Genomic DNA, 455,166 nt, shown 5'->3' on the forward strand with positions numbered 1-455,166 from the left:
GCGCGCCAGCAACGGCCAGTTTACCGCTACACGCTTCTGCGAGAACAGCGGCGTCAGCTATCCTCGCGATCTGGCCCGGGTAGAAGCCGCCAGCCTCAGCGAAGTCGCCGAGCGCTGGAGTAGCATCAAGGAATGCCATTACGCGCCAGTCAAAGTCGCCCGTACCCGTGCCGATCTTGGTGAAAGCCCGGTCTGGGATGCGCACAGCGGCGTCCTCTATTTCGTCGATATTTCCGGCGGACGCATCAACCGCCTGACGCCGCAGGGCGATGTCGAACGGGTTTACGAATCCGCTGCGAAAATTGGCGCTCTGGCCCTGACCGACCAAGGCAATCTGATCTTCACCGAGGATGCCAGTGCTGCGCTGCTGGATCTTGGCGAAGGCAAGGTGCGTCAGTATTCGGCGCCCGTGCATCACCGCTCCAGTTACCGCTTCAACGACGGCGCCTGTGATCCGCAGGGCCACTTTGTCACCGGCCTGATGGATGAAGGCCCCAGCGGCAAGACCGGCGCACTGTACCGCTTCGATCACGAAATGCATGCCGAAGTGATCCATCGCGAGATGTCCTTGCCCAACGGTTTGGCGTGGTCGCAAGACGGCCAGACGCTATTCTTCGTCGATTCGGTGGCGCGCTCGATCTACCGTGCTGATTATCTCGCCGGTGGCGTGTTGGGCGAGATCAGCCTGTTTGCCGAAACCCCGGCCGAGCTGGGTCGTCCGGATGGCATTGCGCTAGATAAGGAAGGCGGCATCTGGGTGTGCCAGTTCAACGGCAGTTGCCTGCTGCGCTACGACCGCCACGGTCACCTCAGCGACCAGGTGGTAATGCCGGTGCCGCGGCCGACCAGTTGCTGCTTTGGCGGCCCGGAGCTGGACACGCTGTACATCACCACCGCCCGCTTTGGCATGACCCCGGCGCAGCTGCTCGACTATCCGGATGCAGGTGACCTGTACATGATCCGCCCGGAAGTGGCGGGGATTGCCCGCCACCCGTTCAAGGAATGAGCAAGCGCTCCTGCGCCGCGGGCAACACCGCCAGATCGCCAAAGCGCTGCGCTGCATCGATGTAGCGCAGCGCGGATTTGGCGTCCTTCCAGCCGATATAGCTCATCAACGACTTCAACTCCCAGCCATTGGCTGTGGCCCAGGTGGCGAAACCGCGTCGCAGTGAGTGGCCGCTATACAGTGAGGCGGGCACCCCGGCGCGTTCGAGCATGCCACGCAGCACGGCAATCAGGCTGTTGCTGTTGAGTGGCGCCTGGCCCAGGTTGCCCCAGCGATCGAGCTTGCGAAACACCGGGCCATGGGCAATGCCCGCCACTTCCAGCCATTGCAGGTAAGCCGTCACCGGGCACAACGCTTTCAGCGCCGGGGTGCGGTGCTGTACGCCAAGTGCCTCGCGGTCGCCTTTGCTGCGCGGCAGGTACAGGGTAAGGCCGACACCGGCCTGGGCCTGAATATGCTCGACGCGCAGGCGTGCCAGCTCATCGCCGCGCAAGCCACGCCAAAAACCGAGCAGTAGCAAGGCCGCATCCCGGCGCGCACGTAACAAGCCGGGCATGTCGTTTCGTTCACGCGCCAGCTGCGCTTCTTGTTCAAAGCGTGCGACGGCGGTCTGCAGATGTTGCAGCAACAGCGGCGCGGCCTGTTTGGCCGGCGCCGGGTGCAAGGTGCGTATGCCGCGCAGGACCTGCCGCACCAAGGGTGCCTTGGTCGGATCGGGAAAGCCCTGGCTGATATGCCATTGGCTCAGGGCCGCCAGGCGTTGGCGCAGCGTACTGACCGCGTGCTGTTCAGCGTGCTCGACCAGGTAGCGGGCGATACTGTCGGCGGTGGCCGGCAGAAAACCGCCCCAGCGCACCTCGAAATGCTCGACGGCGGCCTGGTAACTGCGCCGGGTATTGTCACGCGTGGCGGCGCGGACGTAGCGCTCGATGTCGGTCATGGGGGCAGGATTGTGGTGAACTGAAGCCCACACAATAAACCAGCCGCAGGCTGCTGACCAACGTGGGGGCTGGCCAAGCGGCAGTACAGCCTCAGTGCTCCAGGCAGAGCTGCTCTTCGATGGCCTTGAAGGGCGCATACTCGTGAAGTTGCGTAGGCGATAACGGCCGACTGAAGTGGTAGCCCTGGGCGATGTCGCAGCCGGCGATCTTCAGGCAGACCACCTGTTCGCGGGTTTCGACGCCCTCGGCAACCACCTCCAGGCCCAGGCGTTTGGCCAGGATGATGGTCGAGGATACGATCGGACTGTCATCGTAGCTGTTGCACAGCGGCGCGATCAGTGCCCGGTCAATCTTCAACTTGCTCAGGGGCAGCGCGTGCAGATGGGCGAAGCCGGCGTAACCACTGCCAAAGTCGTCCAGGCTGATGCCGATACCCGCAGCGCGCAGGCGCTGCAAGTGATCGACCGCAGTGCCTTCCGGATCGAGCACGGTGGTCTCGGTAATCTCCAGTTCCAGGCGCTGCGCAGCGATGCCGAGCTGGTCCAGTTCATTCAGCAATCGTTCGCTGAAATCGGCCTGGCGCAGCTGCAGCGCCGAGACGTTGACGGCGATCCGTGTGTGCGGATCGCGTGCGGTCCAGCTGGCCAGTTCCTCACAGGCCATGCGCAGCACCTCCCAACCCAGCGCGACGATGAAGCCGCTGCGCTCGGCGAGGCCAATGAAGCGGTCAGGGTAGAGCAGGCCGAATTCTGGGTGATCCCAGCGCACCAGCGCCTCGTAACCCACCACCTGCAGGTTGTCGAGCCGGATCTGCGGCTGGAAATGCAAAACGAACTGACGCTCGGCCAGGGCACTGCCAAACGCCTGCTCAAGGTTGAACGCATGAAGGTCGCTGACATTCAGCGACGGGTCGAAAAAGCGATATTGCGCCCGCCCGGCCTGCTTGGCCGAGTACATGGCGGCGTCGGCGTTGCGGATCAGCGCGTCGATGTCCTGGCCGTCGCGCGGGCAGATGCTGACGCCGACGCTGGGGCTGGTATTGACCTCCTGGCCATCCAGCGCGTAGGTGGCCGAGAGCTTTTCGACCAGAGCGCGCACCCAGTTGTCGAGCTGGTCTTCACTGCGCTCGCCAGCGAGCAGCACAACGAACTCGTCACCGCCGAAGCGCGAAGCCTCATCGCCGTCTTCCAGCATGCGCTGAATGCGCCCGGCGACGGCCTGCAACAGCAGGTCGCCGATGCGGTGGCCAAGCGAGTCGTTGATCGACTTGAAGCGGTCCATGTCAATGAACAGGATCGCCATCAAGCGGCGCTTGCCGCGCTGGCGGGTCAGCGTCTTGCTGGCGACTTCGACGAACTGGCGACGGTTATGCAGGCCGCTGAGGTGATCGGTTGCTGCTGCGTGGCTGCTGCGCCGATGGGCCTCTTCGAGGCGCTCGATCAGTTCCTGGTTGACCTGCTGCGCCTGCTCCAGGGCGCTGAACGCCTCCTGGCGCTTGCTCAGTAAACGCAGGCTCCAGGCCAGGCTGGCGAGGATCATGATGGTCATGCACAGGTTCAGCCAGAACTGGCGGGTGAAGTTGGCTGTGCTCGGTTTGAGGATTTCTTCGTGGCGTTGACTGACGAGAACGCTGAAACCACGATCTGCGGCTCGCCGATACAAGCTCTGATAGGTGCCATCCGTAGCGAATTGACTGAGGCTGCCGGCGTCTGCGCCACTGGCTGGCGGCACCGGTAGCAGCGCCTCACTGGTCACCACCACGCCGCTGCCATCGATACGCAGGCGCTCCTGGCCGTCATCCTGAAGCAAGCGCATGAAGCCACTGGCGCCAAGATCGATGTGCTGGAACAGCAGGGCGAGGTAGCCGATGTCCAGTTGCACCAACAGTACGCTGTCGATCTGGCGGCCAGGCAGGTTGGACAGGGGCACTAGAAACGGCACGCGTCGCTCCGACGTGTCGCTGGCATTGGGCAGCGCATGCGCCAGAAAGGGTTTGAAGCCGTAGCGCGCCACATGGGTTTTCAGTTGGTCCAGCCACTCACTGGGCAGGCGTTGCGGTTCGTCAGCATCACTGGAAAAGACCCGTGCGCCGTTGCTGTCGTAAAGGCTCATGCGTTTGAGCAGCGGGTCTGCGGCCAGGATCCTCACCAGGCTGAGGCGATCCTGAGCCGGCTTCGTCACGTCTTGCAGCGTGCTGCGACCCACCGCCTGGGCACGATCAACCAACTGGCGCAGGCTCTGTGCTACGACGCTGGCCAGGTTCAGATGTTCGGCGGCCTTGGCCGCAAGCGCCTGTTGGCGCGCAGCATTCTTCTGGGTTGCATGCAGCCCCCAGAGAAAGGCGAGAGTGACTGCGCACAGCATCAGTAGAAGCAGCGGCAGGAGCTTTGCGGAGGAGGGGGTTAGGCGGATCACTGCTGTTCGTTTCCCGGCCTTGAGTAGTCCCCTGAAAATACGACAGTTGAATGACAGCCTTATGACTAGTGGCGATTTGCTATTCACGGCTGTACGCCCTGCAAAACTGCGATTTCGACTATTTGTACAGCTCGGCTGCGTCCACTCACGGAGCAGCGCAGGTTAAAGGTCATCACGTGCGATAAGCCGTGATTATTGACTGTTAGCAACGGCTTGTTAAAGCCCGTCGCTAGGCAGATAATCGGTACGTAATTACATAGTACGTACCACATTACGAAATCGTAGGAGCAGACATGGCCCGGGGCGGAATAAACAAGGCGGTAGTGCAGCAGGCGCGGCAGGCCTTGATTGCCCGAGGCGAGCGCCCGAGCATTGATGCGGTACGTATCGAAATGGGTAATACCGGCTCCAAGACCACCATTCACCGTTATTTGAAGGAACTTGAGCGCCAGCATCCTGCGGCGACCCAATTGGCGGCCGGTAACCTGAGTGAGCCTTTGGCGCGGCTGGTCGAACAACTGGCGGATCAGTTGCGAGAGGAGGGCGATGCGCGCATCGAAGCAGCTGAAAGCGAGTTCACCGAGCAGCGTGATCAGCTCCAGGCTCAGCTGAGCATCGCCCAGCAGGCACTCGCTGCGGCGCAGCAGCAAATCCAGATTCAGGCCAATGCCCTGCAGGCCGAGTCGGAAAAGCTCGCGTCCACCCAGAGCACGTTGCAAACCGAACAGTTGCGCAGCGCCAGCCTCAATCAGGCGCTCGGCGAGCAGCAGTTACGCCTGGCCGACAAGGATGAACAGATCACTTCGCTCGAGGACAAGCATCGTCACGCCCGCGACGCACTTGAGCACTACCGCACCGCCAGCCGCGAGCAGCGTGAGCAGGAGCAGCGCCGGCACGAGGGGCAGGTACAGCAGTTGCAGGTAGAGCTGCGCCAGTTGCAGCAGAGCTTGATCGTCAGGCAGGAAGAGGCCACTCGCCTGCATCGCGACAACGAGCGGCTGCAGGCCGAGGCTCGCCAGGCCGCCGCTGAACTCAAGGTCATCAATGATCAGTTGGAGCAGCGCGACGCCCAGGTGCAGGGTTTGCGCACGATTCTGGCACAGGCGCAGGGGGCCAGTGACGAAGTGCGTCGCCAGCTGGAAGGGCAGACGCAGCAACTGGAGCAGAAGCGCGAACTTTGCGCCGAGCAGGCCCGCCAGCTCGATTTCCTAAAGGCAGAGCTGGTCAGCCGCAGCGATGCTCTGGCCAGTTTGCAGCGCGGTGATGTGGGCGCGGATTAAAGTAATAAATCAAACTTTACCGCTGTGCAGGGTTCTTCCATAGACATTCATGGGAGATCTGCGCATGTCCAACGAGAAAAGCCACGAGCACGAGCAACCGAATAAGGGCCCGCACTCTTCAGATGAGGCCACTGAAAATAACGACCTGGGTTTTGATCCGGACTCGCCAGACCTGGACGATCCGCAGGTAGACCCACAGGGCCCAGCAGTTCCGCCGCGCGATATCGAGAAAAAGCACTAAGGCAGGAATTCGAGAAGGGAAGCTCGCGCCTTGGCGGCGCGAGCTGCTCCTGCACCAAGTGCAGGAGCAGACGAGTCGATTAGGCTTCGACCCGTTTGGCGGCTTCGACGCCGGCGCTGGACAGTTTGATCGGATACTGCACGCTGATCTGATGCTCGGCATCAACCTCAACGCTACCATCATGGATCAAGCCGTCGTCCTGCAGCGTCTTGAGCATGCCGGCCACGACTTTTTCGCCGCGATAGTTATCCAGCACTTCCTTGCCCAGGCCTTGCGGGTGCGCGTGCAAAAGACGGGTCAGAACTTCGTCACGAAGTGGGTCGTTACTCATAAATACTTAGCCTCGCCAATTCGGGTTACTTGTCGTATTTAGCCTGCAGCTGCTTGGCATGCTCCAGGTGCTTCTCCAGTGCCGGCAGGGTCTCGCCAGCGAAGGCTTTCAGGTCTGGCTTGTCGCCTGAAGCAGCCTCTTTCTTGAACAGCTCGACGGCTTTTTCGTGCGCAGCGACCTGGTTGTTCACATACGACTTGTCGAACGACTCGTCACGCCATTCAAGGATGACTTTCTTGACCTTGTCGGTCATCGCGGCCTCGTCAGGCACGCTGATGTCATGCTTTTTGGCGATGTCGCCGAGCTTCTGATTAGCCTTGGTATGGTCTGCGACCATCTGCTGGGCAAAGGTCTTGATGTCGGCGCTCTGGGTTTTTTCCAAGGCCAGATTGCTGGTCACGACTTCAGCGATGCCAGACTCGGCAGCTGCGTCAACGAAGTCGTCGGAGCTTGCCGCCATTGCATGCAAAGAGGCCATGCCCAGGGCGACGGACAGTCCGATTCGTTTCAGGAACAGATTGTTCATTTCTCACACCTTTGCGTTGGCGCGACGTCAATGTCGCCTAAGATTGAGCATTGGCATGCAGCAAAGGTTTAATTTTTTTGTTGTCGTTGTGCCGCTGGCTCACTAACGGGAACGATGCGCGGCGAGCAGGGTTCAGACATTCAAAGGTTCAGGCAGGAGTAAACGCATGAGCATTGAACGCAGCATTCCCGAACTGGCGGCCTGGTACGCGCAATATGATGACGTCAGCTACCGGCGCGAGTCGCCCGACGCCTATCACCACGAGTTGATCCGCACGGCTGAAGCCTTGCGCGATGACGGCGGGCTGGACTGGGACGACTGGTTGGCGCTGAAACAACTGGCCGACGAAGCCCATGTCAACGCCCTGCAGGAAGCTGTGCAGGCCCACGTCAACGACCCTGACACATGAAAGCGCTGAAGATCGCCACCTTCAATATCAACGGCATCCGCAGCCGTTTGCCGGCATTGCTCGCCTGGCTTGAGCGGGAGCAGCCGGACATTGCCTGCTTGCAAGAGCTGAAGGCGCCAGATCAGACGTTTCCGTTGCAGGCCATTGAAGCTGCAGGTTACAGCTGCCTGTTTCAGGGCCAGCCGTCGTGGAACGGCGTGGCGATTCTGGCCCGCGGCGCCGAGCCGCTGGAGGTGCGCCGCGGCTTGCCAGGCATGGAGCATGATCCGCAGAGCCGATACCTCGAGGCCGCTGTTCACGGCGTGCTGGTGGCGTGCCTGTATCTGCCCAATGGCAATCCGCAGCCGGGGCCGAAGTTCGATTACAAACTGGAGTGGTTCGAGCGTCTGATCGAACATGCCCAGGGGCTGTTCGACAGCGGCCACCCGACTGTGCTCGCCGGCGACTTCAACGTGGCGCCCACCGACCAGGACATTTACGACCCGCGCTCATGGCGCAAGGATGCCTTGCTCCAGCCCGAATCGCGGGCCTGCTACCAACGCCTGCTGAACCAAGGCTGGACAGATGCGCTGCGGCATCTATACCCCGATGAGCAGGTGTTTACCTTCTGGGATTACTTTCGCAAGCATTGGGAACGCAATGCCGGGCTGCGCATCGACCACCTGTTGCTCAATGGCGAGCTGGCGCCGTACCTGAAAAACGCGGGCGTCGATGCCTGGGTCCGTAATGAGCCCAAGGCCAGTGACCATGCGCCGACCTGGATCGAACTGAGTACGCGCAAACATCGCTGATCTATAGTCAAAGGCCAAGCGAGCGTAAGGGATTTGCATGCCTTTTACCCATAAGCCTGATGAGCACGGCCTTTTCGCGGCCAACGGTGAAGGCCGCGCCGCGGCGATGTTTCGCCTGGTGCTGGCGTTCATGGCCGTGGTCATGCTGGTATTCGTCGCGACCGAGGCCTGGCGGTTCTGGCGTGACTATCGCGCAGCCTTTACCGTTGCTGAAAACTCGGTGGTCAACCTCGCCAGAGCCAGTGCCCAGCACGCCGAGGACTCGATCCGGCAGGTCGATGCGATTACCGCGGCATTGGCTGAACGCCTCGAGGGCGATGGCTTCGCCAACCTCGATCGGCCGCGGCTGCACGCGCTCTTGCGCCAACAAGTACAGATAATGCCGCAGTTGCATGGCCTGTTCGTGTACGGCGCGGATGGCACCTGGCTGGCAACCGATCACACCGTCACAGCGCCGAAGGCCAACAATGCCGACCGCGACTACTTCATCTATCATCGTGAGCATACGGGCCGGCAGATCAGGATCGGCTCGGTGGTCAAGAGCCGCTCTACCGAAGAGTTGATCATCCCCATTTCGCGCCGACTGAATTTTCCCGATGGCAGCTTTGCCGGCGTGCTGTTGGGCACGATCAGGGTCGACTGGTTCGTACGTTACTACGGCGACTTCCAAATCGACCAGAGCGGCGCGCTGGTGCTGGCCAAGCGCGACGGTACGATCCTGGTGCGCAGGCCGTTTGTCGAGCAGGTGCTGGGCAGCAGCCTGGCGGACAGCGAAGTGTTTCGCGACTACCTGCCGTATGCCAACGAGGGCGTGGTCGAGACTGTAGCGGTGGTTGACGGCACACCTAGGCTATATGCCTACCGTGCGCTGACCAGTTACCCGTTGGTGGTGCAGGCCGGCCTGTCGCGCGATGCGATCCTGGCGGCATGGCGCCAGGATGTGATCAAGTCGATCGGCGTCTTGTTGGTGTTGCTGCTCGGGCTTTCGCTGTTCGGTTGGGTGGTGCTGCGTCAGCTACGTGAGCGTATTGTCATCGAGCGCGCCTTGCACCAGGCGCACCAGACGCTCAAGGACCTGGCGCTGACCGACAGTCTGACCGGGCTGGGCAACCGGCGCCGGCTCGATGCCGTATTGGATGTCGAGATCGCCAGGGCGCGGCGGCAAGGCTATCCGGTGGCGCTGGTGATGATGGATCTGGACTTCTTCAAGGCTTATAACGACCGATATGGCCACCTGGCAGGTGACCAATGTTTGCGGCGGGTCGCGGAGGTACTGGGGCAGGCGTTGAAGCGTCCGGCTGATCTCGCTGTGCGTTATGGCGGTGAAGAGTTCACCCTGCTGCTGCCTGACACCGATGGCCACGGGGCCGGCCTGATCGTACAGGAGACGTTGCAGCAGTTGCGCCGGTTGGCTATCGAGCACGCCGGCAGCCCGTTTGGCGTAGTGTCGGCCAGCGCCGGTATCGCGGTGGCTCATCCGGCGCAGCAATCGATCAGTTCACAAGCGCTTGTAGCTGAAGCCGATGCCGCGCTTTACGAAGCCAAGCGCCAGGGCCGGGACCGCTATTGCATGGCCCAGGCGCAGGGCTGATCAGCGTTCAGTCAGCTGCCGACTCGCGAACTTGCCAGCGCACCGCGCTCACGCCTTTTTCCAGACTCACCCGGCTGACCAGACGCTCCAGCTGGGCAGCGGCCTGAGCGTTGCCCAGTAACTGCGCGCGTACTTCCAGGCGTACCGAGTCGGGCAGGTCTTCACTGTGCAGCGACTGCAGGCGCAGCCCTGGGTCGCTCAGGCTGTGCAGCATCAGGCTGCGCACCTGTATCTCATCTTCTCCGCGGCAGACGATGCGCACCTCGAAGCGTTGCTCTACCTCACTGGCCGGCAGTACTTCCTGATGGTCCAGGCGCTGGGCGATATCGCGCAGAAGGATGTTGGCGCACAGCACCACCAGGCTGCCCAGCGTCGCCTCGAGCAACAGACCAACGCTGCACAGCACGCCGATTGCTGCCGTGCACCATAGCGTTGCTGCGGTATTGAGCCCGCGCACGTTGAAGCCGTCGCGCATGATCACACCGCCGCCGAGAAAGCCGATCCCGGACACCACATAGGCCGCAATCCGCGAGGCATCGGTGGCGGCCATACCGGGTACTGCCTGGGTCATAAGGACAAACAGACAGGCGCCAGTACTGACCAGCGCGTTGGTGCGCAGGCCGGTTAGACGTTGGCGCAGTTGGCGTTCTGCACCGATCAGTGCACCGAGTACCAGTGCCACGCTGACGCGCAGCAAGAATATTTTCCAATCCATAGCAAACCTCTTTCTACGGGCAGCATGCCCGTATCAGCGTCGTACCTTGACGACGCGAACGAAAAACAGAATGCGCAGGGCCACCGGACCCTCGCCGTGGGCGAGGGCGGAAAAAGCAAAAGGGAGAACATCGTCCCGAGCGGGACCGATGAACCACCGTCTGGCGTTAACGGCGAGACAGTGGCAAAAGCACTGCCGGACTAGCTCGCCGTGTGGACCTGTCGCAATCGACTGGGGCTACTGTCCAATGCAGGACTCCTGTAAGGGTGCGAAATTGCGCTGCGGACCTTACGCCACACCTCGGCGAGGGTCAATGGCAGAAACATGACAATGGCTTCATAACGACGTTTCTCTGCGTCTGGCGGGCTGAAGCCTACAGCGGGCAATGGTAACCTTGCTGCTTTGCCCACTCACTGCGGATTCTCCCATGCTGTTCAATCTGGCCGTCCTGCTCGGCACCCTGGTGACCATGGAGGGCGTCGGCACGCTCGCGCATAAATACATCATGCATGGCTGGGGCTGGTGGTTGCACCGCTCGCACCATCAGCCGCAGTTGGGCGTGCTGGAAACCAATGATGTCTACCTTGCGGCCCTTGCGTTGATTGCCGCAGCACTGGTAGCGCTGGGCAAGGCCGGGCATGCGCCGCTGCAGTGGGTTGGCGCGGGTGTGGCAGGTTACGGCCTGCTGTATGTAGTGGCCCATGACGGGCTGTTTCACCGGCACTGGCCGCGCCGGCTGCGGCCGGTCAATCGCTACCTGAAACGGCTGCACCGCGCGCATCGGTTGCATCACGCAGTCAAGGGGCGCGAGGGCTGCGTATCGTTTGGCTTCTTTTATGCGCCGCCCCTGCGCGTGCTCAGGCGTCAATTGCGTGAGCGCAGCAAAACTGCGCTCAAATAACCGTTTCAATCACCGACCGTTTCGCGCCGTCCTTCGCTAATCCCTTCAGCCTGGTGACCACGGCTGACCCACCAGCCAAAGCCCGCGGCGGTAAAGAACATGATCAGGCTGTAGATTGCCGCCGGCACCGCCATGGTGGGGTTGTTCAGCAGTGACGGGCTCAGCGCCAAGGCAATCGCCAGTGTGCCGTTGTGGATGCCGATTTCCATGCCGATCGCTATCGCCTGGCGCTTGGGGATGTTCAGCAAGCGCGGCAGGTAGTAGCCGACACCCAGGCTCAGCAGGTTGAACAGCAACGCCGCCGCACCCACTACCGGCGCGTACTCGAGCACCGTCTGCCAGTCCTTGGTCAGCGCGAGAACGATGGTGAAGGCCAGGAACAACGCCGCCACCAATTTCATCGGCTTCTCCATGCGCCCGGCAAAGGTTGGCGCCCAGCGCCGGATCATCATCCCCAGCGCTACCGGCAGCAGGACGATGGCAAACACCTGCATGACCTTGGCAAATTGCAGCGGAATGACCTGATCGGAGGCCATGAACCAGCTCAGCGACAAGTTGACCAGCAGCGGCATGGTCAGGATTGCGATGAGTGAGTTGACCGCGGTGAGGGTGATATTCAGCGCGACATCACCGTGTGCCAGGTGGCTGAACAGGTTGGCGGTAGTACCGCCCGGCGAGGCTGCCAGCAGCATCAAGCCCACCGCCAGTGCCGACTCCAGGCCAAAGCCATTGGCAATCATGAAGCACACTAAAGGCAGCAGCAGGATCTGGCACGCCAGGCCGATGACCACCGGTTTGGGGTACTTGGCTACCCGAGCAAAGTCAGCGAGGGTCAGCGACAGGCCAAGGCCGAGCATGATGATCCCCAAGGCGATCGGCAGCATGGCGGTGAGCAAGGGTGAGGCGGTCATGGCGGCAGTCTCGAACAATGGATTGCGAGCAGTGTAGGTGGGCTTTTGATGAGAGGTAATCGCAATACGCCATGCCTTGGTAAAGTTTTGTTAACGGATCCATGGCAATCAGCCTGCGCTGTGCGATCTGGCCGCGTTGCGGTCGAGCCATCAGCGCAGTAGGATTCGCGCTTTTGCCGAGGATTCGCCCGTCATGCCGTTCCAGCAAGGTCTGCTTGCCACCCCGGTGCCGGTTCATGCCCGTCACCTGTTTTTTACCCTGCACAGCGCACAAGCCCTGCCTGGCGTACTGGATGCGCTGCTCGCCGAAATCGACGGGCGCAGCCTGATTGCTGGCGTCGGGCTGCCAATGGCGACTGCGCTGGGCCGGGCAATTCCGGGTTTGCAGGCGTTCCCTGAGCTCGATGCAGTGGTACACAACCCAAGCACCCAGCACGCGCTGTGGCTGTGGCTGCGTGGCGAAGAACGTGGTGACCTGTATCTGCGCAGCCAGGCACTGATCGCGCAGCTGGCGCCGGCGCTGCAACTGGTCGACAGCATCGACGGCTTCCTGCACCAGGGCGGTCGAGACCTTACCGGTTACGAAGACGGCACTGAAAATCCAAGTGACGACGCTGCGGTCGAAGCTGCCATCGTCGCCGACGCTGAGCCCGGCCTGGCGGGTTCGAGCTACGCAGCGTTCCAGTTGTGGAAGCATGACCTGAGCTACTTCAAGTCGCTGCCTCAGACCGAACAGGACGACATAATTGGCCGCCGTCTAGAAGACAACGAAGAGCTCGACGATGCGCCGGAATCGGCTCACGTCAAACGTACCGCCCAGGAAAGCTACGCGCCGGAAGCGTTCATGGTGCGTCGTTCGGTGTCGTGGGCTGACGACCGCGGCGCAGGCCTGGCGTTTGTAGCGCTTGGCCGTTCGTTCGACGCTTTCGATGTCCAGCTGCGGCGCATGAGCGGCCTGGAAGACGGCGTGGTGGATGCCCTCTATCGCTTCAGCCGGCCGTTGACTGGTGGTTATTACTGGTGCCCGCCGATGACTGAACAGGGGCTGGACCTGCGTCTGCTGCTCGGCTGATCCTGGCCAAGCGGCCAAACATCCAGATACAGAATGCACCGACAGCTCGCGCCATCACGGCTAGCCTTGAAAGTTTCCGGCTTATGACAGGGGCTTTTCCATGTATGCGCGTCGTGATGTCCTACGCACTGGTGCAGCATTGGGCTTGCTGGCCAGCAGCCCCTGGTTGCTGGCAGCTCCCGCCGACAGCTTGCTGACCCGCAAGGTGCCCGGCACTGGCGAGGCGCTGCCGGTGATTGGCGCCGGCACCTCTGGCAGCTTCGAAGTGGAAACAGGGAGTGCCGAGTATCAGCGGCTCCAGCAGGTTCTGCAGGCGTTCTTTGCTGGCGGCGGGCGCATCATCGATACCTCGCCTAATTACGGCGGTGCCGATGCCATTCTTGGCCAGTTACTGGAGGAGGGCGGCTGGCATCGCCAGTGCTTCCTTGCCACCAAAATTGCCGCTGACAGCAAGGCCGCTGCCGAGGCGCAGTGGGCGGGCACCTTGCGCAGCCTGCGCACCGATCGGGTCGACCTGCTGCAGATCCACAACCTGCGCGACTGGCAGCGGCAGCTGCCTTATGCCCGTGAACTGAAGGCGCAGGGCAAGACCCGCTATGTCGGCATCACCCATTACCTGTCCAGCAGCCATGAGCAGGTCGCGCAGATCGTGCGCAAGGAGCCGCTGGATTTTGTCCAGATCAATTACTCGGTAAATGCGCCCGAGGCCGCTCGCGCATTGTTGCCGTTGTGCCAGGACAAGGGCGTTGCGGTGCTGATCAATCGTGCCTTTGACGATGGCCGCCTGTTTGCCCGGGTCAAGGACATGGCCTTGCCAGACTGGGCGGCACAGGTAGGCGCAAGCAGTTGGGCGCAGCTGTTTCTGAAGTTCGCCATCAGCCACCCGGCCGTGACGGCGGTGATCCCCGCCACCGGCCGCCCCGATCGCCAGATCGACCAGCTCAAAGCCGGCCATGGTCAGTTGCTGAGCGAGGCGCAACAGCGCGCGCTGATAGAACTGTTTGGCTAGGCTCATGAGCCGTTGGCGTGAGCGGCTGGGCAACAGCCTGAACCTGCAACCTGGCGAAGGGCCGGCAGTGGCCGCCGGCCTGGTGATGTTCTTTCTGCTGTTTACCGGCTATTTCATGCTGCGCCCGGTGCGCGAAACCATGGGCATCGCCGGCGGCATCGACAATCTGCAGTGGCTGTTCACCGGCACCTTCATCGCCACGCTGGTCTGCCTGCCGCTGTTCGGCTGGCTGGCATCGCGAGTCAAACGCAAGCGCATTCTGCCGTGGACCTACGGCTTCTTTGTCAGCAATCTGGTGTTGTTTGCGGGGCTGTTTGCCGTTGACCAACAGGCGCTGTGGACGGCCCGTGCGTTCTACATCTGGTTGTCTGTGTTCAATCTGCTGGCGATTTCCCTGGCCTGGAGCGTGCTGGCGGACCTGTTTTCCACAGAGCAGGGCAAGCGCCTGTTCGGTTTGCTTGCTGCCGGAGCCAGCGCTGGGGGTTTGGCTGGGCCAGTGCTGGGAACCTTGCTGGTCGCACCCTTGGGCCACAGCGGATTGCTGTTATTGGCCAGCCTGCTGCTGCTTGGCAGCATTGCCGCGAGCGCTTACCTGCAGCACTGGCGTTCGCAGCATCCTCTGGAGCTGACTGCTGAACTGCCGCCGAACAAGCCGCTGGGTGGCAATCCGTTTGCCGGGGCGACGGCAGTCTTGCGTTCGCCTTATCTACTGGGCATTGCCCTGTTCGTGGTGCTGCTTGCCAGTGTCAGCACCTTTTTGTACTTCGAACAGGCCCGCATTGTTAGTGAAACCTTCACTGATCGGACTCAGCAGACGCAGGTGTTCGGTCTGATCGACAGCGTGGTGCAGGCGCTGGCGATTCTCACCCAGCTGTTTATCACTGGCAGGCTCGCCCGGCGGTTGGGTGTCGGCGTGCTGCTGGTTGGCGTACCGCTGCTGATGGCCCTGGGCTTTGTCTGGCTGGCCCTGGCGCCGACCTTTGCCGTGTTTGTAGGGGTGATGGTGGTACGCCGTGCTGGCGAGTACGCACTGGTGCGGCCCGGTCGCGAGATGCTTTTTACGGTGCTACCGGCCGAAGCCAAGTACAAGGCCAAGAGCTTTATCGACACGGTGGTCTATCGCGGTGGCGACGCCTTAAGTGGTTGGCTCAAGCGCGGCCTGGACCTCCTCGGCGAGCATCCGCAGCTGGCGATGCTGATCGGCGCAGCTCTTGCCTTGAGCTGGGCCGGGGTCGGCGGCTGGCTGGGGCGTCGGCAACGCCAGCTCGAGCAACCTGCTCAAGCGTTGCGCGCTAAATAACGCCTCATCGGGCTTTTAATGCCATTGGTCCGAACCTTTCGGAAATAAAGCGAATCCGCTGTTATCGCGGCACTCCCAGCTATGTGCGGCTCATCACCGTGCATCCTAGTAGCTACGAGAGGTTACGCACCATGGACAAGAAAGACACCAACAAGACCGGCAGCCAGGGTGGAACGAAAAACCCGGGCAACTTCGCTAATGATCGCGAAAAGGCTTCTGAAGCCGGCCGTAAGGGCGGACAGAAGTCAGGTGGTGGTGAGTCCAGTGATTCCGGCCGCAAGGGCGGACGTTCGTAAGTGAAATGACGCAGCGCCGGTCCCGCCGGCGCTGCGTTGCTGAAGGAGACAGATCATGCGCCCACGGTCTATAGCACCTACCGTTTGCCTGCTCGGCAGCCTGGCGGTACTGACCGGCTGTTTCGACCGCGACGACAGCCACCCAGCCAAAGATGCCGATGAAAGCAAGCCCTCACTGCAGATGCAGCAGCACCAGACACCCGCTCCACAACCCGCGCCTGGGCCAGAGCCCATGCCGCAGGACAACAAAAACCAATAAGTGCACGAGGAATGAGTCATGACGGTGATGACCCGCAAGGCCGCCCCCATGGTTCCGGCCTTGACCACGGAAGACAGCTTCGAACAGCGCTACCGGGCACTCCTGCACGGCCACAGCGTCGACAGTGCGCAATGGCTTGCCCGACAGCTCAAGCGCGCCGAGCAACTGGCGGATGATCTCCCAGCTTCGCCTGCTCAGCTCAGCGACTGGGCGGTGCGCCACAGTGCTCAGGTGGCTGCGGAGTTCGCGACTTACCTGACCCAGCGCCGCGAAGGCGGGCCACGCCGTTATTTTGCCAACCGCGCCCAGGCACTGTGGTACATCCAGCAAGTGGCTCCGACCAAAGCGGTCGATGGTGCCTGGCTGCATGGCTTTTTGCAGCACTGGCAGGACCCACGCTATCACGGCCTTATCCGTACCTTTTTAGAAGAGTTGGGTGATGGTGATCCGCGTTGCAACCACGTCCTGATCTATCAGCGCCTGCTCAGCCGCCTTGGCTGCCTGGAGCTGCTGCCACTTGTCGATGAGCGTTATCTGCAGGGTACCGTTCAACTGGCCCTGGGCGCGCACGGCGATGCCTTCGAGGCGGAGGCTATTGGCTACAACCTGGGCTATGAGCAACCACCGCTGCACCTGTTGATCACCACCTATGAACTGGCAGAACTGGGCATCGACGGCCACTACTTCCAGCTGCACGTCACCATCGACAATGCTGCAACCGGCCACGCGCACAAATCGATTCAGGCACTGCTGCAGTTGTTGCCGGAAAGCGACGCCGGGGCCTACTACCAACGGGTTCGTCAGGGTTATCGGCTGAACGAGCTCGGTGAATCTGCCACCGCGCTTATCGCCAGTTTCGATCTTGAACAGGAACTGATCAGCTCGCTGGAACGCAAGCGCCTGTTCGGCCAGTTCATGCATTCCGACCATTGCCGCCTGCAGGGCCGCACCATCAATCAATGGCTGGCTGAACCAGACGGCATGGCCGGCTTCCTCGATGCGCTGCAAGCGCAAAAATGGGTTGTACGCGGACAGGACCCGGCCGAGAGCCGCTTCTGGCGCGTCATGGACGGCCCCACTGCACCTATGTTTGGCGTGTTCAGTGCCTATGAAAAGCAGCTGTGGTACGACTGGATCAGCGCTGATTGGCAAGGCCCGAGAATCCGCCGCGTTGCCCCCGGAAGCTGGGAGACTGGGCTGCAGCTCGACGCGCCAAGCAGTATGCAGAAGCCTTCGACCGCACCGTTGGAAACGCTCATCGCCCGTATGGCAGGTAACCGGCATGCCTTGCCGGCGGGGTTGGAAGCTACCCGCGCGTACATTCGCGCTACAGGTCTTACCCAGGAGAACGCTCATTGATTGCAGCCAGCGAAGAACAGACTCAGGCTGACGAGGCCTTGTTGCAATTAGGCAAGCACCTGCGTGCTGACGGCTATCGGTTTACCTGCGTAAGCCCAGCGACTCATGCGCGTAACAATGTGCGACCTGAGGCCCAGCGCGCTTGCACACTGCGCGACATTTTTGGCTGGAGCAGGCCATTTGCTGCGGGGCTTTTGTCGGCGGACCAACTGCAGCAGCTGGCTGAGGCTCAGGTATTGGACGAGCACGGCGAGTCGCTGCGCAGCAAGGTGCGCTGGTCGACTCTGGAAGATCTGCTCCTGGTGCATTCTGCCTATCCGACCGAGGCCAGCGATGCAGTATTCTTTGGCCCGGACAGTTACCGATTTGCCCAGGTCATCCACGAGCATCTGCAGCGCTGCACAACGCCCGTGCAGCATGCAGTAGATATTGGCTGCGGCAGCGGAATTGGCGCGCTGTTGATCGCCAGGGCTGCCCAGCACGCTCAGGTCAGTGCGGTGGACATCAACCCGCTGGCGCTGCGTTACACCACGGTTAATGCCGCCCTGGCAGGGTTAACCAATGTTTCAGTGCAGCGCAGCAATATTCTCGACGGTGTCACTGGCACGTTCGACCTGATCGTCGCCAATCCCCCTTACATGCTCGACACCCAGCAGCGCCAGTATCGCCACGGCGGCGGCTCACTCGGCGCGCAGTTGTCGTTACAGATCATCGAACAAGGCTGTGAGCGCCTCAGCCCCGGGGGCACGCTGCTGCTGTATACCGGAGTTGCCATGATCGGGGGCCGTGACCCATTGCTTGAAGCGGCACGCGCACTTTTGGCCGGGCCACGCTGGAGTTGGGTCTATCGCGAGCTTGATCCGGATGTGTTCGGCGAACAGTTGAGTGAGCCAGGTTATGAGCAGGTCGAGCGGATTGCAGCAGTTGCGTTAAGCGTTACCCGAATCGGATGAGCGTATGTTCAAGCCTTGTACCTTCGGCATCGAAGAAGAGTACCTGTTGGTAGAAACAGCCACCGGCAAGGTGCTGGCTACACCTTCCCCAGTGGTGGGTAATCTCTGCCGCGAAGTCATGGGGCAGTATTTCGCCGAAGAAATGTTCCGCTGCCAGATCGAAGTCGCCTCGCCGGTATTCGATCACGTGCGCCAGGCCCAGCAGTTTTTCGGTGATAGCCGCCAGCGCCTGAACGAGGCGTTGGCCGAGGAGGGCGCTGCCCTCTATTGTGCCGGCAGTCACCCCAGCGCGCAGTGGCAACGCCAGCGTCCGAGCACCACCCCGCGATACTGGCAACTATTCGAAGATTACCAGCACGTGGCGCGGCGTAGTGTGCTCTCGGGACTGCATGTGCATGTCGGGGTGGCACCTGGCTGCGATCGCATTCAGCTGATCAACCAAGTGGTGTACTGGTTGCCGCTGTTCCTGCTGCTGAGCAGTTCTTCACCGCTATGGAGCGGGGAGAACACCGGCTACATGAGCTACCGCAGGGCGATTTGCGGCGAGTGGCCACATATGGGCCTGCCAGAGCCGCTGGCAGACTGGACTGCGTATCAACGCTATCGCGGCTTGCTGCAGCGCACCGGCTCGCTGGCTATCGATGGCGCATTCTGGTGGGCGCTGCGGCCATCCCAGCGCTTTGCCACCGTGGAACTGCGTATCAGTGATGGTTGCCCGCGGCTGGAAGATGCGCTGTGCATTGCGGGTTTGTTTCGCCATCTGGTGGAGTGTTGCGTCATGCCTCATTACGCCCCGGCGCCGGCCAGTCGCGAAACTCACTGGATTGCCCAAGAGAACTACTGGCGGGCCATGCGTTATGGTCGCCATGGGCAGTTCATCGGGCTTGAACAGCAACAGGCGGTATCCGCCTTGGTTTGGCTGGCGCAGCTACGCGGGCAGCACCCGCCTGACTCGGTCGATGCCGAACGGGCATTCATGCAGGCGCAGCGCATTTTGACTGAAGGCACCAGTGCTGATCGGCAGCTGGAATGCCTCGAACATGCGAGATTGGCCGGGCGAGATAAACGCCAGGGGCTGCGCGAGGTGGTTGAAATGGTCGTTGCAGAAGGTCAAGGCGCCTGGCCGGTCAGCAACCTCAACCGTACTCAGCCCTGAGCCGATCTGGATCAAGCCCGTTCGCCGCGCAACCAGCGTTGGTGGTAATGGCTCAAGCGTGTCAATCCATACAGCGCACCCTGTTGCAGTACCTCGGTGCGAATTCCGAAAAAGCGCTGGGTTCGGGTGAAAACCGCCAGCGGCTCGCCGGCGAAGGCCCAGGCAAAACACAATGTTCCCGGCGCTATACCGTCGGCACTCTCTGGCCCGGCAACTCCGGTGGTGGCGATTGCAACGGTAGCGGTGCTGTCGCGCAGGGCGCCCATCGCCATTTCCCAAGCTACCGCCTCACTGGTCAATCCATAGCGCTCGATGGTGATATCGCTCACCCCCAGCAGGCGTTTTTTCGCTTCAGGCGAATACACCACATAGCCGCTCTCGAGCACCTCGCCGGTGCCTGGGCTTTCGGCCAGTAGTGCAACCATGCGCCCTGCGGTGCACGACTCGGCAGTGGTCAGCAGCAGGTGTTGCTGCTTCAGATAATCGAGTACAGCCTGGACTTGAGCTTGCGGCATGACGGGGCACCTTGAGTGTCTTTTGCGATTGACGCTTGGTCCTGATGATTGGTTCAGAGCGCTCGGGCCAGGCCGTGCGGCATCTCGATCAAACCTTCATCTCGCCATGCAGTCATTCATATTAAGGGCCTGAAGTGGTTCAGGCCGTGGAGGTGGCTGATGAAGTTTTACTGCCTGCTGCGGGGCTGCCAATGGCGGACCCTGATCAATCACCGACAAGCCGGGCTGGAGTGTCAATGTTGCGAGCGCTGCGGTGCGCTGCGCTCATTCCAGCCTGGGCAACCCTAGCAATTTCAGGAGCTGACCATGGCCCGGGCAATCTGGAAAGGCGCGATCAGTTTTGGCCTCGTGCACATCCCCGTTTCACTCAATACCGCCGTGCGTACCGAGCGGGTCGATTTTGACTGGCTCGACAAACGCAGCATGGAGCCGGTGGGCTACAAGCGCATCAACAAGGTCACCGGCAAGGAAATCGACAAGGACAACATCGTCAAAGGCGTGGAGTACCAGAAAGGCCAATATGTAGTGATCAGTGAAGACGAGATCCGCAAGGCGCGCCCTGAGGCCACCCAAACGATCGATATCTTCTCGTTTGTCGAGGCCGGCGATATTCCCCTGCAGCACTTTGATACGCCGTACTACCTGAGCCCGGACAAGCGCGGTGGCAAGGTTTATGCGCTGCTGCGCGAAACCCTGGAAAGCACCGGCAAGGTGGCGTTGGCCACGGTGGTCTTGCATACCCGCCAGCACCTGGCGCTGTTGCGCCCGCTGGATGATGCACTGGTGATGATTACCCTGCGCTGGCCAGAGGAAGTGCGAGGCCTCGATACGCTGGAGCTGGACAAGAGCGTAACCGATATCAAGGTCGACAAGCGTGAACTGGACATGGCCAAGCGCCTGGTCGAAGACATGAGCGGGCCGTGGACGCCGGACCAATATCATGATGCGTTCCGGCAGACGATCATGGACCTGGTCGAAGAGAAGGCCAGCAAGGGCAAGATCGCCGTGGTGGAGAAGGCCGAGGGCGGCAAGGGCGAGAAAAGCGCAGATATCATCGACCTTACCGAATTGCTCAAACGCAGCCTCGGAGGCAAGCCCGGTGCAGCCAAGAAGAAAGCGCCCGAGCCTGCCAAAACTACGGAAAAGAAACCCGCCAAGCGCACACGCAAAGCCTCCTGAGGGGCATGGGCGAGGGGTACGGTCAGTGACTCATTTCGGCCTGCAGGTTTTTCTTCCAGCCGCGCAGGTTCATCGCGCCCAGGCAGAACTGCAGTGCAATCAACGCCCAGGCCTCGATCGACCAGCCCCAGATCACCCACAACATATTACTGCTGATAAAGCAGCAGAAACCCATCCGCCGCCGGTGGGGTCGGCGTGAACCGATGCACCAGGCGGCAATTACGGTAAGCAGCATGGCCGGCCACTGCAGAAGGTCGATCCAGTCCACCATCACTTGAGCCCCATCTTTTTGCGCATGCCAGCGGTAATTGACTGGCGCGTCTTGGCCATATCGGCCCATGGATCTTCAACCTCAGCCAAACGCTCGTGCAGGTTATTGATCGTCCATTGGTTGGCACCTTTGAGCTCGGTCAGCTCCTCACGCCAGATCGGTACCGACACCGGCAGGCCTTCGCGTGCGCGCAGGCTGTAGGCGCAGGCAGTGGTGGCGCCTTTGCCATTGCGCAGGTAGTCGATAAAGATCCGCCCGACGCGGTTCTTTGGCCCGGACACGGCGCTCAGGCGCTCGGGGAACAGCTTGGCCAGGTAGTTGACCAGGGCATGGCTGAAGTCTTTGACCTCGTCCCATCCGGCGCGGCGGGTCAGCGGCACCACCACGTGGATGCCCTTGCCGCCGCTGGTCTTGAGAAATACTTTGAGACCCAGCTCATCAAGCAGGGTCAAGGTCAGCTGGGTGGCTTCCAACATGGCTTTCCAAGGCAGCGCAGGATCAGGATCGAGGTCGAGCACGAAGCGGTCTGGCTTGTCGAAATCCTTGTCGGTGGCGTTCCAGGTGTGCAGCTCGAGCGTGTTCATCTGTACCGCGCCAAGCAAGGTCTCAGGCCTGTTGATGACCATGGCCGCCTGGCCAGCCTCGGCCTTGTCGTAGCCGAGCACGCCGGGTAGGTGCAGCTGGCCGGCGTTTTTCTGGAAGAACAGTTCGCCTTCCAGCCCATCCGGTGCGCGTACCAGTGCCACTGGGCGGTCCTTGAGTTGCGGCATGAGCCAGTCGGCGACGGCGGCGTAGTACTCGGCGACTTGCCGCTTGGTGGCGCCGCTGCCGGCGTCGATCACCCGGTCGGGGTGAGTCAGGCGCAGTTCACCGAGGTTTTCTTCATCGCTGGATTTGTTAGGGGATTTCTTAGCAACGGCGGCTTTTGGCATTGCATGCTCCAGGTCGATGGCCTTGGCCGGTTTGTCGTCACGCAGACCGTGGAAAACCGCATGGCGCACACTGCCGTCGCGGGTGATCTGTGCGTAGGCGATTTCGGCCAGCAGTTTCGGTTTGAGCCAATGCACGCCACGCGCATCTGCGCCCGTTGGAGGTTTGGCGAGCGCCGGCTTGGCGACTTCGAGAGGTTTCAGGCGTGCATGGATGCTGGCCAACGTCGTTGCAGTAAAGCCGGTGCCCACCTTGCCGGCATAGCGCAGCTCACCGCTGGGCTTGTCGTGGAGGGCCAGCAGCAAGGCGCCAAACCCGCTGCGGCTGCCTTTGGGATCGGTATAGCCGACGATCACGAACTCCTGGCGCAGCTGGCACTTGAGCTTGATCCAGTCATTGCTGCGTCGGCCTGAGTAGACGCTGTCGGCTCGCTTGCCGATCAGCCCTTCAAGTTCCAGCTTGCAGGCACTCTGCAGCAGCGATTCGACCGGCTCGTCGAAGTCGGCTGAGTACTTGAGACAGTCCCGCTCATTGTGCTCAAGCAGCTGGCGCAACGCCTCACGGCGATCTTGCAGCGGCACCTGATGCAGGTCTTCGCCACCCAGGAACAGCAGGTCGAACAGGTAATAGGTAATCTGCTCGTCGTTCTGCGTATCGAAGGCATTCTGCAATGCCTGAAAGTCTGCAGCGCCCTGTTCGTTGGCCACCACCATTTCACCATCGAGCCAGGCTTGCTTCAGCTTGAGCGTGCGCAGCGCCTCGACCTGGTGGGGCATCTTCGCGCTCCAGTCGTGGCCATTGCGAGTAAACAGGCGAACATCATCGCCGTCGATCCGGGCGAGGATGCGGTAGCCGTCGAACTTGACCTCATAGCGCCAATCGCCGGCAGGCGCGGCATCGACAAGAGTGGCCAGCTGAGGCTGCAGTTTTTCAGGTAGCTCGGCTTTGGTTTTGCTGGCGCTGCGCTTGGCAGCAGGCGGTGCTTTCCTGGCCGTTTTGGCGGGAGACTTTGCTGCTTTGCGCGGCACCAGTGTGCGGTCACTGATCACGCTGTCAGGCAGAGCCTCGACGATGCTGTATTCGTCTTCACTACGGGCATCGCCGTCATGCGATTTGACCAGCATCCATTGTTCTTTCTTGCCTACCAGACGAGTACGAAACAGATTCCACACGCCTGAGAGTTTTTCGCCCTGCAGGCGGAAGCGCAGCTTGCCCTTGGCGTAGGCAGCGTGTGCGTCACCTTCGGGCTCCCACACACCACGGTCCCAGACAATCACGTCGCCGGCGCCATAGTGGCCGTCGGGGATATTGCCTTCGAACTCGGCGTAATCCAGCGGATGGTCTTCGACATGCACAGCGAGCCGGCGCACTTTTGGGTCCAGTGAAGGGCCTTTGGGAATTGCCCAGCTCTTCAGGGTGCCGTCCAGTTCCAGGCGGAAATCGTAGTGCAGGTGGCTGGCATCGTGTTTCTGGATGCAGTACTGCAATGCCTGTGGCTTTTTGCTGCGGCGTGACTTTCCGGCGGGTTCGGGGGTGGCGTTGAAATCACGTTTGCGTTGATATTCCTGCAGGGGTTCGCTCATCTCGGGCTCCTGTTCAAATCCCAGGCTCTCTGAAGTTGGGAGGCGAGGGCGGCGCAGGGAGTTCCATCTGTGACGGGCGGGGGGATATCAACGGCTGCGAGGATTTGGTCTGCACCTGATAAACAAATTTGAGTCATCTGCGAACCGGGATGGTCGACTTTATGAACCCACCTGATGGAGAGCGCACATGGCTCAGCCTAACGACCCGAAAACCCGCACGCCTGCCGAGATCGACGATATTCAGGATCGGATGGGCAGTGTGCACGAGCTGGACTTCAGCGACCGCGACGATGAGCGCCAGGGCAGGGCCGGCGACGAGCGCTCACTGGCTGAAGTCGAACATGACTTCCCGCCAGAGCGTGTGGCCGAAAGCGGCATGACCGGTGGCGAGGCTCTGACCGAGAGCCTGCACGAAGACAACGTGACCTTGGACGACCTGAGCCCAGACACCTTGTTCGATCAGACCGGCGCTCGCGACCCGCACGAGCCAGGTGATGGTGGAGACCCGGCCGACCAAGTCTTGCGTGAAGTAGACGCCGAGGAAATCGGCGGCGGCTTTGGCCTCGACGAAGCAGAGCTGGCGCGCTCAGCGCCGCTGGATGGCGAGCCATGGACCGATGAGGTCTCACCTGTAGACGATGAAGCATCCAACCGGAGCCGCGAATCATGACCGAACTACGCTGTGCATGCCTTGACTGCGCTTGCACGATCAACGCCAATACCCTCCTGCAAGACGGCAAGGGCTACTGCTGCGAAGCCTGCGCCAGCGGTCACCGCAATGGCGAGCCTTGTCGCATGGGCGACTGCAAATGCGGCGAGACTGCGCAACCGAATGAGAGCAATGTCGACAACGCCCTTGATGAGACTTTCCCGGCCAGCGATCCCATCTCGCCCTGAGCCGTCCTGAAATCGGCCCCGGTGTGGCTCGAGGCTGCTGCAGGTTGAGCAGCTTCGAGCCAGGCCGGGGCCGACCTGTGTCCGGCAGCCTCTAGTGGGTCTGCCAGATGCCGTTGCTGCGTTCGCAATCCGTGCGCGCCTGGCCCAGGCTTGGCGTGTCGTAGTAGTAAGTGATCACCCGGGCCTCCTTGCCGATCGCTGGCCGCGTGGCGGGTTCATCGCGGCCCATCGACTTGGGATTGGCCAGGGTTTCCTGGGTCAACTGGGCAATACAGCTACCGACACTGCCTTCGGCGCATTTGGCGACTTTGCGCTTGTCGGTGCTGAGCATCTCCTTGCTCTCGTTGCTGCACGACCAGTCGATGGCCTCGGCGGGCATGTTGCTGTAGCTGTAGCAGGTGTGGCCTTCGACAGGCTTGACTGCCTCGCTGGAAGAGCGGGTCACGACGTCGCAGGCCTCAGCCAGCACGTGACTGCTGGCCAGGCATGCACCGAGTAAAAGCAAGGCACGGATACACATGGTTTGTCTCCCGGGCCTTGGCCTTTACGGTCGGCCGCTTTTGTTGACGCTCAGGTTTTGTGCAATTGCGCTTTGTCCTGCTGGCGCAGGGCCTTGGCGCGTTTCTCCAGAATCAGATAAGCGATCACCGCCAGCACCAGCGGTATCAGGTAGTACAGGGTGCGATAGCCGAGTAGTCCGGCGACCAGGCTGCCCTGGCTGAGCTGGCCTTGCAGCAGGGCCAGGAACACCGTTTCCAGCACTCCGAGCCCGGCCGGGATGTGCGCCACCACGCCCGCCACACAGCTGATCAGCAATACACCGAGAATGGACGGGTAGAACAGATCACCCGGCAGCAGCCAGTAGATCAGCACCGCCATCAGCGCCCAGTTGCTGGCGCCCAAGGCAACCTGACACAGCGCCAGGCGCAGCGAGGGCAGGGTGATCTCGTGCTTGCGGATATGCCAGGTGCGGCGTTTGGCGTAACCGCAGGCCAGCACGTAGCCGACCGATACGGCGATCATCAGCACACCGATGAGCTGCAGCCCGGTGGCACCCACCGACCAGCTCTCAGGCAGCTTGACCAGGCGCATGGCAAACACGCTGCCGGCCAGCAGCATGTAGCCCATCCAGTTGGTCAGCAAACCCAAGGTGAGGATGCGCGTGATGGTGGCGTTATCCAGGCCCAGACGCCCGTACAGGCGATAGCGCAGGGCGACGCCGCCGACCCAGGTGGTGAAGTTGAGGTTGAACGCATAGCAGACGAAGGCCACCGGCAGCACCTGCCGAGCAGGCAGCTTGTGGCCGGTGTAGGCGCGCCCGAGCAGATCGTAGCTGGCGAACACCAGATAACTGCACAGGGCCAGGCCCAAACCGACGATCAACGTGCCAGGCTTGTAGGCCAGCAGCGACTGACGGACTTCATTCCAGTCGAGGTTGCGCGCCAGGTAGTACAGCAATACCGGGATCATCAGCATGAACAGCAGGGTGAACAGGCGCTTGCCCCAAGTGAGCCAGGTTTTCCGTTCCATCAGGTATTGCCCTCACGCAGTTCACCTTGGGTACTGACTTCAGGTTGCAGCGATTTCAGGCGTTGCCGATGGGCTGGCAGCACCCCGGCAATCCGCGGAAAGTATCGGGTCAGGTGGAAGCCGGCAAAAATCAATGGCGCTCGCCACCAGTAGCCACGAATCATCCGCTCAAGGGTGACGGCCTTGCAGTGATTGCCGGCCAGTTGGCTGAGGTGCTCGTACAGTTGCTGGTTAAACGCACGATCCTTGATCAGCAGGTTGGCTTCCAGATTGAACGCAAGGCTCAGCGGGTCGAGGTTGCTCGAGCCGACTGTCGACCATTCGTCATCGACCAGGGCAACCTTGCCGTGCAATGGGCGCTGGCAGTATTCGTGAATCCGCACGTTGTCGCGCAGCAGGTAGTTGTAGAGCAACCGCGACAGCGCGCGCACCCAACGCATGTCTGGTTGCCCTTGCAGAATGAGCGTTACCTCGATGCCACGGCGAGACGCATTGCGTAGCTCGCGCAACAGCCTGTAGCCGGGGAAGAAATACGCATTGGCGATGAGGATGCGCTTGCGCGCACCGCGTATGGCCTGCAGATACTGCTCTTCGATATCGTTGCGGTGCTTGCGGTTGTCACGCTCGACCAGCACCGCGCGCACCGACCCCGCCGGCTCGGTCACCGGCTTGACCCGCTTGGGTTCGGCCAGCACCGGCTTCATCAGCCTGATACTCGAGGCGTGCACCTGGGCGACCACGGGACCGGTGACTTCCACCGCGTAATCCTGCTTGGCCATCGGCCCGAAGTCGCCCAGGTGATCGGCGCTGTAATTTATCCCGCCAATGAACGCCCGCTCAGCGTCGATCACCACGATCTTGCGGTGTAGGCGATGGAACAGGTTGGTGCGCATGCCAGCCACTTTCGGCTGCGGATCGAAGGCGTGGAAGCGCACACCCGCTTCGGTCATCGCTGCGATGAACGCATCAGGCAGCTCGCCGGTGCCGTAGCCGTCAGCCACCAGCTCGACACGCACGCCGCGCTGGGCAGCTTCGATCAGCACCCGCTGCAGCTGCTGGCCAACCTTGTCATCGAAGATGATGAACGTCTCGAGCAGGATCTCCTCCTGCGCTTGGCCCATTGCCTCGAAGACACGGGGGTAAAACTCCTCGCCATTGATCAGCAACTGCACAGTGTTGCCTTCAGTCCAGGATAACGTCATAGGCTGATCTCCGCGGCCAGGGGGGCATGGTCGGACAGATGCGACCATGGGTATTTGGATAGCACCTGCGCCGAGCGCGGCAGGGCATTGCGTAGGTAGATGCGGTCCAGCCGCAGCAGCGGCAGGCGTGCCGGGAAGCTGCGCGCAGGCATGCCGAAGCGGTCGCCAAAGGCCTCGACCAGGTGCTCGCTGAGCACGCTGTCGGCCTTGAGGCGCCAGTCGTTGAAGTCGCCGGCGACGATCACCGGCGCTTTGGCCGGCAAGCTGTCGAGCAATTCCAGCAACAGCTGCACCTGGCGTTGGCGGTGAGCCTCACGCAGGCCCAGATGAACACACACCGCATGCACCTGATCATGGCCAGGCACCTGCAGGCGGCAGTGGAGCAGGCCGCGCTCTTCATTACCGTCAATCGAGACGTCCAGATTTCGGTGCTCGACGATGGGGAATTTGGACAGCAACGCGTTGCCGTGGTCGCCATGGGGATACACCGCATTGCGCCCGTAGGCGAACTGCGACCACATGCTGTCGGCAAGAAACTCGTATTGTGGCGTGGTTGGCCAGGTCGGATGGCGCTCGGCATGTTGCAGATGAGTACCATGTACTTCTTGCAGAAACACCAGATCGGCGCCGGTACTGCGTACCGCTTCGCGCAGCTCGGGCAAGATGAAGCGCCGATTGAAGAAGGTAAAACCTTTGTGCACGTTGATCGTCAGCACGTTAAGGCCATGCACGGCAGTAACGCTGCCGACGCTGCAGCGCGCTTCGTGTAGCGGTTGGTTCATAGATCCACCTGCGGTTCGACGCCCGGCTCGGTGACCAGTTCGCCATCGAGCTTGAGCTTGGATAACAGACGCCGTGCGTCATAAGGGGCATGGACTTTCTGGTCGTTGTCGAAGTAGCAGTAGACGTCGCGCTGGGCGCGCTTGCGCGGTGCGCCGGGCACCACCAGACGAGCGTCTTGCGCCTGGCCACCTTGGCTCCAGGCTTCGATGCGCTGGCGCCAACGGCGCAGGGCGCTTGCGGTATAGCCGCTGCTGTACAGCTCGACATCGCCATGCAGGCGCATATAGACAAAATCTGCGGTCACGTCTTCGACATAGGGCCATTTGCCGGCGCTGTCGGCGACAACCAAGGCAATGTTGTGTTTGCGCAGCAGTTTGATGAAGGCGGCGCAGAGGAAACTCTCGTGACGGATCTCGATGGCGTAACGCAAAGGGACATTACCGCTGATGGCGGTCGCGCCATTGCCGCGCAGGCGTTCGGCGCACTGCTCGGCACAGCGGCAGGCGGCCCGGCGATCGCGCGGGAGCTGCTCGAAGAAAGCTTTGAAGCGTTCTTCATCGAACTTCATCGTGGCCGGGAACTGCCACAGCATCGGACCAAGCTTGGCACCCAGCATCAGTGGACCGGAGGCGAAGAAATTCGCCAGCGGCTCTTCGATATCCTTGAGCCGGCGGGTATGGGTGATATAGCGCGGGGCCTTGACCGAGAAGATGAAGTCGTCTGGTGTTTCATCGCGCCATTGTGCATATCGTGCTGGGGTTTGCAGCGCGTAGAAAGAGCCGTTGATTTCAATGCTGTTGACTGCTCGTGACGCAAACGCGAGTTCATCCTTCTGGCGCAGGCCTTCCGGGTAGAAGTCCTTGCGCCAGGGGCTATAACGCCATCCGGATATGCCGATGCGAATGTCGCTCACGGTGGAGTCCTTGTGCAGAATCGGTCTTTTACTGCGACCTCTGCGTGAGCGTCAGGGTTCAGCGTGGGTTGACCAGTGGGCGCCTTGGTACGCAGCGCCACCAGCAATTTTGAACTTTGCCGCGCTTGACGATTCCACCTTGATATATGCACCGGCATCCAATGCCCGCCACCTCCGGAGGCACGCATGGCCCGTCACATCATTCACTTCACCGGCCCGATCACATCTTCGACCTGCGGTAACCTGATCAATACCTGTTCGCGAGCCCTCAACCAAGGCGCGCAAACCCTTCAGTTGAACATCGCCACCATGGGCGGTGACTGCAGTTACGGTTTCACGCTGTACAACTTTCTGCGCTCGTTGCCGGTACTGGTGCATACGCACAACCTCGGCACGGTCGAATCGATGGGCAATATTCTGTTTCTGGCGGGTGAACAGCGCACGGCCTGCCGCATGAGCAAGTTTCTGTTTCACCCATTCCACTGGACGCTGCACGGCTCAGTCGACCACGCACGTATGTCCGAGTACGCCATGAGCCTCGATTACGACTTGCAGTTCTACGCGCAAATAGTTGCGGAGCGCACGGCTGGCGCTGAGCAACCCTTGGATATAGAGCACTATTTGCTGGCCAAACCACGCATCTTGAGTGCTGAGGAGGCAATAGCGGGCGGCCTGATCCACACTATCGATGAGCTGCCGATCAGTATCGACTCGGTTCAATGGAGCGTTCACGCCTGAAATCTTGCAGGGCGGTATTTGGCGCCGCTGGTCAGTCGCAGCGAATGTTGATGGAGCCGATCCCATTTGGGCCGGCTCGTAACTACTAAGCAGCTGCACTTGGAGGCGACAAATATGCGCGCATTGACCTTTCACGGCGCTGGAGATGTCCGGGTTGATACTGTTGCTGACCCTGGCATTCAAGAGAAGGACGACATTCTGCTGCGAGTAACCGCCACTGCCATCTGTGGCTCCGATCTGCACCTGTATCACGGCAGGATACCTGCGCTCGAAGAGGGCGATATTCTCGGCCATGAGTTCATGGGGATTGTTGAAGACGTTGGCAGCGAAGTCACCGCGGTTCAGCGTGGAGATCGTGTTGTCATCCCGTTCGTGATTGCCTGCGGCAGCTGCTTCTTTTGCCAAAATGACCTGTTTGCCGCTTGTGAGACGACCAATACCGGACGCGGGGCGATCCTCAACAAGAAGTTGATCCCCTCCGGTGCAGCCTTGTTTGGCTATAGCCACCTGTATGGCGGCATTCCCGGCGGCCAGGCCGAGTATGTACGGGTGCCGAAAGCCAATGTCGGCCCCTTCAAGGTCCCAGGCACGCTGAGCGATGACAAAGTTCTGTTCCTGTCAGACATTCTGCCCACCGCCTGGCAGGCAGTGACCAATGCGGGAGTTGGCCAGGGTTCTTCCCTGGCTATTTATGGGGCAGGTCCGGTAGGACTGCTGAGTGCTGCGTGCGCACGCATGCTTGGGGTCGAGCAGATTTTCATGGTCGACAAACATGCCTATCGACTTGACTACGCCAAGCGCGCCTACGGCGTGATTCCGATCGATTTTGATCATGACGACGATCCTGCTGACACCATTATTCGCCAGACCGCAGGCATGCGCGGCGTTGACGCGGCCATTGATGCAGTGGGTTTTGAGGCCAAGGGCAGTACTGCTGAATCGGTACTGACTGCGCTGAAGCTTGAAGGCAGCAACGGCAAGGCGCTGCGCCAGTGCATGGCAGCAGTGCGCCGTGGTGGCGTAGTCAGTGTGCCCGGCGTATATGCCGGCTTCATCCATGGCTTCTTGTTCGGTGATGCATTCGACAAAGGCCTGACCTTCAAGATGGGCCAAACCCACGTACAACGTTTCCTGCCTGAACTGCTCGAACATATCGAAGCAGGACGGCTCAATCCCGAAGCAATCATCACCCATCGCCTCAGCCTGGAAGATGCAGTGCGCGGCTATGAGATGTTCGACGAACAGCAAGAACGCTGCCGCAAGGTCGTATTGACCCCAGGTGTTGCCACAGACCCGGTAACCAATGGGCGGCTTGGACCCGCTGCGAGCAGCTGAGAGGAGTAGTAATGACGGAACGCATCATCACATCGGTCACCAGCGAGGATCTTGTTCCGCCGCCGCAGGGGGTAACATTCGAAACCCCCCGCGAGCGGTTGGAGTTCTACCGCCGAGAAATCCAGTTCGAGACCACGATTCTTGCCAACCGCACAGATGCTTATCTGACGGCACAGTCTTTTCTGGTAATTGCCTATGCGTCCTGTATGGCCAACGGCAATCCCAGCTGGGGCAGGCTTTTTACTCTGGTTGTGCCTGCGTTTTTGGCATTGCTGGGCATCATCAGCTCACTCAACGCCTGGCCTGGAATTCGCGCCTCGTACAGCATCATCGACCACTGGCATTTCAAGCAAAGTCACCTGTTGCACAACGAGCCAAGCATGGGCTTTGCATACGATGATTGGCCGTTGTTCAGCGAGTCTGAGTCAACCCATCGTGGTTACCGCAAATCGCTGATGTTTTCGATCCGGACGCCGTGGTTGTTCCTGATTTTCTGGGTCTTGCTGGGTGGATTCGGCCTGCTGCTGCAGCTCGACCCTGCCGGTGCCTGAACGCATGCGGGGTCGCCGCAAACCGTTTATGTGCTTTGTTCGACAAAATTTTGAATCTTCGTGATCCCACCGGTTCCACTAGTTGTCATCCATGGAGAAGAGGAGGCCCCCTGCGATGCCTACCCCAGAGCTTTATATCGTCGATTACAAGCTGCACGGTAAAACGCGCAGCTTCATCATCCGGCTGGATCGGATGGATAACGCCGAGGCTTGGCACTGGGCTAGTTGTGACGCCGGTATTGGCATTATTCCCAAGTTTGGTCGTGAAAAGATTCGCAAGGTCAGCAGGCCCATGGCCGAACGATACGGGATCAGTGAAGTGAGCTGGAGGCCATCGGGTGGCAAACCTGCCTCCAGTGCCGGTGCCAACCAGTCGATGCTGCCTACTGCCTGAACAAGCGGTAGCCAGTAGTTACTGTCGGGCTGTCTGAGCAAAGCCGCTCCTGATTGGGAGCGGCTTTGTTTTGTCTGCTGGAAGTCTACGGCCAGGTCACGCGCCTGATTCAGGATCACTGGCGGGGACGCCAGGGCGCTCGTCCGGGTCGGTCAGGTTAGGGTCAGCATCCGGGTCGTCTGCCTGCCCATCGGGGCGGTCCGGGACCAATTCTGGCCAATCGTCTTCAACACTGCCGCCACCCATTATCAGTTGCTCGCGCATGATCATTCCCTCGGCTGAATAAAAAAGGCCTGCCAGCAGGCAGGCCAAGCACAGGAGTGAGGGGTGACGCCGTTGCACCACCCTCAGTAGTTATGAGCGCTGTGGGCGGGTAGCAGTCGTTTGCAAAGGGCGGTTCCCCGACCAATGGCGGTTACTGCTCCTGACCCTGGCGCAGGCGCATGCTGAGCAGCGCAGCCAGAACCAGCATCGAAGCAATGATCCACAAGCCATTGCGGGTGCTGCCGGTTGCTTGCTCGATCAAGCCCATTACCGATGGGCCGACAAAGCCCCCGAGCAAACCGCAGGTCGTGACAAATGCCAGCCCGGCAGCCAGCGCATTGCCGCTCAAGCGACTGGAGGGGAAGACGAAGATGACCGACTGCACCACGAACAGCATCAATGCCGTCAGCGAGAACCCGATCAGGCCAATGAACGAGTTGGCTACCGAAGCCAGCAGCAGCCCGGCGGCCATGGTCAGCAGGCCGAAGAACAGCAGCGTGCGGCAACGGTTTGGTGAAGTGGCCAGGCGTGGCAGGGTTGCCGCGCCAATTGCAGCAGCGATCCACGGCACTGACGTGAGCAGGCCAATCTGCAAGGGCGATAGTGCGCCGTAAGTGCCGATGATCCCAGGCAGGAAGAAGATCACGGTGTAGATAGTGATCTGATGCACAAAGTACACGGCGATCGCCAGCCAGATCTGCTTGTCGCGAAACATCTGCGACAGCTTGCTCTGCTGCGGTGCAGCGGCACGTTCAGCCGTCAGCCGGCGCTCGATGTCCTGCGCATCAGCGGCCGATAACCACGGCGCCGAACTCGGCCCATCGGGCAGCTTTTTCCAGACGACATACGCCAGCGCTACGGCGGGCAAGCCTTCTAGCACGAACAACCACTGCCAACCATGCCAGCCGAGCACGCCGTCCATTTCCAGCAAGGCACCGCCCAGCGGCCCGCTGAGGATGTTGGCCAGGCACACGCCGAGCAGGAAATAGCCCGTGGCGCGGGCGCGTTGCTCACGGTCGAACCAGTAGGTCAGGTAGAGCATGACGCCGGGGAACAGTCCCGCCTCGGCGACGCCCAGCAGCAGGCGCATGACGTAGAACGAAGTCTCACCCTCGACGAAAGCCATGCCGGCAGACAGCAGGCCCCAGGTGATCATGATGCGTGTAATCCAGAAGCGCGCGCCGACCCGTTGCATGATCAGGTTGCTCGGCACCTCGGCCAAGGCGTAGGTCAGGAAGAACAGACCCGCGCCCAGCCCATACGCAGCAGCCGACAAGCCGAGGTCAACGCCCATGCTGGCCTTGGCCAAGGCGATGTTGGTACGGTCGAGAAAACTCATTACATAGACGATGACCAGCAGTGGCATCAGTTTGCGCAAAAGCAGGCTGTTCAGGCGCTGATCAGCCGCAACAGCAGGCGCGGCAGCCGCTGTCGGTTGTGTGAGGATTGTCATTGTTTTTTCCCCGAAAGCTATAAGTAACAGCGCGCCGCGGTGGTGCGTCGCGCTGCAGTAGGTCAATCAACCACGCTGGATGTCCAGCCAGACTGCGCCGTCGGGATACTGGTAACGCTCCAGGGTCTCGGCGTGCATTTCAATGCTGTAGCCCGGGCGCTGCGGCGGCATGTAGCGGCCGCGGCGGATCACCACGGGGTCGATGAAGTGTTCATGCAGATGGTCGACGTACTCCAGCACCCGGTTGTGCAGCGAGGCGGAAACGGCGATGTAGTCGAACAGCGCGATGTTCTGCACATACTCGCACAGGCCAACACCGCCGCCGTGCGGGCACACCGGCACGTCGTACTTGGCAGCCATCAGCAGCACGATCAGCACCTCGTTGAGGCCGCCCAGGCGTGCTGCATCGAGCTGACAGAAGTCCAGCGCGCCGGCCTGGAACATCTGCTTGAACATCACCCGGTTGTGGCAATGCTCGCCGGTGGCGACACCAATCGGCGCGATGCGCTGGCGGATCGTGGCATGGCCAAGAATGTCATCGGGGCTGGTTGGTTCTTCGATCCACAGCGGGGCAAAGGCTGCCAGCCGGCGCATGTTGCTGACAGACTCCTCGACGCCCCAGACCTGGTTGGCGTCCATCATCAAGGTCCGCTCCCAGCCGATCTCGTCACGCAGGATGCTGGCGCGGCGAATGTCTTCTTCCAGGTCGGCGCCGATCTTCTGCTTGATATGGGTCCAGCCGTCCTCGACCGCTTCACGTGCCAGGCGGCGCATCTTCTCTTCGCTGTAGCCGAGCCAGCCGGGCGCGGTGGTGTAGCCGGGGTAACCTTCGCGGAGCATCTGCGCCTCGCGTTGGGCCTTGCCCGGCACCTGGCGGCGGAGCAGGGCGATGGCTTCTTCCGGGGTGAGCACGTCGGTGACGTAGCTGAAGTCCAGGCACGCGACCAGTTGCTCGGGGCTCATGTCGGCCAGCAGCTTCCACACTGGCTTGCCTTCATGTTTGGCCCACAAGTCCCACACGGCGTTGACGATGGCGGCAGTGGCCAGGTGGATGACGCCTTTTTCCGGCCCCAGCCAGCGCAGTTGGCTGTCACCCACGGTGAAGCGGTGCCAGAAACCACCCATGTCTGCGGTGATCTCTTCCAGGGTCTGGCCGACGATCAGCGGCGCCAACGACTGCACGGCAGCGGCGCAGATCTCGTTGCCGCGGCCAATGGTGAAGGTCAAGCCGTGGCCTTCGAGCTCGCCGGCATCGGTGTGCAGCACGACGTAGGCGGCCGAGTAGTCAGGCGCGCTATTCATGGCATCGGAGCCGTCCAGTGACAGCGAAGTCGGGAAGCGAATGTCGCGAACGCTCAGGTGGGTAATGCGTATGCTCATGGCGGTCTCTTGTTCTGGGTTACCTCTGGAGACCTGACTGTAGGTTGCCGAGCGATACAGGCATAATCGCCAATTCCTAACTATGGATATCAGAATTGATATGCCTCAGACCCCAGCAGACACCTCGCAGGCGCCGCGCAGTCTTGGCCCGCTGAAGATCTCCAGCCGTCAGATAACCCTGCTCAACGCTTTGGGCGAGTTCGGTAACCTGCGCCGCGCTGCTGCGGCCATGCACACCACCCAGCCTGCTGCGAGCCTGCTGCTGCAACAGCTCGAGGAGCGCCTTGAAGTGCGCCTGTTCGAGCGCCTGCCGCGTGGCATGCAGCCAACCCTGTACGGCGAGGTGATGATTCGCTACGCGCAAAGTGCGCTGCACGAGTTCGAGCACGCCCAGGCGCAGATCGCCGAGCTTGCGCGTGGCGCCGCCGGGCTGGTGCGGGTCGGCAGCGTAATGGGGCCGGTGCCGGGCTTGCTGACCAAGGCCGTGCTGGCCTACAAGCGCGACCACCCCAAGGTGCGCATCTCGCTTGAAGTGGGTACCAGCGATACCTTGCTGCCGGCGTTGCTGCGTGGTGACTTCGACCTGGTGGTGGGGCGCTTGCCGGATCAGAGCGACAGCCAGGACCTCAATATCGAGTTGTTCGAGGGCGGTGAGCAGATGCGCGTGATCGCCCGCGCTGGCCACCCGATGGCGGCAGCGAGCACATTGCAGCTGGCTGATCTGGTCGCGTTGACGTGGATCCTGCACCCGATCGGCAGCCCGATGCGGCGGCGGGTCGAAAGTGCGCTGCAGGCCGGGGGGATGGTGCAATCGCTGGACATCGTCGAGACTGCGTCGATTCTGGCGACCACCGCCATGCTGGAGGCGTCCGACATGATCGCCGTGGTGCCCAACGATGTCGCCGCGCATTACGCCCAGTACGGGATGGTCGCGATCCTGCCGGTGGAGCTGCCGATCAGCCTGGCCAACCTGGGCCTGCTGACGCTGCGTTCACGGCCGCGCTCGGTGGCACTGGAAACGTTGCTGCAGTACCTGCGAGCCCCACAATAGCCATGTTTGTCTACCTGCCTGAGGCCGTTTTCTGATGCCGTCCGACATCATCCACTCCAGCTTTTGCAACTGGCTGCGCTTCAAACACCTGGTGCTGATCGACAGCCTGGCCCGTACCCGCAACATGCACGCCACCGCCAACCTGATGAACCTGAGCCAGCCGGCGTTGAGCAAGATGCTGCGCGATCTCGAGGAGCAGTTTGGCTTTGCTCTGTTCGAGCGCCTGCCGCGCAGCATGCCGCCGACCGAGCTTGGCGAATACGTGGTCAAGTACGCCCAAGGCGCATTGGCCGAGTCGCAGCAGTTTGTCGACCAGCTCAACCGCCTGCGCAAGGGCGGCCACGGGTTTATCCGGGTGGGCGGGATTTTTGCCTCGACGCCGCGGGTGCTGCCGCAGGCCATTGCTGCGATCAAAGCACGTAGCCCGTTGCTGTCGATCGAGGTGGTGGAGCATTCCAGTGACCACCTGCTGACGATGCTCGAGCAGAACAAGCTCGACATCATGATCGGCCGTTTCACCGAGGAGCGCTTCAGCCAGGTGTTCGACTTTCAGCCGCTGGAACCTGAACCGTTTGCCTTGGTGGTCAACAGCAGTCACCCGCTCAACCAGCTGGCCAGCACGCCGCTCGAGGCGCTCGCGGACTGGCCGTGGGTACTGTACCCGCTGGGTACGCCGCTGCGCGGGCGGCTGGAGCAGGCCTTCAAGGTGGCCGGCATTGCCACACCCGCCGATAGCGTTGAGACCATTTCAATGCCGATGTTCCTGCAACTGCTGCAGTCGGCACCGATGATCGCCATGCTGCCGCGCTCGATGGTTGCCGCGCAGCTGAGCAGCGGCCTGTTCAAGGAGCTGCAGAGCCCGCTGCATCTATCGCCGCTGGAGTACGGCGTGATCACCCGTAAGGATCAGCCGCCAACCGGCTCTGCGCGAGAATTCATCGATATCCTGCTGGAGTTTGCCCAGCAGCGGCGCATGGAGGAGGGCAGCGGTAGCGATTTCTAAACGATGGGCGATTTGACGTATTGATAACCCCAGGTTATCGGCTGATCGGTTCATCTCATTGGGAATTATCGGTAAGGCTTCATACAGTGGTGGCAGATTCGCCCGGCAGCAAACGGGCGACGCCATAACAAGAAGTCAGCCGTACCCTGAGAGGTCCCATGGAACTGATTGCCCGCTGCGCCGACCCTGCGGTCATCCGCCTCAACCCGCTGGACAACGTCCTGATTGCACGCCAGGCGCTGCCTGAAGGCCTTGAGCTGGATGGCGAAGCGATCACCGTGCGCCAACCCATCCCGTCGGGGCACAAAGTCGCTACCGAGCGTTTGGAGCAGGGCCAGCCACTGCGCCGTTACGGCCAGATCATCGGTTTCGCCTCGCAAACCATCGAACCTGGCGATCACGTCCATGTGCACAACGTGCAGATGGGCGACTTCTCCCGCGACTATGCCTTTGGCGTCGATGCACGCAGCCTGGCTGCTACTGAAGCAGTGTTTCAGGGGATTGTGCGCGGCGACGGCCGCGTCGCCACACGCAACTACATTGGCATCCTTACCTCGGTGAATTGCTCGGCAACCGTCGCCCGGGCAGTGGCTGATCATTTCCGCCGCGATATCCACCCCGAGGCGCTGGCCGACTACCCGAATATCGACGGTGTGGTCGCCCTGACCCACGGTGCCGGTTGCGCAGTGGACCCCAGTGGCGAAGCGCTGGGTCTGTTGCGCCGTACCTTGGCAGGCTATGCGATACACCCCAATTTCGCCGCTGTGCTGATCATTGGTCTGGGCTGTGAAACCAACCAGATCGAGAGTCTGCTGGAAACCCAGGGCCTGAAAGCCAGCGAGCAACTGCGCACCTTCACTATCCAGGGCATCGGCGGCACCTCAAAGACCATCGCCGCCGGCATCGAGCAGGTCAAGACGCTGCTGGCCGACGCCAATCGGGTCAAACGTGAGCCAGTCAGTGCGCGGCACTTGGTCGTTGGCCTGCAATGCGGCGGTTCCGATGGTTACTCCGGGATCACCGCCAACCCGGCACTGGGTAATGCCGTTGACCGCCTGGTCGCGGCCGGCGGCACCGCGATCCTGTCGGAAACACCGGAGATCTATGGCGCCGAGCACCTGCTGACGCGCCGGGCGGTGAGCCGTGAGGTCGGCGAGAAGCTGATCGCACGCATTCATTGGTGGGAAGACTACTGCCAGCGCATGAACGCCGAGCTCAACAACAACCCTTCGGCGGGTAACAAAGCAGGAGGGCTGACCACCATTCTGGAGAAATCCCTCGGCGCGGTGGCCAAGGCCGGCTCGAGCAATCTGGTCGACGTCTATCAATACGCCGAGCCGGTGCGCGCTCAAGGCCTGGTGTTCATGGACACCCCAGGTTATGACCCGGTCTCCGCCACCGGCCAGGTCGCCGGCGGCGCCAACCTGATTGCCTTCACCACCGGCCGGGGCTCGGCCTACGGCTGCGCGCCTGCGCCGTCGATCAAGCTGGCCACCAACAACCGGGTGTTCGAGCACCAGGAAGAGGACATGGACGTCAACTGCGGCGGCATCGCCGACGGCTCCACCAGCATCGAAGAACGCGGTGCCTACATCTTTCAACAGATGCTGCGCATCGCCTCGGGTGAGCGCAGCAAGAGCGAACAGCACGGCTACGGGCAGAACGAGTTCGTGCCCTGGCAGATCGGTGCCGTGACCTGACTGCCAGCCCCCTTCATCTTTCGAGGCGACTTTTTATGCACGTTAACGGATTCAACTTCATCGGCGGCCAGCGCAGCGCACTTGGCGACACCCTGGTCTACAGCATCGACGCCCATACCGGCGAGCAGCTAGCGGGCGGCTTTCATCAAGCGACCTTGACCGAGGTCGACAACGCCGTGGCAGCGGCCAGTGCCGCGTTCCCACCGTTTCGCAATTTGCCGGCAGTACGCCGCGCAGAGTTTCTTGAGGCGATCGCCGACGAGCTCGATGCCCTCGGTGAAGACTTCGTCAACCTGACCTGCCAGGAAACCGCACTGCCCAGCGCGCGAATCCAAGGCGAACGGGGTCGCACCAGCGGCCAGATGCGTCTGTTTGCCAAGGTCCTGCGCCGTGGCGATTTCTATGGCGCTCGTATTGATCAAGCGCTGCCAGCGCGCACGCCGTTGCCACGCCCCGACCTGCGTCAATACCGCATCGGCGTTGGCCCGGTGGCGGTGTTCGGTGCCAGCAACTTCCCGCTGGCGTTCTCCACCGCGGGAGGCGATACCGCTGCGGCATTGGCCGCCGGCTGCCCGGTCGTGTTCAAAGCCCACAGCGGCCATATGGCAACCGCCGAGCGCGTTGCCGAAGCGTTGATCCGCGCTGCCGAGCGCACTGGCATGCCGGCGGGCGTGTTCAACATGATCTTCGGCAGCGGCGTGGGTGAGGCACTGGTCAAACACCCGGGTATCCAGGCGGTGGGCTTTACCGGTTCGCTCAAAGGCGGCCGGGCGTTGTGCGATATGGCGGCAGCGCGACCGCAGCCGATCCCGGTATTTGCCGAGATGTCGAGCATAAACCCGGTGCTGGCACTGCCGAAGGCACTGGCAAATCGCGGTGCCCAGCTAGCCAAGGACCTGACCGCATCGGTGGTACAGGGCTGTGGGCAATTCTGCACCAATCCGGGCTTGGTACTAGGCATTCGCTCGCCGGCCTTCACCGCTTTTATCGAGCAGTTGCGCGGGCACATGGCTGATCAGCCGGCGCAGACCATGCTCAACCCCGGCACCCTGCGCAGCTACGACAAAGGCCTGCAGAGGTTGCTCGCGCACCCTGGTATCGAGCACCTGAGCGGTGCCCGGCAACAGGGCAATCAGGCCCAGCCGCAGCTGTTCGAGGCAGATGTCAGCCTGCTGCTGGAGCAGGACGAGCTGCTGCAGGAAGAGGTGTTTGGTCCGTGCACTGTGGTGGTTCGGGTCGATGATGCCGAGCAACTGCTGCAAGCCGTGAACGCTCTGCGCGGTCAGCTGACAGCAACCTTGCTGGCGGATGAGCAAGACCTGGCTGACCACGGCTCGCTGCTTGGCGCACTGGAAGTGAAAGTGGGCCGAGTGTTGCTCAACGGCTACCCGACCGGCGTCGAAGTCTGCGATGCGATGGTGCATGGCGGCCCGTATCCGGCGACCTCCGATGCCCGTGGCACCTCGGTTGGCACCCTGGCCATCGACCGCTTCCTGCGCCCGGTGTGCTACCAGAACATCCCTGACGCCATGCTGCCGCCGGCCTTGCAGAACGCCAACCCGCTGGGCATTCAGCGCCTTGTGGATGGTCAGCCGAGCACGGCAGCGCTCAACCAAACCGGGAACTGAGCGTATGAGCGAAGCCATCCGCTATGAAGTGAACGCGCTCAGCACCTTTGTCGAGCGCCTGTTTGAAAACGCCGGCGCCGACGCGGAGGTCGCCCAAGTGGTAACCCGAGTGCTGCTCGAAGGCGAGTTGCTCGGCCATCGCACCCATGGCCTGAATCTGGTCAGTCGCTACATTGGCGGCATGTTGAGTGGCCAGGTCAAGGCTCAGGCGGCAGCGCTGGAGCAGATCTCCGACAGCGGTGTTGCCAGCCTGTTCGACGGCAACTATGTACTCGGCCCGTACTGCGTCAGCCGTGCGTTGGACTGTGCGGCCAGCGGGGCCAGCGCGCAGGGCATCGGCATCGCCGTGGTCCGCCGCGCTGCGCATATTGGCTGCCTGGCGGCCTACTTGAAGCCATACACCGACCGTGGCTTGGTCGCGATGGTGTATTCCTCCGATCCGTCGGTAGGGTTGGTCTGTGCCCATGGCGGAGTTGACCCGATCTACACACCGAACCCAATTGCGGCCGGTATCCCCGCCGGCGGCGAACCGATCCTGCTGGATGTGAGCATGTCCACCGTGACCATGGCCATGGTCAGCCAATGCCGGGATAACGGCAGCAAACTGGCGCACCCGGTGCTGATGAGCAACGAAGGCAAGGCGAGTGATGACCCTGCGGACTTCTTCACCCGCCCGCAGGGCAGCATCTTGCCGCTGGGTGGCCAGGCCTTCGGCCACAAGGGCTTCGCTCTGGCGATTCTGGTCGAAGCACTGACCTCGGGCCTGGCCGGCCATGGCCGCAAGGACTGCCCTGATCAATGGGGCGCGTCGGCCACTGCGGTAGTTATTGATCCGCGCTTCTTTGGCGGCCTACAGGCGTTTACTGACGAAACCAGCTTCCTCGGCCAACTGATCCTCGCCAGCCGCCCAGTAGATCCGGAGCGCCCGGTGCGCCTGCCTGGGCAAGCCGGCCTGGCCCTGCGCAGCAAGGCTCTGGCCCAGGGCGTAAGCCTGGCGCCGACTCTGGTCGCAGACCTCAACCAGCTCGCCGCCCAATTGCAAGTGGCCGCGCTTGGTCACTAATAGACAACTACAAAAAAGGTAGAGACATGACAGATCAATCGAACAGCAAGCCTTCGTTGCCGTTGAGCCACAATGCCGCCGTCTGTAACAGTGGCAGCTGGATAGGGCGGGTATGGCTGCCCGAGCAAGGCCCGGCAGTAGTATTGGTGAAGGAGGGCGCAGTGCATGACATCAGCGCCCACGTCGCCACGGTTTCGGCGCTGCTCGAAGTGGCTGACCCGGTGGCTTACCTGCGTTCGCTGCCGTTGGCCGATGCGCTGACCGAGCTGCCGGCGCTGCTTGCCAACAGCGATCCACGCCAACGTGACATCAGCAAACCCTGGCTGCTGGCACCGATCGATCTGCAGGCCGTCAAGGCTGCCGGCGTGACCTTTGCCGCCAGCCTGCTGGAACGCGTGGTCGAGGAGCAAGCCAAGGGCGACCCGGCCAAGGCTGATGCGATCCGCGACACGCTGGCCAGCCGGATCGGTGCCGACCTGTCACAGATCGTCCCAGGTTCAGCCCAGGCCGAGGCGTTGCGCGCCGTGCTGGTGGAGCAGGGCTTGTGGTCGCAGTATCTGGAGGTCGGCATCGGCCCGGATGCCGAAGTCTTCACCAAGGCCCAGCCGCTGTCGGCAGTGGGCCACGGCGCCGACATCGGCATCCATCCCAAATCAAGCTGGAACAACCCGGAACCGGAAGTGGTACTGGCGGTGTCCAGCGACGGCAGCATCAAGGGCGCCATGCTTGGTAACGACGTCAACCTGCGTGACTTCGAAGGGCGCAGTGCCTTGCTGCTGTCCAAAGCCAAGGACAACAACGCTTCGACCTCGCTGGGCCCGCTGCTGCGTCTGTTCGACGAAGGTTTCAGCCTCGATGACGTGCGTAACGCCGAAGTCGACCTGCGGGTTGAAGGGGAGGAGGGCTTCATCCTCTCGGGCCGCAGCTCGATGCAGCAGATCAGCCGCGACCCGCTCGACCTGGTGCAGCAGACCCTCAACGAAAATCACCAGTACCCGGACGGCCTGGTGCTGTTTCTCGGTACCCTGTTCGCCCCCAAGCAAGACCGCGACCAACCGGGCAATGGCTTCACTCACAAGCCTGGCGACGTAGTCACCATCAGCAGCGCGCAGCTGGGCGCCTTGAGCAACCGGGTGACCACCAGCGACCAGGCGCCGCAGTGGAACTTCGGCCTGCGCTCGCTGATTGACAGCCTCAGCCGCCGCGGCCTGCTCGACGCGGCAGTGACCGCGCGGCAACCCTGATCCAACCGTAACCGACCATGGATGAACGCGACAGCAATGACGGATCGCCTAGGCGCTGAACGCGCTGCAACAATAATAATAAAGGCCACGCAATGAACAAACTGAAGAAGTACCAGAGCATCACGGTGGTGTTCCTGCTGTTGATCGGTATCGTCAACTACCTGGACCGCAGTGCGCTGTCGATCGCCAACACCTCGATCCAGAAAGACATGATGATCAGCCCCTCGCAGATGGGCATCCTGCTGTCGGCGTTCTCCATTGCCTATGCCTTCGCCCAGTTACCGATGGGCATGATCATCGACCGCCTGGGCAGCAAGATCGCCCTCGGCGCATCGTTGCTGGCCTGGTCGGTCGCCCAGACCACCTTCGGCCTGGTCAACAGCTTCGCCGGCTTCATGGGCCTGCGCGTGCTGCTGGGGATCGGCGAGGCGCCGATGTTCCCGTCTGCAGCCAAGGCGCTGTCGGAATGGTTCGATGCCAACGAACGCGGCACACCTACCGGCATCGTCTGGTCGTCGACCTGCCTCGGGCCTTGCCTGGCACCTCCACTGTTGACGCTGTTGATGGTCAACTACGGCTGGCGCGGCATGTTCATCATCACTGGGTTGCTGGGCGTAGTGCTGGCGGTGTGCTGGCTGACCTTCTACAAAAGCAAGGCGCAGTACCTGGCCGAGCTGGCGGCCGAAGGCAAACCGCTGCCCACCGAGCACGTGGCACCTGCCGCCGCCCCGCAAGCACCCAAGGTGTCGTACTTTGCCGGCTGGCTCGACCTGTTCAAGCATCGCAGCACCTGGGGCGCAGTGCTGGGTTTCATGGGCGTGATCTACATGCTCTGGCTGCACCTGACCTGGCTACCCGGTTACTTTGAGCGCGAGCATGGCCTGGACTTGTACAAGACTGCCTGGGTGGTGTCGTTGGCCTATGGCTTTGGTGCGGTAGGGACCATCGTCGCCGGCCGCTTCTGTGATCGGCTGGTGAAGCGGGGCATGAGCATTCTCGGCAGCCGCAAGTTCAGCGTGATCACCGGCCTGGTGCTGGCAGCGCTGTTTACCTTGCCGCTGTCGTACGTCACCGGGCTTACCGGGTGTGTGATTCTACTGTGCCTGGCGTTGTTCAGCATCAACATGGCCAGTGCCACGGCGTGGATGATCGTCAACACCATCGTCGACAGCCCGCGGGTGGCCTCGTTTGGTTCGATCCAGAACTTTGGTGGGTATATTGCCGGGTCGGTCGCGCCGATCGTTACGGGCTTTAGCATTCAGTACTCGGGGTCGTTCAATACGGCGTTCATGATCAGCGCGGTGGTGGCGTTGTGTTCGGCGGTGGCGTACTTCCTGCTGCTGAAGGCGCCGATTGGTGGGGCGGTGGTCAAGGACGAGGTGTTGCGGGAGGTGACGCAGTGAAAGGCGTGCAGGCCTGGTGAAAGCAACGGACTATTTGGCGCTCATCTGCGAAGGACTTGCCGACAAGGAGTTAGCAGTTACCTTGGTGTCAGAGGTTGAAAACTGTACCTCGAATGCTGAGCGCCTAATGGCGGGATGTGCCGGCCATGGCTGTGTCAAATCGTTCGGAGCGTTCCGACTGATGTATCAGATCAAAAATGCAAGCCATACCGTGCCAAGAATGATGAACTGAGCCGGAATGAGGTGGCGAGCGAACAAAGAACCGCCGCTGCTCCAAGCCAGTACGCATTTGGTTATGGTATTCCCTGTGAGCGCCATCATTGCCGGTAGCGTCAGGTCGGCACTGTTCAGCTGGCCTGCAGCAACGAGCGAAGCGATCGAAGCAGTTGCGGCATGCGCATCGCCCAAGCCACTGATAAAGGCAGCAATGCTGAGCCCCTTGTGACCAAGGTGCTCGAGCAGAAACGCCGAGAACAATGCAATGCAGGTAATCGCTAGCGTGATGAGCAGTGCTGTGAGCAGGCTGAAAGCACCGCTGCCGGGCTTGGTCGTGGGGCAGACTGGCACAGGGCGCCAAGGCGCCAGCAACAGCACGCCGTAAATGAGCGTGACCAGCATACCGAGACCTATAGATGGCCAGAAAGGGCGCAGCAAGCGCACGTCGACAACGCCAATCACCAAACCAAACTGGACAAGAGTGGCGAGGTTGGACAGCACCGCTGCAGCGGCGAACGCGCGCATGAACGTGTCCTGCCTTCGTGCTTGATGGCCAAGCACGGCAATGGTCGCTGAGCCAGAGGCAAACCCGGATGCGATCGCACTCAGGGCCAGGCCATAGCGTGGCCCCAGCAGGCGCATGCCGATATGCCCTAGCGCACCGACGGCCATCAGTAACACGACCAGCGTGCAGATCACCCGCGGGTTCAGTACCCCGTAGGGGCCAATGAAGCGGTCCGGCGTCAACGGCAGCACAACCAGCGCTACTGTAAGGAGCAACAAGCCATCGCGCAGTTCGCCCTCGCTTAGTTGCTGCAGCACGAAACGATGAAGCTCACGCCTCAGGGCCAGCAGTATGGTGAGTACGATACCGATGGCGGTTGCCAGCTCGGGGTGTTCGACTGTCAGGCCTCCCAACACCAACACCAGCAGCAAGGCGATTGCGCTGGTAATGTCCGAATCTTCGTCGGGTTTTGTGCGGTGGTAAATGGCCAACAGCAGCGCTATGCCCACCAATGCAACGCCGACCAGAACCGGGCCAGCCAATACATGGCAGACATACCCCATCAGGGCGGTGATTGCGAAGGTTCTCAAACCCGCTGCGGCGGGGGCCTCACTGTTGACCTTCTTGCGCTCCCGTTCAAGGCCAACCAGCATGCCGATGCCCAATGCCACGGCCCCGTGAGCCAAGTTCACCAGGTCGAGCATCAGGCCTTTACCGGGGCGATGGCAAAGCTGGCCGGGGAGCCCAGTTCGAGCGCGATCAGCGCTGGCATGTCGAGGATCTCCACCTGCCGGCCGTGCAGGTTAACGATACCCAGACCGCGTAAGTGAGCGACTGAGCGGCATATGGTTTCCAGGCGCAGCCCGAGGTAGGAGCCGATGTCTTCGCGAGACATGCGCAACATGAAACCGTGGGGTGAATAGCCGCGGCTGACGAAGCGGCGGGAAAGGCTCAGCAGGAAACTGGCAAGCCGCTGCTCGGCAGAGAGGTTGCAGAGCATCAGCACGCGCTCATGCTCGCGGATAATCTCCCTGCTCATCAGGCGGTTCAAGCTCTGTTGCAGCATGGGGAAATTACGCGCCAGGGCTTGCAGGCGATGATAGGGCAACGGGCACACTTCGCTGTCTTCCAGGGCGATGGCATCACAGACATGAAGCTCGGTCGCTACGGCATCGAGCCCCAGTACGTCCCCTGTCATCCAGAAGTTGATGATCACACCCTGGCCTTCGGCGTTGTTCAGGTTCGTCTTGAAGCTGCCTGAGTGCACCGCATACAGGCTACTCAAGGGCACATTTGCGCTGAACAGCGCAGCCCCCTTGCTGACCCGGATACGAGGGCCGATCAGTGTGCCGAAATAACTGTTGCAGTGCATGGGCAAACCCGCGGGCAAACACAAGCCGTTGACCCGGCACTCACTGCACCGGCATGTCAGTGGTTTGAAATGAATGGGCGGTGGTTTGCACTTTGGCGCAGGCTGCCCGAGCAGCTGAAAGTCGGTCAGGCCCGACATTTCATGCCTCCTTCGCAGGTCTGAGAGCGACGGTGGCGATCTTGTTCAGTGAATGAGGCGCGTTGAGGCGGGCGGTCAGCACGCCTACGAACTGCTCGGCTTCTATGGATGTGCTGAAACTCACCCGCCACTCGTCCATGTGTACCCAACAGCGATTGCCGTTGGCGCTTTTCTCGACGTAGACGTTCATTGGAACCTCCAGTGCATGCATGAGCAAGGGACTGCCTATCGATAGGGGGCAATGGCGTCCTTTCCGACGGCGTGGCGAGGTTCAGGGCGTGATCGCCACCTTCATTACGCCGTCGCGCTGGTTGGCGAACAATTCGTAGGCGGCTTCGATATCATCGAGCCGGAAACGGTGGGTGACCAAGGGGGAAACGTCTACGCGGCCACTGGCAACCACCGCCATCAACCGGCGCATCCGCTCTTTGCCGCCGGGACACAGTGTGGTCACGATGCGGTAATCGCCAAGGCCGGCAGCGTATGCATCCAAAGGGATGCGCAGGTCGGCGCTGTACACGCCCAGGCTGGACAGTGTGCCGCCGGGGCGCAGCACCCGCAGTGCCCATTCGAAGGTGGCCTGGGTGCCCAGCGCTTCGATGGCTACATCTACGCCACGGCCATCGGTCAGCGCCATGATCTGCGCCACCACGTTGCCTTGCTTGAAGTCGACCACGTGTGAAGCACCCATTTCGCGTGCCACGCTGATGCGCGCCGCCACGGTATCCACGCCGATGATGGTGGTGGCGCCCAGCATTTTGGCGCCGGCGACGGCGCACAGGCCGATCGGGCCCAGGGCGAACACGGCGACGGTATCGCCGATTGTCACGCCCCCGCGTTCTGCACCAGAAAAACCGGTGGACATGATATCGGGGCACATCAGCACGTGTTCGTCGCAGAGACTGTCGGGAATGGGCGAAAGGTTGGCCATTGCGTCCGGCACTCGAACGTATTCAGCCTGGCAACCGTCGATGACATTGCCGAACTTCCAGCCACCCATGGCCTTGAAACCATGCGCCGTACCGGCGCCGTCTTGGGCGCCACAACCACACAGACAGGCATTGCTGTGGCCGCTTGGGGTGATGGCGCCAGCGATGACGCGTTGCCCTTCGTAGAAGCCGCGAACCTCTGAGCCCAGTTTTTCGATGACACCCACTGGCTCGTGGCCGACGGTCAGCCCTTTGGCCACTGGATACTCGCCACGCAGGATATGCACATCGGTGCCACAGATCGTCGTTGTGCTGATGCGCATCAGCGCATCTAGCGGGCCGATCTCAGGGATGGGCTTGTCTTCCAGCACGATGCGGTTCTTTTCGACATAAATGGCCGCTTTCATGAGTGCCATGGCATGCCTCCGGGGCATCGCTGATTTTTGTTGGCAACTACAGCGTGCGCTAAAAAAGCCGGTAAGTCTTGATCCGAGTCAATTTTGCGTCGAGCGGTGGCAGGGGTTGGTGAGTGGCGCCTGACTTTTGATAAACATCAAACCGCACAGGTGCTGCTGGCAGATCATCGAGGTACTTATCGAGCCCGTAGAGGTGTGCCATGACCAATCCGCAAAGACTTCTTCTGATCGCATCGCCCTTGATGCGCCGCACGCCGGTCTATGACCGTGCTGCGGCGCTGGCCAAAGCCAAGGGCATGCCATTGCACATCGTCGCCTTTGACTACCTTGAGGGCCTGGTCACTGCCGGCCTGGTCAACGACCAGGCGTTGGCGGTCATGCGGGAGGGCTATGTGCAGCAACACCGTGAATGGCTGGAAACCCAGGCATTGTCGATGCGCCGCAGCGGCGTGACGGTGACCACCGAGGTGGTGTGGGTGCAGCATCCGCTGGACGAGATCCAGGCGCATCTGCGTGAGCAGCCGTTCGCCATGCTGATCAAGGGGCTCGAGCATGAACCGTGGTGGATGCGCGCCATGTTCACCTCGCTCGACGTCCAGTTGTTACGCGACACTCGTATCCCGTTGCACCTGGTTCACAACGCCAGCAATGCCTTGCCGCGCCGGATACTTGCAGCAGTTGATCTGTCGCGCCCAGAGGATCAATTCGAAGGGTTCAACGACCAGATCATCAGCGAAGCGCTCAAGCTGGCCTTGCAATGCAACGCCCAGATCGAACTGCTGTACGCCTACGATATGGGTTCCATGTACCTGGACGCCGACGACGCCCGGGCACATTCGTTCCTGTTCGATTCGAACCTGTCACGAACACTTCACGAGGCCCAGGCCGATGCCTTCCAGGCATTGGCCGAACGCAACGGGATCCCCGCCGAGCACCGCCACCTGCGGGTGGGGGACCCGACCAAGGTGCTGACGCTGTTCATGGACAACAATGACATCGATGTGCTGGTGATGGGGAGCTACCACCATCATGGAATCGGCTGGTTTATCGGCAGTACGGCCGAGCGGATTCTGCATCGGCTCAGCTGCAGTGTTCTGGTGATCTCGCCCGAGCATTCGCAAGGTTGAAGTGCAAGGCCCGCAAGGGCCTTTTTTTTCAGGCGTGGAGGTCAAGCTCATGGAGAATTTCGCTGACATCCCCGCCCAGGTAGCGTACCGAGAGGCGTCGGTACGGTTCTGACATTGATCAAGTTGGTGCGCAGGTGATGACTTTCTGATCCGCATCAAGCGCTGATGGGTAGGGCGCTCGAAGATCGATGCTACTTGCCATCGCCGCGTGCGGCCGGAGGTTTCCCATGGGTCGGTATCGACAACTGCTGGTGCTGCTCACAGACATGGACCCGCACTCGGCAGTGCACGTGATCCGGGAGCAGGTGGCGGCCCTAGATATCGACGTGGTGGTCCTGGGGGTAGCGCAGCCCAAGGGTTTGAGCAAGCTTCTGGGCGACACCACAGAACGTATGCTGAGCGATCCACCGTGCAGCGTACTGTCCGTTCATCCCTGCATGATCGACACCTGGGAGCCAACGCCATGCAACTGACCTTTTTCGGCGGTACGGGCACGGTGACGGGCAGCAAGTTCCTGCTGACGCGTGATTCGACACGGGTGCTGATCGACTGCGGGCTTTTCCAGGGCTACAAGCAACTGCGCTTGCGTAACTGGGAGCCACTGCCGGCAGTACTGCGGGCGGTGGATGCGGTGGTGCTCACGCATGCGCACCTGGACCACAGCGGGTACCTGCCGGTGCTGGCGCGCGAGGGCTTCAGCGGCCCCGTATATGCCACCCCGGCGACCTGTGCCTTGGCTGAAATTCTGTTGCTCGACAGCGCCCGATTGCAGGAGGAACAAGCCGAGCATGCGAACCGTCATGGCTATTCCAGGCATTCGCCGGCTCGCCCTTTGTACACCGAACTGGATGCCAAACGGGCACTGCGCCTGTTCAGGCCTGTCGCGCTGCACCACCGCACCCAGGTCGCGCCCGGTATCGAACTGTTGCTGCGCAGTGCCGGGCACATTCTCGGCGCGGCGACCGTACAACTGACGGTGGATGGCCAGACGCTGGTGTCATCAGGCGATCTGGGGCGGCCGCACGACCCCGTGATGCGTGCGCCCGAGCTGATCGGTGCGGCCGATGCGCTGCTGGTGGAATCGACCTATGGTGACCGATCGCACCCTGCTCAGGCTCCGGAGCGTTACCTCGCGGATGTGATCAACCAGACCCTGCTGCGCCATGGCATCACGCTGGTACCGTCATTTGCCATTGGCCGTGCGCAACTGTTGATGTACTACCTGTACACGCTCAAGCGCGACGGACTGATACCCGACATACCTGTGTATCTCAACAGCCCGATGGCGATGGATGCCACGGCCCTGTACCAGCAGTTCAAAGGTGAGCACCGCTTGACGGCGCTTGAATGTGCGCAGATGTGCAAAGGCACGCACATCATCCGCACGGTCGATGAATCCAGGCGCCTGGATCAGTTGCACGAACCTGCAGTCATCATCGCCGCCAGCGGTATGGCGACGGGGGGGCGGGTGTTGCACCACCTCAAGGCGCTGGCGCCCAATCCGCACAACAGCATCCTGTTCTCTGGCTTTCAGGCGGGCGGTACCCGGGGTGCCGATATTGTGGCCGGGGCGCGCAGCGTGCGCCTGCATGGCGAAGACGTGCCGATTCGGGCGCAGGTGTTTGCCATGGACAACCTCTCGGCGCATGCGGATGCGGACGAAATCATGGAGTGGTTACGCGGTTTCACCCGGCCACCGCGGCAAACCTACGTCATTCATGGCGAACCGCATGCTGCGGACACCTTGCGCCGACGGATAAGCCTTGAGCTCGGCTGGCCGGTGTGCGTGCCCGATTACCTGGAAACGGTTGCCATAGGCCCTGTGCGCTAGCACGGCACTGGAGGTTTTCATGAACATGCAAGCGAGGGCAAGGCTCAGGGGCTGGGCAAAAAGGCCCGGGGGAGGGGTGACCGCAGCCGATCGGCGGCAGTGCCAGAGGCACCTCGACCTGGTGCCGGAGGCCACCGCCGCGGTATTGCCTCAGGCCAGCGAAAGCCGGTGAATCAGCTGGCTTGGGTCATCCGGGTCTCTGACGCTGGTAAACCCTGCTGCCTGAGCCAGGTCGCGCATCGCTGCATTGGCCGCAGCGTCCATGGAATACATGTGCCGCAGGCCCTGGGCACGTGCGTGGTCGATCAGGTGCTGGAGCAGCAATGTGCCTAAACCGTGACGCTGCCAGCTATCGAGGACGGTGACGGCGCACTCGCATTCTTCACTACCCGATTGGGTCGCGTAACGGGAAATACCGACCTCCTGCAGTTCACCGTCGACATGGGCGAGGGCCAAATAGGCCATGTGCTGGTCGTGGTCAATGACCATCAGTTGATCCAGCATGGCTTCACCAGGCTCCTTGAGCTGGCACAGGAAGCGGAAGTGGCGCGACTGTGGCGACAGGCGTTCGATAAAGCTCTTCTCGCGCTGGCGGTCTTTGGGCTGCAAAGGCCTGATCAGCACATGGGTGCCGTTGTCGAGCGCTTCGATCCAGTGTTCGCCGGCGGTGGCAGGAAATGACGCTGCGGCGTGAGTGCGGGGTGTTTCGGCGGATTCCATGGCAAGCCTCCTTACTTTATGGGGTGTACAAAGGAGGTTTAGTTTCAACGCGTCATCTTGTGCGCGCTTGACAGTTGTCAATTACCGGGCTGGTAGGGTCACGCTTCGCTACTTGGTCTTCCAGTACTTCTGCATTTCCAGAAACAGAAAGGAGGCCGTCCAGGTGATCATCACCAGACCCGTCAGCGCCTGCAGGCCTGTCAGGTATTTGAGGTCGCCACTTGGCACGATATCGCCAAAGCCGATGGTGGTGTAAGTGGTGAATGAGAAGTACACGCAGTCCATGAACGTGCCGTCGAAGTTGCCGCTCAGCGTGCCCCAGCCTTTGGCATTGGCCATCAGGTAATAGGCCAGGGCAAAGCACCAGACTTCCAGTGCGTGGGCCGCCAACGCGCCGAACACCCCGATGACGATGCGAAACCGGCTCCAGAGCTTGAGCCGCGGTAGCCAGTCGTTCAGGCGTAGCAGGCATTCGTAATGAATCACCACCACCAACATCACGACCAGCGCGTTGATCAGCGTGACAGTAAACATTGACGGTTCCCCTGTGGCCCTGGCATCAGTCTGGCCGGTAATGGCCATCGTGTCGGTTCTACGCTTGAACAGCACTGGGTGATTGATAAAGGTCAGTCAGCGGCCGCCGTTATCGCGTTGGCTTCGGCCTCCACCGGTCAGTACCCGGACTGCGACCAAGGTCGAATCCGTGACTTCAGATTCCCTTCAGATTGAGCACTGATACTCACCCCATCAAGCCCAAACCGGGGGAGTTTCATGACTCAGTCTCAGTGGAGCAGCCTGCTCCCATTGCCTATCGGCAGCCACGTCGATCATCACGCCCACTTGTCGCTTCATTTGCACAAGGACCCTGGCCGCGATGAGCTTGAGCACTTCATTCATCAGTGTTTTGCCAACGTGCATCATGCTGATGTGCACCATTACCTGCCAGAACTCCTGGCGCTGCACGACAGCCATGGCCGGCTGATTGCTGCCGCAGGCTTGCGCCTTGCCGACAGCGGGCCTCTGTTTCTCGAACACTATCTGGATGAGCCGCTGGAAGCTGCAGTTTCACGCGTGGCGGGCTCCCCCCTTGGCCGTGAGTGCATGGTCGAAGTGGGCAACCTGGCCTCGCTCAGTGCCGGTAGCGCGCGAATCATGATCATAGCGGTGACCTGGTTTCTGGCCACACGCGGCCTGAAGTGGGTGGCGTTCACCGGCGCGACGACACTGATCAACAGTTTCCAGCGCCTGGGGTTGGTACCGTCGGTACTGGCGTCGGCTGACCCGGCTCGGCTGAATGGGCAGTTGGACCAATGGGGTACCTACTACGCTCAGCATCCGCAAGTCTTTGCCGGCAGCATCGGTCATGGCTTCGATGCCTTGAGCAAGGCCGGGGTGTTCCAGCGCCTGGGGTTGCCTACGGCCTTTCGGGAGACTGGCCATGCCGCATGAACTGGAGCGTTTGCATCAACTGCTGGTGACGTTTGCGCGCGATCACGCTGACGCAATTGCCGTGCAAGGGGCGACCGAGTGCTTCACCTTCAGGCAATTGCTGGCCGAAGTGGGGTTGCGCACCCATAGCTTGCGCGGGCGCTCGCCCGGCCCGCTGGTACTGGCCCTGGATAATGGCCCGCAGCTGCTGTTCTGGGACCTGGCGGCGCTGTTTGCCGAGCGTCCTTGTGTAATCGTGCCGTCGTTCTTCAGTGTTGCTCAATTCAGCCATTGCATCGAGCAGAGTGGTGCCTGCCATGTGCTGTGCGACCCGCAATGGCACGGTACGCTCGCCGAGCTGGGGTTCGCTCAGCAGGACGTGTTCTGGGTTCGCGAGGCACAGCCCGCTGCCGCGCTGCCTGCCGGTACCGCCAAGATCACCTACACCTCCGGCAGCACGGGCAAGCCCAAAGGCGTGTGCCTGTCTGTAGAGGCTCTGTTGCGAGTCGCCCGGGAGTTGGAGGTGGCCAGCCGACCCAGTGAACCTCAGCGTTACCTGGCGGTGCTGCCGCTGGGTGTGCTGCTGGAAAACCTGGGTGTCTACGCCGCCTTGATGGCCGGAGCGAGTGTGCTGCTATACCCCCAGGCGCAACTGGGCATGGGCGGTGCCAGCCAGGTCGATTTCAAGCGTTTGCTGGGGGCCATCGCCCTGAGCGGCGCGCAGAGCCTGATTCTGGTGCCGCAGCTGTTGATGGGGCTGATCACCGCCATCGAGCGCGGGCTGATGCGGGTGGGGGCGCTACGATTCGTTGCGGTCGGCGGTGCCCGGGTGGCGCCCAGCTTGCTGGCCCGCGCCGAAGTGATTGGTCTACCGGTGTTCGAGGGCTATGGCTTGTCCGAGTGCGCTTCGGTGGTGGCGTTGAACCGCCCGGGCGCAACCCGCCGAGGCAGTGTCGGCAAACCGCTGCCCCATGTGCAGGTGCGTATCGCCGAGGACGGGGAGGTACTGGTGGCGGGCTCGGTGCTGCTCGGCTATCTGGAGGAACCACCCGTCTGCGATAGCTGGTGGGCCACCGGCGACCTTGGCCATTTCGACGAGGAGGGCTACCTGTACCTCGATGGCCGCAAGAAACACCAGTTCATCACTAGCTTCGGGCGCAACGTCAACCCGGAGTGGGTGGAGGCCGAACTGACCCAGAGCGGCGTGATTGCCCAGGCGTTCGTGCATGGCGAGGCCCTGCCAAAGAACCTGGCATTGCTCTGGCCGCTGGACCCCGCTACCCCTGACACACTCATCGACCAGGCCGTGCAGCAGTGCAATGCCTTGCTGCCGGACTACGCCAGGGTCCATGCCTGGCGTCGCCTGCCGTGCCCCTTGTCCAGTACCGACGACACACTGACCGCCAATGGCCGCCCGCGCCGCGAGGCCATCCTGCGGCGTTACCACTCCCTGTTATCCGACATCCCGTTGTGAGGTCTGCCATGTCCTTTTTCGATACCCTGCAAATGCAAACCACCCAGGAACGTCAGGCCCTGTTTGCCGTACCGGTCATACGCGACGCGCTGGCAGGGCACGTCAGCCTCGACAGCTACGTGGCCTTCCTGACCCAGGCATATCACCATGTACGCCACACCGTGCCACTGATGATGGCGTGCGGGGCGCGGCTGCCTTCACGTTTGGAATGGCTGCGCGGCGCCGTGTGCGAATACATCGACGAGGAGTATGGCCACGAGCAGTGGGTCCTCAATGACATCAATGCCTGCGGTGGCGACTGGGAGGCGGTGCGTGACGGTCGCCCGGCACTGCCGATCGAGCTGATGGTCGCCTACCTTTACGACTTGATTGCCCGTGGCAACCCGGTCGGGCTGTTTGGCATGGTCAATGTGCTCGAAGGCACCAGCATTGCCCTGGCCACCCAGGCGGCCGGCACGATCCAGAGCACGCTGGCGTTGCCTGACAGGGCCTTCAGCTACCTCAGCTCCCATGGTGCGCTGGACCAGGACCACATGGTCACCTACCGGCAGTTGATGGACCGCCTTGATGATGCTGACGACCAGCGTGCTGTAGTTCATGCGGCCAAAGTGGTTTACCGCCTGTACACCGACATGTTCCACGCGCTGCCGCGTGCGGGCCTGCAAGAGGTGCGTCATGCGCTTGCCTGAGTGTGTAGTGATACTCACCGGCGCCAGCGGAGGCATCGGCCTGGAGCTGGCCGAGCAGCTGTGTGCAGCCGGTGCCCGGGTACTGGCGGTGAGCCGGCAGATGGGCAAGCTCGCCAGTTTGATGAACCGTTATCACGACAGGCTGCTCTGGCAGTCAGCCGACCTGCGCAGCCATGGCGGGCGTGAGCAGGTGCTCGCCCGTGCCCGGGAGATGGGCGGGGTCAATGTCCTGATCAATGCCGCAGGCGTGAACCGTTTCGCCCTGTTCGACCAGATCGACGAACAGGCGCTGGACGAGTTGCTGGACATCAACCTCAAAGCCGCCTTGCAACTGACGCGTGTGTGCCTGCCGCTGCTGCGCGCACAACCCAGGGCACTAGTGGTCAACGTCGGATCCACCTACGGCTCGATCGGCTACCCCGGTTATGCCACCTACTGCGCCAGCAAGTTTGCCCTGCGCGGCTTCTCAGAGGCGCTGCGCCGCGAGCTGGCGGATACCCAGGTGAATGTCATGTACGCCGCCCCCCGGGCAACCCGTACTGCGATGAACAGCACCGCCGCCACGGCGCTCAACCAGGCGCTGAAGGTCGGCATGGACGACCCGGCAGATGTGGCCCGTGCTGTGCTCAAGGCCGTGCAGTCAGAACGCAGCGAGCTTTACCTGGGTTGGCCAGAAAAGCTCTTTGTACGCATCAACGGTATGTTACCCGGGGTGGTCGACCGCGCACTGCGTAAGCAATTGCCGGTGATCCGCCGCTACCTTGCTAGCCATTCCAAGGAGTCGATCAAATGAAACGTCTGTTCATCGCCGGCCTGCTGGCGTTTGCACCGTTCACCTGGGCGCTGGACCAGGCCGGCAGCCAACAATTGGCTAACTTGCAGCAGCGCTGGGCGCAGATCCAGTACCAGACGCCTAAAGACAAACGCGCCGAGGCATTCGAGAAACTGGCAGCCGATGCTTCTACGCTGGTCCACCAGCACCAGGGCTCGGCCGAACCCTTGATCTGGGAGGGCATCATCAACAGCAGTTGGGCGGGTGCCACCGGCGGCCTGGGGGCGCTGGGCAAGGTCAAGTCGGCCAAGGCCAGCCTCGAAGAGGCGATGAAACTCGACCCCAATGCCCTACAGGGCTCGGCGTATACCAGCCTGGGCACCTTGTACGACCAGGTGCCGGGCTGGCCCATCGGGTTCGGTGACAGCGACAAGGCAGATACCTTGTTGCGCAAGGCGCTGCAAGTAAACCCCAACGGTATCGACAGCAATTACTTCTGGGCCGATCATCTGTTCCGGCAAAAACGCTACGCTGAAGCCACCGCTGCCCTGGAAAAAGCACGCCAGGCGCCGCCACGGCCAGGCCGCGAACTGGCCGATCAGGGCCGGCGTGGCGATATCGATGCTTTACTCAAGGCCATCAAGGACAAACAGGACTGAACATGCGGCTGCTGCTGGTTGAGGATGATACCGCCCTGGGCGAGGGGATCTGCGACGGGTTACGCCAAGAGGGCTACACCCTCGACTGGCTGCGCGATGGCCTGAGCGGGCTGCATGCCCTGCAACATGAAGTGTTCGACCTGGTGATCCTCGACCTCGGGCTGCCGCGGTTGGGAGGCATCGAGCTGCTGCGACGGGTGAGGGCAGGGGGCAACAGCTTGCCGGTACTGATTCTCACCGCGCGCGATGCGACCGAGGACCGTATCTCTGGCCTGGATGCCGGTGCCGACGACTACCTGGTCAAACCTTTCGACCTCAATGAGCTCAAGGCCCGCCTGCGCGCCTTGCTCAGGCGCAGCGCCGGGCGGGCAAAGGTGCTGATCGAGCACGCTGGTGTAAGCCTGGACCCTGCCACCCAGCAGGTGCACTACAACGGCGTGCCTGTGATACTGACGCCCAAGGAGTATCGCCTGCTGCACGAGTTGCTGGCACAACCGGGCAAGGTGTTCACCCGTGAGCGGTTGACCCAGCTGCTGTATGGCTGGGACGAGGAGCCTGAGAGCAACACGCTGGAGGTGAACATCTATCAGCTGCGCAAGAAACTGTTCAACGGCCTGATCCGCACGGTGCGCGGTATCGGTTATCTGGTCGAGGCCAAGCTGTGAGCTCGTTGCGCCAGCGCACATTGTGGCGGGTGATGGCGCTGATGCTGCTCGGCACCAGCTTGTTGGCGTTGTACAACTATCACGACAGTCGACGCGAGATCAATGAAGTCTACGATGCTCACATGGCTCAGAATGCCCGGCTGTTGCAGGGGGTAATGAACCTGCCGGTGCAGGATGGCAACCGCGAAAAACTGTATCAGGCATTTAACGAGGCGCTGGGCAAGGCCGGGCGCCACCGTGTGGGCCACCCCTATGAGAGCAAGCTGGCGTTTCAGGTGTGGGGGGAGGGAGCACGGTTGCTGGTGCACACCCCCAGTGCGCCGACGCTCGATGCACCGCCTGCGGCGGCGGGCTTCTACGACTTTGCCAGTGGGGGCGAACAGTGGCGCGGCTTTGTATTACCGGTGCCCGAAAAACAGTGGGTAATCTGGGTGGGCGAGCGCGACGATGTGCGTTACGACCTGATCGACCGCATCGTACGCCATACCCTGTTCCCGTTCCTGCTTGGCAGCCTGGGCCTGGCACTGTTGGTCTGGGCGGCCATCGGCTGGGGCTTGCGCCCTTTGCAGAACATGGCCGATGTGATTCGTGGGCGCCATGCCGACTCCCTCGAACCCCTGCAACTGGTGCCGTTGCCGACCGAGCTTGAGCCTATGCAAGCCGCCATCAACCGCCTGCTGGCGCAGATCGATGACCTGCTGCGGCGTGAGCATCGCTTCATTGCCGACGCCGCCCATGAGATGCGCACGCCGCTGGCGATCCTGCGCCTGCATGCGCAGAACGCACAGGCCGCCAGTACCAATGCCGAGCGCCAGAAAGCCCTGGGCTTTCTGATTGGCGGCGTGGACCGGCTGACCCGGGTGGTCAACCAGTTGCTGACCCTCGCCCGGGTCGAGCCGCGCCTTGGTCGGCGCGCCACCACCCGTGTCGACCTGGGCGACGTGGTCACCGATGTGCTGGCGGATCTCACCCCCTGGATACTGGATCGCGGCCTGGAGCCCTCGCTGGATCTCAGCGAAGGTGACCATGGCCTGATGATCGATGCCGGAGCGTTGGGCATCGCCTTGCAGAACCTGGTTTCCAATGCGGTGGAGCATTCACCGCCTGGCGGGCGTATCACGGTATCACTGAAGCGCCTGGCCAATTGCATCGAACTGGTTGTCGAAGATGAAGGCCCAGGTATAGACGAGGCGAATCTTGTGCGGGTATTCGAGCGCTTCTATAGCCGCAATAGCCCCAATGGGGCAGGGCTGGGGTTATCCATCGTGGCCACTATTGTCGAGCGGCTGGGTGGGGAGGTGCGCCTGGAGAACAGGGCCACTGGTGGGCTGGCTGCCATCGTGTCGCTTCCCTTGCAGTGAGCTGGCCGATACTGTCTCAAGGGTCTCTAGAAGGTGCTGCTCAGCAGCCAACCGAACACGCCGCAGCCCAAGACAACCAACCATGCAGGCCACTTCCAGAACATCAGGGCCATCAAGGCGATCAGCGCCCACGCCAAGTCTGCTGGCTTGGCTATGGCGCTCGTCCACACCGGTTGGTACAAGGCAGCCAGCAGAAGCCCGACCACGCCGGCGTTTACCCCGGCAAGCGCTGACTGGCTGCGGGCGCTGCGCCGCAGTGCTTCCCAGAAGGGAACTACCCCGATCACCAATAGGAAGGAGGGGGTAAAAATGGCGAGAATGCCAACGGTCGCGCCCACCCAGCCGGACGGCTGCACGCTCATGGATGCACCCAGGAAGGCTGCAAACGTGAAGAGTGGGCCCGGTATGGCCTGCGCCAGGCCATAACCTGCGAGAAAAGTGTCATTTGCGACCCAGCCATTGGCCACTGTGGCCGACTCAAGCAACGGTAGAACCACATGCCCGCCGCCGAATACCAGCGAGCCTGCGCTATAAAAGGCGTTGACCATTGCCAATGCTTGCGAGGGCCAGATGCGGGTCAGTAGCGGCAAGCCCACCAACAAGGCAAAGAACAGTGCCAGCGCAGCCAGCCCGGCCTTTCGGCTGACTGAAAACGGCAGCTCTTCCCCTGCCGGGGAGCCCGGAGGCTTGAGCAGGATCAAGCCTGTGATGGCCGAGCCTGTGATCACGGATATCTGCCCGATCGCGTTGGGCCACAGTAGCGCGGTACAGGCAGCGAACAGGGCGATGGTTACCCGCGCAACATCGGTGCAAAGGCTACGTGCCATGCCCCACACCGCTTGGGCCACCACGGCGACTGCGACGATTTTCAGGCCGTGCAACAGGCCACTTGGGGCGCCACCTCCCCATGCCCCCAGGCCCTGAGCACACAGCGTCAGCAGGAGGGCCGATGGCAATGTGAACCCTGCCCACGCGGCGACAGCGCCCGTGAACCCCGCTCGTGACAAGCCCAGAGCGATGCCGACCTGGCTGCTGGCGGGGCCGGGAAGCAGTTGGCACACGGCGACCAGCTCGGCATAACTGCGTTCACTAAGCCATTGGCGGCGCGCTACAAATGCTTCACGAAAGTAACCCAGGTGCGCAATGGGGCCACCGAAAGACGTCAGCCCCAGGCGCAAGAACACCAGAAACACCGACCAGGCAGAGTCGCTGGGCTTCACGCCGCAGTGAGTGCGTTCTGACAAGGCAGGCTCCTTGGGTGAGTGATGCTGCAGTTTTTGGCGGGGAACAGCTAGCCTCGAGGATTGTTGAGGCGAGTAGACCCAGGGCCGCCCGGTTTCACAGGCACTGAAAATCCTCCGAAAAGCCCTCAGAACCCATACTCATCGTGCAAAGTTTGCTGTTCACCGCCTACGCTGTCCAGAGTCTTGGTTAGCAGGAGGCACCATGAGCAATTTCCCTATCGTTGCTACCGTCCTATCCATGGTTTTGGGCCTTTCTGTCACACGCCTGCTTCTAGGGGCGCTAACCGTCTTCCGAATCCGTCGCAACGCTGCTCCAGACTGGGTGGCTCTGGTCTGGGCGGTCATGCTCTTCACCACCCAGATGGATTTCTGGTGGGCGGTCAATTCGCTGCCGCAAGTCAGGGCGACCTTCTCGTTCCAGGAGTTTTTGCTGTTGGTGCTGCTGGCACTTGCGCTGTTCGTTTCCTCGGCGCTGATCTTGCCCAGCCGCAGCGAGGACGAGCGCGAAGGGCTTCGCGTGTACTTCGAGCAGGATGGCCGCTACGCGCTGTTATTCTTGTCGGGCTATTACCTGCTTGGGTTCATCGTCAACATTCTGTTGTTCGGCGTTTCGCCCATGGCGCTTTGGGGCGCCTTTGACGTGGTCATGATCATGTTTCCGCTGTGTGTGTTTGCCGCCAGATCGCGCAAGGCCTATGCGCTGCTGACCGTGGCATTCGCGCCTCTCAATATTGCAGACCTGGTGATATCGCTAGTGACGTGACCGAGGTCTTGCGCTGCGCGGGATTGAAGAGGCATTCGTGGATGTGCGCCTCGGCATGCGCATTACCGGCTTGTACCTGCCGGGGCAGGGCTGCCGCTTTTACGTCGACGGTTAATTCAGTCGCGAAATCGCCGACCTGGTCTTTGCCAGGATGATGGATGGGCCGGTACTGGAGGGGATCCGTCAGTTGCTCACACTCTGCGGCACTGGTGATAAAAGATCGCGTGCCCGCTGGCCTTGGTAGGCGAGGGGAAGGCCAACGGGATCAGTTGGGCGCTTTGAACGTGGGGTTCATGGAGCGCTTACGGTCGTTCAATTTGGATGCAGAGCTGAACGCCATGGAGCAGGCGGGTAGGGGATGTGTAATCTCCAAGCCGCACGTGTTCACGACTGACCGGCATCAGGCGAAGATTATCAAAGGCTTCCAGGTTTAGTATCAGCAATATTATTCGAAGGCAATGAACGGAGTGCCGCCGATCAATACCACGTCGCTTACGTCTCGCGCGCTTTCGGGGTTCGGCAGGAATGTTGCTTTGGGAGGTGTAAATTCGGACACCGATAGCAGTGTGGTTCGCAACGTGCCGTTTTTGGAAAGATTCCGGGCTGAAATGGTTGGTCAACAGCACGTCGACTGTGAAGTCTGAAACCGAGCTAGTTTTGTTGCTTACGCCGCGATTGGTAGATACCCCAATATAACTACACTAAATGACTATTTAGCATAGTTATATAATTTAGCTATTAGAGTGGAGTAGGGCAGACCTAACCTTAAGAGGATTTTCCGGCCTTTAAGAGAGCCTGGAAAGCTTCTGCAGTGGCTTGTTCCGCCTCTTTGATTTGGTTGAGAACCGCCATAAGGTGCTGGGAAATTTCTTCTTCTAACGCCGAGCCTGGTAGATCAGCTAGCAGGCTCGACATCTTTTTTAGACGGTTCACTTGTGAGAATGCATTCGCAAGCCTGTTGTTGACTGTCTCGCTGAAGATGTCAGCTTTATCTAAGAATTGAGATGGTAGATCGATGGTGATTTTCGACGCTTGAGCAGCCAAATCTTTTCGGGCGCTTTCATCATTTAGCACGTCCAGTAAGTATGTTTGGTCGCTATCAGAAGGCACTACATAGCATCTGAATTTTGCGATTTCTATCTGGGTAGCTCCAACCGGTGTTGTCATGATCTGAGCTAGCAGCTTCGCGCTTGCGGCCCGTTCACGTTTTCTTTGAGCCTTGTCAAAGCTCCAGATAATAAGTGCGATGATTGCAGCAGCAGCCGTTGCGACAGCAGCCACAGCGTCCCAGTCGATTTTCCATTCTGTGCAAAGCCACATGCAATTTCTCCGTCAATTGGTGAGGCAACGTTTGTCGGGCGGCATTCAAGCACGCAGTGATCAGCATCGCCAAGCTGAAAGCAGGAGGCGCCGTCAGGCTACAAATCTGACCACCAGAGCCCCCCAACTCCGCATAGGAATGTTCGCATAATGTATATTATGTTAAATATGGTTCTACGTCAGATATGTTCATAAGTGTTGTCTGTCTCCACTAACCTACACAGCCGATTCCACAAACTCCCGTACTCGTTGCAAATCAGCATCCAGGGCACCCAAAGCTCAAGCATTTTGTCATCTCCCGTTTCTCAAACCTGCGAAGCCCTATCAGATTCACCGCCGCCCAATTCATTCCTATACCGCTTTTCCATCACGACGCTGGTGAACTCAACGACCTAAACATCTTCACCAAAACAGTGACCATCACTAACTTAGCTATCACTACACGTCACTGATCAGGTCACGCACTGCTGAACTAAATTCACGCTATAAATACAGCATCAATTTCCCTTTCATTTTTCTTTGCTAACCTGAAGCCAACTTCAAACCGACCCCGAATACCTCAACGAGATTGTAGCTCGTGGGAGCGCTTATGGCGGTACCGTTCACTCCATTCCCTATTTTCGCGCCGTATGAACATTGGAAGCCCGTCGGCGCAACCGATGTTCCGGAAAACCTAGCCGTCCGACGTAGACTCGACGACGTCGATCCAGCCTGCCAAGCGTATCTGAGCATCCTGTACTGCTCGCATTTCCTGGAATATTCATCACACCGGTGGGCCCCAGCTCGGGCCAAGTCTCTCTATACCCAGACCTGCCGATTCCTCGAGCAGATGCTGAATTGGAGCTTTAATGCTGGCATTTCACTCTTAGCCTGGGAGACGCCGCATTTCCTGCAGTTTCTCGAACTCCTATGCCATCCCCCGATTTCATGGTGTTCAACATCGTCACACACCAAATACGGAGGAACTGCAGGACAGGCCTTCAAAACCCGGCCCATCAATGAGCGATGGAAGCTCTTTTACCGACATATTGACAGTGCGGGCGCTGCCAAGCCTACCCGCAGAGACATGCAGCGCTGCGCTAAGATCGTGAGGGATTTCTTCGATTTCTACATCTCGGATGCCACCGCCGACACTATCACCGACAATCGTTCGGCAAATTTTTCGGACAGCGGCTCATCAGCCGGTTCTGTAGGAAAAGCTCAAACGACAGCCAGAAATACCGCCAAAAACGACGTTAAAAATAGCCACTCAGGCAATGCTTCAACTTCCCAGCTCAGAGTGAACTGCGCCCAAGCCGCCCCGACTGGTCTCTTCAAGACCTTGGCTCAAAGCCGGCCATTAGTGAGCCACGAGCCTCACGAGCTGGATTGGGCGTTCCAGCAACTGGTGGACGGTGCCGTTCCGATATTACGGTCAGAGCAGATACTCTTCTACATGGCAATTGCCCGATTTTCCCGTATAAAAATTTCGCATGTACATTCCTTGAGCCAGTTTCAAAGGAACTCAGACAGTGGCTGGACTTTCGAGAACGGTCTGCCATCTGGCGCTGTAATGGAACTTACCTCCGAATTTTCGGCTCATCTGGAGCGTTACCTCAGATGGTACTCAATTGATCTTTGTGAACCAGTGCCAGTACTGCCGGCTTTCCCTTCGAATGACGGCAGCATCAGTTATGCGACTGATACGCTCAAGTCGCACCTCAAACAATTTCGCAAACGGCTGGCAAGTGCGGCTAGCGTTTGTGCCGACTCGGCGATCGCGAGAGCCGAAACTAATTTCGCAGGCATGACATTCACCACGATTCGAAGATCTACGATATTCACTTGGAAGACCTATGGGGCCGAGTTCGTTAATCAGCGTCGACGCGAATGGGTCAAACGTTCCAAGTAGTCACTGGTTGAATCTCCGTAAGAGATCGCCCTATTCGCCCGCGCTGACTTCAATTGGCGTGGCTCTACGAGCACGGCTGTAGTGAATCAAGCCGCCCGCTGGGCGCGCGTCTTGACCCTGGCGGGCTTACATCCTCACGCCTGCGCGCTCCGCTTGCGATCGCCATCAAGGGAAATCTTTGCCTGGGACAGATGTGCTACAACCAACCGGCGACTTGGCTGCCTCGGCAGATTGCAGATTGCTGCCGAGGCTGAAGGCACGGTGGATTGGGTAGTAGTGTTCCCGAGCCCACAGCACCCTATGCACCAGGAGTTGTGGATCAACGCCGGTCTGTCTGATCTTTTCGGTTCACAGGGCGTTCCTCAGAGCGTCGGTGATACTCAGTGGTTGGCGGCGGCGGTGTCTTGTTTTCTTGATTCTTGGGTTTCTGATCGTTGCTCATGCAAATAGCTCCTTGCCGATGTTGATTACTGCCAACAGTGACAACGCCCAGGCGGCGTAGACAATCTCGTTGTAGGCAAAATCTAGAGGTATGGATTTCTCGTCGATGGCTGACTTCAATTTTTCCAACGTATCTATATAGCAGTTGTATACATGCTGCTGGTGATCTGATGCCTCAGCCGCTTTAAGCCATTCTACAGTCGTACGACTGAAAGGTAGCGTTGGGCAGTCTCGAATCCTCAAGGCGCTCAGAGCATGGCCCCACGAGCACACCACACAGAAAGCTGCAGCGAAAAAGCACCCAAGCGCAATGAAGTCCCACGGGCCGTTGAGAGTGAAGAGCACCCTCCCCTTGGCGCTGACGAGTGCCGTCAATGCGGCGATTACTACCGAAACAGCGGTCAGGAACTTAGCACATTTGTTTTCGAAGTGATCGAACCGGGCGTGCTCGTCCTTGTAACGATCTTTCAGGTAAGCCAGGGTGTCGTCCATGAATGTGTCCGTCTGGCCGTCTTCAATTTGGAGGCGGCGAGTCTCAAAAATACTGGTCAAGCGAAGCGCGGATAAGCCAAGCTGCCACTACAACCCCATGGGGTTGGGGGAAGTCATGAGCTCAAATCACTATCGCAGTGTAGTGCGTGGCCACCAGCAGCGAATCGCTCGCCTAAGAGAGTCACACTCGCGAAAAATGCATGAAGCGGCGAAGCATGGTGAATCCGCACGAAAGGCCGCGGTGGAGGCAACCCGGGCTCAGTCTGCTTCGACCGCCAAAACAAAGCAACAGCAGGCTCAAAGGTACGACGGTCAAAGAACCAAGGCCGAGACAGATGCTGCAAAAATCATTGCAGAGATTAAACGCGAGATGGTTCGCCTTACTGCTGATCAGCAGCGACTAGACAAGGCCCTGGAACGTGAGCAGATCAACGAAGCTCGTAAGCTCAAGGCTGAGCAGGCACGTCTTCAACGGAAAACTCTCCAGGGAGCCCAAGCGCAGAGTCGCCAGCTCGGTTCTCTTCAAATTGGTCTCGCCCATCAGGTGGCTCGTGCAGAAGAGCTCGAACGGGAGTTGGCAAAGCTTCAGGAACTACCTGAGGAAATCCAGATTCTATTCTTCGGTGCTGATCCCGGCCGCAAATCTCAGAAAGCGTTGGATCTGCAAAACGAGATTCGTCAGATGAACGCCCATATTCGCGCCTCGAAACACCGCGACGCCTTAAAAGTAGATTCGCACTGGGCAGTGCAAGCTGAAGACATACTCCAAGCTCTGGATGAACGCGAGCCTGCAGTCATCCACTTTAGTGGGCATGGCACCCCTGGTGGACACCTAGTGGTGGAGACACCTACTGGTGAGCCTCACGTGGTTCCCTTACAAGGGATGCTGCGCGCGGTGGTCGGAAGCAAGAAGTACCTAAAAGTCGCTGTATTCAACTGCTGCCACTCCCATGAATTGGAGGAACAATGTTCCAAGCACATTCTCGCCGCTATTGGCATGGATGGCGCTATCGCCTACGCAGCAGCAAAAGACTTCGCGGCGCGATTCTACGCGTCGATAGGCTTCGGACAGGACGTTCCCCAGGCATTTGATAGGGCCGTCACGCAGCTAGAGATGAAGTACCCTGGTGAGGCTCATATCCCTCAACTCTATGTGAATCCGCTGGCGGGTGAAGGCGATCTGACGCTGGTCAAACCCTAAAGCGGGCAGATTCTGATAATCACAAGGGGCCAGCACCATAAAAGGAGTGCTTCGGCTGCTGTAAAGACGGTGACCGATACAGCAAGGGATTTTCGAGCAATGCCTGACCAGACATGTGCCCCAAGCATTACAAGCCAAGATCTCGTGCGAATAGCTTGCAACGAAGGGTATCTGGTACCAAGCCATCTTTAACGAGTTTCTCCAATAGTGCGTAAGTAAAGTCCACCCATGAAGCGCCTGGGTGATTCCAACTCGCGTCAGGCGTCCAGATGAACGCCTGTCGATCACGTTGTCCTTTCAGATGTGCCAGCGTTCTTATTGCTACAGCGCCCTTCCCTCCAAGGATCTCCGCTGGCTGATTAAATGCTGGTGAGGGAGACCTGAAGGCCCTTCGTAGATGATCGTGATAGGTTATCGTGGAGGTGGATTTCTCCAGAATAAATTCGAACATCGAAGATATTTCTTTTACAGAGTACGCTAAGCTCGCCGCCCGCCAGATCAAATTCACCTGTTCAATGTAAAAGCCGTACTCTAGCGAGGACTGCTGCACACTGGAATAGAGACTACGAACCTCAAGAGGGATGCCTGTGCCAGCCGGCTTGAAGGCGTTTTTTGCTTGAGTGATATCCGTTCTGTTCCATTTTTGCTGGTTATATACAGCTGCTGAGATTGATACGATTTGTTGTATTTCAGCGACTGTTACTTTGCTGTTTTTATTTTTCCTCAACCCTGACTTCATCTCACAACCTCGCGTTAAGTTAGCGACAGCACGCTCTACAGTGCCGGCATAAAGGCCATTACAATGCTGGATCTGATAGCCTGCGCTTCTAGCGGCATTCGTAACAGCGGTGGAACATAAGGCACTTCCAAAGCGCAACACTACCTCTGATTTACCGCCGGTTAATTTTGACGCCTGCCAGGAAGAAAAAGCTTCTATCAAAACATCCTCCGGCTTAGAGGATGTACTCACTGCCTCGCGAATAACACAACCACAAATTGGATCAATAAGGAGCGTCAATTTTGGGCGACCAATTTCTGTGATGCGATCATTTTCATACACCATAACATTAAGTGTAGTGAATTCGATGACTGGTGCCGCCAAGTGAGATTTCATTGACTGGCCTCTTGAGTTTAATATTTACGGGCATCTAGGTGTTGTAATTTGCTCAGGGCGACGTTTCCGCTCTGCGCACTTGCCCGCGCAGTTGAGCGAGATCATTCGCTGTCGTCGGTGTAATATCGTTAAGAACCAGTTACTGTGCATCATCCAAATCAAAATGTGGATCTGAATTGCGCTGCTCTTTTTCAAGCAAATGAGAGGACTCATAGCCAAGATAGCTGCGACTATCTCCCGAATCGCGAAATAAGAAGTCTCTACCTTGGTCGATGCCAAAACAGCGGCAGAGCGCTGGACGGCATTTTCAAATAACCTTGTCATAAAGAAAATTCCGTGCAGAACCTGATGAGCAAAGTGAGCAGATGCTTGTGCTGACAGGATTAGTTCTTGATCATTCGAGTTTGAGGTTAGAACGTAAATTCGGGCTGTCAAGAGGACATTCGTGTGCGCACCATGTTGCAATCAGGAGTTGTACGATACGAAAGAAGCATTTAATTAATTATTGAGGATTCTGTTGCTCGCCGCCAGAGGTTAGATGAAAAAAAGCCCACTAAGTAGGCTATTCAAGGCCTGCATAGAAAACGTAATAAAACCAATTGGTTGCGATCAAATGGATGCAGGCGGTTTAATCTACTAAGTGTACTTTTTGAGCGAAATTTTCAGCCCCCCTGCCCCCTCGTCAATGGTGATTTTTTCAGTTGGCTTCAGACCAGCGGCACAAATAGCCAAGGCCATCCTTGTCACGGCAACAGTTAATTTCCATTTCCGAGGCCGTCTTTGGAAATCACACTGCTCAACTTTCTCTAGCGGGTACCGTATTTGATTGCGTGCCAGCTGGCTCCAAAGGCATTCTGAAGAGAGTATGCAGCTCCCGCCGATGTTTTACGTGCATACATTCTAATTACAATAGCCACGAGATTGAAAATGTCCGTCAGCAATATACATGCTCCATCCACCAAGACAAGAACAAGCACGAAGTGGTTTAGCAGGAATCGTCTTCCCCCCCGCCCTTAAACGACTCATAAGTCTGAGCCAATTTCAGGCGATAGGTTGGTTTTTCACGTTGGTAGACACTATGTCCAAAGGTTCCTATCTAGACCAGTTAAACGCGATGTACGCGTTTGACAGAGAAGTCGAGCAATTTTATTTAGGAGATTTTGCTGCGCTACACCTACTGACCTCCGCAACTTGGAACGACAGAGTGACTGCAGCTTGGTGTTTGGTTAGTGCGGAACAGCGAGCGATTGCCAGGCAATTTGTGGCAGCCGAGGCACACAACTTTTGGCCTGACACGCAATTCTGTAATCCTGGCTGGGACGAGTATGTTCAAGCAAGGATCACCGCTATCAACGCAGGCGAGACGGAGCGCACTGAGTTTGAGATCGTCAGTTTTGTTGGTCAGCCTGCGCGTGCCCGCCTTGATTTTACGCAGTAGTAAATAATGACAGTGATGTTGCTGTCATCTAACCCACTTGGCAATGACTAGTCGTTCTGACCGCCCTCGCGGGCGTCATTAAGGTCGGTGAGAGAGCGGACACTGCGGCGATCAAGCAACTGGTCGATGGCGCTGTTTCATGGCTTAAGCGATGCAATGTCCAGCGCGCAGTAGCGTGCGGTTAGCTAGTAAGTCTGGCAGTGCACTGCCCCCGCCGAGTTATTGAGCACTTGGGAGCATGCGCAGCTTGAAAAGCTGCTGGGGGCTGCGTAGTCCGCCATCGAAGATCAACAGAGGTTGGCTAAGTGGACATTCGGCTTTCGCTGGGGTTCGAAGGTCGCCCTTTCTGGCTGCCGCCCTGCCCCAATGGCCAGCTACAGAGCTATCGTCTAGTCAGGCAACGACCCCATGATCCAAGCGCCTGATGTACTCAATGGCCGTATCCGTCTCCAGCCTGGTCGTGACCATAGCGACAGGAGCTTTGCCGCCAAATGCTTTTAACGGACGCGACATCCAGTGCATCGCTGCGTCGATATCACCGCCATACAAGCGCTTCGCGGCGTCGAGCACCTCCAAATAACGGGCCTGTTGATCGGGGGGCAAAGTGCTCATGAGTACGCTCCGTCTGCGGTCTGATCCTAGACTACACCATCGCCATCCGTTCACTGCCTCCCCCCTTATAGGCGAGCGTGGTGCCAGTTTCAGGCGTGCCTATTACTACGATCCCGGCAGGTGGTTATGTTGGCCTGAGGCTGGCGTCTCAGGAAAATGTGTAAACCAGTTTTTTGACGTGTAAAGCTGGGTGGTTTACACATCAAAAAATTGGTTTACACACCGGGTCGAGGGCGGTTTCAAGCGAGATCTCACTTCTCTCCCGGATTCCCTTCCCGTATCCCACCGCGTATCAGAGTGAGCGTGTTTTTGTGCATTATTAATATTCCTGTGCCAAGTAAACTTGGAGCATTTAGATACGGGTAACGTCCATATATTGGACGTCAGGCGACGTAATGCTCACACCATCGCGCTTTGCACAATGGCACTGTCGACGAACTGCTCCATGCTGACAATCTTGCCGCCCTTGAGCAGATAAAGATGGGCGAATGTTGCGCTCATTGCCTTTCCGGTCTTCAAGTAAATTCCAGAGTAAACTCCGAATGCAGCAACCCTCTCACCGTCTTCCATATACGTGTGGACTGTGGCCTTATAGTCTTTCCACTCCGTCGCCAAACGCTGAAAAACCCCCTCAAGAATTTCCGTCGGCCCCGTGTAGGTACCTGCATAAGGGAAGCCAGCGGCTTCAGTCCATTTAGCGTTCGGAGCAAGAGCGGCGAGCAGATGTTTGCCGTTTTCCTCAGACGCGCCTTCATAGGTTTCGCGGATAATATCCAGATTGGTAGTCATGTGGCTTATCCCCACTTCATTTCATTTTTAGCGACTTTAGCGCCGATTTGCAGTGCGATCCCCATTCCAGCATCAGGGTATCGTTTGGTCATTGCTGTGATCAGCGCAGCGCTGTCAGTTGCTTTGCCAAGCTCTTGCTCAAATGCAATCAGGTAGTCGCGAGTGTATTTAACAGCCGATATATCTCTAGCCGCTGTCGATGCCATATGACCAGGAACTACTATTGAGGGCTTTAACGCAATCATCGCTTCAAGATTGCGGACCCACGCAGCACGACCTTCGGCGCCGGAAGTGTCGGCAGTCCACACGTGAACGCCAGCAAACACCAATACCCCGCCAACAATGGCATTCAGAGACGGCACCCTAAGGTAGCGACGATTAGCCAAGCCGGTTGCGTCGATGATCTCGATATCTTGCCCTTCAACCGATATAGTCCGACTTTCGAATGCTTTAGGCATCACGATGTCCGCCAGGGTTTGGGGGCCGTTGTCTTTCAGTTGTGGGCTCCAAGTAGCCAGCTTTTTTTCTACATTGGCTTTGATCGCCGCCACCGTGGCAGAAGCAGCTATTACCTCAGCACTCGGAAACGCTGCTTTGATGGGGGCGAGCCCAAAGTAATAGTCAGGATCGCTCTGGCTAATGTAAATATGGGTCAGTTGCTTGCCACTGCGCTTAATGGCTTCGGCGACGGATCTACCATCAGACAGAGTAAAACCGCCATCGATTAAAACGGCTTCACGCCCTCCTGATATCAAGACCGGCGCGCGGAAAAAACCGTGCTCACCAGCAGGAAAAGGCTGGAAGGTCAGTTTGGCCGGTGCCGCCCAAGCTCTGTGGCCTAGAATGGTCGTTGCAGCGCCCGCTGCGGCGACCGCTTTGATAAATGTACGTCGTGTTGCCATGAAATTTCCCCAGTTAGACGCTTGTACTGCCAGGTCACTACCAGCAATGTCTTATTTCGCTACTCAAGCCGCTTCGATCTGACGACAAAGATCATCAGGATCGGAAAACAGCGTATGGGTGACCAGAAGCGAACTCGATCCGCCGGACTCCAAAATCAGAGTCGGCACGCCACCCGCGCCAAAATTGCGCATCAACTCCTGCGCATGGGTGATGCGCTTAGCGTTAGTGCTGACGATGTCGCTATCGGAACGTGCAACCAAATTCGCAGCCTCATCAAGGCCAAGCGCTTTCAGCACGCCAACCAATACCGGCTCCGAGGTGACATCACTACCGTCCACATAGCGAGCATGCTGGATCGCCTTGAGCGCTGCGTATTCTTTGCCCGGGACAGTATTCGCCACTGCTGTTAAAGCCAAGGTGGCGGGCCCGCTATCAAAAATTTGTTTACGGTCAGCGAGCACGCCGTAGCGATAAGCTGCTGTGAACTGCTGACCGGTCACTCTTGCGATGCGTTCATCATTCATCCATGCGTACGAAGCAAAGTCGTCGTCCATCTGCCTGGCACCAGCACCAGAAAACAAACCTGTAGGCATAAGCTCAAGCCTTGCGCTACCAACGCCAATAAGTGCCGACAGTGCTGGTATCGAGCCATAACACCAACCGCATAGTGGGTCATAGAGGTAGTAAAGGGTCTTATTCACGATGACTCTCTAGTAAAGTTTTCACTAGGCTAAGCCTTCTTGATTGACTATTAAATGCGTACATGATATATGCAGTGTATGGAAAAAACATACAATCAACGCGAGTCAGGGCTGGGTAGTTTTGGAAATCTCAGGCGTCTGACCTATTTTGTTTCCGTCGTAGAGACAGGCTCATTCACAGCGGCTGCCGAGCGCCTAGGCATCACTAAAGCGGTTGTCAGTCAGCAAGTCTCGCGGTTGGAGCAAGAGTTCAAGACGTCGCTACTGGTTCGTACGACTCGCAGCGTTAGAACTACAGAGACGGGTCAGGCTTTCTACTTACGCTGTGCGTTGATCCTGGCTGACGCAGAAGACGCCTTCGACCAACTGGCGGAAGCCGCCACGACCCCTTCCGGCACCCTACGCCTTACCGCGCCCTTCGACTATGGCGTTGGTGTTGTCGTACCAGCCATTGCTGAGTTCACGCAGCGTTACCCTCTCTGCAAGGTTGATGCGAGGCTGAGCGACCAGACGTTGGACTTAATGTCGAGCAATATCGAACTCGCTATCCGAGTAGGCTGGTTGGCCGAGACAGGTCTGCAAGCTAGGCAAATTGGTACCTTCAAGCAATTACTTGTCGCCCCTCCTAGCTTGGCAGACCAGGTAGCAGTGCTAACTTGTCCTGAAGAGGTCAGCAGGTTCCCTTTCGTGGCAAATACTGCTTTGCGGGAGCATCTTCGCTGGACTTTCACTTTAAACAAGAATGAACACCAAACCGTGAACATGCAGGCGTCCATATTTCTTGATGCAACACTCGCTGTGCGAGAAGCGGTACGCCAAGGGGCAGGTCTTTCAGTGATGCCAGACTACACAGTAGCCGACGACCTTGCTAAGGGGCGTCTTGTCCAGGTATTACCGCAATGGCAATTACCCGTCGGTGGCATTCACGCGGTATTTCCTGCTGCACGCTTTCGCCCTGAAAAGGTACGCGCGTTTGTCGAGCTTTTGGAGCGCAGAGAACGGCAACGACGGCGTACCGATAAATAATGCACTGATGTGATGCTCAGCAGATTTTATCATTATCGGAGCCCCCTAGTATTATCAAGCAAAGCTGCCTGACACTGACGGTATTTGTTCTGGAAAACACCCGGATACGTGGACGAAGGGTTTTCTGTCGCAATACATAAATAAACCAGCTCAATAACTCCGGTGGTTAACTCCTCCGGCAGTAACATAAAAACCGCCTCTCATCTCCGACAAAGAGATGCCTTCAAATATTGGATTTAGTCGCGTGTAATTAAGTATTCCAAGGGAAAGCTGCCAAAACTAATATTGAGAACGGCCATAGATACGCTTTTCACTGCCTTTTCTTCCTTTCGAGCCCAATCACTTGGTCGATACTACGACACCGCATTGATCAGGAACTAGCCGTTGCAGGGAATTCTTTACCCTCCAGCTTCTCCATAACTAACCCAATGAATGCAGACACTGCAAGCGGCAAATGTTGCCGACTGGGGTAAAGCACATGTAGGCCGTATCCGGCTCTATGGTACTGCGGAAGCACAGACACAAGCCGCCCTGTCTGAAGATCAGACTTAGTCATGGCGGGCGGCAGTAAAGCAATTCCTAGCCCAGCCAACGTCGCCTTGCGCAAAGCTTGGGCGGTGTTCCCATTGAACCGGCTAGTGACCCGCACCTCTTCTGCTCCACCGTTTGGCCCGCAGAGAACCCAGGTGGTGACGCCGCTGGGATGGCCAAAACTCACACAGTCATGATTGACCAGATCTTCAAGCGAGTTAGGCACACCTCTTTTTGTAAGGTAATTCGGGCTGGCCACCAGACCTTCGTTACCAGCGCCAAGAAGCTGGCGACCGACATATCCCGAGTCCTGCAGCGCTCCACCTCGAAACGCTATGTCGATACGATCAGCGATCAAATCGGCGCGTGCATCACTCAGGACAAAGTCGACGTGTACCCGCGGATGCGCGTCAAGAAAATCGGCCACCCACTCCATAGGAAAAAAGTCGAAGAAATCAGCCATTGCCGCAATGCGCACAGTGCCACTTGCCTCGTGGTTTCCTGTCATCAGCTGCTCACCAGCGTCAATCAGACCTTCCACCGCTCCATAGCATCGCTCGTGAAAAGCCTCGCCAGACTGGGTGAGTGTGAGCTTGCGCGTAGAGCGCTGCAGCAGCCTCGTACCGAGTTGAGCCTCAAGCTGTTGAACCCGCCGGCTTAAGGTGTTTGAGGGCATTCCTAACTGCCGTGCTGCCTCAGCGAAACTGCCGCTGTGCACGACTTTTACAAACAATGCGACGTCATTCAGATCGATCATCTCGTTGCCACTCACTCCAATAATGGATCAGTTCAATCCAATTATGCCATCTAATAAAGCAATCAACAGACGCATATCCTTCAGTCATCGCTGCAGCTGACCTTCAGTTGCCGGAATCTCCTAAGGACTCACCGTCCCGGCTTTTCTGCATCACTGAGTTCACACGCACCTAGTCCTGGCAGCCGGCACTCCGCTCGACGACCTCATCTATCGGCAAGGGAGCGCCAAATTCTGGAGAAAACATATGACCGCCACCGTAGTAGTTCGACAACGCGCCATTGTCCATCGTACTGAAGGAACCACACATGGCCCCATAACGAGGCTTATGAGTCCAGGTGATCTAGGAGAGCTGTTGAAACCGTTTATTTTCCTGGACATTTTCAGCCTGAACGCCAGTGGTAGTAAGTCGAGTTTCGGCATGCATCCGCACTCAGGAATCGCAACGGTTACCTTCATGACAAAAGGGGATGTCTCTTATGAGGACACCACTGGGGCGACCGGTTTACTGCTCGCGGGTGGTGTTGAGTGGATGCAGGCCGGCAATGGGGTGTGGCACGACGCTACGCTAGCAAGTGAGTCCGCAATACAGGGATTCCAGCTCTGGGTGGCATTGCCGCCGCCGCTTGAAAACGCTCCCGCGATGAGTACCTATCTTGATCCGTCGCAAGTTCCACAAGTGGGCCCAGCACGGGTACTACTGGGACGTTATGGGGCAGCCCAAAGCCTGATCGAAGTACCGAGTGAAATGAACTATCTCGCCGTGAGTTTAAAAGACGGTGAGCACTGGCGTTACACCCCACCGTCCGGTCACAACATTGCCTGGCTCGCGGTTAGTTCAGGGAGTCTGGATGCAGGAGGGTTGGTCAATGTCGGCGAATTAGCTGTGTTCGAAGAGTCAGAGCACCACATCAACTTCATCGCGAAAGGCGATTGCTCTTTCGTGATGGGCTCGGCGGTAAAGCATCCGTACGACCTGGTAACAGGTAACTACTCGGTTCACACGAGCAAGGCGGCTCTGGCGCTGGGCGAAACGGAAATACAGCGGATTGGCACACGGCTGCGGCAGCAAGGACGGCTCAACTAGCGCCGCTCAACCCGGCGTGAAAATCATCTCGACGATAACTTTCCAACACCCCAAATCATACTGAGGCACGTCATGACAGCGAGCAATCTCAACCTTCTTTTGTCCCCCACCCGAATCGCCAACCTCCCCCTGAAAAATCACATGGTGATGGCGCCGCTGACGCGAAGCCGGGCGGGCCAAGGCGATGTTCCAACTTCCACAGTGGTCGAGTATTACCGTCAACGTGCAAGCGCCGGCCTCATCATTACTGAGGGTTCTCAGGTCTCGGCTCAAGGCAAAGGCTATATGAGAACACCGGGCATTTTCACCAACGAGCAAATCGCCGGCTGGAAACACGTGACCGACGCCGTGCATGCAGAAGGCGGACGGATATTTCTCCAGCTCTGGCACGTTGGGCGCCTGTCACACTCTCTAGTACAGATCGATAATCAGCTGCCGGTAGCCCCCTCAGCGATCAAGGCTGATGGCGAGATCTACACGCCTGAAGGATTGAAGCCTTACGAATCACCACGGGCTCTGAGTCTGCATGAAATTCCTGGCGTGATCGCGGATTTTCGCCAAGGTGCTGAAAACGCGAAGCGTGCAGGTTTTGACGGTGTGGAAATACATGGTGCGAACGGTTACTTGATCGATCAGTTCCTGCGCGATGGCACCAACACCCGAACCGATTCATACGGCGGCTCTGCAGAAAATCGCGCTCGGTTTCTTAAGGAGGTTGTGGAGTCGGTCATCGAAGTATTCGGTGCTAGCCGCGTGGGCGTTCGCCTGTCGCCGATTTTTAATTACTTCTCCATGAGCGACTGCGATCCCCAAGCGACATTCAACTATGCAGCAAAAATGCTCAGTCGCTACGGGCTAGCCTACATTCACGTAGTAGAAGTCGGTGCGGGTTCATTCGACTTCAGAGAACTAAAGCGTCGTTTCGCAGGCACCTACATCGCCAATGGCGGCTATGACGCGGAACGCGCAGAAACGTCGCTCAGAGAAGGAAATGCTGATCTGGTGTCCTTTGGCACTGCGTTCCTAGCCAACCCGGATCTGGTAGAGCGATTCGAACAGGGTGTCGCATTGAATGACGCAGACCCGACCACCTTCTATCAGGGTGAGGAGCGAGGTTATACGGATTACCCGACCATGGCCCAGATTCGATAACGATGAAGTGCTGCGGGAAGCGCAGTCGCTGCCAGCTGCCTCTCGCAGATCAATCGGGCCGGCAGGTAGCAATGCTGAGCCGGAGTAGGAGTCTGCGCCCTCTCCGGTAATCACCTGCAAATCTGCGGCAAGCCTGTCTTGACAAACAAACTGTGATCACATATCACTTAATGAGGTTTTCTTGTCTACGCACTCCGTAGCCACGAAAGAACTCATGAACAAAAATAAGACAGGACGCATTAGCTATGAACGTGATGAAGCGGCTGACACCCTATACCGGATTGAGAGTTTTGATTCCCGGTGGGGCAGCAGGCATTGGCGAATCGATCGCGGCTGCATATCTCGAAATTGGGGCAAGAGTCCATGTATGCGATGTAAGTGAGCAGGCGATCGCAAAATTTCGTGAGCGCTATCCAGAGGCTTTGGCCACATTAGCTGACGTCTCCGACTCTGCTCAAATTAAGCGAGTCTTCGAGATACAACAGGATTGGGTGGATGGGCTGGATGTACTTATCAACAATGCAGGCATAGCAGGGCCGACCGGCGGAATCGACAAAATTAGCGATGCAGAATGGGAACAGACAATAGACATCAATCTCAATGCGCAGTATCGCTTCGCTCATCATGCTGTCCCCCTCCTAACGAAGTCAGAACACGCACACATCATTCATATTTCATCGGTCGCGGGGCGCTTAGGCTACGCTTGGCGGACTCCATACGCCGCGACCAAGTGGGCCATCGTTGGTCTTATGAAGTCATTGGCAGCCGAGTTGGGCGAAAAAGACATTCGAGTCAACGCACTGCTGCCAGGCATCGTCGAGGGCCCGCGCCAGGATCGCGTCATCAGTGATCGCGCCAAACAATTAGGCATTTCAGAACCGGAGATGCGCCGACAAACATTGAAGAAAATCTCATTGCGCCGGATGACTCCACCCGAAGACGTGGCAGCAATGGCTTTATTTCTATGCTCTCCTGCCGCTAACAATGTGACAGGACAAGCGATCAGCATCGACGGTAATGTCGAGTATCTTTGATTAGAGAGACCTACACGTCTCGCCACCGACCTTGGTAGCGAGACGCTAATTGTGCGTGTGCTAGAGAGCTCGTTTCTCCCGAATCTCGTCACTTTCTATACCGGCACATCCGTGATCACAGTTGTCTGATTTTCCTATGCTGGCTGATCGAACCTGCCTATAATTCTCGCCATGAACCTATCCACACTCGTAACGCCCATGATCCGCCAGACCCTCAGTGCGGACGTTTATGCCCAGCTGCGTGATCTGCTGATAAGCGGACGCGTTATGCCTGGGGAAAAGCTCTCGCTCAGATCTATAGCGGACGCCCTTGGTGTTAGCGTCATGCCAGTGCGAGAGGCTGTTCACAGGTTGGTCGCTGAGCAAGCGCTTGAAATGGCGGCTAATCGATATATTCGCGTTCCGGTACTGACAGTCAGTCAATTCCGGGAAATCACCAGTATCCGGTTGAATCTGGAGGGGCAAGCTGCGGCTCGAGCTGCGAAGCTTGTAGATTCGCAGGCGCTGGATGAGATAGAAAAGATCCATGAGGCATTTTGCGCAGAGTTTGCAAAAGGTGTTCCCGATGAGTCACGGCTGATTACGCTGAACAAAGAACTGCATTTCGCAATTTACAATCAGGCGGACATGCCCATTCTGCTTCAGATAGTTGAGTCCCTGTGGCTGAGAATAGGGCCTATCATCAACTATGACCTGCGATCAGGCACGGAGCGTGTGGTTCAGCGAGTTCAAGCCAGTCATCACGCAGCTATGGTTGATGCGTTAAAGAAGGGTGATCCCGTTGCCGCCTGTGAGTCGCTGCAAGATGACATCAAAAGTGCTGCCGAGTTTATCCTGAATACAGGGGCGCTGATCGTTGCCGATGCGCACAAGCCTGTCGAAGCTGATTAACTTCAACGACATGTTTTAAAAAGAGGCGCCCTGGTATCAAGGCGCCTCTTTTTTGCTCGCTGATTACATTTGAGCGCCGATCATCCAAGGTACTGTTTCTTCGTTGCCGACGCCCAGCGCCTCGCTTCTAGATTTTTCCCCAGAAGCCACGCGTATGAGCATGTCGAAAATCTCTTTACCCTTCGACTCAAGGGTGGCATCGCCATCCATGACATCCCCGCAGTTGATGTCCATATCATCCTTCATGCGAGTGTACATTTTGGTATTTGTCGCAAGCTTGATCGAAGGAGCAGGTTTGGCGCCGAAGCACGAGCCGCGTCCGGTGGTGAACGCAACGAGGTTTGCGCCGCTGGCGATTTGGCCAGTGGCTCCCATCGGGTCGTAGCCAGGTGCATCCATAAACACCAAGCCTCGGGCCGTGATTGGCTCGGCGTAACGGTACACTCCCATGAGTGCGGAGGAGCCGCTTTTGGCAACTGCACCTAAAGACTTTTCAAGAATGGTCGTCAGGCCGCCAGCCTTGTTGCCAGGTGTGGGGTTGTTATCGATGCTGCCTTTTTCGCGGTCTGCGTAGCTTTCCCACCATTTGATAAGGTCGACAATACCCTGGCCGACCTCACGCGTTGCAGCGCGACGAGTCAGCAGGTGTTCAGCGCCGTAGATCTCCGGCGTTTCGCTAAGGATGGCCGTTCCACCTTGCGCTACGAGCATATCGACAGCCACGCCGAGGGCGGGGTTGGCCGTGATGCCTGAGTATCCGTCTGAACCGCCGCACTGGAGCGCCACGGTCAGGTGCCGCGCCGAGACCGGCTCGCGTCGGCACTCGTTGGCAACCGGCAGCATCGATTCCACGGCGGCAATGGCGGCATCCGCTGCGTTGCGGGTTCCGCCAACGTCTTGGATGACCACGGGAGCGATAAGCTTGCCGGTCTCGATGCCCTGGGCCATGAACAGCGCGCCCATCTGATTGGCTTCACAGCCAAGGCCGATCACAACCACGCCAGCGAAGTTGGCGTGCTTGATGAACCCGCCTAGCGTGCGCCGCAGTTGGTTCACTCCCTCGCCATTGTGCTCTATGCAGCAACCGAAGCTGTGGGTGATCGGCACCACACCGTCCACGTTTGGGTAAGCATCCAGCACACCGTTTCGCGAGAAGTGTTCAACCACCATTTTGGTAACAGTGGAGGAGCAGTTCACAGTGCTCACTACACCAATGTAGTTTCGAGTCGCTACTCGCCCGTCAGCGCGGACGAAACCTTGGAATATCACAGGAGAGGCTGCAGGCGACGCGACTTTGGCATCCTCGCCGAACGCGTAGTCTCGCTCGAACGTCGCCATCTCCAGATTGTGCGTATGCACGTAATCGCCTGGCTCAATGGGTTTAGTAGCAAAGCCAATGATCTGGCCATAACGCAGAACAGGATCACCTGGATTTACGTGTGCAAGGGCGATTTTGTGCGCTGCGGGCACATCGGCGAGCACCACGATATTACCGAACTCCGCAACCACGGTTCCTTGAGGTATCGAAGCCCGTGCGATTGCAACATTATCGTCGGAATGTAGTTTAAGTGCCAAGGATGTACTCTTCATTTTGTCCTCGCATTATCAGTAATACACGGCGCAGCCTGGGGCAATACAATGTTGTCCCGCGTTTTTCTAGTAATCGTTTCTTGTGCCTGACGTAGTTTCAGACTCAGGAATGCCGCGAGCGTTAAAAGAGCCGCTACAATAATGAGCCCATTCTTCGTGCTTCCAGTAGTTTGTTCAACGAAGCCCAGAAGTGAGGGGCCGAAGAAACCACCAGTAATACCAAAGGTATTCACTAACGCCAGACCCGCCGCCATACCTGCTCCCGCTAGCCTTGAACTGGCAAAGAGGAATATCACAGGCTGAACAACGAAAAACATCGATGCCGTAAGAGTGAATCCTATTAGTGCTATCAGTGGAGTGGTAAAGGCCGCGAGGGTCAATCCGGCCGACATCAGGAGCAGCCCACCGAACATTATTTTGCGTGAAATTTTCGGAGTAGTTGCATACTTTGGAAGAAACGCTGCCCCGAGTGCTGCTGCTATCCATGGGATTGAGTTTAACAACCCTATTTGTAACGATGACAAACCTCCATACGTGCCAATGATGCCCGGCAAGAAGAAAATCACCGAATACACACTAACTTGGTGGAGGAAGTACACCGCGATAGCAAGCCAGATCTGAGGGATTTTAAGAACGCCCTTAAAAGAATGACCAACATTGCCGGAGGCGATTTCTTCATCATGCTCTTTCTTCAGAACTTGCTCTACTTCAGTGACTTGTTCCTTTGATAACCAACTTGCCGTAGATGGGCCGTCCGGAAGCTTTCGCCAAATCACGACGGAGAATAGAACAGCTGGAATTCCCTCCAAGAAGAACAGCCACTGCCAGCCGTGCCAACCCCAGATTCCATCCATCTCTAACAGCAGCCCGCCAACCGGCCCGCTGATGATGTTCGCGAGACAGACCCCGATTAGAAAATAGCCACTGGCTCGTGCCCTTTGCTCACGACCAAACCAATAAGTTAAATAGAGCATTACACCTGGGAATAATCCGGCTTCAGCTGCGCCCAGTAGCGCGCGGGCAATGTAAAACGTAGTCTCATCGGTGATGAAGGCCATACCGGCAGACAACAACCCCCAGGTGATCATGATCCTGGTGATCCAGAGTCGGGCACCTACCCGGTGCATGATCAGGTTACTGGGTACCTCCATGAGTGCATAGGTAAGGAAGAAGAGCCCTGCACCAAAACCGTAGGCGGCAGCGGAAATACCCAAGTCTACTGCCATGTGTGTTTTGGCAAGTGAAATGTTAGTTCTGTCTAGAAAGCTTATAACGTAAGCAAAGATTAACATCGGCATTAGTTTGCGAAACATTAAAGCGTTCAGCGACTGTCCCTTTTGTATTTTTGTATGGGTCGTAGCTAACATGGTTCATTTCTCCTCATGAGGATAAGTTGCAAAGGCGCGAGTGTTGTGCTGCGGCCTTTAGTTATCAAAATATCCTCTAGATAGGCTTTACGGGGATGAATACCCGCGTTTAGAAATTGACGTTATCGCCACCTTTGAGCTTCAGGATTTCCCTCGCGTCAGCAGGTGTCGCCACTTCAAGTGAAAGCCCTTCGAGAATTTTGCGCATACGCGAGACTTGATCCGCGTTGCTTTTTGCCAATTGGCCCGGCCCGTCCCAAAGCGAGTCTTCAAGACCTACACGCACATGTCCTCCAAGCGTGGCTGATTGAGCACCAATGCTCATCTGCTGCTTTCCTGCAGGAAGCACCGACCACTGATAGTCATCTCCGAAGAGACGATCAGCTGTGCGCCGCATATGCAGGACGTCCTCGGGGTGCCCGCCGATACCGCCCAAAATGCCGAAAACCGATTGGATCAAAAACGGGGGTTTGATGAGGCCACGATCAATGAAATGTGCTGCGGTGTAGAGATGCCCAATGTCGTAGCATTCGATTTCAAAACGGGTACCGTTCTCACTGCATGACTCGAGGATGTGGGCTATGTCGGTAAATGTGTTTTTGAAAATGCGGTCATGGCTGCCGGCGAGATATGGTTCCTCCCAAGCGTGTTTGAACTCCTTAAACCGATTGAGCATTGGGTAAAGACCCATGTTCATCGTGCCCATGTTCAGTGAGGCCACTTCCGGTTTGAACTGATGTGCTGGACGAAGTCGATCTTCAAGCGACATTGTCGGTGCGCCACCTGTAGTCAGGTTGATCACCACATCGCTAGCCTCTTTGATAGCGGGCAGAAACTGCTTAAACAGTTCCGGATCCTGAGAGGGGCTGCCATCTATTGGATTACGGGCATGTAGGTGAACAATCGAGGCGCCAGCCTCAGCAGCACCAATCGCCGCTTCCGCAATTTGACCTGGTGTTACCGGCAGGTAACGGGACATGGAAGGTGTATGAATTGCGCCGGTGACCGCGCAAGTGATGATGACTTTACGAGCCATGGTGATCTCCTGGTTACTTTTATTTAGGTGTTCAGGATGAAGTGATGCCGTCAGGAATTTGGTGCTTGACGCTTGTGCGCAGCTAGCGCCATCAGGCGTCTGTCACGCCATGCGGATCGCAATGCAATGCCTTCGAGTTCAAGCTTTTGGCGACGCTCGTCGTGTACTCGGACAACCGCTGATTCCGACCAGTCAAAAGCATTTTCGGAGTTGATCGTCTCGCGATTTTGCTGACCGTAGCGTTTGGCATAGTCAGATACGCCGGCAGGGGCATTGAGATCGATAGTTTCGAAGGGGCCCATAAATGACCAGCGAAGGGCGAGCCCATCTTTAAGCACCCGATCAATGTCTTCTGAGCTAGCAAAGCCTTCCTCATGCAATTTGAAGCATTCATTGAGGACTGCGGCTTGAACTCGGTTCAACAAGAAGCCGTGGATCTCTCGGGATAGAACGACAGGGCTCTGCCCAGCTGCGGTGTAGATCTCATGCGCTCGAACCATCACTTCAGATTCTGTCCACGGCGCAGGGCATAGCTCTACAAGAGGAACTAAGTAAGGCGGGTTGGTAGGGTGTGCAACTACGCAGCGCCCCCGACCTGGTAGATCTTTAGTGAACTCGGAGGCCGGTAACCATGAAGTTGAACTGGCAAGAATCGCGTCCTTGGGCGCCAACGCATCCATTCGACTGAAGATGTCGATTTTCGCCTCTACCGTTTCCCGAACATTTTCCTGTACGAGCACCACGTCACGTAGCGCATCAGCCAAGTCGGGAACGCAAGCAATGCGTGCCATTACGGTGAGGGGGGCGTCATTAAGAAGATCGAACTCTGCGAGCTCATTAAGTCTCGCTTCGATGTAGGCATGGCTGTTCTGCATTGTCTGCAGATCCATGTCGTGCAAACGCACCGGATGTCCTGCCCGAGCAAAAACAATCGCCCAAGCTCTCCCAATCAAGCCCGCGCCAACGATTGCAATGGGGCCACGCTCGGTCGCAGATGAAGCTGTAGTTCGCATGATGTTCTCCAAATTTTGTATTTATGTTTAGGAGTAATCGTTTGAGCGGCTGGAGATCAAAGCTGACGCACAGATGCTCGCTCTGAGACAGATGCTATCCACTGTGATCACAGATCACAAGAAAATATTTCCGATTGTCAGACGATCGGCTATGCAGGCAATTTGAAGGTCGATATAGCACCTTCAGACGGCATGAGCCCCAGTGGCTCGACGCGCTTCAGGTTTGTTGTGGGGGAATTGAATAGGCTTTTCGGGATCGAATCTTCGCGTTAAATAAATGCAGAAAAGCCCGCTTGCCGAGCGGGCTCCTCAATCACATCGTTCAGTCGGCGTGGGCGTGACCCGCTTCACGAAGGAACGCGCGTACCGTGTCACAGAACTCCAGTGGGTTTTCAGTCATTGGATAGTGGCCAGTACCTGCAAGCACGGCGATCTTACTGCCGGGAATGCGAGATGCTGTTTCCTCAACCTTCTCTTGGTACACCAACCAATCCGCGTCACCGCGCAGAAGTAAAACAGGCGCTTTGATCTTTCCAACCTGTTGCCGTTGATCAAAGTTCGCATAACCTGTCAGGTCACCTTTCATCACCTGCGGCGTGGTGCGCGAGATCTGCCACACCACCTCCCTCGCACGATCTGGTGGAGTGCGATTGCCCGTCATCGAACGAGACCAGGCACCAATGATCTCTGGCCCATTCATGAGCAACATATCGAGGAAGAACTCGGAAACCGTCGGGGTAAAATCTGCCCCTTCAGCTGAAATGATCGCGCTGTATGCATCGGGTCGCCGTGCCCCCAACTCCAGCACCAGATTGCCACCCATCGAGCATCCCATGATGGCGGGCCTCTCAAGTCCCAAGGCCTCCATAAGGTGCTCATTGAACTCCGCATGGCGAGTGAGACTGTGGAATGGGCCTGACTCGGGTAGCTCTGATTTGCTGTGCCCAGGGGCGTCAATTGCAATGACGCGGAACTCATCTGAGAGACCGTCCAGTACGTGCCTGTACATCAGAGAATCTTGTGATGCTGCGTGGAAGCAAACGAGTGGACGCCCCTCCCCTGATTCTTCGTAGTAAACGCGAATCCCATCAACAGTAATGTACCGTCCTACCGTCTCTTTCCCCGACGGCTTAGGCCCGGGAGAGTACGAGACTGGTGGGTTATTATTGGCTTTCCCTACACGCTTCATTGCGTCGAACGCGCGGGCCATCACGTCTACGTACTGCCATGCAGCGACCACGTTGCCCTCAAGCTCAAGCTTTCCCAATCCAGGGGACAACGCTTCAAACCAGTCGATCTTTCCGTCAAGAACGCGCTGCCACTCATCATCAGCACCAGACACGATGATGTCAGCGCCCAACGGGCTTCCTTCCGGGTAAACCGCAACGACTTTACCGGCGAGAACCGCAAGCGTTGAGAAACCTGTGCTGTGCTTGAATTGAATGCGCCCATCAAAATAGCGAGCAGCGGCAGTCCAATCAGCATCACCATTTAACTCGTCAGCGAACTGGCTCAACCATTTGGCATCATTAATAAGGGTCATGACTTTCTCCTAGCTTTAGCTATCCCCAAGGGGATTTTCTTGTAAGTGCAGGTACGATCGGTTCGTTACAAACCCATGTTGCAAGAGGACTTCGATACCAGCGCCTTGTCGTACTTAAGGAACCAGCCGGTAGTTTCACGGGTGAAGAAAATGGTGATGATGCCCGCCAGTACCATTAGGCCGGAGATAAAGTAGAGCGCGTAGTTGTAGCCCGCAGCCTGCTCAAAGCCACCACCTGCGCCGATGAACATCCCGATCACGAATGGCCCGAAGCCACCGGCGTAAATACCGACGTTGACTATTGAGCCCGCCAAGCCAGTCGTGCCTTGCTTCGCAGAGTCAAACGCAATGGCATACAGCAACGTGTAGGGCGCGTTCATCGCGAATCCAGCAAACAACTGAATCGCGATAAGCCAAGTCAGGCTGACGGATGAGTATTTGAAGAGGTACATGCCCACCGCAAGCCACGCGAAAACAAGCACTAGGCAAAGTTTTCGGCCTGCACGGTCTGAAATCCATCCCCAAACGATCTGGCCGATACCACCCGTGATCGTGAAGAGCACCGAGTAAGCAGCTGCCTCTGCGAAGTTGTAATGGGCAACAAAAGCCAAGTACTGAGGTAGCCAGAAGCTGATGCCGAAGTAGCCTACGATTGCGAACATCGAGATAAGAGCGATAGCGGAGATGTTCGGATTTTTCATTGCCGACTTGAACGCGCCTTTGGGCACCTCAACCACACCCTGTACCGCGTCCATAGATGGAGGGGTCTCACCCACGGCTCGAGCGTGTTCAACAAAGGACTCGTAACGTTTCTTCGTACTGAACCACCAGTAGACCGAAAAGATGATGATCATCGGAACAGGGAACAGCAGGAATGCCAAGCGCCAATTTTCCGGGCCGTAAGCGTGGAGTAGAGCACTGATCGCCAAGCCACCGATCAATGTGCCCCAAGGGTATCCGGTGTGATGAAGTCCTAGAGCGAAACCACGGCGCTCCTTCGACCACCACTCAGACAAGGAGGTGACTTCGATGGCTTCGCCAGCACCGCCAAATGCGTGAGACATCACTTGCAGCGCGACAAGCACTCCAAGCGAGCCAGTCAAGAAATTGAGGCCGGTCAGAAAGGTGAATAGCGTGTAAGCGATCACGATTGGCAGGTGCCGGTATTTTCGCATCCATCCCTGACCGCCTTTATCAGCCCAAATCATGCAAGGCACGGCTATCAAAGATGTTGCGATCGTGATGAACGCGGCAAGCAGTCCAGTCAGCTCAGCGCTTGTCTTGAACTCGCTGGTGATGGAGGGCAATACCATAAAGAACATCTGGCGGGAGTTGGCATCCATGGCATACACGAGCCACAAAAGAGCCATCGCGCCCCACGAGGCTGCACCTGCTCCTTTGGGCACACGATTGACCGCAGGTATTGCTTCGATTTTGTCTTGAGCAAATCCCATGGGGATATCTCCGGGTATTTATTTTTATTCTCCGGCTGAGGATCGGTGTTTTGCACACATAAGCCTCAACATCCGAGATGATCCAGCACTTGTCGTACTGCTCACCGTGGACAGAGGTTATGGCTCAATTTCAGGGCTGAATATAGCTGGCAAAGCACACCTGCTGTGACCGCCAGGAACAGGTCAGTGGCACAGAACCAAGGGACTACCAGTTGCAGCACCATCGCCCTTGAGCGTGTAGGTGACGAAGTAAATGCTTTAGGGAAAAGGCACCTACGTCCGACATAGCTTCGTTTGACGGCACAACCAAAACCAACCATACTCATGCTCGGTTTAGCTCGATCATGATCGATTTAGAAGGATTTCAAGCATGACCTCGACACTTGAAACGTTTCCTGGAGAACGCCAGCAACTTATTCAAGACCGACTGGGAAGGTATGGACGTGTGATTGCAACCGATCTGGCGAGTGAGTTTGGTGTATCCGAACACTCTATTCGACGCGACCTAAGTGTCTTAGCGGCTGCCGGTCTTTGTAAGCGCGTCTACGGCGGGGCAATCCTGATGCGTGAATCGAAGGATCCAATGGACATCAGGGTACTTCAGGACTCATCTCGCAAGGATAGACTGGGTAAGACCGCCGCCTCATTTTTGACCTCAGGACAACATGTGTTCATTGATGCGGGCTCAACAAATATGGCGATCGCCAGTGCGATTGATCCACAGTTGCAACTGACCATTACCACCAACTCGCCATTAATTGCAGTGCAATTGATGAGACTGCCACGCGCCGAAGTCATTCTGTTGGGGGGGCTCCTAGATCCGATGACAGGGGGTGTAACCGGATTAAGATCTGTCCAGCAATTACAGCAATTTAACTTTGACTGCTGCTTTATCGGAGCCTGCGCCATCGACCCTTATAATGGCGTGACAGCATTCGAATTAGAGGACGCAGATTTCAAACGCGCGGTCATCGCGGCAAGCGGCCAGCTTATTGTCGCGGCGACCAATGAGAAGCTTTCTAGCGTCGCGCATTATCAAGTGGCGGAGTGTACTGAGGTCGCAGCCCTGGTGGTTGAACATGATGCTCCACGAGAAAGACTGGAGCCTTTCCTTACGCAGATTTCCAATGTCGTCATGGCGCGCTGAAATTGCCAGCTACCAGCACAATAAGCGTCGGTGCCGACCGACTGTAAAAAGCCCAAAGGCTCAAGGTCTTACTACCTTCCATGGATGCTTAATCCATTTTTCCTGAAAGAACTCGATGAACACTCGGATTCGAGGACTCAGATGCTTACGGTCTGAATAGAGGAGGTAAATAGGCTCCAAGATCTCTGCTTTATACTCGTCAAGCAGAAGCACCAGCGAGCCATCTTGAATGTCTTTTCCGATGTGGAAATCTGCGAGGCGGACTATACCCGCGCCTGATTTGGCCATGTCCCTCAACAGTTCGCCTTGGGTAAACGATCCTCGGGGCTTTACAGGGGTCGTCACACCCAGACCGTCCTGGATAAAGGCCCATTTGTTCCAAGGGCTGGCAAAACTGAAGTTAAAGCATCGATGATTCATCAGATCTTGTGGCTGCTGCGGTTTTCCATACTTTTCCAGGTAGTCAGGTGAAGCACACAGCAACCATTCACATTCGCCTATCTTCTTTGCGATTCTGGAAGAGCTCGGAAGAATCCCGCTGTGGATGGCTATGTCCAATCCCTGCTCGAACTGGTCAACGAACTGAGCGCCTAACTGAATCTCGACATCAAGACCGGGATAGGTGTCGAGGAATTCCGGCAACCAAGGCACGATCTGCTGCTTCGCAAAAGAGGTCATCGTGTGGATGCGAAGCGTGCCACTGACCCTTGAAGGAAGCCCTTCTGCCAGAGAGTCAGCTTCACTCATCGCCTCAACCACAGCTTTCGCACTGCGCAGATAAGCAGCCCCCTCCTCCGTCAGAGTGAGGACTCGGGAACCCCTCTGGAACAGTCGAACCCGAAGCCGATCCTCTAGCCGCGCTATCAATTTACTGATGGCCGACGGAGTCATCTCATGCGCCCTGGCAGCAGCAGAAAAACTTCCGCATTCTGTTGACCAGATGAAGGCTAGCATTTGGGAGTATTGATCCATTTCGGTACGCTCCTTACGCGACTGAATCTACCTGTTTATCTACACAAAAAACGCGCCGTAGCGCGTTCTTTTTTGTACCAAAATCAGCGAATGAACTGCTCGATATAATCGTCCGGCAAGCCCAAATTTTTGTAATGGCTGCGGGCAGCTTCCAGCTTGGTGAAAACGTCTTCATAGCCGACCGCGACACCCTGTGGGTCGACGTAAGTGTAGCCACCCTGAACGTGGAACCAAGTAATCATTTCTTCGACATCTTCAGGGACGAACAGAGTGTGAGTCTCCCCTGGCGGCTCGAATGCAAAGGAGCCTTCATCAGCAACCCAATCGTGTTCGAGGTAGTACCAACGCCCCTTCAACACGATCGCATGCACTGCACCTGAGTGACGGTGACGTGACAAAACCCCGCTCTGCCGCACTCGGAGCAAGTTGATGTAGTACCCACCGCTAACGCTCAGCAGCAGTGGTTTGAAAGATACTGACTTGGTGACAGGCACCCAGAGATTATCGTCTTCGAGCCAAGTGGTCATAACGCCTGGATGCACCATGTCTGGAGACATGAAAGGCACCTGCGGCAAAGCATAAGGAATGGCAAGTTCATCAGGTTTAACGGGCGTATTCATTATAATTTCTCTCAACGTGTGACTGGCGAGCGAGCCAGGTTTTCAATCGCTGAGTGAGAGTAGGTGATGCTCTCGCACAGGAGAATACTCAGAAATTCACACCATCTGTGACCACTCGTCACAGCGCGTAAGGCTCATCCCGTTGAAGGCCGCGACCCATCTAAGACGCCTACAGCGCCCGAGTTCAAGCGATTGACCCAGCAGATTTTTCATTGAGTGGATAGCGGCTAGCAATGGACGCGCCCCATTAGAGGGGACACATTTTCCCCAATACCTTCACTACCATGCAGACCTGTTCATCTGAAAGCCGCTTACACAGTAGTAATCGGCTTGAAATAATGAGGTTTAGCAATGACTTCTCTCAGCCCTTCCCTTGAACTCAGTCCCGAGCTTGCAGCTCACCCGGCCTATTCGCGAGTGTTCCAGCCCGAAGGCCTCACCTTCGGATACATCATGCCTCTGGAAGGCTACCCAAATTCGCCGTTCCCTACTTTGCAGGATCATCAGCGCCTTGCTCGAATCGCGGATGAGGCTGGTTTTGCAAGTTTATGGATGAGGGACGTGCCCTTCTACGATCCAAGCTTTGGTGACACCGGGCAGATGATCGACCCCTTCGTCTACCTTGGATATTTGGCAGCCGTAACTAAAAAAATTGCTTTGGGAACGACAGGAATCGTTCTTCCACTGCGCGAGCCGTTGATCGTTGCTAAACAATCTGTGTCGGTTGACCAACTCACCGGTGGACGATTCTTGTTAGGGCTCTCCAGCGGAGATCGCCCGATTGAATATCCCGCATTCGGGATTGATTTCGAAGCGAGAGAAGAACGATACCGGGAAGGCTTCGAGCTGATTAAGACAGTCACTGAAAACAGCTTCCCAAGCGTCTCAACCAAACTTTTCGGCCAGCTGGAAGGCTTGCTAGACATGGTACCCAAGCCAGTTGGCCCTCGACTCCCAATGATTGTCGTGGGCCGGGCCCGTCAGACCCTTGAGTGGATAGCCAATAATGCCGATGCCTGGATTTGGCATCTGAGCGACTTCAATCGTTTGCCCGGCCTCATCCGTGAGTTCCGTTCTGCCAGTCAGACCGGCAATGCAAAACCATACGGCTACGCGACGTTTTTCGATCTGGCGAAGGATCCGAGCACACCGCTGGAACGCGGCTACAACGGAATAAGGATCGGGCGTAATGCTCTCGTGGATCTCTGGAAACGGCAACAGGATGAAGGCGTTTCACACGTCGCACTGAATATCAAACCTCTGCAGCGACCAGCCGCTGATGTCCTGGAGGAGATGGCTGAGTATGTCCTGCCACACTTTCCCATAGGCCAACCTGTCTCGCAGGTGACCCAGTGACCGGCTCAAGTGATCGCACCGACATTAAGGGCGTTATAGCCACCTTTCTGGAAGCCTGGGAGAGCGGTTATTGGGAATCTGCTGGAGATATGTTCACTGACAATTGCCAGCTGGTAACAAGCCACATGTCCGCTCATGAGGGTGGAGGTAAGATTGTTAGAGCCTTCCAGCAAGACCGTGCCAAGGCTGATGGCTTTTCAGTGAAGGCAACCAATCACTATGTGGGTGGTGGAGAAACCGACGCGACTTTCAGTTTCTACGTCTATGGCCATATCAGCAAAGCCACAAAGTCGGCCAAGCTCGGCTTTGGAATGACTGTCACGGGCTCCCTGAAAAAGACAGCAGGCACCTGGCACCTCGACAGCGTGCTGATTGCCTTGAATTGGGTAACCGGGGACTACTCGCTTGCAACTCACTGGCAGCTTCCACCAGGTGACGACGGATGGAGGATTGGGGATCCCGCTCCGACCATCGTGAGCGAACTGAACGCGCCATGGCTTGCTTTCCCAAGCTCAACGCCTTCGGTACCCAGCGAGGAGTGTATTGCTGAAACCTACGCTCGTTACTCATGGGCGCTGGATCAAGCTGACATGCAGCTGCTTGCTCATTGCTTTACCAACGACGCCGCTGGCGATTTCCAACCGATGGGCCTTATTGAAGGGCGCCACGCGATCATCGGCTCATTCAAAGAATTTCGCAGGCCCTGGCCGTGGATGCAGCATTTCGCGGACGTGCTGGAGATCAAGTCCGACGAGGAAAAGGGTGTAGCGGAAATGATTGTCGGCAGAGTCATTCCTGGAAACTCACACACGCAAGATGGCACGCCGCTCTATGGCGCGCATTACCGGATGCGACTTCGTCGCAAGCATGAGGGATTCTGGCAACTGACCTGGAGCGAGTACCGCCCAGGCTGGTTCAATGCCAATGAAGCACCGAGAGCTTAGTCCCTTCCTGGAACCGCTCTAGGGCCGTGGCGCCGTACTATCTCGGACGACGAGTTCGATTTGTATGCGCTCGCGGCGTGCAAGTGGACGCCCCTCGATCAACGCAACGATGTTGTTGGCGCTGCTGATACCAATTTTCGAAGTCGGCACCCTGACGGTCGTTAGGGCTGGCACGTAGGCAGCCGCGAACTCGATATCATCGAACCCGCTGACTGATAGTTCTGTGGGGACGTCGATCCCATTGGAGCGCGCTTCCGCCAACGCTCCGATACAGGTGAGGTCAGTGCTGCAGACAATGGCTGTAGGCTTGGGGTTAAGCTCCATAGCAATCCGCAGCCCGGCGCGCCCTCCCTCAATCGTGAATGGCTGCTCAATAATCCGTTCACTTGAAAGCTCTATCCCTGACTCGAGTAGCTGAGCGGTGATTCCTTTCAGACGGTATTTTGCTCGTTCGTTGTTAGAAACAACTCCACTGATCATGGCGATACTTTGGTGACCAAGGCTAAGCAAGTGCTTGGCTATCAATCGACCACCCTCCTCATTGCTGAACCCCACGCAGTGATGGTCGTGAGCACCATCTAGCGACCACATCAGAATGAATGGGCATTGGGCGGCAGTTAGTGCTTCATAAATTTCAGGACTATGTTCAGTACCCACCAACAGTAGGCCTTCGACGCCCCGCTCAATCATGTTCCTTACGTTTATCAGTTCTTGCGCCTGGTCGTATTCATGGGAAGAAATGATCAGGTGATACCCAAGCTCCGTTAGCCTTAACTGGAGGGCCTGGACAGCTTCAGCGAACGCAGGGTTGTTAAACGTAGGAAAAACGGCTCCGATGCTGTGCGTGCGCCTGGATGCCAAAGCACGCGCGGCCCCGTCTCGCACGTACCCGAGCTCTTGAACGGCTGCTTGTACTTTGGCCAGCGTTGCAGGTTTCACTAAGTGCGGGACAGCCAATGCTCTTGAAGCACTCCCCATCGAGACGCCCGCCAATTCAGCCACATCCTTGAGCTTCGGTTTCTCGATTTTTTTCATTGGAGATTCAGCATCCTTGATCGTAGCGCGGAGACAGGACGATCAGAAGAACGCCCTCGATTTGCGCAGAGGATGATAAGCCAACAGCCTGCCGTTCGGGAGCCGTTAATTGGAGGGAAAAACCTGAGAACAGCGTTTCTGCTGCCCCCAGGCAAAGACACTTATTTAATGACGATCGGATTCACAGGAGCTCCGGTTCCGCCAACGACCTTTAGAGGGGCTGCGGTGTAGAGGAACGTCCACTGACCGTCCTCAGCGCAGTCCTCAGCGAGAGGATCAAGCTGAGCGATCTCAGTGAGAGTGATGCCCAAGTTCCTCATGAGTGCGTTGTGCAACGGCAACGCAACCCCTGACACGGGATCGACGGTAACTTCGTTAGCAATGGTGTCAGTGACAATGTTCGGAATTTCCATCTCCTGAAACCACTTCACCAGCTCAGGGCTGTAGGTCAGGCCTGGCTCGATAAAGTCTTTGTAGAACTCTTCCGGGGCGCGTTTATAAAACGAGCCAATCCATCCAGTGCGGATGATGAGAATGTCGCGCTTGTTGATAGAGACGCCTTGAGCCCGGGCCGCACCCATTAAATCCTCATGATTGAACGTTTCACCTGCATCCAGCACGTCTTTACCACGATGGCGCGCTATGTCGATCAGAATGCCTCGGCCAACAATGCCTTTTTCACCCAATGGAGCAACGCTCGCCTTGGCCAGGGAACCGATAGTGGTATCAGCGCTGTAGCCATTCCAAATCTGATCGTCGTACCAGACATGCCCAAGTGCGTCGTACTGAGTTGACCCTTGAAGATGAAAAAACATCACGTCGTCGGCGAACTCGTAAGAGCCCGGAAAATGCGGGCCTTTGCCACAGTTGTAGTGACCACGATCCATGATATTCATGCGTTTTGACTGGGAGCGGCCAGGCCAGACCGGGTCACCAGCAGGATCTGCCATCCGCACCTGCAAAGTAAATGTCTTGCCTTGTTTGACCTCTTTGACCCCTTGGAGCACTTCGATACCTGTAAGGTAGTTGAGTGAGCCTACCTCATCATCCGGGCCCCACTTACCCCAGTTTTTAGGGGAGTCTTTGAGCAAGTCATGAATGTGCGGAACGATCTTGTCTGTCATTTTCTGAGCCTCTTTTATTCTTGGATTAGCTGTGCTGCATTTAGCGGTTAGTTGAAACGTTCAAATCGTTGTCCCAGCTCGTCGGCACGAGCTAGTCCTCGGATGAGTCGTTCAGCTGTAAGGGCTGGCGCCATATTTTTAGCGTACACCGCACCCAGTGTTGCCTGGACGACAATGTCCAATTCCTCAGACGTAAACGCAGAGGTCTGGCCAAGGCCGTCGAGGGTGACGGGAAGATTCACATCATTCAGAAGCTGAGCGACCTCTAGGATCTCTGAGTCTGGGCGCTCTTCGACGGACATCTGCACCAGCGTCCCGAATGCGACAAGCTCACCATGCAGCATGGAAGTAATCGCAGGAATTGCCGTAAGACCTCGCACAAGCGCATGAGCTAGCGACAAGCCGCCACTCTCGAACCCAACGCCACTGATAAGCACGGTTCCTTCAACAACCCGCTCGACATCATCATTAACCTCGTGCCGGCCTACTGCTTGGTAAGCGCTATACCCGTAGGTCATAAGCGTCTTAAACACTGCCTCTGTTAGCAGCAATGCAGTGTTCAACGCTGGAGTACCAAATGAGTTATTGCCTCCGGCAGACTGACATTGTTGCGCCTCAAACTTTTTACTGATGGCGTCGCCGATGCCTGCGGCGAAAAACCTTGCAGGCGCACGGACAATCACTTCGGTGTCCACGACGACTGCGGAGGGGTTCATGTTCAGGTACTCGACGCCAACGACCTTGTGCGCCTCGTCGTAAAGGACAATCAAACGGCTGGTTGGGGCGTCGCTGGAAGCAATGGTCGGGCATACGACAATGGGGACGTTAAGCTGAGCAGCCATCCCTTTAGCCGTGTCAATTGTCTTACCGCCGCCCAAAGCGATGATGGTGTCTGGCCTGTAATCTGCTGATCGCTCACAGAGAGACGCAATTGCAGCTTTAGTGCATTCACCAGGAAAAACGATACTGTTCGCCTCGAAGCCATGCTCTGACAATGCGTTCCCTACCTCAGGCCACAGATGCTTCGAGACGAACTCGTCGCACAAAACCAAAGGGCGCGTTTGCCCCATATCGGAAAGAATTCTGCCAAGCTGCTTTAGTGCGCCTGGCCCTTGCTCGTATCGGCCAGGAAAACCCATTGTTCGAACCATGCCATCACCCGCTGCTGAAAAACTGTGAGATAAATCGTTACGCTGAATACGAGCCGGATGGATCAGCGCATCAACCAGCCACCCGCCACATCCAAAACTTGGCCCGTGATGAAGTCGCTGTCGTTTGAAGTCAAAAAGCATGCTGCTTTAGCTACCTCAAGTGGCGTTCCAAGACGGCCCAACGGAGTCTCATCAACGACTGCCTGGTTCGCCTGCGCAGAAACGGTTTTAAGAAGCGGCGTTTCGATGCGTCCCGGAGCCAGTGCGTTTGCAGTAATGCCATAGGGCCCGAGCTCGCCTGCCAGATGACGGGTAAAACCGATAATCGCGGCTTTAGTAGCGCTGTAATGCGCCGCGACAATAGGCAAATAGGCGCTGCCGGCGACGGAAGACATGTTGACGATTCTTCCAAAGCCGCGCTCAACCATTCCCGGCGCGGTTGCCCTAACCAGGTTGAACGAGCCCGTGAGGTTGATGCCGACGACCCTTTCCCATTCCAGAGGATCCATTTCCCAAATCGGTGCGGGTGCGCCCTGATGTTTGGGTGACACGCCTGCATTGTTGATCAAGGTGTCGATCGGGCCGAGCTGCTCACTAAGCTCAAGACAGGCTCGACTGCATTGAGCGAAATCTGATACGTCAGCTTTAGCCCAAGCCACCAAATGTCCGGCAGCACTGAGTTGCCGGGAAAGCTCGGCAACTGACTGCTCGTCGAAATCTACCAAGGCAACCCGCGCGCCCTCCTCGCAGTACAGCCGGGCAATTGAGGCACCGATGCCCCCTCCTGCCCCGGTAATGAGAACTGTGCGTCCTGAATGTCGAAAATTCGTCATGCCAAATTCCCCGCGCTGAAAAAACAGAAACAAGAGGCGGTGATGCTCAAACGCGTCCGATGCCGCGCTGGCTGACTGAAAATTTCGGACTCATGTAGGCGGGTGGTTTTAGGAGATTTACGTGGCGAAGCCAGTGCCCCCGTGCCGGAGCGGTCTGTGACTTTAGGTAAGAGAGTGGCGAGGGCAGCCTGCGTCGTTGACCGAGCGAAGGCTAATGATGCAGTGACCATTATGATCTCCAGACTTGCCTAGGAAAACGGCAAATATGAATCGATTCATTCTCATAGCCTGCGGCCCTAAGCCAACAAAACAAATGATCTTTTCACGACTCTATTTTTTGTATTTATTCTCTAAAGAGATATTTATGAAGCGCTTCATTTTTATTCGGATATTTGACCGCTGTCAAGCTGTCTGCACGGTCACTTCCCCGCAAGGAGCGCCAGTAGCTCCTACGAAACGCAGTCATGTGCATCTGCGCCAATCATATTGAGGATGTGAAAAACACCGGCGCACTAAGCCTCTGAGGCACTGGCTCCTTCGGCAGATGCACGGAACACGGGCGCAGTGCCCACGCCTGGGAGTCGATGCTCAAGTGAGATGAATACGCGATGCATATGCTAGGTATCGACTAGACGAGCGCGCCTCGCTCACGGGTCAGGCAGAGTGAATGCCTTCCGCAGAATGCTGCTCCCATGGTGGGCATGGTGACCAAGCCTCCACGAGCTTATCGATGAAGAGTCGAATTTTTGGAGATAGGTGCCGCTTGCTAGGGTAGATCACCCGAATAGGCTCTGCGGCCTCTGCATAGCCAGCGAGCAATTGAACAAGTTTGCCGCTCCTCAAATCGTCGTTCACCACGTAGGAAGGAAGAGTCGCGATACCCAAGCCAGCTACTGCTGACTGGTGTAATGACTCAGCACTGTCCATCTGTAGCCTTCCACCATGAGTAACGGACACAGAGCTACCATTCACGCGAAAATTCCAAGGAAGCAATCTCCCACCACTCACGAAATGCAGGCACTGGTGCTCGGATAAGTCCTCCGGCGTTTTAGGCTCGGCATGCTGATCCAAATATTTGGGGGAAGCGCAGGTAATCATTTGTTGGTAGGCCACAGTGCGCGTTAACAACCGAGAATCTTCCTTCGGTGGCCCGATGCGCATGGCCAAATCAAATCCCTCATCGATCAGATCGACCAGCCTGTCAGAAAAGGTGATATCCACGCTCAGCGAGGGCCAATCCTTAAGGCAGCACTCAATGTGCTGAAGGACATGAAGTCTGCCCAGCGCAACCGGCAGACTCATCCGCAGTCGCCCACTGGGTGTCGAACGACGAAACGCAAGGGCATCCTCCACGTCGTCCAGATCCTGAAGAACGCCCACGCAGCGCTCATACAGAACCTGGCCGTCATCCGTCATGCTTAAACTGCGCGTAGTGCGATTCAGTAAACGCACCTGTAAACGAGCCTCGAGCCTGACTATCGACTTCCCTACTGCAGAGCGCGTAAGGCCAAGCTGTTTTGCCGCCGCAGTGAAGCTTCCAGCGTTTACCGAGCTCACAAACGCGGCAATATCATTCAGGTTATGGAGTTCCATACGGCCTCGGAGGTCTCAACGTTCGGGCGGCTTAGCACCTGTTATGGGGAACCCTATTCCCCAATACTAAGCATAGTATCTCAATTAGCCAATCCACTCCCAGCGATCAATTGAGGTCATTATGAACACTAAAGTCCAAGCAGCCGTCCAAACCTGGGCCAATAGCCTTAGCGATCTGGTACCCGTTCTTAAGGGAATCGATACCACCACAAAAATGAGCGACATCCGCGACTCTTACGCAAAAATGCTCGCGCAAAATCCAGCGCCAGCTGGCGTTAAATTCGAAGCAGTCGACATGGGTGGCGTACCCGGCACACTGGTTACTCCGGACGAGATCAAAACCGACGCGGTCGTGATGTATATCCACGGCGGCGCCTACATTGTAGGACGTCCAGACGGCTACCATGGTATCGGCGGCAACTACGCAAAAATGCTCGGTGCTCGTGTGTACATGCCGGACTACCGCCTCGCTCCTGAGCACAAGTTCCCAGCCTCTATTGACGACACATTGCGCGCCTACGAGTGGCTGCTTGAGCAGAAAATCCCGGCTAACAAAATTGCGTTCTCTGGCGAGTCGGCTGGCGGCGCGATGGTTGTCAGCGTTATGGTGGCTGCGAAATCCAAAGGGCTTCCACTGCCTGCAGTTGGTTCGTCCATCTCGCCATGGGCGAACCTTGAACACACCGGTGCTTCCATGAGCAACCGTGAAGGTCTGGATCCTCTGAACTCCAAGCCTGTCTTGGATATCCTCGCCAGAGCATTCCTAGGCGACACATTGGCCAATCATCCTCTGGCCTCACCTGTGTTCGCGGACGTCACCGGTCTTCCACCAATCTTGGTGCAGATCGGCGAGAACGAGCTGATGTTGAGTGATGCAATGCGCCTTGCAACTCACCTGGCTGATAACCGAGTTCGCGTGAACCTGGAAGTATGGCCTGCGATGTTCCACGCCTGGCACTTCTACGCCACCATGCTGCCAGAAGGTCAGCAGGCTATGGAGAGTTCCGTTCGGTTCATCGAGGCTGGCTTGGCCGACGCTAACCGCTAAAACGCAGGACAACCGCGATAGCTTTGTGGCTGTCGCGGTTTTACTCATTCCTGTTGCTGTAAAAGCTTCATCAGGCTATTCAGAGAGCCTGAGCAAGCGCCCTGCCCAACCCCATAAATTTCACCAAACGCCCCTTCTTGGCAGGCCGTGTCCACTGAACTCAGAAGATGGTTTTTCCGATGACACCAGACCGCAGCACGATCAACCCAAGGGTCTATGCGCTGACCTTCACTGCATTTGTAATGCTCTCTTCTGAATTTATCGTCGCAGGTTTACTACCTGAAATTGCAACATCGCTGGCCATCACTATTGGGGCGGCGAGTGGGCTGGTGACAGCTTTTGCTTTAGGCATGGGCATCAGCGCGCCAATCATTGGTGTTCTAGCACACCGGGCCTCGAAACGATCCCTTCTCATCGCCGCGTGCGTGGCACTTGTTCTCGGGAATGGGATTTCCGCAGTCTTTAGCGACTACTACATCATCCTCATTGGTCGCGTACTAGGAGGAATCGGTGTTGCTGTTTTCTGGACAAACGCCGCTTTGGCCGCGAAGTCACTGTCGCAAGGCCGCAATGAAAGCATGGCGATTGGTAGAGTCTTGGTAGGAATCTCGATCGCATCGGTCGTAGGCGTCCCGGTCGGCAAGCTCATCGCAGACGCTACCAATTGGCGGATGGCGATGTGGATGATGACGGCGCTGAGCTGTGTGGCTTTGCTAACCGTGTGGATTTGGGTGAGACCTACTGAAGAATCGCGGCAGAAAGAAAACCTGCGCGACACCCTACGTGTAGTCTTCAAGACAGACGTTTCAATGACCTTGGTCAGTTCATGCTTAATGTTTGCTGGCGTTGCTTCGGTATTCAACTTCTTGGCTACCTTCCTGGAAAAGGAGGCCGGCTTCGGTGAGATGAACGTCACACTGATCCTATGTCTCTACGGAGTCGCAGACATTGCGAGCAATTTGATCCTATCCAAACGCGTGAAAGATGATCTTGAGCCACTGTTCAGACGGGTCTTGGTGACCATGGCCGTGGGCATGTGCGCCCTGTCAGTGTTTGGCAATCTCACATGGGCTGTCCCACTCGCCGTCATCATCGTTGCCAGCAGCCACGCCGGTGTCAGCCTGCTTATCGGAATAGACGTGCTAAAAAGGGCTGGGAACGCTGGTCAGTTGATCAACGCCATAAACGTATCAATGATAAATCTAGGCATCGGCATTGGTGCAGTCATCACTGGGTTGCTGGTAGATCGCGTGGGCGTTAGCAGCATAGGCTGGGCTGGCGCATGCTTCATTGCTCTGGCGCTGTGTACCCGATGGAAAATCGAACGCAGCCACCAACAGCATAGTGGCTGAGCCATAAACGGATGCTTGAAAGTGCCTGAGCTTTAAGGAAGCGCCGGCCAATGCGGGACATGGCGCGTCGATACACAAGCTTCACGGGTTCAGCGGGCTGACTGCTGGAACTAACGCTCTGGTAACGCACAAATAAAAAGGGCCCCAGGGGCCCTTTTGCACTCAAACTAAAGTCACTTGGTCAGCCAAGACTCAACTGTCGCGGCGCCGTGCTTCGCTTTCCAATCTTTCAACGTCTTATGGTTGCCGCCTTTAGTTTCGACGACTTCGCCTGTGTGAGGGTTTTTATAAACCTTCAACTGGCGAGGCTTGCGACTGCCCACTTTGGACTCGACGGCTGGAGCGCGACGACCTGCTTGTGGATCAAGCAGATTGATCACGTCTTTCAGGCTGTAGCCGTATTTTGCGAGCAAATCGCGCAGCTTCGTTTCGAATTCAATTTCTTTCTTAAGACCAGCGTCGCCCTTCAGGGCCTCAAGCGCTTGAAGCTGTTCGGCGAGATGTTTTTCAAGCTGGCGAAATTCTGCGAGTTTGGACATGGGAGTTTCCTGAGCAATTAGTATTGTCACGTTACAACAGAACAGACACTTGAATGAATGAGAAGACTCAAGTATTCGATTCAGTAAAATGCTTGGGTTTTCTTCGTTTTTAAATGGATCAACGCGCTATCGGTAAGCGCGTAAGCAAAGACTGGGGAGCTCTATAAATAGGATTCCCCCCCTTTAACTGTGCCGGCTATAGCTTGAAACGAGTAACGACAGTACGCAACTCCCGTGCCAGCAGCGTGAGCTCCTCCGCAGTCACAGCGTTGTCCTCTATGCCTTCCATCAGCGCAACGCTACCGTTACGAATCTCGGTCACATTGCGATTGATATCCTCCGAGACGGCGTGCTGCTGAACCGCCGCGCTGGCTATCTGGGTGTTCATTCCTACGATTTGCTCGACGCCTTCATTGATTGCATCCAGGCTAGTCGACGCCTGATCAGCGGATTCGATGCATTCCTGCGCGCGCAGTTTGCCCGCTTTCATTTGCTCGACGGCGTCGCCTGTAGATGCGAGTCAAACTGTCCAGGCCCGGTTTACGGCGGTAGCTGGCGACTGCATCACCCACTATCGCCATGACAGAATCACGATAGTGCTCAGCGGCGCACAACCACACCTGCGCTTCCTGCTCAACCTTCAATGCCCTGTCCTCCTCGCTTCCAATCGGCGCGCAATATTCGACCAAAGCGTGCTCGAGCGCCAGGGGGCGGGTTGCAGTTCAACCATCTAGGGATTTTCAAACATGCACATTCAGCTTGATCTGAACCGTAACGACCGCGACGCTCTGTTACGACACTGCCAAGAGTTTGTTCCTGACAGCGGAGATGCCCGTGAAGACGCCCGCCTGGCTGAGGCTTTGGAGGCGCTAATCGCTGCATTGGAAGACGCTATTTGAAGTGCAGAAGAGACGTCGTCGAAAGCCGCCTCAATCGACCAGTTGAGGCGCCTGAGGTGCGAAGGAGTACATATGTGCTCTTGGTTTTGATCACCCATCGCGAGACGCTACCAAGATTATGGTCTCACTGAGAATTAGGCGTATGGAGAGCAGCGCCACGATCCCTTCACCTCCCGCAACACAGCCCTGACAGAGCCTTGTAAGCAGATGGCTCTGTTGGGGATCCGTTTAAGTAATTTTGCTCCCAGCGCTCCCTTCGTCTATTCCTCTTGGCCCGCCTCGTGAAATCCGTAAGAATGTCATCTGGCCATTACCAACTGTACGGAATACTCATATGCCACGGAAGCGCAAAGGGAGCGGCGGCGGGCCGATCGCTCTGTACGCCTTGTTATTCGTTGTTGCCCTTTTGGCGCAAGTTCCAAAGCAAGCGTGGATCGCCCTTGGAGTTATCTTGGGCGTAAGTGCGTTGGGATGGGCCGTCAGACGCGCCACCCAGGCAAAACCTTACGCGCCTGAAGATGACATTGTTGCGGAGATCGCCGCTGAATCTCGACAGGCAACCTCCCCCAGTCTCACCGTCCAGTTCGGCACCAGTACCCGCGAGCGAGACTTCCATACTGTCCAAGTCGGTTCGTACAGCGATAGTCAGAGCTACGCCATTCCAAAGCCTAGTGCAAAGCCCATGGCGGTTCGCTGGCTTGCAGAAGGTGAGTCCATCACCGTGGCCGGATTGGCTATACCGGGTGGAATGCTCTACATCACCGAGCGGGCAACCCAGTTCGGTCAGACTGAACCGTCCCTGATTGATGCAACGCTTCGAGTCGCACGCTCACCCATGAGCCTTACCGAGCGCCAGATGCCCTATTGGCCAAGTTACCGAAGCATCACGCCTGAGGCGCGGCGAGCGTATCTGCAATGGTTGGCGGGAGGTCGCCGCCAGCCTGCGGATGCGGGATACGTGTTCCTGTTTTTTTACGGGCTTGAACGCCGCGCGCTGATCGATGCACCGAGCGATCCTCAGGCTAAGGCAGAGATCCCTGCCATCAAGGCCGAGGTCGAACGCTTGCTTGGTCTCTACGGGGACAACCATTCTTTCCGCGGCTACGCTACCCGCTTTCTCGCCCATATCGACGCGGGTTCTGTTCAACCTCAAAGCTATATGAGTGAACCCACCGCCAGTGCCGCAGATGGGTACGAGCTGCCCATGTCGCTGCGCGTCGCGCTGGGCCAGATGGCCGTGGACAAGTATCCACTCCCCCCGCACTGGGCATTAGCCTGGGCGCTCGCTGAGCCAAACATTTCCAGGCGCACACCTGTGACCCGTTGCCCTGAGCAATTCGCAGCACTCTTCAAAAACGAATTCGCAAAACGGTATCCCAATGGCCTTGTGCTGCCTCAGAACAAGACCAAGCTGAAGATTGCCTATCGCCCTGCTTCTTCCGGATTGAACATCCCGGCAGCAGCCGTGGGCGACCTCCCCGATGTCGCGGCAACCTCAGGAACGCGTAACAAGCTGCAGGTTATAGTGGAAGAGTGCACCACCGTTCTAGACGCTTACAGTCGATATCTGGGGCGCAACCCAGACGCTGGAGATAGTCTGGAAGCCATCCTGCAGTTGCCAACAGAACTCTGGCCTGCTGAAGCAAAAGCCGAACTCGAACAGTTGGAACAACGCGTCGGCGGCGAAACTATCTGCATGAGTTTCGCTGAGCTGGCAGGCCGTTTCAAATCCGCCGGCGCGCTTTCCCGCGACAAGGTCGTGGCACTCGCCCGGGCCTTGGAAAGCAAGCGGATCGGATTAGAGCCCGATGTGCTTTCTGGCAGCCGTACGCCCAAGGCAGAAGACACCATTGCACTGTTCGCAGCGGACTCTGATGAAGGCACTCTTCGGTCGACCGATGCTTACAGCGCTGCAGCAGTGACTTTAGACCTGGCCAGTGCAGTGGCTGCGGTAGACGGTGACACCTCGCTAGAAGAGGTGGGTCTGCTGTCCGGCCACATTGACTCATGGGATCACCTCTGCGTCGCGCATCGAAAACGCTTGAAGGCGCACCTCCAGATTCAACTGAAGCAACCGCCGACACTGGCAAGCCTCAAGAAGAAGCTTGAGCCACTGACGATCGAGGCCAAGCGGAAAATTGCCAGCTTCCTGGCCCACCTGGCACAAGCGGATGGCGAGGTGACGCCACAGGAAGTTAAGCTCCTTGAGCGCGTATACAAGTCGCTCGCCCTCGATCCGCAGTTCGTCTACAGCGACCTCCACAGTGCAGCTGTTCGTCCCTCCCATGGAGTGGAGGCACTGACTGCGAATGCCGCGCTGGCCACTGCGACACAGACATCAGAAAGCACTGGCTCTGGCTTTGCACTGGACATGGACAAGGTCGCTCGCTTGCAACAAGAAACGGCAGAAGTGTCGGCGCTCCTGGCCAGCGTCTTCAATGAAGAATCGCTGACTGAGACGCCTAGCGCCTTGGAGCCCGAGGCGCCCCAACGGCAGGAAGAAAGTACCGCCGAACAGCTTGCTACCGTACATGGCCTGGACGTCGAGCATTCAGCGTTCCTTCGGTTTCTGGTGTCACGGGCTGAGTGGAGTCGTGCCGAGCTGGAAGACGCAGCCAGTGATATGGAACTGATGCTGGATGGCGCCTTGGAGTGGATCAACGAGACAGCGTTCGAGCTGTTCGACATGCCCGTGACCGAAGGTGATGATCCCATCGAAATCAACCCCGACATTCTGGATGAGCTAGCCCTATGAGTAAGATACGAGCCAAGGATCGCGACGCGGTCATTCAATCGCTGCGTGCGGGCGTAGTGCCCTGTGTTGGGCAGCATCTCATCCAGGTAGGTCGAGCGGGTGAACTCGATTCGCTGCTCAAAGATGTGGATCGTCTCGCGGATGGCGGCTCGGCTTTTCGCGTCGTCGTTGGCGAGTACGGCGCGGGCAAAACCTTCTTCCTGAACCTAGTACGCGGCATCGCCATGGAGCGCAAGCTTGTCACCATGCACGCCGATTTGAATCCAGACCGCCGGCTTCACGCTTCAGGTGGCCAAGCGCGCTCACTTTACTCGGAGCTGGCCAAAAACATGGCCACCCGCACCAAGCCAGAAGGCGGCGCTCTGCAGGGTATCGTTGAGAAGTTCATCTCCCAAGCTAAAACGGAAGCCAAGACCAAAGGTGTCGAGAGTGAGGCGGTCATTCGTGAGTACCTGGCAGAGCTCACCGAGATGGTCAATGGGTATGATTTTGCCGACGTCATTGCCGCCTACTGCCGCGGCTTCGAGGAAGGTAACGAGCAGCTCAAGGCTGACGCCATTCGTTGGCTACGCGGGGAATTCTCCACCAAGACTGACGCCCGCGCTGCGCTGGGCGTGCGGACGATCGTCGATGATGCTTCTGTCTACGACCAGCTGAAATTGCTGTCACGATTCGTACGCCTAGCTGGATTCGGCGGCTTGATGGTCTGCCTGGATGAACTGGTCAACCTGTACAAACTGGCAAACACCCAGGCCCGTAACGCCAATTACGAACAGATTCTGCGCATCCTCAACGATTCGTTGCAGGGTTCCGCTGAAGGCCTGGGTTTTGTATTGGGCGGCACACCAGAGTTTCTGATGGACACTCGTCGGGGGCTCTACAGCTACCCTGCCCTGCAATCGCGCCTCGCTGAAAACAGCTTTGCTAAGTCTGGCCTAGTCGACCTTTCTGGGCCTGTCATTCGACTCAGCAGCCTGACACCTGAAGACTTCTACGTGCTTCTGCAGAAGCTGCGCAATGTCTACGCCTACGGTGAGCCTGAGAAGTTTTTGCTGCCAGATGAAGCCGTCCCCGCTTTCATGGCGCACTGCAATCAGCGCTTGGGCGAGGCATATTTCCGGACGCCGCGCACGACCATTACGGCTTTCATCAACTTGCTCGCGGTGATCGAGCAAAACCCTACCGCGGATTGGCGAACTTTGCTGGGCGCCGTGGAGCTGACCAAGGATGAGGCCGGGCAGCAAGATCTTGAAGTTGAGGCCGACGATGAGCTCGCCAGCTTCAAGCTCTGACTCTTCTTCGTTCGAGCGTTTACACCCGGAGGTTCAGCAATGGATCTGGTCACAGGGGTGGACGTCTCTGCGTGATGCGCAGGAGTGGGCGGTACCGGCATTGGTGGGCGCCGATCGCGATGTGATCATTGCAGCGTCCACCGCCGCAGGTAAAACAGAGGCCGCATTCCTGCCGATCCTGACCAACCTGCTGAACAACAGTGAGCCAGCCGGCGCGGTGCTGTATGTCAGCCCGCTCAAGGCGCTGATCAACGACCAGTGGGACAGGCTTAGCCGGTTATGTGAGAGGCTCGAACTGCCCGTCGTTGCTTGGCATGGCGATGTGGCAGCAAGCAAGAAACAACGGTTTTTGAAATCGCCTGAGGGCATCTTGCTGATCACTCCGGAGTCCCTAGAAGCCCTGTTCGTAAACAGAGGCTCAGGCTTACCAGGGGCTTTTCAGAACCTTCGCTACATCGTCGTCGATGAGCTTCATGCCTTCATCGGAAGTGAGCGTGGAAAGCAGCTGCAATCACTAATGCAACGGGTTGAAATCGTCGTGGGTAGAACGCTGCCCCGAGTAGGGCTTTCGGCGACGCTTGGGGAGATGTCGCTGGCCCGCAAGTTCCTGAGGCCAGCGTGCCCGGATGGCATCACGGTTATTGAGTCAAAGTCCTCTGGCCAAGAGCTCCAGGTACAGGTGCGTGGCTACATTGAGCAGCCCATGCAGCAGCTGATGGTGGAACACCCGGGGAATGCGTCAACAGATGAAGGCGCAGAGAAGGAAGACACCTCAGGTACCAAAGTGGCTATCGCAGGTCACCTGTACAAGGTGCTGAGGGGGCATAACAACCTGATCTTCCCCAACAGGCGCCAAGAGGTTGAATGGTTTGCCGACCGTCTGCGCTCACTGTGCGAGAACGATGGTGTTCCGAACGAGTTCTGGCCGCATCACGGTAGCTTGTCCAAGGAGCTACGCCAGGATGCCGAGCGGGCGTTGAAAGCGGGAGATCCTCCAGCTTCTGCCGTATGCACTACCACCCTGGAACTGGGTATAGACATCGGTAGCATTAGGACGGTCGCACAGATCGGCTGTCCACCCTCTGTGGCAAGTCTAAGGCAAAGGCTTGGCCGCTCGGGTCGCCGCGCCGGTGAGCCTGCGATGCTCAGGACGTACTGCCGGGAGCGCCCTATAACAGATAAGTCGGATCTCTCCGATCAGTTACGTGAAGGCCTTGTCCAAACGGTCGCCATGATCAGATTGCTGATCAGTGGATGGTTTGAGCCGCCTCGATCGGGAGGCCTACACGCCTCGACGCTGGTGCAACAGTGCCTATCCTCAATTGCTCAGCTCGGCGGTGCTTCTGCGGCGCAATTATGGGGAAATCTCATCGCAAGCGGCAGTTTTGCGAGCGTCACCCAGCCTGATTTCCTGGCTTTGCTCAAGGGTATGGGTGAGAAGGAATTGATCGTCCAGGACAGCTCAGGACTTCTGCTACCAGGCGAACTCGGGGAGCGGTTGATCAACCACTATGAGTTCTACACCGCCTTCACAAGCGATGAAGAGTTTCGTTTGCTCCGGGATGGGAAGCCACTTGGCTCGCTGCCCGTCAGCAAACCCCTGACCAAGGGACAGCGCATCATCTTCGGCGGAAGGCGTTGGCAGGTTCAGGATGTCGACCTCGAAGCAAAGGTGATCGTGGTCACACCGGCGCGGGGCGGCGAGCCCCCTCAGTTTGATGGGCTTGGTGCCCAGGTGGATGATCGTGTCAGGCTTGAAATGCGAAACGTGTTGATGGAAACCACATCCTGCCCCTTCCTGGACAAACACGCTCAAGCGCTCCTAGACGAGGCTCGGAGTAACTTCCGCGCTCTCGGGTTGGGTGGCGCGGCGATTATTGGCTCTGCCAGCGTAAGCCATGTGGCAACCTGGCGAGGGGATTACACCAACGATGCGCTGGCCTTGTTGCTCAGGCATGTGGGCATTCAGTGTGAAAACACCGGGCTTTTCCTGGAAGTTGCATTCGGCGCGGAGGACACATTGCGAGCGTTGCGCGTGGTCGCTCAAATGGACATCTCGAACGTAGAGCCGATCTTGGAAAATGTCGAAAACATGATCCGAGAGAAATGGGATTGGGCCCTTCCCCGCCCGCTCCTCATGAAGTCGTTCGCCTCAAGCCATCTTGATCTCCAAGCCGCGGTCACCACAGCTCGACTCCTTACACTGGAGTCGCAGGTTGGCAACGAATAGGAGTTCGCTCTTCTCCACGCCCATGATTTCGGCCGCTTATGTGTAGGTGGCTGCATGGGCTTTGAGCGAGCTGGCTTCGGCTCTGATACTGGTAGGCCTGAAGTTAGAGGGTATGGCAGGCGCTGGTTCGCATGGGGACTACCTGGCTCGAATCGCGAGCTGAGAATTCTGGCAGGAGTACAAATGTACTCCGCGATGTGCTAATGGGTTCAAGGCTCTCTGGATTACGCTTGCGAGCCATCCGCCTCACTCGATACGCGCAAAGCCATGAGCTCAGCCTCTGCGGTGGTTAGTTTGTGCGCCAGATCCACCTCCCTTAGCTTCGCGGCTGCGAATTGCGACTGAAACTCACCAGCCTCTTCAGCCTTGGCTACCAACTGTTGAGCGAGCAGTTCCTTGGCTCCTTCCGCACGTGCAGTAGTAGCATTGGCAATGCTCAGCTCACCCCGCAGGATTTCGACAGCCTCACGATGTTGCGAGGCTTCCCTGGCATGCTGGCGATTTTCGGCAATGAAGCGCTCGTTATCCCGGATTAATCGGGAGATATCCTCCTGCTTGACCATGAGCGTCTGCTGAAGGACGGTCAGCTCCTGCTGCAATTGATAGACTTGGGACTCGTGGCGGTTCAGATCTTGGTCTCGCTGTTCCTTGATCGAAGCCCGGTAGTGTTCGAGCGCTTCCCGGGCATGCATATGCTTTTGCTCCAGGGACTGGATCTGCCCATCCTTCTCTTGAATCCGGACTTCGAGATCACTGTTGCTCTGGCTGAGCCTGGCGTTGCGCGTGATCTCAGTCTGCAGTGTGGACTGAGTGGTTTTGAGTTCTTCAGTTTGAGCCGCCAAGACATCTCCTTGCGCTCTGAAACGGAGCTTGAGTTTATCGAGTTCGCTCTCAAGTGCCTCGGCCCGTGAGACCAATAGCTTACGCTCGTGCTCGAACTCTGCTCGTACCTCAAGAAAAGCTTGGCTACCCTCCTCCTGGACTTGATCCAACAAGCTTTCGACGACCCCGCGCAACGCGCCGCTCATGCGTTCACGAGTGTTCGCTTCTGATCCTGGTGATTCGAGTTGTTTTAGATACCGAGCGATCGTGGTCTTTGAGCCCGTATTTCCAATCTCCACCCGGACTGCATCAATGCTGGGATACACACCACGCATCAGCAGGCTGTTCCGCGCCTTTTGCACTACCGCTAGGTTAACGCCGCCTCGCGCCATACACCCTCCAGACGATTTCGTGTCATGCTACATGTCATGCTATTACATGATACGAAAATGCAAAAGCTTGGTGTAAATTTGCCGACAACTGGCAAGATATAATCGAGGTTTATGGCTTGTCAGTCGTCCGGTCAGGGGTAAAATGCCCAAGAAACCGGTACAAATGGCGAAGAGCAGCCACCGGAGGCTCAAAACGGGGGAATCGCATGGTTGAGGGCGCCGGCAAGGCAGATAGGTACCTAGAGGCGAGCGTTCGAGAGAGCACTTCGAAGAGCTATACGGCTGCCCTATCCCACTTTGAGGTGACCTGGGGCGGCTATCTGCCTACTACCACTGAGTCAGTGGTGCGGTACATCGCTGAGTACGCTGACCAGCTGGCGCTCAGCACCCTAAAGCAGCGCCTAGCTGCGCTCGCAAACTGGCATCAGAGCAACGGCTTCCCAGATCCCACCAAGGCACCGAAGGTGCGGCAGCTGCTGAAAGGCATTAGGGCGCTTCACCCCGCCCAGCAAAAGCAAGCCGCCCCGCTAGCGTTGTTGCACCTTGAGAAGGCAGTCGCCCACCTGGAGGATGAGGCTGCTCAGGCAAGAACCGCCGGCAACATGGCCGCCCTCCTGAAGGCGAGTCGCGACATCGCCCTCCTCACAATCGGGTTCTGGAGGGGCTTCCGCGGGGACGAACTTGCCAGGCTCACGATCGAGAACACCCATGCCGAGCGCTACGTTGGGATCAAGTTTTACCTGGGGTCTAGCAAAGGAGATAGACAGAACATCGGGCGAGAATACAAGACGCCTTCGTTGAGCAAGCTTTGCCCAGTTGAGGCGTACTTGAATTGGATAGAAGCTGCCGGTCTAACCCGCGGCGGTGTATTCAGAGGCATTGACCGGTGGGGTAATATCAGTGAGAGACCACTTGCAGCCCACAGTCTGATCCCTCTCCTTCGTGACATACTTGAACGCTGTGGCCTGCCCTCCCAGATCTACAGTACTCACTCGATTCGCCGCGGATTTGCTACATGGGCCGCAAGTTCGGGCTGGGATATCAAAACCCTCATGGAGTATGTGGGCTGGAGCGACATGAAATCAGCCCTCCGCTATGTGGAGCCGGCTCAGCAGTTTGGTGGGCTCATCAGGAAGCCCGAGGGTTGAGCCAGTTCAGCTCTCGATTAGGCTAGATCAGGTTTGCCCATCGCCCCGCGCAACCTAGATTCCACCAGTCTCCTCGATCTGAAGAAAAATGAGAGCTGGAGCCCCAGCGGGAAACACGACAACCCTCAGTTTCATTTGCACGTGTGGCCCCAGCGCCGACATCAATCCTCAGCTGATTACCGATCCATCAACGCCCATGATGGATCTGAACGCCACGCCGTAAGCCTTGCATTCCAGCCTGGGCCAATCTGACCTGTAATCTAGGCAGTCATGATGGTGTCCATGATCGACCATTTTTGCGCCTGTTGCCTGGGCGAGCTCATCGAGCTCTGAGTAACCGCAGGGATGACAGCTAGGGGCCTCATGACAGACCAGGATGTCAGTCTTCTCCATTGCGAGCGCGAAGTAGTCATCCGGGTAAATCGCTGACAGTGCATGCTGCCTTTCCGTCGCGAGCATTGCTGCGTGCTGTGGCCGAAGCAAACGCCATATTCAACATGGGCGGATACGTACCTGCAGGCGCGATTCCAGTGTTAACCGGCATTTGATTGACTTTTACGGGCTGGAGATAGGAATTATCACCCTGGCGACACTTATCGCTGCGCTTGCCACTGGCACAATGCTCGCGTTGTATGTCTCATCCAGAAAGAGGGTGCCTGCGGTGCCCGTCCAGAGGGCAAGTGGCGCATCTTGAAACGACAGCCCTTGCCTCAAACCTCCTCAGGGAAGCTTGTGCAGAAGCATCTGATCGAAATTGCAGGTTTTTACTGCCAGCTTTGAAACCTCCACGGTTAGCCCCAACACCCGGTCAGCCCGATGCACGGCGGAGTATCTAACCAGCGGTAAAGCTGTCTTTGTGTTGATAACAGACAGCTGCCCCTGATCGATCAGGAATGACATGCATCGTTTGGGCAGGTAGCTGATCCCAAGACCAGACAGCGTCAGGCCAACCTGGGCTACCAGGTAGTTACTGATAATCGTTCGATTGAATCTGACATCATGTTGCGTAAACCACCTATCGTAGATCAGACCAGTTCCCGAACTACCGCCCTGAGTCAGAACAGTGAATTGCTCAAGATCCTGGAGTTCCATAGGCTCTGTGCTGGAATACAAAATCGGGGAACACATCCAAGCGTTTTCGACAGCTTTCAATGGCGTGGACAGGAACCTGGCATCATCGAATATATCCGGCACGATGATGAGATCGAGCTGATCTGCCTCCAGTTTTTTGAACAGTTCCGTACTCAGTTCCACCGAGGGTTCAATGGTAACTAACGGGTAAGCATCGCGAATACTTTCAATCAAGCTAGGTAACCAGGTCAACGCAGTGAGTTCTGTAACGCCAATGCGAAATCGTCGAACTAGAACGTGCTTGGAACTCACCCGTTCAAGCATCAAATCGCGTTGACTGAGCATGTCGGCAGCATACTGGTAAAGCTCAGCGCCCTTTTCGGTAAGGCGCGCATTTCGTTTCACCCTGTCAAAGATCTCAATATCAAGCGCGACTTCAAGTTCTTGTACCCGTTTGGATATTGCTGACTGGGTCATGTTCAACTTGGAGGCAGCGGGTTCGAACCCCCGCATCTCTACAATCCAATAGAGAGCTTCCAACTGCTTGAAGGTAATCATTGGCTTATTCCACCAGTATCCAAGTGAGAGTGTTGATCCGAACGCCACCTCGCCCATGTGAGAAATCATCTCTCAAGCCGAGCTGCTACACGATACATCACGCACAATACATTCCAAAAGGAGATGTTAGAGCATAGAAAAATATCGCTAAAAATTGGTGGCGAGGCGACCTAAGATCAAGCTCCGAACAAAAAATGAGCTTTACGGAGACCCCATGTCTTTTCCCGGCACTCGAATCAATCCATCTCCTGCCCCTGCGGCTACCCATCTGATCGACGCGTTTCGCACGGTCGTCACACCTCACATCAGCGACAACATGGGTCGGCATATCGGCGCGCGGGGACTGACTCGTTACAACCAGACCGGAAAGATGGTCGGCACCGCTCTGACTGTAAAAACCCGCCCTGGCGACAACCTTTACATCTACAAGGCACTGACCATGTTGCGTCCAGGCGATGTCCTAGTCGTTGATGCGCAGGGTGACACCACGAATGCTGTCATCGGCGAACTGATCAAGCTCTATGCCCTGCAGCACGGTTGCGCCGGATTCGTGGTGGATGGTGCCATTCGTGATGTCGCGAGCTTCAGTGCCACCCCCTGTTACGCCCGCGCCGTAGTCCATTGCGGCCCGTATAAGACGGGGCCTGGCGAAATCAATGTTCCCGTGAGCATCGGCGGTATGGTCATCAACCCCGGCGATATCGTGGTGGGGGATGAGGATGGACTCGTGGCCTTCCCTCAGGCCATCGCTAAAGACTTGCTGGTCATGGCGCGCAATCACGAGACCTTGGAAGAACGTGTCAAAGCCGAGATTGCAAACGGGTCAACCGATCAATCCTGGATTAACAACGCCCTGTCCAAAGCCGGCCTCCTTTGAAATGACGATCATGACTACCACTTACCTGTCCAAGCGCGTCCTCAGCATCGCCCCTTCCCCTAGTATTGCTGCGAATGCTTTGGTAGCAAAGCTGCGGGCTGAAGGCCGAGACATCGTGAATTTCACTGTGGGTGAACCTGATCTGGACACCCCCGCGCATATCCTGGACGCTGCCTCGAAGGCGATGACCGGTGGCGATACCCATTACACCAGTACTCTGGGCACTCCCGCTCTTCGCGAAGCCATCGTGACCAAGCTGTCGCGGGACAACGGCCTGGATTACTCCGTCGATGAAGTCGTCGCCGGCACAGGTGGTAAGCAGATCATCTTTGAAGCCTTGGCGGCCACCTTGAATCCAGGTGACGAGGTCATCGTCCATACCCCGTACTGGGTGTCCTATCCGGACATCACCAAACTCAGCGGTGGTACTCCGGTGGTGATCGAGGGTCATGAGGAAAACGGCTTCAAGCTGACCGCAGCGGAGCTCGCTCAGGCGATTACACCGAAAACGAAATGGCTCATTCTCAACAGCCCGAACAATCCCAGCGGTGCGGTCTACACCCTGGATGAGCTCAAAGCCATCGCTCAAGTACTCCGCGATCACCCGCACGTCCTGATGATGTCGGACGAGATCTACGAGCACTTTGTCTACGGCGGCAAAAGCCACATTTCGTTCGTCACTGCAGCCCCTGATCTCAAAGATCGTATTCTGATCATCAATGGTGCGTCGAAAGGTTATGCCATGACCGGATGGCGGCTGGGCTTTGGCGCCGGCCCGAAGTGGTTGATCGCTGCCATTGGCAAATTGCTTTCGCAAAGCACGACCTGCCCGAGCTCGATCAGCCAAGCTGCAGCAGTTGCCGCCTTTGCAGGTAATCAGACCCCGGTCAAAGCAATGGCCAGCCTCTATGAAGCACGGCGCGACTTGATGACCGGACTGCTCGGTGAAGTGCCAGGCCTTTCGCATACCTCTCCCGACGGTGCCTTTTACGTCTTTGTGAACGTTGAGGGACTGATTGGCAAGAAGACTCCAAATGGATCGCTGCTCTCGACCGACGCGGACGTGGTGCACTTCTGGCTCGAAGAGGCCGGCGTTGCCACTGTTCTCGGTGAGGCCTACGGCATCAGTCCTTATGTCCGTTTGTCCTTTGCCAGCGGAGACCAGGTTATACGGGAAGGCTGCGCACGCCTGCGCAAAGCCTGCGAGTCCCTGTCCTAAGCGTTACCCATAACTACAATTACGAGTGCAGGGAGGCGCTCGGGTCACCAACAAAAAGATCCTGCCGCTTAATCTGTGAGACGGACATGCATAAGCCAAGAATTCCACTCGTCGCTCAAATTCTCATCGGTCTCATCGCTGGTATCATCGTAGGTGCCATCCTGAACCATTATCCGGACGCCCGGCCATGGTTGGTCGATAACATCCTACAACCCGCTGGTGATCTCTTCATCAAGCTGATGAAGATGATCGTCGTTCCAATAGTCTTCTGCTGCATGGTGGTCGGTGTCGCTGGCCACGGCGATAGTAAGGCCCTAGGAAGAATGGGCGCCAAGACACTGCTCTATTTTTTCTGCGTGACCACGACTGCGATCATTTTCGGACTGGTTATCGGTAATGTCTTGCAACCGGGGGCGGGCACAGACCTTCATAGCCTGAAGGCAGTGAGCGTCAACCTTCCGAACTCTGGTTCCAGCAGCCATGGCGTAGCTGGCCTGCTTCTCGGGATCGTGCCGGACAATATTGTGAATGCGATGGCGACCGGAAACCTCCTTCCTATCTTGTTCTTTGCTGTGATGTTTGGTTTGGGCTTGTCGAGCCTGCCGCAGGAGCGCAAGAAACCGGTGCTGGATGTCTTCCGGGGTGTCAGTGACGCCATGTTCCGGGTGACCTCGATGGTCATGGCCTATTCGCCTATCGGCGTCTTCGGGATGATTGCCGTGACAGTCGCCAACTTCGGCTTCTCTTCACTGCTTCCTCTGGCGAAGCTGATCGTCGTGACCTATCTCGCCTACGTTCTCTTCGCAGTGTTCGTGCTGGGGACGATTGCAAAGCTCGCAGGCATCAACCTGATCGCTCTGATCAAACACATCAAGGACGAGCTAGTACTCGCCTTCTCTACTGCCAGTTCTGCTGCGGTGATGCCGCAGCTGATGGACAAGCTTGAGAAGTTCGGTGCGCCTCGGCAGCTGATCAGCTTTGTCGTCCCTGTCGGTTATTCCTTCAACTTGGATGGCGCCTCCCTCTTCCTGGGCATCGGTACGCTCTTCGTAGCCCAGTTGTACGGCATTGAGCTGGATCTGACTCAGCAAGCACTTCTGGTTGTGACCATGGTGCTTACCTCCAAGGGGGCTGCCGGCGTTCCTGGTTTCATGTTTGTCATCCTGTCAGCCACCTTGGCGAGTGCGGGCCTGCCACTTGAAGGGATCGCATTCATCGCGGGCATCTATCGCATTATGGACATGGGTACCACAACACTGAACGTACTTGGCAACGCGCTCGCCCCTTTGGTTATTGCCAAATGGGAAAGCCAGCGCGGGGGTTCCGAGGAAAATTTTAGCGCTCAGGAAATCGCCATTGGCCATCAGGCAGAGGCCTTACCGAATAAGTAAAACTTAGACCGAGTCCTGCGGAATCACACCACGCTGTGGTTTCGAACTGATCAGAGTGTTTGATCCATTGAACCACTGACAGGGACGGCACTGTTCTGACGGAGCTCAGTGTCGAGGGCCGCTACAGAGATGTAGCGGCCCTTTTTATTGTGAGCGTTGTCATGGGGCAGGCCCATACAAACCCTTTCTGGCGGAATCAGTTCCGGCGTGCGTGTACCTGGTGAAAAAGGTGCGAAAGGGATAGCGCTGTGACCTCAGTCACTCCAAGCAAACCCATGTCACGTTTCAGTTCGTCAGAGATAAGCTTGATTGCATGAGCAACTCCGTCTTCACCCGCGACAGTCGCCGCGTAGTTGAATGGACGGCCAATGAATACAGCTTTGGCTCCTAACGCCATTGCCTTCATGACATCGGTGCCGCGTCTGATTCCACTATCGAGCATGACTAAGCTATCGGGGATCGCGTCGATGATATGCGGCAAGATCCTGAGGGGAGCGACGCTGCCATCCAGCTGTCTTCCGCCATGGTTGGAAACGATGATCCCTTCAGCACCGACCGCGATGGCTTTGACAGCATCGGCTGGATTCAGAATGCCTTTGATGATCAGGCGCCCTTTCCACCGGTTTCGAACCGCTCGCACATGATCCCAGCTCAGATGCCCCCTATCAGAGAAATCCCGCAAAACGTTTTTCGCAACGATGGGAGCGCCACGGGTCGCATAGTTATTCTCGAAGTGCGGCATCCCGTGTTTCATTAGCGTCTTCAGGAAGGTACGGCATAACCATTCGGGATGAGTGACCCCCTCTAACGCGAGCCTTACGCTCGGCTTCAATGGTGTGGAGAAGCCGGCCCGGACGTTGTTTTCACGATTGGCGGCGACCGGGGTATCGACCGTCAATACCAGCGTTTCGACCTGAGCAGCAGCCACTCTATCGATCAGCGCATTGATCTGTAATTCGTCACCTGGCAGATACGCCTGGAACCATGTCCCAGGGGCAGCCTCCATGACTTCCTCAAGGCGAATCAGCGACGAGCCGCTCATGATGCAGGGTACATTCGCTGCCGCAGCGGCGCGGGCCATCGTCACATCACCCCTGTAGCTCGTGATCGCAGCGATCCCCATCGGTGCAATGCCAACAGGCGCCGCGAACGATAGGCCATCCAGATTTACGCCAGTGTTTACCTTCGAAACATTGACCAAAGCGCTGGGCAAAAAACTGTAATCTTGGAAACAAGCGCGGTTATCGGTGACTGACGCCTCGTCCTCTACCGCACCGGACACGTAGGCATATAACGGTCTTGGGAGCTTTCGGCGGGCGATCCTCTCGAAGTCGTGCAGTGAAAGGCAGTGGCGCAATACGCGATGCATGGTTCGGTCTCTTCTTGTGTGGGACGTAGTCTCAACACGATAAGGAAGTGGATAAACATCCTAAAGCGAATAAAATAAGAACCCAAAATTCGCTTTTTTCGAAGAGACATTTCATGACGCTCAAGCAACTGGAAGCGTTTTACTGGGCAGCGACCTGTGCAAGCTTCGCCGTTGCGGCCAGCAGACTGAACATCTCCGTATCCTCCTTATCGAAGCGAATTTCCGAGCTTGAGGTCTCTCTCGGTGCCGAGCTGTTCAATCGAACCGGACGAGCCGCATCGCTCACCGCAGCTGGCCAACAGCTGGTACCCCATGCACGGGATCTGACATCTCACGCGGGGCGTTTCCTAGCCTTAGCCAAAAGCAACTCCGCCCTTGAGGGGCGCTGCCGATTTGGTGCGGGAGAACTCACAGGACTTACATGGCTGCCGCGCATGGTGGATAAACTTCAGCAGGCACACCCCCTGTTGCTGGTCGAGCCAAGCGTAGGGGTTGGGCAGGCAATTGAAGAGCGTTTGGCCGATGGCGATTTGGATTTCGCGCTTATCGCTGGCCCCTCTACGAGAACAAGTATCTCGTCCCAGATTATCGGGCAGGCGGAGTTTGTCTGGGTAAGTCGTCCCGATCTGCCAGCCTCAGCCGACCTCAGCAAACTGCAACCTGAAAACCTGGTCGAAACCGTACTCATCAGTTTGCCTGCTACGGCAGGTACAGTCCGGATTCTTGACGACTGGCTAGCCGATCAAAACGTCAGCCCAGGACGTTTGCTTCCTTGTGAAAATTGGGGCGCGATTGCCGGACTGATCGTTCAGGGCCTCGGTGTAGGTTTCCTTCCGAAAGCTTGGGCACAGTCGCTGGTCTTACGTGGTCTGCTAGTTGAACTGCCCAGATTCCCAGCACTCCGCCCCCTGCAATACACCTTCCAGTGGAGGCGAGACGACAACCGAGCGCTGATCGAGCAGTGCCGACTCATTGCCAGCGAATGCATCGACTTCCACGCTCCAGTCACGCTTCTCTGAGATCACTCCCGTCTAAACCACGTAGTGATAGTTTCCTTTTTTTGAACAAATCACATTCAAAAAAATCGCTTTTTCCCACGCAGCCGTAGCAACCAGAATCCAGTTAACAAAAACAATCACTGGTGTGACCGCTATGCCCCACTCCCCTCTTGCCTCGCCAAAAGCCGAAAAGCCTAGCGGATTCCGTTGGGTGGTCGTCGGTATGATTTTCCTTGTTTACACTATTGCCGCCGCCGATCGCGCGAACATAGGCGTAGCGCTGCCCTTCATTCGCAAAGAATTTGAGATGAGTAATACTGAGGCCGGCGCTTTGATCAGTCTGTTCCTTCTCGCCTACGCGCTTGCGCAACTACCCTCCGGGTTCGCTTCTAGTCGTTTCGGGGTACGGAAAATCCTTCCAGCCGCGATGATTGCCACCTCGGTGTTCACTGGCCTGATTGGCACCATCCACAGCATTATCACTTTGAAGCTCTACCGAGTCGGCCTCGGTATTGCGGAGGGCCCCCTTCCGATCGGCATGACCACCACGATCAATAACTGGTTTCCAGCCAAAGAAAAAGGTACCGCAACAGGTATATTTCTCTCAGCCGTAAAATTCGGCCCGGTCATCGTCCCGCCCATTTGCGCCGTGATCATCGCAGTCTGGGGATGGCGTGAGATTTTCTACTTCTTCGCGATTCCCGGCATCATTCTGGGTCTGGCTTGGTACTGGCTGGTCACAGATCATCCAAGTCAAAGCCGCTTCGTCAACAAAGCCGAACTTGACTACATCACCGCAGATCCCTCGCAGCCTAAATCGGATGCACAGACAGCCACGCGTCCTGCACGTAACTTCAAGACTCTTGATCGTTTCATCCGTGCCCGCCGCGTCCAAGAATTGGATACCAACCGCAAGATCTTTACCTCCTGGAATATCTGGGGCTGCGCGCTTGGCTACTGCTTCCAACTGGGTATTTCCAGCGTGCTTCTGGCCTGGATCCCTACTTATTTGGTGACGGTGAAAAACTACTCCCTGGTGAACATGGGTTTGGTTTCCGCTGCACCATGGGTAGGCGCCGTGATTGGTAACGTACTCGGTGGATTCCTGTCCGACCGTGTTCTCGGGAAGCGCCGCAAACCGGGGATGATGCTTTCGGCTCTCGCCACCGCTGGGATGATGTATCTGTTGATCAACTCACCAGCTGACCCTCTCCAGTACGGTTTGCTTCTGCTCCTCACCGGCGTCTTACTCTCCGTCGGCTACTCCTCCTACATGGTCTACCCGATGGCCCTGGCTTCGAAGAGTAAGTTCCCCATTTCCAGCGCGGTAGTGAACATGGGTGGACAGCTGGGCGGAGCAGCTACGCCGTTCATCACCGGGGTGCTACTCGATAGCTTGGGCTGGAATTACGTCTTCATGTTCATGGCTATCAGCTCGCTTATCAGCTTCCTCGTTTTGCTCACCATTGCTGAGCCCATGGGGCTTGAAGAACCTCAGCCCACTACGCCTGCTAGCTGAATATTTCCTCGCCCTGGCCAGGCGTACACAGCGCCTGGCCCCCTTACGCTAAGTAAGGAAAAATCGCCCATGTCCCCGCCACGTTTAAGAATTAACCCTGCGAAAGGGTTGGCCCAGAGGTACATTTAAAAGGTTGAGCTCCAGAAACGGGGCTCTTTTGGTTCTACTGAAATGCGACCTCGAAACCCCAGACACATGGAGCCCTAAGTGCCGGCACACGTCTCTTCAGTAAAATCGTAAAGCCGACACGCATTGTCACGCAGAATTTGGTTACGCACTGCTTCGGATGGTGCCCATGCCAGTAGCAGGTCTGCCAGTTGCGCATCGTCCGGTTTCGTACCGCTCTCAGTGACATGCGGCCAGTCAGATCCCCACACCAATCGATCAGGCCGTTGAGCGACCAGTGCCATAGCTATCTTACCGACGTCTGCGAAACCAGGAGCCCTCACTGCAGAACTGATGTAGGCGCCAGACAACTTCACCCAGACATGATCAGTATCCAACAGCCGCTCTAAGACTTTGAACGGCTCCGATGTGATACCGCCCGGCTGAGAGATTTCGCCCATGTGATCGATCACCAAGGGACTTGGCAATCGCCGAAAGCGGGCTTCCAGCTCTGGTAGAAAACTCCCCGGAGACACAAATTGTACGTGCCAGCCTAATTCATTCACACGGGCGGACATGCGCTCCATGTCTTCGATACGAGCACCACCAAAACTCAAATTGACGCGGATACCACGTACACCAGCGGTATGCATTGCCTGCAGTTCCGCGTCGCTTACCGTAGGCTGGATCACCGAGACGCCACGTGCCGCCCCCTCACTGCTAATCAAACCATCCATCATCACCTGGTTGTCGAAGCCATAAGTCGATGGCTGAACGATGACCATGCGAGTCAGCCCCATACGCCGCTGTAATTGGCGATAATCCTCCAGCGAAGCATTTGCAGGTCGCAGCTTTGCTCCAGGAACAGCCGGGATACGATCGTCGAAGAGGTGCATGTGGCAGTCAACGCTGCCAACGGGAAACTCAAGGTTCGGCCTCTGCTCGCCTGATGACCAAGGTACAGCAGCCCACGCGGGCATTGTGGCGGCTACACCTGTCACAGCAGCGGTAGCGGCAACGAATTGACGACGGGTCAGGTTCATTTTCGATCCCTTTATTGTTATGGGGGCAATGGCTGGGCGCCCCACCAAGAGGCTCTCTACATGCGTGCCGGCGCCCTAACCTAGATCAAACTGGCTCAAATTTAGTCGCAAGGCCGAGGATCTGTTCACGTCGTTTCAAGAAACGCTCCCAAACCTGAGGGTTGAGAAGGTGCGGGGGGCGCGCGCCATCCACCATCATCAGAATTTGCTCGGCGGAGGATCGTGCTACATTTCGACGACCGCCGTGGCTGACTCCGGCTGTGTGGAAAGTAGCTACGACGTTCGACAGACTCAGCAGCGGCGCCTCGTGGGGTGGTGGTTCAACTTCCCAGACATCCAGCCCTGCGCCTCGCAGGCGTCCGGAGCTCAATGCCTTGTATAGGGCCACTTCATCGTGGATACCGCCACGCGCAGTCGAGATGAATACTGATCCAGGCTTCATCGCTTCGAACTGTTCGGCACCAATCATGTGCCGCGTCTGTGCGTTCAGAGGGCAATGCAACGAAACAAAATCACTCTTGTTCAACAGTGTGTCGAGACTCACCGGCTCAGCACCGCGAGCTCGAATTTCCTCAGCTGAAACATTGGGATCATAGGCAAGAACCTTGAGACCAAAGCCTGCAGCAATCTTGGCGGTGCGGGTGCCGATTTCCCCGATACCCACAAGTCCGATCGTGCAGCCATGGATTTCGTCGCCCATCAGATCTTCGCGCTTGAAGCTCGACTCCGTCCGTAGCTTCCTGTCAGATTCCACTACCCGCTTGATGACAGCCAGTAGCAGCGCAAAAGTGTGCTCCGCGACAGAGTGAGCGTTAGCGCCTGCCTGGTTAACGACCGGGATACCCGCTTTGGTACAGGCATCGACATCTACCGTGTCATACCCGGCGCCGCCGGCTGACACGCACAGCAGGTTGGGACTCTCGTTGATCAGATCAGCGTTTACCCACCACCGCTTTGGCAGATCATCCTTGGCCGCACAGACATGGTAAGCATGTGCGCTCGCAAGAGCCTCCCGGGTGGCAGTGCAAGAAGGATCACTGGATGCCACATCGAGATGTACTTCTGGATTGCGCGCCAAAGTTTCGTCAAAGATGGGGTTGATCCAAAGATCCAGGCGACACACTCGTACCTTGAATGATTCAGTCATTTCAAGTTCCCTTTGCAAAACAACAAGCTTTAGTTTTAGGTAAATTCGTACTGGCTATTAGCCATTGGACGGTTTCATCGCAGCCTGCTGAACTGGAATATCAGTCGGCTCATCTACTGGAGATGTTGGGGGGACGGGTTCCTTAATTGTCAGCAAAATAAGGAAGCTTACGAACGAAGCGATTGCCATGCCCAAGAAGACCTGCGACCAACCGTAGCTATCCAGGAGCAGCCCCACTAGGAACGGCGCCGCTGCCCCCCCGAGCTGCCCCCCTGTGTTTACGATCGAGCTCGCAACTGGGAAGACTTTCTTGGAAGCCAGGCCCATCGGGTAGACCATATAGGAGGAGTAACCAATGCTGATCAGTGTACCGGTGAGGAACATCAGGCACGCATAAAGCAGCGGATCGTTAGGCGAGTTGATCAGCGCGTACATCATGCCGGCGGTCGCCAATGCAGAGAGCATCATGCCTGGTTTACGACGCTTGCCCAGCACCCGGTCTGAGAGGAGTCCACCTAGCAGGTTCCCGAAAATGGCACCAACCCACGGTGCTGCAGCTACGAAGCCCATGTTCATAATCGAGAAGTTTTTGACGCTGACGAGGTAGGTTGGAATCCAGGAGAGGAGAATCATGGAGATTCCGACTTGGAAGCTGTACCCCAACGAGCAGCCAATCAAGTTCCAGGAACGGAACAACTCTTTGCTGGTGGTAATTGGGGTTGCCGGCGAGACGCGGATAAATTTGTCCAGCTTTTTGAAATCTCGCGCAACAGCTGCTTTCTGCTGCGTAATGGTGTTATTAGCCTCGTCAGTGATGTACTCCAGCTCCTTCTGATTTACAAACTTGCTTTCTGCCGGCTGATTCGCAACCAAGAAGTACCACATGATCGCCAGTACAATGCCTGGGATCGCGAAGAGGTAGAAAATTTCGCGCCATCCCCACATTGCAACGATTGCCACACACAGTGGAGGTACCAGGACTGGGCCGAACTTTACAGCCGCGAGAAAAATCCCGGTCGCGGTGCCTTTTTCTTTAGCAGGGAACCAGTTGTTGATGGTCGAAGCGATCCCGATCGGCAGAGGGCCTTCCGCGATCCCGAGTAAGAAGCGGCAGATTTTCAATCCAATGACCGAACTGACTGTGCCCATTAGACCGGTAAGAACCGAAGTAGCAATCATCGAGAACGAAAATATCTTCCTCACACCCCACTTACTAGATGCAAAACCTGATGGGATCTGTGCAAGCGCGTAGGCCAGCAGGAACACACTGAGCAATGCTCCGGCTTCTGCGTTGGTCATTGGATATTCTTCACGAATGAACGGCAGCGCTACGCCTAAGTTCGCACGATCCGCCGACGCCACGGTATACACAAGGAAGAATAAGCCTGCGACAACCCAGCGGAACCGAGACGGTTTTTCAGATGCATCAATAGCGTTTTTCATACCAACACCTGCTTTTATTATTAAAGGTTGCGGGTTCAAAACTTAACTTTCGGTTTAGTGCAGCAACACTCCGCCCCCGGATTTGCACCCGCGCGCCAAGTGGTTCTGTGCCGTTCAATCAGACGCGGTTCAGGCGCCGCGCTGTTCGAGGTCAGATAGGGGGAAGGGGCGGCGCCAGAACAAGCTGGCTCAGATGCTGCCGCTGGCGAAACCCTTGAGGCTGGTTACCGCTTCGCTGCTCAATGAGCGAAAGCGACAAGCGCGGGAGAGAGACGCTGCTCAGATCGAGACTCGACGAGACTGGCAGATCCAAGGCTTTGCTGAGAAAGAAAGGGCTCATGGCTCCTCCGAAACTTGTTGTTATGGAGCCACTATAACCCAGATTGTTCTGTAATTGTATTTTTTCTAGCCGGCCACTGGATTCTACGATCGATGAGCCATGAACCGGCGATACGCCATGCGGATATGGGTGGTCATGGCTTGCCGCGCGAGTTCCCCATCGGCGATCTCAACGGCATAGGTGATGTCCTGGTGCTGCTGCAGACTGCGGTTGAAATCAGCAGTGCCGTATAGAAAGAACGAGCGGGTGATCACAGGCATATCGATCAACGTGTAGAGCATGGTCTTCAACCGCTGCGATCGAGCCGTCTCCAGTAACTGGTGGTGAAACGCCTTGTTTGCAGCCTGCACCCCAAGCTGCACCCCCCCCCCTCCCAGACTGATTGCCTGGGCCATATCGTTATTGATGCGGTGAAGCGCCTCCACATCGCCTGGCGTTGCGCGTTGAGCCGCAAGCATGGCCGCGTGAGGCTCCAGCAGCTCCCGCAAACTGAACATCTCCTCCACATCCCACCGCGTCCAGCCTGCGATAAACACACCTCGGTTAGCCTCCACTACAGCTAACCCGTCATCAACCAGACGCTTCAATGAAGCCCTGACAGGGGTACGGCTGAGTCCGAATTCACGGCTCAGCGGCTCTTCCTTTAACTGAGTGCCTGGTTCGTACTGCCCAGCGATGATGCGGTTTCGCAGAGTTTCGTAGATATGCTCTGTAGCCATGTAACCCCCATCAGCTTTTCCGACTCATTTCTCCAGGGCTTGTACCTGCAACAGGCCCTATTCCATGTGCGCATTATCGCGAGGCAAATGATCGTTTGTACGAAAATTGTTTACAAAGGGCTTATTGTACTTTTATTGTATTTACGAACGCAGCTAGCGGATACACCCACCCATCACGAACGCAGGAGTGGGCTAGTCGCCCGAGCTAGTAATGACTGCGCCGTGAGATTGATCAGCCAGACGGAAAACGCCATGCCCATTCAACAAGAACAAATCAATGCACTGAAAAAACTCGGCTCGGCCACCATTCACGAAGCACAGGGCCAAACGGGCGCTATCGAGAGCTGTATTCGCCCTGTCGACCCTTCTCAACGGCTTTGCGGCCCTGCCCTCACTGTCGACTGTCGTCCCGACGACAACTTGGCCATCCACTACGCACTGACCAAAGCCAAGCCTGGGGACGTTTTGGTTGTGGACGCTAAAGGTTTCACTGAAGCTGGCCCATGGGGCGATCTCTTGACCCTCGCGGCTCAGCGTCTGGGCATTGTGGGCTTAGTTATTAACGGTGCCGTGCGCGATGCTGACTCGATTATCGTAATGGGCTTCCCTACGTTCTCGCGCGGGCTGAGCATCAAGGGTACCAACAAGTGCCAGCCGGGCAAGGTTAACGTACCCGTCATGATCGGCAATGTCCTGATCAATCCAGGTGACATCATCGTCGGGGATCGAGATGGCTTGGTAGTTGTAGAGCAGCATCGGATTGAGGAAGTGATTCAGCTCAGCCACGCGCGAGAAGATAAGGAAGAAGGCATTCGTCGTGGGATCGAATCCGGCGTGAGCACTGTTGAGCTACTCGGACTGGCTCCAACTCTCGAAAGACTGGGTATGAAATAAAGCGTTGGACGCTAAGGCTGGCCTTAAGAGCAGCGCCATTGCTGCAGCCTTGAGGGTATGGTCGGGCCGACAACCCCGAAAGATAAGTGGTATCGGCCCATAGTTCTGAGAGCATCCCAAGAGAGTCAAGGAAGCGGCAAGCACTGAGATCTCGCCGTCGCCCAATTAATTGTAGCTGTGGATTACAGCGTTGAGATGGTGCCGCCGTCGATACGGTGCTCGGATGCTGAGATCGAGGCGGCACGGGGGACGCGAGGAAGACGACCAAGTCGGCAACCTCTTGAGGTTCGGCCGGCCTGCCCAGTGGAATTCCGCCAATCGACTCCATGACAATTCGTTTGCCTCCTTCGTAGTCCGTTCCTGCCTGGCCAGCCAACTGCTCTGCCAGTCTTATGGACGCCGCGGCCTCAATCCACCCGGGCGCGACGCTCAGCACACGCCCCCCCTTTGGCGTCACTTCCCTTGCAAGGCATTTGCTGTAGGTGGCCAGCGCTGCCTTGTCGGCGCCGTAGGCGGTGGTGGACTCAGGCAGAGCCATCATGCGCTGAATCGAGCTAACATGGATGATAACGCCTGAGCCCTGAGCAAGCATGGACGGCAATAGCGCACGATCCAGACGTACGGCAGGCATCAAATTAAAGTGTTGGAGTTGGGGCACACGCCACGTGATAGAACTGAACGATGTTGTTGCCCAGCGGTGCCTGAACAGATTTGAAAATGAGGCCGTCTATGCGCATACCAGCACTCTCATGGAAGCGCTGATTAGCTCGGTGGTGCGCAAGCCTGTCGTTAGCGACGAAAACCTGCTGAGGTCGCTTGCTGCAGGCTTATAAAAAGGTGAACGTTGTCTCCGTAACTCTGAAGGAAATGGCTGGAAAGTCGAAGGTGGTGGAAAACATCGTGCTCAAAATCTTGGCCGATCAGACCTTCCACAACGTCGCCAATATCAAGGAGGTCTTGAGCGCGACGTTGATGTTTGGCGAGCACATGAAAGACCCAAACCTGGCGGGAGCTGGCCGCATTTGCAGCAAGCGACATGACATCGTCCATCGCAATGGCAAGACCGTCGATGACAAGCCTATAGAGCTGTCACCAACAGAGGTGGATCAGGCCATCAGCAGCGTAAGTGAGTTTGCTTTGGATGTCAGGCGCAGAGTTGATACGTGAGAGACGGTAGTGCGTGACCATCTCTGGCCAACCGACTTCAACAACGCGCTGAATCGCCCTCGAAAGTAACGTACAACCACCGCCCAAGAACGAAAGATAGACGCAACCCACTTTTTCATTGCGTCGACGCTATTTTGATCAAGGCCACCCTTGCCACCTACGACTCGAAGGCCGAAGCCCTCAATCAACGTTGGCATATAGGGGTTGAATCTTGTACAGGTAGTAGGGTTGATGTAGAGCATCTCGAAAGCATCCCCTCACCTTGGCTGCAGCCGCCAAGATGAAAGAGAGCTTGGCCGCGTAATTCGACTGGCGGTGCTTCACCGCTTTCCAGACATCTCATCATCCTCTGGTGAGTAGGGAAGCCTGCGGTGATCACCACATCGCCATCAACCACCACCAAGTCGCCAGCACGTAGGGAGCGGATAGCTTGCTCCTCAAATGGCGCTTGGATACGTTTCATAGCCTGTCAGCGTGCTGATCATCACCCTGCTGCCGTTCTTCTTGAGGTTTGCTGTAGCGCTTTATCCAGGCATAGAGGCTATGCGTCGACACGCCGAGACGGGCCGCCACCTCAGCGACAGGCAGCTTCCTTTCGGTCACTTGATTGACTGCTTGGATTTTGAATTCTTCGGGATAACGCGGGTTGCTCATGGCACCTCCTGATTGGCCTCATTTTAAGGCATGGAGGTGTCTACGAAACCCGGGGCGATTCAGGCTGTGGGCATCAACCACTGCCGATGTTAATTCCTGCAACAAACTCAAGCAGGTCACAAAAGCGACCAGCCCCACTACGATCCAGATGGTAGCCTTGGATGCCGACTACTCGGGGGCCATCAGCATCACATCGCCGGGAGTCTCCGATCATCAAAACGTTAGGCGCGTTCGATCCTGAGAGCTGGTTGGGTGCAACATCGAGCTGGGTGCAGATGTGTTGGTACATGGCCCTATCAGGCTTCATCAGCCCAACCTCGGCACTGAGCGCATAGCCATCAAGCCCCGGCAGCAGATTCCGGGCTACCGAGCAATACGGGCCACCCAGGTTTGAGCACACGCCAATTTTTATTTGGCGGTCTCGCAGCAGATCGAGCGCCGGCAGCGCCTCCTCGAAGAGTGTGATCGATCCAAGTTCGAGCTCTAGGCAGCTCTGGAGCTCAGTGAGTTGAATGGAAGACAGCTTGATTCCAAAAAAATCAGCAGCCTCCTGCAACCCGCATGCGTTGGTCATGATCCAGCGCAGGTCACCAGGGTACGCGGCGCGCCCCTGCTGTGAGCCCAGGCGGAGGAGTCGTCGATAGGGGTTCTGCCGGTTTCGAATTTCCAAAAGCGTACCGAAGAGGTCAAAAATTACCGCGACTGTCATTCGTTGCTCCTCGTCGGTACGCAGCCTAGCAGCTGTTCGGACTAGCCGCTACTGCACAATCACTCCATGCGCGGCGAGCTCGTTTACCAGCGTGTCCCGGCGCAGCATCCGTGGGATTTTAAAGAGACTTCTATATGCATAGAAGAGGCACAAAGGCGTAAACAGTAGTCCGATGCCAAATGTCGCTGTTGCGATGATCAAGCCCGCAGGAATTGCCGCCACCGCCAAAACGATCCCTTTGAGAATGCTGGATTTAGCAACCTCCCGCAGGTGATCAAGGTCATATTCAACCTTTCCATCTGCTTTTTGGAACGCCACCAGAACGATGGTTTTCTTGTTCAAATGCTTGTAGTACCACGTACGAGGCTTGTCAGTAACAATTGCCCCATGCCTTTTCAAGTAGTCCAGCATGCAAACCTCCTTGAAATAGAAGGTTTCCCCTTCACCGTCTTCACACCGAACTTGGCTGTAGAGCGTATCAATGTCAGCAGAGTTTTTAATGTTGTAGTTCTTGACGGTAAGCTCAATTTTTTTCAGATCCGACATGCATTTTCCTTAGTGCATTAAAAAGGCCACGTGAATACGAGCGCACACGAAGCCGTCCAGCGAGCTGGTCAGCGGGATACATAAAAATTTAAATCTAAGGTGGTCACCGCGGCTTGCCAAGCACTACAACGTGAAAGCGGCCTTCATGCTGGGTGAGCCAACCCAACTGGATGCTCACCGCGGCTCGCTGAACTCGCTGGCGATAACGTAATAGTCTCTGCCACTGAGGCTGCGCATTAGCTTGAACCCCGCCCTTGTCTCAACCATCTGAAGTGGAGGGGTAGCAACCGTCATTCCATTCGAGCTTACGTTTGACTGATCGTTGTAAACGAGCGCCGCATAGCTCTGCCCTACCCTTGCTGCGTTGACAAGGTAAGCGTCGACCACCACACCCCAGGAAATGCCCTGTGCCTGGATGACCTCCGAGGGAAGATCCTGATCGAGCTCTATCGGCTCGACGGCGTGGTAAAAAAAGTGCTTCATCGCCGAAGTGGCCATTAGATTTGGATCTCGAAGTAAGGGTCAAAACCGGTGTTCTCTCCGGGGTAGCCACGGGGGTTTGAGATCACCCGGCAGCCGGCCAGCTCAACATCTATAGCCTCATGCGTATGACCGAACACCCACACATTGGCCTGCTCGGTTAGGTGCTGCCAGTCGTTGGTGTACGCTGCAGTAAGGTGCCCTTCATGCTGCTCACCAATCACCACGGGAGATGGTGAGTGATGTGTCACCACTACCGTTTTGCCGCCAAACGGTCGAGCAAGCTCTTGGGTGAGCCAGTCCTTGGCGATGTGATTCCGGGTAACTAGGTCATCCGGTCTCAATCGTCTGTAGTTCGAGTCTGCCCTGATGTACTTGAAGTCGTTCATGCCTTGCCTGGCAGCGTTGGTGGCCGCGACCTGGTTCCCTGTTGACGTGAAGTCAGTCCATGATGTGCTGCCGAGGATTCTGACATCCCCCAGAATCAGCGATTCGTTGTCCAGAACATGCACGTGGCCGGCCGCGGCGTCCTTCATCTTCTGCAAGGTGCGATCAAGGTGCCCGTCGTAATACTCGTGGTTCCCTGTGACGTATACGACTTGGCAGACGAACGTATCGTTGGCCCATTGGACGCCCCTGGCCTTTTTGTTGATGTCGCCGGCGAGGATTACCAGGTCAACTCCAGCATCAAGGGACGGCGGGTCGAAACGGTGGAGCTCGGCGTGTAGGTCTGAGTAAATTCTGATTCGCAAACGCTGGCTCTTGAGGATTTAGCAGTAAATTGACGCACACCGGATCTGTCAGTGCGGCGAGCGCATGGGTTTGCCGATGCGATGGATTGAAGGCTTCCTAGCGCTCCCATCAAAATTCGGACACAGTGCCTTTTTATTCGCTCGGAGCACTATATTGCATGGAGTGGAGACGTGCAATATGGCTTTATCCTCAGCTTTGGATGCTCCCAATGTCGCTGAGAGAACCATTCGCCGCCGTCCTGAGGCTGTCGCGCGCAGCCCAGAATCTCTCCCAGGAAGACTTCCATGGTCGGGTCGAGGCTCGTCAGCTGAGCAACATCGAACACGGCAAAAGCAGTCCTACCCTCTCCACCCTCGAGGACATTTCAACTGTCCTCGACATCAATCTAGTCGCCCTCCTCGCCGCGGCCTCCTCCCATGCCCGCCGTCAAACACCCAAGGAGTTTTTGAAAGACTTGGCCGGCGAGCTTGCCAAGCTGGAAAAGCTAGGTGTCCTGGACAACCTCGACGGCGAGTTCAGGGACGGGAAACTTCACTCGGTGCATCCCCGTATTCGATCAAAAGAGATCAACCGGGCGGCAGTACTCAAGTGCAGGGCTGAGGGCAAGACCCAGGTTGAGACTGCGGGGCTGCTGGGGCTTGGGCAGTCGACGGTTAGCCGGCTTTGGAAGGACGAAGGTTGAAAACATCACCCCGTGTCACCGCGAGCTGGATTTGATGAAGGTGAGCTGCGGAGTCGATCGACAGGCCGCTTCATGGATCAAGTTTTTAAGAAGTCGATCTAGGTATTCAAGGTTCAGGGCCTAGCGCAGGCACAGACGTCCCAAATCTTGCGGTGTACAGATGGCTGCCACCCGACAGTGGCGCGGGATTCCACGGCGACGGTCATTGGTGACCCTGCGCCTGGTTCAGTCCTCCGTATAGTGCGGACTGGCCCCCCCTACGGTATGAACGCTTACTATCACGGCGCCTTAGGTCAGGCTTGCAGTGCCCGATTAGTGGCTCTAGCGCGTCCATTTCTCGACAGTTGCGGCGCCGTGTAAAGCTTTCCACTGCTTCAATAATTTATGGTTAGCCCCGCGAGTCTCTATCACTTCGCCCGTGTGAGGGTTGAGGTAGCTCTTCAGCGGACGGGGCTTTCTTTTTTTAGCAGGTGAATTCAGTTGTCCTGCAGGCACCTTAGAAAATTCTTCGGAGCCAAGACTGGGATCAAGAAGCAGTATTATATCCTTCGAAGCAAACTGATACTTATCAGCAAGTGAGTCCAGGCGAGTCAGGAAGTTAAAAGCCTTGACTACTTCAAGATCATTAATGAGCGGCATTGCAGTAGAGCACTCATTGGCAAGCCGATCATTTACTTCAAGCAGCTTAATCAACTTTTCCATAGCGCTCTCACCTTATGCAATAAAGGCTATCAGGCATAAGAGCTTTCCCGAGCTCGGGATCGCTCATTTTTTGCGGGCTCTGCACAATCGACGAAATTGTTCTCAGTACTTCCATTTGGAATAAGATCTAGCAATGGATTCACACCCTGCTGGGTGAATTTTTCGCGAGCGCGGAGCAATTTGACAACTTGAGGCGTGGTATAACCAAACTCGATCATCAGTGCCTTGAGCTGGGTCTGAAACTCGATGTCCAGCAGATAGTCAGGCTGACCTTTCTTCTTCGACAGAGCGATCAGCATCGTGGCCAATTGATGCTCAGCCAGCCGTAACTCGACAAGGGTATGCGACCTGCTCATATCATCCACCAATCTGCGCTGAGTGAGCCATGTGCGTTGAGTGTAGCCGATGCATTCTCTTGAAGAAACCCAGTCTGACGGTTACCCTCCCGCTGGTTAAGGGCCTTTTCTAAACACCTTTAGCGTCAGTATTTTGGCTGCTTGTAGGCGTGCGAGAACCATCGTGAGCAGGTTGCCTTAAGGAACCAGAACGACTGACGAGATCGAGACGGGATCGATAATTCGTAAAAACCGAACATTCCCGCCAGGTATGATGGCCACCCTTTTAGGGCATGCGCTGTACACCCAGATCAATATAGGCCGAAACCGTTTCAGTGATCAATTTTGGTAGAATCCGTCGATGCGGGTTGCAAAGGCTCTATCACAGGGCTTTGCGCCTGGAAAACCTTCTCACCTGCCTTCGAAGTGAAGGAGAATCTGCTATCTGAGCCTCGGTGGCTTGATATCCCAAAAGGTGCCCAAGCGATGTGACTACCCATGATGTACTGGCCGATACTTATCTGGAAATCGGCGTGCAACTGGCTTGGGCGCCGAAAGTAAATCTTATCCAGCCATATGGCATTTCGGCATTTGCAAATTTGGACGTGATGGTCTACTCGAGCTTGAGCTTGAGCGTGAGCGTGAGCGTGAGCAACATATCTGCGGAGATGGCGATAGTTACTAGAAGTAGGGAGCTTCGTGGCATATTTACTACTTGGGATTTAGTCAGTAGTCTTGGATATACCGTGACGCGCTTTTCAACATAAATATTGGGTCACTTTTCATACTGCGCTTAGTTAGCTGACGGTCATGGCGCGCATGCAAGCAAATAAATAGCGGCGCGAGCTTTTTGACAACAGCAGGAGAAATATCACCCCCTACTTCTATGTTCCTAGCCTAACAATGACCATTTCGACTAGCACTGCCTGATAGCGTCAATAGCAACTACACGGTTTAGGAAACTCTGGATACCGGCAAAATTTTTTCTAACGGGCCTTTCTGCCACCCAAGCTGGCGCAGTATTCTTCACCGCAGCGCGCAACACACGGACAGGGACAAAGCGAGCCGTTGCTAGTAACTCCTGCGCGTTTTCGGATAGACAGCTTGTCAGATAAGGAAAACGAGCAATGAAGCTGTGCAGCCTGCGGATATCCAATTTTCAGTCGTTTGGCCCTGTACCGACCCCGATCACGTTCGAAGACATAACGTACCTCCTGGGCCCGAACGGCGCAGGCAAAACCGCAGTCCTCCAGGCTCTTTGCAGGCTATTCGCATTTGAGCCAGGGTTGCGTCGCGTCCGGCCTTCTGACTTTCACGTCCCAATTGGCTAGAGCAATGCTGAGGGCGGCAGCACGCTGTGGTTGGAGGCAGAGTTTAACTTCCCGGAGACAGCTGACGATGAGGACAACGATACAGTTGCTCCGCACTTCGATCACATGCGCCTCCAGGCTGCGGGCGATGTGCCGCGAGTTCGTTACCGCCTTACTGCCATGGTCGACGACGAAGGTGATGTCGAAGAATCGCTCGTCTACGTCACGCAGGCCGATGCCGATGGAAACCCCACCGTCAGCTCCATAGTTCCCAAGCACCAACGCAACCAGATCCACCTTCACTACATCCCGGCCCGGCGTGATCCATCCGACCACATCGCGTACGGAGCGACGGCTTTACTCGGACGGCTATTGCGTGCAACTCAATGGGGCGGCGATCGCAATACGGTCAAGGAGTTGACCGACCAGATTACCAACTGCCTTGCAGGTAATGCTTCTGTCAAAGCGCTCGGGCAAAGCCTGAATGCGTCATGGAAAGGCCTACACAAAGGAGCTTTCTTCGCCGAGCCCAAGCTCACCTTCGTGAATTCGGACATCGAGATGCTGCTACGCCACATGTCGGTTTCATTCACACCGGGGCATGGAGTGAGTGAGGTAGATTTTTCAAGGCTGAGTGACGGGCAAAAATCGATGCTCTATCTCTCTCTGGTACTCGCTGCCCATTCGATCAACCGTGACGTGAAGTCAGGTAAGAATACGGCTATTGATCCAGCCAAGTTGAAACCACCCGCGTTCACCATCTTGGCTATGGAGGAGCCCGAGAACAGCCTGTCACCTCAGTACTTGGGCAGGATTGTTAATGCTCTGAAAGGTTCCATAGGTGTTGATGCTCAGGCACTGATCGCAACACACGCGCCCTCGATGCTGCGCCGGGTTGATCCTGAAAACATCCGCTACTTGCGGCTCGGCTCGAATCGGTGCTCTATAGTCAATGGCATCACGCTTCCCGCCAAGGAGGATGTAGCCCATAAATTCGTCCGAGAAGCCGTCCAGGCCTTTCCCGAGATCTATTTCTCCCGGCTTGTAGTCTTGGGTGAAGGTGACAGCGAGGAGATCGTCCTTCCGAGGATTCTTCAAGCCAAAGGGGCGCCGGTCGACGAATCGGCGGTGACCATCGCGCCCCTGGGTGGCCGCCACGTGAATCACTTCTGGCGCTTGCTTTCCCAGCTCGGCACGCCGTACATCACCTTGCTTGACCTAGATCTTGCACGGTACCAGGGCGGCTGGGGGAGACTGAAATACGTCAACGACCAACTAGCGCTTTTCCAACCTTTCAAGGTTTTGCCCTATACGATCCCGGCCTGGGACAGCCATGAATTTAAAGTCAGAATCCACAACGGGGTCTCGCCTACATCACCAGAGACCCTATTCGACCTACTTGAACAGCGCGGCGTGTTTTTCTCGGCACCACTTGATCTAGACTTTGCCATGCTGACCGCCTTCCCTCTAGCATTCAATGCACTACCTGCTGTTTCAACTCCAGAAAGCCAGAAGGCGGTTCTCGGAAAAAGCCATCAAGGCGCTGATCAATACAGCCCGCAAGAGCAGGCTTGGTTCGATGCCTACCACCATCTTTTCAAACTCGGCAGTAAACCCGCAGCTCATCTCACCGCGCTCTCCAGCCTCTCTGACGCTGATCTCCTCGCCGGCCTCCCACCTGCACTGGATCGACTCGCTAACGCGGTGATTGCAGCGCTAGAGGAGTCACCGGAGTGATTCACCCTGACCGTTGGACGCCTTCACCTGGCCTGACTCTGGAAACGAACGCTTGGCACGCTATCAAGGACACCCAGCATTCGCTTGTCCTTTTGGCGGGGCCAGGCGCAGGCAAGACGGAGATACTGGCCCAGCGTGCGGATTTTCTCCTGCGCACTGGTAGTTGCCGGTATCCCAAGCGAATTCTTGCGATTTCCTTCAAGTCCGACTCAAGTCGCAATCTTAAGGAACGTGTGAGCCTGCGATGCGGATGGGAGCAAGCAACACGCTTCGACAGCTTCACGTTTCACTCATTTGCCAACCGAATTGTCAGTCGCTTTCGGGTGTTATTGACCGGCCCAGAGGCTCTGAACCCTGATTACTCAATAGGCAAAGAGGCCATTCCTGGCGAGCAGATTACCTTCATGCAGCTGCTTCCCATGGCGCTCAAGATTCTGCGTACAAGCAAGATCGCCCGAAACACTATCCGTCAGACCTATGCGCACGTATTTCTCGACGAATTCCAGGATTGCACCTCAGATCAGTACCAACTGATCAAGCTCCTGTTTGAAGGAACGCCGGCGCTCCTGACCGCTGTAGGCGACACCAAGCAAACCATCATGGGTTGGGCCGGCGCGTTAGACGGCATCTTCAAGCTTTACGCTAATGACTTCGCCGCCCGACCACTACGGCTCTACCGAAACTTCCGATCCAAGCCGCGCCTGCTGCGCATGCAGAACAGCGTCATTCGGGATATCGACCCTTCGGCCCTTATGCCCGACGAATTAATCGACGGAGACAACGGTGTAATCCGCGCAGGAAATTTTTCCTCGAGCACCGCTGAGGCCGTTTCTCTGGCAAACCTGATCCAGAAATGGATTGAGGTCGAAGAGTTAAGACCAGCCGAGATCGCCGTTCTTTTCCGCGGTGAAATCGATCTGTACGCGGAAGAACTCATGGAGCAGCTGACGCTTCGTAACATACCTTTCCGCAATGAGAACACCCTTCAGGACTTACTCAAGGAGCCTGCAGCCAGGCTGATGATCGACTACCTGACCTGCCTCTATACGCGAGGCTCCAATAAGGCTTGGTCGCGGCTGATGGATCTCTTCGCGCCGTTTGATGATGAGGGCACCAGCGACAGAACTCACAAATCGTTCGAGCTTTGCTACAAGCAGCATCAGCAGCAGGTAAAGGCGGCAGCAAAGACAACGACCCCTTACGCCGATTGGTGGAAGCTCGCCAAAGAGTTCTTCGACACCTTGGGGCATCCCGTGATGACGGCTCTTTCTTCAGACTACGAAACCAAGCGACGCCTGAAGGAGATCATTCGCGATACTCGTAATCACATCACCACCCTCCTGCAGACAGAACCCGACTTGCCAAGGGCGCTTGCCCGGTTCTCCGACGACAACGCAGTGAGATTCTTATCCATGCACAAAAGCAAAGGATTGGAGTTTCATTCAGTGATCATCTCCGGAGTCGAGCAGCAAACCTTCCGCGGTAAAATCGAGGACGAGCGACAGGTCTTCTTCGTCGCAGTCTCTCGAGCAAAGGATCGCCTGATCATCACCACGGCGAATCAGAGGCAACGTCCAGCGGGAATATCGGCGGGCAAAAGATGGGATGTCGCGAGACAGCCGCACGTGACCTTCGTCACCTACGTCACCGAGCATCTGTCGCCCAAACAGCCGCAATGAGGTCGGTTAGTGGGGATGACACAGGTGCCAGAGGCCTAAATGTGGTATCCGCGGTCAAGGCTGATTTACTTGAATGCGCATGGCATAAAGATGCACGAGTTAGCTACGGTGCGCCCTTTGACCTGAGCAGCCGAACAAACACCCATGAGATCGCCTGAAATTGTTTGGGGGTCAGCGATTTGATCGCTTCCTCCAGTATCCTGGCCAACCCTTCCTCTAGATAGTTTCGGGTGGTAGCCGCCGCCACCTGCAGCTTGGTAGTAGGGAACTCGGCACTTTCAGATCGGGTGATCTGGTTTATAAGCTTGCCTTCTTCCGGCGTGATCAGCCCGTACGCGATTCCCAGCAACCAATACGCTACCGCAATTTCCCGCGGGCTCGCGGTGTCAATCGATGCCTGAGGCGATGTGATCTTTTCAGTTATGCCGATACTGGGGGATTTGAAAGGAACGTGAAAATAGGTTCGCGCAATGCCTGGGCTCAACCGATAATGGGTTGATGAGTGAAGCCATAATCCCATCAAGAACTGTAAGCCGCTGCCCACTTGTCCATCCCCGGCTTTATCGCCAGCTTCATCGCAGAGGACACGTTGGTACCAGTGCTGAACCCGCTGAGTCAGCAGCAACAGCTTCCGGTTATTCGCGACTACTGCATTAGGCGCTGCCCTTCGCAGGGCAAAATCAACGTCCAGTCGAGACAATGGGCTATCTAGATACTCCTGGTAGCCCTGCCATCCCCGATCCCGTAGATCCTTTGGCCGCTCGATTAGCCGGGAAAGGAGGACAGGACGATCATGAAGTACGCACACAGATGCGCCGCGCATTTTCCATGACTTTCGCCAGATTGGTGTCTGGCAGGCGCTGATGTCGTTCTGAAAACACAACCGGCAATATTTATCGTCTACTTCGGACGGGACTGTGTGGGATTCAACCATCTCAAACTGAGCAAGGATTTGGGGCCTATGAGTGCACTTGAACAGATCTAGAAATGCAGAAGATTTGTAAATCAGGTCTAAATCACCCTTCACTCCGGGGTCTCGGGCCGCCAGGCGTAGGATTTCAGTCTCGAAAGTCGAATCGACGTAATGTAGATGGAACATCCGGGTCAGCCACGACGACAGTGATTCGTCGTGCAGTGGCTTCAAGAGCCCGTAAAACGCACGCACCGTCGAGCCCCTACTCATTGCTTACGGGTGGGCCGTTGCCAGCCCCGTCTTCGAAATCTTCGTCGCGCTCGTTCTCGACGAGCAACTGCTGATAGACCTTGCTCCGTGAGGCTCGAGCGATGGCGCCACGCTGCAGATACAACCACTGAATAATCCTGACTGTGAGGCCTATCAGTCCATGTGATTCGCGATACAACTGGCAGATATTAAGCGACATGAGGAATTCTGAGCCCAACGAATATTCCTGACAGACACTTTCCACGAAAGCTTGGTAGTCCTGATCAAGCTTCATCGGTTGCAGCACCTTGATCTCGCTAGGAATGCCAGCATCCACGAGTCTTGCATGGTGGAGCTCTACTGCGTCAGTAAGCCCACTCAGTATGAGCAAGGGCGGACGTCGCAGGCGGGGAATGCTCAAAAGTGTCTCCATGTTAGGACGGACTCCCCGATGTTCAACGTCTTTGTATTTCTGCGCATCCTCCATGACTAATACATCGTACTGCCGCAAGTCTAAAATTCCGGCGCACATGTTCGATAGGCCATGGAAGCAGGGTATGGAACTTACCGTACCCACCCCCAGGCAATGGAGCAATTTAGCGTGCAAGTATTTGTTCCCAGGAAAGGGGGTGTCATCCAGCATCAGCACTCGCTTTCCATCCTTACGCGCTCGAGCGGATACTCTTTCCATCAGCATGGACGCCCCAGCCCCCGATAGTCCGGTGATGCAGATGGCCCGGGGCATCGTTCCTTGATGCTCGGCAATCGCAGCCAGACAGTCCCGTAAGACCGAGTCATTGCTAGTATTCGCAATCCACGGGGACAAGTCCCCAACAGGTCTGATGGCTCGCATTCATCACTCACTCGTTGCCATGGTGATCCGCGCATTCTGGATCAAGAGGGCCTGAGCATCGGCTTTCCCGTGAAGCCTATCTGCTGCAGTTTGGAGGCTCACGACATCGATGTACTCCTCACCCGAAATAACGGCGTAGCGACATGCCTCCTTCAAAATGTCGATCATGGTTCTCAGTGAGCTGCACTTGCTACGAACCTTGTATTTTTTACCCTTCTGCGTCTTGGCTCCAACACGCGCAGGCGACGCCAATTCGTACAGTTTGTCGCGGAAAATGGTTGATGACACTTCGGATGGAAGTCGCAGGGGCATGTAGCACATGAAGGACGCAATGAAGGATGCAAGCAGATTGTCATTTTTCCATTCAGGCAGCTCAGTCGTGCGATGCCCGTAACGCGACTGAATCTGATCGTCGAGCTCCAGCATATCCTGGAGCTCGTTGGTACCGCACAGGATCACATTCAAGCCCCAGTCCTGATTAGAGAAGCCCTTCAACGCCTCGAACATATTGTGGAGCCGCTGACTCGTCACGCGCCGGTCAAGACCATGGGCTTCGTCGAAAATGACTGCGCGGATGTTGAGCCGTCGGACAGCCTGCTGTGCTTCTGCGTAGTCTCTGGGACTGAAGGTGTAAGCCTTACCACGGACAATCATCCCCAGTTCTTGCAGGAACCTTTTCTCCAGATCGACGCCCTTCTTGCGATTGGACAGATCGATGTACATGACCTTTCCTGCCCAACCTCCCTTGTCCGAAAAGCTCTCCTCGCTCCACCGCTGAGCGAGCCTGCTTTTACCGACGCCAGGAGCCCCGATAACGGCCATCCCGGGATTCGCCTTTACCCTAGGCAACGACACCAGAAGCTTGGCGCATTCAGTCAGCGCGGTGCCGTATGGATGGGGCACCCACACATCTCGGTAGCACATGAGCGCGCGCTCTTCGGGTGGCAGGAGTAAATACTCGCGGGTCTTCCTGGTGAGGTGCTCGTTCATATGTCCTCATCCAACTCGGCGATGATGATGGGCATGGGCGTAGTTGGCTCCGCATCATCGGGTTCACTGGGCTCTTGGGTAGGCCCGAAATGCCCCATACGCTCGAGCTGGGCGACATCCTCCTGAGCCCTCTGGATGGCTTTAGCCTCCTTCTTGCCCTTCGCCTTGATGCTGTTGAGTTGCTCCTGAGCATCCAGGCGCTTGTCATCAGCGTCGGGGTCTTCACGTCTTGCCTTCAGGATCATCTTTTGCTCAGCTAAAGTGAGTGGCTCAGTGTGTGAATTGACCAACCAGAGCGGATGCCAGTGATCTTTATAAAGCCCCCATATCCTGTGAAGATTATTTGGATCAATCTTGATATAAATCTTCTCGCCGACCATCTTGGAGAAAGGGCCGAACTTATAAACCAATTCGCGCGTAACAACGCCATTACGCGCTACGGTTACCTCACGCCCTTCTAGAATATCAATAACAAATCGGCCTGGGTCGGAGACTGTCGGCGGTGGAATTATTAAGCCGTCGTGCAGACCATATTTTCGCTCAAAGCGCTGATTGGGCGACAACTGATCTTTGCGACTTTTCTTGTTATTAAATTTACATATCCAGACGATTATGAGCTCGGTCAGCCTCTCTAATGTGTAAATTGCTTTTTTATGAGGTTTATAACCAGGCCCCTTCTTAGTGGCGGAGGCTGTGGCACCATCCAAGGTTTGGACGAAGCTCCGGTTTAGTATTCCTAATCCCCGCTCTATCCCGCCTCCCGATGCAGGGCGCAGTCGTGGGATGTGCTTGATATCTTCGTGGTCGCAGGCAACCCTGAAACTTTCGGCCATTAAATCAGATCCATGATCTACGACATATTGCACCGGCTTTCCATAAAGTGGCCAATGGAGATGAGAAAGTCCGAACTTAGCCAAAAGCGCCGTCTTGGGGCATAAGGCCATATGTACGGCTGCAGATATGCTAGCGCGTTTTGGAGCGCCGAATAATAGTGCAAACCCCATGATGCCCTTTGTGTCTCGATCACGTACGAGCGTAAGAAAGGCCCTGCCCAAAGGCGCACCCGTGGAAGACATCGCATGACAGTCTAATGGTGTGTGGTCAATTTCATGAATTCTCCCGGGATAAAACTCTTCCACAGTGGGTGTGGGATAATTACCGAACTTTGCTTGCGCTGCTTCGGGCCCATCACTTGCCTCAAGCCGGTCTCTCTCCGAAAGTGCATGCCAACGTCTCCACACAGTGGTACGACTGGGAGGACGCTTGTTGATATTTTTGCACTGCAGCTGGATCTCATCCAGCGCCTCAGCGTCATTGGCACCATAGTTAATACGATGACTACCAAACACTACAGTGATTATCGCATCCACATCGGGATCGATGCGTTTTTCCCCTGGGCGTCTGCCATCTTTACCCGCCATCTGCGCTCGCCAATCAGGGTTGAGGAGATGGATGCGTTTTATTTTGTGGAAGATAGTCGGGCCGACCTTCAATTCCGCCATAGCCTGGCGCTTGGAAATCGGATCGACCTTCGCGCAGTGCTGACGCATTATATCCGTTCGCCGTTGGGCCTCCGTTTCGGCCTCGCTCTGAGCTTCAGTAACCGGAACTGGCTCATGGTCACCCAGACTTGCTCGAAAGTGCTCGTGGTGCTCAGCCAATGCTGCGATGGCTGCTTTGTCAAAATGGCCGTCCATTTTGACGACGTTCTTCTGAGAGACAGTACGGAAGGTCTCCACGCCAATTATCGTTTTGAGCCTGTAGGTGTTAGATGTGAGGTCGTAGGTGACCACTTCGTAAACCGAGAACGCCGGACTAGGGTTTGATACTTCTTCAGCGGCCATTGGATCGTCGATGACCGGATTGCCCTCAACAGGCGTGGAATCCTGCCCTTCGCTGAGTACGAATTCCCCTGGCGCTCTCGCGACTTTAGCGTCGATGGCTTCACTGACTTCATCAACCGTAACTAGCTCACCGATACGCACCTGGGCGGTCATGGCTCCATCCCCTTGATGTCAAAGATCAGTCCACGCGGAGTGGCGATCATTGTAGGGTCAGGGTCGCCCTGTGAGAGGTATGTCGTGATGTCACGGATTCGACGGAGCATGAGGGATTTCGTGGGTGCGCTCACCCCTGCTGTTGCGCAATAGATTTGGATCAGCCGGCACAGATCGACTTTGGTGCCCAAGACTTCGATTTGACCTGCGTCTGTGAGAACCAAGTTTGATGCCACCATTTCGGTGATGACACCTTCCCTGATGAAGTCCTCCTCATAAGGAAGGATCTTGGATGACGGTTCTGACTGTACTGGAGGTTTTGGGTGTTTGGGGTGCTGAGCTGGCTGGGGCTTGTGGGACTTCTTCGCTACGACGCTTGTGTCTACCCAGCCAGCGCTCAAGCTCGTACGCCTAGCCATCCGCGCAGTGTGAAATGCTGACTCGTGGCTGGAAATGTAGGCGTACGCGGCTGCCACCAAATCCTCTTTCCCATCTAGGACATCGTGATTTCCTTTCGGGGTCTGTGCCACGATCAAGATGCGCAGGCGCTCGACCGCAACCAGCGCCGGGATCATCAAAACATCCTTTTGCCTAGCAGTCCTGACTAGACCTTTACCCCACTTGAGGATGCGGACGCGAGCACCCGCTGAGACCTTGCCGGTGACGATGTAAAGCTCGGGGTCATCTCCGTGCGTGACAAATGCGCCGACATAGGTCATTACAACCTACCTCAAGTGAGTAATATTCCTTAAGGTTTAGCAGCAATTAAGGCTGGTGCAACTGGAAATTTCGCAAGTTTGTAAGCTCTTGTTTTAGCTTAAAATATTGAATTTCGTGTTTCGCAAACTTGTGAAATTTGCGTTTTGAAAAATCGGTGGTTTGTGAAATTTTTGCCCGCAGTTGTAATGGCGACAAGGGGTTAGAGGGAATGCGGAGGTTATTGGATACAGACAAGTGTCGTTTCCTCTACTATTTGGACACTCGTGCGTTTTCCAATGCTGATCGCTGCATCACTGCAGCTCAAGAAACTCGGGGCCCCTCAGCCGTATTTGCACGTTATTACGCGTGGCGTCGTCTCATTGGCTTCGCCATACTTCTGCCACGTTCGATGCGCCCTTCAGAAACGCAATCGCTGTGCTTCCATCAGATCTTGCACTAATTGATCATTTTGCTGATGTCTTCCACATGTACCCACTCCGATCTGAATTCAACGGTGAGCATCCTGCCAACCAACCCGGCATACGTCCGCCTGAGTGGACACCGTCCTCGCTAGTTACTTCAGTAAGACCGGGCCTATCCGATAAAAGGCGGCTGAGGGAGCACGCGTCCATGCTGAAGAAATTAGCTTTTCTGCTACGTCGTCGAGATCACTCCAGCCAAGCTAAGGCAAAAATACCCGATCAGCAGGCAAGCAGCAGCAATGCCGGAAACTACGGTGGGTACGAGAAACACCAGCCAAACCCTCTGGGTTCGAGAACTGAAGTCTTGGAAAGCTTTCTCGAACTCCAATAGAACGTTGGGATGCGCCCGCTTACCAAGAATGGCCTGGGTCTTTCGCATATGCTTGGCGCCCCAAAACATTTTGACGATCTCCCAGCTGATGAACAGAGTCAGAGAGACTGTGATCGCGAGGCCACAGGCGTTGAACAGCCAGGTTGGGATTTTCCCGGCCAAAGTTGACCAGAATGCAAAATAACCAGCGTATCCAGCCACCATGATCAGATTCGTGTAGGAAGTGGCGTTGCTCATAAGCTTTTCGTTCAGCTGTATGAAAGCGCTGATCTGCTTCTCGACTGCCTGCTCTTGCCTCATCTGCTCCACCTCTTCGACCAAGCCTTCAACCACACGGTGTATATCACGGCACCATCCATCCAAGTCGCTATTCATCCTCACCTCTCGCTTTCTCCAAAGCTGGAAGGCTAGACCTTCTCTGTACATAGGCGTGCTGCAGTCGATCAACACGGTATATCGCCCCTGTGCTTCTAGACTTCACAGCCTTTGGTCACGAATTAGCTTTGCGCAGCCATGCGCTCTAATTGCTGGATCTCAGGCTTGGGCAAAGCCATGCGAAGGCTTTCACGATACTGCTCTGCCGACGCCTCATGAGTGACCTCGACAACAGCATCATAGTTTTCTCGAATGACCTTCTCGATCTCAGCAATCTCGGCTCTGAAGAACTCTTTTCGCCCGTTGACCTTGTTGAGCCGACCAGGTGCAAAATGCTCGTGGAGTTTCGCTTCTAGTGCAGGAGCGTTGTTCGAGAAAACCATCGCATGCACGTCAAACCAGAACGGTACCGAGGCGTCGCCGAGCTCATCAACTCGATCCATAGGTTCAAGGCGGCGAGTCATGCCGATCTTGTAAATGCCTTCTCCGAACGCGCCCAGGTTAGAGATCACATACACATACCCTGCCTTAGCATTCTGCTCGCGATAATCGATGAGCTTTTCTTCGCTATCGAGCTCGGCTCGACCTGCCTCAACCTCTGCCAGCTTCACCAGCAGCGCTGAACGCTCCTCATCAGATTGCACTTGTTCCAGGCGAGCCTGGAGATCACGCATAGCGGTCGTGAAGTGTTTCCGCTCCTTGGCGATTTTCTCACGCGCAGCGCGAATTTCTTGCTCAAGCTTCTGCTGCTCTCGAAGCTCTTCTCGGGTGCGTTTGGCCTCCTCCTTTTCCTCTTGCTTCTTGATCTGGAATTCATGAGCAAGGTGCAGCTCATCGAGCTTAAGGTCGAGGTAGATACCAGATATCCCGACACTCATTATTTTGCCTAGTCGATTGCATGCCTCATACGATTTGAGGATTCGCTTCTCACCGAGCTCAACGTTGTCGAATTTCACGTTGGCAACGCAGGCATCTGCTTCGTTGTTGAACGACCGGATCACCAGCTTGATCATGTCGTTCACAAGCTTGCGACCTTGGGCCTGGCTGTTGTTCACCGTCCAGTTCGAATTGCTGGTGGCTGCCTGGCGATTCTTGATCAGGACTTTCTGACGATCGCGAACGTGATCCAGCCGAGACTTGTACTCCTGGCTGGTCGTCAGCTTGAACTTAGGCTCATAGAGGGCGAAGCTTTCCAGGAGCACCGTCTCTTCCCAGACGAGTATCTGCCCCTGCAGGTCAGTGGAGCGCTGTGCGAGTGCATCCAACTCTCTCTCTGAGCGTTGGGTTTGCTCGCGTACATCGGCTAGCCTTGCTTGCTCTTTCTCAATCAGCTTCTGAATATTCACTACATCCATGGCGCCGATTGTCGTGACGAGCTCTTGCAGCTGAGAATGCTGCACCTGAAGTTCCGCAAGCTGGGCCTCAAGAGCTTCTGCACGCTGCCGGTGAGCCGGCCCTTTCAGATAGTCACTAAACGACATGGGTTCCTTCCTCGATTTGAGTCGAATGCATAGACCGGAGAAGCACGAGGTAGGTATTTGAACGCTCTACAACGTTTAGCCGCGCAAAGCCCAAATTGCATTAGGTCAATGCGCCCCTTCCCTGCTGAGAATGAGCGTAACCGGAGTGAAGTCATAAAGCCATCACGAGGACAGCTAGGTTTTAGAGGTTTACAGGCGCGCTATGCTGCTCATTCCAACCTGCTACTCTCTGGGCGCACGACCCACGTGGGAAGACTCCACGTACACCGAGTTTGCTCACACCGCGTGCTGTGAGCCCTTCCCTACCGCCAATTCCCGCGTCAGCCACTCAAGATACCCGGCAATCATCACCTCATCACGCTTGCAGTAAGACCACTTGTGCCTCTTCGCCACCGTTACAAACCCGGCCTGCACAAGAATCTCCAAATGCCGGCTTGCAGTCGGCTGAGCGACACCCAGCGCCTTGGCAATAAGCGTCATGCAAACGCCGAGTTCAGCAGGATCTGCCGACCACTGATCTGCAAAGTGTTCATGAGGCTTCGCAAGCAATCGAAGTATCGTTACCCGAACCTCGCTGCTCATCGCTTTCATCTGTATTGATCTGTCCATGCCGGCATCATATAGTCATTTAGCTAAATGACAATATGAGGTGAGCCATGCTGGATCTACCCTACACGTCAATCATCGAAGGCAACGCTGTCAGATGGGGAAAGATGGGATCAGGCGCCCCCTTGGTAGCCATCCACGGAACGCCTTTTTCCTCCCAGGTCTGGAGGCGCATCGTTCCCCTGCTAGCTGACCATCGCACCCTGTACTACTTCGACCTGGTCGGGTACGGCCAGTCTGAGATGAGGGCGGGTCAGGACGTTTCGCTGGCCGTCCAGAACAATGTGCTCACTGCCCTCTTTAAAGAATGGGGCTTGAACCGGCCAGACGTGCTCGCACATGACTTCGGCGGTGCTACTGCGCTGCGAGCGTACTACCTGAACGGCCTGCGTTACGCGTCTCTTACCCTGTTCGACGCAGTCGCTTTGACTCCGTGGGGCTCGCCGTTCGTCCAGCATGTCCGCCAACACGAGGCAGCATTTGCTGGAATGCCCGATTACATGCACCGCGCGCTGCTGGCTGCTTACCTGCAAACCTCAGCAGCGACCCCGTTGAGTGAAGAAGCCCTGCGCATCTACAGTGCCCCTTGGGTGGGTGAAGTTGGTCAGCCAGCGTTCTATCGGCAGATCGCGCAGATGGATCAAGCGTTCACTGACGAGATCCAGCCGCTGTACACAAAACTTGATTGCCCGGTGTCGGTTTTGTGGGGCGCTGAAGACGCCTGGATTCCGTATGCGCAGGGCGAGCGTCTTGCCGAGCTGATTGCCCAGCAGCCCTGTATTCGAGTCGAGAATTGCGGTCATCTCATGCAAGAAGACCGGCCCGAGGCCATTGTGGCGGCGCTGTTGAAACTAATCGGCGCAGGCTGAATAGTCGTTCCCACTGGATGCCGGCATGCCTGGAAGACCGCTGAACACGATAAGCATTAATAGTCCTTTACAGCGAGTCACTGCGACACTGAGCATGGTCAGTCATGTGGCAGTAGCTGCCACTGCTCACCCGGTGCGCTTCCTAAAGCGGCATGACACGGCTATCCCGGCGATGCTGAGTACGGTGACAATTAAGGCACCAGACAACACCTGTAACCAGCAGCGCAATTGCTGCAATTTCGTATGGATCAGGAAGCCGATGCGCCCATAGAAAGCCAATAAGCAGCGCCGCCAATGTCTCTATCACGAGCACTTGCCCACTCAGTGCCAAGGGCAGGAGCCGGCTCGCCTGGTTCCAGCACGCGCCGCCCACCACGGAAGACAGAAAAGCTACCCCGCCAGCTACCAGAAGAAAATCAAGCCATTCAGTGTTGCCGTACGTTCCGGCCTGCCACCCCAGCACAGGTAGCGCCAAGAGCAATGATTGAGCGCCCGTCATGACTCCTGTCAGCAGTGCCCAGTCATTGGAGGAAACGCTGGCGACCTGAACCAGACGCCGAGCGTTACTCACCGCGAACCAGCTCCAGGTCACTAACGCGCCCGCCGCGCACAGAATCCCTGCGATGTTGGTGAGGATATCGGTCCGGTCGCCGTTGGTAATTGCATGCCAACTGATGAGCGTTACCCCGCCCACTGCACAGCACAGCGAAGGAACGAGCTTGCGCAGCGGAACGGCATTTTCGTCATGCCGACCTGCCAGTGTGATGAGCACCGGAATCAGCCCGACAATCAGCGATGTTGTAGCTATGCCAACCAACTGCACGCCGGTGCCCACCAGCGTGTAGTAGATGAGATTTCCTATCAGGCTGAGCCAGAACAGCGACTTCCAGTCGGCCTTGCTGAGCTTGGCGCACACGCGCTTCCAGCGAGGTGCGAGCAGCGCCCCGGAAATCACGCCATAGCAAAGAAACCTCAGCACGGCGAATTGCAGGCCGCTCAGTTCGGGGGTCAGTTGCGGGCCGAGGAAGATCACCCCCCAGCACACACCCGCACACACCCCGTAGAAGATACCTTTCAGCAATAATCGATCTGCACCCATTTCACCCGCGCTCCAAAACCTGATGAGCGAAGTCTGGAGCAGCTGTTTCGGTGCGTATTGTCGGTAACTACGGAATGCTTTACCCAGGCTGTTGCTGCGCACGACGGTAGGCCGCCGGGGTCGTGGCTTTCAGGCGCTGCATGGTGCGTGTCAGCGATGCCTGGTCGCTGAAGCCCGCACGCAAGGCTATGTCAGCAATGGGCAAGGCAGTTCCACGTAACCATCGCTGCGCTTCCTGCACACGCAACTCGGTCAGCCAGGCCTGCGGACTCATGTCGAACACTTGCCGGAATCGCTGATGCAGCTGGCTCACGCTCATGTTGGCAAACCGAGCCATGGCTTCATTGTTCCAATGGGCTCCAGGGTTGCTCCGAAGACGACCAATTAACCGCTCCATAGGGTCGGTAAAACAGGTAGCGTCCGGGCTCAGGGAGGACAACAGCAAGGGCCCCAGCTGGCACGTCGCGATGGAGAGTTGCGCATGACCTATCAACTCGGCGAACTCGATGAGCCGACGCGTTGCGGGGGGGATTGGCACATAGATGTTTCGAGCCAGGCGCTCGATGTGGAGCGTTTCCAGCGTGGAAGGCGCGCAGTCCAGGACCAGAAAGCGGCTATCGATGTCGCAGTGTTGCGAGTGCTCTGAGCCAGGTTCCACAAGTGCCGCCAATGACTGATCGATGCAGCCGCCGCGACCGTTTACGTCTATGTCCATTCGGCCGCGAATCGGCAGGACCAATTGAGCGTGATCGTGGTGATGGTGAGGGGTGTCCCGCTCATAGCTGCGCACTTCGAGGCTTAAAAACATTACTGCACCTTCCGCTCCGGCAGGTTATCCGACGTGTGTGTTACTGCCCTACTCCACAGCCGTTAACACTGTCAGCGCGAGCGGCCTTGGAACTCACCGGATCATATCCCTTTTGCTCATGGCCTGCTTTCCAGGAGGACAGAAGATTCCTCGCGGTGTGCTAACGGATAGTCCAGGGAGATGCGGAAACAATTGAGCCTCCAGCTAATCAGACGGAGGCCCAACAGTAGTACAGTTTGTGTTTAATGCTGGAGCTCGCAGAAGCTCAAGCAATGCCTCTCGCCTTCAACGGCTAACCGGGACAATTACTAGAGGCTCCTGCCTGGACTCAGCGGCGCAGAACGCGATCCAGCACCAACAGGGCAATCGCGCCAATAGCCATCGCAGTCACTGGCTTTTCTTTGACGAAGGTGGACACGCTGTTCATTGCATCGCCGTAGGCCTGGGTCACTTGACCGCATGCCTGGCGGCCCGCACCTTCTGCCTCGAGGCTGGAATCACCAAACAGTTTCCCGACAGCGCTCTGGGCTTTACCGGCAACTTGTTCTACTACGCCTTCAACCTGTTCACTCTTCATGTTCGTCAAACCTTCGTGTGTCAGTGGGGAGGCTCAGGGTCTGCCTGAGCCGGTAGATAGCTGCACAAGGTTAGGGTGACAGGCGTCATGAATAGTTCAACGTCGATGCGCACCGGTCATATCGCCAAACGACTAGCTACGTCGACACCTGCTCAAGGAAGATCAGCTGCAATGGCTCAGCCAGCAGCTCATCAGCGATGCCAGCAAAGTGCTGGAAATACGGCATGGCGAAATGCGCATCGAGCGCGGCCTGATCTGCGAAGGCCTCGCGCATGTAGAACGTGCCACGCTCATCACGCAGCTCGAACAATACGTAGTCCAGGTTGCCCGGCTCCGCACGGGTCGGTTCGACCAACGCCAGCAGTGCATCCTTCAAGGCTTTTCGTTGACCAGGCTTGGCCTTGAGTACGGCAATTGATACCAACGCTTTGGCGGACGCATCCATCATAAGTTCTCCAGAACAATGAGTTTGAGGACCACCGTGGTCCGTGGCGATGATATTCAACTGGCAAGCTCTGCAGAAAAACCCTCGCATTCCGGCAACACTTTCGCTTTAACGGTGAAAATGAAGCCGCAAGGTTTCCGGGTTATCGCGTTCCTCAACGGGAAGGCGTCAAGTTCGGCACGCACGTGCCGATATCCCTCAGAGCGACTGTCCAAGCGCCATCCTGGCCCCTATCAGCGACCTGCTCTATCTACCAGCTCTGAGGCTGTAGTGAGTATTCACGGCAAGACACGGGCGTTATCCGTTTCGCCAGCTACCAATAACTGCTTGATAAAAGCCTAAGCACCGGGTGATGAATGCGCCGTATATCGTTGGGCCAGTGGCTGCGCGCTGGGGCGGCCGTGGCCGCATTGACCGTATTCAACACCGCTCCAGCGTTCGCGCTATCAAATGGCTGTACGGCCATCAACAGCTTGTCCGGCTCAGTTTCACTGGCATTTGGTACGAACAAATATCCCGCCTCGGACTTTCTCCCGGGAGATGCGCTGACGCTGACATTCAGTGACAGCGGGGCGGCGTACCAGGGCAATCCCACCGCTGCTGACAGCCTTAGTCTCGCTCGCTACAGCCTTGCCGGTTTTCAGACCTACAGCGCAGCGAACAGCACCACCAATACGCCGCACACGGTCACCATGACCGTCCCCGCAGGCAGCCTGGAGGCCAATGGTGCAGCCATTCGGGCTACGACCTCCAATGGCCAGATCAGCAACCTGGTGTTCAGTTGCACCAGCCTCAGTGCAGTATCCACGGATGCCACCCTATCCAGCCTAACGCTCTCGACAGGCAGCCTGACGCCAGCTTTCAGCACGGCCACCACCAGCTACAGCGCTTCGGTCGGCAACGCTACAGCCACCCTCTCCCTCACACCGACCACCACAGACAACAGCAGCACGGTCACATTGAATGGCACACCGGTAAACTCAGGCAGCGCTTCCCCGCCCATCGGCCTCGCAGTGGGTTCGAACGTCTTCGCGCTGCTGATCACGGCTGCGGATGGAGTCACTACCAAGTCTTACACCGTCACCGTCGACAGGGCCCAAGCCGCGCCGCAGGCCAGTGCGGTTACGGCCAACGTGAGTGCCAACAGCACAAACAACCCGATCAGCCTGGCCATTACCGGCACCGCCAGCTCGGTCGCCGTCGCTACTGCAGCCAGCCATGGCACAGCCACGGCGAGCGGAACCAGCATCAGTTACACGCCTGTCGCGGGCTATTCAGGCAGCGACACTTTCACCTATACCGCGACTAACAGTTCAGGCACCTCTGCGCCGGCGACGGCCACTGTGACCGTCTCGCAACCAACACTGATCATCACTCCGTCTGCCGGTGCATTGCCCGCAGGCCAGCTCGGCAGCAGTTACAGCCAGACCTTCAGCAGTGCTGGGGGCACAGCGCCCTATGGCTACGCAACCAGCGGACTGCCAGCGGGGCTGTCGCTGAATGCCTCCTCCGGCGTGCTCAGCGGGACGCCCACCACTGCCGGCAGCTACACGCCATCGGTCATCGTCACCGACGCCTATGGCGCGACCGCCACCACCAACTACACCCTCTCGATCGTGGCGCAGGCGCCGGTGGCGAGCGCCGTATCGGCAAGCGTTGCCGCTAACAGCACAGGCAACGCGCTCACCCTCAACCTGTCCGGCGGCCCTGCCGACAGCGCGGCGATCGCCAGCCAGCCCATGCATGGTACCGCCACGGCGTCTGGCCTTGCCCTGCGCTACACGCCTGCAGCGGGCTTCGCCGGGGTCGACAGCTTCAGTTATACCGTCACCAACGCGGCCGGCACTTCTGCGCCGGCGACTGTAACCATTACCGTCACGGCGGTGACGCTTGCACTCAGCCCGGCCAGCGGCCCGCTCCCCGGCGGCACGGTCGCGTCCAGTTACAGCACCTCGCTGCTGGCATCCGGCGGCACTGCGCCTTATCACTATGCCGCGACCGGCTTGCCGAGCGGCTTGACCCTCGACACCAGCAGCGGAGTGATCAGCGGCACACCTACCCTGGCCGGCGCCTATAGCGTTGCAGTCACGGCCACGGATAATGTTGGCAATGCCGGCAGTACCAACTACACGCTGGCCATTGGCACCGCCTTGCCCACGGTCGCGGCGGTATCCGCAGTGGTCGCCGCCAACTCGTCGAACAACCTCATTGCCTTGGGGCTCTCGGGCGGCGCTGCTACCACCGTGACCGTCACATCGTTGCCGTTGCATGGCACGGCGGTCGCCAGTGGCACCAGCATTCGCTACACGCCCCAAGCAGGATTCTCGGGCAGTGACAGCTTCAGCTACAGTGCCAGCAATGCCAGTGGCACATCGGCTGCTGCCAGCGTTTCCATCACGGTCAGCCCTGCTACCCTGGTGCTGGCTCCGGCAGCCGGCACGTTGCCCGCTGCCACCGTGGGCAGCGTCTACCGGCAGAATGTGAGTGCCAGCGGCGGCGTCAGCCCCTATCGCTTCAGTGCGGCTGGGCTGCCGGCCGGGCTGACGCTGGACCCGGTATCCGGCAGCCTGTTCGGCACGCCGACTACTACCGGCAGTGGCTCATTTTCGATCAGCGTGACCGATGCCAACGGCACCCAGATGACGGCCAATTACTCGCTGCTCAGCAACGGCGTCACCCCCGAGGCAGCCGATGTCAGTGCGTCGGTTGCGGCCGGCCAGAGTGTCGCCCTGAACCTGACTGCGGGCGCGAGCGGTGGCCCGTTCACCTCTGCAACCCTGCTCGACACACCGTCGCAGGCGTTGGGCAGCGTGCGCCTGAAGCAGACCGCCCTTGAATTCACGGCAGCGGCCAGGGCCAGTGGCACCGTCACTTTGCGCTTCACCCTGGCAAACGCCTGGGGTGTCTCGCAGGTTGCAACACTGACCCTGCAGATCAATGCACGGCCTGACCCGGGCAAGGACGCCGAAGTGATCGGCGTGCTCAATGCGCAGACCCAAAGTGCTCAGCAGTTCGCCCGGGCGCAGGTCACCAACTTCACTGACCGTCTTGAGCAACTGCATAGCCCGGACGGGCACCGCAACGCCTTCAATCTGCGCTTCAACCCCACGCAGGCACACGCACGGAACAAGCCAGGCCAGGCGGCCGACAGCGAGCAGACCGATCTCGATCTGCTCGCAGCCACACAGATGCTGGCCGACGACCAGCCGCAACTGATGCATGCAGATCCAGCCGACCATGACCCCACTGCGCCTGCCAGCGGCAATGTATCGGTGTGGACAGGGGGCTATGTTGATTTCGGCAATACCGAGCGCGGCGGCAGCAAGGTCAGCAGCACCCTGATTGGCGTCAGCAGCGGGATCGACTTTCGCTTGAGCCGTGCGCTGACAGCCGGAGTGGGTATTGGCTATGGCAGCGACAAGAGTGATATCGGCTCTGCCGGCAGCACTAACCGCGGCAAGTCCTACAGCGTGGCTGCCTATGCCAGCTATCACCCGAGCGCGGTATTTGTCGATGCACTGCTCGGCTACAGCCGCCTGCAATTCGACAGCGAGCGCTTCGTGACTGACTCCGGCGGCTACGCCAAAGGCAGCCGTGACGGCGATCAGCTGTTCGCCTCGCTAAGCTCTGGCTACGAGCTGAAAAGCCGGAACTGGCTGGTATCGCCCTATGGCCGCTTGGATACCTCTACGACCTGGCTGCACGGCTATCAGGAGTCGAATGCGGATGCCAACAACCTCGATTACGCCCAGCAGCGTTTTTCACTGGTGTCGGGCGTGGCTGGCCTGCGTGGGCAGTACGGGATTGCGCTGAGTTGGGCCTACCTGACGTTGCGCTCGCGCCTGGAGTTCAGCCACACCTTCAACTCCGAATCCAGCGCCCGCCTTGGCTATGCCGATGTTGGCAATTCAACCTACACGATCACCACCGAAGGCTTCGGTGACGACACCCTGGCTGCGTCGCTCGGGATGGATCTGCTGTGGGCATCGGGGCTGAGCACCGGGATTGGCTATCAAGGCACGCGGGCACTGGGGCAGCAGTCGCGCTCGGATGCGCTGTCGCTGCGTGCTGCCTATCGCTTTTAACATCCCCCGCGGCCTGGTTGCCCGTCAGCCCTCGGGCAAGCTGACGCCGCAGATGAAATCGCTTGAGCCGATGCGGTGCGAGCCGAACTCCACGACGTAACTGTCGCCGCGGCGTTCGGCTTCTATTCTGGCGGTAGTCTGGTCGGCATATACATCGACCAGATGCCACGGATGGCGGTCGCGCAGCACGCCCCAGCCCAGCACCCAGCCTGGTCTGGCAGGGTCCGCCGGCAAGTTTTTCACGAGGCTGCGTATGCTCATCGGCTGCTCCCAGGACGCTTTGTCTCCTTACCCCCGCAGCCGCTCTAGGCGAGCGCGACCGGCTTCGGTAATGGCGTTCTCCCCTTCATCACTGATGCGATAACGACCGGAAGCCATTCTGGCAATCGAAAACCTCACCAGGTCAGTTTTGGCCAACGCTTCGCCAACTTCGTAACTCATGGCGCGCTCCAGGTCGAAAATCCTGATCGCTCCCATCTTATAACGAGCAAAGACGATCAGCGCCTCATCAATCGCCGCTTGGTTTACCGCTTGAACACGTTCCATGCTGACATCCTAGTTCGTGAGTGGCCCGATCCGTGGGCAGACAGACAACGGACCGTGGCAGTTCGTCGAATGCGCAACGCTACTATGTACACGCCAGGTGGGGTACTGGCTTTGCATCCATGCTGGATGATTGGACAGGCCAAGGATTCGCAAGAATTGACTCTAATCGGGGCCAGCCCGCGGGTATTACCGCTCTTGCAACTCTTCCCGGAGCCACGCGAGCAGCGCCTGCACTTCAGCCCGATCAGCCGCGCCTTGTGCTGTGTAGACAGAAAGGGCATCGGGCAGAGGAATGGATTCAGCGCACACTTGAATTAAAGCGCCCTCCTCGATCAGTTTTCCCGCACTGTGTCGCCATCCAAGAGCCACGCCGTGCCCCGCTACTGCTGCCTGCAGCATCAGCGGGTAGCTATCAAACACCTTACCAGGCGTATCTTCCGCTATCGCCCTGCCAAAAGCGCTTAACCAGTCTGACCAGTCAATGAAGTCCTGTGGTGTAGAGCGATAGTGCAAGAGCGTATGCAGGCGGAGCTCTTCAAGGCTCAACAACGTGTCAGCCGCCAGGTAACTGGGGCTGCACACCGGGAACACTTCATCGGCTGCCGTAAAGCACACTGCGTGCGGCCCGCTCGCGCGTCCGGTAGTTTGCAAGGCTACATCGAAGTGGTCAGTGAATTCGCCAAGAGGTCGCGTCGAGGTGATCACCTGAACCTCAAGGTGCGGGTATTGCTCGTGGAACCTGGCAAGACGGGGCATCAACCAGTAAAAGGCTTCGCATAGCTGGCACAGGAAGACCACCCGGTCGTTGCCATGGGTTTGCCGTAGTGACACGGCCTGATTACTGATGCTTCGCAATGCTGTGCTTACCGCCTCTGCCAGCGCTCGCCCCGCATCCGTCAAGAACACTGCTCGATTGCGGCGGACAAAGAGCTTCACACCCAGGTCGTGTTCCAGCGCCCTTATCTGCCGGCTGATGGCGGCCTGAGTGATGTGCAACTCGTCAGCGGCCTTGGAGAAGCTCTCCAACCGTGCGGCCGCCTCGAACGGCAACAAACTGGTCAGCGGAGGTAATGTGTTCCTGAGCATATTCATAATCAGCTGTTATGAATCCAAGCCTGAAAAGTCGCTTTTAACATACTTGCCGCGCGCGCAACATTGGCTGAACCCTTGATGGATTTCAGTTGATGACAACCTCACCTTCAACGCTTATCGCTGGAGTACTGTTCGCCGTCATGGCGACCCTGGCCTGGGCCCTCAACTTCATAGCGCCTTATGTCACTGGCCCCTACAGCATCTACGACCTGATGGTCATACGCTATTTGATAGCAGGTGCTCTGGGCGTGCTGGGCGTCATGCTGTGCCGCGCCCAAATGCGGTCGTTGCGGTTCTCTCAGCAGGTGCTCGCTGCAGGCCTGGGCGTAATAGGTTATCTAGGCTACGGCAGCTGTATTGCCGCAGGCGTAATTTTCGCCGGCCCGGTACTGGCGGCGGCGTTTGTGGGCCTCGTGCCGGTCTTGCTTGCCTTGCTCGGCAATGCCAAAGAAAAGACAGTGCAGTGGCGTCGCCTTGGATTACCACTGCTGTTCATTGTGCTTGGGCTCGTCCTTTCCAATATCAGCAGCGTGGCGCTGCCGCACGCGGATAGCGCCAGTTGGCTGGCGGGCGTTTTCTTCTCCGTCCCGGCAGTAGCACTGTGGTTGACCTTCAGCCTGCTCAATCAACGCGCTATGGGAAAGATCGCCCCTGCCGCCACACGCGCTTGGACGGGTTTGATGATGGCCGGCGCCGGCATAGCTACACTGTGCGTCCTGCCGTTATTACATTCGCTGGGCCTGCTTGAACTGACGAGTGCGAGTTTCGGTTTCACCACTGCGGCACGCTTTTATGCCTGGGGCTTGGTCCTCGCTGTTGTGTCTTCGGTGATTGGCGCCTGGGCCTGGAACGCTGCGACACGGCGGCTACCGATGGTGCTCTCAGGTCAACTGATCTCACTGGAGTCTTTGTTTGCCGCCCTGCTCGGCTTACTCTTCAACGCCAGACTGCCAACGTTCATAGAGACGTCAGGGCTTATCGCCGTGATTACAGGCGCCGGGTTGGCGGTGCACAGCATTCTCACGCAGGAGCACAGCAATGGATGCACTCACCAGAACGCTCAAAGCGACAATTGAGGCCGCTGATCACGCAATCACCGCCGAAGACTTCGACGAGTTAATGAAGTTTTATGCCGATGACGCAACGCTGGTGGTCAAACCGGGTTTGACGGTCACCGGCAAAGACAGCATCCGCCGCGCATTTGTCGCCATCGCGGAGCATTTCAATCACAGCATTGTTGTCACGCAAGGCGAGATGCAGGTCATTCCGGGGGCTGATGTCGCGCTCGTCGTCATGGAAACCCTGTTGCAGGCTACTGACAAGGCAGGTGACAAAATCGAGATTTCGCGCAAAGCAACTTACGTATTTCGATTCATTGCGGACCAATGGCTATGCGCCGTCGACAACTCCTACGGAACGACACTGCTGGACAACATCGTCGAGCCGTAGGAATCAAGTCAGGGGTGCCGGCAAACTATGCATCAGCCTGCTGCCGGCGCTTCTCCATGCGAATATCGCCTTCAGGCAACTGCTCCACGCAGCGCCAGCCGAGCTTGCGATAAAAACCGCTGGCGCGACTGGCCTCTGCGGTTTCCAGCCATATCGTCTCATGCTGCTGGAAAAGGAAGCACTCTGCGCGTTCCATAAGGCAGCGACCCAGACCCTGCCCCTCGAACTGGGGCAGTACGAATGCCGCGAACACACAAGCATCACCGCTATCAGCCATTGAAAAGCCAGCCGGGACACCATCGACCTCAGCGATCCAGATACACGGCGTTTCAGCGAGTGCCTGCTCAATGGCTTCGGCGGTGATGCCCATCTCCGTCAGTTGCTCACGCGACAGGTGGTTTTCCCGAACGCTTGTGCGGATATGGAAAATTGCATCGATATCAGCGGTGTTGGCCAGCCTGATTGTTTTCTACATGACGATTCCCTTCAGCTACTTTCAAGCGCTGGTACTTCATAGCGCCAGCGGAAGGTCCTTTTACCAGCTGTTGCGCATTAGAGCACTACGTTGACTTCAGTTATGCCGAGTAAAGCCGCCTGCTCGAGAACTTCGGCAGGAGTGGCATCGGCGTCAGGCATGACCAGGCTGTTCTCACCATCACCATGGTGCAACATGATCAAGTGCAGCGCAGCCTCATGGGTGGCAAGGTTATCCTGCTTGAGCTCGAGCTGGTGAGTGCGGCGCTCGCCGTTGAACAGGTATTCCAAGGTAAAGGTATGCATGGTCAGACTCTTATGTGGTGGACTAGACCCTTATCCTGACCAGCGAGACAGCTTTTTGGTTCGATTGGCTTCCAACAACTCTGGGCAAAACCAGACCGGCGCGGTCGCTGGTCTGGTTTCACAGCGCGAGTTAACGTCTCAGAAATGCCCGCTGCTGTTGACGATCCGCAGCGACAGCGCTTCGTAAGGTTCCAGGTTGATCATCAAGCGCCCGTCCTCGCTGAGGTCGCCCTCGACCGTTTCATTGATCATGTCGACCACGGTCCCCGGGGTAAAGCCGGCCAGTGTCAGTTCCTCGCTGATGACTTCAGCACTGAAGTTGAGCGCGCTGATCTGGATACCCTTGCCGGCAGGCAGTTCATGCACCATGACCAGCAAGCCGGGGCTGCTGACTTCTGGCACCAGAATTTGCTTGCTGCTGGCAATGCCATAGGCCTGACGCACAGCGAGGATCTTTTTCACCATGCTGGCAAACGAATCGCTGCGTTGCAGCTGGCTGTCCAGGCTGCCATACAGGTCGCGGGCCTTGGGGATACCCCGCACGGATGCTTGCTCGTCAGGTGCCAGGCCCGCCAGATCATAGCCACCGCGGTGAATCCAGCGCGTGTCGCCATCGAGCATGCGCTCGGCGACAGCCTCGGCCGGCAGTGGCAGTGCGCCGACCATGTCCCAGCCCGACAGCGCGAACACGCCGGGTTGCATGGCGTTGTACATCACCAGCAACAGGTGGATCTTCTGGATCTGGGCGATATCGTCCTCGGTGATCAGCTCCAGGTCACGAATCCCCAGCGTGGCAGTGATCAGGCTCGCGGTGGTGCAGGAGATGCCGTTGGTGACGAAACGCAGGTTGTACGGCGCATGCTCGCCAGACAAGCGCTCATGCATCTCTTCACGGATATGCTCGCGCAGGATGCTGCCGGGGATGGTCTGGCCCTTGTACATGAACATGTCATGGGCATGCAGGGTCCAGAAATGCACCAGCTCGGTGGTTAACTCGTCATGGTTCTGCAGGGCATGGATCAGCGAGGCAGGGTCAATCTTGAACGCATGCATCTGCTGCAGCATCAGGCGCAGGAACTCGGTATCGCCGGTCAGCAACGCGTGCTGGTAGGCCGGCCGAGTAACGAAGTCGTAGGATAGGTCGGCACCGCCCTTGGACATCTGGGCGATGTCATCCAGGGTCAGGTTCAGTTCCTGGAAGCTGAAACCGCCGGCCTTGCGGATCATCCCACCGAGGATCTGGTTGCCGGTGATCGATAACGGATGGCTCTCGGACCAGGCCGGGCCTTCGGCGCGGGCTTCGACGCCGAGGAAGCCGTTGGCATCCAGGCGGATACCGCGTGCGCCATGGCAGTCGAGGGCATACAGCGCATCACCGAGGATCATCTGCTGGGAGGTAAACGATGGGTCGAGCCAGTTCAGCGACGGCTGTCCTTCCTTGAAATAATGCAGATAGACCCAGCGCCGTTCGATGCCGTCGACGCCGGTAATCGCGGGTGTTGCACTCCAGTCGGTGTCCTTGACGCCCGGCTCGAAGAAGATCACCCGTTGCAACTGGCCGACAATGTAATGCCGCGCCTTCAACTCGTCGCATACCGCTGGTGACAGGTTGACGGCGTCGCGGCCCGCGGGCACGTCTGGCAGCAGATGCCAGTCTTCCTGACGAATCTCGACCATGTGATACAAGCCCGGATACAAGCCATAGGCCCGCTCGGCCAGCCTGAAGTCCGCGCCCTTGCCGGTATGTGCGGGGATCAGGTCATCGATGGTCACTGCGTTGTGCGCGGCGGCGATCCTGCTCATGCGCACCAATTCTTCTTCGGTACCGAACAGCGGGTCGACGTCAAAACTGATGCGGTCGAAGTTACCGTCCACGCTTGGCGTGAACTGATCACCGCTGATCCCACCGGCCTGCTTGATCGGACCGGTGTGAATGCCTTGGATGCCAATCTCGGACAACTGCTTCCACAGCGCTTCATGGCCCAGCGCCTGGAGCACCGAAGACCCTTCAGGCGAGACGATCGCGTCGGGGTACACCGTCAACCACACCGAGGATATTTCAATTGCCCGGCGCGGTTGCGACTCGGCATAGGCGTTCATCCACAGCCGCGACTGGCCGCCGTAGAGCTTGGCCCGGTCCTGGGAAATCTTGAGCATGGAACGCGCTTCGAGCCATTTAATGTAGTCGTCCTGATCTGTCATAAGCTCCCCACAAGGCAAAAGTGAATGTACGCAGGCTTTAGGGTATGACGCATGGCAGCAATGAACGTTCGCCTGGAGCGCTTTGCGCGGCGCTGGCGCAATGACACAATGCCGCACCCGTATCCAGAGCTGCGGCCTCACGCCATGAACGCCCCCGACCTTCGCCCCGAGATCACCCAGCACGTCAGGACCGATCGGCTCAAGCAGCTGTTCGTGCAATCGGCGCCGGCGGTGCTGGGCAGCTACCTGGCTGCAGCGATGCTGTGCTGGATGGGCTGGGAGCGCTTTGATCACAAAGCGGTGCTCATCTGGATGAGCGTGCTGACCGCGACCACGCTGCTGCGTACCGAGATGTTCATCACCTACCGCCGCGCCGCGCCCAACCAGAGCTCGCCGCAACAGTGGGAGCGCCGCTACTGGCTGACCTTGGCATTGTCGGCAGGCACCTGGGGCCTTGGCGCGCTTGCGGTGATGCCGGTCGGTGATCTGGTCGGGCAGACGCTGATCATTCTGTTTGCAGTAGGCATGTCGGTCAGCGCGGTGTCGTGTTACTCGTCCTTTCGCAATATGACCCTGGTGTCCGTTGCTCTGGTGCTGCTGCCCTGCACGATCTGGTTGTTACTGCAGCCTTCTGCCTTGCAACAAGGCATAGCCCTGGCGGTGCTGGTGTTTGCCTCGTTTGTCGTCAATGCCACCCGCAGTCTGTCGTCAGCACTGGAGACTGCTTGGCGCCTGAAGCATGAAATGGAACATGCCCACCGGCTGGCCATGATTGCCTCCTGCACAGACGGGCTGACCGGTTTGAACAATCGCCGAGCGTTCTTCGATCATGCCTCGGCCCAGCATGCCTTGTGCGAGCAGCAGAGCGGGCTGGTCGCTGTGCTGATGCTGGACGTCGACTTTTTCAAACAGATCAATGACACCTTCGGCCATGCGGCGGGGGATCGGGTCCTGCAACGCATTGGCACGGTCATCAGTGCCTGCCTGCGCGACGATGACATCGCAGGCAGGCTCGGCGGTGAAGAGTTCGCACTGTTGCTGCCCAACACGCCCCAGGCCGAGGCCGTCGAGATTGCCGAGCGCCTGCGGGCATTGATCGCCCAACTCAACGTCAGCAGCGAGCACGGCGTGACGGCAAGCATCGGCCTGGTCTATGCCACAACTGCCGAAAGTGATCTGGACGCATTGCTGGTCTGCGCCGATAAGGCCATGTACCGCGCCAAGGCCGCCGGCCGCAACCGGGTTGAACTGGTCGAGCACGCTCGCCCCACCGCCTGAGCGCCCCCGTTTGGGGCAACTTCGGCAAAGCCTGGCAACGTGCACCTGTTTGATGCGCCGCGCCTTCCCGCCGTTGATGGGGATTGAGCGTAAAAGCCGTTGGCGCGTCGTTTTTCTGATGCTAAACAGCGCCCAATCGCAATTTCTGCATCAATTCGAGCCCTAGCCACACTGCCCTGCCCGTTTCGGCACCTTCATTGCAACGCTGATCAGGTATGCGACAACGCTGCTGACGATGCGTAGCAAGGAGTGGGTATGTCCCGGGCTTTTTTCGATGAAATGTATGAGGCAAACGGAAGTTGCCGCTCCCACTACCAGGCTTTTTCGCGCTGGTTGGCCAATACACCGCTGGAATTGCTGGAACAACGTCGACGCGAGGCCGACCTGCTGTTCCACCGCGCTGGCATCACCTTTACCCTCTATGGTGACGCGCAGGACACCGAGCGCCTGATCCCCTTCGACATTATCCCGCGCAGCATCCGCGCCAGTGAATGGCGCATTGTCGAGCGCGGCTGCATTCAGCGGGTGCAGGCGCTGAACCTGTTTCTGCACGACATCTACCACGACCAACGCATTCTCAAGGCCGGCATCATTCCGCCCGAACAGGTATTGGCCAACGAGGGCTATCAGGTCGCAATGCAGGGTTTGAACCTGCACCGTGGGCTGTACGCGCACATTGCCGGGGTCGACCTGGTGCGCGACAGCGATGGCACTTATTACGTGCTCGAAGACAACCTGCGCACCCCAAGCGGCGTCAGCTACATGCTTGAAGACCGCAAGATGATGATGCGCCTGTTCCCCGAGCTGTTCGCCGCGCAGCGCATCGCCCCGATCGATCACTACCCGAACATGCTGCTGGACACGCTCAAGAGCGCCAGCCCGCTGGACAACCCGACCGCCGTAGTGCTCACCCCCGGGCGCTTCAACAGTGCCTATTTCGAGCATGCGTTTCTCGCCCGCGAGATGGGCATCGAACTGGTCGAAGGCGCCGACCTGTTCGTGCGTGACGAGCATCTTTATATGCGCACCACCGCCGGGCCGCAGCGGGTCGACGTGATCTACCGACGCCTGGATGACGACTACCTCGACCCGTTGTCTTTCAACCCGGACTCGACCCTTGGCGTGCCCGGGCTGATCTCGGTGTACCGCGCCGGCAATGTGGTGCTGGCCAATGCCGTCGGCACCGGCGTGGCCGACGACAAGTCGATCTACCCCTATGTAGGCGACATGATCCGCTTCTACCTCAGCGAAGAGCCCATCCTCAAGAACGTCCCCACCTGGCAATGCCGCAAGCCTGCCGACTTGTCCCACGTGCTGGCCAACTTGCCCGAACTGGTGGTCAAGGAGACCCAAGGCTCCGGCGGTTACGGCATGTTGGTCGGGCCGGCGGCAACGGCAGCGCAGATCGAGGACTTCCGCGCGCGCATCAAAGCCCGCCCGCATGCCTATATCGCCCAGCCGACCCTGTGCCTGTCGACCTGCCCGACCTTTGTCGAACAAGGCATCGCCCCGCGCCATATCGACCTGCGCCCGTTCGTTTTGTCCGGCAGCGAGACCCGCCTGGTGCCTGGCGGCCTGACCCGCGTGGCGTTGCAGGAAGGCTCGCTGGTGGTGAACTCGTCGCAGGGCGGCGGTACCAAGGATACCTGGGTGGTGGAGGACTGACCGATGCTCTCAAGAACCGCTTCCGATCTGTACTGGATGTCGCGCTACCTGGAGCGCGCCGAAAACCTCGCGCGCATGCTTGAAGTCAGCTACTCGCTGTCGTTGATGCCCCAGGCCGGCCGCTCCGATGGCCACGCTGAACTGGCCATGTCGCTGCTGGCCTCGGGCACCCTTGACGACTACCTGCGCAAGCACACCGAGCTCGACTCCGAGCGCATGCTGCACTTCTTCGCCCTCGATGCGGAAAACCCCAGCAGCATCTATTGCTGCCTACAGGCAGCGCGAACCAATGCCCACGCCGTGCGCGGGCGTATCACCGCCGACATGTGGGAAAACATCAACGCCACCTGGATCGAGATGCGCAACATCGCCAGCAACGGCCTCGGCCGCTATGGCATCAGCCAGTTCTGCGACTGGGTCAAGGAGCGCTCGCATCTGTTCCGCGGCGCCACCTCCGGCACCATCATGCGCAACGATGCTTACAGCTTCATCCGCCTGGGAACCTTTCTCGAGCGTGCCGACAATACCCTGCGCCTGCTCGATGCGCGCTATGAAATGTTCGGCGAAACCTCCGAAGAAGTCAGCGACGACTCGGCCCGCGGCTATTACCAGTGGAGCGCCCTGCTGCGCGCCCTGACCTCTTATGAGGCGTTCAACGAGATCTACCGTAACGCGCCCAGCGCGCGGCCGGTGTCGGAGCTGTTGTTGTTGCGGGTCGACGTACCGCGCTCGCTGCATTCCTGTATCGACGAGCTGGACCAGATCCTCGCCGGCTTGCCGGGCAACACCGGTCGCGCCGCCCAGCGCATGGCCGCCGAACTCAATGCGCGCCTGCGCTACACCGGCATCGACGAAATTCTCGACGCCGGCCTGCACCTGTGGCTGACCGACTTCATCGGCCGTATCCACCAGCTGGGCCAGAGCGTGCACAATTCCTACCTGGAGGTCGTATGAAACTGTCTATCCGTCACGACACCACCTACAGCTACGCCAGCGATGTCAGCAACAGCATCCAGCTGCTGCGCCTGACCCCGCGCAGCAGCGATCGCCAGCGTATCCTCGACTGGCAGCTGGAGCTGCCGCGCAAGGTCAACAGCCAGATCGATCCCTACGGCAACATCCTGCATGTGCTGACGTTGGACAAACCCCACGGGCACCTGGCCCTGACCGCCAGCGGCCAGGTCGAAATCGACTCCGAATGCGAGCAGGAAGCCGGCGAGCAGTCGCCCCTGCCGTTTCTGCGTTCCAGCCACCTGACCAAGGCCGATGACACGCTCAAGGCCTTTGCCATTCAGCATTGCGGCGCGCACCGTGACCGCGCAGCGCTGACCGCATTGATGCAGGGCCTCGCCGACCAGATGCCGTACAGCCCGGGAACCACCTCGGTAGTCACTACCGCCATCGAAGCCTTCAACGGCGGTGCCGGTGTATGCCAGGACCACACCCACGCCTTTCTCGCCTGCGCCCGCAGTTTGGGCGTTCCGGCGCGCTATGTGTCCGGCTATCTGTGCACCGAGGATGAAACCCACCTGGCCAGCCACGCCTGGGCCGAAGCCTGGATCGATGACGCCTGGTACAGCTTCGATGTGACCAACCGCATCACCCGCCCCGAGCGCCACCTGAAACTGGCAGTCGGCCTCGACTACCTGGATGCCTGCCCGGTCCGCGGTGTACGCCGCGGTGGCGGCACCGAGTCGATGCAGGCCAGCGTTCACGTCCATCGCCAGTAGCAACAAAGCCCCGTCAGGTTCGCCAGGACGGGGCCTCTATTCCCACAGCACAAGGTAACCAGCATGACCTATTGCGTCGCCATGCACGTGGCAGACGGACTGGTGTTCATCTGCGACTCACGCACCAACGCAGGCATCGACCAGATCTCCACTTTTCGCAAGTTGTTCGTCTTCAGCGCGCCAGGTGAACGCCTGATCGTGTTGCAGACCGCAGGCAACCTGGCCACTTCGCAATCGGTGGTCAGCCTGCTCGAACAGCGCAGCCGCGGCAGCGGCACCCACTTGCTGAATGTCACCTCGCTGTACGACGCCACGGTGCTGGTTGCCGATACGCTGCGCGAAGTCATTAGCCGCGACCGCAGCAAGCTGACCGCACAGATCGACCTGAGCTGCACGATCATGGTCGGCGGCCAGATCGCCGGCGCCGAGATGGGCATCTATAACGTCTACGCCCAGGGCAACTTCTTCCAGGCCACCCAGGACACGCCGTTTCTGCAGCTTGGCGAGAGCAAGTACGGCCGGCCGATTCTCGATCGCAACCTGACCTACCACACCCCTTTGGACGAGGCGCTGCGCTGCGGCCTGATTTCGTTCGACTCGACCATCCGCAGCAATCTGTCAGTGGGCATGCCGCTGGATCTGCTGGTGTATGCCAAGGACAGCTTTGCCGCCAAGGCGCCGGTGCGCATCCATCAGGATGACCCGTACTACAGCCATATTCGCCGGCAATGGAGCGATGGTTTGAAGAATCTGCTGGCTGATCTGCAGCCGCCGCCGCGTGAGTTCATGGCCGATTGATCCGGCTCAGGGTTCGACGATGCGCAATAGCCTGGCGTCAGGCCCGTCGGTGAGGACGTAGATTGAACCGTCCGGCGCAACCTTCACATCGCGCATCCGCTCCTTCAGGTCTGCCAGCAGCAGTTGCTGCCCGACCACTTGGCGGCCGTTGCGCAATACTCGACGCACCGCCCGTTCCTTGAGCGCAGGTACCAGCAAATTGCCGCGCCAGTCTGGGAACATCGTGCCGCGATAGACGGCAAGGCCGGCCGGTGCGATCGAGGGTGTCCACTGCACGACTGGATCTTCATAGCCCGCCAGCTGACGTAGTGGTGTTACCTGTGCAAACGGATAGTCAACTCCGCCGGTAACGATGGGCCAGCCATAGTTGCCGCCCGGCACTATCTGATTGATCTCGTCACCACCGCGGGGGCCGTGTTCGCTGAGCAGCAAATCGCCGGTTGCAGGATCGACCGCGATGCCCTGCGGGTTGCGATGGCCCAGGCTGTAGAGCTCGGCAGCGGTGCCTGCCTGATCGATGAAAGGATTGTCCGCCGGTGGCCGGCCATCGCGGTCGAGCCTGACCACGCTGCCCAGCGAATTGGCCCGGTTTTGCGCCTCTTCGCGGCGCGTGCTGCCATCGCCTACGGTCAGCACCAGGGTCTCATCGGCGAGAAATGCCAGGCGCCCGCCGTTGTTGCCGGCGCTGGGCTTGAGTGTCGATTTGAACAGCACGCGGACGTCATTCAACGCATTGCCAACCAGTCTGCCCCGCACCAGCTGCGTGCCATTGGCGCCTGCCTTGCCATAACCCATGGTTAGATAAAGCAGGCCGTTGTGCTCGAACTGCGGGTCCAGCACGACATCCATCAAACCAGTGACAGCACCTTGCTGGAACAGCGCCGGAAGCCCATCGAGGTTTACCTGTGCAGTTGAGCCGTCGCTGCTGATAGCCAGCAGGCGCCCTGCCATCTCGGTCACCAATGCGCGTCCATCCGGCAGTAGTGCAACCGACCATGGCTGTCTCAAGCCAGTGGCCACTGTCTGGACTTTGTATCTACTCGCATCAACGACGGCAGGCCGCTCGACGCCAGCCGGTGCGCCAATAAAGAACAGGATGGCCGGGATACCAGCCAGCGCGACCGCCAATAGCGCCTTGGCCCGGTCCTGACTGCTTACAACTGCGAGGGTTGGTGAGGTCAGCTGTGCATACAGCAAACCCGCGACAATCCCCGTCGAAGCCATCAACACCTGGCCGAGCAAGTCTCTGGTGCCGGGGATCGCCGGCATGGGAATGACCGAGCGCATCAGCCAGAACACCGTCCAAAGCCCACACATGCCAGCACCTGCACATAATGCCATGCGTGGCACTGAAACCTTGTTGGCCAGCCAATGCGCCAGCAGCAACGCCGGGGCGAGCGTCGCAACTGCAATAGCCATCATGATCGGCGCGAAGGTCATCAGATCCGTCACGGTCGAGTGCATGCGGATCGATGCCGTGATCGGCGCCCCCAGCCCGATCAACTCACTGAGTATCAGTTGCGTCTGGATGATGCTGGCGAGCAGCGCCGTGACCAAGCTGGCTGCGAGTACACCGAGGATGTGGCGCATGGGTGTCTGCATCGGGTTATTTCCTGCACTAGGGTGGCTGACATCACTTCATATTGGCAAACCAACAACCAGGCTTTGAACTTCAGCCACAATCTGCTTCGTCGCGTCTTCAACGCTACCCTCATTGCGACACAATACCCAGCCATGCTCGGCAACCGCACGTTCAAACGTTTCGCTCGAAGCGACGTGCTCTTGCAGCGTGTGCATCACGGTACTGTTCAAACCACGCGAGCGTGCCGCTGCCCTGGCCCATGAAATGTGCGGGGCGGTGACGACGCCGACGTGCAGGTCGGGCACCTGCACGTCACGCTCAAGGTTCAGCTGAAGGATCTGCGCAAACGGCACCAGACGGCGAAAGGCAGCATCGGAGGGATACCAGCGGTCGATCAGGATGATGCTGTCGGCGGGCTGTTTGGGCAGGACCTGCTTTGAGATCCAGGCGCGGCTGTCTGCCAGGCGTTGGCAGATTTGCAACTCCAGGTCTGCACAAGGGGTTCGCGCTACCTGGTTGACCAGGGCCATGGTGTCGCCACGAAACGGATCGCTCTTTTTCTCGCAAAGGCGGACAACCTTGTTGCCCTCCGCGCGCAGAGCCTGAGTCACGGTTTCCAGAAGCGTGGTTTTACCGGTGCCTTTAGGGCCGTCGAAGGCGACGAACAACGGACGATTCACAGGGCCTGCAGTCAGCAAAGTCACTACCTTCAATGCGCTCATGGCGAGCCGCATTCTACCCTGCTTAATGGGTGACGGTAGGGGCGCTCTGCGCCCCTTTCGCGACACAAGGCCGCTCCTACAGATGTACGCGCTGGCCTGCCGGATGCGGTCAATCTGTAGGAGCGGCCTTGCCGGGGCGCCGGACCGGTCGGAAAGGATTGCGAAGCAGCCCCGACGTTCTCGACCTAAACACAAGTTTCAGAAGTGCTGACCGTACACTCAGCCAAGCCGGCTGGCTATCGCCCGCAACGCCAGCAGATACCCTTCAACCCCAAGGCCTGCAATCACGCCATTGGCCACCGTCGAGGTAATCGAATGGCGATGCAGCTCATCGCGTGCATGGATGTTGGAAATGTGCACCTCCAGCAACGGCGCCTTGATCAACTTCATCGCATCCAGCACCGGGATGGAGTGGAACGAAAAGCCGGCGGGGTTGATGATCACTGCCGCCTCGCGCTCGAAGGCTTCCTGCAACCAGTCAACCATGACCCCTTCATGATTGGTCTGGCGAAACTCACACACCAGGTCCAGTTCGGCCGCCAACTGCTGGCAATCGTGTTTCACCTCGGCCAGTGTCGTCGTGCCATAGATTTCGGGTTCGCGGCGGCCCAGCATGTTCAGGTTGGGGCCGTTGAGGATTAAGACTGAACGATTCATGGTCGGACTCTGCATTTATTTGAGGTACTGGGGTGACGCGTTGGCCTGCACAGTGGCGTCGCCGTCGGCTTGGTCGAGATCGATGCCGCGGGTTTCCGGGCCGATCAGAATCATCGCCAGCGAGACCAGATTGATCGCGGCGCAAATAGCCACCAGCAGCCAGGGTGAATTGCCGGTCTGGCTCATCAGCCACACGGCGAGGATAGGCATCGGCCCGCCGATCAGCAGGTTGGCACCGGTGTAGGCCAGGGCCGAGCCGCTGTAACGCACGTTGGTCGGGAACGCTTCGGCAAAGGCGACGGGCTGGATTCCGCTCTGGAACTGGGTGAAACCGAGGAACAGCCCCATCGCTGCCATGATCACTGCCGGTTGCTGGGTATTGAGCATCGGGAAGTAGACCATCAGGATCGCCAGGGTCATGCAGGAGCCAAACGCCAAGGCCTTCTTGCGCCCCCAACGGTCGCTCAGGTAGCCGCCGGCCAGCGCACCGAAGATGGCGCAGACGTTGGCCACCATCAGTGACATGAAGCCCATGGACTGGCTCATGCCGAGGTTTTTGACCAGATAGCTCAAGCTGAAGATGACGATCAGGTAGAACAGCGCGGCCGGCGAGCAGAAGAACAGCATCAAACGCAGAATGGTCCGCGAGTGCGTCTTCAGCACATCTTTCAACGGGCTGCCTGCATGGGGCGCCTGGGTCTTCTGCAAGGCAACGAAGGCAGGCGTTTCACTGACCTTGAGGCGAATAAAGATCGCCACCACCACCAGCACGAAACTCATCAGGAAGGGTATGCGCCAGCCAAACGACTCGAACTGCTCGGCACTGAGCAACGCGGCCAGGCCAAGCAATGCGCCGTTGGCAAGTATCTGACTGAGTGGCGAGCACAGGCCGAGAAGCCCTGAATAGAACCCGCGCCGATCCGAGCGTGCATGTTCCAGGGCCATCAGCTGCGCGCCAGTCGACTCGCCGCCCAGCGCGAAGCCCTGAATGATCCGCAGGATCACCAACATGATCGGCGCCCAGATCCCCACCTGCGCGTAGGTCGGCAGCAGCCCCATCAGCACCGAGGCCAGGCCCATCAAGCTGACTGTCGCGAGCATCAGGTTGCGCCGGCCGAGTTTGTCACCCAGATAGCCGCAGGTGATCGCGCCCAGTGGCCGCGCCGCCAGTCCTACGCCAAAGGTCGCCAGTGACGCGAGCAAGCCGGAGGTGGGCTCCATGGCCGGGAAGAACAGCTTGGGCAGGACCGTTGCAGCTACCGCGCCGTAAAGGGTGAAGTCGAACCACTCCAGCGCGGTACCGATGGTGGCGGCGGTGACCGCCTTTCTGGACATCTGACTGTCTGCAGCAGAGGCATCTGTCGTATTCATGAGTGTCTCAATCATTATTGTTATCGAGCGCCCGTAGCGGACGGTTGTGCATCTGAGTCGACTCTAGGCGCTTTCACCTGCAAGATAATTATCGAAAACCGGATAAATTCATAAGCTAGCCTTATACAGGTCGAATCATGGAGCTACGTCATCTGCGCGCGTTCGTCTGCGCCGCCGAGTTTCAGCACTTCAGCAAGGCTGCCGAGCATTTGCAGGTTGCCCAACCTGCGTTGAGTCAGCTGATCAAGACTCTGGAGAGCGAGCTGGCCGTCACGCTGTTTCGCCGGGCCAATCGCGGCGTCGAACTGACCGCCGCTGGCGCGGCGTTTCTACCGCATGCGCGGGACGCCCTGCATTCCAGTGAGCTGGCCGTGGCCGCCGCCAAGCGCGCTCGGCGCGGAGAGATCGGTGAAATTACCATCGGCTACCACTCGGCACTGCTCGAGGCCAATCTGCCACAGTTGATTCGGCACTATTTCAGCAGCTATCCGGAAGTCAAGGTGACCCTGCTCGATGCGCGCATTCAGGCTCAGTTCGACAAACTGCTGGAAGGCACGCTCGACATCGGCTTTGCCCGGATCTTCAAGGACCATTTGCCCGCCCGCCTGCGCACCCACTGCTTCAGTACCTCCAGGCTGGTCCTGCTGATGCCTGACAACCATCCCCTGGCAGATACCTTCAACGGCGATCTGGCGAGCCTGCGCCAGGAGAAGTTCATCTTCCTCGAAGACCCGCTCGGCATCGGCCTGACCTCACACATACTGCAGCTGTGCCGGCAGTATCAGTTGCACCCTGCCAACGTCATGCAAGTGCCTTCGTTGATGAGCATTCCTGGCCTGATTGCAGCAGGTATCGGCATCAGCATTCTCCCGCAAACCCTCACTCAACTGAGCATGCCGGGCATCCGTACGCTCGAACTCGAGCAGGCCGACATGCACAGCGAGCTGTCGTTGATCACCCGCGTGGACGAGCGCTCACGGGCAGTCATGCATTTTCTGGATGAGGCGCAAGGCTGGTTGAGCTGAGCTTTTTCGATGCGGAGTACATCTGTACTCCGCAGGCATCTACAGCATTAGCTGGCCAAGCGATGAACCGCCTCGACGGAGCGTGTTCACATCCATAAACTGCTCAGTTAAACGTTTCAGCGTATTTCAACAAGGATCCCGATGTCAGTTCACCAAGCCCCTCCCCCAACCGCCTCCAAAGCCACCGTGGCGAAAATGGAGGCCGCCATGGCCCTGGGCAGCTTCGCCATCGGCACTGGCGAGTTCGCGATCATGGGCCTGATGCCCGACATTGCCAGCAACCTGCACCTGAGCGAGCCTCAAGTCGGCCACGCGATCAGTGCCTACGCCCTGGGCGTGGTGGTCGGCGCACCGGCGCTGGCGATTCTCGGCGCCAAGCTGCTGCGCAAGCACATGCTGCTGTTGCTGATGGCGCTGTATGCCGCGGGCAACCTGGCGACAGCTTTTGCCCCATCATTCGGCGGCCTGGTGGCGTTCCGCTTCATCAGCGGCCTGCCCCATGGCGCCTATTTTGGTATCGCGGCGGTGGTGGCCTCGAGCATGGTCGCGAGTAACCAGCGGGCCGGGGCGGTGGCGCGAGTGATGCTCGGGCTGACCCTGGCCATGCTGCTGGGCAATCCCGTGGCAACCCTGCTGGGGCAGTACTTTGGCTGGCGGTCGGCATTCTTGCTGGTGGGCGTGATCGCGCTATGCACCATTGCCCTGGTCTGGCGTTATGTGCCGCAGCGTGACGATGAAGCACGCAGCGATCCGCGCAAGGAGTTGCAGGCGTTCCGCTTGCCGCAAGTGTGGATGGCGCTGGGCATTGCCGCCGTGGGCTTTGCCGGGATGTTCTGCGTGTTCAGCTATCTGGCGCCCACCATGCTCGAGGTGACCGGCACTTCGGCACAGATGATCCCCTTTGCCCTGGCGGCATTTGGCGCCGGCGGCATCATCGGCAACATTGCCGGCGGCAAGCTGTTTGATCGGCTGCAGTTCCGTGCGGTAGGCCTGGTGTTGCTCTGGTCGATCGGCGTGCTGCTGTTCTTCACCTACGCCGCCCATGCACTGTGGTCAGTCATGCTCGGTATCGCCTTGGTCGGCAGCATGATCGCCCTGGCAGCGCCGCTGCAGATTCGCTTGATGGACATCGCCCACGAGGCGCCGAGCCTGGCGGCGGCATCCAACCACGCAGCGTTCAACCTGGCCAATGCGCTGGGGCCGTGGCTGGGCGGCATGGCGATTACTGCTGGACTGGGCTGGACCAGCACGGGTTACATCGGCGCGGCGACCGCGTTGGTCGGCCTGGGCCTGTATCTGCTGGCGCGCCGCATGAAGGGCGGCCACTAAGCAAACACGTGGGCGCAACAGTACTGACTGTTGCGCCCTGCTTCAATCAGGCATACGGCCTTGGCGCAGGCGTGCGGGCATTGAGTAGTGGCCGCGCCAGGCTGATCAGGCCCAGTCCGGCCAGCGCCGCGCCAACCCACAGCGGCGCACGCAGGCCAAAGCCCGCATCGATCGCCTGGCCCCCCGCCCAACTGCCAAAGGCCAAACCAGCGGTGATGACCGAGGTGTGCAGGGTATTGACCAACGCGCCCGGCTCGGCGGCCTTCATCACCCGCGCGACCATCGCTGGGTTGAGCGCCACGCCGGTAAAACCGATCAGGATAAAGCACAGCAAATTCAACCAGCGATGCTCGCCGCCCAGCGCAAAGCCGGCCATGGCCAGCACCAGCAGCGCCAGACCCCAACCCAAGGCGCGGAAGGTGTGCCGCTCGGCGATACGTCCGATGAACAGGTTGCCAAGCACGTTGGCGACGCCGTACAGCGCCAGCAGCGGTGCGACGTAAGCGGGCAATACACCGACTTCGTTGATCAAGATCGGTGTGATGTAGCTGAATGCGGCAAAGGTCGCTCCGATGATCAGCCCGCTGGTGACATAGGCACCCCACAGGCTGCGGCTTTTCAGATCGTCCAGTTGCCGACGCAGGCTGGGCTGCTGGCCGACGACGTCCTGCGGCAGCTGGCGTGCGACCAGCAAGGTGCACAGCAGCGCCAGGGCAACGATCATCCAGGCACTGGCGCGCCAGCCGGCGACCTGCTCGATCACCGTGGTCAGCGGCACGCCGGCCACCGGCGACAGCATCAGCCCCGCCAGCACCACCGCGATCGCCCTGCCCCGCGCGGCCAACGGCACCAGCCCGGCACACAGAGTCATGCACAGGCCGATGCAGGCTGCACTGGCCACACCCATGATCACCCGCGCCGTCAGCAGGATGGTGTAGCTCGGCGCCACGGCGGACACCCCGGCGGCCAATAAATAGACGACCAACAAGGCGATCAACGCCCGTTTGTTACCGATGCCGCGAGAAATCAACAGCACTGTGAGCGGCGGCCCACCGAGGGCCATGCCCAATGCATAGAAGGCAATCAGGTTGCCGACCTGGGCCAGGCTGACGGAGAAGGCATCAGCCAATGCCGGCATCATCCCGGCAACCATGAACTCGGCGGTGACCAGGGTGAAGATGGTCAAACCCAGCAGGTAGACGGTTGCTGGCAGCTTGTACGGGGTAGTCATAACACGCTCAGACAGAAAAACAGAGCGGGCTACCCTAGGCAGATTTGACTCATCGGTCAAACTTTCATGAGCGCAATCGATAGTCGGCAGGCACCCTCCAGAAGCCCTCAAGACCCTGCGAATGCGCGCAGATAAGGCTCGATATCGACGTCGTCAAGCTGGTCACTGCGCAGAAAACGCTCGCCGTACTCGCGGTACACACCGCTGCTTAAAAATAGGCGGAACAGCCCTGGGTCGATGTGCTGGTCGCGGGCCATGAAGCCGAGAATCTTGACTGACTCCGACAACGTCTTGGCTGCCTTATAGGGCCGGTCAGCGGCACTCAGTGCCTCGAAGATATCGGCAATCGCCATCACTCGTTCGGCGATGCTCATGTCGTCTTTCTTCAAGCCACGCGGGTAGCCGCTGCCGTCCATCTTCTCGTGATGGTTGCCGGCAATCTGCGGTACGCGCTTGAGGTGGCTGGGCAACGGCAAGGTGTTGAGCATGATGATGGTCTGCACGATGTGCTCGTTGATCTTGAAGCGCTCTTCGTCAGTCAGGGTGCCGCGACGGATACTCAGGTTGTGCAGTTCGCCATAGTTGTAGGCATGGGTCGGCAGGCGCATGTCAAAGCCCCAGGTATTGCGTGGGTCGTGTTTGTCGACTGGCGGCTTGCGCTCACCCCATGGCACCAGGTGGTCGACACGGTCAGCCAGTAGTTGCTCAGGCGCCGGCAGCAATGCCGAGGCCACTGGCGCCAGGCGTTCTGCCTCGTCACGGGACAAGCCCAGGCGGTTATCGAAGTTGCGCAGCCACGGGCGCGAACCAATGATACGCAAGCGCTCGATATCGGCATCGGACATGAACTCGCCGCCGATGTTGGCATTGGCGATAAAGGCGAACTCTTCCTGCAACTGCGCCCGGGTATTCTCCAGCGCTACTTGCAGCGCCTGCTGCTCGCCACCCTCAGCCAGGCGCTGCCAATAGAGCAACTCGGCATCGCGCCAGAGCACTTCGAAGCGGGTGCGGATCTCGTGGATGCGGTTGTTCAAGGTCTCCAGCTTGGTCGCCTTGTCGACTACGTACTCTGGGCTGGTGACCTTGCCGCAGTCATGCAGCCACGCCGCGATCCTGAACTCATAGCGCTCCAGCGCGCTCATGTGAAACTGCGCGTAAGGCCCACTGTTTGCGGCGATGACACTGTCCATGAGCATTTGCGCCAGCACCGGCACCCGCTGGCAGTGGCCCCCGGTATAGGGGCTTTTGGCATCGGTGGCATCCGCGAGCAGCTGGATGATGCCGTCGAGCAGGCGTTGCTGGGCCTCGATCAACTGGCGTGTCTCTATGGCCACTGCGGCCGCCCCGGACAGCTCCTCGACAAACTGGCGAAATGCCGGTGCAATGCCGCCCGAGTGCAGCTGCGCCGGGCCCAGTTGCAACACCAACAGCCCAAGGCGCTGCCCGCTGCGGTCATTCAGCGCCACGGCCATGGTCGGTGTCTGGCCAGGCATCGCCTGCTCCACTGCGCTATTGAGTTGATGCGGCTCGTGCACGCCAAGCTGCAGGTCAGCGGGATAGCGCTCATCGCGATAGTGGGCAGCCAGGCGTAATACCTCGCTGTCTTCGCCGGCCAGATAGACAGCACCGCTGGTTACGGCAGTCGCCTCCACCAGTTCACCCAGCACCTGGCGAAGCATATCTTCCAGATTGGTTTCCCGGCTCAGGCTGAGGGTGATCGCCTGGAAGTTGTGAATGGTGCGCGACATGCCGCCGAGCACCTCGCTCAGCGCGCTGACCTCGCTGATCCGCGACTCGACCCCGACGCGCCGGCTGAAGTCGAAACTGGCCAGAGCCTGTACTTGCTCGGTCAGCGCCTGCAGCGGCTGGCCAATGCGCCGCGCCAGGGCCCAGCCGACCAGCAGCAGGACCCCGATCAGAACAATCGCCCAGCGCGCTTCGGCCATCAGCATCTGCCGCGCGCCGCCCAGTAGCTCAGCCGCGGGTACTGCGATCAGCAGGCGGATGTCGTGCTGGGTGAATGACGAAAGCGGAACCTGCACGCCGTACCAGTCCTGGCCGGCCGCCTGATAGTGGACCGGGTCTGCGCTCTGGTAATTGTTGACGAACAGCCAGCTGAGGCTGTCGACCGCCAGCTCGTCCAGGCGCGACAAACGCAGCGCCGCACCGTCCTGGACCACTACCCGCTGCAGGTCTGGGTAAAACACTACCTCGCCGTCACTGCCCACCACCGCCATCTGCGTGCCGGGGGTCGTGCGCAGGTCAGCAACTTCGCCGCCCAGGTCGTTGACCGAGGCGTCCATGCCCAGCACTGCGTGCCCAGTGATGCTGCGTTGGGCAACCGTCAGGCCGATCTCCTTGGTGGTGAAAAAGACATAGGGCTTGGTCAACTGGGTAGTCGCGCTGGCCAGGCCCTCGACAAACCACGGCCGCGTACGCGGGTCAAAGTGGTAGTCCGGTTTGGCCAGCGTTTGCAGCAGCGTCAGCCCTCTGTCGTAAAAGCGCCACTCACCGAGCATCTGCCCACTGCCGTCCAGGCTGATGCTTTGCAACAGGTACGCGGCACCTGCGGGCGCATGCACGCTCTGGCTGTCGGCCTTGTCGCGCAGCGCCCGTAACAGCACGAACTCGCCATTGGCATAGCCCACATACACCGCGCTGAGCATGCTATTGGCGTCCAGGCTGGCCGCGAGCAAGGGCAAACGATCAAGCCGTTGCTGCAGCGTGACGGCCTCGGCAAGCGAGTCATGGGCAAGCAGACGGATCGAGCTGAGTACCGGGTTGATCAAACGCTGCGCCCGCTCGTTGATGGTGCGCGCCAGCTGGCGACTGGTGTCGGCCGATGCAGCCAGCAAGGTGTGCTCGATGCTGCGGTAGCCCTTGTAGGCCAGCACTGCCCCAAGCGTCAGCGTACTGAACATGATTGCCAGGCCAATCAGCACTTGCAGGGAGAAGCCGCGGCGTGAGGTGTTCAAGGGTCTGGACCTTCTTTGGCATTCGTTGTAATCCGCAGCTCGAATGCCCGCCGCGCCTGTTCCAGCTAATCCTAGCCCAACTCTTTACTTACGCATGGCTGGACTATGCTGATTGACGGTTGCCCAGGTGTGCCAAGTAACAGCGCTGTCATGTACTGGACTCGGCTGCGCTCATTACATGAGCAATGCGGGCCACAGGGCAACTCGCATCACCCTGTTTGACACCAATCGCAACGCTGCAGCTCGATAGTTTGAAAGGCCGCGCGACGTGGCGATTCCCCCTCGGCAGTGTGATCTCGTCCGAGATCGGTCCACAAGGAGCAACAACATGAAGTCAAAGTTACTGCTGACCGCGTTGTGCGTGGCAACACTTGCAGTGTCTGGCTGTGCCAGCAAGTACGTCGAGTCCAACCAGTATTCTGGATTCCTCAAGGATTACAGTTTGCTCAAGCAGGAGACTTCACCTTCCGGTGCGCCGGTGATGCGCTGGGTCGATCCGAAGCTCGATGCACGCCGCTACACCAAGGTCTATATCGAACCGAGCCAGCTGTATCCAAAGCCGCAGCCCACGGCCAAGATCCCCGCCAGCACCCTGCAAGGCATCACCCAGTATTACGATCAGGCCCTGCAGCGGGAAATGGCCAAGGTCATGCCGTTGGCCAAGGGACCAGGCCCGGAGGTGTTGATCGTGCGGCCGGCGATTACTGGGGTGAGTGCGAGCACCAAGAGCCTGCAAGCCTATGAAGTGATCCCGATTGCCTTGATCGCAGCCGGCGTGAGCACCGCGACCGGCATCCGTGATCAGGACACCAGCCTCGCCACTGAAGCGGCCTTCATCGACGCGGCCGACAACAAAGTGGTGGCGCAGGTGGTGCGCAAAGGTGCGGGCGCCGAACTGGATAACGCCGACCAGGTCATGCAGACCAAGGATGTGAAAGCGGTACTCGATGGCTGGGCCAGAGACATGGCCAAGTCGTTCGAGCAGGTCAAAGACAAATAGTCCAAGGTTACAACCGCAACAGGGCTGCTCTGGCCTGCAACGTCAGCCAGAGCAGCCCAGTGTGGACTCAAACTACCTGTCGGCGTCCATGCGCTTCAGCCTTGGGGACCTTGCGCTCATGCCCTTGACGCAGGCGCAGGGCAGCCAGCGCGGCGAGCACCAGGATCACCGCGATGATTTTCATCCCGTCCATGGCGTTACCTGTCGTTTGCTCGATCAGGCCCATCACCGACGGGCCGACAAAGCCGCCCAACAGCCCACATGAGTTGACGAAGCCCAGCCCACCGGCCAGTGCAGCGCCTTTGAGGCGTGACGCCGGGTACAGGAAGATGATCGACTGCACCACAAAGAACATCAGCGCCGACAGGCAGAAGCCCAGCAGGCTCAGCACCGGCCCTGCCAGCGAGGCGATACCCAGCCCGGCGGCCATGGTCAGCAACCCGCACACCAGCATCATCCGCGCCCGCTGCGGGGTCGTGGCAAAACGCGGCAGCGCCATGGCACCCACGGCTGCGGCGATCCACGGCAGCGAGGTCAGCAAGCCGATCTGCAGCGTGGTCAACTCTCCGTATTTGCCGATGATCCCCGGCAGGAAGAAGATCACCGTATACACAGTGATCTGATGGCAGAAGTACACCAGGATCGCCAGGAAGATCTGCGGCGTCAGGCACTGCTTGAGCGAATGGCCGCCCTGCCCTGCACCTTCCTCCTGCTCAGCCGCCAGGCCGCGTTCGATCTGCTCGGCTTCAGCCGGGCTCAGCCACGGCGCCTTGCTCGGCCGGTCCGGCAGCTTCGTCCACACGACATAGGCGAAGAACACCGCCGGCAGGCCTTCGAGCATGAACATCCACTGCCAACCGCGCCAGCCCCAGACGCCGTCCAGCTGCATCAGCAACGCGCCCAGCGGGCCGCCGATGATATTGGCGAAGCACACCCCCAGGAGGAAGTAGCCAATCGCCCGCGCACGTTGCTCGCGGCCGAACCAATAGGTCAGATAGAGCATCACGCCGGGGAACAGCCCCGCCTCGGCGACGCCCAGCAGCAGACGCAGGATGTAAAACGAGGTTTCGCCCTGAACAAACGCCATCGCGGCCGAAATCAGGCCCCATGTCACCATGATGCGGGCGATCCAGAAGCGCGCGCCGACCTTGTGCATGATCAGGTTGCTGGGTACTTCCGACAGCGCATAGGTCAGAAAGAACAAGCCGGCGCCCAGCCCATAGGCCGCCGCCGAAATGCCCAGATCCACATCCAGCTGATGCTTGGCCAAAGCGATGTTGGTGCGGTCGAGAAAGCTCAGGATGTACGCCGCAATCAGCAACGGCATCAGCTTGATGAAGATGACCTTGTTCAGCGTGGCTGAATCACGGGGTGTGGCAGCGCTATCGATGTTTCTTGTAATTGTCATCGCACAAACCTCATGGCTTGAGTAGCCGGTGAATGCTGAAGGTGCCGGCAGCCGGGCCCAACGCCCCGCTGCACAGAATCCGCGAGGTGACGCCGGGGCTAGAAGTCGACCTTGTCCTGGCCTTTGAGGTCGAGCATTTCCCGGGCTTCATCCGGCGTTGCTACGCGCGCGCCGAGCGCTTCGATCACTGTCCGGATGCGTTTGACCTGGTCGGCATTGGATGCGGCCAGTTGGCCCGGGCCGTCCCACAACGAATCCTCCAGGCCAACCCGTACGTGGCTGCCCATTGCCAGGCCCATGGTACCCAGCGGGATCTGATTGCGCCCGGCGCCCAGGATCGACCACTGATAAGCGTCGCCAAACAGCCGATCAGCCGTACGGCGCATGTGCGCAAGGTCTTCCGGGTGGCCACCGATACCGCCGCGCAGGCCAAACACTGACTGGATGAATATCGGTGCGTTGAGCAGGCCGCGCTGGAGGAAATGCGCGGCGGTATACAGGTGGCCGATGTCGTAGCACTCGATTTCGAAGCGGGTACGGTTCTCGGCACAGGCGTTGAGTATGTGCGCGATGTCGCGGAAGGTATTGCGGAAGATCCGGTCGTCACTTTCTGCCAGATATGGCCGCTCCCAGTCATGCTTGAACTCGGTGAAGCGCTCGAGCATTTCGTACAGGCCGAAGTTCATCGAGCCCATGTTCAGTGAAGCCAGCTCCGGCTTGAGCTGAGCCACCGGCTGCAGGCGCTCTTCAACGCCCATGGTTGGCGCCCCGCCGGTGGTGATGTTGATGACGACGTCGCTCTTGGCCTTGATCTGCGGCAAGAACTGGCGGAACAGGTCGACGTCCTGGCTGGGCCGGCCATCGATCGGGTCACGTGCATGCAGGTGGACGATGGCAGCGCCGGCTTCGGCGGCACCAATGGCGGCATCGGCAATTTGCTGCGGGGTGATCGGCAGATGCGGCGACATCGACGGCGTGTGAATAGCGCCAGTGACCGCGCAGGTAATGATGATCGGGCGTTTTCTGGACATGCGAATTTCTCCATTCTTGTTCTTGGTGAGAAAGTGAATACGTCAGCAGCAGGGCTGCAGCCCCGCCGTTACTGCATGAGGGTCGAGCCGTTACAGGTACTCGACGTTGCCATCCACGCTGATGGCCTGGCCGGTCACGTTGCGTGCCGCCGGTGAACACAGGAACAGCGCCATGGCGGCGACGTCTTCGGCGGTGACCATGCGCTTGAGCGAGATCTTCTGCAGGTATTCGTCACGCATCGCCGCTTCAGGCACGTTCAACTGCTCGGCCCGGGCGCGAATCACGCCGTCCATGCGTGGCCCTTCGACGATGCCCGGGAGCAAGGCGTTGACGCGGATATCGCTCTCGCCCAGCTCGCTGGCCAGGGACTTCATCAGCCCAACGATCGCCCATTTGGTTGCGGCATAAGGCGTACGCCAGGCGTAGCCGAGGCGCCCCGCCACCGAGGCGATGTGAATCAGGTGGGCATTCGGCGAGGCTTTGAGCAGCGGCACCGCATGGTGGGCGAAGCGATATTGCCCGGTCAGGTTGATATCGACGGTGCGCTGCCATTCTTCGTCAGTGACGGCGTCTATGCCCGCCGTCGGCCCGGCGATCCCGGCGTTGTTGATCAGCACATCGAGGCCGCCGAACTGCTCGCGCTGGACCTTGAACACGGCTTCGATCTGCGCTGGGTCGCCGACATCGGCCTTGGTTGCCAGGCTATTCGGGTAGCGATCACGAAACGCCGCCAGGGCCGCTTCGCTGACATCGCAGACATGCACCTTGGCGCCGGCCTCCATGTACGCCGCAGCCAGCACCTCGCCGATGCCGGCGGCGCCGCCAGAGATCAATACGCGCAGGCCGCTGTAGGGAATCAGTCGGTTAAGAACGCTCATGCTTTTTTAACTCCTGAAGCAGGCGACCTGGAACGGTCGCTCTTGACGATCAGGCGTGCCAGCGAGTCGGCCGCCTGCATGATGTCGTCGGTGACCGCCGCCCGCGCAGCGGCGCCATCACCGGCCTGCAAGGCTTCGACGATGCGGTTGTGCGCCTCCATCGAGCGTTGCAGGTGGGCCTTGTCCGGTGCGACCAGGGCAAAGCATGGGCCCATGTGCAGCCAGAAGTTCTCCACCGCGGCGACGGTCAGCTCGGCGTTGGCCACAGCGTAGATGCGCCGGTGAAAGGCAAAGTTGGTCCACAGATAACGCGCCACATCGACGTTGTCGGCGGCGTGCTGCATCTGTTCGCAGAGTTGGGTGATCTCGCTCAGGTCGCGCTGGGTCAGCAGCACCACGGCTTTCTCGGCCAGCAAGCCTTCCAGCGCTACCCGCGCGTCGCGGATTTCGCGCAGGCGCTCCGGCGTCATCATGCGCACCCGCAGGCGGGCTGTTTCGGTGACTTCAAAGGCGTTTTCGGCACTCAGGCGGTTGAGCGCCTCTCGCACGGGCATCGGGCTTGAACCCAAGGCTTCGGCCAGGCCGCGGATGGTCAGCTTCTGGCCGGGCTGAAAGCGGCCGCTCATCAGCGCTTCACGGATCTGGCGGTAGACCTGGTCCTGCAGTGTGTCGCGCGACACCGGGCGCATTACCGGCAGGAGGGTTGGGCGATCAGTCATGGGCAGACTCACATATTGGCGTTGTTATGGCTTCAATATGTGATCACAAATAACATATGTCAATTGGTTTCAGCACGACAGTGGGTTTGGCCCTAGAACGTCGGGGCGCTTTGCGCCCCCAGCAATGCCGGCTAGCGCATTGCCCAAACCTGCGGATTGACCAGATTCTGTGGGCGCTGGTCAGCCAACGCACAGAGCAAATTGTCTACCGCGCAGCGGGCCATGGCCTGGCGGGTTTCGTGGGTCGCCGAGCCGATGTGCGGCGTCGCCACCACGTTGTCCAGTTGCAGCAAGGGCGAATCCGCCGCCAACGGCTCTTTGACGAACACATCCAGCCCGGCCCCGCGAATGCGCTGCTCACGTAGCGCTTCGATCAGCGCGGTTTCATCCACCACCCGGCCACGTGAAATGTTGATGAGGATGGCCTCGGGTTTCATCAGGCTGAGTTCCCGCGCGCCGATCAAACCCTCGGTCGCGGCACTCAACGGCACCGTCAGGCATACAAAATCCGATTCCTGCAGCAGCCCGTCGAGGCTGCGACAAGCGGCGCCATAAAGGGCCTCGACGGCAGGCTTGGGCTGACGGCTGTGATACACCACGCGCATGCCAAACCCTGCAGCCGCACGCTTGGCCAGTGCTTCACCGATGCGGCCCATACCAACGATACCCAAGGTCTTGCCGTGCACATCGGTGCCGAAGTGAGCCGGCCCCAGGTTGGCCTGCCAGTGCCCTGCCCGCACCCAACTGGCAAGTTCGACCACCCTGCGCGCCGTCGCCAGGATCAAGGCAAAGCCAGTATCGGCGGTGGTTTCGGTAAGCACATCGGGGGTATTGGTGAGGACGATGCCGCGTCGGGTCAGGTCAGCGATGTCGTAGTTGTCGACCCCCACCGAGACGCTGGCCACCGCTTCCAGCTGCGGCGCCAGGTCCAGCAGGCTGCTGTCCAGGCGCAGGCTGGCCCCGAGCAGGCCATGGGCGTGGGGCAAGGCATCGCGCAGACGGGCCAGGCCATCCGCCTGCGCGGTGTCGACGAAGATCACTTCGGCCTGCTCGCGCAGGCGGCCGAGCAAATCATCGGACAAGCGCTTGTAGAGGACTATGGTCTTTTTCATGGCAATTCCTTAATGATTCAGTGCCAGGCCGCCAGCGCGACGCTTGGGCTGAGCCTGGGGTGTACGCAGTGCGACCGTGAGGGCAACCGCCGTCAGCAGCGCACCGCACATGAACAGGTAAGAGGCGCCTGGCCCGCCGGTGGCGCCATTCAGGTAGCCCACCAGCCACGAGCCACCGAACGAGCCCAGTGCGCCCATGCTGTTGATCAAGGCCATGGCCCCGCCTGCGACGTTGCTCGGCAGAATCTCCGGCACGATCGCGAAAAACGGCCCGTATGGCGCATACATGCAGGCTCCGGCCAGGACCAGCAGAGCGTACGACCACCAGAAGTGCTCGCTGCCCAGCGCATACGAGCCGTAGAACGACAGCGCGGCGATCAGCAGCGGTGGCCAGACAAAACGCTTGCGCTTCTGCAGCCGGTCCGAGGCCCACGACACGCCGACCATGGCCAGCACTGCCGCCAGATACGGCACCGATGACAACCAGCCCGCCGTGACGATATCGACATTGGCGGCCTGCTTGAGGATCGACGGCAGCCACAGCACAAAGCCGTACACGCCGATGCTCCAGCAGAAGTACTGCAACGACAGCACGATGACCTGCGGCGAGCGGAACGCCTCGCGATAATTCTTCACCGGTTTGATGCCCTGCTGCTCAGTCGCCAGCGCCGCTTGCAACTGGTCCTTCTCGTGCTGGCTGAGCCAGCTCACCTGGGCCGGTTTGTCCGCCGCCAGGCGCCACCAGATAAACGCCCAGAGCACCGCCGGCAGGCCTTCGATGATGAACATCCAGCGCCAGTCGTAATGCTTGATCAGGTAGCCCGACACCACCGACATCCACAGGATCGTCACCGGGTTGCCGAGCATCAGGAAGGTGTTGGCCCGCGAGCGTTCGGCGCGGGTAAACCAATGGCACAGGTAGATCAGCATCGCCGGCATCACTGCCGCCTCGACCACCCCGAGGAGGAAGCGGATGGCGATCAGAAAGTACACATTGCTGATCATCCCAGTCAGCGTCGCCAGCCCACCCCAGAGGATCAGGCTGACGAAGATCAGCTTCTTGACGCTGCGTTTTTCCGCATAGATCGCCCCGGGCACCTGAAAGAAGAAGTAGCCGAGAAAGAACAACGCACCGAGCAAGGACGACAAGGCCGGGGTGATCTTGAGGTCGTCGGCCATGCCGGAGGCTGCGGCAAAGCCGTAATTGGCGCGGTCCAGATAGGCCAGGCTGTAGGTAATGAACACGATCGGGATGATGTACCACCACCGGCGACGCGCGAGGCTGGTCGTTTGCATGAGGTGTGCTCCTGAGCTTGGTTGTTTTTGTTGCACCAGGTGCCGGCTAACCGGCGATCAGCGTTTCAGGCGCAGCTGCGCCGGTTGTACAGTTCCAGTTCACTGCGCAGCGGCAGGCCTTCCATATCCCCGCGCGACTGCACCGCGCGGCTGCCGCACCAATTGCCGCGGGCAACCGCTTCACCCAGTGGGTAGCCTTCGAGCAGGCCACTGAGCACGCCCACTGCAAAGGCATCGCCCGCGCCGACGGTGTCGACTACCTGCGCAACAGCGAATGCCGGCACCCAGCCCTCAGCCTCTGCGCTGCAGAAATAAGCGCCCTCGCCGCCCAGCTTGATCACCACAAGCTCGACGCCTTGCTGCAGATAAAACGCGGCGATGTCAGCTGGGCTTTGTCGACCGGTGAGCAAACGGCCCTCTTCAAGGCCTGGCAGCACCCAGTTGGCTTTGACTGCCAGCGCGTTGACCTCGCGGATCATGCTGGCCTGGTCAGGCCATAACGATGGGCGCAGATTGGGGTCGAACGAGATGCTCCGGCCAGCGCTGCGCATGGCGTCGACCAGGCCATGCGCCAATGCCCGGCAGCCGGCCGACAGCGCCAGCGGAATGCCGGTGGCATGCAAATGTTCGGCGCTGGTCAACTGTGCGTTCAGCAACTGCGGCGACATATGGCTGGCAGCCGAGTTGCGGCGGAAATATTCGACGGCGGGGTCGCTGCCATCATCGCAGCGGGCCTTGAGCTGAAAGCCAGTGGCATGCTCGGGGTCGACTTGTACCGCCGAGCAATCCAGGCCCTCCTTGAGCAGGCTGTCCAGCACGAAGCGGCCCAACGAGTCATTGCCGACCCGGCTCAGCCAACGCACCTTGAAGCCCAGCCGCGACAAACCGATCGCAACATTGCTGTCGGCACCGGCAATGCGTTTGCCGAACTGGCCGACCTGCGCCAGTTCACCGGTTTGTTCGGCGACGAACATGGCCATGGTCTCGCCAAAGCACAACACGTCATGGTCAGGCATGGCTCACCTCCGCCGTCAGCGCAAGCCGAGCCAGGTTGTTGACCTGGGCACGAGTTACCGCCAGCAGGTCGTCACCGACCAGAGGAAACTCGACCGCGCGCACCACTGCCGGGCTGAACTCGCTGAACATCTGCTCCCAGGCCAGCAGATCGGCTGCGCGTGGCGGCACTGCGACCAGGCGGCCATTGGCCTGGCGCTCGACCGCCTTGCAGTGCACATAGCGCACCCAGCGGCCCAGCTCGTGAGCGGCTTGAACCGCCGACTCACCCTGCCAGCGCCAGTTGCCAATATCGAAAGTCATGCCCAGCGCCAGTGCGATGGATTCACAGCGCAGAAGAAACTGCAGCATCGGTTCGATCCGCCCGCCGTGCGCAGTCTGGTCGTTTTCAACCAGCAGCATTGGGCCATCCGCCGAGAGTTGCGCAGCCAGCGCCGTCAGGTCACAGCCCGGCTGATAGTGACCAAGGGAAACCTTGAGTGCCACCGCGCCCACGGCCCTGGCGGTCTGTAGCTTGGCAGGCAACGCCGGGTTCAATTGGCCGTCCTCCAGCCACAGCTCCAGCGGCGAGGAATACAGGCATTCCATGCCTGAGGTGCGGATTGCGGCAGACAGCTGTGGGCAGTCCGGCGGGCTGGCGAACAGTTCTTCGCGCAGCTCGACTCGACTGACGCCGGCCGCAGCCAGCAACGGCACGAAACTGGCCTGGCCACGCTGGCGGACCAAATCGGCGCCGTAGCTGGAAAGGCTGATGGAAACGGGGTTCGAGCGCATTGTTATTGTCCTTATGAAACCGGTTTCATTTCGATGCAACGCAAACGGACGTTAGTCCGTTGTTCAAATACGAGGGTTGGTCGATCCGCGAATGATCAATTCGGCCTTGAGGTCGATGCGCTGCGCAGCAGCGTTACCGCCACGCAACCGCTCAAGCAGGCAGTTGAAAGCCAACGCGCCGATGCGTTCGGTAGGTTGCGCCAGCGCGGTAATGCCGCTGCCAACCAATGGGTGCCAGTCGAGTTCGTCGAGGGCGATCAGGCCGACATCCTCGAACAATCTGCAGCCGCGCTCGTGCAAGGCGCGAGTGACGGCCAGGGTGGCCACGCCGTTGAAGGTGAAAATCGCTTGCGGGCCATGCCCGCTGGCACCGAGGAAATTGCCCAGACATGCGGGCAAATCAGCCGCACACTCGAGGATCTGCTGGCGCATGCCGGGGCGGCGATTGATCGATGCGGTAAAGGCCTGCACCCGTTCCAGTCGCGAGCTGGTGCCATCCAGCGGCTCGCTGACTGCCAGAATGTCGCGGTAGCCGCGAGCCTGCAGGTGGTCCAGCGCCTGCTCGACTGCGTCGGCGTTATCCAGCCCGACCATGTCGGCATTGAGCTGCGGCACCTGACGGTCGACCAGCACCATGGGGATATCCCGGTGCAACGCCAGCAGCTCGCCCTGGTGGTGGCCGAGGGTGTTCACGATCAGCCCTTCGACGTTGTAGGACTGCAGCACGCGCAGGTGATGGCTCTCTTGCTCGTCATCGCGGTTGGTGTTGCACAGCACCAGGCTGTAGCCGTGCTCGCGACAGGCAGTTTCAACGCCGCGCATCACGGCCACTGAATAGGGGTTGAGAATGTCGGCGACCAGCATGCCGATCAGGCGCGTCTGGCCGCGCTTGAGGCCCCTGGCCATCTGGTTTGGCCGGTAGCCAAGACGCTCGATGACCTCGGCCAGATGCTGCGCAGTGGCATCGGCGAGCAACTGACGGTCGCCACCGATATAACGCGACACGGTCGCCTTGGATACGCCGGCGACCCGTGCAACCTGGCTGATGGTGACCCGCTCACGCGGGCTGGACGGTGTATCGGTCATCTGAGGTCTCTTGTGATTATTGTTTGAGACGGGTTATGAAACCGGTTTCAATACATCAAAAGTCGAGATCTAAGTCACCTACCGTTCGTCGGATCTGCTCTGCACATCACGCTACCCTGTCGCCAAACCAGCGCAGGGCAGCGCGCTGCGGTTAGCCCAGATCGTTGATGCACACCACTTTCGGCTGGGTCATATCTTCATAAGCGAAGCGCACCCCTTCCCGACCGAGGCTGCCGTACTTGAAGCCGCCAAAGGGCATGGCATCGAAGCGATAGTCCGACGAATCATTGATCATCACCCCACCTGCTTCGATCTGCCTGGCAAGCTTCAACGCCTTGGCCAGGTCACGGGTGAACACTCCGGCGTGCAGGCTGTATTCCGGAGCGTTGGCCAGCGCCACTGCTTCGTCCAGCTGGTCGAACGGCTCAAGAATCACCACCGGCGCAAACACCTCTTGCTGCCAGATCTGGCTGGCATGACTGACCTGCTCCAGCACCGTTGGCGCGTAACTGGCGCCCTTGCGCTGGTGACCGCAGAGCAGCTGCGCACCCTCGCTGAGCGCCTCGTTGACCAACTGTTCAGTGCGGCGCGCAGCCTGTTCGGTCACCATCGGCCCGACATCGGTTTCACGCAGGGCCGGGTCTCCCAGCACCAAGGCCCGTGCCTGGGCGACAAAGCGTGCGCGGAACACTTCATAGATCGGCCGTTGCACCAAGATCCGCTGGGTGCCGATGCAGTTCTGCCCCGCCGCCCAGAACGCCCCGGAGACACACGACTCGACCGTGGGTTCCAGGTCGCAATCTTCCAACACCAGCACCGGCGCGTTGCCGCCCAGGTCCATCGCCAGCTTTTTCAGGCCAGCACTGCGGGCAATTGACTCGCCGGTAACAAAGCCGCCGGTGAACGACACCATGCGCACCTCGCGCAGTTCGACCAGCGCCTTGCCCAACTCGACACCACCGGTCACGGCAGTGACCACCGAGTCCGGCAAACCCGCCTGCAGCAGGCATTCGACCAGCTTCAGGGCCGACAGCGGCGCCAGTTCGGACGGTTTCAGGATCAACCCATTGCCACCGGCAATCGCTGGCCCGAGCTTGTGTGCGACCAGATTGAGCGGGTCGTTGTACGGCGTGATCGCGACGATTAACCCCAACGGCTCTCGGCTGAACCAGCCCTGGCGCGATTCAGAGCCCTCATAGGCCTCGAACGGCACCACCTCACCGGCATTGCGCCGCGCCTCTTCAGCCGACAGTTTGAGGGTGTTGATGCAGCGTTTGACCTCTTTCTCGGCCTGGCGCAAGGTCTTGCCGGCCTCGGCGACGATCAATTCGGCAAACGCCTGGGCTTGCTCCTGCACCCGCCGCGCCGCCTCCTCCAACACACGTGCGCGCTGATGGCGCGGCATTGCCGCGGCCTGGCGCACACCTTGGCGGGCACGCTCGAGGATGGCCGGCACCGCACTGGCATCCAGGCACGGCACGCTGCCGATCAGGCGGCCGTCGTAAGGGCTGAACACATCGATCTGCTGCGCTTCGACCAGTTGCACATTGACCTTGCTGGCTACGCTCATGGCTGCTCTCCGCTTACTGCTGCTGGCTGGTGTGGATGGCGACGATGTCCGAGAGCAAGGCAAAGGCGGTTTCGATCTTACCTGCACCCGGGCCGGACACCGTGACTGCACCGACCAGCTCAGTGGTGAACGAGACCGCATTGGTTGCCCCGCTGATACCGGCCAGTGGGTGGCTGAGCGGCAACAAACGTGCAGCGACGCTGGCTTGCACCGAGCCATCGGCCTGGCACTGGGCCGCACCGATCAGCTTCCAGCACTGGCCATTGCGGCTGGCGGTGGCGATGTCTTCAGCGCTGATGTTGCTGATACCCGAGCAGGCGACGTCGCTGATCTGCAGCTTGGCGTTGAGCAGTTCGTTGGCGAGGATCACCACTTTCAAGCGCACGTCATAGCCATCGACGTCGGCGCTTGGGTCAGCTTCGGCGTAGCCCAGTTGCTGCGCCTGTGCGACCGCCGCAGCAAAGCTCAGGCCTTCCTGCATGCGGGTCAGAACATAGTTGGAGGTGCCGTTGAGGATGCCTTCGAAACCTTGCACTTCAGCGCCGGCCAGCGCTTGCCTGGCCAGGCGAATCACCGGCGTACCGCTCATGACCGAGCCTTCGTACTCGAAAGCGACGTTGTTGCGCTGCGCCAGCGCCTTGAGCTCACTGCCGTGCAGGGCAATCGGGCCCTTGTTGGTGGTGACCACATGAATGCCGCTTTCCAGCGCCCAGCGGCAGAAGGTGGTGGCGGGCTCGCCGTCGACAGGATTGGTGAAAGTCGCCTCCGCGATGATGTCAGCGCCGGATTGCTTGATCACTGTCTCGGTGAAAGCTTCGGCGGTGCCACCGTGCAGCTTGGCAAAGGCGCCTTTCTCGGCTGGCAGGGCCACCAGCTGGGCGGCATCGAGACCGTCGCGGTTGACGATCGAGCCAAGGAAGATATCGCTGACGCCAACGATCTTCAGGCTGAACCCCAAACTTGCCTGCCAGCAGGCATTACGTTCGGCAACCAGTTGCGCCAGGCCACGGTTGACCCCACCAAAACCCACCAATGCAATTTTATATTCAGTCATGTCTGCGTTGCTCTCAGGCGTTGTTTGATGGAGTCAGCCTAAGGCTTCACCGCAGTCAGTTGAATTGGTCAGAATGCTGCATTTGTTGGTCGTTTTGCTCGCCTCAGTGCTCGGCCGAGAGCACGAACGAGGTCACTGTGTTTTCCACCCCGGACATGCCGGCGATCTCTTTCCAGACCATGTGCACACGCTCGGGCGAGGCGGCATTGACCCGCAGCATCAGGTCGAACTCACCGCTGAGCACTTCGCATTGGACCACCTCGGGAATGCCGCGCAAGCCGGCCAGCACATCGGCGCCGCGCATGCGGTCATAGCGGTAGACAAAGATCACCGCGCTGATCAATGACGAGGCCCGCCGCGAGTCGCCGAGGCGGATGGTATAACCCTGGATTGCGCCATCGCGCTCCAGCCGCTCGATCCGCTGGCGCACCGCGTTACGCGACAGATTGACCTTGGCGCCCAGCTCGGCGTGGCCGATACGCGCATTGGCGGTCAGCTCGGCCAGGATATGTTCGTCCAGTGGATCAAGAATGCGCTTCATGGCCGCGCCTGCGTTGCTTGGCGCAGCGCCTGGATCAAGCTGGCCAGATCGCCCGTTTGCAGGCCTGTGCGCACCTCGTCCGGTTCGGCCAGGACGGCAACCGGGCCAGGCCACACCCCAAGCTCCGCCAGCAGGCCAGCCGATTTGCTCGGCGCGATTTGCCCGAGGGTGACCATCGGCGCGCCCAGGCTGCGTCGCTGAATCCGCCCAGACAACGCGCCCACGGCAGTATGTGGATCAACCGCCGCGCCGGTCTCGGCAAACAAGCGCAGGACCTCTTCGCGAATCTGCAGCTCCTCAACCGCATGTGAGTCGAACAGCACCCGCGCCCGTAACCATTGCTGATTGCCGATGCTCAGCTCACCGCACCCCTCGAAGTGCTCCATCAACGCCCTCATCGCATGGCCATCATGGTCGTACAGCTCCCAGATAAACCGCTCGAGGTTTGAGTACAGCGAGAAGTCCATCGCCGGCGACGAGGTGCGGCTGCTTTGCCGGGTCGAGTAGCGGTTGCGCTGGATGAAGTGATGCAGGGCGTCGTTGCTGTTGGTCGAAACGATCACCTGGTTGATCGGCAAGCCCATCTTCTGCGCGATGTAGCCTGCGTAGATTTCGGCAAAGCTCGCCGCGGGTACGCTGAAGGCCACCGGCCGCGTGCCGCCGCCAAGCTGCAGCGCGGCGTGAAAGTAATAGACGATCTGCGCCAGCACCCCGACCCAGTTGGTCGAGTTGAAGCAGATCGGCGTCACCTCAGGCAACGGCCACTGGCGCAGCAGGCGCGACACCAGGGTCTGACAGTCGTCAAAACTGCCCGCTACCGGGATCAGCGCGACCTGTTGCGGGTTTGCCTGGTGCAAGGCCGCCAACTGCGCCGGCGGCACACCCTGCTCGGGGTACAACACGGCCAGTTGAGCGTTGGCGCAGCCAGCAAAGGCCTCGATCGCGGCCAGCCCGGTCTCGCCGTTGGTGGCACCGATCACCAGCGCCCTGCCCTGTTGTTGCGGTAGAAAGTGCGCAACCAGGCGCGCCTGCAACTGCGCAGCAAAGTCCTTGGACGACTGCGTCGGGCCATGGAACAGCTCCAGAATCCATTCGTTATGGCCGATCTGCCTTAACGGCGTGATCGCCCGATGATCGAAGTCGCGGTAGCTGTCACTGAGCAGCGCGCGCAACGCAGCTTCGTCCATTGCTCCGCCCACGTAGGGCGAGACCACCCGCCAGACCAGCTCGTCGAACGGCAGCCACGACCAGCTGCCGATCTGCTCTGGAGTGTATTGCGGCACGGCCTGGGGCACGAACAAGCCGCCATCGTCGGCAAGCCCGGAGAGCACTACCCGGCGAAAATCGGCCAGCCCAGCTGCGCCGCGGGTGCTTACGTAATGCATGGTGACTCCTGATAAGAGCTACGCGATAAGGTCTACAAATGGCGATGGGCCTGTGCCACCAGCCAGGTGGAAAATGCGGCGGCCTCGGCGCTCAGGGTTTCGCCCTGGGCGCGGACCAGATAGAACGATTCGCTGGCTTCGATACGCTGGCTGAACGGCGCGACCAGCGCGCCAGACGCGAGCAGATCCTCGACGATGGATGAGCGCGCCAAGGCCACGCCCTGGCCCAGCTCGGCCATGCGCAGGGTGGAAACCATGGTGTCGAACTGCAAACCGCGCGAGTAATCCACGGCATCGGCACCGACTCGCTTGAGCCAATAGCCCCAGCCCTCTTCATAACCCAGCACATGCAGCAGTGCATGCCGGGCCAGGTCGCGCGGGTGTTGCAGGGGAGCGGCGGCGAGCAGCGCCGGCGAACAGACCGGTTGCAGCACATCCCAGGTCAAGCGCTGCGACACCAGCCCCGGCCAGCTGCCGGCACCCCAGCGGATCTCCAGGTCATCTTCACCGTCAGGCTCTTTCACCCACAGGTTGCTGATGAACCGGATGTCGATCAGCGGGTGCTCTCGGCAGAAATCCGCCAGCCGCGGTGCCAGCCAGTACTGCAGAAAACTCAAGCTGCCACGCACCTTCACCGGGCGGCGCTGGTTGTGGCCGAAGATCTCGTTGGTGCCTACCGCCAACCGGCTGATGGCGTCCTGCACCACCGGCAGGTAGGACTGGCCTTCTTCGGTCAGGCCCAGCCCGCGTGGCAGGCGCTTGAACAACGCGACCCCAAGGTGGCTCTCCAGCTGGCGGATCTGCTGGCTGACCGCGCCTTGGGTCAGGCACAGCTCCTCGGCCGCGTGGGTGAAGTTGAGGTAACGCGCCGACACTTCGAACGCCCGCAGCCAATTCAGCGGCGGTAGGGTTTTTTGATTCATCGGCGCAACCTCTTCGGCAATTGACTGCGTGCACTATCGCTTGTGCGGCTCAGGCGGCGCTAGCCGGACGCTGCACGCCAGCCTCGGCGCGCAGGCGTTGCGCACGTTTGTTGCGGGTCACCCAGTAGACGAAGTAGCACCAGGCTATGAACGGCAGACCGAAGTACAGCGCTACCCGTTGCGCCGGGTCAAAGGCGATGCCGATACAGGCCAGCAGGCAGCAAGCGATCGCGCCCAGGGGAACCCAAGGATAGCCACGCACGCGAAAGTGCAGATCTTCGACCCGGCCGCCGTTGGCTACGTAATGGCGGCGGAAGGCAATCTGGCTGGCGGCAATGCTCATCCACACCACCACCACGGCCAGCCCCGAAATCGACACCAGTGCCAGGTACACGGTATCCGGCGCCAACACACTGCTGAGCAACGAGGCCACGGCGCCGGCCATGCTCAGGATGATCGCGTTGACCGGCGTGCCGCGGCGCGACAGGCGTGCATAGCACTTGGGCATATGGCCCTGATCGCTGAGGGTCCAGAGCATCCGCGAGGCGGCATACAGGCCGGAGTTGGCCGCCGACAGCAGCGCGGTGAGAATCACGAAGTTCATGATATCGGCCGAGTACGGAATGCCGATCAGCTCGAACACCAGCACGAACGGGCTTTCGACCAGGCCGGCCTGTTCGCGCGGCAGCAAGGTGGCGAGCACGAAGATGGTGCCGACGAAGAACAGCGCCAAGCGCACGATGGTGGTGCGGATCGCCTTCGGCACACTGGTCTGCGGGTCGGCCGCCTCTCCTGCGGCAATGCCGATCAGCTCGGTCCCGGAGAACGCGAACGACACCGCCAGCAAGGTCATGGCGATCGGCAGGAAGCCGGTGGGGAACAACCCTTCACGGGTAAAGTTGCTCAGCCCCGCGCCCTGCGCATGCTGCACATCGAACAGCCCGCAGATCGCGCCACCGCCGATGGCGATGAACACCACCACGGTCAGGACCTTGATCAGCGACAGCCAGAATTCGGTTTCGGCAAACAGCCGCACCGACACCACATTGCTGATGAACACCGCCAACGCAAACAGCGCGCTCCAGATCCACACCGGCGTTTCCGGGAACCAGCGCACCATCAGGATGCCGGCTGCGGTGAACTCCGAGCCGATGGCCACCGCCCAGGTCAGCCAGTACAGCCAGGCTACGGTGTAGCCGGTGCCGGGGCCCAGGTAGCGAGTGGCGTAGCTGCTGAACGAGCCGGTTTCCGGCATCTGCACGGCAAGCTCGCCCAGGCAGACCATGACCAGATAGACCATTACCGCGCCAATCATGTAGGCGATCACTGCGCCCAGCGGGCCGGCCTGGTTGACGGTGTAGCCGGAAGTGAGGAACAGGCCGGTGCCGATCACACCGCCCAACGCCAGCATGACGATGTGGCGGGTTTGCATGTCTTTGTTGAACGCAGGGCCGCTGCCGGCCTGTGCGTCATTGTGCTCAGAGTGCATGGTTTTATTCTCATGAAAGTGATGGCGAACCCGTCCCGCCGCGATGACGCCACGGTGAGTTCGGCAGCCAGCAGTTGTTGTTATTGTCGGTTTTCATGAAGCGACCTGGCGACGTTTTTATCGCCAGGCCTTGAGCTCACGCTAGGCGTGCACTGCAGTGCACTGAGGTTGCGTACGCTGTCGCTCGCGCAACACGGTGCAGGCATCACGCAGGTCCGCGAGCAGGTCGGCGGTGTCTTCGATACCGACCGAGATGCGCACCAGGCCTTCGGAAATGCCCAGTGCCTGACGCTCTTCCAGGGTGTTTTCAACATGGCTGGTGGTGCGCGCCGGGCCATAGATGGTTTCGACCGCCCCCAGGTTGCCGGCACGGTGGGCGTATTTGAGCAGCGGCAGCAACTGCGCTACATCGCGCATGCCACCTTTGAGCACGAAGCTGACGATCGCGCCAAAGCCACGCATCTGCGCGCGGGCAATGGCATGCCCAGGGTGCTGGGCCAGGCCCGGGTAGTTGACTGCTTCGACCAAAGGCTCGGTGCACAGGTACTCCGCCAGCGCCTGGGCACTCGCTTGCTGCTGACGCAGGCGCAGGGCCAGCGTCTTGATCCCGCGGATGATCAGGTAGGCCGAGAACGGGTCCAGCGCAGCACCGTTGATTTCGCGGTAGTGGCGCACCTTGCTCATCAGTGCTTCAGCGCCGCAGGCAATACCGCCCAGCACATCGCCGTGGCCGGAGAGGAACTTGGTCGCGCTGTGCACCACCACGTCAACGCCAAGCGCCAGCGGGTTCTGGTTCAACGGCGTGGCGAAGGTATTGTCCGCCACCACCAGCGCCCCTACCCGCTTGGCCGCTGCGACCAGGCGGCGGATGTCCAGCACCTTCAGGGTCGGGTTGGTGGGGGTTTCCAGGTACACCACGTTGCAGCCACGGGCGATCTCTCGCTCGATGGCCTCGGTGTCGTAGGTGTCGCACAGAGTTACCTCAACGCCCATTCGCGGCAGGAACTCTTCGAAGATCTTGTTGGTACCGCCATAGCTGTCGCGGGTCGACACCACCCGTTGGCCACAGGCCAGCAGGCTGTGCAGCACGCCACTGATGGCGGCCATGCCGGAGCTGAAGGCGACTGCGGACTCGGCGGCCTCCAGCGCGCACAGCTTGTCTTCAAGCACGGCAACGGTGGGGTTGCTCATGCGGCTGTAGATAAACCCAGGCTGATTGCCCAGCGCCACGTCATACCAGGTATCGATATCGTCGTAGCCATAGGCGGCGCTGGCCACGATCGGTGTCTGGGTAGCGTTGTAAGGGTGGCTGACCTGCTCGCCGCCCCACACTACGCGGGTGCCGGCGCCGACCTTGGCGTCGAGGGTTTTCTTGTTGTTCATAGCCAGTCTCGCATCAAGGGAGCACGTCGGTGCTCCGTTTGGGTATGCGAGGACTATAGGGAAGGCCAGCAGCGCTGAAAAACGATGTAATGCTGGCCTGAGGGCGGTTTATTTTAATGGCTGGAGTGTTTCACAGCTGAAAGCGTTTCATCATCCCGTTCAAACCAATCGACAGGTTGGCCAGTTCCTGGCTGGCTGCGCTGATCTGGTCGGCGCCTTCCGAGGTCTGCAGGGCCAGATCGCGGATGTTCAGCAGGTTGCGATCAACCTCGCGCGCGACTTGCGCCTGCTCTTCGGTGGCGCTGGCCACTACCAGGTTGCGCTCGTGGATGGTCGAGGCGCCGTTGGTGATCTCATCCAGCGCCTCGCCGGCCAACTGCGCCACTTCGAGGGTATGCGCAACCTGCTGACTGTTGCTGAGCATCGAGTCGACCACCCGCGCGGTGCCGGTGCGGATGGCATTGACCATTTCCTCGATCTCCAGCGTCGAGCTTTGGGTACGCGCCGCGAGCGCTCTGACTTCATCGGCTACGACCGCAAAGCCTCGGCCAGCCTCACCGGCCCGTGCGGCTTCGATGGCCGCATTGAGCGCCAGCAGATTGGTTTGCCCGGCAATCGCACCGATCACATCCAGCACCTTGCCCACCTCCTGCGACTGCACCGACAACGCCTCGATCTGCGCCGAGGCCTCCTGCACGTCATGGCGCATCTTGCCAATCGAGCGAATGGCTTCGGCTACCCGCTCGCGCCCGCGCTGGGCCGCTTCTTCGGACTCGCGTGAAATGCTCGAGGTGCTGACGGTGTTGCGCGCCACCTCTTCCACCGCCACGCTCATCTCGGTGACTGCCGTAGCGGCTTGCTGGATCTCGTCGGTTTGCCGGCTGAGGTCAGTGGAGGTCTGCCGAGTGATCGCCGACATCTGTTCACTGGCTGCTGCCAGTTGCTGGGACGAGTCACCGATCAGGCGCAGCGCATCCTTGAGGCTGGCCTGCATGGCCGCCAATGCACGCATCAACTGGCTGGCTTCATCGTTGCCGCTAGCCACCACCGCCTGCGACAGGTCACCGGCGGCGATGTCCTGGGCCACGGCAATCGCCTCACGTAGCGGGCTGACAATGCTGCGGGTGAGCAGCCAGGCCAGGCTGATTGTCAGGAGCAGCACCAGGCCGACCACGCTCGCAGTCAGCCACAAGGCGCGCTGATAGTCCTCGCGGGCCTCGGCGGTATGTGCGGCGGCCGCCTCGCTGCTGAGCTTGACCAGGCTGTCATACAGCTCTCCGGTGCGGGTGGAGATATCCTGCATGGTGCCGCTGAGCATGCCCTGCATCGGCTCCAGCCGATTCTGATCGGACAAGCCCTTGTACTGGTCGAGCAGTACCCGATATTGGCTGATCAATTGCTGCATCTCGGCAAACACCGGCTTGGCCTGCGCCGGCATCACCGCGCTGTAGCCCTGCAAGCCCTTGTCCAGCAGGCCTTTGAGCTCCTCCAGGCGCGCCAGGGTGGGCGCCAGTTGTGCAGGCTGACGGGCGATGGCCATGCGCATGGTGATGATACGCAGCCCCAGCATGTGGCTGCGCACTTCGCCCAGGTAGCGCGTGCCGACGTTGGTCACCTGTTCGGTGTACACCACCGCTTCGCGCATGGTGGAGATCTTGTTGATGGAAAACACGCCGAGGATCACCACCAGTGCGGCGATCAGGCTGAAACTCAAGTAAGAGCGAGTGGCAATATTCAAGTGGCGCAAGGACATGGCTAGACTTCCGAATGCGAAGGGTGAGCTGCACTACCCATTACGTTCGGCGCCTTTTGGCCAAAATTGAGCGCTCAAAAGCGGATCATGCTCGATAATCGAACAGTTCCAGCGTGGCGCTCAGCAATCCGCCTGAGTGTCCTCGCCCGGGGCGCTGCGCCGCGCTCGGCGGCAGCGCTCAGAGCAATATTTCACTTCATCCCAGCACCGCTCCCAGCGCTTGCGCCAGCTGAACGGCAAGCCGCAGACCGGGCAGACCTTTTGCGGCAGATGGGCTTTTTTCAAAGCATTTCTCCTGCGTCGAGCCTGGCCAGCAGCGTCTCACCACGCTGCCACAGCGCTTTCCGGCGTTGCGGGTCCATCCCGGCCAGGCCGCGATAGACCTGCGCCAGCCGCGGGTTGAGCGCCAGTTGCTGTTCATGGCGCATGAGGAAGTGCCAATACAGCGCGTTGAACGGACAAGCCTGCTCGCCCAGCGACTGCTCGACCTGATAAACGCAGTTGCCACAGTGGTCGGACATCCGCTGGATATAGCGGCCGCTGGCGCAATAGGGTTTGGAGCCCAGGTAGCCGCCGTCGGCATGCATGACCATGCCCAGCGTGTTGGGCAACTCGACCCACTCGAAGGCGTCCAGATATACCGCCAGGTACCACTCGCAGATCTGCGCCGGGGCGATGCCGGCGAGCAAGGCAAAGTTGCCGGTGATCATCAGCCGTTGAATATGGTGTGCGTAGCCCAGCTCGAGGGTCTGCCCGATCGCCTGAGCCATGCAGCGCATGCCGGTGTTACCGGTCCAATAGAACTCGGGCAGCGGACGCAGGTTGCCAAAGGTATTGAGCTCGGCGTACTCCGGCATGCGCAGCCAATAGATGCCATGCACGTACTCGCGCCAGCCGATCAGTTGGCGGATGTAGCCTTCGGCCGCGTTCAGCGGCACGCGGCCCTGGCGGTAAGCGGTTTCGACATCGCTGCACAGCTGGCGCAAATCCAGCAGGCCGATGTTCAGCGCCGCGCTGATGCGTGAATGGAACAGAAACGGCTCACCTTCAGCCATGGCGTCCTGATAATCACCGAAGGCGGCCAGGCCGAAGTCGAGAAAGTGCTGCCAGAGCCCCTGCGCCTGGGCATGATCGACTGGGTAGTCGAAGCCGTCGACCTTGCCGTAGTGGCTGGCAAAGCGCTCGCGCACCAGCGCCACCACCGCTTGGGTGATCGCGTCTTGGCTGAACCGCGCCGGGAACGCCCCGCGCAGGGTGCGTGGCAGGCTCTTGCGGTTGTCGCGGTCAAAGTTCCAGGCGCCGCCCAGCGGGCTGCCATCGTCTTCGAGCAGCAGCCGGCAGCGCTTGCGCATCGACCGATAGAATTGCTCCATCCGCAGCTGCTCGCGGCCTGCCGCCCAGCGGGCGAAGGCCTGGCGCGAGCAGAGAAAGCGCCGGTCAGGGTGCCACACCTGAGCTACCGGGCAACTGCGTAACGCTTGCTCAAGGCGCCACTCGCCGCATTCGGTGAAGTGCACTTCGCTTGCACCAAGCTCGGCCTGCCAGCGTTGGACTTCGCCGGTCAGGCTATGGGTATTGCCGGATGCATCGAGTTCAACATAAATCACTTGCCAACCATGCTCACGTAAAGCTTTAGCAAAGTGGCGCATCGCACTGAAAACCATGATTATTTTTTGCGGATGATGCGGCACGTAGCTCGCCTCTTCCTGCACTTCGGCCAGCAGCAGGATGTCACGCTGTGGGTCCAGTGCCTGGATCGAACTCAGGTCGAATGACAGCTGGTCACCGAGTATCAGGCCCAGTCGCGGAGTACTTGCGGCTACCACGTCTGCTCCAGTGACAATGGCAGGCGCAATGGCTCGATCTGGCCTTCGCGCTGGCCGCACATCTCATCGTGGACCACATGCTGGACGAGCACGCAGCGCATTGCCGGGAAGCCCGCGAGCAAACTGCGCAAGTGCGTCGACGAGCGCAGGTGCATCGGCCTGCCGCCCTCACCGGCCAAAGTCTGCAGGCCTGTTGTGGTACGCACCCTGAGCAGGTAAATACCGCCCTCCAGGGACAGCAGCTCAAGCTCGTCGACTGAATCCGCATCAGCAAGACTGCGCAACTGCTGCAAGGTGATCGAGGTAGTACGGGTAGCGTCGGTCATGTGGGAGCTCCCTGTGACAAAATGGCGATTCTTGTACAATTCGCAATGCGTGTATAAGTCTATAGCCTAGACGCAAAGATATCAGCAGCCACCGCGCATGGAGCTCTCATGAACAGGTTCAACCCCCGCAAACTGGCGCTGTCGAAATGGACAGCACGCGCGCCGCAAAACCGCGAGAAGCACTTCATCGTCACCCAATTGCTGTGTGATGACGAAGGCACGCCGCTGCAAGTCGAGCTGCAGGCGGTGCTGACCGGGCGCAGTGAAGTGTTCGACTGGCAGGAACTGCGCGACTCCACCCGGTGGCTGCTGGGCTGGAAGTGAGCCTGACCACGAACGGGACACTTAAGTTCTCATACTTGTACAACAATAAATATTTGTACAATTATTGGCGGTAGTGGCTTAATGGCACCTCCTGTGTGGGCACCGTGCCAACACGCAGATTTTGTCCCCGAGGCCCGCCGCCATGTTTATCCGCGCCAGCACCCACCAGCAGTTGTTGCATGCGGAACACACCCGTCAAGCCGCGCTCGAGGCCGAAGTGGCTGCGCTGCGCAAGACCGTCGCCACGCTTCAGTACGAGCATGGTGTAGCCCAGCAGCACGCCCAGGGACAGGCCAGCTTCATCAACGCCATTGAACGTTCGATGGCCGTCATCGAGTTTGCTCTCGACGGGCGCGTGATCAATGCCAACGCCAACTTCCTCAAGGTCATGGGCTATCGCCTGGATCAGATACGCGGTCAGCATCACCAGATGTTCTGCTCTGTCAGCGAAGCGAAAAGTGACGCCTATCGCGAGTTCTGGGCAGCGCTGAATCGTGGCACGTTCAAGGCAGGCCAGTTCCCGCGCCTGGACAGTCGCGGCGCCACGGTCTGGCTGCAGGCTACCTACAACCCGCTGTATGACGAGCACGGCAAGCTCTATGGCATCGTCAAGTTTGCCAGTGATATCACCCCTGAGATCGAGCAGCGCGAGGCCGAATCGCAAGCTGCACTGGTGGCCTTCGAGACGTCGCAGCACACCGATGAGTGTACCCAGCAGGGTTCTGCAGTGGTGCAACAGACCGTAAACATGGTGCAGAGCATTGCCGACGAGCTCACGCAGATGGGCCAGGCGATCAGTGCGCTGAGTGAGCAGTCCGAGCAGATCGGCACCATTGTCGATGCCATCCGCAGCATCGCCGAGCAGACCAACCTGCTGGCCCTCAACGCGGCAATCGAAGCCGCCCGCGCCGGCGACCAAGGCCGCGGCTTTGCCGTGGTCGCCGATGAAGTGCGCAACCTGGCGCAACGCACCAGCAAGGCCACCGTGGCGATCAGTGAAGTGGTCGGCAAGAACCGCGAACTGGCCCGCCAGGCTGTGGCGAGCATGCAGGCGAGTACGCTGAAGACCGAGCAAGGTGTTGAGCTGGCGCACAAGGCTGGCGCGGTGATCGAGGATATTCAGCACGGTGCGCAGCGGGTGGTTGAAGTGATTGGCCAGTTCGCCCAGCGTCTGGAGCAACGCCAGCAACGCCAGCAACGCTGATCATGGGGCCGCCAAGTGATCTCTCATTGCCATACGAGCGAAACCAGCGGCCTGAATCGTCATGCCTCTTATAGGCAAAGCGCCTAGCCCTATCTGCTCACTCCAGCGCTCAATCAGAACGCTGTTCATCGTCAGACCATCCCTGTAGTTTGCCCGACAGTTCTCCAGTGAAGTGCCCTCCATGGACCCCAAGACTTTGCGCGATGCGTTCTCCGGCCTGAGTGTGTTCTTCGCCGTCGCGCACGCGCGCAGTTTCACCAAAGCGGCAGCGCGGCTGGGTGTGTCACAGACAGCCGTCAGCCACGCCGTACGCGCCCTGGAAGCCCGCCTGGGCGTCAGCCTGCTGTCACGCAACTCGCGCAACGTGACGGTGACAGAGGCCGGCGAGCAACTGCTGGCGAACGTCGCACCGCAATTCGAGGCCATCGATATGCAGTTGCAGGCGCTGACCGAGTTGAGCAACAGCCCTACCGGCACGATCCGCATCACCGCCTCCGATCACGCCGTGCGGGCGGTGCTGATGACCAAGCTCAAGCTGTTTTTGCCGGCACATCCGGGGATCAAGGTCGAGCTGTCGACCAACAGCGGCTTTGTCGACATTGTTGCCGAACGTTTCGATGCCGGGGTCAGGCTCGGCGAGGCAGTGGCGCAGGATATGATCGCCGTGCGCATCGCTGCGGATGCGCCCTATGCAGTTGTCGCTACCCCGGCTTACCTGCAGCATCACGGTATGGCGCAGACGCCAAGCGACCTGTTGCAGCACAACTGCATCAACCTGCGCCTGCCGACGCGGGGCAATTTATGGGCGTGGGAATTTGCAGTCGATGGCCGCGAAGTCAATCTGCGTGTGGACGGGCAACTGGTCTTCAACAACACCTCCGACGCCGTGGAAGCCGTACTGGCCGGGCTTGGCGTCGCCTATCTGCCTGCGGAACTGGTCGAGCAGCATGTGCAGTCCGGGCAGCTGCTGCAGATGCTCGAAGACTTCAGCCCGGTGTGGCCCGGCTTACACCTTTATTACCCCAGCCGACGGCAACCGTCAGGGGCGATGGCCCTGCTGATTGCGGCACTGCGCGTCTAGTCAATTACCCTGCCCGGCTCGCCAAACGTGCTCCAGCCACGCACGCTGCACCGGTATTTATCAACCAAGCTCATAGCTGCATGCAGTTTATGCAGGTTTCTAGTGCCGCCCATCCCGCCTACAGTGTCGTCTCTGCGCCAATTATTAGCGCACACCACTGGATTTCAGGACTGCTGCAATGGCCAGAGAGCACTACAGCCAACTTCAGGCGTTGATCGTTGTTGCCCGCGAGCGCAGCTTCACCCGCGCCGCAGCACAGTTGGCCATGTCGCAATCGATGCTCAGCCACACCATCCGCGACCTGGAAACGCGCCTCGGTGTGCGCCTGCTGACGCGCACAACGCGCAGCGTCTCGGTTACCGAGGCAGGCGAACGCTTGATCGCCGAGGTGGCACCGCGCCTTGAGCTGATCGAAGCACAACTGCACGCGGTCGCCGAGCTCGGCGACATGCCCAGCGGCACCGTGCGCATCACCGCCAGCGACCATGCCATCGACAGCTTGCTCTGGCCAAAATTGCAAAGCCTGCTGGCGCGCTACCCGCGCTTGAACCTGGAGCTGCACAGCGATTACGCCTTCTCCGATATCGTCCAGGGCCGGTTTGACTTTGGCGTACGCCTGGGGGACAGCCTGGGCAAGGACATCCGCTCGGTGTGCATCAGCCCGGACATGCGCCTGGCAATCATCGCTGCGCCCGCTTATTTCGCCGAACGGCATATGCCAGAAACCCCGGAGCAACTCAGCCAACACGCCTGCATCAACCTGCGCCTGCCAACCCAGGGCAACCTGTATGCCTGGGAGCTCAAGCACGGCGAGCGCGAAATCAGCGTGCGGGTCGAGGGCCGGCTGGTGTTCAACGGCATCTACCAGGTGCTCAATGCCGCCCTCGACGGCCATGGTCTGGCCTATGTCCCACACGATCTGGCTGCCACCCATCTGGCGGCTGGCCGGGCTGTGCCCGTGCTTGAAACGTGGTGGCGCAGCTTTCCTGGCTACCACTTGTATTACTCGGCGCAGCGCGAGACCTCACGCGCCATGCAGGTCGTGATCGAAACACTGCGCCTGAACTGAATCAAATGAGCAACACCGCCGACCGCTTGAGCAGCCGCCGGCTGCGCCTTGACCACCTTGTGCTAGTTTTTCCGCATGGGGTGCGCAGGGCCTGGGGCATTGGCGGCCTGATAAAAACTAAAGATCCATCCAACCGACTGATTACGGGTGAGCCATGCAGCTTCGAATCAACCAAAAGACCTACGAGGTCGATGCCGACGCGGATACTCCACTGCTGTGGGTAATCCGTGATGACCTGGGCATGACCGGCACCAAATACGGCTGCGGCCTGGCCCAATGCGGCGCCTGTTCAGTGCTGGTCGACGGCAATGTGGTGCGCGCCTGCGTGACGCCGATTGCCGGCGTGGTCGGGCGTGAGATCACCACCATCGAAGCCATCGAGGCCGACGCTGTCGGCAAGCGCGTGGTCGCTGCCTGGGTCGACAAACAAGTCGCACAGTGCGGCTACTGCCAGTCCGGCCAGGTCATGGCCGCCACTGCCCTGCTCAAGCACACCCCCAAGCCCAGCGATGAGCAGATTTCTGCGGCGATGATCAACCTCTGCCGCTGCGGTACCTACAACGCGATCCATGACGCCGTGCATGCACTGGCCAAGCAGGAGGACGTGGTATGACCAAGCCTGTCGTCTACCCCGCCGATCTGCTCGCGCTCGATCAACCGGTCAACCTGTCGCGCCGGCGCTTTCTCGCCGGCAGCGCCATTGGCGCTCTGGTGCTGGGTTTTGGCCTGCCGCTAGGCGCTTCGCGGGTACAAGCCGCTGCAGCGGCAACCCCAGCGCTGGGCACTCAGGTGCCGGCGTTCCTGGAAATCCGCCCAGACAACAGCATCCGCCTGCTCAGCCCGTTCATGGAAGGCGGCCAAGGCACCTTCACGGCGATGGCGCAGATTGTCGGCGAGGAGCTGGATGCCGATCCTGCCACCTTCCTGGTCGAAGCCGCGCCGCCCGGTGAAGCTTACGTGGTGCTGGAAAACGGCATGCGCATTACCGGCGGGAGCATGTCGGTGCGCCTGAGCTACCCGGTCATGCGGCGCCTGGGCGCCCTCGGCCGGGCCATGCTGGTGCAGGCCGCCAGCACCAAGCTGGGCGTACCGGTCAGTGAGCTGAGCACCGAGCCGGGTCGGGTCATTCACGCCAGCTCCGGCCGTTCGCTGAGCTACGGTGAGCTGGCCGGCGCGGCCATGGACCTGCCGGTGCCCGATCCGGACAGCATTACCTTGCGCGACCCGAGCCAGTTCCGCTGGATCGGCAAGCCGGTCAAGCGTGTCGACGCCTACGACAAATCCACCGGCAAGGCGGTCTACGCCATCGACCTGAAAGTCGACGGCATGCTCCACGCCGCCGTGCAGCACGCGCCACGCCTGGGCATGACCGTAGCTGGTGTGCGCAACGAGGCGCAGGTCAAGGCCATGAAGGGCGTGCACTCGGTGCATCAGCTGCCGGGCGCAGTGGCAGTGGTTGCCGAGCGCTGGTGGCACGCCAAGCGCGCTGCCGAAGCGCTGCAGGTGCAATGGCAGGAGCCGACTGCGGACTCCAAGGTGCGGCCGATGCCGGCGGACTTCTCCAGCGACGGCTTCCGCGAGCACCTGGCGGCGCAGACCGGGCCGCAGCGCGAAGAAGAGCTTGAAGGCGATTTCAGTAAAGCCCTGGACGGCGCCAAGACCAAGGTCGAGGCCACTTACCACAATCAGTTCGTCAACCACGCGCAACTGGAGCCACCTTCTGCACTGGCCCGCTACAACGACGATGGCTCGCTCGAAGTCTGGCTGCCGAACCAGGCACCCGACATGTTCCGCGCCGACATCGCCAAGCGCACCGGCCTCGATCTTGCGCAGATCACCCTGCACTCGCCGCTGCTCGGAGGGTTCTTTGGCCGGCATTTCCTTTACGACAGCGCCAACCCCTATCCGCAAGCGATCGCCCTGGCCAAGGCCGTCGGCCGGCCGATCAAATTGATCTGGAGCCGCGAAGAAGAATTTGTCCGCGACGTGCTACGGCCGATGGCGGTGGTCAAGTTCCGTGCCGGGCTGGACGCCAACGGCATGCCGGTGGCAATCGAAGCAGTCAGTGCTACCGAAGGCCCAACCGAAGCAATCGCCGGCAGCCCAGCGGAAAAAGGCGACCCGACGGCACTCGAAGGTTTGTCTGGCAAGTCGTACGCGATCGCCAACCGTCGCGTCGCGCAGATCTACGTCAAGGGCCCGGCAATGCTCGGCTACTGGCGCTCGGTGGGCAACTCGATGAACGACTTCTTCTATGAAGCGTTCCTCGACGAACTGGCCGACAAAGGCGGCCAGGACCCCTATGCGCTGCGCATGCACCTGCTGCAGGGTAACCAGCGCCTGAGCACCCTGCTCAAGGCGGTGGCCGATCTGTCTGGTGGCTGGAAACGGGGCCCGTTCACCGCCGAAGACGGCAGCAAGCGTGCCCGCGGCGTAGCCATGGCCTCACCGTTTGGCTCGCATGCAGCAGTAATCGCTGAAGTCTCGATCGAGAACGGCCAGGTCAAAGTGCATGACATCTGGCAGGCCATCGACCCTGGCAGCATCGTCAACCCAGCCATCGTCGAGGCTCAGGTCAACGGCGCGGTCTCGCTGGGGCTGTCGCAAGCCTTGCTCGAAGAAGCGGTGTATGTCGATGGCAAGCCCCGCGCGCGCAATTACGACCTGTATCCGATTCTGCCAGCGGCGCGTATGGCCAGAGTGCATGTACGCATCGTCGAAAGTGGCGAGAAGATGGGCGGCATCGGCGAACCACCCTTGCCTGCGGTCGCCCCGGCAGTCGCCAACGCGGTAGCGCAGCTGACCGGCCAGCGCATCCGCAGCATGCCACTGTCACGCTATACCTTCAGCTAAGCTGGCCCAGGACGACCTGCACATGACTCGAAAAAGCCTTGCAAGACCCTTGGCCCTGTTCGCCGTGCCGTGCCTGATAGCGGCCGGCCTGCTGGCCTGGTACGTCACCCGTGAACCGGCCTCGCCGTTTACCGCTACAACCCAGAGCAACACCGATCCGGCCTTGGTCCAGCGCGGGGAGTACGTCGCCCGCCTCAGCGACTGCGTGGCCTGCCACAGCCTGCCGGACGCCGCGCCGTTTGCCGGCGGGCTGAAGATGGCGACGCCGCTAGGGGCGATTTACGCCACCAACATCACTCCCGACCCTGATCATGGCATTGGCAAATACAGTCTGGCCGAGTTTGACCAGGCCGTGCGCCACGGCGTTGCGCCCGGCGGGCGCCGGTTGTACCCAGCCATGCCATACCCGTCCTATTCCAAGCTCAGCGACGAAGACGTGCAGGCGCTGTACGCCTTCTTCATGCAGGGCGTGCAAGCAGCCAACCAGCCCAACAAGCCCGGGGAAATCCCCTGGCCGTTGAGCCTGCGCTGGCCAATTGCACTGTGGAACGGCCTGTTCACCGAGGCCGAACCCTACGCCGCCAAGCCTGAGCAGAATGCCCAGTGGAACCGTGGCGCCTACCTGGTGCAGGGCCCCGGCCATTGCGGCAGTTGCCATACCCCACGCGGCATCGCCTTTGATGAAAAAGCCCTGAGCGAGCGCGGCGCTACCTTCGTCTCCGGGGCCTTGCTCGACGGCTGGTACGCGCCGAGCCTGCGCAATGACCACAACACCGGCCTGGGCCGCTGGAGCGAAGCCGACATTGCCCGCTTCCTCAAGACCGGGCGCAACCAGCATGCGGTGGTCTACGGCTCGATGACCGAGGCCTTCAACAACTCGACGCAGTTCATGAGCGATGAAGACCTGGCAGCGATCGCCCACTACCTCAAGTCGTTGCCGGGCGACCCGAAACGCGATGGCCCGCCTTGGCAATACCAAGCCGTATCGGCAGCGCAGCAGCTGGACAAACCTGGTGCGCACACCTACGTCACCGCCTGCGCCAGTTGCCACGGGCTGGATGGCCGCGGCCAGGCTGAATGGATGCCGCCACTGGCCGGAGCGACCTCTGCGCTGGCCGAGCACAACGCCTCGGCCATCAACATCACCCTCAACGGTGCCCAACGGGTGGTTGCCGCCGGCGTACCGGATGCCTACCGCATGCCGTCATTCCGCGAGCAGCTGAGCGATCAGCAAATTGCCGAGGTACTGAGCTTTGTCCGCAGCAGTTGGGGCAACACCGGCACTGCAGTGCCCGCCAAGGACGTGGCCAAGCTGCGCGAGCACACCGACCCGGCCAGCAGCAGCCCGATCATCCTGCAGATGCGTTGAAAGGAACCTCAAGCATGCTGCGATGCTCAGTAAGACAGGAGTGCTCGCGGGGCGATTACCGTCAGCGAGCATGACTGCATAGTGCACAAACAGATCAAGGAACACCGATGGAAAGCATTGACCTGATGGTCCTGCGCACCGCCCGCGACTGGTTGGCGGCTGGCGAGCAGGTGCTGCTGGCGACCGTTGCCCGCACCTGGGGCTCGTCGCCACGCCCGGTCGGCTCGATGATGGCCCTGCGCGAGGACGGCCGGGTGATCGGCAGTGTTTCCGGCGGCTGCATCGAAGATGACCTGGTCCACCGCTACACCCGCGCCTACGGTGGCAGCGGTGTGAGCGACGGTTTGCCGCAGGTGGTGTGCTACGGCGTCAGCGCCGATGAAGCCCACCGCTTTGGCCTGCCCTGCGGCGGCACCCTGGAGTTGGTGCTCGAATTCAACCCCTGTCATCAAGCCCTTGGCCTGCTGCTGGAGCGGCTGGATGCAGGCGGCCTGGCCCGACGCAGCCTGGATCTGGCCAGCGGCACGGCGACGCTGGAACACACGTCGACCCCAGAGCAATTCAGCTTCGACGGCGCGCGCATGGTCAGCACCCTTGGTCCTGGCTACCGGATGTTGCTGATCGGCGCCGGCGCTTTGGCCGAGTATGTGGCTACCATGGCCCAGTTCAATGGTTTCAAGGTCACCGTGTGCGATCCGCGACCGGAACACATGGCGGGCTGGAGTGTTGCCGGTGTCGAGCAGGTGGTGGGCATGCCGGATGACGTGGTGCGGGCGTTCGTGCCGGACCTGCGCACCTGCATTCTGGCCCTGAGCCACGACCCCAAGCTGGATGACCTGGCCCTGCTCGAAGCCCTGCACGGCCCGTCATTCTATATCGGCGCGATCGGCTCGCGGCGCAATAGCCAGCAACGACGTGAGCGGTTGATCGAGCACTTTGGCGAAACCGAGGCGTCACTCAAGCGGTTACACGGCCCCATTGGCATCTATATTGGCAGCAAGACCCCAGCCGAGATCGCCGTGAGTGTGATGGCGGAGATTCTCGCGTGCAAAAACAATGTCGAACTGCCGGGCGAGCTGTCGGTCACCGAAGCCAAACGCGCGCAAGAGCTTGAGTTGCTGGCCAGTTGAGCAGCACTAAAATTGCAGCAGCAGCTTCACCCGCTTGACCGATCTGACGTACAGTTTCGCAAGTAGACCAAGGCCAAGCCCTTCCGATGGACAAGTACGCCCCACGCCAGTGGCTCCCCCACGAAAAGCCGACCATTCCCGGCTCGCCGTCGACCCCGCTGCATCCACCTCTGACTCGCCTCGCCTACGGCGCGGTGGGCCTGCTGGTGGCTATCACCGGCGGCCTGGGCAATGCTCTGGTGACCGCCAACCTGACCTTTTTGCAAGGCGCGCTCGGTGCCACCAGCGCCGAAATGGCCTGGCTGCCGGCGGCGTTCGTGATGACCAACGTGTCGATGAACCTGCTGCTGGTGAAGTTTCGCCAGCAGTTTGGCCTGCGCGCGTTCACCGAAGTGTTCCTGGTGCTGTATGCACTGGTCACCTTCGCCCACTTGTTCGTCAACGACATAAACTCAGCCATCGCCGTGCGCGCAGCCCACGGTATGGTCGGCGCAGCGCTGAGCTCACTGGGCCTGTACTACATGATTCAGGCCTTCCCCGAGCGTTGGCGACTCAAAGCCATGGTGCTCGGCCTGGGTGCGTCGCAGCTGGCGATACCGCTGGCGCGGATCTTCTCCGAAGACCTGCTGCAGATTGCCGAATGGCGCGGTTTGTACATGTTCGAACTGGGCCTGGCGCTGACCGCGCTGGGCTGCGTATTACTGCTGAAGTTGCCGCCCGGCGACCGTTTCAAGACCTTCGAGCCGCTGGATTTTCTCACTTTTGGCCTGATGGCCAGCGGCACCGCGCTGCTCTGCGCCGCGCTGTCGCTGGGGCGCATCGAATGGTGGCTGGACACGCCGTGGATCGGCATGGCGCTGGCGGCCTCGATCGGTTTGATCTGCGCCGGGCTGGCGATCGAGCACAACCGCAGCAACCCGTTGTTGATGACCCGCTGGCTGAGCAGCGCCGCGGTGATCCGCCTGGCACTGTGCGTGATCCTGATCCGCATGGTCACCTCCGAGCAATCGACCGGCGCGGTGGGCTTTCTGCAAACGCTCAACCTGGGCACCGAGCAGCTGCGCAGCCTGTATGGGGTGATGCTGCTGGGCGCCGTGGCCGGGCTGGTCACCAGTGCCCTGACCATCAACCCCAAGCACCTGGTGCTGCCGCTGTTCGGCTCGCTGGCGCTGATGGCTGTCGGCGCCTACATGGACAGCAGCTCGAGCAACCTGACCCGGCCAGCGCAGATGTACCTGAGCCAGTTCATGCTGGCGTTTGGCAGCACCTTCTTCCTCGGCCCATCGATGGCGTTGGGCATCGGCCACGTGCGCGCCAACCCGCGCAACCTGGTCAGCTTTTCGGTGCTGTTCGGGATCTGCAACAACCTCGGCGGCTTGCTTGGCGCGGCCTTGCTCGGCACCTTCCAGACCGTGCGCGAGAAATTCCACTCGAGCAACCTCAGCGAACAGCTGAGCCGCCTCGAACCCCTGGTCAACGCTCGGGTCCAAAGCGGTGGCGGCAGCTATGCTGGAGTCATTGCCGACCCGGCCCTGCGCACTGAAGTCGGCACCCGCTTGTTGGCCAATGCCGCCACCCGCGAAGCCAACGTGCTGGCTTACAACGATGTATTCCTGCTGATCGCCGGGATTGCCATACTGACCATGCTCTGGATTTCGCTGCGCAGCCTGTGGGTCTGGCACACGACCCGCCAGGCGGCCCTTTCCGACTCAACCCGCGGCGCTTCGAATCAATGAATGAAGAAACACCGATCACCTCTACCAACGCCATTGCCGAAACTCCGGAAGGTCAGACCCCGCCCACGCAGCCGAGCAACCCCGGCGGCTCGCGACGAGTGCGGGTATTGTCTGTGCTGACCTTTGCCGGCGTGGCCCTGGCCGGCATCCTGCTGGTGCTGTATGCCTGGCAACTGCCGCCATTTGGCAGCGATATCGAGAGCACCGAAAACGCGCTGGTGCGTGGCCAGGTCACGCTGATCGGCCCGCAGCTGTCCGGCTATGTCGTCGAAGTGCCGGTGCAGGACTTCCAGTACGTCAAGGCCGGCGACCTGCTGGTGCGCCTTGATGACCGCATCTACACCCAGCGCCTGGCCCAGGCCATTGCGCAATTACAGCAACAGCAGGCCGCGCTGGCCAACAACCTGCAGCAGCGCAAGAGCGCCGAGGCGACCATCGTCCAGCGCCAGGCGGCGATCACCGATGCTGCCGCCCAGGCCGACAAGAGCCAGGCTGACCTGCGCCGGAATCAGGCGCTGGTCAGCGACGGTTCGGTATCGCGCCGGGAGCTGGATGTCAGCCGCGCCAATCATGCAGCATCAGTGGCGAGCCTGGCCCAGGCCAAGGCCGCGCTGGAGATCGCGCGCCAGGACGTACAGACAGTGATCGTCAACCGCGCCTCGCTGGAAGCCTCGGTAGAAAACGCCAAGGCCGCGGTCGAGCTGGCCCGCATCGACCTGGACAACACCCGGGTCACCGCACCGCGCGATGGCCAGCTCGGCCAGATCGGCACGCGCCTGGGGGCTTATGTCAATTCAGGTGCGCAGTTGATGCCGCTGGTCCCGGACAACCACTGGATCATCGCCAACATGAAGGAAACCCAGATGGCCAAGGTACGCATTGGCCAGCCGGTGACCTTCAGCGTCGATGCGCTCGATCACTTGAAACTGCGCGGCCACGTGCAGCAGATCTCACCCGCGACCGGCTCGGAGTTCGCCTTGCTGCAAGCCGACAACGCCACCGGCAACTTCGTCAAGATCGCGCAACGGATCCCGGTGCGGATCACCGTCGACCCGGACCAGCCCGACGCCAAGCGTCTGCGCCCGGGGATGTCGGTGGTGGTCGGCATCGATACCCGCGCCGAGCATTCAAGCGACTAGGCTGCGGGTTACAGCCACCAGGCCAGCACCAGCGGCAACCAGACGAACGACAGGATCGTCGAGCACATCACCAGGTTGGCGACCTCTTCAGGTGAGCGCTTGGCGCGCACGGCCAGCAGGTAGTTGAACACTGCCACCGGCATCGACGATTGCAACACCAGGATGGCCTTGGCCATGTTTTCCAGGTCAAGCAGCTCACCCACTGCCCAGCCAACCGCGCCACCCAGAACGATCCGCAGGCCGCCCAGCAGCATGCCCTTGCCGACCTGTTGCAGGCGGATGCTGGCCAGCGACACGCCGAGGGTCAGCAGCATCAACGGGATAGTCATGCCGCCCAGCAGATTGACAGTATTGGCCAGCCACTTGGGCAATTCCCATTGCAGAAAGATGATCGGCATGGCCCCCGCCAGGCTGATCACGATCGGGTTGCGCAGCAGCGCCTTGAACGAGCTGGCGCCGCCAGCCACGGCAATGCCCACGGTAAACTGGAAGATCGACAAGGTCAGAAAGAACGCCACCGCCAGCGCCAGGCCATGCTCGCCAAAGGCGTACAGGCTGATTGGCAGGCCCATGTTGCCGGTGTTGGGATACATGAACGCCGGCAACAAGACGCGCCAGTGCAGGCCAGACAAGCGACTGACCAGCAGCCCGACCAAGGCCATGCCAGCCATGCACAGCACGCAGGCCAACGCCATATTGGTAAAGGCCGACTGGTCCAGTTTGGTCCGACTCAAGGTCGACAGCACCAAGGCTGGGGTGCCGATGTTCATCACCAGCCGGGCGATGAATTCGGTGGGGTAGTCGATACCGCTGCGGGCCCAGCCGTAGCCAATGCCCGCGACGATAAACACCGGTGCCAGAACAGCGAACAACGAAGCCAGCATGCCTTGCCCTCAACGGCGATCAGTGCCGATCGCCTGGAAAAGATCCCAGTATGCCCCAGCTGCCCCGCGCCCGGCGTTCTGGCGTTGATAAAAGCGCTAACAGGTCAGCGTCAATCAGAGCATGCCCATCGCCGCACGCAAGGCCAGCAGATAGGTGTCGACACCAAATCCACAGATCTGCCCGCGCACCACTTCGGCGAATACCGAGTGATGCCGGAACGCCTCGCGGGCATGGATGTTCGACATGTGCACTTCCACCACCGGCACTTCCAGAATCGCCAGCGCATCGCGAATGCCGTAGCTGTAGTGGGTCCAGGCCCCGGCATTGATCAGCACCGCATCGACCCGCTCTTCGTAGGCCTGGTGAATACGCTCGCACATCGCCCCTTCGTAGTTGCTCTGGAAGCTCTCGATGCGCGCGCCGAGTTCCTCACCCAGCGCCTGCAAGGCCTGATCGATGTCTGCCAGCGTGGCCGTGCCGTACTGGCGTGGGTCACGTTTGCCGAACATGTTGTGGTTGATGCCGTGCAGCATCAGGATATTGGCGCTCATGGCGCTACTCGAGGGGGATGGTCAGTTGGTTGATCACAGCGCGCGTCTCAGGCCGCACCCCGCGCCACCAGGCAAACGCCTCTGCCGCCTGCTCGACCAGCATACCGACGCCGTCAGCCAGGTTCGGCACGCCCTGCTCGCGGGCCAGCCGCAGGAATGGCGTGAGGCCTTTGCCGTAGGCCAGCTCGTAGGCTAGCTGGGCACCGTTCAATACGTCAGCAGGCACCGGCGGCAGCTCGCCGCTGAGGCTGGCCGAGGTGGCATTGATAACGATATCGAAGGTCTCGCCCTGCAGCTCTTCGTAACGGCTGATGCGCAGCAGCGGGTGGTCGACTTCATTGCGCAGCGCCACGGCCTTGGACATATCGCGGTTGACGATGACCAGCTCCAACGGCGCTGCCTGCAGAAACGGCAGCAGCGCACCACGCACCGCACCACCGGCGCCGAGCAACAGCACGCGGCGGTTGCGCAGCGGCTGGCCAAGGTTGCTTTCGATGTCGCGAAGCAAGCCGATGCCATCGAAGTTTTCCGCAACGATGCGCCCGTCTTCGAACTTCAGCGCGTTGGCGGCACCGGCCAACTGGGCGCGCTCGCTGCGCCGGTCGGCCAGCTCGAACGCGCGCAGCTTGAACGGCGCGGTGATGTTCATGCCCAACCCGCCCGACTCGCGAAAGCCCAGTACCTGCGCTTCGAAGCCGTCGAGTTGGCCTTCGATGGCGCCGTATTCAAGTACCTGCTCGCTGACCTGGGCAAACAGGCCGTGAATCAGCGGCGACTTGGTGTGATTGATCGGCCGCCCGATCACTGCATAGCGGTCAGTCATGCTGCATCTCCGTGGCTGAACAAGACCCCATCTGCCTGCATCGCAGCGATCTGTTCAGGGCTGAAACCAAGCCCGGCGGCGATTTCGGCGTTGTGCTGGCCGAGGTCCGGGGCGACCTGGTGAATGGTGGTATCGCAGTCCGAAAAGCGAAACGGCAGGTTGGGCAGGCGCAAGGTGCCGTAGCGCGGGTGCTCCTGCTCGATGACCATGTTGCGGGCTTTGATCTGCGGGTCGGCGAGCACCTCGTCAATGCGCTGGACCTTGGCGCTGGGGATGTCGATGCCGTCGAGCAAGGCGAGGATATCCGCCACCTGCCGCGCGCCGACCCACTCGCGCACCACCGCCAGAATATCCTCGCGATTGGCGTTGCGCCCGTTCAGGCTGTGGAAGCGGCTGTCACTGCCAAAGCCGCTCGGGCCGCCGTTGGCTTCGAGCATGGCGGCGAAGCGCTGCCAGGCGTCGTCCACCTGCGCGGCGATCACCAGGTCACCATCGGCGGCGCGGAACACCCCGTACAGGGTCGACGTCGGCATGTCATGCCCGGTCTGCTCGGGCAGCACGGTGCCGTCGGACAGCGTGTAGCACTGCACGGCGTATTCGTGCATCGACACCAGCGTGTCGTAGAGGGCCATGTCGATATGCTGGCCGCGGCCACTGCCGACCCGGCCCAACAACGCCGCGTTGATTGCAGCTACGGCATGAATGCCGGTGTACATGTCACCCAGCGAAATACGCAGCAACGGCGGCGCCTCGCCGGGTACGCCGACCATCTGCATGATGCCGCTCTTGGCTTCGGCGATCAGGCCGAAGCCTGCGCGGTGCGCATCAGGCCCGGTGTGGCCATAGGCCGAGATCGAGCAATAGACCAGCCGCGGGTTGCGCGCCGACAGCTCGCTGTAGCCCAGACCGAGCTTTTCCAGTGCACCGGGCCGGTAGTTTTCGATGAAGACGTCGGCCGAGTCGGTCAGGCGCTGCATGAAGGCCTTGCCGCGCGGGTCGCGCATGTTGACGCTGACGCCCTGCTTGCCCATGTTCAGCTGCAGAAAGTAACCGCTCTGCTGCTCGTCCAGGGTGAAGGCATGCTGGCGGCCCGCGTCACCTGTGCCTGGGCGCTCGACCTTGATCACTTCGGCGCCCAGCGCAGCCAGGCAGCGGCCAACGTAAGGGCCGGCGAGAAAGTGGCTGTAATCGATGACGCGGATTCCCGCGAGTGGTAATGCCTGACTCATGCCTGCGCCCTCCTTGGGACCATCAACCGGTGCTCGCCACGCTGCACCACTTCGCCGTGCTGGTTGATCAGCTCCGACGGCAAGACCACGATGCCCCAGCCTGGGCGGCTCTTGCTTGCGCGCATCGAGCCGACGCGCATGCGCACGTGGAGCACGTCGTTGACCTTGATCGGCAGGAGGAAGTCCCAGGTCCAGCCCAGCGACATGCCGGGCACGAAGCGGTATTCGCATTGGGTCTTGAGGCCGTCGGCAATCGACAGGCCGAACAAGCCATGGGCAACCAGGCAGCCAAAGTGGCTGGCGTTGGCGTAAGCCTCGTCGACATGGACCGGGGTGTGATCACCGGTAAGGTCGGCATAGGCCAGAATGCGCTCACGGGTCACGGTATAGCTTGGGCTGATGCACTCGTCGCCTTCACGGGCATCGTCCCAGAATTTTTCCACTACGTTCATGCTTGCTCCTGTGCACGTGGGTCAATCGCCAATGCCTGGGCTACGCAGCTGACCGGCCGGGCCTGAATCAGCTCGATCGCCAGGCCATCCGGCAGGCGAAACCAGTTGAAGCCTTGCGGCAATGGCGTGACGCCGAAGCGCTGCGCAGCAGCCAAGCTGGCCTCGAGGTCTTCGCACATGATGCCCAGGTGGGCCATGCGCCCTTCCGGGCCGGCAAAATCCGGCTGATGGATGAACTGCAAACCGCCCAGGGTCCAGTACTGCGCAGGCTGCTCGAGGCTGCCCTGGACTTCACGCATGGTCATGCCGCACACCTCGCTGAAAAAGCCGATGTGCCAGTGGATGTCCTTGACGAAGAATGCAACGTGTTCGAGGTAGGCTTTGGCAGTCACTTGAAGTCCCTCTTTTGATAGTCGGCCATGGCGCGTTCGATGCCTTTGATGCAGGCCACCAGGGTCGCGTTGACCGGCGTGGGCACGCCATGGCGCTGGCCCCAGCGCACGACGGAGCCGTTGATGAAGTCGATTTCGGTGATCGAGCCTTTTTCCAGGCTCTGCAGCATCGAGGTGCGAAAACTCGCCGGCAGGCCTTCGGCAGCCAGTTGCCAGGCAGCTTCTGGGCTGGTCAGGCTGAGGCGGATACCGGCCCGCTCGGCGACCGCGATGGCTTCGGCCACCGCTGCCTTGGCCGTGCTCTCGAGCAGCGGTTCGCTGTACAGCTGGCCATAGCTGAGCATGGTGATGCCGCTGAGCGCGCCGGTGGCGACGTTGACCAACAGCTTGTCCCACATGGTGCCGAGGATGTTGTCGCTGACACTGGTGGCCAGCCCGGCGCCGTTGAAGGCGTCGGCAATGGCTTGCACCCGTGGCGTCAACTGGCCGTCGAGCTCGCCGATAAAGGTCTGCTTGCCGGCTACCCCGGCGCGGATCGAGCCGGGCGCCAGCAGCACGCCACCGACGTAGGTCTTGCCGGCCAATACCTGCTCGCGACCGACCGCCTCGGCCAGGATGTCCTCGTGACCCAGGCCGTTCTGCAGTGACAGCACCAGTGTCTGCGGGCCGATCAAGGCAGTGGCGCCGGCAATCGCTTCAGCGGTATGGAACGACTTGACCAGCACCACCACCAGATCGGCCGCGCCGATCTCTTCGGCATCGACGCTGGCGTTGACCCGCACGTGGCGCTCGCCACGCTCATCGTTGACGTGCAGGCCGTGCTGGTTGATCGCAGCGACATGCGCCTGGCCGCGGTTCAACAACCAGGTTTCGTGCCCCGCCTCGCTCAAGGCAGCGCCAATGGCGCAACCGAGGGCGCCGGCTCCAAGAATGCAGATTTTCACGTCGCAAGCCTCCTGTGCTTTGCGACTACATTAGGCAGGCGGGCTTATTTGGGCTATACAATGGCCTCAATAGCACTATTGAGAATTACAATAATGACCCCGTTGGATGCCCTGCCAGATCCCAAGCTGCTGCGCCTGTTCGATGTCCTCTACAACTGCCGCAGCGTGACCCGCGCCGCCGAGCAACTGGGCCAGAGCCAGCCGACCATCAGCATCTGGCTGGCACGCCTGCGCGAGCAACTGAACGACCCCTTGTTTGTACGCACCCCCGGCGGCATGGCGCCCACGCCGCGGGCCGACCAGTTGATCGGGCCGTGCCGCGAGGTGCTCGAATCGCTGCGCCGACTGACCGCCTCCGAGCCACAATTCATCGCCGCGACCGCGCAGCGGCGTTTTCGCTTATGCGTCAGCGATGCCAGCCACATCACCTTGCTGCCGCGCATCCTCAATCATCTGCGCTCGCACGCGCCGGGCATCCGCCTGGAAGCGGCACGCATCGACGGCAATACCGAAAGCGCGCTGGAATCAGGCGAGGCCGACCTGGCCATTGGTTTTGTGCCCTGGCTGGGCGGCGGCATGTACCAGCAGGTGTTGTTCGAGCAGGACTGGGTGTGCCTGAGCAACCCCAAACATGCCACTGACGGGGAGCCCATGAGCATCACCCGCTACCGGACCGAGGGACACGTGCAAGTCAGTGCCGGCACCGGCCAGAAACTGCTCGAGGCGGCTCTGACCAGGGCCGGCATCGAGCGCCGGGTGATGCTTGAGCTACCCGGTTTTCTCGGGCTGGGCATGGTGGTCGGCTCGACCGACCTGATCGCGACGCTCCCTCGGCATATCGGCCAGACACTCGCCGCCATGCATGGCCTGCAGATGACCGATTGCCCGCTTGCGGTCGACGGCTTCACGGTCAAGCAGCACTGGCACGCACGCTACCACCAGGACAGCGGCAATCGCTGGTTGCGCGAGTTGATTCGGCAGTTGTTTCAGCCGCCACGGCTGGCGGATGGCCACGCCTGACAGCGCGGGCTGCTGCATCAACACGCCGACCGCTGATCCTGCGGCGGATGGTCGCAGGGCCAGCCCCCTTGGCAAATCCAGGATAACGCTTAAAATCGCGCCTCCTTTTCGCCAGTCACCCTGCTACAGGCACCCTCGCTACCGGTCCGCAATGGCCCGGCCCAGCCTGCGCGGCAAAAAGGCACACATCTGCTGATTTCTTCTTGAGGTATGTATGTCTCCGCGTTTGCTGGCCATGGCGCTGGCGCCCCTGCTTGGGCTGTTCATCATGGCCCTGGGCAATGGTTTCATGTCTTCGTTGACCACACTGCAACTGGGTACGGCGGGCGAATCGGCGACGATGATCGGTATCGTCTCTTCGGCCTACTTCATCGGCCTGACCCTGGGCGCCCTGTTCAATGACCGGCTGATCCTGCGCATCGGCCACATCCGTGCCTACAGCAGCTTCGCCGCGCTGATCGCCGCCACCAGCCTGATGCAGGGCCTGTTCTACGACACCATCTGGTGGATGGCCATGCGCCTGATCAACGGCTGGGCTGCCGTCGGCGTGTTTCTGGTGATTGAAAGCTGGTTGCTGATGGCCGGCGACGCGAAGATCCGCGGGCGTCTGCTGGCCCTTTACATGATCGCCTTCTACGGTGCTGGCGTGCTGGCCCAGGCTGCGTTGGGCGAGATCACTGGCCTGGGCGCCAGCGCGCCATACATGGTTGCCGGCATGCTGGCGGCGCTGTCGGTGCTGCCGATCGTGATCCTGCCGCAGGTATCGCCGGTGCTCGATCAGGTCGAACCGCTCAAACCCCGGCAACTGCTGGGCGTAGCCCCTACCGGCCTGGTCGGTTGCTTTGGTTCGGGCGTGGCAATCGCCGCGGTGTATACCTTGTTGCCGCTGTACTTGCAGCGTATCGGGCTGGCGGTAGGTGAAGTCGGCACCATGATGGCCTGGGTGATTCTCGGCGCCATGCTGCTGCAGTATCCGGTGGGGCGCTGGTCGGACCGCAAGGACCGCCAGGATGTGCTGATCACGCTGGCCGCGCTGTGCACCGTGCTGTCGCTGGTGATCGGCCTGCTGCCGGCCAACTCGGTGCTGTTGCCGGCAATGCTGTTCCTGCTCGGCGGCTGTGTGTTCGCGGTGTACCCGGTGTCGGTCAGCAGCGCTGCCGACCGCGCCCCGGCGGATGCGCTGGTGCCGATGATCCAGGGCCTGCTGCTGATCAACTCGCTGGGCTCGGCAATGGCGCCGCTGGCGATTTCGCCGGTGATGACCTCGTATGGTGAAGTCGGCCTGTTCTGGGCCTTTGCCGTGATCAACCTGGCCATGGTCAGCTTCTTCCTCTGGCGCCGTGGCAAGCGCCCGGCACCGGAGCATCCCGCGCCGTTTGCTGCGAGCACCACGTTCTCGCCGAGTGGCGCCGAACTGCGGGTGACCGAAGAACTGCGCCATGCCGTGCAGGAGCACCCGTCGATGGCTGAAACCCAGGCGCCGGCGCCTGCTGCAGAACACGCCTGACCCGCGCCGGGGGCATGACCGCTCGTCGCCCGACGGGCACCCTGCCCCCGCTGGCGTGGCCGAACACATGACGATCATCCTTACAGGAGATTCACCATGGTTCGCTTCCGCCCGCTTCCGTTAGTTCTCGCCCTGTCGTTGGGCCTTGCCTCCACCGTCAGCATTGCCGCCACTGACATGAACAGCGGCAAGACCACCACTGAGCAGTCCTCTGGCGACCAGCCGCGTGGCAGCACCGCCGGTGACGGCAGCAGCGTCAATACGCCCGGCGGCAGCCCGGATAACGACAGCAGCGATACCGGTACCGACTCCGATGGCGCAGATGGCAAGACCCCTGGGCCAAGCGACTCGAGCAGTGCCGAACAAGACGATCATTGATTGCAGGGGCGCTGTGGGGAAACCTGCAGCGCCGCGCTTCAGTTCAATCAGCGCCAGTGGCGCTGTTCTTCGACTACCTGTTCATGCGCCTGGAACATCAGCGGCAGTTGCTCCTTGAGCATGTCCAGCCAGGTCCGCACCTTGGCATCCAGATAGTGCCGGGACGGATAGATCGCATAAATCTCCCGCTGCCGCAGACGATGTGGCGCTAATACCCGGCATAGCCGTCCCTGCTCGATGGCCCTGGTCGCGGAAAAATACGGAATCAAGCCAATCCCCATACCCAGCTCGGTAGCCTGCAACATGGCATCCGCGACGTTGGTCAGGAAGGTCTGCTGCGGTTGAATCACGCAGCTCTCGGCCGCTTGCTCAAATACCCAGTCCTCTTCGAACAATGGGTCGCCCATGCGCATACACACATGCTGCTGCAGGTCCTCTGGTCGCTCGGGCACGCCGTGACGCGCCAGATAGTCAGGTGAGGCACAAAGGATGCTGTAGATGCCGCCCAGGGGGATGGCAATCAGCTGCGAATCCGGCAAGCCGCGGCCGATGGTGATGACCACGTCGTGGCCCTCATCGAGCGGATCGGGGTTGCGCTGCGACAGGGTCAGCTCCATCACCACTTCCGGGCAGGCCGCCTGATAGGCCGCCACCAGCGGCATCATCAGCAGGCCCAAGCCATGGGTGGAGTGCACCCGCAGCCGCCCGCGCGGGGTAAGGTGCGCGCCGCGCGCCTCGTCCATGGCCTCTTCACTGAGCAACAGGATCTGCCGCGCCCGCTCAAGGAAACGCTCGCCCGCCTCGCTCATGCGCAGGCGCCGGGTGGTGCGGTGCAGCAGGCGGGTCTGCAACTGGTTTTCAAGCTCGGCGACGATGCGTGAGACCTGGGCGGCAGAGATGTCGAGGGCATTGGCGGCGCCCGCGAAACTGCCGCAATCGACTACCCGGGTGAAAGTCCGCATGGCATGCAGCATGTCCATGGAAGCGCGCTCCTGAAATTTAATTCGTACATCAAGAGCAGCAATCTATCACGTTGCAGGCCATTTATTGTGAATCGCCAAGCAATGCATCATGGCTCATACGTAAGAGGAGCTCATCATGAAAGCCGTTATCACAATTTTTGCCCTTCTCAGCTCAGTGACTACCACCGTTGCCTACGCCGACCAGGGCAATCAACAACCAGTACCCGCAGCGGTTGAGCAATACCACTACGGCATGCCGTTGGACGTTGCCAAGGTGATTTCCATTACACCGGCAAGCGACATCGAAGACTGCAAGGTGGGCACCGCGCGGATGGCCTATCTGGACCAGCAAGGCCAGCGCCACGACATCAGCTTCCGCGAGATGGGTAACTGCTCGCAGATGTAATCGATCAGGCCCCGGCCAGCAGTTGAGTAATCCACTCGACCTGCTTGCTGAACAGCCGGGCCTTGGCCTGCGGCACCTCTTGCGCATGCTCGAAGTGCGCCAGGGTCTGCTGGCGCTGACGCAGCACGCGGCGCCACTTGCCCAGAAACGCCTCGCTGCGCTGCTCCATCAAGCGCGGGCCAAACAATAGCTGCTGCGGCGTGTAGACCACGTCAGCAGCCGGCACGGCAACGATGATCTCGTAGTCGAAGCGGTTCTCGCGCAGGACCTCTTCATGCTCGATGCGGTAACCGTTGTTCATCAGCCAAGTGCGCAGCTCCTGCTCGCCACCGTTGGGCTGCATGATCAACCGCTCGCTGCCAGCCAGGTGATTCTTGCCGCGCTCGAATATCTCGCACATGGTCTCGCCGCCCATACCGCACAGGCTGACCACATCGATCCGGTCACTCGCTTCGATCGCCGCCAGGCCATCCGCCAGGCGCACGGCGATACGCTGCTCCAGGCCATTTTTACGCACCTTGCGCTGCGCCGAGTGAAACGGCGTCTGCGCCACTTCGCCAGCCACGGCAAACTCGATCGCCCCGCGCAGCATCAACGCCACCGGCAGGTAACCGTGGTCCGAGCCAATATCCGCCAGCCGCGCAGATGCCGGCACGTTCGCCGCGACCCGTTCCAGGCGCTGCGACAGTGTGTGTTCGTTCAAGCCCTGTTCCTTCTGCATAACCGAGGCTGTGCGCTCGGCCAAATGGCCGCGATTCTGACCGGCAATGCCTACTATTTCAATTTCAATGGCCCAGCGGCGGCTCGACCGGCCCGGCTCGCTCACGTAGGCTTGCGCCTTTCCTCCCGTGCTAGGCATCTATTCCCATGGCAAATGCAGACATCACCTTCATTCCAGACCCAGACCCGGAGTCGATCTCGTCCGACGTGACCGGCTTCGGCAATTTGCTGGTGAGCACGCAGATCCCGACCCGGGCAGACGGCAGCCTGGAGCTGGGCGGGATTGTCGAGCAAAGCGAATGCACTCTGCAGGCGCTGAAAACTGCCCTGGAGCGCGCTGGCAGTTCCATGGACCGTGTGCTGCACTTGACCATCTACCTCACCGACATGGCCGACCGGCCTGCATTCAACGAGGTCTACCAGCGCTTCTTCAGCCAGCCATGGCCGGTCCGGGCCGCCGTTGGCGTGGCCGCACTGGCAGTGGAAGGCATGCGCGTCGAAGTAACCGCAATGGCCGCCAAAGCCTGACGCGATCCCCCTGTAGGAGCGGCCTTGTGTCGCGAAAGGGGCGCGTAGCGGCCCCGGCGATTTTGCGGCGTGGCGCAGATCCTGGGGCCGCTACGCAGCCCTTTCGCGACACAAGGCCGCTCCTACGGGGACCGCGTAAGCCGCACTTTTATCACCGTTTCAAGCTGCAGGAAGCCCCATGCGTCGCCATTTCACCGTTCTACTGCCAACCCTCGGCCTGTGCAGCCTGGCCCATGCCGAGCCTGCAACCACCTTCAACCTGCTCGAGCCGGTGGTAGTCACGGGCACCTATGCACCCAACCAGAGCTTCGACCTGCCCTACTCCATCGACACCGTGGAACGCGCGCAGATCGCTGATGGCCAGTTGGGGGTCAATTTGTCCGAGGCGCTCAATCGCGTGCCCGGGCTGGTGGTGCAGAACCGTCAGAACTACGCCCAGGACCTGCAGATATCTTCTCGCGGGTATGGCGCTCGATCGGCATTTGGCATTCGCGGGATCAAGCTGCTCAGCGATGGAATCCCGGCAAGTACGCCCGATGGCCAGGGCCAGGCAGCTTCGCTCAACCTAGATGTGGCCGAGCGCATCGAAGTGCTGCGCGGCCCTGCGTCGGCGATCTACGGCAGCAATGCCGGCGGCGTGATCCAGATGTTCTCCCGCGATGGCGCCGGGGCGCCCAAAGTCGGCGTCGACACCACCTTTGGCAGCGATGGCTTCAACAAGAACCATGTCTACGGTGAGGGTGGCAATGACTATGCCGGGTTCGTCCTCGATGCTTCTCGCTTGGACACCGATGGCTACCGCGACCACAGTGCGGCCCGGCGCGACCAGACCTTTGCCAAGGTGCATGTGCGCCCCGATGAAGACAGCCGCCTGGCATTGATCTTCAGCACTTTGGAGCAGAACGGCACGCAGGACCCGCTGGGGCAGACCTGGCAAGGTTACAAGGCTGATCCGCGCTCAGTGAGCAGCCGCGCCGAAGAATACAACACGCGCAAAAGCATCCATCACCAGCAAGTGGGGATGAATTACGAGCGATATTTCGGTGACGCGACCTTGCAGTTCAATCTGTATGCGGGCAAGCGCAGTGTGATTCAGTATCTGTCCATTCCGAGAGATATCAACGGCGTGATCACTGCGGCAAACCAGCGCGGTGGCGGCGTGGTCGATTTCGACCGGGAGTTCCACGGTGGCACCTTGCGCTGGATTCAACCGGTCGAAGTCGCCTACGGTGCCCTGACCCTCACCGCCGGCGCCGATTACGACCGCAGCACGGACGACCGCCGCGGCTTCCAGAACTTCAGCGGCGACACGCTGGGCGTCAAAGGTGAACTGCGTCGCGACGAGAAAGACACCGCCACCAGCCTCGACCCTTATCTACAAGCTCACTGGGAGCTCGACCGCTGGACCGTGGATGCTGGCGTGCGCCGCAGCAGCATGGAAATGGAGGTCAACGACAAGTACCTGGCCAATGGCGATTCCAGCGGCTCGAAAAAGTATCAACGCACCACGCCGACACTGTCGGTGATGTACGCCTTCACCCCTGAGCTGCACGGCTACGTCAGCGCTGGCAAGGCGTTCGAGACCCCGACGCAGGCCGAGATGGCCTACGCGCCGGGGGATGCCGAGGGCTTCAACTTCAACCTCAAGCCCGCGACCAGCACGCAGTATGAAATAGGTCTGAAGGCCCGCCCGGACGAGCGTACGCGGATCAACCTCGCAGTATTTGAAATCCAGACTGAGGACGAAGTCGTGATCTCCGGTTCAAAGGACGGCCGCACCAGTTACTACAACGCAGGCAAAACGCTGCGCCGTGGCCTGGAACTGGGCGTGCAACGTGAGCTGAGTGAATATTGGCAGGCCAACATCGCCTATACCTTCCTCGATGCCACCTACGACGAGTCATTCGGTAATGTCGATAAAGGCAACAAACTGCCGGGCGTGCCGAGTAACAGCTTGTTCAGTGAGCTGGTGTGGAAACCCCGTCCAGGCATCAGCATGGGCCTTGAAGGTCAATACCGCAGCAAGGTCTATGTCGAAGACAGCAATGAGTGGAAAGCAGCCCCAAGCTATACCGTATTCAACTGGCGCACCCGATTCGAGCAAACCATGGGGCCGTGGACCTTCCATCAACTGATTCGCTTGGACAACCTGACTGACCGCCAGTATGTGGGCTCGATCATCGTCGGCGACAACACCAACCGCCGCTACTACGAAGCAGCCCCCGGCCGCTCCTGGTACGCCGGCGCCGGCATGGAATACCAGTTCTGACCCCTGCCCCGGCTGCAGCAGCCTCGATCCAGGCCGCTGCAGCCGGAGTCAGCCTCAACCAAGCACTCGATCAATAGTCAACGGGAACTCACGCATCCGCTTGCCAGTAGCGTGATACACCGCATTGGCCACCGCCGCCGGCACCCCGACGATACCGATCTCACCGACGCCCTTGGAGCCGAGGGCGTTGACGATCTCGTCCGGTTCATCCACGAACAGCACATCGATATCGGCGAAATCCGCCTGTACCGGAATGTGGTACTCCGCCAGGTTGTGGTTCATGTAGCGGCCCAGTTCATGGTCGATCAAGGTCTCTTCATGCAGCGCCATGCTGACGCCCCACACCACCCCACCGAGAATCTGGCTGCGGGCCATCTTTGGATTGATCACCCGCCCCGCTGCAATCGCACTGACCACCCGCCCAAGACGCACCGTACCGAGCTCCTCATCGACCCGCACCTCAACGAATACCGCTGAGTGCGTTGCCGTTGCATAGCCGTCACGGCGGGCATCGGGCTCGCACACCACCTTCGCCTCCAGGCCACTGCGCGGCAGTATCTCGCCCAGCGGATAACGGCGGCGACCCACGTGCAGCTCACCCTCACTGATAACCATGTCCTCAGCCGGATGTCCGGCCAGCTCCGGATAACAGCTACGCGCCGCCATCAGCAGTTTGCCACGCAGCACTTCACAGGCCTGGCGCACCGCTGAACCGACCGACGACACGGTGAACGAGCCCCCCTGCAACGGTGCGGTCGGCAGCGCCGAATCCCCCAGCAGAAAGGTCACCTCAGCCGGCGCCATGCCCATCGCGTCGGCGGCGATCTGGGTCATCACGGTATAGGTGCCGGTGCCGATATCGGTGGTCGCGCTGCTAACCACCAACTGGCCGTGGGCATCGAGGCGCGCACGGGCGCTGGCTTTCATCTGCATCGCTTCCCAGACCCCGCCGGCCATACCCCAGCCGATCAGCTCATGGCCTTCGCGCATGCTGCGTGGCTGCGGATTGCGCGCGGCCCAGCCAAAGCGTTCGGCACCTTGGCTATAGCAGTCCAGCAGAGCTTTGCTGGAATACGGTTTACCTTCGTTGCCGTTGCTCTCGGCAAAGTTCTGCCGGCGTAACTCGACCGGGTCCATGCCCAGTTCCACCGCCAGCTCGTCCATCGCACATTCCAGGCCAATCAAGCCCAGCGCCGCGCCAGGCGCACGCATATCCAGCGGCGTGTAGACATCCAGCGGCACCAGGCGGTAGTCCATGGCCACGTTGTCACACTGGTAGAGCATGCCGCTCCACTCGACTACGTGCTCGCTGAAGTCTTCGAAGCGCGAGGTCTGGCCGGTAGCGGCGTGATGGATCGCCTGCAGCTTGCCCTGCGCGTCAGCGGCCAGGCGCAACTGCTGCACAGTGCGTGGGCGGTAGCCGAAGGTGAACATTTGCTGGCGCGTCAGGGTGACGCGCACTGAGCGCTGCAGTTGCAGCGCCGCCATCACGGCCAGTGGCAACTGATACTGCGGGCGCAAACCAGAGCCGAACGCGCCGCCGACATAGGCCGCGAATACTCGCAGTTTCTCCTTGGGCAGGCCGAACACGCTGTGCAGATAATCACGGCAATTCTGCGTGCCTTGGGTCTTGTCGTGGACTTCCAGATTACCGCCTGGGTGGTAGATGACCGTGGACGCGTGCGGCTCCATCGGGTTGTGATGCTCGATCGGGGTGCTGTAAGTAGCATCGACCCGCACCTGTGCAGCGTCATAGGCTTGCTGGAAGTCGCCGCGGGGTCTGGGAAGCTCAGCCGGCGCGGGATGGGCCTGCCCGGCGAGCAGATCGGTCTGATGGGCGTCGGTTTCGTATTCGATGCGCACCAGCGTGCCGGCATGCCGGGCCAGTTCGAGGTTGTCGGCGACGACCAGTGCCAGCGGCTGACCGCTGTAGAGCACACGGTCGTTGTATAGCGGGCGAAACGGCGAGCCATCGGCCGAATCAGCGTCTTCGTACTGCTCGTCTTCGCCCGCCAGCTTTGGCCGGTTCTGATGGTGCAGCACCGCCACCACGCCTGGCAGGCGCAATGCTGCCTCGCAGTCGATATGACGCACGCGGCCGCGGGCGATGGTGCTCGAGACCACGCTGCCGTGGAGCAAATCAGGGGTGGGGTATTCGGCCGCGTAACGGGCCTGACCGGTGACCTTGGCCGGGCCGTCGACGCGATCCATGGGCTGGCCGCTAACGGGTTTCAAGGTATTCATCAGGCAACTCCTGTTGCGGCAGCTTCAGTGAAGGCGCGGACGATGGCCGCGTGGGCCAGCTTGATCTTGAAGGCGTTGTGCGCCAGTGGCTGGGCATCAGCCAGGAGCATGTCCGCCGCAGCGGCGAAGCTCTCGCCGGTGGCAGCGCGGCCCTGCAGCATCTGCTCCACCGCTGGGTTGCGCCAAGGCTTGTGGGCGACGCCGCCAAGCGCCAGCCGGGCGCTGACGATCTTGTCGCCGTCCAGTTCCAGCGCGGCAGCAACCGAGACCAGCGCAAACGCATAGGAGGCCCGATCACGCACCTTGAGGTAGTGGCTGTGCAGGCTGAACTGCGGCGCCGGCAGCTCGATGGCGGTGATCAGTTCATCGTCGGCCAGTTGGTTGTCGCGCTGCGGGCTGTTACCCGGCAGGCGGTGGAAGTCCCCAAAATCGATCTGGCGCACGCCAGCCTTGCCCTGCACATGTACCCGCGCCTCAAGCGCTGCCAGCGCCACACACATGTCCGAGGGGTGCACCGCAACGCAGCTGTCACTGGCGCCGAGAATCGCATGGATGCGGTTGAGGCCATCACGGGCGGGGCAGCCCGAGCCAGGTTCGCGCTTGTTGCACGGCGTGCCGGCGTCATAGAAGTAGTAGCAACGGGTGCGCTGCAGCAGGTTGCCACCAGTGCTGGCCATGTTACGCAACTGCGGCGAAGCACCAGCCAGGATCGCCTGGCTGAGCAGCGGATAGGCCTGTTCGACGAGGGGATGCCAGGCCAGTTCGGCGTTGCTTACCAGCGCACCGACCAGCAGCCCGCCCGCCTCGGTTTCGCTGATCTGGTCCAGCGGCAGGCCGGTGATGTCGATCAGGTGTTCGGGCTGGTCGAGGTTTTCTTTCATCAGGTCGAGTAGGTTGGTGCCGCCAGCGATAAACCGCGCCTGTGGGCCGGTCAGGGCCAAAGCGGCGTCGATGCTGGTGGGCTTGCTGTACTGGAACGGAGTCATGGCCGCGGCCCTCCATGAATCAACGGCAAGGTCGCTTCCACGGCATCGAGAATATTGCTGTAGGCACCGCAGCGGCACAGGTTGCCACTCATGGCTTCCTTGATATCGTCACGGCTGCGCACGCGGCCTTCGTTGGCCATGCCCAGCGCCGAGCAGATCTGCCCGGGGGTGCAGTAGCCGCATTGGAAGGCATCATGCTCGATGAAGGCTTGTTGCAGCGGGTGCAGGCTGTCGCCGTCGGCGACCCCTTCGATGGTGGTCAGCTGGTCGCCATCGCACATGATCGCCAGGGTCAGGCAGGCGTTGACCCGGCGGCCATTGCGCAGCACCGTGCAGGCACCGCACTGGCCGTGGTCGCAGCCTTTCTTGGTACCGGTCAGGTCGAGCTGCTCGCGCAGCAGGTCAAGCAAGGTGGTCCAGGGCTGCACCTGCAGCTGCCGGGGCGTTCCGTTCAAGCTCAGGCTGATGGCCTGGCCGCTAGGGTCGGTCGGGGTGTCGCTCATGGTCGGGGCCTCATCACGGTCGGTCGGGCTATGTTTTCAGGTACGACCGGGTGGCAAGCGCAGGCGTTCAAGCTAATTGACCATTACCGACTCACCATCGGGCAGTGCGCAGGTGCCGCGTGAGCGTTTCACCGTTACAATGCCCGCCTAAACCGTGACAGCCCGAAAAAATAAAGCCATGTCCTTGCCCAAGAATCACCTGGAACTGCTCAGCCCTGCCCGCGACGTGGCGATTGCCCGCGAAGCCATCCTGCACGGCGCTGACGCCATCTATATCGGCGGCCCGAGCTTCGGCGCGCGGCATAACGCCTGCAACGAAGTCAGCGAGATCGCCGAACTGGTCGAGTTCGCCCGGCGCTACCATGCGCGGGTGTTCACCACCATCAACACCATCCTCCATGACAACGAGCTGGAGCCAGCGCGCAAGCTGATCCATCAGCTGTACGATGCCGGCGTCGATGCGTTGATCGTGCAGGACCTTGGGGTGATGGAGCTGGACATCCCGCCGATCGAGCTGCACGCCAGCACCCAGACCGACATCCGCACCCTGGCTCGGGCGCGTTTCCTCGATCAGGCCGGCTTCTCCCAGCTGGTGCTGGCGCGTGAACTCAACCTGCAAGAGATCCGCGCGATTGCCAGCGAAACCGATGCGGCCATCGAGTTCTTCATCCATGGCGCGCTGTGCGTGGCGTTCTCCGGCCAGTGCAATATCTCCCAGGCGCAGACCGGGCGCAGTGCCAACCGTGGCGACTGCTCGCAGGCCTGCCGCTTGCCGTACACCCTCAAGGATGATCAGGGCCGAGTAGTAGCGTTCGAGAAGCACCTGCTGTCGATGAAAGATAACAACCAGACCGCCAACCTCAGCGATCTGGTCGATGCCGGCGTGCGCTCGTTCAAGATCGAGGGCCGCTACAAGGACATGGGCTATGTGAAGAACATCACTGCCCATTACCGCAAAGAGCTCGATGCGATTCTGGAGAACCGCCCCGAGCTGGCGCGAGCTTCCAGTGGCCGCACCGACCACTTCTTCATGCCCGACCCGGACAAGACCTTCCACCGCGGCAGCACTGACTATTTCGTCAGCGACCGCAAGATCGACATCGGCGCGTTCGACTCGCCCACCTTCACCGGCCTGCCGGTAGGCGTGGTGGAAAAGGTCGGCAAGCGTGACATGCAGGTGGTCACCGAGGTGCCATTGAGCAACGGTGACGGCCTCAACGTGCTGGTCAAGCGCGAAGTGGTGGGTTTCCGCGCCAACATCGCCGAGCTCAAGGGCGAGTTCGAGGAAGACGGTGCACCGCGCTACCGTTACCGGGTCGAGCCCAACGAGATGCCGGATGGCATGTACCGGCTCAAGCCGAACCATCCGCTGTCGCGCAACCTCGATCACAACTGGCAGCAGGCCTTGCAGCGCACCTCCGCGGAGCGCCGGGTCGGCGTGGCCTGGCAGGCGCAACTGAGCGAGCAGCGTCTGCAGCTGACCGCCACCAGTGAAGAAGGCATCAGCGTCAGCGTCGCCCTCGACGGCCCGTTTGGCCCAGCCAACAAGCCGCAACAGGCGCTCGATCAACTGCATGACCTGCTCGGCCAACTGGGCACCACCCAGTACCACGCCAGCGCTATCGAGCTGGATGCACCGCAGGCGTTCTTCATCCCCAACTCGCAGCTCAAGGCTCTGCGCCGTGAGGCCATCGAGGCGCTGACCGCAGCACGGATCGCTGCCCACCCACGCGGTGCGCGCAAGGCCGAAAGCAGCCCGCCGCCGGTGTATCCGGAATCGCACCTGTCGTTCCTGGCCAACGTCTACAACGAGAAGGCCCGGGCGTTTTATCACCGCCACGGTGTGCAGTTGATCGACGCCGCCTACGAGGCTCACGAAGAGCTGGGCGAAGTGCCGGTGATGATCACCAAGCACTGTTTGCGGTTCTCCTTCAACCTGTGCCCGAAACAGGCCAAAGGCGTGACCGGCGTACGCACCAAGGTCGCACCGATGCAGTTGATCCAGGGCGACGAAGTGCTGACCTTGAAGTTCGATTGCAAGCCGTGTGAGATGCATGTTGTCGGCAAGATGCGCTCGCACATCATCGACCTGCCTTCGCCAGGCAGTGGCGGCGTGCAGCAGGTGGTTGGGCATATCAGCCCGGAAGACCTGCTCAAGACGATCATCCGCGCTCCGCACTGATCGGCCTGCCGCAGCGCTTTGTCAGCGCTGCGGCTCGCTGGGCAATCAACCCAACGATTGCAGCCAAAACCTGGTACGTTAGTACGCAAAATATTTCTGTAAACGAGAATTGTTTCCAGATATGATCCCGCGCATCTTCCCCCTGCCAGGATCGTATCGTCCATGCGTCGTGCGTTCGTTTCCCTTTGTCTGCTCAATGTTATCTCCCCTGTGGCTTTGGCTGATGCCGACCCGGCCCAAACGGTCGAGCTGCAAGCCGTCAACATCGATGCCGCCAGCGAGCGCGAACGCGCCGATGGCCCGGTGATCGGCTACCGCGCCACCCGCTCGGCCAGCGCTACCCGCACCGACACCGCCCTGCACGAGACTCCGCAGTCAGTCAGCGTGGTGCCCAAGGACGTGCTCGAAGACACTGGCGCAACCCGCCTGCAGGACGCGCTGGATTACGCCGGCGGCGTGGGCCGGGCCAACAACTTCGGCGGCCAGGGCCTGACCACCGTCACCGTGCGCGGTTTCACCACGGGCGAGTACTATCGCAACGGCTTCCCGATCAACCGCGGCTACCCCAACGCGCCGGACGCCAACACCGTCGAGCGCCTGGAAGTACTGCGCGGCCCGGCCAGCAGCCTGTATGGCCGTGGCGATCCCGGCGGCACCTTCAACGTTGTCAGCAAACAGCCGTTGCCCGAATCCAAGGTGACCCTGGGCAGCCAGTTCGATGACCAGGGCATGCACCGGGCAACGCTCGACGCCACCGGCCCGCTCAGCGAAGACGGCAGCCTGGCCTATCGCCTGAACGTATTGGGCGAAGGCGGCGAGAGCTTCCGCGATGACGTTGACAGCGAACGCTATGATGTCGCCCCGGTACTCAGCTGGCAGGCCAACGACAGCACCAAGATCGTCTTCGAAGGCGATTTCATGCGCAACAACCACCCGCTCGACCGTGGTTTGACCCGCTATGACACCCAGCGCGGCAGCGCCTCGCGTGACACCAACGTCTGGGAGAAAGGCAGCGACAACCTGCTGCACAACGACAACAACATGGCCCAGCTGCGCTTTGAGCATCTGCTCAATGACAATTGGACCCTGGCTGGCGGTATGCAGTGGCTGGATGGGAGTTTGAAAGGGAATGCGGTTGAGGCCAATGGCCCGCCTGCCGATGGACGCACCCTGCAGCGCAACTTCAACTACCGCAAGCTGGAGTGGACTGATCGTGACTACCAGCTCAATCTGACCGGCCACTTCGAAACCGCAGGCTTCGCTCACACCTTGCTGACAGGTGTTGAGTATGAGGACTATGACTACAAGTCGATCATCGTGCGCTCATCTACAGCCTTGGGCACCTACCCCATTGATATTTATAACCCGGTACTCGGCCAGCCACGTCCTGCTCTGGTAAATCCTCCTACCACCCACGACAAAGAAAATCTGAAAACGTGGGCGGCATTCATTCAAGATCAAGTTGCCCTAACAGAGCGGTTCAAGGTGCTGGGTGGGGTGCGACTGGAGCGATTCGAACACCAATACGAAAACTACGTGCCAAACGGTAAAAGTTGGGATGCAGCTGATAATGCGGTCACCCCCCGTCTGGGCGCAATCTACGACCTCACGGACACCGTTGCGGTCTATGCCAACACTGCACGTTCGTTCAAGCCCAACAGCGGCGCTAGCCTGCAGGGCACTGGGTTCGATCCGGAAAAGGGCAAATCCTATGAGCTGGGCGTCAAGTGGGAGCCCCTTGATCGTCAACTGAGCGTGGACGCGGCGATCTTCCATATCGTCAAGGAAAACGTCCTGACCCGCGATCCGGCAGACCCAACCGGCAACTCCAACATTGCTGCCGGTGAAGTACGCAGCCGTGGCTTGGACATCAATGTGGCCGGTAACCTGACCCCAGAGTGGCGCGTAATCGGCGGCTATGCCTATGTCGATGCCGAGGTCACCAAAGACAACCGGGTACCCACCGGCACCCGCCTGGCCAACATCCCGCGCAACAGCTTCAGCCTGCTCAACACCTACGAATTCCAGGACGGCCTGGCCAAAGGTTTCGGCATGGGCATGGGCGTCAAATACGTGGATGACCGCCAGGGTCAGACGGCCGCCAGCACCTACACCATGGAGCAATACACCGTGGTCGACCTGCTGAGCTTCTATCAGTTGAACGAGCATGTGCGGCTGAATCTGGATGTGCGCAACGTGTTCAATAAAGGCTATGACGAAGGCGCGTTCAACCGCTACGCCTACCCAGGTGAGCCACGCACTGTGCAGGCCGGGGTTGCCTACACCTTCTGACGTTGATCAACCGCGCCCTGGCAGGCGCGGTGCCAAGCGTGCCAGCAGGCTGGCACGCCTTCAAGCAATTACAAACCCTTCTCCCGCGCTTCACGCAGGCGCCGCTCGATTTCTGCGGTCTGCTCATCCAGCTCCTTGATCGAAGTGGGCGTAATCACCTTGTCGATCGTTTCGGTGTCCGGGTCCGGCCGCTCCAGCGGTTTGCCCTCTACGCGCTGGCCTTGCTGGGCCTGCTCGGAGGACAGTGGACGTGGCACCTTGTCGCCGGTGTGTTGCGGGTCGTGGTCGGTCATGGCGTGCTCCTTGAGATATCTACCTGTACTTCAGCAGATCGCACGCTGGCGCAAAAGTTTGATTGGGCCAAAGGTGAACGCACATTGGCGAACACTGCACGCAGCAGGCAACCAATCGGTTGCTCGGCAAGAAACACCTGCTCCAGGCACTGCTCGGCAGCCTCAAGGTGGCTGTGCAGGCGATGGCGCGTCTGGGTTTCGCCGCACAAGGCAAACAGTGTCGACTTGCCGGCGTCCTTGCCCAGGTCCTTGCCGGTGTCCGGGTCACAATCGCGCAGATCATCCTGCAGCTGGAACGCCTGGCCCAGCTCGCTGGCAAAGCGCTGCAAAGGCTGCCGCACGCCTTCATGGGCATGGCCGAGCAGGCAGGCCATGTCCATGATCGCGGCAAACAGCACGCCGGTCTTGAGCTGATTGGTCTCGGTGATCTGCTCGGCACTGCGCACTGTTGCACCGTCACGCAGGTCTTGCAGTTGGCCTTTGACCAGGCCGTGGGCACCGATGGTTTGCGACATGATCGCGATCAGGCGATTGCGCTGCTCCGGCTCGACCGTGTGTAGCGCCGCCACCACGCCAAAGGCGCGCGACAGCAAGGCAATGGCGGCAAGGATGGCCACGTCCTCGCCAAACGCCAGGTGCAGCGTGGGCCGGCCACGGCGCAGCGCTGCGTTGTCCATGCACGGCAAGTCATCGAGCACCAGCGAGGCGGCGTGCACCATCTCGATCGCACAGCCCAGATCCAGCGCTGCCGCTTTACAACCACCTAAGCTCTCGGCAGTCAGCAGCAACAGCAACGGGCGCAGGCGTTTGCCCGGCGCCAGGGCGCTTTCACGCATGGCGGCGGCGAGCAGATCGCGTTCGTGACCGACCTCTGGCAGCAGCGCACTGAGGCGGCTGTCCAGCTCTGCCCGCAGGCGAGCAAGGTAAACAGCGAAGTCGGCGTCAGTGGCCGAGGTTGTACGGGCGATAGTGGTCATCCTGGCCTCTTCGGTGGTGCGGTCTAGGCCGCGAGTTGACGGAACGACTATCAGGGGCCGTTGCCAGAACTGTACTGTTTCCCAGCATAGCTGTACAAAGCTACTAGCGTTGTACAAGGTAAGGCCATGATTTTCACCCAATGATTCACTGGCAGCGGAGCCGGAATGAAAAAAAGCGTGTTGAGCCAGCGCAAGGACGATCATCTTGACATCGTATTGGGCGCAGATAAAACCATCGCGCATGCCGATGCCGGCTGGGCCGCTGTCCGTTTCGAGCACTGCGCCCTGCCTGAACTGTGCCTCGACAGCATCGACCTGAGCAGCTCTTTGCTGGGTATGCCATTACGTGCGCCGCTGCTGATCAGCTCGATGACCGGTGGCGCCGAGCGCGCCACACGCATCAACCGCCATCTGGCCGAGGCTGCGCAGGCGCTGGGGATTGCCATGGGTGTCGGCTCGCAGCGGGTCAGCCTGCGCAGCGCCGACGACCAGGGACTGACCCGCGAGCTACGCCGGCTGGCCCCTGATATCCCGCTGCTGGCCAACCTTGGCGCGGCGCAACTGCGCGAAGCCGACGGCCTGGATCTGGCCCGGCGCGCCGTCGATACGCTCGAAGCCAGCGCCTTGATCATCCACCTCAACCCGCTGCAGGAAGCAGTGCAGCCCGAAGGTGACCGCGACTGGCGCGGCGTGCTGGCGCAGATTTCGGCGCTGACTGCAGCGCTGCCTGTGCCGGTGATCATCAAGGAAGTCGGCGCGGGGATCTCGCCAAGCGTGGCCCGCGACCTGCTCGAAGCCGGTGTGCAGGTGATCGACGTGGCCGGCACCGGCGGCACCAGCTGGGCAGCGGTTGAAGCCGAGCGTGCCAGCACCCACGCCGATCGCGCTGTGGCCATGGCTTTCGCGGACTGGGGCATTCCGACGCCGCTGTGTCTGCAGACATTGCGCCGGGCCTTGCCCAACAGCGTTCTGATTGCCTCCGGCGGTATTCGTGACGGCATCGATGCGGCCAAGGCGATCCGCCTTGGCGCTGATCTGGTCGGTCAGGCAGCCGGCGTGTTGCAGGCTGCCACCGAGTCCACCGAGGCGGTGGTCGAGCACTTCGAGATCATCATTCGTCAGCTGCGGGTCGCGTGCTTCTGCACCGGCTCGCGTGACCTGGCAGCGCTGCGTCGGGCGCGCTTGCTGGCGGCCGGGCTGGACCTGTCATGAGTCACTTTGCGGTGGTCGCCCCGCCCTACCCCAGCCATTTCCAGGCCTTGCAGGCGCTGGCCGGGGAGCTGGTCGAGCGCGGCCACCGCGTGAGTTTTTTTCACCAACCTGCCGCGCAGCGCTGGCTCAGCGACCCACGCATCGGCTTTGTCGCGGTAGGCCACGGGCGGCTTGCCAACGACCATCTTGAGCAGACCTTGCGCCTGGCCGCCATCCCCAGTGGGCCGATGCATCTGCGCCGTTTGATCGACCAGTTGGCGAGCACCAGCGCGATGCTCTGCGCCTGCCTGCCCGAGGCGCTCGCTGCGCAGCAGGTGGATGCCATGCTGTGTGACCAGATGGAACCGGCCGGGGCGCTGGCGGCGGAAGTGGCGGGTATTCCCTGGATATCCATCGCCTGCGCGCTGCCGATCAACCGCGAACCTGGCATACCCTTGCCGGTGATGCCGTTCGACTACGGCCAAAGCCGCTTCAAGCGGCGCCTGTACCGCGGCAGCACCGAGGTCTTCGACTGGTTGATGCAGCCACTGGGGCGCGTGCTGCGCCAGGCCTGCCGCGAACATGGCCTGGTCGAGCGTGAGGGTTTGCATGACTGGCTGTCGCCGCTGGCGCAAATCAGCCAGACCGTGCCCAGCTTTGATTTTCCGCGCCAGGCGTTGCCGGCGCACTTTCATGCAGTCGGGCCGCTGCGGGTGGCGGCGCAGCAGGACGCCGCCGACTGGCCCCTGGACCCGGCGCGGCCACTGGTGTTTGCCAGCCTGGGCACCCTGCAGGGCCATCGCTTCGACTTGTTCAGCAAGATCAGCCAGGCCTGCCAGGCGCTGGATGTGCAGCTGCTGATCGCCCACTGCGGCGGCCTCGATCACGCTCAGCAAGCGCAGCTGCTGCAACAGGGCGCTACCTTCGTGACCGACTTCGCGCCCCAGCAATGGGCGGTGCGCCGTGCCGACGTGGTCATCAGCCATGGCGGCCTGAATACCGTGCTGGATGCCATTGCCGCAGCCACGCCGCTGTTGGTCATGCCGATTGCATTCGATCAACCGGGCGTGGCGGCGCGGGTTGCCTATCATCGTCTGGGCGTGGCGCTGTCGCGGCGGGCCAGTGTCAGTGCCATCCGCAGCGCCCTCACCCACCTGCTGCGCGAACCGCTGCCCAGGCTGACTGCGCTGCAACGCGAACTGGCCACGGCCGGTGGCGCGGCCAAGGCAGCGGACATCGTCGAGGCAGCGTTGCGCAGCCACCAACCGGTACTGGCAGAGAACTCACCATGCATTACGACCTGATCCTCGCCGGTGGCGGTCTGGCCAATGGCCTGATCGCCTGGCGCCTGAGCCAACTACGGCCTGAGCTGAAACTGCTGTGCCTGGAGCGTGATGCCAACCTTGGCGGCAACCATACCTGGTCGTTCCATGATGCCGACCTCACGCCCACCCAGCAGCGTTGGCTGGAGCCGTTGGTGGTCAAGCGCTGGCCGGCCTACCACGTGCACTTTCCGCACTTGTCGCGGCGCCTGGCCAGTGGCTATGCAAGCATCACCAGCGAGCGCTTTGCCGAGGTCATCACCCAGGCCTTGGGGACGGCCCTGCGTACCGGCTGCGAGATCACCTCGCTTGCGCCGGAGCAGGTCACCCTGGCCAGCGGCGAAGTGCTGCAGGCGCGGGTCACCATCGATGGCCGTGGCGCCGAGGCCAGCCCGCACCGGGTGCTTGGCCGCCAGGCGTTTCTCGGCCAGGTGCTGCGGCTTGAGCAGCCCCACGGCTTGCAAGCACCGATCCTGATGGATGCCCGAGTCGCCCAGGGCAACGGTTACCGCTTTGTCTACGTGTTGCCGTTCAGCGCCGATACCCTGCTGATCGAGGACACCCACTACGTCGACCACAGCCCGCCAGTTACAGCGCAATTGCGCAGCAATATCGATGACTATCTGCGTCAGCACGGTTGGCGGGGCGCCGAGTGCCTGCGCGAGGAGCAAGGCGACTTGCCGATCACCCTGGCAGAAGACTTTCCGGCCTGGTGGGCGCAGCAGCATGGGCAGGTCTCATCAGGGCTGCGCGCCGGGCTGTGCCACTGTACGACCGGCTATTCGCTGCCGGAGGCCGTGCGCCTAGCGGACTGGCTCGCAACGCAGCCGTTCGACAGCAGCGCGCAGCTGCACCGGGCCATGGGCAGCTATCTGGCGCAGCGCTGGCGCGGCCAGGGCTTTTATCGGCTGCTCAATCGCATGCTGTTCCTGGCTGGCAGCGCGCAGCAGCGCTGGCAGGTCATGCAGCGCTTCTACCGCTTGCCGGAAGGCTTGATCGCACGTTTTTATGCAGGCCAAAGCTCTGCGGCTGATCGTCTGCGCATTCTTTCGGGCAAACCGCCAGTCCCCGTCGGCCAGGCGCTACGGGCGGCGTTGCGCCATTCTCCACAGCATTTCAAGGAGCAGTCATGACCCAAGGCAAAACCGCGCTGGTGATTGGTGCAGGCCTCGGCGGCCTGGCATTGGCCATTCGCCTGCAAGCGGCCGGGATTCACACCACGTTGCTGGAGCGTCGCGACTTGCCTGGCGGGCGTGCCTACGTCTACCACGACCAGGGCTTTACCTTTGACGCCGGCCCCACAGTGATCACCGACCCGACCGCGATCGAAGCGCTGTTCGAGCTGGCCGGCAAGCCGATGGCCGACTACGTCGAGCTGCTGCCGGTCGCGCCGTTCTACCGGCTGTGCTGGGAAGACGGCACGCAGTTCGACTACAGCAACGATCAAGCCGAGCTCGAGCAGCAGATCCACGCCATGGAGCCGGCCGATGTCGCCGGCTATCAGAGCTTTTTGAAGTACTCCCGAGCAGTCCTCGAAGAGGGCTATATCAAGCTTGGTGCGGTGCCGTTCCTGACCTTCCGCGACATGCTCCATGCCGGCCCGCAGCTGGCACGTTTGCAGGCCTGGCGCAGTGTCTACAGCATGGTCGGACAGTACATCCGCAACCCGCAGTTGCGCCAGGTGTTCTCCTTCCACGCCCTGCTGGTGGGCGGCAATCCATTCGCCACTTCGGCCATCTACACCTTGATCCACGCCTTGGAGCGTGAGTGGGGCGTGTGGTTTGCCAAAGGCGGCACCGGCGCGCTGGTCGAGGGCATGGCGCGGCTGTTCACCGACCTCGGTGGCACCCTCGAGCTGAACGCCGACGTGGTCAGCTTCGATACCCAGGGCGACCGCCTGATCGGTGCGCGCAGCCGCGACGGCCGCCACTGGACGGCCGATGCGATCGCCTCCAACGCCGACGTGGTGCATACCTACGCCGACCTGCTCGGCGCGCACCGGCGCGGCCAGTCCGAAGCACGCCGATTGAAAAGCAAGCGCTTCAGCAACTCGTTGTTCGTTGTGCATTTCGGCCTCAAGCGCCGGCAGCCGCAGCTGCGTCACCATACTGTGTGCTTCGGCCCGCGCTACCGTGAGCTGGTGCAGGAAATCTTCAACGGCCCCAACCTGCCGGAAGACTTCTCGCTGTATCTGCACTCGCCCTGCGCGACCGACCCGGACATGGCGCCGGACGGTTGCTCCAGCCATTACGTGCTTGCGCCAGTGCCGCATTTGGGCAATGCGCCGGTCGACTGGGCGGTCGAAGGCCCACGCTATCAGGAGAAAATCCTCGATTACCTCGAGCGCTATTACATCCCCGGGCTGCGCGAAGACCTGGTCACCTGCCGCAGCTTCACTCCGGTAGATTTTCGTGACGAACTCAACGCCCACCTGGGCTCGGCGTTCTCGCTGGAGCCGGTGTTGACCCAAAGTGCCTGGTTCCGCCCGCATAACCGTGATGCGCAGGTGAGCAACCTCTACCTGGTCGGCGCCGGCACCCACCCAGGCGCTGGCGTGCCGGGCGTGATCGGCTCGGCCAAGGCCACCGCAGGCTTGATGCTCGAGGATCTGCAGCGATGAGTGGCGACGAGCAACTGCTCGCCCACGCCGAACACAGCATCGCCGTCGGCTCGAAAAGCTTCGCCGCAGCCTCGCGCCTGTTCGACCCGGTCACCCGCCGCAGCGCAGTGCTTTTGTACGCCTGGTGCCGCCACTGCGACGACGTGATCGACGGCCAGCAAGCCGGCCATCAGGCTAGCGTGCTGGAGACTGAGGAGGCCCGCCAGCGTTTGGCCGGCCTGTATCAGCAAACCGCAGCTGCCTGCGCCGATCAGCCGGTCACCGACCCCGCCTTTGCTGCACTGCGCGAAGTTGCCCGGCGCCATGGCGTACCGCAGGCAGAGGCGTTCGACCTGCTGGCGGGGTTTGAGCAGGACGTTGCCGGCCAGCGCTACCAGACGCTAGAGCAAACACTAGGTTATTGCTACCACGTGGCCGGCGTGGTCGGCCTGATGATGGCGCGGGTCATGGGCGTACGCGATGACGCCGTGCTCGATCGCGCCTGCGACCTTGGCCTGGCCATGCAACTGACCAATATTGCCCGGGATATCGTTGATGATGCCAAGGTTGGCCGCTGCTATCTGCCGCAAGCCTGGCTGGACGAGTTTTCGGTCACTGCCGAACAGCTTGCCGAACCACGCCACCGCACTGCCGTGGCGCGCATGGGCACACGTCTGGTGCAGCAGGCAGAGCCCTACTATGCCAGCGCCCAGGCCGGTTTGAGCGCCCTGCCCTGGCGTTCAGCCTGGGCAGTGGCAACAGCGGGTTCGGTGTATCGGCGCATCGGCCTGAAGATTTTGGCGGCGGGTGATGCCGCCTGGGACGGGCGCCTGTCGACCAGCAAGGGGGAGAAACTCGCCGCCATTGCCAGTGGCCTGTGGCAGGCCCTCAGCCGCGGCTGGCGTCGCTATCCGCCACGGGCGCTGCAGCTTTGGCAGCGTCCACTCGCTGCTCGCGCAACGGTCCACCGTGACGCGCACGCAGCTGCGCCTTCAACTGCTCAACCGTAGGCGAGTAGAGAAAACCAAACGACACACAGCCGTCCTTGCCCTGCACCGCATGGTGCATCAGGTGAGCCTGGTACAGGCGCTTGAGGTAGCCATGGCGCGGCACGATCCGCAGCGGCCAGCGCCGGTGCACCAGGCCGTCATGGGCGATGAAGTAGAGCAGGCCATAGCCGGTCATGCCGGCACCGATCCACTGCAGTGGATACCAGCCGGCAGTGCCCAACGCGATCAGGGTGATGGCCAACCCGGCAAACACTACGGCGTACAGGTCGTTCTTTTCGAACACACCGTGGCGTGGCTCGTGATGCGAGCGGTGCCAGCCCCAGCCAAAGCCATGCATGATGTACTTGTGGGCCAGATAGGCAACGCCTTCCATGGCGGCAAGGGTGATCAGAAACGTCAGCAGACTGGTGAACATGGCGCGGCATCTCCTGGCAATGCTTGTGAGCATACAGCAAATGCCCCAGCGGATTGCAGCGGCATGCCGCCGCGCCAGCCGCCCGCTTACCAGGTCAGCACAGCCCCCAGGGCCAAGGTATCGGTGTCCTCGTTTTGCGCATCGCCGTCATGGCCATCGATCTCGAACTGGTTGTATTCGGCGACCAGTTTCAAGTTGGCATTGATCTCGCGAAACAGGGCAATGCCGCGGGTTTCATAGTCGGCGCCAGTGTTCACTGCACCGTTGCCGTCATCCTTGGTCTTGCCATACGACAGCGCCAGGCGGTTTTTGCCGAAGGTGTACGAGCCCTGCACCAGATAACCCTGGCTGTCGACCTCACGCAGGGTCGCCTCGCCAGCATTGTTGGTGAAGAACGGGTTGATGCCCTTGGCGCTGAAGCCCGAGCCTGTCAGCGAGAACGCACCCATCTTGGCTTGTACGCCGTAGCCAAGACCTTTGGAGGTCACCGAGTCGACGTTGCTGTCGGTGTTGTCGGAGGTCTGGTAACTGCCGTTGAGCCAGCTGTAGATCTTCGCGCCGCCCAGATCGAACTGGTAGGTGATCTCGCTCTCGGTGCGCGGATTCTTCTGATAGGCCTTGCCGACCGCGCTGTCGTCGTTGGTGTCGACCGGGTCCATTATCCCCACGGCCACGCGCAGGCCGTCCATTACCGGTGTGCGGTAGGTGATCTGCGAGGTCGGGAAAGGATAGGGATAGCCGCTGCCGATGTTGCCGAACGAGACCCCGCCGCCGTCAACCAGGCCAAGTGTGTCGCTGACCTGGCCGTAGCCAGTGAGCAGTTCATCGAGGAGGATGTTGGAGCGGGCAAACAAACCGAAGTCTTTGCCGATCAACACCTCGCCCCACTCCGGGTTGGCCACCGTGCCGTAGAACTGGCGGACATCGATGGCGGTGTCGGTGCCGTTGGTTTCACTGTCGTTGATGCTGACCCAGAACGAGGCACGCCCACCCAGCTTGAGATCGTCGATCTGGCGCGTCATGTTGAAACCAAGGGTATTGGGCAGAAAGCCCATTTTCACCCGTGACTGGCGCCGATCATATTGCTCGCCGGCGCGGTCGATATCGCTGTTGACGTAGAAGGCGTTGATGTAGCCGTCGGTGGAAAAGGTGGTCTGGTCCTTGTCGTAGAGCATGATCTCGGCCCCCGCCAACGGGGCCAAGGCCAGGCTGGCAAGGCCGCCAAGCAGCGGCAGGATACGGCTGTGGGAGTTGTTATTGTTGTTGTGCATGACGCGCTCCGCAATCGGTTGGACAGGTGTCCAGGCGATTATCGAAAGCGCACGCACGCGGCCCTACGCTGCCTTGGCGGCGATTGGCCAGTTCCTTGGCCGGTGCCGGGCGGCTTGCGCCTGCAAGCACTACGACCCGCTCCTTGGGGCGCACTCGGCTAAAGTGGCAGTAACTCATTCGCAAGGCGGGGTGCACAAAGCGGGTACATGGCACATTCATGCAGTCAGCTGCTGCAGATATGTCGATTGTGCAGGACATATTTGCATGGCAGGATCTTTTGATCCTCCAGTGCACTCCAGACTTCACTTGGAAAATCAATAACAAAGCAGGGAGATCGCGATGACCGCGCACGCTCGAATTTCATCCACCGATCATGTGCTGGCTGAAGTCCGCAATCAGATTGGCCACCTCACCTTGAATCGCCCGGCCGGGCTCAACGCGCTGACCCTGGACATGGTGCGCAGCCTGCAGCAGGCGCTCGACGCCTGGGCAGTCGACCCGCAGGTGCAGGCTGTGGTCCTGCGCGGTGAAGGGCCAAAAGGCTTCTGCGCCGGCGGTGATATCCGCTCGCTGTACGACAGCTTCAAGGCCGGCAGCAGCCTGCATGAAGAGTTCTTCGTCGAGGAGTACGCCCTCGACCTGCGCATCCATCACTACCCCAAACCGACCCTGGTGTTGATGGACGGCTTCACGCTGGGCGGCGGCATGGGCCTGGCACAAGGCGCCGACCTGCGCGTGGTTACCGAGCGCAGCCGGCTGGGCATGCCGGAAACCGCCATCGGTTACTTCCCGGACGTCGGCGGCAGCTACTTCCTGTCCCGCGTGCCGGGCGAACTGGGCACCTACCTGGGCGTCAGCGGCTGCCAGATCCAGGCGGCCGATGCCTTGTATTGCGGCCTGGCCAACTGGTACCTGAGCAGCGACAAGCTTGCTCAGCTCGATCAGGCCCTGGACCAGCTCAGTTTTGGTCAGCATCCGCTCAAGGACCTGCAGGGCGCGCTGGCCCGCCTCGGCACCCAGGTACTGGCCGACGCGCCGCTGGCCAAGCTGCGCCCGGTGATCGACCACTACTTCGCCCAGGCCGACCTTGCCAGCATCATCGAACAACTGCGCACGGTGCGGATCGGCGACAGCCAGGCCTGGGCGCTGGCCACCGCCGACCTGCTGCAAAGCCGCTCGCCGCTGGCCATGGCCGTGACCCTGGAGATGCTCAGGCGCGGGCGCAAACTCGGCCTGGAGGCGTGCTTTGCCATGGAGCTGCACCTGGACCGGCAGTGGTTCGCCCATGGCGACATCATCGAGGGCGTGCGCGCCCTGATCATCGACAAGGACAAGCAGCCACGCTGGAACCCGCCGACCCTGGCAGAACTAGCGCAGGCGCGGGTCGACCAATTCTTCGAAGGGCTGTGAGCCTGGGAGTACGCAGATGCAAGACCTGGAACTGAACGAAGAACAGATCATGATCCGCGACATGGCGCGCGATTTTGCCCGCGGCGAAATCGCCCCGCATGCCCAGGCCTGGGAAAAAGCCGCCTGGATCGACGACGGGGTGGTGCGCAAGATGGGTGAGCTGGGCTTGCTTGGCATGGTCGTGCCGGAGCAGTTTGGCGGCAGTTTCACCGACTACGTGGCCTATGCCCTGGCGGTCGAGGAAATCTCGGCTGGCGACGGCGCGACCGGCGCCTTGATGAGCATTCACAACTCGGTAGGCTGCGGCCCGCTGCTGGCCTACGGTACGCCTGAGCAACAGCAGCACTGGCTGCCCCGCCTGGCCAGCGGCGAAGTGATTGGCTGCTTCTGCCTGACCGAACCGCAGGCCGGCTCCGAGGCGCACAACTTGCGCACCCGTGCGGAATTGATCGATGGCGAGTGGGTGATCAACGGCAGCAAGCAGTTTGTCAGCAACGCCCGCCGTGCCGGTCTGGCTATCGTCTTTGCAGTGACTGATCCCGACTTGGGCAAAAAAGGCCTGTCGGCGTTTCTGGTGCCGACCGACAACCCTGGGTTCAAGGTCGACCGTAGTGAACACAAGATGGGCATTCGCGCGTCCGACACCTGTGCCGTGAGCCTCGACAACTGCCGCATCTCCGCAGCCAACATGCTCGGCGAGCGTGGCAAGGGCCTGGCGATTGCACTGTCCAACCTGGAAGGCGGCCGCATCGGTATCGCCGCCCAGGCGCTGGGCATTGCCCGGGCGGCATTCGAAGCAGCGCTGGTGTACTCGCGTGACCGCATCCAGTTCGGCAAGCCGATCAACGAGCACCAGAGCATCGCCAACCTGCTGGCCGACATGCAGGTCCAGGTCAACGCCACGCGCTTGTTGATCCTGCACGCCGCGCGTTTGCGCAGTGCGGGCAAGCCATGCCTGTCGGAGGCGTCACAGGCCAAGCTGTTCGCGTCGGAGATGGCCGAACGGGTGTGCTCGATGGCGATTCAGGTGCATGGCGGCTACGGCTACCTGGAAGACTATCCGGTGGAGCGCTATTACCGTGACGCACGCATCACGCAGATCTATGAAGGCTCCAGCGAGATTCAGCGAATGCTGATCGCGCGCGAGCTCAAGCACTATCCGCTGTAGCCCCGGCCCTCCTCCCGGACCTGCCTGAATGCAGGCCGCGACAGACCTCCACAGGCGCCGATTGAGGCGCCTGTTTTGTTAATAGCGAAATTTCCTACGCATCTATCAGACCACGTCTGATACAGCGTGCTGTTTCCTTGCCGACATGTCAGGTGTCTGGGCCTGAGCACTTTTTCTCACCCCGGATATCGAGTGGCGCCGCTTATTCAGGGGGCGTTGAAAGCACTAGGAGGAAAGTACATGTATCGGCTAAAGATCGCTGCAGTGATCCTGACAGTAGTAGCGCCCATGGCGAATGCCTGGAGCAACACCGTCGTGAGTGTGACGGTGAAGAATGAGACAACTTCCATTGCCACGTTTACCTACCAATATGCGTTTGGTTCCCTCGACCCTGCTCCGGGACCTATCAGCGAAAAATCTTCAACTCAATTCAAATTGAACAGTGCGTCCTCTTCTGCCTCTGGCCTGCGTTTTACCTATAAATCAGGTCGCAAAGAGTGCAAATTCGAAACATCTCACGTCTCATTACCTCTGGTGAAATGGGACAAAAAGGCAACGTCTGTCGGATCAACCCGGGCCACGTGCGAGGCCAAGACAACCCGCATTAACAGTTCGCCGCCCTATGACTACAGCGTGACTTTCACGATCAAATAGTCGCTCATCAATGCGGGAGGAGTGCACGCCTGTGCAACCCTCCCGGTCAAGGGACTCTACGCATGATAGACACGACATTAAAGGGCGTGCCTCGCCCTGTTTTGGCAACGGCGACATCGCGATCCGCGCCGGTGACTGCCAACGTTGCCAGCAAGCCGGAAGCCGGTAGTGAAGTACAACTGTCTGCTGAAGGCATGGCGCTCAGCGCCAAGGCCACACTCACGCAAAAACAACTGGAAGAAAAATTTCAGCGCGTCTATGGCCCAGACAGTTTCATATTCAAGGTCAACGCCGAGATAAAGCGTTTGGGTAATGCGTCTGTGGCACTAAATGAGATTCCTGCAGAGGCTTCACCCGAACGGCTCAAGCAGAGTCAACAGGCCGCGAAGTACATCGCGGGGGTGGTACGGGGGCAGCGTGACACTGCCAACCCCTTTGCTCATCTCTCGCGCGAAGAGGTTGTCGCCATCCTCGAAGACGAAAGTGGCGCCTATACCAGCGTAGAGCGGTACGCCGCCTGGGAAGCTCGACAGGACATGGACAATGCATGGGTCCAGCAAAACGCACTGTTGCGCGACCACGAGTCTGACGGGCGTCTGGATGTACGTAGAACGCTTGAATTCATAGACAACCTGGGCGAACTCGAACTGATGCGCTACCCGCCAGGGCACCGGGACTCGATCGAAGGACTGCTCAAGCAGTCCCAAACCCCTGGTGGCGACTTCGAACAGCCAAAGATCCCTTCGCTGGTAGACATCCTGAGACAAATGGACGAGTCGCAGAAGGCGCAAGAACCGTCCATTGAGCCACCCGACTGAGCGCTGATGCCCCAGGCCGCCCTGCGGCCCTGGCTCCCTCCCCGCGGCCTGCGCATCACAGCAGTACAGGTCGCGGTTCACTCGGTGACATGCACACTGTCCAGATACGTACGCACCGCCCACAGCGCCTCCTGGCTGAGAAAGTCGGCCATCTTCGGCATGTACACCCGCCCGTCGCGCACCGCGCCGTTGCGCACCCGCTCGACAAACCACTCATCACCGACGGCGCCTTCATCGAGCATGCGCAGATCAGGAGCGATGCCACCGGACTTGGCCTCGAGGCCATGGCACGCGGCGCAGTTCTGGTTATAGGCCGAGGCGCCGATCGACAGCGCTTTGTCATGGTCCTTGCTGTTGCGGTAGGGGTTTTCGCTACGCCATTCACTACCCAAGGGCTCCAGCCCATCGGTATTGACCGCCGATGGCGTTACGTTGCCGTGGGCGAAGCTGCCACCGGCGGCGCACAGGCCAGCCAGCAACAGGGAAAGGTGCCAGGCGCTTTTAGGGGTTGTCATTGTTCTGCCCTCGACTGCTGAAGTTGCACGCTGCGCCTCTCGAACGGAGGCGGCCCGACCATCCTAGAAAGCCAGGGCCAGCGGCCACATGCTGCTTTGGGGGTCGCACCCTTATCCCTTGGTAGTAGCGCTTGCGGCGCAGTGCCAAATCATGTCCGGACTGGGAAGATTTCCCGCAGTGACCGGGACTTTTTCCGTATCTCGATCAGCGGCGGCGTTCCAGGCTAACCAGGCACAACCTCACTGGGAACTCCACCATGACAACAAGAACATCACCCGCCCTGCTTTCGCCTCTTTCTGCCGCCCTGCTCCTGGCCAGCCTGGCCTGCGGCGGCGCTGCCCAGGCCAAGCCGGTTACCTGGGAAGATATCGCCGACGACCACAAGACCACCGGTAACGTGCTGCAATACGGCATGGGCACCAACGCCCAGCGCTGGAGCCCACTGGCGCTGGTCAATGACCAGAACGTATTCAAACTGACCCCGGCCTGGTCGTTTTCTTTCGGTGACGAAAAGCAACGCGGCCAGGAATCCCAGGCCATCATCAATGACGGCGTGATCTACGTCACCGGCTCCTACTCGCGGGTATTTGCCCTCGACGCCAAGACCGGCAAGCGCCTGTGGACCTACAACCACCGCCTGCCGGACGACATCCGCCCCTGCTGTGACGTGGTCAACCGCGGCGCGGCCATCTACGGCGACAAGATCTTCTTCGGCACCCTCGATGCACGGGTGGTGGCGCTGAACAAGGACACCGGCAAGGTGGTCTGGAACAAGAAGTTCGGCGACCACAGCGCCGGCTACACCATGACCGGCGCGCCAACCCTGATCAAAGACCAGAAGAGCGGCAAGGTACTGCTGATTCACGGCAGCTCGGGCGATGAGTTCGGCGTGGTGGGTCAGCTGTATGCACGTGACCCGGACACCGGCGAAGAAGTCTGGATGCGACCGTTTGTCGAAGGCCACATGGGCCGCCTGAACGGCAAGGACAGCACCCCGACCGGCGACGTCAAAGCGCCGTCCTGGCCGGATGATCCAAGCTCGCCAACCGGCAAGGTCGAGGCCTGGAGCCACGGCGGCGGCGCTCCTTGGCAGAGCGCCAGCTTCGATGCCGAAACCAATACCATCATTGTTGGCGCCGGCAACCCTGGCCCGTGGAACACCTGGGCGCGCACCTCCAAGGACGGCAACCCGCACGACTACGACAGCCTGTACACCTCCGGCCAGGTCGGCGTCGACCCCACCACCGGTGAGGTCAAGTGGTTCTACCAGCACACGCCGAACGATGCCTGGGACTTCTCCGGCAACAACGAACTGGTCCTGTTCGATTACAAGGACAAGGACGGCAAGCAGTTCAAAGCCACCGCGCATGCTGACCGCAACGGCTTCTTCTACGTAGTCGACCGCACCAACGGCAAGTTGAAAAACGCCTTCCCGTTCGCCGACAACATCACCTGGGCCAGCCACATCGACCTCAAGACTGGGCGCCCGGTGGAAAACGAAGGGCAGCGTCCGGCCAAGCCTGAACCAGGCCAGACCAAGGGCAAGCCAGTCGAAGTTTCGCCGCCGTTCCTCGGTGGCAAGAACTGGAACCCGATGGCCTACAGCCAGGACACCGGGCTGTTCTACGTGCCGGCCAACCAGTGGAAAGAGGAATACTGGACCGAAGAGGTCAACTACAAGAAGGGCTCGGCGTACCTGGGCATGGGCTTCCGCATCAAACGCATGTATGACGACCACGTCGGCACCCTGCGCGCGATGGACCCAACCACCGGCAAGATGGTCTGGGAGCACAAGGAGCGCCTGCCGCTCTGGGCTGGCGTGCTGGCAACCAAAGGCAACCTGGTGTTCACCGGTACCGGCGACGGTTACTTCAAGGCGTTCAACGCCAAGACCGGCGAGGAGCTGTGGAAATTCCAGACCGGCAGCGGCATCGTCTCGCCGCCGATCACCTGGGACCAGGACGGTGAGCAGTACATCGGCGTAACCGTCGGCTACGGTGGCGCGGTACCGCTGTGGGGTGGCGACATGGCCGAGCTGACCAAACCTGTGGCACAGGGCGGCTCGTTCTGGGTGTTCAAGATCCCGGCCTGGGACAGCAAGACAGCCCAGCGCTGAGTTGCCTGGTTGCGGCCACAACCAGCGCCTCGTACGCTGGTTGTGGCTGCGGCCAAGCGCCGTGAACGAGGGCCTTGCCCTCCTCTGAGGAGCCACCATGAACTACCTTCCCTTCGCGTTGATTCTGGCGCTCAGCCCGGTTGTTGCAGATGAACTGGGCGATGCCCCACTGACCATCAATGGCTGCGTGATCGCCGCCGAAAGCAAGTGCGCCAACGCCAACCTGCGCGGCGCCGACCTGAGCAATCAGGACCTGCGCAAGATCGACCTGTCTGGCGCCGACCTGCGCGAGGCCAACCTGCGCCATGCCCGGCTGGATCTGGCCAACCTGGAAAAAGCCGACCTGCGCGGCGCCAACCTGACCCGTGCCAGCCTGCAGCAAAGCAACCTGCGCCTGGCGCAACTGCAGAACACAACACTGGTCGCGGTACAGGCCTGGGGCATGTACGGGCAAGGCGCCAATTTTGAAAATGCCGATTTGTCAGCGGCCTATCTGGAATTCGCACGCCTGTCCGGGGCCAAACTGCACGGCGCCAAGCTGCAGGCGGCAGACCTTGAGATGGCCTGGCTGAGCAAAGCCGACTTGAAGGGCGCAAGCCTGGCCGATGCCAATCTGCAGGAAGCCAAGCTTGGCGAGAGCAATCTGGAAAATGCTGATTTGCGCGGCACCCGTCAGCACTATGCGAATTTCCAGGACAGCAACATGGAAGGCTGCCAAGGCTGCCCGCAGACCTGGAAGTAAACCGGCCTGCTCAGGCGACCGCTTTGAGCAACCCTGCCTGCAGCGCCAGGTGGACCAGCTCCGCTTGGCTGCTGACGCGCAACTTGCTCTTGAGCAGGGTCAGGTGATTGGACACGGTCTTGCTGCTGATACACAGCTGGCTGGCAATGCTGCGCAACGCCGTGCCCTTGGCCAGCAGCAGGAAAATCTCGGCCTCGCGCGGCGTCAGGCCATGCAGACAGTCGGTCTCAGCCTGCGCGGGCTGACAGGCCAACGCGGTCGCCAAGCCCTGCTCGATATAGGCATGTCCGCTAAGGGCCTTGCGCACCGCCTCGACCAGTACCTCAGGGGTGACCTGCTTGGACAGAAAGCCGCAAGCCCCAGCCGCCAATGCCTGGCGCACCAGGCTCAGTTGCGCATGTTCACTGAGGAACAGCACGCGTAGCTGTGGCAAACGCTGGCGCAGACGGCGGGTGGTTTCCAGGCCACTGATGCCCGGCAGCTCGAAATCCATGATCACCAGCCCCGGCACCTGCGCCTGCACCATGGCCAGCGCCTGCTCGCCATCGCTGGCCTGCAGCAAGGGCATCTGCGGCAACGCCTGGGCCAGGGTCGCGGTAATGCCGGCGCGCAGCAACGGGTGGTCGTCTACCAGCAAAATGGCCATGCCTTGTGCCTCCTGTACAGTGCAGGCCTCCATGCTAGAAGCCCTGCCGCTGCCCAGACCTACTACTTTGGTACTGCTTCGCATGGCGATGGTCGCATTCACAAAGCCTTGCTACCGGCTCTTAATAGCGGCATAACGAGGGCTGCTGCCAAGCGAACTGCCCCTGCGTGCGAGCACACATACAACAATAAGGTGCACAGCCATGTACAAGATTCTCATCGCCGACGATCACCCATTGTTCCGCGAGGCCATGCACAACGTGATTGCCGATGGATTTCCAGGCAGCGAGGTAATGGAAACCGCCGACCTCGACAGCGCTTTGGCGATGACCTGCGAAAACGACGACCTCGACTTGATCCTGCTCGACCTGAACATGCCCGGCATGCACGGTCTGGGCGGTTTGATGAACCTGCGCAACGAGGCGCCGACCATTCCGGTGGTAATCGTCTCGGCCGAGCAGGACAAGCAGGTGGTGCTCCAGGCCATTACCTATGGCGCGGTCGGCTTCATCACCAAGTCCTCGCCGCGGGCGCAGATGACCGACGCCATCGAGCAGATTCTCAACGGCAATGTCTACTTGCCACCGGACATCATCCGCACGCAGAAGCCCGGCACCCGCCGCGCGGTCAGCGAAGCGCAGAGCTTCGCCCCGGAGCTGCTGCAGGCGCTGACCCGCAAGCAACTGCTGGTACTTGAGCGGATGACCAAGGGCGAATCGAACAAGCAGATTGCCTACCACCTGGACATTGCCGAGACCACGGTCAAGGCTCACGTGTCGGCGATCCTGCGCAAGCTGAATGTGCACAACCGGGTGCAGGCGATCCTCAGCGCCGGCGATATCGACTTCACCGCCTACCTGCGGCGCTGACATAAAAAAGCGCATTCAGCCATTGAATGCGTCGTTGCAGGTGCAGTAAGCTCGGACTCAATCACTGGAGTGCAACATGACCCACAGCCACCACCACACTGCCACCTGCACCGCACGCACTGCGCGCCGGCTGCTGGCTGTCGTGCCTGGTTCGGTCGTCTCCACCGTTTATTTTGGGTATTGGTTTAGCCACTAGGCGCCGCTGATACCCAACGGCGCCCACTCTTCGAGGGGCCGCCGAACATGAGAATACTCAACCCCCGGTCGGCTTCCCGACCGGGGGTTTTGCGTTTCCAGGCCTTTGAAAAACACCAAACATATCGAGGATTTCAACATGAACTACCGCACTTCCTACCGCGCAGCCACCTATACCTGGCGATTTAGCCAATCCCGTTCGGGCCAGCCTGCCGCCTCCGTTCGGTCGATTTCCGGTGGCGATGCCGCACAAGAACCGCATTTGACGATTTGTCGAACACCTCGATAGGGCCGACCACGCGGGCCTCAACCCGCTGTCCGCCCAGGGAAACAGAACTATGCAAGCCGCTACCCTCGCCCTGCCCCTGACCGAACCTGTTGCTGCCAACTCCGCTGTCAGCCAGCGCCTGCCCAGCCCGCACCTGCTCAAGCAGCAAATGCCACTCACGCCTGAACTTGCCCAGCAAGTGGAGCAGCACCGCCAGGCCGTCCGCGCCATTCTCGAAGGCCGCGACTCGCGCCTGCTGGTGATTGTTGGCCCGTGCTCGATTCATGACCCACGCTCAGCGCTGGAATACGCCGACCGCCTCGCTGCACTCAGCCGCAAGGTCGACGACAAGCTGCTGCTGGTGATGCGCGCCTATGTCGAAAAGCCGCGTACTACAGTCGGCTGGAAGGGCCTGGCCTACGACCCGCATCTGGACGGCAGCGACGACATGCACGCCGGTATCGCCCTGTCCCGTGGCTTGATGCTGAGCATGCTTGAACGCGGCTTGCCGATCGCCACCGAATTGCTCCAGCCGATGGCTGCCGGCTACTTCGATGACCTGCTCAGTTGGGCAGCGATTGGTGCACGCACCACCGAGTCGCAGATTCACCGCGAGATGGTCAGCGGTCTGCGGCTGCCGGTGGGGTTCAAGAACGGCACCGACGGAGGTATCACGGTTGCGACCGATGCCATGCGCAGCGCCGCCCATCCGCATCGGCACTTTGGCATGGACGCTCAGGGTCATCCGGCGATCATCGATACGCTGGGCAACGCAGACACCCACCTGGTCCTGCGCGGCGGCCATGATGGGCCTAACTACGATGCGCAGAGCATCGCTCGTGCGCGTCAGAGCCTGACCAAGGCGGGGCTCGCTGCGCGCATCGTGGTCGACTGCAGCCATGCCAACAGCGGCAAGGACCCAGCTCGGCAGCCAGCCGTGTTCGACGATGTGCTGGCGCAGCGGCTGGCGGGGGATCAATCAGTGGTCGGCATGATGCTTGAGGGGCATCTGTACGATGGCTGCCAGGCCCTGGGCAAAGGCGACCTCGCCTACGGGGTATCGATCACCGACGGATGCCTTGGCTGGGAGGCCAGCGAGCGACTGTTGCAACGCTGCGCCATGCGCCTGCGTCAGTAGTACCCGGCGCGGACACGGCGCGCAGCAGCGGCAGCTGCGGCGCCCTGCAAACGGTGTTGGCTGCCAGCGACAGCAACCATGGCAGACAACCGCGTGTGGTTTGCGCTAGGCTTGCGGACTCATTCAAAAGGAGCATTTCCCATGGCCAAAGCCACCGCCCGCCACATCCTGGTCAGCAGCGAAGACAAGTGCAACGAGCTCAAAGCTCAGATCCAGGGCGGCGATGATTTCGCTGAAGTCGCCAAGGCCAACTCCAGCTGCCCATCCAGCCGCCAAGGCGGTGATCTGGGTTCGTTTGGCCCAGGCCAGATGGTCAAGGAGTTCGACACCGTGGTCTTCAGCGCGCCGCTGAATGAAGTTCAAGGTCCGGTCAAGACCCAGTTCGGCTACCACCTGCTGGAAGTGACCAGCCGTCAGGACTGATCCAGTCTTGCCTGCCCGTCTCTGCAGTTTCGCTGCGGCGCCGGGCCTGGCTCGCGATGGCGACCGACCTGGCGCATGCCGGGGAGGCGCTATCGCGCGTATTGGGCGCTTTTGTCGTCCGGTGACAATGCTGCTTACCGGTTGCCTTGTCACCTTCGCCCAGGCGGAGCCCAGGCACGCCCTTACGGTCTATGACGAAGCACCACGCTACCCCGATACCTTCCAGCATTTCGACTACGTCAACCCTGACGCCCCCAAAGGCGGCAGCCTGCGCCGCTCGGCGATGGAGATTGGCCAGTTCGACCATGTCCTGCCCTATATCGACCAAGGCACCGGCGTCAGCGAAGTCGACGGTTGGCTGTATGCGCCACTGGCAGTACGTTCGTTCGACGAGCCCTACACGGTCTACGGCCTGATTGCTCGGCGTATGGAACGCGGGCCGGACGACGCCTGGTTGCGCTTCGAGATCGATCCCCGCGCGACGTTCGCCGACGGCAAACCCGTCCGCGCAGAAGACGTGCGCTTTACCTATGAGCTGTTGTTGAGCAAAGGCAGCCTGAAGTTTCGCACGCAGTTTGCCGAGGTTGCGGCGGTTGTCATAGAGGGCCCGCGGACTGTCCGCTTCGACTTCAAGCAACCCCATGGGCGCACCTTGGCGCTGGACCTGGCCACGTTGCCGGTACTGCCGGAGCACGACTGGCAGCAGCGCGACTTCGCCACGGGTGCCGGCTTCGGCAAACCGCTGGGCAGCGGCCCGTACCGCATCGGCAAGATCGACAATGGCCGCAGCATCACCTTCGAGCGCGACCCGAACTGGTGGGCGAAGGACCTGCCGGTCAACCGTGGCCGCTACAATTTCGAACGCATGCGCATCGAGTTCTTTGGCGATACCGAGGTCGCCCGGCAGGTGCTGCGTGGTGGCGGTTTTGACTATAACCGCGAGTTCTCGGCCACCGCCTACACCCTCGGTTACAACGGCGCGCAGCTCGACGACGGTCGTTTGCAGCGCGCCCACCTGGGCCCAGCCAAGCCGCAGGTGGCCCAAGGTTTTGTATTCAACCTCGACCAGCCGATGTTCAAGGATCGCCGCACACGCCAGGCGTTGGCCATGCTCTGGGATTTCGAGTGGAGCAACCGGCAGATGATGCGCGGCATGTACATCCGCCAGCAGAGCATCTTCGCCAACACGCCGCTGGCTGCCCGGGAGCTGCCGGATGCGCAAGAGTTGGAGTTGCTTGAGCCGCTACGCGGTCGCGTGCCGGACGAGGTCTTTACGCGGGTGTTCACCGCGCCGGTGACCGATGCTTCAGGGATCGTCCGCCAGCAACAACTTCAGGCACTGGCACTGCTACAAGCTGCCGGCTGGCGGCCGCTTGGTGACCGCCTGGTCAACGCCGAGGGCCAGCCGTTCGAGTTCACCTTTCTCAACGGCCAGGCAGGGCTTGAGCGCATGCTGCTGCCGTGGAAGCGCAACCTGGCGCAAATCGGCGTCACCTTGAACATTCGCAACGTCGACGCGGCGCAATACGTCAACCGGCTGATGGCGCGCGACTACGACATGATCGTCACCGGCTATCCGGTGACCCTCTCGCCCGGCAGCGAACTGTTCAACTACTTCGGCTCGGCGGCCGCCAACGACCCAGGTTCGAACAACCTGATGGTGCTCAAGGACCCCGCCGTGGATAGCCTGCTGGCTGGGCTGGTGCAGGCCGACAGCCAGGTCAGCATGCGCCGTTACGCGCATGCACTGGACCGGGTGATGCAATGGAATTACTACTGGATCCCCAACTACTACCCGCCCGGCAGCTCCACGGTATGGTGGAACCGCTTTGGCCGGCCCAAGGTCCAGGCCGCCTATGATGAAGGCCTGGATACCTGGTGGGAGATCAGCCCGACCGCACTGACCAATGAGCAGATGGCCGAACGGCTGAAGGCTTCGCCATGACCGCTTATATCCTGCGCCGCTTGCTGCTGATCATCCCAACCCTGCTGGCCATTCTGCTGGTCAACTTCGCCATCGTTCAGGCCGCGCCTGGCGGGCCGGTCGAACAGGCGGTAGCGCGCTTGCAGGGTATCGGCGGTGGCAGTACGCCAGGCGCCGGCAGCGAAGTGGTTCATGCACAGTCCCGGGCCACCCGTGGCCTGGATCCGAAACTGATCGAGGAGATCAAGCGCCAGTACGGCTTCGACAAGACTGCCCCCGAGCGGCTTTGGCTGATGCTGGGTCAGTACGCCCGGCTGGATTTTGGCAACAGTTTCTTTCGCGGGGCAAAGGTTACCGATCTGATCGTGGAGAAGCTGCCGGTGACCTTGTCGCTGGGCTTCTGGGCGACCTTGATCACTTACCTGGTGTCGATCCCCCTGGGCATCCGCAAGGCCGTGCGCCACGGTAGCCGCTTCGATGCCTGGAGCAGCGCGCTGATCGTGATCGGCTACGCCCTGCCCTCATTCTTGTTCGCCTTGCTGTTGATCGTGTTGTTTGCCGGTGGCACCTCGTTGAACTGGTTCCCGGTGCGCGGGCTGGTTTCCGAGGACTTCGATCAGTTGAGTGTGCTGGGCAAGGTCGCCGACTACTTCTGGCATCTGGTATTGCCTGTAGGTGCCTTGGTGATCGGCGGTTTCGCCACGCTTACCCTGCTGACCAAGAATGCGTTTCTCGAAGAAATCTCTCGTCAATACGTGGTGACTGCTCGCGCCAAAGGCCTGAGCGAGCGACGGGTGCTCTACGGGCATGTGCTGCGCAATGCCATGCTACTGGTAGTGGCCGGCATACCCCAGGCGCTGATCACGGTGTTTTTCGCCGGATCCCTGCTGATCGAAGTGATCTTCTCGCTCGATGGCCTGGGCCGCATGAGTTATGAAGCAGCGGTCTCGCGGGATTATCCGGTGGTGTTCGGCACGCTGTTCATCTTCACCCTGGCCGGGCTGCTGATTCGCCTGATCGGTGACCTCTGCTACACCGTACTGGACCCGCGGATCGACTTCGACGGGAGGGCGCACTGATGCTCTCGCCCGTCACCCTGCGCCGCCTGCAACGCTTTCGCCGCAACCGCCGCGGCTGGCTTGCCCTGTGGCTGTTTGCCGGCCTGCTGGTGCTGACCCTGGGCGCCGAGCTGGTCGCCAACGACAAGCCGCTGCTGCTCGGCTACAAGGGCGAGTTGTATGTACCGGCCCTCAAGCGCTACACCGAGCAGCAATTTGGCGGCCAATTACCGTTCCAGCCCGACTATCGCAGTCAGTATGTGCGTCAGCTGATCGAGGATCAGGGCGGCTGGATGCTGTTTGCGCCGATCCCGTTCAGTGCCGACACCCCCAACTACGATCTGCAGGTACCCACCCCCAGCCCACCCTCCGCGAGCAATTGGCTGGGTACCGATGATCAAGGCCGGGACGTGCTGGCTCGGGTGCTGTACGGCACTCGCGTGTCACTGCTGTTCGCGTTCGCCTTGACCGCCATCAGCGTGCTGATTGGCGTATCTGCCGGCGCTTTGCAGGGCTATTACGGCGGCTGGGTCGACTTGCTTGGCCAGCGCCTGCTGGAAGTCTGGTCCGGCCTGCCGGTGCTGTACCTGTTGATCATTCTCAGCGGTTTCGTCGAACCGGATTTCTGGTGGTTGCTGGGGATCATGGCGCTGTTTTCCTGGCTGGCGCTGGTCGACGTGGTGCGTGCCGAGTTTCTCCGCGGGCGCAACCTTGAATACGTCAAGGCGGCACGTGCGCTCGGCCTGACGGACATGCAGGTGATGCTGCGCCATGTTCTGCCCAATGCCATGAATGCGACCCTGACCTACGTCCCGTTCATGCTCACCGGGGCGATCACCACCCTGACGGCACTGGACTTCCTCGGTTTCGGCATGCCTGCCGGCAGCGCGTCGCTGGGTGAACTGGTGACCCAGGGCAAGCAGCATCTGCAAGCGCCATGGTTGGGCTTTACCGCATTTTTTGCCTTGGCATTGATCCTGTCGTTGCTGGTATTCATCGGCGATGCGCTGCGCGAGGCATTTGACCCGCGTGCTTAAGCCCGGCACAACTGTCCGCGCCGCGAATCGATTGAACTCTGGACTGCTCCGCCCTCTCCCACTCTAGAGACTTGTCGATTGTCCTGGAGCCATCATGGAGAAGCCCCTGCAGGCGTGCCTGCGTACGGAAACTGCTGGCCAGCCGCAACATCAGTTACCGCCACTGCTGCAGGCATTCGCCGAGCGACCGCTACAGGTGATTGTGGACACTCACCTGCCCGAGCTGATGTACACACTGCAAGCTGCACAGCTCGACCAACTGCCATTGCCCGGCCATGGCCAGACGCTTCAACGTTGGCGGATGCTGGCGCAGATTGGCGGCTGCGACCTGACCCTGGCCAAACTTTACGAAGGCCATACCGATGCCCTGGCGATTTTGGCCGAATGCGGTGCTGCGCGGCTTGCCGGCAATGGCCTATGGGCGGTGTGGGCTGCAGAGCCCCCGGATGCCCGCACGCTTATCAATTCGCGCAGCGGCGAGCAGGTGCGCCTCGCGGGCCGCAAAGCCTGGTGCTCCGGCGCGCTGCAGGTCGACCATGCCCTGATCACTGCCTGGGCCAACGATGACCAGCCGCAACTGGTAGCCATCGATCTGCGCCAGCCTGGCCTGCGGATTGAGCCGGAAAAGTGGCAGGCGGTCGGCATGGCTGCCACAGCCAGCGCCGACATCGTCTTCGACGGAGCTATTGGCGTTGCCGTCGGCAAGCCTGGGCAGTACCTCGCCCGCCCTGGCTTCTGGCAGGGCGGTGGCGGCATTGCCGCTTGTTGGTATGGCGCCGCCGAAGCGCTGGCGGGGTATCTACACCAGCAGCGGCGCAAGCCACGCCCGGACCCCCACGGTGATGCCCATCTCGGCGCCGTTGACGCATCGTTGTGCGCCGCCCGGGCCGCGCTGCACGAGTGCGCCGCCTGGATTGATCAACATCCGCAGGCAGACGCCAGTTTGCCGGTGCGCCGCGTACGCGCCCAGGTCGAGCAGGCAGCAGAGTGCGTCATTCATCATGTGGGCCGCGCCCTTGGTGCGACGCCGTTCTGCCGTGATAGCCACTTCGCCCGGCTCAGCGCCGACTTGCCCGTTTACCTGCGCCAGAGCCACGCCGAGCGGGACCTGGCAACCCTTGGACAACAGCTGGCACAACAGCCAGCAGGAGCCTGGCAGCTATGACCGAAAACTTGATCCAGGCCAGCACCGGCACCGCCTGGGCAGACTGGCAGCACTCTGCGCACCTGGCCCGCAGCAAGTGGATCGACGCTGACACGCTGTGCCCGCCCGGTCGCCGGTTGGTCCTGCTGGCGCCGCACCCAGACGACGAAATCCTCATGGCCGGAGGGCTGCTGGCCGGCTTTCAGGGCCGTGAGGAGGATCTGGTGCTGGTATCGGTAACCGATGGCGAGGGCAGTCATCCGGACTCCGCCCAGTGGAGCGAGCACCGGCTGCGCCGGCAGCGGCCGCTTGAAAGCCGCCACGCCTTGCAGCAGCTGGATCTGGACCTGAACAAGCTGGACTGGCGCCGGTTGAATCTGAAAGACGGTGCCGTGCGCCGCGACGAGGCATTTCTGGTCAACCATCTCAATCAATTGCTCAAGCCGGGTGACCTGCTCATGGCCACCTGGCGCAACGACGGCCACTGCGACCACGAAGCCGTAGGCCGCGCCGCCGCGCAGGCGGCTCAGGCGCGCAGCGCGCAATTGGCTGAGGTGCCGGTATGGGCCTGGCACTGGGCTGAACCGGATGATCCACGCCTACCGTGGTCACGCGCGCACCGCTACCCGCTCGACGACTTGCGCCAAACCCGCAAGCGCAAAGCCATCGGCGCCTATTCAAGCCAACTGGAGGCCGATGACGGCCAGCCGCCGGTGCTGCCGCAACATTTGCTCGACTGCCTGCTGCAACCTTTCGAATTGGTGTTTCTATGAGCGTTGATTCGCAGTATTTCGCCGACCTGTACGCCGGTAATGATGACCCATGGGCATTCCGCAGCCGCTGGTATGAACGGCGCAAGCGCGAGCTTCTGGTCGCCAGCCTGCCGCGCCAGCGCTATGAGCGCGCATTCGAACCTGCCTGCGCCAACGGCGAGCTGAGTGTGCTGCTGGCTGAGCGCTGCGCGGAGCTGGTGTGCCAGGACCTTGATCCGACCGCCGTCGAGTTGGCCCGCCAGCGCACAGCCGATATGGCCCATGTCAGCGTCGAGCGCGGGCGCTTGCCGGGTGACTGGCCAGCTGAGCGTTTCGATCTGATTGTCCTGAGCGAGGTTGGCTACTACCTGGACCCTACCGACTGGTTGCAGGTGCTTGAACAAGCGGTAGCCAGCCTGGACGATGACGGTGGCCTGATCCTTTGCCACTGGCTACACCCGATTGCCGGATGCCCGCAGAACGGCCGCCAGGTGCACGCGATGCTCGCCAGGCATCTACCGTTATACGCCCAGTTTCGTCATGAGGAGGCTGACTTCCTGCTCGAGTACTGGTCATGTCAGCCCCGCGTGGTCGATGTCGACGAGAGGTGCGCATGATTGCCGTGATCATCCCCGCCCATAACGAGGCGCGCCGCCTTGGCCGCTGCCTGAAGTCAGTCAATGCCGCCGCCGCGCTGGCACGCGAGGCCGGGCATCAGGTAGAAGTGCTGGTGGTGCTGGATCGCTGCACCGACAGCAGCGCAGCCATTGCCCGCCGTCATCAGGTGGAGACGCTGAGCGTCAGCGCGGGCAGCGTCGGTGCCGCGCGCCAGGCGGGCGCGGCACTGATGCTGGAGCGCGGCGCGACCTGGCTGGCGTGCACTGACGCCGACAGCCGCGTGCCCGGCCACTGGCTGTTGTCGCAACTGGCCTGCGAAGCGCAGGCAGTCTGCGGCACGGTGCATATCGAGCGCTGGCAGCCGTGGCAGACGGCAGCGCTGCGCAAGTTGTACCTCAGCCGCTATGAAGCTCGTGAGGGCCATCGGCATATTCATGGGGCCAACCTTGGCATCTGTGCCAGAGCCTATACCCTGGCTGGCGGCTTCGCTCCGCTGGCCGCCCATGAAGACGTGCACCTGGTGCGGGCGCTTGAGGCTCAAGGCGCACAGATAGTCTGGACCGCCAGGCACAGCGTAGCCACCAGCAGCCGCCGTGACAGCCGTGCACGCGAGGGTTTTGGCGATTATCTAGCCGGGCTGGAAAGCGTAACTGGCTAGTGCGGGGCAGGCATCTGCAGAGGCGGAAGTGCTACCCTCAAATTCCTCGCCGAGGCGCCCTCCACAAACGCCAGCACTCCAGGAGCTTTGCATGTCTCTACAAGGTAAAACTGCACTGGTCACCGGTTCCACCAGCGGCATCGGCCTGGGTATAGCCAAGGTGCTGGCCGGCGCGGGTGCCAATATCATTCTCAACGGTTTTGGCGATGCAAGCGCTGCCCTTGCCGAAATCAATCAGCACGGCGTGCAAGTCGCCCATCATCCGGCTGACCTCTCTGACATTGCCCAGCTCGAAGAGCTGTTCGCGTTTGCCGAGCGCTTTGGCGGCGTCGACATTCTCGTCAACAATGCCGGTATCCAGCATGTCGCCCAGGTCGAGCAGTTCCCCGCCGAGAGCTGGGACAAGATCATCGCCTTGAACCTCTCCGCAGTGTTCCATGGCACCCGCCGGGTCTTGCCGGGCATGCGTGAGCGCAACTGGGGGCGGATCATCAATATCGCCTCGGTGCATGGCCTGGTGGGCTCGGTCGGCAAATCGGCCTACGTGGCAGCCAAGCACGGGGTGATCGGCCTGACCAAGGTGGTTGGCCTGGAAACCGCCGCCAGCAACGTCACCTGCAATGCCATCTGCCCAGGCTTCGTGCTCACCCCACTGGTGCAAAAGCAGATTGACGATCGCATCGCGGCAGGTGTCGATCCGACGCAGGCAAAGCACGATCTGCTGGCCGAGAAGCAGCCCTCAGGCGCGTTCGTCACCCCTGCGCATCTGGGTGAGCTGGTGGTGTTCCTGTGCAGCGAGGCCGGCAGCCAGGTCCGTGGCGCTGCGTGGAACGTGGATGGCGGCTGGCTCGCCCAGTAACCGTCGAGCGGCCTGCCGTGCGCGCCGCGATCAGGCATAATGGCCGCCTTTTTTTCCCGGTACGCAGGTGTCCCATGAAAGCTCAAGCCCGCCATATTCTGGTCAAGACCGCCGCTGAAGCCGAGCAGCTCAAGCAGCGTATCGCCAAGGGCGAGGCGTTTGACGTGCTGGCCAAGAAGTTTTCAACCTGCCCCTCTGCCAAGCGTGGCGGCGACCTGGGCGAAGTGCGCCCCGGGCAGATGGTTGGCGCGATTGACCAGGTGATCTTCAAGAAAGCCGTGCGCGAAATCCACGGCCCGATCAAATCCAAGTTCGGTTATCACCTGGTCCAGGTGGTCTACCGCGACTGAGACCAGAGGGCGCTGGCGCCGCTAGCGTCGTGCTGCCAACAATCCCAGGCCGGCGCAGCCCAGCAGCGAGGCACTGATCCGGTTGAACAACCGCCGAGGCCGCGGTTGGTTGAACCAGCGCTGCAGATAGGCACCGAGTGCGCCATAGATAGCGATGGCTGCCCATTCCAGCAACAGGAACCACACGCCCAACCAAAGGAACTGCTCGCCTACCGGCGTGGGACTGTCGGTGCTGACGAATTGCGGCAAAAACGCGGTGAACAGCAATATGGCTTTTGGATTGCCCGCCGCCACCCAGAACTCCTGCCGGGCCAGCCGCCAGATCCCGCGAGGCTCGCCGCTTCCTGAAGCAGCCTCACCCACCGGCGCCCGCCACAGCTGCCAGGCGATATAGAACAGGTAGCCCGCCCCGATCAACTTGATGGTCAGAAACAGCCAGGCGCTGGTATGCAGCACCACAGCGAGGCCCATCGCCGCCAGGGCGATCATGCCGCTGAACGCCAGAATTCGGCCGGCCCCGGCCAGGCAAGCAGTATGCAGGCCATAACGGCTGGCATTATGCAGTGACAGCAGGTTGTTCGGTCCAGGCGCCATGTTCAGGGCAAAGCAGGCGGGGACGAATAGCAGCAGGCTCGACATGTCCATTGTTGTTCTCCTCGAATACCTGCGAAGGGTCGCCCCGCTCTGGAACCGGGTCAAGCACAGTCACGCGGCAAATGGCCGACACAGTACCGAGCAGGTAGACTCGCAGGTCTGCACAGCAACTCAGACAGGCCACTGATGCACACCGCAAGCAGCGAAATCTGGCACGACCCGGCGTTGCCCTTCGTCGAGAGCAGACGCGCCTGTCATAGCCGTGCCTGTTACAAGGCACACAGCCATCCGACCTTCTCGATTGGCGCGGTCGATGCTGGTTTCAGCCGCTTCAGCGGTGCCGGTGCAGGCCAGCAACGCTTGAGCCCGGGCGCTCTGGTACTGGTGCCCGCGCAGCGGGTGCATGCGTGCAACCCTGAATCCGGGCAGGCCTGGAGTTATCAGATGGTGCACATCGATGCGCAGTGGCTAAGTCAGTTGCGCGCAGAATCCGGCGTCGTCGCAGGCGACCGTGGCGGACCGGCAAGAATCAGCCGCTGCCCGCAGGCCTATCGACACTTTTGTCAGTTGAACACGCTGCTGTTCTCCGCCGCCGCGCCGCTGCAAAAAGAGGCTGCGCTGGTGCAGTTCATGGCCGAGCACGACTTCTCAGCGTATGCGCCCTCTCCGACAGCCCCTGCACCGTCCTTGAGCGGCGCCGCCCTTGTCGACGTTATCGCGGCTATCGACCAGGCCGAGTTGGCCGAGCTCAATCTGGCCTCTCTCGCAGCCCTAGCCGGGCTTGGGCGTTATCAGCTGATCCGCGCATTCCAGGCGGCCACCGGCCTGACCCCGCACGCCTACCTGCTCAATGCGCGGGTCAATCGGGCACGGCAGTGCCTACGCCAAGGCCTGCCGTTGGCAGAAGTCGCCTATAAACTGGGCTTTGCCGACCAGAGCCATTTTCAGCGGGTATTCAAGGCGCATGCCGGCACAACGCCGGGGCGCTATCGCCTGATGCGCTGACTGCAATATTGTTCAATACGCTGTCCCGGGCGGGCCGCAGAATTGCGCCTCCAATGCCTGAGTAGTGCCGCCCCATGGAGCAATTTCTGATAGTCGCCAGCGCCCACTTCCTCGCGCTGCTGTCACCCGGCCCTGACTTCTTTCTGGTTGCGCGCAGCTCGATCAAAGCCGGCTGGCGGGTAGCCAGCGGCGCCTGCCTGGGTATCGCCCTGGCCAACGGCGTGTTTATCGGTGCAGCGTTTACCGGGGTATCGGTGCTCAAGGACGGCAGTGCACTGTTTATCGCGCTGCAAGTCGCAGGCTGCGCCTACTTGCTGTACATCGGCGGACTGTTCCTGCGCCATGCCGGCGAAAGCAGCTTTGGTGAGGTCGAAAGCGAACCCGTGCAGGCCGCGCAAGGCTGGTTGAGGTGCCTGCTGATGGGCTTTGCTTCGGCCATTCTCAACCCGAAAAACGCACTGTTCTACGTAAGCCTGGCAAGCATGCTCGCCAGTACCAGCACCGCGTGGAAACTTGCCTATGCCAGCTGGATGTTCGGTGTGGTGTTGCTGTGGGACCTGCTGGTCGCCTGCGCCATTGGCAACCGCCGCGTGCTTAGCCGCTTCATCCACGCCTTGCCATGGCTGGAACGTGCCTCAGGGGCACTGCTGATTCTGCTCGCCAGCGCCGTGCTCATTCACTTGTGGCGGGGCTGAGCAGGACCAACCGCTGCATATCCAGCAGGCTGAAATGCCCCTTGTTCCAGCCGCCGGTATCCAGATGCCAGACATTGCCCAGCTGTTTTACCTGCAGCACCGAGGTATGCCCCACCAGTAGCGCTCTCAAGCCCTCTACCGTATGCGTATCGCCCTCGCGCAAACGCCGCCGCGACCATTGGCAGATCTCGCGGACGCGCGGGTCATCCTCGCCCAACAGGCTGGTACGTAACTGTGACCACTCATTGAATGGGCTATCGGCATGCACCAGGCCGATCGGCCCGTCTACGGTGGCCACCTGCAGGGCCAGCGGCAGGGTAACGAAAACACTGGCATAGCGCTGCTGCACAGCACTGGGCAAATCGAGAAACCAGCCGCCGCCTGCCGCGCGGTACATATCCAGATCCAGCGGGTCGCCGCACAGGTAACTCACCGCCAGCGCTTCGTGGTTGCCCTGCACGGCATGAAACCAAGGCTGCCCCAGCCACTCCAGGGCCTCTTCACTGTGCGGCCCGCGGTCGACCAGATCGCCGACGCTGAACAGGCGATCAACCTGCGGATCGAACGCCACCTCATCCAGGCACTGCTGCAAACGCGGAAAATGACCGTGGATATCGCCAACTGCCAAGTCCCTGCCCAGCTCATTGGCGGCTATCTGCTGGAAACGCTGCATTGCAACTACCCCTTTCGCAAACGACGCAAGGCAATCGGTGCTATTAGCCGGTGAAACGGCGCCACGGGCAACATATACAGACGTCCCAACAGGTTGTGGGTTCGCACCACGGTGCTAACCAGTACCTCACACTGCCCGGGCTGTGCTGACGGTCGACGCAGCAAGGCTACATGCACATCCAGATGGCGATCGCTGTCGACCAGCAGCACCTCATCATCAGTATTGGCCAGTAGCGTAAAAATGCCCACCCGCTGCCCTGCTTCATAGCTGCCCGCAGAGCGCTGCGAATTGACTGCCCTGAGCCGGCCCAGATCCTTGAGCCCCACCAGCTGGACCAGCCGATTGCGAAGCACCATCAAATTGTCGATCCAGCGCGGCATGCCGCGCATCATCTGCAGGTAATGCGCCATCGCCGGCAGCCCATGGTCCACGAGCGTGATCGACTGACAATGACTAAAGCTGGCCTGCTGGGCGCTGGGCCAGATCAGTGAATCAGGTGGAATAGCTGCGTGCTGGCTCATCTCGTCTCCGTCCGTGGATCCCACTGGCGTGGGTGATTGCTCCGATAGTATCCTCGGTGGTTCAGCGGCGTCATCCAGGGATTGGTCATGAAACTGTGTGCAGTACAACTGGCAGCGCTCAAGGGTGACCTGGCTGGCAACCTGCGTCGACACCTGTACTGCATCGAGCAGGCGGCACGTGCCGGCGCGCAATTAGTGGTGTTTCCGGAGTTATCCCTGAGCGGCTACGAGCCCGCCCTCGCCCAAGCGCTGGCGCAAACCGCAGACTCGGTCTGGCTAGAGCCGGTGCAAACGCTGTGTGACCAGCTTGGAGTAAGCGTGGCCTTGGGCTTGCCGCTGCAGGCCGCAAGTGGCGTGCAGATCGGTATGCCGATTCTGCGCCCTGCGAAACCTGCACTGGTGTACGCGAAACAGCGCTTGCATGCCGACGAGATGGAGTTCTTTACTGCAGGGGACAATCCGTTGGTGTTCACTGCAGGTGAGCTGCGGGTCGCTCCGGCGATCTGCTATGAGTCGATGTTTGTTGAGCATGCGATGCAGGCTCGCGAAGACGGCGCAGAGGTATATCTGGTCAGCGTAGCCAAATCAGCCAAAGGCATCCGTGAAGGTTTTGCCCATTATCCCGCCGTTGCCAGCCGGCTGAGCATGCCTGTATTGCTGGCCAACTGCGTGGGCCCGGCGGACACCTTTATTGGCGCCGGCTGCTCGGCAGCCTGGGACAGCCAGGGCCGGCTGCTGGCAGCGCTGGATGAGCACAGCGAAGGCCTGATCATGCTCGACACCACAAGTGCCAGCGCCGCGGTAATTGAGTTGGCTGAGCTGTCTGGCGGCCGTTAAAAATCCAGCACCAGGCTCTGGCGCCCTTCCAGGGCCAGCAAAAACTGCTTGGCCTGCAAGCCGCCGGCAAACCCGGTCAGACTACCCGAGGCGCCAATCACCCGGTGGCACGGCGCGATGATCGACAGGGGATTGCGCCCATTGGCCGCGCCGACTGCGCGCACCGCGCTCGGCTTGCCGATCTGTCGGGCAATGTCGCCGTAGCTGCGGGTTTCGCCAAACGGGATGGTCAGCAACGCCGCCCACACCTCACGCTGAAACGCGGTGCCGGCAAAGTCCAGCTCAAGCTCGAAGTGGCGCCGCTGACCGGCAAAATATTCACCCAACTGCAGCGCGGTCTGCTGCAGCAGCGGATGCTCGTCATCACGCAGCAGCTCACCCAAACGCACCCGGTTTGCGCGCTCCTGCTCCCACAGTACCGCAGCTAGGCGGTCATCGCGGGCGACCAGGGTGAGCACGCCAACGGGCGACGGCATGAGCGTGAATGAACTGGGCATAAGGCGGACCATGAGCAAAGAATCAACAGCTTACTGCAATCGATGCCGAGCTAATCAAATTGAATTGTTGCGCGGGTGTGCCAGTCGATAATCATGAGCAAAGTAATCTGAAGAGGTAACAGCGATGACTATCGAAGCAGAGACACTCACCCAGCTCACCGATGTCCTGGCCCAGCAGGGGCTGACCCGTCTGGTCCAGGTTCGGTTTACACGCACCCCGTACCGGTGCAATCACAAGTGGGTCTGCGAAGTGCGCTGACGGCCTTTGCTACCCGCTGGTTTGGAGCGCATAGCTCGCGCTGAGGAGGGTCAGGTCGTGCGAAGGGTGATTGGTGAACCCTTGTGGCAACCCTCACGATCTAATCTTCTTCGGCTATTTCGCATATGCCATTCGCCCCGCCTTTGCCGGTATAGGAAATACTCGGCGTACCATCAGGGCTGATCGATAACGATACGGTCACACCGCCGCCTTTGGCCTCGAAGTAATTGTCATTGATCTTCTTCAACTTGGCTTCTTTGCCATTGATGAACAACGGCCCGCCTTCATCGGTATGAACCTCGAGGTTGCCCGGGCAGGTAGCGTTCACCATCGGGATCTCTGCGTTGGCGACGCCGGCCAGCGATACCAATGCGATGATGCTCAATACTCGTTTCATCGTTTACCTCCAAGCGCGGCCTCACCGCCAGTTCATCAGCAATAGCCCAGTTTGGCCTGAACTGCCAGCGCCGGATCAAGGCGCAGACTTGGCCGGCTTTGACTCCATGTAAGCTTGCACGCACATGGCTTTGGCTTTTTGCACGAAGTCTTCCAGGTCCTTGCGTCGCTCTTGCTCGGTATCGCGCACAGGATAAGCCAACACTTGCCTGGACAGGATGTCGCGCAGGGTATAAGTCGCGGCTGTCGGCGGTCGATACTCATCAGTGCCGTAGTAAGGCGGCTCGTTCGACTGCCGTCCGAGCATGATTGCCCCTGCGTCCATGGCGTAGTCATCGCAATGGCTGATTTCTTCGCGTTGGAAGACGATTTTGTCACCGTCTTTGGTCCAGGCTTGAGCAAACCCGCTGCCCAGCAGACAGGTACAGCTCAACATGGCGGCCAGCAGCTTGTCGATCATGGTGATCCTTCACACAAAACTAGTAGGTTATCAGTTGCCCAAGCCCGTTTGCAGACGTCTTGGCGTTGTCTGGTAGGAGCTCCGCCGAGCGGACCAGCGCGACATGGCGTGCACCCTGCCGTTAGTATGGGTTGCATCGCTAGGTACACCTGAACCCAAACCAACGACGCCAAGCCTTAGCCAGATGATCCAGTCCGACCTCGACCTGTTCGGCCCATCCCCGCAGCGCCTGGCTGCGCAGACGGTCCTGCTTCCAGGTTTTGTCCTGCCTCAGGTCGAAACCCTGCTGGACGACCTGCGGCCAATCCTGCGCGCAGCCCCGTTTCGGCACATGCGCACCCCAGGTGGTCAGGCCATGGCCGTCGCGCTCACCAATTGCGGCTCGCTTGGCTGGGTCAGTGACCAGCAAGGCTACCGCTACAGCCCGCACGACCCGCTCACCCAACAGCCCTGGCCAGCCCTGCCTGAGAGCTTCTTGCAGGTCGCCCGTAACGCGGCTGAAACCGCTGGCTTCGATAATTTCACCCCCGATGCCTGCCTGATCAACCACTACCTTGCCGACACCAAGCTGAGCCTGCACCAGGACCACGACGAAAATGACTTTGCCCATCCAATCGTGTCCATCTCGCTAGGGTTGCCGGCGGTGTTTCTGTTCGGCGGGATGCAACGCAAGGACCCGACCCAGCGCATCACCCTCAATCACGGTGACGTACTGGTATGGGGCGGCGAAGACCGCCTGCGCTTTCACGGGGTAATGCCGGTCAAGCCCGGCACCCACCCACGGATGGGCGCACGCCGGATAAACCTCACCCTGCGCCGGGCGGGTTAACTGGCCGAGCTCAATGTCCAAGAGCAGCAGGAAAGCAACTGCACGTCCCAATCAACGGATCTGGTGTTTGTGCAAGAGTCGATAGAAGGTGGGTCGAGAGATGCCCAGCACCTTGGCGGCGATACTCAGATTGTCAGAATGCCGGTTGAGCACATCGCACAACGCTTGGCGCTCAGCACGGTGCTTGTAATCCTCCAGCGTCGCCAGCGGCTGCTCCTCGGGGACCAGCACCTGCAAACCCAGATCCTGCGCCTCGATCTGCCGGCCCTCGGCCAACACCAGCCCGCGCCTGACCCGATTGGCCAGCTCGCGCACGTTGCCCGGCCACTCATGCCGGCCCATCGCAGCCAGCGCACTGTCGCTGAACGAGCGCGGCCTGCGCCCGGTCTCCAGGCTGTAAAACTGGGCAAAATGGCTGGCCAGCATCGACAGATCACCGTGCCGATCGCGCAGTGGCGCAGTGACCACCTGCAGCACGTTGAGCCGGTAATACAGGTCTTCGCGAAACTTGCCGCGCTCGATGGCTTGCTCAAGGTCCACATGGGTAGCAGCCAATACCCGCACATCAACAGGGATCAGTTGATCGCCGCCAACACGCTCGATGTGCTTTTCCTGCAGAAAACGCAGCAGATTGGCCTGCAGCTCAAGCGGCAGATCGCCAATTTCATCGAGGAACAGGGTCCCACCGTTGGCTGCCTCAATGCGCCCGACTTTACGCTGGTGCGCGCCGGTGAATGCACCCTTCTCGTGGCCAAACAGCTCGGACTGGATCAGATGTTCAGGGATCGCCCCGCAGTTGATCGCGATAAACGGCTTATCGTGCCGCTGCGACTGACGGTGCAGAGTCCGCGCGACAAGCTCCTTGCCGGTACCGCTCTCGCCGCGGATGAGTACTGGCGATTCGGTCGGTGCCAGCTTGCCGAGCAGCTTGCGCAGCTCGCGTATCGGCCGGCTGTCACCCAGCAGTTCATGCTCGGGCTTGTCCACCTGCACTGCGCCCTTGCCACGCAGGCGGGCCATGCCGAAGGCGCGGCCGAGGGTTACCTGCACGCGGGAAACGTCGAACGGCAAGGTATGAAAGTCAAAAAACCACTCGCAGACAAAGTCGCCAACGTTCTGCGCACGCAGTTGTTCGGCATTGAGCACGGCGATCCATTCGGTATTGCTGCGCTTGATCATGTCCTTGACCGCATCAGGCGCCTGCAGGTGCGAGGCTTGCAGGCGCAGTACGCCAACATCGCAAGGATGCTCAAGCGCCGCCGCCAGGGTGCAGCTGTGCACGTCCCAACCGGCACCGCGCAGGCCCGGTAACAGACGGTGGCAGTCGTCGCACGGGTCGACGATCAACAGGCGACGTTGCGCTGCAGCTTCGAGCATGACCGTTCCTTGGCGCCAATCGTTGGTTTTTTAAGTAGAAACAGTACGTTGCAGCGCCCGAATTAACAGTAGCAACGAACTCCAACTTACCCAGTACCGTTGGTCTGCCGGATGCCCGCTGCCAACTCCGCTACACGCGGGCTTTTACAAAGTGTTGCCGTCTGAGCCGGGCAGCTGAGCGGATTCGAGTATTTGCAAAAAAAATTCATCAAGGCTGTGACTTCATCCTACCCAGCGAGCATCAGTATCCATAACCCCGCGCTATTTACCTTGGCACCTTTGATACAGCGCGGACTTACTTTCGCTGTTTGGGACCATAGAGAGACCGAACCATGAATGCCCCGCTCCGTGTCAACGAAGCACTGCTGATTGCCGACCACGCCTTCGAACCCTTCCAGTGCGTTGCCTGGGATGCACCCAACGGTACTGGTGAACTGAGCCTGGCAGTGATCGACCGGACCAACACCCGTATCGGCAGCAAGCAAGTCTCCTCGCGTATTTATTCAGACCCGGCGCAATGGGCCAGCCTGATCGAGGAAGTGCGCGCCGAACTGTGTCAGAAGGGTTATGACTTGCAACCTTGGTCGATGCCCAAGTAAGCATTTGTTCATGCTAAAAGTGCGTGCCTGGCGCGCACTTTTAGCAACTCGCACTGTGCCTTGATGGCAACTCTCTCGTTAGCGCGACATCCTGTCGCAGCCGCCATTCGTGACGTCTGGATATATATCAGCGCAGCTGCTTGAAGTGCTGGATATGCTGATACTCGGCCTGCAATTGCTGCGCTAGCAATCTGCCTTTACCGACCCGCACTGGCGCCAATTCCATGTCGATCAACCAGGTCGTGCAGGGCATCGGCTGCAGCGCGCCCCAGCGTTGCAGGCGACCATCGGTAAACACCAGGCAACGCTGGACCTCCTGCGGATGCCGCTGGTGTCGTGCCTGCAGCCATTGCCGAGCTTGCTCCAAGGCGCTGATCAGCGGCGTGCCGCCACCCGCGCCGAGGGCCTGCAACCAGGGCTGCAGTGCCGCCGAAGCTTTCAGCCCATGCCGCTGCCACTGGGCCGAACGACCACTGGCGGTCAGCAGAGCCAGACGTGCGCGTTGGCGATAGGCTTGATCGAACAGCTCGGCAAGCACGCCCTTGGTCTGGGCAAGCGCCTGATGTCGGCGGGTTGACGCCGAGGCATCGACAATCACCAGCCACAGCTCTGCCGGCTGCCCCTGACGCTGCTGCCAGCACAAATCGCCACGCTGCTTTGGCCGCCCCTTGAGCAGGGTCGCCGGCCAGGCGACACGCCCGGCAGCGGCCTTGCGTGCCTGTCCACGCGCAGCACCGCGCAAGCTGCCTGGCCGGGGCTTGGCATCCGCCGCGGACAAACCTTGCTGACGGATGCTCAGGGCTTTTTTGCCCAGTTTGGTACCTCACGCCGCGGCCCCGCTGCAACCGGTTGGGCTGGCAGTGCACCACTGTCGCCGCCCTGCCCCGCGCTGGCATTGCTGCTGGCTGGCGACTGCGCCGGCGCTGGGCTTGGCGGTTGCTGGGCTGGGGCTTCGCGGCGGCGATGGCGCAAGGCAAACTCGGCTACGGCGGTGACGTCTTCTTCATCGATGTGCTCGCTGCCGCGCCAGGCAGCGTGAGCACGTGCAGCTCGCAGCCAGACCAGATCTGCGCGCAGGCCATCGACCCCAGCAGCAAAACAGCCTTCGGTGATCCAGGCCAGGGCCTGGTCATCCAGCGCAATCTGTTCCAGGCGCACGCGCGCTGCCTGGCAGCGCTCGCGCAGGTCCTGCTGCGCACCGGCCCACTCGGCGCAGAAGCCTTGCGGATCGCTGTCGAAGGCCAAGCGCCGGCGGATGATCTGCTGGCGTGCCTGCGGCTCGGGCAACTCGTCCAGCGACACGTTCAGGCCGAAGCGATCAAGCAGTTGCGGGCGCAGCTCGCCCTCCTCCGGGTTCATCGTGCCGATCAAGACAAACCGCGCCGAATGACGATGGGAGATGCCGTCGCGTTCTATGCGGTTGGTGCCGCTGGCAGCAACGTCCAGCAACAGGTCAACCAGCGGATCGGGCAGCAGGTTGACTTCGTCGACATACAGCACGCCGCCGTCGGCGTGGGCCAGCACTCCAGGGGAAAACTGCGCTTTGCCCTGGCCCAGCGCTGCGTCGAGGTCCAGCGTGCCGACCAGGCGCTCTTCGGTCGCGCCCAGCGGCAAGGTGACAAAGGGTGGCTGCTGCTCGGCGCTGCCGAGCAGGTCTGCCAGGCCACGGGCCAGGGTGCTCTTGGCCATGCCGCGCGGGCCTTCGATCAGCACGCCGCCGATCTTTGGGTCGATTGCGGTCAGGCACAATGCCAGCTTGAGCGCCTCGGCGCCGACCACGGCGGCCAGCGGAAACTGCATCGGTTCAGTCATTTCAGTGGTCTTCCTCACCTTCGAGCAACTGCTCCTCAAGTGCTTCACGGTAACTGCCGGGTTCCTCCCAGAGGCCGCGTTGCTGGGCCTCCAGCAAACGCTCGGTCAGGTCGCGCAGGGCCTCGGGGTTGTGCTCGCGCATGAATTCACGGGTCGCCGGGTCAAGCACATAGGCCTCGGCCAGCGCCTGATAATGATGGTCGTCGATCAGGTGCGTGGTGGCGTCGAAGGCGAACAGGTTGTCGACCGTCGCTGCCAGCTCGAACGCGCCTTTGTAGCCGTGGCGCTTGGCGCCGTCGATCCACTTTGGGTTCAGCGCCCGAGCACGGATAACTCGGTTGAGCTCTTCCTTGAGAGTGCGGATGCGTGGTCGGTCGACCTGGCTATGATCGCCGTGGTAACTCGCTACCGCCTCGCCGTGCAAGGTTTCGGCAGCGGCCAGCATGCCGCCCTGGAACTGGTAATAATCGTTGGAGTCGAGCAGGTCGTGCTCGTGGTTGTCCTGATTCTGCAGCACTGCCTGCACCTGGCCCAGCCGCGTGGCAAACTGGGCACGGGCGGGCGTGCCCTCGTCACTGGCACCGTAAGCGTAGCTGCCGTAGTTGAGGTAAACCTCCGCCAGGTCCTTGCGGTCCTGCCACAGACGGCCGTCGATGGCGTTCTGCACCCCGGCTCCATAGGCACCGGGCTTGGCGCCGAACACCCGCCAACCAGCCTGGCGCGCAGCCTGCTCGGCTTCGATGCCTGTCTCGATCAGGGCCTGGCGCTCAGCCCGCACGCGGGCCGCCAGCGGGTTGAGGTGATCTGGCTCGTCCAGTGCCGCCACTGCCTGCACGGCGGCGTCGAACAGGCGGATCAGGTTACCGAACGCATCACGGAAGAAGCCTGACACACGCAGGGTGACGTCGACCCGTGGCCGGTCGAGCAAGCTCACCGGCAGGATCTCGAAGTCGTCGACGCGCTGGCTGCCGGTGGCCCACACCGGGCGTACGCCCATCAAGGCCATGGCTTGGGCAATGTCGTCGCCACCGGTACGCATGGTCGCGGTGCCCCAGACCGAAAGGCCGAGTTGGCGTAAATGATCGCCATGGTCCTGCAGGTGCCGCTCAAGAATCAGGTTGGCCGAGGCGAAGCCCAGTCGCCACGCAGTGGTAGTGGGTAAGTTGCGCACATCGACGGTGTAGAAATTGCGCCCTGTCGGCAGCACATCAAGCCGGCCGCGGCTCGGTGCGCCACTGGGGCCTGCCGCGACGAAGCGCCCAGCCAGTGCCGCGAGCAGGCCCTCGAGCTCGGCGCCGCCACAGCTGTCGAGGTTTGGCGCGACAACCGAGAGCAGCTCTCCAAGTACCTGTGCCACGCCCTGCCATTGCTCTTCGGTGGGCAGCTTCAGGTTGCCGGCCAGCGCTTGTTCAATCAACGTCAACGCCAGTTGTTCAAGGCGCTCGCGCGTATCACCGTGGGTGCGCCAGGCCGCGTCGTCCAGTGCCTGCAACATGGCCGGCCGTGGCCCTTGCCAAGGCTGACCGAGGTCGCAGTCGAGCGGATCGAAACCGAGCTCGAAGGCTTTGCCCAGAGCACGAATCAGGCTGGCGTTGCCGCCTTTGCCGTCACCACGCTCGACCCGCAGCAACGCCAGCAGCGTATCGCTGCGCAGGCGGCCTTGCGGCGATTGGCCGAACACGTGCAAACCATCGCGAATCTGCGACTCTTTCAAGTCGCACAAGTAGGTATCCAGGCGCGGCAGCCACACGGCAGCATCATCCAGCTGACCTTCAAGCTGCAGCTCTCGGTCAATATGGTTGGCCTTGACCAGCGCCAGGATGTCGCGCTGCAGCTCCTGCGCACGGCGCGGATCAAGCAGCTGGGCTTCGTAGTATTCGTCGGCCAACTGTTCGAGGTCGCGCAGCGGGCCGTAACTCTCGGCGCGGGTCAGCGGCGGCATCAGGTGGTCGATGATCACCGCCTGGGTGCGGCGTTTGGCCTGGGCGCCCTCGCCCGGATCGTTGACGATAAACGGGTAGATGTTCGGCATCGGCCCCAGCAGCGCGTCGGGCCAGCACTGCGCCGACAGACCGACGCCCTTGCCTGGCAACCACTCGAGGTTGCCATGCTTGCCGACATGAATGACGGCGTCCGCTGCATAAGCGTGGCGCAGCCAGAAGTGAAAGGCCAGGTAGCCATGCGGCGGAACCAGATCCGGGTCGTGGTACACCGCACTGTGGTCAACCTGATAACCGCGCGCCGGTTGGATACCGACGAAGGTCTGCCCAAAGCGCAGGCCCGCTACCATCAAGCGGCCGCTGCGGCACATCGGGTCTGTTTCAGGGGCGCCCCAGCGGGCGAGCACGGCCGCCTGGTTTTCTGCCGGCAGCTGAGCGAACGCGGCCTGGTAGTCGGCCAGGCTCAGGCTCTGCGCGCATGGGCGCTGATCGAGGTTGTCGAGGTCGTTGGTCACGCCGCCGAGCAAGTGCTGGATCAGCGCGGTGCCGGTGGCCGGCAGCTCGTCCAGCGGATAACCCGCAGCGCGCATCGCCTCAAGGATGTTCAAGGCCGCCCCCGGCGTGTCCAGGCCGACACCGTTACCAATCCGGCCATCGCGGGTCGGATAGTTGGCGAGGATCAGCGCGACACGCTTTTGCCTATTCGGCAAGCGCGCCAGCGCGACCCAGCGACGGCCCAGCTCGGCGACGAAGTCCATGCGTTCCGGGTGGGCGCGATAGCACACCACATCCGCCTGGCTGCGTTCACTGCGCCAGGCCAGGTCCTTGAAGCTGACCGGCCGGGTGATGATCCGCCCGTCCAGCTCCGGCAACACGATGTGCATGGCCAGATCGCGGCCGCCGAGGCCCTGCTCGCTGGTTTCCCAGCCCAATTGATTGTCCTGCGCGCAGATCGCCTGCAACACCGGTACATCCCGGCGCAGCGGCCGCGCGTTGGGGCGCTCGGGGCTGGACAAGGCAAAGCCAGTGGTGTTGATCACCACCTCGGCCTGGACCTCATCCATCCACGCTTCAACCTGATCGAGACAGGCCCGCTCTTTGAGGCTGGCTACAGCGATCGGCAACGGGTTGAGCCCCGCCATCTGCAGCCGCTGACAGAACACGTCGATGAACGCGGTGTTGGCCGCCTGCAGGTGCGAGCGGTAGAACAGCAGCGGCGCCACCGGCAGCGCAGGATCCCAGTCGGCGTACCAGTCCGGCAACTGCGCACTGGCCTTGGCTGGGTGGTAGACCACGGTACGGGCCAGCGCTTCCGGCTCCTGCCAGGCATAGTCGCGCTGGAACCACAGGTTGCCCACGCGGTTGAACAGATTCAGCGCGTTGGCCTTGCCGCCCTGGCGCAGGTAGTGCCACAGGCGCTCGGCCTGGTCGCTGCTGACCGTGCTCAAACCGGTGAGCTCGGGGTCAGGCCGATCATCGCCCGGGACCATGATCACCTGAACACCGCGCGCCGCCAGCTCGACCAACTGCTCGATGCCGTAGCGCCAGTAGCCAACGCCGCCGTGCAGTGATACCAGGATCAACTTTGCATGGCGCAGCACCTGGTCGACATACAGGTCGACCGAGGCATGGTTTTGCACCTGCATGGGATTGGCCAGGCGCACGCTGGGGTAGTCGCCAGGCAGCTGTTCCGCGGTTTCGGCCAGCAGCGCCAGGTGCGAGTCACCGCTGCACAGAATGACCAGTTCGGCGGCGGTCTGGCCGAGGTCGGCAATACTGTCGTCTGGGACAAAACCACCGGGCTGGGTGCGCAACAGGTGCATGGATCAGGCTTCCAGAGCCTGACGCAGACGGGCTTCGAGCTGAATGGCGTCAAGCTCCTGGCCAATCAGTACCAGGCGCGTGATGCGCGCCTCGTCAGCGCCCCAGGCCCGGTCGAAATGCTTGTCGAAGCGGGTCCCTACGCCCTGGATCAGCAGACGCATCGGCTTGCCCGGGATGGCTGCAAAGCCTTTCACGCGCAGGATGCCAAACTCCACTACCAATTGGTTGAGGGCCGCCAGCAGCAAGCGCTCATCGGCCTCTGGCAAATCCAGCGAGATCGAGTCGAAGGCATCATGGTCGTGATCGTCATGATCATCGTCGTCATGGTGGCTGTCATGATGAGTTCGGCGCCCATCAATGTGCGCTTCCGATTCGGCACCCAGGCCCAGCAGCACATCCAGCGGCAGGCGGCCGCTGCTGGCTTCGATGACCTTGACCGCCGGCGGCAGCTCTTCGGAGACTTCGGCGCGAACCTTGGCCAGGCCTTCGGCGTCGATCAGGTCGGCCTTGTTCAGCACCACCAGGTCAGCGCTGGCCAGCTGGTCGGCAAACAGTTCGTGCAGCGGCGACTCATGATCAAGGTTCGGGTCGAGCTTGCGCTGGGCATCGACCTGGTCTGGGAACGCTGCGAAGGTACCGGCAGCCACTGCCGGGCTGTCGACCACGGTGATCACCGCATCGACCGTGCAGGCGTTGCGGATTTCTGGCCACTGGAAGGCTTGCACCAGCGGTTTGGGCAAGGCCAGGCCGCTGGTTTCGATCAGGATGTGGTCCAGATCGCCGCGACGTGCCACCAGCTCACGCATGACCGGGAAGAACTCTTCCTGCACGGTGCAGCACAGGCAGCCGTTGGCCAGCTCGAAGACACGCCCGTAGGCTTCTTCTTCGGTGCAGCCGATGGTGCATTGTTTGAGGATTTCGCCGTCGATACCGAGCTCGCCGAACTCGTTGACGATCACCGCGATGCGCCTGCCCTGGGCGTTGTCGAGCATGTGCCGCAGCAACGTGGTTTTGCCCGAGCCGAGGAAGCCGGTGACGATGGTGACGGGGAGTTTGGCCAGTGTTTTCATGGATGCGTGTGCCCTTGGCAGAATGGCGCGGGCATGCAGGACGAGCGCCGCAGGCTGTCACAGCCGGGCTTGTTCGCCTCCGGATCACCCCGCCCGGATTAAAGTCGAAATCGTCTCGAGGCAGGTCTCCTGGCTTGCACCGCACCGGCGCCGGGCCGGTTGGATGACGCCTTCCCGCGCAAGGCGCAGTGGCTGTGTCGATCCTGATCAGTGCTTACAGTTGCGGGGGCAGCCGCGGCTTGACCGCGTTCCCGTCTTAGCTCCGGCCACGCCGGAGAACCTCGAAGCAGACAAGGCTACGCACCCCGGCGGCAAGCTGCAAGCGGCTTTAGGGGCTGTCATCTGCCATATATAGGCGGCTGAATGCACGCTGGCGTGCAACTTGTCACTTGCAGCGCGCCGCTGCGGCATGGTTTGCTAGCGCCTTGCGTTCAGGTGCCCCCTATGGGGTGAAACGGGAAACCGGTGCGTCGCTGGCCTCAATGGAGAGCCCGACTACTCCGGTGCTGCCCCCGCAACGGTAAGCGAGCGAAGTGTCTTGACCACTGTGCCAGGATGTAGGGCATGGGAAGGTGACGCTTTTCAAGGAGCCCTGCTCCTCCTCGTGAGCCCGGAGACCGGCCTGCGTAGTCGAATATCAACACCCCGCGGTGGGCGGGCGCTGTCGCATTGCCCTGGGCCATCCATGCCCGGGGCCGGTGCGCTTGCCCCCTGCCTATAACAAGCAGAGGATTGCGTCATGCCCATCACCAGTGCCAAACACAGCATCGCCACCCCCGTCAGCCTCAGTCAACGCCTGGTCATCGCCGTCGGCGCCAGCCTGGTTGGCCTGTGCCTGGTGTACTTCGCCGGTTTCTCGCACATCGAGGCGGTGCACAACGCAGCCCACGATACGCGCCACAGCGCTGCCTTCCCCTGCCACTGAGTAGACTCGCATGATCACGCGCATTGCCCGTACTGCAGGGTTCAGCGGCCTGCTCGCCGCCCTGCTGCTGACCCTGCTGCAAAGCTTCTGGATCAGCCCGTTGATCCTCGAAGCGGAAACCTTCGAGAGCCCAGCGCCGGCTGCCCAGCATGAGCATGGCGACAGCGCCGTTGCTGCCCACGAGCACAGTGCCGAAGCCTGGGCGCCTGAAGACGGCTGGCAGCGCGTGCTGGCCACCACCGGCGGCAACCTGGTGGTTGCAGTCGGCTTTGCCTTGATGCTGGCAGCGCTGTACAGCCTGCGCGAACCCAACCGGGTCGCCACCGGAGCGCTGTGGGGCCTGGCCGGTTTTGCCGTGTTCTGCCTGGCGCCAACGCTGGGCTTGCCGGCAGAGCTGCCGGGCACGGCGGCAGCCGACCTTGGCCAGCGCCAGACCTGGTGGATCGGCACTGCGGCCGCAACTGCGGTCGGCCTGGGCCTGATTGTGTTTGCCCAGCATTGGCTGCTGAAGGTAGTCGGCGTACTGCTGTTGGCGCTGCCACACGTGATCGGCGCGCCGCAGCCGAGCGTGCATGAAAGTCTTGCGCCTGAAGCCCTGGCAACCCAGTTCAAGATCGCCTCGTGGCTGACCAATGCCGCCTTCTGGATTGCCCTGGGCTTGCTCAGTGCGTGGTTGTTCCGCCGCTCGCGGCAGACTTGATGTCTGAGCCGCTACCCGCCGTGTATGTCGGCGTTGGCTGCCGCAAGGGCTGCCCCGCCGACCTGCTTGAAGCGCTGCTGCAACAAAGTCTGGCCAGCCTTGGCTTAACCCTGCATGCAGTGCAGGGCATCGCCAGTATCGAGCTGAAAGTCAGCGAGGCGGGCCTGCATCAACTGGCCGATCGCCTGCAACTGGCGCTGCAGTTTTTTCCCGCAGAGCAGTTGCAGCGTTTTGCCCCACAGCTCAGCCAGCACTCCGCTACAGCCTTCGCCCACAGCGGCTGCTGGGGCGTAGCCGAAAGCACCGCCCTGGCCTTGGCCGCGCGTGCTCACGGCTGCGCGCGGCTGGTGCTCACCCGGCAAACGTTGGCGGGCGCTACCCTCGCCCTCGCCAGTGCTGGATAATCGCCTCCATTTTATTTGCAAGGATTTGCCATGACGGTCTACTTCATCGGCGCCGGCCCGGGCGATCCGGAACTGATCACGGTCAAAGGCCAGCGCCTGATCCGGCAGTGCCCGGTGATCATCTACGCGGGCTCGCTGGTCCCCGCCGCAGTGCTCGAGGGCCACAGCGCCGAAACTGTCATCAACAGCGCCGAACTGCACCTTGAGCAGATCATCGACGCCATGCACAGCGCGCATGCGCTAGGCCACGATGTGGCGCGGGTGCACAGCGGTGACCCGAGCCTGTATGGCGCCATCGGCGAGCAGATCCGTCACTTGCGCGAGTTGGGCATCGACTACCAGATCATCCCTGGGGTAACGGCAACGGCGGCCAGCGCCGCGCTGCTGGGTTGTGAACTGACCCTGCCGGGCATCGCCCAAACGGTGATCCTCACTCGTTACGGCGACAGCTCGCCGATGCCCGCCGGCGAGCAACTCGGCGATCTGGCCCGGCATGGCAGCACCCTGGCGATCCACCTCGGCGTCAAGCACCTGCCACGGATCGTCGCAGAGCTGCTGCCGCATTACGGCGCTGACTGCCCGGTTGCGGTCATCCATCGCGCCACCTGGCCGGATCAGGACTGGGTCAAAGGCACGCTGGCGGACATCGTCGAACTCACCAGTACACGGGATTTTCGGCGAACTGCGCTGATCCTGGTCGGTCACGTACTTGGGGATACACCGTTCGCCGAATCAGCCCTGTATCGCGCCGGCCATGCTCACCTGTATCGCCCCGGCAACGGCTGATTGCCAGCGCCGCCAGCGCGGAGCAGACTCGACCTACCTTGTTGCTATCGGAGCCACGCCCATGCTGGAACTACGCCCCAACTGTGAATGCTGCGCCGTCGAACTGCCCGGCGACAGCCCGGATGCAATGATCTGCTCGTTCGAATGCACGTATTGCCGTAGCTGTGCCGAACAACGTCTGCACGGACGCTGCCCGAACTGCGCTGGTCAGCTGCAAAGCCGGCCGACCCGCGTTGGTAACGCACTGAGCAACAACCCCGCCTCAACTAAGCGCGTCATCAAAGACCACGCGCCCTGCGCCTGATTCCTACCGCCGGCAGGCCGGAAGGCCTGCCGCATCCTGATTGTTACCGTATTTTTTGTAGGAATTTTCCTCAGAATCACCTGGTTTGTTCATCACGCATATACTCGGCATTATCATGGACTGAGAATCGACGTATCTTGCGCGCTGCCTGAGGTTTGCGGATCAACCCTCAGCTACGTTCCTGTGTGATTCAGGCAACGGACCCTCTTCACCACAGGAGCTAGCAATGACAACCGTGATGCTGGTCGATGACCACCCAATCGTTCTAACGGCTGTACGCATGCTGCTTGAGCGCGAACGTTTTCGAGTCATTGGCACCGCCGAAGATGGTAAGGAAGCCGTGGAACTGGCCCGCAAACTCTCACCCCAGGTAGTGATCGTTGACATCGGCCTGCCCGAGCTGGACGGCATGGAGGTGATCAAGCGCCTGCAGCTGCTGGACCCACCACCCAAGATCATGGCCCTGACCGGGCAGCCTGCCGACCTCTACGTCAGGCGTTGCCTGGACGCCGGGATTGGCGCTTTCGTCAACAAGAACGAAGACATCGAGTCGGTGGTATTCGCCCTCAAGGCACTGATCAAGGGCTACTCGACCTTTCCGCAAATGTCGGTCAACAGCAATTCGCTGGAGTCTGAAAACGCCCGACTGGACAGTTTGTCCAACCGTGAAATGGAGGTACTGCGCAGGCTGGCTCGGGGCGAAAACAACAAGGCCATTGGCGAGTCCATGAACCTTAGCGCCAAGACCATCAGCACCTACCGCGGACGCATCATGGAGAAGCTCAAGTCGGAGTCGCTGGTGGAAATGATCGATCTGGCCAAGCGCAACAGCGTCAACTGAAGCTTTACGCCATGACCGGTCTGCGCACACTGCTACTCCTGATCAGCCTTAGCGGCGCGTCTGCGGCCGTGCTCGCTGACAGTCAGCCACGGCAGTTGCTGGCACGCTCGAGCAGCGCTGCTGCTCCACTGGACCTTGCCGTCGATGACCGCGAGTGGCTGAACCAGCACAAGGTACTGGTACTCGGCAGCTCGGGGCCGGATTACCTGCCTTTTGAAATCAATATCACCCCAGCCGATCATGAAGGGCTCAATGCTGACTATGCCGGCTTGATCAGCGAGCAGTTGGGCATAGCCGTTCAAGTGCAGCGCTTTGACAGCCGCGAACAGGCCATCAAAGCCTTGCAGGACGGGCAAATCGATCTGCTGGGCAGTTCCAACGCAACCGAAGCCAGCAATGCCGAGCTTACCTTGAGCCAGGCATATGCAGACGACCTGCCGGTGATCGTCGCTCGACAGGACCAGGACAAGGCCGTGCGCCACGGCGATGACCTGGCCGGGCTGCGGCTGGCGATGGTCGACCATTACCTGCCGGCCAGTACGGTCAAGGCCCAGTATCCGCAGGCACAGCTGCAACTTTATCGCTCGACCTTGAGCGGCTTGTCTGCGGTCGCCATGGGCGACGCCGACGTCTACCTGGGCGACGCCATCAGCACCGACTACCTGATCGGCAAGAGCTACCAAGGCCAGGTGCGCATCGACCATTTTTCGGCGCTGCCCGGCGGCTCGTTCGCCTTCGCCACGCGCCGCGACAACTCGCGCCTGCTCAGGTTGCTCAACCAGGCCCTGAGCCGCATCAGCGACAGCGAGCGGCTGAACATTCTGCGGCGCTGGAGCAGCGGCAATACCAGCCTCCTGCTCCAGCGCCTGAACACCCCGCTGACCCCTGCCGAACAACACTGGATCGAACATAACCGCAGCGTCAAGGTGCTGGTCACGCCGTCCCTGGCGCCGCTGACCTTCAACGACGCCGAGCAACGCCCGAGCGGGATCGCCCCCGATCTGCTCAAGCAGATCAGCTTGCGCACCGGGCTGGATTTTCAGATCAGCGAAGTGGATGCCGTCCAGGAAATGGTTGACCAACTGCTGCGGGGCGAGGCGCAAATGATCGGCGCGATCGGTTACGGCAGCGAGCGCGCAGCACGCTTGCGCTTCACTCGCCCCTACCTGGTCAGTCCGCGGGTGCTGGTAACCCGCGCCGGCAACCCCGCCAGCACTCCGGCGGCATTGATCGACAACCGCCGGATCGCAGTAGTACGTGGCTCTCCGCAGGGTGCACTGGTGCAGCGCCAACATCCACAGGCGAAGCTGGTGGAAGTCGATTCACCACTGGGGCTGATGGAAGCGGTGGCCAACGGTGAAGCAGAAGTCGCCTTGAGCAGCCATATCAATGCGCGCTATTACATAGATCATGTGTTCAATCATCGCCTGCGCATTGCCGCCTTTTTTGGCGAGGAACCGGCGATGGCTGCCTTCGCCATGGCTGCCAATCAGCCTGAGCTGCATGCGATTGTCGACAAGGCGCTGCTGAGCATACCGCCCGACGAATTGGATCAACTGGTCAACCGATGGCGCAACACCACCCTGGTCAGTGACAGCCCGTGGCGCAATTATCGCAGCCTGGCCCTGCAGGTGCTGGTTCTCGGCGGCGTGCTGCTGGCCGGTGTCGTGTTCTGGAACACCTATCTGCGCAAGCTGATCCAGCAGCGCACCGAGGCCCAACGGGCGTTGCAGGCGCAACTGCTCCTCAGTCGGGGCCTGCTTGAGCAGCTACGCCAGGCCAAGGACGCTGCCGAGCAGGCCAGTCAGGCTAAAAGCACCTTCCTGGCCACCATGAGCCACGAGATTCGCACGCCAATGAACGCGGTTATCGGCTTGCTGGAGCTGGCCCTGGAAGATGGCGCTCGCAGCGACCCATTGACCTTGCAGACTGCCCACGATTCGGCGATTGGTCTGCTTGAGCTGATTGGCGACATCCTCGACATCTCGCGCATCGAAGCCGGCCACATGACCCTGACACCGGTGCCGACCGATCTGATCGAACTGGTCCGTGCCAGCTTGCGCGTATTTGACGGCAATGCCCGGATCAAACGCCTGCAACTGCGCAGCGAGCTGCCTGAGCAGCCACTCTGGGTGCTGATCGATCCGCTGCGTTTCAAGCAGGTCCTGGCCAATCTTCTGAGCAATGCGATCAAGTTCACCGACCGCGGCGAGATCCTCGTCAGCCTCACCTGCGCGCCGGCCTCGGCAGAGCTGCTGCAACTGACCTTATGCGTGCAAGACAGTGGCGTGGGTATCAACCCCGTCAACCAGGCGCGCCTGTTCAACAGCTTTGCCCAGGTCGACGGCCCACGCGCCCAGCAAGGTGCAGGGCTGGGTCTGGTGATCAGTCGCAGCCTGGCCCAACTGATGGGCGGCACGCTGCAGCTGCAAAGCGTCGAGGGCCTTGGCACGCGCGTCGAGGTCAGCCTGGCGCTGCCCAGCGCAACGCCTGCATCGCAGCCGCAGATCAGCGAGGCCACCCAGCAGCAACCCGGCCAACCTCTGCGCATTCTGGTGGTCGACGACTACCCGGCCAACCTGCTGTTGCTCGACAAACAACTGAACAGCCTCGGTCATCAGGTGACGTTGGCTGAAAACGGCCAACTGGCCCTGACCAGCTGGCAAGCGGGCGAGTTCGATCTGGTTATCACCGACTGCAGCATGCCGGTCATGGATGGTCATGAGCTCAGCCGCAGCATTCGTGCGCTGGAACGCGCAAGTGGTCAGCCTGCCTGCACCATCATCGGCGTTACCGCCAACGCGCAGGCCGAGGAGCGCGTCCGCTGCCTGGACAGCGGCATGAACGACTGTCTGTTCAAACCGATCGGGCTGCATACCCTCAAGGCGCACTTGCCGCGCTGCGCATTGAATCCGCCAACTCCGCGCCCAAGCGGATTCGACATCGATCAGTTGCGTAATTTGACCCAAGGTGACGAGCAACTGATCAGACGTCTGCTCGAGCAACTGGCACGCAGTGCCGCCGAAGACCTGGCCGCCCTGCACGCATTGGGAGCAAACCCGCCGAGCGCTGCGCTACGCGACCTTGCGCATCGCATCAAGGGCGGCGCGAAAATGCTCAAGGTGCGCGGGGTCGTACGCGACTGCGAGACACTCGAGCAGGCCTTGGCCTCGGACCAACCCAGCGCAGCCGCCCGGGAGCAATTGCAGGCAAGCCTGCACACCCTGCTAGGTGAACTGCGCGCTGGGCTCAATGCAATTGCAGAGTCGAACTGATCTGACCGATCGCATCGACAACGTGCCGCGAGCCTTGCTGAATCTCCAGAATGACCGTGCCCGCCTCGTTGACCAACTGCACGCCGCGCCCTGTGTGCGACAAGCTCGATTGCATGCTGGCGACCGCAGTCAGTGACAAGTCGTGGTTCTGCCTGACCACATCGACGATCTCCAGGGTGGCCTTGCTGGTGCGTGCAGCCAGATTACGTACTTCATCGGCTACCACAGCGAAACCACGGCCATGCTCACCGGCGCGCGCCGCTTCGATTGCGGCGTTGAGTGCCAGCAGGTTGGTCTGGTCGGCAATGCCGCGAATGGTCAATACAATCTGGCCGATGATCTCCGACTGCTTGCTGACAGCGTCGATGGTCCGCGCAGCGTCGCTCAGCTCCTGAGAGATTTGTTCGATCACCTGCACGGTCTGCTGCACCACCTCGCTGCCTTTACGCGCGCAGGCGTCAGTCTGCACGGAGCTGGCGTGGGCGGCATCGGCGGCGCTTTGCTGAGTGCTGACTTGGGCGGTGATGTCGCTGGCGAACTTGACCACTTTGACCAACCGGCCCTTGTTATCGAAGATCGGGTTGTATGAAGCCTCCAGATAGACAACCTGCCCTTGCTTGTTGATTCGCTCGAAACGGTGCGAATGGTACTCGCCGCGGTTAAGCGACGCCCAGAACTCGCGGTATTCGGCCGACTCACGCTCATGGGCGAGGCAAAACAGTCCATGATGACGGCCCACCACTTCTTCGAGGCGGTAGCCCATGGTTCGCAAGAAGTTGGCATTGGCAGTCAGCACCCGCCCCTGTGGTGTGAATTCGATCACTGCCATGGATCGGCCGATCGCCTGCAGCAGGGCTTCGCTTTCGTGCTCGTCGTGGATTCGCTGAGTGATGTCAGAGGCGACCTTGATCACACTGGTGACGCGCTGTTGCTCATCCAGCACGGGCATGTAACTGGCTTGCAGCCAGACCTCGCGGCCAGCCTTGTCGACGCGCTCGAAGGTACCGCTGATAGCCTCGCCTCTGCCCAGCGCTTGCCACAATTGCTGGTAGGCCGGGCTTTTGGCGTACTCCGGATCGCAGAACAGGCGATGATGCTTGCCGGCGATCTCCTGGGCGCTATAGCCCAATGCCTGGCAGAATTTATCGTTGGCGGCAATGATAGCGCCGTCGGCGGTGAACTCGATCATGGCCATCGACCGACTGATCGCGGCCAGTCTGGCCTCCATCCCCACCAAGGCCTGATGACAGCGCTGGATTTCGACGATATCGGATTTGCGATGGTAATCGAACATGACGCCGGGCTCCTTGCATGGACGGGGTGCCCTCAGCATAGATCGCCGGCGAAACGGCGCAAGCCCGCTGATATCACCTTACAATTATCCGCTTCAGGAGCTTTCCCGAACCATCAGCTCAAAGCCCAGATCCTGACGCGTGGCGCTCACCCGCTTGCCATCGAGCATCGCCAGCAGCGCTTGCGCCGCGGCCCGACCAACGGCAGCACGCGGGGTCCGGATCGAGGTCAACGGCGGCACCATGTGGGCAGAACCTGGCAGGTCGTTGAAGCCGACCATGGCCACTCGTTGCGGCACTGCGATGCCTTGGCGCAGGGCCTGCAGGACTGCGCCCTGCGCAAGGTCATCGTTACAGAAGAACACCCCGTCGACCTCCGGCGCCTGTGCCATCAAGCGGCTGAACAGTTCGCCGCCAAGACCAATTGACGAGGGCTGTGCGGCCAGCAGCTCCAGTTCGGGCGCTTGCAATCCGGCCTCAAGCAACGCTTGGCGAAAGCCTGCGGCGCGCTGCATTACCCGCGGGTCGAGCTGCGCGGCAATGAACGCCAGCCGCCGTCGACCCCGCTCGATCAAATGGCGGGCGGCAGCGTAGCCTGCCTGCTGCTGAGAGAACCCTACAGACACCGCATCTGCCTGCTCACCCAGCTCCATCATGTGCACACAGGGCACTCGGCTGGCAGCCAGCAAATGGCGCGAACCTTCGGTGCGATCAAAGCCGGTCAACAGCACGCCACAGGGCTGATAGGCGAGGTAGTTGCGGATCAGGTTCTCTTCTTCATCAACGTCGTAGTGATAGTTGCCGATGAGCACTTCGAGACCGCGCGGCCGCATCACTGCGTGGATCGCTTCGAGGGTATCGATGAACAGCTGGTTGGACAGCGATGGGATCAATACCACCACCGAATGGCTGCGCGCCGAGGCCAGCGCGCGGGCTGCCGGGTTGGCGATGTAACCCAGGGTGGCCGCTGCAGCGAGGACCTTTTCGGCCAGTTCAGGGGCAACGGTGGCGACCCCGCGCAACGCCCGCGAGGCCGTGATCGGTGAAACGCCGGAGAGCCTGGCGACTTCTGCCAGGGTGGGACGACCAGTAGTGCGGGAGCCGGTGCGTGACATGGGTGTTGTAATTTTACTACTTGCCAAGGGTGGGGAACGGCCACTAAGGTAGCGCTGTCCCAGGACACAGGCAATGTAATCTTTATCAATTGCCCTGCGTCGAGCGACCATACTGCGTTAGACAAGACCAATAACATCCGGGAGGGTGGCGCCCACACATCGACGTCCATGTCGAGACAGCGCTATCTTACCTGCAGGAGGTACTGATGAACTCTCCCCTGTCCGCGATCGTGGTGATGGGTGTAGCAGGCTGCGGCAAGAGCTGTATCGGCGCTGCCATTGCCGCCCGCAGTGGCGGTCGGCTGATCGAAGGCGATGCTTTCCACCCCGCTGCCAATATCGAAAAAATGAGCGCTGGCGTGCCGCTCGATGATGCCGACCGTGCCGGTTGGCTGGTGCTGCTCGGCCAGGAGCTACAGGCCACGCTCAAGGCCGGCGAACGACCAATCCTGACCTGCTCTGCCTTGAAGCGCCGCTATCGCGACGCATTGCGTGAAGCGGTGCCTGAGCTGGGCTTCGTGTTCCTCGAGCTGACCCCTGCCGAGGCCGAGAAGCGCGTGCTGGCCCGTCCTGGCCACTTCATGCCTGCCAGCCTTATCGAAAGCCAGTTTGCCGCCCTCGAATCCCCTCGTGGCGAGCCACTGACCCTGGCGCTGAACGCTACCCGGCCGGTGGCCGCGCTGGCCGAAAGCGTACATGACTGGTTAAAGCCCTGCGGTGAGCGGGCACTGGCGCGAATCGCCTGAGCGGCGGTTTACCAGCTCACCAAAGACAGCGCTGTCTCGACGTTAAAAAGCACCAGAAGTTCCATAACGCTACGCCTAACAACAAAGACAAAACCGAGGCTCATTAATCATGTTCGGACTGGCTACCGATACGTTCCTGCTACTCGATGCCCTGGTGACCATCATCGGGCTCATCCTGCTGATCACCCACTTCAAGGTGCATCCTTTTGTTGCGCTGACGCTGGCTGCGGGCTTTCTCGGCCTGACCTCGGGCATGCCCGTGGCCAAAGTCATGAAGTCGTTTCAGGACGGCTTTGGCGGCGTGCTTGGCTTTGTCGGCATCGTGCTTGCACTGGGCACCATGCTCGGCAAGCTGATGGCCGACTCCGGCGGCGCTGACCAGATCGCGCAGACTCTGATCCGCGCCTTCGGCAAACAGAAGGTGCACTGGGCCATGATGTTCGCCGCATTTCTGGTGGGCATCCCGCTATTCTTCGAAATCGGCTTTGTGCTGCTGATCCCGCTGGTGTTCATCGTAGCCCGACGCACCGGGGTATCCTTGGTCAAGATCGGTATTCCGCTGCTGGCAGGCCTGTCCGTCGTGCATGGGCTGGTGCCGCCGCATCCAGGCCCGCTGCTGGCGATCGGCATTTTCAATGCCGACATCGGCAAGACCATCTTCTACGGTTTGCTGGTAGCGCTGCCGACGGCAATCATCGCCGGCCCGCTGTACGGCAATTTCATCTCGCGTTACATCCCGGGCAACCCGTCACAAGAGCTGATGGACCAGATTGCTCGCGAGTCCGACCAGCGCAACCTGCCAAGCTTCAGCATCACCCTGATCACCGTGCTGTTGCCGGTAGTGCTGATGCTGCTGAAGACGTTTGCTGATGTGGTGCTGCCCGCTGAAAACATCGTGCGCCAGTGGATGGACCTGATCGGCCATCCGATCACCGCCCTGCTCGCGGCGCTGCTGCTGGCGTTCTACACCTTCGGCGCGGCGCGCGGCTTCAACCGTCAGCAGATCATGAAGATGCTTGACCAGAGCCTGGCCCCCACCGCCGCCATCGTGTTGATTGTCGGCGCTGGCGGCGGCTTCAAGCAGATGCTGGTGGACACTGGTGTGGGCAACGTCATCGGCCAGATGGCGGTGCAAGCGCAGATATCGCCAATCATGCTGGCCTGGTTGGTGGCGGCGGTCATCCGGATCGCCACAGGCTCGGCAACGGTAGCGACCATCACCGGCGCTGGTATCGTTGCACCGGTGATCGCGCTGGTGCCCGGGGTCAACCGTGAGCTGCTGGTACTGGCCACCGGCGCCGGTTCGCTGATTCTGTCCCACGTCAACGACGCCGGTTTCTGGCTGGTCAAGCAGTACTTCAACATGACCGTAGCAGAAACGTTCAAGACCTGGAGCATGATGGAGACCATCCTGTCGGTGGTCGGCATCATCTTCATCATGTTGCTGGCGCAGTTCGTCTGACCGTTGGTCGGGATACTGGCACCTAGGGTGGGGTGTAAGGCTCAAGTGAGATGAGGGCCTTGCCGCGTGATCAACGTCTGTTCCGCGGCAAGGCTGGCACTTTATCCACGCAAAGGAGCTTGCCCATGAAACGCTTCCTGCTGCTTGCCGTCGTGCTCGCAACGCCTTTGGCCATGGCCGCCGGTACAGGCCCGACCTACCCCGACGACCCGCATAACAGCGCGCCCAAGCCTGGCGCGGACAGCACGCTCAACCCTATCGAAACACCCATGCCACGCAACACTGACCCTCGCCTGAACGGCAATGATCCAGACAGCCCTCCTGCCAGCCAGAGCAACGATCACAAACTACCGGGCATGGGTACTCCCGACGCTCCCGTGGGCACTGGCCAGGGATCTGGCAGCAGTAACCCTCAGCCTTGAAATGACGCTTACCCGACGATGGCTCGCGGCGAATGCTGGCCAGATCGTAGGCAACTGATGACCCTCGCCTGGTAACGCTTGGCCTCAAGCGTTACCCCTCCTCCGCCCTCTAGGGCACGTCTGCGCGCTTGAGCTTCCTCACTTAACTCAGCGCTCAACTCCAAGTAGAGCCTTTCCTGCTTATCCGCAGATGGCGCCCGGGGCTTAATCCCGGCACCACCTGAGGACCACCGTCGCGCTTGTTTGCAGCAGTCCGTGACGGGTGTTCAAGGGACTTCGTAGCGAGGTGCCCAATGAAAATAACTTTCCGAATGTGCCACAGGTTGCACTCATCGCTTGCTCAGCCGTGCGTGCTGCTCGCGCTGGGTACGGTGCTTTACGGTAACGCAGCCCATGCCAGCCTCGAGCCCGTGTTGGAGGCACGCATGACTGTCTGCACGGCACACCTGCAAAGCGTGGAAGAGCTGATGATTAGCCGTATTCAGCACATCGAAAACAGTGTCGGCGGTGAGCTCAGGCGCCTGCCTGAGTTGGAGGCCGCACGCGGGCGTCTGCAGCGACAGCTGCAACAGGAACGCCAGCGCTACCAATCCCTACCTTGGCGACCTGAACACGACCAGGCTCTGCGCGGCATCAGTAACGAGATAGCGGCTGTCCAATACTGCATTGCCATCGGCCGCTCGGCCGAGCCCCAGATCGCAGCAGTCAAGTCGCTGTTGGCCTCGTCACGCGAAACCAGGCAGAGCATTACCCACGACGTTGACGATTTCCTGTTTGCCGGCGACGAGTGCGCAGCAAACACGGCCAATCCGCGCAAATGCCAAGCCGATGCCCTTGCCCTGCTTGAGCCGCCTGCTCAAGCCAACCTGATCGCCGCCCGGCGTCTTCTGGAAAAAGCCTGGTCGCCTTTACGCGACCAAGGCGTGCGCTTCCCGACCTCCTGGGAAGTGGACTGCAGCCCCGATAACCCACCAAAAAGGCCATTCCCATGAGCGAAGTCATTCCATTCATCAGCCGCAATGCTCGTATCGATAGCGCTATAAGCAGCCATATCGAAGCGCTGAGCACCGCCACACCGCTGCGCTTACCTGTCGAGCAGACTGCGCTGGTCGCCAACTATGTCGAGAAGATCGAAGGCACCTATGACACCAGTCGGGCCAAGCACGATACCGACCATGCCATCGACCTGCTCTACATCGCCTACAACACCACGCCCCAGGAGCAGGGAGACATCCGCGTCAGGATCGGCTCGATCATGAATGACTTGATCACCGCTCAGCAGGAGAGTGAGCGAAGCATCAAGAGCGCTATTCGCGTCGCCAATAGAATCGGCACTACCTTGCGCAACTGCCTACCCGACTGGCTGGACGTGAAGGAAGGCGGTGACCCGGAGCAAATCAAGGAATTCGTCACCGCTGATTTGCTGGCCATGGCCAACGAAATCACCCAAGCGGCAATTACCGTGCGCGACAGCCTTACCACGATCGCAGACAGATACGATGTCATCATCCGTAACACCGCCGAAGCGACCGCACGCAGCGAAGTCGCGCTAAGCGATACCATTCAGGCAGATAGCAAGCTGCAGAGCGAACTCGTCATCGCTAATGCTCGGCGCGAGATGCTCGAGGGTCTGGTCACCGACTTGCAGCAACAGGTTGCCCGCTATGAAAAGCTGGCGCAAGAATACGGATCACAGGCGAAGACCGCCGAGCAAAAATCGTTCTGGGCGTCGCTTTTGAAGACCGGCGCACAGATGCTGGGGGGGCTGCTGCCCATGATAGCCATGGGAGCTACCGGCGGCGCATCGGCCGTGATTGGCGGCGCCTCGATGGCGGCCGCAGCGGGGCTTGGCCAGCAGAACCAGGCCGATGGCCTGCACAAAGATATCCAGATGAAAAAAGCGCGCTCCGAGCTTCGTGCGGAGCAAACGCTGCTCAACGAGCAGCGTGACAAGTTGAAGTCAAACCTGGATGACTTGAGCAAGCGCAACGCCGACGCCGCTGATCCGGCCAAGGGTACCCTCGATGGCCGTATCAGCGATGTCCAGGCCGACCTTGAAAAGGTAGCCGCACGGCAAGGCGAACTCAGCCAGGAGCTGTCACGACTGGAGGAGGCGCTCAAAGCCATCGGCGAACATGCCGCATCGCTGAGTGATGAGCAACGCAAACAAGCAGGCAATTTGCGCGACATGCAGATGCAGATGCTCGTTAAAGCCGAGGAGTACGAAAATACCCGCCGTGAGCAAGCTTCCGAGCTGGTAAACCTCACTGCCCTGCTTGCCGGCCAGAGGAACGAGAAACAGAACATCGAACTTGCCGTCCGATCGTTGAACCTGAGCGTGAGCGCACTCAAGCGGACCAAAGAGATCGTTGAAGAAATGGCGTTTTTCTTCAAATCATTTTCCGACTTTATGCAGGTCATCCTTGACCAGGCGACGGATCAGGTTTCCAGCTATGAGAGTGCCGGCGATAGCGCACGGCTGCGTGCCAATCGCCTGGCCCAGTTGGTCCGCTCTACCGACGAATTCTTTATCAGCCAGGCAGGACAGTGGCTGGCGGTTGGCGTGGTATCGGACCGATTTGCCCAGACTTTCAAGGATGGCTGGAGCAAACTCAACCAGCTGTCAGGCACGTACATTACTGGCCAGGAGCTGCCAGCGTATCTGGACCAGGCTTCTTTCACCCTGAAAATGATCATCGACGATCGTGAGAAGGCCAGTCATCAGCGCTTGGTCTACTTGGCCAGCTACCGCGACGAATTGAGCGCTTGATCCCGCAGCGCTGATAGCCCGCTGGTAACCAACCCTACTGGTCGGCCCCTCGAGAGCCGACCAGTTGCTGCAGCCATGACTGATGGCGCTTGTGCCTTACGCCCTGACACCAAGCATGCCGCGCTCGACGATAAAGTCGATCACCGCTTGCAGCCCTTCGCCCTTTTTCAAGTTGCTGAACGTCCAGGGCCGCTCTGGACGCATGCGATTGGTATCACGTTCCATGACCTCAAGCGATGCGCCGACATAGGGCGCCAGGTCAGTCTTGTTGATCACCAACAAATCCGACTTGGTAATCCCTGGGCCGCCCTTGCGCGGAATCTTCTCGCCCTCGGCAACATCGATGACGTAAATGGTCAGGTCGGCCAGCTCGGGGCTGAAGGTAGCGCTGAGGTTGTCACCGCCGCTCTCGACGAAGATAACCTCAAGGTTACCGAACTTGCGCGCCAGTGCCTCCACCGCAGCCAGGTTCATAGAGGCGTCTTCGCGGATCGCCGTATGCGGACAGCCGCCGGTCTCCACGCCGACAATCCGCTCGGGCTCCAGGGCGCCGGCTTCGGTAAGAATGCGTTGATCTTCCTTGGTATAGATGTCATTGGTGACCACGGCGATCTGGTAGTGATCACGCATGGCCTTGCACAGGGCCTCGAGCAGCGCAGTCTTGCCGGAGCCGACCGGGCCACCGACACCGATGCGCAGGGGTTGCTGATAGCTTTGCATGTTGGCAGTCCTCAAGAACGGAACAAACGGGTGTATTGGGTTTCGTGACGCGACGAGGCGATGGCCAGCAGCGGCAGGCCGCCGCCCAACTGCTCGTCGTCCAGCTCCAGCGCCATGTCCAGCACCGCCGGCAGTTCGGCGGCCAGGTCGCGCAGTACGGTCTGCGCCGCCTGCTGGCCAAACGGCACCAGCTTGACGCCGGCCATGACCGCGCCTTCCAGCCAGGCAAAGCCGAGCCCCAGCGCCAGCTGGCGTAAAGGGATTGCCCAGTGCACGGCGAGCCATGCCATCGCGCCTAACTGGGTGAGTTCAAGCTGCGGCCGCCAGGCAAGGTCTTGCCCGAGCTGCCAGCCGTCAAGAATGCGCGCCAGCGCGTAACCCCGCTGGCGCTCTTCAAGGCGCAGCTCGGCGGTCTCGCGATTGGCCAGGAGAAACTGACTCCAGTGCCCGAAAGCCTCGACGTCAGCACGCTCGCACGCGCGGTACAGGCGGGCCAGCAGCGGCCAGTCGAGATAACCGAGGGTGTCGTGCAACTGCTCACGCTGCCAGTTGCAGAAACCTTCGGTGGTGCTTACCCAGCCGGCCTCGACCGCCCATTCCAGCCCTTGCGAGTAGGTGAAGCCGCCCACCGGCAAGCCCGGGCTGGCCAGCTGCAGTAAACGCAGCAACGCCAGGTCGCTGCTCATCAGCCGACCAGCATGACAGCGGCCGACGCCAGCAGGCCGCCGCCACAGGCTTTCTGCAGCTTGGCGTGGCGGCGTAGCAGGCAACCGACGGTAAAGCCCGCGGCGAGCAACAAACCGCTGACGGTAACGAACCCGGCACTGAACAGCCAGAAGGCGCTTGGGGTTGCTTCAACGCCATGTGCCCAGCCGTGGAACAGCGCGAACAGCGGCATTGCCAGGGCCAGTAACACTTGCCGGCCAGGTACCAGCAACGCCGCTGCTGCCACCAATAGCGAGCCGACGATCATGCTTTCCATGCCCAGCACCCCACCGAACAGATGGCCAAACACAGCACCGGCAAACATCGCTGCCAGGGTTGCCAGCGGCAATAGCAGGTTGCGCCGGGTCAAGGCCGCCAGCACGCCGGTACCGAGCAACATCAGCAAGTGATCAAGGCCGGTCAACGGATGCAGCAGGCCATCGTGCAGCGGGCTGCTGTCATGACCGGGGTGCGCGAAGGCCGGTACGGCCACCAACAGCAGGGCAAGGGCGAGTGTCTTTTTCATCTGGGTTCCTTATTAGTGGGCAGCGGGCATACGCACGAAGGGGTGATCATTGCCGTGGGCATGGCTGTGTGGCGCACTCTGGTAAGCGCCGGCTTCAGGCTCGAACGGTGCCTGCTCGACCGTGACCTGCAGGCCAAGGCCACGGACCATGTCGTCCAGCACATAGTCATGCTGATAACGCAGCAGGCCCGCATCGATCTGCAACGGCACGTGGCGGTTGCCCAGATGATAGGCTGCCCGCGCCAGCAGCAACGGGTCGCTGCAGCGCACGGTCGAGACCGACTCTGCAGCAGCCAGCACGCGCACCAGGTGCAAGCCGTCGGCATCGCCGAGTAGCTCGCCGCCACGCAGCAAGTGGCCACGCTCAAGCATCAGGCCGGCATCACGGCCATCGTCCAGGGTCACCCGCAGGCGGCTCTTGATCCGGCTATCGACACTCAGGGTCACGGTGCCGGTAATCGTCTGCTCGGCGCTGTCGGCGGCACTGATGCGCCGGTTGAGAACAATCATGGGTGCTCCTTCAAAACAGAAAATAGCGCTGCGCCAACGGCAATTCGCTGGCTGGCTCACACACCAGCAGCTCGCCGTCGGCACGCACCTGATAGGTTTGTGCATCGACTTCGATCTGCGGTTGCAGCGTGTTCAGGATCATGTCGCGCTTGCGCACCTGGCGGCAGCCCTTGGCCACGCCGATCAGGCTCTGCAGGTTGAGCTGCTCGACCACGCCCTGATCGAGCGCTGCCTGCGACACGAAAGTCATGCGTGTGGCATGGCGAGCGGCGCCCAGTGCGCCGAACATCGGCCGGTAGTGCACAGGCTGCGGTGTTGGAATCGAGCCGTTGATATCGCCCATCGGCGCGGTGACGATCATCCCGCCCTTGATCACCAAGGCCGGTTTGACCGCGAAGAACGCAGGTTTCCAAAGCACCAGGTCAGCCAGCTTGCCGACTTCCAGCGAGCCGACTTCATGGGCGATGCCGTGGGTCACTGCCGGGTTGATGGTGTACTTGGCGATGTAGCGCTTGACCCGGAAGTTGTCACTGTAGTCGCTGTCGGGTGCCAGCGGGCCGCGGCGCAGCTTCATCTGATGGGCTACTTGCCAGGTGCGAATCACCACTTCGCCAACTCGGCCCATGGCCTGCGAATCGGACGAGGTCATGGCAAATGCGCCCATGTCATGGAGGATGTCCTCGGCGGCAATCGTCTCACGGCGAATGCGCGACTCGGCAAACGCTACGTCTTCGGCAATGCTTGGGTCGAGGTGATGGCAAACCATCAGCATGTCGAGGTGTTCGTCGACGGTATTGACGGTGTACGGCAAGGTCGGGTTGGTCGACGAAGGCAGCACGTTGGCCTGCCCTGCTGCGCGGATGATGTCCGGGGCATGGCCGCCGCCGGCGCCTTCGGTGTGGAAGGTATGAATGGTGCGGTCGCCGATAGCGGCAAGAGTGTCTTCGATACAGCCCGATTCATTGAGTGTGTCGGTGTGGATCGCGACCTGGATGTCCATCTCTTCGGCCACGCTCAGGCAGCAGTCGATCGCAGCCGGAGTCGATCCCCAGTCTTCATGCAGCTTGAGCCCGACTGCGCCAGCGGCGATCTGCTCGCGCAGCGCTTCAGGGCACGAGGCATTGCCCTTGCCGAGCAGGCCGATATTGATCGGCAGGCTGTCGGCCGCTTGCAGCATGCGCGCCATGTACCAAGGGCCAGGTGTGCAGGTAGTGGCGTTGGTGCCGGTGGCCGGCCCGGTCCCGCCGCCGATAAACGTGGTGACGCCACTGGTGAGAGCCTCTTCGACCTGCTGCGGGCAGATGAAGTGGATATGCGAGTCGATGCCGCCAGCGGTGACGATCTTGCCCTCGGCGGCGATGACCTCGGTGCCAGGGCCGACCGGTACGGTGACGCCAGGCTGAACATCCGGGTTGCCGGCCTTGCCGATCATGGCAATCCGCCCGTGTTTGATGCCGATATCTGCCTTGACGATGCCCCAGTGGTCGATGATCAGTGCGTTGGTCAGGACCAGGTCCATCGCCTCGGCCGCCAGCATCTGGCCCTGACCCATGCCGTCACGGATGACCTTGCCGCCGCCGAACTTGACCTCTTCACCATAGATGGTGAAGTCTTTCTCGACCTCGACCCACAGCGCCGTGTCCGCCAGGCGCACCCGGTCGCCCACGGTCGGGCCGAACATGTCGGCATAGGCGCGACGCGACAGCCGGCTCATGCGCTGCCCTCCAATGGGCCCATCACCTTGCCCTGAAAACCATATATCTCGCGCTTGCCGGCGTAGGCCACCAACTGCACGGTACGCGCCTGGCCGGGTTCGAAGCGCACCGCGGTGCCGGCCGGGATATCCAGGCGAAAGCCCAAGGTCGGCTCACGCTCGAACACCAGTGCGTCGTTGACTTCATAGAAGTGGTAATGCGAGCCGACCTGTACCGGCCGGTCACCGTGATTGGCAACCTTGACGCTGACCGTTGCCCGGCCCACGTTGAGCTCGATGTCGCCAGCGGCGACTTGGATTTCACCCGGAATCATGCCGGCCTCCTCAGACGATAGGATCATGAACGGTCACCAATTTGGTGCCGTCAGGAAAGGTTGCCTCGACCTGCACGTCATGGATCATTTCCGGTACGCCGGGCATGACCTGATCGCGCCGCAGCACCTCACGGCCAAGGCTCATCAGTTCGGCGACGGTACGGCCATCGCGGGCCCCCTCCATCACCGCGGCGCTGATCAACGCCAGGGCTTCCGGGTAGTTGAGCTTCAGGCCACGGCCCAGGCGGCGCTCGGCCAGCAATGCGGCAGTGAACAGCAGCAGCTTGTCTTTCTCTCTGGGGGTCAGTTCCACGGCGTCTCTCTCAGGTAGCCCAGATGCGCGGCGGGCATGGCGCCAGGCCGAGAACGGCCGGGCGCAGCACATGCCAAAGGCGCTGCAGGGTGTGTTGCAGATGTTGGTTGTCGTGATCGAGCAGGCGGATCACCAGCAGCTCGCCCAGCAGGGTTGCCCCGACCGGGTTGCCAAGGCTGTCGAGCAGCTCGCGGACCTGCTCCAGCAACGCCTGGTCAGCGGGCGCGGCGCAAAAGGTCGCCAGCAGTGGATGCCCGCCGACCTTGTCCAGGCGCCCGCCCTCGATGCGCAGGCGCTCGTACAGGCCCGGATCACCCGGCAGCTCGACGCGCAGGCGGCTGTCCAGCGCGCCTTGCTCGAAGCGCTCGTTCATTACCGGACGGCCCAGGCATAGCGTTTCCCAGGCGAGCAAACGCGCGCCCGGCTCCAGGGTGAAGCGGCTGTCCAGGCTCGCCCTGGCGCCGGAAAAGAAGATGCTGTCCTGAGGCAGCCATTCCAGGGTGCTCCCGGCCTGCAGGTGAAAGTGCTGATGCAAGCGCGCGGTCGGGCCGATGCTGCGGTAGAACTTGCTCGCACCGGGCATGGTCAGCAGCGCGTGGCTGCCGGCTTCCAGCTGGATGTCCAGCTCAAGCCGGTCGCCGGCGACGATGCCGCCTGGCGGGTGCAGGATGTACACGTGGCATGGGCTGCCTTCCGGATAAAACGGTCGTTGCACCAAAAGAGGTCCGAAATGCTTGCGCGCACCAAGGCGGGTCACGCCGTCGCGTTGCACAAAGCGCAGTTGCAGGTAGGCGCTCCACCCGCTGTCGTCGTCTTGCTGCTCGATCTGTTGCGCCAAAGACATCCTGGCCCCCTGAAAATCCCGGCCCTGCGGCCTTGAGCCGATCAGCATGGCGCCGTTACGCGCCGCGTCTGACCAGTCGATCAATTTTGCTTGGGGGATGCTTTGCAGATTGCGGGCCAACTTTGCCCTGGCGCGAGGCACAAACCGCTCTGGCAAGAGGCACCGGGGCGCATGCCGCACACTTAAAGGGCGTCGCCCGGCCCCGTTTCAGTGCTGCCAGGTTGGTGCTGGAGGACGCGAAGCGGGTTACAGTAGCGCCTTCAGCTGACCAAGGAAGTCACCATGCAATTAGCCCCTGCCATCCCGATCCTGCGGATCTTCTCGGTCGACAAGGCCAAAGAGTTCTATCTCGATTTTCTCGGGTTCACGCTCGATTGGGAGCACCGGTTCAGCCCGGATCTGCCGCTGTACGCACAAATCCGTCGCGATGGGCTGATCCTGCATCTGTCGGAACACCACGGTGACGCCTCGCCCGGCTCGACCATCTTTGCCCGCATCGACGACCTGCGCGCGCTGGAGCGTGAACTGCAGGACAAACAGTACGGCTATGCCCGCCCCGAGGCCGAAACCGTCGATTGGGGCTTGCAGATGCAGATCTGGGATCCGTTCGGCAACCGCCTGCGCTTCTGCCAGCAGAGCGAAGACTAACGGTTGCCCTCGGCCAGCCGGCCTGGCCGGGTCAGGCTTTACCCATGCCAGGGTATCCGCTAGGCTTGGCCTTCATCCCTTCAAACAGGTATTGGTCCAATGCGCCATTGATGCCGCCGTCACCTCGACGGCCAGCCTTCAGCCCTCAGCTCTCGCCTGGGGATGTCGCGGCATGAGTGGAGTTGTGCATGACCAATACCTCGATCCTGACGCTGGACGGCGTCACCCTGGCCTTGCCCAATGGCAGGCAGCTGTTTGCCCCTATCAGTGAATCCTTCGACCAACGCCGCACCGGCCTGGTCGGTGTCAATGGCGTCGGCAAGAGCCTGCTCGGGCAGATCCTCGCCGGCTCGCTGGCACCCAGCGAGGGTCGCTGCCTGCGCAGCGGCCGGGTGCATTACCTTCATCAACATTTTGTAAGTCAGTGCAGCACAGTGGCAGAGCTGGCGCAGGTGGGTTCGGTCGTTGCTGCGCTGCAGCGCATAGAAGCAGGCAGCGCTGACCCGGCAGATTTCGACGTAGTGGCTGAACGCTGGGATATCCGCGAGCGAGTGCAAGCCCAGCTGGACCGCCATGGGCTCGGCCAGCTTGAGCTGGAGCGCGATGCAGCGAGCTTGAGCGGGGGCCAGGCGATGCGTGTGGCGCTGATCGGCGCGCTGGTTAGCCAGGCCGATTATCTGATCCTTGATGAGCCGAGCAACCACCTCGACGTGGGTGCTCGCGAGCAACTGCACCAGATGCTGCTGGGCTGGGTCAAAGGCCTGCTGGTAATCAGCCACGATCGCACCCTGCTTGGGCACATGCAGCGGATTGTCGAGCTGACGCCGCAAGGCCTGCGCAGCTACTCCGGTGACTACCGGCACTATGAGCACGCCAAAGCGCATGAACAGGCGTGTGCCCTGCACACCCTTGATCGCCTCAAGCACGAACGGCGCCGTCAGACGCAGGTGCTGCAACAGCAACGCGAGAGCCTCGAGCGACGGCAAGCCGACGCGGGGCGCCAGGCCAGACAGGCCAATCAAGCAAAAATCCTTATCGGCCGTCAGCAGCAGCGCAGCCAGGCCACTGCCGGTAGACAGCAGCGCGAACACCAGGCAGCCGAGGCCAAGCTGCACGCGCAACTGCGCCAGGCCAACAAGCAGGTAGAACGCAACAGCCCCATCGTCATGCACGCGCCGGACGCTGGCCGCAGCCAAGGCAAATCGGTGCTGAGCGTCAGCGGCTTGCAGTTGCCCCGGGGCAGCCAGGCGCCGCTCGATCTACATCTGCGCAGCGGCGAGCACATGGCTGTGATCGGTGCCAACGGGACCGGCAAATCGACACTGTTGAAGGTGCTGGCGGGCCAGCTCCAGGCCAGCGCAGGTAGCTTTCAGGTATCCGGTGAGGTCGCCCTGCTCGACCAACATTACAGCCTGCTGCCCGCCGAACTGAGCGCCCTCGCCTTCCTGCGCCTGGCCAACCCAGGGCTGGCCCACAGCGAGGTGCGGACCCGCCTGGCGCAATTGGGCCTGGACGCGGCAAGGGTGGAGATGCCCACTGCCCTGCTCAGCGGTGGCGAACGGCTCAAGGCCGCTCTGGCCGGGCTCCTCTACCGCCAGCGGCCGGTCGACCTGCTGCTGTTGGACGAACCGAGCAATCACCTCGACCTGCCGTCGCTGCTGGCGCTGGAACGGATGCTCGATCAGTTCTGCGGTGGCCTACTGGTAGCCTGCCATGACCAGGCCTTTTTACAACGCCTGCAACTGCACGATTCGCTACGGCTTGGATGAATCTGAGACTGGACGTTTCCGATCTGCGGCGGATGTATTATCGTGGCGTGGTGCGCAAATAACAGCAGCCCGAGTGATCGGGCATCTGCAAGACAATCGAGGGTGTCATGAGTAACGAGAGCATTAACTGGGACAAGCTGGGCTTCGACTACATCAAGACTGACAAGCGCTTCCTGTCCGTGTTCCGCGATGGCGAGTGGGACAAGGGCACCCTGACCGATGACAACGTGCTGCACATCAGCGAAGGCTCGACCGCCCTGCACTACGGCCAGCAGTGCTTCGAAGGCCTCAAGGCCTATCGCTGCAAGGATGGCACCGTCAACCTGTTCCGTCCGGATCAGAACGCCCTGCGTATGCAGCGCAGCTGCGACCGCCTGCTGATGCCGCGGGTGCCGACCGAGCAGTTCATCGAAGCCTGCAAACAGGTAGTCAAGGCCAACGAGCGGTTCGTGCCGCCACACGGCAAGGGCGCTCTGTACCTGCGTCCGTTCGTGATCGGTACCGGTGACAATATCGGCGTGCGTACCGCACCTGAGTTTATTTTCTCGGTATTCGCGATCCCGGTCGGTTCGTACTTCAAGGGCGGCATGACCCCGCACAAGTTCCTGATCTCCGATTTCGACCGCGCCGCGCCGCAGGGCACCGGTGCCGCCAAAGTCGGTGGCAACTACGCGGCAAGCCTGCAGCCGGGCTATGAGGCGAAGAAAGCCGGCTTCGCCGATTGCATCTACCTCGACCCGCTGACCCACTCGAAGATCGAAGAAGTCGGTTCGGCCAACTTCTTTGGCATCACTGCCAACAACGAGTTCGTCACGCCGAAGTCGGCTTCGGTACTGCCGGGCATCACCCGCCTGTCGCTGATGGAGCTGGCCGAATCGCGTCTGGGCCTGAAGGTCATCGAAGGCGACGTACAGATCAACAACCTCGAGCGCTTCGTCGAGGCCGGTGCCTGTGGCACCGCGGCAGTGATCACGCCAATTGGTGGCATCCAGTACAACGGCAAGCTGCATGTGTTCCACAGCGAAACCGAAGTCGGCCCGGTCACCACCAAGCTGTACAACGAGCTGACCGGCATCCAGAGCGGCGACGTCGAAGCGCCGGCTGGCTGGATCGTCAAGGTCGCGTAAGCGCTAACGCCATGCCCTTGCGGGGCAAGTCTGCTCTCACTTACCGCGTGCGGTTGGGTGAGAGCGGGCTTGCCCCGTAGTGCTTTTTAGCCAGATGAATTTTTCTTAAATCGCCGTTTGGCTATTCTTTGGCACAATCGAACCTCAATTCGCCGCCCAGGAACCAGCATGCCCCGCGTACTGACCATCGAAGACGACGCCGTCACCGGCCAGGAAATCGTCGCTGAACTGACCAGCCACGGCCTGGATGTAGAGTGGGCAGACAATGGCCGCGAAGGCCTGGCCAAGGCCATTGCCGGTGGCTACGACCTGATCACAGTGGACCGCATGTTGCCCGAAGTCGATGGCCTGACCATCGTCACCACCCTGCGCAGCCTGAAGATTGCCACGCCGATCCTGATGATCAGCGCCCTCTCCGACGTTGACGAACGCGTGCGCGGCTTGCGTGCCGGCGGCGACGATTACCTGACCAAGCCGTTTGCCTCCGACGAAATGGCTGCCAGGGTCGAAGTGCTGCTGCGCCGTAACAGCGTACCGATGACCCAGACCCGCCTGCAGGTGGCGGACCTCGAGCTGGACCTGATCAGCCATGAAGCCCGTCGCGGCGAGCAAACGCTGAACCTGCTGCCCACCGAATACAAGCTGCTCGAATACCTGATGCGCCACGCCGGCCAGGTAATCACCCGGATGATGATTTTCGAGGAGGTGTGGGGCTATCACTTCGACCCAGGCACCAACCTGATCGACGTGCACATCGGCCGCTTGCGCAAGAAGATCGACGCTCCCGGCCAGTGCGCACTGATTCGAACCGTGCGGGGCTCGGGCTATGCCATTGCTGAACCCGTCTAAAGGCTGGAGCTCGTCCACCAGTCGCCTGCTGGCGCTGTACAGCTTTCTCTTCGTGGCCTGGAGCAGCATCCTCATGGGAGTGCTGTATTTCGAGGTTTCTAGCTACCTGAACAAGCTCACCCGTCATTCCATGCTGCAGCGTCAGCATCTGTTTGCGCACATGAGCGGCAAGCAGCTGGACGACGCCCTGATCGCCAGCCAGGCTTTCGAAGAGCGCAGTTTCGACGCCTATGGCCTGTTCGACGCACAGCTCAATCCACTGGGCGGGCGTATCCGCGCCATCCCCAAGGAGCTGCGCCTGGACGGCAAGGTGCATGAGCTCAAGCACTGCCTGGACAGCGCCGACCCGGGCATGATCCACGAGACCTGCGACGCGGTTGCGATCAAGGTGCAGGACGGTCGCTGGCTGGTACTGTTTCGCGACAACGGCTCGTTGTTCGTGGTCACGCGGATCATCCTGGATGCATTGCTGTGGGGCATCTCCCTGACCCTCATACCAGGCTTTGCCGGTTGGTACCTGCTGCGCAGGCGGCCGCTCAAGCGGATCCGCGCGGTGCAGGCCAGCGCCGAACTGATCGTGGCCGGCGACCTGACCCACCGCCTGCCACTGTCGGCCCGGCGCGATGAGCTGGACATGCTTGCGGCCATCGTCAACGCCATGCTCGACCGGATCGAGCGGCTGATGCATGAAGTCAAGGGCGTCTGCGACAACATTGCCCATGACCTGCGCACGCCCCTGACGCGGCTACGTGCGCAGCTGTATCGGATTCGCCAGCAGAGCGGCGAGGATTCTGCCCAGGCCGAGGCGCTGGATCAGGCCATCGGCGAGACTGACACGTTGATGGCGCGGTTTCGTGGACTGTTGCGCATCAGTGAACTGGAGGACCGCCAGCGCCGCGCCGGCTTCGTCCAGCTTGATCCACAGGCACTGCTGGTCGAGCTGCATGACTTCTACCTGCCGCTGGCCGAGGACCGCACTATCGAGCTGCAACTGGAGCAGCCAGCGCAGTTGTCGGCGCTGCACGGCGATCGCGAGCTGCTGTTCGAGGCGCTGGCCAATCTGGTCGGCAACGCGATCAAGTTCACCCCTGAAGGTGGCCAGGTGCGCATTGCTGCCAGTCAGGATGCCAGCGGCGTGCATGTAGCGATCGAAGACAGCGGGCCAGGCATCCCGGAACAGGAACGCACCGCCGTACTCAAGCGTTTCTATCGGAGTGAGGAAGGTCATCGCCACCCTGGCTTCGGCCTCGGGCTGTCGATAGTTGCAGCGATCGTTGACTTGCACGGCTTCACCCTTGAAATCGGTGAAAGCCAGTGGGGCGGCGCCAGGCTGGTCCTGCACTGCCCGCTCGCCAGCTGAACACCGGGGCCGCATTGCGCGGCCCCGGTACTGCGGTCAGTCAGCCAGGCGCCAGGTGGTGGCGCCTTTGCTGTCCTCAAGCACCACACCCATCGCCGTGAGCTGATCACGGATACGATCGGACTCGGCCCAGTTCTTGTCAGTCCGAGCCTGCAGACGCGCCTGAATCAGCGCCTCCACTTCAGCGGCGTCGACCTTGCCCTCGGCGCCGGCCCGCAGGAAGTCATCAGCCTCCAGTTGCAGCACACCGAGCACCTCACCCAACTCGCGCAGGCGCCCAGCCAGGCCAGCGGCAGCCTCGACGTCCGTGTCGCGTAGGCGGTTGATCTCGCGTACCAGATCGAATAGCACGGCGCAGGCTTCGGGGGTGCCGAAGTCATCGTTCATCGCCACACTGAAGCGCTCGACAAATGCCTCACCGCCCGCAGGAGCGACCCGTGGCAGGCCGCGCAGTGCGTGGTAAAAGCGCTCAAGCGCACTTTTGGCGTCGCGCAGGCTGTCTTCCGAGTAGTTGATCGCGCTGCGGTAGTGGCTAGCCACCAACAGGTAGCGGACCACTTCCGGGTGATACTTTTCCAGCACGTCACGGATGGTGAAGAAGTTGTTCAACGACTTCGACATCTTCTCGCCATTGATGCGGATCATGCCGCAGTGCATCCAGGCATTGGCGTACTGCTTGCCAGTGGCCGCTTCGCTTTGCGCGATCTCGTTCTCGTGGTGCGGGAACTCGAGGTCGCTGCCGCCGCCGTGGATGTCGAAGCTCTCGCCCAGGCAGCAGGTGGACATCACCGAGCACTCGATGTGCCAGCCCGGACGGCCCGGGCCCCATGGCGAATCCCAGCTTGGTTCGCCCGGCTTGACGCCCTTCCACAGGACAAAGTCGAGTGGATCCTGCTTGGCCTCGTCAACTTCGATACGGGCGCCGATGCGCAGGTCTTCGATCTTCTTGCGCGACAGCTTGCCGTAACCGACGAACTTGCCCACCCGGTAGTACACATCGCCATTACCCGGTGCGTAGGCATAACCCTTGTCGATCAGGGTCTGGATCATCGCGTGCATGCCAGCGATGTGCTCGGTGGCACGCGGCTCCTGATCCGGCGGCAAGATGTTCAGGCGGCGCTCGTCTTCGTGCATTGCATCGATCATGCGTGCGGTCAGCGCATCGAAGGTCTCGCCGTTTTCATTGGCCCGGTTGATGATCTTGTCATCGATGTCGGTAATGTTGCGCACGTAAGTCAGATCAAAGCCGCTCTTGCGCAGCCAGCGAGTGACCAGGTCGAAGGCCACCATGCTGCGGCCGTGGCCGAGATGGCAATAGTCGTACACGGTCATGCCGCAGACATACATGCGCACCTTGTTGCCATCCAGCGGCTTGAAGGCTTCCTTGGTCTTGCTCAGCGTGTTGTAGATGTTAAGCACGGCGATTCCTTAGCTGCCCCAGGAGTCACGCAGGGTGACAGTGCGGTTGAACACCGGGCGGCCCGGCTGGGTGTCTTTCAGATCGGCGCAGAAGTAACCCTCGCGCTCGAACTGGAAACGGTCTTCAGGCTGGGCGTTGGCCAGCGAAGGTTCCGCACGACAGCCGCTCAGCACCTGCAGCGAATCGGGGTTGATGTTGTCCAGGAAGCTGCCGCCCTCTTCGGTTTTCTCCGGGTTCGGCGAACGGAACAGGCGGTCGTACAGGCGTACTTCGCACTCGACGCTGGCCGCTGCCGGGACCCAGTGAATCACGCCCTTGACTTTGCGCCCCTCAGGGTTCTTGCCAAGGGTGTCCGGATCGTACGAGCAGCGCAGTTCGACGATGTTGCCATCGGCGTCCTTGATCGCTTCGTCGGCACGGATCACGTAGCTGCCGCGCAGACGCACTTCGCCGTTCGGCTCCAGGCGCTTGTAGCCTTTTGGCGGCTCTTCCATGAAATCGTCACGGTCGATGTACAGCTCACGGGCGAAGGGCAACGCGCGCACGCCCATGTCTTCTTTGGGGTGGCGTGGCAGCTCGAGGTTTTCGACCTGGCCTTCCGGGTAGTTGGTGATCACTACCTTCAACGGCCGCAGTACACACATGGCGCGCGGCGCGGTGCGGTCGAGGTCATCGCGGATGCTGAACTCGAGCATGTTCATGTCGACCACTCCGTCCGAGCGGTTGGTGCCGATCATGTCGCAGAAGTTGCGGATCGAGGCCGGGGTGTAACCACGACGACGGAAGCCCGACAGGGTCGACATGCGCGGGTCATCCCAACCCTGCACGTGTTTCTCGTCAACCAGCTGCTTGAGCTTGCGCTTGGAGGTGATGGTGTAGTTCAGGTTGAGCCGGCTGAACTCGTACTGACGCGGGTGCGCCGGCACTGGCAGGTTGTCGAGGAACCACTCGTACAACGGGCGATGACCTTCGAACTCCAGGGTGCAGATCGAGTGGGTAATGCCCTCGATCGCGTCCGACTGGCCGTGGGTGAAGTCGTAGTTGGGGTAGATGCACCACTTGTCACCGGTCTGGTGATGGTGGGCATGGCGGATCCGGTAGAGGATCGGGTCACGCAGGTTCATGTTCGGCGAGGCCATGTCGATCTTGGCCCGCAGCACGCGCTCGCCATCAGCGAACTCGCCGGCTTTCATGCGCGCGAACAGGTCGAGGTTTTCTTCGACGCTGCGCTCCCGGAACGGGCTGTTCTTGCCAGGCTCGGTGAGGTTGCCGCGGTATTCCTTGGCTTGCTCCGGAGTCAGGTCGCAGACATAGGCGTTACCCGACTTGATCAGCTCGACCGCCCAGTCGTGCAACTGGTCGAAGTACTGCGAGGCATAGCGCACGGGACCGGTCCAGTTGAAGCCCAGCCACTTGACGTCGCTCTGGATCGCGTCGATGTACTCCTGGTCTTCCTTGGCCGGGTTGGTGTCGTCGAAGCGCAGGTGACAGGCACCGCCGAACTCTTCGGCCAGGCCGAAGTTGACGCAGATCGACTTGGCGTGGCCAATGTGCAGGTAACCGTTGGGCTCCGGCGGGAAGCGGGTGACTATCTGCGTGTGCTTGCCCGAGTCCAGGTCAGCCTGAACGATCGGCCGCAGGAAGTTTGCAGGGACGGCGGGAGCGCCTTTGGCAGCGGCGTTGGGCGCGTTGTCGGCAGTGGGCTTGCTCATAGGATCCTTGAATGCTGGTGTTCAGCCCGGGTAGGCCGATTGAATCAAAGGGCCTATCATAGCCGAAGCAGTCAAGCTGCTGACAGCCGGGCGCCGACAAAGTGGCGCGATTTATCGCAACCCGGGCAAAATGGCGCCGCGCGCGCTGTGTCGCGGCAAGCCAATCCTGCGTCAGCTGATGTACGCGTGCTGCGCGCAGCCAATTTCTGTATGCCTTGAAGAGTGAATTTGAGCATGTCCCAAGTCAAACTGACCACCAACCACGGCGACATCGTCCTGGAACTGAACGCCGAGAAGGCGCCGCTGACCGTCGCAAACTTCCTCGCCTACGTCGAAGCCGGCCACTACAGCAATACCGTTTTCCACCGTGTGATCAAAGGTTTCATGATCCAGGGCGGCGGTTTTGAACCCGGCATGAGCGAGAAGAAAGACAAGCGCCCAAGCATTCAGAACGAAGCCGACAACGGCCTGAAGAACGACAGGTACACCATCGCCATGGCCCGCACCATGGAACCGCACTCGGCCTCGGCGCAGTTCTTCATCAACGCCTCCGACAACGGTTTCCTTAATCACAGCGGCAAGAACACCCAAGGCTGGGGCTACGCGGTATTTGGCGAAGTCATCGAAGGCAAGGACGTGGTCGACAAGATCGAAGCCGTTGCCACCGGCTCCAAAGCCGGCCACCAGGACGTACCGAAAGAAGACGTGATCATCGAGAAAGCCGAGATCATTGGGTGATTCTGCTGATCTCTGATCTGCACCTGCAAGAAGAACGCCCGGAGATTACCCGGGCGTTTGTTGACCTGCTCGAAGGTCGCGCACGCCACGCCAGAGCGCTGTACATCCTCGGTGACTTTTTCGAGGCATGGATCGGCGATGACGCGATGACCCCGTATCAGCGGTCGATCTGCCAGGCATTGCGTAACTTGAGCGACAGCGGTACCGCTATTTACCTGATGCACGGCAACCGCGATTTTCTCCTCGGCGAGGATTTCTGTGCTGCCGCTGGCTGCACCTTGCTCGCCGATCCCAGTGTGGTCGATCTGGGCGGCGAGCCGGTACTGCTGATGCACGGCGACACGTTGTGCACCCGCGACGTCGGCTACATGAAGCTGCGCCGCTATCTGCGTAGCCCGCTGACGCTGTGGGTGCTGCGCCACCTGCCGCTGTCCATGCGGCTCAAGCTGGCACGCAAGCTGCGCAGCGAAAGCAAGACCCAGACCCGCATGAAAAACACCGAGATTGTCGATGTCACGCCCGATGAAGTCCCGCGGGTGATGGCGGCGCACGGCGTGCGCACGCTGGTCCACGGGCACACCCACCGGCCGGCGATCCACAAGTTGCTGGTCGATGGCAGCCCGGCGCGCAGGATTGTGCTGGGCGACTGGGACCGTCGCGGCTGGGCTTTGCAGGTAGATGATCAGGGTTTCCAGCTGGCGCCGTTCGACTTCACCTGAGTCGTCGACGTCGGCTGCTGCACTCACCAAGGCCGCTGTTGCAGATATCTGCGACAGCGGCCTTGTCTATCCCAGCGCTTAATCTGCGCTGCTGACCGGCGCAGCCTTGTCGCGCTCACTGATGACTGACCGCCGATACTGCGGGTCAGCCTTGATCTGCGCTTCAGTGAACGCAAGCGGTGCCAGCTGCTTGCCAGCAAACGCGCGAGTCTGGTCGGCATGGTGCGCCGAGGCCGCTTCGCTGGACTGCGAAAACGCCAGCAAGCCCTGAGCCTGCGGCCCTTGCTCGGTGAAGCTGACGATTTGCAGGTAACTGGTGCCGCTGACGACCAGACGCTTGCCCTGCCCCACTGGCACACTGTACATGGCGTTGTAGACGCCCAGCTCCTGCGGTCCGCCTGGCACCGGGGTGCCGTCCGCCGCCTGTTGGATTTGCCCCCAGCGGCTGTCTGCGCTTATCCCGGATTGGTTTACCTGGTCTTGCGCGGCCAGCGCCGCCTGGTGCAGCAGCTTGCGTACAGCGGCCTGCTCGACGGCCAACCCACGCGGTGTGTGCTCTGGGTCGGCCGGATCATAGGCCACGCGCCAGCTCTGCGGATGCTCGGCCATCGCATCGGCGATCTGCTCGAAATACAGCAGACCCACGCCAGCATCCAGGTCAGCCTTGCCATTCCAGGCCTTGAGGCCTTGGCACAGCTGGGCAACGTCAGCCCCGCCCCCCTTGCACCAATCAAGCAGCTCCGGCAGCAGCAGGCTGGCCAGATAGACCTCATCATCAAACACCATGCCTTGCAGTTCAGCGACGCCGAGCTTGCCACGGCCCTGCAGCCGCTGCAGGGCGAAGCGGCCGCGCATGCTCAGGGGCTGATCATCGCGACTGACCAGCGGCGAAAAGCCCAGCAACGGCTGCGCCGGATTGCTCATCCGCGCCGGGTCATTGGAGTTCTGCACAAAGTCGCGCCGTTCAAGGCTCGGCAACAGTCGCGCCGGAACGATACCTGGCTGCGCCGCCTGTGGGTCGCTTTGCCACTGGCACGTACTGCGCGAGCCATCCAGTACCACCAGCTTGGTGCCGGCTGCCGGGTCGCTGCACTGCGCCAGCGTCTGCTGATCAACATACGGTACAACCGATTGATTGAGGTACAACGACCGCCCGCCGGCATCGACTGCCAGCGTGTTGACCCAAGGAATCCCTTGCAGCTCAGCAACAGAGCCCCTCAGGGCGTCAAGGCTGTCGGCGCGGTTGATCCGATACCACTGCTGCAGCACGCGGCTGTTGTCCAGATTGGCATCGCGCAGGCTGTAGGCGTAGCGGTTGTCCCAGTCAAGCTTGCCTGGCCACTGCACAACCGGGCCGAACTTCGATGTGTAGACCTGCCGCTCGACCTCGCGCAGTGAGCCGTCCTCGCCCTTGACCGTTACCCGCAGGGATTGCCGCGCCAGTGGCAGCGACTTGCCATCGAGCAAATAACGGGTTGCATCCTTGGGGTCCAGCTGCAGCCGGTAGAGCGTGAAGTGCTTGGAGGTATCGACCGTATGCGTCCAGGCCAGATGTTGATTGAAGCCGATATTGATCAGCGGCAGGCCCGGCAGCGCCGCCCCCATCACATTCAACCGACCTGGAATGGTCAGCTGCATCTGATAAAAACGCATACCGCCCATCCACGGGAAATGCGGATTGGCCAGCAGCAGCCCGCGACCATTGCTGGAGCGCTCCGAGCCCACCGCTACCGCGTTACTGCCACGCTGCATGGCGAACAGTGCCTGGCGCTCGAGCGCCAGCCTGAAGTCAGCGGCCTGACGCTGCGCAGCGAGCTTGGGCGGTGATGCGCCAACCAGCGCTTCGACGAACTGCCCGGCGCCGCCCTCGGCCAACAAGCGCCGGGTCAGCTTGACCAGATCCAGGCTGGTCAACGGTCGCACCCACTCACCCCCGCCGCACTCCGCCGGCAAGCCTTGCGCCCGCCGCTCGCCAAGCGCGCGATTGAAGCCGCTGGCATAGCCTTCGAGCAGGTTGTGCACCTCCACCGGCTGAGCCTGCAGAAAGGCACTGACTGCAGCGGGCGTGTTGAGCCAGGTGAAGAACAGATCACTGTCGAGGTTGTTGCGCTGCTCAACGGTTTTGCCCTGGCCGCCGAAATAACGCGAGCGTTCGCCGTTGACCGTCAGCACCTCATTGGCCAGCAGGCACAGGTTGTCCTGCGCATAGGCGTAGCCGATACCGTAGCCAAGCCCTCGCTCGTCGCTGGCCAGGATGTGCGGCACGCCAAAGCTGGTGCGGCGGATTTCGGCGCTGGCAGCAGCAGCGCTTTCACGGGGCTGGGCCAGCAGGCCGAATACCGCCAACGCAACAGCCACGCTCAACTGAGCGGGGCGGCGCAAATATAGCTTCACGGGCGTTCCTTGAGTATCTGAGATCATCCCGTTGAGACGAATAGCTGGACGAAAATTTTACGCATGCAGCCGTGCTGACACGTCTTGAACAGAATCAGCCGTTTATTTTTCCGGCAAAACTGCAGTTTTTCCAATCTCGTTCGTCTTTATCAATGAGGAACCATGATTTCGGGACAGCCCACGAAAAGGAGCATTCACATGTATCAGCCACAACAGGCCCCAGCCAAGCCGAACGGCGCAGCCAATGCCGGCGCTGGGCAACTTGCCGATAGTGAAGAGCGGATTGGCAATGAGCTGATTCGCGAGCTGCTGCGCACATATGGCCTGCGCACCAGCCTGATCCGACTGAAGGTGATCGATGCCTTGCATGCCGCTGATCGTAACGGTCGCAGTGTCGGTGTGCGCGGCATCCATGCGCAGCTTGAACAGCTCGACATCCCGTTGTCATTTCTGAGCGTGCGCGAAGTGCTCAAGCGACTTTGCGCCGAGGGCGTGATCAGCCTGGGCGGCGACAAGTGCTATAGCCTCAACCCAGAGGCACGCGCCGTACTCGAGTCGGCTCAAATGCGCTGAGCCGCCGGCCGGCCAGGATGGCCGGCCCGCTGGATTCAGGGTTTGACCTTGCGCCGCAACAAACCGTTGATCACCACTACGATCACTGCAATGGCAATGGCGCAGTACTGGAACGTCTGCTCGGTGATCGTTCCCTGCTTTTGCAGGTAGGAAAGCCCCAGCATCATGCCCAGTACCACCAGGATGATCAGGATCGAGTATTTCAGGCGCTGAACGTGTGTCATCGGAGTTCCTTGCGACATCAGAGACATTGGGCTCACATGGAGCCGAGGCAATGATACAACGGCATCAGGCGCAGGCGTGTATTTCCTGCTGAGCCACATCCGCGTCTGCTGAAAGCATAGGGGTTCTACCCAGCCCATAGGTGGCCCCATGCTGAATACTTGTCTACGCATCCTCACTCTCTGGTTTGCCGCAGCGTTGGCCCTGGCCGTCGAGCGGCCAGCGCTGTCCGATGATCACCTGCATCAACTGGGTAGCCAACTCGCCCAAAGTGCCGGCTCAAGCCAGTGGCAACAACTGTGGCAACGCGTGCGCAACGCCGGTTACCTGAACCCCGAGGTTGACCAGCTGCATTTTCTCGTGGAGCAACGCGAGCTTCCCCGCCTCGCCCGGGAAACGCTGGCCCACGCCGACCTGGCAGGTCTGAGCGGACACGCGCAAGCGTTATACCGAAAAGACTTTGCGCCGACCGTGACAGGACGCATCAACGATCATCCAATGACCGCCCTGTGTTTGCTGGTCGACTACCGAGCACTCCCAGCAAGCATGGTCGACGCGCCCCACGCCTACCTGGCTGGCGTGAGCCTGCTGAGCAGCTATCCCTGTGACTGAGGGCAACCCTACCCATGGCAACTGTTCTGGCAGCAGAGCAAGAAGTTTCAAGGCGTACAGGCGGGCCCTGTCGCATAGTCCTACACCCCAATCTCTCGATCCCTGCGTCAAGCGCACCCAGGAACTACACACCTCGGTTCGCTTGACGCCTAGGACTGCCTGCACGGGTCATCGACAATCGAATCACGCCACGGGGCAAAAACCCCCGGCACGCTCTATCCAGTCATGGTCACGCACAGCGCAATCCATTACCCCCACGAGGGAGCCACACATGCAAATGCCAGACTTCAGCCGTATCGATATCGCCTTGCTGCCGCATTCACTACAGTCGCTCATTGAGTGTATCGGCATCGAAAATGCCTACAACCTGACCTGCGCCTATGGTGGGCGCCCCAAGTACATTCCCAAGCATCGCGACCGCACCAAGCTTGCAGAAGTGCTTCCAGCCGCAGCCCTGGACGCGCTGATAAAGCGTTTCGCCGGGGTTGCCCTGGAGATTCCCAAGGCCGACCACTTCCTGCGCCAACTGCGCAACTTGCAGATTCAGCAAGAGAGCGCCGATGGCCTCTCGCGCAGCCTTCTGGCCGACAAGTACGGGTTGAGCCTGCGCCAAATCGGCAACATTCGCCGTCAGGAAACCACGCCCGCTGAGCACCCCTAGTGCTAGCCAAGGAGCTGGATAATGTCTATTGATCCCACGCTGGTCGGCTCGGTCATCAACGCCCTGCCCATGGACCGCATGATTTCCGCGCCATTACAGGCGCTGATCCAGGCCCAGATCAGCGCCAGCAAAGCCTACGCAGACTTCCTGATGGGTGTATGCATCCAGAATGGCAAGGCGGTCGCGATCCAGATCGACTACGACGAAACGCTGATCGGCGCAGACGGTGAATACCAGGGCGTAGTGCAAAAGAGCCTGAAAGTGCCGTTGCTGGCCGCCGTCACCCACCCCAACATCGCTATCGAAGAAGGTCGGGTCGAGTTCGAGATCACCATCAGCCAGATGGCTGCACTGAGCACTTCCACCGAGCCCGACGCCAGCCTCACTGGTAGCCTCGGCTGGGGCCCGTTCAAGCTTGAAGTCAAAGGCAGCGTCAGCCAAAAGTCGACTCAGGTACGCAAGACCGATACCCGCGCCCGCTACGCGTTCAACACAACCGTCCGCCGTCAGGATCCGCCGGAGGCGATGATGCGGGTAATCGACTTTTTGACCGAAGCAGCTACCAGGCCGAGCCTTCTGCCTTCGGCAAACGCACGCAACCCTGGCGACATCTCCCAGGACGACACCCTGCCGCCTGTCGAGCAGGCATGACTGCAACGCCCTGCCGTGAATCCAGAGCCCGGCCTTGATGGCGGGCTTGCCGCCTAGAGGAGCGATGAACTTGGATGACACCCCTACCCCGCCCGCGCCCATGCTCTGCAGTGACCTGCGCGACATCACCCGCGGCCTGCAGGAAGCCGCTGCCGCCACCAACAGCTTGATCGCCCAGCAGTACATCACCCTGTTCGATCAGTTTTTCGATCATGACCCCGACGCCCTCGGCGCACCGATGAAAGCCAAAATGGTCGAGGTGGCCATGGATGGTCAGCACATGATCAGGGTGCCGCTGATTACCTTGGTGGCGCCCAAGGGCCTGGCCTTGGAGCGTATGCAGGTAGACCTTTCGGTCCGGGTAAGGAGCACAGAGATAAAAACTGCGCTGGCCGAAGCGGCCGATGCGCATGCGTGCGCTCGCTTCAAGGTCAGCATCGGAGCACAAGCACGCCGCGGCGATGGCCGCGACCCGGACGAAGTGCAGATCCGCATGCAGTTCCAGGCATGCGAGCCGCCTGAGGCGCTCAATCGCCTGATCGAGCAATACACCAACCTCATTGTGCCCACGCCGCGCGGCAACCCGCAGCCACCTGGAGCAGACAGCAACGAGGATGTCGAAGCGGCCAGCGTACGCTGACCCTCTCGATCAGAAGTCGCGCTTGTAGAAGATATCCAACGAGCTGGCCAAGCCACTGGCCGCCTCCAGATATACCTTCTTGCTCAGCTTGTAACGCAGAGCGATGGTGTTGGCCGGCTCGAATACACCCACCCCATAACGCAGGCTCAGGCGCTCGGTCAGATTGCCACTGGCGACCACGCTGGTGGTGTTGCCCGAGCCTTCGGTATCGAGCTGGAAGTCCTCGATGCCCAGATTGGACGCCATGCTGCCAGTGAGCCCGGCGCTGCCGGCAAGGCCCAGACCCAGGGCTGCTTCGGCAAGCATGTTGTTGTCTTCGCCGGAGCCACCCAGCGGCCGCCCCAGTACCAGATAAGACAATGCCTGCTCCTGGCTCATCGCTGGCTCGGCGAACACCTGGGTGGTCGGCTGCTCAGCGCTGCCACTCAGACGAATACCGGCAATCACATCGTCAACCTGGCGAATCGCTTCGATATCCAGGTAGGGCTGATCGATGGGACCTGCAAACAACAACCGTGCACGGCGGATTGTCAGGCGCTGGCCGTAGGCGCGATACCGGCCATCGGCCAGGCTCAGTTCGCCACGGGTATCCATGTTGTCACCAATGTGCACGTGCCCGCGCAAGTTGGCCGTCAGACCAAAACCATTGAACGACAGTTTGTCCTGGCCGACCTCGACATTGACGTCCATGGCGATGGCCATTGGCGGCGTGCCCTGTCCGGTCTGATTACCGATAATGACAGTATCGTCGGACACTTTGACCGTGGAGGGTGGCAGCTCACGTACGGTGATTGCACCCTTGGGTACCAATACCTTGCCCTTGACCGCAAGCTGTTCGCCTTCAAGGCTTATGGTCAGGTCAGGGGCTACTTCCAATGTGGCATAAGGCTCGACCGTGACTGGCAGTTGCTGACCCTGCAAGCGCAGTTGCATCGCCAACGCCTGGCCCCAGGTCAGGTTGCCGCTGAGCTGAGCGCGACCGGCTGTACCGCTGCGCCAGCCGCCTTGCAACTGAACCTGTTCCCCTGCAATCAGCGCCTGCACCGACAGATCCTGCAGGCTGACCGGCAGCTGCGCACCGCTGACTTCGCCGCCAGTGAGGGCCAGAGTGCCATTGACTTGCGGTGCAAGCAAAGAGCCAGACAAGCGGCCGCTGCCGTTGAGCTGCCCGGCAAGGCGCTCGACCATTGGCACGAATGGCCGCGCGATCGCCAGGTCGAGCCCGCTCAGACGAAAGTCGCCAGACAGCGGCTTGTCCTTGCCCAACGGGTCGAGACGGGTTGTCAGCGCGAGCTCGCCAAGGCGCTCGCCGCGGAAGTTCAGCACCGTGTCGATACGACGCGGATTGAGCGTGCTGTCCAGGCGCAGGACCTGGTACGGGAAATCCAGCCAGCGCTGACCATCGCGCACGCGCAAGGTGCCGCCACTGGCATCCACGCGTATCGTGCCTTCGGGTCCGGCGGCAGGAATATCCAGATTGATGTCGGCATTGAGCTGCCCCTGCCAGGCGAAGTCCTTGGGCATCCACTGTGCCAGGCTCTCGATCGGGAACTGCTTGAGGTGGTAACGCAGCCGCGGCTCCGGCGCCAGGCGCTGGTCTTCGCCACACAGACTGGCCTGGCCCGAGCGCCAGCAATGGGCACCGAAATCCAGCTGACCGTTGGCCAAGCGCTGCAAACGGGCCGGCGCCTGCAACTGCCAGTCCTGCCCGCCAGCTTGAATCCGACCACTGGCAAGACGACCACGCCAGTCACCCTTGGCCAGTTGACCGTCGGCAGCCAGGTCGAGCTTGAGCTGCGGGCCCGCCAGCGCCAGCGTCACGGCCTGCTGGCGAATATCGCCTTTGCCGGCCATGTTCAGATCGCCAAGCGAAGTCTCGCCCAGGCGAATATTGCCCGCTTTGAGGGTGAGTTGGCCGCGCTGGGCGCTGTCAAGGCGGGCATCGAGATCAAGTCGTTGCACACGGTTGTCTGCCTGAGCCAGTTGCTGCCCCTGCACACTCAAAGTGCCCTGCGGCGCTTGGAGGGTCCCGGCGAGGTCGAGGCGACCTTTGACCTGGCCCTGCAAGCGGGGCCACAGCTGGCCAAGGCGCGGCATATCCAGATCGATCCGGCCGGCCAGGCGCTGCTGCAGGCTACCGCTGCCGTTGATGCGGTTGTCGCCCAACTGGATGGCCAGGGCGCCAAGTGTCCAACTGTCGCCAGCCCCCTCGGCCTCGGCCTTGAGCACTGCTGGTTGACCGCGCAAGCGGCCTTTGAGGTCGAGCAAGGCGCTCAGTTGCAGGGTCTCGTTGTGCAGTTCGCCCTTGCTGCGCAGCGGCCCGGCGAGCGTGCCTGGCAGCTCGGCAAGCCAGTAGGCTGGATCGAGCGCTGAAAGCTGCAGGTCGACGTCCCAACTGATCTTCTCGGCAAAGCCGACGATGACGCTGCCGGCAGCTTTGCCCTGTCCTGCGCTGAGCAGTAATTGCGGCAGGCGTACGTGGCTCAAGTCACCCTCGAACGGGCTACTCAAATTGAATGCACCGGCCGGGCCGTCCAGATCACCCTTGAACGAACCTTGATAGTTGCCATCGCGGTACTGTACATCCGCAGTCAACCGTTTGAGCACCACTTGCGGCGCTTCTTCAAGCGGATACAGACGCAGCCACGGGAAGTCCTGCCAATCGACTTTAGCGTCGGCAGTCAGCCCCTGCCGCCAGTCGGCAGTGGCTTGCAGCTTGAGCCGTTGGCTGTCGCTGGCGTTCAGGTCCAAAGCATCCAGTCGGGCGCCTTTGGCGTCTACCTTGCCCGCCAACAGCAGACCTATAGGCCCCTGCTCGGCCGGCAGATTGGCCGAGCCGGTGAGCTGGTAGCCCTTGTCCAGATCGCCCACGGCATCCAGCTTGAGTTGCTCGAGCTGCAAGGTATCCGGCAGCGTCGCAACCGGCTTGAAGGCGGCCGACTCAAGCCGCAGTCTGGCTGGCAGGTGCTCCGCCAAAGCCTGCAGTTCACCGGTAAGGCGGGCGCTCAGGTAGCCGGTGCTGGTTGCGTCCAGATTGAGTGTCTTCTGCAGCTCGCCGGTGGCATTCAGCGCCAGTTGCCAGGCCTGCCCCTCTACCGGCGGCAGCTGCACGCTGCCAGTCAGTTGCACTGGCCAGTCGCCCTCGGGCTGCACGTCGCCCTGCACGCTCACATGGAGGTCATCGCGTTGCAACTGCAAGGTATCGATGCGCAGGCCATTGTTGCTCCAGTGCGCCGCAAGCTGCAGGTCACCCAGCAGGTCACTGCCATCCAGGCGCAGTTGGCCAAGTTTCACTTCGCCCAGTTCGATAGCCACTGGCAGGCGCAGCGTCGGCAACTGCAGCGGGTTGCTGTCGGCTACGGTTTCACTGGCGGCAAATGCCATGTCGATGCGCTCAGCCTGCAGGCGCTCGATACACAGGGTGGCCCGTAGCAGGCACAGCGGCGACCAGCTCAACTGCGGTGCCTGCACCTCGACCCGGCTGGCGCCGTCGTCCCAACTCAAGCGACGGGCCTGCCAGTTACTGCCAAGCTGGCCCTGGAAGTCGTCGACCGTCAGCCCTGGCACTAGGCCCAGCGCCCAGCGGCTACCGGCTTGCGTGCCCAATAGCAGGCTCAGGCTCAGTGCGATCAGCAGCGCAAAGCCCAGCAGACTGATTAATATGTACTTCAAAGCACGCGTCACAGCTCAGGCCCCATCGAGAAGTGCAGGCGGATGCCGCCGTCGTCGTCCAGTGCCTTGGCCAGGTCCAGGCGCAATGGCCCGACCGGCGACACCCAACGTACGCCGACACCGACGCCGGTTTTCAGGCTGGGCAGATCCAGCGAGTTGAACGAGTTGCCTTGATCGACAAAGGTCGCGATACGCCACTTCTCGGCCACCGAATACTGGTATTCGGCGCTACCTGCCACCATGTAGCGGCCACCAATACGGTCGCCGTCGCTGTTTTTCGGAGACAGGGTCTGGTAGTCGTAACCACGCACGCTTTGGTCGCCACCGGCGAAGAAGCGCAACGAGGGCGGAATCTTGCTCTGATAGCTGTTGGTGGCGCTGCCACCGAATTGCAGGCGGCCGAGCAGCCGGTGATTCTGGCCCAGGGTAGTCAGGCCCTTGAGCAGGACGTTGCCGTGTAGCAGGTTGGTGTCAGACATCAGCCCTTCCTTGGCCACCTGCACATCGAACTGCAGACGGTAGCCATTGTGCGGGTCGATGCGGTTGTCACTGCGCAGGTACGAGTAACTTACCCCAGGCATCAGCAGCTTGCTCAAGCCGGAGTCATCCCCCAGCTTGTACTCTTCGCGCTGATACTTGAGCGACACCACCCGCTGCCAGCCGCTGGGCAGCTTGCTGTGCCATTCAGGGCCAACGGTGAGCAGCTTGCTGACGGTATCGGTGCCTGCGATCTCTTCATTCTGGTAGCCACCGGCGAAGCGCAGTTTGTCGGTCAGTGGCGGATCCAGCGGTATGTCATACCACAGGCCGACGTTCTGCCGCGGCGCCGACAGTTCGGTTTCCCAACCATAGCTGTGACCCTGCGGGTTGACCCAATGGCGTGTCCAGTTGGCCTTGCCGCGCGGGCCAACGTCGGTCGAGAAGCCCAGGCCCAGGCCCATGGTGCGTGGTTTGCGGGTTTCCAGGCTGACGTCGACCGGGATCTGTTCGCCCACCGCAGCGGTGGGCGCCGCATCGACCCGCACGCCTTCGAAATAGCCGCTCGACTGCAGGTCGTTGTTGAGTTCGGCGATGAGCTCGGAATCATAGGGCGTACCGGCCTTGAACGGCACCATGCGCTGCAGCAGGTCCTGGTCCAGCGGCGTGTCGCCGGCAAAGTGCACGGCGCCAAGCTGAAAGCGTGGCCCGCTTTGATACACCAGTTCGATGTCGGCAACGCCGGCATGCGGATCTACAGCCAGGCGCTGGCTGGTAAAGCGCCCTTTGAAAAAGCCGTAACGCGAAGCCTGATTCTGGATCAGACGCTTGGCGTCCTCATACAGACCATGATTGAGGCGTTCGCCGGGGCGCAGCGCGGCGCTATCAGGTACACGAAAACTCTTCAGCTCGGTGGCCGGGCCCTCGATGCGCACAGTGACATTGCGCAAGCGCACCGGCTCACCGGGGTCAATGCGAATGATCAATTGCGGATGCTGGTCAGGCCCGGCCGGCGCCTTGACCTCGGTGTCGATCTGGGCCTGATAGTAGCCAAGTGCCTGTGCGGCTTTGCGCGCCTGCTCTTCGGCGCCGCGACTGAAACGCAGCAATGCGTCCTCGTCACGGTCTCCCAAGCTGCCAATATAGCCTTCGACATTCGCCTTGAGCGCCTTGTTGGCGGGTTTGACCCGCACCAGCAGTTCGCTCTGGGCCCATACTGTGCTGCTGGCGGCCAGGATGATCAGGCCCCAGGTCAATCTTCCTGAATACGTCATGCCAAGCATGCTACCAGAGCTTGGCGCGCAAAGGAGCCGTCTACCTCGCAGGTCACGCTGTTACTGACCTGGATGACAAAGGATTGGCATGAAAGAACACCCGCTCAGTGACTGGACCTATAGCAATTTCGCCAATCTCCTGATACCCCTGAAGCTTGTAGAACGCCAGATAACGCGCATTGCCGGTATCCAGCACCACGCCATGGCTGCCTGGCTCCTCGGCGCACCAGTCATGAACAGCCTGTAACAATTGTTCAGCGTGCTGCTGACTCCTGAAGTCAGGGTGCACGCCCAGCAGTGGCAGCATATGTACCTGATCTGACGGCAAGCTCCCTACCAACGCTGCCTGATAATCCAGGTAGCGGCGGGTGCAGCGCAGGCCCGTGCCGATGATCATGCGCAAGCGCCACATCCAACTGTCAGCCACGCCAAGGCGCCGCAGCGGCGGCACGATCAGCGCCACCCCGGCCAGACGGTCTTCGACCATCAGGCCCACTGCCGGTAGCTGCAGGTAGAAGTGCTGGCGAACCCATGCCCGAATCATGGCGCGCAGGCGCCGTTCATAGCCAGGGCGCTGCGCCTCGAACAGATAGGCAACGGTCGGCTCTTGCCGATAGACTTCGTACAGCACAGCGCGCACCTCGCGGCGGTAGCCCTTGTCGAGCAAACAGGTGCGAGCGGTTGCGCGGATATCGTCGGGCATTGCAGTTAAACCTTCATGGAGTGAACGTACACCTTGGAGGCGAGGCAGCGCGGGTTGGTTCACCGCTGCGCGCAGGCAGCGCCAGCATGCTGGCGATGAGCGCCGATGTTCGATAGCATCCGCAGTTTTACCGGGGTTGCCTCGCCATGAAGATCGTCTCGTTCAACATCAACGGCCTGCGCGCCCGTCCGCATCAGCTGGCGGCGCTGATCGAGAAGCATCAGCCAGACGTTATCGGCCTGCAGGAAACCAAAGTCAGTGACGAGCAGTTCCCCTTGGCTGACGTGCAAGCCTTGGGCTACCACGTGCATTACCACGGCCAGAAGGGCCACTATGGCGTCGCCTTGCTCTCACGCCAGGCGCCGCTGGCACTGCACAGAGGGTTTGCCACTGACGAAGAGGACGCCCAACGGCGCTTCATCTGGGGCACCTTCGCCGACGCCAACGGCATCCCGATCACCATCATGAACGGTTACTTCCCGCAGGGAGAAAGCCGCGACCATCCCACTAAGTTCCCCGCCAAGCAGCGTTTCTACAGCGATCTGCAGGTGCTGCTCGAAGGCCAGTTCGACAATCAGCAGCCGCTGATCGTGATGGGCGACGTCAACATCTCGCCTGAAGATTGCGACATTGGCATCGGCGCTGACAACGCCAAGCGCTGGCTGAAGACTGGCAAATGCAGTTTCCTGCCAGAGGAGCGTGAGTGGATGCAGCGTCTCAAGGACTGGGGCCTGGTCGACAGCTTTCGCTACCTGAACCCGCAGGTCAGCGACCGTTTCAGCTGGTTCGACTACCGCAGCCGCGGCTTTGAAGACCAGCCCAAGCGCGGTCTGCGCATTGATCTGATCATGGCTTCGAGTGGCTTGCTGCCACGACTCAAGGACGCTGGTGTCGACTATGACCTGCGCGGCATGGAAAAACCTTCCGATCACGCGCCGATCTGGCTGGAGCTGGCCTGATAAATCAGCGCTGCGGACGCTGATTAGCGTCCGCAGATAGGCAAAGCTGACGAAATATCGCGTATCTGATAGTCATTCGCCATTATCTCGGTTCTCGGGACCCCCTTGCCAGGGGTAGAATGCGCAAAACCGGGAGCCGTAATGAATCAGGACCGTTTGACCCCCAACCAGGACGATGCCATCACCGACGCTGCGGCGCATTGGTGCATGCGCCTGCATGCCGATGACTGCACGGCGGCCGAGCGCGAGGCATTTGATCTGTGGCTGGCGGCCGACCCGCGGCACTTTGCTGAATACCGCGCGATGCAGGAAATCTGGCAGACCGCTGACCTGTTGCCACGCCGCACGGCTGTCGTCGAGATTGGCGCCCGCCCAGTACGCAAGGCGCAGCCACGCCACTGGCGGCCATTCGCTTCGGCTGCAGCCATTGCCCTGCTGGCCCTGCCGCTGGCTAGCTGGGTCGGTTGGGAGCAAGGCTGGCTACCCAATCACTACCAGCATTTCGAAGCTACCGATCAGGTGCGCCAGGTGCAACTGAGCGATGGCAGCCAGGTCGAGCTCAACCTGCACAGCGAACTGCGCTTCTTCAATTACAAAGATCAACGCCAGGTCACGCTTACCCGCGGCGAGGCGTTTTTCAAGGTTACCCACGACACCGCCCACCCGTTCATCGTGCGCGCCGGCAACGGCCAGACGCGGGTAACCGGGACCCAGTTCAACGTCTGGAAGTACAACGACGAGGTCAAGGTGACGTTGGTTGAAGGCTCGGTACTGGTCAGCAGCCACGGTGACGATGGCGGCTATCGACTGGGCCCGGGCATGCAAGCCAGTTATCACGCCGGCGATTTCGAGCCGACCCTGGCGCAGAATGATGACGCCGACAACAGCCTGGCCTGGCGCAGTGGCAAGCTGGTGCTGGACAACCTCAGCCTGGCCCAGGCCCTGCCGGTGATCAACCGCTACCTGGAGCGCCCGCTGCTGTTGGCCGATGACAGTACCGGCGCAATCCGCGTCAGCGGCGTGTACAACACCCGCGAAGTCAAGCGCATGGTCGATAACCTGCCCAAGGTGCTGCCGGTCTACCTGACCCGCAGCAAGGACGGCAGCACCGTCCTCAACCGCATCACACCGTTGACCAACAAGGGCTGACGCGGGGCGTCAGAGCACCATCGCCGCAAGCCAGCCAAAGGCCAGCAGTGGCAGGTTGTAATGGAGGAAGGTCGGCACCACGGTGTCCCAAATGTGGTGATGCTGGCCGTCCACATTCAAGCCTGAAGTCGGCCCCAGGGTCGAATCCGATGCTGGCGACCCGGCGTCACCCAACGCACCCGCTGTGCCGACGATGCACACTGTAGCCACTGGATCGAAGCCCAGTTGCACACACAGCGGCACGAAGATCGCGGCTAGAATGGGAACGGTAGAGAACGACGAGCCGATGCCCATAGTCACCAGCAAGCCCACCAGCAACATCAGCAAGGCACCAACGCCCTTACTGTGGTTGATCCACTGCGCAGAGGCCTGGACCAGGCTGTTGACCTCGCCGGTTGCCTTCATCACGTCGGCAAAGCCCGAGGCGGCAATCATGATGAAGCCGATCATGGCCATCATCTTCATGCCTTCGGTAAACAGATCATCAGTGTCTTTCCAGCGCACGATGCCCGACAGCGAAAAGATCAGAAAACCGACCATGGCGCCGATGATCATCGAATCCAGCCACAGCTGAATGATGAACGCTGCTGCGATCGCCAGGCCAGCGACCATCAGCGTCAAGGGGTTGTAGCTGACACTGACCTGCTCGACCTGCTCGATTTTCGCCAGGTCATAGTCGCGTTTCTTGCGGTAGCTGACGAACACTGCCAGGAGCAGCCCGGCGAGCATGCCGGCCGCAGGAATGGCCATCGCCTGGGTAACGTTGACCGCGCTGACGTCGACCCCGGCGCGGCTGACATTGGCCAGCAGGATTTGATTGAGGAAGATGTTGCCAAAGCCAACCGGCAGGAACATGTACGGCGTGATCAGGCCAAAGGTGATCACGCAGGCAATCAGCCGCCGATCGATGCGCAGTCGGGTCAGCACATACAACAGCGGCGGCACCAACAGGGGGATGAAGGCAATGTGAATGGGCAGTATGTTCTGCGACGACACGGCCACCACCAGCATCAGGCCGATCAGCAACCATTTGACCTTGCCACCTTCGCTATGGCCCTGGCGCTCGATCATATTCAAGGCCCGATCTGCCAGCGCGTGAGCCAGGCCCGATTTGGCAATGGCTACGGCAAATGCGCCAAGCAGCGCGTAGGACAACGCGACCGTGGCGCCGCCGCCCAGCCCACCATTGAAGGCCTTCAACGTGCCCTCGATACCCAGGCCGCCGACCAGGCCGCCGGTCAGCGCACCGATGATCAATGCGATCACCACATGCACGCGGGACAGGCTCAATATCAGCATGATGCCGACCGCGGCAATGACTGCATTCATGGTGTGGACTACCTCGTTACGACAGACGGAAAGCATTGGCACCGGCGTCAGGCTGCACACAGGCAGCGGCCGGTCCAGAGGGGTGCAATGCGAAGGGCGCACACTCTGAAGGGCGAGTCGACAGATGTCAAATCGGCCAACGCCGAATTCAATTGAACGTTTGAATAAAGAAAATCCTGTGGTCGCCGACACAGAGTGCAGACCTATTACAAGGGACTTTCCCAAAATGCCTCTGCGACAACTGTCCATCCAGTGGAAGATCACCCTGCTCGCCGGCTTGTGCCTGGCCGCCATCGTCACGCTACTGGTCGGTCTGTCCCTGTACCGCATGGACCACAGCTCCGACCTGGTAAAGGCCAGCAGCATGAAGATGCTCTCCGACTCAGCTCAAGCCCGCATCGAATCGCAGGGTGAAGTACAGGCGCTGAACATTCGCCGCCAGTTCATGGACGCCTACCAGTACGGCGCAGGTTTTGCTCGGCAGGTGCTGTTCTTGCGCGAGCAGGCGGAAAAACGCTATCTGGACGCCTTTGACCTGCGCGAAGACATGACCGCACAAGTGCGCAGCGCCCTGCTGGCCAACCCTGAGCTGCTCGGCCTGTCGCTGGTGTTCGAGCCTGACGCGCTGGATGGCAAGGACAGCCTGTTCACCAATCAGCACGAGTTGGGCAGCAACGAAACTGGCCGTTTTGCCTTGTATTGGTCGCAACCGCAGGCCGGCAAACTGACCTCCATGGCCTTGCCTGAACTGGACATGGCCAACATCGAAACCGGCCCCAGCGGGCAACCGGCCAACACCTGGTGGGTATGCCCGCGCAGCACCGGCAAGGTCTGCGTGGTCGAGCCGTATTTCTATGCCATCGACGGCCAACAGGTGTTGATGACGAGCATCGTCTTCCCGCTGTCGGTCAAGGGCAAGGTGATTGCCACGCTGTCGGTGGACATCAACCTGAGCAGCTTGCAGGCCATGAGCGAAGAAGCCAGCCGCGGCCTTTATCAAGGCCAGACCACGATCGGCATCCTCAGCCCGGTCGGCCTGCTCGCAGGCTACAGCGCCGACTCAAGCAAGCTGGCCCAGCGTTTCGACCAGGTCGATACCGCGCAAGGCGCTGAGTTGGTGCGCAAGCTGGCGGACGGCAAATTGCAGATTGTTCACGCTGAACAGCGTTTGAAAGTGCTGGCAGCGTTTCAGCCGATTCCCGGCAGCAAGCCGTGGGGCGTATTGCTCGACGTGCCGCAAAGCGCCCTGACCGGCCCTGCCGAAGCGCTGAAGAACGAGCTCGACGCACTCAATACCAGCGGCACCTTGCTTGAGCTGGGGCTGGGCCTGGGCGCTGCGTTGGCCGGCTTGCTCCTGGTCTGGCTGATGGCGCGAGGCGTCACCCGGCCGATTCTGGGCGTGGCAGCGATGCTCAAGGACATCGCCAGTGGTGAAGGCGACCTGACCCGTCGCCTGCAGTACGACAAGCGTGATGAACTCGGTGAACTGGCTGGTTGGTTCAACCGTTTCCTCGACAAGCTGCAGCCCACCATCGCTGACGTCAAACGCTCGGTGCAGGCCGCCCGCGGCACAGCTGACCAGTCTGCTGCGATTGCCAGCCAGACTAGCGCCGGTATGGAGCAGCAGTACCGCCAGGTCGACCAGGCCGCCACGGCCTCGCATGAGATGAGTGCTACCGCGCAGGACGTCGCGCGCAGCGCAGCGCAAGCTGCTCAGGCCGCCCGCGAAGCTGACCTGGCCACCCGTGAAGGCCTGGCCGTGATCGGCCAGACTACCGACAGCATCGACAGCCTGGCGGCCAACATGAGCAGTGCCATGGCCCAGGTCGAAGGGCTGGCCGACAACAGCGAAAAAATCGGCTCAGTGCTCGAGGTGATTCGTTCGATCGCCGAACAGACCAACTTGCTCGCCCTAAACGCGGCGATCGAAGCAGCCCGCGCCGGCGAAGCCGGGCGCGGCTTCGCCGTCGTCGCTGATGAAGTGCGCAATCTGGCCCGGCGCACACAGGAATCGGTCGAAGAAACTCGCCAGGTGATCGAGGCGCTGCAAGCTGGCACGCGTGAAGTAGTCGACGCCATGGACAGCAGCCACCGCCAGGCCCAGGGCGGCGTCGAGCAAGTCGGTCAGGCGGTCACTGCGCTGCAACGGATCGGTCAGGCAGTCACGGTGATCACCGACATGAACCTGCAGATTGCATCCGCTGCCGAAGAGCAGAGCGCAGTGGCGGAAGAGATAAACAGTAACGTCGCGACCATTCGCGATGTAACCGAGTCGCTGTCAAGCCAGGCCAACGAGTCGGCGCGGGTCAGCCAGTCGCTCAATCAACTGGCCAACCAGCAGCAAGCATTGATGGACCAGTTCAGAGTCTGACTGCTGCGTCTGGCCCATCACGCAGCCCGGACCATAGCTGATCCGAACCGCTACAGCTCGTCGTGGGCGCGGAAACTGCCGCCGCCGAGCAGACGGTCGAGCAACGCCAACGCGGCTTCCACGTTCGGCCTACTGCCCATCGGCAGGACGTCGGTCAGAGGCAAGGTCGCGTCTTGATAACCTGTCGCCATCACCAGCAAATGCATCTGGTCGGCATTCAGATAAACATGATGCTGGCGCATGGCGTAGGACTGAATCAGGCTCAGGGCACCCGTCACCAAAGGGGTTGCGCTGGAGGTGCCACCGTAGCTGTTGGTGTAGTCTCGGTCATCCCCTTTTTTGTCCTGTAGGTTGCCGTAGCCCAGTGTGGTGACACTATCACCCCACGCGTTGAGCATTCGATAGCGGTAGCCGTAATTGGAGTACTGATGAGGCTTGCCGTCCCACGACTGGCAGGCGCCTACCAAAATGGTCGAGGCATCGCCATGGTCGTCGAAGTAAGGCCATTGGCCTAGATCGACACCGTGCCCCCGCGTCGTGCCCTTGTCCGCCAGCGACTGATTGCTGCCATTGGCGGCGGCATTGACCACGACCGCGCCGCGCGCGGTCAGCGCCTCGCACACATCCCACCAGTCGCGCTCGTGCAGCGACGGCAAATAGGTGCTGAGTACATGGATGCTGGCGCTTTGCCTGTTGATGGCGACGATGTCGCCTGCGCGCACCTGGCGCAGCAGGTCTGCGGGCGTGCGGGGGTATTTGCGGTGGTCGATGGCCCGATTGTCGTACAGGTATAGCTCACAATCATGGCAGATCCCGTTCATGCCGAACGAATTGGCCTGGGCAAACAGCAGGCCCACCGATGCGGTACCGTGGGCCGGGTCGGCGTTGGGTTGGTCGCTGATCACGTGTAGCCGTTCAGTCCCGCGCAGGTCCTCATGTCTGGCGAACAAGCCCGCATCGGAAAAGTGCACGCGGGTGCCCTTGCCGGTCACCTGTTTGCTCCAGACGCTGCGGATGTTCATCCCTTTGTGCGAGGCGGCCGGTGCATCCAGGTAAGTCTGCAGCGCATCGAAGTCCGGCGTCGGTTGCGAATCGTCGTGAGCGTCATCACCCGCTACCACCGCCGCCCCCGTGATCAGTGTCGCCACTAGCGCAGCGAGCGCCGCGGCAATGAGGTTGCCGGGTTCCTGCTCGGCGGGCGGGAAGGATAGCGACTCGACGTAGTCCAGCGCCGCCAGGGTTCGTAGTAGCGCGATGAAGGTATCGTTGAACATGCTTGCTGGCTGTGCGAGCAGGTAGTAATCGCGCAGCACTGCAAGCGCGTCGTCGTCATGCTCTTCAGCGCTCAGCACCGGCTGCAGCTGGATGACCTGCTTGAGGTTCGGCCAATGACGGACCAGCCTCGAGCGGCTGTCCGGCTCAAGATCGGCAACGAAGGAGGCAAAACCGTCCTTGCCGAACTTGACCAGCAGCGCCGGCAGAGCCTTGTCGGCAGCGCCGTCGGGCAGTCCGCTGAACACGGGCAGCAGTGGGTCGTAAACAGGCCTGGGCCCAGATTCAGGCGGCGCTGCAGAACGTTTGACGCGTAACGAGGCTCCCGTCAGCGGGACCCGATCCAGGATACGCCGTTCGGTTTCTTCGGGCTGGATCTCGATGACCATCGTTGGCCAAGTGATGGTGGCATCAGCATCGGAGGGCAGGTCAAGCTGGATGATCTGCTCGTCGGTCAGGGTGATGCTTGCGGTTATCTCGAAGCGGCCGTGCCTCAGATCGGTGCCTAGAATGGCCGGACAGCCATGGTCAACCAGCAGCCCGCTGTCAACCTGGGAGCTTGAGGTGGAGGAGTCCAGTCGCTTGGGCCCTCGCGCGTTGATGACGCGTAGCACGTAGCGAATACGCTTGATCTTGTGCAGGTCTGGACCGATACAGCGCAAGTGAAACTTGCCATCGAAATTGAAGTTTCGGTAGTAGAGGATTTCGATATTGATGCTCATCAGGCGGCTTCCCTTCAAGTGCAGCCGACTCCTTCGCGAGCGGCCGAACAACAATGATTGCGCCGCATCCCGCCGCCTCCCAGCACGAAGCGGTTCCTCTGCAGCCCGCAGTTGAGGTTGCGGCAGCCCAACGCAGCGGCAGCTAGACTGACCTCCAGCACCCACCTGCGAGGCTCGTCATGCGCGCGTCAGCGATCATTTTTGCTTTGTTCATGGCCCTGCTCGCAGGCCCCACCCTTGCCGCCGATGCACCCACCGCCGCGGTCGCCGAAGACAAGGCCGAAGCGCTCGAGAAGAAGGTCGTCAACGACGCACCGCCGCCGAAAAAAAACGAGGCGCTGACTTCAGGCGAGGTCATGGCGGTCGATCCCAGTGGCCAGGCGCCGATGGACGACAGCATCACCTGCCTGGCCCGCACCATCTACTGGGAGGCCAAACAGGCCGATGCCAAGGACATGAGCGCAGTCGCCAGCGTGGTGCTCAATCGCCTCGGCCAGGACGGTTTCCCTGACACCATCTGCGGTGTGGTCAAGCAGGGGGTCGAAAGCAAGAGTTGCCAGTTTTCCTGGTGGTGCGACGGGCGCCCTGACCAGGTCGAGGAAAAGGACCGCTACGACATTGCCAAGGAAATCGCCCGCAAGGCGCTCAACCAGCAGCTCAAGGACCCTACCAACGGCGCCCTGTATTTCCACGACCGCTCGGCGCGGCCAGCCTGGGCCAGGGCTTACCGCAAGACTGCCGAGACCAGGCTGTTCCTTTTTTACAAGCCTAACCCAGCACTGGCGCGCTGAGCTTTATACCGCGAGGCGGCGCACCCACAGTGGCTGCGCAGGTGGCAACGTCGGCACCGCATCCAGCAGCGCCCGGGTATAGGCATGGCGCGGCTGGCCCAACACCTGAGCGGCGCTACCCTGCTCAACCACCCTGCCCGCTTGCATCACCAGCACATGATCGCTGACCTGCTCGACCACACCCAGATCATGGGAAATGAACAGGCAGGCCAGGTTCAGCTCGGCCTTGAGTTCAGCCAGCAAGGCGAGGATGCGAGCCTGTACCGACACGTCCAGCGCCGACACCGGTTCGTCGCAGATCAACAGGCGCGGTTTCATCGCCAGTGCACGGGCAATGGCAATGCGCTGACGCTGGCCTCCGGACAGCTCCAGCGGGCGCCGATCAAGCACGCTGGCAGGCAACTGCACGCGCTCCAGCAACGCCACCGCCTCGGCCCGCTGCAAAGTGCGCGGCACCCCGGCCAGCGCAAGGGCTTCGCTGAGTACGCGCAGTACGCTGTAGCGAGGGTCGAACGAAGCCAGCGGGTCCTGGAACACTACCTGGATGCCCTGCCGTGCCCGCCGCTTCTGCTCGGCGCCGAGCGCCAACCAGTCGCTACCGGCGAACTCGACCCGGCCCTGGTCGGGTTGTTCCAGGCCGAGCAAGATGCGCCCCAGGGTGCTTTTGCCAGAACCGGACTCACCGACCACACCCAGGGTTTGCCCGGCGCGCAACTGCAACGACACCTCGCTCAACACCTGGCGGACGCTGCCGTCGGGGCCGGCAAAGGATTTGCCCAGCCCGCTTGCAGCAAGCAATACCGGCTGTTCAATGCTGCTCGCACTCGGCTCAACCAACCCCAGCGCAGGCTGCGTTGGGCGCTGCAAATGGACGGCACGCGCGGCGCTGAGCAGGCGCTGGGTATAAGGGTCTTGCGGGTCCTGCAGAATCTGTTCGGCACTGCCCTGCTCCACTACATGTCCGCCGCGCATCACCACCACCCAATCGGCCAACCGTGCCACCACCGCCAGATCATGGCTGACCATCAACAAGCTGTTCTGCTCATCGCGCAGTTGTTCAAGCAGGCGCAGAATCTGTGCCTGCACGGTCGCGTCAAGCGCCGTGGTCGGCTCATCAGCGATCAGCAGGCGCGGCCGGCAGGCCATCGCCGAGGCGATCAACGCGCGCTGACGCAGGCCACCCGACAACTGCCACGAATACTGCTGAGCGCGCACCTGCGGCTCAGGCACGCCGACCTCGGCGAGCAACTGCAGGACCCGCAGACGACGTGCCTCCGCGCCCAGGTCAGAGTGCAGCAGCAGTGCCTCTTCGATTTCGCCACCCACCCGCCGCAACGGGTCGAGCGAACCCAGTGCGTCCTGCATGATGAAACCGATCTGCGCGCCGCGCAGGCGTTGATAGTCAGCCTGGTCGAATACACGCAGGTCGCGCCCGGCAAACTCCAGCCGTTGCGCCTGCACCTGCGCGCCGGGGCCCGCCAGGCCGACCAGGCTGCGGGCGGTGACGCTCTTGCCCGAGCCCGACTCGCCAACCAACGCCACGCACTGCCCCGCGCGCACCTGCAGATCGACTCCGTGTACCACCGCTACACCGTCGAAGCTCACTCGCAGGTCGCGGATGTCGACCAGTGCCGACGCCGTATTCAAGCCACTCATAGGCCTTTGCCCTCACTGCGCCGTAGCCAGTCTCGGCCGATGGCGCTGATGGAAATCACAGTCAAGGTAATTGCCAGCGCCGGCCAGGCCATCAGCCAGGGCGCGTTGGCCATGAAATTGCGTGCCACTGCCATACTTGCGCCCCACTCGGGTGCCGGTGGCGGAGCGCCAAAACCGAGAAAACTCAGCGCGGCAGCGGCGGTGATAGCCCCGCCAAGGCCGATGCAGGCGAGGATCAGGACCGGTTGCACCGCATTGGGCAGGACATGGGCAAACACCACAGCCAGCGGCCGCCGACCCAGGGTCAGTGCCGCCTCGACGAAGCTGGCATGGCGGATGCTCATGGTCTGCGCGCGCACCAGCCGGGCATAGCGCGGCACTGCGGCGATGCCGACGGCAATGATCAAGTTGGTCGTGCCCTGACCAAACAGCGTGATCACCACCAGCGCCAGCAGCAGGTCGGGAAATGCCAGCAGCACATCCACCGCGCGCATCAGCAGGTTATCCAGCCAGCGCGGTGCGAGGCCGGCAAGCAATCCGAGCAAGGTGCCCAGGCCCAGCCCGAGCAGGGTTGCGGTGAAACCGATAAGCAGCGATGCACGCGCCCCGTGAATAACACGGCTAAGCACGTCTCGACCATTCTCATCGGTACCCAGCCAGAACTGGCTGCTGGGCGGTTGATAGGCCAGGCGCGCATCAGCCAGCAAAGGATCGGCCGGCGCCAGCCAGCCAGGCAGTGCCACCGCCAGCAACAGCAAGCCGATGGTCGCCCAGGCCAGGCACAACCCTGGCCGCGCAGGGCGCCAGCGCGACAGTCGCGCACTGGTTGCCAGCGTCGGCACCTGGGCAGCGGGAATGATCGCGTTCATGCAACCTCCTGGCTCAAGGCGCCGGATTTGGCGTACGCCGATGCACAGCCTGAATCTCGGCCAGCAGTTCGTCATCCAGTTGCAGCTCCAGCGCACCGAGGTTGTCGTGCAACTGCGCCAGGCTGGTCTGGCCAGTAATGGCACTGGCTACGAACGGCTGACGGATGACGAAGGCCAGCGCCAGCTGCGCTGGGCTCAAACCTCGCTTGGCGGCGATCTGCACATAGCTGGCGATGACGCTGTTGGCTTCACTGCTGTCGTAGCGGTTGAAGGTGCGGTACACCGACGACAGGCGCGCGCCTTCGGGGCGTGCGCCATCGAGGTATTTGCCGGTCAGCGTGCCGAACGCCAGCGGTGAATACGCCAGCAAGCTCACGCCGTCACGGTGGCTGAACTCCGACAAGCCGTTCTCATACAGGCGGTTGAGCAAGCTGTACGGGTTCTGGATGCTGGCAATGCGCGGCAAATCGCGTTGTTCGCTGTGCCGCAGGAACTGCGCCACGCCCCACGGCGTTTCGTTGGAAACGCCGATATGGCGGACCTTGCCGGCTTTGACCTGTTCGTCGAGCACCGCCAGGGTTTCAGCGATTGCAGCGCTGTCCGGGTGGTCATCCACGTAGGGGTATTCACGCGCGCCGAAGAAGTTGGTGGTGCGGTCCGGCCAGTGCAACTGATACAGGTCCAGATAGTCGGTGCGCAGGCGCTTGAGACTGCCATCCAGCGCGGCAACGATATTGCGCCGATCATGGTGCGAGAGGCCGTCACGAATGTGCGTCTGCCCTGCAGGATCACGCGACGGCCCGGCAATCTTGCTTGCCAGCACCAGTTTGTCGCGGTTACCGCTTGCAGCAAGCCAACTGCCGATGAAGCGCTCCGTGGTGGTCCAGGTTTCGGCCCGGGTCGGCGTTGGGTACATCTCGGCGGTATCGATCAGATTGATCCCGGCGGCGATGGCGGCGTCCAGTTGCTGGTGGGCATCCTGCTCGGTGTTCTGGTGGCCCCAGGTCATCGAGCCAAGGCTGAGCAGGCTGACGTTGAGGTCGGTATGGCCCAGGCGGCGATACTGCATGATGTGATCCTTTTCGATAAATGACTGAAGGCGATGGTCTCAGGCCAGCCGCGCGAGGCCCGCGCTATTGGCCTGGGTGTACTGGTTGACGGCCTTGGGCAAGCCGAGGTGATCGCGCAAGGTGCGGCCCTGGTATTCGCGGCGGAACAAACCACGCTTCTGCAGTAGCGGAACAACCTCTTCGACGAACACCTGCGCGCCTGACGGGAACATGTCCGGCATGATGTTGAAGCCGTCGCCGGCGCCAGCCAGGAACCATTCGGCCAAGGTGTCGGCAACCTGCTCGGGCGTGCCGACGGCCAACCGGTGGCCCACCAGAATCCGCCGCGACAGCTGGCGGATGGTCAGGTTCTCGCGCCGGGCCAGGTTCAGTTGCGCCTCGAGAAACCCATGCGAGCCGCGCTCGAAGTCCGCTACAGCGCCGATTTGCGCCCAGGGCAGCGGCGCGTCCGGGTCCAGTTCGCGGGCATCAATGCCGATCCGCCCGGCCACTTGCTGCAGCAAACCGTGCTCACCGTGCCAGGCATTGAGCTGGTCGAAGCGCGCGTGGGCCTCGGCCTCGGTGCAGCCGATTACCGTCGACAGCCCGGGCATGATCTTCAAGTGCTGCGGGTCGCGGCCCCAGGCTTGGGCGCGTTGTTTCATCTCGCGATAAAAGTCCAGGCCGTCGGGCAAGGTGGTCTGGGTGGTGAAGATCGCATCGGCGTAACGTGAGCCAAGCGCTTTGCCGCCTTCGGACGAACCGGCCTGGACCAGCACTGGCCGGCCTTGCGGCGAGCGTGGCAGGTTGAGCGGGCCCTTGACCTGGAAGTGCTCGCCCTTGAAGTCCACCGTGTGCACTTTGCTCGGGTCGGCAAAGCGGCCTGTGGCGCGGTCGCCGATGATCGCGTCGTCCTCCCAGCTATCCCACAGCTTGAGGGTTACATCGACGAACTCCTCGGCACGGCCATAGCGGTCGACATGCAGCGGCGCGCCGCTTAGGCCGAAGTTTTGCGCGGCGGCATCGCCGGCGTTGGTGACCACGTTCCAGGCGGCACGGCCGCCGCTGATGTGATCCAGCGAGGCGATCCGCCGAGCCAGATTGAACGGCTCGTTGTAGGTACTGGAACAGGTGGCGATGACGCCAATATGTTCGGTGGCCGCCGCCACGGCGGTAAGCAGCAGGGTCGGCTCCAGGCGCCCGCCCGGTTGGCTGGCGACATCCGGTGGCAATGCCGGGCCATCGGCGAGAAAGATCGCGTCAAGGCAGCCACGTTCGGAGATGCGCGCGATGTTGCGGTAATAGTCGACGTCGATATAGGCATTCAGCGCAGCCTCGCCCTGACGCCAGGCGCCGGAGTGTGAGCCAAAGCCGAGAATGTTCATGCCCAGGCTCATCTGTTTTGCTTGCGTCATGGGGTTGCTCCTGTTCAGACAGCGCTGGCTTCATCGAAGGTGGGCTGCACGTCACTGGCTGCCAACTGTTTGGCCCGCCAGGCGGCAGCCGGGCTGATGCCGTTGAGGTAGTAGTTGCCCAGCGCCTGCTCGCGATAGATCGCTGGATTGTGCGATGCCAGGGTGCGCGCGTTGCGCCAGTGGCGGTCGAGCCGACGCTGGTTGCTGGTGGCCGAAGCGCCGCCGACTTCGAACAGCAAGCTGGTCGCCTCAAGTACTTGCGGCAAAACGATCTGTTGCGCCTGGAAGGCCTGCACTTCGGCATCGGTGTAGAGCTGCTCCGGCACCGCGCCGAGCTGGCCGGCTGCAGATGCAGCCTGCAGGCTCTGGGCAACCGCGCCAACCTGCGCTTCGGCACTGAAGGCCAGGCTCGACAGGCGCCCGACCACTTGTTGCACCAGTGGGTCGTCAGCCGGTCGCGACTGGCCGGGCAAGCCGAACGCGCGGGTGCGGCCCTGTACAAAGCCCACGGCATCCGCCAGGACAGCCCGGGCGATGCCTGCCAGGGTGGCCAGGTGAACGGCCTGGTAGAACGCCGTCAGGTACGATTCGGCGCGCAGTTCGCGCTTGGCAAAACGACGCAGAATGTGCCGTTCGGGGACGGCAACCTGGTTGAAGCGGGTGGTGCCGCTGCCGGTCAGGCGCTGGCCAAAGCCGTCCCAGTCATCGACCACTTCAACCCCGGCCGCGCGGGTCGGCACCGCCAGGCTGACGAAGTCGTCGCCATGGTTGGCCACGGCTGCAACCCAGTCCGCGTAGAGCGTGCCGGTGCAGTAATACTTTTCGCCATCGAGGCGATAGCCGCCCTCCCCACTGTCGCTCAATTGCACCGTGTTGCTGGTGCTGTCAGTGCGCTCGGCCATGGCCGCACCCCACAGCTCACCGGCGGCAACGCGGGCAAACCAGTACTGCTGCGAATCAGCATCGGCTGCCGACAGGCGACCTTCGACGAAGCCAAAGTGCGCGCGAAAGATCTGCGGCAGATTCGAATCAGCCTGTCCCAGGCGCACCAGCTGGCGCAGCAATTGCGGCAGCGAGGCGCCCAGCCCGCCGTGGACGTGCGGGACCCTGAGCGCGCCAAACCCCGCTGCGCGCAACCAGGCCACTTGCTCATGGGCCAGGGCTCGTTGCTGCTCGCGTTCAACAGCGCCGGCGGCGATGCGGGTGTAGATCGGGCCGAACCGCGCGTCCAGTTCGGCATCGGTGATTGCAGTGTTCGATGGGTGACTCATGACGGTTCCTTTCACGGATTCAATGATGGGCAGTGCGCGGGTCAATGGCCTGGGTCAACAGGTCCACCAGCAGATTGACCAGCACGTAGATGGCAGCAGCCAGCAAGGTCACGCCGAGCACCAGCGGCACGTCCTTGTTGGCAGTCGCGTCGAGCATCAAGCGGCCGATGCCCTGGCGGCCGAACAGCAGCTCGAGCACCACCGCCCCGCCGAGCAGGCTGGCGAATACATATCCGGCCAGCGTCACCAACGGCACCAGCGCGTGACGCAAGGCATGGCGCAGGCGCACGCCGGTATCGGACATGCCGCGGGCGCGTGCCTGAGTGATGAAGGGTTGCTCGAGCACCTGTTCCAGTGACTGGCGCAGCACCTGCGCCAGCAGCGCAGCGATGGGCAGACCCAGCGCCAGACTGGGCAGCAGCAGCGACCGCCAGCCGGCCGAGCCGGACGGCGGCAGCAAGTGGAAATAGAAACTAAAGGCGAGCAGCAGCACCGTCCCGATGACGAAATTGGGTACCGCCGAGAGCACCAGCTCGACCCCCGATACCAGCGCCCGCAAGCGCCGTCCGCGGTTGGCGGTGAGCAGCGCCGACGCCAGGGCCAGCACTACCGCCAGCAACGCTGCAGTGCTGGCCAGGGCCAAGGTCGCACCGAGTTGCTCGCCGATCGCCTGCACCACCGGGATGCGCAAGCGGTACGACTCGCCAAGATCACCCTGAGCAAGGCGTCCCAGGTAGCTCAGGTACTGCCGCCACAGCGGCTGATCAAGGCCGTACTCGGCGCGCACCTGGGCCAGCAGCTCGGCGCTGGGCATTGCATCCGGGCCGCCGACAATCGCCAGCGCGGTATCACCGCCACTGTGCTGCATGCCCAGAAAAGTCAGGCTGGCTGCCGCCCACAGCACAATCACACCATCGCGCAGGCGGCGCAGTACCGTCGCCACTAACTTCATGGTTGCTCCTTGGCCAGCCACACGCTGGTGAACAGAGGGACATTGTGCGAGCCGTCGAACAGCACGCCGGCGACGGCCTTGCGGTAGGCCAGCAGCATCTGGCTTTCTACCGACGGCACTGCCGGCACGGTCTCGCCGAGCCGTTGCTGGGCCAGCCGATAGAGCTCGCGACGCCGCTGCGGGTCGGTGCTGCGGCGCGCCTCGCCCAGGTATTGGTCCAGTTGCGCATCACGAAAATGGCCAACGTTCTGACCAATCAAACGGGCGCTGGGAATGGCATTGCTGTGATAGAGGATGTACAGGCCGTCAGCCGTATTGGTGTGCCAGTAGCCGCCACCGATGGCATCGAACTCACCGGCGTAGCGCAGCTGCATGACCCGCGTCAGCGGCAGTACTTCGATGGCCATGGCAAAGCCGATCTTGCGCAAATCGGCTTGTACCGCCACTGCAACGTTGGCCGGAAACGCCGGGTTGTCATAGGTGAGCAAGGTCGCTTGCAGGCGCTGGCCGTTGCGCATGCGTACGCCATCGGCAGCGCGCTCGGTCCAGCCGGCCGCATCCAGCAGGCGATTGGCTGCGGCCGGGTCGAACGCCAGTGCGTCCTGCGCAACCGGGTCGTAGCCTGGGGTATTCACGGCGAGATAGTCGCCCTTGGCGAGAAATTCGCCAAAGCCCGATATCCATGCCAGGCCGTCGCGGTCGATGGCTTTGGCCATGGCCTGGCGCACCCGCACATCGTCAAACGGCACCCGCTCGACATTGAAGGTGATGCTGCGCGCAGGATTGCCTTTGCGGATCCGGCTGCGCAGGGTCAATTGCGGGTTGGCGCGGATCGCAGCGGCGTTCTGCGGCGGTGCGTCGAGGGCCATGTCGCTGTCGCCGGCTTCCAGTGCGGTGTAGCGGACCATCGCCTCGGGCACATAGCTCAGTTCGAGCCGATACAGATAAGCCTCGCCCTGATGTTTGATCGCCGCCGGCGACCAATCATAGCCAGCGCGACGGCTGAACACCGCGCCTTGGTCGCGCACATAGCTGTCGAGCACGAACGGCCCGCTGCCGATCGGCCGGGTCGCGATGCTACGAGGCGCCTCCAGGATCTGCTTCGGCGAAATCATGCCCAGCCATGCCTGCGAGAGCACGTCGAGGAACGGCGCGTAAGGCTCGCGCAGGGTCGCCTCGAAGGTGAACTCGTCGATCACCCGGCCCTTGAGGTAAGGCGCAATATAAGCGGCCGCCAGTGGAGATTTGGTCGCCGGGTCACGCATGTGCTCAAGGTTCAGCCGCACCGTCTCGGCATCGAACCGCGCGCCGTCGCTGAAGGTGACGTCATCGCGCAGGTGAAAGGTATAGGTCAGGCCATCGGCACTGATATCCCAGCCTTTCGCCAGCCAGGGCGTCAGCGTGCCGTCTTCGGCCTGATAGACCAGGCAATCGAACAGGATCCGCCCCAACCACTGCATGTTGCCGTGGGACAAGCCGTGGATGTCGAAGCTGCCCGAATCGGTGGCGGCAGACACGCGCAAGGTGCCACCGCGCAGGCCCTCACGCTGCTCGACAAAATCACTCGCCGGGTAGCGCATGATGCCGTTGACGGCCGTCACCGCCTCGCCTTTGAGGCTGCTTGCCGTGTGCGGCGGCGCGGGTGGCGAGCAGCCGCCGAACAGCAGCGCGCTGGCCAGCAGCATCGGCGTCAGCACGTGCCTTTGGGCAGCCGCCATCAGAAGCGCACCGCTACGCCGGTGGTGACTGAGAACGCATCACCCGGATAAAAATTGGCAGAGTCGCGACCGTTGGCGTTGTAGGCGGTGTTGGCCGCACTGGCGTAGCGCTGGTCGGTGAGGTTGCGCAGGTCAGCAAACACTTCCCACTTGCGGCTCGGCGCCTGGAAGCCGACCTTGGCCCCCCACAGCAGGTACGACGGCGCCTGCCAGGTGTTGGCGTAATCGATGTAATAGCTGGAGGCTGCGCGCAGGTTGAGCGAGGCGTAGAAACCGCTGGCCTGGCGGTAGGCCAGTTCAGCCTGGTACACCTGGCGCGGCAGGCTTGGCAGTTCGTTGCCGCCGAAGGTGTCGTCGTCGCGGTACTTGAAGTCGTTGAGGGTGTAAGCCTGGCGCAGGTCGAGGGTGTCGCCGCTGGCACCGGTCCAGAGCAGCGCATTGAGGCCGGCTTCGATGCCTTGGTGAATCGTCGGGCTGGCGTTCGAGGTCGCCGTCAGTTGGTCCTGGGTGGCGCTGGCCTGGCGCACCACCACAGTCAGCAGCTCATCCTGCACCCACGAGCGGTACAGGGTCAGGCTGCCATCGAAGATGCCGTGACTGCCGCGCACACCGACTTCGAAGGTGGTGGCTTTCTGTGGCCGCACATCATAGAGAAACGGGTTGCCAGTACTGCCCAACTGCCAAGTCACCGGCGGGTCGATGCTGCGGCTGACATTGCCGAACAGCTGCAATTCGGGGTTGATCTGATAGCGCAGGCCGAGCCGCGGCGCCAGGTCATTTTCGACATATTCAACGCGGGTCGGCAGGTTGCTGGGGTTGGCCGTGGTCAGCGTGGTGCCTTCGATCTCGGCCTTGCGGCGGATATTGACGAACGACAAGCCCGAGGACAGCCACAGCGCATCGGTCAATTGCAGCTCGTTGCCGAACGTCAGCACCGTGTCCCGCGAGCCGGTGTAGTTGGTCTCCTGGATTTTCGCGCCGGTGCTGCGATTGTGCGACTTGACGTCAGCCAGCGAAGCCCGGGTGTTGCTGAAGATGATGCTGCTGTCGCTGGGCAGGCCGAACAGGCGATCGCCGGTACGGAAATAGCGCAGGGTCAGGTTGATGTCCTTGGAGCGCCAGTCCTGCGGCGTGGGTGAGTAGCGCCAGCCGTTGAGCAAGGGGTAGTTGTTGTATGAAGCGCCGACTTCGAGTTTGTTGCCATCGTCGAAGGTGTAGGTGGTCTTGTTGCCGATGAAGGTGGTGCCGTCCTTGCGCCGCCCGGTCGGGGCGCTATTGCTGCGCGGGTCGTGCTTGAGCTGTTGGCGGGTCAGCGTGTTGCCGTTGGTGAGTTGCTCCTCGCGGTATTTGACGAACAGCCGGGTTTCCAGCTTGGGGCTGAACACATGACCGAAGTTGGCCGCCAGGCCGCGGCCTTCGTTGTTGGCCTGGTCCTGGTAGCCGTCGCGCTCGTTGTGCAGCACGTTGATGTAATAGTCGCTGTCGCCGACTACGCCACCGGTGCTCAGCTGTTGCTTGCGGTAACCGTAGCTGCCCACCTCGAAGCGGGCGTAATTACCCGGGTCGGTGCGCCCGGTCTTGCTGACGAAATTGATCGCGCCGCCCAGCGACAGCGCTGCGTACTCAGAGGCGTTGCCGCCGTACAGGACCTCTGTGTGGTCGATGCCCTGCATGTCGAGGAAGTCTTCCTGGGTGCCGCCGGGACCGGTGATCGGCAGGCCGTCGAAAAGAAACTTGGTGCCCAGCACGTAGCCTTGATAGAAGGTATTGAGCCCGGAACCGCGGATCGAAATCTTGTTCGCGGCGGTGCCGCTGGTGCCTTGGGCGAACACCCCCGGCTGCAGGGCGAGGACGTCTTCGGCATTGGCAGCACGGCCCTGCTCGACCTGACGGTTGTCGATCACTGCAGTATTGCCGGCAACCTTCTGCAGGCGCTTCTGATCCTTCTGAGCGCCACTGGCTGCGGCGCCGGTGACGGTAACTGTGCCGAGAGTGGACTCCCCGGCAGCAAATACCGAGGGGCTGAGCAGCGCCATCAGCACTGCCACACTGGCGGCGTTGCCTAGCGGGTGACCGGTAAGTCGAACTTTCGCACGCAATGCTGATACTCCCTTTATATATATCACCGCCGCACCTCGCTGTTTCGAGGGCCACCGTTGAATGCTTGTAAAGTGAGTACTGCAGGTGTCGTGCCAGCTATTAAAGTACCTGTTTACTGGCCTTCAGGCGCCTTGCCTAGTTGTGCTCCAGCACAAACTGTTGCCGCTCTGTTGCTCAGCCAACAGTTGCCCGTATCTTTCCAATAAGCGCTCAAGCACGGCCATCAGAGCAGTTTCGCAAAGACCACATCACTCCTTGATTCGAGTAATTAACATATAACCTTGAGTGTTTGAATGCCGACAGCCGAGCAACAATTAAGGTGCTTTTCACTCACGCATCGAAGACTGAATGACGGCGCGCCCCGCCCCGCAGTGTCTTTCCCAAGCTGGCATAAAACCTGCTCTGCAATTTGTGACAGGCCTGACTATGCCCATAGAACGCCGAGGCAACTAACTAATGAACTTCAAGGATTACCCCAATGCCCGTGCTGCAACCCAATCAACTGCGTGTGGCTGTCCGCCACGCCACCCTGGCCACAGCCCTTAGCGCCACCCTGGCCAGCCCACTGTATGCTGCAGAGACCGAACGGACCCTGGGTACCGTCACCGTCCAAGGGGCAAAGCAGACTGCTGCGCAAGCGGCCAGTAGCCAACTGGCAGAGGTCCCTGGTGGCACCAGCGTGGTCGACAGCGAAGAAGTCGCCAAAGGCCGCACCGGCAACCTGCAGGACACGCTTGGCTATCAGCCGGGGGTATTCGTGCAGTCCACCGGCGGCAACGATGCGGCCAAGATCTCCATTCGAGGCTCGGGCGCAAACACCTCGCCGGGCTACTTTCGGGAAGGCATCAAGTTTCTCTTCGATGGCCTGCCGCTGACCGGTCCGGGCGGCACGCCGTATGAGTTCCTCAACGCCGCAGGGGTCAACTACACCGAGATCCTGCGCGGCGCCAACGCCTTCCAGTACGGTGCCTTGACCCTCGGCGGCGCGGTCAACTTCGTCAATCACAGTGGCTATACCGCGCCCGGCCTGCGCCTGCGTGGCGAGGCCGGCAGCTACGGTTACCAGAAGCAGAGCATCAGTTATGGCGGGGTCGAGGGCGACCTGGATTACTACCTGCAAGCCGACAACTACCGCAACGACGGCTACCGCGACTACAGCCTGTCGCGCAGTTCAGGCATCGTTGCCAATGCCGGCTACCGCTTCAGCCCCAAACTTGAAACGCGGGTATTGCTGCGTTACCGCGACGAATTCCACAATGACCCAAGCGCGACGACCCTCGCCGCGGCCAAGCACAACCCACGCCGGGCCAGTGCGACCGCCGAAAGCAGCGGTGCTGGAGCGCGCCGCCCCGGCAGCATCTGGCTGGGCAGCAAGACCACCTACACCTTCGACGACGATGCCCGGCTGACCGTCGGTTTGTCCTACCACGACTACCGCCACACCAATAACCCGCGCAGCCCGACCAACCCCAGCTATTGGGACTGGCACGACCTCGGCCTGCTGCTCGGCTATGACCGCATCGACACCTTGTTCGGCCATGAAAGCCGCAGCAGCATTGCCTTCACCTCGACCCAACACCTGCGCGGTGGGGTCAATTCGACCAATGACGACAAGGTCAGCTTGAAGAAAGTCGACTATCAGGATTCGTTCGACCGGGTGATCGCCCTGGGCAATGACCTCAACCTGGTCGATGGCCTGTGGCTGACCAGCGGTGTGTCGTTCGTCAACGTGCGACGCAAGGCCGACATCGACTACGCGGTGAACCCCAACCGCACCGACTTCCCGCAGCATGTCGACTACGACAACTGGAGCGTCGCCCCGCGGGTCGGTTTGCGCTATGAGTTCAGCCCCAACCTGCAGGTATTCACCAACCTCAGCCGCAGTATCGACCCGCCGGCATCCTGGGAATACTCAGGCTCCGGGCCGACCCTGCCGTACATTCGCCCGCTGGTGGAACAGAAAGGCAACACCTTCGAAGTCGGCATCAAAGGCTCGCACGGGATCTTCGACGGCAGCCTGGCGCTGTACCGCTCGTGGATTCATAACGAGTTGCTCAACGTGCAGATCATCCCGGCCAGCAATGGCGCGGCGCCGGTCACCGGCGCGTTCAATGCCACGCCGACCATTCACCAGGGCATCGAAGCAGGCCTGAACACACGCCTGTGGGAAAACCCGCAAGGCGATCAGGTGCGCCTGCGCCAGGTTTACACCCTGAACGACTTCTACTACCGCAACGACGATACCTTCGGCGACAACCAGCTGCCAGGCATCCCCAAGCATGTCTATCAAGGCGAGTTGCAATACCAGCACCACAGCGGCTGGTACAGCGGCGTCAACGTGCAGTCGGCATCGCGCACGGCAGTGGACTACGCCAACACGCTGTATGCGCCTTCGTACACGATCTGGGGCGCAAAAGTGGGTTACGAGGCGCCCAAGGGCAATTGGAAAGTCTCGCTGGACGTGAAAAACCTGGCCAACAAAGCTTATGTTTCGGCCATTACCCCCGTCTACAACGCGCGCGGGCAGGATTCGGCGTCGTTCTGGCCGGGCGACGGCATCGGCGCCTATGTTGGGCTCGAGCTGCGCTACTGACGGCAAACCGGCGTTGCCCCGCGCAAGCGGAGCAACGCCGACGGCTCAGAGGTTCGAGGCGCGCGGCATCAGTTCATAGGGCAACTTGAAGCCGGGCATAGCCTTGATCCGCTGTTTCCAGGCTTCGATATGAGGGAAATCACTCAGCTGCATGCCGGTATCTTCAGGCATGTACACGTAGCCGGCCAGCGATAGGTCAGCGATGGTCAAGCGCCCGCCGACCATATAGGGCGTGCTGCTCAGGTGCTGGTCGACCACGCGATAGGCCGCTTTTGCCCGATCGCGGAAGAACGTCGTGACTTCGGTTTCACCGGTCTTTTTCAAACCGTAGAGAAAACGCAGGGTCGCGTAATAGCTGGTGAATTTGTGGTTATCGAACAACATCCAGCGCCAGATCTCACGGCGCTCGTCTTCACTGTGCCAGCCAAACTTGCCCGTCTGCTCGGCCAGGTACTCGAGAATCAGCGCCGACTGGGTCAAAGTTTTGCCGTTGTGTTCAAGCACTGGCACTTCGCCCTGCTGATTGACCTGGCTGCGCCAGTCTTCATCTCGGGTCTGGCCATTGAAGAAGTCGACCGGCACCGCTTGCCAATCGCAACCGGTCAATTCAAGCATCAGCGCAACCTTGTAGGCGTTGCCGGATTCACCAAAGCAGTGCAGCGTGTATTCAGACATGGTCGACCTTCAGCTTGGGTTGAATGAAACAGCTCGCCCAGCAGTAGAGCATGGCTCGGGTACGTAGACCACTGCGCGCGCGCAGCCAATTGAACTAGTTTCAGTCATTGCCGCTCTTATTATCATGCAGACATTCCCCTAGGCTTCACCCTTCTGGAGGTTTCGCCATGCGTCGTTTGATTGTTGTTTCTTCGCTGTTGGTTCTGCTGCCTGTTGGCTCGGCAATGGCCCGAGTCGATGGCCGTGATATCGCTACTTCGGCGGGTGTATCCGCTTCCCTGTACTCGACCTTCAAGGATGACAAACGGATCATCCCGGCGCGTGACGAGCTGTCGGCATTCGTGGCCAGCGGCGGTGCCATCCGTGGCGCCTACGTTGAATCGGCGCTGGAACAAGCGCGTCAGAGCAATCCTGGCCTGCAGGTCAGTGACGAAGAGCTGGCTCAGGCGATCCTGTCGCAAGACAACTGATCGCTGCTGTATGCGACAAACACTGGACCACGTCTACGCCCAGCGTAACGTGGTCTTTTGCTGTGCGGCTTTGATAATCATCCGTCATTTTCAATAAATCGACGAAACAGTCTCGGCGCGCCACGCCTTGGTGCCCTCACTGCCAGACGCTATGGTTGCTGCAACTCCTCACCACTCAGCGGAACAGCCTCCATGAAAGCCATTGTCTTTACTCAGCACGGCCTGCCGATCAGCGATCCTGCGGCATTGTTCGACACCGAGCTTGAGCAGCCCACCCCTGGACCCCGCGATCTGCTGGTCGAAGTGCAGGCCATCTCGGTCAACCCGGTCGATACCAAGGTCCGCGCCGGCAGCGGCAGCACCGCGCAGCCGAAAGTACTCGGTTGGGACGCCGTGGGTATCGTCCGGGAGGTCGGCAGCGACGTCAGCTTGTTCCAGCCAGGCGATGAGGTCTTCTACGCCGGCGCCATCGACCGACCCGGCAGCTACAGCCAGTTTCACTTGGTGGATGAGCGCATTGTCGGGCATAAACCGCGCCGCCTCGACGCCGCCAGTGCCGCAGCGCTGCCGCTGACGTCGATCACCGCCTGGGAGCTGTTGTTCGACCGCCTGGGCGTTGCCGAAGGTGGCGGCCAGGGGCAGACCCTGCTGATCGTCGGTGCTGGCGGTGGGGTGGGCTCAATCCTTACCCAACTGGCCCGCAAACTGACCGACCTGACCGTGATCGGCACTGCCTCACGCGCCGAAACTCAGCAATGGGTCAAGGACCTGGGCGCGCATCATGTGGTCGATCACAGCCAGCCGCTGCCCGCACAGGTTGCCCAGATCGGCGATGGCCAGGTCGATATGGTCATCAGCCTGACCCACACCGACCGCCACTTCGCTCAGCTGATCGAAGTCCTGCGTCCACAAGGTCGGCTGGCGTTGATCGACGACCCGGCAACTCTCGACGTCGTGCCGCTCAAGCGCAAATCGTTGTCGCTGCACTGGGAGCTGATGTTCACCCGCTCGCTGTACCAGACCGCCGACATGATCAAGCAGCACCAATTGCTGGATCGAGTTGCGGCACTGGTTGACGAAGGGGTGTTACGCACCACCTTGGGTGAGCACTTCGGTGCGATCAATGCACAGAACCTGCGCCGGGCTCACGCCCTGATCGAGAGCGGCAAGGCCAAGGGCAAGATCGTCCTAGAAGGATTCGACGCCTAGGCTTGCTCAGCCAGCGGCTGTACCTGGATCAATCGCCCAGGGCCTGCAGCCGCTGTAACAGGAATGCGCGCAATTGCTGCACCACCGGCGTCAATGACTGCCGGTGGGCACACACCAGGTGCAACGGCGTCGGCTGCCCCCAGGCCCGCGGGAACAGCTCGACCAACCGCCCGGCCTCGAGGTCGGCGCGCACATCCAGCTGCGACTTGAACACCACACCCAGCCCCGCCACCGCCCAGCGCCGCACCACATCGGCATCATCACTGGTGCGATCGCCGGCGACCATCACCGCCTTGACGCCGTGCTCGGTATGAAAGCTCCAGCGTTCATGGGTCAGGTCGCCCATCATGTAGCGCAGGCAGTTGTGCTGGGTGAGATCTTCTGGGGTGCGCGGCGCACCATGCCGGGCGATGTAGGCAGGTGCTGCGCAGAGGATGCGCCGGTTGTTCGCCGCCAGCGGCAGCGCCACGAGGCTGGAGTCGGCCAACTGCCCATAACGAATCCCCGCATCCAGTCGGTCACTGAAAAAGTCCGCAACCTGGTCGCTCAGCCTTAGCTGCAGTTCGATCCGTGGGTGCGCCGCCTGAAACTCATCCAGCCACGGCAACAGCAGGTTACGGCCCAGATCGGAAGGCATCGACAGGCGCAGCGCCCCGGCAATTTCCTCGCGCCCGTCAGCCAGTGCCAACTCACCCTCGCTGAGTGCTTCCAGCACCTGACGGGCATGCGGCAGGTAGCGCTGGCCATCGTCGGACAGGCGCAGTTTGCGCGTCGAACGCACGAACAAACGGATACCCAGGCTGCGCTCCAGGCGCTGCACCGCACCGCTGGCCAAGGCCGGGGAAATATCCAGTTGCCGCGCCGCCGCCGAGAAGCTGCCGGCCTCGACGGTGGTGACGAATACCTGCAGATCGTCCATGCGCACCAGTTTCTTGATCAACCGCCAATCCTCACCTATTCAAGCCAAAGCCTTGCCGTAGAGCGCTGAGGGTCTAGGCTGACAGTTCAAGCCAATAAAAAGAGACCAACAATGCCGATGCCCCGCCCACCCTTTGCCGCCGCCCTCGCCCTGTGCCTGGCCTGCTCCCAGGCCATTGCCGCCGAACCGACCCCACAGGACCTGCTCAAGCAAGCCCAAGCCGAGCAAGCACATTACCTCGACACCCTCAAAAGCCTGGTCTCGGTCGACACCGGTACCGGCACCGAAGCAGGCCTTAGCCAGGTCAGCGCGGAACTGGTCAAGCGCCTCAAGGCGCTCGGTGCCCAGGTTGAAACCCATCCCGCCACACCTTCTGTTGGCGACAACATCGTCGGTACCTTCAAGGGCACCGGCAGCAAAGACTTCATGCTGATGGTCCACTACGACACCGTGTTTGGCCCCGGCACGGTGGCCAAGCGGCCGTTTCGTATCGAAGGCGAACGCGCCTACGGCCCCGGTGTTGCCGATGCCAAAGGCGGCGTGGCGATGATCCTGCACGCGCTCAAGCTGCTGCAGGACCAGCAATTCAAAGGCTACCGGACCCTCACCGTACTGTTCAATCCAGATGAAGAAATGGGCTCCGCCGGCTCCAAAAAGATCATCGCCGAGCTGGCCCGCAAGCATGATTACGTATTCTCCTACGAGCCGCCAGACAAGGACGCCGTCACTGTCGCCACCAACGGTATCAACCGCCTCAAACTCGAAGTCAAAGGCCGCTCCTCGCACGCTGGTTCTGCACCTGAAGAAGGCCGCAACGCACTGACCGAATTGTCCCATCAGATCCTCCAGTTGAAGGACCTGGGCGATGCCAACAAAGGCACCACGGTCAACTGGACCCTGGCAAAAGCCGGCGAAAAGGCCAACATCATTCCTGCCCTGGCCACGGCCGAAGCCGACATGCGCTATTCGGACTTGAGCGAAAGCGATCGCGTCGCGGCCGATGCCAAACGCATCGCACAAAAGCAGCTGATCGCCGACACCCAGACCAGCGTCACCCTCGAGAAAGGCCGCCCACCCCTGGCGCGCAATGAAGGCTCAAGCGCCCTGGCCACAACCGCCGGCCAGCTGTATGGCCAGATCGACCGCACGCTTGAGCCGATTGCGATGCGCTTTGGCACCGACGCCGGGTATGCCTACGTGCCGGGCAGCGCGAAGCCTGCAGTGCTGGAAACCATGGGTGTGGTCGGTGCTGGGCTGCATGGCGATGACGAGTACATCGAGCTGGCCAGTGTCGCACCGCGCTTGTACCTGACGGTGGCGATGATCAGGAAGCTGGCGCAGTAAGCCTTGCAGTCGTGAGGGAGCGTGATGAACATTCTCTACGATGAACGCGTCGATGGCCGGCTGCCGGCCATCGACCAGGCCGAGGTGCTGGGGGCGCTGCGCAGCGCCCTGCCCGACCTGGAGATGCTGCACCGCAGCGAGGACCTCAAGCCGTATGAGTGCGATGGCCTCTCGGTCTATCGCACCCTGCCGTTGCTGGTGGTACTGCCAGAGCGGCTGGAGCAGGTGCAGACGCTGCTCAGGATTTGCCACCAGCGCGGGGTGCCGGTGGTTGCGCGCGGCGCAGGCACTGGTCTGTCCGGCGGCGCCTTGCCGTTGAGCAAGGGCATCCTGCTGGTGATGGCGCGCTTCAACCAGATCCTTGAGGTCAACCCGCAGGGGCGTTATGCCAGGGTGCAACCTGGCGTGCGCAACCTGGCCATCTCTCAGGCCGCAGCGCCGTACGGCCTCTACTACGCACCTGATCCGTCGTCGCAGATCGCCTGTTCGATTGGCGGCAACGTGGCTGAAAACGCCGGCGGTGTGCATTGCCTGAAATACGGCCTTACCGTGCACAACCTGCTCAAAGTCGACATCCTCACCATCGAAGGCGAGCGCCTGAGTCTGGGCAGTGATGCCCTGGACAGCCCGGGCTTTGACTTGCTGGCGCTGTTTACCGGCTCCGAAGGCATGCTCGGCATTGTCACCGAAGTCACCGTCAAATTGCTGGCCAAGCCGCAGGTGGCGCGGGTGCTGTTGGCCAGCTTCAACAGCGTCGAGAACGCTGGCCGCGCGGTTGCCGAAATCATCGGCGCGGGGGTCATCCCCGCGGGCCTGGAGATGATGGACAACCTCGCTATCCGCGCCGCTGAAGACTTCATCCATGCCGGCTACCCGGTGGACGCAGCGGCGATCCTGCTGTGTGAACTGGATGGCGTCGAAGCCGATGTAACAGCGGACTGCGCGCGGGTGCAGGCCGTGCTGGAGCAGGCTGGGGCGAGCCAGGTGCAACTGGCCTGCGACGAGGCGCAGCGGGTGCGTTTCTGGGCCGGGCGCAAGAACGCCTTCCCTGCCGTGGGGCGGATTTCAGCGGACTACTACTGCATGGACGGCACGATTCCCCGCCGCCAGCTGGCGCGGGTGCTCAGTGCGATCGCTGAGTTGTCCGCCGAATATGGGTTGCGCGTGGCCAATGTGTTTCATGCCGGCGATGGCAATATGCACCCGCTGATCCTGTTTGACGCCAATGTGCCGGGCGAGCTGGAGCGGGCTGAAGCCATCGGCGGCAAGATCCTCGAGCTGTGCGTGGCGGTGGGTGGCAGCATTACCGGCGAGCATGGCGTCGGCCGGGAAAAGATCAATCAGATGTGCGCGCAGTTCAACAGCGACGAAATCACCCTGTTTCACGCAGTCAAGGCAGCGTTTGACTCGCGGGGGCTGCTCAACCCCGGCAAGAACATTCCGACCCTGCAGCGCTGCGCCGAATTTGGCGCCCTGCATGTACACCATGGCCAACTGCCCTTCCCTGACCTGGAGCGCTTCTGATGAGCCTTGCCGGTGATCTGAGCCAGGACCTGCTTGATCAGGTCAAGCAGGCGCTGGCTGCAAATACGCCACTGCGCATCCAGGGTAGCAACAGCAAGGCCATGCTCGGCAACCCCGTTGCAGGCGAGCTCATCGACACCCGCGGCCATAGCGGCATCGTCAGCTACGACCCTGCCGAGCTGGTCCTGACCGCGCGCGCCGGGACGCCACTGGCTGAAATCGAAGCCGTATTGGCTGAAGCTGGGCAGATGCTGCCCTGGGAACCGCCGCATCTGGGGCCGGCAGCAACAGTGGGCGGCACGGTTGCAGCGGGGCTTTCCGGCCCACGCAGGCCCTGGGCGGGGGCGGTGCGCGACCATGTTCTCGGCAGCCGCGTCATCACCGGCCACGGCAAGTTGCTGCGGTTCGGCGGCGAAGTGATGAAGAACGTTGCCGGCTACGACCTGTCACGCCTGCTCACCGGCAGCTTCGGCTGCCTTGGGCTGCTCAGCGAAGTCTCGCTCAAAGTGCTGCCGCGACCGCGCCAATGCCTCAGCCTGCGCTTGCATATGCCTGCGCATCTGGCACTCAGTGCACTCGCTGAATGGGGTCAACAGCCGCTGCCGATCAGCGCAGCCTGCCATGACGGCGAGGCACTCTGCCTGCGCCTGGAAGGTGGCGAAGGGTCGGTACAGTCGGCATTTCAGCGCCTCGGCGGCGAGCTGATCGACAGCCGCTTCTGGGACGATCTGCGCGAGCAGCGGCTGGCGTTTTTTGCCGATTCGCAGCCGCTCTGGCGCCTGTCGCTGCCAATTGCCTCAGGCCCCACCGGCCTGCCTGGGCGCGAGCTGATCGACTGGAGCGGCGCCCAGCGCTGGCTGAAGTCCACAGCACCCGCTGCGCAGATCCGCAGCCAGGCCGCTGCCCTCGGAGGGCACGCCACGGCCTATTCAGCAGTTGCTGACAGCTTTACCCCATTGCCCGCAGCGCTGCTGCGCTACCACCGAGCACTCAAACAGCAGCTCGACCCCCAGGGCATCTTCAATCCCGGGCGTATGTATGCAGACTTATGAGGGCAGATCATGCAGACCAATCTGAGCGAAGCAGCCCAAGGCCTGGCCCGCGGCGCAGAAGCCGAGCGCATTCTGCGCTCTTGCGTGCACTGTGGTTTCTGCACCGCCACCTGCCCCACCTACCAACTCCTGGGCGACGAGCTGGATGGGCCACGTGGCCGGATCTACCTGATCAAGCAAGTACTGGAAGGCGCGCCGGTCACCGCCAGCACCCAACTGCATCTGGACCGCTGCCTGACCTGCCGCAACTGCGAAAGCACTTGCCCCTCAGGCGTGCAATACCACGACCTGCTGGACATCGGCCGCGCCGTGGTCGAGGCACAGGTACCCCGCCCGCTCGGTCAACGCCTGCTGCGTGGCGCGCTGCGCGCCGTGGTGCCACGGCCAACCCTGTTCCAGGCGCTGACTCGCAGCGGCCAGGTACTGCGCCCGCTGCTACCGGCGGGTCTAAAAACCAAGTTGCCTGCAAGCGTGACAGCGCCAGGCCTGCGCCCGGCGCCGCGGCACAACCGTCGCGTGCTCTTGCTTGAAGGCTGCGTACAAGCAGCATTTTCACCCAACACCAACAGCGCCACCGCACGCGTGCTCGATCGCCTCGGCATCAGTGTCGAGCCAAGCCCGGCGGCGGGCTGCTGCGGCTCGGTGGAGTATCACTTGAACGCCCAAGAGCAGGGTTTGCAACGCGCCCGGAACAACATCGATGCCTGGTGGCCGGCGGTTGAGGCCGGCGCTGAAGCCATTGTGCAGACCGCCAGCGGCTGCGGCGCGTTTATCCATGAGTACGGCCATTTGCTTGCCCACGACCCGCTGTACGCCGGCAAAGCCGCCCGCATCAGCGCCCTCGCCCGTGACCTGGTGGAGGTTGTGCGCGCCGAGCCGCTGGAGCTGCTCGGCCGGTGCCGCGAACAACGGCTGGCGTTCCACTGCCCCTGCACGCTGCAACATGCGCTCAAACTCGGCGGTGCGGTGGAAGCCGTGTTGACACGGCTGGGCTTAAGCCTCACCAGCGTGCCGGACGGGCACCTGTGCTGTGGCTCGGCAGGTACCTACTCGCTGACCCAGCCCGAGTTGGCCCGGCAACTACGCGATAATCGCCTGGACGCGCTGGAATGCGGCAAACCGCAGATCATCGCCACTGCCAATATCGGCTGTCAGACCCATCTCGACGGCGCGGGCCGCACGCCTGTGCGGCACTGGATCGAAATCGTCGAGCAAGCGTTGACCGCGCAGGGCTGATCAACTCGCTTGATCTGTTTTCAAGAGTGGCGCAAAAACGCTCTGAAACGTACCCTGCAGCCGTAATGCCAAAGTGCCATGCGTCGGTTTTCGCCACGCGCGTCCACTGTTTTTGCATACCATGCGCACATTGATGCAGTCATACCGTATATCGGAGTTGTCTACCTCAGGAAGAGGCCCGCACGTTCAAGCCATTTCCGCCTCTGGCGAGATGTTGATACCCAGCCATCAAGAGGCACCCGCAATGAACATTTCCAGCACCGGCGAAACCCCTTCCCCTGGGTGCCGCCACTGTCGTGACAGCGAACCGCTGCCGTTTGCCATCAGCATGGCCTTCCAGCCGATCATCGACGCGTCAAGTTCGGCCGTATTCGCCTACGAGTCCTTGGTCCGCGGCACCGATGGCAGCGGTGCCAAGAGCATCCTCGACCAGGTCACTCAGGCCAATCGCTACAAGTTCGACCAGTCGTGCCGAGTCAAGGCGGTGGAGCTGGCCACCAAGCTCGCGCTGCCGACCTACCTGAGCATCAACTTCCTGCCCAACGCGGTGTATCAGCCAGCCGCGTGTATCCGCGCCACGCTCGATGCTGCTCAGCGCTTCAACTTCCCTACCAATCGGATCATCTTCGAATTCACTGAAAACGAAAGCATGGTCGACAAGCAGCACCTGCACGGCATTGTGCTCGAGTACCAGAAGCTTGGCTTCAAGACCGCGATCGACGACTTCGGAGCTGGCTATTCGGGGCTGGGTCTGCTGGCAGAGTTTCAGCCAGACATCATCAAGATCGACATGGAGCTGATCCGCGATATTCACCAGAGCCGCGCACGCTGCGCGATTGTCGAAGGCATCGTCGGTATCTGCCGCAAGCTCGACATCACGGTGATCGCCGAAGGTATCGAGCGCGTCGAGGAGTACCTGACACTGCGCAGCCTGGGCGTCAATCTGTTCCAGGGCTATCTGTTTGCCCGCCCTGGCTTCGAGACACTGCCGGACGTGCATTGGCCTGGCCGCGAAACTGTCTGCTAGAGCAGGTATCCTGAGCATTCAGACGCGCTCGGGAACGCTCCATGGAACTGCACATTCGCCTCGAAGGGGGCAAAGGCCTTGCCGATCAGCTCTATCAGCAGCTGCGCGCCGGTATCGACAGCGGCCACCTCGCGGCGGGTAGCCAATTGCCGCCAACGCGCTTGCTGGCCGAGCAATTGGGCGTGTCGCGCAAGACCGTTGCCGAGGCGTATTCGCGCCTGACCTACGACAACTTGCTCAGCGCCGTGGTTGGCCGCGGCACATTCATCAGCCAGCGGCGCGCGCCTCAGGCAACCCCTACGGCGGTGGTCGAACTGGCGGCCAGCGCGTCGCTGCAACGCTGGCAGCAACGGGCAACGGTGCTCGCCAGGCCCGGTTTGGACAGCCCGTCGCGCTATGACTTCATCGGTGGCGCTTCGACCAAGGCACAGTTCCCGTTCGACCAATGGCGCAGCTGCATGCAGTACGCCCTGCGCCGCAGCCAGCGCCACCCCGAACGGCAATTCCATGCCCAGGGCCTGGCGGAGCTGCGCGAAGCCATCGCCCATCACATTGCCTACGCTCGCGGCGTGCATTGCAGTGCGGCGGACATCCTGGTCTGCAACGGTGCCCAGCAAGCGCTGGACCTGATCGCCCGGGTGCTGGTCGAGCCGGGCTGTCGAGTGGCCATGGAAGACCCCGGCTATTCACCGGCGCGCCAGCTGTTTCTCGCTTTGGGCGCTCAACTGCAATCGGTGCCGGTGGATGAGCAAGGCCTGTGCGTTGAACAGATCGAGCCTGGCACGCGGCTGATCTATGTGACGCCATCGCATCAATTTCCGCTGGGCATGCCGATGAGCGAAGCACGCCGCCAGGCCCTGCTGGACAAGGCCGCTGAGCTGGGCGCGCTGATCATCGAAGACGACTATGACTGTGAGTTCCGCTATCAGGGACCAACCAGCGATGCCCTGCAGCGACTAGACCGGCACGGCCTGGTGGCGTATGTCGGGACCTTTTCCAAGACCTTGCTGCCGGAATTGCGCCTCGGCTATGCGGTGCTGCCGCCCGCAGTACTGCGCGCCGCCTGCGTGGCCAAGCACCTGAGCGATCTGCACAGCCCGGCCCTGCAACAGTGGGCATTGGCGCGGTTTATCAACGAGGGCTACCTGAGCAAGCACATCCGCCGTTGCCACGAAATATACAGCGCCCGCCGCGGGCGGATCCTGCAGCGTTTGCAGGGGGACCTGGCGCCATGGTTCAGTGCGGTGCCGGCCAATGCTGGCTTCCACATGAGCGCGCTGGCCAGCCCCACTGTCGATGTCGAGTTGCTGATCAAGCTGGTGCGCAAGGTCGAGGTCGGCCTGTATTCGCTGGCGCCGTTCTTCAGCGAGGTGCCCGTACGCCCTGGCCTGCTACTGGGCTTCGGCGCCATCGAGCTACTGGATATCGACCCGGCGCTGGACCGGGTCGCCGATACCCTGCGCCAGATCAGCTGAGCGGCTGCACCTCGGCACCACGTGCTGGCCGGGCCATCGCGCCAGCGTAGCCCTGCGGGACGAACCGAGCGGTGACCAGCAACATGGCCACTACCGTCAGCGTGAGCAAGGTCCATGAGGCCTCAAAGTCGCCGGTGACATCGCGCAGCCAGCCGGTGATGTACGGCACGATGCCGGTAATGATAAAGCCGATACCTTGCACGAAAGCCGCCAGGCTTCCCGCCTCTGCCGGGTTTTTCAGATGTTCCAGAGTCAAGGTCAGGCTCAGGCTGAAACATGAGCCCAGACCAAAACCGATCAAGCCGACCCACAACCCCATCGCGCTGTTGGGTGCCAGCAGCAGCCCGCTGAAGCCGCACAGTTGCACCAGCAACGCCAGCCACAGGCCAGGCCGGCGATCCACCAGATGGCGCAACAGCCATGGCATCCCCAGCGCGCCGATGACCTGGAACACGGTCATCAAACCGACCAGGTCACCCCCGCCCTGAGCGGTGCCGCCGTGCTCCAGGTGATAGGCCGGCAGCCACGCCACCATGCTCGTGTAACCGCCGTTGATCAGGCCGAAGTACAGTGCGAGCAACCACGCTCGGCGATTGCCGAACCAGTGCCCGCGCGCCGCGCCCGGTGCCTGTGCAGGCGCCTGGCGTGGACGCAACACGCCCCAGGCAAGCATTGCCAGCAGCGCCGGCACTGCCCAGATGCCAAGGCCGACCTGCCAGCGCTGAAAGTACTCGCTGATGTGCGGGCCAAGCACCGCCGCCAGGCCGCCGCCGGTCATCAACGCCGCTGAATAAAGGCCCATGCTGGTTGCCAGCCGCTGCGGGAACCAGCGGTTGACCAACCCCGGCATCATGCCTTGCACCAGCGCCACGCCGATCCCAGCCAGCAATGCACTGACGATCAGCGCCCAGGCGCTGGCCACCTGCAAACGCCACAGGCATGCCGCAGCGATGGCGCCCAAGCCGAACAGCATGCCGCCATGCTCACTCAGCCAGCGTCGCAGCCAGGGCTGGGTCAAGGGCACCAGGCCCATGCACAGCACCGGCAACGCAGTCAGCAGCGCCGCTTGCTGATAGCCAAGGCCGGTACTGGCGCGCATCGCTTCAAGCAACGGCCCGATGCTGGTCAGGATCGGCCGCAGATTAAGCGCCAGGAGCATGATCAGCAGCAGGTTCAATGCACCTCTCATACCTGCTGGGCCTGCTGCCATTGTTGATACAGGCCAGCCTCGCCCTGCGGCTTGAGTGGCCGCAAAGGCAGGCTTTGCTGTTGCGCCGGCTTGGCCATTTCAGCGTATACGGCAGCGGTCGACAGGCCGAAGGCAGCGCCCTCGTCGTTGTCGTAGGCAAACCATGCGCGCTCGATGCCGCACAGGTGCATGGCCGCCAGACACATCGGGCACGGGTGACCGCTGGCGTAGACCTCTGCGCCGTCCAGGCGCGCGGTGCCGAGCACCTGCGACGCCTGGCGGATAGCCTGCATTTCGGCATGGGCAGTTGGGTCCTGGCTGCTGTGGATCTCATTGACGGCACGCGCCACTACCCGACCTTGATAGACCAGCACAGCCCCGAACGGACGGCCGCCGGCCTGAATATTCTCTCGGGCCAGATCCAGCGCTTCGCGCATATGGCTTGGGTTGGACATGAATGAATCTCCGGTAAGCGATGCGCTGATTATCCCGACTCCAGGGTCAAGGCTGAAATGAAGAGATTGGATGCCTGTCAGTGGCCACCTGAATAGCGCCATTGGCCTCCTGGCAAAGCCGGGGATTGGCTATCGGGCGCCACGCTGCCCGGCGCTAAGCTTTGCGCAACAGCCCGCCAGCCGGCGACCTCTAGCACCTACCGGAGCCAAACCATGCACAGTCGCCTTGAATGGGCCAAACACGCGCCCGAAGCCTACAAAGCCATGCTCAGCCTGGAGCAGGCGCTGGCCAACAGTGGCCTGGAAGCCTCGCTGCTCGAGCTGATCCGCCTGCGCGCCTCGCAGATCAACGGCTGCGCCTACTGCGTCAACCTGCACAGCAATGATGCGCGCAAGGCCGGCGAAACCGAGGCCCGTTTACAAACCTTGCTGGTCTGGCAGGAAACCCACTACTTCACCCCTCGCGAGCGGGCAGCGCTGGCCTGGGTCGAGAGCCTGACCAAGTTGCCTGAACACGGTGCGCCGCAAGACCAGTATCAAGCGCTGCAGGAGCATTTCGAGCCTGCCGAAGTGGTCAACCTGACGCTGGCAATTGCCACCATCAACGCCTGGAATCGTTTCGGCGTAGGGTTCGCAATGATCCCGGCCTGAGCTGCGGTTACTCGCGTCCGAGCAGCCGCGAGCGGTAGCTACCAGGGCTGTGCCCGGTCCATTTCTTGAACGCGCGGTGAAACGCGCTGGGCTCCTGGAAACCGGTCTGCTCGGCGATTTCAGCAACGCTCAAGCGGCCCTCGCGCAGGCGTTCGAAGGCCATCGCCCGACGTACTTCGTCCTTGATCTGCTGGTATGAGCGCCCTTCGCGCTGCAACTGCCGGCGAAAGCTGCTGGCGCTCAAACCCTGCTGCTCTGCCAGGCCGACCAGCGTCGGCCACTCGCCATAATCGCGGGCCTTGAGGTGGCGATAAACCTTCGCCACCAGGCCGTTCTGATTGCGAAAGCGAATGACCAGTCCTTGCGGCGCAGTGCGCAAAAAAGTCTTCAGGGCGGCCAGGTCCTGCACTACGGGCAGGCGCAGGTCGGCACTGTTGAACTCCACCTCGGTACGGCCACTGCCCAGGCGCAGGTCAGCGCCCCACAGCAGCGTGTCGTCTTCCAGTGGCGGGCGTGCAATGGCCAGCTCGGTGCGTTCGATCTGCAACCGGCGCCCGCCCAACCAGCACAGCAGACCGACCACCAGCACCAGATAGGTTTCCTCGGCATACCCCCGGGTCAGCGGATCGGCAATGCTCGACTGCACGCTGATCACTGTGCGCGAGCCACGTACGCTGATCGAGCCACGCAGGTCGCGCAGAAACAGGCCGAAATTGCCCAGGCACTGACGCAGTGCCTTGTCCAGGCTGGGCTCCTGGATCAACCCCCGGCAGATCAAGGCAAAGCTGCCCAGCGGCATGCCATGGCTGTCGAGGCGGAAAAATTCGTCGTCCAGCACCTGAATCAAACTTAACCAGAGCTGGGCAAAGGCCTTGGCCGGCACCCGTGCCTCCGGGTCTTCAAGCAGCTCAGGGGGTATGCCGACGGCGCGCAACTTTGCATCGCGCAACTGCGGCTGATCAGCCAGGGCATGCAGCATGGCCTGGAGAAAATACACCGCGACCGAATCGCTATCGCGCATGGCTGGGGTTCGCTTGTCTATGCTGAGTGGCAAAAAACGCCAGGTTGAATGAGCAGATCCGACATAGGCCGCCAGGCAGGCATTGCCTAGACTCGGGCCATCCACAGATGGCGGCCATTCTCGCAGAGCCTGGCCCCGTCCCGCTACGCCTTCGCAACAGGAGCCCGCCATGAGCAGTACAGAAATCTTCGTAGTCAGTGCCGTCCGTTCCGCCATCGGAGGCTTTGGCGGTGCCCTCAAGGACCTGCCGCTGGCCGACCTCGCCACGGCGCTGGCCCGTGCCGCCATCGAGCGCTCCGGCGTCGCTGCCGAGCAGATTGGTCATGTGGTGATGGGCAACGTCATCCCCACCGAAGCCCGCGATGCCTATCTGGGCCGAGTGGCGGCGATGAATGCCGGCATTCCCAAGGAAACTCCGGCCTTCAACGTCAACCGCCTGTGCGGTTCGGGCCTGCAAGCGATCGTCTCGGCCGCGCAAAGCTTGCTGCTGGGCGACACCGATATCGCCCTGGCGGCCGGCGCCGAGTCGATGAGCCGCGCGCCGTACCTGCTGCCACAGGCGCGCTGGGGCGCACGCATGGGTGATCTGCAAGGCATCGATTATCTGGTCGGTGTGCTGCAGGACCCGTTCGAGCATTTCCACATGGGCATCACCGCCGAGAACGTCGCGGCCAAGCACGGCATCACCCGGCAGATGCAGGACGAGCTGGCGCTGACCAGCCAGCAACGCGCCGCCCGGGCGATTGCCGAAGGCCGTTTTGACAGCCAGATCGTGCCGCTGGAACTGAAAACCCGCAAAGGCCCAGTGCAGTTCGCCGTCGACGAGCATGTGCGCGGCGATGTCAGCGCCGAGCAGTTGGCTGCGATGAAGACTGTGTTCAAGAAGGACGGTACGGTCACCGCAGGCAATGCCAGCGGTATCAACGACGGCGCCGCCGGCCTGGTGCTGGCCACCGGTGAAGCGGTACGCCGGCTGGGCCTCAAGCCGCTGGCGCGGTTGGTAGCCTACGCACACGCCGGCGTCGAGCCGGCGCTGATGGGCCTGGGGCCGATTCCGGCTACGCAAAAAGCGCTGCAAAAGGCCGGCCTGACGGTCAATGACCTGGATGTGATCGAGTCCAACGAGGCGTTTGCCGCGCAAGCCTGCGCAGTGGCTCGCGCGCTGGACTTCGACCCAGAGAAGGTCAACCCGAACGGCTCGGGCATCTCGCTCGGTCACCCGGTCGGCGCCACCGGTGCAATCATTGCTACCAAAGCCATCCATGAACTGCAGCGGGTGCAAGGCCGCTATGCCCTGGCGACCATGTGCATCGGCGGCGGCCAAGGCATCGCTGTCGTCTTTGAACGCGTATAAGGAGCGGCTTTGTGAGCATTGAACGGATTGCAGTGATTGGCGCCGGGACCATGGGTAACGGCATTGCCCAGGTGTGCGCAGTGGCGGGCTATCAGGTGCTGCTGATCGACGTCAGCGATGCTGCGCTGGAGCGCGGTATGGCGACCTTGAGCAAGAACCTCGAACGCCAGGTCAGCAAGGGCACGCTGGAGGCCGAAAAGGCTGCTGCGGCAAGTGGCCGGATTCGTACCAGCACCGATTATGCAGACCTGCGCGAGGTGCAGTTGTTGATTGAGGCTGCGACCGAAAACCTCGAGTTGAAGCAGCGCATCCTGCAACAGGCCGCGGCCAACGTCAGTAGCGCTTGCCTGATCGCGACCAACACCTCATCGCTGTCGGTAACCCAGCTGGCCGCCAGCATCGAGCACCCCGAGCGTTTTATCGGCGTGCACTTCTTCAACCCGGTGCCAATGATGGCGCTGGTGGAAATCATCCGTGGTTTGCAGACAGACGACAGCACCTACGCCCAGGCTCTGGTGGTGACCGAAAAGCTCGGCAAGACGCCGATCACAGCTGGCAACCGTCCGGGCTTTGTGGTCAACCGGATCCTGCTGCCGATGATCAACGAAGCGATCTTCGTGCGCCAGGAAGGCCTGGCCAGCGCTGAGGACATCGACACCGGCATGCGTCTGGGCTGCAACCAGCCTATCGGCCCGCTGGCGTTAGCCGACCTGATCGGCCTGGACACCGTGCTGGCGATCATGGAGGCATTCGTCGACGGCTTCAACGACAGCAAGTACCGCCCTGCTCCGCTGCTGCGGGAAATGGTCGCGGCCGGTTACCTTGGCCGCAAAAGCGGTCGCGGCTTCTTCACCTACTGAGGAGCGCCTGCCATGTCGGCCAATGACGCCCTGCGCTGCAGCAATTTTGACGAGCGTCGCGACAAGGCCATGGCACTGTTCGCCGCTAAGGGCTTTGGCCAGGTCAGCATGCGTGAGCTGGCGGCGCATGTTGGCCTGACTGCAGGCTCGTTGTATCACCATTTTCCGAGCAAGCAGGATTTGCTCTATGACCTGATCGAAGAGCTGTACGAGGAGCTGCAGGCGACCCTCGACCAGGGCCGCAAGGCCTTGGCCCGAGGCAAGCCGGCGCTGCCTGCGGTGATCGCAGCGCACTGGCAACTGCACGCCGAACGCGGCTTGCAGTTTCGCCTGGCCGAACGCGATCTGTGTTGCCTGAGCGATGAACAGCAGGCGCGGCTGGCGCTGGTTCGCCTGCGTTATCAGGCGGGCTTGCTGAAGTTGGTGGCACCAAAGACACGTCTCAGTGGTCCGGCGCTGGCGGCCACCGGGCAAGCGCTCGGTACCCTGCTCAATCAACTGCCTGGCTGGCTACAGGGCCGCGGGTTGCCCGAGGATGAGGGCCTGCGCTTGATGCAGAGCCTGCTGCTGGGCGGTATCGAGCGCACCCTCAAAGATGCGGTCATATAGCCGCAACAGAGTCTTATATTCCAAATAAGTCGTTTATTTAGATTTTTTAGTGCGCTTCAATCTAACGAATTCTGTTGGACTGGAGCCGCAACTTGAGCACTTCGCCGCACCCGGGAGCTGATCCCAAGCCTTTGCTGTTTGCCCTGTATGAACAAGCCAGTGTCGGCTGTGGCGGTGCGCCGAGCCTGTGGACCCACCCGGCCGACGAACGCCTGGGCATCAACTCGCTGAGCTACTGGTCGAGCCTGGCGCGAATCGCCGATCAGGCCAACCTCGACATGCTGTTCTTTGCCGATGTGCTGGGCTTCTACGATGGCTATGGCGGCACAGCCGACGCGGCCCTCAAGTGGGCCGTCGAAGCGCCTGCCAATGATCCGCTGATGATCATCCCGGCGTTGGCTGCAGTGACTGAAAACCTCGCCTTCGGGGTCACCGTCAGCACCAGCTACGAACATCCCTTCACCCATGCCCGGCGCTTCAGCACGCTGGATCACCTGAGCAATGGCCGGGTTGGCTGGAACATCGTCACCTCTTACCTGAACAGTGCCGCGCGCAACTTCGGCCTGGAACAGATGATCAAGCACAATGACCGCTACGAGCGTGCCGAAGAATTCCTCGATGTGGTCTACAAGCTGTGGGAAGGCAGCTGGGCGCAGGACGCGGTGGTCGCCGACAAGTCCCGCCAACTCTATGCCCAGGGTGAACGCGTGCGGCCGATCAACCATGTTGGCGAACACTACCGCGTCGCCGGCCCGCACCTCAGCTCACCGTCGCCGCAACGAACCCCGCTGCTGATCCAGGCCGGCTGGTCCGGGCGCGGGCGCGAGTTTGCCGCCAAGCACGCCGAGCTGATCTTCATCGCAAAATCCAACCCGCTGGAAATCCGTCAGGGTCTGGATGAAATATGGGCTCAAGCGCAGGCCCGTGGTCGCCAGGCCGACGATGTAAAGTCGCTGACGGTGCTGCGGATCGTCACCGCCAAGACTGAAATCGAGGCGCAGCGCAAATACGAGCAACTGCAGAGCAACTACCACCTGCAAGCGCAACTGGTGAGCTATGCCGGCGACACGGGCATCGACATCAGCCGCTATGCCGACAACGAACCCCTGGCGACCCACACTGAAGGCCTGACCTCGTACATGATGCGCCCTGACGGCAGCGGCAAGCCGCTGACCGCTGGCGATGTCAAACAGCGCTTTGCCAGCGTCACCCGAGGCACCGACCTGATCCTGGTCGGCACGCCTGAGCAGGTAGCGCAGCGCATCGAGGAGCACGCAGCAATCTCCGGCACCAGCGGCTACATGATCAACCCGCTGATCAGCCCGGGCAGCCTGGAAGACTTTGTCGAACTGGTGATCCCGGCCTTGCAGAAACGTGGCCTGTACCGCACCCAGCCACAAAGCGGCACCTTGCGTTCACGCCTGCGCAATGACGGCTCCAGCTACCTGCCGGCTTCGGCCCATGGCGCGTCGTTCCGTTTTGCCTGATCAGCAGTAGGAGCATGGTGCGCATAGCTGTAGGATGGCGGCTCGTTGAATCATCTGTGGTCTTTGCAATGAACAAATTGATCCTGCCTGTCGCCATCTTTTTCAGCGTCATCCTTGCCGGCAAGGTGGCCGAGCACTACGCCGTCGAGGGCAGCTGGCGCATCGGCTTGCTGTGCCTGGTTGCAGTAGTCGTGCAGATCGTGGTCAGCCGCATCCAGCGCGCCCGACGCGAGAATGCCGAGTCGTAATGCCATTGGTCAGTGGCACTGTCGACACCGCGAAGACGCGTGCGCAACGCGCCAACATCAAGCTACCGCCGGCTGAGGCGTGGCTAATCGCCGTCGAGCGCGGCGAACACCGCTGCGCTCAACTGTTGGACTGACCACGGTTTCATCAGAAAACGCTGGTCAGCGCCCAGATCGCTACTCCGAAGGGCATGCCCGGAAGTAACCAGAACAGGCGTGGCGGGCCAGCGCTGGCGCACCATCGCCGCCAATTCCAGCCCTTTGATATCTCCCGGCAAGGAGTGGTCGACAATCACCAGTGAGTATTGATCCTGACGCTTGAGCAATGCCATCAGGCCATCCTCGGCGTTGGCGAACGCCGAACATTGCGCACCCAGTTCGCTGAGGATTGCGCACATCAACTCCTGCAACAGGGGCTCATCCTCGATCACCAGTATCGACTTGCCGGCCAGTAACGCACCTTCGGACGTGAATTTCACTGGGATTCCTCGATCTCGCTGCTCGCTGACGGCTGTTCGAGAGCAGCTGCCGGGCCTGCCCCTGCGAGCCGCCAGCGCACGTTCTCCAACCCGTAGCGTTCAGCCATGGGCCGGCTGACATGTTTTATATTGTGCTGACCGAAGCGCGGGATGAGCGCAATCCCGGCATCACAGCCCGCCCAGTGCCACGCCAAGGCATTGTCCATCCGCTCCAGTCGGATAACGAAGTTGCGCTCGGCGCCGCGAAGCGTGTATTCAACGATGTATAACTTTTGACCCAACATTGAGCAGTCCTCCCCTAAGTATTTAGGACTGCCTGGCAATTCTGAAAATTCACTAATTTACAGTTTCATTTACATTCTCCAGCGTGCGCGGAGCTTTCTTGTACATAATAAATATATTGTACAAATAATAGGCCCAATTCGTTTCATGAGGGCAGCCCTGGCGTTTGATGAACTGCGCCATGCCAGTCGCGGTCAATCCTAGCGAAGCCAATCGAAATCGAGGTCATGGATGGAGTCGTTCGAGTTGCAACGCATGCTGCTGGGCGACCTGCCCTGGACGTTTCTGCTGGAAGTCGCCTGCCGTGTACTGGCCGCGTTTCTAGCGGTGTTCTTGTTCCTCAAGTTCAGTGGCCGACGTGGGATCAAGCAACTCTCGCGTTTTGAGTTGGTGGTGATTCTGACCTTGGGTTCCGCTGCGGGTGATGTCACTTTTTATGAAGATGTGCCACTACTGCCTGTTGCGCTGGTATTTGTGACACTGCTACTGCTCTATCGGGTAACCATCTACATCATGACGCGTAGTAAAACCTGCGAAGCCTGGATCGATGGTGTACCCATTACCGTAGTGAAAGACGGCATCTATGAAATCCACTCACTGCGCAACTTGAATATCTCGTCCAAAGAATTGTTCATGGAGTTGCGCCAGCAAGGCGTCGAACATCTGGGCCAGGTCAGGCTTGGACTTCTGGAAACGGACGGCGATGTCAGTCTGTACTTCTACACCGCCGAAGAAACCCGGCCCGGCCTGTCGGTCCTGCCTGATGAGCATCGCCCGGAGTACAAGGTACCACCCGGCCCTGGGCTGTACTGCTGTGTAAGCTGCGGCCTGAGCGTATTCCACGACAGCGCCGAACAGCGCTCATGCGCGCGCTGCGGGCATGGCGTGTGGTCACCCGCCCTGACTACCGTGCGCAACCTTTGATGGGCGGGGTGTCGGCCCTGCGTTGGGCGATGAAAATACGCACGCAAAGCCCGCCGCCCTGGCGGTTGCTCAAGAGCAGGCTGCCCTGATGATTTTCTGCGATGCGCTTGGCGATGCTCAGCCCCAGCCCGTAACCGCCGGACTGGCAATTACGCGAGTGATCACCGCGCACGAAGGGCTGAGTGATGACCTGCAGCTGGCTGTCGGCAATGCCCGGGCCGCGGTCGTCGACCTGGATCAGCACGCCCTGCTCGGTCCGTTCCAGTCGCACCTCGACCTGCTGCGCATAACGCAGGGCATTGACCAGTACGTTCTGGATGCAGCGCAGCAACAGCACCTCATTGGCATAGACCGCGCCAGCATGGCCGCTGATGGGCAGGCGCTCTTCAGCACTGCACAGCTCGGCGCAGGCGCTGCGCACCAGCCGGTCGACATCGATGATCTGGCAGGTGTGCTGCTTGGCACTTTCCAAGTAGTCCAGCACCTGGGCGATCATCTGGTCCATCTGCTGGATATTGAGCTTCAGGCGCTGGCTGTCCGGGCTGTCGCCCATGCGCTCTACGCGCAGGCGCATGCGGGTCAAGGGCGTGCGTAAATCGTGGGATACGGCCGCCAGGAAAAAGCTCTGGTCATTGACCATGGCGATAATCCGCTGCTGCATGGCATTGAACGTATGCGCCGCCTGGCGCACCTCTGAAGGCCCTTCTACCCGCAGCGGCGGTTGCTCCAGGCTCTCGCCCAGCGCCCGCGCAGCGTCGCTCATCCTGCGCAGCGGTTGCAGGCACAACCGCACCGCCAGCCAGCACACGGCGAGCACTGCGAGGATGCGCAGGACGTACACCCTGATTACGTAATCGGCTATCAGCGCCCAGGCCGACTCACCACTCCAGCCCTGCAGCTCTTGGCCGCTGACCTGCAGCCAGTGGCCGTCGGCCAAGGCCACGGCAAAGCGCACATGGGCCATGGCCGTCTGCAAACCGAACAGGCTCGGCCAGGTGACCGGCTGCCCTTGCGGGTCGGTGAGCTCGACACTCAGCACCCGCACCCTCTGCTCGCGGCCAAGCTCGTACGCCAGGGCCTGCTCGAGCAACAGACCGGTTCGGCGCAGGCCCTTGTGCCGCTCAGCTGTGCTGGGGGACTGCACGCAGCTGGCCTGATAATGCGCCGGTGCCTGAATGGTCACCACGGGGTCACAGCCGGCCGTGTCCAGCAGCGGCGCAGTGCGGCTGGCGATCAGCCGCACCGGCGCCTCGAGCACTTGGGCAAAGCGCACGTCAAACCAGATGCTGCTCGACAGCAGCTGAATCGCCACCGTACCGCTGACCATGATCAGCGTTAGCTGGCCAAACAGCGATTTCGGCCAAAGCCGCCGGAGTGATCTGCGCAGGCGGGTGCGCGGGTGTTCAGTGTCGCGCATCTGCAGCGCCGAGGCTCAAAAGGTAGCCCTCGTTACGTACAGTCAGTATCTGCACTTCGCCTTGGGGCGCAGCCTTGAGCAGTTGGCGAAGACGGCTGATGCACATGTCGATGGAGCGATCGTCTGCGGTGTAATCGCGGCCCATCGCACTGCGCGTCAGATGCTCGCGGGTCAGCACCTGGTCGGGCGCAGCCAACAGCTCGCGCAGGACCCGGAAGTCCGAGCGCGGCAAGGTGCAGGCCGTACCATCGGCGGCCGTGAGCAGACGTTTGACAGGATCAAGGCGATAGCCGGCAAAGCGCTGTGGCAGATCCGGCCGTTGCTCGGCTGCAGCGTCGGCGCGCGCTGAACGGCGCAGCACGGCCTTGATCCGGGCGAGCAATTCGCGCGGTTCGAACGGCTTGGCCAGGTAATCGTCGGCGCCTACCTCAAGGCCAATGATGCGGTCGAACGCCGTGCCCTTGGCCGACAGCATGATCACGCTCAAGCCAGGTTTGGCCTGGAGTTGCCGGCACAGGCTCAAGCCATCTTCGCCAGGCAGCATCACGTCGAGCACCACCAGGTCCACCGGTTCCCGTGCCAACTGCTGCCACATCTCGCTGCCACTGGCGGCGGCCAGTACCCGATCGCCGCTTTCGCTCAAGTAATCGCAGAGCAGTTCGCGGATCTCGTCATCGTCATCGACCACCAGAAACGTTCTCGCCGACGCAAGCCGGGCGACCTCCGCACGGCCGATAAAACCTTCATTACATTCCATTACATACCCATACAAGCCGCTGATAGAGCGCGCAGAAGCGATGCATAAAATGCTAGCAAAAATCATCTGCGAATACGATGAATTACCAATTGCACAGCAGGGCATCATGACCAGTCATTCCGCGCATACACCGCTTGCGATCGCAAGCAAACACCCACGTCTGTACTGCCGCCGCTCGCCATTGCCCCTGGCAATCGGCCTGGCCCTAGGCAGCCTAAGCCTGCACGCCAACGCCGAGAGGGTCGTCGAACTGGATGCGGTCAACGTCGATGGCCAGATGCCGGTTGAGAACAGCACCGAACAGTTGGGCTATACCGTCAACAGCACCACCAGCTCCACCGGGCTGAAGCTCAAACCCCGCGAGACGCCGCAGTCAGTCACGACTATCACCCAGGCGCAAATGGCGGATCGACAGATCACCAACATCGAGCAGGCGCTGGATACCACGCCCGGCGTCAGCATGAGCAAAATGGAAGTTGGCGGCCGTACCGAGTACCGCGCGCGTGGTTACCCGATCACCAACTGGAAGGCAGACGGCTTGCAGTTCCCCGGCGGCTCAGACTTCAGCGGCGCAGGCACGGCGCTGAACATGGACATGTATGAACGCATCGATATCGTCCGGGGCGCCAACGGCCTGATGGGCGGCACCGGTGACCCATCGGCCACCGTCAACCTGATTCGCAAGCGTCCAGGCAAGGAATTTGGCGGTAGTGCCTACATCACTTACGGCAGCTGGGACAAACGCCGCTTGGGCGCCGACCTGAACCTGCCGCTGACGGAAGACGGCAGGCTGCGCTCGCGGCTGGTGATGACCCAGCAGGATGCCAACTCGTTCCGCGACAATCAGTCCGAGCGTTCGCGCGCGGCACTGGCCAGCTTCGAGTTCGACTTGAGTGATGCCACCACCCTGGGCGCTGGTTACCAGTACGAATACAGCAAGATTGTTGGCGGTGGCTGGGGCGCGAACATTCCGATCTGGTACGGCGACGGCAGCAAGACCAAGCTGCCGCGCAGCAGTAACCTGGTGCCCAGCTGGAGCTTTGGCGAGTACGAAACGCGCACCACCTTCGGCTCGCTGGAGCATCACTTCGACAACGACTGGAGCCTGAACCTGAAGGCGGCGCAGAGCACCACCGACGCGCTCAACCACCGCGGCCTGGCCAAGGTCAACTCGGTCGGCCGCGGCGTATATGGCGGCTACTGGAACCAGGACGGCAGCGGCGCGGTGCTCAACGGCCTGCACAGCTCGACCGACACGACCCAGCAATCGGCGCAGATCGATGTCAGCGGCCCGTTCGAAATGCTTGGTCGCAGCCATCAAGCCATGCTCGGCTACAGCGACAGCCGCACGGTTGCCTGGTCGCCGCAGTACACCTGCAACATGGTCAGCGCCGACCGCACCAGCGCCAACACCCTCGGCTGCCAGTTCCGCGCCAACAACGGCTTCCCGATCAGCAACTGGCATGATGGCGTGGACGACGATTACGCCATCAATGCCTACAAGACCGGCCTGCACAGCAAGACCACCACCCGTCTGCAGGGCATGTACGCGGCGACACGCCTGAGCATTACCGACCCGCTGTCGGTGATTGTTGGCGCCCGCGTCAGCAATTACAGCAGCACTACCCGCAGTACCGCAGGCGTGCGCAGTAACCAGGAAGACAACGGCATCGTCACGCCGTACCTGGGAGCAGTCTATGACCTCAACGACAATTACTCGCTGTACGCCAGCTACACCGATATTTTTACCCCGCAGAGCGAAGAAAGCGTCAGCGGCAGCAAGATCGAGCCAATTCGTGGCCAAAGCTATGAAAGCGGCATCAAGGGCGAATGGCTGGGAGGCCTGGTCAACGCCCAGGCGGCGTACTTCCTGACCCGTCAGGAAAACAAGGCCGTCACCGACAGCGACAATCTGACGCCAACCGGCGCCCAGGCCTACAAGGCCGGTTCAGGGGTGGAAACCGACGGTATCGATCTGGAAGTTTCGGGTGCCCTTACTCCGGACTGGAACCTTTATGCCGGCTACACCTATCTGCATTTGCGCAGGCTCGATGCGGACGGTCGCAGCGACCCGTCGCACCTGTTCAAGGCCTCGACCACCTATCGCCTGTCTGGCCCACTCGATCGTTTGACCGTCGGAACCGGCGTTACCGCGCAGACCAACATCCGCGCCAACTCCACCCCCGCTGGCCAGCCCAGCAACGGCGTAAGCCGCGCTGCCACGGACGTCAACTGGTCGGGTTATGCGATCTGGAGTGCGATGGCCAAGTACGACATCAATGACGATGTCTCCCTGACGCTCAATGCCAACAACCTGTTCGACAAGCATTACTACACCCGCTACGGGTTCTATGCCGGTGCCATCTATGGTGACCCGCGCAGCCTGTCGTTGACGTTGAAGACGGCTTTTTAGGGATAACCCGCTCAGACGCCTTTGGCCATGTCAGCTCACAGACTTCTCGGGGCGCAAAGTGCACGTTTATCGACTGGCTTTATTCAGCCTTGGATTCGACGTCGACGGCCTCACCGATCGCATAGAAGTGGCCGCCAGCGACATAGTGCAGGCTGCGCAAGTTGGGATCAGCAGTCTCGAAGTGCCAGTGCCCGTCACGAAACACCCGCGTATCGGCCCAGGCCGCTACGACCTCGGCAATGAACAGATCGTAGCGATCCTGGTTGTGCGGCTCCGGGATCAGGCGGCAGGCAAGCCAGGCTGAACACCCCGCAACCAATGGCAGATCGTGGCCGGGCACAGCAAACAGCTCGACCGCGCTGCGCGCCAGTTTGTCCGGTTGCTCGAGCAAGCTACGGTGGCCGACCTGGAAGGTAAGCTCAGCCTGCGCTACGGTCGGAATCTGGATCACGAACTGGCCACTCTGCTCGACCAGCTCACGAGTCTTGGCGATTTTATCCAGCACCACCGTCAACTTGGGCGGCGAGAAGTCCAGCGCACACGCCCACGCCGCAGCCATCACGTTGTCCACGCCAGCATGGCGAGCAGAGACCAGGACCGTCGGGCCGTGGTTGAGCAGCCTGTAGGCTTTTTCCAGCGCGACTGCTGCAATGTGTTCATTCATGGGTACATGCTCCAGCTGTCCGAGCGCATCGACTGCGCGCCCGGAGCATTGATTCAAGCCGAAGGCTGGCTCTCGAAATGTGCCAGCAGGCTGTCATGGCCAGCTACGATCAATTCGCGGATAGCCTCGACCTGCTGGCCTTGCGGGTCCAGCCCGCGATGATCGGAGCTGGCAGACCATTGGATCACAGTCTTGCTCTCGGTGCAGAGAGCAGATTCAGGGCGCTACATGGGTGTGGTAAATCTTGCTGATCACTTTCCATTCACCTTCGACTTTCAGCAGATTGAAAAATCGGTGAAGCAGAAACCGGAAATACCATTGGTATCGATCCGCACGCTGGCGGCAGTACCCACAATATCAACATTGACAATCACACCTTGGGCTTCGGGCGAAGGTCGGAAAGATGGTTTGTCGATGGTGTCGAACAACTCCTGAATGGCGCCCCCGACCAACTTGTTGTTGCCATCAAGCCCAAAAATAGTGGCCTGATCGCTGAAGGCCGGCTGCATGATACGGCTGCCCGCTTGCTTGCCGCCTTCGTTGTATTTGTTCAGCACTGCAACGATGGCGCTATATTCAACGACGAAGTTAGATTTGCTCACGGTTATTCAGTATGAGACGGGTCGAAAGCGCTGAAAAAGTCAGTTCAAGAGGTGTTGGCTGTTTGTCATTGCTACATCAAAAGGCTGTTCCGAATGGGTAACCTTGACCAGCAACGACACCTAGCCAAAGCTGATAAATACCTTCAGCCAGGACCGTTGGCGGCGAAGCCGCGCTGATCGAGCCATCCGCCTGGCCTTGCTCGACCATGCTGGTGATTCTCTGCATGCGTCAGTGAATCGACGCGCCCCAGGTATTCGCTGAAGTATTCCTCGAGCAGCGCCTGACCGAACTCCTCCTTGGAGCGGAAGTAGTGGTAGAACGAGCCTTTCGGCACTCCAGCCGTAGCCAGCAGTTCGCTGAGGCCGACCGCGGTGTAACCTTTTTGGATCATCAGCGACCTGGCGACATCGATGATGTGTTGACGCGTGTCTGATTGGGATTCTTCATAGGGCGCAGACGCTACCAAAAATGGCAGTCTTCGTCAGGGCCCACTGCCGCGCCGCCCTACGCAGCTAGGCGACACGTTTGCCGAGCCGCTGCTCCTTGATCAAATGCCGTGCTCGCCCTACCCCCCAGGCCAATGCGTGCGTCATTGATTCTCCAGGACGAGAATCGTAAGCCTCCTCGTGCAGCGACATTCCGCTCGCGGCATAGATCCCGATGAACAACTGCGTCTGGCCAGTGCGTGCCAAGCGCACCTGAACGTCGATCATGACGCCACTCTCGAGCTTTTCGTCATGACCTCGATGGTGCAGCGCGGGGTCGGCCCAACTCCAGAACACATCACCGCGAATTCGCATGGCATCCTCCTGCGACTTTAATCCTATCGTTACCCAACATAGCGCTTCAGGTTGTCGAATCAACTACATCAGTGCAAACAGGGTAACGTTCTGATAAACGGCAAAAAAACTTATACAAAACGAAGAGTTTTGCATAACGCCGGATATCTAATTGATTCACCGTTGCATGCAGTGCAACTCCCGCATAAATATTTCCAACGCCTTGGGACCGATACCGTCGAAGCTGAGCAACTATTGACTCAGCCGAACTGCATCCACTTTGACATTAAGGTCCAAATAGTTAGCCATTGCCCACGACCAGCGCGTGATACGCCGCAAGTGCCACCGACTAACGAATCCGTTTACCAACGAGAAAGCTCGCCAGCAGCCACTTGTACGAGCCGGCATAGTCGTGGCTCAGATCGATGCCCAGGCTTGCGGCGCCGACCTCCATCACCCCTCGCCGCTGACAGCACTTTGAACCGGTCGAATTTGCCATCGTCCAGTTCTGTTGCCTGCCAGGTTCAGCGACACAACAATTGCGGTACAGGGCGCGAATGCCTCAGTCCAGGGCATGCCGCATATCGCACCATGACCATTCGCACTGAACTCCACGAGCAAGCATGCCCTCTCCTGCGTAATCACGCGTGATCCGACCGGGTCTGCATGGCAACTTTCAGCTCAGGGACAGCTCATGGAACATCGACCATCACTTCGAACTGAACGCGCCGGGCCGCCGCTGTCCGCCACAGGTAGCAGTAGCACCGTGCATGACGCCGAGTTGCGCTTCCGCGCACTGGTCAGGGCCAGCAGTACCACCCTCTACCGCATGAGTCCCGACTGGACTCAGATGCATGAGTTGACCGGCCAGGGCTTTCTCGAAGAGACCGCTCAGCCATGCCGGAGCTGGATCGAGAAATACATTCCAGACGCAGACCGCACCCAGGTGTTGGCGGCGGTCGAGCAAGCGATCCGCACCCAATCCGTGTTCGAACTGGAGCATCGAGTGTTACTCGTCGACGGCAGTTTTGGATGGACCCATTCCAGAGCGGTGCCTATTTTTGACCAGTCCGGCGAGCTCATCGAGTGGTTTGGTGCAGCCAGCGACCTGACCGAGCGCCACCGCAGCCAGGCACGGCTCGATGAGAGCGAAGCGGCCTTCGAGCTTCTGGCCAACACCATGCCGCAGCTGGCGTGGGTATGCGATGCCCTAGGCAGTGTGGTGTTCGTCAACAACCGCTGGCAGGAATATTTCGGCGCGGCGGTCGATGGTGCGGGTAACGGGCTGATGACGCATGCTGGTGTTCACCCTGAGGACGTTGGCAAAACAGTGCAAGATTTCGCACTGGCCCGGGCGAGCGGGCAGGACTTCACGACCGAACATCGCCTCTGCGGGCAAAACGGCACCTACCGCTGGTTCATGGTCCGCGCTACGCCCTATCGAGAGCCGCATTCAGGGCAGATCCTGCGCTGGTACGGCACTTCCATCGACGTGCATGACCGGCATGACGCAGAAGACCAACTGCGTAACTTCAACGAACAGCTGGAAGTTGAGGTGCAAGCGCGCTCACGCGACCTGCTCGCCGCCGAGGCGCAACTGCGGCAAATGCAGAAGCTTGAAGCCATCGGCCAGCTCACCGGTGGCGTGGCCCATGACTTCAACAACATTCTAACCATCATCCGCAACGCAGCAGAGTTGCTGCGGCGCAATCCCGGCGCGGGCGACAAGCAACACCGTTTCATCGACCTGATCCTGGAAACTGCTGACCGAGCGACCAAACTCACCGGGCAACTGCTGGCCTTCGCCCGCCGCCAGACATTGAAGCCGGAAACCTTTCTGGCGGCGCAGCGCGTGCAGCAAATTGCCGAGATGCTGCGCAGCATGGTCGGGGCGAACATTCGTATCGAGCTGTCACTTCCAGAGCAGGACCACTACGTCAACACCGATCCAAATCAATTCGAGACGGCGCTGGTCAATCTGGTAATCAATGCCCGCGATGCTATGCAGGGTGCGGGCGACATAACGCTGGCAGTGAGTGCCGCACCTGCGCTTTCTTCGCCAGCCAGTGCGCCGACTGTGATCATCAGCGTTACTGACCAAGGGCATGGCATCGATGCGGCCAACCTTGAACGGGTGTTCGAACCCTTCTTCACCACCAAAGCCGTCGGCAAGGGCACTGGCCTGGGGCTGTCCCAGGTGTATGGTTTCGTCAATCAGTCCGGTGGCCAGGTCAGCGTCGAGAGCGAGCTGGGGACGGGCACGACGATGAGGATCGCGCTGCCCGCAGCAACCCCGCCTCCCCCTTCGCAACAAGAGATTGCAGTGCCATTGGCAGTAAACGACGCTCAGGTGCTGCTGGTGGAAGACAACGCACAGGTTGGCGAAATTACCGTCAGCCTGCTCCAGGAACTTGGCTACAAGACCCAGTTGGTGAGCAGCGCAGCAGCCGCTATCGAGCTGCTGCAAGACCTACACCCGCCAGTTGACGTGGTGCTCTCCGACGTAGTGATGCCGGGCATGACCGGGCTGGAACTGGCTGATGTGATCAGCGAGCGCTGGCCGGGACTGCCGGTGGTGCTTGCCAGTGGTTACAGCAGCGCCCTTTCCCAGGGTTCCCAGCGCCACCCTCAGCTACTGAAAAAACCTTACGCGGTCGACGACCTGCTCAAGGCCCTGAACCGCGCGTTGCAGCGCTGAACGAGCCATGCCAGCGCTGTGCGCTGAACTGGTGCGCCCTGCCCTCCCGTGCAAATTCGGAGTGCAACGTAAGTGAACAGCGTCCAATAGAGTTACTCGCCAGCGCGAGTCGGGCGGGTGCTGGGCGAGTTATGGCCCGCTGTTTGCTAGTTCACCTGCGCAGTCAACGAAGACTGCACCTAATACGACAAAGGCGCCGTGTAGACCCCGTTTCGACGGAAGGTCTCATGGCGCCTTTTTTGTTTCTGGGCCGCTGCGGCGGGCAGAGATCAAGGGGCGAAGATGACAAGCAAAACTGTACGCAGCGTGTGTCCCTACTGTGGCGTGGGCTGCGGCATCGTCATGCAGGTCGAGCACAACCGCGTGGTCAAGGTCAGCGGCGACAAGGCGCACCCGAGCAACTTCGGCAGGCTCTGCACCAAGGGCACCACCTGTGGCCAGGCCATCGCTGATTCTGGCCGGATGGAAAACGCCTACCTGCGCCAGCAGCGCAATCAGGATCCGGTGCGGATCGCCATGGACACCGCCATCAGCGAGACCGCCCGGCGCCTGCGCGCCATCCTTGAACAGCACGGCCCCGATGCACTGGCGTTCTATGTCTCCGGGCAGATGTCGCTGGAGGCGCAGTATCTGGTCAACAAGCTGGCCAAGGGTTTTGTCCGCACCAGCAACCTGGAGTCCAACTCGCGCCTGTGCATGGCCAGCGCCGGCAGCGGTTACAAGTTATCGCTTGGCGCGGACGGGCCGCCGGGCTCGTATCAGGACTTCGACAAGGCCGAGCTGTTTTTCGTGATCGGCGCCAACATGGCTGACTGCCATCCGATTCTGTTCCTGCGCATGATGGATCGGGTCAAGGCCGGAGCCAGGCTGATCGTCGTCGACCCTCGCCGCACTGCCACGGCAGACAAAGCCGGGTTGTTTTTACAAATCAAGCCCGGCACCGACCTGGCCCTGCTCAACGGCCTGCTGCACCTGCTGGTGAAAAACGGCCACACCGATCCGGCGTTCATCGCGGCGTTCACCGCGGGCTGGGAGGCCATGCCGGCGTTTCTCGAAGACTACCCGCCAGACCAGGTCGCGCGCATCACGGGTATTCCTGAGGCCGACCTTCATCAGGCTGCAGCCTGGATCGGTGAAGCCGGCGAATGGATGAGCTGCTGGACCATGGGTCTCAACCAGAGCACCCACGGCACCTGGAACACCAACGCGCTGTGCAACCTGCATCTGGCCACCGGCGCCATCTGCCGCCCGGGCAGCGGGCCGTTCTCCCTGACCGGGCAACCGAATGCCATGGGGGGGCGCGAGATGGGTTACATGGGCCCCGGCCTGCCCGGCCAACGCTCGGTGCTGGTCGAGGCCGACCGGCAGTTCATCGAAGACCTGTGGGCGATCCCGCGCGGCAGCCTGCGGCAGGAGGTAGGCGGCGGCACTGTGGCGATGTTCGAGCAGATGCGCAGCGGCCTGATCAAGGCCTGCTGGATCATCTGCACCAACCCGGTGGCATCGGTGCCCAACCGCCAGCAGGTTATCGACGGCTTGCAACAGGCTGAGCTGGTGATCACGCAGGACGCCTTCCTCGACACCGAGACCAATCGCTACGCCGATATCCTCCTTCCCGGCGCGCTATGGGCTGAGGCTGAAGGGGTAATGATCAACTCCGAACGCAACCTGACCCTGATGCAGCAAGCCGTGCAGGCACCCGGTGAAACCCTGCCCGACTGGCAGATCATTGCCAGGGTGGCTTGCGAGATGGGTTTTGCCGATGCCTTCAGCTACAGCAGCGCAGCCGAGATATTTGAAGAAATCAAGCGCGCCTGGAACCCCAAGACCGGCTATGACATTCGCGGGGCGACCTACGCCCGCCTACGCGAACAGCCGCTGCAGTGGCCGTGCGCTGTGGACCCTGGCGAGACGCGCAATCCGGTCCGCTACCTCAACGACGGCGTCAGCCAGTCGCTTGCACTGGCAGAAGACGGCAGCCGACCTGCCATCGTCTTCCCGACCGAGCATGGCAAGGGCGTGTTTCTGCCGCGCCCGCACTTGCCACCCGCTGAAATGCCCGACCAACACTTCCCATTGCTGCTCAACACCGGACGCGTGCAGCACCAATGGCACACCCTGACCAAGACCGGCAAGGTGGCCACGCTGAACAAGCTCAATCCTGGGCCGTTTATCGAGATCCACCCGCAGGATGCAGCCATGCTTGGCATCAAGGCCAGAGACGCCGTGGAAATACGCTCGCGACGCGGTCGCGCCGTATTGCCAGCGGTGATCACCGAACGGGTCCTGCCGGGTAATTGCTTTGCACCTTTTCACTGGAACGATGTGTTTGGCGACAACCTGGCGATCAATGCCGTGACCAACGACGCTGTCGACCCGATTTCGCTGCAACCCGAATTCAAGTGCTGTGCGATTGCGCTGCAACGGGTCGAGCTGATCGACCACCAATGGCTGGATACGGCGAGCGCTCCCGCACTCACCGCCAGCCCTGCTCACGAAGACCTCGCCATGGGGGCCGAGGAAGACGCTGCCTTGCCAGGCCACGTGACGCTGCTGTGGGCTTCGCAGACCGGCAATGCCGAAGCCCTGGCTGAGCGCTACGCCAAGCGCTTGCGCGACGCAGGGGTCAGCGTGCAGCTGTGTGCGATGGCGGACTTTCCCGCGAGCAAGCTGGCCAGCACGCAGACCCTGGCCTTGATCAGCAGCACCTTTGGTGACGGCGACCCACCCGACAACGGCGAGCGCTTCTGGAGCGCATTGAATGCGCAGCAGATGCAGCTTGAGTCACTGCGCTATGCCGTGCTGGCGCTGGGTGACGCCAGTTATGAGCAGTTCTGTAACCACGGCAAGAGACTCGATCATCGCCTGCAAGCCTTGGGCGCGACCCGCCTGATTGAGCGAGTCGACTGCGATAGCGACTACGAGGTGCAGGCCGAGCACTGGCTGGCGCAGTTGCAGCAGGCACTCGATCTTGCGCCGACAGCGCTGATTGAGGACCCAGCAACCAGCGCGACGCCGAGCAAAGCCAAGCCTTATGCCTCACGCCTGTTGAGCAATGTTCGCTTGAATCAGCCGGGTGCGAGCAAGGATACCCGCTTGTTTTCCTTCGCCCTGGAAGATTCAGGCCTGGCCTATGAGGCGGGAGACGCACTGGGCGTGTGGCCACGCAACTGCCCGGAACTTGTCGGCGAAGTGCTCGAGCTGACCGGCTTGGCTGCGGACACGCCGGTCACCCTCGACAAGCTTGGTGACGTTCCGTTAGGCCAGGCACTGAGCGAACACTTCGAAATCGCCCGCCCCAGCCGCGAAGCGCTGGCATTGATCGCCGAACGCAGCGATAACCCGGAACTCAAGCAGTTGCTCAGCAGCGAGCGCAAAGCGCAGCTGAATGAGTGGCTGTGGGGCCGCCAGCTGGCAGACGTGCTCCATGCCTACCCGATCGACTGCGGCGCCAGCGAGTTGCTTGGCACACTCAAACGCCTGCAACCGCGCCTGTACTCGATCGCCTCCAGCCCCAAGGTCAATCCCCGTGCAGTCGATCTCACGGTTGCAGCCGTGCGCTACGGCAAGCGCAAGGGCGTGTCTTCGACCTTTCTTGCCGACCGCGCAGAACACGCCGAGGTGCCGGTTTTCCTCCAGCAATCGAAGCACTTTCACCCACCGGCCGATGGCTCGCTGCCGATGATCATGATCGGCCCGGGCACTGGCGTGGCGCCATTCCGGGGCTTTTTGCAGGAGCGCCAGGCGCGGGGTGATCCAGGCCGCAACTGGTTGTTCTTCGGCGAGCAGCACGCGGCCAGTGATTTTTATTACCGCGAAGAGCTGCAAACCATGCAGCGCGATGGCCTGCTCACCCATTTGAGCCTGGCATTTTCCCGCGATCAGGCGCAGAAAATCTATGTTCAGGACCGCATTCTGGAGCAAGGCGCCGAGCTCTGGCGCTGGCTGCAAGAAGGCGCGCAGTTGTATATCTGTGGCGATGCCAGCCGCATGGCCAAGGACGTCGATTATGCCCTGCGCCAGGTTGCGCAATGTCATGGTGGCCTGGAATCCGACGCTGCCGCTGATTACTGGCGCCAGTTGAGCGAGCAAAGACGCTACCTGCGCGATGTCTACTGATCCGCCGGCCCCACGCCCTGCCCCGGCTCGCAAGCGGGCGCAGTGCAGAGCTCAAGAAACCGCGCCGCCACCCGCGACGGCGTGTCGGCATGCGGCATCAGGATCGAGAAGCGCCGGGTCAACGCTTCCGGGGCAACCCGCAGGCGCCGCAGCGCTGCGTCCTCATGGCGCATCGACATCGACGAGACAAAACCGACGCCCATCCCTGCCCGCACTGCTTCCTTGACCCCTTCCACACCGGCAATCTCCAGGCCCACCCGCATCGCCACCCCGCTGCGAGCAAATGCTCGCTCGACCAACTGGCGTACGCCCGAACCGCTTTCGCGCAGAACCAGTGGATAGGCGCCCAACGCTTGCAGGGTCTGCCCGTGCTCAACTGCGGCAAGCAGGTGTTGGCTGGGCACGATGGCAACAATTTCGTCCTCGCGCCACGGTGTAACCCCTGTGCCTGCCGGCAAGTCGGGGCCGGGCGGACCTTCGATCAGGGCTATATCCAACGATCCCAGGGCGGCGACGATGTCAGCCGTGTTGCCATTGATGGTCGTCACCAGCACTTGGGGGTAGCGCTGGCGAAAATCGGCAATCAGGTACGGCAGCAGATAGCTCGCTGGGGTCGTGCTGGCGCCGATGCGCAAGGTGCCGCGTTCCAGCCCGCGCAGCGCGTCCTTCAGCGCTTTGGCCTGGACGAAGGTATCGCGCAGCCGTTTCGCGTGGCCGAGCAATTGCTCGCCCGCTGCAGTCAAGCGCACGCCACGGCCGGCACGCTGATAAAGCGGCTCGCCGAATTCTTCTTGCAGCAGCTTTAACTGCCCGGATACGGCAGGCTGCGACAGGTGCAGGGCCAGCGCCGCGTGGCTGATGTTGCCGTGTTCAGCAACGGTAGCGAAAGTTATAAGCTGTTCAGGGGTCATCTGCACAAAGTATCAGCTAGACGGATATTTTCCATCCTGAATCACGATTTTTTATAAGCTTATAACTGAATTAACGTGGACCTATCAAAACGCTACCTCGACCGGAGGACGCATGATGGCTACGGCTCCCGTTACACACTCGCATACGCCTACTCACGACATCCGTGGGCGGCTCAACGGTATCTTGTTTGTCGCCCTGTTCGCCCTGGCAGTGACGCAATTGGCAGCACTGCCCGCCTTTGCCCGCCTGGGCATCAGCCCGCTGATTGTCGGCATCCTTGCCGGCGCGTTGTACGGCAACTTGCTGCGCCAGGGCATACCAGCCGGCTGGGCCAGCGGTATCAACTTCAGTGCACGCAATCTGCTACGCATCGCCGTGGCCTTGTTCGGCCTACGAGTCAGTCTGCAGGAGATCGCCCAGGTCGGCTGGTCAGGCCTGACCGTGTCGCTGGCAATCGTAGTGAGCACCTTGCTGCTCGGCCTGTGGGTCGGCATCAAGTTATTCAAGCTGGACCGCGACACCGCTCTGCTGACCGCCGCCGGCAGCGCCATCTGCGGTGCAGCCGCAGTGCTGGCGTTTGAATCGGCCTTGCGCTCACAGCCGCACAAGAGCGCCATGGCGGTTGGCAGCGTGGTGCTGTTCGGCACGCTGTCGATGCTGCTCTACCCAGTGCTGGTCAACAGCGGCTGGCTGGGCCTGGACACGCTCGGCGTTGGCCTGTTTTTCGGCGGCACCCTGCATGAGGTCGCCCAGGTGGTCGGCGCAGCGAGCAACGTCAGCCCGGAAGTCACGCATATCGCCACCATCGTCAAGATGACCCGGGTCATGCTGCTGGTGCCGGTGTTGCTGGTGGTGGGCCTGTGGATCAGCCGCTCGCGCCAGGCTGGCCAGGCGCAGGGCAACGGCAGGATCAACGTGCCGTGGTTTGCCTTCGGCTTTCTCGCACTGGTGCTGGTCAACTCGCTGCAGGTGCTGCCCACCAGCGTCGTGAGCGCGGTCAATCAGTTCGATACCTTCGCCTTGACCATGGCCATGACCGCCTTGGGCATGGAGACCAAATTCAGCCAGATTCGCCAGGCCGGTCCAAGGGCGCTGGCAACCGGGGCGATTCTCAATCTGTGGCTGGTATTCGGCGGCCTGGGCATCACCTTGGCCGTGCAACGGCTGTTCGGCTGAGCAGCGAACGAGGGATTTTCAACAGCCCCCTCGTTGCGGCGCACATTTGTCGGTATGGTGGTGTCCAAGTAGGAGTTTTACATGCACAGGAAAGACTTAGATGCCCCAACGCAATGTAATCAATGCATCCGTCAGCCCCAAAGGCAGCCTCGAAACGCTGTCGCAACGTGAAGTTCAGCAACTGAGCGAAGCCGGTAGCGGCAGCCTTTACACCCTGTTCCGTCAATGCGCCCTGGCGATCCTCAACACCGGCGCCCATGTCGACAACGCCAAGACCATTCTCGAAGCCTACAAGGACTTCGAAGTACGCATCCATCAGCAGGACCGCGGCGTACGCCTCGAACTGCTGAACGCCCCGGCCGATGCCTTCGTCGATGGCGAGATGATCGCCAGCACCCGCGAGATGCTGTTCAGCGCCCTGCGCGACATCGTCTACACCGAGAGCGAACTGGCCAGCCAGCGCATCGACCTGGAAAGCTCCCAGGGCATCACCGATTACGTCTTCCACTTGCTGCGCAACGCGCGCACCTTGCGCCCGGGCGTCGAGCCGAAGATGGTCGTGTGCTGGGGCGGCCACTCGATCAGCAGCGAGGAATACCAGTACACCAAGAAGGTCGGCCACGAGCTGGGCCTGCGCAAGCTGGATATCTGCACCGGCTGCGGCCCGGGCGTAATGAAGGGGCCGATGAAGGGCGCCACCATCGCCCACGCCAAACAGCGTATGCACGGCAGCCGCTATCTCGGCCTGACCGAGCCGGGCATCATCGCCGCCGAGGCGCCGAACCCGATCGTCAACGAGCTGGTGATCCTGCCCGACATCGAGAAGCGCCTGGAAGCCTTCGTCCGGGTTGGTCACGGCATCATCATCTTCCCAGGTGGCGCCGGCACGGCCGAAGAGTTCCTGTACCTGCTCGGCATTCTAATGCACCCGGACAACGAAGGCCTGCCGTTCCCGGTGGTGCTGACCGGGCCGCGCAGCGCCGAAGCTTATCTGCAGCAGTTGCATGCGTTTGTCGGCGCCACCCTGGGTGAAGCGGCGCAAGCGCATTACCAGATCATCATCGATGATCCGGCCGAGGTCGCGCGGCAGATGGTCGAGGGGCTCAAGGCGGTCAAGCAGTTCCGCCGCGAGCGCAACGATGCCTTCCACTTCAACTGGCTGCTGAAGATTGAAGAGGGCTTCCAGCGCCCGTTCGACCCGACCCACGCCAATATGGCCAACCTTGAACTGCGCCGCGATCTGCCGCCGCACGAACTGGCGGCCAACCTGCGCCGAGCGTTTTCCGGGATTGTCGCGGGCAACGTCAAGGACAATGGCATCCGCCTGATCGAGCAACACGGCCCGTATCAGATCCGCGGTGACAGCGCTGTGCTCGACCCGCTGGGACGCTTGCTGCAGGCCTTCGTTGACCAGCACCGGATGAAGCTACCTGGCGGCGCAGCCTATGTGCCGTGCTACCAGGTCGTGACCTGAAAGCGTGATTGAACGAGCTGGCTCGATGGCATTTTCATGCAATCGGGCCAGTACGCCTGCCATCATCAGCCCTGAACAATTCCGCAACACTTAGCTGACATTTCCCACGCCAGGTGGTGAACCTGCTGACAAAAAAACGGTCTTTGGCTGACGGTCAAGTCACCGACCCGTTCATCGGCCCAGTCATCGGGCCTACTTTTGTCCAGTAGCAGCGAAGATCATCATGCCCGATTCCAGCCCCGCCCTGCCCGTCCGTCCTGCCCTGCGTGGCAGCCTGCTCGCTTGCCTGATCGCCCTCGCCGCGCCGGTTCAGGCCGAACAGCCGAGTAGCGATGCGCGCTGGGTCAGTGACAGCCTGAGCACTTATGTGCGCAGCGGCCCGACCAATGGCCACCGCATCGTTGGCAGCCTCAAGGCTGGCGAGAAGGTCAGCCTGGTCGACACCCAGGGCAACTACAGCCAGATCCGCGGCCAGAACGGCGACCTGGTGTGGATCCTCAACAGCGACCTGCAGGCAGTACCAGGTCAGGCCGAACGCCTGCCAGAGCTGGACGGTAAGGTCACGCAACTGTCCGAGCAGCTCAAAACCATCGACGACAGCTGGAAGGCCCGCGTGCAGGGCATGCAGGAGACCCTCGACTCGCGCAAGACGCTGGCTGACGAACTGGAAGTGCGCAACAAAGACCTGACCCAGCAACTCGACCAAGCCCAGTCCGCCCTGCGCGATGCCCAGGCGCAACTGGGGGACGAGAACAAGCAGGTGATGATGCGCTATATGGTTTACGGCGGCAGCATTGCCGGTGCCGGCCTGCTGTTGGGGCTGATCCTGCCGGCACTGACCCGCGGTCGCAAACGCAACGACCGCTGGTTCTGAGGTTCACAGCGGCTGGTTGGTAATGCCGAACGGTACGTGCACTGACGGCGCAACAGTGCGCGTACTGTTGAGGTGACCAGACTGGTCATCGAAGAAGATATGCGGCTTGAGCACCTGCAGCACCCGGCGCTTCTCGATACCGCCAAGAAAGAACGCGTCGTTGGCCATCACCCCCCAACTCTTCAGGGTATTCAGCGCGCGTTCATGGGAAGGCGCATTACGCGCGGTGACAATCGATACGCGCAGGCGGTTCTCGTAACCGGGATGCGCCAGCTTGTAACCCTCTTCGGCGGCCTGGATGCTGGCAATGCGCACGAAGAACGCCTTCAACGGTCCGGGGTTGTGCGGCTGGGTCACGTTGCTGACCTCATGGGCATGAAAGCCGGTCAGGCCATCGCGCTGCATCACCGTCTCCGATTCGTCCCCTGCCAGCACCCCATCGAAGTCGAACGCAATGCGCAGGCCATCATCGTCCTCGTCATCGTCGAACTGTGAATCGAGCACCTGCCCGGCCGGGTAACCTGCCTTGATCGCCGCATCAACGTGGGCCTTGTCGGCCGACAAGAACAGGGCGATGTTCAGCGCAGGGATGTACTCATAAGGCGAGCGCCCCTGCATGAAGATCGCCCGGGTCATGTTCAGGCCGTAGTGCTCGATGGTCTTCATCACGCGCAGGCCGGTATCCGGATCGTTCTGTGACAGCAAGACCACCTCGACCAGCGGATCCTGCGGGTCATCACACAGGTCATTGAGCGCCAGCAAGCGCTTGATGAACGGGTAGGCAATCCCCCGCGCCAGCGGTACATGCAGATGCTGCTGCTGATATTCGCGGTACTGCGCTTCGCCTTCGCGGCGAAATACCGCGTCTGATTCACTCAGGTCAAACACCGCGCTCGATGCCACGCCGATGACCAGGCGATCGTCCACTTCATAAGCCATTGCCGATCTTTGCCCCTTCTACGCCCAGTGAAAGCCTGACGGTGGCGTTGCCCACGCTGCTTTGCAAGAGATTTCGGCAGCGCCGCCAGTTGAAGGTATTTTTCACATTTGCTTCACCCGACCCCAACAGCCCGACACCTAAATTGCCACCATTGAAAACGTCGGGAGCATCGAACGTGCAACAAGCGGTCTTCAAGCAGTACTCCAGTTCAGCCGGTTTGACCCGGCGCCTGCCGCGCATGGCCTCGGTCGTAGGCGTTGTCGCAGCCACTGCCTTGGCCTTCGGTGCGCTCGGTTGGTTTGCGCTGAGCAACCACGTGCCGACTATCAGCAGCGAGCAGCAGATGCGCAGCAGCGGGTTGTCTGCGGCCTGGGCCGAGGGCTCGGTGCTGGTCCTTATCCGCCATGCCGAGCGCTGTGACCGCTCCAGCAACGTCTGCTTGAACGACCCAACAGGTATCACGGTGGCCGGCAGCCAGGCAGCTGGCCGCGTCGGTGAAGGCCTGCAGAGGCTGGGCCTGGCCAACACCGCATTGCTCAGCAGCACGGAGCTGCGCACGCGGCAAACGGCGCAGTTCATCTTCGACAAGCCGCTCGCCACGCAGCAGTGGCTCAATGACTGTGATGGCCACTTCGCCGATGTGGCGCTGAGCCACAAGCAGCCGGGCCAGAATCTGGCCCTCGTTACCCACAGTGGCTGCATCGATCAGCTCGAGCGGCAACTGCATGTGCCTGGCGGGCAGCGTTCCAGTGCCTATGCCAGCGCGCTGTTCGTGGCTGTCGACGGCCACGGCAAACCCCACATTCTCGGCCAGACCAACGCCGAGCAATGGCCCAGGTTGATTGCCAAGAGAGGTAGTTGAGCCATGCAGCCGTCACCGCGCACCCGTTTCTATCTGATCAATCTGGGCCTGCCACTGTTGCTGGCGGCGCTGGTCTTTGTGCTGTTCGACCTGACCAGCCTCGATCAGTCGATCAGCAACCTGTTGCTTGATCCGGTCAGCGGGCAGTTCCCGTTGCTGCACGATCAGTGGTTCGAGAAGGTCAGCCACAAGTGGCCGCGCATTCTTCCGGACTGGACCGGCGAGGCGGCGATTGTCGGCTTGCTGCTGTCGTTCATCTGGCCACGCCTCACGGCCAACCCCAAGCGCCTGCTGGACGCCATCGGCGCGGCGCCGCTGCTGCGCTTTACCCGCGACCACCGGCAGGACTTGCTGTTCGTGGTCGTCGCATTCGCACTGAGCACGACGGTCATCCACTACCTCAAGAGTCACACCGGGGTGTATTGCCCGGTAGAAACTACGCTTTACGGTGGTACGCACCTGCGCCAGGAGTGGTTCAGCAACTTCAACTGGACCGAGAAGACTGCCGGCGGCCGCTGCTGGCCCGGGGGCCATGCCTCAAGCGGCTTCACCCTGCTGGCGCTGTACTTTGTCGCGCTGCGCCATCAATGGCGCCACGCACGGCTGCTGTTGGTGGGGATTGTCTTGCTAGGTTTGGTCTATGGCACCACCCGGGTACTGCAAGGCTGGCACTTCATGTCACATACGTTCTGGGCCGGCATCTTTGTCTGGTTGACGACCTGGCTGACGGCCCTGTTCTGCTATGGCCGGCCAGCCTTGCACGGCTTGCCCGTACTGACTCCGACGCCGAGGCTTGCACGTTTGCCCGCTTTGAGCGGTTGGCATAAGGCTTCAAGAGTTATCGACACGCGGTTGATGCGCTTCAAACACAAGGGACAGCAATGAGAATTCTGGTTATCGAGGACCACCGCGATATTCACGACAATCTGGTCGAGTTTCTCCAGCTCAGGGGCCACGAGGTCACCGGCGCGCTGGACGGCCTGACCGGCCTGCATCTGGCGGCGTCGAACAACTTTGACGCCATCATCCTCGACATCATGTTGCCAGGCATCGACGGCAATCAGATCTGCCATAGCCTGCGCGAGCATTCGCGCTCGCAGGTGGCGATTGTCATGCTCAGCGCACGCGATGAGCTGAGCGATCGCCTGACCGGGTTCAAGGTCGGTGCCGACGATTACATCGTCAAGCCGTTCGCCATGTCCGAAGTGCTGGCCAGGGTGCAGTCAGTGGTCGCTCGGCGCCAGCAGCGCGCCAGTCGCAAGCTGGTAGTAGCCGACCTGCAGTTCGACCTCGACACCCTCGAGGTGACCCGAGCCGGCACGGTGCTCAAGCTCAAGCCAACCAGCCGCAAACTGCTCGAGGTGCTCATGCAAAAGAGCCCCAACCTGGTCCGTCGCAGCGAGCTCGAAGAAACCATCTGGGGACGTGACGCACCGCAGGGCGACAACCTGCGCAGCAACATCCATATCCTGCGCAGCATCATCGACAAACAGTTCGACAGCCCGTTACTGCACACGGTGCATGGGCTGGGGTATCAGCTGTGCGAGAAGTACTGAAAGGGCCGCCCGCAGCATACGCACTCTGTAGGAGCGGCCTTGCCGGGGCGCTCCTACAGACACCATGTGCGCTTCAAATCACTGCCGCAACCCTTGCAACGCCGCCAGCACATAGCCGGTGGCGCGCTCCATCTCACCAACCCTGCAAGCAATCCCCAGTTGCCGCCACAACCCCGGCCGCAGCGGCCGCCGACTCACTCGCGGATCCAGCGCCGCCACCTGGCCCTCCTGCGGCAACAGCGTCGCACCATACCCAGCACCGACCAGGCTCTTGATCGCATCATTGAAATTCAGCTCGATGCGCGGCTCAGGAAACAACCCCGCTGCCCCAAACCACTGCGTAATCACTCGCGATAACTGAGTACTGCTGTCGTTGAGAATCAACGCCCGCTGAGCCAGCCACGCCGGCGTCACCCGCGCAGGCGGGCGCCATTCACTGGGCACATAGGCCATGATCGGATCCCGCCGCCAAGGCGTAATCTGCACGCCTTTGCCAGCCACCTGCGGCAGTGCCACCAGAGCAATATCCAACCGCCCCTCGCGCAGACCCGCCAACGAAGCCTGCGAAGTCAACACCTGCACCTGCACATCAATCCCCGGATGCTCGACCCGCAGCATCTCCAGCGCCTGCGGCAACAGATGGGCGATGGCACCAGTCGACGCGCCCAGCCGCACCCGCCCAGTCAAGCCCTGCACCTGTCGACGCACCTCCTCCAGTGCCAGTTCGGCGTCTGCCAGCAGCTTTCGCGACCGCACCAGCAGCGTCTCGCCGATGGCCGTCGGGCGCACCTGACCGCGGGTCCGGCTGAGCAGCGGCGCCCCTACCCGCGCCTCCAACTCGGCGACGTGCAGGCTGATGGTCGGCGGCGCCAGGTTGAGCTGGCGGGCAGCTTCAGCGAACGAGCCAAGGTCGGCAATCACCACCAGAGTGCGCAAACGGTCGAGGCTGATCTCACGCATGGGCTGGATGCAAATGGACTGACACGGAAGCGCTCCCTGATTCAGGATTTGTGAACGTGACCATCATGAAATGCAAATTTCCATTCGTCCAGTCGTGAGCGAGCATAGGCCATCTTCCTTATTACACGGACATCGCCCCATGCGCACTCCTCTGGTCTTTATCGACGGCGACCAAGGCACCACCGGCCTGCAGATCCACGCCCGCCTGCACGGGCGCAACGATTTGCGCCTACTGACCCTGCCCGAAACCGAGCGCAAGGATCCGCAGCGCCGCGCAGAGGCGATCAACAGCGCCGATATCGCCCTGCTGTGCCTGCCGGATGCCGCCGCGATCGAAGCGGTAGCGGCGATCAACAACCCGGCGGTGCGGGTCATCGACGCCAGCTCCGCCCACCGCACTGCACCAGGTTGGGTGTATGGCTTGCCGGAACTGGATGCGCAGCAGCCTGAGCGCATCGCCCAGGCCAAGCGTGTAAGCAACCCTGGCTGCTACCCAACCGGAGCCATTGCCCTGTTGCGGCCACTGATCGAGGCCGGGCTGCTGCCCACGGATTATCCACTGACGGTACAGGCCATCTCTGGCTACTCCGGCGGCGGCCGGGCCGCGGTCGAGCGGCATGAACAGCCACGCGCAGAACGCTTGCCTACGCTGCAGCTGTACGGCCTTGATCTGGCCCACAAGCATGTCCCGGAAATACAGCAGCATGCCGGCCTCAGCGCGCGGCCAGTATTTCTCCCAGGCTATGGCGATTACCGCCAGGGCATCGTGCTGAGCATCCCGCTGCAATTGCGGCTGTTGCCTGCTGGGGTGAAAGCCGAGCATCTGCAAGCTTGCCTGCAGGAGCATTATCAAAACGCCCGTCACGTCCAGTTGATGCCATTGCACCAGCACGGGCCAGCCGCAGCACTGGACCCAGAGGCGCTCAACGACAGCAATGATCTGCGCCTGGCGCTGTTCGCCAACCCGGAGCACGGCCAGGTTGTGCTCACTGCGGTATTCGACAACCTGGGCAAAGGCGCCTCGGGCGCGGCGGTCCAAAACCTTGACCTGATGCTGGCGGCGTTCGCCGAGCACAGCTGAACCGGCAAAACCGGGTAGACTGTCACCCCGCGTTGCCGTTGACGCGGGGTGTTTTTGCCAGCCGGAGCTTTGCCTGCAATGTTCATTCTCAGCCGCCTCGACAGCGTGCCGCCCGAATCCTTCCAGAACCAGATCCGCCAGTTGGTGATCGACCATGTCGGCGAGCTGAGTAGTGTCGCCATCAGCAGTGACAACCCGCTCTACCCGCTCTATCAATACGGTGTCGGCCTTGAGGTGCACCAGTACCTGCAAGCCATGGACGGTACACGTGGGCTGGCCGTGCAGTTGTTGCTCGCGCTGGATGCCGATGCGCCTGATCAACTACTGGGTTTCGCGCTCACTCTTCCCGCTCAGGACGACCCGCAGGCCTGCTCGCTGGCGTTCATGGTGGTGCTGCCCAGCCACCGTCGCCAGGGCATCGCTCGCGCACTGCTGGCTGACCTGCAGTCACGCTACAGCTGTGTCGAACTGAACGCCTTTGCAGGGCTGGTGCCCTGGTTTGAAGAAATGGGCATGCAGGTGGTCGCGGCACGTGGCCCGCAAGTGCTGATGAGCAGCACCGGCCACGCCAGCGGCGCGCTGATCGGCACTCTGGATATCGCCCCGATCTATGAAACGCTGGAAGTGCGCCAGATCCATGCCTACCTGCTCAAGCAGCAAGGCGAAGACGCCATGATCGACGCCGAACAGCGCCGCGATGAGCGCCTTGACGAACTGGCGCTACAGGCCCAGGCCTGCGTCAGGCAGCGCCAAGCGGTGCATTGACCGCCCCGCTCAAACCTCGGTCAAAGGGATATCGCCGGCGCTGCCCTTGCCCTCGCGGCGATCGCTCATCCAGTCGTTGAGCTGTTCGCCAAACTGCGCCGGCGCCTTGCGCCCGAAGCGCTGCCCCAGATCAAGGATGCTCTGCTGGGCCAGGGTCTCTTCCATGCGTTTCTGCGCGCTGATCATCACCGCGTGGATTGCGCAGGTGCCCTCGGTCGCCCAGCTCGGCGCCGAGCCCTCGAACAGCACACAGCGCTCGCGGATTTCGCGGCAATCGAAAATCTTCTTCGCCCCGTCAATTGCAGTGGCGATGTCCAACACGCTGATCTCGGCCGCCGGCCGCGCCAGGCGAAACCCGCCGCGCACGCCTTCGGTGGCCGCCACCAGGCCGGCGCGAGCCAGTTTGGTAAAGACCTTGGCCAGGTATTCCTGAGGCACCCCCTGCAGCTCGGCCAGATCACGCACGCTGGCTTCGCGGCTGTCACCCTGCTCATTGAGCAACAGCAGCAGACAATGGATGCCGTATTCAACCCCGGCGCTGTAAAGCGACATATCAATCTCCGACTGGATTAGTCGCAAATGGTACGCCTGTGGCCGCCTGTAGGCAAAGACCGGCTGGTTCGACGCTGATCGCAATCAACAAAACACTTGTGATTTATAACTACGACCAATAGAGTCGTAGTTATTCGAGCGACAACAGGATTGTGCTCGATGGTGTCTCGTCCCTCTCAATCACCCGGAGCAATCCCATGAAAACCGACATCCTGATCATCGGCGCAGGCTTCGCTGGCGTGTGGAGCGCACTCAGCGCTGCGCGCTTGCTCGACCAGGCGCAACGCGGCGAGTTGAGCATCAGCGTCCTCGCCCCTCAGCCGCAGATGCGCATCCGCCCACGCCTTTACGAGGCCCAGGCACATACCCTGCAGGCGCCTCTGACCGCCTTGTTCGATGCGGTTGGGGTGAAGTTCATCGAGGGTCACGCCCGGGCGATCGACCCGGATGGATGCCAGGTCAGCTATGAAGACGGCGCTGGCAACAACCAACGGATCAGCTATCGACGCCTGATCCTCGCCGCCGGCAGCCAAGTGGCGCGCCCGAACATTGCCGGCCTGGCCGAGCACACCTTTGATGTCGACCAACTGGAATCGGCCGTGCGCCTTGAACAGCATCTGCACGCGCTCGCCGCGCTGCCGGGATCCCCTGCGCGCAACACCGTGGTGGTGTGCGGCGGCGGTTTCACCGGCATCGAAACGGCAACCGAAATGCCCGAGCGTTTGCGTGCAATGCTCGGCGCCGAGACCCGCTTGCGCGTAGTGGTGGTCGACCGCGGCGCACAGGTCGGCGCGGCACTAGGCGCCGGGATCACTCCCTCAATCGTCGCCGCCTGCAAACAAGCCGGCGTGGAATGGTTGCCCGGCACCTCGGTGGTGGCAGTCGACAGTGGCGGCGTCACGCTGGACAACGGCGACTACATCGCCAGCAAGACAGTAATCTGGACCGTCGGCGTGCAGGCCAGCCCATTGACGGCACAAATACCCGGCGAGCGCGACGGCCAGGGCCGGCTGCGGGTAGACGAGCATCTCAAGGTCAAAGGTCAGGAACACATCTATGCCACCGGCGACGTTGCCTGGGCGGCCGTCGATGACCTCGGCAACCATGCCCTGATGACCTGCCAGCACGCCATCCCTATGGGCCGCCATGCGGGCAACAACGCCGCAGCAGATCTGCTCGCGCTAACGCCCGTGGTCTATCGCCAGCCCAAATATGTCACCTGCCTCGACCTCGGCGCGTGGGGCGCGACCTTCAGCGAAGGTTGGGAGCGCGAGCTGAAACTGCAAGGTGAGGAAGGCAAGGCAGTCAAACGGCAAATCAACACGCAATGGATCTACCCGCCAGCCGCAGACAGGGCCACGGCGCTGGCTGCCGCCGACCCCGCGATTGCTATCGTCTGAGCGCAATAAAGCTGACAGTTTCGTCAGAAAATGACGGAACTGTCGTAAGTTGCAGTTACATTGAATGAGTGGTCAATAATAGTGGCACTGTGGCATCATCGAAAAAAACAATCAGCACGATTGAGGAACAACCTCACCCTTTCGCAGCGCATCGAGAGCCCGGCGCCTACCAGGTGACGCGGCTTCGCCGAACCAGCTCTTGACGCCTGCCAGCCATCGTCAAGGAGCTTCCCATGCAATTACGGAATATGAAGATCGGCACTCGCGCCGCCAGTGTGTTTACCCTGCTGGGCGTGCTGGTACTGGTCATGGGCTTACTCTCACTGTACGAAACCCGCCAGATGGACCGCTCCACCGATGAGATCCGCGATACATGGATCCCGGCCATGGTTGCCTTGAGCGACGTCGGCACAAATCTGGGCCGCGCCCGCGCCATTACCCTGCGCACCGCACTGGAAACACAGGCAAGTGCCCGCCAGAGCAGCATGGCCCTGGTCGACAGCATCAACCAGCAACTGGCCAGCGGTATCAAGGCCTATGAAGCAACCATCGTCGCTGCTGATGATCGCGCCCTGTTCAATACCTTCGCCGCCGCCGAGCGCCAGTATCTGGATCAGCAGAAGCAGGTACTCGGCTTGATAGTGGCTGGCAAGGCTGACGAGGCCAATGCGTTATTGACTGGCGCCATGGCGCAGTCCGCCGATGTGATGATGAAAGCCCTGGGCGCTCTGCTCGTTTACAACAGCAATGGCGCCGAGGCGGCCTCCCAGCGCAGCAGCGACGTGGCCGATGAGGCGTTTTCGGTGATCGTCGTGTCGCTGTTGATCATCCTCGGTGCACTGGTGGCCATCGCGATTCTGCTCACCCGCAGCATCGTCGTGCCCTTGGCTGATGCCGTCGCAGTGGCAGAACGCGTCGCCACCAACGATCTGACCCAGGATATCCGTGTACAAGGCCAGGACGAGCCAGCCCTGCTGCTCGCTGCCCTGGCGCGGATGCAGAGCAGCCTGCGCGACACCCTGCGCAAGATCTCTGCCTCATCCGACCAGTTGGCCTCGGCCTCCGAAGAGCTGCACAGCGTGACCGAAGACACCAGCCGCGGCCTGCATCAGCAAAGTGCCGAAATTGACCAGGCAGCCACTGCGGTCAACCAGATGACTGCCGCCGTCGAAGAAGTCGCCAACAACGCCGTGACCACTGCCGATGCATCCAAAGGCGCCGACCAGAGCACCCGTGACGGTCGCGATCAGGTCAATCAGGCACTCAGCTCGATCCAGCATCTGGTCAACGACGTCAGCGGCACTTCAACTGAAATCGAACAACTGGCCACCAGTGCCAACGAAATCAGCCGCGTGCTGGACGTGATCGGCGCCATCGCCGGGCAGACCAACCTGCTGGCCCTCAATGCGGCAATCGAAGCCGCCCGCGCTGGCGAAGCTGGCCGCGGTTTTGCCGTGGTCGCCGACGAGGTGCGCGCCCTCGCCCACCGCACTCAGGAGTCCACCGCTGAAATCGAACAGATGATTGCCGGTATCCAGAACGGCACCGAACGCGCCGTGACAGCCATGCACAGCAGCCGCAGCCGCGCCAACGGCACCTTGGAAGTGGCCCAGTCAGCCGGCGAAGCGTTGGAGGTAATTGCTGAAGCGATTGCCTCGATCAACCAGCGCAACCTGGTCATCGCCAGCGCCTCCGAAGAACAGGCGCAGGTGGCGCGAGAGGTGGACCGCAACCTGGTCAACATCCGCGATCTGTCGATGCAGACCTCGGCGGGCGCCAACCAGACCAGCGCTGCGGCGCAGGATCTGTCGCGCCTGGCAGTGGACCTGAACGGGATGGTGGCGCAGTTCAAGCTTTGACAGCACAGGGGGCTGCCGGGCAGCCCCCTCTGTCTATCAGGGGTTGATGCGTAGCGGCTTGCCAGCCCGCTGGGTCTGGCCACGTGTGGCCAGGCAGTAATACAGCGGGCAGGTCACCAACAAGCCAAACAACCACGACAAATCTGCGCCCTCGACCAGATTCGAGTACGGCCCGACATACAGCGCAGTATTGGCAAACGGCAGCTGCACCAGGATGCCGCAGGCGTAGGCAATGATCGCGTGGTGGTTGAAGCGCCCGTAGATGCCGCCATCGGCGCTGAAGATCGAGGCGATGTCGTACACGCCTTTCTTGATCAGGTAGAAATCGATGAGGTTGATCGAGGCCCACGGCACCAGCACCAGCAGCAGTGCCAGGATCAACCCGATGAACTGGCCGATGAAGTCAGCCGACGCGTTCAGCGCAACCATCCCACAACCGAGCAGAATCACTGCAGCGAGGATCACCCGCACCTTGATGCTGGGAGTCCACTGCGCCGCGAAGGTCTGAATCGCGGTCACGATCGACAGCACCGCGCCGTACAGATTGAGGGCGTTGTGGCTGATGATATTGAGCAGGAACAGCACCATCAGGATCGGCCCCAACCAGCCAGTGGCTTGTTCCAGCGCCGCCATGGCATCAGTGCCTTCCGGCACGCACAGCACCGCAATCGCGCCAAAACTGAAGCACAGGATGGTACCCAGGGTGGCACCGAAATAGGTCGCCCAGAACGGCTTGGCGATGCCGATTTCGCGCGGCAGATAGCGCGAGTAATCAGAGGTGTAGGGCGAGAAGCTGATCTGCCAGATGGTGCCCAGCGACACAGTGGCGATGAAGCCGGACAAGTTGAAGCTGCCGCGGCTGAAGAAGTCGGCGGGCAGGTCCTGGACGAACATCATGATGAAACCGGCCAGCAGCGCCGAACCCATGACCCAGGTGCCGATGCGGTTGAGGCTATGAATGAAGCGGTAGCCGATCACGCCGATCGCCGTGGCGCTGAGAGCGCCGATCACGATTGCCGTCGGCATCGGTACGCTGGGGGCAATGCCATGGATCGATTTGCCGGCCAGCACGATGTTGGAGATGAAGAAGCCAACATAGATAAGTGCGGTGAAGAACACGATCAGCAGAGCGCCATAGCGGCCGAACTGGCCACGGCTCTGGACCATTTGCGGAATGCCCAATTGCGGCCCCTGCGCCGAGGCCAGGGCAATCACCACCCCGCCGAGCAAGTGCCCTAAAGCGATGGCGATCAACCCCCACAGCAGATTCAGATGAAACACCTGAACCACCATGGCGCCGGTGACGATGGGCAGTGGCGCGATGTTGGTGCTGAACCAGAGGGTGAACAGGTCGCGCGCCTTCCCGTGGCGCTCTGCAGGTGGAACGTAATCGACCGTGTGATTCTCGACAAACTGGTGCTGCGACGACGATTGGGACATAGGAATTCAGCTCGAAAGGGTCGTTTTTATCGTTGTAGGAAACCGCTCGTGGCGGCCTCTCAGCTGCGGACCATATTATGGTATTCCAAACTTTTGACAACACTGCGCCGCCCTAAAAATCAGTAACTGATCCGGTTCAGCAACTTTCCAAGCCAATCTAAATTGACGGCAAGACCGCGTATTCAAAGGGTTGGCGCCTTTCATCGTGTTTTTTCCAGATGCGTAATTAGCGCTTGCAAAACGAGTATTACGGTATACCATCAGACACATCAACGATAAAAAGCGGACCACCGCTCCCCTGCGAAGAGGATCACTTCATGATCGACGCAACCGTCTACAAGAACGTCCTGGGCTCCTTCCCGTCCGGCGTTACCGTCATCACCACCTTGGATGACGACGGCCAGATCGTCGGCCTTACCGCCAGCGCGTTTTCCTCGCTGTCGATGGACCCGCCGCTGGTGCTGTTCTGCCCTAATTACAGCTCCGACTCCTACCCTGTCCTGATCGCCAAAAAGCGCTTTGCCATTCACCTGCTCTCCGGCGAGCAGCAGGCCGAGGCTTACGCCTTCGCGAAAAAGGGCAAGGACAAGGCCGCTGGCATCGAGTGGACCTTGAGCGAGCTGGGCAATCCCCTGCTGGCCAACGCCACCGCAATCATCGAGTGCGAACTGTGGCGTGAATATGAAGGTGGCGACCACGCCATCATGGTCGGCAAGGTGCAGAACCTGATCGTGCCTGAGCAAGCGCCACAGCCGATGATCTACTGCCGCGGCAAGATGGCCAGCCTGCCTGCCTTCGCCTGAGCACTGCCTATTCTGTCTACGGATGCCAGGCGCGTCCGTTGTGATCACTGACGCCTGCCCTGCCAGGCGCGACATTCAAGCGTTGAGGAATGCCCCATGAAATTTTCGTTGTTCGTGCACATGGAACGTTGGGATGAACAGGTCAGCCACCGCCAGTTGTTCGAAGACCTCACCGAACTGACCCTGATGGCCGAGGACGGCGGTTTCAGCACCGTGTGGATCGGCGAACACCACGCCATGGAATACACCATTTCGCCCAGCCCGATGCCGCTGCTGGCCTACCTGGCCGCACGCACCGAGAAGATTCGCCTGGGCGCCGGCACCATCATCGCGCCGTTCTGGAACCCGATCCGGGTAGCCGGCGAATGCGCCCTGCTCGACGTGATCAGCAACGGGCGAATGGAAGTGGGCCTGGCGCGCGGCGCCTACCAATTCGAATTCGACCGCATGGCCAATGGCATGCCCGCCACTGAAGGCGGCAAGGCTCTGCGTGAGATGGTCCCGGCGGTCCGCGAATTGTGGAAAGGCGATTACGCCTTCGAAGGCGAGGTGTACAAATTCCCTACTTCGACCAGCGTACCCAAGCCAGTCCAAAGCGGCATGCCGCCGATGTGGATTGCCGCACGTGACCCAGACTCGCACAACTTTGCCGTGAAGAACGGCTGCAACGTGATGGTCACCCCGTTGATGAAGGGTGACGAAGAAGTGCTCGACCTGAAAAACAAATTCCAGGCCGCGCTGGACAACAACCCAGAGGTACCGCGCCCGCAACTGATGGTGCTGCGCCACACCCACGTGCACAGCGCTGCCGAGCCAGATGGCTGGAAGATAGGCGCCAAGGCGATTGCGCGCTTCTACCGCACCTTCGATGCCTGGTTCGGCAACAAGACCGTTCCGGTCAATGGCTTCCTCGAGCCGAGCCCGGAGTCGAAGTTTGCCGAAGTGCCCGCCTTCGAGCTGGACAACATTCGCAAGAACACCATGATCGGCACGCCTGAAGAAATCATTGCGCGCATCAAGTACTACCAGGAGCTCGGCGTCGACGAGTTCAGCTTCTGGTGTGACAACAGCTTGCCGCATGCCGAAAAGAAGAAGTCGCTGGAGCTGTTCATCAAGGAAGTCGTGCCGGCTTTCAACTGAATTCCCATTACCTGAATTCATTGCGGGAACAGCCCGCTCCTGCGGGCTTGATCGCCTGCGAGAGCGGGCATTTTTTTGCCGATCATCTACCCCCCCGCACCTGCATCACTGGATTGCCCGGCCTTTCGTCTTCTCGCTGGAGAAATTTCAATCAAGCTATTGCAGAACAAATATTATGGTATACCATCAGACAACAAGACCAGATACCTTTGACAGGAGCCACCCATGAGTTTCGAAATCCGCAAGATCGTCACCTACTCCGAAGAAACCCGCATCGAAGGCGGCAAGGCCACCGACAAACCGGTGACCATGGTCGGCCTGGCTGTGGTGATCAAGAACCCATGGGCGGGTCGCGGTTTCGTTGATGATCTGAAACCGGAAATCCGTGCCAATTGCTCCGACCTCGGCGCGTTGATGGTCGAGCGTCTGATTGCTGCCATCGGCGGCGCGGACAAGATCGAGGCCTACGGCAAAGCGGCGGTCGTCGGTGCTGATGGCGAGATCGAACACGCTTCGGCGGTGATCCACACTCTGCGCTTTGGCAACCATTACCGCGAAGCGGTGCAAGCCAAGAGCTACCTGAGTTTCACCAACAAGCGTGGCGGCCCAGGCACCTCGATCCAGATCCCGATGATGCAGAAGGATGACGAAGGCCTGCGTTCGCACTACATCACCCTGGAAATGCAGATCGAAGATGCACCACGTGCCGACGAGATCGTGGTGGTACTGGGCGCCGCTGACGGCGGCCGCCTGCACCCGCGCATCGGCAACCGCTACATCGACCTCGAAGAACTGGCAGCCGAAAAAGCTCAATAACAATTAGATCAACGGGCCGGGGCGTGCGCACAGCGCCACGCCTCACGCTCAAGGAGCGCCCTCGATGATTCAGCCTGTTGCTGAACGCACACCCGCCGGCACCAGCTACCTGGTGACTGGCCAAGGCCAGCCTGTGGTACTGATCCACGGCGTCGGCCTGAACAAGGAAATGTGGGGCGGCCAGATCGTCGGCCTCGCCACTGACTACAAGGTCATAGCCTACGACATGCTCGGCCACGGCCAGAGCCAGTTGCCTGCCGCCGATACCCCACTTGAGGGCTACGCCGCGCAACTGGCCGAGCTGCTCGACCATCTGCAGATCGCCCAGGCCACGGTTATCGGCTTCTCGATGGGCGGCTTGGTGGCACGGGCCTTTGCCCTGAATTATCCGCAGCGGTTGACGGCCCTGGTGGTGCTCAACAGCGTGTTCAACCGCTCGCCCGAGCAGAGCGCCGGGGTCATCGCCCGCGCGGCACAAGCGGCCGAACTGGGCCCGGACGCCAACGTCGACGCCGCCCTGGAGCGCTGGTTCAGCCGCGAGTACAAGGCCGCCAACCCGGCTCAGGTCGCCGCGATCAAGCAGATCCTGGCCAGCAATGACCCGCAGGGCTACCACACTACCTATTCGCTGTTCGCCACCCAGGACATGTACCGCGAAAGCGATCTGGGCAGCATTCAGGCACCAACCCTGATCGCCACCGGCGAACTCGACTCCGGCTCCACTCCGGCCATGACCCGCCAGCTCGCCGCACGCATCCCCGGCGCACATTGCGTGGTCCTCGCCGAACAACGGCATATGATGGCAGTAGAAGCGCCGCGTGAAGTCAACAAGATGCTGCTGGACTTCCTCAGTCAAGCGCGCACCCTCACCGAATCCGCCAAGGGGATAGTTGCATGACCCTCGTTCGTTTCCAGATGTGCATCGATGGCCAATGGTGCGATGCCCAGAACGGCAAGACTTTCGACAGCTTCGACCCGGCCACCGCGCAGGTCTGGGCGCAACTGCCCGACGCCGACGAAGCTGATGTCGAGCAGGCCGTGCAGTCGGCCCAGCGCGCCTTCGACAGCAAGGCCTGGCGCGGCCTCACCGCGACTGCGCGGGGCAAACTGCTGCGCCGGCTTGGCGACCTGATTGCCGAGAATAAAGAACACCTGGCCCAGCTGGAAAGCCGCGACAATGGCAAGCTGATCCGCGAAACCCGCGGCCAGGTCGGTTACCTGCCAGAGTTTTTCCATTACACCGCGGGCCTGGCCGACAAGCTCGAAGGCGGCACCCTGCCGCTGGACAAGCCTGATCTGTTCGCCTACACCGTGCATGAGCCGATGGGCGTAGTGGCCGGCATCATCCCGTGGAACAGCCCGCTGTACCTGACCGCAATCAAGCTGGCACCGGCGCTGGCCGCGGGTAACACTATCGTCCTCAAGCCGTCCGAGCACGCTTCGGCAACCATTCTCGAGCTGGCCCGCCTGGCCCTTGAGGCCGGTTTCCCACCTGGCGTGGTCAACGTAGTCACCGGTTACGGCCCAAGCACTGGCGCTGCCCTCACCCGTCATCCGCTGATCCGCAAGATCGCCTTCACCGGCGGCGCTGCGACTGCCCGCCATGTAGTGCGCAGTAGCGCCGAGAACTTCGCCAAACTGTCGCTGGAGCTGGGTGGCAAATCGCCCAACATCATCTTCGCCGACGCCGACCTGGACAGCGCCATCAATGGTGCAGTGGCCGGTATCTATGCGGCCTCTGGGCAGAGCTGCGTGGCCGGCTCGCGGCTGCTGGTGCAGGACGAAATCTACGACGAGTTCGTTGCACGGCTGGTCGAGCGGGCCAAACGCATCCGCATCGGTAATCCGCAGGACGAGCAGAGCGAAATGGGCCCGATGGCCACCGCACAGCAGCTGGCAGTGGTCGAAGGCCTGGTCGCCGCAGCCTGCGCCGAGGGCGCCAAACTGCGCATGGGTGGCAAGCGTGCCGAGGTCGAGGGCGATGGCTGGTTCTACGAGCCCACCCTGTTCGAGTGCGACAGCAACTCGCTGAAGATCATGCAGGAAGAAGTATTCGGCCCGGTTGCGGCGGTCATTCGTTTCAAGACCGAAGAAGAGGCCCTGGCGATCGCCAACGACTCGCAGTTCGGCCTGGCGGCAGGTATCTGGACCCGCGACCTGGGCCGCGCCCACCGGCTGGCCCGTGACGTGCGCTCGGGGATCATCTGGGTCAACACCTACCGTGCAGTCTCGGCCATGGCGCCGATCGGCGGCTTCAAGAACAGCGGCTACGGCCGTGAAAGTGGCATCGATTCGGTGCTGGCCTATACCGAGCTGAAGACCGTGTGGATCAACCTGTCCACCGCGCCCATGCCCGACCCCTTCGTGATGCGCTAAGGAGCACTGCCAAGATGATCGAACCTGGCATCTACAAAGACGTGATGGGCTCGTTTCCCTCGGGCGTCACGGTCGTTACCACGTTGGACGCCGACGGCGGCATCGTCGGCATCACTGCCAGCGCCTTCAGTGCGCTGTCGATCGAGCCGGCGCTGGTGCTGTTCTGCCCCAACTACGCTTCGGACACCTATCCGATCCTGCGAGACAGCAAGCAGTTTGCCATTCACCTGCTGTCGGCCGGGCAGACCGCCGAAGCCTATGCCTTTGCCGGCAAGGGCAAAGACAAGGCCAAGGGCATCGAGTGGCAGCTCAGCGAGCTGGGCAACCCGCTGTTGACCAAGGCCACCGCGATCATCGAGTGCGAGTTGTGGCGCGAATATGACGGCGGCGATCACGCGATCATCGTCGGTGCGGTGAAAAACCTGGTGCTGCCGGCCGAGCCGGTGACGCCGATGGTCTACCATCGTGGCAAGCTCGGCGCCCTGCCATCGCTGGGCTGACCTGAGTGCCACCGCGCTGCCTGGCGCAGCGCTGACTTTTTGGGGGCCGCGGCGAACCTCACCCTTGTTCGCGGCCCCTGTTTTATTGCGGAGCACTGCCATGAGCAACGACAAGTATCAAAAGGGCCTGGAGATCCGCACGCAAGTGTTGGGCGAAGAGTACGTCAACCGCTCTCTGCAGAACGCCGATGAGTTCACCAAGCCGCTGCAGGACCTGGTCACCGAGTACTGCTGGGGGCATGTCTGGGGCCGTGATGGTTTGTCGCTCAAAGAGCGCAGCATGATAAACTTGGCAATGATTTCCGCGCTCAATCGGCCCCATGAGCTTAAGCTGCACATCCGCGGCGCCTTGCGTAATGGCCTGAGCCGTGAACAGATTCGCGAGATCCTGCTCCAGGTCGGCATTTATTGCGGCGTGCCGGCGGCGGTAGACAGCTTCCGGCTGGCCCGCGAGGCATTTGCCGAAGCCGACGCGGAGTCAACCCGTTAACAGCGGGCTGTTCGAACCACTGCAAGGAGCGCCCCGGTTCGTGGTGCTTCGCGAGGTTGGCGCAACAGCCTCATAAAGAGCGCACCTGATGAAACGCCAGCCACTCGACGACAGCTTCAAGGTCAACCGCAACCCCGTTACCCTGCGCGAGATCGTGCTCGACAAGCTGCGCAACGCGATCATGAACTTTCACCTGTTACCCGGTGACCGCCTGGTCGAACGCGACTTGTGCGACCGCCTCGGCGTCAGCCGTACTTCGGTCCGCGAAGCACTACGCCACCTCGAATCCGAAGGCCTGGTCGAATTTGCCGACGCCAAGGGCCCGCGGGTCGCGATCATCACCCTGGAAGATGCCCGTGACATCTACGAGCTGCGCTGTGTACTCGAGGGCCTGATCGTCCAGCTGTTCACCCTCAACGCCAAGGCCAAGGACATCCGCGCCCTTGAGCGCGCGCTCGAAGTCAACCGCGAAGCGCTTGAAGATGGCGAGTTGCAACAGGTGATCGACTCGGTGCAAGGCTTCTACGACGTGCTCCTGGAAGGCTCCGGCAACCATGTCGCGGCAACCCAGTTGCGTCAGTTGCAGGCACGCATCAGCTACCTGCGAGCGACCTCGGTGTCGCAACAGAACCGCCGTGGCGCCAGCAACAAGGAAATGGAAAAGATCGTTGCGGCGATCAAGAGTGGCGACCCGCTGGCCGCACACCAGGCCTCGGTCGACCACGTACGCGCTGCCGCTGCAGTGGCGCTGGACTACCTGCGCCAGAAGCAGGACGACAATACCAAGGTGCGCGAGATCGTTGCGCCCCTGGCCCTGAAGGACCCTCGCATAGGCCGCTGACCATGCCCAACGCCCCGCGCTATTGCCCGTACTGCACTACCGAGCTTGCCCGGGGCGTACCTTCCGGTGATACCCATGAGCGCCTGTACTGCGGCGCTTGTGGCTACATCCATTACATCAACCCGAAAATCATTGCCGGCTGCATCATCGAGCGCGATGGCAAGTACCTGTTGTGCCAGCGCGCGATCCCCCCGCGCCCTGGCACCTGGACGCTACCGGCAGGTTTCATGGAAGCCGGCGAAACCACCGAACAGGCGGCGCTGCGTGAAGTCTGGGAAGAAACCGGCGTACAGGCCGAAATCGTCTCGCCCTACTCGATCTTCAGCGTGGCCAAAATCAGCGAGGTGTATATCGTCTTCCGCGCCATCGCCACCGCTGAAACCGGCGTGTTCGGTGCCGAGACCCTCGCCTACAAGTTTTTCGAGCCTGACCAGATCCCCTGGGACGAGATCTACTACCCGGCCATCCGACAGATTCTCGAGCGCTATATCCTGGAGCGTCAGGCGGGTGTGTACGGGATCTACATGGGCAATGACGACACCGGCAAGGTGCATTTCATTCGCTGACTTCGGTGTTGTCTAGCGACGCCCACGCGCCCTCCCGCATTGCATTTAGCCGGCGGCTGGCCCAAGCTCAGTGCTACCTGACCACCGGACCTGCCAATGCCCAGACACCGCCTGTACCTGATCGCCGTGTTCGCTCTGATCCTGGTATCGGCCACCCTCGGCTACTGCTCGCGTGATGTCGAAATTAGCGTCCCGGCAGTCGCGCCGCACAGTTATGGCAAAGCGCTGCGCCAGGCCCACGACGGCCTGCCAGGAGCTGCGCGGGTGCTCTATCAACAGTTGCAGCGTGACGACCTGACGCCCATCCGGCGCGCAGCACTGTATGCCGAGTTGCCCAACTATCCCTCGCCAAAAGCGCTGGAGCTGGCCAGGCTTGACCTGCAACACGATGACCCGATGGTACGTCGCGCAGCCATCGAGAGTATTCGCCGCCTGTTGCCTGCCGGCCAACGCAGCCTGGCGCTTGGGCCTATGCTTGATGATGACGAGCCAAGTGTGCGCTTCGCGGCAGTAGATGCCCTGCTCGGCCTCGACGCGGACGCCATCGGCTTGTATTTCGGGCCGCTGCAACAAGCCCTCGAAGCCTACCAACGAGCCCTTCTGGCGCAACCGGAAGACAGCGCTGCGCAAGTGCATCTGGCCCGGTTGTACCTGCATGAGGATGATTACGCACATGCCGCTTTGGCCCTGCAGCGCAGTCTGCAGCTGAGCCCGCAAAACCTGGATGCCCTCGCCGTCCAGGTACGCCTGCTCGAACGCCAAGGCTTGCACGACGAGTCTCGCCAGGTTTTGGCCAAAGCGCTGGCGCTGCAGCCAGACTCGGCCTTTCTGCAGCACGATCTCGGCCTGTGGCTCAATCGCCATCAGCAAACCGAATATGCCTTGCTGGCGTTTGCCCGCGCGGTTGAACTGGAGCCGGAAAACACTGATTACCGCTACATGCTGGCGGTCACCTTGCATCAGCTCGAGCAGGTTGAAGCCGCCCAGAAGCAGCTGCAAACCATCCTCGACCGGCAACCTGCCAGTCGCAACGCGCGGCTTTTGTTGATCCAGTACTGGAAGGAGACCGGGCAACTGCAGAATGTGCAAGTGCTGCTGGCCGAGCTAGAGCGCCAGAACCCGGACGATCCGATTCTGCAACAAGGCTTGTAGCACCTGGCAACCAATAGCACTCTGTCCGAGGCTTCAGGACTGGGGTTAGAGGCGACGCGGACTGTACAAACTGTTAGCCAAGGCCTGCTCGATCGGGTGATCGCTGTAGCCGGTTATGAACAGGATCTTCTGCTGCGGTTGCAGCCGCAGCATCGCCTGCGCCACCTGGCGACCACTGGATCCGCCAGGCAGGCCAATGTCGGTGATGGAATGGTCACTGTGCCCGCAAGATTGCAGGCCTCACGGGCATTCGATGTCACTGCCCACCACGGTCACAAACTCAGTCAGCTCACGCCACTCGCCCGGCGGTTCGACGCTGGCTGTGGCGTTGATGACGGTATGCAGAAAACCCGCGACGCGTGCCTGCTCGTCTCTGATCGGCGTATAACCCAGGGCGCACCAGACATTGCCGGCCTCGGTGCTAATGCGCATGATCTGCTGGAAGTTGATCCACTGCAACGCCGGATTTGCGAGGCAAGCAGGAGACCTCTGACCCCGCTTTGCTCCGAGCTCCCACAGCGTAGCTGGTGTTTCCCCAAAGCTGAATCGACATAAGCCTACATCTGCGGTGTCGCGCCCTACGTAATCTGATCTGCCAGTTGTCCAAACGCGGACAGCACCAGAGGGAAGGATGTTGCCGATGTCAAAACTCATGCACACAGGGCGTAGTTTGCTGGAGCTGCTGTTAGTCTCGGCGGTCGGGCTGATACCGATCGTTTCCGGGCTGACCGTGATGTACTACCAGCTGGAGCGCAAGTTGGACGAAAACGCGCGCATATCGGCCCATGAGGCTTTGTTCGCGATCGATCGACGCTTGGACAGTCTGTTGCTCACGGCCAGTACCGCCAGCCAGTTCAGCGGCCAGGCGTGTGACAACGTGATCGAACAACTGCGAGCGATGACCGCCAGCGACCCGCGAATCCACTCACTGGAGCTGACCAAAGATGATCTGGCGTACTGCAGCACCTTGCCAACGATCATTCCGCATCACATCGACATCACCGCCGGACGCACGGTCAGGCTGAATTTCGACTCGCCGACAACGCCCAATGGCGTGATGGTCGAATACCGGTTGAGCGACGATGGCCCAGGCATCATTGCGACGAGCTATGGCATTGAGCTGCGCAGAGAACTGCAGGGTTTTCAGGATGGGCTTGTGTTGGTACTGGAGTTCGAGGACGCTTATCTCTGGAGTCAAGGCGATAGCCGCGATCAGCAACAACCTTCACAGAGCGAATTCTTCCGCAGTACGCCGTCGACTCGGCATGACTATCGGGTGAACGTGGGCTATCCAGCGGGGTACACGCTGTCAGAGGCGCGTATGCTGATGGTTCAGGTCTTGCCCTCGCTGACGCTGGTAGGTCTGCTGACTGCCGCCATTACCTACTGGGGCATACTCCGCGCTCGGCGCAAGCGAGAGCGCACCACTGCCTGAACCACAAGCAGGGTGCGCCAGCCGTCATTGCACGTCGAGAACGCCGCGACGCACCTGATCCCGCTCGATCGATTCGAACAAGGCCTTGAAGTTGCCTTCACCGAAACCGTCATCACCCTTACGCTGGATGAATTCAAAGAACACTGGTCCCAACAAGGTCTCCGAGAATATCTGCAGAAGCAGGCGCTTGTCACCTGATTCAGCCGCGCCGTCGAGGAGAATGCCGCGCGGCTGCAGCTGGTCCACCGGCTCGCCGTGGCCTGGCAGCCGCTCTTCAAGCATCTCGTAGTAGGTCTGTGGTGGCGGGGTCATGAAGCGCATCCCCAGAGCTTTGAGCGCGTCCCAGGTCTTGAGCAGATCATCGGTAAGGAAGGCGACATGCTGGATGCCCTCGCCATTGAACTGCATCAGGAACTCTTCGATCTGGCCGGCGCCCTTGGACGACTCTTCATTCAGCGGAATACGGATCATGCCATCCGGCGCAGTCATGGCCTTGGAGGTGAGGCCGGTATATTCACCCTTGATGTCGAAATAGCGAATTTCGCGGAAGTTGAACAGCTTCTCGTAGAAGTTGGCCCAATACGACATGCGCCCACGGTAGACGTTGTGGGTCAGGTGGTCGATGATCTTCAGCCCCGCACCGACCGGATTGCGCTCGACGCCTTCGATGAACTTGAAGTCGATGTCGTAGATCGAGCTGCCTTCTTCGTGACGGTCGATCAGGTACAGCGGCGCACCACCAATGCCCTTGATGGCGGGCAGTCGCAGCTCCATCGGGCCGGTTTCGATCTCCACCGGCTGCGCGCCCAGCTCGAGTGCACGCGCATAGGCTTCATGGGCGTTGCGCACCTTGAAGGCCATGCCACACACCGACGGACCATGCTCGGCCGCAAAGTACGAGGCAATGCTTTTGGGCTCGTTGTTGAGGATCAGGTTGATGTCGCCCTGGCGGTACAGGTGGACATCTTTGGAGCGGTGCGAAGCGACCTTGGTGAAACCCAGTATCTGAAATACAGGTTCCAGCACGCCCGGCGTCGGCGATGCCAGTTCAATGAACTCAAAGCCCATCAGGCCCATCGGGTTTTCGAAGATATCAGCCATGTTCGTGTCCTCATCTACTGCGTAATAACGATTATTCAGTTGCGTTCGATGGCGGACAGCCGGGTGGCGAGCAGGGGATGCCACGCACGCTGCGGGCGAGGAAAGTACCAATGATCAATTTGAACCCATGGTGTGGCATAGGGGCACATTCTCGGCGGCTTGGCCCTCAGCATGAGAGGACTTTATTGTTTTATTCGTAATTGGATTCTATAGGGCGTAAATGGGTTTGTCGCGCTTTTAGTTGTCCGCTCAGCCCGACCAGCGGCTATCCTAGGCAGGTCATCGTCACATTCAGGTCCACATGCCCCTTTCAAACAAACATCCCGGCCGCCGCCGTTGGCATGCCCTGCTCCCGTGGCTGGTGGGCCTTCTGCCTGTGTTGTGCGGGGCTGGTGTAATGGCTTGGCAAAGCCAGCGTGACATGTATCAGGCCAGCGAGAAAACCAGCCGTCTGGTCGTTGCCCATGTCGAGCACATTCTTGACAGCCTGGCAACGGCAGCCCAGGCCCTGCTGCCACTGGCAGGGCAGCCGTGCGCGCAGCTTGCGGTCGCGCTGCGCAGTGAGGTCACGCGCAATCCTTTTGTGCGCTCAGCCAATCTGGTCAGCGACAACATCCTCTACTGTACGTCATTGTTTGGCGAGCATCAGGAGGATGTCAGCCCCATTCATTATACTGACGACCGTCTGTGGCTGATGGATGGCAACTCTGTCACGCCAGGGCATGCCTTGCTGGTCTATCGTGCAGGCAACGCACAACGCGCGGCGCTCACCATTGTCGACAGTGACCATCTGCTCACTGCCTTGAGGCTCATTGGCAGCGGTCAGCAACTGTACCTGCGCGTCGGCGGCAATTGGATGGGCCAAGATGGCATAGTTCACCAAGGCACTCCGCCTGCATTGCCCAGCGCCGCAGTAGAGCAGGCCTCGACGCGTTATCCGTTCAGTGTCCATGGCGGTTTTGCCGCAGGCGAGCAGGTCGAACTGATCAGTCAGCAGTACCCTGCGGTGATGGCCCTTTTACTGCTGCTGGGCGTCGCGGCCGCAGGTGTCTGCCGCTGGCAACTGCGCCGTGCATCGTCCCCACGCGCGGAGCTGGATCGGGCGCTACAGGCCAACGAATTCGTACCATACTTCCAACCTGTAGTACGCAAGGGTGATTACCACTGGGCCGGGTCCGAGGTGTTGATGCGCTGGAACCATCCGCGCGAAGGTCTGGTGCGCCCTGACCTGTTCATCCCCTATGCAGAACACAGCGGGCAGATCGTCGCGATGACCCGCGCCCTCATGCTGCACACCGCTCAAAGCCTCGCGCCCTACGCCGCCCTGTTGGAAGACGGCTTTCACATTGGCATCAACATCACTGCCGACCACTGCCAGGATCTGAGCTTGCTGGAAGATTGCCGGACGTTCCTGCAGCACTTTCCTCCTGGGCGAGTTGCCTTGACCCTGGAGCTCACCGAACGCAAGTTGCTTGAGGCCACCCCGGTTGCGCTCGAGCTGTTTGCCAAACTGCATGACATGGGCGTGATGATCGCCCTCGACGACTTTGGCACCGGCCAGTCAAGCCTTAATTACCTGCGTCAGTTCAAGGTCGATTACCTCAAGATCGATCAGAGCTTTGTCGCCATGATCGGCGGTGACGCGCTGTCGCAGCACATCCTCGAGAGCATCATCGAACTGTCGGCCAAGCTGGGCCTGGGCATTGTCGCCGAAGGTGTCGAAACAGCCACGCAGCGCGATTATCTGCAAGGTCACGGCGTGGACTTTCAGCAAGGTTACCTGTTTGCCCGGCCGATGCCGCTGGAGGACTTTCTCCAGGCGTTGGCGGCTCGTCCGCAGTTGCCCAAGGAGGTTCGCCCTGAGATCATGCGCAGCTGACCAAACCGTTCATCCACTGTAATTGAGGCATTCGTGTCAAAAGGAATTGTTACATCGGTCACGGCGTCCTGCTTGTTCGCCGTGATGTACTTCTACAGCTCGCTGCTGGCGCCGCTCGACGGCGAAGAGATTTTTGGCTGGCGGACCCTGCTGACCCTACCCTGCCTGACCTTTTTCATGCTGCTGAGCAAGGACTGGCAGCGTGTCGCCGAGCTGTTTGCCCGGGTGCGCCGCAGCCCGGCGCTGCTACTGGGCATGCTCGGCACTTCCTGGTTGATGGGTGTGCAGCTGTGGCTGTTCCTCTGGGCACCGTTGCACGGGCGCAGCCTAGAGGTGTCGATGGGCTATTTCCTGTTGCCGCTGGCGATGGTCATGACCGGGCGGCTGGTCTACGGCGAACGGCTTTCACGCCTGCAAAAAGTGGCAGTGGCGTGCGCAGCGCTGGGGGTAGGCCACGAGCTGTACCAGCATGGCAGCTTCGCCTGGGAAACCCTGGTGGTGATGATCGGCTACCCGATCTACTTCGTGCTGCGCAGGCGCTGCCGCACCGATCACCTGGGCGGTCTGTGGTGCGACATGTTCCTGCTGTTGCCGTGGGCGCTGTACTTCGTGTTCCACGGCCCACTGTCGGCCGCCGACCTGCGTGCACACCCCGGGCTCTACGGCTTGATTCCGCTGCTCGGGGCAATCAGCGCCGGTGCACTGATTGCCTATGTACTCGCCAGTCGGCTGTTGCCGTTCGGCCTGTTTGGCCTGCTCAGCTATGTCGAACCGGTGCTGCTGGTCGGCGTCGCCCTGCTGCTGGGCGAAACCATTGGTCGTGACCAGTGGTTGACTTACCTGCCTATCTGGGCGGCAGTACTGGTGCTGGTGCTCGAGGGCATCAAGCACCTGCTCCGTCAACGCCGCCGCTCTGTGTAAGGCGCACCTGGCGCACGCGCCGCTCCTCCACCGCAATCACGGTCATGGTCCAGCCGTTCCAGGCCAGACAATCACCGACCCGCGGCAAGCGGTCCAGCAAGCTCATCACCAGGCCCGCGAGGGTCTGGTAGTCCTCGGTAGCGCGGGCACTGAAGCCGGTCCGCGCCTGCACCTGGCTAAGGTTCAAGGCACCGCTGACCACAAAGCCGTCAGCCTCCTCGACAATGGCCGGGCCTTCGACCTCACTGGCGTCTGGCAACTCACCGGCAATCGACTCAAGAATATCGGTCATGGTCAGCAAACCGGTGAAGTCACCGAATTCGTTGACCACAAAGGCGATATGGGTCGACTGGCCGCGCATCTGCTCCAGCGCATTGAGGATGCTGAAGCTCTCCAGCAGATTCAGGGGCGCCCGCACCATCGCCTCAAGGTCAGGTCTGTTGCCCTCGAGGTACTCCTTGAGCAGCTCCTTCTTGTGCACGAAACCAAGCGGCTCCTCGATACGCCCGTTACGAATCAGCGGTAGGCGCGAGTATGGCGAGTTGGCCAAGGCCAAGGTTATGCTCTCGGCAGGCAGTGCCAGGTCTAGCGCATCGACTTCGGTACGCACCGTCATCACCGTGCGGATCGGCCGTTCGGCAAGGTTCAGCACACCGCTGATCATGACCCGCTCGCGGCGATCGAACAGCACCTGCTCCTGACCACCCTCAACCAGATCGGCAATCTCTTCACCAACTTCGTCCGCTTCTACCCGGCGACCGCCCATTAGGCGCAATACCGCATGCGCAGTGCGCTCACGCAGTGGGCGATGCTGTTGCAGGCTGCGCTTGCGACGAGCCCGGGCGAGCTGGTTGAACAGCTCGATCAGGATCGAGAAACCAATCGCCGCGTACAGGTAGCCTTTCGGGATATGGAAGCCCAGGCCCTCTGCGGTCAGGCTGAAGCCGATCATCATCAAGAAGCCCAGACACAGCATGATCACGGTCGGATGGGCGTTGACGAAGCGGGTCAGCGGCTTGCTGGCAACAATCATGATACCGATCGAGAAGATCACCGCGATCATCATGATCGACAGGTGTTCGACCATACCCACTGCAGTGATCACCGCGTCCAGCGAGAACACCGCATCGAGCACCACGATCTGCGCAACGATCGGCCAGAACGCCGAATGGCGGACGCTGCCGCTGGACTGCGCAACATGCCCTTCCAGTCGTTCGTGCAGTTCCATGGTGGCCTTGAACAGCAGGAACACACCACCAAACAGCATGATCAGGTCACGGCCCGAGAACGTCTTGCCGAAAAGTTCGACCAGCGGCTCGGTCAGGGTGACCATCCACGAGATACTGGCCAGCAGGCCCAGGCGCATGATCAGCGCCAGGCTCAAGCCGATCACCCGCGCGCGGTCGCGCTGATGCGGGGGCAGCTTGTCAGCCAGGATGGCGATGAACACCAGGTTGTCGATACCCAGCACCAGCTCGAGGACGATAAGCGTCAACAGGCCTAGCCAGGCCGTGGGGTCGGCAAGCCATTCCATTAGCGGGTACTCACAAGGGATGTGTTACGGGAGGGGGTGCAAGATGGCCGGGACGACCAGGAACTGGGGGGCTCCGAGAAGGTGTTCATAGATACCTGAATGGGAAATTGGGATGGAGATCCTACAATTACAGTCGTATTTTCTGACAGCGGGAAACTATTACAAAACCTGTAACAGGTGTTTCCGAGGCAAACCGCAGGGGACTTTGGTTCAATACGCAGGCCGGGTGGGCGCGCACCATCAGCGCACCTCAACTCTGGAATCCTGCTCATGAGCCTGTCCTTGTCCATGGCTGCCTTTGCCCTGGCAGCCTCGATTTCACCCGGCCCCGTCAATATCGTAGCCCTGGCCAGCGGCGCCCGCCACGGCCTGCGGGCGAGCCTTGGCCATGTCGCAGGTGCGACGCTGGGTTTCTGTATGCTACTGCTGCTGTGCGGTTTGGGTGTGCACCAGCTGTTGCTGCGCTGGCCAGCGCTGGGCCAGTTGCTGTTGTGGGGCGGTGTGTTGTTCCTGCTGTACATGGCTTGGCAACTGGCCCGCGACAACGGCGAACTAGCGGCTGAACAACAGCTGCAGGCACCCTCAGCCTGGCAAGGCGCGGCCATGCAGTGGCTGAGCCCGAAGGCGTGGCTGGCGGCTGTTGCCGGCGTGGGCGCCTATACCGGCGGGGATCAGCCACTGCTGTGGCTGTTCAGCGCAATTTACGCGCCGATCTGCTTTGTCTCGATCGCCAGCTGGGCGTGGGCCGGCAGTGTGATCAGCCACTACCTGGACAAGCCGAAGCGCTTGCGCTTGTTCAATCGCCTGCTGGCGGCATTACTCGTGGCCAGCGCTGTGGTGCTGCTGCGCGCCTGAGGCGTTACGGTAGTGCCCGGGGGTTGCCGCCAGGTGCCGCTTGAACGCGCGCTGCAAATGCGCCTGATCAGCAAAGCCTGCGTCCACCGCCACCTCGGCGATGGGCCGGCCCAGGCGCAGTTGGCTGCGCGCATATTGCACGCGCTGGTCCAGCAGATAACCATGCGGGGTCAACCCAAAGCGCTGACGGAAGGCGCGAATCAGGTAGGCCCGCGACAATCCGGCAGCGGCGCAAATCTCGGCGAGGGTCAACGGGTCCTGCCGGTGCGTGCGGATGAACGCTGCGCCAGCGTCCAATTGCGCATGCTCATCATTGGGCGTCGCTACCTCAGGTTGCAGATAGCCGGGCAAGTCCCGAAAAAAAGCTGCCAGCAAGGCTTCGCGCTCGGCCGTCGCTTCATCGAACAAGTCCGCGAACAACTGTAGTACCCGGCTGTACAGCGCTGTGGAATGGCTCAGGGTTGCCTCTGGCAACTGCACGCCTTGCGCACTCAGCCACGGCATATCGACAAACAGCATCAGGTACGACCACGCCTCGCCAGCAACTGGGTTGCAACTGTGCACCACGCTCGGTTTGATCAACACCGTGCTGCCCGCAGTCACCTCATGACTGACCGCTCCGGTCATGTAGCTGCTGCGCCCACCCGTAATCACTCCAAGCGAGAAGCTCTCATGGGAGTGTGCCGCGTAACACACCTGGCGGCCGTCACCCACGCGGCGCGCTTCAACAAAAGGCAATGCCGGATCGCGCCAGAACCGTGAGACCTCGATCATCGCCCCGCCCCCTTACTCGCCGCCCTGCACGACCACCAGCAACTGCGCCTGCTGCGGGCCAATCGAGCGCAGCCGGTGGGGAGTCTGGGCGTTGAAATGCAAGGCATCGCCCTGCCCCAGGAGCACACGCTCGGTCATGAAATCGACCTCAACCTGGCCACTATGGACGAACAGAAACTCCTCGCCCTGGTGCTCTTTGAAGGTCGGATCGCTGAACTCGGTGGGCGGCTGGATCAGAAACGGCAGCAGGCTGCGCTGGCCGACCTGCGAGGTCAGCACGGCATAGCCGGGACCCTCGCCGCTGCCGACCAAGGACTGCCGTTCACCCTGGCGGACCAGGCTGTAGCGCGCCTGATCGCTGGCGTCTTCGGAGAACAGCTCCTCGACGTTGACGTTCAACGCCCGCGCCAATTTCAGCGCGCTGGCGATCGACGGTGTGTTCAGCCCGCGCTCGACTTTGGACAGGTAGCTTTTGGTCATCCCGGCCTTGTCAGCCAGTACCTCAAGCGTGATACCGAGTTTTTTTCTCAGCAATTTCAATCGGATAGACATGAATTTCGGTATTCCCAAGAAACGCTGTTGCTTATGACACTTTGTGTCATATAGGATATCTCGTGTCATTGATTGCGTCATCGAGCTCGGACCACACCACACAGCCGAGCACAGACCGCTGACCTTCATCATTCGCCACAGAGGATAGTCGCCCATGGCCACAACCCTGTCACACAGCAAAGAGCAACTGGTGCGCCAGGCGCTGACCCAGATGCAAAGTTCGCTCGCCGATAATACGTGGACCGTGCGCGAAAAGCTGGCACTGACCTGCCGAATTCTGTTCGACCACGGCCATGACTCCGGCCTGGCTGGGCAAATCAGCGCCCGCGGGCCACAACCCGGTACCTTCTACACCCAGCAATTGGGCTTGGGTTTCGACGAGATCAGTGCGAGCAACCTGCTGCTGGTCAACGAGGACCTGGAAGTGCTCGAAGGACAGGGCATGCCCAACCCGGCCAACCGTTTTCACAGCTGGGTCTATCGCGCCCGTCCAGACGTCAACTGCATCATTCACACGCATCCGACTCACGTCGCAGCGCTGTCGATGCTTGAAGTGCCGCTGCAGGTCTCGCACATGGACCTGTGCCCGCTTTACGAAGACTGCGCCTTTCTCGAAGGCTGGCCAGGTGTCCCGGTGGGCAACGAAGAAGGCGAACTGATCAGCAACGCGCTGGGCGACAAGCGCGCCATTCTGCTCTCGCACCACGGCCAGCTGTCGACCGGTGCCAGCGTCGAGCAAGCCTGCGTCTACGCCCAATTGATCGAACGCGCCGCCCGTCTGCAATTGCTGGCGATGGCTGCCGGCACCATCAAACCGATCACTCCCGCGTTGGGCCGCGAGGCACACGACTGGATCGACCGGCCCAAACGCCACACTGCTGCCTTCAACTATTACGCCCGCCAGTGCCTGCGTAAGCATGAAGACTGCCTGAACTGATCAACCCTGCCTTGTTTGCGGAGCCTTGCACCATGACTACACAATTCCACGGCATCATCGGCTACACAGTTACCCCGTTCAGCCATGCCGGCGAACAGCTTGACCTGCCCGCACTCGGCCAGTGCATCGAGCGTTTGATCGACAGTGGCGTGCACGTGATCGCGCCGCTGGGCAGCACCGGTGAAGGCGCCTACCTGAGCGACAGTGAATGGCAACAGGTCGCCGAGTACAGCCTGGCCAGCATTGCCAAGCGCGTGCCGAGCATCGTCAGCGTCTCTGACCTGACCACTACCGGGGCGATCCGCCGTGCCCGTTTTGCCCAGGCACATGGCGCCGATGCGCTGATGGTGTTGCCGACCGCGTACTGGAAGCTCAGCGAGCGCGAGATTGTTCAGCACTACCGCGCCATCGCAGCTTCGGTAGACCTGCCGATCATGCTCTACAACAACCCGGCCACCAGCGGCACCGACATGCCAGTCGAGCTGATCCTGCGCATCGTGCGCGAAATCGACAACGTCACCATGGTCAAGGAAAGCACCGGCGATATTCAGCGGATGCACAAGCTGCATGTACTCGGTGAGGGTCAGGTGCCGTTCTACAACGGCTGCAACCCGTTGGCGCTGGAAGCGTTCGCGGCGGGTGCCAAGGGCTGGTGCACGGCGGCCTGCAACCTGATCCCGGAACTCAATCTGGAGCTGTACCACGCGGTACTGGCGGGTGACCTGGAACAGGCCAAAACGCTGTTCTACCGGCAGTTGCCATTGCTTGAGTTCATCCTCAAGGGCGGCTTACCGGCTACCGTCAAGGCCGGCCTGACCCTGACCGGGCTGGATGCGGGTGAACCACGCCGGCCGGTGTTCGCGCTGGATCAACAGAACATCGAAAAACTGCAGGAACTGTTGGCGCAACTGCGCTGAGCGGTTTGAGCGGGTAGCCACACTCTGCACAAGCGCCTGCCTAAACCTCAACAGAGGTCAGCCAGGCGTTGTCGATTCAGCGCACCAGCAAACAGGCAGTCATCAGCACTCGATGCCAACGATCCACTGGGTTTTCGCAGCGTTGCTCTTGTCCAGATCCGGACGACGCGCCACGGGCTGGGTGCAGCCACGTGTTTCGATGTACGGCTGTGCGACAGCTGCCGCCTCGGCGATGGTCAGCGGTTTGCCGTCATCGCGCTGGACGCTGATGAAGTATGGCTGGTTGAACGGGATGATGTAGCTGTCGAGGGTATAACGCGCGCCGTTCGCTTCAAGGTTGGCGTGGTTCTCATCGACCTTGGTGAGTCGGCTGGTGTCGAGGTGGTCATTGCCAGCGCAGCCCGCCAGCCCGGCCAACAGTGCGGCGCCGAGACACAGAGAAATCTTCTTCATTACAGCTCCTGAGTAAATATGTGCCCGGCTGTGACCGCGTTTAACCGTTTAAGTGCCCGCACCCGCTCACGGCATCACCGGTGGCGTGTACTGCAAGGTCGAGCCGAGTGCCCACAGCAGCACCAGCACCAACGGCGCATGCACCAGCAGCTGCACGAACGAGAAGCCGATCAGGTCCCGCGCCTTGAGCCCAAGCACCCCAAGCAGCGGCAGCATGTAGAACGGGTTGATCAGGTTGGGCAAGGCTTCGGCCGCGTTGTAGATCTGTACCGCCCAGCCGAGGTGATACTGCAGGTCGTTGGCCACCAGCATCACGTACGGCGCTTCGATGATCCACTTGCCGCCGCCCGAGGGGATGAAGAAGCCCAGCACCGCCGAGTACACACCCATCAGCAAGGCATAGGTGTCGTGCGTGGCGATCTGCACGAAGAAGGTCGAGATATGGTGAGCCAGAGTCTGCTCATCGATGCCCTTGACCTGAGTCAGCACCGCGGCGATCGAGCCATACAGGGGAAACTGGATCAGCACCCCGGTGGTGGTCGGCACTGCGCGGGTCACGGCATCGAGAAAGCTGCGCGGCCGCCAGTGCAGCAGAGCGCCGAGCATGATGAACAGGAAGTTGTAGGTATTGAGCCCGGAAATCGCGGTAATCGCCGGTTTGCTGGCGAACTCCTGGTACAGCCAGCCTGCAGCCAATGCCACCAGCAACAAGGTCAGCACCGGGCTGTGTTCCAGCCATTCGCCGGGACGGGTACGCTGCGCCGGCGGCGGCGCGGTGAAGCTGGGGTCGATACCGCATTGCTCGGCAGTACGCGCGCTGCTGGCGCCGGGTGCGGTGGCATAGGCCACGATCAGCGAGACGATCACCAGCGCCGCCAGCAGGACGCCGGACTGCCAGAGGAAGATGGTCTCGGTGAAGGGAATCACGCCGGTAATCGACAGGATCGACGGCGGCAGGCTGGCCGGGTTGGCCTGCAGCTGCGCCGCCGACGACGACAAGCCCAGCGCCCATACCGCGCCCAAGCCAAGGTAGGCCGCTGCGCCTGCAGCGCGATAGTCCATTTTCAGATCGGTGCGGCGGGCCAATGCCCTTACCAGTAAGCCGCCGAACACCAGCGACAGGCCCCAGTTGAGCAACGACGCCACCATCGAGATCAGCGCCACCCAGCAGACTGCAGAACGGCCGTTTTTCGGGATCCGTGCCAGCCGATCGATCAGCCGTGCCGCCGGCGGTGAGCTGGCGACCACATAACCGCCGATGACCACAAAGGCCATCTGCATGGTGAACGGGATCAGGCTCCAGAAACCATCGCCAAAGGCCTTGGCAGTGTCGGTCGGCTTGGCGCCCATGGCCATTGCGGCCACGCACACCAGCACCACCGCCAAGGCGGCAAATACCCACGAGTCGGGGAACCAGCGCTCGGCCCAGTTGGAGCAGCGCAGAGCGAACCGGGCGGAGCGGCTATCCTGAATTTCAGCGGCCACGGTAGTTTTCCTTTTATTGGTCTTGTCAGGGGATTTCAAGGCACACGCAAAAAACCTGCAGCAACGGGCCTGCTCGGCAAAGGGGTCGGCCTTTGCAGAGCAAGCCCACCACTACAGGGGGGGCTGGGGTAAACCAGTGGCGATCAGAAGGTCATTTCTTTCACATCATCGGCAACGATCAGCTTGCCGGCGGTTTTGGCGATCACTTCATCGACAGTCACGCCCGGCGCGGTTTCGCGCAGGATGAACGCCCCGTTTTCGATTTCCAGATAGGCCAGGTCGGTCAGCACCTTGCGAATGCAGCCAGCACCGGTCAACGGCAGGCTGCAGCGCGACAGCAGCTTGGACTCGCCGTCCTTGGATGCATGGGTCATGGTGACGATGATGTTGTCGGCGCCTGCGACCAGGTCCATGGCGCCGCCCATGCCTTTGACCAGCTTGCCGGGGATCATCCACGAGGCAATGTTGCCTTCCACATCTACTTCAAAGGCGCCGAGTACGGTCAGGTCGACATGGCCGCCGCGGATCATCGCGAACGATTGTGCCGAATCGAAAATCGAAGCGCCGCGGCGGGCGGTGACGGTTTGTTTGCCGGCGTTGATCATGTCGGCATCGATAGTGCTCTCGGTGGGAAACTCGCCCATGCCGAGCAGACCGTTTTCCGATTGCAGCATCACGTCCATGTCGGCGGGGACATAGTTGGCCACCAGGGTCGGGATACCGATGCCGAGGTTGACGTAGAAGCCGTCCTGCAGTTCACGGGCGACGCGTTGGGCCATCTGTTCGCGGGTCAGTGCCATGGTCTGGATCTCTTTGTTGTTCTATGGGCGGCGTTCAGGCCTTGACGGTGCGCTTTTCGATGCGCTTCTCGAAGGTACCGACGATCACACGATCGACGAAGATCCCTGGGGTATGGATCTCGCTTGGCAGCAACACGCCGGGTTCGACGATCTCCTCGACCTCGACCACGGTGATCTTGCCGGCGGTTGCGGCCAGCGGATTGAAGTTCTGCGCCGTGTTGCGATACACCACGTTGCCGTAGTGGTCGGCCTTCCAGCCTTTGACGATGGCGAAATCGCCGGTGATGGCTTCTTCGAGGATGTACTTTCGGCCATTGAACTCACGCACTTCCTTGCCTTCGGCAACCGGGGTGCCGTAGCCGGTGGCGGTGAAGAACGCCGGTATGCCAGCGCCGCCTGCGCGCATTTTTTCTGCCAGAGTGCCTTGGGGGGTCAGTACCACTTCAAGTTCGCCGCTGAGCAACTGACGCTCGAACTCGGCGTTTTCGCCGACATAGGACGCGATCATCTTGGCGATCTGCCGTTCTTCGAGGAGGATGCCCAGGCCGAAACCATCGACGCCGCAGTTGTTCGAGACCACGGTCAGGCCCTTGACCCCGCTGCGCTTGATCTGGGCGATGAGGTTTTCCGGGATGCCGCAGAGGCCGAAGCCGCCGGCCAGTACGGTCATGTTGTCGGTCAGGCCTGCCAGGGCCTCTTCGTAGGTTGCAACGCGCTTATCCAGTCCGGCCATGCTGATTCGCCTTTATAGTTGTTTGTGCGTGCAGCCATCTTCACCGCTGCCGACTGATTTGTTAATTTTGTTTTAGTCATCGATTGATAATTTTTCTAAAACAAAAGGCCCACCCCCGCATGAACGTCAAGCAGTTGCGTGCCTTTGTCACCGTAGCCAAGTACCTGAGCTTTGCCCAGGCGGGCGAGCATCTGCATGTGTCGCAGCCGGCCTTGAGCCTGACCATCAAGGCGTTGGAGGACAACCTCGGCGGCGCCCTGCTCGCCCGCACCACCCGCAGCGTCAGCCTGACCCCCGAAGGCGAGGTGCTGCTGCCGTTGGCGCGGCGGCTGCTGGCCGACTGGGACGACACCGAAGAGATGCTGCGCCAGCGCTTTACCTTGCAACTGGGGCGGGTCTCGGTGGCGGCGATGCCGGCCTTTGCCGGCAACCTGCTGCCGCAGGCATTGAAGGTGTTTCGCCAGCGTTATCCGCGGGTCAACGTCACCGTGCATGACGTGATCAATGAACAGGTGCAGGAACTGGTACGCCATCGCCGCGTCGAACTAGGCATTGGTTTCGAGCCGGACAACCTCGACGGCCTGCGCTTTGTGCCGCTGTACATGGACCGCTTCGTGGCGGTGGTGCCAGCAGACTCACCGCTGGCGCTGCAGCATGAGGTGAGCTGGCAGGCATTGCTGGCCGAAGATTTCATCGCCCTGCAACGACCGTCTGCGGTGCGCCTGCTGCTGGAACAAAACGTCGCCGCCGGCCACGGCAAGTTGACCGTGGCGTTCGAGAGCCATCAGTTGACCACCATCGGCCGCATGGTCGCCAATGGCCTTGGCGTCAGCGCTGTGCCGGCCCTGTGCATCAAGCAGATGCAGGAGCTTGGCGCCCGCTGCGTCGCCTTGGTTGAACCCAGCGTCGAGCGGCGTATTGGCGTTATTTCGCTGAGTGAACACAAGCTTTCAACCGCAGCCGAGGCGCTGCTGGATGTCGTCATTGCCCACACCCCGCCACAGGAGTTGACATGCGCACAGTAGAACTTGCAGACCGCCGCGTTGCCGCCATAGGCCAAGGCACTTGGTACATGGGCGAAGACCCGGCGCGCAAGGCCGCCGAGGTGGCGGCCTTGCAGCAAGGCATCGAGCTTGGCATGAGCCTGATCGACACCGCCGAGATGTATGCCGAAGGTGGCGCCGAGGAAGTGGTCGGCGCCGCCATGGCTGGTCGCCGTGACCAGGTGTTTCTGGTCAGCAAGGTCTACCCGCACAACGCTAGCCAGCGCGGCGTGCCGCAAGCCTGCGAGCGCAGCCTGCGCCGGCTGGGCACCGATTGCATTGACCTGTACCTGCTGCACTGGCGTGGCCAGTATCCGCTGGAAGAAACCGTCGAGGCCTTCGAGCGTTTGCGCGAACAGGGCAAGATTCGCCGCTGGGGTGTTTCCAACTTCGATCTGGATGACATGATCGAGCTTGATAACGCGGCCTGTGCAGCCAACCAGGTGCTGTACAACCCGGCCCAACGCGGCATCGAGTTCGACCTGTTGCCCTGGAGCCAGGCGCAGCAGATGCCGATCATGGCCTACTGCCCACTGGCCCAAGCAGGTCAGCTACTGCAGCATCCGCTGATAGCCGAAATCGCCGAGCGCCATAACGCCACCCCAGCGCAGGTCAGCCTGGCCTGGGTTACCCGCCATGCGGGAGTGATTGCCATCCCCAAGGCCGTCGACCCAAGGCATGTGCAGCTCAATGCCGCGGCAGGCGAGCTGTGCTTGAGCGCTGCCGACCTGCAAGCGATTGATCAGGCCTTTGCCCCGCCTACGCGCAAGCAGCACCTGGCGATGGTCTAGGCGGGCCTCAGTGAAAGTCGCGGCTGCGCACGTCCAGCCCTTGCAATAGCGGGCTGACGTCTTCCAGGCGCCGGGCAATCAAGTGCCTGACGCCCTTCTCGTGTTCCAGTCGGCCACTGACCTTGAGCAACTGGGCGCCAACCAGCGCCCGCCGCTGACGCTCGGCCAGGTCGCGCCAGACCACCACGTTGACCATGCCCGCCTCGTCTTCCAGGGTGACAAACGTCACCCCGCTGGCCGTGCCAGGACGCTGCCGGCCAACCACCAGACCGGTCACAGCAATGGCATCGCCATGCTCGACGCTGTCCAGCTCCGCCGAACTGCGACAACCCAGCGCGCGCAGACGCGGGCGCAACAGACTCAACGGGTGCGGCCCAAGGGTGGTGCCAAGGGTGGCGTAATCGGCTACCAGGTCCTGCGCCACGGTTGGCCTTGGCAACGCCACGGCCTGCTCGCCTACGCTGCCGATATCGGCGAACAAGGGCAGTTGCGCCTGCACGGCAGCCACCTGCCAGCGGGCCTGATGACGATCGCTGGCCAACCCGCGCAACGCCCCGGCATCTGCCAGGCGCGCGCGGGCACGGCTGTCGAGTTCGGCGCGCAGGCACATGTCTTCGACATCGCGCCAAGGTCGTTGCTGCCTGGCCTGTGCCAGGCGCAAGGCATCGGCTTGGGTAAACCCGCGGATCTGGCGCAAGCCCAGGCGGATCGCCAAGGCGCCGCCGGCCAACGGCTCAAGGGTGCAGTCCCACTCGCTGTAAAAGACGTCCACCGGGCGCACTTCGATCCCTTGGCGCCTGGCGTCCTGGAGCAACTGGTCAGGGCTGTAGAAGCCCATTGGCCAGCTGTTGACCAAGGCACAGGTGAAGATCGCCGGCTCGTGGCACTTGAGCCAGCTGCTGGCGTAACACAACAAGGCAAAGCTGGCAGCGTGCGACTCAGGGAAGCCATAACTGCCAAAGCCCTTGATCTGCTCGAAGATGCGCTCGGCAAAGGCCAGCTCGTAGCCGTTACGCAGCATGCCCTCGAGCAAGCGCACGCGATGCGGTTCAAGGCCGCCGTGCCGCTTCCAGGCGGCCATGCTGCGGCGCAACTGATCGGCTTCGCCAGGGCTGTAGTCGGCGGCAACCATCGCCAACTCCATGACCTGTTCCTGGAACAACGGCACACCCAGCGTGCGTTTGAACACGGCCTCGAGCGCTGGCGACGGATACGTCACCTCTTCCTGCTTTAGCCGCCGGCGCAGATACGGGTGGACCATGTCGCCCTGAATCGGGCCCGGGCGGACGATCGCCACTTCGATTACCAGGTCATAAAACGTCTTGGGTTTGAGCCGCGGCAGCATGGCCATCTGCGCGCGTGATTCGATCTGAAACACACCGATGGTCTCGGCGCGGCTGATCATGGCGTAGGTCGCTGGGTCTTCGCTGGGAATGGTAGCCAGGGTCAAATGGCGCCCACGGTGCTGCGCGAGCAGATCGAAACAACGGCGAAGCGCGCTGAGCATCCCCAGCGCCAGCACGTCGACCTTGAGCAGGCCGACCATATCGAGGTCGTCCTTGTCCCACTGGATCACCGTGCGCTCGGCCATCGCCGCGTTTTCCACCGGCACCAGCTGGTGCAGCGGTTGCTCGGAAATGACAAAGCCCCCAGGGTGCTGCGACAGGTGCCGGGGGAAACCGATCAGGTCGCCGGCCAGCACCAGAATCCGCCGCAACGACGGGCTTTGCGCCTCGAAGCCCGCCTCGGCCAGGCGCTGCGCATCGGGGATGCGATCCGTCCAGCGGCCGCAGCACTTGGCCAGCGCATCGACCTGATCGGCCGGCAGCCCGAGCACCCGCGCCACATCGCGCACCGCGCCAGCCGCGTGATAGGTACTGACCACGGCGGTCAGTGCCGCACGGTGGCGACCATAGCGGCGGAACACATACTGAATGACCTCTTCGCGGCGGTTGTGCTCGAAGTCCACATCAATGTCGGGTGGCTCGTTGCGCTCGCGTGAGAGAAACCGTTCGAACAGCAGATGATGCTGCATCGGATCAAGCTCGGTGATGCCGAGCACAAAACACACCACCGAGTTGGCCGCCGAACCGCGGCCCTGACAGAGAATGCCTTGCTTGCGGGCGAAATCGACGATGTCGTGCACGGTGAGAAAGTAGCTCTCGTAGTGCAGCTCTTCGATCAGCGCCAGCTCCTTGTCGAGGACCTGGCGCACCTCGGCACTGGCGCCGTCCGGCCAACGCCGGGGCAGGCCCTGTTCACACAGGTGGCGCAGCCAACTGGCCGGGGTTTGCCCTGGCGGCACTACTTCGCGTGGGTACTGGTATTTCAGTTCACTCAGGTCGAAGTGACAGCGCTCGGCGATCAACTGGCTTTGTTCGAGCAAGTCTGCAGGGTACAGCTCGTTGAGCTGAGCCAGGCTGCGCAGGTGGCGTTCGCCGTTGGCGAACAGGTAACGCCCGGCGCTGGTAATCGTGCAGTGATGGCGCACGGCGGTCATGCAATCCTGCAGGGCGCGCCGTCCACGGCTGTGCATGTGCACATCACCACAGGCCACAGCGCGAATGTCTAACTGGGTAGCCAGCGTGCGCAAACGAGCCAGGCGCGTAGTGTCGTCAGCGCCACGGTGCAGGTGCACGGCCAGGTACAGCCGTTCGCCAAACAGCTCACGCAGCCACTGAGCGGCGTTCGCGTCGTCAGCCTCATCCGGTATCCATAGCGCCAGCAAGCCCTCGCAATTGGCCTCAAGGTCCGCAGCAAACAACTGATACTCGCCTTTGCCCGCCCGCCGCCGGGCGCGGGTGATCAAGCCACACAGGCTCTGATAGCCGCGCAGATTCTCGACCAGCAAAACCAGTTTCGGCCCGTCCTGCAAGCGTACTTCGCTGCCGACGATCAGCCGCAGTTGGTGCGCTTTGGCGGCTTGCCAGCCGCGTACGATACCGGCCAGGGTGCACTCATCGGTGATCGCCAGCGCCGTATAGCCTTGCTCGCGGGCACGTTTGAACAACTCATCGGCACTGGAAGCGCCACGCTGGAAGCTGAAGTTCGACAGGCAATGCAGCTCGGCATAGCCGCCGGCGCTCATGCGAACCACCCCTGCAACCACAGCGGACCAGGCTCGGCGAGGTCTTGATAGGCCCAGCCGCGCAAGCCTTCACGGGTTTCGATGCGGTAGTAGTCACGGCGCACATCGCCGCCATCCCACCAGCCCGATTCGATCCGTTCGGCTCGCCCCAACAGCTGCACATCGGCCTCGCTCAAGCGCAAAGGGGCCGCCAACAACCAACCCGGGCGGCTATCTACAGCAGCCTGCAGCGGCCCGGACGCACCTTGGCTGGCAAGTTGCCAAGCGCACTCGGGGCGATGATCGGCTTCGGCACGCAGGCCCTGCACCGCTTCATCACCCAGCCGCGCGCGCAGCCGTTCGCGCAGTTGCTCCCACGGCTGCGCCTGTTGCGCGCGCGGGTCGAACAGCGCTTGATGCTGCGGCACAAAGGCCGGCAGGTCTGCTGCCAGCAAACGCAGGTTGCGCACCGGCGCAGTGATGCGCAGCGGCTCGAGGCGCCCGCGGGCCAGCTCGAACAGCAGGGTCGCATCACGTTCGGCGGCCAACAACCCGACCTTGAGCACGGTGTCCGGGCCCTCAACATGCTCAAGGTGCAGCTCGAAGCGCTGCACGCCACAGTCGCGCCCGGCCAGAAACGCCGCCAGGTCGTTGATCATCCGCCGCAACGGGAACAGCAAGGCCTGATGCGATTCAACGTCGAAGTTGAGCTCTAGACGCGTCTCGAAGCGGTCCGGCGGCAGGTAGAACTCGAGACCCAGACTGCGCAGCCCCAGCAGTTGATCCAGATGCAGCTGCACCCCGGCGGCAAAGCGCCGGGCCAGCGCATCACGCGGCAGGCCAAGCACCTCACCGAGCTGACGCAGGCCCATCCGCATAAAGGCCTCGCTGGCCTCGGTGGGCAGCCCGACCTTGTTGATCGGCAGCTTGGCCAGGGCCGCGCGGGTGTCGTCGGCATCGCTCAGGGCAAGGCCGTCATGACAGTTGGCAAGCATGCGAGCAGCCACCGGGTTGCTCGCCAGCACAATGCGTTGGCGCAGCCCCAGAGCATCCAGCTCTTCGCGCAGGCGCGCCTGGAGCACAGGCCATGGCCCGAACAACTGCAGGCTGGAACCGACCTCGAGCAGCAAGGCCCGCGGATAATGCAGGCTGACCTGCGCGCTGTAGCGGTAGGCCCAGGCAGCCAGCAACTGCTGAACCTGCTCGACCTGGGCCGGGTCGGCTTCAACGCAGGTGAAACCATCGGCCAATGCGCGGGCGGCCGTCAGCGTCTGCCCGGCGCGCAAGCCGAGCCTGGCAGCAGCCGGGTTGACCGCTTGCAGCACCCGGCGCTGAGTCGGCCCGCCGATCAATACCAGCGGCGTATCCGGGTCATCGCGTTCACGCAGGACGCTGTCCAGCGTCAGCTGCGGCAATAAAATGCAGGCCCACAACATGCTGCATCAACCCTGCCCGCGACTGGCAATGGGCACAGCAGGCGGCATGCCGCCGCGGCACTTTAGCACCCGCCATTGTGCGGGCCGGGTATCAACAGCAATACGTAGCGCCGCCGGTGACGGGTTGTGCGCCGCGTGCTGCGGGCGGCAGGCAAACGCCAGCGCCTGGCCGGTTTCGGCAGCCACCTGCAAGCGGCGCAAGGCGCGATCATCGGCCCGTTCGGGCCAGCACAACACCGCTGCACAACTGCCCGAGCGCAAGCACTGCTCGGCAGCCCACAAGGCATCGGTAGGCGCAGCCTCGACCTGGGTCAGCCAGCGCAGATCAACCCCGGCTGCCTGCCACGCCGGCGCAAAAGGGATAAACGGCGGTGCAATCAGCACCACCCGCCCGGACTCTGCGGTGAGCCGGGCCAGGCTCGGCCATAACAATTGCAATTCACCACAGCCTGGACTGGCCAACAGCAGCTCACTCAGCGCAGCGGCAGGCCAACCGCCGTCGGGCAGGCGCTCATCGAGCTGGGCATGGCCGGTTGGCTGCAGGCCGAGCGGGCGCGCCTGGGTTTGCCGGCCACGCCAAATTCGGCGCTGGTCGAGCAGGCCGTCCAGATCGACCACGGCGCCCATCAGTCGCGCCTCAGCAGGCCGCAGAAGACCCCTTCGATACAGAAGTCGCGCTCAGGGCCAACCTCGATCGGCGCATAGGCCGGGTTGCGCGGCAGCAAACGAAAGCCGCCGGGGATGCGCTGCAGACGCTTGATAGTGACCTCGCCATCCAGCCGGGCGACCACGATCTGGCCGTCGTCGGCTTCGCCTTGCTGGCGGATGCCGACCAGGTCACCGTCAAATATGCCGTCGTCGATCATCGACTCGCCGCGCACCTTGAGAAGGTAGTCGGGCGTGCGCCGGAACAGGCTTGGGTCGAGCAGCAACTGCTCGTGGATATCCAGGTCAGGCCCGATCGGCGCACCAGCAGCGACTTGGCCAAGGACCGGCAGCTCGAGGATTTCTGGCCGGCGCAAAGGCTCGGCCAGGCGGATACCGCGGGCCTGATTGGGCGTGACGTCGATGTAGCCGCCCTGGCACAGCGCACTGATGTGCTTGCGGGCAACGCTACGAGAGGCAAAACCAAAGCGCTCGGCGATATCGGCGAGGCTCGGAGGCTGGCTGTGATCGGTAATGCGCTCGCGGATAAAAGCCAGAATCGCGCGGCGTTTGGGGGTCATATTGTCCATGGAGCACATTTGTACTCTTTTCTGCTAAAACTGAACAGCCCCCTTCGTCGTGCGCATTGGTTATGATTCCCCGCACGATGTTCAAGCTTATGGATAACCGATGCTGACCGCCCTGCTGTTTGACCTCGATGGCACCCTGACCGATACCGACACGCTGCACCTGCAAGCCTTCCGCCAACTGCTGCACGAGCAGGACGGCCGCGAGCTGACTCAGGCCCAGTTCGATGAACAGATCAGCGGTCAGGCCAACGGTGAGCTATTCGCCAGGCTGTTCCCAGATCAGAGCCCGGCGCAGCGCCAGGCGCTGGCGGAGCGCAAGGAAGCGCTGTTTCGCGAGCTCGCCCCTGAACTGCAACCGTTGCCTGGGTTACTGCGTTTGCTCGATTACGCCCAGGCAGAGGCCATCGGCATGTGTGTGGTGACCAATGCGCCGCGCTTGAATGCCGAACACATGCTTGGCGCAATGGGCCTGACCCAGCGTTTCACGCAGGTGCTGGTAGCCGACGAACTGGCGCGGGCCAAGCCCGATCCGCTGCCCTACCTGACCGGCCTGGAGCGGCTGCAGGCGAATGCCGAGCATGCGCTGGCGTTTGAAGACTCACTGCCCGGCGTAACCGCTGCCAGCGCTGCCGGGATCTTCACCGTGGCCATAGCCACCACCCAGACGGCCGAACGCTTGCAGCAAGCCGGCGCGCAACTGGTTATCGATGATTTCAACGACCCGCGCTTGTGGCACCTGATCGAACAGATGCGCGGCTGACAGCAACCGCTACAGGCTGACGCCAAGGACTTCACGCAGCGACTCGCTGCGCTGATCGTCAGCGTCGCTGACCAACGCGAAGTTGTAGGCGCCATGCGACCAGTAGCGCGCTTCCAGCTGGCCATCGGTGCGTTGACCGGTCGGCATCTTGGCAAAGTGCTCGCCGGGCAGGCGCATGAACAGGCTGACCCGCTCGCCCTGCTTGTCTTCGAACACCACCAGCGCCGCCGGCCCTTGCTCGTTGCTCAGCAGGCGCGCACCCACTGGCTGAAAGCCCAAGCCGGCCAGGTCGGGCAATTGGCCGACCCGATTGAAATGGCTGCCCAGCCAGGCGCGCAGCTGGCCAGGGTCGCTGGCCTGAATATCCAAAGCGCTGCTGCCGACAAACAACCGATGGGCCTGCAGCGCATCGGCCATGGGCAATTCGATTGATGCCATGCTCATTTGCCGCGCCTGCCAGCCGCCCATGCCGCCGACGCCCAGGCTCAACAGCAACGCCGCAGCCGTCGCCAGCCGGCGTACATGCCGTTGACGCAGACGCCGTTGCAACTGGCCAAGCTCCAGCTGCGGGCCAGGGGCCAGTTCGCCAAAGCCGGCCAGAGCCGCGCGCAGGCGCCGGGCGTCGTTGCGCCAGGCCTCGATACGCGCAGCCTCCTGCGGATTGGCGGCCAGCCACGCGTGGACTTCAGCGCGGCGCACAGGGTCGAGGCGCTCGTCGATATAGGCGTGCAACTCGTGCTCGGTGGGGGTCAGGCGTGTCATTTCAATCTCCGCAAGGCCGGGGACGCTGGGCTGCCCTCGGTCAGTTGGCGCAATGCTGCACGGGCCCGCGACAAACGCGACATCACCGTGCCGATAGGGATAGCCAAGGCCTCGGCGGCCTCCTTGTAACTCAAGCCCTCGACGCTGACCAGCAACAGCAGCGCGCGCTGCTCGGCCGACAACTGGGCAAATGCCTGCAAGTCGGCCTGGGCGAAGATGATGTCTTCGGTATTGTCGCCGATCGGCTCGCTGATCTCCTGGCCGCCGCTGAACCAGGCCAGCCAGCGCCGGTGCAGCCGGTCGCGGCGCTTGCTGTCGAGAAACAGCCGATAGAGGATGCTGAACAGCCACGCCCGCAGCGCCTCGGCCTCGCGCTGCTGGCCACTACGGCTCAAGGCGCGTTCGATGGTGGCCTGGACCAGGTCGTCGGCACTGCCCGGCTCGCGCGTCAGCCACACGGCAAAGCGGCGCAGGCGCTGCAGCAGTTCGCGCCATTGCGAGTCGTCGAGATCGTGCATGCTGTGATTCCGGCCCATGGGCAGTCAGTGTAAGGGGCAGACGCAGCGCCACGAAATTTATTCCCGGGCGGCTGGAATAAGTTGCACCGCGCCCCGTCGTACTCGCATCTTCACTGATCCGGATGTTGCCTATGAACACCCCCGTGCACGGCCCCGCCAAGCTTTGGCGGCTGACGGCCATTGCCGCCGGCCTGCTCGTCGCCGGCTGCGCGTTTGCCTACACCGCTGGCTGGATCGGCGGCCCCAAACTCAGCCCGCAACGCATCATCGACACCTTCGAAGCCCAGGCCGGGCACCACCCCGGGTATCGCAAGAACCACGCCAAAGGCCTTTGCGTCACCGGCTACTTCGAGAGCAGCGGGCTGGCCGCGCCGTTGTCCAGCGCGCGGGTCTTCGAGCAGGCGCGGGTGCCAGTGATCGGCCGCTTCGCCATTGGCGGCGCCAACCCGGCCACGCCTGACACCGGTGTGCCCGTGCGAAGCATGGCGTTGCAATTTGCCACCGACGACGGCCAGCTCTGGCGCACCGGCATGAACAACCCGCCGGTACTGGCAATCGGCACCCCAGAGGCGTTCTACCAACAGGTGCTGGCCATGACCCCGGATCCTGCCACCGGCAAGCCGGACCCGGCGCGTATGCAGGCGTTTTTTGCCGAGCACCCGGAAAGTGCGGCGTTTCGCCAATGGGCGGCCTCATACAAGCCCAGCGACAGCTTCGCCAGCACCCAATACCACAGCATCAACGCCTTCCGCCTGATCGACCGCCAGGGCAAAGAGCAGCCGGTGCGCTGGCAGGTCGAGCCGCAAACACCCTATAGCGCCCTCCCCGCACAGGTCAGCGACACGCTGTTCTTGCAGCACGACCTCGCCCAACGGCTGAGCCAGGGCCCACTGCGCTGGACCTTGCGCCTGGTGCTGGCCGAGCCGGGCGACCCGCTGGAAGACCCGTCCAAACCGTGGCCGGCGCAACGGCGCAGCATCGATGCCGGCACGCTGGTGATCAATGCCGTCGATGCCCCCGAGCAAGGCGCCTGCCGTGACCTCAACTTCGACCCGCTGATTCTGCCGAGCGGCATTCAGGCCACTGCCGATCCGATCCTGGCAGCACGCTCGGCGGCCTACTCGGAGTCCTTCAATCGGCGTAGCCGCGAGTCTCTCAACACTGGAGTACGGCCATGAAACCTGCTGCCTTTCACCCCTTCGCGCGGTTGCTGCACTGGCTGATGGCGGTGCTGATCCTGGCCATGCTGTTTATCGGCGTGGGCATGGTCAGCGACCTGTCGACCCGCCATCCGTTGCTGGTGGAACTGCACAAGGCAACCGGCCTGTTGCTGTTGCTGCTGGTGCTGGTGCGCATCGCTGTACGCCTGACAGTTCCCCATCCACCGCTGCCGGCAGACCTGCCCGCGCTGCAGCGGCTAGCCGCCAAGGCCTCGCACATTGCCCTGTATGGCCTGATGCTGAGCATGCCGCTGCTGGGCTGGGCGATGCTCTCGGCCGGTGGTTATCCACGCCCCTTGCAGTTGCCGGCCATTGCCCCGCACGACCTGCAGCTGTATGCGCTGCTGCGAGGCGCACACAGCTGGGCTGGCTATCTGCTGTTTGCCACGGTGCTGGTGCATCTGGGTGCGGCATTGATGCACGCCTGGGTCCGCCGCGATGCTGTGTTCAAAAGCATGTGGCCGGGGCCGCTGCGCGACGGCAAATAAGCTGCAGCAGGCGCTGGCCGTGACTCAAGCCACCACGACCAGCGCCGTTTAGATGCGCAGCGCGTTGCTGACAAGAGTGTGTTTTAATGCGTCGCTTATTATTTTTTACACCACTCATCAGTACAGACAAGGCGGCTAATGGACACGGGGACACGACTCAAACTGGTGCGTGAACGCAACGGCCTCTCGCAACGAGAACTGGCTCGCCGCAGCGGCCTGACCAATTCGACCATCTCGCAGATCGAGCAAAACCGCGTCAGCCCCTCTGTCAGTTCCTTGAAAAAGCTGCTTGAAGGCATCCCCATGTCCCTGGCGGAGTTCTTCAGTTTCGATACCCCGGTGCGCGAAGAGCGCTTTGTCTTCCGCGGCGGCGACCAGCCCGACCTGGGCCGCAACGGCCTGCGCATGCTGCTGGTCGGTGCCAGCGTCGAAGGCCGGCAGATGCGTATGCTGCGTGAGTTGTATGCGCCTGGCGCCGATTCCGGCGAGCCGATCGTGCATGCCGAAGGCGAAGAATGCGGCCTGGTTACCCGCGGCACCATTGAGCTGTGGGTAGACGGCCAGGTCAGCGTGCTCAATGCCGGCGATGGTTACTACATTCCCACTACCCTGGCCCACAGCTTCAAGAACATCGGCCAGGACGAGGCTGAGATCATCAGCGCCAACACCCCGGCCAACTTCTGATCGACAGCATGCGCGCGCCCAGCAGCCGTGAGGTATACCAATGCCTGCGTGATGTTGCGATGGGGGTGGAGCCGTTGCAGGTCTGTGCGCGCCCGCGCCCAGACCTGATCGAAGTCAGCAGCGCCGGCTGGCAACTGAGTTTGATCATCGATCCCGAAGGCCTCGCCCACTGCGCCAGCTGCTGCAACCCGCAAGGTGTCAGCAGCAACGGTGACAGCTGGCAGCGCTACGGCACCAACCCGGTCGAGCTGCTAAGCATCTGGGAGCGCCGACAGATTGAGCTACTGCTAGGCCTGGATAGCTAGCGCAAGGCCTGTTCGACAAAGTCCAACCGGTCCTGACCAAAGAACATCTGCCCCTCGACAAAACAGGTCGGCGCGCCAAATACGCCGCGCGTAACTGCTTCCTCGGTTGCCGCTTTCAATGCCTGTTTGACCTCGACTTGCGCTGCCAGCTCGGCGAACTGCTGTGGATCGAAACCGCCAGCAGCCAACGTCTGCTCCAACACCTGCGCATCGCCCAGTGCGCGTTGCTCTGCCCAAAGTGCGTTGAACAGCAACGCAAGCAAGGCCTCAAAGCGCTCAGGTGCCTGCAATTGCATGCCCGTCACCCCGCGCATCAACCCCAGGGTATTGAGCGGAAAGCCAGCTGGCAGCCCGAATGCCACGCCATAGCGCTGCGCGAACCGCTGCAGGTCGAGCATCATGTAGCGGCCCTTGGCCGGGACCATGACTGGCGATGCGTTGCCGGTCGCCTGGAACACGCCCCCCAACAGCATCGGCCGATAGACCAGTTGCACAGCATGGCGCGCACATAGCTCGGGCAGTTGCGTCCAGGCCAGATAACTGGCTGGGCTGCCGAGGTCGAAGAAAAACTCCACGGATTTACTCATCGCTCGATCCTTTGCAGGGCAGTTTTACCAGCGTTCGATCCACGGCCGCAGGTCCAGCTCGAAGGTCCAGGCATCCCGGGGCTGGGCATGCAAAAACCAGTAACTGTCGGCAATGTGCGCAGGGTCGAGGATGCCGTCCTGGTCTTTTTGCGCATACCGTTCAGGGAAGTTGTCGCGAATGAACGCGGTGTCGATGGCCCCATCGACCACTGCATGGGCAACATGGATATTACGCGGCCCCAGCTCCCGCGCCATGCTCTGCGCCAGCGCCCGCAGGCCATGCTTGGCGGTGGCGAACGCGGCAAACCCCGCCGCGCCACGGGTGCCGGCGGTGGCGCCGGTAAAGATGATGCTGCCGCGCTCGCGAGTGACCATGCGCCTGGCTACTGCCTGAGCGGTCAGAAAACCAGCAAAGCAAGCCATCTCCCAAATCTTGTAGAACTTGCGCGGGGTTTCATCGAGGATGCTGCACGGCACATTGGCGCCGATATTGAACACGAAAGCTTCGATCGGGCCGATATCGCGCTCGATGGTTTCGATCAGGCTGGCGACCTCCTCCTCGCTGCGCGCATCGGAGCCAAAGCCATGCGCCCGGCCACCCTCGGCATTGATCTCGCCCAGCAACGGCTGCAGCTTGGCCGCGTCGCGACGGGTCACACAGGCGATATAACCCTCGCGGGCAAAGCGCTTGGCAATGGCTCCGCCGGTCGCATCGCCGGCACCAATCACCAGCACCACCTTGTCTTGTTCCGCCACGGCCACCTCCATTGGTGAACGATCATTTAGTAAACGAACGCTATGTTATGATCCGACCACCGTCAAGCCCGGGCGCGGAGATCATCTGGATGCGCTACTCCACTGAACACAAACTGCAGACCCGCGAAAAACTCATCGCCAGCAGCGGCGCACTGGCCAAGCGCGGCGGCTTCGCCAGCACCGGCGTGGCTGATTTGATGAAAGCTATTGGCCTCACCGGCGGCGCGTTCTACAACCACTTCCCGTGCAAGGACGACCTGTTCAGCGAGATCGTTCGCCGTGAGCTGAGCAACAGCCCCCTCGCCCGCCTGGCCGCGCGCGGCGCCCAACGCCAGCGTCTGGCCCGCTGCCTGGAGCAGTACCTGAGCCTGGCCCATCTGCACAACGCCGAACAAGGCTGCCCGCTGCCGCCACTGGCGGTGGAGATCGCCCGCGCCGACCAAACCGTACGCCAGGAGGCAGAGCACTGGTTGGTCGTACTGCATGCAGCCTGGAGCGAGACCCTGGATGATCCTGAACTGGCCTGGGCCTTGATCAGCCAATGTGTCGGCGCGGTGGTGGTCGGGCGCATGTTGGCCAGCGAAACCGTGCAAAGCGAACTGCTGCAGGCCAGCCGCAGCCTGGTCGCCAAGGTGCTCGCTTGAGGCCTGCCCTGCTGCTGTGGCTCAGCCTGACCCTGGCCCTGGCCCGACCTGCAGCTGCCGCAGACACCTGCCCGGCGGGCCAGTATCAAGTGTGCTTGATGGGTTGTTTCTGCACCCCCTTCGACCCCGGCCAGGCTGGGCAGATCCTGCAGGATGTCGAACACATGGCCTCAAGCGGCCTGGTCTTCGCCCTGCAACAAGCTCAGGCCGACGCCACTGCACTCGGCACCGAGCCGATCCCGCTGCATATCCGCGTTCAGTTAGACGCCTGGTACGACTTTGCCGTGCTCGACGCCGTGCGCTACCGGGTCGGTGACCAACAGCAGGTCAGCGCCGCCAATGCCCTGCTGCAAAACCCCGATGTGAACGCGGTGACCTTGATCGACACGGTGATCTTTCGCCATGCCAGCGATGCCGAGAACAATGTCGCGTTGTGGGCCCATGAGCTCAAGCATGTACAGCAGTATCAAGAGCTGGGCGTCAGCGAGTTCGCCCGGCGCTACACGCGCAACTACAACGAGCTGGAAGCCCCGGCCTACGCGATCGAGGCCGAGGTGGCGGCTGCCTTGCGTAAAAAACAGTCTGGGCAGGCGCACTGATTGCGTCAGCCCCTTACCGCCTGAAAGGGCTCCGGGCCAGCGCCGCTACCAGTCGTAGCTCAGGCTGGCAATCACGTTGCGCCGGTTGCCGTAAAGCACCGAGTCTTCGTAAAAGCCTGGCTGGAAGTAGTGCTTGTCGAACAGGTTGCTGGCCGTAACCGACACCCTCATACCGTCCAGCCCGTTACCCGCCAGGTCGTAACGCAAGGTGACATCGGTCAGCAGGTAATGGGGCGTCTTCGCGGTGTGCTGCACGTTATATGACGAGCCAACATAGCGCTGTCCAAGCCCCATACCTACGCCTTTGAGCGCACCGTCTGCGATCGTGTAGTCGAGCCAGAGGCTGGCGGTATTGCGCGCAGTCGCCCGCGGCGCGTTGCCCTCGAACCTGTTGTCCTGGGTGATCTCGGCATCCAGGTAAGCGTAGGACGCCAGCACGTTCAGCTCATGGCTGAGGCTGGCCTTGCCTTCCAGCTCGATGCCACGTGAACGCACTTCGCCGCTCTGCACCGAGAAACCGGGATTGACCGGATCGGTGGTGGAGACATTCGTCTGCACCAGATCAAACGCCGAAAGGGTGATGAAAGCGTCATAACCGGGCGGCTGGTACTTAACGCCAATCTCGTACTGGCGGCCTTCAGTCGGCTCGAACAGCGTGCCGTCACGGTAGGCTTCCGGGTTGGGCTGAAACGAAGTGCTGTAGCTGGCATAGGGTGCGATGCCATTGTCGAACAGGTAGGCAAGGCCCACGCGGCCGGTGAATTTGCGGTCACGCTGCACGGTATCGACCTGCTCTGTACCGAAGTACAAGCCCTCCTCCCAGGCGGTGGACCAATCCTGACGGCCACCCAGGGTCAGCGCCCAGCGGTCGAGCTTGATCTGATCCTGCAGGTACAGCCCGACCTGTTGCAAACGGGTGTCGGTAGAGCGCTGCAAAGGGTCGTACCAGATGGCCGCACCACCGTAGACCGGGCGATACAGGTCGATCATCTCGACCTCCGGATCGGGGTCGCCGTTACGGCGCGTTTCGCGGGCCTTGTAATGCGAATAATCCAGACCGGCCAGCAACATGTGCTGCAACGGACCCGTGTCGACCAGCCCCTGCAGATGATTGTCAATGAGGAAGGTATCGCTGTTTTTGGGCCGCAGTTGCAAACCGATGTCCTGGGTACGGCCGTCGGCGTTGAGTACCACATCAGGACCACTGGACAGGTAACCAACATTGGAATGCATGTAGCGCAGGTTTTGCTGCAGCTTCCAGCCATTGTCGAACTGATGCTCGTACTGCACGCCGATGACCGTGTTTTCGCTGTGGTAATAGCTGCCCTTCCAGCCCAGGTCGGTGTCTGAATCAATATGGCCATAGGGGCTTTTGCGCACGGTACCAATCAACGGAAAACTCTGCTCCGAGCCACCCGTACGGCTCTTGCTGTAACTGCCAAGCAGCGTCAGCGTATTGGCATCGTCGGGTTTCCAGGTGAGGGACGGCGCTACATAAGTGCGGTCATCTGGGGCGTGCCTGACCTGGGTGTCGCTCTCGCGCTGTAGCAGGACCAGCCGACCGAACAGGGTGCCGTCGTTATCGAGCTGATCACCGACATCAAGACCCAGCTGGCGCCGGTCGAAGCTGCCGTACTGCACTTCGAGATGACGAATCGGCGTTTCCTGCGGGCGTTTACTGGTCATGTTGACCACCCCACCCGGCGCCATCTGCCCGAACAGCACCGAAGCGGGACCTTTGACCACATCGACTCGCTCCAGGCCAAAGGTTTCAAAGTTGGTGTCGTACTGGTTGAAGCCGGTGCGCAGGCCATCCTGATACAGACCGAACAGGTTGAAGGCACGAAAACCGCGCAGGAAGATATCCGGGGCGCCTTGCCCGCCTGCGTAGTCCAACGCGCGAATCCCGGGGGTATAGGCCACAGCGGCATTGAAATCCTGTACACCACGCTGGTCCATTTCATCGCGGGTAATCACCGAAATGCTTTGCGGGATTTCATTGATTGGCGTGTCGGTCTTGGTGCCGACCGTGGTGCGTTTGGCCACATAACCCGGCACTGGTCCGTCGCCAATGGTGCTACTGAAGCGGGTGTCGACGACCTGCGTGGCGTCGAGTTCCAGCGCTGCGTCCGTTTGGGGGATCGGCGCCAGTGCGTACACGCCGTTGCCGTGATCAACCGCCCGCAAACCGCTACCGGCCAATACGCGTAAAAAGCCCGCCTGCAGCGCAAATTCACCTTGCAGGCCGGCACTCTGGCGTCCCTCTACCAGAGCCGGTTCGATGGCGAGATTGATGCCCGAATGTGCGGCAAAGCTCGACAGCACCTGACCCAGCGGCCCTGGCGAGATGGTGTAGTGCAGGTTGCTGGCGGCAAACAACGAGGGACTGGCGCTGAGGCTCACAGCCAGAGCTGTGACCTGCACGGCGCAGGCAATTGGTGAGCAACGAAATGACAAAGGCATGCAGACTCCGAATCGAAAAGATCTGTGTGCCTGGAGGACACGCGAGCGCTGGCAAAGCGGACAGGCGTTGCAGACTTTTTTTCAGACGGTTCGCGCCTGCAAACTCACCCAATACCGCGTGCGATACACCACCTGCACTGGCAGCGCCCGGGACACTGCGCTGAGGATCAGGTCGGTGTCGCGCAACAGGAACGCGCCGCTGATCAGCAATTGCCCGACCTGTGCATCGCATCGCACCCAGCCGGGTCGGTAGCGGTTCAGTTCTTCGACGAAAAGGTTGAGGGGCATCCGCTCGACGCGCAGCACACCGCTGGCCCACTCGCCAGCGCCGGTAAGCAATGGCGCTGGGCTCGACACCTGACGGCGGTCGAAATGGGCGCTCTGCCCAGCGCTCAGGTGTAAGTCGCTGCCGCCCTGCACAGGCTGAATGGCGACGGCGCCGGCGAACACGCTGACCTGGCTGTCGTTGCCCTCCTGACGCACGCTGAAGCGCGTGCCCAGTGCACGGATGATGCCTTGCTCGGTCTGCACCGATAGCGGTCGGCTCAGGCTGTCCGGGTGCGTGATAACGAGGATCTCCCCGCCACGCAAGCGCAGCAGCCGCTGGCTGGCATCGAAAACGATGTCCACGCCAGTTTGGGTATTGAGGGCCAGGCGCGTACCGTCGATCAGGGTCAGCTCGCGTTGCTCGCCAATCGCGGTACGTTCATCGGCCAGCCAATCGGTCTGCCGCCAGGCCACCAGCGCAGCAGGAGCGGCGGTCATCAGCACCATCAGCGCCTTGAGGCCAGCACGACGGCTGAGCCCATCGGCTCGTTCCAGGGTGGGTAACGCGACGCCCTCGGGAACGCCTTGCCACTGCTCACTTACCCGCTGCGCCAACTGCCAGGCGCGCGCGTGGTCCGGGTGCTGATCGCGCCAGCGCTCGAATCGGAGTTGTAGTGCAGGACTATGCTCGGCGCCGTTCAAGCGTATGTACCAGCGCGCGGCCTCGCGAACGATGTGTCGCTCCAGCGGCCGTTCGCTCACCGCTCATCGGCCATGGCGAGCAGCATGCAATGCTCCATCGCCTGGGTCAGATAACGCCGCACGCTGCGCACCGTTACCCCCAGTGCCATGGCAATTTCCGCATGGCTGTGGCCTTCGAGCTGCGACAGCAGAAACGCCCGGCGCACCACCGAAGGCAGGCCGTGCAGCAGCGAATCTATCAGTTGCAGGGCTTCCTGGATCAGATACTGCTCTTCGGCCGACGCAGCCCACTGCTCAGGCATCTGTTGCAGGGTATGCAACCAGGCTTGCTCAACCGAGCGGCGACGATACAGGTTGAGCATCAAACGGCGCGCAACAGTGGCCAGGTAAGCACGGGGCTGGCGCAGGTCGGATGCGCGGGGCGCAACTGCGGGGCGAAACAACCGCAGGAAGGTGTCCTGAGTAAGGTCGGCGGCATCGCTGCGACAGCCCATCCGCTGCCACAGCCAGCGCTTGAGCCAGGCGTGGTGCTCGACATACAGGCCGTGGATGTCGCCATGGGCGGATAAGTCGCGGGAAGAAGCCGAGCCCATAACGCTGGAGTCCTGTGAGCGATGCAATCGCATTTGAGAATTGATCGCACTATACCGGGACGGCCTTGACAGGGCAATTACCCTGCTATCACCCAGGGTTACTGCATCGCTACAGAGTCTGAAACCTTTTGATGATCAAGAAAACTCGCGATCCGCAGTGCTGCCGCTGCCGGATCTTCCTGCATGAAGCAATGCCCTCCCGCCACCGCCTGGCTGCTCACCTGCGGATTGAGCGCAGCCAGCCGCTGCACCGACGCCACTACAAACGGGTACGTCTGCTCACCATAGAGAATGCACGTAGGCGTGCTGATCCTGGCCAGATTCGACCACAACCGCTGCGGCGACGAACTGAAAATATCGACCTCACGCGCAGGCCGGCATTTGAGCACCACCCCCTCGCCGCAATCACCGATCGCATGCTCGACATAGGCCCGCAGCGCAGAGTCGTGCCAGCCTTTGAAAATCCCCCTGCCCTGCAACGCAGCGAAAGCCGCGTCGCGGTCAGGCCAGTGGCTGCGCCGGGTGGCCGCCTTGCGCGCCAGTCCATGACTGCGGTGCAGGCCAAACAGCCGGGCAGCGCCCATGGTGACGAGCATGCGCTGGCTGAAGATAACCGGGTCGAGCAGCACGGCGCGCTCGAACAACTGCGGATGATCAGCCACGATCAGCCCAGTCAACACGCCACCAAAGCTGTGCCCCAGCGCGTAGCGCGGCACCGCGCCGTACTCTCCGCGGCCGGCCTCGAATGCTTCCACCGCCAACTCAGCCGAGCGGTTCCAGCCGCGAAACACCCCACCGTGGTCACTGTCGCCATGCCCCTGCACATCGCTCAGCCACAGATCATAGTGCTCACCCAGGTGCATCAACAAAGGTTGATAAGCCAGGCTGCAAAAGCCGTTGCCATGCAGAAAGTGCAGCAACGGCTTGCCACTGGCTGGTGAGCGCCAGCCGCGCAAGGTGAAGCCTTCGGAGCAGTCGTGAGACCAGGGGATCAATTGCATCGCTTGGCTGTACTCGCCGGTTCAGGAAAACGCCGATTGTACAAACAGCAGCGGGTAAAGCGATATCACCAGCAGCACGGCCATCAGGACATTGAACAGCATCAGCCAGCGCGGATTCTGCAGCAGGTTGCGCAAGGCACTGCCGAACATTACCCAGATCCCGACGCTAGGCAGGTTGACCAGGGCGAATACGGCGGCAATCACGATCACGTTGACCACGTAGCCTTGCGCTGGGGTGTAGGTGGTAATGGCGCCAACAGCCATGACCCAGGCTTTCGGGTTGACCCACTGAAACGCCGCAGCGCCGAGAAAGGTCATCGGTTTGGCCGTGCTTTTGCCGTTGGCGGAGATCGGCCCGGAGGTAGCGATCTTGTACGCCAGGTACAGCAGATAGGCAGCGCCGACATAGCGCAATACCGTGTACAGCACAGGCCAGGCCTTGAACACTTCACCCAGACCAAAGCCCACTCCCAGCACCATCAGCATGAAGCCGATACTGACCCCCAGCGCGTGGGGAATGGTCCGCAGCGCGCCGAAGTTGACCCCTGAGGCCAGCAACATGGTGTTGTTGGGCCCCGGAGTGATGGAGGATACGAAGGCGAACAGTACGAACGCCATCAACAGGTCGAAGGAGGCAAACATGAGCAAGTGTCCCGAGCGGGTAGATGTTGTGCACCCACAGTAGCCCAGCGCCCTCGCCCGCCCACCTATACAGTTAGCCTCAAATAAGCAGATACACATTTTGTACTGCTGCGGGATAGATCACGGTCGCCGCCACACTGCCGGCGCAATTTGCACCTGCCTGGGCAGCAAGCGGTTGTCGAAAAACAACTGTGCCGTGCGCTGCTGCGCGGCGATGATTTCGTCACTGACGGCAAGCACTGGCGACGCCGGACGATGGCTGAAACTGCGCCGCACGACCTCTTCGGGCATGCCCATGAAGTCCGCCAATGTGCGGATACTGCCGGCCTCGTCACTGCGGGTCAGCGCCTCGGCCTGGCTTATCTGCTCAAGCAACTGGCCGACGAATTCGGGGTTGGCTTCGACATAGCCCCGCGCGCCGAGCATGAACGGGCCGATCAGGCCCAAACCCTGCCCGTCCGCCAGTACCCGCGCCTTGCCTTCGACGTCGATGGCCGAATAGAACGGGTCCCAGATCGCCCAGGCATCGACACTGCCGCGCTCGAACGCCGCGCGGGCATCGGCCGGGGCCAGGTACACCGGTTGCACGTCGCGGATGCTCAAGCCGGCCTTGGCCAGGCTGCGCAACAGCAGGTTGTGCGCGCTGGAGCCTTTCTGCAGGGCGATGCGCTTGCCCTTGAGCTCGGCAACGCTGGCCAGCGTGCTGGCGTTGGGCACCAGAATCACTTCTGCTCGCGGTTTGGCCGGCTCGGCGCCGATGTAGAGCAGATCGGCACCGGCCGCCTGGGCGAAGATCGGTGGGATATCGCCGGTCGAGCCGATATCCAGGCTGCCGATGTTGAGCGCCTCGAGCATCTGCGGCCCGGCCGGAAACTCGATCCATTGCACCTTGGTATTGGCAAAGCGCTGCTCGAGCAAACTGTGCTGTTTGGCCAGCACCAGGCTGATCGAGCCCTTCTGGTAGCCGATGCGCAAACTGGCCGGATCTGCCGCTTGCACAGTCCCCGCGAGGGCCAACAGCAGTGCTGCGGCCAGGCGAACAATAGTCATGGCTTACTCCTTCCAGTCGGTCGAGGGTTTTTCCCAGAGGTTGATCCCGCCTTCCACGGCGAACTGGTCGATCTCGGCCAGCTCCTCGGCGCTGAACGCGAGGTTGTCCAGAGCCGCAACGTTCTCGATGATCTGCTCGGGCCGGCTGGCGCCGATCAGGGCCGAACTCACGCGTGGATCGCGCAGGGTCCAGGCCAGTGCCAGTTGCGCCAGGCTCTGGCCACGCCGGTGGGCGATCTCGTTGAGCGCCTGGGCGCGAGCGATATTGGCTTCGGACAAATGCTCGGCGCGCAGCGAGCTGCCGCCGGCACGGTTGACTCGCGCATCAGTCGGCACGCCCTGCAGATACTTGTCGGTGAGCAGCCCCTGGGCCAGCGCAGTGAACACGATGACCCCGGCGCCGACCTCTGCGGTGGTGTCGAGCAGGTCCTGTTCGATCCAGCGGTTGAACAGATTGTACGAGGGCTGATGGATCAGCAGCGGCACGTTCAGCGCTTGCAGCAATGCTGCGATCTCTCGCGTTTTGCCCGCCGAATAGGACGAGATACCGATGTACAGCGCCTTGCCCTGGCGGACGATATCGGCCAGGGCAATCGCAGTTTCTTCCAGCGGCGTGTCGGCGTCGAAACGGTGCGAATAGAAGATATCGACGTAGTCCAGGCCCAGCCGCGTCAGGCTCTGATCGAGGCTGGAGATCAGGTACTTACGCGAGCTGCCGCCCTGCCCGTAGGGCCCAGGCCACATGTCCCAGCCAGCCTTGCTGGAGATGATCAGCTCATCGCGATGGGCGCGCAGGTCTTCGCGCAGCAAGCGGCCAAAGTTGCTTTCGGCGCTGCCGTACGGCGGGCCGTAGTTGTTGGCAAGGTCGAAGTGATTGATGCCAGCATCGAACGCCGTGCGCAGCAGCGCGCGCTGGGTATCGATCGGCGTGGCATCGCCAAAGTTGTGCCACAGGCCCAGTGACAACGCCGGCAGGACCAGGCCACTGCGGCCGACGCGGCGGTACGGCATGCGCGCATAGCGCTCGGGGTGGGCGGTGTAGCTCATGGTTGACCTCGTTTGGCAAAGAAGGGATTGGCCGGCACTTGCAGGCCCAGATGCTCACGCAGGGTGCGGCCCTGGTATTCACGGCGGAACAACCCACGGCGCTGCAGCTCGGGCACGATCCAGCGGGCGACGTCTTCCAGGCCCTGCGGCAAGTGCGGCACCAGCACGTTGAAACCGTCGGCGGCGGCGCCTTCGAACCAGGCCTGCAGCTCGTCGGCGATCTGCGTCGGCGTGCCGATCAGGCTGTAGTGGCCGCGGCCACCGGCGATGCGCTGGCCAAGCTGGGCCAGGGTCAGCTGTTCGCTGCCGGCCAGCTCGGTGAGCAACTGCTGGCGGCTGCGCTGGCCGTCCTCAGTCGGTGGCAGCTCCGGCAACGGGCCGTCCAGCGGGTAGCCGGACAGGTCGAAGTTACCGAGCATGCGCCCGAGCAAGGCCACGCCTACCCGAGGGTCGACCAGCGCCTGAAACTGCTCGGCCTTGTCCTGCGCCTCGGCCTCGCTCTGCCCCACCACGATGAACACGCCAGGCATGACCTTCAGCGCATCCGGTTCGCGCCCGTAGCGCGGCAAGCGGCCCTTGAGGTCGGCATAGAACGCTTGCGCCCGGGCCAGTGAAGGCTGCGCGGTAAACACCACTTCGGCAGTTTCGGCCGCCAGCTCGCGTCCGGCCTCGGACGAACCGGCCTGCACCAGCACCGGCCTGCCCTGCGGCGTGCGAGCGACATTGAGCGGGCCTTTGACGCGAAAGTGCTCGCCAACATGTTCAAGGGCACGCACGCCATCGGCGTGATGGAACACGCCACTGGCCTTGTCGCGGACAAACGCATCATCCGCCCAGCTGTCCCACAGCCCCTGCACGACCTGCTGAAACTCGCGAGCGCGGGCATAGCGTTCGCCATGCGGGATGTGTGCACTGCGACCAAAATTGCCAGCCTCGGCGGCGGCATCCGAGGTCACCAGGTTCCAGCCGGCGCGGCCGGCGGACAAGTGATCGAGCGAGGCAAACTTGCGCGCCACATGGTACGGCTCGTTGTAGCTGGTGGTGGCCGTGGCGATCAGGCCGATGCGCTCGGTCACTGCGCTGAGTGCTGACAGCAATGTCAGTGGCTCGAAGTACACCGAGCGTGCGCTGTGGCTGGCTAGGGCATCACTCGGCGCGGCCACGCTGTCGGCGACGAACAGTGCGTCGAAGCAGGCCGCCTCGGCAGCCTGAGCTACGCGCCGGTAGGTGGCGAAGTCCAGCGGATCAGCCGGCACGTCTGGATGACGCCAGGCGGCGACGTGGTGCCCGGTGGCCATGATGAAGGCGCCAAGGCTGAGTTGACGGGGTGCTGTACTCATCGGAGTTACTCGCTGATCGGTGCAAAGAGGCGGCCACAGGACTGGCCGCTCGGTTAGAAGTCCTTGCGCAGTTGCACGCCGAAGTAGCGGCCGTCATCGCGCGGCACCGAGCGATAGATATAGTCGCCGCCGCTGGAGAGCATCTGTGCGTAAGACTTGTCGCCAAGGTTCTTGCCCAGCAGTGCGACCCGCCAGCCCTCGTTGTAATCGGCCAGGGCAACACTGGCGTTCCAGATGCCGTAAGCACCCTGTACGGTGTCGGGGTTCTGGTCGAGGCTGAACTGCACCGAGTCCTGCCAGCTGTAGTCACTGGCCAACTCGATATCCAGGCCGTTGTCCAGCGGGATCACATAGTCGGCGCGCAGGTAGGTCTTCCAGTCCGGGGTGAACGGCAGGCGGCCGCCGTCGATGTCGCAGCTGGCAGCCGCGCCCGCTGGGCAGTTGAAGTGGTCGACGCGAGCTTTGGTGTAGGCCGCTGCGGCAGACAGTTTCAGCTGCGAGGTGACCTGCAAGCTGGCATCCAGCTCGACGCCCTGGGTCTTGACCTTGCCGGCGTTGACCAGGCGGGTGACCACCTGGTTGGCCACGGTGTCGAAGAAGTTGGCCTGGTAGTCGTCGTAGTCGGTATGGAACAGCGCCAGGTTGGCCACCAGGCGGTTGTCCAGCGCAGTGCTCTTGAGGCCGATCTCGTAAGCGTCGGAGGTTTCTGGCTTGAGTGCACCGGTATCGCGCGGCTGCATGTTGAAGAACACGTTGTAGGCCGGCCCCTTGTAGCCGCGTGAATAGGTCACGTAGCCGGTCAGGTTGTCGTTGAAGTCATATTGCAGGCCAGTGCGACCGCTCCAGCCGTCTTCATCGACCGAGCCCTGACTGGCAGTCGAGGGCTGGATGCCGGTCACCGAGGTCGGCGAGGTGGACACCCGGCGGTGATCGTATTCGAGGTCATCGTGGGTCCAGCGCAGGCCGAAGATGGCCCGCAAATCATCGGTGAAGTTGAAGGTGTTTTCACCGAACAGGGCAACGCTGTCATTGGTCGTCGAATAGTCGGCGCGGCCACTGTTGGCTACGCCGCCGTTGACCGACAGCCGCTGGTAGGTTTCCCGCGAGGTGCCATGCATGTAGAACGCGCCCAGTACGTACTCGTTGAACTGGCCCTTGGGCGAGGTCAGGCGAAACTCCTGGCTGTACTGGTCGTAGTCGACAGTGCCTTTGTCATGGGAGGCGGTCAGCGGCAACAGCGCACGGCGGTCACCGTCCTGATACTGGGTGTTGTCCCAACCGCGCCAGGCGCTTATCGAGGTCAGGGTGTAATCCCCCAGTTGCCAGTCAAGCTGGGCCGAGAAGCCCTGGTTTTCGTCCTCGACGTGGGTCTTGAAATCACTGCTGATGTCGCGGTTGTGCGCGCTCGGCCGGACCGCGCCCAGCTGGTTGCGAAAGGCCGTGCTGGCCTGGGTGACGACGCCACTGGGCAAGGTGTCTTCACCCTTCATGTAGTCGCCGATCAGGGTTAGGCGCAGCTCATCGCTGGGTTCGAATTCAAGCTTGCCGCGCAGGCCTTTGCGCTCATAGCCATTTACATCATGGCCGTTGGCGAGATTCTCCACGTTGCCGTCATAGTCGCCCCACAGCGTGCTCAACGAACCTTTGAGCTGCTCGTTCAAGCGGCCTCCGAGGCCAAAGCGCAGGCGGTTTTCGTCGCCACCGCCAAAGTGCGAATAGTCGACATAGCCTTGGGTCTGCTCGGGGATAGCTTTGCTGACCACGTTGAGCACGCCGGCCGAAGCGTTTTTGCCGAACAGCGTGCCCTGCGGGCCGCGCAAGACTTCAATGCGCTCAAGATCGAGCAGGTCGAGGGTGGACTGCCCCGGCCGGCCAAACACCACCCCATCGACTACCGTGGCGACGGTCGGCTCGACGCCTGGTGAGGTCGAGATAGTGCCGACGCCACGGATGAACAGCGAGGTGTCCTTGTTCGACGCACCCGCACGGTAGTTGAGGGTCGGCACCTGCTGGACGATGCTGGCGACGCTGTTGCGGTTATCGCGTTCGAGCTGCTCGCCCTGCACCACAGAGACCGCAACCGGCACTTCCTGCAGGCTCGCCTCGCGGCGTGTAGCGGTCACGGTGACGGCGCTCAGCGCAGTGGCCTGCGGGTTCTGCTGGTCGTTATCAGCAGCCTGTGCCGACTGACCGATGGCCGCCAGCAACAAGGCTGTGGCGAGAGGCGAACGTACGGGGAAACGGCTGGCGCGCGCAACGGCGCCTCGGATCTGATGTGTGTGCATGATGCTTACTGCCCTGAAAGACCAGACTGAATTGAAGTGCTGTCGATGTCTGGTCTCGCTCGTGCGAGTGGCAGTCGGTGGCCAACAGCAGCGCTGTGTTAGCGCTAACATGGACCGAGTATCCAAGCCCGCCGCTTAGCAGGTCAAATACTTAAAAAAACTTTTGTTATTCCATAAAGCTATTTGCGTAGCATGCCTGGGTTAGCGCTAACATCGGCGCTCATTCATTCGAGATGCCCCTGTGAGCCAGCTCAAGGACACCCCTCGTAAGCGCCGCGGCGCGGGCCGCGTCACCCTCGCCCAAGTGGCGCGCGAGGCCGGCGTGTCATCGATCAGCGTGTCTCGCTACTTCAATCAACCCGAGCAGGTTTCGCCGCCCCTGCGTGAGCGCATCAAAGTCGTGGTCGAAGCCTTGGGCTATGTGCCCAATCTGGTGGCCGGCGGGCTGGCTTCGGCACGCGGGCGTATCGTCGGTATGGTCATCCCAAACATCTCCGGGCCAATCTTTGCCCAGACCATCCAGGCCTTCAGCGACACCCTGAGCAAGCACGGTTATCAGTTGCTGCTGGCGTCGAGCTATTTCAGCGAAGAACAGGAAGAAAGCGCAGTGCGCGCGTTTCTCGGTTGGTCGCCGGCAGCACTGGTGGTCACCAGCCAGTTTCACAGCCCGGCCACCGAGAAGATGCTGGCAGAGGCCGATGTACCGGTCGTGGAAATCTGGGACTACTGCCCCGAGCGGGAGCCATTGCAGGTAGGTTTTCTGCACTTCGAGGTCGGCGTGCAGGCCTGCCGCTATCTGCTCGACAAGGGCCACCGGCGCATCGCCTTCGTGCAGAACAGCGCGGCCGGCGACTTCAGTGCGCTGCAACGGCGCGATGGTTATGCGCAAACCTTGCGCGATGCCGGGCTGGAGCCGTGGTTCTTCGTGCCGACGGCGGACAGCGCTCCGTTCGAGGCGGGCAAGCAGGCGATGCAGGCCTTGATCCGCCGCGAGCCGCGCCCGGATGCGATCATCTTTGCCAACGACAACTTGGCCGCCGGCGCCGTGCTCGCCGGCCAGCGCGCCGGCCTGAAGCTGCCCGAAGAGATGGCCATCATGGGCTTTGGTGACTACGCCTTCGCTGACATGCTGCTGCCAAGCCTGACCACCCTGCGCCCGCCCTCGCGGGAGATCGGCGAGATCGCCGCGCTGCGCGTGCTGCAGCACCTGGGAGCAATCGCCGTGGATGGCGATGTGCCGCGGCTGAACCTGTTGCACTGCGAGCTGATCGCGCGCGAAAGTGCCTGACATCCCGCATAAAGCACTCGCAATCAGCCCTGCCAACGGGCAACCTTGTGCTCCCTGCAAACGGATCGACCTAGCAATGGCTAAATGGCTGGAAGGCGGCGGATTGATGGCCGAACGCATCCGCGCCCACGATTGGGCGCAAACTGCGCTCGGGCCTATGGAAAGCTGGCCCGACGTGCTCAAGACCACCCTGTCGCTGTGCCTTAACTCACGGTTCGCTCAGGCCGTGCTATGGGGCGAGCAGATGCTCACTCTGCACAACGATGCCTTCAGCGATATCTTGGGCGGCAAGCCACTGGCCTTGGGCATTCCTTTCAGCGAAGTCTGGCAGGAGGCGTGGAGCGACATCGGAGTACTTGCCGAGCGCGCCCTTGCCGGCGAAGCGGTGTTCATCGATAACTTTCCATTGCTGATTGATCGCCAGCGCGGTACCGAACGCGCTTACTTCACGTTCTGCTACAGCCCGATCCGCGACCACAATGGCGAATTGGTCGGCATGCTCGATACGGTCACTGAGACCACCGCGACAGTGATCGCCAATCAGCGCCTGAATTTTCTCGACGGTCTGAGCCGTACCCTGGCCGACGCCACCGAGCCTGACCTGATCATGGCCACCACCACCCGTCTACTGGTCGGACATCTCGGCCTGTCCAGCTGTGCCTATGCCGTCATGGACGCAGATCAGGACGGTTTCACCATTTGCGGCGATGCCGTCGCGACCGGCTCACCACGGTTGGTGGGCCACTATCGGCTGGCCGATTTCGGCAGCCTGGCGGTCAGCCAGCTGCGCGCCGGTCGGGCGCTGGTGATCGACGACAACCTCAGCCAACTGCTGCCACATGAGGCCGCGACGTTCCAGGCCATTGGCATCACTGCGACCATCTGCATGCCGCTGATCAAGGACGGTCGGCTGACCGCACTGATGGCCATCCATGACCGCCAACCGCGCCACTGGACGGCTTACGAGCAGGGGCTCATCAGCGAAGTCACCGAGCGCTGCTGGGCGCATATCCAGCGGGTCCAGGCCGTTGCCGAGGTGCGCGCCAGCGCCGCCGCCCTCGAAGCACTCAATGTCAGCCTGGAACAGCGTGTCGAAGAGCGCACCGAGCAATTGCTGCAAACCGAAGCAGTCCTGCGCCAGTCGCAAAAGCTCGAAGCGATCGGCCAGCTGACCGGAGGCGTGGCGCACGATTTCAATAATCTACTGACCATCATTCGCTCGTCGCTGCACTTCCTGCAACGTCCCGACCTGGAAGACAGCCGCCGCCAGCGCTATCTGCAAACCATGATCGAGACGGTTGAGCGTGGCTCGAAACTGACCGGCCAGCTGCTCGCCTTTGCCCGGCGCCAAGCGCTCAGCCCGCAGATATTCGAGGTTGGCCAACGCCTGCAAGCCATGGCCGACATGCTCGATACCGCCACTGGTGCGCGGGTCAAGGTGGTATTGGAACTGCCCCAGACGCCGTGTTTTGTCCATGCGGACCCAGGCCAGCTGGAAACCGCAGTGCTTAACCTGATGATCAATGGCCGCGACGCGTTGAATGGAGTAGGCACGCTGGTACTGCAACTGGTTGCCAACCAGCGCATGCCCGCGCAACCGGGTGATCATCTGCAGGCGGGGGCGTTTGCCGCGATTTCGGTGATCGACAATGGCACGGGTATTGCGCCAGAGCTGCTGGAGCGGATTTTTGACCCCTTCTTCACCACCAAGCCGGCCGGTGAAGGCACCGGCCTGGGCTTGTCGCAGGTATTTGGCTTCGCCAAGCAGTCAGGCGGCGATGTGCAGGTAATCAGCCAGCCTGGCCAGGGCACCACGTTTACCCTGTACTTGCCTCAGGAGGCTCCGTCAGTGGGCGGTTGAGCGCGAGCAACTGGGCCAGACTCTGAGCCAGTTCGGCCCGGCGAAACGGCTTGCGCAGAACAGCAAAACCATTGAGTTCACGCGGGGTCAGGTTGGCATAACCGGTAATGATCAGCACCGGCAATTGCGGTTGCTGCTGGCGCAGTTGCTGAGCGAACCTGGCGCCGGTCTCATCGACCATGATCTGGTCAGTCACCAGCACATCCATCGCCAGCCCCTCTGCCAGCATTCGCCGCGCCTGCGCGGGGCTGGCGGCTTCGGTTACCCGATAGCCAAGGTCACGCAATTGCAGGGCCGTTGCGTTGCGCACGATGTCCTCATCGTCAACCAGCAAGACCTGCATTTGCCCTGGTGCCATGATGGCGTCGCCAACTTCGGCAAGCGGCTCACAGACCTGGCCGCGACTGACTGGCAGCCACAATGTCGCCCGAGTGCCCTGCCCCGGCTGCGAATCGATGGCAAAGCCACCGCCTGACTGAGCTGCCAGGCCCTGCACCATGGGCAGGCCAAGGCCGGAGCCTTTGCCGACCTGTTTGGTTGAATAGAACGGCTCAAAGCAACGCTCCAGCACTTCTTCACTCATGCCGCAGCCGCTGTCACGCACCTGCAGCCAGACCTGGCGGCCGTGCACGCTTTCCGGCCAATCCGGGTCATCTTCACCAACCCCGGCGGCCAGATACACACGCCCGCCATTGGCCATGGCGTCGCGTGCGTTGACCACCAGGTTGAGCAAAGCAAGCTCAAGCTGATGGGGATCGACCAGCACATTGGGCAACTGTGGATCGATCTGCACCACGACCTCAATGGTCGGCCCCAGCGAGCGCGCCATCAACTCGTGCATGTCATTGACCAGTGTTGCCAGGCACACGGCTTGCGGCTTGAGTGTCTGCCGGCGAGCAAAGCTGAGCAGGCGCCCGACCAGAATTCGCGCACGTTCAGCGGCCTGCAGCGCACCATCGATCAAGCGCACTGAACGCTGAGCATCCTCTGGCCGTCGACGGATCAGCTCCAGGGAGGCAATGATCGGGGTGAGCATGTTGTTGAAATCGTGGGCGATACCGCCGGTGAGCTGGCCAATCATCTCCATCTTGCCAGTTTCATGCAGCTGCCGATTGGCTTCCTCGCGTTCGGCCAGCATTGCCGACACACGCTCTTCGAGGGACTCATTAAGCGCCAGCAGTTCGGCAAAAGTTGCCTCAAGGTGCGCACTGCTGGCGCGCAACGCCCGCTCGGAGCGGGCGTGGGTGATTGCCTGCCAGACCCGCTTGGCGGTCTCTTCGAGCAGCAGGCACTGGTCCTCGTCGACAAAATGCGGCGCGGCAAACTCGACGCCGAGGATGGCATCAATGCTGCTGCCGCGCAGTACCGGCACATACACGCTGGCGGCATCTGCACCCTGCACGGCGAACCCGCGACCGAGCTGTTCGGTCAGTCGCACTGGACTCTCGCCGCAGGTCAGATCACCAACCCTGGAAATCGCACCATTTACCCAATCGCGGGCGATGCGCATCTGCTGATTATCTCCTTGCGATTCGGCTAGAAAAACCCGCACGGCGCCCAGTTGCTGGCCTACGCGTTCGATGGCATAGGCTTCGATCTGTTCCGGCTCGGTCAATTCCGGAAGCGCCTGACCCAGTTCGAGGAGAAAGCTCTGACGCCGTTCGAACTGCACCTTTTGCGTGGTTTCAGAGACGACGCACAATACACCGCCAACGCTGCCGTCGATTTCGCGAACGGCAGAGTAGGACACGTCGAAATAAGCCGTCTCGCCGTGGGCGCTACGCTCCAGGTAAAACGGTCGGTCCTTGGCTGAAAAAGTTTGCCCAGTGTTGCGCACGCCGCTCAGCAGCGGTTCCAGGTCATCCCACAGCTCGGTCCAGTTTTCCTGTGCAGGTCGCCCTAGCGCGCGCGGGTGCTTGTTGCCAATTGTGGTCGAGTAAGCATCGTTATACAGCGCCACGTATTCAGGACCCCAGAACAACACGATCTGCGCTTGAGCCGGCAAAATGGTTGCCATCAGGGTCTTCAGACTGAGCGACCACTGTTGCGGCGCACCCAGCGGAGAGCCTGACCAGTCCATGGTCTGGATCTGGCTGCCAATGCTGCCACCCCCCAGCAGAAAAGGCAGTTTTGCCTGGTCTGGGTGATTATTCTGACCTGACTTCATCTTGTGCTGACCGTCAATTGCCCAATACGTGTTGTCCTCTATCTGCTGAATAGGAGATCAAACCGGCGCAGACGTTCCGTGGCATTTTGTACCAGGTCGGACAAACGGCCGTCAGTAGCGATCACCAGGCTGGTGCAGGGCGTCACAGCGCGCCCCATTGCCTTGCACAGACTCTCCACGCATGGCCCTTTACTCGCGTGCCTGCGGGCATTTGCCAGGCCGGCACGAAGCTTGCTCGCCAAGACCTTTCAGGCCGAGTTCAGCCTTAGGTTTTTTAACGTTCATGAGTACATATTTACTAATTTCTCGTAGGCCAGCCAGCCGCCATCATCCACTCCAACAAGAACACGTCGCCCATTGCCGGCGCGTACCCGGGGATCTCCCGACGCCCCTCCTTGCCTTGGAGTCAGTCATGACCAGTGCAGCCAATTCGGCCGCTCTGATAGAAAAACATACAATCGGCTACGTACCGCCGCAGGATCGCCACGGAAAGGTCAGGGATCTGTTCACCCTCTGGTTCGGTGGCAATATCGCGCCGCTGCCGATCGTCACCGGCGCGCTTGGCGTGCAGCTGTTTCACCTGAACCTGGTGTGGGGCATCGTCGCCATTCTGGTTGGCCACTTGCTCGGCGGCGTGCTGATGGCGCTGCACTCGGCGCAGGGGCCACAGATGGGCATCCCGCAGATGATTCAGAGCCGCGCCCAGTTCGGCTCGCTCGGCGCCCTGCTGGTGGTGGTGATTGCCGGGGTCATGTACATCGGCTTCTTCGCATCCAATATCGTTCTTGCCGGCAAGTCACTGCACGGTGTCGCGGAGTCGATTCCGGTATCGGTCGGCATCGTGATCGGGGCGCTGGGATCGGGCATCATCGGCATCATCGGTTACCGCTTCATCCATGTGCTCAACCGTATCGGCACCTGGGTATTGGGCATCGGTATCGTGGTCGGCTTTGGCTATATCTTCAGCCATGTGCAAAGCGACGACTTCCTCACCCGCGGCGGCTTCAACCTGGCCGGCTGGCTGGCCACCGTCTCGCTCGCCGCGCTGTGGCAGATCGCCTTTGCGCCGTATGTGTCCGACTATTCGCGCTACCTGCCCGCCGACGTCAAAGTCTCCTCGACGTTCTGGACCACCTACCTCGGTTCGGCGCTCGGCTCCAGCCTGTCGTTCGTGTTCGGCGCCGTGGCCGTGCTGGCAATCCCGGCCGGGATGGACACCATGGACGCGGTGAAGATGGCCACCGGCGCCATCGGCCCGCTGATGCTGGTGCTGTTCCTGCTCAGCGTGATCAGCCATAACGCGCTCAACCTGTACGGCGCGGTGCTGTCGATCATCACCCTGATCCAGACCTTCGCCTGGCGCTGGATCCCCACCGCCAAGAGCCGTGCGGTGCTGTCGCTGATCGTGCTTGCGGCGTGTTGCGTGGTGGCAGTGTTTGCTTCGGCGGACTTTATCGGCCACTTCGTCGACATGGTGCTGGTGCTGCTGGTGGTACTGGTGCCGTGGACCGCGATCAACCTGATCGACTTCTATGTGATCCACAAGGGCGACTACGACATCGAGTCGATCTTCAAGGTCGATGGCGGTATCTACGGCCGCTACAACCCGCAGGCGCTGCTGGCCTATGCCGTAGGCATCATCGTGCAGATCCCGTTCATGAACACCCCGCTGTACGTCGGCCCGGTGTCCGAGCACATCAACGGCGCCGACCTGTCGTGGCTGGTGGGGCTGCTGATCACCTCGCCGCTGTACTGGTGGCTGGCCAGCCGCGACAGCGCCTATCGTCGTCGCCAGACCGGCGCCAAACTGGCCGCAACTGCCTGAGCCAAGGCCATAACGGGCTGGCCTCGCGCCGCCCCGGTTTGGCTACAGCCGCTCGCGCAGAAACTCGACAAAGGCCTGCACCGGCCGAGCGATTTGGCGGTGCTGCGGATACACCGCCGACAGCTGTAGCGGCGGCGGTGTCCAGGCCTCGAGCAGCTTGACCAGACGCCCATCGGCCAGCGCCTGCTCGACGATGAAAGCCGGCAAGTAGGTCACCCCCATCCCGGCAATCGCCGCATCTCTCAGTAGCTCGCCATTGTTGGCCCGCATGCGCCCACTGACGGCGATCGCCTGCAGTGTCTTGCCCTGCCCCTTGAACTGCCACTGCACCTGGCGTGAATGACCATAGGGCAGGCAATCATGCTCGCGCAGCGCTTCGGGTTCGAGCGGTGTGCCGCGCGCGGCTAGATAGGCCGGGCTGGCACAATACACCCGCTCGATACTTGCAATACGCCGCGCAACCAGGCTTGAGTCCTCTAACGTGCCAATCCGCAGCGCCAGGTCGTAGCCCTCACCGATCAGGTCCACTGCGCGGTCGCTCAGGTCGATCTCGACGATCAACTGCGCATGCAGCTGCAGAAACTCGGTGAGCAAGCTGCCCAGATGGCTGATGGCGAACGACAGCGGCGCGCTCAGGCGCAGGGTCCCGCGCAGAGCCTGGGTCTGGCCGCTGATGTCCTGCTCGGCCTGCTGCATCTCGCCGAGCAGGCGCACGGCAGAATCGAAGTACTGCTGGCCCAGTGGGGTGGCGTCGAGGCGCCGGGTCGAACGGTTGAGCAAGCGCACGCCGAGGCGTTCTTCAAGCTGCATCAGGCGCCGGCTGACCGACTGCTTGGACATGCCCAGCAGGTCGGCTGCCGCGGTGAAACTACCGGCCTGCATGACCTGGGTGAAAATGCGCATGTCTTCGTATGGGTTCATCGGGTTGCTCTTGGTGACGGTCGAGCGCTTTATAGCGGCTTTTGTCTGCCTGGGCATCTATTGGTTTATTGGTTGATCGAAAAGCCTCGAGATCATTGAACTGAATCAGTCGGTTGATGATAGATCCAGATAAAGCCCACCTCGCTCTATTGGCGCACGATTGTCAGCCTGAACCTGACAGTTAATCTCTGAGAAGCTAGTTTTTCATGATACTGAGTGACAGTAAGATTCATCCATCAACAGCCCAAAGCCTTCCCGGCGCAGGCTCACAGGAGAATCACCATGCTCACACTTCGCAAAGCACAAGACCGCGGCCTGGGCTTTCATGGCTGGCTGAAATCGTTTCACACCTTCTCCTTCGGCAGCTATCGCGACCCTGAAGAGCAAGGTTTCTCCGACCTGCTGGTGATCAACGACGACCGCGTCTCGCCCGGCCAGGGCTTCGGTCAGCATCCGCACCGGGACATGGAGATTTTTTCCTACGTGCTGGAAGGCGCGCTGGAACATAAGGACACGCTCGGCACCGGCTCGGTGATCCGCCCCGGTGACGTGCAGCTGATGAGCGCCGGCCACGGTGTTGCCCATAGCGAGTTCAACCACAGCCATGACGAGTCGGTGCATTTTCTGCAGATCTGGATCGTGCCGCAGGTCAAAGGCGCCGAGCCGCGCTATCAGCAGCAGCACTTCAGCGCTGCTGACAAACGTGGCCGCTTGCGCCTGATCATCTCGCCGAATGGTGCACAGGGCTCGCTGCAGGTGCGCCAGGATGCCAAGGTCTATGCCGGGCTGTTCGACGGTGATGAGCGTGCCACCTTGAAGCTGCCGGACAACCGTCATGCCTATGTGCATGTTGCCCGCGGCAGCATCGAGCTGAACGGCCAGCTGCTCAGCGAAGGTGACGGCGTGCGGCTACGTCAGGAGCAGGTGCTGAGCCTGGCCAACGGCCACGACGCCGAAGTGCTGGTATTCGACCTGCGCCCGAACGAGCTGCCTGAGATGGCATGAGCAGAGGGGCCATCAGTGCTGGCCCCTCACCTGCTTCACGCAGTGCTCAACCCTCGAACCCCTCAACAATGATTACCTCAGCCTTGGCCACCCCTTGTCGGTGGCTGCAGGCATCTTGATATTCCGCCGAGCGATAGCAGGCCAGTGCCTGCTCATAAGAATCGAACTCGATCACCACACTGCGCTGCGGTGTCGGCCTGCCTTCCAACGCTTCACTGCGCCCGCCCCTTGCGAGGAACTTGCCGCCGTACGCCTTGAACGCTGCCGGCGCGCGCTGGGTGTACTGTTGGTACTGCTCGAGGTCGCTGATATCGACGTGGGCGATCCAGTAAGCCTTCATCCGCTGCTCTCCAGTTTTTCAGATTGTTGTGTATGATGGTATACCACAATAATCGACAAACTACAGCGAGCGTGCAGCATGGCTTTCAACAGTATCGAAGAACTTCTCGAGGACTATCGGCAAGGCAAGATGGTCCTGCTGGTGGACGACGAAGACCGTGAAAACGAAGGCGATCTGCTGATCGCGGCTGAACGCTGCGACGCCCAGGCGATCAACTTCATGGCGCGCCAGGCACGCGGGCTGATTTGCCTGACGCTTACCGACGAGCACTGCCAGCGGCTGGGCTTGGAGCAGATGGTGCCGAGCAACGGCAGCGTGTTCAGCACCGCTTTCACCGTTTCCATCGAAGCCGCCAGCGGCGTCACCACCGGTATCTCCGCCGCTGATCGCGCGCGCACGGTAGCGGCTGCGATGGCGGCCGATGCTCGCCCCGAGGACCTGGTCCAGCCGGGGCATATCTTCCCCCTGCGCGCCCGCGAAGGCGGCGTGCTGACCAGGGCCGGGCATACCGAAGCCGGCTGCGACCTGGCACGCCTGGCCGGGTTCAGCCCGGCCTCGGTCATCGTCGAAGTGCTCAATGACGACGGCACCATGGCCCGCCGCCCCGACCTGGAAGTGTTCGCCGCCGAGCATGGCATCAAGATCGGCACCATCGCCGACCTCATCCACTATCGCCTGAGCACCGAGCAGACCATCAAGCGCATCGGTGAGCGCGAACTGCCCACCGTGCACGGCACCTTCCGTCTGGTGACCTATGAAGACCGGATCGAAGGTGGCGTGCACATGGCCATGGTCATGGGCGATATCCGCCGCGAACAACCCACCCTGGTACGTGTGCATGTAATCGACCCGCTGCGCGACCTGGTCGGTGCCGAGTACGCCGGTCCCGCCAACTGGACCTTGTGGGCCGCCCTGCAACGGGTCGCTGAAGAAGGCTCCGGGGTAGTGGTTGTGCTGGCCAATCACGAGTCTTCGCAAGCGCTGCTGGAGCGTGTGCCACACCTGACCCAGCCCGTGCGGCCCTATCAGCGAGGCCAGTCCAAGGTCTATTCGGAGGTCGGCACCGGCGCGCAGATTCTGCAGGACCTGGGCGTCGGCAAACTGCGCCATCTGGGGCCGCCGCTCAAGTACGCGGGTTTGGCTGGGTATGAGCTTGAAGTGGTGCAAAGCATCCCGTTCGAGCCCGCTGTGCCTTGAGCAATCGCTGACCGCCGGTACACGCATGCCTCTTGCGAAAAGTTTGGAATACCATAATATGATATCCCGTAGACCTTAAAATCCTGGCCGGCTCCTACACTCAAAACCGGCCGCACTACATCGTTGAAATTGCTGCTCCCGAACATATTGGCGGGTGACAGAACCCGCCTCGAATAACAAAAGTAACGAGGGCGTAACCATGCTGTTGAGCAAACGTGTAAGCGCAGTGCTGTCCGCCAGCCTGCTGACCCTGGCCTGTCAAGCCACCCAGGCCGCCGACAGCCTCAACTTCGTCAGCTGGGGCGGTACGACCCAGGACGCGCAGAAGCAGGCGTGGGCCGAGCCGTTCTCCAAAGAGAGCAACATCAAGGTGGTGCAGGACGGCCCGACCGACTACGGCAAGCTCAAAGCCATGGTCGAGAGTGGCAACGTGCAGTGGGATGTGGTGGACGTCGAAGCCGACTTTGCCCTTCGCGCCGCAGCAGAAGGCCTGCTCGAGCCGCTGGATTTCAACACCGTCAAACGCGACCGGATCGACCCGCGATTCGTCTCCGACCACGGCGTCGGCTCGTTCTTCTTCTCGTTTGTGCTCGGTTACAACGAAGGCAAGCTTGGTAGCAACAAGCCGGCCGAGTGGTCGGCGCTGTTCGACACCAAAACCTTCCCCGGCAAGCGCGCCCTGTACAAGTGGCCAAGCCCCGGCGTGCTGGAACTGGCCCTGCTGGCCGATGGTGTAGCCGCCGACAAACTGTACCCGCTGGACCTGGACCGCGCCTTCAAGAAACTCGACACCATCAAGAAAGACATCGTCTGGTGGGGCGGCGGCGCCCAGTCGCAGCAACTGCTGGCGTCTGGTGAAGTGTCGCTGGGGCAGTTCTGGAACGGCCGCGTGTATGCCTTGCAACAAGACGGCGCACCAGTCGGTGTGAGCTGGAAGCAGAACCTGGTAATGGCTGATTTTCTGGTCATTCCCAAAGGCGCCAAGAACAAGGACGCGGCGATGAAGTTCCTGGCCAACGCCAGCAGCGCCAAGGGCCAGGCCGAGTTCGCCAACCTCACCGCCTACGCCCCGGTCAACCTCGACAGCGTCAGCCAGCTCAAACCTGAACTGGCGCCGAACCTGCCCACCGCCTACGCCCAGGATCAGGTCACACTGGACTTCGCCTACTGGGCGAAAAATGGCCAGGCCATCGCTGCGCGCTGGAATGAGTGGTTGGTCAAATGAAAGTCGCCATCAACGCCCTGCACAACGCGCAAGGTGCCCCCAGCGGCACCGGCGCCCCCGGCACGGCCACCCGCCGCAGCGGGATGGGTCAACGCTGGCGCGGTAGCCGTAACCTGCTGCCCGCGCTGGTGTTCCTAGGCCTGTTCTTCTTTGCGCCACTGATCGGCCTGCTCCTGCGCGGCGTGCTCGAACCGGTGCCGGGGCTGGGCAACTACGAGCAGCTGTTCGCCAACTCGGCCTATGCACGGGTGCTGTTCAACACCTTCTCGGTGGCCGGCCTGGTGACCTTGATCAGCGTGCTGCTGGGCTTTCCGCTGGCCTGGGCGATCACCTTGGTACCGAAGGGCTGGGGCCGTTGGCTGCTGAACATCGTGCTGCTGTCGATGTGGACCAGCCTGCTGGCACGGACTTACTCGTGGCTGGTGCTGCTGCAGGCCTCCGGAGTGATCAACAAGGCGTTGATGGCGATGGGCATCATCGATGCGCCGCTGGAAATGGTGCACAACCTGACCGGCGTGGTGATCGGCATGAGCTACATCATGATCCCGTTCATCGTGCTGCCGTTGCAGGCAACCATGCACGCCATCGACCCGATGGTGCTGCAGGCAGGCTCCATCTGTGGGGCCAGCCCGTGGACCAATTTCTGGAAGGTGTTCCTGCCGCTGTGCCGTTCAGGGTTGTTCTCCGGGGCCTTGATGGTGTTCGTCATGTCGCTCGGTTACTACGTCACCCCGGCCCTGCTCGGTGGTGCGCAGAACATGATGCTGCCCGAGTTCATCGTCCAGCAGGTGCAGTCGTTCCTCAATTGGGGCCTGGCCAGCGCTGCCGCCGCACTGTTGGTGTTGATCACCCTGGTGCTTTTCTACCTGTACCTGAAGCTGCAGCCGGAATCCCCGGTCGGCAATGCGAGGTAAGCCGCGATGCTCCTGACTCCAAATGCCATGGGCCGCCCGCTGCGGTTTGCCCTGTATGCCACCACCGGTGTGATTGCCGCGTTTCTGCTGCTGCCGATCCTGTTCATCGTGCTGCTGTCATTCGGCTCCTCGCAATGGCTGGTATTCCCACCGCCAGGCTGGACCCTGAAGTGGTACGGCCAGTTCTTCTCCAACCCGGAGTGGATGGACGCCGCTCTGGCCAGCCTCAAGGTTGCCGTGCTCACCACCGTGTGCGCAGTAGCACTGGGCTTGCCGACCGCCTTCGCCCTGGTGCGCGGGCGCTTCCCCGGGCGGGAAATGCTCTACGGCCTGTTTACCCTGCCGATGATCGTGCCGCTGGTGATCATCGCCGTGGCGGTCTACGCGCTGTTTCTCAAGCTTGGCTACACCGGGACGCTGTTCGCCTTTGTCGTCAGCCATGTGATCGTCGCCCTGCCCTTCACCATCATCTCGATCATCAACTCGCTGAAGCTGTTCGACCAGTCGATCGAAGACGCTGCGGTGATCTGCGGCGCCTCGCGCTTGCAGGCGATCTTCAAGGTGACCTTCCCGGCGATTCGCCCGGGGATGATCGCCGGCGGCCTGTTCGCGTTTCTGGTGTCGTGGGACGAGGTGGTGCTCAGTGTGATGATGGCCAGCCCCAACCTGCAGACCCTGCCGGTCAAAATGTGGACCACCCTGCGCCAGGACCTGACTCCGGTGATCGCCGTCGCTTCGACGTTGCTGATCGGCCTGTCGCTTCTGGTCATGCTCATCGCCGCCGCCCTGCGCCGGCGCAATCCAGTCAGCGCCTGAGTGCCCGGAGACAATAACAATGAGTGCAGTGATGAAAGACAACGCGCCGAACAAGACCCTTGTCAGCCTGCGTAATCTGAACAAGCATTACGGCGATTTCGCCGCCGTCGACAACATCAACCTGGATATCCAGAACGGCGAATTCCTGACCTTCCTCGGCTCCAGCGGTTCGGGCAAGTCGACCACCTTGTCGATGCTGGCCGGCTTCGAGACACCGAGCAGCGGCGAGATCCTGGTCGACGAGCAATCGCTGGTCAATGTGCCGCCGCACAAGCGCGACATCGGCATGGTGTTCCAGCGCTACTCGCTGTTCCCGCACCTGTCGGTGCGCGACAACATTGCCTTCCCGCTGGCGATCCGCAAGCTCAGCGCCAGCGAGATCAGCAAGCGCGTCGACGCCATGCTCAAGCTGGTGCAGCTCGAGCAGTTCGCCCACCGCCGCCCGGCGCAGCTCTCCGGCGGCCAGCAGCAGCGCGTGGCGATTGCTCGCGCGCTGGTCTACGAGCCCCGCATCCTGCTGATGGACGAGCCGCTCGGCGCACTGGACAAAAAGCTGCGCGAAGACCTGCAGGACGAACTGCGCCAGCTGCACCGTCGCCTCGGTATCACCATCGTCTACGTGACCCACGATCAGGAAGAAGCCATGCGCCTGTCGCAGCGCATCGCCATCTTCAGCCACGGCAAGATCGTCGGCCTGGGCAGTGGTTATGACCTCTACCAGAACCCGCCGAATGCCTTTGTGGCGTCGTTCCTGGGCAACTCGAACTTCTTCCGGATCAAGGCCAGCAGCAACGGCGCCGGCAGTTTCGAAGGGCAGCCATTGGCGATTCGCCTGACCCCAGGACTGGTCGCCGGGCAGGACGCGCTGATCATGGTGCGGCCGGAAAAAGCCCTGGCCCTGAGCGCCGAACAGGCAGCGCGGGAGCCCTTGCCGGCAGGCTGGAACGAAGTCAGTGCCAAGGTCAGCGAAGTGCTGTTCCTCGGTGAAAGCCAGACCTGCCATGTGGTCAGCGCAGGCGGCACCGAGATGACGGTCAAGGCCTTGTCGGCAGCCGGTATGCCGATGCAGCCGGGCGACACGGTCAAGGTGCGCTGGGCGGTGGCCGATGCCTGCATCTACACCGAGTGGGCCGAGAGCGACCTGAGCAAGGCCGCCGGCGCGCACTGATCGAGCAATGGACGGGGCTGCTGTGCGGCCCCGTTCAATCAGTTGGCTAAACGCCGGAACACCAGACCCGAGAGCACACACAGCAGCGCCGACAGCAGCATCACTGCAGCGATATCTTCGACAGACGTCTCGACCCGGCCATCAGCCGCGGCCAGGATCCCCAGCATCACCCCAGCCAGACTTACCGACATGGCCATGGTCAACTGCACCGACATCGCCGACAGCGAGCTGGCCGCCGCCGAGCGTTCGCCTGGCACATCCTGATAGCTCGCTGCACCCAGGGTGGAAAACTGCAACGAGCGCACCAGGCCTGCGGCAAACAGCACCACCGCCATCAACCACACTGCCGTATCGCGGTCGAACGCTGCGCACAAGGCGATGCCCACGCCGCTGAGCAGTGCGTTGCAGCTGAGTACCCGGCGGTAGCCGTAACGGCGTACCAGCGGCACTGCCAGCAACTTCATCAACAACGCGCCGACGCCGCCGCTGACCATCAACCACCCCGCCGCCAGTGGGCTCATGCCCAGGCTGTTCTGCAGCAACAGCACCAGCAGAAACGGCTGCGCCGCCGAGCCCAGCCGGAACAGCCCCCCGCCCGCCTGGGCAACACCGAAGCTGCGCAGGCGTAACAGGCTCAAGTCGACCAGTGGGCTGGCATGGCGGCGGGCATGCAGCCAATAGCCGAGGGCAAACAGCCCGCCGGCGGCGATCAGCGCGAGGGCCCATGGCCGCGGCAGCTGGCCAAGGCCTAGCGACTCCAGGCCAGCCACCAGCAGCGCCAACGCGCCGCCGCTGAGCAGCAGGCCGCGATAGTCCAGTGGCGGTACGCTGCGCGCCGGGAAGTCCGGCACATGTTTGAGAATCAACCAGCAGCCAAGCAGGCAGATCGGCAGGTTGACCAGAAAGATCCAGTGCCACGACAGCACCGTCACCAACAAACCGCCCAGCATCGGCCCCAGCAACGGCCCGACCAAGGCCGGCAACGCCAGCCACGACATCGACTGCAGCAACTGATCGCGGCTCGACCAGCGCAGGATGATCACCTGCCCCACCGGCGTCATCAGCGCTGCGGCAGCACCTTGCAGCATGCGCCCGAGGCACAGTTGCCAGAGCGTGTCAGCCAGCGCACAGGTAAGCGAGGCGCCGGTAAACAAGCCCATCGCCAGCAGCATTACCTGCCGTGGGCGAAAACGCTCGGCCGCCCAGCCGCTGATCGGCACGCACAGCGCCAGGGCCAGCATGTACAGCGAGACCACCAGGTTCATGCGCAGCCCCGGCTCGCCAAAATCGGCGGCCATGCTCGGCAGCGCGGTCATCACCGCCGTGCTGTCGAGCAGTTCCATGAACAGCGCAGCGCCGATGATCACCGGCACCTTGGGGCTTTGCAGATGGCCGACCAAAGCCGCCGGCTGAGCCGTCAAAACAGCCCCGAGACGGGTGGCCGGGTGCCCTTGAGCTGCCAGGCGCCGACTACCGCCGCCTTCCAGTGGCGCGGGTTGTGGTTGGCCACCGTGCGCGCATTGCGCCAGTGCCGGTCGAGGTTGTGCTGACGGCCAGTGGTCGAGGCACCGCCGACATCGAACAGGGTTTCGCCGGCTTTCAGCGCCAATTCGGCTGCCAGGTACTGCGCTTGGGCGACTTCCAGTGCAGCCTGCTCGACGGCACTTTCATCCAGCTGCGCGGCCCAGGCGCGATCGATACTGGCGGCGGCCTTGAGCACCAGTGCCTCGGCACCGAAAGCCCTGGCGGCAATATCGCCCACCGACAATTGCACGTACGGGTCATCGACCGACTGGCTGGCGCTGCTGTGCTTGATGGGCCGTGCATGCTCACGGGCAAACTGGCCCGCGTCGTTCAGGGCATTGCGGGCGATACCAGCCAGCACGGTGCCGAGAAACAGCTGCAGGAACGGCGTGACGATGGTGCGTTTGCCCTCCTCCACGGTGCGCGTGCGGATGTCGCTGGCCTCGACCCGCACGTTGTGCAGGTGGGTGGTGCCGCTGGCTGTCAGGCGCTGGCCCATGGCATCGAAGTCGTCGACCAGCTCCAGCCCTTCGCGGTCACGCGGCAGGATGAACGACACCGGCTGCTCGTCCTCGTCCAACGCCACCGCGCTGACGTAGTCGGCAAACAGCGCCCCGGTGCTATAGAACTTGCTGCCGTTGGCGCGGAAGTGATCGCCCTCGCGCACCAAACGCGCGGCAATGGCGCCATTGGCACCGCCCAGCTCCCAGCCGGCATTGCCGATCACCGCACCTTGCAGGTACACGGCAAACCAGCGCACGCGCTCCTGTTCGGCACCCTCGGCGCTGGCCGCGAGCAGGCCTTCGACAAAGGCGAAGCCCGGGCGCAGCGCCTGGGCGACGTTGGAGTCGGCGGCGGCCACCTGCAGCAGCAACTCGATCACATCACTGACGCTGCCACCAGGGCCGCCGTACTGCTGCGGGATACGCA

At 60.9% G+C, this 455,166-nt stretch carries 423 protein-coding genes, 14 pseudogenes and 2 riboswitches (2 of these 439 cut by a window edge); of the genes and pseudogenes, 222 read left to right on the forward strand and 215 right to left on the reverse strand.

Annotated features, from left to right (window positions below):
- Positions 1-1,006 carry the 3' portion of an SMP-30/gluconolactonase/LRE family protein gene (locus M2396_RS05375; RefSeq protein ID WP_256585772.1) on the forward strand. Its footprint begins 47 nt before the window's first position, so 1,006 of the gene's 1,053 nt are visible here — the last part of the coding sequence; its start codon lies beyond the left edge, outside the window; it ends in the stop codon at positions 1,004-1,006.
- Here M2396_RS05375 and M2396_RS05380 read toward each other — a convergent pair.
- On the reverse strand, positions 996-1,946 hold the full coding sequence (locus M2396_RS05380; protein ID WP_157831744.1) for a site-specific integrase: 951 nt from the start codon (positions 1,944-1,946) through the stop codon (positions 996-998). The genes M2396_RS05375 and M2396_RS05380 overlap by 11 nt on opposite strands.
- Before the next feature lie 91 nt (positions 1,947-2,037).
- Positions 2,038-4,311: a putative bifunctional diguanylate cyclase/phosphodiesterase gene (locus M2396_RS05385; RefSeq protein ID WP_409035076.1), complete on the reverse strand. Its 2,274-nt coding sequence runs from the start codon at positions 4,309-4,311 to the stop codon at positions 2,038-2,040.
- A gap of 344 nt (positions 4,312-4,655) precedes the next feature.
- Between M2396_RS05385 and M2396_RS05390 the strand changes: the two genes are divergently transcribed.
- The gene (locus tag M2396_RS05390; RefSeq protein WP_259073615.1) at positions 4,656-5,642 is read left to right on the forward strand and encodes a DNA-binding protein; all 987 of its coding nucleotides are present in this window, start codon (positions 4,656-4,658) and stop codon (positions 5,640-5,642) included.
- A gap of 64 nt (positions 5,643-5,706) precedes the next feature.
- Positions 5,707-5,883, forward strand: coding sequence for a DUF6021 family protein (locus M2396_RS05395; RefSeq protein WP_178080766.1), 177 nt, complete (start codon positions 5,707-5,709; stop codon positions 5,881-5,883).
- Between the two features lie 79 nt (positions 5,884-5,962).
- Here the strand turns inward: M2396_RS05395 and M2396_RS05400 are convergent, their stop codons facing one another.
- Together M2396_RS05400 and M2396_RS05405 are read right to left on the reverse strand one after the other, a co-directional pair.
- A complete protein-coding gene (locus M2396_RS05400) occupies positions 5,963-6,214 on the reverse strand; it encodes a hypothetical protein (protein ID WP_101319470.1) in 252 nt (83 codons plus the stop codon).
- 25 nt (positions 6,215-6,239) lie between these two features.
- A complete protein-coding gene (locus M2396_RS05405; RefSeq protein ID WP_101319468.1) occupies positions 6,240-6,740 on the reverse strand; it encodes a DUF4142 domain-containing protein in 501 nt (166 codons plus the stop codon).
- 166 nt (positions 6,741-6,906) lie between these two features.
- Between M2396_RS05405 and M2396_RS05410 the strand changes: the two genes are divergently transcribed.
- Genes M2396_RS05410 through M2396_RS05420 form a run of 3 tightly spaced genes read left to right on the forward strand, consistent with a single transcriptional unit; the run spans position 6,907 to position 9,531 of the window.
- The gene (locus M2396_RS05410; RefSeq protein WP_101319466.1) at positions 6,907-7,149 is read left to right on the forward strand and encodes a hypothetical protein; all 243 of its coding nucleotides are present in this window, start codon (positions 6,907-6,909) and stop codon (positions 7,147-7,149) included.
- Complete coding sequence (xth, locus tag M2396_RS05415) at positions 7,146-7,940, forward strand: exodeoxyribonuclease III (RefSeq protein ID WP_259073616.1); 795 nt, start codon at positions 7,146-7,148, stop codon at positions 7,938-7,940. Before M2396_RS05410 ends, xth begins: the two co-directional genes overlap by 4 nt.
- 37 nt (positions 7,941-7,977) lie before the next feature.
- Complete coding sequence (locus M2396_RS05420; protein ID WP_188035935.1) at positions 7,978-9,531, forward strand: sensor domain-containing diguanylate cyclase; 1,554 nt, start codon at positions 7,978-7,980, stop codon at positions 9,529-9,531.
- A gap of 7 nt (positions 9,532-9,538) precedes the next feature.
- On the opposite strand, the gene M2396_RS05425 is transcribed toward M2396_RS05420, so the two are convergent.
- Positions 9,539-10,246 (reverse strand): MgtC/SapB family protein, encoded by a 708-nt coding sequence (locus M2396_RS05425; RefSeq protein WP_101319459.1) that lies wholly within the window; start codon positions 10,244-10,246, stop codon positions 9,539-9,541.
- Positions 10,247-10,673: 427 nt separating this feature from the next.
- Between M2396_RS05425 and M2396_RS05430 the strand changes: the two genes are divergently transcribed.
- Entirely contained in the window at positions 10,674-11,147 is a 474-nt protein-coding gene (locus tag M2396_RS05430; RefSeq protein ID WP_150569249.1) for a sterol desaturase family protein, read from the forward strand.
- 5 nt (positions 11,148-11,152) lie between these two features.
- Here M2396_RS05430 and M2396_RS05435 read toward each other — a convergent pair whose 3' ends face one another.
- Positions 11,153-12,058, reverse strand: coding sequence for a bile acid:sodium symporter family protein (locus tag M2396_RS05435; protein ID WP_101319455.1), 906 nt, complete (start codon positions 12,056-12,058; stop codon positions 11,153-11,155).
- A gap of 193 nt (positions 12,059-12,251) precedes the next feature.
- Here M2396_RS05435 and M2396_RS05440 point away from each other — a divergent pair, with 193 nt between their 5' ends.
- The 8 genes and pseudogenes from M2396_RS05440 (at position 12,252) to M2396_RS05475 (ending at position 19,462) form a co-directional block, all read left to right on the forward strand.
- The gene (locus M2396_RS05440; protein ID WP_150569250.1) at positions 12,252-13,130 is read left to right on the forward strand and encodes a Dyp-type peroxidase; all 879 of its coding nucleotides are present in this window, start codon (positions 12,252-12,254) and stop codon (positions 13,128-13,130) included.
- Between the two features lie 100 nt (positions 13,131-13,230).
- A complete protein-coding gene (locus M2396_RS05445; RefSeq protein WP_101319451.1) occupies positions 13,231-14,139 on the forward strand; it encodes an aldo/keto reductase in 909 nt (302 codons plus the stop codon).
- A gap of 4 nt (positions 14,140-14,143) precedes the next feature.
- The gene (locus tag M2396_RS05450) at positions 14,144-15,439 is read left to right on the forward strand and encodes an NTP/NDP exchange transporter (protein WP_181087926.1); all 1,296 of its coding nucleotides are present in this window, start codon (positions 14,144-14,146) and stop codon (positions 15,437-15,439) included.
- A 176-nt stretch (positions 15,440-15,615) separates the two neighbouring features.
- Positions 15,616-15,735 (forward strand): annotated as a pseudogene (locus M2396_RS05455) (KGG domain-containing protein); the annotation flags it as partial.
- 55 nt (positions 15,736-15,790) lie between these two features.
- Positions 15,791-15,994, forward strand: coding sequence for a hypothetical protein (locus M2396_RS05460; protein ID WP_101319445.1), 204 nt, complete (start codon positions 15,791-15,793; stop codon positions 15,992-15,994).
- A gap of 18 nt (positions 15,995-16,012) precedes the next feature.
- A complete protein-coding gene (locus M2396_RS05465) occupies positions 16,013-17,353 on the forward strand; it encodes an iron-containing redox enzyme family protein (protein WP_409035077.1) in 1,341 nt (446 codons plus the stop codon).
- Entirely contained in the window at positions 17,353-18,306 is a 954-nt protein-coding gene (locus M2396_RS05470) for a class I SAM-dependent methyltransferase (RefSeq protein WP_259074225.1), read from the forward strand. Before M2396_RS05465 ends, M2396_RS05470 begins: the two co-directional genes overlap by 1 nt.
- A 4-nt stretch (positions 18,307-18,310) precedes the next feature.
- A complete protein-coding gene (locus M2396_RS05475; protein ID WP_259073623.1) occupies positions 18,311-19,462 on the forward strand; it encodes a carboxylate-amine ligase in 1,152 nt (383 codons plus the stop codon).
- Between the two features lie 11 nt (positions 19,463-19,473).
- Here M2396_RS05475 and M2396_RS05480 read toward each other — a convergent pair whose 3' ends face one another.
- A complete protein-coding gene (locus M2396_RS05480) occupies positions 19,474-19,977 on the reverse strand; it encodes a CinA family protein (protein ID WP_101319439.1) in 504 nt (167 codons plus the stop codon).
- A gap of 159 nt (positions 19,978-20,136) precedes the next feature.
- Here M2396_RS05480 and M2396_RS24175 point away from each other — a divergent pair, with 159 nt between their 5' ends.
- Both M2396_RS24175 and M2396_RS05485 read left to right on the forward strand, forming a co-directional pair.
- On the forward strand, positions 20,137-20,265 hold the full coding sequence (locus M2396_RS24175) for a PSPA7_2676 family Cys-rich small protein (protein ID WP_308812229.1): 129 nt from the start codon (positions 20,137-20,139) through the stop codon (positions 20,263-20,265).
- 18 nt (positions 20,266-20,283) lie between these two features.
- A complete protein-coding gene (locus M2396_RS05485; RefSeq protein WP_150571636.1) occupies positions 20,284-21,156 on the forward strand; it encodes a Ku protein in 873 nt (290 codons plus the stop codon).
- 22 nt (positions 21,157-21,178) lie between these two features.
- Here the strand turns inward: M2396_RS05485 and M2396_RS05490 are convergent, their stop codons facing one another.
- Together M2396_RS05490 and ligD are read right to left on the reverse strand one after the other, a co-directional pair.
- Positions 21,179-21,427, reverse strand: coding sequence for a hypothetical protein (locus M2396_RS05490; protein WP_259073626.1), 249 nt, complete (start codon positions 21,425-21,427; stop codon positions 21,179-21,181).
- A complete protein-coding gene (ligD, locus tag M2396_RS05495; protein WP_259073627.1) occupies positions 21,427-23,940 on the reverse strand; it encodes a DNA ligase D in 2,514 nt (837 codons plus the stop codon). The genes M2396_RS05490 and ligD overlap by 1 nt, the downstream gene beginning before the upstream one ends.
- 187 nt (positions 23,941-24,127) lie before the next feature.
- Here ligD and M2396_RS05500 point away from each other — a divergent pair, with 187 nt between their 5' ends.
- Together M2396_RS05500 and M2396_RS05505 are read left to right on the forward strand one after the other, a co-directional pair.
- A complete protein-coding gene (locus M2396_RS05500) occupies positions 24,128-24,610 on the forward strand; it encodes a phosphotransferase system, HPr-related protein (RefSeq protein ID WP_101319431.1) in 483 nt (160 codons plus the stop codon).
- On the forward strand, positions 24,607-24,837 hold the full coding sequence (locus tag M2396_RS05505; protein WP_103437316.1) for a metallothionein: 231 nt from the start codon (positions 24,607-24,609) through the stop codon (positions 24,835-24,837). The genes M2396_RS05500 and M2396_RS05505 overlap by 4 nt, the downstream gene beginning before the upstream one ends.
- A 91-nt stretch (positions 24,838-24,928) precedes the next feature.
- On the opposite strand, the gene M2396_RS05510 is transcribed toward M2396_RS05505, so the two are convergent.
- Genes M2396_RS05510 through M2396_RS05530 form a run of 5 tightly spaced genes read right to left on the reverse strand, consistent with a single transcriptional unit; the run spans position 24,929 to position 29,265 of the window.
- Positions 24,929-25,357, reverse strand: coding sequence for a hypothetical protein (locus M2396_RS05510; RefSeq protein WP_150569257.1), 429 nt, complete (start codon positions 25,355-25,357; stop codon positions 24,929-24,931).
- Between the two features lie 50 nt (positions 25,358-25,407).
- Positions 25,408-26,367 (reverse strand): lysylphosphatidylglycerol synthase domain-containing protein, encoded by a 960-nt coding sequence (locus M2396_RS05515; protein ID WP_101319425.1) that lies wholly within the window; start codon positions 26,365-26,367, stop codon positions 25,408-25,410.
- A complete protein-coding gene (gene clsB / locus M2396_RS05520) occupies positions 26,367-27,569 on the reverse strand; it encodes a cardiolipin synthase ClsB (RefSeq protein WP_150569258.1) in 1,203 nt (400 codons plus the stop codon). Before clsB ends, M2396_RS05515 begins: the two co-directional genes overlap by 1 nt.
- Positions 27,566-28,351: an endonuclease/exonuclease/phosphatase family protein gene (locus tag M2396_RS05525; protein WP_150569259.1), complete on the reverse strand. Its 786-nt coding sequence runs from the start codon at positions 28,349-28,351 to the stop codon at positions 27,566-27,568. Before M2396_RS05525 ends, clsB begins: the two co-directional genes overlap by 4 nt.
- Positions 28,348-29,265: a DUF72 domain-containing protein gene (locus M2396_RS05530; protein ID WP_188035928.1), complete on the reverse strand. Its 918-nt coding sequence runs from the start codon at positions 29,263-29,265 to the stop codon at positions 28,348-28,350. Before M2396_RS05530 ends, M2396_RS05525 begins: the two co-directional genes overlap by 4 nt.
- 186 nt (positions 29,266-29,451) lie before the next feature.
- Here M2396_RS05530 and M2396_RS05535 point away from each other — a divergent pair, with 186 nt between their 5' ends.
- The 4 genes from M2396_RS05535 to M2396_RS05550 all read left to right on the forward strand — a co-directional run bounded on the left by M2396_RS05535 (position 29,452) and on the right by M2396_RS05550 (position 32,283).
- Complete coding sequence (locus M2396_RS05535; protein ID WP_101319416.1) at positions 29,452-30,003, forward strand: ATP-dependent Clp protease proteolytic subunit; 552 nt, start codon at positions 29,452-29,454, stop codon at positions 30,001-30,003.
- A 114-nt stretch (positions 30,004-30,117) separates the two neighbouring features.
- On the forward strand, positions 30,118-31,338 hold the full coding sequence (locus tag M2396_RS05540; protein WP_101319414.1) for a zinc-dependent alcohol dehydrogenase: 1,221 nt from the start codon (positions 30,118-30,120) through the stop codon (positions 31,336-31,338).
- A gap of 11 nt (positions 31,339-31,349) precedes the next feature.
- Positions 31,350-31,889, forward strand: coding sequence for a hypothetical protein (locus M2396_RS05545; protein WP_259073631.1), 540 nt, complete (start codon positions 31,350-31,352; stop codon positions 31,887-31,889).
- Positions 31,890-32,004: 115 nt separating this feature from the next.
- Positions 32,005-32,283: a DUF6555 family protein gene (locus M2396_RS05550; RefSeq protein ID WP_101319410.1), complete on the forward strand. Its 279-nt coding sequence runs from the start codon at positions 32,005-32,007 to the stop codon at positions 32,281-32,283.
- Between the two features lie 96 nt (positions 32,284-32,379).
- Here M2396_RS05550 and M2396_RS05555 read toward each other — a convergent pair whose 3' ends face one another.
- The 3 genes from M2396_RS05555 to M2396_RS05565 form a co-directional block, all read right to left on the reverse strand.
- A complete protein-coding gene (locus M2396_RS05555) occupies positions 32,380-32,547 on the reverse strand; it encodes a hypothetical protein (protein ID WP_259073633.1) in 168 nt (55 codons plus the stop codon).
- Positions 32,548-32,698: 151 nt separating this feature from the next.
- Entirely contained in the window at positions 32,699-34,000 is a 1,302-nt protein-coding gene (locus tag M2396_RS05560; protein WP_150571629.1) for an MFS transporter, read from the reverse strand.
- Between the two features lie 66 nt (positions 34,001-34,066).
- A complete protein-coding gene (locus M2396_RS05565) occupies positions 34,067-35,380 on the reverse strand; it encodes an L-fuconate dehydratase (RefSeq protein ID WP_150569265.1) in 1,314 nt (437 codons plus the stop codon).
- A 100-nt stretch (positions 35,381-35,480) separates the two neighbouring features.
- Between M2396_RS05565 and M2396_RS05570 the strand changes: the two genes are divergently transcribed.
- The 7 genes from M2396_RS05570 (at position 35,481) to M2396_RS05600 (ending at position 44,472) form a co-directional block, all read left to right on the forward strand.
- Entirely contained in the window at positions 35,481-36,431 is a 951-nt protein-coding gene (locus M2396_RS05570) for a LysR family transcriptional regulator (protein ID WP_103437304.1), read from the forward strand.
- A 34-nt stretch (positions 36,432-36,465) separates the two neighbouring features.
- On the forward strand, positions 36,466-37,434 hold the full coding sequence (locus M2396_RS05575; protein ID WP_186698111.1) for a LysR family transcriptional regulator: 969 nt from the start codon (positions 36,466-36,468) through the stop codon (positions 37,432-37,434).
- Between the two features lie 158 nt (positions 37,435-37,592).
- Positions 37,593-39,134, forward strand: a complete 1,542-nt coding sequence (locus tag M2396_RS05580) for a UxaA family hydrolase (RefSeq protein ID WP_259073636.1) — start codon at positions 37,593-37,595, stop codon at positions 39,132-39,134.
- A gap of 35 nt (positions 39,135-39,169) precedes the next feature.
- On the forward strand, positions 39,170-40,762 hold the full coding sequence (locus M2396_RS05585; RefSeq protein WP_259073637.1) for an aldehyde dehydrogenase (NADP(+)): 1,593 nt from the start codon (positions 39,170-39,172) through the stop codon (positions 40,760-40,762).
- Between the two features lie 4 nt (positions 40,763-40,766).
- Complete coding sequence (locus M2396_RS05590; RefSeq protein WP_259073638.1) at positions 40,767-41,825, forward strand: Ldh family oxidoreductase; 1,059 nt, start codon at positions 40,767-40,769, stop codon at positions 41,823-41,825.
- 26 nt (positions 41,826-41,851) lie between these two features.
- Positions 41,852-43,069: a fumarylacetoacetate hydrolase family protein gene (locus M2396_RS05595; protein ID WP_150569269.1), complete on the forward strand. Its 1,218-nt coding sequence runs from the start codon at positions 41,852-41,854 to the stop codon at positions 43,067-43,069.
- Positions 43,070-43,161: 92 nt separating this feature from the next.
- The gene (locus M2396_RS05600) at positions 43,162-44,472 is read left to right on the forward strand and encodes an MFS transporter (RefSeq protein ID WP_101319391.1); all 1,311 of its coding nucleotides are present in this window, start codon (positions 43,162-43,164) and stop codon (positions 44,470-44,472) included.
- A 186-nt stretch (positions 44,473-44,658) separates the two neighbouring features.
- Here the strand turns inward: M2396_RS05600 and M2396_RS05605 are convergent, their stop codons facing one another.
- From M2396_RS05605 to M2396_RS05620, 4 genes are all read right to left on the reverse strand, one after another.
- A complete protein-coding gene (locus tag M2396_RS05605; RefSeq protein ID WP_259073641.1) occupies positions 44,659-45,897 on the reverse strand; it encodes an MgtC/SapB family protein in 1,239 nt (412 codons plus the stop codon).
- A complete protein-coding gene (locus M2396_RS05610) occupies positions 45,897-46,703 on the reverse strand; it encodes a helix-turn-helix domain-containing protein (protein ID WP_101319387.1) in 807 nt (268 codons plus the stop codon). Before M2396_RS05610 ends, M2396_RS05605 begins: the two co-directional genes overlap by 1 nt.
- Before the next feature lies 1 nt (position 46,704).
- On the reverse strand, positions 46,705-46,893 hold the full coding sequence (locus M2396_RS05615; RefSeq protein ID WP_101319385.1) for a hypothetical protein: 189 nt from the start codon (positions 46,891-46,893) through the stop codon (positions 46,705-46,707).
- Positions 46,894-46,974: 81 nt separating this feature from the next.
- A complete protein-coding gene (locus M2396_RS05620) occupies positions 46,975-48,048 on the reverse strand; it encodes an NAD(P)-dependent alcohol dehydrogenase (RefSeq protein WP_259073644.1) in 1,074 nt (357 codons plus the stop codon).
- Between the two features lie 200 nt (positions 48,049-48,248).
- Between M2396_RS05620 and M2396_RS05625 the strand changes: the two genes are divergently transcribed.
- The 3 genes and pseudogenes from M2396_RS05625 to M2396_RS05635 all read left to right on the forward strand — a co-directional run bounded on the left by M2396_RS05625 (position 48,249) and on the right by M2396_RS05635 (position 51,006).
- A complete protein-coding gene (locus M2396_RS05625; RefSeq protein ID WP_101319381.1) occupies positions 48,249-49,175 on the forward strand; it encodes a universal stress protein in 927 nt (308 codons plus the stop codon).
- 284 nt (positions 49,176-49,459) lie between these two features.
- Positions 49,460-49,648: pseudogene (locus M2396_RS05630) on the forward strand (universal stress protein); the annotation flags it as partial.
- Positions 49,639-51,006: an MBL fold metallo-hydrolase RNA specificity domain-containing protein gene (locus tag M2396_RS05635; RefSeq protein ID WP_259073648.1), complete on the forward strand. Its 1,368-nt coding sequence runs from the start codon at positions 49,639-49,641 to the stop codon at positions 51,004-51,006. The pseudogene M2396_RS05630 and the gene M2396_RS05635, both read left to right, overlap by 10 nt.
- A gap of 150 nt (positions 51,007-51,156) precedes the next feature.
- Here M2396_RS05635 and M2396_RS05640 read toward each other — a convergent pair whose 3' ends face one another.
- Both M2396_RS05640 and M2396_RS05645 read right to left on the reverse strand, forming a co-directional pair.
- Positions 51,157-51,726, reverse strand: a complete 570-nt coding sequence (locus tag M2396_RS05640) for a GNAT family N-acetyltransferase (protein WP_259073650.1) — start codon at positions 51,724-51,726, stop codon at positions 51,157-51,159.
- A 108-nt stretch (positions 51,727-51,834) separates the two neighbouring features.
- Positions 51,835-52,260 carry a potassium channel family protein gene (locus M2396_RS05645; RefSeq protein WP_101319375.1) on the reverse strand — a complete coding sequence of 142 codons (426 nt, stop codon included), beginning with the start codon at positions 52,258-52,260 and terminating at the stop codon, positions 51,835-51,837.
- A gap of 237 nt (positions 52,261-52,497) precedes the next feature.
- Between M2396_RS05645 and M2396_RS05650 the strand changes: the two genes are divergently transcribed.
- The 7 genes from M2396_RS05650 to M2396_RS05680 are packed head-to-tail and all read left to right on the forward strand — an operon-like array spanning position 52,498 to position 58,774.
- Positions 52,498-53,175 carry a thermostable hemolysin gene (locus tag M2396_RS05650; RefSeq protein ID WP_188035913.1) on the forward strand — a complete coding sequence of 226 codons (678 nt, stop codon included), beginning with the start codon at positions 52,498-52,500 and terminating at the stop codon, positions 53,173-53,175.
- Positions 53,165-54,628 carry an AMP-binding protein gene (locus tag M2396_RS05655; protein WP_259073654.1) on the forward strand — a complete coding sequence of 488 codons (1,464 nt, stop codon included), beginning with the start codon at positions 53,165-53,167 and terminating at the stop codon, positions 54,626-54,628. The genes M2396_RS05650 and M2396_RS05655 overlap by 11 nt, the downstream gene beginning before the upstream one ends.
- Positions 54,629-54,636: 8 nt before the next feature.
- Positions 54,637-55,317 carry a TenA family transcriptional regulator gene (locus M2396_RS05660; RefSeq protein WP_259073656.1) on the forward strand — a complete coding sequence of 227 codons (681 nt, stop codon included), beginning with the start codon at positions 54,637-54,639 and terminating at the stop codon, positions 55,315-55,317.
- Positions 55,304-56,110 (forward strand): SDR family oxidoreductase, encoded by an 807-nt coding sequence (locus M2396_RS05665; RefSeq protein WP_101319368.1) that lies wholly within the window; start codon positions 55,304-55,306, stop codon positions 56,108-56,110. Before M2396_RS05660 ends, M2396_RS05665 begins: the two co-directional genes overlap by 14 nt.
- Entirely contained in the window at positions 56,107-56,748 is a 642-nt protein-coding gene (locus tag M2396_RS05670; RefSeq protein WP_101319366.1) for a hypothetical protein, read from the forward strand. The genes M2396_RS05665 and M2396_RS05670 overlap by 4 nt, the downstream gene beginning before the upstream one ends.
- 2 nt (positions 56,749-56,750) lie before the next feature.
- Complete coding sequence (locus M2396_RS05675) at positions 56,751-57,413, forward strand: response regulator (RefSeq protein WP_101319364.1); 663 nt, start codon at positions 56,751-56,753, stop codon at positions 57,411-57,413.
- Complete coding sequence (locus M2396_RS05680; RefSeq protein WP_259073659.1) at positions 57,410-58,774, forward strand: sensor histidine kinase; 1,365 nt, start codon at positions 57,410-57,412, stop codon at positions 58,772-58,774. Before M2396_RS05675 ends, M2396_RS05680 begins: the two co-directional genes overlap by 4 nt.
- A 26-nt stretch (positions 58,775-58,800) precedes the next feature.
- Here the strand turns inward: M2396_RS05680 and chrA are convergent, their stop codons facing one another.
- A complete protein-coding gene (gene chrA / locus M2396_RS05685; protein WP_259073660.1) occupies positions 58,801-60,018 on the reverse strand; it encodes a chromate efflux transporter in 1,218 nt (405 codons plus the stop codon).
- A gap of 202 nt (positions 60,019-60,220) precedes the next feature.
- On the opposite strand from chrA, the gene M2396_RS05690 reads away from it, so the two are divergent.
- The gene (locus M2396_RS05690) at positions 60,221-60,781 is read left to right on the forward strand and encodes a hypothetical protein (protein WP_150571610.1); all 561 of its coding nucleotides are present in this window, start codon (positions 60,221-60,223) and stop codon (positions 60,779-60,781) included.
- Positions 60,782-61,546: 765 nt separating this feature from the next.
- Here M2396_RS05690 and M2396_RS05695 read toward each other — a convergent pair.
- A complete protein-coding gene (locus M2396_RS05695) occupies positions 61,547-62,101 on the reverse strand; it encodes a hypothetical protein (RefSeq protein ID WP_259073663.1) in 555 nt (184 codons plus the stop codon).
- 589 nt (positions 62,102-62,690) lie between these two features.
- Between M2396_RS05695 and M2396_RS05700 the strand changes: the two genes are divergently transcribed.
- Entirely contained in the window at positions 62,691-63,992 is a 1,302-nt protein-coding gene (locus M2396_RS05700; protein ID WP_259073665.1) for a hypothetical protein, read from the forward strand.
- A gap of 438 nt (positions 63,993-64,430) precedes the next feature.
- On the opposite strand, the gene M2396_RS05705 is transcribed toward M2396_RS05700, so the two are convergent.
- On the reverse strand, positions 64,431-64,925 hold the full coding sequence (locus M2396_RS05705; RefSeq protein ID WP_259073667.1) for a hypothetical protein: 495 nt from the start codon (positions 64,923-64,925) through the stop codon (positions 64,431-64,433).
- On the opposite strand from M2396_RS05705, the gene M2396_RS05710 reads away from it, so the two are divergent.
- Entirely contained in the window at positions 64,924-66,126 is a 1,203-nt protein-coding gene (locus M2396_RS05710; protein ID WP_259073669.1) for a hypothetical protein, read from the forward strand. The genes M2396_RS05705 and M2396_RS05710 overlap by 2 nt on opposite strands.
- 127 nt (positions 66,127-66,253) lie before the next feature.
- Here the strand turns inward: M2396_RS05710 and M2396_RS05715 are convergent, their stop codons facing one another.
- Entirely contained in the window at positions 66,254-67,240 is a 987-nt protein-coding gene (locus M2396_RS05715) for a hypothetical protein (protein WP_259073672.1), read from the reverse strand.
- 946 nt (positions 67,241-68,186) lie between these two features.
- On the opposite strand from M2396_RS05715, the gene M2396_RS05720 reads away from it, so the two are divergent.
- Positions 68,187-68,678, forward strand: a complete 492-nt coding sequence (locus tag M2396_RS05720) for a hypothetical protein (RefSeq protein ID WP_259073673.1) — start codon at positions 68,187-68,189, stop codon at positions 68,676-68,678.
- A 393-nt stretch (positions 68,679-69,071) separates the two neighbouring features.
- On the opposite strand, the gene M2396_RS05725 is transcribed toward M2396_RS05720, so the two are convergent.
- The 4 genes from M2396_RS05725 to M2396_RS05740 all read right to left on the reverse strand — a co-directional run bounded on the left by M2396_RS05725 (position 69,072) and on the right by M2396_RS05740 (position 71,683).
- Positions 69,072-69,290 (reverse strand): antitoxin Xre/MbcA/ParS toxin-binding domain-containing protein, encoded by a 219-nt coding sequence (locus M2396_RS05725; RefSeq protein ID WP_259073675.1) that lies wholly within the window; start codon positions 69,288-69,290, stop codon positions 69,072-69,074.
- Positions 69,291-69,689: 399 nt separating this feature from the next.
- Entirely contained in the window at positions 69,690-70,079 is a 390-nt protein-coding gene (locus M2396_RS05730; protein ID WP_259073676.1) for a nuclear transport factor 2 family protein, read from the reverse strand.
- 5 nt (positions 70,080-70,084) lie between these two features.
- Entirely contained in the window at positions 70,085-70,981 is an 897-nt protein-coding gene (locus M2396_RS05735) for an MBL fold metallo-hydrolase (protein ID WP_259073678.1), read from the reverse strand.
- Positions 70,982-71,044: 63 nt separating this feature from the next.
- A complete protein-coding gene (locus M2396_RS05740; protein WP_259073679.1) occupies positions 71,045-71,683 on the reverse strand; it encodes a DsbA family protein in 639 nt (212 codons plus the stop codon).
- Between the two features lie 78 nt (positions 71,684-71,761).
- Between M2396_RS05740 and M2396_RS05745 the strand changes: the two genes are divergently transcribed.
- On the forward strand, positions 71,762-72,709 hold the full coding sequence (locus M2396_RS05745; RefSeq protein WP_259073681.1) for a LysR family transcriptional regulator: 948 nt from the start codon (positions 71,762-71,764) through the stop codon (positions 72,707-72,709).
- A gap of 370 nt (positions 72,710-73,079) precedes the next feature.
- On the opposite strand, the gene M2396_RS05750 is transcribed toward M2396_RS05745, so the two are convergent.
- Positions 73,080-73,997, reverse strand: a complete 918-nt coding sequence (locus M2396_RS05750) for a LysR family transcriptional regulator (protein ID WP_259073683.1) — start codon at positions 73,995-73,997, stop codon at positions 73,080-73,082.
- Between the two features lie 244 nt (positions 73,998-74,241).
- Between M2396_RS05750 and M2396_RS05755 the strand changes: the two genes are divergently transcribed.
- The 4 genes from M2396_RS05755 (at position 74,242) to M2396_RS05770 (ending at position 78,158) form a co-directional block, all read left to right on the forward strand.
- Complete coding sequence (locus tag M2396_RS05755; protein WP_259073684.1) at positions 74,242-75,081, forward strand: pirin family protein; 840 nt, start codon at positions 74,242-74,244, stop codon at positions 75,079-75,081.
- A gap of 72 nt (positions 75,082-75,153) precedes the next feature.
- Positions 75,154-76,233, forward strand: a complete 1,080-nt coding sequence (locus M2396_RS05760) for an alkene reductase (RefSeq protein WP_259073686.1) — start codon at positions 75,154-75,156, stop codon at positions 76,231-76,233.
- 245 nt (positions 76,234-76,478) lie between these two features.
- A complete protein-coding gene (locus M2396_RS05765) occupies positions 76,479-77,267 on the forward strand; it encodes an SDR family oxidoreductase (protein WP_259073687.1) in 789 nt (262 codons plus the stop codon).
- Between the two features lie 198 nt (positions 77,268-77,465).
- Positions 77,466-78,158 carry a GntR family transcriptional regulator gene (locus tag M2396_RS05770; protein WP_258197107.1) on the forward strand — a complete coding sequence of 231 codons (693 nt, stop codon included), beginning with the start codon at positions 77,466-77,468 and terminating at the stop codon, positions 78,156-78,158.
- Positions 78,159-78,221: 63 nt separating this feature from the next.
- Here the strand turns inward: M2396_RS05770 and M2396_RS05775 are convergent, their stop codons facing one another.
- From M2396_RS05775 to M2396_RS05800, 6 genes are all read right to left on the reverse strand, one after another.
- A complete protein-coding gene (locus M2396_RS05775) occupies positions 78,222-79,748 on the reverse strand; it encodes a UxaA family hydrolase (RefSeq protein WP_259073690.1) in 1,527 nt (508 codons plus the stop codon).
- Positions 79,745-81,115: an MFS transporter gene (locus tag M2396_RS05780; RefSeq protein ID WP_259073692.1), complete on the reverse strand. Its 1,371-nt coding sequence runs from the start codon at positions 81,113-81,115 to the stop codon at positions 79,745-79,747. The genes M2396_RS05775 and M2396_RS05780 overlap by 4 nt, the downstream gene beginning before the upstream one ends.
- A gap of 109 nt (positions 81,116-81,224) precedes the next feature.
- On the reverse strand, positions 81,225-82,151 hold the full coding sequence (locus tag M2396_RS05785) for a 3-keto-5-aminohexanoate cleavage protein (RefSeq protein WP_007913166.1): 927 nt from the start codon (positions 82,149-82,151) through the stop codon (positions 81,225-81,227).
- 50 nt (positions 82,152-82,201) lie between these two features.
- The gene (locus tag M2396_RS05790; protein WP_259073700.1) at positions 82,202-83,164 is read right to left on the reverse strand and encodes a 3-hydroxyacyl-CoA dehydrogenase; all 963 of its coding nucleotides are present in this window, start codon (positions 83,162-83,164) and stop codon (positions 82,202-82,204) included.
- Between the two features lie 322 nt (positions 83,165-83,486).
- A complete protein-coding gene (locus M2396_RS05795) occupies positions 83,487-84,707 on the reverse strand; it encodes an alpha/beta fold hydrolase (RefSeq protein ID WP_181105993.1) in 1,221 nt (406 codons plus the stop codon).
- Between the two features lie 65 nt (positions 84,708-84,772).
- Positions 84,773-86,161: an MFS transporter gene (locus tag M2396_RS05800; protein ID WP_259073703.1), complete on the reverse strand. Its 1,389-nt coding sequence runs from the start codon at positions 86,159-86,161 to the stop codon at positions 84,773-84,775.
- A gap of 370 nt (positions 86,162-86,531) precedes the next feature.
- Here M2396_RS05800 and M2396_RS05805 point away from each other — a divergent pair, with 370 nt between their 5' ends.
- Positions 86,532-87,308 carry a DeoR/GlpR family DNA-binding transcription regulator gene (locus M2396_RS05805; protein ID WP_259073704.1) on the forward strand — a complete coding sequence of 259 codons (777 nt, stop codon included), beginning with the start codon at positions 86,532-86,534 and terminating at the stop codon, positions 87,306-87,308.
- A 60-nt stretch (positions 87,309-87,368) separates the two neighbouring features.
- Here M2396_RS05805 and M2396_RS05810 read toward each other — a convergent pair whose 3' ends face one another.
- Positions 87,369-88,280, reverse strand: a complete 912-nt coding sequence (locus M2396_RS05810) for a LysR family transcriptional regulator (RefSeq protein ID WP_181105996.1) — start codon at positions 88,278-88,280, stop codon at positions 87,369-87,371.
- An 83-nt stretch (positions 88,281-88,363) separates the two neighbouring features.
- Positions 88,364-88,900 carry a 2,4'-dihydroxyacetophenone dioxygenase family protein gene (locus tag M2396_RS05815; protein ID WP_007913179.1) on the reverse strand — a complete coding sequence of 179 codons (537 nt, stop codon included), beginning with the start codon at positions 88,898-88,900 and terminating at the stop codon, positions 88,364-88,366.
- A 351-nt stretch (positions 88,901-89,251) separates the two neighbouring features.
- Between M2396_RS05815 and M2396_RS05820 the strand changes: the two genes are divergently transcribed.
- Both M2396_RS05820 and M2396_RS05825 read left to right on the forward strand, forming a co-directional pair.
- On the forward strand, positions 89,252-90,256 hold the full coding sequence (locus M2396_RS05820) for an LLM class oxidoreductase (RefSeq protein WP_150784088.1): 1,005 nt from the start codon (positions 89,252-89,254) through the stop codon (positions 90,254-90,256).
- A complete protein-coding gene (locus M2396_RS05825) occupies positions 90,253-91,200 on the forward strand; it encodes a nuclear transport factor 2 family protein (protein ID WP_259073709.1) in 948 nt (315 codons plus the stop codon). The genes M2396_RS05820 and M2396_RS05825 overlap by 4 nt, the downstream gene beginning before the upstream one ends.
- Before the next feature lie 18 nt (positions 91,201-91,218).
- Here M2396_RS05825 and M2396_RS05830 read toward each other — a convergent pair whose 3' ends face one another.
- From M2396_RS05830 to M2396_RS05850, 5 genes are all read right to left on the reverse strand, one after another.
- Entirely contained in the window at positions 91,219-92,235 is a 1,017-nt protein-coding gene (locus M2396_RS05830; protein ID WP_259073711.1) for a substrate-binding domain-containing protein, read from the reverse strand.
- Between the two features lie 161 nt (positions 92,236-92,396).
- Positions 92,397-93,359 (reverse strand): cyclase family protein, encoded by a 963-nt coding sequence (locus M2396_RS05835; protein ID WP_259073713.1) that lies wholly within the window; start codon positions 93,357-93,359, stop codon positions 92,397-92,399.
- A gap of 47 nt (positions 93,360-93,406) precedes the next feature.
- Complete coding sequence (locus tag M2396_RS05840; protein ID WP_259073715.1) at positions 93,407-94,651, reverse strand: glycerol dehydrogenase; 1,245 nt, start codon at positions 94,649-94,651, stop codon at positions 93,407-93,409.
- Complete coding sequence (locus M2396_RS05845) at positions 94,573-95,343, reverse strand: SDR family NAD(P)-dependent oxidoreductase (protein ID WP_259073717.1); 771 nt, start codon at positions 95,341-95,343, stop codon at positions 94,573-94,575. Before M2396_RS05845 ends, M2396_RS05840 begins: the two co-directional genes overlap by 79 nt.
- 654 nt (positions 95,344-95,997) lie before the next feature.
- Complete coding sequence (locus M2396_RS05850; RefSeq protein ID WP_098466014.1) at positions 95,998-96,936, reverse strand: LysR family transcriptional regulator; 939 nt, start codon at positions 96,934-96,936, stop codon at positions 95,998-96,000.
- A gap of 121 nt (positions 96,937-97,057) precedes the next feature.
- Between M2396_RS05850 and M2396_RS05855 the strand changes: the two genes are divergently transcribed.
- Both M2396_RS05855 and M2396_RS05860 read left to right on the forward strand, forming a co-directional pair.
- A complete protein-coding gene (locus M2396_RS05855) occupies positions 97,058-97,984 on the forward strand; it encodes an alpha/beta hydrolase (RefSeq protein WP_027620514.1) in 927 nt (308 codons plus the stop codon).
- Positions 97,985-98,163: 179 nt separating this feature from the next.
- On the forward strand, positions 98,164-99,336 hold the full coding sequence (locus tag M2396_RS05860) for an MFS transporter (RefSeq protein ID WP_259073724.1): 1,173 nt from the start codon (positions 98,164-98,166) through the stop codon (positions 99,334-99,336).
- A 173-nt stretch (positions 99,337-99,509) separates the two neighbouring features.
- On the opposite strand, the gene M2396_RS05865 is transcribed toward M2396_RS05860, so the two are convergent.
- The gene (locus M2396_RS05865) at positions 99,510-99,875 is read right to left on the reverse strand and encodes a histone-like nucleoid-structuring protein, MvaT/MvaU family (RefSeq protein WP_259073727.1); all 366 of its coding nucleotides are present in this window, start codon (positions 99,873-99,875) and stop codon (positions 99,510-99,512) included.
- Positions 99,876-100,071: 196 nt separating this feature from the next.
- Positions 100,072-100,389, reverse strand: a pseudogene (locus M2396_RS05870) (methyl-accepting chemotaxis protein); the annotation flags it as partial.
- Between the two features lie 232 nt (positions 100,390-100,621).
- Between M2396_RS05870 and M2396_RS05875 the strand changes: the two are divergent.
- The 4 genes from M2396_RS05875 to M2396_RS05890 all read left to right on the forward strand — a co-directional run bounded on the left by M2396_RS05875 (position 100,622) and on the right by M2396_RS05890 (position 107,051).
- The gene (locus M2396_RS05875; protein WP_259073730.1) at positions 100,622-100,774 is read left to right on the forward strand and encodes a hypothetical protein; all 153 of its coding nucleotides are present in this window, start codon (positions 100,622-100,624) and stop codon (positions 100,772-100,774) included.
- Positions 100,775-101,108: 334 nt separating this feature from the next.
- Positions 101,109-103,529 carry a TerB N-terminal domain-containing protein gene (locus M2396_RS05880; RefSeq protein ID WP_259073731.1) on the forward strand — a complete coding sequence of 807 codons (2,421 nt, stop codon included), beginning with the start codon at positions 101,109-101,111 and terminating at the stop codon, positions 103,527-103,529.
- Positions 103,526-104,821, forward strand: a complete 1,296-nt coding sequence (locus M2396_RS05885) for an ATP-binding protein (protein ID WP_259073733.1) — start codon at positions 103,526-103,528, stop codon at positions 104,819-104,821. The genes M2396_RS05880 and M2396_RS05885 overlap by 4 nt, the downstream gene beginning before the upstream one ends.
- Before the next feature lie 43 nt (positions 104,822-104,864).
- Positions 104,865-107,051 (forward strand): DEAD/DEAH box helicase, encoded by a 2,187-nt coding sequence (locus M2396_RS05890; RefSeq protein WP_259074227.1) that lies wholly within the window; start codon positions 104,865-104,867, stop codon positions 107,049-107,051.
- Positions 107,052-107,275: 224 nt separating this feature from the next.
- Here M2396_RS05890 and M2396_RS05895 read toward each other — a convergent pair whose 3' ends face one another.
- Positions 107,276-108,265 carry a DNA-binding protein gene (locus M2396_RS05895; protein ID WP_259073736.1) on the reverse strand — a complete coding sequence of 330 codons (990 nt, stop codon included), beginning with the start codon at positions 108,263-108,265 and terminating at the stop codon, positions 107,276-107,278.
- 206 nt (positions 108,266-108,471) lie between these two features.
- Here M2396_RS05895 and M2396_RS05900 point away from each other — a divergent pair, with 206 nt between their 5' ends.
- A complete protein-coding gene (locus tag M2396_RS05900) occupies positions 108,472-109,413 on the forward strand; it encodes a tyrosine-type recombinase/integrase (protein WP_259073747.1) in 942 nt (313 codons plus the stop codon).
- A 720-nt stretch (positions 109,414-110,133) separates the two neighbouring features.
- Here M2396_RS05900 and M2396_RS05905 read toward each other — a convergent pair.
- Positions 110,134-111,042, reverse strand: coding sequence for a LysR family transcriptional regulator (locus tag M2396_RS05905; RefSeq protein WP_259073750.1), 909 nt, complete (start codon positions 111,040-111,042; stop codon positions 110,134-110,136).
- Positions 111,043-111,256: 214 nt separating this feature from the next.
- Between M2396_RS05905 and M2396_RS05910 the strand changes: the two genes are divergently transcribed.
- The 3 genes from M2396_RS05910 to M2396_RS05920 all read left to right on the forward strand — a co-directional run bounded on the left by M2396_RS05910 (position 111,257) and on the right by M2396_RS05920 (position 114,529).
- Entirely contained in the window at positions 111,257-111,919 is a 663-nt protein-coding gene (locus M2396_RS05910) for an RraA family protein (RefSeq protein WP_259073752.1), read from the forward strand.
- A gap of 10 nt (positions 111,920-111,929) precedes the next feature.
- Positions 111,930-113,138 carry a pyridoxal phosphate-dependent aminotransferase gene (locus M2396_RS05915; RefSeq protein ID WP_259073754.1) on the forward strand — a complete coding sequence of 403 codons (1,209 nt, stop codon included), beginning with the start codon at positions 111,930-111,932 and terminating at the stop codon, positions 113,136-113,138.
- 86 nt (positions 113,139-113,224) lie between these two features.
- Entirely contained in the window at positions 113,225-114,529 is a 1,305-nt protein-coding gene (locus M2396_RS05920) for a cation:dicarboxylate symporter family transporter (protein WP_259073756.1), read from the forward strand.
- Between the two features lie 196 nt (positions 114,530-114,725).
- Here the strand turns inward: M2396_RS05920 and M2396_RS05925 are convergent, their stop codons facing one another.
- The gene (locus M2396_RS05925; RefSeq protein WP_259073757.1) at positions 114,726-115,898 is read right to left on the reverse strand and encodes an alpha-hydroxy acid oxidase; all 1,173 of its coding nucleotides are present in this window, start codon (positions 115,896-115,898) and stop codon (positions 114,726-114,728) included.
- Positions 115,899-116,011: 113 nt separating this feature from the next.
- On the opposite strand from M2396_RS05925, the gene M2396_RS05930 reads away from it, so the two are divergent.
- Together M2396_RS05930 and M2396_RS05935 are read left to right on the forward strand one after the other, a co-directional pair.
- On the forward strand, positions 116,012-116,917 hold the full coding sequence (locus M2396_RS05930; RefSeq protein WP_259073759.1) for a LysR family transcriptional regulator: 906 nt from the start codon (positions 116,012-116,014) through the stop codon (positions 116,915-116,917).
- 133 nt (positions 116,918-117,050) lie between these two features.
- Complete coding sequence (locus tag M2396_RS05935; RefSeq protein ID WP_259073762.1) at positions 117,051-118,415, forward strand: MFS transporter; 1,365 nt, start codon at positions 117,051-117,053, stop codon at positions 118,413-118,415.
- A 203-nt stretch (positions 118,416-118,618) separates the two neighbouring features.
- On the opposite strand, the gene M2396_RS05940 is transcribed toward M2396_RS05935, so the two are convergent.
- The 4 genes from M2396_RS05940 to M2396_RS05955 form a co-directional block, all read right to left on the reverse strand.
- Positions 118,619-119,563, reverse strand: a complete 945-nt coding sequence (locus M2396_RS05940) for an amidohydrolase family protein (RefSeq protein ID WP_259073765.1) — start codon at positions 119,561-119,563, stop codon at positions 118,619-118,621.
- A gap of 85 nt (positions 119,564-119,648) precedes the next feature.
- Positions 119,649-120,710 carry a hydroxyacid dehydrogenase gene (locus M2396_RS05945; protein WP_259073768.1) on the reverse strand — a complete coding sequence of 354 codons (1,062 nt, stop codon included), beginning with the start codon at positions 120,708-120,710 and terminating at the stop codon, positions 119,649-119,651.
- A gap of 57 nt (positions 120,711-120,767) precedes the next feature.
- Positions 120,768-122,153, reverse strand: a complete 1,386-nt coding sequence (locus M2396_RS05950) for an MFS transporter (RefSeq protein WP_259073769.1) — start codon at positions 122,151-122,153, stop codon at positions 120,768-120,770.
- A gap of 423 nt (positions 122,154-122,576) precedes the next feature.
- The gene (locus tag M2396_RS05955; RefSeq protein ID WP_259073772.1) at positions 122,577-123,212 is read right to left on the reverse strand and encodes a GntR family transcriptional regulator; all 636 of its coding nucleotides are present in this window, start codon (positions 123,210-123,212) and stop codon (positions 122,577-122,579) included.
- A gap of 252 nt (positions 123,213-123,464) precedes the next feature.
- Here M2396_RS05955 and M2396_RS05960 point away from each other — a divergent pair, with 252 nt between their 5' ends.
- A complete protein-coding gene (locus M2396_RS05960) occupies positions 123,465-124,106 on the forward strand; it encodes a 4-carboxy-4-hydroxy-2-oxoadipate aldolase/oxaloacetate decarboxylase (RefSeq protein ID WP_259073774.1) in 642 nt (213 codons plus the stop codon).
- A gap of 182 nt (positions 124,107-124,288) precedes the next feature.
- Here M2396_RS05960 and M2396_RS05965 read toward each other — a convergent pair.
- A pseudogene (locus tag M2396_RS05965) lies at positions 124,289-124,749 on the reverse strand (SDR family oxidoreductase); the annotation flags it as partial.
- A gap of 173 nt (positions 124,750-124,922) precedes the next feature.
- On the opposite strand from M2396_RS05965, the gene M2396_RS05970 reads away from it, so the two are divergent.
- Complete coding sequence (locus M2396_RS05970; protein WP_259073777.1) at positions 124,923-125,273, forward strand: hypothetical protein; 351 nt, start codon at positions 124,923-124,925, stop codon at positions 125,271-125,273.
- 468 nt (positions 125,274-125,741) lie between these two features.
- Here the strand turns inward: M2396_RS05970 and M2396_RS05975 are convergent.
- From M2396_RS05975 to M2396_RS05995, 5 genes and pseudogenes are all read right to left on the reverse strand, one after another.
- A pseudogene (locus tag M2396_RS05975) lies at positions 125,742-125,927 on the reverse strand (transposase); the annotation flags it as partial.
- Between the two features lie 73 nt (positions 125,928-126,000).
- Positions 126,001-126,636 (reverse strand): HAD family hydrolase, encoded by a 636-nt coding sequence (locus M2396_RS05980; protein WP_259073779.1) that lies wholly within the window; start codon positions 126,634-126,636, stop codon positions 126,001-126,003.
- A 48-nt stretch (positions 126,637-126,684) separates the two neighbouring features.
- Positions 126,685-127,182 carry a hypothetical protein gene (locus tag M2396_RS05985; RefSeq protein ID WP_259073782.1) on the reverse strand — a complete coding sequence of 166 codons (498 nt, stop codon included), beginning with the start codon at positions 127,180-127,182 and terminating at the stop codon, positions 126,685-126,687.
- 174 nt (positions 127,183-127,356) lie between these two features.
- Complete coding sequence (locus M2396_RS05990) at positions 127,357-127,680, reverse strand: hypothetical protein (RefSeq protein WP_259073786.1); 324 nt, start codon at positions 127,678-127,680, stop codon at positions 127,357-127,359.
- A complete protein-coding gene (locus M2396_RS05995) occupies positions 127,680-128,414 on the reverse strand; it encodes a metallophosphoesterase (protein WP_259073788.1) in 735 nt (244 codons plus the stop codon). Before M2396_RS05995 ends, M2396_RS05990 begins: the two co-directional genes overlap by 1 nt.
- 209 nt (positions 128,415-128,623) lie before the next feature.
- Here M2396_RS05995 and M2396_RS06000 point away from each other — a divergent pair, with 209 nt between their 5' ends.
- Positions 128,624-129,097 carry a helix-turn-helix domain-containing protein gene (locus tag M2396_RS06000; RefSeq protein WP_259073791.1) on the forward strand — a complete coding sequence of 158 codons (474 nt, stop codon included), beginning with the start codon at positions 128,624-128,626 and terminating at the stop codon, positions 129,095-129,097.
- A 321-nt stretch (positions 129,098-129,418) separates the two neighbouring features.
- Here M2396_RS06000 and M2396_RS06005 read toward each other — a convergent pair whose 3' ends face one another.
- Both M2396_RS06005 and M2396_RS06010 read right to left on the reverse strand, forming a co-directional pair.
- Complete coding sequence (locus tag M2396_RS06005) at positions 129,419-129,799, reverse strand: histone-like nucleoid-structuring protein, MvaT/MvaU family (protein WP_259073793.1); 381 nt, start codon at positions 129,797-129,799, stop codon at positions 129,419-129,421.
- A gap of 29 nt (positions 129,800-129,828) precedes the next feature.
- Positions 129,829-130,155 (reverse strand): hypothetical protein, encoded by a 327-nt coding sequence (locus tag M2396_RS06010; protein WP_259073795.1) that lies wholly within the window; start codon positions 130,153-130,155, stop codon positions 129,829-129,831.
- Positions 130,156-130,622: 467 nt separating this feature from the next.
- Here M2396_RS06010 and M2396_RS06015 point away from each other — a divergent pair, with 467 nt between their 5' ends.
- The 3 genes and pseudogenes from M2396_RS06015 (at position 130,623) to M2396_RS06025 (ending at position 134,860) form a co-directional block, all read left to right on the forward strand.
- Positions 130,623-130,901, forward strand: coding sequence for a hypothetical protein (locus M2396_RS06015; protein ID WP_259073798.1), 279 nt, complete (start codon positions 130,623-130,625; stop codon positions 130,899-130,901).
- Between the two features lie 360 nt (positions 130,902-131,261).
- A pseudogene (locus tag M2396_RS06020) lies at positions 131,262-133,181 on the forward strand (ATP-dependent nuclease).
- Positions 133,178-134,860 carry a UvrD-helicase domain-containing protein gene (locus M2396_RS06025; RefSeq protein ID WP_259073800.1) on the forward strand — a complete coding sequence of 561 codons (1,683 nt, stop codon included), beginning with the start codon at positions 133,178-133,180 and terminating at the stop codon, positions 134,858-134,860. Before M2396_RS06020 ends, M2396_RS06025 begins: the two are co-directional and overlap by 4 nt.
- Positions 134,861-134,963: 103 nt before the next feature.
- Here the strand turns inward: M2396_RS06025 and M2396_RS06030 are convergent, their stop codons facing one another.
- The 8 genes from M2396_RS06030 to M2396_RS06065 form a co-directional block, all read right to left on the reverse strand.
- A complete protein-coding gene (locus tag M2396_RS06030) occupies positions 134,964-136,025 on the reverse strand; it encodes a TniQ family protein (protein WP_259073802.1) in 1,062 nt (353 codons plus the stop codon).
- 10 nt (positions 136,026-136,035) lie between these two features.
- Positions 136,036-136,665 carry a hypothetical protein gene (locus M2396_RS06035; protein WP_259073803.1) on the reverse strand — a complete coding sequence of 210 codons (630 nt, stop codon included), beginning with the start codon at positions 136,663-136,665 and terminating at the stop codon, positions 136,036-136,038.
- Between the two features lie 213 nt (positions 136,666-136,878).
- Entirely contained in the window at positions 136,879-137,865 is a 987-nt protein-coding gene (locus tag M2396_RS06040; protein WP_259073804.1) for a TniB family NTP-binding protein, read from the reverse strand.
- The gene (locus M2396_RS06045; RefSeq protein ID WP_259073805.1) at positions 137,862-139,862 is read right to left on the reverse strand and encodes an integrase; all 2,001 of its coding nucleotides are present in this window, start codon (positions 139,860-139,862) and stop codon (positions 137,862-137,864) included. Before M2396_RS06045 ends, M2396_RS06040 begins: the two co-directional genes overlap by 4 nt.
- The gene (locus M2396_RS06050; RefSeq protein ID WP_259073806.1) at positions 139,859-140,581 is read right to left on the reverse strand and encodes a hypothetical protein; all 723 of its coding nucleotides are present in this window, start codon (positions 140,579-140,581) and stop codon (positions 139,859-139,861) included. The genes M2396_RS06045 and M2396_RS06050 overlap by 4 nt, the downstream gene beginning before the upstream one ends.
- Positions 140,582-141,215: 634 nt before the next feature.
- The gene (locus M2396_RS06055; protein ID WP_259073809.1) at positions 141,216-141,749 is read right to left on the reverse strand and encodes a hypothetical protein; all 534 of its coding nucleotides are present in this window, start codon (positions 141,747-141,749) and stop codon (positions 141,216-141,218) included.
- A gap of 122 nt (positions 141,750-141,871) precedes the next feature.
- Positions 141,872-143,230, reverse strand: coding sequence for a DUF4041 domain-containing protein (locus M2396_RS06060; RefSeq protein ID WP_259073812.1), 1,359 nt, complete (start codon positions 143,228-143,230; stop codon positions 141,872-141,874).
- A 276-nt stretch (positions 143,231-143,506) separates the two neighbouring features.
- The gene (locus tag M2396_RS06065; protein WP_259073815.1) at positions 143,507-143,821 is read right to left on the reverse strand and encodes a helix-turn-helix transcriptional regulator; all 315 of its coding nucleotides are present in this window, start codon (positions 143,819-143,821) and stop codon (positions 143,507-143,509) included.
- Positions 143,822-143,886: 65 nt separating this feature from the next.
- On the opposite strand from M2396_RS06065, the gene M2396_RS06070 reads away from it, so the two are divergent.
- Positions 143,887-144,705 (forward strand): alpha/beta fold hydrolase, encoded by an 819-nt coding sequence (locus M2396_RS06070; RefSeq protein WP_259073818.1) that lies wholly within the window; start codon positions 143,887-143,889, stop codon positions 144,703-144,705.
- Between the two features lie 142 nt (positions 144,706-144,847).
- Here M2396_RS06070 and M2396_RS06075 read toward each other — a convergent pair whose 3' ends face one another.
- The 4 genes from M2396_RS06075 to M2396_RS06090 all read right to left on the reverse strand — a co-directional run bounded on the left by M2396_RS06075 (position 144,848) and on the right by M2396_RS06090 (position 147,634).
- Complete coding sequence (locus tag M2396_RS06075; RefSeq protein WP_259074228.1) at positions 144,848-145,804, reverse strand: DMT family transporter; 957 nt, start codon at positions 145,802-145,804, stop codon at positions 144,848-144,850.
- 79 nt (positions 145,805-145,883) lie between these two features.
- Complete coding sequence (locus tag M2396_RS06080) at positions 145,884-146,612, reverse strand: AraC family transcriptional regulator (protein ID WP_259073823.1); 729 nt, start codon at positions 146,610-146,612, stop codon at positions 145,884-145,886.
- A gap of 328 nt (positions 146,613-146,940) precedes the next feature.
- Complete coding sequence (locus M2396_RS06085; RefSeq protein ID WP_101319281.1) at positions 146,941-147,189, reverse strand: CsbD family protein; 249 nt, start codon at positions 147,187-147,189, stop codon at positions 146,941-146,943.
- A gap of 136 nt (positions 147,190-147,325) precedes the next feature.
- Positions 147,326-147,634 carry a putative quinol monooxygenase gene (locus M2396_RS06090; protein ID WP_259074230.1) on the reverse strand — a complete coding sequence of 103 codons (309 nt, stop codon included), beginning with the start codon at positions 147,632-147,634 and terminating at the stop codon, positions 147,326-147,328.
- 356 nt (positions 147,635-147,990) lie between these two features.
- On the opposite strand from M2396_RS06090, the gene M2396_RS06095 reads away from it, so the two are divergent.
- Positions 147,991-151,719, forward strand: a complete 3,729-nt coding sequence (locus M2396_RS06095) for an autotransporter domain-containing protein (RefSeq protein WP_259073826.1) — start codon at positions 147,991-147,993, stop codon at positions 151,717-151,719.
- Positions 151,720-151,743: 24 nt separating this feature from the next.
- On the opposite strand, the gene M2396_RS06100 is transcribed toward M2396_RS06095, so the two are convergent.
- The 3 genes from M2396_RS06100 to M2396_RS06110 form a co-directional block, all read right to left on the reverse strand.
- Positions 151,744-151,980, reverse strand: a complete 237-nt coding sequence (locus M2396_RS06100) for a hypothetical protein (RefSeq protein ID WP_150571603.1) — start codon at positions 151,978-151,980, stop codon at positions 151,744-151,746.
- A gap of 27 nt (positions 151,981-152,007) precedes the next feature.
- The gene (locus tag M2396_RS06105) at positions 152,008-152,265 is read right to left on the reverse strand and encodes a hypothetical protein (RefSeq protein ID WP_101319275.1); all 258 of its coding nucleotides are present in this window, start codon (positions 152,263-152,265) and stop codon (positions 152,008-152,010) included.
- Between the two features lie 186 nt (positions 152,266-152,451).
- A complete protein-coding gene (locus M2396_RS06110; RefSeq protein ID WP_259073831.1) occupies positions 152,452-153,357 on the reverse strand; it encodes a LysR substrate-binding domain-containing protein in 906 nt (301 codons plus the stop codon).
- Between the two features lie 92 nt (positions 153,358-153,449).
- On the opposite strand from M2396_RS06110, the gene M2396_RS06115 reads away from it, so the two are divergent.
- Both M2396_RS06115 and M2396_RS06120 read left to right on the forward strand, forming a co-directional pair.
- Entirely contained in the window at positions 153,450-154,433 is a 984-nt protein-coding gene (locus M2396_RS06115; RefSeq protein WP_259073834.1) for an EamA/RhaT family transporter, read from the forward strand.
- On the forward strand, positions 154,396-154,806 hold the full coding sequence (locus M2396_RS06120; RefSeq protein WP_181087897.1) for a nuclear transport factor 2 family protein: 411 nt from the start codon (positions 154,396-154,398) through the stop codon (positions 154,804-154,806). Before M2396_RS06115 ends, M2396_RS06120 begins: the two co-directional genes overlap by 38 nt.
- A gap of 25 nt (positions 154,807-154,831) precedes the next feature.
- On the opposite strand, the gene M2396_RS06125 is transcribed toward M2396_RS06120, so the two are convergent.
- From M2396_RS06125 to treS, 3 genes are all read right to left on the reverse strand, one after another.
- A complete protein-coding gene (locus M2396_RS06125; RefSeq protein WP_409035078.1) occupies positions 154,832-155,176 on the reverse strand; it encodes a GNAT family N-acetyltransferase in 345 nt (114 codons plus the stop codon).
- 182 nt (positions 155,177-155,358) lie between these two features.
- Positions 155,359-155,586, reverse strand: coding sequence for a hypothetical protein (locus M2396_RS06130; RefSeq protein WP_259073836.1), 228 nt, complete (start codon positions 155,584-155,586; stop codon positions 155,359-155,361).
- A gap of 138 nt (positions 155,587-155,724) precedes the next feature.
- On the reverse strand, positions 155,725-157,788 hold the full coding sequence (gene treS / locus M2396_RS06135; RefSeq protein WP_259073839.1) for a maltose alpha-D-glucosyltransferase: 2,064 nt from the start codon (positions 157,786-157,788) through the stop codon (positions 155,725-155,727).
- 231 nt (positions 157,789-158,019) lie between these two features.
- Between treS and M2396_RS06140 the strand changes: the two genes are divergently transcribed.
- The 5 genes from M2396_RS06140 (at position 158,020) to M2396_RS06160 (ending at position 163,259) form a co-directional block, all read left to right on the forward strand.
- Positions 158,020-159,066: a GGDEF domain-containing protein gene (locus tag M2396_RS06140; RefSeq protein WP_259074233.1), complete on the forward strand. Its 1,047-nt coding sequence runs from the start codon at positions 158,020-158,022 to the stop codon at positions 159,064-159,066.
- 255 nt (positions 159,067-159,321) lie between these two features.
- Positions 159,322-160,731, forward strand: a complete 1,410-nt coding sequence (locus tag M2396_RS06145; RefSeq protein WP_101319265.1) for a circularly permuted type 2 ATP-grasp protein — start codon at positions 159,322-159,324, stop codon at positions 160,729-160,731.
- A 3-nt stretch (positions 160,732-160,734) separates the two neighbouring features.
- Positions 160,735-161,685 carry an alpha-E domain-containing protein gene (locus M2396_RS06150; protein ID WP_101319263.1) on the forward strand — a complete coding sequence of 317 codons (951 nt, stop codon included), beginning with the start codon at positions 160,735-160,737 and terminating at the stop codon, positions 161,683-161,685.
- The gene (locus M2396_RS06155; protein ID WP_259073842.1) at positions 161,682-162,461 is read left to right on the forward strand and encodes a transglutaminase family protein; all 780 of its coding nucleotides are present in this window, start codon (positions 161,682-161,684) and stop codon (positions 162,459-162,461) included. The genes M2396_RS06150 and M2396_RS06155 overlap by 4 nt, the downstream gene beginning before the upstream one ends.
- Before the next feature lie 63 nt (positions 162,462-162,524).
- Complete coding sequence (locus M2396_RS06160) at positions 162,525-163,259, forward strand: peptidase (protein ID WP_101319260.1); 735 nt, start codon at positions 162,525-162,527, stop codon at positions 163,257-163,259.
- A gap of 6 nt (positions 163,260-163,265) precedes the next feature.
- Here M2396_RS06160 and M2396_RS06165 read toward each other — a convergent pair whose 3' ends face one another.
- The 4 genes from M2396_RS06165 to M2396_RS06180 form a co-directional block, all read right to left on the reverse strand.
- Entirely contained in the window at positions 163,266-164,861 is a 1,596-nt protein-coding gene (locus tag M2396_RS06165) for a PQQ-dependent sugar dehydrogenase (RefSeq protein WP_259073847.1), read from the reverse strand.
- 36 nt (positions 164,862-164,897) lie between these two features.
- Entirely contained in the window at positions 164,898-165,521 is a 624-nt protein-coding gene (locus M2396_RS06170; protein WP_259074234.1) for a dTMP kinase, read from the reverse strand.
- A 261-nt stretch (positions 165,522-165,782) separates the two neighbouring features.
- A complete protein-coding gene (aroQ, locus tag M2396_RS06175) occupies positions 165,783-166,220 on the reverse strand; it encodes a type II 3-dehydroquinate dehydratase (protein WP_181106381.1) in 438 nt (145 codons plus the stop codon).
- 15 nt (positions 166,221-166,235) lie between these two features.
- Positions 166,236-167,591: an MFS transporter gene (locus M2396_RS06180; protein WP_220633585.1), complete on the reverse strand. Its 1,356-nt coding sequence runs from the start codon at positions 167,589-167,591 to the stop codon at positions 166,236-166,238.
- 137 nt (positions 167,592-167,728) lie between these two features.
- Here M2396_RS06180 and M2396_RS06185 point away from each other — a divergent pair, with 137 nt between their 5' ends.
- Both M2396_RS06185 and M2396_RS06190 read left to right on the forward strand, forming a co-directional pair.
- On the forward strand, positions 167,729-168,616 hold the full coding sequence (locus tag M2396_RS06185; RefSeq protein ID WP_259073851.1) for a LysR family transcriptional regulator: 888 nt from the start codon (positions 167,729-167,731) through the stop codon (positions 168,614-168,616).
- Positions 168,617-168,757: 141 nt separating this feature from the next.
- Complete coding sequence (locus tag M2396_RS06190; protein WP_178080764.1) at positions 168,758-169,945, forward strand: MFS transporter; 1,188 nt, start codon at positions 168,758-168,760, stop codon at positions 169,943-169,945.
- 46 nt (positions 169,946-169,991) lie between these two features.
- Here the strand turns inward: M2396_RS06190 and M2396_RS06195 are convergent, their stop codons facing one another.
- Positions 169,992-171,176 carry an MFS transporter gene (locus M2396_RS06195; RefSeq protein ID WP_259073856.1) on the reverse strand — a complete coding sequence of 395 codons (1,185 nt, stop codon included), beginning with the start codon at positions 171,174-171,176 and terminating at the stop codon, positions 169,992-169,994.
- Between the two features lie 107 nt (positions 171,177-171,283).
- Positions 171,284-174,151 carry an HD domain-containing phosphohydrolase gene (locus M2396_RS06200; protein ID WP_409035079.1) on the reverse strand — a complete coding sequence of 956 codons (2,868 nt, stop codon included), beginning with the start codon at positions 174,149-174,151 and terminating at the stop codon, positions 171,284-171,286.
- A gap of 328 nt (positions 174,152-174,479) precedes the next feature.
- Here M2396_RS06200 and M2396_RS06205 point away from each other — a divergent pair, with 328 nt between their 5' ends.
- Positions 174,480-175,151: a DUF3313 domain-containing protein gene (locus M2396_RS06205; protein WP_259073858.1), complete on the forward strand. Its 672-nt coding sequence runs from the start codon at positions 174,480-174,482 to the stop codon at positions 175,149-175,151.
- A 67-nt stretch (positions 175,152-175,218) separates the two neighbouring features.
- On the opposite strand, the gene M2396_RS06210 is transcribed toward M2396_RS06205, so the two are convergent.
- The 20 genes from M2396_RS06210 to M2396_RS06305 form a co-directional block, all read right to left on the reverse strand.
- Positions 175,219-176,559 carry an MFS transporter gene (locus M2396_RS06210; protein ID WP_101319243.1) on the reverse strand — a complete coding sequence of 447 codons (1,341 nt, stop codon included), beginning with the start codon at positions 176,557-176,559 and terminating at the stop codon, positions 175,219-175,221.
- Positions 176,560-176,657: 98 nt separating this feature from the next.
- Positions 176,658-177,590: a 3-keto-5-aminohexanoate cleavage protein gene (locus M2396_RS06215; RefSeq protein WP_259073862.1), complete on the reverse strand. Its 933-nt coding sequence runs from the start codon at positions 177,588-177,590 to the stop codon at positions 176,658-176,660.
- A 90-nt stretch (positions 177,591-177,680) separates the two neighbouring features.
- Positions 177,681-178,469, reverse strand: coding sequence for an SDR family oxidoreductase (locus tag M2396_RS06220; protein ID WP_101319239.1), 789 nt, complete (start codon positions 178,467-178,469; stop codon positions 177,681-177,683).
- Positions 178,466-179,188, reverse strand: a complete 723-nt coding sequence (locus M2396_RS06225; RefSeq protein WP_101319237.1) for a GntR family transcriptional regulator — start codon at positions 179,186-179,188, stop codon at positions 178,466-178,468. Before M2396_RS06225 ends, M2396_RS06220 begins: the two co-directional genes overlap by 4 nt.
- Before the next feature lie 131 nt (positions 179,189-179,319).
- Positions 179,320-180,300 carry a D-glycerate dehydrogenase gene (locus M2396_RS06230; protein ID WP_220633579.1) on the reverse strand — a complete coding sequence of 327 codons (981 nt, stop codon included), beginning with the start codon at positions 180,298-180,300 and terminating at the stop codon, positions 179,320-179,322.
- Between the two features lie 9 nt (positions 180,301-180,309).
- The gene (locus tag M2396_RS06235; RefSeq protein WP_188035885.1) at positions 180,310-181,596 is read right to left on the reverse strand and encodes an MFS transporter; all 1,287 of its coding nucleotides are present in this window, start codon (positions 181,594-181,596) and stop codon (positions 180,310-180,312) included.
- A gap of 65 nt (positions 181,597-181,661) precedes the next feature.
- Positions 181,662-182,612, reverse strand: a complete 951-nt coding sequence (locus tag M2396_RS06240) for a sugar kinase (protein ID WP_150569304.1) — start codon at positions 182,610-182,612, stop codon at positions 181,662-181,664.
- Positions 182,605-183,384: a sugar phosphate isomerase/epimerase gene (locus M2396_RS06245; protein WP_188035884.1), complete on the reverse strand. Its 780-nt coding sequence runs from the start codon at positions 183,382-183,384 to the stop codon at positions 182,605-182,607. Before M2396_RS06245 ends, M2396_RS06240 begins: the two co-directional genes overlap by 8 nt.
- A gap of 63 nt (positions 183,385-183,447) precedes the next feature.
- Positions 183,448-184,470, reverse strand: coding sequence for a LacI family DNA-binding transcriptional regulator (locus tag M2396_RS06250; protein ID WP_101319227.1), 1,023 nt, complete (start codon positions 184,468-184,470; stop codon positions 183,448-183,450).
- 151 nt (positions 184,471-184,621) lie between these two features.
- On the reverse strand, positions 184,622-186,040 hold the full coding sequence (locus tag M2396_RS06255) for an aldehyde dehydrogenase family protein (RefSeq protein WP_259073871.1): 1,419 nt from the start codon (positions 186,038-186,040) through the stop codon (positions 184,622-184,624).
- A gap of 13 nt (positions 186,041-186,053) precedes the next feature.
- Complete coding sequence (locus M2396_RS06260; protein ID WP_259073874.1) at positions 186,054-187,094, reverse strand: homoserine dehydrogenase; 1,041 nt, start codon at positions 187,092-187,094, stop codon at positions 186,054-186,056.
- A 103-nt stretch (positions 187,095-187,197) separates the two neighbouring features.
- Positions 187,198-187,635 (reverse strand): Lrp/AsnC family transcriptional regulator, encoded by a 438-nt coding sequence (locus M2396_RS06265; protein WP_103437263.1) that lies wholly within the window; start codon positions 187,633-187,635, stop codon positions 187,198-187,200.
- Entirely contained in the window at positions 187,632-189,020 is a 1,389-nt protein-coding gene (gene thrC, locus M2396_RS06270) for a threonine synthase (protein ID WP_259073876.1), read from the reverse strand. The genes M2396_RS06265 and thrC overlap by 4 nt, the downstream gene beginning before the upstream one ends.
- 32 nt (positions 189,021-189,052) lie before the next feature.
- Positions 189,053-189,943 carry a LysR substrate-binding domain-containing protein gene (locus M2396_RS06275; RefSeq protein WP_101319216.1) on the reverse strand — a complete coding sequence of 297 codons (891 nt, stop codon included), beginning with the start codon at positions 189,941-189,943 and terminating at the stop codon, positions 189,053-189,055.
- A gap of 49 nt (positions 189,944-189,992) precedes the next feature.
- Positions 189,993-191,432 (reverse strand): amino acid permease, encoded by a 1,440-nt coding sequence (locus M2396_RS06280; protein ID WP_103437260.1) that lies wholly within the window; start codon positions 191,430-191,432, stop codon positions 189,993-189,995.
- Positions 191,433-191,573: 141 nt separating this feature from the next.
- Positions 191,574-192,815 (reverse strand): cystathionine gamma-synthase family protein, encoded by a 1,242-nt coding sequence (locus M2396_RS06285; protein WP_150569312.1) that lies wholly within the window; start codon positions 192,813-192,815, stop codon positions 191,574-191,576.
- A gap of 130 nt (positions 192,816-192,945) precedes the next feature.
- Positions 192,946-194,568, reverse strand: coding sequence for a methyl-accepting chemotaxis protein (locus tag M2396_RS06290; RefSeq protein WP_259073878.1), 1,623 nt, complete (start codon positions 194,566-194,568; stop codon positions 192,946-192,948).
- 120 nt (positions 194,569-194,688) lie between these two features.
- A complete protein-coding gene (locus M2396_RS06295) occupies positions 194,689-194,853 on the reverse strand; it encodes a DUF2256 domain-containing protein (RefSeq protein ID WP_150572617.1) in 165 nt (54 codons plus the stop codon).
- Positions 194,850-196,394 carry a cryptochrome/photolyase family protein gene (locus M2396_RS06300; protein ID WP_259073882.1) on the reverse strand — a complete coding sequence of 515 codons (1,545 nt, stop codon included), beginning with the start codon at positions 196,392-196,394 and terminating at the stop codon, positions 194,850-194,852. Before M2396_RS06300 ends, M2396_RS06295 begins: the two co-directional genes overlap by 4 nt.
- Positions 196,388-196,693 carry a DUF6482 family protein gene (locus M2396_RS06305; RefSeq protein ID WP_409035090.1) on the reverse strand — a complete coding sequence of 102 codons (306 nt, stop codon included), beginning with the start codon at positions 196,691-196,693 and terminating at the stop codon, positions 196,388-196,390. Before M2396_RS06305 ends, M2396_RS06300 begins: the two co-directional genes overlap by 7 nt.
- A 135-nt stretch (positions 196,694-196,828) precedes the next feature.
- Here M2396_RS06305 and M2396_RS06310 point away from each other — a divergent pair, with 135 nt between their 5' ends.
- The 3 genes and pseudogenes from M2396_RS06310 to M2396_RS24265 all read left to right on the forward strand — a co-directional run.
- Positions 196,829-197,044, forward strand: coding sequence for a TIGR02450 family Trp-rich protein (locus M2396_RS06310; protein WP_101319202.1), 216 nt, complete (start codon positions 196,829-196,831; stop codon positions 197,042-197,044).
- Positions 197,045-197,186: 142 nt separating this feature from the next.
- Positions 197,187-197,687: pseudogene (locus M2396_RS24260) on the forward strand (PAS domain-containing protein); the annotation flags it as partial.
- 102 nt (positions 197,688-197,789) lie between these two features.
- Positions 197,790-198,248, forward strand: a pseudogene (locus M2396_RS24265) (methyl-accepting chemotaxis protein); the annotation flags it as partial.
- Between the two features lie 25 nt (positions 198,249-198,273).
- On the opposite strand, the pseudogene M2396_RS24270 reads toward M2396_RS24265, so the two are convergent.
- A pseudogene (locus M2396_RS24270) lies at positions 198,274-198,330 on the reverse strand (DUF1348 domain-containing protein); the annotation flags it as partial.
- Positions 198,331-198,429: 99 nt separating this feature from the next.
- Here M2396_RS24270 and M2396_RS06325 point away from each other — a divergent pair.
- The 8 genes from M2396_RS06325 to M2396_RS06360 all read left to right on the forward strand — a co-directional run bounded on the left by M2396_RS06325 (position 198,430) and on the right by M2396_RS06360 (position 208,625).
- A complete protein-coding gene (locus M2396_RS06325) occupies positions 198,430-199,329 on the forward strand; it encodes a LysR family transcriptional regulator (RefSeq protein WP_101319198.1) in 900 nt (299 codons plus the stop codon).
- Between the two features lie 178 nt (positions 199,330-199,507).
- Positions 199,508-200,398: a LysR family transcriptional regulator gene (locus tag M2396_RS06330; protein ID WP_259073888.1), complete on the forward strand. Its 891-nt coding sequence runs from the start codon at positions 199,508-199,510 to the stop codon at positions 200,396-200,398.
- A gap of 154 nt (positions 200,399-200,552) precedes the next feature.
- Positions 200,553-201,011: a (2Fe-2S)-binding protein gene (locus M2396_RS06335; RefSeq protein ID WP_150569319.1), complete on the forward strand. Its 459-nt coding sequence runs from the start codon at positions 200,553-200,555 to the stop codon at positions 201,009-201,011.
- Complete coding sequence (locus M2396_RS06340) at positions 201,008-203,251, forward strand: xanthine dehydrogenase family protein molybdopterin-binding subunit (protein ID WP_188035875.1); 2,244 nt, start codon at positions 201,008-201,010, stop codon at positions 203,249-203,251. Before M2396_RS06335 ends, M2396_RS06340 begins: the two co-directional genes overlap by 4 nt.
- A gap of 22 nt (positions 203,252-203,273) precedes the next feature.
- Positions 203,274-204,620 (forward strand): cytochrome c, encoded by a 1,347-nt coding sequence (locus M2396_RS06345; protein WP_188035874.1) that lies wholly within the window; start codon positions 203,274-203,276, stop codon positions 204,618-204,620.
- Positions 204,621-204,727: 107 nt separating this feature from the next.
- Positions 204,728-205,750, forward strand: coding sequence for an XdhC family protein (locus M2396_RS06350; protein WP_259073892.1), 1,023 nt, complete (start codon positions 204,728-204,730; stop codon positions 205,748-205,750).
- An 86-nt stretch (positions 205,751-205,836) separates the two neighbouring features.
- Positions 205,837-207,486: an MFS transporter gene (locus M2396_RS06355; RefSeq protein WP_150569323.1), complete on the forward strand. Its 1,650-nt coding sequence runs from the start codon at positions 205,837-205,839 to the stop codon at positions 207,484-207,486.
- Positions 207,483-208,625, forward strand: a complete 1,143-nt coding sequence (locus tag M2396_RS06360; RefSeq protein ID WP_150572626.1) for an HlyD family secretion protein — start codon at positions 207,483-207,485, stop codon at positions 208,623-208,625. The genes M2396_RS06355 and M2396_RS06360 overlap by 4 nt, the downstream gene beginning before the upstream one ends.
- Positions 208,626-208,633: 8 nt before the next feature.
- On the opposite strand, the gene M2396_RS06365 is transcribed toward M2396_RS06360, so the two are convergent.
- The 7 genes from M2396_RS06365 to M2396_RS06395 form a co-directional block, all read right to left on the reverse strand.
- Positions 208,634-209,509 carry an AEC family transporter gene (locus M2396_RS06365; RefSeq protein ID WP_259073894.1) on the reverse strand — a complete coding sequence of 292 codons (876 nt, stop codon included), beginning with the start codon at positions 209,507-209,509 and terminating at the stop codon, positions 208,634-208,636.
- Positions 209,510-209,623: 114 nt separating this feature from the next.
- Positions 209,624-210,061 carry a type II 3-dehydroquinate dehydratase gene (aroQ, locus tag M2396_RS06370; protein ID WP_259073896.1) on the reverse strand — a complete coding sequence of 146 codons (438 nt, stop codon included), beginning with the start codon at positions 210,059-210,061 and terminating at the stop codon, positions 209,624-209,626.
- 4 nt (positions 210,062-210,065) lie between these two features.
- Positions 210,066-210,884, reverse strand: coding sequence for a shikimate dehydrogenase (gene aroE / locus M2396_RS06375; protein WP_259073899.1), 819 nt, complete (start codon positions 210,882-210,884; stop codon positions 210,066-210,068).
- Positions 210,881-212,113, reverse strand: a complete 1,233-nt coding sequence (locus M2396_RS06380) for a CaiB/BaiF CoA-transferase family protein (RefSeq protein WP_259073903.1) — start codon at positions 212,111-212,113, stop codon at positions 210,881-210,883. The genes aroE and M2396_RS06380 overlap by 4 nt, the downstream gene beginning before the upstream one ends.
- A complete protein-coding gene (locus M2396_RS06385) occupies positions 212,110-212,565 on the reverse strand; it encodes a MaoC family dehydratase (protein ID WP_150572629.1) in 456 nt (151 codons plus the stop codon). Before M2396_RS06385 ends, M2396_RS06380 begins: the two co-directional genes overlap by 4 nt.
- Positions 212,562-212,957, reverse strand: a complete 396-nt coding sequence (locus M2396_RS06390; protein ID WP_101319171.1) for a VOC family protein — start codon at positions 212,955-212,957, stop codon at positions 212,562-212,564. The genes M2396_RS06385 and M2396_RS06390 overlap by 4 nt, the downstream gene beginning before the upstream one ends.
- Positions 212,954-213,901 (reverse strand): ketopantoate reductase family protein, encoded by a 948-nt coding sequence (locus M2396_RS06395; RefSeq protein WP_259073906.1) that lies wholly within the window; start codon positions 213,899-213,901, stop codon positions 212,954-212,956. The genes M2396_RS06390 and M2396_RS06395 overlap by 4 nt, the downstream gene beginning before the upstream one ends.
- A 93-nt stretch (positions 213,902-213,994) precedes the next feature.
- Between M2396_RS06395 and M2396_RS06400 the strand changes: the two genes are divergently transcribed.
- The 3 genes from M2396_RS06400 (at position 213,995) to M2396_RS06410 (ending at position 216,806) form a co-directional block, all read left to right on the forward strand.
- On the forward strand, positions 213,995-214,921 hold the full coding sequence (locus M2396_RS06400) for a LysR family transcriptional regulator (protein ID WP_101319168.1): 927 nt from the start codon (positions 213,995-213,997) through the stop codon (positions 214,919-214,921).
- A 214-nt stretch (positions 214,922-215,135) separates the two neighbouring features.
- Entirely contained in the window at positions 215,136-216,428 is a 1,293-nt protein-coding gene (locus M2396_RS06405; RefSeq protein WP_259073909.1) for an MFS transporter, read from the forward strand.
- Between the two features lie 96 nt (positions 216,429-216,524).
- Complete coding sequence (locus M2396_RS06410) at positions 216,525-216,806, forward strand: hypothetical protein (RefSeq protein ID WP_259073911.1); 282 nt, start codon at positions 216,525-216,527, stop codon at positions 216,804-216,806.
- Positions 216,807-216,853: 47 nt separating this feature from the next.
- On the opposite strand, the gene M2396_RS06415 is transcribed toward M2396_RS06410, so the two are convergent.
- Entirely contained in the window at positions 216,854-217,786 is a 933-nt protein-coding gene (locus M2396_RS06415; protein ID WP_101319162.1) for a LysR family transcriptional regulator, read from the reverse strand.
- A 118-nt stretch (positions 217,787-217,904) separates the two neighbouring features.
- On the opposite strand from M2396_RS06415, the gene M2396_RS06420 reads away from it, so the two are divergent.
- Positions 217,905-218,174 (forward strand): DUF2790 domain-containing protein, encoded by a 270-nt coding sequence (locus M2396_RS06420; protein ID WP_150572632.1) that lies wholly within the window; start codon positions 217,905-217,907, stop codon positions 218,172-218,174.
- A 4-nt stretch (positions 218,175-218,178) separates the two neighbouring features.
- Here the strand turns inward: M2396_RS06420 and M2396_RS06425 are convergent, their stop codons facing one another.
- A complete protein-coding gene (locus M2396_RS06425) occupies positions 218,179-218,877 on the reverse strand; it encodes a class I SAM-dependent methyltransferase (protein WP_101323010.1) in 699 nt (232 codons plus the stop codon).
- Positions 218,878-219,041: 164 nt separating this feature from the next.
- Between M2396_RS06425 and M2396_RS06430 the strand changes: the two genes are divergently transcribed.
- Complete coding sequence (locus M2396_RS06430; protein WP_101319158.1) at positions 219,042-219,422, forward strand: RidA family protein; 381 nt, start codon at positions 219,042-219,044, stop codon at positions 219,420-219,422.
- A 178-nt stretch (positions 219,423-219,600) separates the two neighbouring features.
- The gene (locus M2396_RS06435; RefSeq protein ID WP_259073917.1) at positions 219,601-221,691 is read left to right on the forward strand and encodes a TonB-dependent receptor; all 2,091 of its coding nucleotides are present in this window, start codon (positions 219,601-219,603) and stop codon (positions 221,689-221,691) included.
- Between the two features lie 54 nt (positions 221,692-221,745).
- Here the strand turns inward: M2396_RS06435 and M2396_RS06440 are convergent, their stop codons facing one another.
- The 3 genes from M2396_RS06440 to M2396_RS06450 are packed head-to-tail and all read right to left on the reverse strand — an operon-like array spanning position 221,746 to position 225,424.
- On the reverse strand, positions 221,746-223,935 hold the full coding sequence (locus tag M2396_RS06440; protein ID WP_259073919.1) for a xanthine dehydrogenase family protein molybdopterin-binding subunit: 2,190 nt from the start codon (positions 223,933-223,935) through the stop codon (positions 221,746-221,748).
- A complete protein-coding gene (locus tag M2396_RS06445) occupies positions 223,935-224,921 on the reverse strand; it encodes a xanthine dehydrogenase family protein subunit M (RefSeq protein WP_259073921.1) in 987 nt (328 codons plus the stop codon). The genes M2396_RS06440 and M2396_RS06445 overlap by 1 nt, the downstream gene beginning before the upstream one ends.
- Positions 224,918-225,424: a (2Fe-2S)-binding protein gene (locus M2396_RS06450; protein ID WP_181087856.1), complete on the reverse strand. Its 507-nt coding sequence runs from the start codon at positions 225,422-225,424 to the stop codon at positions 224,918-224,920. The genes M2396_RS06445 and M2396_RS06450 overlap by 4 nt, the downstream gene beginning before the upstream one ends.
- A gap of 178 nt (positions 225,425-225,602) precedes the next feature.
- Here M2396_RS06450 and M2396_RS06455 point away from each other — a divergent pair, with 178 nt between their 5' ends.
- Together M2396_RS06455 and M2396_RS06460 are read left to right on the forward strand one after the other, a co-directional pair.
- On the forward strand, positions 225,603-227,606 hold the full coding sequence (locus M2396_RS06455; RefSeq protein ID WP_259073924.1) for a U32 family peptidase: 2,004 nt from the start codon (positions 225,603-225,605) through the stop codon (positions 227,604-227,606).
- A gap of 162 nt (positions 227,607-227,768) precedes the next feature.
- A complete protein-coding gene (locus M2396_RS06460) occupies positions 227,769-229,898 on the forward strand; it encodes a TonB-dependent siderophore receptor (RefSeq protein WP_259073925.1) in 2,130 nt (709 codons plus the stop codon).
- A gap of 68 nt (positions 229,899-229,966) precedes the next feature.
- Here M2396_RS06460 and M2396_RS06465 read toward each other — a convergent pair whose 3' ends face one another.
- Positions 229,967-230,191 carry a hypothetical protein gene (locus M2396_RS06465; protein ID WP_101319144.1) on the reverse strand — a complete coding sequence of 75 codons (225 nt, stop codon included), beginning with the start codon at positions 230,189-230,191 and terminating at the stop codon, positions 229,967-229,969.
- Positions 230,188-231,168, reverse strand: coding sequence for a polyprenyl synthetase family protein (locus M2396_RS06470; RefSeq protein WP_259073926.1), 981 nt, complete (start codon positions 231,166-231,168; stop codon positions 230,188-230,190). Before M2396_RS06470 ends, M2396_RS06465 begins: the two co-directional genes overlap by 4 nt.
- Before the next feature lie 165 nt (positions 231,169-231,333).
- Here M2396_RS06470 and fni point away from each other — a divergent pair, with 165 nt between their 5' ends.
- The 5 genes and pseudogenes from fni to M2396_RS06495 form a co-directional block, all read left to right on the forward strand.
- Positions 231,334-232,380 carry a type 2 isopentenyl-diphosphate Delta-isomerase gene (gene fni, locus M2396_RS06475; protein ID WP_259073927.1) on the forward strand — a complete coding sequence of 349 codons (1,047 nt, stop codon included), beginning with the start codon at positions 231,334-231,336 and terminating at the stop codon, positions 232,378-232,380.
- Positions 232,377-233,663 carry a glycosyltransferase gene (locus M2396_RS06480; RefSeq protein WP_259073928.1) on the forward strand — a complete coding sequence of 429 codons (1,287 nt, stop codon included), beginning with the start codon at positions 232,377-232,379 and terminating at the stop codon, positions 233,661-233,663. Before fni ends, M2396_RS06480 begins: the two co-directional genes overlap by 4 nt.
- Positions 233,648-234,814, forward strand: coding sequence for a lycopene beta-cyclase CrtY (gene crtY, locus M2396_RS06485; RefSeq protein ID WP_259073929.1), 1,167 nt, complete (start codon positions 233,648-233,650; stop codon positions 234,812-234,814). The genes M2396_RS06480 and crtY overlap by 16 nt, the downstream gene beginning before the upstream one ends.
- Positions 234,811-236,301, forward strand: coding sequence for a phytoene desaturase (locus M2396_RS06490; RefSeq protein WP_101319134.1), 1,491 nt, complete (start codon positions 234,811-234,813; stop codon positions 236,299-236,301). The genes crtY and M2396_RS06490 overlap by 4 nt, the downstream gene beginning before the upstream one ends.
- Positions 236,298-237,224 (forward strand): annotated as a pseudogene (locus M2396_RS06495) (phytoene/squalene synthase family protein); the annotation flags it as partial. The gene M2396_RS06490 and the pseudogene M2396_RS06495, both read left to right, overlap by 4 nt.
- Here the strand turns inward: M2396_RS06495 and M2396_RS06500 are convergent.
- Positions 237,169-237,705, reverse strand: a complete 537-nt coding sequence (locus M2396_RS06500; RefSeq protein ID WP_101319132.1) for a sterol desaturase family protein — start codon at positions 237,703-237,705, stop codon at positions 237,169-237,171. The pseudogene M2396_RS06495 and the gene M2396_RS06500 overlap by 56 nt on opposite strands.
- A gap of 86 nt (positions 237,706-237,791) precedes the next feature.
- Positions 237,792-238,976 carry a porin gene (locus M2396_RS06505; RefSeq protein ID WP_259073931.1) on the reverse strand — a complete coding sequence of 395 codons (1,185 nt, stop codon included), beginning with the start codon at positions 238,974-238,976 and terminating at the stop codon, positions 237,792-237,794.
- 340 nt (positions 238,977-239,316) lie between these two features.
- On the opposite strand from M2396_RS06505, the gene M2396_RS06510 reads away from it, so the two are divergent.
- The 4 genes from M2396_RS06510 to M2396_RS06525 all read left to right on the forward strand — a co-directional run bounded on the left by M2396_RS06510 (position 239,317) and on the right by M2396_RS06525 (position 243,027).
- Positions 239,317-240,387, forward strand: coding sequence for an enoyl-CoA hydratase/isomerase family protein (locus tag M2396_RS06510; protein ID WP_101319128.1), 1,071 nt, complete (start codon positions 239,317-239,319; stop codon positions 240,385-240,387).
- 16 nt (positions 240,388-240,403) lie between these two features.
- On the forward strand, positions 240,404-241,555 hold the full coding sequence (locus M2396_RS06515) for an acyl-CoA dehydrogenase family protein (protein WP_259073932.1): 1,152 nt from the start codon (positions 240,404-240,406) through the stop codon (positions 241,553-241,555).
- A 192-nt stretch (positions 241,556-241,747) separates the two neighbouring features.
- Positions 241,748-242,209 carry a hypothetical protein gene (locus M2396_RS06520; RefSeq protein WP_188035863.1) on the forward strand — a complete coding sequence of 154 codons (462 nt, stop codon included), beginning with the start codon at positions 241,748-241,750 and terminating at the stop codon, positions 242,207-242,209.
- Positions 242,210-242,271: 62 nt separating this feature from the next.
- Positions 242,272-243,027, forward strand: a complete 756-nt coding sequence (locus M2396_RS06525) for a hypothetical protein (protein WP_220633550.1) — start codon at positions 242,272-242,274, stop codon at positions 243,025-243,027.
- Positions 243,028-243,104: 77 nt separating this feature from the next.
- Here M2396_RS06525 and pedF read toward each other — a convergent pair whose 3' ends face one another.
- Complete coding sequence (gene pedF, locus M2396_RS06530; protein ID WP_101319122.1) at positions 243,105-243,542, reverse strand: cytochrome c-550 PedF; 438 nt, start codon at positions 243,540-243,542, stop codon at positions 243,105-243,107.
- 257 nt (positions 243,543-243,799) lie between these two features.
- On the opposite strand from pedF, the gene exaA reads away from it, so the two are divergent.
- Positions 243,800-245,659, forward strand: coding sequence for a quinoprotein ethanol dehydrogenase (gene exaA / locus M2396_RS06535; RefSeq protein WP_150572646.1), 1,860 nt, complete (start codon positions 243,800-243,802; stop codon positions 245,657-245,659).
- Positions 245,660-245,756: 97 nt separating this feature from the next.
- The gene (locus tag M2396_RS06540; RefSeq protein WP_259073935.1) at positions 245,757-246,401 is read left to right on the forward strand and encodes a pentapeptide repeat-containing protein; all 645 of its coding nucleotides are present in this window, start codon (positions 245,757-245,759) and stop codon (positions 246,399-246,401) included.
- A 10-nt stretch (positions 246,402-246,411) separates the two neighbouring features.
- Here the strand turns inward: M2396_RS06540 and M2396_RS06545 are convergent, their stop codons facing one another.
- A complete protein-coding gene (locus M2396_RS06545; RefSeq protein ID WP_259073936.1) occupies positions 246,412-247,047 on the reverse strand; it encodes a response regulator transcription factor in 636 nt (211 codons plus the stop codon).
- Between the two features lie 202 nt (positions 247,048-247,249).
- On the opposite strand from M2396_RS06545, the gene M2396_RS06550 reads away from it, so the two are divergent.
- The 12 genes from M2396_RS06550 to M2396_RS06605 all read left to right on the forward strand — a co-directional run bounded on the left by M2396_RS06550 (position 247,250) and on the right by M2396_RS06605 (position 258,339).
- Positions 247,250-247,915, forward strand: a complete 666-nt coding sequence (locus M2396_RS06550) for a response regulator transcription factor (RefSeq protein WP_101319114.1) — start codon at positions 247,250-247,252, stop codon at positions 247,913-247,915.
- A 533-nt stretch (positions 247,916-248,448) separates the two neighbouring features.
- On the forward strand, positions 248,449-249,516 hold the full coding sequence (locus M2396_RS06555) for a 3-deoxy-7-phosphoheptulonate synthase (RefSeq protein WP_259073938.1): 1,068 nt from the start codon (positions 248,449-248,451) through the stop codon (positions 249,514-249,516).
- Between the two features lie 141 nt (positions 249,517-249,657).
- Entirely contained in the window at positions 249,658-249,939 is a 282-nt protein-coding gene (locus tag M2396_RS06560; RefSeq protein WP_259073939.1) for a peptidylprolyl isomerase, read from the forward strand.
- 127 nt (positions 249,940-250,066) lie between these two features.
- The gene (locus tag M2396_RS06565; protein WP_259073940.1) at positions 250,067-251,884 is read left to right on the forward strand and encodes an extracellular solute-binding protein; all 1,818 of its coding nucleotides are present in this window, start codon (positions 250,067-250,069) and stop codon (positions 251,882-251,884) included.
- The gene (locus M2396_RS06570) at positions 251,881-252,942 is read left to right on the forward strand and encodes a microcin C ABC transporter permease YejB (protein ID WP_150572649.1); all 1,062 of its coding nucleotides are present in this window, start codon (positions 251,881-251,883) and stop codon (positions 252,940-252,942) included. Before M2396_RS06565 ends, M2396_RS06570 begins: the two co-directional genes overlap by 4 nt.
- On the forward strand, positions 252,942-253,958 hold the full coding sequence (locus M2396_RS06575) for an ABC transporter permease (RefSeq protein WP_101319104.1): 1,017 nt from the start codon (positions 252,942-252,944) through the stop codon (positions 253,956-253,958). The genes M2396_RS06570 and M2396_RS06575 overlap by 1 nt, the downstream gene beginning before the upstream one ends.
- Positions 253,959-254,052: 94 nt before the next feature.
- Entirely contained in the window at positions 254,053-255,123 is a 1,071-nt protein-coding gene (locus tag M2396_RS06580) for an acyl-CoA dehydrogenase family protein (RefSeq protein WP_259073941.1), read from the forward strand.
- On the forward strand, positions 255,120-255,875 hold the full coding sequence (locus M2396_RS06585) for a PIG-L deacetylase family protein (protein WP_150569352.1): 756 nt from the start codon (positions 255,120-255,122) through the stop codon (positions 255,873-255,875). The genes M2396_RS06580 and M2396_RS06585 overlap by 4 nt, the downstream gene beginning before the upstream one ends.
- The gene (locus tag M2396_RS06590; RefSeq protein WP_101319100.1) at positions 255,872-256,471 is read left to right on the forward strand and encodes a bifunctional 2-polyprenyl-6-hydroxyphenol methylase/3-demethylubiquinol 3-O-methyltransferase UbiG; all 600 of its coding nucleotides are present in this window, start codon (positions 255,872-255,874) and stop codon (positions 256,469-256,471) included. The genes M2396_RS06585 and M2396_RS06590 overlap by 4 nt, the downstream gene beginning before the upstream one ends.
- Entirely contained in the window at positions 256,468-257,130 is a 663-nt protein-coding gene (locus M2396_RS06595) for a glycosyltransferase family 2 protein (protein ID WP_150569353.1), read from the forward strand. The genes M2396_RS06590 and M2396_RS06595 overlap by 4 nt, the downstream gene beginning before the upstream one ends.
- 91 nt (positions 257,131-257,221) lie before the next feature.
- Positions 257,222-257,989 carry a 3-hydroxybutyrate dehydrogenase gene (gene hbdH, locus M2396_RS06600; RefSeq protein WP_259073942.1) on the forward strand — a complete coding sequence of 256 codons (768 nt, stop codon included), beginning with the start codon at positions 257,222-257,224 and terminating at the stop codon, positions 257,987-257,989.
- Between the two features lie 74 nt (positions 257,990-258,063).
- A complete protein-coding gene (locus tag M2396_RS06605; protein WP_101319093.1) occupies positions 258,064-258,339 on the forward strand; it encodes a peptidylprolyl isomerase in 276 nt (91 codons plus the stop codon).
- A gap of 21 nt (positions 258,340-258,360) precedes the next feature.
- Here M2396_RS06605 and M2396_RS06610 read toward each other — a convergent pair whose 3' ends face one another.
- Positions 258,361-258,984, reverse strand: a complete 624-nt coding sequence (locus tag M2396_RS06610; RefSeq protein WP_150571965.1) for a LysE family translocator — start codon at positions 258,982-258,984, stop codon at positions 258,361-258,363.
- A gap of 135 nt (positions 258,985-259,119) precedes the next feature.
- Between M2396_RS06610 and M2396_RS06615 the strand changes: the two genes are divergently transcribed.
- Both M2396_RS06615 and M2396_RS06620 read left to right on the forward strand, forming a co-directional pair.
- Positions 259,120-259,938 carry an AraC family transcriptional regulator gene (locus M2396_RS06615; protein ID WP_101319089.1) on the forward strand — a complete coding sequence of 273 codons (819 nt, stop codon included), beginning with the start codon at positions 259,120-259,122 and terminating at the stop codon, positions 259,936-259,938.
- Between the two features lie 74 nt (positions 259,939-260,012).
- Positions 260,013-260,633, forward strand: coding sequence for a LysE family translocator (locus M2396_RS06620; RefSeq protein ID WP_259073945.1), 621 nt, complete (start codon positions 260,013-260,015; stop codon positions 260,631-260,633).
- Here the strand turns inward: M2396_RS06620 and M2396_RS06625 are convergent.
- Together M2396_RS06625 and M2396_RS06630 are read right to left on the reverse strand one after the other, a co-directional pair.
- Positions 260,611-261,306, reverse strand: coding sequence for a metallophosphoesterase (locus tag M2396_RS06625; protein WP_259073946.1), 696 nt, complete (start codon positions 261,304-261,306; stop codon positions 260,611-260,613). The genes M2396_RS06620 and M2396_RS06625 overlap by 23 nt on opposite strands.
- A 5-nt stretch (positions 261,307-261,311) precedes the next feature.
- On the reverse strand, positions 261,312-261,827 hold the full coding sequence (locus tag M2396_RS06630; RefSeq protein ID WP_259073947.1) for a DUF2867 domain-containing protein: 516 nt from the start codon (positions 261,825-261,827) through the stop codon (positions 261,312-261,314).
- Between the two features lie 87 nt (positions 261,828-261,914).
- On the opposite strand from M2396_RS06630, the gene M2396_RS06635 reads away from it, so the two are divergent.
- Entirely contained in the window at positions 261,915-262,664 is a 750-nt protein-coding gene (locus M2396_RS06635; RefSeq protein WP_259073948.1) for a carbon-nitrogen hydrolase family protein, read from the forward strand.
- On the opposite strand, the gene M2396_RS06640 is transcribed toward M2396_RS06635, so the two are convergent.
- Positions 262,661-263,161, reverse strand: a complete 501-nt coding sequence (locus M2396_RS06640) for a methylated-DNA--[protein]-cysteine S-methyltransferase (protein WP_101323008.1) — start codon at positions 263,159-263,161, stop codon at positions 262,661-262,663. The genes M2396_RS06635 and M2396_RS06640 overlap by 4 nt on opposite strands.
- A gap of 124 nt (positions 263,162-263,285) precedes the next feature.
- On the opposite strand from M2396_RS06640, the gene M2396_RS06645 reads away from it, so the two are divergent.
- A complete protein-coding gene (locus M2396_RS06645) occupies positions 263,286-263,420 on the forward strand; it encodes a hypothetical protein (RefSeq protein WP_256585737.1) in 135 nt (44 codons plus the stop codon).
- A 100-nt stretch (positions 263,421-263,520) separates the two neighbouring features.
- On the opposite strand, the gene M2396_RS06650 is transcribed toward M2396_RS06645, so the two are convergent.
- On the reverse strand, positions 263,521-263,817 hold the full coding sequence (locus tag M2396_RS06650) for a hypothetical protein (RefSeq protein WP_150571959.1): 297 nt from the start codon (positions 263,815-263,817) through the stop codon (positions 263,521-263,523).
- Positions 263,818-263,892: 75 nt separating this feature from the next.
- Positions 263,893-264,276 carry a hypothetical protein gene (locus M2396_RS06655; RefSeq protein WP_259073950.1) on the reverse strand — a complete coding sequence of 128 codons (384 nt, stop codon included), beginning with the start codon at positions 264,274-264,276 and terminating at the stop codon, positions 263,893-263,895.
- A 184-nt stretch (positions 264,277-264,460) separates the two neighbouring features.
- Here M2396_RS06655 and alkB point away from each other — a divergent pair, with 184 nt between their 5' ends.
- Positions 264,461-265,105, forward strand: a complete 645-nt coding sequence (alkB, locus tag M2396_RS06660; RefSeq protein WP_259073951.1) for a DNA oxidative demethylase AlkB — start codon at positions 264,461-264,463, stop codon at positions 265,103-265,105.
- 51 nt (positions 265,106-265,156) lie between these two features.
- Here the strand turns inward: alkB and M2396_RS06665 are convergent, their stop codons facing one another.
- Entirely contained in the window at positions 265,157-266,482 is a 1,326-nt protein-coding gene (locus M2396_RS06665; RefSeq protein ID WP_101319074.1) for a sigma-54 dependent transcriptional regulator, read from the reverse strand.
- 332 nt (positions 266,483-266,814) lie between these two features.
- Between M2396_RS06665 and M2396_RS06670 the strand changes: the two genes are divergently transcribed.
- Positions 266,815-267,081: a hypothetical protein gene (locus tag M2396_RS06670; protein WP_101319072.1), complete on the forward strand. Its 267-nt coding sequence runs from the start codon at positions 266,815-266,817 to the stop codon at positions 267,079-267,081.
- A gap of 127 nt (positions 267,082-267,208) precedes the next feature.
- On the opposite strand, the gene M2396_RS06675 is transcribed toward M2396_RS06670, so the two are convergent.
- The 4 genes from M2396_RS06675 to cobW are packed head-to-tail and all read right to left on the reverse strand — an operon-like array spanning position 267,209 to position 273,727.
- Complete coding sequence (locus M2396_RS06675) at positions 267,209-267,823, reverse strand: VWA domain-containing protein (RefSeq protein ID WP_101323007.1); 615 nt, start codon at positions 267,821-267,823, stop codon at positions 267,209-267,211.
- 53 nt (positions 267,824-267,876) lie between these two features.
- Entirely contained in the window at positions 267,877-268,893 is a 1,017-nt protein-coding gene (locus M2396_RS06680) for an ATP-binding protein (protein WP_259073953.1), read from the reverse strand.
- 1 nt (position 268,894) lies between these two features.
- Complete coding sequence (gene cobN, locus M2396_RS06685; protein ID WP_259073954.1) at positions 268,895-272,656, reverse strand: cobaltochelatase subunit CobN; 3,762 nt, start codon at positions 272,654-272,656, stop codon at positions 268,895-268,897.
- A gap of 3 nt (positions 272,657-272,659) precedes the next feature.
- Positions 272,660-273,727, reverse strand: coding sequence for a cobalamin biosynthesis protein CobW (gene cobW, locus M2396_RS06690; protein ID WP_188035845.1), 1,068 nt, complete (start codon positions 273,725-273,727; stop codon positions 272,660-272,662).
- A gap of 101 nt (positions 273,728-273,828) precedes the next feature.
- Positions 273,829-274,026, reverse strand: a riboswitch (cobalamin riboswitch).
- A gap of 117 nt (positions 274,027-274,143) precedes the next feature.
- A riboswitch (cobalamin riboswitch) is annotated at positions 274,144-274,368 on the forward strand.
- A gap of 98 nt (positions 274,369-274,466) precedes the next feature.
- Here cobW and M2396_RS06695 point away from each other — a divergent pair.
- The 7 genes from M2396_RS06695 to M2396_RS06725 all read left to right on the forward strand — a co-directional run bounded on the left by M2396_RS06695 (position 274,467) and on the right by M2396_RS06725 (position 280,962).
- A complete protein-coding gene (locus M2396_RS06695; protein WP_101319064.1) occupies positions 274,467-274,652 on the forward strand; it encodes a CbtB-domain containing protein in 186 nt (61 codons plus the stop codon).
- Positions 274,653-274,662: 10 nt separating this feature from the next.
- Positions 274,663-275,352, forward strand: a complete 690-nt coding sequence (locus tag M2396_RS06700; RefSeq protein WP_150569371.1) for a CbtA family protein — start codon at positions 274,663-274,665, stop codon at positions 275,350-275,352.
- Positions 275,352-275,756, forward strand: a complete 405-nt coding sequence (locus M2396_RS06705) for a cobalamin biosynthesis protein (protein ID WP_181107154.1) — start codon at positions 275,352-275,354, stop codon at positions 275,754-275,756. The genes M2396_RS06700 and M2396_RS06705 overlap by 1 nt, the downstream gene beginning before the upstream one ends.
- Before the next feature lie 30 nt (positions 275,757-275,786).
- The gene (gene cobM, locus M2396_RS06710; protein WP_101319057.1) at positions 275,787-276,542 is read left to right on the forward strand and encodes a precorrin-4 C(11)-methyltransferase; all 756 of its coding nucleotides are present in this window, start codon (positions 275,787-275,789) and stop codon (positions 276,540-276,542) included.
- Between the two features lie 61 nt (positions 276,543-276,603).
- Complete coding sequence (locus tag M2396_RS06715) at positions 276,604-276,846, forward strand: DUF1272 domain-containing protein (protein ID WP_150571954.1); 243 nt, start codon at positions 276,604-276,606, stop codon at positions 276,844-276,846.
- Positions 276,847-277,072: 226 nt separating this feature from the next.
- Positions 277,073-277,687, forward strand: coding sequence for a response regulator transcription factor (locus M2396_RS06720; protein WP_150569375.1), 615 nt, complete (start codon positions 277,073-277,075; stop codon positions 277,685-277,687).
- An 11-nt stretch (positions 277,688-277,698) separates the two neighbouring features.
- Complete coding sequence (locus M2396_RS06725) at positions 277,699-280,962, forward strand: transporter substrate-binding domain-containing protein (protein ID WP_259073956.1); 3,264 nt, start codon at positions 277,699-277,701, stop codon at positions 280,960-280,962.
- Here the strand turns inward: M2396_RS06725 and M2396_RS24275 are convergent.
- The 3 genes and pseudogenes from M2396_RS24275 to M2396_RS06735 all read right to left on the reverse strand — a co-directional run bounded on the left by M2396_RS24275 (position 280,937) and on the right by M2396_RS06735 (position 283,369).
- The gene (locus tag M2396_RS24275) at positions 280,937-281,431 is read right to left on the reverse strand and encodes a methyl-accepting chemotaxis protein (RefSeq protein ID WP_375140285.1); all 495 of its coding nucleotides are present in this window, start codon (positions 281,429-281,431) and stop codon (positions 280,937-280,939) included. The genes M2396_RS06725 and M2396_RS24275 overlap by 26 nt on opposite strands.
- A gap of 42 nt (positions 281,432-281,473) precedes the next feature.
- Positions 281,474-282,295, reverse strand: a pseudogene (locus M2396_RS24280) (PAS domain-containing protein); the annotation flags it as partial.
- Between the two features lie 54 nt (positions 282,296-282,349).
- Entirely contained in the window at positions 282,350-283,369 is a 1,020-nt protein-coding gene (locus M2396_RS06735) for a LacI family DNA-binding transcriptional regulator (protein ID WP_181107158.1), read from the reverse strand.
- A 206-nt stretch (positions 283,370-283,575) separates the two neighbouring features.
- On the opposite strand from M2396_RS06735, the gene M2396_RS06740 reads away from it, so the two are divergent.
- From M2396_RS06740 to M2396_RS06760, 5 genes are all read left to right on the forward strand, one after another.
- Positions 283,576-284,115 carry a gluconokinase gene (locus M2396_RS06740; protein ID WP_259073958.1) on the forward strand — a complete coding sequence of 180 codons (540 nt, stop codon included), beginning with the start codon at positions 283,576-283,578 and terminating at the stop codon, positions 284,113-284,115.
- A gap of 109 nt (positions 284,116-284,224) precedes the next feature.
- On the forward strand, positions 284,225-285,577 hold the full coding sequence (locus tag M2396_RS06745; RefSeq protein ID WP_103437193.1) for a GntP family permease: 1,353 nt from the start codon (positions 284,225-284,227) through the stop codon (positions 285,575-285,577).
- A 125-nt stretch (positions 285,578-285,702) separates the two neighbouring features.
- On the forward strand, positions 285,703-285,999 hold the full coding sequence (locus tag M2396_RS06750; protein ID WP_188035840.1) for a hypothetical protein: 297 nt from the start codon (positions 285,703-285,705) through the stop codon (positions 285,997-285,999).
- Between the two features lie 350 nt (positions 286,000-286,349).
- Positions 286,350-286,991, forward strand: a complete 642-nt coding sequence (locus M2396_RS06755; protein WP_259073960.1) for a hypothetical protein — start codon at positions 286,350-286,352, stop codon at positions 286,989-286,991.
- Positions 286,992-287,254: 263 nt separating this feature from the next.
- Entirely contained in the window at positions 287,255-288,769 is a 1,515-nt protein-coding gene (locus M2396_RS06760; protein ID WP_259073961.1) for a hypothetical protein, read from the forward strand.
- A gap of 96 nt (positions 288,770-288,865) precedes the next feature.
- Here M2396_RS06760 and ureG read toward each other — a convergent pair whose 3' ends face one another.
- Genes ureG through M2396_RS06800 form a run of 8 tightly spaced genes read right to left on the reverse strand, consistent with a single transcriptional unit; the run spans position 288,866 to position 294,415 of the window.
- The gene (gene ureG, locus M2396_RS06765; RefSeq protein WP_101319033.1) at positions 288,866-289,489 is read right to left on the reverse strand and encodes an urease accessory protein UreG; all 624 of its coding nucleotides are present in this window, start codon (positions 289,487-289,489) and stop codon (positions 288,866-288,868) included.
- 11 nt (positions 289,490-289,500) lie between these two features.
- Complete coding sequence (locus tag M2396_RS06770; RefSeq protein WP_150569382.1) at positions 289,501-290,175, reverse strand: urease accessory protein UreF; 675 nt, start codon at positions 290,173-290,175, stop codon at positions 289,501-289,503.
- On the reverse strand, positions 290,175-290,720 hold the full coding sequence (locus M2396_RS06775; RefSeq protein ID WP_101319029.1) for a HupE/UreJ family protein: 546 nt from the start codon (positions 290,718-290,720) through the stop codon (positions 290,175-290,177). Before M2396_RS06775 ends, M2396_RS06770 begins: the two co-directional genes overlap by 1 nt.
- Positions 290,721-290,732: 12 nt before the next feature.
- Complete coding sequence (gene ureE, locus M2396_RS06780) at positions 290,733-291,230, reverse strand: urease accessory protein UreE (RefSeq protein ID WP_259073963.1); 498 nt, start codon at positions 291,228-291,230, stop codon at positions 290,733-290,735.
- A gap of 10 nt (positions 291,231-291,240) precedes the next feature.
- Entirely contained in the window at positions 291,241-292,944 is a 1,704-nt protein-coding gene (ureC, locus tag M2396_RS06785) for an urease subunit alpha (protein ID WP_259073964.1), read from the reverse strand.
- On the reverse strand, positions 292,941-293,258 hold the full coding sequence (locus M2396_RS06790) for an urease subunit beta (protein ID WP_101319023.1): 318 nt from the start codon (positions 293,256-293,258) through the stop codon (positions 292,941-292,943). The genes ureC and M2396_RS06790 overlap by 4 nt, the downstream gene beginning before the upstream one ends.
- 10 nt (positions 293,259-293,268) lie before the next feature.
- Complete coding sequence (locus M2396_RS06795) at positions 293,269-293,571, reverse strand: urease subunit gamma (protein ID WP_101319021.1); 303 nt, start codon at positions 293,569-293,571, stop codon at positions 293,269-293,271.
- Positions 293,572-293,581: 10 nt separating this feature from the next.
- Complete coding sequence (locus M2396_RS06800) at positions 293,582-294,415, reverse strand: urease accessory protein UreD (RefSeq protein WP_150569385.1); 834 nt, start codon at positions 294,413-294,415, stop codon at positions 293,582-293,584.
- A gap of 282 nt (positions 294,416-294,697) precedes the next feature.
- Here M2396_RS06800 and M2396_RS06805 point away from each other — a divergent pair, with 282 nt between their 5' ends.
- The 5 genes from M2396_RS06805 (at position 294,698) to M2396_RS06825 (ending at position 300,168) form a co-directional block, all read left to right on the forward strand.
- Complete coding sequence (locus tag M2396_RS06805; RefSeq protein WP_101319019.1) at positions 294,698-295,063, forward strand: glyoxalase superfamily protein; 366 nt, start codon at positions 294,698-294,700, stop codon at positions 295,061-295,063.
- 188 nt (positions 295,064-295,251) lie between these two features.
- Positions 295,252-296,832, forward strand: coding sequence for an ABC-F family ATP-binding cassette domain-containing protein (locus tag M2396_RS06810; RefSeq protein WP_259073965.1), 1,581 nt, complete (start codon positions 295,252-295,254; stop codon positions 296,830-296,832).
- A gap of 107 nt (positions 296,833-296,939) precedes the next feature.
- Entirely contained in the window at positions 296,940-297,959 is a 1,020-nt protein-coding gene (locus M2396_RS06815) for a branched-chain amino acid aminotransferase (protein ID WP_150569387.1), read from the forward strand.
- Between the two features lie 168 nt (positions 297,960-298,127).
- The gene (locus M2396_RS06820) at positions 298,128-298,808 is read left to right on the forward strand and encodes a response regulator transcription factor (RefSeq protein WP_101319013.1); all 681 of its coding nucleotides are present in this window, start codon (positions 298,128-298,130) and stop codon (positions 298,806-298,808) included.
- Complete coding sequence (locus tag M2396_RS06825; protein ID WP_181087814.1) at positions 298,786-300,168, forward strand: HAMP domain-containing sensor histidine kinase; 1,383 nt, start codon at positions 298,786-298,788, stop codon at positions 300,166-300,168. The genes M2396_RS06820 and M2396_RS06825 overlap by 23 nt, the downstream gene beginning before the upstream one ends.
- 36 nt (positions 300,169-300,204) lie before the next feature.
- Here the strand turns inward: M2396_RS06825 and cysS are convergent, their stop codons facing one another.
- Positions 300,205-301,587, reverse strand: a complete 1,383-nt coding sequence (gene cysS, locus M2396_RS06830; protein WP_150569389.1) for a cysteine--tRNA ligase — start codon at positions 301,585-301,587, stop codon at positions 300,205-300,207.
- Between the two features lie 9 nt (positions 301,588-301,596).
- Positions 301,597-303,300 carry a glutamine--tRNA ligase/YqeY domain fusion protein gene (locus M2396_RS06835; RefSeq protein WP_101319007.1) on the reverse strand — a complete coding sequence of 568 codons (1,704 nt, stop codon included), beginning with the start codon at positions 303,298-303,300 and terminating at the stop codon, positions 301,597-301,599.
- 234 nt (positions 303,301-303,534) lie between these two features.
- Here M2396_RS06835 and M2396_RS06840 point away from each other — a divergent pair, with 234 nt between their 5' ends.
- Together M2396_RS06840 and M2396_RS06845 are read left to right on the forward strand one after the other, a co-directional pair.
- Positions 303,535-304,038 carry a peptidylprolyl isomerase gene (locus M2396_RS06840; RefSeq protein ID WP_101319005.1) on the forward strand — a complete coding sequence of 168 codons (504 nt, stop codon included), beginning with the start codon at positions 303,535-303,537 and terminating at the stop codon, positions 304,036-304,038.
- A complete protein-coding gene (locus M2396_RS06845) occupies positions 304,035-304,757 on the forward strand; it encodes a UDP-2,3-diacylglucosamine diphosphatase (RefSeq protein ID WP_101319003.1) in 723 nt (240 codons plus the stop codon). Before M2396_RS06840 ends, M2396_RS06845 begins: the two co-directional genes overlap by 4 nt.
- A gap of 78 nt (positions 304,758-304,835) precedes the next feature.
- Here the strand turns inward: M2396_RS06845 and M2396_RS06850 are convergent, their stop codons facing one another.
- On the reverse strand, positions 304,836-307,151 hold the full coding sequence (locus M2396_RS06850) for an acylase (protein ID WP_409035080.1): 2,316 nt from the start codon (positions 307,149-307,151) through the stop codon (positions 304,836-304,838).
- A gap of 198 nt (positions 307,152-307,349) precedes the next feature.
- On the opposite strand from M2396_RS06850, the gene M2396_RS06855 reads away from it, so the two are divergent.
- Positions 307,350-307,724, forward strand: coding sequence for a fe2+ zn2+ uptake regulation protein (locus M2396_RS06855; RefSeq protein ID WP_188035835.1), 375 nt, complete (start codon positions 307,350-307,352; stop codon positions 307,722-307,724).
- A 35-nt stretch (positions 307,725-307,759) separates the two neighbouring features.
- On the opposite strand, the gene M2396_RS06860 is transcribed toward M2396_RS06855, so the two are convergent.
- A complete protein-coding gene (locus M2396_RS06860; protein ID WP_101318997.1) occupies positions 307,760-307,948 on the reverse strand; it encodes a hypothetical protein in 189 nt (62 codons plus the stop codon).
- A 148-nt stretch (positions 307,949-308,096) separates the two neighbouring features.
- Here M2396_RS06860 and M2396_RS06865 point away from each other — a divergent pair, with 148 nt between their 5' ends.
- The 4 genes from M2396_RS06865 (at position 308,097) to M2396_RS06880 (ending at position 310,510) form a co-directional block, all read left to right on the forward strand.
- Positions 308,097-308,558: a hypothetical protein gene (locus tag M2396_RS06865; protein WP_259073970.1), complete on the forward strand. Its 462-nt coding sequence runs from the start codon at positions 308,097-308,099 to the stop codon at positions 308,556-308,558.
- A 271-nt stretch (positions 308,559-308,829) separates the two neighbouring features.
- Positions 308,830-309,219: a Mor transcription activator family protein gene (locus tag M2396_RS06870; RefSeq protein ID WP_101318993.1), complete on the forward strand. Its 390-nt coding sequence runs from the start codon at positions 308,830-308,832 to the stop codon at positions 309,217-309,219.
- Positions 309,220-309,240: 21 nt separating this feature from the next.
- Positions 309,241-309,870, forward strand: coding sequence for a DUF2589 domain-containing protein (locus M2396_RS06875; protein WP_150569393.1), 630 nt, complete (start codon positions 309,241-309,243; stop codon positions 309,868-309,870).
- Positions 309,871-309,970: 100 nt separating this feature from the next.
- Entirely contained in the window at positions 309,971-310,510 is a 540-nt protein-coding gene (locus tag M2396_RS06880; protein WP_259074240.1) for a DUF2589 domain-containing protein, read from the forward strand.
- Between the two features lie 9 nt (positions 310,511-310,519).
- Here M2396_RS06880 and M2396_RS06885 read toward each other — a convergent pair whose 3' ends face one another.
- Genes M2396_RS06885 through M2396_RS06895 form a run of 3 tightly spaced genes read right to left on the reverse strand, consistent with a single transcriptional unit; the run spans position 310,520 to position 316,636 of the window.
- Positions 310,520-314,194 carry a translocation/assembly module TamB domain-containing protein gene (locus M2396_RS06885; protein WP_259073972.1) on the reverse strand — a complete coding sequence of 1,225 codons (3,675 nt, stop codon included), beginning with the start codon at positions 314,192-314,194 and terminating at the stop codon, positions 310,520-310,522.
- The gene (locus M2396_RS06890) at positions 314,191-315,933 is read right to left on the reverse strand and encodes an autotransporter assembly complex family protein (RefSeq protein WP_259073974.1); all 1,743 of its coding nucleotides are present in this window, start codon (positions 315,931-315,933) and stop codon (positions 314,191-314,193) included. Before M2396_RS06890 ends, M2396_RS06885 begins: the two co-directional genes overlap by 4 nt.
- A 52-nt stretch (positions 315,934-315,985) precedes the next feature.
- Positions 315,986-316,636 carry an N-acetyltransferase gene (locus M2396_RS06895; RefSeq protein WP_150569396.1) on the reverse strand — a complete coding sequence of 217 codons (651 nt, stop codon included), beginning with the start codon at positions 316,634-316,636 and terminating at the stop codon, positions 315,986-315,988.
- Between the two features lie 146 nt (positions 316,637-316,782).
- Here M2396_RS06895 and xthA point away from each other — a divergent pair, with 146 nt between their 5' ends.
- Together xthA and M2396_RS06905 are read left to right on the forward strand one after the other, a co-directional pair.
- A complete protein-coding gene (gene xthA, locus M2396_RS06900) occupies positions 316,783-317,595 on the forward strand; it encodes an exodeoxyribonuclease III (RefSeq protein WP_259073976.1) in 813 nt (270 codons plus the stop codon).
- A 141-nt stretch (positions 317,596-317,736) separates the two neighbouring features.
- Positions 317,737-318,744 (forward strand): FecR family protein, encoded by a 1,008-nt coding sequence (locus M2396_RS06905; RefSeq protein ID WP_220633523.1) that lies wholly within the window; start codon positions 317,737-317,739, stop codon positions 318,742-318,744.
- A gap of 9 nt (positions 318,745-318,753) precedes the next feature.
- Here M2396_RS06905 and M2396_RS06910 read toward each other — a convergent pair whose 3' ends face one another.
- Positions 318,754-320,073, reverse strand: coding sequence for a Na+/H+ antiporter family protein (locus tag M2396_RS06910; RefSeq protein ID WP_101318979.1), 1,320 nt, complete (start codon positions 320,071-320,073; stop codon positions 318,754-318,756).
- A 547-nt stretch (positions 320,074-320,620) separates the two neighbouring features.
- On the opposite strand from M2396_RS06910, the pseudogene M2396_RS24285 reads away from it, so the two are divergent.
- Together M2396_RS24285 and M2396_RS24290 are read left to right on the forward strand one after the other, a co-directional pair.
- Positions 320,621-321,586, forward strand: a pseudogene (locus M2396_RS24285) (HAMP domain-containing protein); the annotation flags it as partial.
- Between the two features lie 102 nt (positions 321,587-321,688).
- Positions 321,689-322,444, forward strand: coding sequence for a methyl-accepting chemotaxis protein (locus M2396_RS24290; RefSeq protein WP_409035091.1), 756 nt, complete (start codon positions 321,689-321,691; stop codon positions 322,442-322,444).
- Between the two features lie 50 nt (positions 322,445-322,494).
- On the opposite strand, the gene M2396_RS06920 is transcribed toward M2396_RS24290, so the two are convergent.
- Positions 322,495-324,438, reverse strand: coding sequence for a S8 family serine peptidase (locus M2396_RS06920; protein WP_259073978.1), 1,944 nt, complete (start codon positions 324,436-324,438; stop codon positions 322,495-322,497).
- Positions 324,439-324,617: 179 nt separating this feature from the next.
- On the opposite strand from M2396_RS06920, the gene M2396_RS06925 reads away from it, so the two are divergent.
- Positions 324,618-325,229 carry a cell wall hydrolase gene (locus M2396_RS06925; RefSeq protein WP_101318973.1) on the forward strand — a complete coding sequence of 204 codons (612 nt, stop codon included), beginning with the start codon at positions 324,618-324,620 and terminating at the stop codon, positions 325,227-325,229.
- A 3-nt stretch (positions 325,230-325,232) separates the two neighbouring features.
- Here the strand turns inward: M2396_RS06925 and M2396_RS06930 are convergent, their stop codons facing one another.
- From M2396_RS06930 to M2396_RS06965, 8 genes are read right to left on the reverse strand one after another with little or no spacing between them, the layout of a single operon-like run.
- Positions 325,233-326,885 (reverse strand): ABC transporter ATP-binding protein, encoded by a 1,653-nt coding sequence (locus M2396_RS06930; protein ID WP_259073980.1) that lies wholly within the window; start codon positions 326,883-326,885, stop codon positions 325,233-325,235.
- Entirely contained in the window at positions 326,882-327,754 is an 873-nt protein-coding gene (locus M2396_RS06935) for an ABC transporter permease (protein WP_150569403.1), read from the reverse strand. Before M2396_RS06935 ends, M2396_RS06930 begins: the two co-directional genes overlap by 4 nt.
- A gap of 13 nt (positions 327,755-327,767) precedes the next feature.
- The gene (locus M2396_RS06940) at positions 327,768-328,823 is read right to left on the reverse strand and encodes an NADP(H)-dependent aldo-keto reductase (RefSeq protein WP_259073981.1); all 1,056 of its coding nucleotides are present in this window, start codon (positions 328,821-328,823) and stop codon (positions 327,768-327,770) included.
- A gap of 39 nt (positions 328,824-328,862) precedes the next feature.
- Entirely contained in the window at positions 328,863-330,218 is a 1,356-nt protein-coding gene (locus tag M2396_RS06945; RefSeq protein WP_259073982.1) for an LLM class flavin-dependent oxidoreductase, read from the reverse strand.
- A 14-nt stretch (positions 330,219-330,232) separates the two neighbouring features.
- Entirely contained in the window at positions 330,233-331,489 is a 1,257-nt protein-coding gene (locus M2396_RS06950; protein ID WP_259073983.1) for an acyl-CoA dehydrogenase, read from the reverse strand.
- A gap of 19 nt (positions 331,490-331,508) precedes the next feature.
- Complete coding sequence (locus M2396_RS06955; RefSeq protein ID WP_150571929.1) at positions 331,509-332,441, reverse strand: ABC transporter permease; 933 nt, start codon at positions 332,439-332,441, stop codon at positions 331,509-331,511.
- On the reverse strand, positions 332,438-334,159 hold the full coding sequence (locus M2396_RS06960; protein WP_259073984.1) for an ABC transporter substrate-binding protein: 1,722 nt from the start codon (positions 334,157-334,159) through the stop codon (positions 332,438-332,440). Before M2396_RS06960 ends, M2396_RS06955 begins: the two co-directional genes overlap by 4 nt.
- A complete protein-coding gene (locus M2396_RS06965) occupies positions 334,159-336,258 on the reverse strand; it encodes a TonB-dependent receptor domain-containing protein (protein ID WP_259073985.1) in 2,100 nt (699 codons plus the stop codon). The genes M2396_RS06960 and M2396_RS06965 overlap by 1 nt, the downstream gene beginning before the upstream one ends.
- Positions 336,259-336,737: 479 nt before the next feature.
- Between M2396_RS06965 and M2396_RS06970 the strand changes: the two genes are divergently transcribed.
- Positions 336,738-338,852 carry a TonB-dependent receptor domain-containing protein gene (locus tag M2396_RS06970; protein ID WP_259073986.1) on the forward strand — a complete coding sequence of 705 codons (2,115 nt, stop codon included), beginning with the start codon at positions 336,738-336,740 and terminating at the stop codon, positions 338,850-338,852.
- A gap of 45 nt (positions 338,853-338,897) precedes the next feature.
- Here M2396_RS06970 and M2396_RS06975 read toward each other — a convergent pair whose 3' ends face one another.
- Entirely contained in the window at positions 338,898-339,527 is a 630-nt protein-coding gene (locus tag M2396_RS06975) for a glutathione S-transferase family protein (protein WP_101318957.1), read from the reverse strand.
- Between the two features lie 167 nt (positions 339,528-339,694).
- Here M2396_RS06975 and M2396_RS06980 point away from each other — a divergent pair, with 167 nt between their 5' ends.
- On the forward strand, positions 339,695-339,997 hold the full coding sequence (locus M2396_RS06980; RefSeq protein WP_101318955.1) for a DUF2388 domain-containing protein: 303 nt from the start codon (positions 339,695-339,697) through the stop codon (positions 339,995-339,997).
- A gap of 192 nt (positions 339,998-340,189) precedes the next feature.
- The gene (locus M2396_RS06985) at positions 340,190-341,206 is read left to right on the forward strand and encodes a zinc-binding alcohol dehydrogenase family protein (protein WP_259073987.1); all 1,017 of its coding nucleotides are present in this window, start codon (positions 340,190-340,192) and stop codon (positions 341,204-341,206) included.
- A 28-nt stretch (positions 341,207-341,234) separates the two neighbouring features.
- Here M2396_RS06985 and M2396_RS06990 read toward each other — a convergent pair whose 3' ends face one another.
- Positions 341,235-342,134: a LysR family transcriptional regulator gene (locus M2396_RS06990; protein WP_150569629.1), complete on the reverse strand. Its 900-nt coding sequence runs from the start codon at positions 342,132-342,134 to the stop codon at positions 341,235-341,237.
- 102 nt (positions 342,135-342,236) lie between these two features.
- Between M2396_RS06990 and M2396_RS06995 the strand changes: the two genes are divergently transcribed.
- The 6 genes from M2396_RS06995 (at position 342,237) to M2396_RS07020 (ending at position 349,783) form a co-directional block, all read left to right on the forward strand.
- Complete coding sequence (locus tag M2396_RS06995; protein ID WP_101318951.1) at positions 342,237-343,469, forward strand: M20/M25/M40 family metallo-hydrolase; 1,233 nt, start codon at positions 342,237-342,239, stop codon at positions 343,467-343,469.
- Between the two features lie 24 nt (positions 343,470-343,493).
- Complete coding sequence (gene glcD, locus M2396_RS07000; RefSeq protein WP_259073988.1) at positions 343,494-344,993, forward strand: glycolate oxidase subunit GlcD; 1,500 nt, start codon at positions 343,494-343,496, stop codon at positions 344,991-344,993.
- Positions 344,993-346,045 carry a glycolate oxidase subunit GlcE gene (glcE, locus tag M2396_RS07005; RefSeq protein ID WP_259073990.1) on the forward strand — a complete coding sequence of 351 codons (1,053 nt, stop codon included), beginning with the start codon at positions 344,993-344,995 and terminating at the stop codon, positions 346,043-346,045. The genes glcD and glcE overlap by 1 nt, the downstream gene beginning before the upstream one ends.
- Positions 346,046-346,054: 9 nt before the next feature.
- Positions 346,055-347,281, forward strand: coding sequence for a glycolate oxidase subunit GlcF (glcF, locus tag M2396_RS07010; protein WP_259073991.1), 1,227 nt, complete (start codon positions 346,055-346,057; stop codon positions 347,279-347,281).
- A gap of 244 nt (positions 347,282-347,525) precedes the next feature.
- Complete coding sequence (locus M2396_RS07015) at positions 347,526-348,308, forward strand: EAL domain-containing protein (RefSeq protein ID WP_259073992.1); 783 nt, start codon at positions 347,526-347,528, stop codon at positions 348,306-348,308.
- A 41-nt stretch (positions 348,309-348,349) separates the two neighbouring features.
- A complete protein-coding gene (locus tag M2396_RS07020) occupies positions 348,350-349,783 on the forward strand; it encodes a PLP-dependent aminotransferase family protein (protein WP_259073993.1) in 1,434 nt (477 codons plus the stop codon).
- Here M2396_RS07020 and M2396_RS07025 read toward each other — a convergent pair.
- Positions 349,776-350,972, reverse strand: coding sequence for a CynX/NimT family MFS transporter (locus M2396_RS07025; protein WP_259073994.1), 1,197 nt, complete (start codon positions 350,970-350,972; stop codon positions 349,776-349,778). The two genes, M2396_RS07020 and M2396_RS07025, sit on opposite strands and share 8 nt — an antisense overlap.
- Complete coding sequence (locus M2396_RS07030; protein ID WP_150569416.1) at positions 350,969-351,427, reverse strand: nucleoside deaminase; 459 nt, start codon at positions 351,425-351,427, stop codon at positions 350,969-350,971. Before M2396_RS07030 ends, M2396_RS07025 begins: the two co-directional genes overlap by 4 nt.
- 213 nt (positions 351,428-351,640) lie before the next feature.
- Here M2396_RS07030 and M2396_RS07035 point away from each other — a divergent pair, with 213 nt between their 5' ends.
- Positions 351,641-352,078, forward strand: a complete 438-nt coding sequence (locus M2396_RS07035) for a carboxymuconolactone decarboxylase family protein (RefSeq protein ID WP_101318936.1) — start codon at positions 351,641-351,643, stop codon at positions 352,076-352,078.
- A 7-nt stretch (positions 352,079-352,085) separates the two neighbouring features.
- On the opposite strand, the gene M2396_RS07040 is transcribed toward M2396_RS07035, so the two are convergent.
- Positions 352,086-353,099 (reverse strand): AraC family transcriptional regulator, encoded by a 1,014-nt coding sequence (locus tag M2396_RS07040; protein ID WP_259073996.1) that lies wholly within the window; start codon positions 353,097-353,099, stop codon positions 352,086-352,088.
- Between the two features lie 169 nt (positions 353,100-353,268).
- Here M2396_RS07040 and M2396_RS07045 point away from each other — a divergent pair, with 169 nt between their 5' ends.
- The 5 genes from M2396_RS07045 to M2396_RS07065 all read left to right on the forward strand — a co-directional run bounded on the left by M2396_RS07045 (position 353,269) and on the right by M2396_RS07065 (position 357,657).
- The gene (locus M2396_RS07045; RefSeq protein WP_259073997.1) at positions 353,269-354,453 is read left to right on the forward strand and encodes an acetyl-CoA C-acyltransferase family protein; all 1,185 of its coding nucleotides are present in this window, start codon (positions 353,269-353,271) and stop codon (positions 354,451-354,453) included.
- 11 nt (positions 354,454-354,464) lie between these two features.
- Positions 354,465-355,313, forward strand: coding sequence for a 3-hydroxybutyryl-CoA dehydrogenase (locus tag M2396_RS07050; protein ID WP_150569419.1), 849 nt, complete (start codon positions 354,465-354,467; stop codon positions 355,311-355,313).
- 12 nt (positions 355,314-355,325) lie between these two features.
- A complete protein-coding gene (locus M2396_RS07055; RefSeq protein ID WP_259073999.1) occupies positions 355,326-355,922 on the forward strand; it encodes a TetR/AcrR family transcriptional regulator in 597 nt (198 codons plus the stop codon).
- A gap of 92 nt (positions 355,923-356,014) precedes the next feature.
- Complete coding sequence (locus M2396_RS07060) at positions 356,015-357,409, forward strand: LLM class flavin-dependent oxidoreductase (RefSeq protein ID WP_259074000.1); 1,395 nt, start codon at positions 356,015-356,017, stop codon at positions 357,407-357,409.
- 68 nt (positions 357,410-357,477) lie between these two features.
- A complete protein-coding gene (locus M2396_RS07065; protein ID WP_101318923.1) occupies positions 357,478-357,657 on the forward strand; it encodes a hypothetical protein in 180 nt (59 codons plus the stop codon).
- A gap of 83 nt (positions 357,658-357,740) precedes the next feature.
- Here M2396_RS07065 and M2396_RS07070 read toward each other — a convergent pair whose 3' ends face one another.
- The gene (locus M2396_RS07070; protein ID WP_259074001.1) at positions 357,741-358,133 is read right to left on the reverse strand and encodes a response regulator; all 393 of its coding nucleotides are present in this window, start codon (positions 358,131-358,133) and stop codon (positions 357,741-357,743) included.
- Complete coding sequence (locus M2396_RS07075) at positions 358,130-358,417, reverse strand: DUF6555 family protein (RefSeq protein ID WP_259074002.1); 288 nt, start codon at positions 358,415-358,417, stop codon at positions 358,130-358,132. The genes M2396_RS07070 and M2396_RS07075 overlap by 4 nt, the downstream gene beginning before the upstream one ends.
- Before the next feature lie 229 nt (positions 358,418-358,646).
- Here M2396_RS07075 and M2396_RS07080 point away from each other — a divergent pair, with 229 nt between their 5' ends.
- Positions 358,647-359,339 (forward strand): DUF421 domain-containing protein, encoded by a 693-nt coding sequence (locus tag M2396_RS07080; RefSeq protein ID WP_150569424.1) that lies wholly within the window; start codon positions 358,647-358,649, stop codon positions 359,337-359,339.
- Here M2396_RS07080 and M2396_RS07085 read toward each other — a convergent pair.
- Positions 359,320-360,756 carry an ATP-binding protein gene (locus M2396_RS07085; protein WP_259074003.1) on the reverse strand — a complete coding sequence of 479 codons (1,437 nt, stop codon included), beginning with the start codon at positions 360,754-360,756 and terminating at the stop codon, positions 359,320-359,322. The two genes, M2396_RS07080 and M2396_RS07085, sit on opposite strands and share 20 nt — an antisense overlap.
- Positions 360,743-361,513, reverse strand: coding sequence for a response regulator (locus M2396_RS07090; RefSeq protein ID WP_150569426.1), 771 nt, complete (start codon positions 361,511-361,513; stop codon positions 360,743-360,745). The genes M2396_RS07085 and M2396_RS07090 overlap by 14 nt, the downstream gene beginning before the upstream one ends.
- Positions 361,514-361,619: 106 nt before the next feature.
- On the opposite strand from M2396_RS07090, the gene M2396_RS07095 reads away from it, so the two are divergent.
- Positions 361,620-363,926, forward strand: a complete 2,307-nt coding sequence (locus M2396_RS07095; protein ID WP_259074004.1) for a TonB-dependent siderophore receptor — start codon at positions 361,620-361,622, stop codon at positions 363,924-363,926.
- A gap of 79 nt (positions 363,927-364,005) precedes the next feature.
- Here M2396_RS07095 and M2396_RS07100 read toward each other — a convergent pair whose 3' ends face one another.
- The 5 genes and pseudogenes from M2396_RS07100 to M2396_RS07120 all read right to left on the reverse strand — a co-directional run bounded on the left by M2396_RS07100 (position 364,006) and on the right by M2396_RS07120 (position 365,993).
- Positions 364,006-364,590, reverse strand: a complete 585-nt coding sequence (locus tag M2396_RS07100; protein ID WP_188035819.1) for a flavin reductase family protein — start codon at positions 364,588-364,590, stop codon at positions 364,006-364,008.
- A 53-nt stretch (positions 364,591-364,643) separates the two neighbouring features.
- Positions 364,644-364,778 (reverse strand): hypothetical protein, encoded by a 135-nt coding sequence (locus tag M2396_RS07105; RefSeq protein ID WP_259074005.1) that lies wholly within the window; start codon positions 364,776-364,778, stop codon positions 364,644-364,646.
- Between the two features lie 28 nt (positions 364,779-364,806).
- Positions 364,807-365,192: pseudogene (locus M2396_RS07110) on the reverse strand (nuclear transport factor 2 family protein).
- A 39-nt stretch (positions 365,193-365,231) separates the two neighbouring features.
- Positions 365,232-365,584 (reverse strand): annotated as a pseudogene (locus tag M2396_RS07115) (TetR family transcriptional regulator).
- Between the two features lie 121 nt (positions 365,585-365,705).
- On the reverse strand, positions 365,706-365,993 hold the full coding sequence (locus M2396_RS07120) for a hypothetical protein (protein ID WP_101318908.1): 288 nt from the start codon (positions 365,991-365,993) through the stop codon (positions 365,706-365,708).
- A gap of 673 nt (positions 365,994-366,666) precedes the next feature.
- On the opposite strand from M2396_RS07120, the gene M2396_RS07125 reads away from it, so the two are divergent.
- Together M2396_RS07125 and M2396_RS07130 are read left to right on the forward strand one after the other, a co-directional pair.
- Positions 366,667-368,670, forward strand: coding sequence for a PAS domain-containing sensor histidine kinase (locus M2396_RS07125; RefSeq protein WP_259074007.1), 2,004 nt, complete (start codon positions 366,667-366,669; stop codon positions 368,668-368,670).
- A 282-nt stretch (positions 368,671-368,952) separates the two neighbouring features.
- A complete protein-coding gene (locus M2396_RS07130; protein ID WP_259074008.1) occupies positions 368,953-372,789 on the forward strand; it encodes a bifunctional nitrate reductase/sulfite reductase flavoprotein subunit alpha in 3,837 nt (1,278 codons plus the stop codon).
- Here M2396_RS07130 and M2396_RS07135 read toward each other — a convergent pair.
- On the reverse strand, positions 372,783-373,700 hold the full coding sequence (locus M2396_RS07135) for a LysR substrate-binding domain-containing protein (protein WP_150569431.1): 918 nt from the start codon (positions 373,698-373,700) through the stop codon (positions 372,783-372,785). The two genes, M2396_RS07130 and M2396_RS07135, sit on opposite strands and share 7 nt — an antisense overlap.
- A gap of 115 nt (positions 373,701-373,815) precedes the next feature.
- Between M2396_RS07135 and M2396_RS07140 the strand changes: the two genes are divergently transcribed.
- The 3 genes from M2396_RS07140 to M2396_RS07150 all read left to right on the forward strand — a co-directional run bounded on the left by M2396_RS07140 (position 373,816) and on the right by M2396_RS07150 (position 377,225).
- The gene (locus M2396_RS07140; RefSeq protein ID WP_259074009.1) at positions 373,816-374,877 is read left to right on the forward strand and encodes a YeiH family protein; all 1,062 of its coding nucleotides are present in this window, start codon (positions 373,816-373,818) and stop codon (positions 374,875-374,877) included.
- Between the two features lie 100 nt (positions 374,878-374,977).
- Positions 374,978-376,351: a nucleotide 5'-monophosphate nucleosidase PpnN gene (ppnN, locus tag M2396_RS07145; protein ID WP_101318899.1), complete on the forward strand. Its 1,374-nt coding sequence runs from the start codon at positions 374,978-374,980 to the stop codon at positions 376,349-376,351.
- A 223-nt stretch (positions 376,352-376,574) separates the two neighbouring features.
- On the forward strand, positions 376,575-377,225 hold the full coding sequence (locus M2396_RS07150; RefSeq protein WP_150571909.1) for a TIGR04211 family SH3 domain-containing protein: 651 nt from the start codon (positions 376,575-376,577) through the stop codon (positions 377,223-377,225).
- Positions 377,226-377,228: 3 nt separating this feature from the next.
- Here the strand turns inward: M2396_RS07150 and M2396_RS07155 are convergent, their stop codons facing one another.
- Positions 377,229-378,164, reverse strand: a complete 936-nt coding sequence (locus M2396_RS07155; protein ID WP_259074010.1) for a 5'-nucleotidase — start codon at positions 378,162-378,164, stop codon at positions 377,229-377,231.
- On the reverse strand, positions 378,154-378,360 hold the full coding sequence (locus M2396_RS07160; RefSeq protein WP_188035816.1) for a hypothetical protein: 207 nt from the start codon (positions 378,358-378,360) through the stop codon (positions 378,154-378,156). The genes M2396_RS07155 and M2396_RS07160 overlap by 11 nt, the downstream gene beginning before the upstream one ends.
- Positions 378,361-378,403: 43 nt before the next feature.
- On the opposite strand from M2396_RS07160, the gene M2396_RS07165 reads away from it, so the two are divergent.
- From M2396_RS07165 to M2396_RS07175, 3 genes are read left to right on the forward strand one after another with little or no spacing between them, the layout of a single operon-like run.
- The gene (locus M2396_RS07165; RefSeq protein ID WP_401181105.1) at positions 378,404-379,027 is read left to right on the forward strand and encodes a histidine phosphatase family protein; all 624 of its coding nucleotides are present in this window, start codon (positions 378,404-378,406) and stop codon (positions 379,025-379,027) included.
- 3 nt (positions 379,028-379,030) lie between these two features.
- Positions 379,031-379,912 (forward strand): phosphatase PAP2 family protein, encoded by an 882-nt coding sequence (locus M2396_RS07170; protein ID WP_259074012.1) that lies wholly within the window; start codon positions 379,031-379,033, stop codon positions 379,910-379,912.
- A complete protein-coding gene (locus tag M2396_RS07175) occupies positions 379,909-380,583 on the forward strand; it encodes a response regulator transcription factor (RefSeq protein ID WP_101318893.1) in 675 nt (224 codons plus the stop codon). The genes M2396_RS07170 and M2396_RS07175 overlap by 4 nt, the downstream gene beginning before the upstream one ends.
- A 78-nt stretch (positions 380,584-380,661) precedes the next feature.
- Here M2396_RS07175 and M2396_RS07180 read toward each other — a convergent pair whose 3' ends face one another.
- Positions 380,662-381,543, reverse strand: a complete 882-nt coding sequence (locus tag M2396_RS07180; RefSeq protein ID WP_259074013.1) for a LysR family transcriptional regulator — start codon at positions 381,541-381,543, stop codon at positions 380,662-380,664.
- Between the two features lie 139 nt (positions 381,544-381,682).
- Here M2396_RS07180 and argC point away from each other — a divergent pair, with 139 nt between their 5' ends.
- Both argC and M2396_RS07190 read left to right on the forward strand, forming a co-directional pair.
- Positions 381,683-382,624 carry an N-acetyl-gamma-glutamyl-phosphate reductase gene (gene argC / locus M2396_RS07185; RefSeq protein WP_259074014.1) on the forward strand — a complete coding sequence of 314 codons (942 nt, stop codon included), beginning with the start codon at positions 381,683-381,685 and terminating at the stop codon, positions 382,622-382,624.
- 78 nt (positions 382,625-382,702) lie between these two features.
- Positions 382,703-383,389 carry a GNAT family N-acetyltransferase gene (locus M2396_RS07190; protein WP_150571904.1) on the forward strand — a complete coding sequence of 229 codons (687 nt, stop codon included), beginning with the start codon at positions 382,703-382,705 and terminating at the stop codon, positions 383,387-383,389.
- Between the two features lie 9 nt (positions 383,390-383,398).
- Here the strand turns inward: M2396_RS07190 and M2396_RS07195 are convergent, their stop codons facing one another.
- Positions 383,399-383,941: an Rrf2 family transcriptional regulator gene (locus M2396_RS07195; RefSeq protein WP_150571903.1), complete on the reverse strand. Its 543-nt coding sequence runs from the start codon at positions 383,939-383,941 to the stop codon at positions 383,399-383,401.
- 197 nt (positions 383,942-384,138) lie between these two features.
- Between M2396_RS07195 and M2396_RS07200 the strand changes: the two genes are divergently transcribed.
- Entirely contained in the window at positions 384,139-385,341 is a 1,203-nt protein-coding gene (locus M2396_RS07200; RefSeq protein ID WP_259074015.1) for an NAD(P)/FAD-dependent oxidoreductase, read from the forward strand.
- A gap of 248 nt (positions 385,342-385,589) precedes the next feature.
- Positions 385,590-387,200 (forward strand): methyl-accepting chemotaxis protein, encoded by a 1,611-nt coding sequence (locus M2396_RS07205; protein WP_401181108.1) that lies wholly within the window; start codon positions 385,590-385,592, stop codon positions 387,198-387,200.
- Positions 387,201-387,236: 36 nt separating this feature from the next.
- Here the strand turns inward: M2396_RS07205 and M2396_RS07210 are convergent, their stop codons facing one another.
- The gene (locus tag M2396_RS07210; protein ID WP_259074016.1) at positions 387,237-388,640 is read right to left on the reverse strand and encodes a cytosine permease; all 1,404 of its coding nucleotides are present in this window, start codon (positions 388,638-388,640) and stop codon (positions 387,237-387,239) included.
- 317 nt (positions 388,641-388,957) lie between these two features.
- Here M2396_RS07210 and M2396_RS07215 point away from each other — a divergent pair, with 317 nt between their 5' ends.
- The 10 genes from M2396_RS07215 to M2396_RS07260 all read left to right on the forward strand — a co-directional run bounded on the left by M2396_RS07215 (position 388,958) and on the right by M2396_RS07260 (position 397,324).
- Positions 388,958-389,443: a flavin reductase family protein gene (locus M2396_RS07215; protein ID WP_101318877.1), complete on the forward strand. Its 486-nt coding sequence runs from the start codon at positions 388,958-388,960 to the stop codon at positions 389,441-389,443.
- A 96-nt stretch (positions 389,444-389,539) separates the two neighbouring features.
- Positions 389,540-390,583 (forward strand): LLM class flavin-dependent oxidoreductase, encoded by a 1,044-nt coding sequence (locus M2396_RS07220; RefSeq protein ID WP_103437119.1) that lies wholly within the window; start codon positions 389,540-389,542, stop codon positions 390,581-390,583.
- Between the two features lie 225 nt (positions 390,584-390,808).
- Entirely contained in the window at positions 390,809-391,399 is a 591-nt protein-coding gene (locus tag M2396_RS07225) for an amino acid synthesis family protein (protein WP_101318873.1), read from the forward strand.
- A gap of 64 nt (positions 391,400-391,463) precedes the next feature.
- Positions 391,464-392,297, forward strand: a complete 834-nt coding sequence (locus tag M2396_RS07230) for an alpha/beta fold hydrolase (protein ID WP_101318871.1) — start codon at positions 391,464-391,466, stop codon at positions 392,295-392,297.
- Positions 392,294-393,775: an aldehyde dehydrogenase gene (locus M2396_RS07235; protein WP_259074017.1), complete on the forward strand. Its 1,482-nt coding sequence runs from the start codon at positions 392,294-392,296 to the stop codon at positions 393,773-393,775. The genes M2396_RS07230 and M2396_RS07235 overlap by 4 nt, the downstream gene beginning before the upstream one ends.
- Before the next feature lie 14 nt (positions 393,776-393,789).
- The gene (locus M2396_RS07240; RefSeq protein WP_103437117.1) at positions 393,790-394,275 is read left to right on the forward strand and encodes a flavin reductase family protein; all 486 of its coding nucleotides are present in this window, start codon (positions 393,790-393,792) and stop codon (positions 394,273-394,275) included.
- A gap of 100 nt (positions 394,276-394,375) precedes the next feature.
- The gene (locus M2396_RS07245; RefSeq protein ID WP_101318865.1) at positions 394,376-394,765 is read left to right on the forward strand and encodes a carboxymuconolactone decarboxylase family protein; all 390 of its coding nucleotides are present in this window, start codon (positions 394,376-394,378) and stop codon (positions 394,763-394,765) included.
- Between the two features lie 88 nt (positions 394,766-394,853).
- On the forward strand, positions 394,854-395,606 hold the full coding sequence (locus M2396_RS07250) for a GntR family transcriptional regulator (RefSeq protein ID WP_101318863.1): 753 nt from the start codon (positions 394,854-394,856) through the stop codon (positions 395,604-395,606).
- A 2-nt stretch (positions 395,607-395,608) separates the two neighbouring features.
- On the forward strand, positions 395,609-396,172 hold the full coding sequence (locus M2396_RS07255) for an NUDIX hydrolase (RefSeq protein ID WP_101318861.1): 564 nt from the start codon (positions 395,609-395,611) through the stop codon (positions 396,170-396,172).
- A 96-nt stretch (positions 396,173-396,268) separates the two neighbouring features.
- The gene (locus M2396_RS07260; protein ID WP_259074018.1) at positions 396,269-397,324 is read left to right on the forward strand and encodes a tetratricopeptide repeat protein; all 1,056 of its coding nucleotides are present in this window, start codon (positions 396,269-396,271) and stop codon (positions 397,322-397,324) included.
- 240 nt (positions 397,325-397,564) lie between these two features.
- Here M2396_RS07260 and M2396_RS07265 read toward each other — a convergent pair whose 3' ends face one another.
- The gene (locus M2396_RS07265) at positions 397,565-397,756 is read right to left on the reverse strand and encodes a hypothetical protein (RefSeq protein WP_150569441.1); all 192 of its coding nucleotides are present in this window, start codon (positions 397,754-397,756) and stop codon (positions 397,565-397,567) included.
- Positions 397,757-397,964: 208 nt separating this feature from the next.
- Between M2396_RS07265 and M2396_RS07270 the strand changes: the two genes are divergently transcribed.
- Positions 397,965-398,759 carry a CSS-motif domain-containing protein gene (locus M2396_RS07270; RefSeq protein WP_191622826.1) on the forward strand — a complete coding sequence of 265 codons (795 nt, stop codon included), beginning with the start codon at positions 397,965-397,967 and terminating at the stop codon, positions 398,757-398,759.
- Between the two features lie 24 nt (positions 398,760-398,783).
- Here the strand turns inward: M2396_RS07270 and hppD are convergent, their stop codons facing one another.
- Entirely contained in the window at positions 398,784-399,860 is a 1,077-nt protein-coding gene (gene hppD, locus M2396_RS07275) for a 4-hydroxyphenylpyruvate dioxygenase (RefSeq protein ID WP_101318855.1), read from the reverse strand.
- A gap of 301 nt (positions 399,861-400,161) precedes the next feature.
- Between hppD and M2396_RS07280 the strand changes: the two genes are divergently transcribed.
- Both M2396_RS07280 and rarD read left to right on the forward strand, forming a co-directional pair.
- The gene (locus M2396_RS07280) at positions 400,162-401,739 is read left to right on the forward strand and encodes a cyclic diguanylate phosphodiesterase (protein WP_259074020.1); all 1,578 of its coding nucleotides are present in this window, start codon (positions 400,162-400,164) and stop codon (positions 401,737-401,739) included.
- Positions 401,740-401,772: 33 nt separating this feature from the next.
- Positions 401,773-402,660: an EamA family transporter RarD gene (gene rarD, locus M2396_RS07285; RefSeq protein WP_101318851.1), complete on the forward strand. Its 888-nt coding sequence runs from the start codon at positions 401,773-401,775 to the stop codon at positions 402,658-402,660.
- Here rarD and M2396_RS07290 read toward each other — a convergent pair.
- The gene (locus M2396_RS07290; protein WP_101318849.1) at positions 402,623-404,194 is read right to left on the reverse strand and encodes a TerC family protein; all 1,572 of its coding nucleotides are present in this window, start codon (positions 404,192-404,194) and stop codon (positions 402,623-402,625) included. The genes rarD and M2396_RS07290 overlap by 38 nt on opposite strands.
- A 270-nt stretch (positions 404,195-404,464) precedes the next feature.
- Here M2396_RS07290 and M2396_RS07295 point away from each other — a divergent pair, with 270 nt between their 5' ends.
- The gene (locus M2396_RS07295; RefSeq protein WP_101318847.1) at positions 404,465-405,049 is read left to right on the forward strand and encodes a LysE family translocator; all 585 of its coding nucleotides are present in this window, start codon (positions 404,465-404,467) and stop codon (positions 405,047-405,049) included.
- Here M2396_RS07295 and M2396_RS07300 read toward each other — a convergent pair.
- The gene (locus M2396_RS07300) at positions 405,011-405,823 is read right to left on the reverse strand and encodes an AraC family transcriptional regulator (RefSeq protein WP_220633483.1); all 813 of its coding nucleotides are present in this window, start codon (positions 405,821-405,823) and stop codon (positions 405,011-405,013) included. The two genes, M2396_RS07295 and M2396_RS07300, sit on opposite strands and share 39 nt — an antisense overlap.
- A 12-nt stretch (positions 405,824-405,835) precedes the next feature.
- Positions 405,836-406,375 carry a helix-turn-helix domain-containing protein gene (locus tag M2396_RS07305; protein ID WP_150569446.1) on the reverse strand — a complete coding sequence of 180 codons (540 nt, stop codon included), beginning with the start codon at positions 406,373-406,375 and terminating at the stop codon, positions 405,836-405,838.
- Between the two features lie 154 nt (positions 406,376-406,529).
- Between M2396_RS07305 and M2396_RS07310 the strand changes: the two genes are divergently transcribed.
- Positions 406,530-407,312: an aldolase gene (locus M2396_RS07310; protein WP_150569447.1), complete on the forward strand. Its 783-nt coding sequence runs from the start codon at positions 406,530-406,532 to the stop codon at positions 407,310-407,312.
- Positions 407,313-407,344: 32 nt separating this feature from the next.
- The gene (locus M2396_RS07315) at positions 407,345-408,229 is read left to right on the forward strand and encodes a dihydrodipicolinate synthase family protein (RefSeq protein ID WP_150569448.1); all 885 of its coding nucleotides are present in this window, start codon (positions 407,345-407,347) and stop codon (positions 408,227-408,229) included.
- A 102-nt stretch (positions 408,230-408,331) separates the two neighbouring features.
- Here M2396_RS07315 and M2396_RS07320 read toward each other — a convergent pair whose 3' ends face one another.
- The 4 genes from M2396_RS07320 to M2396_RS07335 form a co-directional block, all read right to left on the reverse strand.
- On the reverse strand, positions 408,332-408,682 hold the full coding sequence (locus M2396_RS07320) for a hypothetical protein (protein WP_150569449.1): 351 nt from the start codon (positions 408,680-408,682) through the stop codon (positions 408,332-408,334).
- Positions 408,683-408,748: 66 nt separating this feature from the next.
- Positions 408,749-410,167 (reverse strand): short-chain fatty acid transporter, encoded by a 1,419-nt coding sequence (locus tag M2396_RS07325; protein WP_101318841.1) that lies wholly within the window; start codon positions 410,165-410,167, stop codon positions 408,749-408,751.
- Positions 410,168-410,310: 143 nt separating this feature from the next.
- Entirely contained in the window at positions 410,311-410,967 is a 657-nt protein-coding gene (locus M2396_RS07330; RefSeq protein ID WP_259074022.1) for a CoA transferase subunit B, read from the reverse strand.
- A gap of 34 nt (positions 410,968-411,001) precedes the next feature.
- Positions 411,002-411,700: a CoA transferase subunit A gene (locus M2396_RS07335; protein WP_101318837.1), complete on the reverse strand. Its 699-nt coding sequence runs from the start codon at positions 411,698-411,700 to the stop codon at positions 411,002-411,004.
- 119 nt (positions 411,701-411,819) lie between these two features.
- Between M2396_RS07335 and M2396_RS07340 the strand changes: the two genes are divergently transcribed.
- Together M2396_RS07340 and M2396_RS07345 are read left to right on the forward strand one after the other, a co-directional pair.
- Positions 411,820-412,725, forward strand: coding sequence for a LysR family transcriptional regulator (locus M2396_RS07340; RefSeq protein WP_101318835.1), 906 nt, complete (start codon positions 411,820-411,822; stop codon positions 412,723-412,725).
- Positions 412,713-413,534: an aldo/keto reductase gene (locus M2396_RS07345; protein WP_101318833.1), complete on the forward strand. Its 822-nt coding sequence runs from the start codon at positions 412,713-412,715 to the stop codon at positions 413,532-413,534. The genes M2396_RS07340 and M2396_RS07345 overlap by 13 nt, the downstream gene beginning before the upstream one ends.
- 7 nt (positions 413,535-413,541) lie before the next feature.
- Here the strand turns inward: M2396_RS07345 and M2396_RS07350 are convergent, their stop codons facing one another.
- The 4 genes from M2396_RS07350 to lexA are packed head-to-tail and all read right to left on the reverse strand — an operon-like array spanning position 413,542 to position 419,281.
- Positions 413,542-416,622, reverse strand: coding sequence for an error-prone DNA polymerase (locus tag M2396_RS07350; protein ID WP_259074023.1), 3,081 nt, complete (start codon positions 416,620-416,622; stop codon positions 413,542-413,544).
- Positions 416,619-418,037: a DNA polymerase Y family protein gene (locus M2396_RS07355; protein ID WP_101318829.1), complete on the reverse strand. Its 1,419-nt coding sequence runs from the start codon at positions 418,035-418,037 to the stop codon at positions 416,619-416,621. Before M2396_RS07355 ends, M2396_RS07350 begins: the two co-directional genes overlap by 4 nt.
- A gap of 6 nt (positions 418,038-418,043) precedes the next feature.
- Positions 418,044-418,664, reverse strand: a complete 621-nt coding sequence (imuA, locus tag M2396_RS07360; RefSeq protein WP_220633474.1) for a translesion DNA synthesis-associated protein ImuA — start codon at positions 418,662-418,664, stop codon at positions 418,044-418,046.
- Complete coding sequence (gene lexA / locus M2396_RS07365) at positions 418,664-419,281, reverse strand: transcriptional repressor LexA (protein ID WP_178080761.1); 618 nt, start codon at positions 419,279-419,281, stop codon at positions 418,664-418,666. The genes imuA and lexA overlap by 1 nt, the downstream gene beginning before the upstream one ends.
- 91 nt (positions 419,282-419,372) lie before the next feature.
- Between lexA and M2396_RS07370 the strand changes: the two genes are divergently transcribed.
- Positions 419,373-420,032: an HAD family phosphatase gene (locus tag M2396_RS07370; RefSeq protein ID WP_150569454.1), complete on the forward strand. Its 660-nt coding sequence runs from the start codon at positions 419,373-419,375 to the stop codon at positions 420,030-420,032.
- A 9-nt stretch (positions 420,033-420,041) separates the two neighbouring features.
- Here the strand turns inward: M2396_RS07370 and M2396_RS07375 are convergent, their stop codons facing one another.
- Together M2396_RS07375 and M2396_RS07380 are read right to left on the reverse strand one after the other, a co-directional pair.
- The gene (locus tag M2396_RS07375; RefSeq protein ID WP_259074025.1) at positions 420,042-420,794 is read right to left on the reverse strand and encodes an anti-sigma factor; all 753 of its coding nucleotides are present in this window, start codon (positions 420,792-420,794) and stop codon (positions 420,042-420,044) included.
- Positions 420,791-421,312 (reverse strand): sigma-70 family RNA polymerase sigma factor, encoded by a 522-nt coding sequence (locus M2396_RS07380; protein WP_150569456.1) that lies wholly within the window; start codon positions 421,310-421,312, stop codon positions 420,791-420,793. Before M2396_RS07380 ends, M2396_RS07375 begins: the two co-directional genes overlap by 4 nt.
- A gap of 125 nt (positions 421,313-421,437) precedes the next feature.
- On the opposite strand from M2396_RS07380, the gene M2396_RS07385 reads away from it, so the two are divergent.
- The 4 genes from M2396_RS07385 (at position 421,438) to M2396_RS07400 (ending at position 424,009) form a co-directional block, all read left to right on the forward strand.
- Entirely contained in the window at positions 421,438-422,490 is a 1,053-nt protein-coding gene (locus M2396_RS07385; protein ID WP_101322997.1) for a catalase family peroxidase, read from the forward strand.
- Positions 422,487-423,020, forward strand: coding sequence for a cytochrome b (locus tag M2396_RS07390; protein ID WP_101318820.1), 534 nt, complete (start codon positions 422,487-422,489; stop codon positions 423,018-423,020). The genes M2396_RS07385 and M2396_RS07390 overlap by 4 nt, the downstream gene beginning before the upstream one ends.
- 138 nt (positions 423,021-423,158) lie before the next feature.
- Positions 423,159-423,704, forward strand: coding sequence for a cupin domain-containing protein (locus tag M2396_RS07395; RefSeq protein WP_101318818.1), 546 nt, complete (start codon positions 423,159-423,161; stop codon positions 423,702-423,704).
- Positions 423,705-423,712: 8 nt separating this feature from the next.
- Positions 423,713-424,009 (forward strand): hypothetical protein, encoded by a 297-nt coding sequence (locus M2396_RS07400; RefSeq protein WP_178080760.1) that lies wholly within the window; start codon positions 423,713-423,715, stop codon positions 424,007-424,009.
- On the opposite strand, the gene M2396_RS07405 is transcribed toward M2396_RS07400, so the two are convergent.
- Positions 424,006-424,596, reverse strand: coding sequence for a 2-hydroxychromene-2-carboxylate isomerase (locus M2396_RS07405; protein WP_150569458.1), 591 nt, complete (start codon positions 424,594-424,596; stop codon positions 424,006-424,008). The genes M2396_RS07400 and M2396_RS07405 overlap by 4 nt on opposite strands.
- A gap of 24 nt (positions 424,597-424,620) precedes the next feature.
- Positions 424,621-425,352 (reverse strand): SDR family oxidoreductase, encoded by a 732-nt coding sequence (locus tag M2396_RS07410; RefSeq protein WP_259074027.1) that lies wholly within the window; start codon positions 425,350-425,352, stop codon positions 424,621-424,623.
- Positions 425,353-425,441: 89 nt separating this feature from the next.
- On the opposite strand from M2396_RS07410, the gene M2396_RS07415 reads away from it, so the two are divergent.
- A complete protein-coding gene (locus M2396_RS07415) occupies positions 425,442-425,996 on the forward strand; it encodes a TetR/AcrR family transcriptional regulator (protein ID WP_259074029.1) in 555 nt (184 codons plus the stop codon).
- The gene (locus tag M2396_RS07420) at positions 425,993-426,595 is read left to right on the forward strand and encodes a DUF4157 domain-containing protein (RefSeq protein WP_409035081.1); all 603 of its coding nucleotides are present in this window, start codon (positions 425,993-425,995) and stop codon (positions 426,593-426,595) included. The genes M2396_RS07415 and M2396_RS07420 overlap by 4 nt, the downstream gene beginning before the upstream one ends.
- Positions 426,596-426,640: 45 nt before the next feature.
- On the opposite strand, the gene M2396_RS07425 is transcribed toward M2396_RS07420, so the two are convergent.
- The 9 genes from M2396_RS07425 to M2396_RS07465 form a co-directional block, all read right to left on the reverse strand.
- On the reverse strand, positions 426,641-429,058 hold the full coding sequence (locus tag M2396_RS07425; RefSeq protein WP_259074030.1) for a TonB-dependent siderophore receptor: 2,418 nt from the start codon (positions 429,056-429,058) through the stop codon (positions 426,641-426,643).
- 81 nt (positions 429,059-429,139) lie between these two features.
- Positions 429,140-430,087, reverse strand: coding sequence for a FecR domain-containing protein (locus tag M2396_RS07430; protein WP_101318806.1), 948 nt, complete (start codon positions 430,085-430,087; stop codon positions 429,140-429,142).
- Positions 430,084-430,620, reverse strand: coding sequence for a sigma-70 family RNA polymerase sigma factor (locus tag M2396_RS07435; protein WP_150571882.1), 537 nt, complete (start codon positions 430,618-430,620; stop codon positions 430,084-430,086). The genes M2396_RS07430 and M2396_RS07435 overlap by 4 nt, the downstream gene beginning before the upstream one ends.
- Before the next feature lie 98 nt (positions 430,621-430,718).
- Positions 430,719-431,621 carry an alpha/beta fold hydrolase gene (locus M2396_RS07440; protein ID WP_259074032.1) on the reverse strand — a complete coding sequence of 301 codons (903 nt, stop codon included), beginning with the start codon at positions 431,619-431,621 and terminating at the stop codon, positions 430,719-430,721.
- A gap of 21 nt (positions 431,622-431,642) precedes the next feature.
- Positions 431,643-432,263, reverse strand: coding sequence for a LysE family translocator (locus M2396_RS07445; protein ID WP_103437089.1), 621 nt, complete (start codon positions 432,261-432,263; stop codon positions 431,643-431,645).
- 120 nt (positions 432,264-432,383) lie between these two features.
- On the reverse strand, positions 432,384-433,313 hold the full coding sequence (locus tag M2396_RS07450) for an aliphatic sulfonate ABC transporter substrate-binding protein (RefSeq protein ID WP_259074034.1): 930 nt from the start codon (positions 433,311-433,313) through the stop codon (positions 432,384-432,386).
- 3 nt (positions 433,314-433,316) lie between these two features.
- The gene (gene mgrA, locus M2396_RS07455) at positions 433,317-434,360 is read right to left on the reverse strand and encodes an L-glyceraldehyde 3-phosphate reductase (RefSeq protein ID WP_150569466.1); all 1,044 of its coding nucleotides are present in this window, start codon (positions 434,358-434,360) and stop codon (positions 433,317-433,319) included.
- On the reverse strand, positions 434,357-435,700 hold the full coding sequence (locus M2396_RS07460; RefSeq protein ID WP_259074035.1) for an LLM class flavin-dependent oxidoreductase: 1,344 nt from the start codon (positions 435,698-435,700) through the stop codon (positions 434,357-434,359). Before M2396_RS07460 ends, mgrA begins: the two co-directional genes overlap by 4 nt.
- Before the next feature lie 53 nt (positions 435,701-435,753).
- The gene (locus M2396_RS07465) at positions 435,754-437,985 is read right to left on the reverse strand and encodes a TonB-dependent receptor (protein WP_259074036.1); all 2,232 of its coding nucleotides are present in this window, start codon (positions 437,983-437,985) and stop codon (positions 435,754-435,756) included.
- 241 nt (positions 437,986-438,226) lie between these two features.
- Here M2396_RS07465 and M2396_RS07470 point away from each other — a divergent pair, with 241 nt between their 5' ends.
- Complete coding sequence (locus M2396_RS07470) at positions 438,227-439,273, forward strand: LacI family DNA-binding transcriptional regulator (protein ID WP_259074038.1); 1,047 nt, start codon at positions 438,227-438,229, stop codon at positions 439,271-439,273.
- A 76-nt stretch (positions 439,274-439,349) separates the two neighbouring features.
- Complete coding sequence (locus M2396_RS07475) at positions 439,350-441,134, forward strand: sensor histidine kinase (protein WP_259074040.1); 1,785 nt, start codon at positions 439,350-439,352, stop codon at positions 441,132-441,134.
- On the opposite strand, the gene M2396_RS07480 is transcribed toward M2396_RS07475, so the two are convergent.
- On the reverse strand, positions 441,091-443,301 hold the full coding sequence (locus M2396_RS07480; protein ID WP_259074042.1) for an ATP-binding protein: 2,211 nt from the start codon (positions 443,299-443,301) through the stop codon (positions 441,091-441,093). The genes M2396_RS07475 and M2396_RS07480 overlap by 44 nt on opposite strands.
- Positions 443,302-443,713: 412 nt before the next feature.
- On the opposite strand from M2396_RS07480, the gene M2396_RS07485 reads away from it, so the two are divergent.
- Positions 443,714-445,126, forward strand: a complete 1,413-nt coding sequence (locus M2396_RS07485) for a cytosine permease (RefSeq protein WP_259074043.1) — start codon at positions 443,714-443,716, stop codon at positions 445,124-445,126.
- Positions 445,127-445,168: 42 nt separating this feature from the next.
- On the opposite strand, the gene M2396_RS07490 is transcribed toward M2396_RS07485, so the two are convergent.
- The gene (locus M2396_RS07490) at positions 445,169-446,047 is read right to left on the reverse strand and encodes a LysR family transcriptional regulator (RefSeq protein ID WP_150569473.1); all 879 of its coding nucleotides are present in this window, start codon (positions 446,045-446,047) and stop codon (positions 445,169-445,171) included.
- 282 nt (positions 446,048-446,329) lie between these two features.
- On the opposite strand from M2396_RS07490, the gene M2396_RS07495 reads away from it, so the two are divergent.
- Entirely contained in the window at positions 446,330-447,052 is a 723-nt protein-coding gene (locus M2396_RS07495) for a pirin family protein (RefSeq protein ID WP_259074045.1), read from the forward strand.
- A 46-nt stretch (positions 447,053-447,098) separates the two neighbouring features.
- On the opposite strand, the gene M2396_RS07500 is transcribed toward M2396_RS07495, so the two are convergent.
- A complete protein-coding gene (locus M2396_RS07500; RefSeq protein ID WP_181087725.1) occupies positions 447,099-447,392 on the reverse strand; it encodes a DUF1330 domain-containing protein in 294 nt (97 codons plus the stop codon).
- Positions 447,393-447,470: 78 nt separating this feature from the next.
- Between M2396_RS07500 and ribBA the strand changes: the two genes are divergently transcribed.
- From ribBA to M2396_RS07525, 5 genes are all read left to right on the forward strand, one after another.
- A complete protein-coding gene (gene ribBA / locus M2396_RS07505; RefSeq protein WP_259074048.1) occupies positions 447,471-448,589 on the forward strand; it encodes a bifunctional 3,4-dihydroxy-2-butanone-4-phosphate synthase/GTP cyclohydrolase II in 1,119 nt (372 codons plus the stop codon).
- A 199-nt stretch (positions 448,590-448,788) separates the two neighbouring features.
- Entirely contained in the window at positions 448,789-449,814 is a 1,026-nt protein-coding gene (locus M2396_RS07510; RefSeq protein ID WP_101318773.1) for an ABC transporter substrate-binding protein, read from the forward strand.
- The gene (locus M2396_RS07515) at positions 449,811-450,728 is read left to right on the forward strand and encodes an ABC transporter permease (RefSeq protein ID WP_101318771.1); all 918 of its coding nucleotides are present in this window, start codon (positions 449,811-449,813) and stop codon (positions 450,726-450,728) included. Before M2396_RS07510 ends, M2396_RS07515 begins: the two co-directional genes overlap by 4 nt.
- Before the next feature lie 6 nt (positions 450,729-450,734).
- Positions 450,735-451,544: an ABC transporter permease gene (locus M2396_RS07520; RefSeq protein WP_259074050.1), complete on the forward strand. Its 810-nt coding sequence runs from the start codon at positions 450,735-450,737 to the stop codon at positions 451,542-451,544.
- A 19-nt stretch (positions 451,545-451,563) separates the two neighbouring features.
- Positions 451,564-452,712, forward strand: a complete 1,149-nt coding sequence (locus M2396_RS07525; RefSeq protein ID WP_101318767.1) for an ABC transporter ATP-binding protein — start codon at positions 451,564-451,566, stop codon at positions 452,710-452,712.
- A gap of 38 nt (positions 452,713-452,750) precedes the next feature.
- Here the strand turns inward: M2396_RS07525 and M2396_RS07530 are convergent, their stop codons facing one another.
- Together M2396_RS07530 and M2396_RS07535 are read right to left on the reverse strand one after the other, a co-directional pair.
- Positions 452,751-454,133 (reverse strand): MFS transporter, encoded by a 1,383-nt coding sequence (locus M2396_RS07530; RefSeq protein ID WP_259074053.1) that lies wholly within the window; start codon positions 454,131-454,133, stop codon positions 452,751-452,753.
- On the reverse strand, positions 454,130-455,166 hold the 3' portion of the coding sequence (locus tag M2396_RS07535) for an acyl-CoA dehydrogenase family protein (protein WP_259074054.1). Its footprint extends 175 nt past the window's final position; the window shows 1,037 of its 1,212 coding nt (coding positions 176-1,212); its start codon lies beyond the right edge, outside the window — the gene reads right to left on this strand; it ends in the stop codon at positions 454,130-454,132. Before M2396_RS07535 ends, M2396_RS07530 begins: the two co-directional genes overlap by 4 nt.

This window comes from Pseudomonas sp. BIGb0278 (assembly GCF_024809895.1).
GTDB lineage: Bacteria > Pseudomonadota > Gammaproteobacteria > Pseudomonadales > Pseudomonadaceae > Aquipseudomonas > Aquipseudomonas shirazensis.

Excerpts from the sequence above, each read along its gene's own strand:
- M2396_RS06905 (WP_220633523.1), top strand. The coding sequence starts at position 317,737 with ATGAATCAGGACCGTTTGACCCCCAACCAGGACGATGCCATCACCGAC.
- M2396_RS06450 (WP_181087856.1), bottom strand. The coding sequence starts at position 225,424 with ATGAGCGACACCCCGACCGACCCTAGCGGCCAGGCCATCAGCCTGAGC.
- cobW (WP_188035845.1), bottom strand. The coding sequence starts at position 273,727 with ATGAAAACACTGGCCAAACTCCCCGTCACCATCGTCACCGGCTTCCTC.
- M2396_RS07235 (WP_259074017.1), top strand. The coding sequence starts at position 392,294 with ATGACCCTCGTTCGTTTCCAGATGTGCATCGATGGCCAATGGTGCGAT.
- M2396_RS06190 (WP_178080764.1), top strand. The coding sequence starts at position 168,758 with ATGTCAGTTCACCAAGCCCCTCCCCCAACCGCCTCCAAAGCCACCGTG.
- M2396_RS06275 (WP_101319216.1), bottom strand. The coding sequence starts at position 189,943 with ATGAATCAAAAAACCCTACCGCCGCTGAATTGGCTGCGGGCGTTCGAA.
- M2396_RS07155 (WP_259074010.1), bottom strand. The coding sequence starts at position 378,164 with ATGGCTTATGAAGTGGACGATCGCCTGGTCATCGGCGTGGCATCGAGC.
- M2396_RS05860 (WP_259073724.1), top strand. The coding sequence starts at position 98,164 with ATGACACCAGACCGCAGCACGATCAACCCAAGGGTCTATGCGCTGACC.
- M2396_RS06240 (WP_150569304.1), bottom strand. The coding sequence starts at position 182,612 with ATGCCTGACCATGACGTGTTGTGCTTTGGCGAGACCATGGCCATGTTC.
- M2396_RS05540 (WP_101319414.1), top strand. The coding sequence starts at position 30,118 with ATGCGCGCATTGACCTTTCACGGCGCTGGAGATGTCCGGGTTGATACT.
- M2396_RS06825 (WP_181087814.1), top strand. The coding sequence starts at position 298,786 with ATGCCATTGCTGAACCCGTCTAAAGGCTGGAGCTCGTCCACCAGTCGC.
- M2396_RS07260 (WP_259074018.1), top strand. The coding sequence starts at position 396,269 with ATGCCCAGACACCGCCTGTACCTGATCGCCGTGTTCGCTCTGATCCTG.
- M2396_RS07090 (WP_150569426.1), bottom strand. The coding sequence starts at position 361,513 with ATGGAATGTAATGAAGGTTTTATCGGCCGTGCGGAGGTCGCCCGGCTT.
- M2396_RS06435 (WP_259073917.1), top strand. The coding sequence starts at position 219,601 with ATGCGTCGCCATTTCACCGTTCTACTGCCAACCCTCGGCCTGTGCAGC.
- M2396_RS07215 (WP_101318877.1), top strand. The coding sequence starts at position 388,958 with ATGATCGACGCAACCGTCTACAAGAACGTCCTGGGCTCCTTCCCGTCC.
- M2396_RS06580 (WP_259073941.1), top strand. The coding sequence starts at position 254,053 with ATGGAGAAGCCCCTGCAGGCGTGCCTGCGTACGGAAACTGCTGGCCAG.
- M2396_RS05515 (WP_101319425.1), bottom strand. The coding sequence starts at position 26,367 with ATGGAACGGAAAACCTGGCTCACTTGGGGCAAGCGCCTGTTCACCCTG.
- M2396_RS06640 (WP_101323008.1), bottom strand. The coding sequence starts at position 263,161 with ATGCCCAGTTCATTCACGCTCATGCCGTCGCCCGTTGGCGTGCTCACC.
- M2396_RS07490 (WP_150569473.1), bottom strand. The coding sequence starts at position 446,047 with ATGAACCCATACGAAGACATGCGCATTTTCACCCAGGTCATGCAGGCC.
- M2396_RS05840 (WP_259073715.1), bottom strand. The coding sequence starts at position 94,651 with ATGCTTTTTGACTTCAAACGACAGCGACTTCATCACGGGCCAAGTTTT.
- M2396_RS05795 (WP_181105993.1), bottom strand. The coding sequence starts at position 84,707 with ATGACCCTTATTAATGATGCCAAATGGTTGAGCCAGTTCGCTGACGAG.
- M2396_RS06410 (WP_259073911.1), top strand. The coding sequence starts at position 216,525 with ATGGTTCGCTTCCGCCCGCTTCCGTTAGTTCTCGCCCTGTCGTTGGGC.
- M2396_RS05555 (WP_259073633.1), bottom strand. The coding sequence starts at position 32,547 with ATGCGCGAGCAACTGATAATGGGTGGCGGCAGTGTTGAAGACGATTGG.
- M2396_RS06985 (WP_259073987.1), top strand. The coding sequence starts at position 340,190 with ATGAAAGCCATTGTCTTTACTCAGCACGGCCTGCCGATCAGCGATCCT.
- M2396_RS06000 (WP_259073791.1), top strand. The coding sequence starts at position 128,624 with ATGTCGCTGAGAGAACCATTCGCCGCCGTCCTGAGGCTGTCGCGCGCA.
- M2396_RS07320 (WP_150569449.1), bottom strand. The coding sequence starts at position 408,682 with ATGAAGAAGATTTCTCTGTGTCTCGGCGCCGCACTGTTGGCCGGGCTG.
- M2396_RS07495 (WP_259074045.1), top strand. The coding sequence starts at position 446,330 with ATGCTCACACTTCGCAAAGCACAAGACCGCGGCCTGGGCTTTCATGGC.
- M2396_RS05385 (WP_409035076.1), bottom strand. The coding sequence starts at position 4,311 with ATGCTGTGCGCAGTCACTCTCGCCTTTCTCTGGGGGCTGCATGCAACC.
- M2396_RS05705 (WP_259073667.1), bottom strand. The coding sequence starts at position 64,925 with ATGGACGACACCCTGGCTTACCTGAAAGATCGTTACAAGGACGAGCAC.
- aroQ (WP_259073896.1), bottom strand. The coding sequence starts at position 210,061 with ATGAGCGCCAATATCCTGATGCTGCACGGCATCAACCACAACATGTTC.
- M2396_RS06330 (WP_259073888.1), top strand. The coding sequence starts at position 199,508 with ATGGCCAGAGAGCACTACAGCCAACTTCAGGCGTTGATCGTTGTTGCC.
- M2396_RS07290 (WP_101318849.1), bottom strand. The coding sequence starts at position 404,194 with ATGGAATGGCTTGCCGACCCCACGGCCTGGCTAGGCCTGTTGACGCTT.
- M2396_RS06335 (WP_150569319.1), top strand. The coding sequence starts at position 200,553 with ATGCAGCTTCGAATCAACCAAAAGACCTACGAGGTCGATGCCGACGCG.
- M2396_RS06895 (WP_150569396.1), bottom strand. The coding sequence starts at position 316,636 with ATGCCCGACGATATCCGCGCAACCGCTCGCACCTGTTTGCTCGACAAG.
- M2396_RS07025 (WP_259073994.1), bottom strand. The coding sequence starts at position 350,972 with ATGAGAGGTGCATTGAACCTGCTGCTGATCATGCTCCTGGCGCTTAAT.
- M2396_RS07515 (WP_101318771.1), top strand. The coding sequence starts at position 449,811 with ATGAAAGTCGCCATCAACGCCCTGCACAACGCGCAAGGTGCCCCCAGC.
- M2396_RS06505 (WP_259073931.1), bottom strand. The coding sequence starts at position 238,976 with ATGCACAACAACAATAACAACTCCCACAGCCGTATCCTGCCGCTGCTT.
- M2396_RS06770 (WP_150569382.1), bottom strand. The coding sequence starts at position 290,175 with ATGAGCAGCGACCTGGCGTTGCTGCGTTTACTGCAGCTGGCCAGCCCG.
- M2396_RS06805 (WP_101319019.1), top strand. The coding sequence starts at position 294,698 with ATGCAATTAGCCCCTGCCATCCCGATCCTGCGGATCTTCTCGGTCGAC.
- M2396_RS06430 (WP_101319158.1), top strand. The coding sequence starts at position 219,042 with ATGGCAAATGCAGACATCACCTTCATTCCAGACCCAGACCCGGAGTCG.
- M2396_RS05610 (WP_101319387.1), bottom strand. The coding sequence starts at position 46,703 with ATGTCGGGCCTGACCGACTTTCAGCTGCTCGGGCAGCCTGCGCCAAAG.
- M2396_RS06595 (WP_150569353.1), top strand. The coding sequence starts at position 256,468 with ATGATTGCCGTGATCATCCCCGCCCATAACGAGGCGCGCCGCCTTGGC.
- M2396_RS07055 (WP_259073999.1), top strand. The coding sequence starts at position 355,326 with ATGTCGGCCAATGACGCCCTGCGCTGCAGCAATTTTGACGAGCGTCGC.
- M2396_RS06995 (WP_101318951.1), top strand. The coding sequence starts at position 342,237 with ATGCCGATGCCCCGCCCACCCTTTGCCGCCGCCCTCGCCCTGTGCCTG.
- M2396_RS05550 (WP_101319410.1), top strand. The coding sequence starts at position 32,005 with ATGCCTACCCCAGAGCTTTATATCGTCGATTACAAGCTGCACGGTAAA.
- M2396_RS07315 (WP_150569448.1), top strand. The coding sequence starts at position 407,345 with ATGACTACACAATTCCACGGCATCATCGGCTACACAGTTACCCCGTTC.
- M2396_RS06615 (WP_101319089.1), top strand. The coding sequence starts at position 259,120 with ATGCACACCGCAAGCAGCGAAATCTGGCACGACCCGGCGTTGCCCTTC.
- M2396_RS06220 (WP_101319239.1), bottom strand. The coding sequence starts at position 178,469 with ATGAGCGTTCTTAACCGACTGATTCCCTACAGCGGCCTGCGCGTATTG.
- M2396_RS05560 (WP_150571629.1), bottom strand. The coding sequence starts at position 34,000 with ATGACAATCCTCACACAACCGACAGCGGCTGCCGCGCCTGCTGTTGCG.
- M2396_RS05845 (WP_259073717.1), bottom strand. The coding sequence starts at position 95,343 with ATGACGAATTTTCGACATTCAGGACGCACAGTTCTCATTACCGGGGCA.
- M2396_RS06010 (WP_259073795.1), bottom strand. The coding sequence starts at position 130,155 with ATGAGCAGGTCGCATACCCTTGTCGAGTTACGGCTGGCTGAGCATCAA.
- M2396_RS05850 (WP_098466014.1), bottom strand. The coding sequence starts at position 96,936 with ATGGAACTCCATAACCTGAATGATATTGCCGCGTTTGTGAGCTCGGTA.
- M2396_RS06655 (WP_259073950.1), bottom strand. The coding sequence starts at position 264,276 with ATGATCGACAAGCTGCTGGCCGCCATGTTGAGCTGTACCTGTCTGCTG.
- M2396_RS06880 (WP_259074240.1), top strand. The coding sequence starts at position 309,971 with ATGCTCTGCAGTGACCTGCGCGACATCACCCGCGGCCTGCAGGAAGCC.
- glcE (WP_259073990.1), top strand. The coding sequence starts at position 344,993 with ATGAGCCTTGCCGGTGATCTGAGCCAGGACCTGCTTGATCAGGTCAAG.
- M2396_RS06940 (WP_259073981.1), bottom strand. The coding sequence starts at position 328,823 with ATGCAGTATCGCCGCCTGGGCCATACCGACCTCAACGTCAGCCTGCTC.
- M2396_RS06260 (WP_259073874.1), bottom strand. The coding sequence starts at position 187,094 with ATGACTGAATATAAAATTGCATTGGTGGGTTTTGGTGGGGTCAACCGT.
- M2396_RS06110 (WP_259073831.1), bottom strand. The coding sequence starts at position 153,357 with ATGAATATGCTCAGGAACACATTACCTCCGCTGACCAGTTTGTTGCCG.
- M2396_RS07425 (WP_259074030.1), bottom strand. The coding sequence starts at position 429,058 with ATGCCTTTGTCATTTCGTTGCTCACCAATTGCCTGCGCCGTGCAGGTC.
- M2396_RS06935 (WP_150569403.1), bottom strand. The coding sequence starts at position 327,754 with ATGAACGCGATCATTCCCGCTGCCCAGGTGCCGACGCTGGCAACCAGT.
- glcD (WP_259073988.1), top strand. The coding sequence starts at position 343,494 with ATGAACATTCTCTACGATGAACGCGTCGATGGCCGGCTGCCGGCCATC.
- M2396_RS07150 (WP_150571909.1), top strand. The coding sequence starts at position 376,575 with ATGCCCGATTCCAGCCCCGCCCTGCCCGTCCGTCCTGCCCTGCGTGGC.
- M2396_RS05580 (WP_259073636.1), top strand. The coding sequence starts at position 37,593 with ATGGAACTGATTGCCCGCTGCGCCGACCCTGCGGTCATCCGCCTCAAC.
- ureE (WP_259073963.1), bottom strand. The coding sequence starts at position 291,230 with ATGATTGTTCTCAACCGGCGCATCAGTGCCGCCGACAGCGCCGAGCAG.
- M2396_RS06745 (WP_103437193.1), top strand. The coding sequence starts at position 284,225 with ATGTTCGGACTGGCTACCGATACGTTCCTGCTACTCGATGCCCTGGTG.
- M2396_RS07375 (WP_259074025.1), bottom strand. The coding sequence starts at position 420,794 with ATGACACGCCTGACCCCCACCGAGCACGAGTTGCACGCCTATATCGAC.
- mgrA (WP_150569466.1), bottom strand. The coding sequence starts at position 434,360 with ATGAGCTACACCGCCCACCCCGAGCGCTATGCGCGCATGCCGTACCGC.
- M2396_RS07395 (WP_101318818.1), top strand. The coding sequence starts at position 423,159 with ATGGACACGGGGACACGACTCAAACTGGTGCGTGAACGCAACGGCCTC.
- M2396_RS06665 (WP_101319074.1), bottom strand. The coding sequence starts at position 266,482 with ATGCTCGAAGCTGCAGCGCAACGTCGCCTGTTGATCGTCGACCCGTGC.
- M2396_RS06210 (WP_101319243.1), bottom strand. The coding sequence starts at position 176,559 with ATGACAATTACAAGAAACATCGATAGCGCTGCCACACCCCGTGATTCA.
- M2396_RS05605 (WP_259073641.1), bottom strand. The coding sequence starts at position 45,897 with ATGCTCGACCTGGTGAACTTGGCTCACGGGGCCGTGGCATTGGGCATC.
- M2396_RS07100 (WP_188035819.1), bottom strand. The coding sequence starts at position 364,590 with ATGAATGAACACATTGCAGCAGTCGCGCTGGAAAAAGCCTACAGGCTG.
- M2396_RS05690 (WP_150571610.1), top strand. The coding sequence starts at position 60,221 with ATGAGCAATTTCCCTATCGTTGCTACCGTCCTATCCATGGTTTTGGGC.
- M2396_RS07250 (WP_101318863.1), top strand. The coding sequence starts at position 394,854 with ATGAAACGCCAGCCACTCGACGACAGCTTCAAGGTCAACCGCAACCCC.
- M2396_RS06165 (WP_259073847.1), bottom strand. The coding sequence starts at position 164,861 with ATGCAGACACCCATGCGCCACATCCTCGGTGTACTCGCAGCCAGCTTG.
- M2396_RS06265 (WP_103437263.1), bottom strand. The coding sequence starts at position 187,635 with ATGAAGCGCATTCTTGATCCACTGGACGAACATATCCTGGCCGAGCTG.
- M2396_RS07330 (WP_259074022.1), bottom strand. The coding sequence starts at position 410,967 with ATGGCACTGACCCGCGAACAGATGGCCCAACGCGTCGCCCGTGAACTG.
- M2396_RS06455 (WP_259073924.1), top strand. The coding sequence starts at position 225,603 with ATGTCCTTGCCCAAGAATCACCTGGAACTGCTCAGCCCTGCCCGCGAC.
- M2396_RS06385 (WP_150572629.1), bottom strand. The coding sequence starts at position 212,565 with ATGAACGTAGTGGAAAAATTCTGGGACGATGCCCGTGAAGGCGACGAG.
- M2396_RS05650 (WP_188035913.1), top strand. The coding sequence starts at position 52,498 with ATGACTCAGTCTCAGTGGAGCAGCCTGCTCCCATTGCCTATCGGCAGC.
- M2396_RS05660 (WP_259073656.1), top strand. The coding sequence starts at position 54,637 with ATGTCCTTTTTCGATACCCTGCAAATGCAAACCACCCAGGAACGTCAG.
- M2396_RS06855 (WP_188035835.1), top strand. The coding sequence starts at position 307,350 with ATGTATCAGCCACAACAGGCCCCAGCCAAGCCGAACGGCGCAGCCAAT.
- M2396_RS06445 (WP_259073921.1), bottom strand. The coding sequence starts at position 224,921 with ATGACTCCGTTCCAGTACAGCAAGCCCACCAGCATCGACGCCGCTTTG.
- M2396_RS05380 (WP_157831744.1), bottom strand. The coding sequence starts at position 1,946 with ATGACCGACATCGAGCGCTACGTCCGCGCCGCCACGCGTGACAATACC.
- M2396_RS06960 (WP_259073984.1), bottom strand. The coding sequence starts at position 334,159 with ATGGCGGCTGCCCAAAGGCACGTGCTGACGCCGATGCTGCTGGCCAGC.
- M2396_RS06810 (WP_259073965.1), top strand. The coding sequence starts at position 295,252 with ATGACCAATACCTCGATCCTGACGCTGGACGGCGTCACCCTGGCCTTG.
- M2396_RS05410 (WP_101319466.1), top strand. The coding sequence starts at position 6,907 with ATGAGCATTGAACGCAGCATTCCCGAACTGGCGGCCTGGTACGCGCAA.
- M2396_RS07120 (WP_101318908.1), bottom strand. The coding sequence starts at position 365,993 with ATGCGAATTCGCGGTGATGTGTTCTGGAGTTGGGCCGACCCCGCGCTG.
- M2396_RS05895 (WP_259073736.1), bottom strand. The coding sequence starts at position 108,265 with ATGGCGCGAGGCGGCGTTAACCTAGCGGTAGTGCAAAAGGCGCGGAAC.
- M2396_RS06005 (WP_259073793.1), bottom strand. The coding sequence starts at position 129,799 with ATGGAAAAGTTGATTAAGCTGCTTGAAGTAAATGATCGGCTTGCCAAT.
- M2396_RS06955 (WP_150571929.1), bottom strand. The coding sequence starts at position 332,441 with ATGAAGTTAGTGGCGACGGTACTGCGCCGCCTGCGCGATGGTGTGATT.
- M2396_RS06500 (WP_101319132.1), bottom strand. The coding sequence starts at position 237,705 with ATGTTCACCAGTCTGCTGACGTTTCTGATCACCCTTGCCGCCATGGAA.
- M2396_RS07130 (WP_259074008.1), top strand. The coding sequence starts at position 368,953 with ATGACAAGCAAAACTGTACGCAGCGTGTGTCCCTACTGTGGCGTGGGC.
- M2396_RS07305 (WP_150569446.1), bottom strand. The coding sequence starts at position 406,375 with ATGTCTATCCGATTGAAATTGCTGAGAAAAAAACTCGGTATCACGCTT.
- M2396_RS06800 (WP_150569385.1), bottom strand. The coding sequence starts at position 294,415 with ATGTCTTTGGCGCAACAGATCGAGCAGCAAGACGACGACAGCGGGTGG.
- M2396_RS06365 (WP_259073894.1), bottom strand. The coding sequence starts at position 209,509 with ATGCTGGCTTCGTTGTTCGCTGTTCTGGCACCGGTGTTTATCGTCGCG.
- M2396_RS05940 (WP_259073765.1), bottom strand. The coding sequence starts at position 119,563 with ATGAACCTGACCCGTCGTCAATTCGTTGCCGCTACCGCTGCTGTGACA.
- M2396_RS06235 (WP_188035885.1), bottom strand. The coding sequence starts at position 181,596 with ATGCAAACGACCAGCCTCGCGCGTCGCCGGTGGTGGTACATCATCCCG.
- M2396_RS06705 (WP_181107154.1), top strand. The coding sequence starts at position 275,352 with ATGTCTGAGCCGCTACCCGCCGTGTATGTCGGCGTTGGCTGCCGCAAG.
- M2396_RS06350 (WP_259073892.1), top strand. The coding sequence starts at position 204,728 with ATGGAAAGCATTGACCTGATGGTCCTGCGCACCGCCCGCGACTGGTTG.
- M2396_RS07265 (WP_150569441.1), bottom strand. The coding sequence starts at position 397,756 with ATGCGCATTAGCACCGAGGCCGGCAATGTCTGGTGCGCCCTGGGTTAT.
- clsB (WP_150569258.1), bottom strand. The coding sequence starts at position 27,569 with ATGACGTTATCCTGGACTGAAGGCAACACTGTGCAGTTGCTGATCAAT.
- M2396_RS06125 (WP_409035078.1), bottom strand. The coding sequence starts at position 155,176 with ATGGGCATCACCGCCGAAGCCATTGAGCAGGCACTCGCTGAAACGCCG.
- M2396_RS07175 (WP_101318893.1), top strand. The coding sequence starts at position 379,909 with ATGAGAATTCTGGTTATCGAGGACCACCGCGATATTCACGACAATCTG.
- M2396_RS07350 (WP_259074023.1), bottom strand. The coding sequence starts at position 416,622 with ATGAGCGCCGGCGGCTATGCCGAGCTGCATTGCCTGTCGAACTTCAGC.
- M2396_RS06515 (WP_259073932.1), top strand. The coding sequence starts at position 240,404 with ATGCAAGACCTGGAACTGAACGAAGAACAGATCATGATCCGCGACATG.
- M2396_RS06700 (WP_150569371.1), top strand. The coding sequence starts at position 274,663 with ATGATCACGCGCATTGCCCGTACTGCAGGGTTCAGCGGCCTGCTCGCC.
- M2396_RS05900 (WP_259073747.1), top strand. The coding sequence starts at position 108,472 with ATGGTTGAGGGCGCCGGCAAGGCAGATAGGTACCTAGAGGCGAGCGTT.
- M2396_RS06815 (WP_150569387.1), top strand. The coding sequence starts at position 296,940 with ATGAGTAACGAGAGCATTAACTGGGACAAGCTGGGCTTCGACTACATC.
- M2396_RS06215 (WP_259073862.1), bottom strand. The coding sequence starts at position 177,590 with ATGTCCAGAAAACGCCCGATCATCATTACCTGCGCGGTCACTGGCGCT.
- M2396_RS06870 (WP_101318993.1), top strand. The coding sequence starts at position 308,830 with ATGCAAATGCCAGACTTCAGCCGTATCGATATCGCCTTGCTGCCGCAT.
- M2396_RS06550 (WP_101319114.1), top strand. The coding sequence starts at position 247,250 with ATGTACAAGATTCTCATCGCCGACGATCACCCATTGTTCCGCGAGGCC.
- hbdH (WP_259073942.1), top strand. The coding sequence starts at position 257,222 with ATGTCTCTACAAGGTAAAACTGCACTGGTCACCGGTTCCACCAGCGGC.
- M2396_RS05945 (WP_259073768.1), bottom strand. The coding sequence starts at position 120,710 with ATGACTGAATCATTCAAGGTACGAGTGTGTCGCCTGGATCTTTGGATC.
- M2396_RS07370 (WP_150569454.1), top strand. The coding sequence starts at position 419,373 with ATGCTGACCGCCCTGCTGTTTGACCTCGATGGCACCCTGACCGATACC.
- M2396_RS07405 (WP_150569458.1), bottom strand. The coding sequence starts at position 424,596 with ATGAGTAAATCCGTGGAGTTTTTCTTCGACCTCGGCAGCCCAGCCAGT.
- M2396_RS07045 (WP_259073997.1), top strand. The coding sequence starts at position 353,269 with ATGAGCAGTACAGAAATCTTCGTAGTCAGTGCCGTCCGTTCCGCCATC.
- M2396_RS06415 (WP_101319162.1), bottom strand. The coding sequence starts at position 217,786 with ATGGACATGCTGCATGCCATGCGGACTTTCACCCGGGTAGTCGATTGC.
- ribBA (WP_259074048.1), top strand. The coding sequence starts at position 447,471 with ATGGCTTTCAACAGTATCGAAGAACTTCTCGAGGACTATCGGCAAGGC.
- M2396_RS06525 (WP_220633550.1), top strand. The coding sequence starts at position 242,272 with ATGATAGACACGACATTAAAGGGCGTGCCTCGCCCTGTTTTGGCAACG.
- M2396_RS07075 (WP_259074002.1), bottom strand. The coding sequence starts at position 358,417 with ATGTTGGGTCAAAAGTTATACATCGTTGAATACACGCTTCGCGGCGCC.
- M2396_RS05570 (WP_103437304.1), top strand. The coding sequence starts at position 35,481 with ATGCCTCAGACCCCAGCAGACACCTCGCAGGCGCCGCGCAGTCTTGGC.
- M2396_RS06650 (WP_150571959.1), bottom strand. The coding sequence starts at position 263,817 with ATGAAACGAGTATTGAGCATCATCGCATTGGTATCGCTGGCCGGCGTC.
- M2396_RS05785 (WP_007913166.1), bottom strand. The coding sequence starts at position 82,151 with ATGGCTCGTAAAGTCATCATCACTTGCGCGGTCACCGGCGCAATTCAT.
- M2396_RS06930 (WP_259073980.1), bottom strand. The coding sequence starts at position 326,885 with ATGAGTGGCTTGAATACGGCGTCGGCACTGGTCGACATCCGCGACCTG.
- M2396_RS06205 (WP_259073858.1), top strand. The coding sequence starts at position 174,480 with ATGAAGTCAAAGTTACTGCTGACCGCGTTGTGCGTGGCAACACTTGCA.
- treS (WP_259073839.1), bottom strand. The coding sequence starts at position 157,788 with ATGACAGATCAGGACGACTACATTAAATGGCTCGAAGCGCGTTCCATG.
- M2396_RS07015 (WP_259073992.1), top strand. The coding sequence starts at position 347,526 with ATGAACATTTCCAGCACCGGCGAAACCCCTTCCCCTGGGTGCCGCCAC.
- M2396_RS07465 (WP_259074036.1), bottom strand. The coding sequence starts at position 437,985 with ATGCACACACATCAGATCCGAGGCGCCGTTGCGCGCGCCAGCCGTTTC.
- M2396_RS06790 (WP_101319023.1), bottom strand. The coding sequence starts at position 293,258 with ATGATTCCGGGTGAAATCCAAGTCGCCGCTGGCGACATCGAGCTCAAC.
- ppnN (WP_101318899.1), top strand. The coding sequence starts at position 374,978 with ATGCCCCAACGCAATGTAATCAATGCATCCGTCAGCCCCAAAGGCAGC.
- M2396_RS05980 (WP_259073779.1), bottom strand. The coding sequence starts at position 126,636 with ATGACAGTCGCGGTAATTTTTGACCTCTTCGGTACGCTTTTGGAAATT.
- M2396_RS05875 (WP_259073730.1), top strand. The coding sequence starts at position 100,622 with ATGCACATTCAGCTTGATCTGAACCGTAACGACCGCGACGCTCTGTTA.
- ureG (WP_101319033.1), bottom strand. The coding sequence starts at position 289,489 with ATGCAAAGCTATCAGCAACCCCTGCGCATCGGTGTCGGTGGCCCGGTC.
- M2396_RS05865 (WP_259073727.1), bottom strand. The coding sequence starts at position 99,875 with ATGTCCAAACTCGCAGAATTTCGCCAGCTTGAAAAACATCTCGCCGAA.
- M2396_RS05920 (WP_259073756.1), top strand. The coding sequence starts at position 113,225 with ATGCATAAGCCAAGAATTCCACTCGTCGCTCAAATTCTCATCGGTCTC.
- M2396_RS05505 (WP_103437316.1), top strand. The coding sequence starts at position 24,607 with ATGACCGAACTACGCTGTGCATGCCTTGACTGCGCTTGCACGATCAAC.
- M2396_RS07065 (WP_101318923.1), top strand. The coding sequence starts at position 357,478 with ATGAACAAATTGATCCTGCCTGTCGCCATCTTTTTCAGCGTCATCCTT.
- lexA (WP_178080761.1), bottom strand. The coding sequence starts at position 419,281 with ATGTGCTCCATGGACAATATGACCCCCAAACGCCGCGCGATTCTGGCT.
- M2396_RS06860 (WP_101318997.1), bottom strand. The coding sequence starts at position 307,948 with ATGACACACGTTCAGCGCCTGAAATACTCGATCCTGATCATCCTGGTG.
- M2396_RS07445 (WP_103437089.1), bottom strand. The coding sequence starts at position 432,263 with ATGTTTGCCTCCTTCGACCTGTTGATGGCGTTCGTACTGTTCGCCTTC.
- M2396_RS05930 (WP_259073759.1), top strand. The coding sequence starts at position 116,012 with ATGACGCTCAAGCAACTGGAAGCGTTTTACTGGGCAGCGACCTGTGCA.
- M2396_RS05790 (WP_259073700.1), bottom strand. The coding sequence starts at position 83,164 with ATGCGAACTACAGCTTCATCTGCGACCGAGCGTGGCCCCATTGCAATC.
- M2396_RS06740 (WP_259073958.1), top strand. The coding sequence starts at position 283,576 with ATGAACTCTCCCCTGTCCGCGATCGTGGTGATGGGTGTAGCAGGCTGC.
- M2396_RS07225 (WP_101318873.1), top strand. The coding sequence starts at position 390,809 with ATGAGTTTCGAAATCCGCAAGATCGTCACCTACTCCGAAGAAACCCGC.
- M2396_RS05525 (WP_150569259.1), bottom strand. The coding sequence starts at position 28,351 with ATGAACCAACCGCTACACGAAGCGCGCTGCAGCGTCGGCAGCGTTACT.
- M2396_RS07195 (WP_150571903.1), bottom strand. The coding sequence starts at position 383,941 with ATGTCGCTTTACAGCGCCGGGGTTGAATACGGCATCCATTGTCTGCTG.
- M2396_RS05855 (WP_027620514.1), top strand. The coding sequence starts at position 97,058 with ATGAACACTAAAGTCCAAGCAGCCGTCCAAACCTGGGCCAATAGCCTT.
- M2396_RS07200 (WP_259074015.1), top strand. The coding sequence starts at position 384,139 with ATGAAAACCGACATCCTGATCATCGGCGCAGGCTTCGCTGGCGTGTGG.
- argC (WP_259074014.1), top strand. The coding sequence starts at position 381,683 with ATGCGCACTCCTCTGGTCTTTATCGACGGCGACCAAGGCACCACCGGC.
- M2396_RS05960 (WP_259073774.1), top strand. The coding sequence starts at position 123,465 with ATGCCCATTCAACAAGAACAAATCAATGCACTGAAAAAACTCGGCTCG.
- M2396_RS05675 (WP_101319364.1), top strand. The coding sequence starts at position 56,751 with ATGCGGCTGCTGCTGGTTGAGGATGATACCGCCCTGGGCGAGGGGATC.
- M2396_RS06420 (WP_150572632.1), top strand. The coding sequence starts at position 217,905 with ATGAAAGCCGTTATCACAATTTTTGCCCTTCTCAGCTCAGTGACTACC.
- M2396_RS06195 (WP_259073856.1), bottom strand. The coding sequence starts at position 171,176 with ATGACTACCCCGTACAAGCTGCCAGCAACCGTCTACCTGCTGGGTTTG.
- M2396_RS05990 (WP_259073786.1), bottom strand. The coding sequence starts at position 127,680 with ATGGCCACTTCGGCGATGAAGCACTTTTTTTACCACGCCGTCGAGCCG.
- M2396_RS05480 (WP_101319439.1), bottom strand. The coding sequence starts at position 19,977 with ATGCCGCAAGCTCAAGTCCAGGCTGTACTCGATTATCTGAAGCAGCAA.
- M2396_RS05595 (WP_150569269.1), top strand. The coding sequence starts at position 41,852 with ATGACAGATCAATCGAACAGCAAGCCTTCGTTGCCGTTGAGCCACAAT.
- M2396_RS05810 (WP_181105996.1), bottom strand. The coding sequence starts at position 88,280 with ATGGATCAATACTCCCAAATGCTAGCCTTCATCTGGTCAACAGAATGC.
- M2396_RS06670 (WP_101319072.1), top strand. The coding sequence starts at position 266,815 with ATGAATGCCCCGCTCCGTGTCAACGAAGCACTGCTGATTGCCGACCAC.
- ureC (WP_259073964.1), bottom strand. The coding sequence starts at position 292,944 with ATGAGCCGGCTGTCGCGTCGCGCCTATGCCGACATGTTCGGCCCGACC.
- M2396_RS05430 (WP_150569249.1), top strand. The coding sequence starts at position 10,674 with ATGCTGTTCAATCTGGCCGTCCTGCTCGGCACCCTGGTGACCATGGAG.
- M2396_RS07280 (WP_259074020.1), top strand. The coding sequence starts at position 400,162 with ATGCCCCTTTCAAACAAACATCCCGGCCGCCGCCGTTGGCATGCCCTG.
- M2396_RS06725 (WP_259073956.1), top strand. The coding sequence starts at position 277,699 with ATGACCGGTCTGCGCACACTGCTACTCCTGATCAGCCTTAGCGGCGCG.
- M2396_RS05925 (WP_259073757.1), bottom strand. The coding sequence starts at position 115,898 with ATGCATCGCGTATTGCGCCACTGCCTTTCACTGCACGACTTCGAGAGG.
- M2396_RS06720 (WP_150569375.1), top strand. The coding sequence starts at position 277,073 with ATGACAACCGTGATGCTGGTCGATGACCACCCAATCGTTCTAACGGCT.
- M2396_RS06775 (WP_101319029.1), bottom strand. The coding sequence starts at position 290,720 with ATGAAAAAGACACTCGCCCTTGCCCTGCTGTTGGTGGCCGTACCGGCC.
- M2396_RS05885 (WP_259073733.1), top strand. The coding sequence starts at position 103,526 with ATGAGTAAGATACGAGCCAAGGATCGCGACGCGGTCATTCAATCGCTG.
- M2396_RS06360 (WP_150572626.1), top strand. The coding sequence starts at position 207,483 with ATGAATGAAGAAACACCGATCACCTCTACCAACGCCATTGCCGAAACT.
- M2396_RS05600 (WP_101319391.1), top strand. The coding sequence starts at position 43,162 with ATGAACAAACTGAAGAAGTACCAGAGCATCACGGTGGTGTTCCTGCTG.
- M2396_RS06460 (WP_259073925.1), top strand. The coding sequence starts at position 227,769 with ATGCGTCGTGCGTTCGTTTCCCTTTGTCTGCTCAATGTTATCTCCCCT.
- M2396_RS06340 (WP_188035875.1), top strand. The coding sequence starts at position 201,008 with ATGACCAAGCCTGTCGTCTACCCCGCCGATCTGCTCGCGCTCGATCAA.
- M2396_RS07485 (WP_259074043.1), top strand. The coding sequence starts at position 443,714 with ATGACCAGTGCAGCCAATTCGGCCGCTCTGATAGAAAAACATACAATC.
- M2396_RS06565 (WP_259073940.1), top strand. The coding sequence starts at position 250,067 with ATGCTGCTTACCGGTTGCCTTGTCACCTTCGCCCAGGCGGAGCCCAGG.
- M2396_RS05575 (WP_186698111.1), top strand. The coding sequence starts at position 36,466 with ATGCCGTCCGACATCATCCACTCCAGCTTTTGCAACTGGCTGCGCTTC.
- M2396_RS06820 (WP_101319013.1), top strand. The coding sequence starts at position 298,128 with ATGCCCCGCGTACTGACCATCGAAGACGACGCCGTCACCGGCCAGGAA.
- M2396_RS05590 (WP_259073638.1), top strand. The coding sequence starts at position 40,767 with ATGAGCGAAGCCATCCGCTATGAAGTGAACGCGCTCAGCACCTTTGTC.
- xth (WP_259073616.1), top strand. The coding sequence starts at position 7,146 with ATGAAAGCGCTGAAGATCGCCACCTTCAATATCAACGGCATCCGCAGC.
- M2396_RS05835 (WP_259073713.1), bottom strand. The coding sequence starts at position 93,359 with ATGACAGACAAGATCGTTCCGCACATTCATGACTTGCTCAAAGACTCC.
- M2396_RS05720 (WP_259073673.1), top strand. The coding sequence starts at position 68,187 with ATGCTCCATCCACCAAGACAAGAACAAGCACGAAGTGGTTTAGCAGGA.
- M2396_RS05425 (WP_101319459.1), bottom strand. The coding sequence starts at position 10,246 with ATGGATTGGAAAATATTCTTGCTGCGCGTCAGCGTGGCACTGGTACTC.
- M2396_RS06840 (WP_101319005.1), top strand. The coding sequence starts at position 303,535 with ATGTCCCAAGTCAAACTGACCACCAACCACGGCGACATCGTCCTGGAA.
- M2396_RS07340 (WP_101318835.1), top strand. The coding sequence starts at position 411,820 with ATGAACGTCAAGCAGTTGCGTGCCTTTGTCACCGTAGCCAAGTACCTG.
- M2396_RS06380 (WP_259073903.1), bottom strand. The coding sequence starts at position 212,113 with ATGAGTCAGGCATTACCACTCGCGGGAATCCGCGTCATCGATTACAGC.
- M2396_RS06400 (WP_101319168.1), top strand. The coding sequence starts at position 213,995 with ATGACCCCGTTGGATGCCCTGCCAGATCCCAAGCTGCTGCGCCTGTTC.
- M2396_RS05490 (WP_259073626.1), bottom strand. The coding sequence starts at position 21,427 with ATGGTGGACTGGATCGACCTTCTGCAGTGGCCGGCCATGCTGCTTACC.
- M2396_RS07125 (WP_259074007.1), top strand. The coding sequence starts at position 366,667 with ATGGAACATCGACCATCACTTCGAACTGAACGCGCCGGGCCGCCGCTG.
- M2396_RS05615 (WP_101319385.1), bottom strand. The coding sequence starts at position 46,893 with ATGAACGTCTACGTCGAGAAAAGCGCCAACGGCAATCGCTGTTGGGTA.
- M2396_RS05755 (WP_259073684.1), top strand. The coding sequence starts at position 74,242 with ATGACCGCCACCGTAGTAGTTCGACAACGCGCCATTGTCCATCGTACT.
- M2396_RS06070 (WP_259073818.1), top strand. The coding sequence starts at position 143,887 with ATGCTGGATCTACCCTACACGTCAATCATCGAAGGCAACGCTGTCAGA.
- M2396_RS06090 (WP_259074230.1), bottom strand. The coding sequence starts at position 147,634 with ATGGATGCGTCCGCCAAAGCGTTGGTATCAATTGCCGTACTCAAGGCC.
- M2396_RS06975 (WP_101318957.1), bottom strand. The coding sequence starts at position 339,527 with ATGTCTGAATACACGCTGCACTGCTTTGGTGAATCCGGCAACGCCTAC.
- M2396_RS06950 (WP_259073983.1), bottom strand. The coding sequence starts at position 331,489 with ATGAGTCACCCATCGAACACTGCAATCACCGATGCCGAACTGGACGCG.
- M2396_RS06695 (WP_101319064.1), top strand. The coding sequence starts at position 274,467 with ATGCCCATCACCAGTGCCAAACACAGCATCGCCACCCCCGTCAGCCTC.
- M2396_RS06875 (WP_150569393.1), top strand. The coding sequence starts at position 309,241 with ATGTCTATTGATCCCACGCTGGTCGGCTCGGTCATCAACGCCCTGCCC.
- crtY (WP_259073929.1), top strand. The coding sequence starts at position 233,648 with ATGCATTACGACCTGATCCTCGCCGGTGGCGGTCTGGCCAATGGCCTG.
- M2396_RS05390 (WP_259073615.1), top strand. The coding sequence starts at position 4,656 with ATGGCCCGGGGCGGAATAAACAAGGCGGTAGTGCAGCAGGCGCGGCAG.
- M2396_RS06920 (WP_259073978.1), bottom strand. The coding sequence starts at position 324,438 with ATGAGCATCAATATCGAAATCCTCTACTACCGAAACTTCAATTTCGAT.
- M2396_RS05635 (WP_259073648.1), top strand. The coding sequence starts at position 49,639 with ATGCAACTGACCTTTTTCGGCGGTACGGGCACGGTGACGGGCAGCAAG.
- M2396_RS07180 (WP_259074013.1), bottom strand. The coding sequence starts at position 381,543 with ATGCGTGAGATCAGCCTCGACCGTTTGCGCACTCTGGTGGTGATTGCC.
- M2396_RS06835 (WP_101319007.1), bottom strand. The coding sequence starts at position 303,300 with ATGAGCAAGCCCACTGCCGACAACGCGCCCAACGCCGCTGCCAAAGGC.
- M2396_RS05535 (WP_101319416.1), top strand. The coding sequence starts at position 29,452 with ATGGCCCGTCACATCATTCACTTCACCGGCCCGATCACATCTTCGACC.
- M2396_RS06325 (WP_101319198.1), top strand. The coding sequence starts at position 198,430 with ATGGACCCCAAGACTTTGCGCGATGCGTTCTCCGGCCTGAGTGTGTTC.
- M2396_RS06945 (WP_259073982.1), bottom strand. The coding sequence starts at position 330,218 with ATGACGCAAGCAAAACAGATGAGCCTGGGCATGAACATTCTCGGCTTT.
- M2396_RS05910 (WP_259073752.1), top strand. The coding sequence starts at position 111,257 with ATGTCTTTTCCCGGCACTCGAATCAATCCATCTCCTGCCCCTGCGGCT.
- M2396_RS05915 (WP_259073754.1), top strand. The coding sequence starts at position 111,930 with ATGACTACCACTTACCTGTCCAAGCGCGTCCTCAGCATCGCCCCTTCC.
- M2396_RS07190 (WP_150571904.1), top strand. The coding sequence starts at position 382,703 with ATGTTCATTCTCAGCCGCCTCGACAGCGTGCCGCCCGAATCCTTCCAG.
- M2396_RS06570 (WP_150572649.1), top strand. The coding sequence starts at position 251,881 with ATGACCGCTTATATCCTGCGCCGCTTGCTGCTGATCATCCCAACCCTG.
- M2396_RS05420 (WP_188035935.1), top strand. The coding sequence starts at position 7,978 with ATGCCTTTTACCCATAAGCCTGATGAGCACGGCCTTTTCGCGGCCAAC.
- M2396_RS06255 (WP_259073871.1), bottom strand. The coding sequence starts at position 186,040 with ATGAGCGTAGCCAGCAAGGTCAATGTGCAACTGGTCGAAGCGCAGCAG.
- M2396_RS07480 (WP_259074042.1), bottom strand. The coding sequence starts at position 443,301 with ATGAAGTCAGGTCAGAATAATCACCCAGACCAGGCAAAACTGCCTTTT.
- M2396_RS05780 (WP_259073692.1), bottom strand. The coding sequence starts at position 81,115 with ATGTTAGCTACGACCCATACAAAAATACAAAAGGGACAGTCGCTGAAC.
- M2396_RS05500 (WP_101319431.1), top strand. The coding sequence starts at position 24,128 with ATGGCTCAGCCTAACGACCCGAAAACCCGCACGCCTGCCGAGATCGAC.
- M2396_RS07140 (WP_259074009.1), top strand. The coding sequence starts at position 373,816 with ATGGCTACGGCTCCCGTTACACACTCGCATACGCCTACTCACGACATC.
- M2396_RS05620 (WP_259073644.1), bottom strand. The coding sequence starts at position 48,048 with ATGGCACTCATGAAAGCGGCCATTTATGTCGAAAAGAACCGCATCGTG.
- M2396_RS06980 (WP_101318955.1), top strand. The coding sequence starts at position 339,695 with ATGCGTCGTTTGATTGTTGTTTCTTCGCTGTTGGTTCTGCTGCCTGTT.
- M2396_RS06540 (WP_259073935.1), top strand. The coding sequence starts at position 245,757 with ATGAACTACCTTCCCTTCGCGTTGATTCTGGCGCTCAGCCCGGTTGTT.
- M2396_RS24175 (WP_308812229.1), top strand. The coding sequence starts at position 20,137 with ATGAAGTTTTACTGCCTGCTGCGGGGCTGCCAATGGCGGACCCTGATC.
- M2396_RS07435 (WP_150571882.1), bottom strand. The coding sequence starts at position 430,620 with ATGGGCTCGGCTTCTTCCCGCGACTTATCCGCCCATGGCGACATCCAC.
- M2396_RS06610 (WP_150571965.1), bottom strand. The coding sequence starts at position 258,984 with ATGGACATGTCGAGCCTGCTGCTATTCGTCCCCGCCTGCTTTGCCCTG.
- M2396_RS06555 (WP_259073938.1), top strand. The coding sequence starts at position 248,449 with ATGCAAGCCGCTACCCTCGCCCTGCCCCTGACCGAACCTGTTGCTGCC.
- M2396_RS07510 (WP_101318773.1), top strand. The coding sequence starts at position 448,789 with ATGCTGTTGAGCAAACGTGTAAGCGCAGTGCTGTCCGCCAGCCTGCTG.
- M2396_RS06055 (WP_259073809.1), bottom strand. The coding sequence starts at position 141,749 with ATGAATAGCGACTTGGATGGATGGTGCCGTGATATACACCGTGTGGTT.
- M2396_RS05435 (WP_101319455.1), bottom strand. The coding sequence starts at position 12,058 with ATGACCGCCTCACCCTTGCTCACCGCCATGCTGCCGATCGCCTTGGGG.
- M2396_RS06630 (WP_259073947.1), bottom strand. The coding sequence starts at position 261,827 with ATGAGCCAGCACGCAGCTATTCCACCTGATTCACTGATCTGGCCCAGC.
- M2396_RS07380 (WP_150569456.1), bottom strand. The coding sequence starts at position 421,312 with ATGCACGATCTCGACGACTCGCAATGGCGCGAACTGCTGCAGCGCCTG.
- M2396_RS06150 (WP_101319263.1), top strand. The coding sequence starts at position 160,735 with ATGCTCTCAAGAACCGCTTCCGATCTGTACTGGATGTCGCGCTACCTG.
- cobN (WP_259073954.1), bottom strand. The coding sequence starts at position 272,656 with ATGCACCTGTTGCGCACCCAGCCCGGTGGTTTTGTCCCAGACGACAGT.
- M2396_RS06310 (WP_101319202.1), top strand. The coding sequence starts at position 196,829 with ATGAACAGGTTCAACCCCCGCAAACTGGCGCTGTCGAAATGGACAGCA.
- fni (WP_259073927.1), top strand. The coding sequence starts at position 231,334 with ATGAAAAAAAGCGTGTTGAGCCAGCGCAAGGACGATCATCTTGACATC.
- M2396_RS06100 (WP_150571603.1), bottom strand. The coding sequence starts at position 151,980 with ATGAGCATACGCAGCCTCGTGAAAAACTTGCCGGCGGACCCTGCCAGA.
- M2396_RS06105 (WP_101319275.1), bottom strand. The coding sequence starts at position 152,265 with ATGGAACGTGTTCAAGCGGTAAACCAAGCGGCGATTGATGAGGCGCTG.
- M2396_RS06040 (WP_259073804.1), bottom strand. The coding sequence starts at position 137,865 with ATGAACGAGCACCTCACCAGGAAGACCCGCGAGTATTTACTCCTGCCA.
- M2396_RS05800 (WP_259073703.1), bottom strand. The coding sequence starts at position 86,161 with ATGGGATTTGCTCAAGACAAAATCGAAGCAATACCTGCGGTCAATCGT.
- M2396_RS05955 (WP_259073772.1), bottom strand. The coding sequence starts at position 123,212 with ATGGCTACAGAGCATATCTACGAAACTCTGCGAAACCGCATCATCGCT.
- M2396_RS07035 (WP_101318936.1), top strand. The coding sequence starts at position 351,641 with ATGCACAGTCGCCTTGAATGGGCCAAACACGCGCCCGAAGCCTACAAA.
- M2396_RS07085 (WP_259074003.1), bottom strand. The coding sequence starts at position 360,756 with ATGCGCGACACTGAACACCCGCGCACCCGCCTGCGCAGATCACTCCGG.
- M2396_RS05880 (WP_259073731.1), top strand. The coding sequence starts at position 101,109 with ATGCCACGGAAGCGCAAAGGGAGCGGCGGCGGGCCGATCGCTCTGTAC.
- M2396_RS05745 (WP_259073681.1), top strand. The coding sequence starts at position 71,762 with ATGGAAAAAACATACAATCAACGCGAGTCAGGGCTGGGTAGTTTTGGA.
- M2396_RS07390 (WP_101318820.1), top strand. The coding sequence starts at position 422,487 with ATGAAACCTGCTGCCTTTCACCCCTTCGCGCGGTTGCTGCACTGGCTG.
- M2396_RS05710 (WP_259073669.1), top strand. The coding sequence starts at position 64,924 with ATGAATGTGTCCGTCTGGCCGTCTTCAATTTGGAGGCGGCGAGTCTCA.
- M2396_RS06470 (WP_259073926.1), bottom strand. The coding sequence starts at position 231,168 with ATGACCACTATCGCCCGTACAACCTCGGCCACTGACGCCGACTTCGCT.
- M2396_RS05485 (WP_150571636.1), top strand. The coding sequence starts at position 20,284 with ATGGCCCGGGCAATCTGGAAAGGCGCGATCAGTTTTGGCCTCGTGCAC.
- M2396_RS07525 (WP_101318767.1), top strand. The coding sequence starts at position 451,564 with ATGAGTGCAGTGATGAAAGACAACGCGCCGAACAAGACCCTTGTCAGC.
- M2396_RS06405 (WP_259073909.1), top strand. The coding sequence starts at position 215,136 with ATGTCTCCGCGTTTGCTGGCCATGGCGCTGGCGCCCCTGCTTGGGCTG.
- M2396_RS06145 (WP_101319265.1), top strand. The coding sequence starts at position 159,322 with ATGTCCCGGGCTTTTTTCGATGAAATGTATGAGGCAAACGGAAGTTGC.
- M2396_RS07400 (WP_178080760.1), top strand. The coding sequence starts at position 423,713 with ATGCGCGCGCCCAGCAGCCGTGAGGTATACCAATGCCTGCGTGATGTT.
- M2396_RS06075 (WP_259074228.1), bottom strand. The coding sequence starts at position 145,804 with ATGGGTGCAGATCGATTATTGCTGAAAGGTATCTTCTACGGGGTGTGT.
- M2396_RS06280 (WP_103437260.1), bottom strand. The coding sequence starts at position 191,432 with ATGCACTCTGAGCACAATGACGCACAGGCCGGCAGCGGCCCTGCGTTC.
- M2396_RS07230 (WP_101318871.1), top strand. The coding sequence starts at position 391,464 with ATGATTCAGCCTGTTGCTGAACGCACACCCGCCGGCACCAGCTACCTG.
- M2396_RS05405 (WP_101319468.1), bottom strand. The coding sequence starts at position 6,740 with ATGAACAATCTGTTCCTGAAACGAATCGGACTGTCCGTCGCCCTGGGC.
- M2396_RS06635 (WP_259073948.1), top strand. The coding sequence starts at position 261,915 with ATGAAACTGTGTGCAGTACAACTGGCAGCGCTCAAGGGTGACCTGGCT.
- M2396_RS07020 (WP_259073993.1), top strand. The coding sequence starts at position 348,350 with ATGGAACTGCACATTCGCCTCGAAGGGGGCAAAGGCCTTGCCGATCAG.
- M2396_RS05905 (WP_259073750.1), bottom strand. The coding sequence starts at position 111,042 with ATGATTACCTTCAAGCAGTTGGAAGCTCTCTATTGGATTGTAGAGATG.
- M2396_RS06925 (WP_101318973.1), top strand. The coding sequence starts at position 324,618 with ATGCGCGCGTCAGCGATCATTTTTGCTTTGTTCATGGCCCTGCTCGCA.
- M2396_RS06890 (WP_259073974.1), bottom strand. The coding sequence starts at position 315,933 with ATGACGTATTCAGGAAGATTGACCTGGGGCCTGATCATCCTGGCCGCC.
- M2396_RS05665 (WP_101319368.1), top strand. The coding sequence starts at position 55,304 with ATGCGCTTGCCTGAGTGTGTAGTGATACTCACCGGCGCCAGCGGAGGC.
- M2396_RS06605 (WP_101319093.1), top strand. The coding sequence starts at position 258,064 with ATGAAAGCTCAAGCCCGCCATATTCTGGTCAAGACCGCCGCTGAAGCC.
- imuA (WP_220633474.1), bottom strand. The coding sequence starts at position 418,664 with ATGGGCGCCGTGGTCGATCTGGACGGCCTGCTCGACCAGCGCCGAATT.
- M2396_RS05465 (WP_409035077.1), top strand. The coding sequence starts at position 16,013 with ATGACGGTGATGACCCGCAAGGCCGCCCCCATGGTTCCGGCCTTGACC.
- M2396_RS05585 (WP_259073637.1), top strand. The coding sequence starts at position 39,170 with ATGCACGTTAACGGATTCAACTTCATCGGCGGCCAGCGCAGCGCACTT.
- M2396_RS06575 (WP_101319104.1), top strand. The coding sequence starts at position 252,942 with ATGCTCTCGCCCGTCACCCTGCGCCGCCTGCAACGCTTTCGCCGCAAC.
- M2396_RS06355 (WP_150569323.1), top strand. The coding sequence starts at position 205,837 with ATGGACAAGTACGCCCCACGCCAGTGGCTCCCCCACGAAAAGCCGACC.
- M2396_RS05460 (WP_101319445.1), top strand. The coding sequence starts at position 15,791 with ATGCGCCCACGGTCTATAGCACCTACCGTTTGCCTGCTCGGCAGCCTG.
- M2396_RS07240 (WP_103437117.1), top strand. The coding sequence starts at position 393,790 with ATGATCGAACCTGGCATCTACAAAGACGTGATGGGCTCGTTTCCCTCG.
- M2396_RS06680 (WP_259073953.1), bottom strand. The coding sequence starts at position 268,893 with ATGACTGAACCGATGCAGTTTCCGCTGGCCGCCGTGGTCGGCGCCGAG.
- pedF (WP_101319122.1), bottom strand. The coding sequence starts at position 243,542 with ATGACAACCCCTAAAAGCGCCTGGCACCTTTCCCTGTTGCTGGCTGGC.
- M2396_RS06080 (WP_259073823.1), bottom strand. The coding sequence starts at position 146,612 with ATGTTTTTAAGCCTCGAAGTGCGCAGCTATGAGCGGGACACCCCTCAC.
- M2396_RS06750 (WP_188035840.1), top strand. The coding sequence starts at position 285,703 with ATGAAACGCTTCCTGCTGCTTGCCGTCGTGCTCGCAACGCCTTTGGCC.
- M2396_RS07245 (WP_101318865.1), top strand. The coding sequence starts at position 394,376 with ATGAGCAACGACAAGTATCAAAAGGGCCTGGAGATCCGCACGCAAGTG.
- M2396_RS07095 (WP_259074004.1), top strand. The coding sequence starts at position 361,620 with ATGACCAGTCATTCCGCGCATACACCGCTTGCGATCGCAAGCAAACAC.
- M2396_RS06050 (WP_259073806.1), bottom strand. The coding sequence starts at position 140,581 with ATGACCTATGTCGGCGCATTTGTCACGCACGGAGATGACCCCGAGCTT.
- M2396_RS05700 (WP_259073665.1), top strand. The coding sequence starts at position 62,691 with ATGGCGGTACCGTTCACTCCATTCCCTATTTTCGCGCCGTATGAACAT.
- M2396_RS05670 (WP_101319366.1), top strand. The coding sequence starts at position 56,107 with ATGAAACGTCTGTTCATCGCCGGCCTGCTGGCGTTTGCACCGTTCACC.
- M2396_RS05400 (WP_101319470.1), bottom strand. The coding sequence starts at position 6,214 with ATGAGTAACGACCCACTTCGTGACGAAGTTCTGACCCGTCTTTTGCAC.
- M2396_RS05815 (WP_007913179.1), bottom strand. The coding sequence starts at position 88,900 with ATGAATACGCCCGTTAAACCTGATGAACTTGCCATTCCTTATGCTTTG.
- M2396_RS06735 (WP_181107158.1), bottom strand. The coding sequence starts at position 283,369 with ATGTCACGCACCGGCTCCCGCACTACTGGTCGTCCCACCCTGGCAGAA.
- M2396_RS05830 (WP_259073711.1), bottom strand. The coding sequence starts at position 92,235 with ATGAAAAAAATCGAGAAACCGAAGCTCAAGGATGTGGCTGAATTGGCG.
- M2396_RS07040 (WP_259073996.1), bottom strand. The coding sequence starts at position 353,099 with ATGCGCGATAGCGATTCGGTCGCGGTGTATTTTCTCCAGGCCATGCTG.
- M2396_RS07270 (WP_191622826.1), top strand. The coding sequence starts at position 397,965 with ATGTCAAAACTCATGCACACAGGGCGTAGTTTGCTGGAGCTGCTGTTA.
- M2396_RS06590 (WP_101319100.1), top strand. The coding sequence starts at position 255,872 with ATGAGCGTTGATTCGCAGTATTTCGCCGACCTGTACGCCGGTAATGAT.
- M2396_RS06245 (WP_188035884.1), bottom strand. The coding sequence starts at position 183,384 with ATGCGCTCGAACCCCGTTTCCATCAGCCTTTCCAGCTACGGCGCCGAT.
- M2396_RS06440 (WP_259073919.1), bottom strand. The coding sequence starts at position 223,935 with ATGAATACCTTGAAACCCGTTAGCGGCCAGCCCATGGATCGCGTCGAC.
- M2396_RS05750 (WP_259073683.1), bottom strand. The coding sequence starts at position 73,997 with ATGATCGATCTGAATGACGTCGCATTGTTTGTAAAAGTCGTGCACAGC.
- M2396_RS06155 (WP_259073842.1), top strand. The coding sequence starts at position 161,682 with ATGAAACTGTCTATCCGTCACGACACCACCTACAGCTACGCCAGCGAT.
- M2396_RS05775 (WP_259073690.1), bottom strand. The coding sequence starts at position 79,748 with ATGAAGAGTACATCCTTGGCACTTAAACTACATTCCGACGATAATGTT.
- M2396_RS07450 (WP_259074034.1), bottom strand. The coding sequence starts at position 433,313 with ATGACTATTGTTCGCCTGGCCGCAGCACTGCTGTTGGCCCTCGCGGGG.
- M2396_RS05730 (WP_259073676.1), bottom strand. The coding sequence starts at position 70,079 with ATGACTACCAATCTGGATATTATCCGCGAAACCTATGAAGGCGCGTCT.
- M2396_RS07460 (WP_259074035.1), bottom strand. The coding sequence starts at position 435,700 with ATGAGTACAGCACCCCGTCAACTCAGCCTTGGCGCCTTCATCATGGCC.
- M2396_RS06715 (WP_150571954.1), top strand. The coding sequence starts at position 276,604 with ATGCTGGAACTACGCCCCAACTGTGAATGCTGCGCCGTCGAACTGCCC.
- M2396_RS06490 (WP_101319134.1), top strand. The coding sequence starts at position 234,811 with ATGACCCAAGGCAAAACCGCGCTGGTGATTGGTGCAGGCCTCGGCGGC.
- M2396_RS06760 (WP_259073961.1), top strand. The coding sequence starts at position 287,255 with ATGAATGACTTGATCACCGCTCAGCAGGAGAGTGAGCGAAGCATCAAG.
- M2396_RS05655 (WP_259073654.1), top strand. The coding sequence starts at position 53,165 with ATGCCGCATGAACTGGAGCGTTTGCATCAACTGCTGGTGACGTTTGCG.
- M2396_RS07135 (WP_150569431.1), bottom strand. The coding sequence starts at position 373,700 with ATGACCCCTGAACAGCTTATAACTTTCGCTACCGTTGCTGAACACGGC.
- alkB (WP_259073951.1), top strand. The coding sequence starts at position 264,461 with ATGATCCAGTCCGACCTCGACCTGTTCGGCCCATCCCCGCAGCGCCTG.
- M2396_RS06510 (WP_101319128.1), top strand. The coding sequence starts at position 239,317 with ATGACCGCGCACGCTCGAATTTCATCCACCGATCATGTGCTGGCTGAA.
- M2396_RS06625 (WP_259073946.1), bottom strand. The coding sequence starts at position 261,306 with ATGCAGCGTTTCCAGCAGATAGCCGCCAATGAGCTGGGCAGGGACTTG.
- M2396_RS05820 (WP_150784088.1), top strand. The coding sequence starts at position 89,252 with ATGACTTCTCTCAGCCCTTCCCTTGAACTCAGTCCCGAGCTTGCAGCT.
- M2396_RS05475 (WP_259073623.1), top strand. The coding sequence starts at position 18,311 with ATGTTCAAGCCTTGTACCTTCGGCATCGAAGAAGAGTACCTGTTGGTA.
- M2396_RS06620 (WP_259073945.1), top strand. The coding sequence starts at position 260,013 with ATGGAGCAATTTCTGATAGTCGCCAGCGCCCACTTCCTCGCGCTGCTG.
- M2396_RS07295 (WP_101318847.1), top strand. The coding sequence starts at position 404,465 with ATGAGCCTGTCCTTGTCCATGGCTGCCTTTGCCCTGGCAGCCTCGATT.
- M2396_RS07310 (WP_150569447.1), top strand. The coding sequence starts at position 406,530 with ATGGCCACAACCCTGTCACACAGCAAAGAGCAACTGGTGCGCCAGGCG.
- M2396_RS06225 (WP_101319237.1), bottom strand. The coding sequence starts at position 179,188 with ATGACTGATCGCCCAACCCTCCTGCCGGTAATGCGCCCGGTGTCGCGC.
- M2396_RS06250 (WP_101319227.1), bottom strand. The coding sequence starts at position 184,470 with ATGACCGATACACCGTCCAGCCCGCGTGAGCGGGTCACCATCAGCCAG.
- M2396_RS05440 (WP_150569250.1), top strand. The coding sequence starts at position 12,252 with ATGCCGTTCCAGCAAGGTCTGCTTGCCACCCCGGTGCCGGTTCATGCC.
- M2396_RS05625 (WP_101319381.1), top strand. The coding sequence starts at position 48,249 with ATGACCAATCCGCAAAGACTTCTTCTGATCGCATCGCCCTTGATGCGC.
- exaA (WP_150572646.1), top strand. The coding sequence starts at position 243,800 with ATGACAACAAGAACATCACCCGCCCTGCTTTCGCCTCTTTCTGCCGCC.
- M2396_RS05985 (WP_259073782.1), bottom strand. The coding sequence starts at position 127,182 with ATGTCGGATCTGAAAAAAATTGAGCTTACCGTCAAGAACTACAACATT.
- M2396_RS05695 (WP_259073663.1), bottom strand. The coding sequence starts at position 62,101 with ATGTGGCTTTGCACAGAATGGAAAATCGACTGGGACGCTGTGGCTGCT.
- M2396_RS07355 (WP_101318829.1), bottom strand. The coding sequence starts at position 418,037 with ATGTTGTGGGCCTGCATTTTATTGCCGCAGCTGACGCTGGACAGCGTC.
- M2396_RS05805 (WP_259073704.1), top strand. The coding sequence starts at position 86,532 with ATGACCTCGACACTTGAAACGTTTCCTGGAGAACGCCAGCAACTTATT.
- M2396_RS06345 (WP_188035874.1), top strand. The coding sequence starts at position 203,274 with ATGACTCGAAAAAGCCTTGCAAGACCCTTGGCCCTGTTCGCCGTGCCG.
- M2396_RS05445 (WP_101319451.1), top strand. The coding sequence starts at position 13,231 with ATGTATGCGCGTCGTGATGTCCTACGCACTGGTGCAGCATTGGGCTTG.
- M2396_RS06115 (WP_259073834.1), top strand. The coding sequence starts at position 153,450 with ATGACAACCTCACCTTCAACGCTTATCGCTGGAGTACTGTTCGCCGTC.
- M2396_RS05510 (WP_150569257.1), bottom strand. The coding sequence starts at position 25,357 with ATGTGTATCCGTGCCTTGCTTTTACTCGGTGCATGCCTGGCCAGCAGT.
- M2396_RS07415 (WP_259074029.1), top strand. The coding sequence starts at position 425,442 with ATGCGCTACTCCACTGAACACAAACTGCAGACCCGCGAAAAACTCATC.
- M2396_RS07335 (WP_101318837.1), bottom strand. The coding sequence starts at position 411,700 with ATGGCCGGACTGGATAAGCGCGTTGCAACCTACGAAGAGGCCCTGGCA.
- M2396_RS06035 (WP_259073803.1), bottom strand. The coding sequence starts at position 136,665 with ATGCTGGATGACACCCCCTTTCCTGGGAACAAATACTTGCACGCTAAA.
- M2396_RS07220 (WP_103437119.1), top strand. The coding sequence starts at position 389,540 with ATGAAATTTTCGTTGTTCGTGCACATGGAACGTTGGGATGAACAGGTC.
- M2396_RS06065 (WP_259073815.1), bottom strand. The coding sequence starts at position 143,821 with ATGAAAGCGATGAGCAGCGAGGTTCGGGTAACGATACTTCGATTGCTT.
- M2396_RS05725 (WP_259073675.1), bottom strand. The coding sequence starts at position 69,290 with ATGAGCACTTTGCCCCCCGATCAACAGGCCCGTTATTTGGAGGTGCTC.
- M2396_RS05565 (WP_150569265.1), bottom strand. The coding sequence starts at position 35,380 with ATGAGCATACGCATTACCCACCTGAGCGTTCGCGACATTCGCTTCCCG.
- M2396_RS05450 (WP_181087926.1), top strand. The coding sequence starts at position 14,144 with ATGAGCCGTTGGCGTGAGCGGCTGGGCAACAGCCTGAACCTGCAACCT.
- M2396_RS07520 (WP_259074050.1), top strand. The coding sequence starts at position 450,735 with ATGCTCCTGACTCCAAATGCCATGGGCCGCCCGCTGCGGTTTGCCCTG.
- M2396_RS05735 (WP_259073678.1), bottom strand. The coding sequence starts at position 70,981 with ATGGCAACACGACGTACATTTATCAAAGCGGTCGCCGCAGCGGGCGCT.
- M2396_RS07440 (WP_259074032.1), bottom strand. The coding sequence starts at position 431,621 with ATGCAATTGATCCCCTGGTCTCACGACTGCTCCGAAGGCTTCACCTTG.
- M2396_RS24290 (WP_409035091.1), top strand. The coding sequence starts at position 321,689 with ATGGAGCAGCAGTACCGCCAGGTCGACCAGGCCGCCACGGCCTCGCAT.
- M2396_RS07255 (WP_101318861.1), top strand. The coding sequence starts at position 395,609 with ATGCCCAACGCCCCGCGCTATTGCCCGTACTGCACTACCGAGCTTGCC.
- ligD (WP_259073627.1), bottom strand. The coding sequence starts at position 23,940 with ATGAGCGAACCCCTGCAGGAATATCAACGCAAACGTGATTTCAACGCC.
- M2396_RS07300 (WP_220633483.1), bottom strand. The coding sequence starts at position 405,823 with ATGATCGAGGTCTCACGGTTCTGGCGCGATCCGGCATTGCCTTTTGTT.
- M2396_RS06160 (WP_101319260.1), top strand. The coding sequence starts at position 162,525 with ATGACCTATTGCGTCGCCATGCACGTGGCAGACGGACTGGTGTTCATC.
- M2396_RS06585 (WP_150569352.1), top strand. The coding sequence starts at position 255,120 with ATGACCGAAAACTTGATCCAGGCCAGCACCGGCACCGCCTGGGCAGAC.
- M2396_RS06480 (WP_259073928.1), top strand. The coding sequence starts at position 232,377 with ATGAGTCACTTTGCGGTGGTCGCCCCGCCCTACCCCAGCCATTTCCAG.
- M2396_RS06910 (WP_101318979.1), bottom strand. The coding sequence starts at position 320,073 with ATGAATGCAGTCATTGCCGCGGTCGGCATCATGCTGATATTGAGCCTG.
- M2396_RS06230 (WP_220633579.1), bottom strand. The coding sequence starts at position 180,300 with ATGAAAAAGACCATAGTCCTCTACAAGCGCTTGTCCGATGATTTGCTC.
- M2396_RS06290 (WP_259073878.1), bottom strand. The coding sequence starts at position 194,568 with ATGTCCTTGCGCCACTTGAATATTGCCACTCGCTCTTACTTGAGTTTC.
- M2396_RS05935 (WP_259073762.1), top strand. The coding sequence starts at position 117,051 with ATGCCCCACTCCCCTCTTGCCTCGCCAAAAGCCGAAAAGCCTAGCGGA.
- M2396_RS06865 (WP_259073970.1), top strand. The coding sequence starts at position 308,097 with ATGCTGAATACTTGTCTACGCATCCTCACTCTCTGGTTTGCCGCAGCG.
- M2396_RS06645 (WP_256585737.1), top strand. The coding sequence starts at position 263,286 with ATGACTATCGAAGCAGAGACACTCACCCAGCTCACCGATGTCCTGGCC.
- M2396_RS06545 (WP_259073936.1), bottom strand. The coding sequence starts at position 247,047 with ATGGCCATTTTGCTGGTAGACGACCACCCGTTGCTGCGCGCCGGCATT.
- M2396_RS05645 (WP_101319375.1), bottom strand. The coding sequence starts at position 52,260 with ATGTTTACTGTCACGCTGATCAACGCGCTGGTCGTGATGTTGGTGGTG.
- M2396_RS07205 (WP_401181108.1), top strand. The coding sequence starts at position 385,590 with ATGAAGATCGGCACTCGCGCCGCCAGTGTGTTTACCCTGCTGGGCGTG.
- M2396_RS05760 (WP_259073686.1), top strand. The coding sequence starts at position 75,154 with ATGACAGCGAGCAATCTCAACCTTCTTTTGTCCCCCACCCGAATCGCC.
- M2396_RS06060 (WP_259073812.1), bottom strand. The coding sequence starts at position 143,230 with ATGTCGTTTAGTGACTATCTGAAAGGGCCGGCTCACCGGCAGCGTGCA.
- hppD (WP_101318855.1), bottom strand. The coding sequence starts at position 399,860 with ATGGCTGATATCTTCGAAAACCCGATGGGCCTGATGGGCTTTGAGTTC.
- M2396_RS06120 (WP_181087897.1), top strand. The coding sequence starts at position 154,396 with ATGGATGCACTCACCAGAACGCTCAAAGCGACAATTGAGGCCGCTGAT.
- cobM (WP_101319057.1), top strand. The coding sequence starts at position 275,787 with ATGACGGTCTACTTCATCGGCGCCGGCCCGGGCGATCCGGAACTGATC.
- M2396_RS06185 (WP_259073851.1), top strand. The coding sequence starts at position 167,729 with ATGGAGCTACGTCATCTGCGCGCGTTCGTCTGCGCCGCCGAGTTTCAG.
- M2396_RS07170 (WP_259074012.1), top strand. The coding sequence starts at position 379,031 with ATGCAGCCGTCACCGCGCACCCGTTTCTATCTGATCAATCTGGGCCTG.
- M2396_RS06285 (WP_150569312.1), bottom strand. The coding sequence starts at position 192,815 with ATGAACAACAAGAAAACCCTCGACGCCAAGGTCGGCGCCGGCACCCGC.
- M2396_RS05545 (WP_259073631.1), top strand. The coding sequence starts at position 31,350 with ATGACGGAACGCATCATCACATCGGTCACCAGCGAGGATCTTGTTCCG.
- M2396_RS06560 (WP_259073939.1), top strand. The coding sequence starts at position 249,658 with ATGGCCAAAGCCACCGCCCGCCACATCCTGGTCAGCAGCGAAGACAAG.
- M2396_RS07345 (WP_101318833.1), top strand. The coding sequence starts at position 412,713 with ATGCGCACAGTAGAACTTGCAGACCGCCGCGTTGCCGCCATAGGCCAA.
- M2396_RS05765 (WP_259073687.1), top strand. The coding sequence starts at position 76,479 with ATGAACGTGATGAAGCGGCTGACACCCTATACCGGATTGAGAGTTTTG.
- M2396_RS06095 (WP_259073826.1), top strand. The coding sequence starts at position 147,991 with ATGCGCCGTATATCGTTGGGCCAGTGGCTGCGCGCTGGGGCGGCCGTG.
- M2396_RS07210 (WP_259074016.1), bottom strand. The coding sequence starts at position 388,640 with ATGTCCCAATCGTCGTCGCAGCACCAGTTTGTCGAGAATCACACGGTC.
- M2396_RS05950 (WP_259073769.1), bottom strand. The coding sequence starts at position 122,153 with ATGAAAAACGCTATTGATGCATCTGAAAAACCGTCTCGGTTCCGCTGG.
- M2396_RS06045 (WP_259073805.1), bottom strand. The coding sequence starts at position 139,862 with ATGACCGCCCAGGTGCGTATCGGTGAGCTAGTTACGGTTGATGAAGTC.
- thrC (WP_259073876.1), bottom strand. The coding sequence starts at position 189,020 with ATGCATTACGTAAGCACCCGCGGCGCAGCTGGGCTGGCCGATTTTCGC.
- M2396_RS06180 (WP_220633585.1), bottom strand. The coding sequence starts at position 167,591 with ATGAATACGACAGATGCCTCTGCTGCAGACAGTCAGATGTCCAGAAAG.
- M2396_RS07030 (WP_150569416.1), bottom strand. The coding sequence starts at position 351,427 with ATGTCCAACCCAAGCCATATGCGCGAAGCGCTGGATCTGGCCCGAGAG.
- M2396_RS05395 (WP_178080766.1), top strand. The coding sequence starts at position 5,707 with ATGTCCAACGAGAAAAGCCACGAGCACGAGCAACCGAATAAGGGCCCG.
- glcF (WP_259073991.1), top strand. The coding sequence starts at position 346,055 with ATGCAGACCAATCTGAGCGAAGCAGCCCAAGGCCTGGCCCGCGGCGCA.
- M2396_RS06970 (WP_259073986.1), top strand. The coding sequence starts at position 336,738 with ATGCCCGTGCTGCAACCCAATCAACTGCGTGTGGCTGTCCGCCACGCC.
- aroE (WP_259073899.1), bottom strand. The coding sequence starts at position 210,884 with ATGACTGACCGCTATGCAGTGATCGGGCGGCCGATCAATCACACCAAG.
- M2396_RS05770 (WP_258197107.1), top strand. The coding sequence starts at position 77,466 with ATGATCCGCCAGACCCTCAGTGCGGACGTTTATGCCCAGCTGCGTGAT.
- M2396_RS06085 (WP_101319281.1), bottom strand. The coding sequence starts at position 147,189 with ATGAAGAGTGAACAGGTTGAAGGCGTAGTAGAACAAGTTGCCGGTAAA.
- M2396_RS06130 (WP_259073836.1), bottom strand. The coding sequence starts at position 155,586 with ATGCATACCTTTACCTTGGAATACCTGTTCAACGGCGAGCGCCGCACT.
- M2396_RS07080 (WP_150569424.1), top strand. The coding sequence starts at position 358,647 with ATGGAGTCGTTCGAGTTGCAACGCATGCTGCTGGGCGACCTGCCCTGG.
- M2396_RS07165 (WP_401181105.1), top strand. The coding sequence starts at position 378,404 with ATGGCCTCGGTCGTAGGCGTTGTCGCAGCCACTGCCTTGGCCTTCGGT.
- M2396_RS06465 (WP_101319144.1), bottom strand. The coding sequence starts at position 230,191 with ATGACCGACCACGACCCGCAACACACCGGCGACAAGGTGCCACGTCCA.
- aroQ (WP_181106381.1), bottom strand. The coding sequence starts at position 166,220 with ATGAATCGTTCAGTCTTAATCCTCAACGGCCCCAACCTGAACATGCTG.
- M2396_RS05640 (WP_259073650.1), bottom strand. The coding sequence starts at position 51,726 with ATGGAATCCGCCGAAACACCCCGCACTCACGCCGCAGCGTCATTTCCT.
- xthA (WP_259073976.1), top strand. The coding sequence starts at position 316,783 with ATGAAGATCGTCTCGTTCAACATCAACGGCCTGCGCGCCCGTCCGCAT.
- M2396_RS05715 (WP_259073672.1), bottom strand. The coding sequence starts at position 67,240 with ATGAAATCTCACTTGGCGGCACCAGTCATCGAATTCACTACACTTAAT.
- M2396_RS07475 (WP_259074040.1), top strand. The coding sequence starts at position 439,350 with ATGGCTAAATGGCTGGAAGGCGGCGGATTGATGGCCGAACGCATCCGC.
- M2396_RS07500 (WP_181087725.1), bottom strand. The coding sequence starts at position 447,392 with ATGAAGGCTTACTGGATCGCCCACGTCGATATCAGCGACCTCGAGCAG.